Annotated in this window: 428 protein-coding genes, 3 tRNA genes, 2 pseudogenes and 1 riboswitch (2 of these 434 running past the window's edge); of the genes and pseudogenes, 169 read left to right on the top strand and 264 right to left on the bottom strand. The window is 64.4% G+C overall.

Features of this window, described 5'->3' with window-relative positions:
* From CFK21_RS04530 to CFK21_RS04495, 9 genes are all read right to left on the bottom strand, one after another.
* A protein-coding gene (locus CFK21_RS04530; RefSeq protein WP_096365194.1) for an aspartate/ornithine carbamoyltransferase family protein crosses the window boundary here: on the bottom strand, window positions 1–99 show its beginning. 978 nt of this gene lie to the left of the window's left edge; 99 of the gene's 1,077 nt are visible here — the first part of the coding sequence; its start codon is at window positions 97–99; its stop codon lies off the left edge, out of view.
* Window positions 93–215, bottom strand: a complete 123-nt coding sequence (locus CFK21_RS15565; RefSeq protein ID WP_255405053.1) for a hypothetical protein — start codon at window positions 213–215, stop codon at window positions 93–95. The genes CFK21_RS04530 and CFK21_RS15565 overlap by 7 nt, the downstream gene beginning before the upstream one ends.
* Window positions 212–1,660 carry a sodium:solute symporter family protein gene (locus tag CFK21_RS04525; protein ID WP_096365192.1) on the bottom strand — a complete coding sequence of 483 codons (1,449 nt, stop codon included), beginning with the start codon at window positions 1,658–1,660 and terminating at the stop codon, window positions 212–214. The genes CFK21_RS15565 and CFK21_RS04525 overlap by 4 nt, the downstream gene beginning before the upstream one ends.
* Complete coding sequence (locus tag CFK21_RS04520) at window positions 1,653–2,405, bottom strand: cysteine hydrolase family protein (RefSeq protein WP_369801241.1); 753 nt, start codon at window positions 2,403–2,405, stop codon at window positions 1,653–1,655. Before CFK21_RS04520 ends, CFK21_RS04525 begins: the two co-directional genes overlap by 8 nt.
* Window positions 2,406–2,536: 131 nt before the next feature.
* On the bottom strand, window positions 2,537–3,781 hold the full coding sequence (locus CFK21_RS04515) for a Zn-dependent hydrolase (RefSeq protein ID WP_096365188.1): 1,245 nt from the start codon (window positions 3,779–3,781) through the stop codon (window positions 2,537–2,539).
* 19 nt (window positions 3,782–3,800) lie between these two features.
* Window positions 3,801–4,262: a fibronectin type III domain-containing protein gene (locus CFK21_RS04510; RefSeq protein WP_157745362.1), complete on the bottom strand. Its 462-nt coding sequence runs from the start codon at window positions 4,260–4,262 to the stop codon at window positions 3,801–3,803.
* Between the two features lie 217 nt (window positions 4,263–4,479).
* Window positions 4,480–4,908 (bottom strand): Fur family transcriptional regulator, encoded by a 429-nt coding sequence (locus tag CFK21_RS04505; protein WP_096365184.1) that lies wholly within the window; start codon window positions 4,906–4,908, stop codon window positions 4,480–4,482.
* Window positions 4,909–4,983: 75 nt separating this feature from the next.
* Complete coding sequence (thiO, locus tag CFK21_RS04500; protein WP_096365182.1) at window positions 4,984–6,099, bottom strand: glycine oxidase ThiO; 1,116 nt, start codon at window positions 6,097–6,099, stop codon at window positions 4,984–4,986.
* A complete protein-coding gene (locus CFK21_RS04495; protein ID WP_172844253.1) occupies window positions 6,099–6,563 on the bottom strand; it encodes a type IV pilin protein in 465 nt (154 codons plus the stop codon). The genes thiO and CFK21_RS04495 overlap by 1 nt, the downstream gene beginning before the upstream one ends.
* Before the next feature lie 198 nt (window positions 6,564–6,761).
* Between CFK21_RS04495 and CFK21_RS04490 the strand changes: the two genes are divergently transcribed.
* The 11 genes from CFK21_RS04490 (at window position 6,762) to CFK21_RS15630 (ending at window position 16,682) form a co-directional block, all read left to right on the top strand.
* On the top strand, window positions 6,762–7,319 hold the full coding sequence (locus CFK21_RS04490; RefSeq protein ID WP_096365178.1) for a GspH/FimT family pseudopilin: 558 nt from the start codon (window positions 6,762–6,764) through the stop codon (window positions 7,317–7,319).
* Entirely contained in the window at window positions 7,313–8,077 is a 765-nt protein-coding gene (locus CFK21_RS04485; RefSeq protein ID WP_172844252.1) for a prepilin-type N-terminal cleavage/methylation domain-containing protein, read from the top strand. The genes CFK21_RS04490 and CFK21_RS04485 overlap by 7 nt, the downstream gene beginning before the upstream one ends.
* Window positions 8,078–8,081: 4 nt before the next feature.
* Window positions 8,082–9,152, top strand: coding sequence for a pilus assembly PilX family protein (locus CFK21_RS04480; protein WP_096365174.1), 1,071 nt, complete (start codon window positions 8,082–8,084; stop codon window positions 9,150–9,152).
* Window positions 9,153–9,190: 38 nt separating this feature from the next.
* Window positions 9,191–9,571: a type IV pilus modification PilV family protein gene (locus tag CFK21_RS04475; RefSeq protein ID WP_157745356.1), complete on the top strand. Its 381-nt coding sequence runs from the start codon at window positions 9,191–9,193 to the stop codon at window positions 9,569–9,571.
* Between the two features lie 150 nt (window positions 9,572–9,721).
* A complete protein-coding gene (locus CFK21_RS04470; RefSeq protein WP_172844251.1) occupies window positions 9,722–10,222 on the top strand; it encodes a GspH/FimT family pseudopilin in 501 nt (166 codons plus the stop codon).
* 4 nt (window positions 10,223–10,226) lie between these two features.
* Window positions 10,227–10,676, top strand: coding sequence for a type IV pilus modification protein PilV (gene pilV / locus CFK21_RS04465; RefSeq protein WP_096365168.1), 450 nt, complete (start codon window positions 10,227–10,229; stop codon window positions 10,674–10,676).
* Window positions 10,673–11,782, top strand: coding sequence for a PilW family protein (locus tag CFK21_RS04460; RefSeq protein ID WP_096365166.1), 1,110 nt, complete (start codon window positions 10,673–10,675; stop codon window positions 11,780–11,782). Before pilV ends, CFK21_RS04460 begins: the two co-directional genes overlap by 4 nt.
* A gap of 25 nt (window positions 11,783–11,807) precedes the next feature.
* Complete coding sequence (locus CFK21_RS04455; protein ID WP_096365164.1) at window positions 11,808–12,344, top strand: pilus assembly PilX family protein; 537 nt, start codon at window positions 11,808–11,810, stop codon at window positions 12,342–12,344.
* A gap of 72 nt (window positions 12,345–12,416) precedes the next feature.
* A complete protein-coding gene (locus tag CFK21_RS04450) occupies window positions 12,417–15,842 on the top strand; it encodes a pilus assembly protein (RefSeq protein ID WP_096365162.1) in 3,426 nt (1,141 codons plus the stop codon).
* 37 nt (window positions 15,843–15,879) lie between these two features.
* Window positions 15,880–16,218, top strand: a complete 339-nt coding sequence (locus CFK21_RS04445; protein WP_096365160.1) for a PilY2 family type 4a fimbrial biogenesis protein — start codon at window positions 15,880–15,882, stop codon at window positions 16,216–16,218.
* A gap of 47 nt (window positions 16,219–16,265) precedes the next feature.
* Window positions 16,266–16,682 carry a type IV pilin protein gene (locus CFK21_RS15630; RefSeq protein ID WP_096365158.1) on the top strand — a complete coding sequence of 139 codons (417 nt, stop codon included), beginning with the start codon at window positions 16,266–16,268 and terminating at the stop codon, window positions 16,680–16,682.
* Between the two features lie 25 nt (window positions 16,683–16,707).
* On the opposite strand, the gene ispH is transcribed toward CFK21_RS15630, so the two are convergent.
* The 7 genes from ispH to murJ all read right to left on the bottom strand — a co-directional run bounded on the left by ispH (window position 16,708) and on the right by murJ (window position 24,576).
* Window positions 16,708–17,643, bottom strand: a complete 936-nt coding sequence (gene ispH / locus CFK21_RS04435) for a 4-hydroxy-3-methylbut-2-enyl diphosphate reductase (RefSeq protein ID WP_096365156.1) — start codon at window positions 17,641–17,643, stop codon at window positions 16,708–16,710.
* A 189-nt stretch (window positions 17,644–17,832) separates the two neighbouring features.
* On the bottom strand, window positions 17,833–18,285 hold the full coding sequence (locus CFK21_RS04430) for an FKBP-type peptidyl-prolyl cis-trans isomerase (protein ID WP_096365154.1): 453 nt from the start codon (window positions 18,283–18,285) through the stop codon (window positions 17,833–17,835).
* Window positions 18,282–18,758 carry a signal peptidase II gene (gene lspA / locus CFK21_RS04425; protein ID WP_096365152.1) on the bottom strand — a complete coding sequence of 159 codons (477 nt, stop codon included), beginning with the start codon at window positions 18,756–18,758 and terminating at the stop codon, window positions 18,282–18,284. The genes CFK21_RS04430 and lspA overlap by 4 nt, the downstream gene beginning before the upstream one ends.
* Window positions 18,759–18,762: 4 nt before the next feature.
* On the bottom strand, window positions 18,763–21,612 hold the full coding sequence (gene ileS, locus CFK21_RS04420; RefSeq protein ID WP_096365150.1) for an isoleucine--tRNA ligase: 2,850 nt from the start codon (window positions 21,610–21,612) through the stop codon (window positions 18,763–18,765).
* A gap of 280 nt (window positions 21,613–21,892) precedes the next feature.
* Window positions 21,893–22,822, bottom strand: coding sequence for a bifunctional riboflavin kinase/FAD synthetase (gene ribF / locus CFK21_RS04415; RefSeq protein WP_096365148.1), 930 nt, complete (start codon window positions 22,820–22,822; stop codon window positions 21,893–21,895).
* Window positions 22,813–22,977, bottom strand: coding sequence for a hypothetical protein (locus CFK21_RS15140; protein WP_157745352.1), 165 nt, complete (start codon window positions 22,975–22,977; stop codon window positions 22,813–22,815). The genes ribF and CFK21_RS15140 overlap by 10 nt, the downstream gene beginning before the upstream one ends.
* A gap of 39 nt (window positions 22,978–23,016) precedes the next feature.
* A complete protein-coding gene (gene murJ, locus CFK21_RS04410) occupies window positions 23,017–24,576 on the bottom strand; it encodes a murein biosynthesis integral membrane protein MurJ (RefSeq protein ID WP_096365146.1) in 1,560 nt (519 codons plus the stop codon).
* A 283-nt stretch (window positions 24,577–24,859) separates the two neighbouring features.
* Here murJ and rpsT point away from each other — a divergent pair, with 283 nt between their 5' ends.
* Window positions 24,860–25,129: a 30S ribosomal protein S20 gene (gene rpsT / locus CFK21_RS04405; protein ID WP_096365144.1), complete on the top strand. Its 270-nt coding sequence runs from the start codon at window positions 24,860–24,862 to the stop codon at window positions 25,127–25,129.
* Between the two features lie 177 nt (window positions 25,130–25,306).
* Here the strand turns inward: rpsT and proB are convergent, their stop codons facing one another.
* The 4 genes from proB to rplU form a co-directional block, all read right to left on the bottom strand.
* On the bottom strand, window positions 25,307–26,410 hold the full coding sequence (proB, locus tag CFK21_RS04400; protein ID WP_369801259.1) for a glutamate 5-kinase: 1,104 nt from the start codon (window positions 26,408–26,410) through the stop codon (window positions 25,307–25,309).
* A gap of 265 nt (window positions 26,411–26,675) precedes the next feature.
* Window positions 26,676–27,731: an Obg family GTPase CgtA gene (cgtA, locus tag CFK21_RS04395; RefSeq protein ID WP_096365140.1), complete on the bottom strand. Its 1,056-nt coding sequence runs from the start codon at window positions 27,729–27,731 to the stop codon at window positions 26,676–26,678.
* A gap of 252 nt (window positions 27,732–27,983) precedes the next feature.
* Window positions 27,984–28,244: a 50S ribosomal protein L27 gene (gene rpmA / locus CFK21_RS04390; RefSeq protein ID WP_096365138.1), complete on the bottom strand. Its 261-nt coding sequence runs from the start codon at window positions 28,242–28,244 to the stop codon at window positions 27,984–27,986.
* A gap of 37 nt (window positions 28,245–28,281) precedes the next feature.
* Entirely contained in the window at window positions 28,282–28,593 is a 312-nt protein-coding gene (gene rplU / locus CFK21_RS04385) for a 50S ribosomal protein L21 (protein ID WP_096365136.1), read from the bottom strand.
* A 236-nt stretch (window positions 28,594–28,829) separates the two neighbouring features.
* Here rplU and ispB point away from each other — a divergent pair, with 236 nt between their 5' ends.
* Both ispB and CFK21_RS04375 read left to right on the top strand, forming a co-directional pair.
* Window positions 28,830–29,798, top strand: coding sequence for an octaprenyl diphosphate synthase (gene ispB, locus CFK21_RS04380; protein ID WP_096365134.1), 969 nt, complete (start codon window positions 28,830–28,832; stop codon window positions 29,796–29,798).
* A 9-nt stretch (window positions 29,799–29,807) separates the two neighbouring features.
* Window positions 29,808–29,884: transfer RNA gene (locus tag CFK21_RS04375), tRNA-Pro, on the top strand.
* A 328-nt stretch (window positions 29,885–30,212) separates the two neighbouring features.
* Here CFK21_RS04375 and CFK21_RS04370 read toward each other — a convergent pair.
* The 5 genes from CFK21_RS04370 to CFK21_RS04350 all read right to left on the bottom strand — a co-directional run bounded on the left by CFK21_RS04370 (window position 30,213) and on the right by CFK21_RS04350 (window position 34,309).
* Window positions 30,213–31,538 carry a DNA polymerase Y family protein gene (locus CFK21_RS04370; protein ID WP_096365132.1) on the bottom strand — a complete coding sequence of 442 codons (1,326 nt, stop codon included), beginning with the start codon at window positions 31,536–31,538 and terminating at the stop codon, window positions 30,213–30,215.
* Window positions 31,539–31,563: 25 nt separating this feature from the next.
* Window positions 31,564–32,136, bottom strand: coding sequence for a transcriptional repressor LexA (lexA, locus tag CFK21_RS04365; protein ID WP_096365130.1), 573 nt, complete (start codon window positions 32,134–32,136; stop codon window positions 31,564–31,566).
* 101 nt (window positions 32,137–32,237) lie between these two features.
* On the bottom strand, window positions 32,238–33,176 hold the full coding sequence (locus CFK21_RS04360; protein ID WP_197702995.1) for a GIDE domain-containing protein: 939 nt from the start codon (window positions 33,174–33,176) through the stop codon (window positions 32,238–32,240).
* A gap of 200 nt (window positions 33,177–33,376) precedes the next feature.
* Window positions 33,377–33,961: a LemA family protein gene (locus CFK21_RS04355; protein ID WP_096365127.1), complete on the bottom strand. Its 585-nt coding sequence runs from the start codon at window positions 33,959–33,961 to the stop codon at window positions 33,377–33,379.
* A 42-nt stretch (window positions 33,962–34,003) separates the two neighbouring features.
* Window positions 34,004–34,309, bottom strand: coding sequence for a hypothetical protein (locus tag CFK21_RS04350; protein WP_172844250.1), 306 nt, complete (start codon window positions 34,307–34,309; stop codon window positions 34,004–34,006).
* Between the two features lie 165 nt (window positions 34,310–34,474).
* Here CFK21_RS04350 and CFK21_RS04345 point away from each other — a divergent pair, with 165 nt between their 5' ends.
* Both CFK21_RS04345 and CFK21_RS04340 read left to right on the top strand, forming a co-directional pair.
* The gene (locus CFK21_RS04345) at window positions 34,475–35,329 is read left to right on the top strand and encodes a sulfurtransferase (RefSeq protein WP_096365123.1); all 855 of its coding nucleotides are present in this window, start codon (window positions 34,475–34,477) and stop codon (window positions 35,327–35,329) included.
* A gap of 129 nt (window positions 35,330–35,458) precedes the next feature.
* On the top strand, window positions 35,459–36,103 hold the full coding sequence (locus tag CFK21_RS04340) for a TusE/DsrC/DsvC family sulfur relay protein (protein ID WP_096365121.1): 645 nt from the start codon (window positions 35,459–35,461) through the stop codon (window positions 36,101–36,103).
* 99 nt (window positions 36,104–36,202) lie between these two features.
* On the opposite strand, the gene CFK21_RS04335 is transcribed toward CFK21_RS04340, so the two are convergent.
* Window positions 36,203–36,643 (bottom strand): RrF2 family transcriptional regulator, encoded by a 441-nt coding sequence (locus CFK21_RS04335; protein ID WP_096365119.1) that lies wholly within the window; start codon window positions 36,641–36,643, stop codon window positions 36,203–36,205.
* A gap of 218 nt (window positions 36,644–36,861) precedes the next feature.
* Here CFK21_RS04335 and ispG point away from each other — a divergent pair, with 218 nt between their 5' ends.
* Window positions 36,862–38,097 carry a flavodoxin-dependent (E)-4-hydroxy-3-methylbut-2-enyl-diphosphate synthase gene (ispG, locus tag CFK21_RS04330; RefSeq protein ID WP_096365117.1) on the top strand — a complete coding sequence of 412 codons (1,236 nt, stop codon included), beginning with the start codon at window positions 36,862–36,864 and terminating at the stop codon, window positions 38,095–38,097.
* A gap of 155 nt (window positions 38,098–38,252) precedes the next feature.
* Here the strand turns inward: ispG and CFK21_RS04325 are convergent, their stop codons facing one another.
* The 6 genes from CFK21_RS04325 to CFK21_RS04300 all read right to left on the bottom strand — a co-directional run bounded on the left by CFK21_RS04325 (window position 38,253) and on the right by CFK21_RS04300 (window position 44,275).
* Entirely contained in the window at window positions 38,253–39,512 is a 1,260-nt protein-coding gene (locus CFK21_RS04325) for an adenosylhomocysteinase (RefSeq protein ID WP_096365115.1), read from the bottom strand.
* Window positions 39,513–39,792: 280 nt separating this feature from the next.
* Entirely contained in the window at window positions 39,793–40,362 is a 570-nt protein-coding gene (locus tag CFK21_RS04320; RefSeq protein ID WP_096365113.1) for a helix-hairpin-helix domain-containing protein, read from the bottom strand.
* 152 nt (window positions 40,363–40,514) lie between these two features.
* The gene (locus CFK21_RS04315) at window positions 40,515–41,294 is read right to left on the bottom strand and encodes a metal ABC transporter permease (RefSeq protein WP_096365110.1); all 780 of its coding nucleotides are present in this window, start codon (window positions 41,292–41,294) and stop codon (window positions 40,515–40,517) included.
* Window positions 41,281–42,192, bottom strand: a complete 912-nt coding sequence (locus CFK21_RS04310; protein WP_096365108.1) for a metal ABC transporter substrate-binding protein — start codon at window positions 42,190–42,192, stop codon at window positions 41,281–41,283. The genes CFK21_RS04315 and CFK21_RS04310 overlap by 14 nt, the downstream gene beginning before the upstream one ends.
* Before the next feature lie 308 nt (window positions 42,193–42,500).
* Complete coding sequence (locus tag CFK21_RS04305) at window positions 42,501–43,865, bottom strand: hypothetical protein (RefSeq protein ID WP_096365106.1); 1,365 nt, start codon at window positions 43,863–43,865, stop codon at window positions 42,501–42,503.
* Between the two features lie 86 nt (window positions 43,866–43,951).
* Window positions 43,952–44,275 (bottom strand): hypothetical protein, encoded by a 324-nt coding sequence (locus CFK21_RS04300; protein WP_096365104.1) that lies wholly within the window; start codon window positions 44,273–44,275, stop codon window positions 43,952–43,954.
* 330 nt (window positions 44,276–44,605) lie between these two features.
* Here CFK21_RS04300 and CFK21_RS04295 point away from each other — a divergent pair, with 330 nt between their 5' ends.
* The 6 genes from CFK21_RS04295 to CFK21_RS04270 all read left to right on the top strand — a co-directional run bounded on the left by CFK21_RS04295 (window position 44,606) and on the right by CFK21_RS04270 (window position 48,382).
* Window positions 44,606–45,196, top strand: a complete 591-nt coding sequence (locus CFK21_RS04295; RefSeq protein WP_096365102.1) for a DNA-J related domain-containing protein — start codon at window positions 44,606–44,608, stop codon at window positions 45,194–45,196.
* A 12-nt stretch (window positions 45,197–45,208) separates the two neighbouring features.
* Entirely contained in the window at window positions 45,209–45,844 is a 636-nt protein-coding gene (locus CFK21_RS04290; protein WP_096365099.1) for a hypothetical protein, read from the top strand.
* 45 nt (window positions 45,845–45,889) lie between these two features.
* On the top strand, window positions 45,890–46,198 hold the full coding sequence (locus tag CFK21_RS04285) for a segregation and condensation protein A (RefSeq protein WP_096365097.1): 309 nt from the start codon (window positions 45,890–45,892) through the stop codon (window positions 46,196–46,198).
* Window positions 46,199–46,248: 50 nt separating this feature from the next.
* Window positions 46,249–46,656, top strand: coding sequence for an antitoxin Xre/MbcA/ParS toxin-binding domain-containing protein (locus CFK21_RS04280; RefSeq protein WP_096365095.1), 408 nt, complete (start codon window positions 46,249–46,251; stop codon window positions 46,654–46,656).
* Between the two features lie 156 nt (window positions 46,657–46,812).
* Window positions 46,813–47,913 carry a cyclic nucleotide-binding domain-containing protein gene (locus CFK21_RS04275; RefSeq protein ID WP_096365093.1) on the top strand — a complete coding sequence of 367 codons (1,101 nt, stop codon included), beginning with the start codon at window positions 46,813–46,815 and terminating at the stop codon, window positions 47,911–47,913.
* Window positions 47,914–48,091: 178 nt separating this feature from the next.
* Window positions 48,092–48,382: a DUF2934 domain-containing protein gene (locus tag CFK21_RS04270; RefSeq protein WP_096365091.1), complete on the top strand. Its 291-nt coding sequence runs from the start codon at window positions 48,092–48,094 to the stop codon at window positions 48,380–48,382.
* 10 nt (window positions 48,383–48,392) lie between these two features.
* Here the strand turns inward: CFK21_RS04270 and CFK21_RS04265 are convergent, their stop codons facing one another.
* A complete protein-coding gene (locus CFK21_RS04265; RefSeq protein ID WP_096365089.1) occupies window positions 48,393–50,576 on the bottom strand; it encodes a YgiQ family radical SAM protein in 2,184 nt (727 codons plus the stop codon).
* A gap of 161 nt (window positions 50,577–50,737) precedes the next feature.
* On the opposite strand from CFK21_RS04265, the gene CFK21_RS04260 reads away from it, so the two are divergent.
* Together CFK21_RS04260 and CFK21_RS04255 are read left to right on the top strand one after the other, a co-directional pair.
* Window positions 50,738–50,944, top strand: coding sequence for a YdcH family protein (locus tag CFK21_RS04260; RefSeq protein ID WP_096365087.1), 207 nt, complete (start codon window positions 50,738–50,740; stop codon window positions 50,942–50,944).
* Window positions 50,941–51,243: a DUF3301 domain-containing protein gene (locus tag CFK21_RS04255; RefSeq protein ID WP_096365085.1), complete on the top strand. Its 303-nt coding sequence runs from the start codon at window positions 50,941–50,943 to the stop codon at window positions 51,241–51,243. The genes CFK21_RS04260 and CFK21_RS04255 overlap by 4 nt, the downstream gene beginning before the upstream one ends.
* A gap of 239 nt (window positions 51,244–51,482) precedes the next feature.
* On the opposite strand, the gene CFK21_RS04250 is transcribed toward CFK21_RS04255, so the two are convergent.
* Together CFK21_RS04250 and CFK21_RS04245 are read right to left on the bottom strand one after the other, a co-directional pair.
* On the bottom strand, window positions 51,483–52,541 hold the full coding sequence (locus CFK21_RS04250) for a 2Fe-2S iron-sulfur cluster-binding protein (RefSeq protein ID WP_096365083.1): 1,059 nt from the start codon (window positions 52,539–52,541) through the stop codon (window positions 51,483–51,485).
* 12 nt (window positions 52,542–52,553) lie between these two features.
* Window positions 52,554–52,910, bottom strand: a complete 357-nt coding sequence (locus CFK21_RS04245) for a hypothetical protein (protein ID WP_096365080.1) — start codon at window positions 52,908–52,910, stop codon at window positions 52,554–52,556.
* Window positions 52,911–53,073: 163 nt separating this feature from the next.
* Between CFK21_RS04245 and CFK21_RS04240 the strand changes: the two genes are divergently transcribed.
* Together CFK21_RS04240 and CFK21_RS04235 are read left to right on the top strand one after the other, a co-directional pair.
* Window positions 53,074–53,313 carry a hypothetical protein gene (locus CFK21_RS04240; RefSeq protein ID WP_096365078.1) on the top strand — a complete coding sequence of 80 codons (240 nt, stop codon included), beginning with the start codon at window positions 53,074–53,076 and terminating at the stop codon, window positions 53,311–53,313.
* Window positions 53,314–53,328: 15 nt separating this feature from the next.
* Window positions 53,329–53,790, top strand: a complete 462-nt coding sequence (locus CFK21_RS04235; protein ID WP_096365076.1) for a hypothetical protein — start codon at window positions 53,329–53,331, stop codon at window positions 53,788–53,790.
* A 199-nt stretch (window positions 53,791–53,989) separates the two neighbouring features.
* On the opposite strand, the gene CFK21_RS04230 is transcribed toward CFK21_RS04235, so the two are convergent.
* Window positions 53,990–54,373, bottom strand: a complete 384-nt coding sequence (locus tag CFK21_RS04230) for a hypothetical protein (protein WP_096365074.1) — start codon at window positions 54,371–54,373, stop codon at window positions 53,990–53,992.
* A gap of 211 nt (window positions 54,374–54,584) precedes the next feature.
* Here CFK21_RS04230 and msrB point away from each other — a divergent pair, with 211 nt between their 5' ends.
* On the top strand, window positions 54,585–54,968 hold the full coding sequence (gene msrB / locus CFK21_RS04225) for a peptide-methionine (R)-S-oxide reductase MsrB (RefSeq protein ID WP_096365072.1): 384 nt from the start codon (window positions 54,585–54,587) through the stop codon (window positions 54,966–54,968).
* A 182-nt stretch (window positions 54,969–55,150) separates the two neighbouring features.
* Here msrB and CFK21_RS04220 read toward each other — a convergent pair whose 3' ends face one another.
* From CFK21_RS04220 to CFK21_RS04205, 4 genes are all read right to left on the bottom strand, one after another.
* Window positions 55,151–55,675 (bottom strand): FKBP-type peptidyl-prolyl cis-trans isomerase, encoded by a 525-nt coding sequence (locus tag CFK21_RS04220; protein ID WP_096365070.1) that lies wholly within the window; start codon window positions 55,673–55,675, stop codon window positions 55,151–55,153.
* Window positions 55,672–56,730, bottom strand: coding sequence for an ABC transporter ATP-binding protein (locus tag CFK21_RS04215; RefSeq protein WP_096365068.1), 1,059 nt, complete (start codon window positions 56,728–56,730; stop codon window positions 55,672–55,674). The genes CFK21_RS04220 and CFK21_RS04215 overlap by 4 nt, the downstream gene beginning before the upstream one ends.
* A complete protein-coding gene (locus tag CFK21_RS04210) occupies window positions 56,723–58,351 on the bottom strand; it encodes an ABC transporter permease (protein WP_096365066.1) in 1,629 nt (542 codons plus the stop codon). Before CFK21_RS04210 ends, CFK21_RS04215 begins: the two co-directional genes overlap by 8 nt.
* A 462-nt stretch (window positions 58,352–58,813) precedes the next feature.
* Window positions 58,814–59,851, bottom strand: a complete 1,038-nt coding sequence (locus CFK21_RS04205; protein ID WP_096365064.1) for a Fe(3+) ABC transporter substrate-binding protein — start codon at window positions 59,849–59,851, stop codon at window positions 58,814–58,816.
* Window positions 59,852–60,029: 178 nt separating this feature from the next.
* Here CFK21_RS04205 and CFK21_RS04200 point away from each other — a divergent pair, with 178 nt between their 5' ends.
* Window positions 60,030–61,544 carry a protein adenylyltransferase SelO gene (locus CFK21_RS04200; RefSeq protein ID WP_197702994.1) on the top strand — a complete coding sequence of 505 codons (1,515 nt, stop codon included), beginning with the start codon at window positions 60,030–60,032 and terminating at the stop codon, window positions 61,542–61,544.
* A 138-nt stretch (window positions 61,545–61,682) separates the two neighbouring features.
* Complete coding sequence (locus CFK21_RS04195; RefSeq protein ID WP_096365062.1) at window positions 61,683–62,477, top strand: inositol monophosphatase family protein; 795 nt, start codon at window positions 61,683–61,685, stop codon at window positions 62,475–62,477.
* 3 nt (window positions 62,478–62,480) lie between these two features.
* Here CFK21_RS04195 and CFK21_RS04190 read toward each other — a convergent pair whose 3' ends face one another.
* Both CFK21_RS04190 and CFK21_RS04185 read right to left on the bottom strand, forming a co-directional pair.
* A complete protein-coding gene (locus tag CFK21_RS04190) occupies window positions 62,481–62,906 on the bottom strand; it encodes a PilZ domain-containing protein (RefSeq protein WP_096365060.1) in 426 nt (141 codons plus the stop codon).
* Window positions 62,907–62,992: 86 nt separating this feature from the next.
* On the bottom strand, window positions 62,993–63,277 hold the full coding sequence (locus CFK21_RS04185; protein WP_096365058.1) for a hypothetical protein: 285 nt from the start codon (window positions 63,275–63,277) through the stop codon (window positions 62,993–62,995).
* A gap of 280 nt (window positions 63,278–63,557) precedes the next feature.
* Between CFK21_RS04185 and CFK21_RS04180 the strand changes: the two genes are divergently transcribed.
* Window positions 63,558–64,334: a hypothetical protein gene (locus CFK21_RS04180; protein ID WP_157745349.1), complete on the top strand. Its 777-nt coding sequence runs from the start codon at window positions 63,558–63,560 to the stop codon at window positions 64,332–64,334.
* Window positions 64,335–64,489: 155 nt separating this feature from the next.
* Window positions 64,490–64,780, top strand: a complete 291-nt coding sequence (locus CFK21_RS04175; RefSeq protein ID WP_096365054.1) for a TusE/DsrC/DsvC family sulfur relay protein — start codon at window positions 64,490–64,492, stop codon at window positions 64,778–64,780.
* A gap of 321 nt (window positions 64,781–65,101) precedes the next feature.
* On the opposite strand, the gene zapE is transcribed toward CFK21_RS04175, so the two are convergent.
* Window positions 65,102–66,202 (bottom strand): cell division protein ZapE, encoded by a 1,101-nt coding sequence (gene zapE / locus CFK21_RS04170; protein ID WP_231971560.1) that lies wholly within the window; start codon window positions 66,200–66,202, stop codon window positions 65,102–65,104.
* Window positions 66,203–66,278: 76 nt separating this feature from the next.
* Here zapE and gloB point away from each other — a divergent pair, with 76 nt between their 5' ends.
* Together gloB and CFK21_RS04160 are read left to right on the top strand one after the other, a co-directional pair.
* Complete coding sequence (gene gloB / locus CFK21_RS04165; protein WP_096365050.1) at window positions 66,279–67,058, top strand: hydroxyacylglutathione hydrolase; 780 nt, start codon at window positions 66,279–66,281, stop codon at window positions 67,056–67,058.
* Window positions 67,059–67,297: 239 nt separating this feature from the next.
* Window positions 67,298–67,600, top strand: coding sequence for a hypothetical protein (locus tag CFK21_RS04160; RefSeq protein WP_096365049.1), 303 nt, complete (start codon window positions 67,298–67,300; stop codon window positions 67,598–67,600).
* A 99-nt stretch (window positions 67,601–67,699) separates the two neighbouring features.
* Here the strand turns inward: CFK21_RS04160 and CFK21_RS04155 are convergent, their stop codons facing one another.
* A complete protein-coding gene (locus CFK21_RS04155) occupies window positions 67,700–68,734 on the bottom strand; it encodes a class 1 fructose-bisphosphatase (RefSeq protein WP_096367484.1) in 1,035 nt (344 codons plus the stop codon).
* Window positions 68,735–68,864: 130 nt separating this feature from the next.
* Here CFK21_RS04155 and CFK21_RS04150 point away from each other — a divergent pair, with 130 nt between their 5' ends.
* The gene (locus CFK21_RS04150; protein WP_096365047.1) at window positions 68,865–69,518 is read left to right on the top strand and encodes a hypothetical protein; all 654 of its coding nucleotides are present in this window, start codon (window positions 68,865–68,867) and stop codon (window positions 69,516–69,518) included.
* Window positions 69,519–69,598: 80 nt separating this feature from the next.
* Here CFK21_RS04150 and CFK21_RS04145 read toward each other — a convergent pair whose 3' ends face one another.
* On the bottom strand, window positions 69,599–70,087 hold the full coding sequence (locus CFK21_RS04145) for a sigma D regulator (RefSeq protein ID WP_096365045.1): 489 nt from the start codon (window positions 70,085–70,087) through the stop codon (window positions 69,599–69,601).
* A 320-nt stretch (window positions 70,088–70,407) separates the two neighbouring features.
* On the opposite strand from CFK21_RS04145, the gene CFK21_RS04140 reads away from it, so the two are divergent.
* The 4 genes from CFK21_RS04140 to CFK21_RS04125 all read left to right on the top strand — a co-directional run bounded on the left by CFK21_RS04140 (window position 70,408) and on the right by CFK21_RS04125 (window position 73,166).
* On the top strand, window positions 70,408–70,869 hold the full coding sequence (locus tag CFK21_RS04140; RefSeq protein ID WP_096365043.1) for an Rrf2 family transcriptional regulator: 462 nt from the start codon (window positions 70,408–70,410) through the stop codon (window positions 70,867–70,869).
* Between the two features lie 130 nt (window positions 70,870–70,999).
* Window positions 71,000–71,791, top strand: coding sequence for a fused MFS/spermidine synthase (locus tag CFK21_RS04135; RefSeq protein ID WP_172844249.1), 792 nt, complete (start codon window positions 71,000–71,002; stop codon window positions 71,789–71,791).
* Window positions 71,791–72,627: a RibD family protein gene (locus tag CFK21_RS04130; protein ID WP_157745346.1), complete on the top strand. Its 837-nt coding sequence runs from the start codon at window positions 71,791–71,793 to the stop codon at window positions 72,625–72,627. Before CFK21_RS04135 ends, CFK21_RS04130 begins: the two co-directional genes overlap by 1 nt.
* Complete coding sequence (locus CFK21_RS04125) at window positions 72,624–73,166, top strand: NUDIX hydrolase (protein WP_096365037.1); 543 nt, start codon at window positions 72,624–72,626, stop codon at window positions 73,164–73,166. The genes CFK21_RS04130 and CFK21_RS04125 overlap by 4 nt, the downstream gene beginning before the upstream one ends.
* A gap of 473 nt (window positions 73,167–73,639) precedes the next feature.
* Here the strand turns inward: CFK21_RS04125 and CFK21_RS04120 are convergent, their stop codons facing one another.
* The 3 genes from CFK21_RS04120 to CFK21_RS04110 all read right to left on the bottom strand — a co-directional run bounded on the left by CFK21_RS04120 (window position 73,640) and on the right by CFK21_RS04110 (window position 77,584).
* Entirely contained in the window at window positions 73,640–74,014 is a 375-nt protein-coding gene (locus CFK21_RS04120) for a hypothetical protein (protein ID WP_096365035.1), read from the bottom strand.
* Between the two features lie 113 nt (window positions 74,015–74,127).
* The gene (locus CFK21_RS04115) at window positions 74,128–75,267 is read right to left on the bottom strand and encodes a sialidase family protein (RefSeq protein WP_172844248.1); all 1,140 of its coding nucleotides are present in this window, start codon (window positions 75,265–75,267) and stop codon (window positions 74,128–74,130) included.
* Window positions 75,268–75,334: 67 nt separating this feature from the next.
* On the bottom strand, window positions 75,335–77,584 hold the full coding sequence (locus CFK21_RS04110) for a TonB-dependent receptor (RefSeq protein ID WP_197702993.1): 2,250 nt from the start codon (window positions 77,582–77,584) through the stop codon (window positions 75,335–75,337).
* Between the two features lie 472 nt (window positions 77,585–78,056).
* Between CFK21_RS04110 and CFK21_RS04105 the strand changes: the two genes are divergently transcribed.
* Both CFK21_RS04105 and CFK21_RS04100 read left to right on the top strand, forming a co-directional pair.
* Window positions 78,057–79,340 (top strand): ATP-binding protein, encoded by a 1,284-nt coding sequence (locus tag CFK21_RS04105; protein WP_096365031.1) that lies wholly within the window; start codon window positions 78,057–78,059, stop codon window positions 79,338–79,340.
* Between the two features lie 14 nt (window positions 79,341–79,354).
* Window positions 79,355–79,888 (top strand): response regulator transcription factor, encoded by a 534-nt coding sequence (locus CFK21_RS04100; RefSeq protein WP_096365029.1) that lies wholly within the window; start codon window positions 79,355–79,357, stop codon window positions 79,886–79,888.
* Window positions 79,889–79,939: 51 nt separating this feature from the next.
* Here CFK21_RS04100 and CFK21_RS04095 read toward each other — a convergent pair whose 3' ends face one another.
* Window positions 79,940–81,565 (bottom strand): methyl-accepting chemotaxis protein, encoded by a 1,626-nt coding sequence (locus CFK21_RS04095; RefSeq protein WP_172844247.1) that lies wholly within the window; start codon window positions 81,563–81,565, stop codon window positions 79,940–79,942.
* Window positions 81,566–81,719: 154 nt separating this feature from the next.
* Here CFK21_RS04095 and CFK21_RS04090 point away from each other — a divergent pair, with 154 nt between their 5' ends.
* Window positions 81,720–82,688: a D-2-hydroxyacid dehydrogenase gene (locus CFK21_RS04090; RefSeq protein ID WP_096365025.1), complete on the top strand. Its 969-nt coding sequence runs from the start codon at window positions 81,720–81,722 to the stop codon at window positions 82,686–82,688.
* A gap of 35 nt (window positions 82,689–82,723) precedes the next feature.
* On the opposite strand, the gene CFK21_RS04085 is transcribed toward CFK21_RS04090, so the two are convergent.
* Entirely contained in the window at window positions 82,724–83,668 is a 945-nt protein-coding gene (locus tag CFK21_RS04085; protein ID WP_096365023.1) for an HPP family protein, read from the bottom strand.
* A 133-nt stretch (window positions 83,669–83,801) separates the two neighbouring features.
* Here CFK21_RS04085 and trmH point away from each other — a divergent pair, with 133 nt between their 5' ends.
* The 5 genes from trmH (at window position 83,802) to CFK21_RS04065 (ending at window position 86,470) form a co-directional block, all read left to right on the top strand.
* Window positions 83,802–84,500 carry a tRNA (guanosine(18)-2'-O)-methyltransferase TrmH gene (trmH, locus tag CFK21_RS04080; RefSeq protein ID WP_096365021.1) on the top strand — a complete coding sequence of 233 codons (699 nt, stop codon included), beginning with the start codon at window positions 83,802–83,804 and terminating at the stop codon, window positions 84,498–84,500.
* A gap of 8 nt (window positions 84,501–84,508) precedes the next feature.
* Window positions 84,509–85,009, top strand: coding sequence for a YhcB family protein (locus CFK21_RS04075; RefSeq protein ID WP_096365019.1), 501 nt, complete (start codon window positions 84,509–84,511; stop codon window positions 85,007–85,009).
* A 165-nt stretch (window positions 85,010–85,174) separates the two neighbouring features.
* Window positions 85,175–85,348, top strand: a complete 174-nt coding sequence (locus tag CFK21_RS15135; RefSeq protein ID WP_157745343.1) for a hypothetical protein — start codon at window positions 85,175–85,177, stop codon at window positions 85,346–85,348.
* Between the two features lie 122 nt (window positions 85,349–85,470).
* Window positions 85,471–85,938: an LEA type 2 family protein gene (locus CFK21_RS04070; RefSeq protein WP_096365017.1), complete on the top strand. Its 468-nt coding sequence runs from the start codon at window positions 85,471–85,473 to the stop codon at window positions 85,936–85,938.
* Window positions 85,939–85,945: 7 nt separating this feature from the next.
* Window positions 85,946–86,470, top strand: a complete 525-nt coding sequence (locus tag CFK21_RS04065) for a metallophosphoesterase family protein (protein ID WP_096365014.1) — start codon at window positions 85,946–85,948, stop codon at window positions 86,468–86,470.
* 18 nt (window positions 86,471–86,488) lie between these two features.
* Here CFK21_RS04065 and CFK21_RS04060 read toward each other — a convergent pair whose 3' ends face one another.
* Window positions 86,489–87,904, bottom strand: coding sequence for an HDOD domain-containing protein (locus CFK21_RS04060; RefSeq protein WP_096365012.1), 1,416 nt, complete (start codon window positions 87,902–87,904; stop codon window positions 86,489–86,491).
* A gap of 122 nt (window positions 87,905–88,026) precedes the next feature.
* Window positions 88,027–88,851, bottom strand: a complete 825-nt coding sequence (xthA, locus tag CFK21_RS04055; RefSeq protein WP_096365010.1) for an exodeoxyribonuclease III — start codon at window positions 88,849–88,851, stop codon at window positions 88,027–88,029.
* Window positions 88,852–88,971: 120 nt separating this feature from the next.
* On the opposite strand from xthA, the gene CFK21_RS04050 reads away from it, so the two are divergent.
* A complete protein-coding gene (locus tag CFK21_RS04050) occupies window positions 88,972–89,274 on the top strand; it encodes a hypothetical protein (RefSeq protein WP_096365008.1) in 303 nt (100 codons plus the stop codon).
* 75 nt (window positions 89,275–89,349) lie between these two features.
* On the opposite strand, the gene CFK21_RS04045 is transcribed toward CFK21_RS04050, so the two are convergent.
* Genes CFK21_RS04045 through ampD form a run of 3 tightly spaced genes read right to left on the bottom strand, consistent with a single transcriptional unit; the run spans window position 89,350 to window position 91,351 of the window.
* The gene (locus CFK21_RS04045; RefSeq protein WP_231971559.1) at window positions 89,350–89,967 is read right to left on the bottom strand and encodes a histidine phosphatase family protein; all 618 of its coding nucleotides are present in this window, start codon (window positions 89,965–89,967) and stop codon (window positions 89,350–89,352) included.
* Window positions 89,964–90,779, bottom strand: a complete 816-nt coding sequence (gene ampE / locus CFK21_RS15475) for a regulatory signaling modulator protein AmpE (protein WP_231971558.1) — start codon at window positions 90,777–90,779, stop codon at window positions 89,964–89,966. Before ampE ends, CFK21_RS04045 begins: the two co-directional genes overlap by 4 nt.
* Window positions 90,776–91,351 (bottom strand): 1,6-anhydro-N-acetylmuramyl-L-alanine amidase AmpD, encoded by a 576-nt coding sequence (gene ampD / locus CFK21_RS04040; protein WP_096367482.1) that lies wholly within the window; start codon window positions 91,349–91,351, stop codon window positions 90,776–90,778. Before ampD ends, ampE begins: the two co-directional genes overlap by 4 nt.
* A 147-nt stretch (window positions 91,352–91,498) precedes the next feature.
* On the opposite strand from ampD, the gene CFK21_RS04035 reads away from it, so the two are divergent.
* Complete coding sequence (locus CFK21_RS04035; RefSeq protein ID WP_157745340.1) at window positions 91,499–92,164, top strand: TIGR04211 family SH3 domain-containing protein; 666 nt, start codon at window positions 91,499–91,501, stop codon at window positions 92,162–92,164.
* A gap of 287 nt (window positions 92,165–92,451) precedes the next feature.
* Here CFK21_RS04035 and ilvD read toward each other — a convergent pair whose 3' ends face one another.
* Window positions 92,452–94,134, bottom strand: a complete 1,683-nt coding sequence (gene ilvD, locus CFK21_RS04030; protein ID WP_096365002.1) for a dihydroxy-acid dehydratase — start codon at window positions 94,132–94,134, stop codon at window positions 92,452–92,454.
* Window positions 94,135–94,399: 265 nt separating this feature from the next.
* Here ilvD and CFK21_RS04025 point away from each other — a divergent pair, with 265 nt between their 5' ends.
* Window positions 94,400–95,971 (top strand): methyl-accepting chemotaxis protein, encoded by a 1,572-nt coding sequence (locus CFK21_RS04025; RefSeq protein WP_096365000.1) that lies wholly within the window; start codon window positions 94,400–94,402, stop codon window positions 95,969–95,971.
* A gap of 92 nt (window positions 95,972–96,063) precedes the next feature.
* On the opposite strand, the gene CFK21_RS04020 is transcribed toward CFK21_RS04025, so the two are convergent.
* Together CFK21_RS04020 and CFK21_RS04015 are read right to left on the bottom strand one after the other, a co-directional pair.
* Window positions 96,064–97,551 carry a RimK family protein gene (locus CFK21_RS04020; protein WP_096364998.1) on the bottom strand — a complete coding sequence of 496 codons (1,488 nt, stop codon included), beginning with the start codon at window positions 97,549–97,551 and terminating at the stop codon, window positions 96,064–96,066.
* A 149-nt stretch (window positions 97,552–97,700) separates the two neighbouring features.
* Window positions 97,701–98,801: a GNAT family N-acetyltransferase/peptidase C39 family protein gene (locus CFK21_RS04015; protein ID WP_096364996.1), complete on the bottom strand. Its 1,101-nt coding sequence runs from the start codon at window positions 98,799–98,801 to the stop codon at window positions 97,701–97,703.
* A gap of 299 nt (window positions 98,802–99,100) precedes the next feature.
* Between CFK21_RS04015 and argE the strand changes: the two genes are divergently transcribed.
* The 4 genes from argE to CFK21_RS03995 all read left to right on the top strand — a co-directional run bounded on the left by argE (window position 99,101) and on the right by CFK21_RS03995 (window position 104,160).
* Window positions 99,101–100,264, top strand: a complete 1,164-nt coding sequence (gene argE, locus CFK21_RS04010) for an acetylornithine deacetylase (RefSeq protein WP_096364994.1) — start codon at window positions 99,101–99,103, stop codon at window positions 100,262–100,264.
* 64 nt (window positions 100,265–100,328) lie between these two features.
* Window positions 100,329–101,645, top strand: a complete 1,317-nt coding sequence (argA, locus tag CFK21_RS04005; RefSeq protein ID WP_096364992.1) for an amino-acid N-acetyltransferase — start codon at window positions 100,329–100,331, stop codon at window positions 101,643–101,645.
* Window positions 101,646–101,836: 191 nt separating this feature from the next.
* A complete protein-coding gene (locus tag CFK21_RS04000) occupies window positions 101,837–102,778 on the top strand; it encodes a metallophosphoesterase (protein WP_096364990.1) in 942 nt (313 codons plus the stop codon).
* The gene (locus tag CFK21_RS03995; protein ID WP_096364988.1) at window positions 102,775–104,160 is read left to right on the top strand and encodes a class II fumarate hydratase; all 1,386 of its coding nucleotides are present in this window, start codon (window positions 102,775–102,777) and stop codon (window positions 104,158–104,160) included. Before CFK21_RS04000 ends, CFK21_RS03995 begins: the two co-directional genes overlap by 4 nt.
* A gap of 198 nt (window positions 104,161–104,358) precedes the next feature.
* On the opposite strand, the gene CFK21_RS03990 is transcribed toward CFK21_RS03995, so the two are convergent.
* The 7 genes from CFK21_RS03990 to CFK21_RS03960 form a co-directional block, all read right to left on the bottom strand.
* Window positions 104,359–106,668 (bottom strand): PKD domain-containing protein, encoded by a 2,310-nt coding sequence (locus CFK21_RS03990; protein ID WP_096364986.1) that lies wholly within the window; start codon window positions 106,666–106,668, stop codon window positions 104,359–104,361.
* 288 nt (window positions 106,669–106,956) lie between these two features.
* Window positions 106,957–108,162: an MFS transporter gene (locus CFK21_RS03985; RefSeq protein WP_096364984.1), complete on the bottom strand. Its 1,206-nt coding sequence runs from the start codon at window positions 108,160–108,162 to the stop codon at window positions 106,957–106,959.
* Window positions 108,163–108,384: 222 nt separating this feature from the next.
* The gene (gene gspF / locus CFK21_RS03980; protein ID WP_096364982.1) at window positions 108,385–109,605 is read right to left on the bottom strand and encodes a type II secretion system inner membrane protein GspF; all 1,221 of its coding nucleotides are present in this window, start codon (window positions 109,603–109,605) and stop codon (window positions 108,385–108,387) included.
* Between the two features lie 190 nt (window positions 109,606–109,795).
* A complete protein-coding gene (gene gspE, locus CFK21_RS03975) occupies window positions 109,796–111,316 on the bottom strand; it encodes a type II secretion system ATPase GspE (RefSeq protein ID WP_096364980.1) in 1,521 nt (506 codons plus the stop codon).
* Window position 111,317: 1 nt separating this feature from the next.
* Window positions 111,318–113,339, bottom strand: a complete 2,022-nt coding sequence (gene gspD / locus CFK21_RS03970) for a type II secretion system secretin GspD (RefSeq protein WP_096364978.1) — start codon at window positions 113,337–113,339, stop codon at window positions 111,318–111,320.
* A 63-nt stretch (window positions 113,340–113,402) separates the two neighbouring features.
* Complete coding sequence (gspC, locus tag CFK21_RS03965; protein ID WP_096364976.1) at window positions 113,403–114,290, bottom strand: type II secretion system protein GspC; 888 nt, start codon at window positions 114,288–114,290, stop codon at window positions 113,403–113,405.
* A gap of 18 nt (window positions 114,291–114,308) precedes the next feature.
* A complete protein-coding gene (locus CFK21_RS03960; protein WP_096364974.1) occupies window positions 114,309–115,622 on the bottom strand; it encodes a DEAD/DEAH box helicase in 1,314 nt (437 codons plus the stop codon).
* A 255-nt stretch (window positions 115,623–115,877) separates the two neighbouring features.
* On the opposite strand from CFK21_RS03960, the gene trxA reads away from it, so the two are divergent.
* Window positions 115,878–116,204 carry a thioredoxin TrxA gene (trxA, locus tag CFK21_RS03955; protein ID WP_096364972.1) on the top strand — a complete coding sequence of 109 codons (327 nt, stop codon included), beginning with the start codon at window positions 115,878–115,880 and terminating at the stop codon, window positions 116,202–116,204.
* A 200-nt stretch (window positions 116,205–116,404) separates the two neighbouring features.
* Entirely contained in the window at window positions 116,405–117,661 is a 1,257-nt protein-coding gene (gene rho, locus CFK21_RS03950) for a transcription termination factor Rho (protein ID WP_096364970.1), read from the top strand.
* 322 nt (window positions 117,662–117,983) lie between these two features.
* On the opposite strand, the gene purD is transcribed toward rho, so the two are convergent.
* The 12 genes from purD to CFK21_RS15130 form a co-directional block, all read right to left on the bottom strand.
* Complete coding sequence (gene purD, locus CFK21_RS03945) at window positions 117,984–119,267, bottom strand: phosphoribosylamine--glycine ligase (RefSeq protein WP_096364968.1); 1,284 nt, start codon at window positions 119,265–119,267, stop codon at window positions 117,984–117,986.
* Window positions 119,268–119,479: 212 nt separating this feature from the next.
* Window positions 119,480–121,042 (bottom strand): bifunctional phosphoribosylaminoimidazolecarboxamide formyltransferase/IMP cyclohydrolase, encoded by a 1,563-nt coding sequence (gene purH, locus CFK21_RS03940; protein WP_096364966.1) that lies wholly within the window; start codon window positions 121,040–121,042, stop codon window positions 119,480–119,482.
* A 252-nt stretch (window positions 121,043–121,294) separates the two neighbouring features.
* Complete coding sequence (gene fis / locus CFK21_RS03935; protein ID WP_096364964.1) at window positions 121,295–121,558, bottom strand: DNA-binding transcriptional regulator Fis; 264 nt, start codon at window positions 121,556–121,558, stop codon at window positions 121,295–121,297.
* Window positions 121,555–122,541 carry a tRNA dihydrouridine synthase DusB gene (gene dusB / locus CFK21_RS03930; RefSeq protein WP_096367481.1) on the bottom strand — a complete coding sequence of 329 codons (987 nt, stop codon included), beginning with the start codon at window positions 122,539–122,541 and terminating at the stop codon, window positions 121,555–121,557. The genes fis and dusB overlap by 4 nt, the downstream gene beginning before the upstream one ends.
* 105 nt (window positions 122,542–122,646) lie before the next feature.
* Window positions 122,647–123,459, bottom strand: a complete 813-nt coding sequence (locus CFK21_RS03925; protein ID WP_172844245.1) for a zinc-ribbon and DUF3426 domain-containing protein — start codon at window positions 123,457–123,459, stop codon at window positions 122,647–122,649.
* Between the two features lie 108 nt (window positions 123,460–123,567).
* Window positions 123,568–124,455: a 50S ribosomal protein L11 methyltransferase gene (prmA, locus tag CFK21_RS03920; RefSeq protein WP_096364960.1), complete on the bottom strand. Its 888-nt coding sequence runs from the start codon at window positions 124,453–124,455 to the stop codon at window positions 123,568–123,570.
* A 215-nt stretch (window positions 124,456–124,670) separates the two neighbouring features.
* Window positions 124,671–126,011, bottom strand: a complete 1,341-nt coding sequence (gene accC / locus CFK21_RS03915; RefSeq protein WP_096364958.1) for an acetyl-CoA carboxylase biotin carboxylase subunit — start codon at window positions 126,009–126,011, stop codon at window positions 124,671–124,673.
* Window positions 126,012–126,077: 66 nt separating this feature from the next.
* Window positions 126,078–126,443 (bottom strand): GxxExxY protein, encoded by a 366-nt coding sequence (locus tag CFK21_RS03910; RefSeq protein ID WP_096364956.1) that lies wholly within the window; start codon window positions 126,441–126,443, stop codon window positions 126,078–126,080.
* Window positions 126,444–126,516: 73 nt separating this feature from the next.
* Entirely contained in the window at window positions 126,517–126,984 is a 468-nt protein-coding gene (gene accB, locus CFK21_RS03905; RefSeq protein ID WP_096364954.1) for an acetyl-CoA carboxylase biotin carboxyl carrier protein, read from the bottom strand.
* Between the two features lie 18 nt (window positions 126,985–127,002).
* Complete coding sequence (aroQ, locus tag CFK21_RS03900) at window positions 127,003–127,455, bottom strand: type II 3-dehydroquinate dehydratase (RefSeq protein WP_096364952.1); 453 nt, start codon at window positions 127,453–127,455, stop codon at window positions 127,003–127,005.
* 122 nt (window positions 127,456–127,577) lie between these two features.
* Window positions 127,578–129,731 (bottom strand): choice-of-anchor D domain-containing protein, encoded by a 2,154-nt coding sequence (locus tag CFK21_RS03895; RefSeq protein WP_157745337.1) that lies wholly within the window; start codon window positions 129,729–129,731, stop codon window positions 127,578–127,580.
* Window positions 129,732–129,838: 107 nt separating this feature from the next.
* On the bottom strand, window positions 129,839–130,099 hold the full coding sequence (locus CFK21_RS15130; RefSeq protein ID WP_157745334.1) for a hypothetical protein: 261 nt from the start codon (window positions 130,097–130,099) through the stop codon (window positions 129,839–129,841).
* 8 nt (window positions 130,100–130,107) lie between these two features.
* Between CFK21_RS15130 and CFK21_RS03890 the strand changes: the two genes are divergently transcribed.
* Genes CFK21_RS03890 through CFK21_RS03870 form a run of 5 tightly spaced genes read left to right on the top strand, consistent with a single transcriptional unit; the run spans window position 130,108 to window position 140,658 of the window.
* Window positions 130,108–131,904: a tetratricopeptide repeat-containing sulfotransferase family protein gene (locus CFK21_RS03890; protein ID WP_096364948.1), complete on the top strand. Its 1,797-nt coding sequence runs from the start codon at window positions 130,108–130,110 to the stop codon at window positions 131,902–131,904.
* Window positions 131,905–131,922: 18 nt separating this feature from the next.
* Window positions 131,923–134,169, top strand: a complete 2,247-nt coding sequence (locus CFK21_RS03885; RefSeq protein WP_096364946.1) for a tetratricopeptide repeat protein — start codon at window positions 131,923–131,925, stop codon at window positions 134,167–134,169.
* A 6-nt stretch (window positions 134,170–134,175) separates the two neighbouring features.
* The gene (locus CFK21_RS03880) at window positions 134,176–136,776 is read left to right on the top strand and encodes a class I SAM-dependent methyltransferase (protein ID WP_096364944.1); all 2,601 of its coding nucleotides are present in this window, start codon (window positions 134,176–134,178) and stop codon (window positions 136,774–136,776) included.
* Between the two features lie 48 nt (window positions 136,777–136,824).
* Window positions 136,825–138,639, top strand: a complete 1,815-nt coding sequence (locus CFK21_RS03875; RefSeq protein ID WP_096364942.1) for a tetratricopeptide repeat protein — start codon at window positions 136,825–136,827, stop codon at window positions 138,637–138,639.
* Between the two features lie 51 nt (window positions 138,640–138,690).
* Window positions 138,691–140,658 (top strand): tetratricopeptide repeat-containing sulfotransferase family protein, encoded by a 1,968-nt coding sequence (locus CFK21_RS03870; protein WP_096364940.1) that lies wholly within the window; start codon window positions 138,691–138,693, stop codon window positions 140,656–140,658.
* Between the two features lie 429 nt (window positions 140,659–141,087).
* Here the strand turns inward: CFK21_RS03870 and CFK21_RS15380 are convergent, their stop codons facing one another.
* Window positions 141,088–141,960 carry a VPLPA-CTERM sorting domain-containing protein gene (locus CFK21_RS15380; RefSeq protein ID WP_197702991.1) on the bottom strand — a complete coding sequence of 291 codons (873 nt, stop codon included), beginning with the start codon at window positions 141,958–141,960 and terminating at the stop codon, window positions 141,088–141,090.
* A gap of 628 nt (window positions 141,961–142,588) precedes the next feature.
* Between CFK21_RS15380 and CFK21_RS03860 the strand changes: the two genes are divergently transcribed.
* The 8 genes from CFK21_RS03860 (at window position 142,589) to CFK21_RS03825 (ending at window position 153,762) form a co-directional block, all read left to right on the top strand.
* Window positions 142,589–143,968 (top strand): OmpP1/FadL family transporter, encoded by a 1,380-nt coding sequence (locus CFK21_RS03860; RefSeq protein WP_157745331.1) that lies wholly within the window; start codon window positions 142,589–142,591, stop codon window positions 143,966–143,968.
* An 82-nt stretch (window positions 143,969–144,050) separates the two neighbouring features.
* Window positions 144,051–146,768 carry a hypothetical protein gene (locus CFK21_RS03855; protein ID WP_096364934.1) on the top strand — a complete coding sequence of 906 codons (2,718 nt, stop codon included), beginning with the start codon at window positions 144,051–144,053 and terminating at the stop codon, window positions 146,766–146,768.
* A gap of 119 nt (window positions 146,769–146,887) precedes the next feature.
* Entirely contained in the window at window positions 146,888–147,448 is a 561-nt protein-coding gene (locus CFK21_RS03850) for a polysaccharide biosynthesis/export family protein (protein ID WP_096364932.1), read from the top strand.
* Between the two features lie 187 nt (window positions 147,449–147,635).
* A complete protein-coding gene (locus CFK21_RS03845; protein WP_172844244.1) occupies window positions 147,636–148,940 on the top strand; it encodes an outer membrane beta-barrel protein in 1,305 nt (434 codons plus the stop codon).
* A 4-nt stretch (window positions 148,941–148,944) separates the two neighbouring features.
* Window positions 148,945–150,702 (top strand): GumC family protein, encoded by a 1,758-nt coding sequence (locus tag CFK21_RS03840; RefSeq protein WP_157745328.1) that lies wholly within the window; start codon window positions 148,945–148,947, stop codon window positions 150,700–150,702.
* Between the two features lie 316 nt (window positions 150,703–151,018).
* The gene (locus CFK21_RS03835; protein WP_096364926.1) at window positions 151,019–151,828 is read left to right on the top strand and encodes a CpsD/CapB family tyrosine-protein kinase; all 810 of its coding nucleotides are present in this window, start codon (window positions 151,019–151,021) and stop codon (window positions 151,826–151,828) included.
* A 140-nt stretch (window positions 151,829–151,968) separates the two neighbouring features.
* Window positions 151,969–153,360, top strand: a complete 1,392-nt coding sequence (locus tag CFK21_RS03830) for an ExeA family protein (RefSeq protein WP_096364924.1) — start codon at window positions 151,969–151,971, stop codon at window positions 153,358–153,360.
* Between the two features lie 3 nt (window positions 153,361–153,363).
* Window positions 153,364–153,762 carry a VanZ family protein gene (locus tag CFK21_RS03825; protein ID WP_197702990.1) on the top strand — a complete coding sequence of 133 codons (399 nt, stop codon included), beginning with the start codon at window positions 153,364–153,366 and terminating at the stop codon, window positions 153,760–153,762.
* Between the two features lie 250 nt (window positions 153,763–154,012).
* On the opposite strand, the gene cysQ is transcribed toward CFK21_RS03825, so the two are convergent.
* Together cysQ and nudE are read right to left on the bottom strand one after the other, a co-directional pair.
* Window positions 154,013–154,819 (bottom strand): 3'(2'),5'-bisphosphate nucleotidase CysQ, encoded by an 807-nt coding sequence (gene cysQ / locus CFK21_RS03820; RefSeq protein WP_096364922.1) that lies wholly within the window; start codon window positions 154,817–154,819, stop codon window positions 154,013–154,015.
* The gene (nudE, locus tag CFK21_RS03815; protein ID WP_096364920.1) at window positions 154,812–155,357 is read right to left on the bottom strand and encodes an ADP compounds hydrolase NudE; all 546 of its coding nucleotides are present in this window, start codon (window positions 155,355–155,357) and stop codon (window positions 154,812–154,814) included. The genes cysQ and nudE overlap by 8 nt, the downstream gene beginning before the upstream one ends.
* Window positions 155,358–155,620: 263 nt before the next feature.
* Here nudE and yrfG point away from each other — a divergent pair, with 263 nt between their 5' ends.
* On the top strand, window positions 155,621–156,301 hold the full coding sequence (gene yrfG / locus CFK21_RS03810; RefSeq protein ID WP_096364918.1) for a GMP/IMP nucleotidase: 681 nt from the start codon (window positions 155,621–155,623) through the stop codon (window positions 156,299–156,301).
* A gap of 185 nt (window positions 156,302–156,486) precedes the next feature.
* On the opposite strand, the gene CFK21_RS03805 is transcribed toward yrfG, so the two are convergent.
* From CFK21_RS03805 to gspG, 9 genes are all read right to left on the bottom strand, one after another.
* Window positions 156,487–156,894, bottom strand: coding sequence for a YkgJ family cysteine cluster protein (locus CFK21_RS03805; RefSeq protein WP_096364916.1), 408 nt, complete (start codon window positions 156,892–156,894; stop codon window positions 156,487–156,489).
* A 291-nt stretch (window positions 156,895–157,185) separates the two neighbouring features.
* Window positions 157,186–157,977 carry a type II secretion system protein N gene (locus CFK21_RS03800; RefSeq protein ID WP_096364914.1) on the bottom strand — a complete coding sequence of 264 codons (792 nt, stop codon included), beginning with the start codon at window positions 157,975–157,977 and terminating at the stop codon, window positions 157,186–157,188.
* Window positions 157,974–158,465, bottom strand: coding sequence for a type II secretion system protein GspM (gene gspM / locus CFK21_RS03795; RefSeq protein ID WP_096364912.1), 492 nt, complete (start codon window positions 158,463–158,465; stop codon window positions 157,974–157,976). Before gspM ends, CFK21_RS03800 begins: the two co-directional genes overlap by 4 nt.
* The gene (gspL, locus tag CFK21_RS03790) at window positions 158,462–159,679 is read right to left on the bottom strand and encodes a type II secretion system protein GspL (RefSeq protein WP_157745326.1); all 1,218 of its coding nucleotides are present in this window, start codon (window positions 159,677–159,679) and stop codon (window positions 158,462–158,464) included. The genes gspM and gspL overlap by 4 nt, the downstream gene beginning before the upstream one ends.
* A 69-nt stretch (window positions 159,680–159,748) precedes the next feature.
* Entirely contained in the window at window positions 159,749–160,690 is a 942-nt protein-coding gene (gene gspK, locus CFK21_RS03785) for a type II secretion system minor pseudopilin GspK (protein WP_157745324.1), read from the bottom strand.
* A gap of 179 nt (window positions 160,691–160,869) precedes the next feature.
* On the bottom strand, window positions 160,870–161,532 hold the full coding sequence (gene gspJ, locus CFK21_RS03780) for a type II secretion system minor pseudopilin GspJ (RefSeq protein ID WP_157745322.1): 663 nt from the start codon (window positions 161,530–161,532) through the stop codon (window positions 160,870–160,872).
* Window positions 161,533–161,713: 181 nt separating this feature from the next.
* Window positions 161,714–162,055 (bottom strand): type II secretion system minor pseudopilin GspI, encoded by a 342-nt coding sequence (gene gspI, locus CFK21_RS03775; RefSeq protein ID WP_096364903.1) that lies wholly within the window; start codon window positions 162,053–162,055, stop codon window positions 161,714–161,716.
* Window positions 162,056–162,343: 288 nt separating this feature from the next.
* On the bottom strand, window positions 162,344–162,886 hold the full coding sequence (gene gspH / locus CFK21_RS03770; RefSeq protein ID WP_157745320.1) for a type II secretion system minor pseudopilin GspH: 543 nt from the start codon (window positions 162,884–162,886) through the stop codon (window positions 162,344–162,346).
* On the bottom strand, window positions 162,879–163,301 hold the full coding sequence (gspG, locus tag CFK21_RS03765) for a type II secretion system major pseudopilin GspG (RefSeq protein ID WP_096367479.1): 423 nt from the start codon (window positions 163,299–163,301) through the stop codon (window positions 162,879–162,881). The genes gspH and gspG overlap by 8 nt, the downstream gene beginning before the upstream one ends.
* A 356-nt stretch (window positions 163,302–163,657) precedes the next feature.
* On the opposite strand from gspG, the gene CFK21_RS03760 reads away from it, so the two are divergent.
* The 5 genes from CFK21_RS03760 to CFK21_RS03740 all read left to right on the top strand — a co-directional run bounded on the left by CFK21_RS03760 (window position 163,658) and on the right by CFK21_RS03740 (window position 169,763).
* A complete protein-coding gene (locus CFK21_RS03760) occupies window positions 163,658–164,212 on the top strand; it encodes a class II aldolase/adducin family protein (RefSeq protein ID WP_096364899.1) in 555 nt (184 codons plus the stop codon).
* 575 nt (window positions 164,213–164,787) lie between these two features.
* Window positions 164,788–165,588 carry a bifunctional hydroxymethylpyrimidine kinase/phosphomethylpyrimidine kinase gene (gene thiD / locus CFK21_RS03755; protein ID WP_096364897.1) on the top strand — a complete coding sequence of 267 codons (801 nt, stop codon included), beginning with the start codon at window positions 164,788–164,790 and terminating at the stop codon, window positions 165,586–165,588.
* Window positions 165,589–165,715: 127 nt separating this feature from the next.
* Window positions 165,716–166,342 carry a thiamine phosphate synthase gene (gene thiE / locus CFK21_RS03750; protein WP_096364895.1) on the top strand — a complete coding sequence of 209 codons (627 nt, stop codon included), beginning with the start codon at window positions 165,716–165,718 and terminating at the stop codon, window positions 166,340–166,342.
* Window positions 166,343–166,466: 124 nt separating this feature from the next.
* The gene (hemL, locus tag CFK21_RS03745) at window positions 166,467–167,747 is read left to right on the top strand and encodes a glutamate-1-semialdehyde 2,1-aminomutase (protein ID WP_096364893.1); all 1,281 of its coding nucleotides are present in this window, start codon (window positions 166,467–166,469) and stop codon (window positions 167,745–167,747) included.
* A gap of 9 nt (window positions 167,748–167,756) precedes the next feature.
* The gene (locus CFK21_RS03740) at window positions 167,757–169,763 is read left to right on the top strand and encodes a bifunctional DedA family/phosphatase PAP2 family protein (protein WP_096364891.1); all 2,007 of its coding nucleotides are present in this window, start codon (window positions 167,757–167,759) and stop codon (window positions 169,761–169,763) included.
* A 120-nt stretch (window positions 169,764–169,883) separates the two neighbouring features.
* Here CFK21_RS03740 and CFK21_RS03735 read toward each other — a convergent pair whose 3' ends face one another.
* The 4 genes from CFK21_RS03735 to CFK21_RS03720 form a co-directional block, all read right to left on the bottom strand.
* A complete protein-coding gene (locus CFK21_RS03735) occupies window positions 169,884–170,477 on the bottom strand; it encodes an LON peptidase substrate-binding domain-containing protein (protein ID WP_231971556.1) in 594 nt (197 codons plus the stop codon).
* A gap of 136 nt (window positions 170,478–170,613) precedes the next feature.
* Window positions 170,614–171,243, bottom strand: coding sequence for a flavin prenyltransferase UbiX (locus CFK21_RS03730; RefSeq protein WP_096364889.1), 630 nt, complete (start codon window positions 171,241–171,243; stop codon window positions 170,614–170,616).
* Between the two features lie 194 nt (window positions 171,244–171,437).
* Complete coding sequence (mpl, locus tag CFK21_RS03725; protein ID WP_096364887.1) at window positions 171,438–172,823, bottom strand: UDP-N-acetylmuramate:L-alanyl-gamma-D-glutamyl-meso-diaminopimelate ligase; 1,386 nt, start codon at window positions 172,821–172,823, stop codon at window positions 171,438–171,440.
* 187 nt (window positions 172,824–173,010) lie between these two features.
* Window positions 173,011–173,505 (bottom strand): hypothetical protein, encoded by a 495-nt coding sequence (locus tag CFK21_RS03720; protein WP_157745318.1) that lies wholly within the window; start codon window positions 173,503–173,505, stop codon window positions 173,011–173,013.
* Window positions 173,506–173,696: 191 nt separating this feature from the next.
* Between CFK21_RS03720 and CFK21_RS03715 the strand changes: the two genes are divergently transcribed.
* Window positions 173,697–174,830: a phospholipase D-like domain-containing protein gene (locus CFK21_RS03715; RefSeq protein ID WP_231971555.1), complete on the top strand. Its 1,134-nt coding sequence runs from the start codon at window positions 173,697–173,699 to the stop codon at window positions 174,828–174,830.
* Window positions 174,831–174,847: 17 nt separating this feature from the next.
* Here the strand turns inward: CFK21_RS03715 and CFK21_RS15470 are convergent, their stop codons facing one another.
* Together CFK21_RS15470 and CFK21_RS15465 are read right to left on the bottom strand one after the other, a co-directional pair.
* Window positions 174,848–175,294, bottom strand: coding sequence for a histone H1-like repetitive region-containing protein (locus CFK21_RS15470; RefSeq protein WP_231971586.1), 447 nt, complete (start codon window positions 175,292–175,294; stop codon window positions 174,848–174,850).
* Between the two features lie 420 nt (window positions 175,295–175,714).
* Window positions 175,715–176,296, bottom strand: a pseudogene (locus CFK21_RS15465) (adenylate kinase); the annotation flags it as partial.
* 424 nt (window positions 176,297–176,720) lie between these two features.
* Here CFK21_RS15465 and CFK21_RS03705 point away from each other — a divergent pair.
* The 3 genes from CFK21_RS03705 to ppa all read left to right on the top strand — a co-directional run bounded on the left by CFK21_RS03705 (window position 176,721) and on the right by ppa (window position 181,073).
* Window positions 176,721–177,995, top strand: a complete 1,275-nt coding sequence (locus CFK21_RS03705) for a 6-phosphofructokinase (protein ID WP_096364881.1) — start codon at window positions 176,721–176,723, stop codon at window positions 177,993–177,995.
* Between the two features lie 359 nt (window positions 177,996–178,354).
* Complete coding sequence (locus CFK21_RS03700) at window positions 178,355–180,373, top strand: sodium-translocating pyrophosphatase (protein WP_096364879.1); 2,019 nt, start codon at window positions 178,355–178,357, stop codon at window positions 180,371–180,373.
* 151 nt (window positions 180,374–180,524) lie between these two features.
* Window positions 180,525–181,073: an inorganic diphosphatase gene (ppa, locus tag CFK21_RS03695; protein ID WP_096364877.1), complete on the top strand. Its 549-nt coding sequence runs from the start codon at window positions 180,525–180,527 to the stop codon at window positions 181,071–181,073.
* Window positions 181,074–181,276: 203 nt separating this feature from the next.
* On the opposite strand, the gene CFK21_RS03690 is transcribed toward ppa, so the two are convergent.
* Both CFK21_RS03690 and moaD read right to left on the bottom strand, forming a co-directional pair.
* Window positions 181,277–181,717, bottom strand: coding sequence for a molybdenum cofactor biosynthesis protein MoaE (locus tag CFK21_RS03690; RefSeq protein WP_096364875.1), 441 nt, complete (start codon window positions 181,715–181,717; stop codon window positions 181,277–181,279).
* Window position 181,718: 1 nt separating this feature from the next.
* Window positions 181,719–181,952: a molybdopterin converting factor subunit 1 gene (gene moaD / locus CFK21_RS03685; RefSeq protein ID WP_096364873.1), complete on the bottom strand. Its 234-nt coding sequence runs from the start codon at window positions 181,950–181,952 to the stop codon at window positions 181,719–181,721.
* Window positions 181,953–182,185: 233 nt separating this feature from the next.
* On the opposite strand from moaD, the gene moaC reads away from it, so the two are divergent.
* Window positions 182,186–182,662, top strand: a complete 477-nt coding sequence (gene moaC / locus CFK21_RS03680; RefSeq protein ID WP_096364871.1) for a cyclic pyranopterin monophosphate synthase MoaC — start codon at window positions 182,186–182,188, stop codon at window positions 182,660–182,662.
* Window positions 182,663–182,703: 41 nt separating this feature from the next.
* On the opposite strand, the gene CFK21_RS03675 is transcribed toward moaC, so the two are convergent.
* Window positions 182,704–183,087 (bottom strand): Hpt domain-containing protein, encoded by a 384-nt coding sequence (locus tag CFK21_RS03675; RefSeq protein ID WP_096364869.1) that lies wholly within the window; start codon window positions 183,085–183,087, stop codon window positions 182,704–182,706.
* Between the two features lie 199 nt (window positions 183,088–183,286).
* Here CFK21_RS03675 and CFK21_RS03670 point away from each other — a divergent pair, with 199 nt between their 5' ends.
* Both CFK21_RS03670 and CFK21_RS03665 read left to right on the top strand, forming a co-directional pair.
* Complete coding sequence (locus CFK21_RS03670; protein WP_096364867.1) at window positions 183,287–183,976, top strand: hypothetical protein; 690 nt, start codon at window positions 183,287–183,289, stop codon at window positions 183,974–183,976.
* Between the two features lie 192 nt (window positions 183,977–184,168).
* Complete coding sequence (locus CFK21_RS03665; protein WP_157745316.1) at window positions 184,169–185,191, top strand: DUF481 domain-containing protein; 1,023 nt, start codon at window positions 184,169–184,171, stop codon at window positions 185,189–185,191.
* Between the two features lie 149 nt (window positions 185,192–185,340).
* Here the strand turns inward: CFK21_RS03665 and CFK21_RS03660 are convergent, their stop codons facing one another.
* A complete protein-coding gene (locus CFK21_RS03660) occupies window positions 185,341–187,677 on the bottom strand; it encodes a DUF1631 domain-containing protein (protein ID WP_157745314.1) in 2,337 nt (778 codons plus the stop codon).
* A 222-nt stretch (window positions 187,678–187,899) separates the two neighbouring features.
* On the opposite strand from CFK21_RS03660, the gene CFK21_RS03655 reads away from it, so the two are divergent.
* Both CFK21_RS03655 and CFK21_RS03650 read left to right on the top strand, forming a co-directional pair.
* Entirely contained in the window at window positions 187,900–188,799 is a 900-nt protein-coding gene (locus tag CFK21_RS03655) for an HDOD domain-containing protein (RefSeq protein WP_096364861.1), read from the top strand.
* 62 nt (window positions 188,800–188,861) lie between these two features.
* Window positions 188,862–189,185 carry a hypothetical protein gene (locus CFK21_RS03650; protein ID WP_096364859.1) on the top strand — a complete coding sequence of 108 codons (324 nt, stop codon included), beginning with the start codon at window positions 188,862–188,864 and terminating at the stop codon, window positions 189,183–189,185.
* A 163-nt stretch (window positions 189,186–189,348) separates the two neighbouring features.
* On the opposite strand, the gene CFK21_RS03645 is transcribed toward CFK21_RS03650, so the two are convergent.
* The 3 genes from CFK21_RS03645 to CFK21_RS03635 all read right to left on the bottom strand — a co-directional run bounded on the left by CFK21_RS03645 (window position 189,349) and on the right by CFK21_RS03635 (window position 191,453).
* Window positions 189,349–190,017 carry a flagellar brake protein gene (locus CFK21_RS03645; protein ID WP_172844243.1) on the bottom strand — a complete coding sequence of 223 codons (669 nt, stop codon included), beginning with the start codon at window positions 190,015–190,017 and terminating at the stop codon, window positions 189,349–189,351.
* Window positions 190,018–190,058: 41 nt separating this feature from the next.
* Window positions 190,059–190,397 carry a hypothetical protein gene (locus tag CFK21_RS03640; protein ID WP_157745312.1) on the bottom strand — a complete coding sequence of 113 codons (339 nt, stop codon included), beginning with the start codon at window positions 190,395–190,397 and terminating at the stop codon, window positions 190,059–190,061.
* 69 nt (window positions 190,398–190,466) lie between these two features.
* Window positions 190,467–191,453 (bottom strand): PDC sensor domain-containing protein, encoded by a 987-nt coding sequence (locus CFK21_RS03635; protein ID WP_096364853.1) that lies wholly within the window; start codon window positions 191,451–191,453, stop codon window positions 190,467–190,469.
* A 203-nt stretch (window positions 191,454–191,656) separates the two neighbouring features.
* Between CFK21_RS03635 and CFK21_RS03630 the strand changes: the two genes are divergently transcribed.
* Together CFK21_RS03630 and metA are read left to right on the top strand one after the other, a co-directional pair.
* A complete protein-coding gene (locus CFK21_RS03630) occupies window positions 191,657–192,439 on the top strand; it encodes an ATPase (protein WP_369801258.1) in 783 nt (260 codons plus the stop codon).
* A 10-nt stretch (window positions 192,440–192,449) separates the two neighbouring features.
* Window positions 192,450–193,550, top strand: coding sequence for a homoserine O-succinyltransferase MetA (metA, locus tag CFK21_RS03625; RefSeq protein WP_096364849.1), 1,101 nt, complete (start codon window positions 192,450–192,452; stop codon window positions 193,548–193,550).
* A gap of 6 nt (window positions 193,551–193,556) precedes the next feature.
* Here the strand turns inward: metA and CFK21_RS03620 are convergent, their stop codons facing one another.
* Complete coding sequence (locus tag CFK21_RS03620; RefSeq protein WP_157745310.1) at window positions 193,557–194,465, bottom strand: diguanylate cyclase; 909 nt, start codon at window positions 194,463–194,465, stop codon at window positions 193,557–193,559.
* Between the two features lie 113 nt (window positions 194,466–194,578).
* On the opposite strand from CFK21_RS03620, the gene CFK21_RS03615 reads away from it, so the two are divergent.
* The gene (locus tag CFK21_RS03615; RefSeq protein ID WP_096364845.1) at window positions 194,579–194,908 is read left to right on the top strand and encodes a hypothetical protein; all 330 of its coding nucleotides are present in this window, start codon (window positions 194,579–194,581) and stop codon (window positions 194,906–194,908) included.
* Window positions 194,909–195,179: 271 nt separating this feature from the next.
* Here the strand turns inward: CFK21_RS03615 and CFK21_RS03610 are convergent, their stop codons facing one another.
* From CFK21_RS03610 to CFK21_RS03600, 3 genes are all read right to left on the bottom strand, one after another.
* Window positions 195,180–195,875 (bottom strand): pseudouridine synthase, encoded by a 696-nt coding sequence (locus CFK21_RS03610; RefSeq protein WP_096364843.1) that lies wholly within the window; start codon window positions 195,873–195,875, stop codon window positions 195,180–195,182.
* A gap of 121 nt (window positions 195,876–195,996) precedes the next feature.
* Window positions 195,997–197,127 (bottom strand): porin, encoded by a 1,131-nt coding sequence (locus tag CFK21_RS03605; RefSeq protein WP_157745308.1) that lies wholly within the window; start codon window positions 197,125–197,127, stop codon window positions 195,997–195,999.
* A 307-nt stretch (window positions 197,128–197,434) separates the two neighbouring features.
* Window positions 197,435–198,268 (bottom strand): metallophosphoesterase family protein, encoded by an 834-nt coding sequence (locus CFK21_RS03600; RefSeq protein ID WP_096364839.1) that lies wholly within the window; start codon window positions 198,266–198,268, stop codon window positions 197,435–197,437.
* A 196-nt stretch (window positions 198,269–198,464) separates the two neighbouring features.
* Between CFK21_RS03600 and CFK21_RS15120 the strand changes: the two genes are divergently transcribed.
* Complete coding sequence (locus CFK21_RS15120) at window positions 198,465–198,716, top strand: hypothetical protein (RefSeq protein WP_157745306.1); 252 nt, start codon at window positions 198,465–198,467, stop codon at window positions 198,714–198,716.
* A 12-nt stretch (window positions 198,717–198,728) separates the two neighbouring features.
* On the opposite strand, the gene CFK21_RS03590 is transcribed toward CFK21_RS15120, so the two are convergent.
* Window positions 198,729–199,235, bottom strand: a complete 507-nt coding sequence (locus tag CFK21_RS03590) for a retropepsin-like aspartic protease family protein (RefSeq protein ID WP_231971554.1) — start codon at window positions 199,233–199,235, stop codon at window positions 198,729–198,731.
* A 164-nt stretch (window positions 199,236–199,399) separates the two neighbouring features.
* Window positions 199,400–200,296, bottom strand: a complete 897-nt coding sequence (locus CFK21_RS03585) for a hypothetical protein (protein ID WP_096364833.1) — start codon at window positions 200,294–200,296, stop codon at window positions 199,400–199,402.
* A 198-nt stretch (window positions 200,297–200,494) separates the two neighbouring features.
* On the opposite strand from CFK21_RS03585, the gene CFK21_RS03580 reads away from it, so the two are divergent.
* The 3 genes from CFK21_RS03580 to CFK21_RS03570 all read left to right on the top strand — a co-directional run bounded on the left by CFK21_RS03580 (window position 200,495) and on the right by CFK21_RS03570 (window position 203,568).
* Window positions 200,495–201,178 carry a hypothetical protein gene (locus CFK21_RS03580; protein WP_096364831.1) on the top strand — a complete coding sequence of 228 codons (684 nt, stop codon included), beginning with the start codon at window positions 200,495–200,497 and terminating at the stop codon, window positions 201,176–201,178.
* Between the two features lie 60 nt (window positions 201,179–201,238).
* A complete protein-coding gene (locus CFK21_RS03575) occupies window positions 201,239–203,119 on the top strand; it encodes an ATP-binding cassette domain-containing protein (protein ID WP_096364829.1) in 1,881 nt (626 codons plus the stop codon).
* Between the two features lie 152 nt (window positions 203,120–203,271).
* Complete coding sequence (locus CFK21_RS03570) at window positions 203,272–203,568, top strand: DUF4242 domain-containing protein (protein ID WP_096367476.1); 297 nt, start codon at window positions 203,272–203,274, stop codon at window positions 203,566–203,568.
* 41 nt (window positions 203,569–203,609) lie between these two features.
* Here the strand turns inward: CFK21_RS03570 and CFK21_RS03565 are convergent, their stop codons facing one another.
* A complete protein-coding gene (locus tag CFK21_RS03565) occupies window positions 203,610–203,990 on the bottom strand; it encodes a YajD family HNH nuclease (RefSeq protein WP_096367475.1) in 381 nt (126 codons plus the stop codon).
* Between the two features lie 89 nt (window positions 203,991–204,079).
* Between CFK21_RS03565 and CFK21_RS03560 the strand changes: the two genes are divergently transcribed.
* On the top strand, window positions 204,080–204,286 hold the full coding sequence (locus tag CFK21_RS03560; protein WP_096364827.1) for a dodecin: 207 nt from the start codon (window positions 204,080–204,082) through the stop codon (window positions 204,284–204,286).
* Between the two features lie 103 nt (window positions 204,287–204,389).
* On the opposite strand, the gene CFK21_RS03555 is transcribed toward CFK21_RS03560, so the two are convergent.
* The 4 genes from CFK21_RS03555 to CFK21_RS03540 all read right to left on the bottom strand — a co-directional run bounded on the left by CFK21_RS03555 (window position 204,390) and on the right by CFK21_RS03540 (window position 208,175).
* Window positions 204,390–204,602: a ChaB family protein gene (locus tag CFK21_RS03555; RefSeq protein ID WP_096364825.1), complete on the bottom strand. Its 213-nt coding sequence runs from the start codon at window positions 204,600–204,602 to the stop codon at window positions 204,390–204,392.
* A gap of 40 nt (window positions 204,603–204,642) precedes the next feature.
* Window positions 204,643–205,992, bottom strand: a complete 1,350-nt coding sequence (locus CFK21_RS03550) for an NAD(P)/FAD-dependent oxidoreductase (protein ID WP_096364823.1) — start codon at window positions 205,990–205,992, stop codon at window positions 204,643–204,645.
* On the bottom strand, window positions 205,992–206,300 hold the full coding sequence (locus tag CFK21_RS03545) for a c-type cytochrome (protein WP_096367474.1): 309 nt from the start codon (window positions 206,298–206,300) through the stop codon (window positions 205,992–205,994). Before CFK21_RS03545 ends, CFK21_RS03550 begins: the two co-directional genes overlap by 1 nt.
* A gap of 117 nt (window positions 206,301–206,417) precedes the next feature.
* The gene (locus CFK21_RS03540; RefSeq protein ID WP_096364821.1) at window positions 206,418–208,175 is read right to left on the bottom strand and encodes a radical SAM protein; all 1,758 of its coding nucleotides are present in this window, start codon (window positions 208,173–208,175) and stop codon (window positions 206,418–206,420) included.
* Between the two features lie 151 nt (window positions 208,176–208,326).
* On the opposite strand from CFK21_RS03540, the gene CFK21_RS03535 reads away from it, so the two are divergent.
* Entirely contained in the window at window positions 208,327–208,518 is a 192-nt protein-coding gene (locus CFK21_RS03535) for a YgaP family membrane protein (protein ID WP_096364819.1), read from the top strand.
* Window positions 208,519–208,527: 9 nt separating this feature from the next.
* Here CFK21_RS03535 and CFK21_RS03530 read toward each other — a convergent pair whose 3' ends face one another.
* The 15 genes from CFK21_RS03530 to CFK21_RS03460 all read right to left on the bottom strand — a co-directional run bounded on the left by CFK21_RS03530 (window position 208,528) and on the right by CFK21_RS03460 (window position 221,164).
* Window positions 208,528–209,592 (bottom strand): LysR family transcriptional regulator, encoded by a 1,065-nt coding sequence (locus CFK21_RS03530; protein WP_096367473.1) that lies wholly within the window; start codon window positions 209,590–209,592, stop codon window positions 208,528–208,530.
* Window positions 209,593–209,645: 53 nt separating this feature from the next.
* Window positions 209,646–211,790 (bottom strand): SulP family inorganic anion transporter, encoded by a 2,145-nt coding sequence (locus CFK21_RS03525; RefSeq protein WP_096364817.1) that lies wholly within the window; start codon window positions 211,788–211,790, stop codon window positions 209,646–209,648.
* A 238-nt stretch (window positions 211,791–212,028) separates the two neighbouring features.
* Entirely contained in the window at window positions 212,029–212,244 is a 216-nt protein-coding gene (locus CFK21_RS03520) for a hypothetical protein (RefSeq protein ID WP_096364815.1), read from the bottom strand.
* On the bottom strand, window positions 212,241–212,873 hold the full coding sequence (gene parA, locus CFK21_RS03515; protein ID WP_096364813.1) for a ParA family partition ATPase: 633 nt from the start codon (window positions 212,871–212,873) through the stop codon (window positions 212,241–212,243). The genes CFK21_RS03520 and parA overlap by 4 nt, the downstream gene beginning before the upstream one ends.
* Before the next feature lie 12 nt (window positions 212,874–212,885).
* Complete coding sequence (locus CFK21_RS03510) at window positions 212,886–213,149, bottom strand: 4a-hydroxytetrahydrobiopterin dehydratase (protein ID WP_096364811.1); 264 nt, start codon at window positions 213,147–213,149, stop codon at window positions 212,886–212,888.
* Window positions 213,150–213,164: 15 nt separating this feature from the next.
* Window positions 213,165–213,632, bottom strand: a complete 468-nt coding sequence (locus CFK21_RS03505) for a ferritin-like domain-containing protein (protein ID WP_369801237.1) — start codon at window positions 213,630–213,632, stop codon at window positions 213,165–213,167.
* A 34-nt stretch (window positions 213,633–213,666) separates the two neighbouring features.
* A complete protein-coding gene (locus tag CFK21_RS03500) occupies window positions 213,667–213,990 on the bottom strand; it encodes a BMC domain-containing protein (RefSeq protein ID WP_096364809.1) in 324 nt (107 codons plus the stop codon).
* A 171-nt stretch (window positions 213,991–214,161) separates the two neighbouring features.
* Complete coding sequence (locus CFK21_RS03495) at window positions 214,162–214,476, bottom strand: BMC domain-containing protein (protein ID WP_096364807.1); 315 nt, start codon at window positions 214,474–214,476, stop codon at window positions 214,162–214,164.
* A 34-nt stretch (window positions 214,477–214,510) separates the two neighbouring features.
* Window positions 214,511–214,810 carry a BMC domain-containing protein gene (locus CFK21_RS03490; protein WP_096364805.1) on the bottom strand — a complete coding sequence of 100 codons (300 nt, stop codon included), beginning with the start codon at window positions 214,808–214,810 and terminating at the stop codon, window positions 214,511–214,513.
* A 60-nt stretch (window positions 214,811–214,870) separates the two neighbouring features.
* Complete coding sequence (locus CFK21_RS03485; protein WP_096364803.1) at window positions 214,871–215,125, bottom strand: carboxysome peptide B; 255 nt, start codon at window positions 215,123–215,125, stop codon at window positions 214,871–214,873.
* Window positions 215,125–215,406 carry a carboxysome peptide A gene (locus CFK21_RS03480; protein WP_096364801.1) on the bottom strand — a complete coding sequence of 94 codons (282 nt, stop codon included), beginning with the start codon at window positions 215,404–215,406 and terminating at the stop codon, window positions 215,125–215,127. Before CFK21_RS03480 ends, CFK21_RS03485 begins: the two co-directional genes overlap by 1 nt.
* Window positions 215,407–216,933, bottom strand: coding sequence for a carboxysome shell carbonic anhydrase (locus CFK21_RS03475; protein WP_096364799.1), 1,527 nt, complete (start codon window positions 216,931–216,933; stop codon window positions 215,407–215,409).
* 41 nt (window positions 216,934–216,974) lie between these two features.
* The gene (locus tag CFK21_RS03470; protein WP_231971553.1) at window positions 216,975–219,296 is read right to left on the bottom strand and encodes a CsoS2 family carboxysome shell protein; all 2,322 of its coding nucleotides are present in this window, start codon (window positions 219,294–219,296) and stop codon (window positions 216,975–216,977) included.
* A gap of 55 nt (window positions 219,297–219,351) precedes the next feature.
* Window positions 219,352–219,696 (bottom strand): ribulose bisphosphate carboxylase small subunit, encoded by a 345-nt coding sequence (locus CFK21_RS03465; RefSeq protein WP_096364797.1) that lies wholly within the window; start codon window positions 219,694–219,696, stop codon window positions 219,352–219,354.
* Window positions 219,697–219,748: 52 nt separating this feature from the next.
* Window positions 219,749–221,164 carry a form I ribulose bisphosphate carboxylase large subunit gene (locus tag CFK21_RS03460; protein WP_096364795.1) on the bottom strand — a complete coding sequence of 472 codons (1,416 nt, stop codon included), beginning with the start codon at window positions 221,162–221,164 and terminating at the stop codon, window positions 219,749–219,751.
* A 665-nt stretch (window positions 221,165–221,829) separates the two neighbouring features.
* Between CFK21_RS03460 and CFK21_RS03455 the strand changes: the two genes are divergently transcribed.
* Complete coding sequence (locus tag CFK21_RS03455; protein ID WP_172844242.1) at window positions 221,830–223,764, top strand: nitrite reductase; 1,935 nt, start codon at window positions 221,830–221,832, stop codon at window positions 223,762–223,764.
* Between the two features lie 310 nt (window positions 223,765–224,074).
* Here CFK21_RS03455 and CFK21_RS03450 read toward each other — a convergent pair whose 3' ends face one another.
* Entirely contained in the window at window positions 224,075–225,373 is a 1,299-nt protein-coding gene (locus CFK21_RS03450; protein WP_172844241.1) for a DEAD/DEAH box helicase, read from the bottom strand.
* Between the two features lie 545 nt (window positions 225,374–225,918).
* Here CFK21_RS03450 and CFK21_RS03445 point away from each other — a divergent pair.
* Entirely contained in the window at window positions 225,919–226,425 is a 507-nt protein-coding gene (locus CFK21_RS03445; protein ID WP_172844240.1) for a c-type cytochrome, read from the top strand.
* A gap of 20 nt (window positions 226,426–226,445) precedes the next feature.
* On the opposite strand, the gene CFK21_RS03440 is transcribed toward CFK21_RS03445, so the two are convergent.
* The 5 genes from CFK21_RS03440 to CFK21_RS03420 form a co-directional block, all read right to left on the bottom strand.
* Complete coding sequence (locus CFK21_RS03440; RefSeq protein WP_096367469.1) at window positions 226,446–227,627, bottom strand: efflux RND transporter periplasmic adaptor subunit; 1,182 nt, start codon at window positions 227,625–227,627, stop codon at window positions 226,446–226,448.
* Between the two features lie 25 nt (window positions 227,628–227,652).
* The gene (locus CFK21_RS03435; protein WP_096364789.1) at window positions 227,653–230,022 is read right to left on the bottom strand and encodes an ABC transporter permease; all 2,370 of its coding nucleotides are present in this window, start codon (window positions 230,020–230,022) and stop codon (window positions 227,653–227,655) included.
* Window positions 230,019–230,744, bottom strand: coding sequence for an ABC transporter ATP-binding protein (locus CFK21_RS03430; RefSeq protein ID WP_096364787.1), 726 nt, complete (start codon window positions 230,742–230,744; stop codon window positions 230,019–230,021). The genes CFK21_RS03435 and CFK21_RS03430 overlap by 4 nt, the downstream gene beginning before the upstream one ends.
* A 220-nt stretch (window positions 230,745–230,964) precedes the next feature.
* Window positions 230,965–234,108, bottom strand: coding sequence for an efflux RND transporter permease subunit (locus tag CFK21_RS03425; RefSeq protein WP_096364785.1), 3,144 nt, complete (start codon window positions 234,106–234,108; stop codon window positions 230,965–230,967).
* Window positions 234,109–234,112: 4 nt separating this feature from the next.
* Complete coding sequence (locus CFK21_RS03420) at window positions 234,113–235,207, bottom strand: efflux RND transporter periplasmic adaptor subunit (protein ID WP_096364783.1); 1,095 nt, start codon at window positions 235,205–235,207, stop codon at window positions 234,113–234,115.
* Window positions 235,208–235,367: 160 nt separating this feature from the next.
* Between CFK21_RS03420 and CFK21_RS03415 the strand changes: the two genes are divergently transcribed.
* Both CFK21_RS03415 and CFK21_RS03410 read left to right on the top strand, forming a co-directional pair.
* Window positions 235,368–235,787, top strand: a complete 420-nt coding sequence (locus CFK21_RS03415) for a hypothetical protein (protein ID WP_096364782.1) — start codon at window positions 235,368–235,370, stop codon at window positions 235,785–235,787.
* A gap of 54 nt (window positions 235,788–235,841) precedes the next feature.
* The gene (locus CFK21_RS03410; RefSeq protein WP_096364781.1) at window positions 235,842–237,464 is read left to right on the top strand and encodes an aspartate:alanine exchanger family transporter; all 1,623 of its coding nucleotides are present in this window, start codon (window positions 235,842–235,844) and stop codon (window positions 237,462–237,464) included.
* A 174-nt stretch (window positions 237,465–237,638) separates the two neighbouring features.
* Here the strand turns inward: CFK21_RS03410 and CFK21_RS03405 are convergent, their stop codons facing one another.
* Window positions 237,639–239,336 (bottom strand): acetolactate synthase large subunit, encoded by a 1,698-nt coding sequence (locus tag CFK21_RS03405; protein ID WP_096364780.1) that lies wholly within the window; start codon window positions 239,334–239,336, stop codon window positions 237,639–237,641.
* 122 nt (window positions 239,337–239,458) lie between these two features.
* Between CFK21_RS03405 and CFK21_RS03400 the strand changes: the two genes are divergently transcribed.
* Complete coding sequence (locus CFK21_RS03400) at window positions 239,459–240,430, top strand: PDC sensor domain-containing protein (protein ID WP_096364779.1); 972 nt, start codon at window positions 239,459–239,461, stop codon at window positions 240,428–240,430.
* A gap of 9 nt (window positions 240,431–240,439) precedes the next feature.
* Here CFK21_RS03400 and CFK21_RS03395 read toward each other — a convergent pair whose 3' ends face one another.
* Entirely contained in the window at window positions 240,440–241,321 is an 882-nt protein-coding gene (locus CFK21_RS03395) for an alpha/beta fold hydrolase (protein WP_096364778.1), read from the bottom strand.
* A gap of 67 nt (window positions 241,322–241,388) precedes the next feature.
* Here CFK21_RS03395 and CFK21_RS03390 point away from each other — a divergent pair, with 67 nt between their 5' ends.
* The gene (locus tag CFK21_RS03390) at window positions 241,389–242,474 is read left to right on the top strand and encodes an alkene reductase (RefSeq protein ID WP_096364777.1); all 1,086 of its coding nucleotides are present in this window, start codon (window positions 241,389–241,391) and stop codon (window positions 242,472–242,474) included.
* Window positions 242,475–242,574: 100 nt separating this feature from the next.
* Here the strand turns inward: CFK21_RS03390 and CFK21_RS03385 are convergent, their stop codons facing one another.
* The 11 genes from CFK21_RS03385 to CFK21_RS03335 form a co-directional block, all read right to left on the bottom strand.
* Entirely contained in the window at window positions 242,575–243,138 is a 564-nt protein-coding gene (locus CFK21_RS03385; protein ID WP_096364776.1) for an NUDIX hydrolase, read from the bottom strand.
* Window positions 243,139–243,151: 13 nt separating this feature from the next.
* The gene (locus tag CFK21_RS03380; RefSeq protein ID WP_096364775.1) at window positions 243,152–243,766 is read right to left on the bottom strand and encodes a BMC domain-containing protein; all 615 of its coding nucleotides are present in this window, start codon (window positions 243,764–243,766) and stop codon (window positions 243,152–243,154) included.
* A gap of 274 nt (window positions 243,767–244,040) precedes the next feature.
* Window positions 244,041–245,162: a hypothetical protein gene (locus CFK21_RS03375; RefSeq protein WP_231971585.1), complete on the bottom strand. Its 1,122-nt coding sequence runs from the start codon at window positions 245,160–245,162 to the stop codon at window positions 244,041–244,043.
* Between the two features lie 304 nt (window positions 245,163–245,466).
* Window positions 245,467–246,333, bottom strand: coding sequence for a glycine betaine ABC transporter substrate-binding protein (locus CFK21_RS03370; RefSeq protein ID WP_096364774.1), 867 nt, complete (start codon window positions 246,331–246,333; stop codon window positions 245,467–245,469).
* Window positions 246,334–246,357: 24 nt separating this feature from the next.
* On the bottom strand, window positions 246,358–247,212 hold the full coding sequence (locus CFK21_RS03365; protein ID WP_096364772.1) for an ABC transporter permease: 855 nt from the start codon (window positions 247,210–247,212) through the stop codon (window positions 246,358–246,360).
* A gap of 15 nt (window positions 247,213–247,227) precedes the next feature.
* Window positions 247,228–248,445, bottom strand: a complete 1,218-nt coding sequence (gene proV / locus CFK21_RS03360; RefSeq protein ID WP_096367467.1) for a glycine betaine/L-proline ABC transporter ATP-binding protein ProV — start codon at window positions 248,443–248,445, stop codon at window positions 247,228–247,230.
* 197 nt (window positions 248,446–248,642) lie between these two features.
* Window positions 248,643–249,137 carry a DUF1499 domain-containing protein gene (locus CFK21_RS03355; RefSeq protein ID WP_197702987.1) on the bottom strand — a complete coding sequence of 165 codons (495 nt, stop codon included), beginning with the start codon at window positions 249,135–249,137 and terminating at the stop codon, window positions 248,643–248,645.
* 6 nt (window positions 249,138–249,143) lie between these two features.
* Entirely contained in the window at window positions 249,144–249,668 is a 525-nt protein-coding gene (locus CFK21_RS03350; protein WP_096364770.1) for a TlpA family protein disulfide reductase, read from the bottom strand.
* 1 nt (window position 249,669) lies between these two features.
* Window positions 249,670–250,233, bottom strand: coding sequence for a hypothetical protein (locus CFK21_RS03345; RefSeq protein WP_096364768.1), 564 nt, complete (start codon window positions 250,231–250,233; stop codon window positions 249,670–249,672).
* A gap of 81 nt (window positions 250,234–250,314) precedes the next feature.
* The gene (locus tag CFK21_RS03340; RefSeq protein WP_096364766.1) at window positions 250,315–251,166 is read right to left on the bottom strand and encodes an ion transporter; all 852 of its coding nucleotides are present in this window, start codon (window positions 251,164–251,166) and stop codon (window positions 250,315–250,317) included.
* Between the two features lie 96 nt (window positions 251,167–251,262).
* Window positions 251,263–252,078, bottom strand: a complete 816-nt coding sequence (locus CFK21_RS03335; RefSeq protein WP_157745304.1) for an amidohydrolase family protein — start codon at window positions 252,076–252,078, stop codon at window positions 251,263–251,265.
* Between the two features lie 277 nt (window positions 252,079–252,355).
* Between CFK21_RS03335 and CFK21_RS03330 the strand changes: the two genes are divergently transcribed.
* The 3 genes from CFK21_RS03330 to CFK21_RS03320 all read left to right on the top strand — a co-directional run bounded on the left by CFK21_RS03330 (window position 252,356) and on the right by CFK21_RS03320 (window position 254,331).
* Complete coding sequence (locus tag CFK21_RS03330; RefSeq protein ID WP_096364762.1) at window positions 252,356–252,979, top strand: DUF2202 domain-containing protein; 624 nt, start codon at window positions 252,356–252,358, stop codon at window positions 252,977–252,979.
* 188 nt (window positions 252,980–253,167) lie between these two features.
* Window positions 253,168–253,491 (top strand): TusE/DsrC/DsvC family sulfur relay protein, encoded by a 324-nt coding sequence (locus CFK21_RS03325; RefSeq protein ID WP_096364760.1) that lies wholly within the window; start codon window positions 253,168–253,170, stop codon window positions 253,489–253,491.
* A 39-nt stretch (window positions 253,492–253,530) separates the two neighbouring features.
* Window positions 253,531–254,331, top strand: a complete 801-nt coding sequence (locus CFK21_RS03320) for a transglutaminase domain-containing protein (RefSeq protein WP_096364758.1) — start codon at window positions 253,531–253,533, stop codon at window positions 254,329–254,331.
* Window positions 254,332–254,358: 27 nt separating this feature from the next.
* Here the strand turns inward: CFK21_RS03320 and CFK21_RS03315 are convergent, their stop codons facing one another.
* Both CFK21_RS03315 and CFK21_RS03310 read right to left on the bottom strand, forming a co-directional pair.
* Window positions 254,359–254,736, bottom strand: coding sequence for a hypothetical protein (locus CFK21_RS03315; protein ID WP_096364756.1), 378 nt, complete (start codon window positions 254,734–254,736; stop codon window positions 254,359–254,361).
* 130 nt (window positions 254,737–254,866) lie between these two features.
* The gene (locus CFK21_RS03310; RefSeq protein WP_096364754.1) at window positions 254,867–255,235 is read right to left on the bottom strand and encodes a DUF2784 domain-containing protein; all 369 of its coding nucleotides are present in this window, start codon (window positions 255,233–255,235) and stop codon (window positions 254,867–254,869) included.
* Window positions 255,236–255,443: 208 nt separating this feature from the next.
* Between CFK21_RS03310 and CFK21_RS03305 the strand changes: the two genes are divergently transcribed.
* Both CFK21_RS03305 and CFK21_RS03300 read left to right on the top strand, forming a co-directional pair.
* The gene (locus tag CFK21_RS03305) at window positions 255,444–255,770 is read left to right on the top strand and encodes a ribulose bisphosphate carboxylase small subunit (RefSeq protein ID WP_096364752.1); all 327 of its coding nucleotides are present in this window, start codon (window positions 255,444–255,446) and stop codon (window positions 255,768–255,770) included.
* Window positions 255,771–255,851: 81 nt separating this feature from the next.
* Window positions 255,852–256,055, top strand: coding sequence for a hypothetical protein (locus CFK21_RS03300; protein WP_096364750.1), 204 nt, complete (start codon window positions 255,852–255,854; stop codon window positions 256,053–256,055).
* On the opposite strand, the gene CFK21_RS03295 is transcribed toward CFK21_RS03300, so the two are convergent.
* From CFK21_RS03295 to CFK21_RS03280, 4 genes are all read right to left on the bottom strand, one after another.
* On the bottom strand, window positions 256,052–257,467 hold the full coding sequence (locus tag CFK21_RS03295; RefSeq protein ID WP_096364748.1) for a sensor domain-containing diguanylate cyclase: 1,416 nt from the start codon (window positions 257,465–257,467) through the stop codon (window positions 256,052–256,054). The genes CFK21_RS03300 and CFK21_RS03295 overlap by 4 nt on opposite strands.
* A gap of 80 nt (window positions 257,468–257,547) precedes the next feature.
* Window positions 257,548–260,589, bottom strand: coding sequence for a putative bifunctional diguanylate cyclase/phosphodiesterase (locus CFK21_RS03290; protein WP_157745301.1), 3,042 nt, complete (start codon window positions 260,587–260,589; stop codon window positions 257,548–257,550).
* 182 nt (window positions 260,590–260,771) lie between these two features.
* Window positions 260,772–262,826, bottom strand: a complete 2,055-nt coding sequence (locus tag CFK21_RS03285; RefSeq protein WP_172844239.1) for a putative bifunctional diguanylate cyclase/phosphodiesterase — start codon at window positions 262,824–262,826, stop codon at window positions 260,772–260,774.
* Between the two features lie 40 nt (window positions 262,827–262,866).
* Window positions 262,867–263,736: a phosphate/phosphite/phosphonate ABC transporter substrate-binding protein gene (locus CFK21_RS03280; protein ID WP_157745299.1), complete on the bottom strand. Its 870-nt coding sequence runs from the start codon at window positions 263,734–263,736 to the stop codon at window positions 262,867–262,869.
* Between the two features lie 429 nt (window positions 263,737–264,165).
* Here CFK21_RS03280 and CFK21_RS15115 point away from each other — a divergent pair, with 429 nt between their 5' ends.
* Window positions 264,166–264,423 (top strand): hypothetical protein, encoded by a 258-nt coding sequence (locus CFK21_RS15115; protein ID WP_157745297.1) that lies wholly within the window; start codon window positions 264,166–264,168, stop codon window positions 264,421–264,423.
* A 46-nt stretch (window positions 264,424–264,469) separates the two neighbouring features.
* On the opposite strand, the gene CFK21_RS03270 is transcribed toward CFK21_RS15115, so the two are convergent.
* A complete protein-coding gene (locus tag CFK21_RS03270; RefSeq protein WP_096364738.1) occupies window positions 264,470–264,718 on the bottom strand; it encodes a hypothetical protein in 249 nt (82 codons plus the stop codon).
* A 221-nt stretch (window positions 264,719–264,939) separates the two neighbouring features.
* On the bottom strand, window positions 264,940–265,671 hold the full coding sequence (locus CFK21_RS03265) for a PEP-CTERM sorting domain-containing protein (RefSeq protein WP_157745295.1): 732 nt from the start codon (window positions 265,669–265,671) through the stop codon (window positions 264,940–264,942).
* 429 nt (window positions 265,672–266,100) lie between these two features.
* Between CFK21_RS03265 and CFK21_RS03260 the strand changes: the two genes are divergently transcribed.
* Window positions 266,101–266,295, top strand: a complete 195-nt coding sequence (locus tag CFK21_RS03260; protein WP_096364734.1) for a hypothetical protein — start codon at window positions 266,101–266,103, stop codon at window positions 266,293–266,295.
* 37 nt (window positions 266,296–266,332) lie between these two features.
* Here CFK21_RS03260 and CFK21_RS03255 read toward each other — a convergent pair whose 3' ends face one another.
* Window positions 266,333–267,343 (bottom strand): WD40 repeat domain-containing protein, encoded by a 1,011-nt coding sequence (locus CFK21_RS03255; protein WP_096364732.1) that lies wholly within the window; start codon window positions 267,341–267,343, stop codon window positions 266,333–266,335.
* A 539-nt stretch (window positions 267,344–267,882) separates the two neighbouring features.
* Between CFK21_RS03255 and CFK21_RS03250 the strand changes: the two genes are divergently transcribed.
* Complete coding sequence (locus tag CFK21_RS03250) at window positions 267,883–268,524, top strand: hypothetical protein (protein WP_157745293.1); 642 nt, start codon at window positions 267,883–267,885, stop codon at window positions 268,522–268,524.
* Between the two features lie 50 nt (window positions 268,525–268,574).
* Here CFK21_RS03250 and CFK21_RS03245 read toward each other — a convergent pair whose 3' ends face one another.
* Entirely contained in the window at window positions 268,575–270,032 is a 1,458-nt protein-coding gene (locus tag CFK21_RS03245) for a helicase HerA-like domain-containing protein (RefSeq protein ID WP_096364728.1), read from the bottom strand.
* Window positions 270,033–270,200: 168 nt separating this feature from the next.
* Between CFK21_RS03245 and CFK21_RS03240 the strand changes: the two genes are divergently transcribed.
* The 7 genes from CFK21_RS03240 to CFK21_RS03210 all read left to right on the top strand — a co-directional run bounded on the left by CFK21_RS03240 (window position 270,201) and on the right by CFK21_RS03210 (window position 276,536).
* Window positions 270,201–270,809: a c-type cytochrome gene (locus tag CFK21_RS03240; RefSeq protein ID WP_197702986.1), complete on the top strand. Its 609-nt coding sequence runs from the start codon at window positions 270,201–270,203 to the stop codon at window positions 270,807–270,809.
* Window positions 270,810–270,950: 141 nt separating this feature from the next.
* Window positions 270,951–272,132: an MFS transporter gene (locus CFK21_RS03235; protein ID WP_096364726.1), complete on the top strand. Its 1,182-nt coding sequence runs from the start codon at window positions 270,951–270,953 to the stop codon at window positions 272,130–272,132.
* Window positions 272,129–272,824 carry a hypothetical protein gene (locus CFK21_RS03230; protein ID WP_096364724.1) on the top strand — a complete coding sequence of 232 codons (696 nt, stop codon included), beginning with the start codon at window positions 272,129–272,131 and terminating at the stop codon, window positions 272,822–272,824. Before CFK21_RS03235 ends, CFK21_RS03230 begins: the two co-directional genes overlap by 4 nt.
* Before the next feature lie 99 nt (window positions 272,825–272,923).
* Window positions 272,924–273,589 (top strand): DUF2959 domain-containing protein, encoded by a 666-nt coding sequence (locus CFK21_RS03225; RefSeq protein WP_231971551.1) that lies wholly within the window; start codon window positions 272,924–272,926, stop codon window positions 273,587–273,589.
* Window positions 273,590–273,662: 73 nt separating this feature from the next.
* Window positions 273,663–274,247 carry a superoxide dismutase gene (locus CFK21_RS03220; RefSeq protein ID WP_096364722.1) on the top strand — a complete coding sequence of 195 codons (585 nt, stop codon included), beginning with the start codon at window positions 273,663–273,665 and terminating at the stop codon, window positions 274,245–274,247.
* Between the two features lie 126 nt (window positions 274,248–274,373).
* A complete protein-coding gene (locus CFK21_RS03215; protein WP_096364720.1) occupies window positions 274,374–275,666 on the top strand; it encodes a putative PEP-binding protein in 1,293 nt (430 codons plus the stop codon).
* Between the two features lie 192 nt (window positions 275,667–275,858).
* On the top strand, window positions 275,859–276,536 hold the full coding sequence (locus CFK21_RS03210; RefSeq protein ID WP_096364718.1) for an arginine N-succinyltransferase: 678 nt from the start codon (window positions 275,859–275,861) through the stop codon (window positions 276,534–276,536).
* A gap of 102 nt (window positions 276,537–276,638) precedes the next feature.
* Here CFK21_RS03210 and CFK21_RS03205 read toward each other — a convergent pair whose 3' ends face one another.
* Entirely contained in the window at window positions 276,639–277,577 is a 939-nt protein-coding gene (locus tag CFK21_RS03205) for a PEP-CTERM sorting domain-containing protein (RefSeq protein ID WP_096364716.1), read from the bottom strand.
* 203 nt (window positions 277,578–277,780) lie between these two features.
* On the bottom strand, window positions 277,781–278,356 hold the full coding sequence (locus CFK21_RS03200) for a hypothetical protein (protein ID WP_157745291.1): 576 nt from the start codon (window positions 278,354–278,356) through the stop codon (window positions 277,781–277,783).
* A gap of 142 nt (window positions 278,357–278,498) precedes the next feature.
* On the opposite strand from CFK21_RS03200, the gene CFK21_RS03195 reads away from it, so the two are divergent.
* The gene (locus tag CFK21_RS03195) at window positions 278,499–278,939 is read left to right on the top strand and encodes a DUF4124 domain-containing protein (protein ID WP_172844238.1); all 441 of its coding nucleotides are present in this window, start codon (window positions 278,499–278,501) and stop codon (window positions 278,937–278,939) included.
* Between the two features lie 61 nt (window positions 278,940–279,000).
* Window positions 279,001–280,137, top strand: a complete 1,137-nt coding sequence (locus CFK21_RS03190) for a hypothetical protein (protein WP_096364710.1) — start codon at window positions 279,001–279,003, stop codon at window positions 280,135–280,137.
* Window positions 280,138–280,159: 22 nt separating this feature from the next.
* Here the strand turns inward: CFK21_RS03190 and CFK21_RS03185 are convergent, their stop codons facing one another.
* The 3 genes from CFK21_RS03185 to CFK21_RS03175 all read right to left on the bottom strand — a co-directional run bounded on the left by CFK21_RS03185 (window position 280,160) and on the right by CFK21_RS03175 (window position 283,569).
* The gene (locus tag CFK21_RS03185) at window positions 280,160–280,474 is read right to left on the bottom strand and encodes an antibiotic biosynthesis monooxygenase family protein (RefSeq protein ID WP_172844237.1); all 315 of its coding nucleotides are present in this window, start codon (window positions 280,472–280,474) and stop codon (window positions 280,160–280,162) included.
* Window positions 280,475–280,524: 50 nt separating this feature from the next.
* Window positions 280,525–282,951 carry a bifunctional diguanylate cyclase/phosphodiesterase gene (locus CFK21_RS03180; protein WP_096364708.1) on the bottom strand — a complete coding sequence of 809 codons (2,427 nt, stop codon included), beginning with the start codon at window positions 282,949–282,951 and terminating at the stop codon, window positions 280,525–280,527.
* Window positions 282,952–283,173: 222 nt separating this feature from the next.
* Complete coding sequence (locus CFK21_RS03175; RefSeq protein ID WP_096364706.1) at window positions 283,174–283,569, bottom strand: DUF2237 family protein; 396 nt, start codon at window positions 283,567–283,569, stop codon at window positions 283,174–283,176.
* A 292-nt stretch (window positions 283,570–283,861) separates the two neighbouring features.
* Here CFK21_RS03175 and CFK21_RS03170 point away from each other — a divergent pair, with 292 nt between their 5' ends.
* From CFK21_RS03170 to CFK21_RS03160, 3 genes are all read left to right on the top strand, one after another.
* Window positions 283,862–287,035: a choice-of-anchor D domain-containing protein gene (locus tag CFK21_RS03170; RefSeq protein WP_172844236.1), complete on the top strand. Its 3,174-nt coding sequence runs from the start codon at window positions 283,862–283,864 to the stop codon at window positions 287,033–287,035.
* 127 nt (window positions 287,036–287,162) lie between these two features.
* Complete coding sequence (locus tag CFK21_RS03165; protein WP_096364702.1) at window positions 287,163–287,333, top strand: DUF1328 domain-containing protein; 171 nt, start codon at window positions 287,163–287,165, stop codon at window positions 287,331–287,333.
* 340 nt (window positions 287,334–287,673) lie between these two features.
* The gene (locus tag CFK21_RS03160) at window positions 287,674–288,975 is read left to right on the top strand and encodes a methyl-accepting chemotaxis protein (RefSeq protein ID WP_096364700.1); all 1,302 of its coding nucleotides are present in this window, start codon (window positions 287,674–287,676) and stop codon (window positions 288,973–288,975) included.
* Between the two features lie 163 nt (window positions 288,976–289,138).
* On the opposite strand, the gene CFK21_RS03155 is transcribed toward CFK21_RS03160, so the two are convergent.
* On the bottom strand, window positions 289,139–289,543 hold the full coding sequence (locus tag CFK21_RS03155; protein ID WP_096364698.1) for a DUF4399 domain-containing protein: 405 nt from the start codon (window positions 289,541–289,543) through the stop codon (window positions 289,139–289,141).
* A gap of 405 nt (window positions 289,544–289,948) precedes the next feature.
* Between CFK21_RS03155 and CFK21_RS15460 the strand changes: the two genes are divergently transcribed.
* Complete coding sequence (locus tag CFK21_RS15460; RefSeq protein WP_096364696.1) at window positions 289,949–290,608, top strand: ankyrin repeat domain-containing protein; 660 nt, start codon at window positions 289,949–289,951, stop codon at window positions 290,606–290,608.
* Window positions 290,605–291,036, top strand: a complete 432-nt coding sequence (locus tag CFK21_RS15625; protein WP_096367462.1) for a cupin domain-containing protein — start codon at window positions 290,605–290,607, stop codon at window positions 291,034–291,036. The genes CFK21_RS15460 and CFK21_RS15625 overlap by 4 nt, the downstream gene beginning before the upstream one ends.
* On the opposite strand, the gene CFK21_RS03140 is transcribed toward CFK21_RS15625, so the two are convergent.
* Window positions 290,957–291,544, bottom strand: a complete 588-nt coding sequence (locus tag CFK21_RS03140) for a CBS domain-containing protein (RefSeq protein WP_157745287.1) — start codon at window positions 291,542–291,544, stop codon at window positions 290,957–290,959. The genes CFK21_RS15625 and CFK21_RS03140 overlap by 80 nt on opposite strands.
* Before the next feature lie 305 nt (window positions 291,545–291,849).
* Between CFK21_RS03140 and CFK21_RS03135 the strand changes: the two genes are divergently transcribed.
* Entirely contained in the window at window positions 291,850–292,758 is a 909-nt protein-coding gene (locus tag CFK21_RS03135) for a bile acid:sodium symporter family protein (protein ID WP_304440671.1), read from the top strand.
* 144 nt (window positions 292,759–292,902) lie between these two features.
* On the opposite strand, the gene CFK21_RS03130 is transcribed toward CFK21_RS03135, so the two are convergent.
* From CFK21_RS03130 to CFK21_RS03100, 6 genes are all read right to left on the bottom strand, one after another.
* The gene (locus CFK21_RS03130) at window positions 292,903–295,473 is read right to left on the bottom strand and encodes a DUF748 domain-containing protein (protein WP_172844235.1); all 2,571 of its coding nucleotides are present in this window, start codon (window positions 295,471–295,473) and stop codon (window positions 292,903–292,905) included.
* A 240-nt stretch (window positions 295,474–295,713) separates the two neighbouring features.
* Window positions 295,714–296,112, bottom strand: coding sequence for a large-conductance mechanosensitive channel protein MscL (gene mscL, locus CFK21_RS03125; RefSeq protein ID WP_096364690.1), 399 nt, complete (start codon window positions 296,110–296,112; stop codon window positions 295,714–295,716).
* A 108-nt stretch (window positions 296,113–296,220) separates the two neighbouring features.
* On the bottom strand, window positions 296,221–296,691 hold the full coding sequence (locus tag CFK21_RS03120; RefSeq protein WP_231971583.1) for a DsrE family protein: 471 nt from the start codon (window positions 296,689–296,691) through the stop codon (window positions 296,221–296,223).
* A 240-nt stretch (window positions 296,692–296,931) separates the two neighbouring features.
* The gene (locus CFK21_RS03110) at window positions 296,932–297,168 is read right to left on the bottom strand and encodes a sulfurtransferase TusA family protein (protein ID WP_096364684.1); all 237 of its coding nucleotides are present in this window, start codon (window positions 297,166–297,168) and stop codon (window positions 296,932–296,934) included.
* A gap of 11 nt (window positions 297,169–297,179) precedes the next feature.
* Window positions 297,180–297,596: a DsrE family protein gene (locus CFK21_RS03105; protein ID WP_096364682.1), complete on the bottom strand. Its 417-nt coding sequence runs from the start codon at window positions 297,594–297,596 to the stop codon at window positions 297,180–297,182.
* 74 nt (window positions 297,597–297,670) lie between these two features.
* Window positions 297,671–298,267: a TetR/AcrR family transcriptional regulator gene (locus CFK21_RS03100; protein ID WP_096364680.1), complete on the bottom strand. Its 597-nt coding sequence runs from the start codon at window positions 298,265–298,267 to the stop codon at window positions 297,671–297,673.
* 14 nt (window positions 298,268–298,281) lie between these two features.
* Here CFK21_RS03100 and CFK21_RS15110 point away from each other — a divergent pair, with 14 nt between their 5' ends.
* From CFK21_RS15110 to CFK21_RS15105, 4 genes are all read left to right on the top strand, one after another.
* Window positions 298,282–298,686 (top strand): hypothetical protein, encoded by a 405-nt coding sequence (locus CFK21_RS15110; RefSeq protein ID WP_157745282.1) that lies wholly within the window; start codon window positions 298,282–298,284, stop codon window positions 298,684–298,686.
* 502 nt (window positions 298,687–299,188) lie between these two features.
* Window positions 299,189–299,908: a VC0807 family protein gene (locus CFK21_RS03090; protein ID WP_096364678.1), complete on the top strand. Its 720-nt coding sequence runs from the start codon at window positions 299,189–299,191 to the stop codon at window positions 299,906–299,908.
* A gap of 222 nt (window positions 299,909–300,130) precedes the next feature.
* Complete coding sequence (locus CFK21_RS03085) at window positions 300,131–301,906, top strand: AsmA family protein (RefSeq protein WP_096364676.1); 1,776 nt, start codon at window positions 300,131–300,133, stop codon at window positions 301,904–301,906.
* 343 nt (window positions 301,907–302,249) lie between these two features.
* Complete coding sequence (locus CFK21_RS15105) at window positions 302,250–302,684, top strand: hypothetical protein (RefSeq protein WP_157745280.1); 435 nt, start codon at window positions 302,250–302,252, stop codon at window positions 302,682–302,684.
* 57 nt (window positions 302,685–302,741) lie between these two features.
* On the opposite strand, the gene CFK21_RS03080 is transcribed toward CFK21_RS15105, so the two are convergent.
* From CFK21_RS03080 to thiC, 9 genes are all read right to left on the bottom strand, one after another.
* Window positions 302,742–303,104, bottom strand: a complete 363-nt coding sequence (locus CFK21_RS03080) for a GreA/GreB family elongation factor (protein WP_157745278.1) — start codon at window positions 303,102–303,104, stop codon at window positions 302,742–302,744.
* A gap of 281 nt (window positions 303,105–303,385) precedes the next feature.
* A complete protein-coding gene (locus CFK21_RS03075) occupies window positions 303,386–303,916 on the bottom strand; it encodes a hypothetical protein (protein ID WP_157745276.1) in 531 nt (176 codons plus the stop codon).
* A 69-nt stretch (window positions 303,917–303,985) separates the two neighbouring features.
* On the bottom strand, window positions 303,986–304,399 hold the full coding sequence (locus CFK21_RS03070) for a GreA/GreB family elongation factor (RefSeq protein WP_096364670.1): 414 nt from the start codon (window positions 304,397–304,399) through the stop codon (window positions 303,986–303,988).
* Window positions 304,400–304,862: 463 nt separating this feature from the next.
* Window positions 304,863–305,558, bottom strand: coding sequence for a transposase (locus CFK21_RS03065; RefSeq protein ID WP_096364668.1), 696 nt, complete (start codon window positions 305,556–305,558; stop codon window positions 304,863–304,865).
* Between the two features lie 285 nt (window positions 305,559–305,843).
* Window positions 305,844–306,641, bottom strand: a complete 798-nt coding sequence (locus CFK21_RS03060; RefSeq protein WP_096364666.1) for a RelA/SpoT domain-containing protein — start codon at window positions 306,639–306,641, stop codon at window positions 305,844–305,846.
* Complete coding sequence (locus CFK21_RS03055) at window positions 306,642–307,643, bottom strand: AAA family ATPase (RefSeq protein ID WP_157745275.1); 1,002 nt, start codon at window positions 307,641–307,643, stop codon at window positions 306,642–306,644.
* A gap of 3 nt (window positions 307,644–307,646) precedes the next feature.
* Complete coding sequence (locus tag CFK21_RS15100) at window positions 307,647–308,255, bottom strand: hypothetical protein (protein ID WP_157745274.1); 609 nt, start codon at window positions 308,253–308,255, stop codon at window positions 307,647–307,649.
* 349 nt (window positions 308,256–308,604) lie between these two features.
* Window positions 308,605–308,865, bottom strand: coding sequence for a DUF2442 domain-containing protein (locus CFK21_RS03050; RefSeq protein ID WP_096364662.1), 261 nt, complete (start codon window positions 308,863–308,865; stop codon window positions 308,605–308,607).
* Window positions 308,866–309,121: 256 nt separating this feature from the next.
* Window positions 309,122–311,011 carry a phosphomethylpyrimidine synthase ThiC gene (gene thiC, locus CFK21_RS03045; RefSeq protein WP_096364660.1) on the bottom strand — a complete coding sequence of 630 codons (1,890 nt, stop codon included), beginning with the start codon at window positions 311,009–311,011 and terminating at the stop codon, window positions 309,122–309,124.
* A gap of 75 nt (window positions 311,012–311,086) precedes the next feature.
* Window positions 311,087–311,180, bottom strand: a riboswitch (TPP riboswitch).
* 550 nt (window positions 311,181–311,730) lie between these two features.
* Between thiC and CFK21_RS03040 the strand changes: the two genes are divergently transcribed.
* The 6 genes from CFK21_RS03040 (at window position 311,731) to CFK21_RS03020 (ending at window position 317,735) form a co-directional block, all read left to right on the top strand.
* Entirely contained in the window at window positions 311,731–314,028 is a 2,298-nt protein-coding gene (locus CFK21_RS03040) for a TonB-dependent receptor plug domain-containing protein (protein ID WP_096364658.1), read from the top strand.
* A 281-nt stretch (window positions 314,029–314,309) separates the two neighbouring features.
* The gene (locus CFK21_RS03035) at window positions 314,310–314,987 is read left to right on the top strand and encodes a protein-L-isoaspartate O-methyltransferase family protein (protein WP_096364656.1); all 678 of its coding nucleotides are present in this window, start codon (window positions 314,310–314,312) and stop codon (window positions 314,985–314,987) included.
* Window positions 314,977–315,135, top strand: a complete 159-nt coding sequence (locus CFK21_RS15095; RefSeq protein ID WP_157745273.1) for a hypothetical protein — start codon at window positions 314,977–314,979, stop codon at window positions 315,133–315,135. Before CFK21_RS03035 ends, CFK21_RS15095 begins: the two co-directional genes overlap by 11 nt.
* Window position 315,136: 1 nt before the next feature.
* Complete coding sequence (locus tag CFK21_RS03030) at window positions 315,137–315,460, top strand: rhodanese-like domain-containing protein (protein ID WP_096364654.1); 324 nt, start codon at window positions 315,137–315,139, stop codon at window positions 315,458–315,460.
* A 234-nt stretch (window positions 315,461–315,694) separates the two neighbouring features.
* Window positions 315,695–317,005, top strand: a complete 1,311-nt coding sequence (locus tag CFK21_RS03025) for a TolC family outer membrane protein (protein ID WP_096364652.1) — start codon at window positions 315,695–315,697, stop codon at window positions 317,003–317,005.
* A gap of 184 nt (window positions 317,006–317,189) precedes the next feature.
* Entirely contained in the window at window positions 317,190–317,735 is a 546-nt protein-coding gene (locus tag CFK21_RS03020) for a hemerythrin domain-containing protein (RefSeq protein WP_096364650.1), read from the top strand.
* Between the two features lie 410 nt (window positions 317,736–318,145).
* Here the strand turns inward: CFK21_RS03020 and waaA are convergent, their stop codons facing one another.
* Complete coding sequence (waaA, locus tag CFK21_RS03015; protein ID WP_369801255.1) at window positions 318,146–319,411, bottom strand: lipid IV(A) 3-deoxy-D-manno-octulosonic acid transferase; 1,266 nt, start codon at window positions 319,409–319,411, stop codon at window positions 318,146–318,148.
* Between the two features lie 220 nt (window positions 319,412–319,631).
* Here waaA and lpxL point away from each other — a divergent pair, with 220 nt between their 5' ends.
* The 3 genes from lpxL (at window position 319,632) to CFK21_RS03000 (ending at window position 322,752) form a co-directional block, all read left to right on the top strand.
* A complete protein-coding gene (gene lpxL, locus CFK21_RS03010) occupies window positions 319,632–320,549 on the top strand; it encodes an LpxL/LpxP family Kdo(2)-lipid IV(A) lauroyl/palmitoleoyl acyltransferase (protein ID WP_096364648.1) in 918 nt (305 codons plus the stop codon).
* Window positions 320,550–320,555: 6 nt separating this feature from the next.
* The gene (locus CFK21_RS03005) at window positions 320,556–321,698 is read left to right on the top strand and encodes an O-antigen ligase family protein (RefSeq protein WP_096364604.1); all 1,143 of its coding nucleotides are present in this window, start codon (window positions 320,556–320,558) and stop codon (window positions 321,696–321,698) included.
* A gap of 139 nt (window positions 321,699–321,837) precedes the next feature.
* The gene (locus CFK21_RS03000) at window positions 321,838–322,752 is read left to right on the top strand and encodes a glycosyltransferase family 9 protein (RefSeq protein ID WP_096364602.1); all 915 of its coding nucleotides are present in this window, start codon (window positions 321,838–321,840) and stop codon (window positions 322,750–322,752) included.
* Window positions 322,753–322,983: 231 nt separating this feature from the next.
* On the opposite strand, the gene CFK21_RS02995 is transcribed toward CFK21_RS03000, so the two are convergent.
* The 8 genes from CFK21_RS02995 to glnE all read right to left on the bottom strand — a co-directional run bounded on the left by CFK21_RS02995 (window position 322,984) and on the right by glnE (window position 332,132).
* Entirely contained in the window at window positions 322,984–323,787 is an 804-nt protein-coding gene (locus CFK21_RS02995) for a glycosyl transferase (protein ID WP_096364600.1), read from the bottom strand.
* 22 nt (window positions 323,788–323,809) lie between these two features.
* Window positions 323,810–324,214, bottom strand: coding sequence for a DUF6165 family protein (locus CFK21_RS02990; protein WP_096364598.1), 405 nt, complete (start codon window positions 324,212–324,214; stop codon window positions 323,810–323,812).
* 124 nt (window positions 324,215–324,338) lie between these two features.
* Window positions 324,339–325,394, bottom strand: coding sequence for a glycosyltransferase family 10 domain-containing protein (locus tag CFK21_RS02985; RefSeq protein WP_096364596.1), 1,056 nt, complete (start codon window positions 325,392–325,394; stop codon window positions 324,339–324,341).
* A complete protein-coding gene (locus CFK21_RS02980) occupies window positions 325,391–326,509 on the bottom strand; it encodes a glycosyltransferase family 4 protein (protein ID WP_172844233.1) in 1,119 nt (372 codons plus the stop codon). The genes CFK21_RS02985 and CFK21_RS02980 overlap by 4 nt, the downstream gene beginning before the upstream one ends.
* Window positions 326,510–326,514: 5 nt before the next feature.
* On the bottom strand, window positions 326,515–327,450 hold the full coding sequence (locus tag CFK21_RS02975; RefSeq protein ID WP_096364594.1) for a mitochondrial fission ELM1 family protein: 936 nt from the start codon (window positions 327,448–327,450) through the stop codon (window positions 326,515–326,517).
* 23 nt (window positions 327,451–327,473) lie between these two features.
* A complete protein-coding gene (locus CFK21_RS02970; protein WP_096364592.1) occupies window positions 327,474–327,698 on the bottom strand; it encodes a zinc-finger domain-containing protein in 225 nt (74 codons plus the stop codon).
* A gap of 384 nt (window positions 327,699–328,082) precedes the next feature.
* On the bottom strand, window positions 328,083–329,003 hold the full coding sequence (locus CFK21_RS02965) for a branched-chain amino acid transaminase (protein WP_096364590.1): 921 nt from the start codon (window positions 329,001–329,003) through the stop codon (window positions 328,083–328,085).
* 222 nt (window positions 329,004–329,225) lie between these two features.
* Complete coding sequence (gene glnE / locus CFK21_RS02960; protein WP_231971550.1) at window positions 329,226–332,132, bottom strand: bifunctional [glutamate--ammonia ligase]-adenylyl-L-tyrosine phosphorylase/[glutamate--ammonia-ligase] adenylyltransferase; 2,907 nt, start codon at window positions 332,130–332,132, stop codon at window positions 329,226–329,228.
* A gap of 284 nt (window positions 332,133–332,416) precedes the next feature.
* Between glnE and CFK21_RS02955 the strand changes: the two genes are divergently transcribed.
* The 3 genes from CFK21_RS02955 (at window position 332,417) to CFK21_RS02945 (ending at window position 335,423) form a co-directional block, all read left to right on the top strand.
* Complete coding sequence (locus CFK21_RS02955; protein WP_096364588.1) at window positions 332,417–333,595, top strand: PilT/PilU family type 4a pilus ATPase; 1,179 nt, start codon at window positions 332,417–332,419, stop codon at window positions 333,593–333,595.
* A 494-nt stretch (window positions 333,596–334,089) separates the two neighbouring features.
* Window positions 334,090–334,653 carry an RNA polymerase sigma factor gene (locus CFK21_RS02950; RefSeq protein ID WP_096364586.1) on the top strand — a complete coding sequence of 188 codons (564 nt, stop codon included), beginning with the start codon at window positions 334,090–334,092 and terminating at the stop codon, window positions 334,651–334,653.
* Window positions 334,653–335,423: a hypothetical protein gene (locus CFK21_RS02945; protein WP_096364584.1), complete on the top strand. Its 771-nt coding sequence runs from the start codon at window positions 334,653–334,655 to the stop codon at window positions 335,421–335,423. Before CFK21_RS02950 ends, CFK21_RS02945 begins: the two co-directional genes overlap by 1 nt.
* A 365-nt stretch (window positions 335,424–335,788) precedes the next feature.
* Here CFK21_RS02945 and groL read toward each other — a convergent pair whose 3' ends face one another.
* The 3 genes from groL to CFK21_RS02930 all read right to left on the bottom strand — a co-directional run bounded on the left by groL (window position 335,789) and on the right by CFK21_RS02930 (window position 338,692).
* Complete coding sequence (gene groL / locus CFK21_RS02940) at window positions 335,789–337,441, bottom strand: chaperonin GroEL (protein ID WP_096364582.1); 1,653 nt, start codon at window positions 337,439–337,441, stop codon at window positions 335,789–335,791.
* A 45-nt stretch (window positions 337,442–337,486) separates the two neighbouring features.
* Complete coding sequence (gene groES / locus CFK21_RS02935) at window positions 337,487–337,777, bottom strand: co-chaperone GroES (RefSeq protein ID WP_096364580.1); 291 nt, start codon at window positions 337,775–337,777, stop codon at window positions 337,487–337,489.
* A 462-nt stretch (window positions 337,778–338,239) separates the two neighbouring features.
* A complete protein-coding gene (locus CFK21_RS02930; protein WP_096364578.1) occupies window positions 338,240–338,692 on the bottom strand; it encodes an FxsA family protein in 453 nt (150 codons plus the stop codon).
* A 329-nt stretch (window positions 338,693–339,021) separates the two neighbouring features.
* Between CFK21_RS02930 and cutA the strand changes: the two genes are divergently transcribed.
* Together cutA and CFK21_RS02920 are read left to right on the top strand one after the other, a co-directional pair.
* The gene (cutA, locus tag CFK21_RS02925) at window positions 339,022–339,345 is read left to right on the top strand and encodes a divalent-cation tolerance protein CutA (RefSeq protein ID WP_096364576.1); all 324 of its coding nucleotides are present in this window, start codon (window positions 339,022–339,024) and stop codon (window positions 339,343–339,345) included.
* 47 nt (window positions 339,346–339,392) lie between these two features.
* Window positions 339,393–341,720 carry a protein-disulfide reductase DsbD gene (locus CFK21_RS02920; RefSeq protein ID WP_096364574.1) on the top strand — a complete coding sequence of 776 codons (2,328 nt, stop codon included), beginning with the start codon at window positions 339,393–339,395 and terminating at the stop codon, window positions 341,718–341,720.
* A 134-nt stretch (window positions 341,721–341,854) separates the two neighbouring features.
* Here the strand turns inward: CFK21_RS02920 and CFK21_RS02915 are convergent, their stop codons facing one another.
* The 20 genes from CFK21_RS02915 to CFK21_RS02820 all read right to left on the bottom strand — a co-directional run bounded on the left by CFK21_RS02915 (window position 341,855) and on the right by CFK21_RS02820 (window position 368,693).
* On the bottom strand, window positions 341,855–342,145 hold the full coding sequence (locus CFK21_RS02915; protein WP_096364572.1) for a GIY-YIG nuclease family protein: 291 nt from the start codon (window positions 342,143–342,145) through the stop codon (window positions 341,855–341,857).
* Between the two features lie 193 nt (window positions 342,146–342,338).
* A complete protein-coding gene (prsR, locus tag CFK21_RS02910; protein ID WP_096364570.1) occupies window positions 342,339–343,697 on the bottom strand; it encodes a PEP-CTERM-box response regulator transcription factor in 1,359 nt (452 codons plus the stop codon).
* Entirely contained in the window at window positions 343,663–345,804 is a 2,142-nt protein-coding gene (prsK, locus tag CFK21_RS02905) for an XrtA/PEP-CTERM system histidine kinase PrsK (RefSeq protein ID WP_096364568.1), read from the bottom strand. The genes prsR and prsK overlap by 35 nt, the downstream gene beginning before the upstream one ends.
* 533 nt (window positions 345,805–346,337) lie before the next feature.
* Entirely contained in the window at window positions 346,338–348,761 is a 2,424-nt protein-coding gene (locus CFK21_RS02900) for a tetratricopeptide repeat protein (RefSeq protein WP_172844232.1), read from the bottom strand.
* 255 nt (window positions 348,762–349,016) lie between these two features.
* Window positions 349,017–349,970 (bottom strand): GDP-L-fucose synthase, encoded by a 954-nt coding sequence (fcl, locus tag CFK21_RS02895; RefSeq protein WP_096364564.1) that lies wholly within the window; start codon window positions 349,968–349,970, stop codon window positions 349,017–349,019.
* 43 nt (window positions 349,971–350,013) lie between these two features.
* Window positions 350,014–351,102, bottom strand: a complete 1,089-nt coding sequence (gmd, locus tag CFK21_RS02890) for a GDP-mannose 4,6-dehydratase (protein WP_096364562.1) — start codon at window positions 351,100–351,102, stop codon at window positions 350,014–350,016.
* A gap of 255 nt (window positions 351,103–351,357) precedes the next feature.
* The gene (locus tag CFK21_RS02885; RefSeq protein WP_096364560.1) at window positions 351,358–353,004 is read right to left on the bottom strand and encodes a glycosyltransferase family 4 protein; all 1,647 of its coding nucleotides are present in this window, start codon (window positions 353,002–353,004) and stop codon (window positions 351,358–351,360) included.
* 219 nt (window positions 353,005–353,223) lie between these two features.
* Entirely contained in the window at window positions 353,224–354,804 is a 1,581-nt protein-coding gene (gene xrtD / locus CFK21_RS02880; RefSeq protein WP_157745270.1) for a VPLPA-CTERM-specific exosortase XrtD, read from the bottom strand.
* Window positions 354,805–354,894: 90 nt separating this feature from the next.
* Complete coding sequence (locus CFK21_RS02875; RefSeq protein ID WP_197702985.1) at window positions 354,895–356,130, bottom strand: glycosyltransferase WbuB; 1,236 nt, start codon at window positions 356,128–356,130, stop codon at window positions 354,895–354,897.
* A complete protein-coding gene (locus CFK21_RS02870) occupies window positions 356,127–356,966 on the bottom strand; it encodes a glycosyltransferase family 2 protein (protein ID WP_096364556.1) in 840 nt (279 codons plus the stop codon). Before CFK21_RS02870 ends, CFK21_RS02875 begins: the two co-directional genes overlap by 4 nt.
* Before the next feature lie 2 nt (window positions 356,967–356,968).
* Complete coding sequence (locus tag CFK21_RS02865) at window positions 356,969–357,664, bottom strand: hypothetical protein (protein ID WP_157745269.1); 696 nt, start codon at window positions 357,662–357,664, stop codon at window positions 356,969–356,971.
* Window positions 357,657–358,790, bottom strand: coding sequence for a glycosyltransferase family 4 protein (locus tag CFK21_RS02860; RefSeq protein WP_096364552.1), 1,134 nt, complete (start codon window positions 358,788–358,790; stop codon window positions 357,657–357,659). Before CFK21_RS02860 ends, CFK21_RS02865 begins: the two co-directional genes overlap by 8 nt.
* A gap of 2 nt (window positions 358,791–358,792) precedes the next feature.
* The gene (locus CFK21_RS02855) at window positions 358,793–359,920 is read right to left on the bottom strand and encodes a glycosyltransferase (RefSeq protein WP_096364550.1); all 1,128 of its coding nucleotides are present in this window, start codon (window positions 359,918–359,920) and stop codon (window positions 358,793–358,795) included.
* A gap of 84 nt (window positions 359,921–360,004) precedes the next feature.
* The gene (locus tag CFK21_RS02850; protein ID WP_157745267.1) at window positions 360,005–360,646 is read right to left on the bottom strand and encodes a hypothetical protein; all 642 of its coding nucleotides are present in this window, start codon (window positions 360,644–360,646) and stop codon (window positions 360,005–360,007) included.
* A gap of 31 nt (window positions 360,647–360,677) precedes the next feature.
* A complete protein-coding gene (locus CFK21_RS02845) occupies window positions 360,678–362,108 on the bottom strand; it encodes an O-antigen ligase family protein (protein WP_096364546.1) in 1,431 nt (476 codons plus the stop codon).
* Window positions 362,109–362,111: 3 nt separating this feature from the next.
* Window positions 362,112–363,350: an oligosaccharide flippase family protein gene (locus CFK21_RS02840; protein WP_157745265.1), complete on the bottom strand. Its 1,239-nt coding sequence runs from the start codon at window positions 363,348–363,350 to the stop codon at window positions 362,112–362,114.
* 281 nt (window positions 363,351–363,631) lie between these two features.
* Complete coding sequence (locus CFK21_RS02835) at window positions 363,632–364,483, bottom strand: sulfotransferase domain-containing protein (RefSeq protein WP_096364542.1); 852 nt, start codon at window positions 364,481–364,483, stop codon at window positions 363,632–363,634.
* 366 nt (window positions 364,484–364,849) lie between these two features.
* Window positions 364,850–365,590, bottom strand: a complete 741-nt coding sequence (locus tag CFK21_RS02830; protein WP_157745263.1) for an FkbM family methyltransferase — start codon at window positions 365,588–365,590, stop codon at window positions 364,850–364,852.
* A gap of 84 nt (window positions 365,591–365,674) precedes the next feature.
* Window positions 365,675–367,768: a hypothetical protein gene (locus CFK21_RS02825; protein ID WP_157745261.1), complete on the bottom strand. Its 2,094-nt coding sequence runs from the start codon at window positions 367,766–367,768 to the stop codon at window positions 365,675–365,677.
* A 115-nt stretch (window positions 367,769–367,883) separates the two neighbouring features.
* On the bottom strand, window positions 367,884–368,693 hold the full coding sequence (locus CFK21_RS02820; RefSeq protein WP_096364536.1) for a sulfotransferase family protein: 810 nt from the start codon (window positions 368,691–368,693) through the stop codon (window positions 367,884–367,886).
* Between the two features lie 252 nt (window positions 368,694–368,945).
* Between CFK21_RS02820 and CFK21_RS02815 the strand changes: the two genes are divergently transcribed.
* Window positions 368,946–369,839, top strand: a complete 894-nt coding sequence (locus CFK21_RS02815; protein ID WP_157745259.1) for a hypothetical protein — start codon at window positions 368,946–368,948, stop codon at window positions 369,837–369,839.
* Between the two features lie 419 nt (window positions 369,840–370,258).
* Entirely contained in the window at window positions 370,259–371,125 is an 867-nt protein-coding gene (locus CFK21_RS02810) for a DUF4351 domain-containing protein (protein ID WP_096367456.1), read from the top strand.
* Window positions 371,126–371,559: 434 nt separating this feature from the next.
* Here CFK21_RS02810 and CFK21_RS02805 read toward each other — a convergent pair whose 3' ends face one another.
* The 3 genes from CFK21_RS02805 to CFK21_RS02795 form a co-directional block, all read right to left on the bottom strand.
* A complete protein-coding gene (locus CFK21_RS02805; protein ID WP_096364532.1) occupies window positions 371,560–371,772 on the bottom strand; it encodes a type II toxin-antitoxin system HicB family antitoxin in 213 nt (70 codons plus the stop codon).
* A complete protein-coding gene (locus tag CFK21_RS02800) occupies window positions 371,769–371,957 on the bottom strand; it encodes a type II toxin-antitoxin system HicA family toxin (RefSeq protein WP_096364530.1) in 189 nt (62 codons plus the stop codon). Before CFK21_RS02800 ends, CFK21_RS02805 begins: the two co-directional genes overlap by 4 nt.
* Before the next feature lie 215 nt (window positions 371,958–372,172).
* Window positions 372,173–373,900, bottom strand: a complete 1,728-nt coding sequence (locus CFK21_RS02795) for a bifunctional sulfate adenylyltransferase/adenylylsulfate kinase (protein WP_096364528.1) — start codon at window positions 373,898–373,900, stop codon at window positions 372,173–372,175.
* Between the two features lie 423 nt (window positions 373,901–374,323).
* Here CFK21_RS02795 and CFK21_RS02790 point away from each other — a divergent pair, with 423 nt between their 5' ends.
* On the top strand, window positions 374,324–374,617 hold the full coding sequence (locus CFK21_RS02790) for a toxin-antitoxin system TumE family protein (protein ID WP_096364526.1): 294 nt from the start codon (window positions 374,324–374,326) through the stop codon (window positions 374,615–374,617).
* Window positions 374,614–374,970 (top strand): HVO_A0114 family putative DNA-binding protein, encoded by a 357-nt coding sequence (locus CFK21_RS02785; RefSeq protein ID WP_096364524.1) that lies wholly within the window; start codon window positions 374,614–374,616, stop codon window positions 374,968–374,970. The genes CFK21_RS02790 and CFK21_RS02785 overlap by 4 nt, the downstream gene beginning before the upstream one ends.
* A 211-nt stretch (window positions 374,971–375,181) precedes the next feature.
* On the opposite strand, the gene CFK21_RS02780 is transcribed toward CFK21_RS02785, so the two are convergent.
* From CFK21_RS02780 to CFK21_RS02750, 7 genes are all read right to left on the bottom strand, one after another.
* Window positions 375,182–375,493 (bottom strand): DUF2442 domain-containing protein, encoded by a 312-nt coding sequence (locus CFK21_RS02780; RefSeq protein ID WP_096364522.1) that lies wholly within the window; start codon window positions 375,491–375,493, stop codon window positions 375,182–375,184.
* The gene (locus CFK21_RS02775; RefSeq protein ID WP_096364520.1) at window positions 375,474–375,710 is read right to left on the bottom strand and encodes a DUF4160 domain-containing protein; all 237 of its coding nucleotides are present in this window, start codon (window positions 375,708–375,710) and stop codon (window positions 375,474–375,476) included. Before CFK21_RS02775 ends, CFK21_RS02780 begins: the two co-directional genes overlap by 20 nt.
* Window positions 375,711–376,023: 313 nt before the next feature.
* Window positions 376,024–377,493 carry a phosphomannomutase gene (locus CFK21_RS02770; protein WP_096364518.1) on the bottom strand — a complete coding sequence of 490 codons (1,470 nt, stop codon included), beginning with the start codon at window positions 377,491–377,493 and terminating at the stop codon, window positions 376,024–376,026.
* 182 nt (window positions 377,494–377,675) lie between these two features.
* A tRNA-Phe gene (locus CFK21_RS02765) sits at window positions 377,676–377,751 on the bottom strand.
* Between the two features lie 54 nt (window positions 377,752–377,805).
* A complete protein-coding gene (locus CFK21_RS02760; RefSeq protein WP_096364516.1) occupies window positions 377,806–378,078 on the bottom strand; it encodes an oxidative damage protection protein in 273 nt (90 codons plus the stop codon).
* Window positions 378,079–378,081: 3 nt separating this feature from the next.
* A complete protein-coding gene (gene mutY, locus CFK21_RS02755; protein ID WP_172844318.1) occupies window positions 378,082–379,143 on the bottom strand; it encodes an A/G-specific adenine glycosylase in 1,062 nt (353 codons plus the stop codon).
* A gap of 621 nt (window positions 379,144–379,764) precedes the next feature.
* The gene (locus tag CFK21_RS02750; protein WP_096364511.1) at window positions 379,765–381,870 is read right to left on the bottom strand and encodes an AsmA family protein; all 2,106 of its coding nucleotides are present in this window, start codon (window positions 381,868–381,870) and stop codon (window positions 379,765–379,767) included.
* Window positions 381,871–382,272: 402 nt separating this feature from the next.
* Between CFK21_RS02750 and CFK21_RS02745 the strand changes: the two genes are divergently transcribed.
* Entirely contained in the window at window positions 382,273–382,764 is a 492-nt protein-coding gene (locus CFK21_RS02745) for a VLRF1 family aeRF1-type release factor (RefSeq protein ID WP_157745257.1), read from the top strand.
* A gap of 146 nt (window positions 382,765–382,910) precedes the next feature.
* Here CFK21_RS02745 and CFK21_RS02740 read toward each other — a convergent pair whose 3' ends face one another.
* The 3 genes from CFK21_RS02740 to CFK21_RS02730 form a co-directional block, all read right to left on the bottom strand.
* Window positions 382,911–385,043, bottom strand: coding sequence for a GspE/PulE family protein (locus tag CFK21_RS02740; RefSeq protein WP_096364506.1), 2,133 nt, complete (start codon window positions 385,041–385,043; stop codon window positions 382,911–382,913).
* A gap of 190 nt (window positions 385,044–385,233) precedes the next feature.
* Window positions 385,234–385,307: transfer RNA gene (locus CFK21_RS02735), tRNA-Gly, on the bottom strand.
* A gap of 113 nt (window positions 385,308–385,420) precedes the next feature.
* Window positions 385,421–386,932 (bottom strand): choice-of-anchor F family protein, encoded by a 1,512-nt coding sequence (locus tag CFK21_RS02730; protein WP_096364504.1) that lies wholly within the window; start codon window positions 386,930–386,932, stop codon window positions 385,421–385,423.
* A gap of 294 nt (window positions 386,933–387,226) precedes the next feature.
* On the opposite strand from CFK21_RS02730, the gene CFK21_RS02725 reads away from it, so the two are divergent.
* A complete protein-coding gene (locus CFK21_RS02725; protein WP_096364502.1) occupies window positions 387,227–387,973 on the top strand; it encodes a Crp/Fnr family transcriptional regulator in 747 nt (248 codons plus the stop codon).
* A gap of 145 nt (window positions 387,974–388,118) precedes the next feature.
* Window positions 388,119–389,633 (top strand): annotated as a pseudogene (locus CFK21_RS15375) (outer membrane beta-barrel protein).
* 344 nt (window positions 389,634–389,977) lie between these two features.
* On the opposite strand, the gene CFK21_RS02710 reads toward CFK21_RS15375, so the two are convergent.
* The gene (locus CFK21_RS02710) at window positions 389,978–391,774 is read right to left on the bottom strand and encodes an AMP-dependent synthetase/ligase (RefSeq protein WP_096364496.1); all 1,797 of its coding nucleotides are present in this window, start codon (window positions 391,772–391,774) and stop codon (window positions 389,978–389,980) included.
* Between the two features lie 279 nt (window positions 391,775–392,053).
* Here CFK21_RS02710 and thiS point away from each other — a divergent pair, with 279 nt between their 5' ends.
* From thiS to CFK21_RS02695, 3 genes are all read left to right on the top strand, one after another.
* On the top strand, window positions 392,054–392,254 hold the full coding sequence (gene thiS / locus CFK21_RS02705; RefSeq protein WP_096364494.1) for a sulfur carrier protein ThiS: 201 nt from the start codon (window positions 392,054–392,056) through the stop codon (window positions 392,252–392,254).
* Between the two features lie 267 nt (window positions 392,255–392,521).
* Entirely contained in the window at window positions 392,522–393,319 is a 798-nt protein-coding gene (locus CFK21_RS02700; RefSeq protein WP_096367455.1) for a thiazole synthase, read from the top strand.
* A 13-nt stretch (window positions 393,320–393,332) separates the two neighbouring features.
* Window positions 393,333–394,292, top strand: coding sequence for a magnesium transporter CorA family protein (locus CFK21_RS02695; RefSeq protein WP_096364492.1), 960 nt, complete (start codon window positions 393,333–393,335; stop codon window positions 394,290–394,292).
* A 498-nt stretch (window positions 394,293–394,790) separates the two neighbouring features.
* On the opposite strand, the gene CFK21_RS02690 is transcribed toward CFK21_RS02695, so the two are convergent.
* On the bottom strand, window positions 394,791–396,077 hold the full coding sequence (locus tag CFK21_RS02690) for a mechanosensitive ion channel family protein (protein ID WP_096364490.1): 1,287 nt from the start codon (window positions 396,075–396,077) through the stop codon (window positions 394,791–394,793).
* A gap of 209 nt (window positions 396,078–396,286) precedes the next feature.
* Between CFK21_RS02690 and trmB the strand changes: the two genes are divergently transcribed.
* The 4 genes from trmB (at window position 396,287) to CFK21_RS02670 (ending at window position 401,221) form a co-directional block, all read left to right on the top strand.
* Complete coding sequence (gene trmB, locus CFK21_RS02685) at window positions 396,287–396,985, top strand: tRNA (guanosine(46)-N7)-methyltransferase TrmB (RefSeq protein ID WP_096364488.1); 699 nt, start codon at window positions 396,287–396,289, stop codon at window positions 396,983–396,985.
* 217 nt (window positions 396,986–397,202) lie between these two features.
* Complete coding sequence (locus CFK21_RS02680; protein WP_096364486.1) at window positions 397,203–398,075, top strand: phosphoribulokinase; 873 nt, start codon at window positions 397,203–397,205, stop codon at window positions 398,073–398,075.
* 373 nt (window positions 398,076–398,448) lie between these two features.
* Window positions 398,449–399,600 (top strand): FIST signal transduction protein, encoded by a 1,152-nt coding sequence (locus CFK21_RS02675; RefSeq protein ID WP_096364484.1) that lies wholly within the window; start codon window positions 398,449–398,451, stop codon window positions 399,598–399,600.
* 583 nt (window positions 399,601–400,183) lie between these two features.
* Window positions 400,184–401,221 (top strand): NADP(H)-dependent aldo-keto reductase, encoded by a 1,038-nt coding sequence (locus CFK21_RS02670; protein ID WP_096364482.1) that lies wholly within the window; start codon window positions 400,184–400,186, stop codon window positions 401,219–401,221.
* A gap of 110 nt (window positions 401,222–401,331) precedes the next feature.
* Here the strand turns inward: CFK21_RS02670 and CFK21_RS02665 are convergent, their stop codons facing one another.
* A complete protein-coding gene (locus tag CFK21_RS02665; protein WP_096364480.1) occupies window positions 401,332–401,823 on the bottom strand; it encodes a DsrE family protein in 492 nt (163 codons plus the stop codon).
* Window positions 401,824–401,890: 67 nt separating this feature from the next.
* Here CFK21_RS02665 and CFK21_RS02660 point away from each other — a divergent pair, with 67 nt between their 5' ends.
* The 3 genes from CFK21_RS02660 (at window position 401,891) to CFK21_RS02650 (ending at window position 404,307) form a co-directional block, all read left to right on the top strand.
* Complete coding sequence (locus CFK21_RS02660; protein WP_096364478.1) at window positions 401,891–402,931, top strand: COX15/CtaA family protein; 1,041 nt, start codon at window positions 401,891–401,893, stop codon at window positions 402,929–402,931.
* A gap of 190 nt (window positions 402,932–403,121) precedes the next feature.
* Complete coding sequence (locus CFK21_RS02655; protein WP_157745255.1) at window positions 403,122–403,457, top strand: hypothetical protein; 336 nt, start codon at window positions 403,122–403,124, stop codon at window positions 403,455–403,457.
* A complete protein-coding gene (locus tag CFK21_RS02650; RefSeq protein WP_096364474.1) occupies window positions 403,447–404,307 on the top strand; it encodes an HDOD domain-containing protein in 861 nt (286 codons plus the stop codon). The genes CFK21_RS02655 and CFK21_RS02650 overlap by 11 nt, the downstream gene beginning before the upstream one ends.
* 458 nt (window positions 404,308–404,765) lie before the next feature.
* Here the strand turns inward: CFK21_RS02650 and CFK21_RS02645 are convergent, their stop codons facing one another.
* The 9 genes from CFK21_RS02645 to CFK21_RS02605 all read right to left on the bottom strand — a co-directional run bounded on the left by CFK21_RS02645 (window position 404,766) and on the right by CFK21_RS02605 (window position 417,679).
* Window positions 404,766–405,422, bottom strand: coding sequence for a pentapeptide repeat-containing protein (locus tag CFK21_RS02645; RefSeq protein ID WP_096364472.1), 657 nt, complete (start codon window positions 405,420–405,422; stop codon window positions 404,766–404,768).
* The gene (locus CFK21_RS02640) at window positions 405,385–405,867 is read right to left on the bottom strand and encodes a hypothetical protein (protein WP_096364470.1); all 483 of its coding nucleotides are present in this window, start codon (window positions 405,865–405,867) and stop codon (window positions 405,385–405,387) included. The genes CFK21_RS02645 and CFK21_RS02640 overlap by 38 nt, the downstream gene beginning before the upstream one ends.
* Window positions 405,868–405,927: 60 nt before the next feature.
* Window positions 405,928–407,394 carry a twin-arginine translocation signal domain-containing protein gene (locus CFK21_RS02635; protein ID WP_096364468.1) on the bottom strand — a complete coding sequence of 489 codons (1,467 nt, stop codon included), beginning with the start codon at window positions 407,392–407,394 and terminating at the stop codon, window positions 405,928–405,930.
* Between the two features lie 30 nt (window positions 407,395–407,424).
* On the bottom strand, window positions 407,425–408,048 hold the full coding sequence (locus CFK21_RS02630; protein ID WP_197702984.1) for a TlpA family protein disulfide reductase: 624 nt from the start codon (window positions 408,046–408,048) through the stop codon (window positions 407,425–407,427).
* A gap of 432 nt (window positions 408,049–408,480) precedes the next feature.
* On the bottom strand, window positions 408,481–409,854 hold the full coding sequence (locus CFK21_RS02625) for a sigma-54-dependent transcriptional regulator (RefSeq protein ID WP_096364464.1): 1,374 nt from the start codon (window positions 409,852–409,854) through the stop codon (window positions 408,481–408,483).
* Window positions 409,851–412,490 (bottom strand): ATP-binding protein, encoded by a 2,640-nt coding sequence (locus CFK21_RS02620; protein ID WP_172844231.1) that lies wholly within the window; start codon window positions 412,488–412,490, stop codon window positions 409,851–409,853. The genes CFK21_RS02625 and CFK21_RS02620 overlap by 4 nt, the downstream gene beginning before the upstream one ends.
* A 63-nt stretch (window positions 412,491–412,553) precedes the next feature.
* Window positions 412,554–415,667 carry an efflux RND transporter permease subunit gene (locus CFK21_RS02615; RefSeq protein ID WP_096364460.1) on the bottom strand — a complete coding sequence of 1,038 codons (3,114 nt, stop codon included), beginning with the start codon at window positions 415,665–415,667 and terminating at the stop codon, window positions 412,554–412,556.
* Window positions 415,668–415,680: 13 nt separating this feature from the next.
* Window positions 415,681–416,820, bottom strand: a complete 1,140-nt coding sequence (locus tag CFK21_RS02610; protein WP_096364458.1) for an efflux RND transporter periplasmic adaptor subunit — start codon at window positions 416,818–416,820, stop codon at window positions 415,681–415,683.
* Window positions 416,810–417,679: an efflux RND transporter periplasmic adaptor subunit gene (locus tag CFK21_RS02605; protein WP_096364456.1), complete on the bottom strand. Its 870-nt coding sequence runs from the start codon at window positions 417,677–417,679 to the stop codon at window positions 416,810–416,812. Before CFK21_RS02605 ends, CFK21_RS02610 begins: the two co-directional genes overlap by 11 nt.
* Window positions 417,680–417,909: 230 nt before the next feature.
* Between CFK21_RS02605 and CFK21_RS02600 the strand changes: the two genes are divergently transcribed.
* From CFK21_RS02600 to CFK21_RS02585, 4 genes are all read left to right on the top strand, one after another.
* Entirely contained in the window at window positions 417,910–418,215 is a 306-nt protein-coding gene (locus CFK21_RS02600; RefSeq protein ID WP_157745253.1) for a hypothetical protein, read from the top strand.
* A 95-nt stretch (window positions 418,216–418,310) separates the two neighbouring features.
* Window positions 418,311–419,255 (top strand): hypothetical protein, encoded by a 945-nt coding sequence (locus CFK21_RS02595; protein WP_096364452.1) that lies wholly within the window; start codon window positions 418,311–418,313, stop codon window positions 419,253–419,255.
* Window positions 419,256–419,853: 598 nt separating this feature from the next.
* Window positions 419,854–420,438 carry a DUF302 domain-containing protein gene (locus CFK21_RS02590; RefSeq protein WP_157745251.1) on the top strand — a complete coding sequence of 195 codons (585 nt, stop codon included), beginning with the start codon at window positions 419,854–419,856 and terminating at the stop codon, window positions 420,436–420,438.
* A gap of 65 nt (window positions 420,439–420,503) precedes the next feature.
* On the top strand, window positions 420,504–421,115 hold the full coding sequence (locus tag CFK21_RS02585; RefSeq protein ID WP_096364448.1) for an RNA polymerase sigma factor: 612 nt from the start codon (window positions 420,504–420,506) through the stop codon (window positions 421,113–421,115).
* Between the two features lie 145 nt (window positions 421,116–421,260).
* Here the strand turns inward: CFK21_RS02585 and CFK21_RS02580 are convergent, their stop codons facing one another.
* Window positions 421,261–423,495 (bottom strand): heavy metal translocating P-type ATPase, encoded by a 2,235-nt coding sequence (locus CFK21_RS02580; RefSeq protein ID WP_197702983.1) that lies wholly within the window; start codon window positions 423,493–423,495, stop codon window positions 421,261–421,263.
* 70 nt (window positions 423,496–423,565) lie between these two features.
* Between CFK21_RS02580 and CFK21_RS02575 the strand changes: the two genes are divergently transcribed.
* From CFK21_RS02575 to CFK21_RS02565, 3 genes are all read left to right on the top strand, one after another.
* Complete coding sequence (locus CFK21_RS02575; RefSeq protein WP_096367454.1) at window positions 423,566–424,273, top strand: MOSC domain-containing protein; 708 nt, start codon at window positions 423,566–423,568, stop codon at window positions 424,271–424,273.
* 112 nt (window positions 424,274–424,385) lie between these two features.
* A complete protein-coding gene (locus CFK21_RS02570) occupies window positions 424,386–425,093 on the top strand; it encodes a type 1 glutamine amidotransferase (RefSeq protein ID WP_096364444.1) in 708 nt (235 codons plus the stop codon).
* A gap of 2 nt (window positions 425,094–425,095) precedes the next feature.
* Complete coding sequence (locus CFK21_RS02565; RefSeq protein WP_096364442.1) at window positions 425,096–425,515, top strand: CBS domain-containing protein; 420 nt, start codon at window positions 425,096–425,098, stop codon at window positions 425,513–425,515.
* A 79-nt stretch (window positions 425,516–425,594) separates the two neighbouring features.
* Here the strand turns inward: CFK21_RS02565 and CFK21_RS02560 are convergent, their stop codons facing one another.
* The 21 genes from CFK21_RS02560 to CFK21_RS02460 form a co-directional block, all read right to left on the bottom strand.
* Window positions 425,595–425,873, bottom strand: a complete 279-nt coding sequence (locus CFK21_RS02560) for a hypothetical protein (RefSeq protein ID WP_157745249.1) — start codon at window positions 425,871–425,873, stop codon at window positions 425,595–425,597.
* 134 nt (window positions 425,874–426,007) lie between these two features.
* Window positions 426,008–426,343 (bottom strand): hypothetical protein, encoded by a 336-nt coding sequence (locus CFK21_RS02555; protein ID WP_096364438.1) that lies wholly within the window; start codon window positions 426,341–426,343, stop codon window positions 426,008–426,010.
* Window positions 426,344–426,423: 80 nt separating this feature from the next.
* Window positions 426,424–426,825, bottom strand: coding sequence for a DUF302 domain-containing protein (locus CFK21_RS02550; RefSeq protein WP_172844317.1), 402 nt, complete (start codon window positions 426,823–426,825; stop codon window positions 426,424–426,426).
* A gap of 97 nt (window positions 426,826–426,922) precedes the next feature.
* Window positions 426,923–427,849: a copper resistance protein B gene (locus CFK21_RS02545; RefSeq protein WP_096364436.1), complete on the bottom strand. Its 927-nt coding sequence runs from the start codon at window positions 427,847–427,849 to the stop codon at window positions 426,923–426,925.
* Complete coding sequence (locus CFK21_RS02540) at window positions 427,836–429,677, bottom strand: copper resistance system multicopper oxidase (RefSeq protein ID WP_096367452.1); 1,842 nt, start codon at window positions 429,675–429,677, stop codon at window positions 427,836–427,838. Before CFK21_RS02540 ends, CFK21_RS02545 begins: the two co-directional genes overlap by 14 nt.
* Window positions 429,678–429,860: 183 nt before the next feature.
* On the bottom strand, window positions 429,861–430,745 hold the full coding sequence (locus tag CFK21_RS02535) for a cation diffusion facilitator family transporter (protein WP_172844230.1): 885 nt from the start codon (window positions 430,743–430,745) through the stop codon (window positions 429,861–429,863).
* Window positions 430,746–430,818: 73 nt separating this feature from the next.
* A complete protein-coding gene (locus CFK21_RS02530; RefSeq protein ID WP_096364432.1) occupies window positions 430,819–431,523 on the bottom strand; it encodes a DsbA family oxidoreductase in 705 nt (234 codons plus the stop codon).
* Between the two features lie 52 nt (window positions 431,524–431,575).
* Window positions 431,576–431,806 (bottom strand): SHOCT domain-containing protein, encoded by a 231-nt coding sequence (locus CFK21_RS02525; protein ID WP_096364430.1) that lies wholly within the window; start codon window positions 431,804–431,806, stop codon window positions 431,576–431,578.
* A 76-nt stretch (window positions 431,807–431,882) separates the two neighbouring features.
* Window positions 431,883–432,395 (bottom strand): hypothetical protein, encoded by a 513-nt coding sequence (locus tag CFK21_RS02520; RefSeq protein WP_096364428.1) that lies wholly within the window; start codon window positions 432,393–432,395, stop codon window positions 431,883–431,885.
* Window positions 432,396–432,538: 143 nt separating this feature from the next.
* Window positions 432,539–433,495 (bottom strand): DMT family transporter, encoded by a 957-nt coding sequence (locus tag CFK21_RS02515; protein ID WP_096364426.1) that lies wholly within the window; start codon window positions 433,493–433,495, stop codon window positions 432,539–432,541.
* On the bottom strand, window positions 433,492–435,543 hold the full coding sequence (locus CFK21_RS02510; protein ID WP_231971549.1) for a heavy metal translocating P-type ATPase: 2,052 nt from the start codon (window positions 435,541–435,543) through the stop codon (window positions 433,492–433,494). Before CFK21_RS02510 ends, CFK21_RS02515 begins: the two co-directional genes overlap by 4 nt.
* Window positions 435,544–435,567: 24 nt before the next feature.
* Window positions 435,568–435,807 carry a glutaredoxin family protein gene (locus CFK21_RS02505; RefSeq protein ID WP_096364424.1) on the bottom strand — a complete coding sequence of 80 codons (240 nt, stop codon included), beginning with the start codon at window positions 435,805–435,807 and terminating at the stop codon, window positions 435,568–435,570.
* 52 nt (window positions 435,808–435,859) lie between these two features.
* A complete protein-coding gene (locus tag CFK21_RS02500; protein ID WP_096364422.1) occupies window positions 435,860–436,372 on the bottom strand; it encodes a YHS domain-containing protein in 513 nt (170 codons plus the stop codon).
* A 15-nt stretch (window positions 436,373–436,387) separates the two neighbouring features.
* Window positions 436,388–436,864 (bottom strand): hypothetical protein, encoded by a 477-nt coding sequence (locus tag CFK21_RS02495; protein ID WP_096364420.1) that lies wholly within the window; start codon window positions 436,862–436,864, stop codon window positions 436,388–436,390.
* 34 nt (window positions 436,865–436,898) lie between these two features.
* Complete coding sequence (locus CFK21_RS15075) at window positions 436,899–437,138, bottom strand: P-II family nitrogen regulator (protein ID WP_157745247.1); 240 nt, start codon at window positions 437,136–437,138, stop codon at window positions 436,899–436,901.
* A 241-nt stretch (window positions 437,139–437,379) separates the two neighbouring features.
* A complete protein-coding gene (locus CFK21_RS02485) occupies window positions 437,380–437,790 on the bottom strand; it encodes a hypothetical protein (protein ID WP_096364416.1) in 411 nt (136 codons plus the stop codon).
* A 157-nt stretch (window positions 437,791–437,947) separates the two neighbouring features.
* The gene (locus CFK21_RS02480; protein ID WP_096364414.1) at window positions 437,948–441,091 is read right to left on the bottom strand and encodes an efflux RND transporter permease subunit; all 3,144 of its coding nucleotides are present in this window, start codon (window positions 441,089–441,091) and stop codon (window positions 437,948–437,950) included.
* The gene (locus CFK21_RS02475; protein WP_096364412.1) at window positions 441,088–442,587 is read right to left on the bottom strand and encodes an efflux RND transporter periplasmic adaptor subunit; all 1,500 of its coding nucleotides are present in this window, start codon (window positions 442,585–442,587) and stop codon (window positions 441,088–441,090) included. Before CFK21_RS02475 ends, CFK21_RS02480 begins: the two co-directional genes overlap by 4 nt.
* Entirely contained in the window at window positions 442,584–443,834 is a 1,251-nt protein-coding gene (locus CFK21_RS02470; protein WP_096364410.1) for a TolC family protein, read from the bottom strand. Before CFK21_RS02470 ends, CFK21_RS02475 begins: the two co-directional genes overlap by 4 nt.
* 49 nt (window positions 443,835–443,883) lie before the next feature.
* Window positions 443,884–444,279: a hypothetical protein gene (locus CFK21_RS02465; protein ID WP_096364408.1), complete on the bottom strand. Its 396-nt coding sequence runs from the start codon at window positions 444,277–444,279 to the stop codon at window positions 443,884–443,886.
* Between the two features lie 238 nt (window positions 444,280–444,517).
* Window positions 444,518–445,405, bottom strand: coding sequence for a phosphoribosylaminoimidazolesuccinocarboxamide synthase (locus tag CFK21_RS02460; RefSeq protein ID WP_096364406.1), 888 nt, complete (start codon window positions 445,403–445,405; stop codon window positions 444,518–444,520).
* Window positions 445,406–445,695: 290 nt separating this feature from the next.
* On the opposite strand from CFK21_RS02460, the gene purE reads away from it, so the two are divergent.
* The 4 genes from purE to gorA all read left to right on the top strand — a co-directional run bounded on the left by purE (window position 445,696) and on the right by gorA (window position 449,920).
* Window positions 445,696–446,196, top strand: coding sequence for a 5-(carboxyamino)imidazole ribonucleotide mutase (purE, locus tag CFK21_RS02455; protein WP_096364404.1), 501 nt, complete (start codon window positions 445,696–445,698; stop codon window positions 446,194–446,196).
* Window positions 446,193–447,323 (top strand): 5-(carboxyamino)imidazole ribonucleotide synthase, encoded by a 1,131-nt coding sequence (locus tag CFK21_RS02450; RefSeq protein WP_096364402.1) that lies wholly within the window; start codon window positions 446,193–446,195, stop codon window positions 447,321–447,323. The genes purE and CFK21_RS02450 overlap by 4 nt, the downstream gene beginning before the upstream one ends.
* Before the next feature lie 324 nt (window positions 447,324–447,647).
* A complete protein-coding gene (locus CFK21_RS02445) occupies window positions 447,648–448,391 on the top strand; it encodes a glutathione peroxidase (RefSeq protein WP_096364400.1) in 744 nt (247 codons plus the stop codon).
* Between the two features lie 146 nt (window positions 448,392–448,537).
* The gene (gene gorA, locus CFK21_RS02440) at window positions 448,538–449,920 is read left to right on the top strand and encodes a glutathione-disulfide reductase (RefSeq protein ID WP_096364398.1); all 1,383 of its coding nucleotides are present in this window, start codon (window positions 448,538–448,540) and stop codon (window positions 449,918–449,920) included.
* 202 nt (window positions 449,921–450,122) lie between these two features.
* Here gorA and CFK21_RS02435 read toward each other — a convergent pair whose 3' ends face one another.
* Window positions 450,123–451,064, bottom strand: coding sequence for a LysR family transcriptional regulator (locus tag CFK21_RS02435; RefSeq protein WP_096364396.1), 942 nt, complete (start codon window positions 451,062–451,064; stop codon window positions 450,123–450,125).
* A 156-nt stretch (window positions 451,065–451,220) separates the two neighbouring features.
* Between CFK21_RS02435 and CFK21_RS02430 the strand changes: the two genes are divergently transcribed.
* Window positions 451,221–453,170 (top strand): putative bifunctional diguanylate cyclase/phosphodiesterase, encoded by a 1,950-nt coding sequence (locus CFK21_RS02430; protein ID WP_096364394.1) that lies wholly within the window; start codon window positions 451,221–451,223, stop codon window positions 453,168–453,170.
* A gap of 148 nt (window positions 453,171–453,318) precedes the next feature.
* Here the strand turns inward: CFK21_RS02430 and CFK21_RS02425 are convergent, their stop codons facing one another.
* The 5 genes from CFK21_RS02425 to CFK21_RS02405 all read right to left on the bottom strand — a co-directional run.
* On the bottom strand, window positions 453,319–453,909 hold the full coding sequence (locus tag CFK21_RS02425; RefSeq protein WP_096364392.1) for a class I SAM-dependent methyltransferase: 591 nt from the start codon (window positions 453,907–453,909) through the stop codon (window positions 453,319–453,321).
* 244 nt (window positions 453,910–454,153) lie between these two features.
* Complete coding sequence (locus CFK21_RS02420; protein WP_096364390.1) at window positions 454,154–456,481, bottom strand: nitric oxide reductase activation protein NorD; 2,328 nt, start codon at window positions 456,479–456,481, stop codon at window positions 454,154–454,156.
* Window positions 456,482–456,646: 165 nt separating this feature from the next.
* Window positions 456,647–457,456 carry a CbbQ/NirQ/NorQ/GpvN family protein gene (locus CFK21_RS02415; RefSeq protein ID WP_096364388.1) on the bottom strand — a complete coding sequence of 270 codons (810 nt, stop codon included), beginning with the start codon at window positions 457,454–457,456 and terminating at the stop codon, window positions 456,647–456,649.
* A gap of 169 nt (window positions 457,457–457,625) precedes the next feature.
* Window positions 457,626–457,985, bottom strand: a complete 360-nt coding sequence (locus CFK21_RS02410) for a ribulose bisphosphate carboxylase small subunit (RefSeq protein ID WP_096364386.1) — start codon at window positions 457,983–457,985, stop codon at window positions 457,626–457,628.
* 138 nt (window positions 457,986–458,123) lie between these two features.
* A protein-coding gene (locus CFK21_RS02405) for a form I ribulose bisphosphate carboxylase large subunit (RefSeq protein ID WP_096364384.1) crosses the window boundary here: on the bottom strand, window positions 458,124–458,777 show its 3' portion. 768 nt of this gene lie beyond the right edge of the window; 654 of the gene's 1,422 nt are visible here — the last part of the coding sequence; its start codon lies beyond the right edge, outside the window — the gene reads right to left on this strand; it ends in the stop codon at window positions 458,124–458,126.

Below are 458,777 nucleotides of genomic sequence, written 5' to 3'. Positions count from 1 at the left end.
CTGCACATGTTCGACCAGGGCCAGGGGACGCTCGTTGCCGCGGGTGCCGTCCTTGGGTTGAACCGGCTCGCGCAGCAGCGCTTCGTACTCGTTCACCAGAGATTACCTCGCTTCCAGTCGCGAATCAGCATAACCAGCAGCGCCACCGGCGCGATGGCGGTGATCACCAGGGCGATGCTGACCAGTATGGATAAAAAATCCTGGCTTGCCATCATGCAGTCTGCTCCTCGCCGGGGTGGGCCTCGCACAGCCTATCCCAGTCGTAGTCCTGCGGCCAGAGCCAGGTACTGACCAGCACCAGCGCCATGGACACGGCCGCACCGGTCAGGGCGGCCACGTAGAAACCGATCATGTGATAGGCAATGATACCGGCAATACTGCCCAGGGCCATGCCCAGCACTGCACCGACGGTGTTGGTGCGTTTCCAGAACAGGCCGGCGGCGATGGGCCAGATGGTGCTGGCCACGAAGGCGCCGGTGAAGTGCAGCACCTGCGCCAGGGTACCGAGCTGCAGGGCACTGACGATCCAGGTGAGGATCCCCAGGCCCAGGATGGTCCAGCGGGTGGCGCTGCGCAGTTCACCCGGCGCGGCCTTCGGCCGCAGGTGACGGCGGTAGATGTCCTCCACCAGCAGGATGCTGGTCGCCGCCAGCAGCGAGTCCAGGCTGGAGGACAGGGCCGAGAACACCATGATCAGCACCAGCACGGCGCCGGTCACGCCCAGGATCTCGCTGGAGACCAGCGGGCCGACCATGTCGGCGGCCGGCACGTTCACGTCCATGGCGGGCGCGGCCAGGGCAATGAAGCCGGCAACGATCGGGATGGGCGCCCAGAAGATGCCGGCGGTGAAATAGGCCTTGAAGCCGACGTCCTCGCGAAAGGCGAAGGCCCGGCTCCACCAGACATTGGAGTGGAAGATCTCGCCCACGCCGAACAGCAGGTTGTTGAACAGGAACATGATCGCCGCCGGCATCAGCAGATTGAGCAGTTCCGGCCGCTCGCGGGTCACGCTTTCATGGATCTGGTCGAAGCCGATCTTGTCGATGGCGAGATAGGCGATGACGACCAGCCCGGTCAGGATCAGGATGGCCTGGATGAAATCGGTGCCGATGACGGCGCGGAAACCGCCCAGCAGGGTGTAGCCGACGCAGATCACCAGGATCACCGACATGCCGTAGATATACTCGATGCCGGTCAGGGCGTTGATCAGCTTGCCGCCGGCCATACCCATGCTGACCAGCCAGCCCAGGCCGTAGACCAGCGAGATCACCAGGAACACATACCAGGCGGTGCGCCCGTAGCGCAGCCGCACGAAGTCGCCGCTGGTGTAGCCGAACGGCATCAGCCGGCGGATGCGCCGCGCCAGGGGCGCGAACAGCAGCAGCCCGACCGAGCCCAGCGAGTAGCCCAGCATGCCCCATACGCCCATGCGGTAGGCCAGTTCGGGCGCGGTCATGGTAGTGTTGCTGGTCACCCAGGTGGCCATGGCGGTGGCGGTGCCCAGCGCAATGCCGACCTTGCGCCCGGCCAGCACGTACTCGTCCAGTTCCTGCGCCTTGCGGCCCCAGAACCAGCCGAGAAACACCCAGATCACGCTGAAGATGGCCAGGATGGTCCAGCCGATGGTCGGATCCAGAATGGCGCTGTTGACGCTATTCATCGGTCACCACTTCCCTGATTTCGTCAATGATCTCATGGGTGGTCATGACCCGGGCATAGCGGTCCTTCATGGTGGTGATGGTGGCCTGCTGCAGTTCCGGCGTGACGGTGGCGCAGGCATCCTCCACCAGGGTGACGTAGAAGCCGAGATCGCAGGCGTCACGGATGGCGGTGGAGACGCACTCGTTGCTGTACACACCCACCACCACCAGGCCGGTGATGCCCAGGTTGCGCAGGATATATTCGATGTTGGTGGAGTTGAACACGCCGCTGGCGGTCTTGTTGATCACGATCTCGTCACCGCAGGGGGCCACCAGTTCGATGAACTCGGCCTCCTTGGAACCCGGCGCGGCATGCAGCCCCAGACGCTTGTGGCCCGGACCGCGGTCACGGCCGTTCTGGGTCAGCGACTGGATGCGGGTATGGATCACTTCGAGACGGTTGTCGCGGAAGGCATCCTGCAGCCGGCGCACGTTGGGCAGCACCACGTGTTCCAGGCGGTCGAAATAGTACTCCTGCGCGGCGATCGGCACGCCGGAGCGTTCGGCGTCGGCGAACACGCCATGGCCGCGGGCGGCATCCAGGTACTGCAGATCGATGCACAGCAGCGCGGTGTTGTGCCGCTCGAGGGATTTCTGCAGCGCCGGAACATCGGTGATGGATTCGCGGTAGGTCTCCCGCAGCGGATCGACATCGGTGAACTGTTCGATCTGTTGTGCTTCCCGTTTGTTGTCTTCCATAGCCATTTCGCTTCTTCGGCAGTTGTTCGGCGGCCGGCAGGCAGATGCAGGTTGGGTCAGGTGCGCAGCACCGTAACCCAACATGCCACAGCTGTCGGGTTACGCTACGCCAACCCGACCTACGTGTCAGGCAGTCCTCATGATTCGGCCGCCAGCCGGTGCAGCACCTGCAGCGCCAGATTGGCGCCGCGCTGGATATCCTCCCAGTCGGTCCATTCGGCCGGGGAGTGACTGCGCCCTTCCTTGCTGGGGACGAAGATCATACCGGCGCGGGTCAGTCTGGCCAGCATCTGGGTATCGTGCGCCGCACCGCTGGGCATGCGCAATGTCTCCATGCCCAGTTGATCGGCGGTCTCGGCGATGGTCTCGATCAGGCCCTTGTCGCAGTGCACCGGCTCCAGTTCGCTCAGCACCTCGAACTCGAACATCAGATCGCGGCGGCGGGCGATGGTGGACAGGGTGCGACGGCAGGCATCATTGAGCTGCGACAGCACCTGGGGATCGGTATCGCGCACCTCGAGCGAAAACTCCACCGTGCCCGGCACCACATTGGCCGCGCCGGGGAACAACTGGGCCCGGCCGATGGTGGCGACACTGGCCGGACTGCCGTGCTCCTCCAGGATGCGGTTGATCTCCATGGCGAACTCGGCCAGGCCCTGGAAGGCATCGCGGCGCATGGTCATGGGCGTGGTGCCGGCGTGGTTAGCGGCGCCGATCAGGCGCACGTCCCACTTGAACAGCCCGGCGATGCCGTCGACCACGCCGATGCCGACGCCGTGGCGGTCCAGCACCGGACCCTGCTCGATGTGCAGTTCCACAAAGGCATGCAGGGTCTCCGGCCGGCGCGCGGCGCGCAGGGCATCCATGGCGTTCATGCCGCGGGCCTGCATGGCCTCGACAATGCTGGTGTTGTCGAGGTCGCGGGCCTGATGGATCTTCTCCGGGGTGAGGAAACCGCACAGGGCCTGGGAGCCGAACATGCCGCCGAAGCGGCCCTCCTCGTCGGTGAAGGAGACCGCTTCCAGGGGAAAGCGCAGGGGGATGTCGTGATCCTTGAAGCAGCGCACGCATTCCAGTGCGACCAGCACGCCCAGGACGCCATCCAGGTGCCCGGCACCGGGCACGGTGTCGGCATGCGAGCCCATCATCACGCTCGGGCGTTTGCCGTCCCAGCCCAGGCGGGCGTGAACATTGGCCGCGCCGTCGACGAACAGTTCCAGACCGGCCGCCTCGATGCGCCCGGCCAGCCACTCGCGGCCGGCCATGTCGCCGTCGCTGAAGGCCATGCGGTACAGGCCCATGTCCTCGCGCCGGCCGATCTGGGACAGGGCCTCGATGTCGGCCTGCAGGCGGGGGAAATCGATTTCAAAGGGTGCTGACATAAACGGATCCTTGTCCGGCTCAGTCGTCGCGCGCGCCGCGCGTGATCAGGATGACAGTGGCCACGAACACCACCAGCCCGACGGCGAAGAAACCCAGGGCGCGGGACAACGGGTGATGGCGTACCTCGACCGTCACCGCCTCGCTCCAGGCCGAGGGACCGGGCTCGACCACCCGGACCCGGTAACTATAGTCACCGTCGGGCAGACCGCTCAGCTGGGTGGCCGTGTCGGGTCCCCGGTAGCGGGTGCGGGTCTCGGTGAACCCCTGCGCCGCGGACTGCTGGAGTTCGTAGACCGCCCCTTCTGCGCCGCCCTGCCAGCTGAGCCGGAAGTCGCCGGCCGTGGCCAGAGACTGGCTGGTTTCGAGCACGGGCGGAGCCGCCCGAACCGGCAGGACAGCGAACAGCAACAGCAGGCCCGTCAGTCCCAGCGACCGCAGGGCGCGGGGGTCGCGGATTTTGTTCAGTCTGGATAAAGGCATCTGATTCTGGCTCCGCAGCTTGTCTGTGCGCGGCTCCGAACAGTCGATATTATTGCACAAAACTATTTATTCGCAAAACAACATCAATGAGTTACCGGATAGAACGTAGGATGGGTGAAGCAAAGCGCAACCCATCGCAGCGGTTGGCGCAATGATAGGTTACGGCATGCGCCTTCCCCCATCCGACCCGGATGAAACAAGGTAATAGAAGAGCGGCTCAGTCGCCGTTGCGGACCCGGATGATGATATCGACGCCGTCGGTGACCGTCCCCGGGGGCGGGGCCGGCAGGCGCGTCAGGCTGCATTCACGGGGATCGATGTCGGTCAGGCTGCCGGTATCGACATTGTAGAAGTGGTAGTGAGGTTCGGTGTTGGGATCGTAGAAAACCCGGCTGGGATCGACGATGACCTCCCGTACCAGCCCCTTGCTCGCGAACAGGCCGAGGGTGTTGTAGACGGTGGCCTTGGAGACGCGGGCGGTATCCTGGTTGACCATCCGCAGCACATCATCGGCCGACAGGTGCTGGTCCCGTGCGAACAGGACGCGCGCGATCTGCACCCGCTGCTGGGTGGGCTGGATATCATGCTGCGTCAGCAGGCCCATGACCTGCCTGGCATCCAGCGGCTTGTGGACGGTTGTTTCCATGACTACGGATTATAACGCCAACTTTTAGAACAAGTCTATATCCAGCCCCTGAAACATAGCCTGGCCGGACCCGATTTACCCAATTTTTTCAGGGTCATAGTCGACCGGCGGCAGAATCGGCTCGCCTCCGAGCAGCAGATCCCCGAGCAGTCGGGCCGAGGCCGGCCCCATGACCACCCCGTTGCGGAAATGCCCGGTGTTTATATAGAGGTTGCGCAGCACCGGATGGCGGCCGATGGCCGGAATACCGTGCGGCGAGCCCGGCCGCAGCCCGGCCCAGTGGTGTTCCACCGGCGCCCGGGCCAGGTCCGGCACCAGCGCGGTGGCAAACCGCAGCAACTCATCCTCGGCCTCGGGGGTGGTGGTCTTGTCGAACCCCGTGTACTCCAGGGTACTGCCGGCCAGGATGCGGCCGTCGCGACGGGGGATCAGGTAGTGGCCGGAGGCGAGCACCATGTGCCGCAACTGCCCCGGTTCGGCCCGCAGCAGCAGCATCTGGCCGCGCACCGGCTCGATCGGCAGGCTCCAGCCGGTCGCGGCCAGCAGCCGACCGGTCCAGGCTCCGCCGGCGACCACCAGGACCTGCACCGGGATCTCGCCCCCGGTCGTGGCCACCGCCGTGACCCGCCCGCCGCTCTCGTCGCACACACAGGCGGTGACCTCGCAGTGTTCACGCACCGGCACTTCCAGGGCGGAGAGCGCGCCGCGCAGCGCCTTGACCAGCCGCGGATTGCGCACCTGGGAGACGAACGGCAGCCACAGGCCCGCGCCGGTATCGGCGGCCAGGGCCGGCTCCAGGGCATGCACCCCGGCCGGGTCCAGCGCGCAGACCTCGCGCCGGAACCGTGCCGCCCAATCCTGCGCCTCCGGCTGCTGGTCCGGATCCAGGACCAGCATGCCGCTGGGTTCCAGTTCCGGGTCGATCCCGCTCAGTTCCCGGATATCGCCGATCCAGTCCGGGTAGTGGTCCTGGCTCCAGCAGGCCAGGGCATTCACCGGGTCGGGATAGCGCCAGGGGTAGAGCGGCGACAGGATGCCGCCGCCGGCCCAGGAGGATTCCTGGCCCACATCGCCGCGCTCCAGCAGGCTGACCTCGCAGCCGGCCCGCCGCAGCACATAGGCGGTGAACATACCGATGATGCCCCCGCCGATGATGGTGACCGGCTCTGATGTGTGTGTCTGTGTATTCATCAACCTCGCCAACAGCGGGCGCCGGCGAACCCCGAGCCCAGCACCGGCCCGTCCTGATCCAGCGCGAAGGCCCCGCAGGGATCTCCGGCCTGGGCCCCATTGCGCCGCGGCCGCGCGATCGCCCGGTAGCCGGCCGGACCGCGGGCGTGCAACTCCAGCCGGTAATGCCCCGCCAGAGACTGCGCCGTTCCCCAGCCCAACTCGGCCAGGGTCGCATAGTCGGTGTCCTGGGCCCGCCACTGTTCCTGCTGCAGCTGGATGCGCAGCAGGGTGGTGATCGCATCCTGCCGCCGCACCCGCTGGAAGTGCTCGACGAAGCCCGGCCAGGCCAGGGTTGTCAGCAGCGCCACGATCACCAGCACGACCATGAGTTCCAACAGGGTCAGGCCCGAATGCCGCCTGCCCGGGCCGGGTTTCACCAACCCGTCATCCCCGCGCAGGCGGAGATCCAGTACCTTTGGCATCGGCGGCCTGCTGGATTCCGGCCTGCGCGGGAATGACGTCCTCGGGACCAGCCTCATCCGGGGCAGGCCCCGTCTGCGTATCACGTTCATATCGCCTCCTTGCGTAATCCCTCGCTGACAGAATCCGTTGTCAGCGGCTGGCAGGCACGCGCCCGCCATCCCCCTATACTAACACCCGCACACCTTGGAGACAGGATCATGGACGATCACGACCAACGGGGTGTCACCCTGATCGAGGTATTGCTCGCGCTCGCCCTGCTGGTGCTGCTGATCACCCAGGCCGCGCCCGCCCTGGGCCAGTGGCTGGAACGTCAGCGCCTGCACAGCGTCGCGCGGGCACTGGCCGCCGACCTGCAGCAGGCCCGCCAGGAGGCGATCACCCGGGGCGGCAACCAGCCGGTATACCTGCACTTCCGCGCCGGCGGCAGCTGGTGCTATGGCCTGTCGCGCCAACCCGACTGCGACTGCAGACAGACGGACGCCAGCCACCCCGAGGCCTGCCTGTTCACCCGCCGCAACGTGCAGCGACTCGTGCGCCGCGACGCCGGCCCCTGGCCCGGCATAACATTGAAGCGTGCCGCCTTCACCCTGGGGGCATCATTGCGCTTCGACCCGCTGCGCGGGCTGGCCAGCGCCGGCCGGCTGGAACTGGAAAACCGTTACGGGCAGCAGCTGCAGGTGCGTGTCAGCCCGCTCGGACGCATCCGCCTCTGCCGTCCCGGGGCGCAGGGGGCATGGGGGGTCGCGCCATGCTAGCCCGCATTTTTCACCGTCCTTCTACTGCGACGAACGGCGGTGAGAAATGCGGGCTGAACCAGCGCGGCTTCACCCTGACCGAACTGCTGATCGGCAGCACCCTGGGCCTGATCGTACTGGCCGGCGCCCTGCGGCTGTATCAGGGCAACGCCCTGGCCACCGCCGCCAGCCTGCGGCTCACCCGGCTCAACTACGAGGCGAGGGAACTGCTCGGCCACATGGCCGTGGACGCCCGACGCAGCGGCTACTGGGCCGGCACCCCGGGGCTGGATGCGCCCGCCGACAATCCCTTCATGCGGACGCCGCACAACCTCCGGACCGGCCGGCATCCCGGCGAACCGTCCGCCTCCTGCCTGCTCTACAGCTATGACCTGAATGCCGACCGCGAGGTCGGGATCGGCTCGCTCACTGCCGTCGGACCGCATACCAACCGGGCGAACATGGAACTGTTCGGCTTCCGCCTCAGCCGCGGCCGGCTGCAGCAGCGCCAGGGCGGGCGCCACCACGGCTGCGATGCCGGACGCTGGCAGAACCTGACCGGCAGCGACACCCGGGTCACCCGGCTGGAATTCCGGCTGCACCGCGATTGCCTGAACCTGCAGCGGCTGGGACAGGCCTGCCGGCGCGGCGAGCCGGCACAACTGCTGCGCCGCCTCGACATCCGGCTGGCGGCAGAAAGCCGCAGCGACCCGGACGTCAGCGTCACCCTGCAAACCCGCGTGCGGCTGGCCAACGACCGGCTGCTGCGGCAGTGGTGAAAGCATGCGGATACGACGCACCCAGACCGGCCTCGCCACCCTGACCACCGTGCTGATGCTGATTGCCGGGGTGTCCGCCCTGAGCCTGACCATTGCCCGCACCACCCATACGGAACAGCGTCTGGCGAACAAGCAGGCCGATTTCACCCGGGTCCGGTTCGCCGCCGAGGCCGGGCTGGAATTCGCCATTACCGAACTGCGGCGCAATCCCCTCAGCTGGCTGACAGTCGCCCCCGATCGGGAAGTCGCCGTGCCGGCCGCCACGCCGCCGCCCGTGCGCACCGCCAGCGGCGACCGCTTCGGGCTCAACATCCGCTACGAACGCCACCCGCTGCGGCCGAAATACCTGCGCATCCACGTCGACACCCAGGCCACCCTGGCCCCGGACATCACCGGCATCGTGCAGCAGGCCGTGCGGCCCTACACGGTCCTCACCGAAACCGCCGAACAGGCCCCGCCGCTGATCCTGGCCGGCTGCCTGTCCCAGCCTCACGGGCCGGCCGATCTCTATCCCCGCAATGCCGACCGGCACAATGCCAGCACCGCCGCCTGGACCGCATCCTCCCTCGCCTGCCTGCACACGACCGGCCTGGATCTGCACCGCGGCACCCTCGCCGCCCTGGCCACAGGCCAGCCCGACCTGTGGCCGGCCCTGCTGTCGGTCAGCCGCGCCCGGTTCCGGCAGCTGGCCGACGATCACCGCAACCGGCTGCCGGAGGCCCGGCGCCGCTACTGGTGGGCCCGGCCCGGCGACCTGCGCCACGGTCGCTGGCACCGCAGTCTCGGCACACCGGACCAACCCGTGGTCCTGGTCTTTCCCGCCGGTCTCGGCTGTCCCGCATTCCAGACCGGCGTGCGCATCCACGGCTTCGTGTACATCGACGCCGACTGCGGCGCCGCGCCGGCCTGGGACAGCCTGCGCATCTACGGCAGCCTGGCCGTCAACGGTGATCTCAAGCGCCTGTCCGGCTTCACCCGACTAGCGCACATCGAGCAGGCCAGCGGCCACCCCTCCGAACTCCGGCTGCCCATCTACGAGGTTGCCCGCATCCCGGGCAGCTGGCGCGACTTCTGACCATGCGGACACGGAAAAAACAGTCCGGAATCAGCCTGATGGAGGCCCTGATCACCCTGGTCATCCTGGGCATCGGCCTGGCCGGGGCGGCGAAGTTCCAGGCCTTCGCCCTGAGCGGCAACCGCGAGGTCAAGAACCGGGCCGAGGCGGTCAACCTGCTGCGCGAACAGGCCGCCCGCCTGCGCCATTTCGCCACCCTGCAGCAATATCAGGCACTTCCGGCCCGCGGCAGCCGCCAGCATCCCGGGACCCTCACCACCTATCACCTCGACTGGCAACTCACCCCCGCGCCCAACGGCGACTGGAAACGGCTGACGCTCCGGGTCCACTGGCCGACCGCCACCGGCCCCCGCCGGGAGGCCATCCAGACCCTGATCGCCGGCCACGAGCCCGCCCGCAGCGGCTGGCGTCTGAAGTAAATCCTTAAACTTCCTGCTTTTCCCTGCCGCTACCCTTCACTGCCCGCAGCAGCCCGGATTCGACCCTGAATCCGACCGCTCATCGGCCATTGGCGGCCACTCGTCGCCAGAATACTGACACTTGCACGCCGGACAGGTATGACTGGACCCATGAAAAGCGCACACGGATTCACCCTGATCGAACTGATGATCACCCTGGCACTGGCGGCCATCATCCTGACGCTGGGCGTACCCAGCTTCACCGAGACCATTCGCACCAACCGCGTCGCCACCCAGGTCAACGAACTGGTCACGGCCCTGAACCTGGCCCGCAGCGAGGCGATCAAGCGCGCCACGGCGGTGACCGTCTGCGCCAGCGCCGACCAGGCGACCTGCTCCGGCAGCAACGACTGGCGCACCGGCTGGATCGTGGTCACCGACGACAACACCAGCGGCTCGCCCAGCGAGAATACCGTGGTACGGGTCTGGGGCGCCCTCAAGGGGGTGGCCAACGACGACTGGGGCGCCGATTACGTGCGCTATCAGAGCACGGGCATCACCAATGTCAGCACTAAGCTGACCCACAAGATCGTGGGCTGCTCGGGCAACCAGGCCCGCGAGATCGAGATCAATGCCGCCGGCCGCATCGATGTCACAGAGATGAGTTGTTGAACCCATGAACAAGGCACGCATCCACAACACGACGCATCGCATGGCCCGCGGCTTCACGCTGCTCGAGGTGCTGATCGCGGTGCTGGTCCTGTCCATCGGCCTGCTGGGCCTGGCCGCGCTGCAGGCGACAGGCATGAAGAACAACCACAGCGCCCACATCCAGTCGCAGGCCACCATCCTGGCCTACGACATCCTGGACCGCATGCGCGCCAACCGCGACGCGGCCCAGAACAACGATTACGACCTGGCCCTCAATGCCAGCGCGCCGAGCGGAAGCACCATCGCCGAGACCGATCTGGCCCAGTGGCGGGCCCAGCTGGCCGCCTACCTGCCCTCCGGCACCGGTTCGGTCAACGTCAACGGCGACATGGCCACTGTCATCGTCCAGTGGGACGACACCCGCACCGAGGATGGCTCGGCAACCCAGCAACTTCAGTTTCAGAGCGAAATATGATGCACGCCAGACACACCTCCATACCGGGCCGTGAAGCCGGCATCACCATGATCGAGATCATGGTCGCGCTGACCGTGAGCCTGATCCTGGCCGCCGGGGTCATGCAGATCTTCATCAGCAGCAAGTCGACCTATCACATGCAGACCGAATCGGCGCGGCTGCAGGAAAACGGCCGCTTCGCCGCGGAGTTCATGGCCCGCGACATCCGCATGGCCGGCTATACCGGCTGCGCCTCCCGCCCAAACGACGAAACGACGCCCAGCGATCGTGTCACCAACACCCTGAACAGTTCGAACCAGCTCGCCTACAACTTCACTGTCGGCATCGAGGGCTTCAACGACGTCAGTAGCGCCCCGACCTACCTTTCCGCCGCCGGCATCACCCCGGTCTCCGGCAGCGACGTGGTCATTGTGCGACGCAGCAGCGACGCCGGTGTCCGCGTATCGCAGAACAACAACGGTGGGCAAGTGTTCGTCGAACACAAATCCACCCAGAGCGGCGCATGCAGCGGCGGATCGGATATGCTCAGCGGCCTGTGTGTCAATGATATTGTCATGGTGTCCGATTGCCAGAAGTCGCGTATTTTTCAAATCACTCCCACGATCACTGCCACCGGCAACGAACTTAATCTCACGCATGTCTCTTCCGGCTCACCCGGCAATGCCATCGCTTCCTGGGGAGGCGCCAGCGCACCGGAGGAGGAGCAGTTCGGCCCCGGCTCGGAGATCATCAAGATCGTGACCTACGCCTACTACATCGCCAACAACGCCGACGGCATCCCCTCCCTGTACCGCACCGAGGGCACCGCCGCCACGACTCTGGAACTGATCGAGGGCGTGGAGGACATGCAGGTGGAATACGGCGAGGACACCATCGGCGAAATCGACGGGGTGGCCGACGTCTACCGCACGGCCAACGCCGTGGTCGACTGGGAGCGGGTGGTCAGTGTCCGGCTCTATCTCATGCTGCGCAGCGACAGCCCCAACGTGACCGACGGCGCCCAGCCGGTGCTGTTCAACAACACGACCGTCACGCCTGCGGCCAGCGACCGCTATCTGCGGCGGGTACTGACCAAGACCATTGCGCTGAGAAACAGGACCAGCTGAACGCGGAGTTGGCGAGGACAACACCATGGATACACGCAAGACCGGACATCACCGCATGACACCCGCCATCGGCCGCCGCCAGCAGGGGGCGATCCTCGCGGTCAGCCTCATCATGCTGCTGGTGATGACGCTGATCGGCGTCACCGCCATGCAGAACACCATCATGGAACAGCGCATGGCGGGCAACACCCGGGACATCAACCTCGCCTTCCAGGCCGCGGAGGCCGCCCTGCGCGAGGGCGAGGTGGCGCTCGAGGCGGCTTCCCTGCCGGACTTCGACGGCACCACCGACGGCTATTACAAGGCCGAGGACATCGCCATCGGCAACCCGCAGGTATGGGAGGCCCCCGGTACCGTCTGGATCACCTACCCGGACAGCCTGGACGGCGTTCCCACCCCGCCCGAGTATGTCCTCGAGGAACTGATGCCGGTCAAGCAGGCCGGCGGCAGCCTGGCCGCCGACGAACCGCTGCCCGAGGTGAGCATGTACCGGGTCACCTCCCGGGCCAGCGGCTCCAGCAGCGACACCCAGATCATGCTGCAGACAACCTACAAGCGCTGAGTCGCCAGTCAGCAGAAGACCGAGGACAGACCTATGAAAACTCATCGTCGTCACCATCAACCGGTTGCCGCAATGGCAATTGCCTGGCTTGGCCTGTCCGCTCCGGCCTGGGGTGCACTCGATCTCTCCGACGCGCCGTTGTTCCTGACCACCAATGCCGACCCGAACATCATGTTCACGCTGGATGATTCGGGATCGATGCAATGGGAGTTGATGCCCGACGATTTGATTTATTCTTATTATCTCTATCCGCGCGCCAGCGGTATATACGGAAGCTCCGACTATTCCAATTGGGTTGTCAGCTTCGATGACAGCTACGGCTACACCGCCGTGGCACGCTCCCATGATGTCAACGCTATTTATTACAACCCGGAGATCACGTACAAGCCCTGGGCGGAAGCCGACGGCAGCCTGTATCCTGATGCGACACCAAGCTGCGCACCTCACAATCCCGAGAACACCGGTGCGGGATGCCGTGATCTGACCAGTACGAATTCAGCATATGCCGGCTGGGACAGCTGCACCTCGCGCTGGAGTTGTTCCTACAGCACGTCGACTCGGTCATTCTGGCCAGCCGTGTACTACAAGTATGACGGAACAGGCAATATCTGGAACACCAGCAATTACACCAAGGTCGAAATCCGCTCCGGTTCCACCTACACCGGCAGTAGCGAGCGGACTGATTGTGCCGCCGCGCCCACCTGTACCTATGCCGAGGAGATCCAGAACTTCGCCAACTGGTACACCTACTACCGTTCACGCATTCTCGCCGCGCGCGCCGGCGTCGGGCGGGCCTTCTCTCAGCAGTCGGAAGCCATGCGGGTCGGCTTCGCCACCATCAACCAGGGCTCGAAGACCGTCGACGGCGTCTCCAGCCCCGGCACCATCATCAAGGGCGTACGCCCGTTCAACGGCAGCGACCGGGCCGATTTCTTCGACAACCTCTACGGCCATGACATCCCGACCGCCGGCACCCCGCTGCGGCGGGCCCTGGATGACGTGGGGCAGTACTTCATGCGCAGCGACAATTCCGGCCCCTGGGGCGAAGCGCCAGGCACCAATGACTCCACGCCCCAGCTGACCTGCCGCCAGAGCTACAATATCCTGATGACGGACGGCTACTGGGCGGCAGGCTCGGCCAGGACATCTGCTGCGCGCGCCAACGTGGACAACAGCACCGGCCCGTCCATCACCGGCCCCGGTGGCGCAAGCTACCAGTACACTCCCGAGCATCCCTACAGCGACAGTCACTCCAATACGCTCGCTGACGTCGCCATGTACTACTGGAACCGCGACCTGCGGCCCGGCCTGGCCAACAAGGTGCCGACCAATACCGCCGACCCCGCCTTCTGGCAGCATCTGGTGAACTTCACCGTTGGCCTGGGCGTCAACGGCACCCTGGATCCGAGTACGGATCTGGCGGGCCTGGAGGCCGGCACCACCAGCTGGCCGCAGCCCTCGACCTCCGGTAGCGGGGCCAACATCGACGACCTGTGGCACGCCGCCCTGAACAGTCGTGGCGATTTCTTCAGTGCCGCCGACCCCGACACCTTCGCCGATGCCCTCACCGCGTCGCTCAATTCCATTGTGGGCCGCTCCAGTTCCGCCTCGGCGATCACCAGCAACTCCACCCGCCTCGATACCGACACCAATATCTACCAGGCCCGGTTCGACAGCAGCGACTGGACCGGCGAGCTGTATGCATACGAAATCGAGTCTGACGGAAGTGTCGGCAATCAGGCCTGGAAGGCCACCGACAATATCCCGGCCGCAGCCAGCCGCAGCATCTTCACCCTGAACAGCACCTCCTCGAACGGGGTAACGTTCGAGTGGGGCAATCTCAGCAGCAGCCAGCAGACGGACCTGGACACCAACATCCTGGGCGTGGACGACGGCCTGGGGCAGGACCGCCTGGCCTACCTGCGCGGTGACCAGTCGCAGGAACTGAAAAACGGCGGCAACTTCCGCAACCGCAGCAGCGTGCTGGGTGACATCATCAACTCCGACCCCCTGTTCGTGGGCACGCCCGATTACGGCTACGCCCTGCTGTCCGACCCCGAGGGCACCGACTACACGACGTTCCGCGACAACACCGCCTACAAGAACCGGCAGGGGATGCTGTACTTCGGGGCTAATGACGGCATGCTGCATGCCCTGAATGCCGACAGCGGCGCGGAAGTATTCACCTACGTACCGAGCTTCCTGTTCCCCGAACTCAGCGACCTGACCTCGCCGGATTATGCCCACAAATATTACGTCGACGGCTCGGCGCGGGCCGGCGACGCCTACATCAACGGCGTATGGCGTACCGTGCTGCTCGGCTCGGCCGGCGCCGGGGGCCGCGGCATTTTCGCACTTGATGTCACCTATCCCGGCACCTTCGACGCCGGCGACGTGCTGTGGGAGTACACCCATGCCGACCTGGGCTACACCATCGGCCAGCCCACCATCGTACGGCTGAATGACGACAGCTGGGCCGCGTTGTTCGGCAACGGCTACAACAGCGACAACCACAAGGCGATGCTGTTCCTCGTCGACCTCGAGACCGGCAACCTGATCAAGGCAATCGACACGGAGGTCGGGTCCTCGGCTTCGCCCAATGGGCTGGCCACCCCGGTGCCGGTCGACGTCGACGGCAACCGCACCACCGATTACGTGTATGCCGGGGACCTGCACGGCAACCTGTGGAAATTCGATCTCACCGGGTCGAACTCCAACCAGTGGGAGATCGCATTCAAGCAGGGCAATACACCCAAGCCCCTGTTCGTCGCAGTCGATGGCAGCGGAAACACCCAACCGATCACCATCCGCCCCGCCGTCGGCAACCACCCTGACAGCGGCCGCATGGTGTATTTCGGAACCGGCAAATACATCGAGATCGGTGACAATGTCGTCGGCCTCAACCCGCAGGTCCAGACCTTCTACGGTATCTGGGACAACGACAACGACCAGGTCGACCGCGGGGATCTGCTGGAACAGACCATCCTGGCGGAAATCGACGCCACAACTGCGGGACTCGTCAGTGACGTCCGCGCCATCTCCAACAACACGGCGGACTGGAACAGCCATGACGGCTGGTATCTTGACCTGGAGTCACCCGTAAGCGGCGCCGAAGGGGAACGCGTCATCAGCGCCCCGCTGCTGCGGCACGGCCGGATCATCTTCCCGACCGTCATCCCCTCCGCCGATGTGTGCGATTACGGCGGCTCGAGCTGGCTGATGGAGATGAACGCCCTGTCCGGGGCCCGTCTGGCCTACTCGGTATTCGACATGAATGGCGACGGCAAGGTCGATGACAAGGACTATGTCACTCTGGCCGACGGCAGCAAGGTGCCCGTGAGCGGCACACGCTTCGACGACATGATCGACACGCCGGCCATCATTTCCGCGGGCGAGAAGGAATACAAATACACCAGTGGATCAAGCGGCAGTTTCGACGTCATCACTGAGAAGGGCTCTGTCGTCCGGGGCCGACAGTCCTGGCGCCAACTCAAGTGAGCCGTACTCTACCGTACCCGATACTCAGGAGAACAGCATGCGACCCGCAAACAGAATCGCGCTCGGCCTTGTCCTCATGTGCAGTTCAATTGCACCGACACTGGCCCAGCCCTTAGACAACCCCAGGCGCCTGGAGGCGGCCGGTGTCGTGGAATTCGTCGGCCCCCTGGCGACCACGATACGGATCGACGGCCGCGACTACCGGATGGGCGATCAGGTCAGGCCCTGCAGGATCGGGGCGAGGACTGCAGGCAGCGATGAAGCCCCACAGTTGCAGCGGGGCCAACGCGTCAGTTTCAGCGTCAGCGACACACCGGCTGCCAACCCGGACCAACAGGTCATCGATCAGATATGCATCATTGAGGGTGAACGGTGAAAACACTGCCCTCTGTATTTTCGTCAGGCCGGCTCAGGACAGGCACAATGCAGACAAATACACGCGCAAGCGGATTCACGCTGATCGAACTGATGATCGTCGTGGCCATCGTCGGGATTCTGGCCGCCATCGCCTACCCCGCCTATCAGGAACAGGTACGCAAGACCAAGCGGGCGGAGGGTCAGGCAGAGTTGATGGACATCGCACAGCGGCTGGAACGCTGTTACACCCTGTACGGCAGCTACAATGATGCCACCTGCCCGATTGCAAACGGCGACACGATCATGTCGGCTGAAGACCACTACGAAGTCACCGTTGTCTCCGCCGCCGCAACCTTCGATCTCACCGCCGTCGGCCAGGGCGACCAGGCGAATGACAAGTGCGGCGATCTGACCTACGACAATACCGGCGCCAAGGGCATTGACAATGCCGACGCCGGCGTCACCTGGCAGGACTGCTGGTAAGGCAGGCTCCGGCGGCCCGGTCAGTCTAGGACTGCAGGGCCCGCGGCAGCGAAAACACCACCTCTTCCTCGATGCCCTCGGCCTCCCGGGGGCTGGCATAACCCAGTTCGGCCAGGTAATCGGTCACCCGCCGGACCAGGATCTCGGGGGCCGAGGCCCCGGCGGTGACGCCGATGGTTGCCTTTCCCTCGAGCCAGGCCGGCTCGATCTGGGCGGGCTCGTCGATCAGCCAGGCCGGCACGCCGCAGTGCTCGGCCAATTCCCGCAGACGGTTGGAGTTGGAACTGTTCTTCGACCCCACCACCAGGATGAGATCGCTCTGCCGGGCCAGTTCGCGCACCGCGTCCTGACGGTTCTGGGTGGCGTAGCAGATATCGTCCTTGCGCGGCCCCTGGATGGCAGGGAAACGCCGCTGGAGTACCTCGACGATACGGCGGGTATCGTCCACCGACAGGGTGGTCTGGGTGACGTAGGCCAGTTTGTCCGGATGCCTCGGCGCCAGTGCCTCGGCCTGCCGTACATCCTCGACCAGATACATCTCGCCGCCCTGGCTGCGGTCGTACTGGCCCAGGGTGCCTTCCACTTCCGGGTGGCCGGCATGGCCGATCAGCACGCAGTCATCGCCGGCCTTGGCGTGGCGCGCGACCTCCAGGTGCACCTTGGTCACCAGCGGACAGGTGGCATCGAACACCCGCAGACCGCGGCGTCCGGCCTCCTGGCGCACGGCCTGGGACACGCCATGGGCGCTGAAGATGACCGTGGCACCGTCAGGCACCTCGTCCAGTTCCTCCACGAACACGGCGCCACGCGCACGCAGGTCCTCGACCACGTAACGGTTGTGCACCACTTCGTGACGCACATAGATGGGCGCGCCGAACAGTTCCAGCGCGCGGTCAACGATCTCGATGGCGCGGTCGACGCCGGCGCAGAAGCCTCTGGGGTTGGCGAGCAGGACTTGCATGTCAGATTACCTCTGTTGGAACCGTCATTGCGAGGAGCGAAGCGACGTGGCAATCCCGTAAAGCAGAATCAATTGGTTGGAGATTGCCACGTCGCTTCGCTCCTCGCAATGACGGATCAATCAGCGGATTGTCGGGTTACACTACGCTGACCCGACCAACATGCTACATGCTTCCGTGGCCATTTCCATTCATGCATCCGCCGGCAATTCCACCTTCAGAATCTTCGCATCGAAATGGATCGGCTTGCCGGCCAATGGGTGATTGAAATCCACCTTGACCCGCCCGGCCTCGACCTCCAGCACCGCCCCGGGGATCTCCTCGCCGTCCGGCGTGGCGAAACCGATGATCAGCCCCGGCTCCGGCTCGATGTCGGCCGGGAAATCGGCCCGGTCCAGCCAGTGCACATTGGCCGGATCGCGCTCCCCGAAGGCCTGCTGACTGGTCAGGGTCAGGGTCTGTTCCTGGCCGGCCTTCATCCCGTACAGGCCCAGTTCCAGGTTGGGGTGCAGGGTGCCGTCGCCCATCACCAGTTCCAGCGGATCGTCGTCGAAGGTGTCCTCCACCACCCGCTCGTCGGCGGTGCGGATGCGCACATGCAGGGTGACGCGATAACCGTACTGGATTTCCGGCTCAAAGCTCATGCCTTCTCCCCACTCATACTGCCGCGGATCAGGGTCAGCAACAACAGCACAACGCCCGCGGTTATGGCCGAATCGGCCAGATTGAAGGTCGGCCAGTGCCAGCCGGCGTAGTGCCAGTCGATGAAGTCCACCACATAGCCGTGACGGGCCCGGTCGATCAGGTTGCCCACCGCGCCTCCCAGGATCAGCGCCAGGCCCAGTCCCTGCCAGCGCTCCTGCGGCTGGAGCTTGCGCAGCCAGCTGATCAGGATCGCCACCGCGATCAGTCCCACCAGGATGAAGAAGCCGCGCTGCCAGCCGCCGGCCTGGCTGAGAAAGCTGAAGGCCGCGCCGCGGTTGTAGACCAGGGTCAGATTGAACCAGCCGAACACCTCCACCGGCCGGCCGTAGGCCAGTGCCTGCTCCGCCCAGACCTTGCTGGCCTGGTCCAGCGCCACCACGACCAGCGCGATCAGTCCGCCCCAGCGCAGCATGGCGTCAGGCGAAGCGCCGGGACTCGCCGGCGCCGTCCACATTGTCCACGCAGCGCCCGCACAACTCGGGGTGTTCGGCATTCGTGCCCACATCCTCGCGGTGATGCCAGCAGCGGGCACACTTGGGATGATCGGACGGCGAGACCACCACCCACAACTCGTCGCCGCCGGCCAGCGTGACATGCGCGCCGGTCTCCGGCGGCTGGCTCACGGGATGCACCCGGGCATAGGAAGTCAGCAGCACGAAGCGCAGTTCGTCCTCCAGCCGCGCCAGCCGGTCCAGGATCTCGCGGCCGCAGTAGAGATCGACCTCGGCATCCAGCGAGGCACCGATGCCGCCGGCCACGCGCAACCGCTCCAGTTCGCGCGAGACGGCCATGCGCACCTCCATCACCTGGGTCCAGAAGTCCATGCCGAAGTCCTTCGACTCGGTCTCGCTGGTCAGGAACATCTGCGGCAACTCGAACCAGGTCTCCAGGAACACGGACGGCTCACGCTCGCCCGGGATGAGGCGCCAGATCTCCTCGGCGGTGTAGCTGAGGATCGGCGCCAGCCAGCGGGTGAGCGCCTCGATGATCAGATACATGGCGGTCTGGGCCGAGCGCCGCGCCACACTGTCGGCCTGGGTGGTGTACTGACGGTCCTTGATGACATCCAGGTAGAAGCCGCCCATATCCACCGAGCAGAAGTTGTGCACCTTCTGGTAGATCTGGTGGAACTCGTACTTTTCATAGGCCCGGATCAGTTCCTGCTGCAGCAGGCGCGCGCGCTCCACCGCCCAGCGATCCAGCATCAGCATCTGTTCCGGCGCCAGGGCGTTTTCCATCGGATCGAAGCCGGTGAGATTGGCGAGCAGGAAGCGCGCCGTATTGCGCAGCCGGCGATAGGCATCGGCGGTGCGCTTGAGGATCTCGTCGGAGACGCTCATTTCACCACGGTAGTCGGTCGCCGCCACCCACAGGCGCAGGATGTCGGCACCGAGTGAATTGACCACCTTCTGCGGTGCGACCACGTTGCCCTTCGACTTGGACATCTTCTGGCCCTTGGCATCCACCGTGAAGCCGTGGGTGAGCACGGCCTTGTAGGGCGCGGCGCCGGTCATGGCCACCGAGGTCAGCAGCGAGGACTGGAACCAGCCGCGGTGCTGATCCGAGCCTTCCAGGTACAGGTCGGCGGGACGGTTGAGCTGTTCGCGCCGGTCCAGCACGCAGGCATGGGTCACGCCGGAGTCGAACCAGACATCCAGGGTATCGGTGACCTTGACGTAGTCATCGGCGTCACTGCCCAGAAGATCGGCCGCTTCCAGGTCGAACCAGGCATCGATGCCCTCGCGCTCGACCCGCAGGGCCACCTCCTCGATCAGCCGCGCGGTATCGGGATGCAGTTCGCCGGTCTGTTTGTGCACGAACAGCGCAATCGGCACGCCCCAGGTACGCTGGCGCGAGACGCACCAGTCGGGCCGGTTGCCCACCATGCCCTCGATCCGCGCCCGGCCCCAGTCCGGCATCCACCGCACCCGGCCGATCCCGGTCAGCGCCTGGGAGCGCAGGCCCTGCTCCTCCATGCTGATGAACCACTGCGGCGTGGCACGGAAGATGATGGGCGTCTTGTGGCGCCAGCAGTGCGGATAGCTGTGACGCAGCTTCTCGTCATGCACCAGCGTGCCGCGTGCCTTCAGCACTTCGATGACCTCGCCGTTGGCGGCGAACACATGCTGGCCCGCGAACAGTTCGGTATCGGGCAGGAAGCGACCGTCGGGGCCGACCGGATTGTCCACCGGGATATTGAAGCGGCGGCCGACCACATAGTCGTCCTGACCGTGACCGGGGGCGGTGTGCACCGCACCGGTACCGGCCTCGGTGGTCACGTGCTCACCGGTGATCACCGGCACCTCGCGCGCATAGAAGGGATGCGCCAGCTTCACTCCCTCCAGATCGCTGCCGCGGCAGTAGGCCACGACCTTGTAGTCGGCCACACCGTAACGCCCCAGCGCGTCCTGGATCAGTTCCTCGGCCAGCACCAGCCGCTCCTGGCCCAGGTCGGTCTGGCACTGGACCACGGCATACTCCAACTCCGGGTGCACCGCCACCGCCCGGTTGGCCGGCAGGGTCCAGGGCGTGGTGGTCCAGATGACAATCGACAGCGGCCCCTTGCCTGCATGGCCCTCGACGTGGCGGCAGCGCGCCATGAGGGTCTCCTCGTCGAGCACGCCGAAGCGCACATCGATGGCGGGCGAGTCCTTGTCCTCGTACTCGACTTCGGCCTCGGCCAGCGCCGAACCACAGTCGGTGCACCAGTGCACCGGCTTGAACCCCTTGGTCAGGTGGCCATTGGCCGCAATCTTCCCCAGCGAGCGGATGATGTCGGCCTCGAAACGGTAATCCAGGGTGAGATAGGGATGCTCCCAGTCGCCGAATACGCCCAGGCGGATGAAATCAGTCTTCTGTTTCTCCACCTGCTTGAGCGCATAGTCGCGACAGGCCTGACGGAAGGTGCGGGCGTCGACCTTGACCCCGGCCTTGCCTACCTTCTTCTCCACATTCAACTCGATCGGCAGGCCGTGGCAGTCCCAGCCCGGGACATAGGGCGCATCATAGCCGCTCAGAGTCCTGCTCTTGACGATGATGTCCTTGAGCACCTTGTTCACGGCATGGCCGATATGGATCTCGCCATTGGCGTAGGGCGGACCGTCATGCAGGATGAACTTCGGCCGACCCTCCGAGGCCTCGCGGATCAGGCGGTACAGACCGATCTCCTCCCAGTGCCTGAGCATCTCCGGCTCGCGATTGGCCAGATTGCCGCGCATGGGAAAGGCGGTTTCGGGCAGGTTGAGGGTGTGCTTGTAATCGGCCACGTTGGTCCCTTTATCTCATTGCTGTGGTGAAAATAGCCACGGAAAACACGGAAAACTGCAAAACAATAATGTAGGTCGGGTTAGCCCGAAGGGCGTAACCCGACGTGGAGCCGCTCCTGTGTCACTTCCGTCATTCCGGCGAAGGCCGGAATCTATTGACCACGGTGGTTTCTGGATTCCGGCCTTCGCCGGAATGACGGAAATTATTTCTTTCCGTGCTTTCCGTGTTTTCCGTGGCTATTACTTTTTTCCCGTGCTTTCCCTGACCATCGCTTTTCAATCACCGCCGCGCGAAGAAATCCTTCGCCTCGACCACATCCCGGGCGATCTGTTCCTTCAACGCGTCGAAGGATTCGAATCTGTATTCCGGGCGCAGCTTGTGCAGGAAATCCACGCCCACGTATCTGCCGTAGATCTGCTGATCGAAATCGAACAGATTGATCTCCAGCAGGCTGCGGGTCCCGTCCACGGTCGGGCGCGTGCCGACATTGGCCACGCCCTGCACCGGCTCGGGATCGAGGCCGAACACCTCTACGGCAAACACGCCCTGCACCGGTGTGCGATGCCGGTGCAGGAACACATTGGCGGTCGGAAAGCCGATGGTGCGGCCGCGCTTGTCGCCATGCGCCACCCGGCCCAGCATGCGGTAGGGCCGCCCGAGCAGGCGCTCGGCCTGCTGCATCTCGCCCACCTCCAGCGCCTGGCGGATACGGGTGCTGCTCACCCGGGCGCCATCGATCTCGAAGGTGTGCATGTGCGCAACCTGGAAGCCGTGCCGCTCACCCGCCTGCTGCAGATAGGTGAAATCGCCTTCCCGACCCCGGCCGAAGCGGAAGTCGTCACCGACCACCAGGTATTTCACATTCAGGCCGTCGATCAGGATCTGCTGCACGAACTGTTCGGCCGTGAGCGCAGCCAGCGCCGGATTGAAGCGCAGGCACATGACCTGATCCACCGAATAGCGCTGCAGTGCAGCCAGCTTCTCGCGCAACCGGGTCAGGCGCGGCGGTGCAGCCTCCGGGGCAAAATATTCCTGCGGCTGCGGCTCGAAGGTCACCACCACGGTCGGCAGCCCCAACCCGGCCGCGCGCTCAGCCAGCTGCCCCAGCACGGCCTGATGGCCCAGGTGCACGCCGTCGAAGTTGCCGATGGTGGCCGCGCAGCCGGATTCCATCCGCGTCAGATTGTGCAAGCCCCGGATCAACCGCATGGTTCATTACCCTGGATCAAGAGCGCCACGGAATACACGGAAAGCACGGACATCGATATTTTGCCGGCCATGGCGCTACGCGCCCGGCCGGGATCTTTGACCATTGTTTTAATTTCCGTGTGTTCCGTGTATTCCGTGGCGCTCTTGCTCTTCATAACCATAAGCCATCCATTATAAAGAACCTGCCCCCGGGATCATACGTCCCCGGCATCCGGCCGCCGCCACAGCAGCTGCAGGCGCTGGCCCATGAGCTGGAGCAGCAGGAAGTACAGCCCCATGGCCAGGACGATCCAGAGCGCGAGTTGGCCGATCCGCTCCCAGCCGCCCCACTCCACCCAGGTTGCCACTGCGGGCACGGCCCAGATCAGCAGCAGCGCCATGGCGGTACCGGCAACGACAATCCGCAGCAGCACCCGGCCCCAACCCGCAAGCGGGGCATAGACCCCCTCGCGGCGCAGGCGGCGGTAGAGCATGGCGGCGTTCTGCCAGCCGGTCAGGGCCGTGGCCAGGGCCAGGCCGGCATGCGGGCCGGTGATGTCCAGCAGGACCATAGGCACCACCAGCAGTACGTTTAGCACCATATTGCTGAGCATGGCGATGATGCCGATGCGCACCGGGGTACGTGAATCCTCGCGGGAATAGAAGGCCGGCGCCAGCACCTTGACCAGGATGAAGGCCGGCAACCCGACGGCGTAGGCCATCAGGCTCAAGCTGGCCATGAAGGCATCGTGCGGGGTGAAGGCATTGTACTGGAACAGGGTGATCAGGATCGGCTGAGCCAGCAGAATCAGGCCGATGGCCGCGGGCATTCCCAGCAGCAGCACCCAGCGCAGGGCCCGGTCCAGGGTGGCGGCGAACTCCTGCGGTGAACGGGCTGCATGGCTCTTCGACAGACTGGGCAGGATCACCGTGCCCAGCGCCACGCCGAACACGCCCAGGGGAAACTCCACCATGCGGTCGGCGTAGTACAGCCAGCTCACGCTGCCGGTGATCAGGAAGGAGGCGATCAGGGTGTCGAACAACAGGTTGATCTGGGCCACCGAGGAACCCAGCACCGCCGGCGCCATCAGTTTGAGGATGCGGCGCACGCCACTGTCGCGCCAGCCCCAGCGCGGTCGCGGCAGCAGCCGCAGCCGGGCCAGCCCCGGCAGGATCAGCAGCAGCTGGATCACCCCACCGGCGAACACGGCCCAGGCCAGTGCCATGACATGCACCTCGAACCAGGCGTCCCCGAACAGCGCCGCCAGGATGAACACCAGGTTCAGCAGCACCGGCGCAAAGGCCGGCAGGGCGAAGCGGCTGTAGGTATTGAGAATGCCGCCGCCGAAGGCCACCAGCGAGATGAACAGGATGTAGGGGAAGGTCACCCGCAGCATGTCGCCGGTCAGCGCGAATTTCTCCGGCTCGTCGATGAAGCCCGGTGCGAAGACCATGACCAGCAGCGGGCTGGCCAGCGAACCGACGATGCTCAGCAGCAGCAGGATGCCGGCCAGGGTGCCGAACACCCGGTCCACCAGCCCCTGCACCTCGGCGTGCTCGCGGTTGGCCTTGTAGTCGGACAGCACCGGCACGAAGGCGAGCGAGAAGGCACCCTCGCCGAACAGGCGGCGCAGGAAATTGGGGATCTTGAAGGCCACCAGGAAGGCATCCATGCCCAGGCCGACGCCGATGGCACGGGCAAAGACCATGTCGCGCACCAGCCCCAGCACCCTTGAAAGGAAGGTCATCAGACCCACCACGGCGGTGTTGCGCATCAGTCCGCGACTCACGAAGCCCCCATTAGCATGACGTTGAGGAAACCCTGGTTATCACACCTTCCGTCATACCCGCGACGGCGGGAATCCAGGTGTTTCAGAGGCTTGGATGCCCGCCCTCGCGGGCATGACGAATACATCGCAGATTTCTTAAGCATCTGTTTTTATTTACCCCGAGGCGATTTCCGGACGATACCGCCCCGGCCCGCCATTGACAAATGGCCGGAGTTTGCGCATATTACGCCGTCTTTCTGCAACTCGCACGAATCCAAGGAGTTTTACGTTGGCCAATACCGCACAAGCGAAGAAGCGTGCACGCCAGTCTGAAAAGCGCCGCCGGCACAACGCCAGCATGCGCTCGCGGCTGCGCACCAACATCAAGGGCGTCATCAAGGCCATCGGCAGCGGTGACCCCGAGGCCGCCCGTGCCGCTTACCAGAGTGCGGTACCGGTGATCGACAACATGGCACGCAAGGGCCTGATCCACAAGAACAAGGCCGCCCGCCATAAAAGCCGTCTGAACGCCCAGATCCGCAGCCTCAGCGCCGGCTGAAACCTTCAGCTGCAGCGGATTGCGCAAAAGAAAAGGCCGGTCACTGACCGGCCTTTTGCGTTGGGGTTCCCTGCGCCTGCCCGTAGGATGGGTGAAGGCGCTTCGCGCCGTAACCCATCACTGGGTCCATCTGCGATGGGTTACGCTGCGCTCCACCCATCCTACAGTCCCGTTTCCTCAGACCAGCACCAGATTGTCGCGGTGGATCAGTTCCGGCTCGTCCACGTAACCCAGCAGGGACTCGATCCGGTCGCTGGGCTGGCCGATGATCCGGGCAGCCTCGCCGGCATTGTAATTGACCAGGCCGCGGGCCACCTCGCTGCCGTCCTGATCCAGACAGCTGACCAGTTCGCCACGCTCGAATTCCCCTTCCACACCGGTCACCCCCACCGGCAGCAGACTGCGGCCTGAGTTGCGCAGCACGCTTACCGCGCCGGCATCCAGCACCAGCCGCCCCCGGACCGTGAGTTGCCCGGCCAGCCACTGCTTGCGCGCGGCCAGCGGCGCCTTCACTGCCCGCAGCAGCGTACCCAGTGACTCACCGGCCGCCACCTTACCCAGCACATCCGGTTCGCGGCCGGAGACGATCAGAGTGCTGGCACCGGAACGGGCCGCGCGCGCCGCGGCCCGTACCTTGGTCAGCATCCCGCCGCGGCCCAGGCTGCCGCTGCCGCCGGCCATCAGTTCCAGCGCCGGATCGGCCGCCTCGGCCTCCGGCACCAGTCGGGCATCGGGATTGCGGCGCGGATCGCTCTCGTACAGCCCCTGCTGGTCGGTGAGGATGACCAGCAGTTCGGCCTCGACCAGATTGGCCACCAGCGCGGCCAGGGTGTCGTTGTCGCCGAAACGGATCTCGTCGGTGGCAACGGTATCGTTCTCATTGACCACCGGGATCACGCCCATGCGCAGCAGGGTACGCAGGGTGCTGCGCGCGTTCAGGTAGCGCACCCGATCGGAGAGATCGTCGTGAGTGAGCAGGATCTGGGCGGTGTGGTAGCCGTGCTCGGAGAAGCGGGATTCATAGGCCTGGACCAGCCCCATCTGGCCGACGGCCGCGGCGGCCTGCAACTCATGCAGGGCGTGCGGGCGGGTGACCCAGTGCAGCCGGTGCATACCCTCGGCCACCGCGCCGGAAGACACCAGCAGGATTTCATGCCCGGCGGCGCGCAGCCGCGCCATCTGCTCCACCCAGGCGCCGATGGCGCCGTGGGCGAGCCCCCGCCCCTCGTCGGTCAGCAGGGCGCTGCCGATCTTGATCACCCAGCGCCGGCTTTTGCCCAGTTCGCTACGACTCGTCACCAGTGCAGATCCTATCTATCAAAAACAATCGCCACGGAATACACGGAAAGCACGGACATTATCCAATCATTGATATATGCGGTTGCCCCCATTAATCGTCATTCCGGCGAAGGCCGGAATCCAGATACCGCTGTGGTCACTGGATCCCGGCCTTCGCCGGGATGACGAGCATGAAGTCGGCAAGAGCCTCGATAGTTCCTACCATTATATTTTCCGTGCTTTCCGTGTATTCCGTGGCCATTAAAAATCAGTCAACGGAACCATTGTCCCCGATGTCCGCCGCCGCGGCCAGATCCTGCTGCTCCAGATGCGTCATCACCGCCTTGACCAGATCATCCGTCCCTTCGCCGGTGGCGGCGGAGATACGGAACACCGGTCCGGTCCATTTCAGTGCGTTGATGATTTCATCACAGCGGGCCGCGCGTTCGTCGGCCGGCAGCAGGTCCAGTTTATTCAGCACCAGCCAGCGCGGCCGGTCGGCCAGTTCCGGGCTGTACTTTTCCAGTTCGGCAATGATCTTGCGGGCATCGTCCACCGGATCGCCGCTGCCGCCGAACGGCGAGACATCCAGCAGATGCAGCAGCAGCCGGGTGCGGGCCAGATGCTTGAGAAAACGCACGCCCAGCCCGGCGCCCTCGGCCGCGCCCTCGATCAGGCCCGGGATGTCGGCGATCACGAAGCTCTGATGCTGCGCCAGGCGCACCACGCCGAGATTGGGATAGAGGGTGGTGAAGGGATAGTCCGCCACCTTGGGCCGGGCTGCGGAGACGGCCCGGATCAGGGTGGACTTGCCGGCATTTGGCATGCCCAGCAGACCGACATCGGCCAGCAGCTTCAACTCCAGGCGCAGTTCGCGCTGCTCGCCGGGGGTGCCAGGCGTGGATTGCCGCGGCGCGCGGTTGGTGGAGCTCTTGAAGCGGGCATTGCCGATGCCGTGCCAACCGCCCTGCGCAACCCGCAGGCGCTGACCGGATTCGGTCAGGTCGCCGATCAGCTCACCGGTGTCGTGGTCATAGACCATGGTGCCCACCGGTACCCGGATCACACGGTCCTCGCCACCGGCGCCGGTGCAGTTGCGGCCGCGGCCGTTCTCGCCCCGCTGGGCCTGGTAGCGGCGTTCATAGCGGAAATCGACCAGGGTGTTGATGCTCTCGTCGGCGACCAGGAAGACACTGCCGCCGTCGCCGCCGTCGCCGCCGTCCGGCCCGCCGAAGGGGATGTACTTCTCGCGCCGGAAACTGACGCAGCCGTTGCCGCCGTCTCCGGCGGCGACCCTGATGGTGGCTTCATCGACGAATTTCATGGGTCTGGGTTAAGGGCTCGGGGTTCAGGGATCAATGGCACGTACTTAAAGTCTCGATTCCCGTCATCCCGGCGCAGGCCGGGATCCAGGGACCGCGGTGGCGACTGGATTCCGGCCTGCGCCGGAATGACGGGGGGAGGTTATTGATTTCGTCGTAAACGAGATAATCGGGTTCGGCCCCTGTATCCTGAAAATAAAAAGCCCCGAACGCACTGCCGGGGCTTTCTCTGCAGCAGGCTGGTGCCGGGGCGGTTATTCGGCCGGCACGACCTCCACGAACTTGCGGCCCTGCGCGCCGCGGACCACGAACTGCACCGTGCCGTCGGCCTTGGCATACAGGGTGTGGTCCTTGCCGCAGCCGACATTGGTGCCGGCATGGAAATGGGTGCCGCGCTGCCGCACCAGGATGCTGCCGGCCGAGACGGCCTGGCCGCCGAAGCGCTTCACGCCCAGACGCTTGGACTGGGAATCGCGACCGTTGCGTGTACTACCACCCGCTTTCTTGTGTGCCATTGTACTGAACCTCTATATAGCGTGTTGGCGTCCCGGCTCAGGCCGACACGTCGGTGATCTCGACCTCGGTGTAGGCCTGACGATGGCCCTGACGCTTCATGTGATGCTTGCGACGGCGGAATTTGATGATCTCCACCTTCTTGCCGCGGCCCTGGCTCTTCACGGTCGCGGTAACCTTGCCACCGGCCACGTAGGGAGCGCCGATCTTGACGTCGTCGCCATTGCCGACCATCAGGACCTTGTCAAATTCGACCGACTCGCCTTCGGCGGCCTTGAGCTTCTCGATGCGGAGCTTGTCGCCGGGAGCGACCCGGTACTGCTTGCCGCCGGTCTGGATTACTGCGTACATAGCCATGATTCTCCGAAAATTCGTCCACCCGCAGCGCCGCACCGACGGACCCCGCAGGAAAGACGCGCAATTCTATCGGCTGCGTCAGGCCGGGTCAATCACTCCGCCCGCTTTGCGGCGGTGGACTTGGGCAGGCAAATCAACGGATAATGACGCAATTTCCACCCTGCGCCACCACTGCGGCCGCCGGAATCGAGCAGAGCATGCGTGATCCTCTCGTAAAAACCAGTCAATTCATGGACCTGGAGCAGATCCGCCAACTCTCGGCGCGGGACATGGCCGAGGTCGACCGGGTCGTCCAGGAGCGGCTGCGCTCCGATGTGCTGCTGATCAACCAGCTGGGACTCTACATCATCAACAGCGGCGGCAAGCGCCTGCGCCCGCTGCTGGTACTGCTGGCCGCGCGTGCCTGCGGCTATGCCGGCCCCCACCATGTACCGCTGGCCGCGATCATCGAGTTCATCCACACCGCCACCCTGCTGCACGACGACGTGGTCGATGCCTCCGACCTGCGCCGCGGCCGCGATACCGCCAATGCCATCTGGGGCAACGAGGCAGCGGTGCTGGTCGGCGATTTTCTCTACTCGCGCTCGTTTCAGATGATGGTCGAGATCGGCAGCATGCGCATCATGGAGATCATGGCGCAGACCACCAACACCATCGCCGAGGGCGAGGTGATGCAACTGCTCAACTGCCACGACCCGGACACCACCGAGGCCCGCTACCTGGAGGTGATCCGCTCCAAGACCGCCAAGCTGTTCGAGGCCGCCGCCCGGGTCGGCGCCTTACTGGGTGAGCAGCCGCCGCAGATCGAGACCGCCATGGCCGACTACGGCATGCACCTGGGCACGGCCTTCCAACTCATCGACGACGTGCTCGACTACAGCGCCGACAGCACCGAGACCGGCAAGAACATCGGTGACGATCTCGCCGAGGGCAAGCCCACCCTGCCGCTGATCCATGCCATGCGCGAAGGCACACCGGCACAGGTCGAACTGATCCGACAGGCCATCGAACAGGGCGGGCGCGACCACATCGACGCGGTGCAGGCGGCCATTGAATCCACCGGGGCCATCGCGTACACTGCGCAATCCGCGCGCGAGGCCGCCGACAAGGCCACCCAGGCGCTGGAGGGACTCCCGACGTCGCAGTACAAAGACGCCCTCTATGCGCTGGCCGAGTTTGCCGTCAGCCGCACGCATTGATCCTTTCTTCGGGGTGTAGCTCAGCCTGGTAGAGCACCGTCTTCGGGAGGCGGGGGTCGTAGGTTCGAATCCTGTCACCCCGACCATTTCTCTCTTCTCCGCTTTACAGTGCCGAATTCAACGCAGAGGCGTTTATGCCCTCTTGGGTACGATGGCGCAGAGCTTTTCTGGATATCCTCTGAATCCGTTCAGCATGCAGGTCGGGTTAGCGCAGCGTAACCCGACGGCCCGCGGCATGTTGGGTTACGGTGCTACGCACTTGACCCAATCCACATCCGATCAACAATAAGCAGAATTCCAGTCTATCCGTCATCCCCGCGAAGGCGGGGATCCACGGCTTGGTTGCTCTGTCAGGCACTGGATTCCCGCCTTCGCGGGAATGACGAGGCTGAAGTAAGTACCCTCCCCCCCTCTTTAACCATTCTCGATTTCTTTGCGCCTCTGTGCCTCCGCGCCCTCTGCGTTATCGCCACCCAACCCCGATCCCGATCCGATCGTCTCCCGATGCCCGTAGGGCCGCCAGGCCGGGGAGATCACGTTGGGCATCTGCGAGCGCCGCAACAGCCGCGCCGGGGCCAGGGCGAATTCGCCGTAGCGGCTGTTGACCGCGTCCATCACCCGGTTCACTTCTCCGCGCGCCGGCGTCGGTTCGAACAGCGACAGCTGGTAATCGGCCGGGGCCGGGTCCAGCGCCGTCACCTGCACCTGATGCACGCCCTCGCCCCGCCAGCAGTCCAGAAATATCGCCCGGGCCAGGGCGGCGATCACGCGGCTGTCGTCGGTGGGCCGCACCAGCCGGCGCTTGTCGCCGAGCCAGCCGGGATCGGCGCGCAGGCCGACGAAGAAGGTCTGCGCCTGCATGCCGTGGCGGCGCAGCCGCGCGCCCACCTTCTGGCTCATGTGCAGCAGAAAGGTGAGGATGACCTCGCGCGAACGGGTGGCCGGCGGCATCACCTTGCCGTGGCCGATGGTCTTCGGCGGCGCCTCGCGGGTCAGCACCGGCTCCGGGTCCGCGCCCTGGCACATGTACCAGATGCGCCGACCCGGATTGCCGAAGCGCCGCGCCAGCACACTGATGGGCAGGCGCGCCATGTCGCCGCAGCGGTGCACCCCATGCTCGGCCAGGAACCGGCCGATACCCTGGTTGATGCCGCACAGTTCGGTCACCGGCACCGCGCGCAGCCGCTCGCGCGCCTCCCAGGGCGGGATCACGGTCAGACCGTCAGGTTTGTTCAGCTTGGCGGCATACTTGGCCGTGGTCTTGTCGCCGGACAGGCCTACCGAGCAGGTCACGCCGGCAGTCTCATACACCAGTTCCCGCACCCGCCGGGCGACGCCCTCGGGATGGCCCAGCAGGCGCTGGCAGCGGGTGATATCCAGGAAGGCCTCGTCGACCGAAAAGATTTCGATATCCGGCGTGATGGTGCGCAGGGCCGCCATAATGGCGGTGGAGACGGCGGCGTAGCGCTCCGGTCGCGCCGGGACCTGGATCAGGCCCGGACAGCGCAGGCGTGCCTCGGGCAGGCGCATCCCCGTGTGCACGCCGAAGGCGCGCGCCTCGTAGGAGCAGGTGATGAGACAGGTGCCCTGGGCACCGTTGGTGATGCCCAGCGGCCGTTTCCGCCAGGCCGGGTTGTCACGCTGCTCGATGGCCGCGAAGAAGGCATCCATGTCGACCAGGATGATGGCCCGCGGCCAGGCCCAGGCGGGCGGCGGACGCAGCGGGCGCTCCTCCAACATGATACTGACGGGGTCGGGAGATCGGTCAGCGGTAACTGCGCAGCTGGCCGACCACCACGCCCTGAATGGTCACGCGCTCGGCCGAGTAGACCATGGCCGCCAGTGCGGGGTTGGCCGGGATCAGTTCGATCATGCCGTCGCCGCAGCGTTTGAGCCGCTTGAGGGTGGCCTCCTGGCCGTCGATCAGCGCCACCACGATGTCGCCGTCCTCGGCCCGGTCCTGCTGGCGCACCACCACGGTGTCGCCGTCCAGGATGCCGGCCTCGATCATGGAGTCGCCCACCACCTGCAACGCATAGCGGTCCGGCCCCAGCAGGAAGTCGGCCAGGTTGAGGGTGTCCTGCCCCGGGATGGCCTCGATCGGCCGACCGGCGGCGATCCGCCCCAGCAGCGGCAGGCTGCCGGCCGGATCGCCGGGCCCATCCAGCACCTCCAGCGCCCGCGCCCCGTGCGGTGCCCGGCGCAGATAGCCCTTGTCCTGCAGCCGGCTGACGTAGCGGTGCACGCTGCCGCGCGAGCGCACCCCGATGGCCGCGCCGATCTCCTCCAGGCTGGGGGCGTAGCCGTGCTCGGCCAGGTGGCGGCGGATGAACTGCAGGGTCCTGTGTTCCTGGGGGTCAGCATGGGCGTTCTCGCTCTGTTCTCAGCTGCGGACAGCATAGAGAACAAAATGAGAACATGCAAGCGATGGAAGAGGAATCAGGCAGCGCGGGCGATGAGCAGAAAGGCGAGCACGATCACGCCGAGAAGGGTCGCCACGAGCCCGCCCAGCGCCCGGCGGCGGTAGCGACGGCTGAGGTGGTCCTGGGGATGGGCGGACAGAATGAAGGCCTGTGCCGATGATGCCGGCCGGCGCAGCAGATTGACCGCCGGCTCGCTGGCCTTGTGGGCACGCTCACGGAGGGTCTGCTGCTGCGCGGCCTCCCGTGCCCGCTCCCACTCGCCGGCGTCGATATGGCCATCGCCATCGGCGTCGAAGCGCGCCAGCAACTCCGCCTGGTCCTGCTTCCAGTGGCGCAGCAGGGCGGCGGTGGCCTCCCTGAGATCGCCGTCGGCGCTGCGGATGGATTCGAACCAGCCGACGGCGTACAGCGGCCCCGGCAGCAGGCGCTCCTCGGTATAGCGGTAGTCGCCGGCCGTGAAGCGCAGGCCGCCCCGACGCCGCGGCGGCCCGGCCGACGGCCAGCGGCTGTGGCCGCGCCAGACGTCCTTGTCGTCGGGATGCACCTCGGCGCCGTCGGGATCGATCACGCAGCGCCCGGTCGTATCATCGAGTTCGAACAGGCCTTCGCTGGTGCCGGAATCGACCGTCCGCCAGTGGCTGCGCGAATGGCCCTTGCTGTCGTAGGTATGTTCCTCGTGCTCGATGCGGTAGCGGTACCAGACACACCGGCGGCCGGTGAGCGGCGCGACGATGGGCGGGCCGGGCAGCAGCCGGGCCTCGCCCTCCAGTTCCACATAGCCCTGCGGGGCGGAGCGGATGCGTGCCGTGGGGGTGTCCTCGATCAGCCGCGCCCGCGACCAGTTGCGCCAGATGGCCTGGAAGGCGACCAGCACGACAATGCCGACGATGACGCTCACCACCACGAAGCCACCGGTGGACATGCGCTGGATGTCGGCGGCGAAGTCGGTGAGCATGGGGGTCTCCGGCGGGGATCAGGCTGGGCGGTCTACAGCCGCGGATGAGCACGGATAAGGGCTACCTCGTCATTGCGAGGCGCGTAGCGCCGTGGCAATCCCCTGACGCCTGCTTCTGCTTCATGAGATTGCCACGCTACGCTCGCAATGACGTTGTATTATCCGTGCTCATCCGCGGCTGGAATGCCACGATCACGGAATCACCCCGCGAACAGGCCCTTCAGATCCACGTCCGCCTTTTCCTCCTCGGCGAACTCCAGCAGGTCGAAGGGACCGAAGCCGAATTTGCGGGCGACGATCACGTCGGGGAACTGCTCGATGCGCACGTTGTTGAGGTTGACGCTTTCGTTGTAGTACTCGCGCCGGTCGGCGATGCTGTTCTCCAGCGCCGTGACCCGGTCGGCCAGGTGCTGAAAGTTGGTGTTGGCCTTGAGATCGGGATAGGCCTCGGCCAGGGCGAACAGGTTGCCCAGCCCCAGGCGCAGCTGGGTCTCGGCCTGGCCCAGCGCGGGCACGTCCCCGCCCTCGCGGGCGGCGGCCACCCGGGCGCGCGCCTGCATCACCTTCTCCAGGGTCTCCTGCTCATAACCCATGTACTGCTTGCACACCTCAACCAGCTTGGGCAGCTCGTCGTGGCGCTGCTTGAGCAGCACGTCGATGTTGGACCAGGCCTTGGCGACATTGTGCTTGAGCGCGACCAGATGGTTATAGATGACGATGCCGTAGACGATCAGCAGGATCGCCGCCACCAGCAGCACGATCAGGAGCACATCACCGAGACCCATACGCGTTTCCTTCTTGTTCTTTATTTCCGGCAGCCGGAGACTTCAGCTTTCGTTCTCCAGCGAAGGATCCCAGCCGAGTTCACGTGCCTTGCGAATGGCCTCGCCGTGGATGCGCGCGTGGCGCTCGCGCAGATCGGGCGGCAGCTGGCTGGCCAGGTGGCCATGGGACTCCCAGGCCTTGTAGACCTGATCGTAGAGCATCTCGATCCGGCCGTAATCCCAGCCGTCGCAGGTCTCGTCCTCGGACAGCAGACCGAACACCCAGGCATCGCGGATGATCTTGCCGATATCCGTCATGCCGCCCCAGTGATCGTTGTTGATGCCGGGATAGATCTTGTGTTTCGCCATAGTTGCTGCCATCCGCTTCGTGTAATCCTGCCCTGTCAGTCCGGGATTGTATGTGCCCACCGTACCAGCGACAACCGCGCCCGCTCTCCTGCCAGCCCCCATTTTCCCTTGATACCCGCGCACTTCGATGTTAATTATGAATTTTGCAACCCAGTCGGGAGCAGAATGACCAGCCCGATCGTATCCACTGCGGAACTCGCCGAGCATCTCGACGCCCCCGACTGGCGGGTCATCGACTGCCGCTTCGACCTCGCCCAACCCGATGCCGGCCTGGAAGCCTACCGCGAAGGCCATATCCCCGGCGCCGTCTATGCCCATCTGGAACAGGATATGTCCGGCCCGGTCTCTGAGAGCGGCGGCCGCCATCCCCTGCCTGACCCGGCCGTGCTGCGCGCCACCTTCTCTGACTGGGGCATCGGACCGCAGACCCGGGTGGTGTGCTACGACTATCGCACCAACGCCTATGCCGGCCGCCTGTGGTGGTTGCTGCGCTGGCTCGGTCATGAGCGGGCGGCCGTACTCGACGGCGGCCTGGAGAAATGGCTGGCCGAGGAGCGTCCGCTCAGTCAGGACCTGCCGCAGCCCTCGCCTCCGGTGCCGTTTGAGGGCCAACCGGATGCGACCATGACGGCGGATGCCGCCGAAATCTTCGAGGACCTGGATGACGGTGAACTCTGCCTGATCGACGTGCGCGGCGAGGCCCGCTTCAGCGGCGACGAGGAACCCATCGACCCGGTCGCGGGCCATATCCCGGGCGCGGCCAACCTGCCCTTCGGCAAGAACCTGGACGTCTCCGGCTGCTATCTGCCCCCGGAAGCGCTGCGCAAGATGTATACCCGCCTCCTGGGCGATCACCCCCCGCAGGACTGCGTGGTGATGTGCGGCTCCGGCGTGACCGCCTGCCAGACCCTGGTCGCACTGGAACACGCCGGCCTGGGCGGCGCCCGCCTGTACCCCGGTTCCTGGAGTGAATGGATCCGCGACCCCAACCGCCCGGTGGAAATCGGCAGCGGCGACTGAATCCATCAGAATTGCCGTTATTTAATATCGAAAATTTCCCATAAAAAATCCCATAGACAGGGTCGCTATGATAATCAGCGAGATGTATATTAAATACATCTAATATTATCGAATCAGGAGTGATGACCCATGCTCGAAGTCCATGCCTCCATGCGGATTCGCAACCAGCCGCTGAAACGCACCCCGGTGATCCTCTATCTGGATACGGATCCCGAGCATCCGCTGACCACCAGCACCGACCGCGAGGGCGTGGCGGTGTTCGACATCCCCCCGGCCAGCGGCAAGATCAGTGTCATGGGGGCGGTGCGCTATCACGGTCACCTCGAGGGCCGGGTGGACATCAGCATCTGGTCACCCACCGACGGCGACAGCGTCCACACCCGCGGCGCGCCGGGCGGCACCAAGGGCGGCAGCACCGCCTACCCCAACATGAAGACCCGCACCCTCGAGGTGGACGGTCAGGAGATCGTCACCGACAGCGAAGGCTACCTGGTCAACCTGGACGACTGGTCGGAAGGCTTCGTGCGCGCCGAGGCCGCTCATGAAGGGCTGGAACTGACCCCGGAGCACTGGGAGATCGTCCGCTATCTGCGCGACTTCTACGAGCAGCACCACCTGCAGGCCAACGTGCGTGAGATCATCAAGGAGTTCCGCCGGCGCTGGGGGAAGGACAGGGGCAGCAACCGCTACCTGCACGACCTGTTTCCGCGCGGCGGTCCGCAGAAACAGGGCAACCGGCTGGCCGGGCTGCTACGCGTGAAGGGCGAACACTAGCAGACCGTTGAAAAACCCTTTATTCCCCTCTCCCCCGCGCGGTGGGAGAGGGGAATGACATGATGCTGCCGGGAAGTTTTTCAACAACCTGCCAGGGCATCAATCCGCCGTACCGGGCAGCAGCGCCTGCAGCCGGGCCCGGTTCTCCACCACCTGCGCCAGGGTGATGTCGTCCAGCACGCCGTAGAAGGCCTCTTCGGCCTGGTGAAATATCCCGCGCAGCATGCAGGCCGTCTCGATGCGGCACTCAGAGCCCTGCGGACGAAAGCACTCCACCAGGACCGAATCGGCCTCGGTGCGGCGCAGCACGGCACCGATGGAGATCGCCTCGGGGGCCTGCTTGAGCCGGACCCCGCCGCCCTTGCCGCGGGTGGTCTCCACATAACCGTCGCCGGCCAGCTGATGGACCACCTTCATCAGGTGGTTCTTGGAAATGCCGTAAGCCTCGGCAATCCCGGCGATGGTGGTTACGGAGTGCTCCTGCACGGCGAGGTAGATCAATACCCGCAGGGTGTAGTCGCTGAAAGTGGTCAAACGCATCGCAATTCCTGCTCCGGGAGATTCTGTCTCCGAATGAAAAGCCTATACCCGCCGGTCCTGCCCGCAATTGATCCCGGTCAGGATCTGGCGCTGCCGGGCGGGTGGGCGGTGTAAGAACCGGGAAGTTTACCCGGCCAGGGGGGGATGGGTCTCTCTTCCGACCGCAAATCCTGTCATAATGTTCCGCTCGTGAACCTCCAGCCCGCCCGGTATCTGCCGTGAATGCATCTCCGATCCAGCGTCGTCCCAGTGTCCCTGTCCGCATCGGTCCCGTGACCGTGGGCGGTCCGGCCCCGGTGGCGGTCCAGTCCATGACCAACACCGACACGGCCGACATCGCAGCCACGGCGGCCCAGGTGGCCGAACTGGCGCGCGCCGGCTCGGAACTGGTGCGCATCACGGTCAATTCCGAAGCCGCCGCCGCAGCCGTCCCGGCGATCCGCGAACGCCTGGATGCCCAGGGCCTGGCCACGCCCCTGATCGGCGATTTCCACTTCAACGGCCACAAGCTGCTGACGAAGTACCCCGGCTGTGCCGAGGCGCTGGCCAAGTACCGCATCAATCCCGGCAATGTCGGCCGCGGCAGCCGGAAGGATGAACAGTTCGCCACCATCATCGAACTGGCCTGCAGATACGACAAGCCGGTGCGCATCGGCGTGAACTGGGGCAGCCTGGACCAGGCCCTGGTGGTGCGGATGATGGACGAGAATGCCCGCCTGCCGCAGCCGCGCGAGGTCGAAGAGGTGACCCGCGAGGCCCTGATCGCCTCTGCCCTGGACAGCGCCCGCCAGGCCGAGGCCCTGGGACTACCCCACGACCGCATCATCCTGTCGGTGAAGATGAGCGGAGTGCAGGATCTGATCGCCGTCTATCGCGATCTGGCCGGACGCTGCGACTATCCGCTGCACCTGGGCCTGACCGAGGCCGGCATGGGGGTGAAGGGCATCGTCTCCTCCACTGCCGCCCTGGCCGTACTGTTGCAGGAAGGCATCGGCGACACCATCCGCATCTCGCTCACCCCCGAGCCGGGCGCGTCCCGGACTCAGGAAGTGCAGGTGGCCCAGTCCATCCTGCAGTCCATGGGCCTGCGCAGCTTCCTGCCGCAGGTGGTCTCCTGCCCCGGCTGCGGCCGCACCACCAGCACCTATTTCCAGGAGTTGTCACAGGACATCCAGTCATACCTGCGCGAACAGATGCCGGTCTGGCGCGAGCAGTACCCGGGCGTGGAGGCCATGACCGTGGCGGTGATGGGCTGCGTGGTCAACGGCCCCGGCGAGTCGAAACAGGCCAACATCGGCATCAGCCTGCCCGGCACCGGCGAGCGCCCGGTCGCGCCGGTCTATGTCGACGGCGAGAAGACCGTCACCCTCAAGGGCGAGACGCTGGCGCAGGACTTCCAGGCGCTGATCGAGGACTACGTGGAGCGGAATTACGGAGTGAGGCGTGATGCGTGATCAGGGAATTCGCATGGCGGTTGTCATTTCCACCTCGCCGTCATCCCCGCGCAGGCGGGGATCCAGTGACCGCGGAGGTATGTGGATTCCCGCCTGCGCGGGAATGACGTGATGGGAGGTAACAGGCTTGCGCTGCAGCTCGCAATCCTCACGCCTCACCCCTTGATCTCCTCCACCCGCCAGGTATCCAGAAAGCGCTGCTGGGACTCGGTCAACGCGTCGATGCCGATCCCCAGCGTCTGCAGCTTGATCTCGGCCACCTGCCGGTCCACCAGATCCGGCACCGCGTGCACGCCGGGTGTTAGTTCATCGGCGTGCTGGTACAGGTGCAGCGCGGCCATGAACTGCATAGCGAAGGTCTGATCCATCACCTCCACCGGATGTCCCATGGCGGTCGGCGTGGCCAGGTTGACCAGCCGGCCCTCGGCGACCAGGTGAAGTTCACGGCCATCATTCAGACGGAAGGCCTCGATACCGGGCCGGACCTCCTCCCGCGCCACCGCCATTTCCGCCAGCGCACGGGCATCGATCTCGACATTGAAATGCCCGGCATTGGCCAGCAGGGCGCCGTCGCGCATGCGCTCGAAATGCTCGGCGCGGATCACCTCGCGGTTGCCGGTGGTGGTGATGAAGATCTCGCCCCAGGCCGCGGCCTCGGCCATGGCGGTCACGCGGAAACCGGCCATGTGCGCGCGCAGGGCCTGGCGCGGCTCGATCTCGGTCACCGTGACCTGGGCACCCAGGGCCCGGGCCTTGTGGGCGATACCCTGACCACAGTCGCCGTAGCCGGCGACGACCACCTGCTTGCCGGCCAGCAACAGGTTGGTGGTCAGCAGCAGGTTGGTCAGGGAGGATTCACCGGTACCGTGGATATTGTCGAACTCGTGTTTCATGGGCGTATCGTTGACCGCGTAGGCGGGAAACTTCACCGCGCCCTCGCGCGCCATGGCCTGCATGCGCTGCACCCCGGTGGTGGTCTGCTCGCACATGCCGCGCAGCCCCTGCAGCAGTTCCGGACGCCGGTGCACCAGGCAGGCGGTCAGTTCGGCGGCATCGTCCAGGATCAGGTCGGGTCCGTGTTCCAGCGCAGCCAGATGCAGTTCCAGCAGCCGTTCCTCGCTCACGCCGCGTTCGGCATAGCCGCTGATGCCGTCCTGTGCGTTCAGCGCGGCGACCACGTCGTCCTGACTCGAACCGGGTTCGCTGCCGGTGAAGACCACCTCCGCCCCGGCTGCCGCCAGAGTCTCCACGAATACTCCCGTCTTGGCCTCGATATGGGAACAGACCGCAATGGTCAGTCCGGCGAAGGGCCGCGTCTCACCATAGCGGCGGCGCAACTCGGCGTGCACCGGCATGTGCGCACGCGCCCAGGCCAGCTTGCGGCGGCCGGTTTCGATATCGGGAGAAGATGACATTTCCAGCTCCGGTGATTTCCGAGGCCGGACAGTGTGCAACAGGCGAAGGAAGGGGACAAATACGGCGGCCCTTTATGCCCTTCAGGGTAGTCGGGCGGGCGCAGCGAGTAATCCAGTGACCTCGGCGGCTTCTGGATCCCGGCTGGAGCCTGTGCCGGCGTAGGCCGGTGCCGGGATGACGAACGGTGGAGATGGGCGCCTTTGTCAGGAGAAGGGCTGTCGGGGCTTGTTCAGTGTGTCCGCGTTATTCCGTAGCGATCCCGGCTTTTGTGCCCAGTCCTCACTCCCCGAACGTCTCGCGCAGCCGGCGCAGGGTGGCGGGGCCGACGCCGTGGATGGCCAGCAGGGCCGTATCCGAACTGCGGCGCACCGCCTCGGGAGTGCGCACGCCGGCGGTGAAGAGGGCCTTGGCGATGCGCACATTCACACCGGCCTGGCGGAGTTCATTGAGAAAGTCCCGGGGCGAGACCCGCGGCTGTGGCTGCGGCTGCGGTCGATTCCGGTGCATGTCCCGGACCGGGGCGGGAGCGGGTTCGCGCCGTGCGCGTGCAGGCGCCGCCGGGCGCGCCGCCTGGCGGGGGATGTTGAACAGGAAATGCGCTGTCGCCATCAGGCCCGCCGAGGCCATGAGGGCAACCAGCGGGGAAGCATCAGCCGCGCCGGCCTGCAGGCCATGCAGCAGCACGCCGAGACCCAGCAGGGCGAACAGGGCGGCCTGGCCGCGGAAGGCCAGCGCCCAGCGCTGTTCCGCCCGGGCCGGCAGCCAGGCCCGCAACCGCTGCCCCAGCGCAGCAAAGGCCTGGTCGAACAGGGTGGCTTCCTGATACAGGTTGTCGTGTGCGGGATACATATCGAATCACCTCCCTGAAATGTTGCGACCATCCTTGCCCGAAGCGCAGTCCCGCTCCGTGATCCGGCTCGCAATTCAGCCCCGTCATGACGGGTTTCTGACGCCGCAGCCGGAAAACTGTGATCGATTTCACACGCCTGTCCGCCCCCCTGTCAATCATTCTCGGCAGGGCGGGAACGGCCTGTGCGGCGCCAGCGTGGCAGCGCCACGGCCAGCGCAACCAGCGCATAACTGACCACCAGCACCGGTCCGGCCGGCCAGTCGAGCAGCAGCGCCGCCGTCAGCCCGGCCAGTACCGCCATGGCGGCACTGGCCCAGGCAACAGCCAGAGTCCGTCCGGGCCAGGCCGCCGCAGCCAGAGCCGGCAGGATCAGACTGGCAAACACCACATAGACCCCGGCCAGCTGTACCGAGGCGGTCACGGCCAGCGCAAACAGGACATAGAATCCGATCCCGGCACGCACCCGCGGCCAGACGAACCAGGCCAGCAGTACCAGGGCATAGAGCGGGACGGTCAGGGTCAACTCGCTCCAGCCCACGAACAGCAGCTGCCCGGAGAGCAGGTGCTGAATGGCCTCGCCGCCATGCGGCTGATCGGCCAGCAGCAGCAGGGCCAGCGAGGCCGCCACCACGAAACTGCTGCCGATCAGCGCTTCCTGCTGGGCCGGCAACCGGCGTTCGCTCCAGTGGAACAGCAGCGCAGCGGCCAGGGCGCAGGCCACCGCCACTGCCTGCAGCAGCCAGCCCGCCGCGTCCGGCCAGTAGAGCTCCATCACCACCAGGCCCAGGCCGGCGATCTGAGCGATGGCCAGGTCGATGAAGATGATGCCGCGACGCAGCACCTCGATCCCCAGCGGGGCATGGGTCAAGCCAATCGCCAGTCCCGCGACCAGGGCGGGCAGCAGGATCCCGAGCAGTTCAAGGCTGAACATGCACCGACTCCAACTGCACCAGGGTCCGCTCGAACAGGGCGAACAGATCATTCACCCCGTCCGCGCCCCCGACCGTGTAGGGCAGCACCAGCACCGGCAGACCGGTCCTGGCGGACAGCCAGTCGGCCGCCTCCGGCGCGGCGTAGGGCGTGCGCAGGATCGCGGCCGCGCCCTGCCCGCGCACCTGCTGCAGCAGCCGCTCCAGATGGGACGCTGTCGGCGGGATACCCGGTCTCGGCTCCAGGGCGGCGACCTCGCGCAGCCCCAGCCAGTCGATGAGATACACCCAGGCCTGGTGGTGCACGATCACCGGCAGCCCCTGCAGCCGGATGCCGCGTCTCTCCCAGTCGCCGATCGCGACACCCCAGCGTTGGCGGAAATCCTCCAGCCGTGCCTGATAGTGCTGCGCCCGGTCGGGATCGATGCCCTGCAGCCGCTCAGTCAGGACCCCGGCGACCCGATCGATGTTATGCGGATTCAGGTGCAGGTGGGGATTGCCCTCGGGATGCACATCGCCCTGGCTGCGATCGACGTGCTCGGGCACATCACGCAGTTCGACCACCGAAGCCGCCAGCAGGTGGCCCGGGGCACCGACAGCGACCGACGGATTGCCCGCCTTCTGCAACAGCACCGGCAGCCAGCCCACCTCCAGTCCGCCTCCGCTGCATACCAGCAGGTCGGCGCGGCGCATGGCGGCGATCAGGCTGGGCCGGGCGCGGATATAATGCGGATCCTGGCGGGCATGGGTGGCGGAAAACACCGCCACCGCATCGCCGCCGATTTCCTGCGCCAGTGCGGCCCATTCGGGTTCGCAGGCGAAGACCTGCACCGGATCCGCAGCCCGGGCCAGGCCCGATGTCAGCAGCAGGATTATTGCTAATGTCCGTATATATTGCATACAGAATCTCCTTGCAGCGCGGATGCAACGCAAAGGACGCGGAGACGTTTATGCCCTCCTGGGTGCGAAGGCACAGAGCAGTTCATTACATGAATTGCCGTTGTCATGCCTGGCATCGTCATCCCGAAGCACCGCGTGAACCTGTGAACACAGTGGCATCTGGATCCCGGCCTGCGCCGGGATGACAGAAAACACGTAGTCCCGTAGGTCGGATTAGCCCGCAGGGCGTAATCCGACACTGACCGCAGGCCCGTCGGGTTACGCTGCGCTAACCCGACCTACCCTGCTGCGTTGCTATCGCCCACACATCAGTATTTATGCGCCCCGTGCGCGCCCAGGCTCATGATGTACTGCACAATGAACTGATCATCCCGCAATCCCTCGCTTAACTCTTCGCGGTTGTACTGCAGCCGCACCCGGCTGAACTCGCTGTTGGTCCAGTCCAGCATCAGGGCATAGGCCTCGGGGTCATGGCCGCCTCCGTCCAGGGCGCTGCCGACCAGGCCGGCAGGCACGTCCGGTGCCTGCAACAGGCTGTAGCGCGCCCCGATCCGCCACTGCGGCCGGAACTTGTATACCGCCTGGACATAGCCGCCGTTGACGGCATCGTCCACGGCCACATTCCCGGTGCCGGCGGTGGCATCGCGGTAGCTTCCATCCTCGCTGCGCCGGAAATACTCGCCCTGCAGGGTCAGTTCCCGCTGGCGGGCATTGCCGGTGGGCGCCCAGGTGTAGCGCAGATCGGCCACATACAGATCGGTATCGCCGGCAAAACCGACATCACCCTCGTTGGTCACCCGGTCGGCCGCCTCGCCCGACAGGACATAGGCCCCGACGCGCCAACTCTGGTTGTAGCCTATATCCCCGCCCAGCCGGCCGTACAGGGACCAGGCCTCAGGGCCGCTGCCGGTGGAATCGCCGAACGGCAGGTCATCGCCGCGGAACACCCCGCCGCCGATCTCGGAATAGAGCGCGGTCGGCAGCACATAGCTGAACTCCACGCCGTCGTCGTTGAAGGCATTGTTGAGGAAGACCCGGCTGGGCAGCGGCCGATCGGCGAAATCGTCCTCGTGGGTGTGATGCTCGTTGAGATAGCCCAGGGTCCAGAAGGCCCGGCCGGCCTTGAGACTGAGGCCGGTCGGCAGGCCGGCCCCGCCCAGGGTCTGGACATAGGCCTCCTCCAACTCGACCTTATCCTCGCCCTCCTCGCGCACGATCGCCGCGGTCATGGCGCCGTAGAATTTGTCATCCACATTGGCGGCGACATTGAGTTCGGATTCGTCCACGGCCAGGCCCTCGCGGCCACGCTCACCTTCCTCACCCACGCCGAAGCCGGCGATTTCACTCCCGGACTCGGAAAAGCCGGACCAGCGGCCGTTGAGAATCACGCCGATGGAGGGATTGAACTCGTTGCTGTAGACCCGGCGGTGCTGGCCGGCCGGGGCCCGGGCCGGGGCAGCGGGCGCAGCATCAGCACCGGCATTCCGCGGCTGCGATTCCAGCTGTTCCAGCTTGCCTTCGAGTTCGCTGATACGGCTCTCGTAGGCCTGGCGCAGGGCGCGGATCTCCTCACGCACGGCTTCCAGTTCAGCCGTTGCATTCTGATCGGCCGCAGCCGGGCTAATGACGGACATGACGGCGACGGCCAGCGTCGCCCGGGTGAAATTGCGCATTCTGATGCTCCTGTTCCTGTAATCGTGATTCAGCAGGCACCACCGCATTCACGCGCGCGGTGCCGGAAACAAACACAGTCGTTGACTCAGACGAACAGGGACAGGGGCGGCGCGCGGGGTTGCGCCGGGTGATGATGGAACTGGCGTTCGCCAGTGGCGGGGATCGCGACGTACAGCGGACGCCGGTTGCGTTCGGGACCGGCGACTGAAACATCCACCGCCAGGCCGTCGGCGCCGTGCTTGGCATAATGCAGCACATCGCAGGCCTGGCCGAAATGCTCATGCGGGGCGAAGTCGTGCTCGGCCAGATGTGTCAGGCTGGCCACCTGCATGCCGGCGAACAGCAGCAGCAGCGCCAGCAGGGCATGGCGCGGGGAGCGGTTTCGGCAGTGGCGGCGCAGTCGGTGCATGGCGGCACAGCATAGCCTAACGCCGACCGGGGTCAACACCGGGATTCGCCACCAGGGCGTGGAATCTATCTATGTCGGGGTCGCCGGGTTACAATTTGCGTATTGACAGCCACGGAATACACGCAAAGCACGGACAATTGTATGTTGCTTGCTGCGGCATCTGTAGGTCGGGTTAGCGAAGCGTAACCCGACGCAGTCCGCGGTTCGCGTGTCGGGTTACGCCCTGCGGGCTAACCCGACCTACACATGATTGAATTCAAATTTTCCGTGCTTTGCGTGTATTCCGTGGCGCTTTTGACCCCCTGCTGGGCTGCACAGACCTGACCGGACATGGACACCCAGGCAATCGAGCAATTCGGCCAGCGGCTCCTCGCCATCCTGCAGCGCCACCCGCAGGGACTGAGCGAACACGGGTTGCTGCAGGCACTGCGCGAGACGGACGAGGACGCGCTCGGCTCAGCCCGTCTCGATGACAGCCTGAACCTGTTCCAGACCCACTTCATTCTGTTCCATGCCCTGTACCGGCTGCGCGAGCGCCTGCTGACCGGTGGCGATGAAACCCTGTGGATCCACGTACTGCGCATTCAACTGTTGCCGCTGGAGGAGAACGCCGCCCAGGCCCTGGGCGGACATGATCCATTGCGCGACTATTACCTGGACTGGTCCAACCTGGAGCAGACCTCGGCAGCCGATGTCGAGGCCATGCTGGGGCGTTTCTGGCAACGCTATCTGCGCCAGGACCAGCGGGTCGAGGCGCTGCGCGTACTGGAACTCGATGCCGATGCCGACGTGACGGCCATTCGCGATCAGTATCGCCGGCTGGCCATGCGCCACCATCCCGACCGCGGGGGCGACACCGCCACCCTGCAGGCCATCAACGAGGCTGCCGCCCTGCTGCTCGGCAAGGGCGGCAGCCGCTGACACCACAACGCCATGTCCCTGTCCGCCTATCAACTCATCCTGTTCCCGCAGCGCGACGATATCAGCGCGGCGCAGCGTGCAGCGTTGCTTTCCCATCTGCACGGGTGCGGCTTCCTGGGTCAGGCATTCGAACTCGACGGGCGCGAGCATTTCACTACCGGCGCGCAGTTTCTTGACCAACTGGTGTTTCTCGGCTGCTCCCCCTATATCGAGACCGAGCCCCCCGCCGATACCGCGGCACGCAACACCGCGGCACGACAGGGCCGGTTCTGTCATCTCCATCTCACCCGCCTCCTGCCCCGGGCGCGCTTTCGCGCCAATCCGCGCGCCAGGGTGCGCTGCCCGGCCTGCCGCAAGTCCGTGGCGGCAGCCGAGCTCCTGACCGGGCCCGGGACGGACCGGACCTGTGCGCACTGCGGGCACGAGGCCGCGATCACGGACTGGAACTGGCAGGGACACGCCGGATATGCCAACCTGTTTCTGGAGGTCTGGGGCATCCATCCGGGAGAGGCCGCACCTACCGAAGGGTTTATTCAGGCGATTGAAAAAATTACGGATTCCCCCTGGTCCAGCTTCTATACCCAGGCCGACCAGCAGCCGGCGGATGAAACCGGCCCGGTCATGTGGCACAATGACCGACCAAATTGATCAGGTACGTCAATCGGCGTGCCGCCGGACACTGCAGGTAGTGATATGGCTTCCGAAGAACCCGAACTGAGCAAGGAAGAGCGCATCCTGCGCATGATGAAGCGTGTGCTCACCGATGTCGCCAAGGACACCCATGCCAAACCCGGCTTCCGGCATCCGCTGTCCGAAAACACCATCGAAGGCATTCGCGACTGTCTGGCCCTCATCGCCGCCCGCGAGCAGGAACTGGCCGAGGAATTCGGCCGTCCCATGAACATGCGCCCGCGCTTCATCGACGAGCCCAAGCGCGAGGTTGTGGTGCCGCTGAATGTCACCAGCCTGCGCGGCGACAAGCCCGGCAGCGGCGACCACTGAATTCAATACAGCCATCGTCTCCCCGCGATCCGGGAGACCAGGAGTTGACCATGGACCTCACCAATGAAGAACGCGTAGCCCTGACCCGCGCCGTGATCCGGATGCTGGACAGCTGGGGCGCCCAGAACTCCGACCAGGTCAGGATACTGTGCCTGCCGGACGGCACGCCCGCACGCAGGATCAACCGTTTCCGCGACATGAACGAGGCCCTCCCGGACGAGCCCCGGGTCAACGAATCGGTCGAGCACATCCTGGGCATCGCCGACGCCCTGCGCACCACCTTTCCGGCCAATCCCCAGATGGCCCCGATCTGGATGCACCGCCGCAACAAGCACCTGCGCCGGCGCACCCCCCTCAGCTGCATGATCGAGGACGGCCTCAGCGGCATGGTGCGGGTACGCACCCACCTGGACTGCGCCTTCGCCTGGGACAGTTCGGGCTCCTCCACTCACGCCTGAACCAGCTGATCCCGCCCCCGGCAAAACCCCGCAACTGCGGGGTTTTTTGTGCCTCCTCCCGCCGCGCCCGGACTCAAGTCAGCCCGCCCGGCGCCGTTATCCTGTTCACACCCCTTGCCAACAGGGGAAGAACAACACCAAGGGAGGCCCCCACCCATGTTCAGTATCAAGATGGAGCATGTGCTCGACCGTCTGTCGCGGCACTATCAGCCCTTTAACCTGCTGTCCGAGGAACGCCTGCGCGAGGTCGTCAACATTGTGCGTTTCATCGAACTGCGCGAGGGTGAGATCTTCCAGATCGCCGGCGGCCAGGATCATGACTACCTGTTCGTGGTCGAGGGCCGGCTGGAGGTCATCTGCAGCGGCACCATCACCTCGCTGGCCGGCCCCGACGACACCCGCAAGCGCCCCGTGGTGCTGCCGGCCGCCCCGGCGACCTGCACCCTGGTGGCACGCCAGGACAGCATCATCTGTCATGCCGACCGCGAGATGCTGGACAACCTCATCTCCTGGGATGAGGTCGTGCACATGATGGAGGACTCCGGCGCCGAGACCGCCAGGCTGCTGGAGAAGGTGCGCAACTCCCTGGTATTCCGGCGCCTGCCGCTGGAAACCGTGGAACTGGCGTTCCAGAAGATGCAGACCCAGGTCGTCAAGGCCGGCGAATACGTCATCCAGCAGGGCGAGGCGGGTGATGCCTACTACATCATCCTCAACGGCCGGGCCGAGGTCTATCAGCGCGGCATCTATGACGATGCGCCGCACAAGATCGCCGATATCGGCGAGGGCGACGCCTTCGGCTGCGAGGCTTTGATCTCCGGCAGCACCCGCAATGAATCGGTGCTGATGACCGAGGACGGCGAGGTCCTGGTGCTGGACAAGGCCGCCTTCGAGGAACTGATCAGCAACCCGCTGATCAAGACGGTCAACCCCAGCGTGGCGCGTACCATGGCCGAGACCGGCCACGAACTGATCGATGTGCGTTATCCGGAGGAGTTCGACGACCACCACATTCCGGGCGCGCGCCTGGTCCCGCTGTTCGAACTGCGCAACCGGATGGAGGAACTGGACCGGAACAAGCAGTACATCGTCTATTGCCATGGCGGCAGCCGCAGCGCCGTCGCCGCGCTGATCCTGGCCCAGAACCAGTTCGATGTGCTGTCACTGGACGGCGGCATCCGCAGCTGGCCATTCGAGACCCAGAGCATCTACGACCGCCAGGCCGAGATGGAAGGCAGAGAAACCGAGGCGGCCTGAGTCCCCCGGCACCACTGCAGAACCGGCCGGCAGCGGCCGGTGCGAGCAAACCGCAACGCCTCCCTTCGGGGAGGCGTTTGTTGTTGCAGCGGATCGGGGCTGGACTAAACTCGAATTCAATGGGGTCCGCCCCAGAAACAATCATGCATGCCTCACAGTTCATGGAGCGAAGACACAGATGACGAGCGCCAGCAAGAGCACCAGCCGCCGCAAGACCCCTGCCAGCCCGGCAAAAACCGCCGGTTCACCTGCCAAACGGGCGAGCGCTTCCGGATCCGGGAAAAAAGCTGCACGCGCCCAGATCACACCGGAACGCCGTCATGAGATGATCGCCGAGGCGGCCTATCTGCGGGCCGAATCCCGCGGCTTTGCCCCGGCGGACCCGCTGCACGACTGGCTTACGGCGGAGCAGGAGGTGGATGCGCGTCTGGCCGGGCAGACGCAGGGCGCGGACGCTCCCGTACACTGAAGCCGGGAGTTTATGCCCCCTTGCCGGGGCGCCGCCGGCGCCCCGCCGGTTTCCTGTCTCCCTGACCACGCACTTCCGCCTGCGGCGGCAACCCGGTGTGCTGGGTCAGGAACGGCCTGCCCTTGCCCGCGGCCCGGCCTCCCTTCGCCGGCTGCCCGGTCCCCGCCGGCTGCCAGCGCGGTACCAGGTGACGTTTGCCGTTGCCGATCAGATCCTCCCGGCCCATGCGCTTGAGCGCATCGCGCAGCAGCGGCCAGTTGTCAGGGTCATGGTAGCGCAGGAAGGCCTTGTGCAGCCGCCGCACCTTCAGCCCCTTCGGAATGCTCACGGTTTCACTGTCATGCCGCACCCGGTGCAGCGGGTTCTTCCCGCTGTAGTACATGGCCGTGGCGGTGGCCATGGGCGAAGGCAGGAAGGTCTGCACCTGGTCGGCACGGAAGCCGTTCTGTTTCAGCCACAGCGCCAGATTGAGCATGTCCTCATCGGTGGTGCCGGGATGCGCGGCAATGAAGTAGGGGATCAGGTACTGCTCCTTGCCGGCGGCCTTCGAGTAGCGCTCGAACAGCTTCTTGAACCGGTAATAGCTGCCCATGCCCGGCTTCATCATCTTCGTCAGCGGCCCGTCCTCGGTGTGCTCAGGGGCGATCTTGAGATAGCCGCCGACATGGTGGGTCACCAGTTCCTTTATGTATTCAGGCGATTCCACCGCCAGGTCGTAGCGCAGGCCCGAGGCGATGGAGATGCGCTTGATGCCCGGCAGCGCCCGCGCCCGCCGGTACAGGCGGATCAGGGGATCGTGATTGGTGTTGAGGTTCCTGCAGATCTTCGGATACACGCAGGACAGCCGCCGGCAGGCCGCCTCGGTCGCCTCGTCCTTGCAGGCCAGGCGGTACATATTGGCGGTCGGCCCGCCCAGATCGGAGATCGCGCCGGTGAACCCGGGCACGGAATCGCGGATGGTCTCCAATTCGCGGATGATGGAGTCTTCCGAGCGGTTCTGGATGATGCGGCCTTCGTGCTCGGTGATGGAGCAGAAGGTGCAGCCGCCGAAGCAGCCGCGCATGATATTGACCGAGAAGCGGATCATCTCGTAGGCCGGGATGTTCGCCCCGCCGTAGGCCGGATGCGGCAACCGGGTATAGGGCAGTTCGAATACCGCATCCAGTTCCGGCGTGGTCAGCGGAATCGGCGGTGGATTCAGCCACAACTCACGCTCACCGTGGCGCTGCACCAGCGGCCGGGCATTGCCGGGATTGGTCTCCTGGTGCAGCACGCGCGAGGCGTGGGCATAGAGCACCCTGTCGTCCTTGACCGCCTCGTAGGACGGCAGACGGATGCAGGTCCGGCCACCGGTCGGGCGTTTATGCCGCGGGTGGAACTGCACCACCTTCGCAGTGGGATCGGCGGCGGCCGCGGGCTCCCGCTTGTCGCAGGCCGGCGCCTCGGCGTAGGGGTCCTCATGCGTATCCACCCGCCCAGGGGTGTCGACATGGGAGGAATCCAGTACGTCCCAGCCCTCCGGCAGGCGCTTGCACACATAGCCGGTGCCGCGGATATCACGCAGTTCGCGCACCGATTCACCGCCCGCCAGCCGATGGGCGATCTCCACGATCTGGCGCTCGCCGTTGCCGTAGACCAGCAGATCGGCCTTGGCGTCGAACAGAATGGAGCGGCGGATCTTCTCCGACCAGTAGTCGAAATGGGCGATGCGGCGCAGGCTGGCCTCGATGCCGCCGATGACCAGCGGCACGTCCTTCCAGGCCTCGCGGCAGCGCTGGGCGTAGACCAGCACGGCGCGATCCGGGCGCAGGCCGCCGGCGCCATCGGGCGTATAGGCGTCGTTGCTGCGCACCTTGCGATCGGCGGTATAGCGGTTGACCATGGAATCCATGTTGCCGCCGGTCACGCCGAAGAACAGCGTCGGCCGTCCCAGGCGGGTGAAGTCCGCCGTGCCGGTCCAGTCCGGCTGGGCGATGATCCCCACCCGGAAGCCCTGCGCCTCCAGCACCCGGCCGATCACCGCCATGCCGAAACTGGGGTGATCGACATAGGCGTCGCCCGTGATCAGGATGATGTCGCAGGCATCCCAGCCCAGGGCATCCATTTCGGCGCGCGACATGGGCAGCACCGGCGCCGGGCCGAGGCGTTTGGCCCAGTAGGGCCGGTAGGCAAAGATGTCGGGGGCGCTGTGCATGGAAAGAGTACTGGTACTTGAGATTGACGGGGCTTGGATCGACAATAGCCGGGCCGCGTGCGGCGCAATCGCATCAGTGTAGCATTTTCACCGCTGCTGCGTGCGGTAAAAACCTCTTTTTTTGTAATCTTTCAGGCGGTTGCCGAGGAACCGGGCCGGTCATGGATCAAACCGAACAGCACAATCTGCGTCAGCGCCTGGAGGCCCTGCGGCTGGAGCACCGGGACCTGGACGAGGCGCTGCTGCGTCTGAACCAGGACCCGGCCATGAACCAGCTCACCCTGCAGCGGATGAAGAAACGCAAGCTGCTGCTCAAGGACATGATCCACCGCCTGGAAAGCGCGCTGATTCCCGACCTGGACGCGTGACCCCGCTGCTGCTCATCCTGCTGGCTGCGTTGGTTCTGTTCTGGCTCGACAGTATGAAGGCCCGCGACCTGGCCGCCGCCGGCGCCCGCGACACCTGCCACCAGCAGGGCCTGCAGCTGCTGGATGCCACCGTCACCCTGAGCCGCCTGGGCCTGACCCGGGCCCCGCGCGGGCATGCCACCCTGGCCCGCACCTACCGCTTCGAATACAGCCGCGACGGCGCCACCCGCCAGACCGGCTTCATCCGCCTGCGCGGCCACCGCATCGAGACCATCGGCCTGGCTGACGATGCCGGCTGACAGAAAAATTCAAGAGCGCCACGGAATACACGGACGAGATAAATCCAATCCAAAAGTAGGTCGGGTTAGCGTAGCGTAACCCGACACTAATCGTTGGCCTGGCCATGTCGGGTTACGCCCTTCGGGCTAACCCGACCTACATGCTATCGATAATATTTCATGCCGGGCGCAAAGCGCCTCGGCATGCATTATGAAATTTCCGTGTTTTCCGTGTATTCCGTGGCGCTCTTGATTTTTGCCTAATCAATATGCGCGATGCGATCGACGAACAGCCGCTCCGGCGGCAGGCCGTGGCGGACCAGCAGCTCGATCAGCGCCACCAGGTCCGCGTCGGGGCCGTTGACATAGACATCGAAGCCGGACAGATCCGGATAGTCGGTCGTGATGCGCAGGCCCGCGTGCAGCAGGCGGCGGGCCCGCGGAGACAGCCCCGGGACATCGGCCAGATCCGGCACCTGCGGCGACGTCCAGTCCGGGTTGTCGCCCTGCCCCACCACCGGAATGAAGCGGAAGTCGTCCAGGCCGTCCTGCCAGGAACGGCAGTAGTTGGCCAGATACAGATCCTCCGGCCGCGACACCGCCCAGTACAGGCGCAACGGCTGATCGAACTCCAGCGAGATGGCATGCTCGATCAGGCTCTTGACCGGCGCAAAGCCGGTCTCGCAGGCCAGGAACAGGCACGGCCGGCCCGAGTCCTCGTCCAGGGTGAAGCGTCCATAGGGGCCCTCCACCTCGACCTTGTCGCGCGGCTTCATCCGGTTGAAGACGTACTCGGCAAAGGGATCCCCCTCCACCTGCTGGACATGGAATTGCAGCAGCATGCCGTTGCAGGGGCAGCTGGCAATGGACTTGTTGCGGGTCGGCAGGCCCTCGCCGCTGAGCGTCACGTACTGACCGGCCAGGAACCACAGTGTCTGGGTGCGCGGCGTGCGCAGCTGCAGTTCCATCACGGTATCCGACAAGGGATTGAGCCGTGCCACCGTGGTCGTGATGCGATGATGCGGGATATCCTCGGCGCTGCGCGCCTCCACGGCCTCGAGGACCAGATCGCTGGCGGCATGGGCGCGACACATGAGGAAGTGGTTGTTGGCCCTCTCCTCGCGGCTGAACACGTAGTCGTGATGCCCCATCCGGCCCAGTTCGCCGGAGATCAGCCGTGCCTGGCAGTCGCCGCAGCTGCCGCTGTTGCAGTTGTACTTGAGGTTGAGCCCGGAGCGCAGCGCGGCCTCCAGCAGGGTCTCCCCGGCCTCGGCCTGGAACACATTCCCGGAAGGCAGCAGCTCGACCCGGCGAGTCATGGCAGCGGACGGCTACAGCAGCCGGAAGGGCTCTTCGTCAGTCAGCTGCAGCAACTGCTGCACTGCGGCCAGACCGTCACGGGCAAAGGCATCGATATCGTCCCAGGCATCGTTGGCCGCGAAAACCTGCGCGCCGTCGGGCAGGATCAGGCGCATCGCCCAGCGGCCCTTGTCCTGCGCCTCCCGGGGCGCCGGTTCGCAGGTCAGATACAGGCCGGGCTCCGGGTTGCCCTCATGCACCACGGCCAGGATATAGCGGTAGTCATTGGCGTCCCCGGTCTCGATCTCCCCCAGAACAGTCACGGAAAACTGGCCCAGCTGATAGCGTTGCTGAGGGATGGCGGTCTTGATATCGGGCTTGTTCTGCATGTTCAGGCACCCCCTGTATGGCTTTACCAGCAATTGTAACGGATGGCTGGCAGCGACAAACCCCAAATACCTGCTTGATTACCGGGGTTAATGCGCACATCCGGTGCCTGGGTTAGAATTTCCCGCAACCTCAGAATCGATCAACCCCCCGGAGGGCGACACGATGCCGTATTACATCTATGACATCACCCAGGATCCAACCGGTATCGCCAGGAACCTGGAATACCAGGCCGAGTTCGACTCCTTCCAGGAGGCCAAGAAGTTCGCCCGCAACCGCCGCGCCGAACTGGGCCGGGACACGGACATCCTGGTCAAGGTCATGTTCGCGCCCAACCAGCTCGAGGCCGAAGAACGGCTGATGGAGAAGCGCGAGAAGCCGATCGTGATGGAGTGGGAAAAGTAGGCCTCGCATTCCACCATGGAAGAGGACGAATACCGCTCCACCTACGACGCCGTGAATCAACGGCGCTGCATCTTCGAGAAGGCCATCAATGCCCGCCATGTCGGCTGCACCCAGATGCACCGCTTCTACCTTGCCGACCGCGAAGGCGTGGGCTGCCAGTCCGAAGACGCCAACCGACGCTGCATCGCCCTGCTGGAGCGGATGCGCCGGGACGCCCGTTTCGCCCTGCAGCTGACTCACATCGGCGGCCCGCTGCCGCACAACAAGGAGATCCGGGTCCAGGTCGGCGGGTTGCTCGGCATCCAGACCCTGGTGCAGCCGGAACGCGCCAGCGCCGGGAAGGTGGAGAACGCCTTCGATACCCTCAACCGCGCCGAACAGCGCTTCGGCAGCATCGACGCCATCCCCTTCAACGAGGTCATGAAGGACATCAAGCAGTTCCAGGGCCGCAGCCGGCGGCGGGGATTTAAGAAATAAAGAGCGCCACGGAATACACGGAAAGCACGGAAAATTACATATTGCTTGTTCAGAATCCCGTAGGCAGGGTTGGCGCAGCGTAACCCGACAGGTTCGATGCCAATGTCGGGTTACGCCCTATGGGCTAACCCGACCTGCATATGCTGGGATAATTTTTCTTTGTCCGTGCTTTCCGTGTATTCCGTGGCGCTCTTGAATATCAATCAGAAGCCAGTGCCGCGCTGACCGCTGCCTCCAGCTCCGCCTCGTCGATGGGAAAGGCCAGGGTGCGGAAGATGGGAAAGCGGGCCTGCAGCCGCGCCAGCTGGTGGGCGTATTCCTGCTCATAGAACACGATCACCCGCGTATCCGGCAGTCGCTGCACCACCGCCAGCAGGCTCTCCAGACTGCTGGTGCGGTCACGGAAATCGGACTGGAAATTGAACTCGGCCACGATCACCCGCGGCTGGCGTTTGCGCGCCGCAGCCAGCGCCTTGCGCATGGTCCCCTCCACGATCACCTCACAGCCCAGGCGCTGGTAGAGGGGCGCGAAATTGGGATAGCCACCCAGTTCGATGATGGACAGAAGTACGGGCCTGGACATGGTGGAGGGACCTCTGATCATGTCGTCACGATTCAAAACCGCCATTCTACCGCATCCGGTATGGATATCGCCCGGCGGGGCTGGCAATCAGCCGGACTTGGCTGCAGACTCGGCAGCATCAACGGCCCGGCGCCGAGGCAGGGTGTGCGCGGATTACCCGTTGCACCCGGCCTGACCCGCGTCACTTAACACCGAACACAAGAGCACGATCATGAGCGACCGCGAACAATGGCAGCAGCTGGATGAGGAACAGTACCGCGTGACCCGCTGCAGCGGGACAGAGCGGCCTTTTACCGGCAAATACTGGGATCATAAGGGCGACGGCGTCTATCTGTGCGTATGCTGCCAGGCGCCCTTGTTCGACTCCCGGCACAAGTATGATTCGGGCAGCGGCTGGCCCAGCTTCTGGCAGCCCGCCGCGGGCGCCGACATCGCCGAACTGAGCGACACCAGCCACGGCATGGTGCGCACCGAGGTGCGCTGCGGCCACTGCCAGGCCCACCTGGGGCACGTCTTCCCCGACGGCCCGCCGCCGACCGGGCTGCGCTACTGCATCAACTCCGCGTCGCTGGATTTCACTCCGCGCGGGGATTGAGATAAAACCCTTTCAACGCAGAGGCGTAAAGGCGCAAAGGCGCGGCACGTAGGTCGGGTTAGCGTAGCGTAACCCGACAGCCCGCGGCATGTTGGGTTACGGTGCCATGCACCTAACCCAACCTACAGAATCTTTGCGCCTCTGTGTCTTTGCGTCCTCTGCGTTCCCGTCACCGTCGCTGACTAGTCCTCGTCAGCGGACGGGAAGGCATAACCGGCTTCCAGTTCCTCCGGCGTGGCGTCGCGGATATCCAGCACCTCCAGCACGAAGCGCAGATCGCGGCCGGCCAGCGGGTGGTTGCCGTCGACTGTGACGGTGTCTCCCTCCACCGCCCGGACAGTGAAATCCAGGCTGCCGCCTTCCGGGCTCTCGCCCTCCAGCTGCGCCCCGACCTGGCGTGCCTGTTCAGGAATCTCCTCGGCCGGCACGGCCAGGCACAGGTCCGGATCGTACCGGCCATAGGCCTCGTCTGCGGTCAGTTCCAACTCCATCTTGGCATCCACGCCCAGGCCTTCCAACGCCTGTTCCACCCTGGGAAAGGCGCCGCCGTAGCCGCCGTGCAGATAGTAGAGGTCGTCGTCATAGGCCAGTGCCTGGTCCGAGCCCTGCTCGAACACGGCGTAGCGCAGCCGTACCACCTTGTCCCTGACCACGCTCTGGTAGTTGCGTTTCCTGACGAAATGGAGAGTCTTGGAATCTTCGCTCATGCTGTCTGCCGCTCCTGTCGGAACATGACCAGGTGATCGATCTCCATCCGGATACCGATGGATTCACCGATGGCATGATCGTGATGGCTGGGCGCGAAGCACAGCACCCGGGTGCCACTGTGCAACTCCAGCGTGTAGAGAAATTCAGCGCCGCGGAAGGCCTTTTCCACCACCCGCGCCTGCAGCTCGCTTTCGTCGTCGTGCTGGATGTCATCGGGGCGTACCAGCAGATCGACCTTGCAACCCGGGACGCAGCCCTCGGGGATGCGTCCGGGAATGATGCCCAGTTCGGAATTGACATGCTGGTCGTTCAGCACCTCGCCGGTGATGATCGCCCCCTGGCCGATGAAGTCGGCCACGAAGCGGTTGGCCGGGCGATGGTAGAGATTGTAGCCGCTGTCCCACTGCATCAGCCGGCCCTGGTTGATCACCCCGATCTCGTCGGCCATGGCGAAGGCCTCGTATTGATCGTGGGTGACCAGGATGGCAGTGATTTCCTCCTGCTTGAGGATGGCACGCACCTCGCGCGCCAGCTGCTCGCGCAACTCGGCGTCCATGCTGGAGAAGGGCTCGTCCAGCAGCAACAGTTCGGGGCGCGGGGCGATGGCGCGAGCCACGGCGATACGCTGCTGCTGGCCGCCGGAGAGCTGATGCGGGTAGGCCGAGGCATAGCCGGGCATGCCCACCAGTTCCAGCAGTTCCCGCACCCGCGTCCGGCGCTCGCGTTCGGACAGATGGCGCAGCCCGAAGGCGATATTGCCGGCCACGGTGAGGTGCGGGAACAGGGCGAAATCCTGGAACACCATGCCCACCCGGCGCTGCTCCGGCGGCAGGGCCCAGCCGCTGTGGCTGACGACCTGGCCACGCAGCCGGATCTCGCCGGACTGCAGCAGTTCGAAGCCCGCGATGGCGCGCAGCAGGGTGGTCTTGCCGCAGCCGCTGGGACCCAGCAGGCAGCCGATATTGCCCGTCTCCAGGCCGAACGAGACCTGCTTGACGACCGGGATACCGTCGTAGGCGAGGCTGCAATTGTCGACTTCGAGCAGTTCAGGCATGACCGGGCCGGGAGTGGGCGATGCTGCGGCTGAGCAGAATGACCGGAATGATACCGGCCAGCACGATGGCCAGGGAAGCGCTGGCGGCATCGGCCAGGCGTTCGTCCGAGGCCAGTTCATAGGCCCGCACCGCGAGCGTGTTGAAATTGAAGGGGCGCAGGATCAGGGTCGCCGGCAGTTCCTTGAGCACGTCGACGAACACCAGCAGCACCGCGGTGAGCAGGCTGCCGCGCATGATGGGCATGTGTACCCGGCGCAGCACCTCGCCCGGGGGGTAGCCCATGGAGCGGGCGGCATCGTCCATGCTGAGTTTGATCTTCCCCAGTCCGGCCTCGACCGTCTGCAGCGACACCGCCAGGAAGCGCACCGTGTAGGCGAACAGCAGCGCGGCCAGGGTGCCGGACAGCAGCAGGCCGGTGGAGATCCCGAACTGCGCCCGCATCCAGCCGTCCAGGGTATTGTCGAAGGCGGCGAAGGGAATCATCACGCCCACCGCGATCACGGTACCGGGCACGGCATAGCCCATGCCGGCGAGGCGCACTGCGCCCTGCACCAGCCAGTTGCCGTGCAGGCGCTTGCCGTAGGCCATGAACAGGCCCAGCAGCAGGGCGATCAGGGCCGCGCTGCCGGCCAGTATCAGGCTGTGCCAGGTCAGCTGGATGAACCCCGTTCCCACCGTCTCGGGCGCGGTACGCAGCGCCCAGACCAGCAGCTGCCCGGCCGGCACCAGGAAACCGAACAGCAGCGGCACCAGGCACACCAGCACCCCGACCGGAAGCTGCCAGCCCCGCAGCCGGTGCCGCGGCAGGCTGCGGTAACGGCTGGTGGTGTGGTGGTAGCGGGCCTGGCGGCGCGACCAGCGCTCGAGCAGGATCAGCACAAACACGAAGCTCATCAGCAGGGCCGAGAGCTGGGCCGCGGCAGCGGGATCACCCAGGCCGAACCAGGTGCGGAAGATGCCGGTGGTAAAGGTGTTCACGCCGAAGTACTGCACCGTGCCGTAGTCGGCCAGGGTCTCCATCAGCGCCAGTGACAGCCCCGTGATCACTGCAGGACGCGCCAATGGCAGGGCCACCCGGCTGAAGGTGCGCCAGGGGCTGGCCCCGAGCGTGCGGCTGACCTCGAGCACGCACACCGACTGCTCCAGGAAGGCGGCCCGGGTCAGCAGGTAGACATAGGGATAGAGCACCAGCGACAGCATCACCACGGCACCGCCCAGTGAACGCACCTGGGGGAACCAGTAATCGCCGTAGCCCCAGCCGGTCAGTTCGCGCAGCCCGGTCTGCACCGGCCCGGCGAAATCCAGCAGGCCGGTATAAGTGTAGGCGATGATGTAGGCCGGGATGGCCATGGGCAGCAGCAATGCCCATTCGAAGATTCTGCGGCCGGGAAACTCGCAGGTGGTGGTCACCCAGGCCGTGGACACGCCCAGCAGCAGGGTGCCGGCGCCGACGCCGAGCATCAGCAGCAGGGAATTGACCACATAGTCCTGCAGTACGGTGGCGGCCAGGTGGCGCCAGACCTCGCCGGCGGGCTCGAACACGAAGCTGAATACCGTCAGCACCGGCAGGGCCACAATCAGGGCCACCAGCAGCACGCCCGCACGCCAGCCGCTGCTCAACCAGTTCTGGCGTGAGGATACCCCCGGGACAGTCCGGGTCGTGGTGCCAGGGCCTGTTAACACTAATCTAATCGTCTCTGTTGTGCCTCAAACAGCGCCAATCGATACCCTTAGGGCATAAAGGCGCGAGGAGCGCAGTTTGGTGATTCCAAATAAGCGAGAGCCTGCCCCGCGAGCGCAGCGAGTGTAGTGGGTACGAGCAACGATGAGTGGCGCTGTTTCAGGCGCAACCCGCAGGGCTGGGGCTGATATTCCGCCCAGCGGCGTTATCATTCGCTCATGTAGAATGACTACACCTCACTCATTCTGCCTTGCTGGACGAAAAATCAGCCCCAGCAGAGGCGATTAGATTAGTGTTAACAGGCCCTGGTCAAATACGTGGCCCGCAAACAACGGCGGGGTGCCGTGCACCCCGCCTGGACAGATCCTCGGGAAAGGATCGAGCAATAATCCGGGGCAGCGCTACTTCCAGCCCGCCCGGTCCATCAGCCGTACCGCCTCGGCATTATATTTCCCCAGAAGATGCAGGTCCAAATCATCGGCCTTGAAGTCGCCCCAGGCCGCCAGGGTGTCGCTGACCGGCACCGAGCCGCGCACCGGGTACTCATGGTTGACCTGGGCATACCAGGCCTGGGAGGCATCGCTGGTGAGGAACTCCATCAGACGCACCGCATTGTCGCGGTTGCCGGCCGCAGCGGTGAGGGCGATGCCGCTGACATTGACGTGGGTGCCGCGCCCGTCCCCGCTCCCCTCCTGGTTGGGCCAGAACACGGCCACCCGCCCGGCGGCCTCGCGCTGCTCCGGATCGTCCTCATTGAGCATCACGCCCAGGTAATAGGTATTGACCACGGCGACATCACACTGACCGGCCGCGGCGGCCAGCACCTGGTCGCGATCGCCGCCGATGGGCGGACGGGCGAAGTTGGCGACGAAATCCCGGGCCCAGGCCTCGGTCGCCTCGACCCCATCATGGGCGATCATGGACGCCACCAGCGACTGGTTGTAGATGTTGCTGGAGGAGCGGATGCAGACACGTCCCTTCCACTTCGGATCGGCCAGCGCCTCGTAGGTCGACAGTTCAGCGGGCCTGACCCGGTCGGTGACATAGACAATGGGACGCGCCCGCACCGACAGGCCGAACCAGTAACCTTCGGGATCCCGGTAGTGCGCGGGGATGCGCTCGCTCAGGGTGTCCGAAGCGACCGGGGCCAGCACACCGGCTTCCCGGGCGCGGTGCAGGCGGCCGGCATCGGTGGTCAGCAGCAGGTCGGCCGGGCTGTTGCGGCCCTCGCTCTTCAGCCGCTGCAGCAGGGCATCCGCCTTGCCTGTGACCAGGTTGACTTCGATGCCGGTCTGCTCGGTAAAACGGTCCAGCAGCGGCTTGATCAGGTTTTCCTGACGCGCGGAGTAAAGATTGACCTCGGCTGCGACCGCCGGACCGGCGAGCAGCAAGGCACACAGAAACGGCAGCATCCAGCGTGAAAGCGACATGACAGACATCTTCGGACTACCCCTGTAAAACTCATGACCGAAAGGAAACGGTAACAATTATCATTTTCATGGCGTTTCGATGCAAGCCCGGCAGGGGACAGAGATTGATTTCCTCTGATGCAGGAACATGAAATCCTTGTAATTCTGCGGGTTGCGATGCCCGCTCCGGTGGGACACAATCCCGCTCATGATCACTTCCTCCGCACCCGTGGCGAGGCTGCACCCGCTGGAAACGCTGGAATTCACCAACAGCTATGCCCGCCTGGGACCGGCCTTTCACTCGCCGGTCGCCCCCACCCCGCTGAGCGACCCCCACCTGATCAGCTTCAATGCCGACCTGGCCGGGCAACTCGGCCTGGATCCCGCCGCAGCCGGACGGCCCGGATTCCTGGCCTGGCTGAACGGCGAACACCGACTGCCCGGCAGCGAACCGGTGGCCATGCTCTATGCCGGCCACCAGTTCGGTCACTACGTGCCGCAACTGGGCGACGGACGCGCGATCATCCTCGGCGAGATATGCACCGACCACGGCGAACGCTGGGAACTGCAGTCCAAGGGCGCGGGCCCCACCCCCTACTCGCGCAACGGTGACGGCCGGGCGGTGCTGCGTTCCACCCTGCGTGAATACCTGTGCTCTGAAGCCATGCACGCACTGGGCGTACCCACCACTCGCGCCCTGTGCATGGCCGGCTCCAATGAGGAGGTCTACCGCGAACGCATCGAGCGCGGTGCCCTGCTGCTGCGCGCCGCCCCGAGCCATGTGCGTTTCGGCTCCTTCGAGGTCTTCTATTACCGCAACCAGTTCCCGCAACTGCAGCAGCTGGCCGACTACGTCATCACCCATCACTACCCGCAGCTGCAGCAGGCCGACAATCCCTGCCTGGCACTGTATCAGGAGGTGGTCGAACGCACCGCACGGCTGCTGGCACAATGGCAGCTGATCGGCTTCGCCCACGGGGTGATGAACACCGACAACATGTCCATCCTCGGCCTGACCCTGGACTATGGGCCCTTCGGCTTCATGGACACCTATGATCCGGGCTTCGTCTGCAACCACTCGGACCACGCCGGCCGTTACGCCTTCGACCGTCAGCCCGACATCGGACTGTGGAATCTGAGCTGCCTGGGCCAGGCCCTGCTGCCTCTGCTGGATGAAAACGCCGAGGCCGCCGCGGAACTGGCCACGGCCCAGTTCGAACGCTATCGGGAGATCTTCACCGCGCATTATGAGGCTGGCCTGCGCGCCAAACTGGGACTGCAGACGGCCGGCACCCATGACCTGGAGCTGGCACAGGAATTCCTTGCCCTGCTGGCGGACGATGGCCGCGACCATACCCTGAGTTTCCGCCGGCTGGCGATGTTCGACAGTGGCGACAACGCCGACAATCGCGAACTGCGCGACCAGTTCATCAACCGCGAGGCCTTCGACGCCTGGAGCGCACGCTATCGCGACCGGCTGCGCCGGGAAAACAGCGATGACGCCGTGCGCCGGGCGGCAATGAACCGGGTCAATCCCAGGTACATCCTGCGCAACTACCTGGCGCAGCAGGCCATCGAACAGGCCGAGGCGGGCGACTACAGTGAGCTCGAACGCCTGCTCCAGATCCTGCGGCGTCCCTTCGACGAGCAGCCGGAACACGCGGCCTATGCCGCCGAGCCACCGGACTGGAGCCGGTCGATTACGCTGAGTTGTTCATCCTGATGCAGGCACCTGTCGCCAGGACCGCAGGGCGGGGGAAGCGCAACGCAACCCAGCGCAGCCCGATTTCATGATGGGTTGCGGCGCGCCGCGCCTTCACCCATCCTACCCGATCACACCCGGCACCAGGACCCTGTCTGCATGACCCTCGATCTCAATCAACTGAACGGCCTGGTCCGCCAAGTCGGCCAGGAAGAACTCATCCCCCGCTTCCAGCGCATCGGCCATGAGTACAAGGCCGACGGCAGCGTGCTGACCGAGGCCGATCTGGCGGTCGACGCCCGGCTGCGCGAACAGTTGCATGAACTGCATCCCGAGGCCGCCTTTCTCAGCGAAGAGATGTCGGCCGCCGAGCAGGAGATGCTGCTGGCCGATACCGACACCCCCCTGTGGTGCCTGGACCCGCTGGACGGCACCAGCAACTTCGCCGCCGGCATTCCCTGCTTCGGCATCTCACTGGCACTGATCCGCGGCGGCGAGGTGGAACTCGGTATCATCTATGATCCGCTGCGCGATGAATGCTTCAGTGCGCAGAAAGGCAGGGGTGCTTATCTCAACCACCGGGAACTGCAGGCGGCTGCCAGCGGCATCGAACTGCAACGGGCCGTGGCCATGGTGGATTTCAAGCGTCTGACCCCCACGCTGCGCCGGCGGCTGGTGGAGCAGCCGCCCTACAGTTCGCAGCGCAACTTCGGTTCCTGCGCCCTGGAGTGGGGCTGGATGGCGGCCGGACGCGGCCATGTGTACCTGCACGGCGGCCAGAAGCTGTGGGATCTGGCCGCCGGCAGCCTGATCCTGACCGAGGCCGGCGGCACCTGCCGCACCCTCGACGGGGAAGATGTATTCGCTCCCCGCCTGGCCCCGCGCTCGGTGGTCTCGGCCTCCGATCCGGCACTGTTCACCGCCTGGCGCGACTGGCTGGCGGAAAACGACTAGTGTTCAGGGTTCGTCACCCTCCAGGTCGGGAAACCGCGCAGCGTACTTCGCGATCCATTCCCGCGCCGCCTCCTCACCGGTCAGTTCCCGGCCCTCGAGTGCCTGCACCCGGCGTTTGTAGTGTTCGATATAGCACACCTGCTCCACCATCCGGGCACGGAACTCGTCGCCCGGCATGATGAACTCCACGCCCACCTCATAGCCCTCGCCGACAGGATTGCACCAGCTGACCCGCGCCGGGGCCTCGAACGGGGGCTGCACATCGGGGATGCGCAGCCGGAGTATCTGGCCGCGACGCTGCGGCCGGGCGGCACTGAAGGCGAGGCCGCCCTGACTGATGTTGCTCAGCCGTTCACGGCGGGGATAGCGGGCCGTATCCTCGCTGAACTCGATCGGTATATCACACGGGTGGCGGATATAGCTGCGCATGTCTGCCCCCTCTGCTTCGGCAGGACGTCAGGATAACGTCCTGCCCGGAAGGGAAGCATATATCCTGCCAGAAGGCTGGGCGTGGCTCAGTCCTCCAGCCATCCCTGCAGGGCGGTGATCAGGCTGCGGGCCTGGTCGGGGCTGGAGATGTTGAACTTGGATTTCTGAAAGTACTCGCCGTTGCGTTTCTGGTAACGGCGGATGGTGTACTTGTCCTTGCTGTACTGCTCCTTCTGGCGATCCCAGTCCTGGTAGCGGAAGATCACCGTGGACCAGGCGCCCTTGGACAGGACCACCTTGTCCAGCTGCTTGACCAGGGTGATGCCGTCTTCCTCGTACTCGATGCTCAGATCGTCAACCGTCGATGCCATATCGCGACTCCGGATGGGTGGCGGGGAAATCCCCGAATCAGGCCGGATACTCTGGCGATTCCGGGGCATTTCGTCAAATGGATCACACTTCCACCCCAAAACAGCAACTTGGTCTCAAGATTAATGCCCTGCCGGCGCTAATCCTGACGAGCGCCTCAGTGTTCCCGGACGGCCAGCGGATTCCAGCGGGACTGCCGGGCTGTGACGGGGTTCAGCGCCGCAGCGCGTGGGAATCACGATACTGACAGCAATGGCAACACCGCCAGACATGACACGACACATGAGCGAAGCAAAGGCAGACATGGCAAGGACACCGGCCTCGACCCAGGCGGATGCCAACCGACCGCTGGCGGATACCGGCAGCGAGGGGCTGGCACGTCTGCGCGAACTGGAACAGCTGCTCGCCACCGCCTGTCAGGTACGCCGCCTGGCCGAAACCGAGATTCGCGAGGGCCGCAACCTGGAACGCGCCGAACAGCGCCGCGACGCGGCCGCGCGCATGCAGCGCAAGGTCGAGCGTGAACTGCTCAGACTGCGTTCGGAACTGGCCGGAAAACATCCGGAGGTCAATCAGGTCTGGACCCCGGGCGACCCGGTCGGGCGCAAGCCGCGGCCCCAACCCATCCCGGCACCGGCACCGGCATCGGAAGCCGAAACCGACACCGACACCGACACCGACACCGACACCGAGACTCAGACTCCGGCCGCACCCGGGGATTTCGAACTGGCCGTCATGCTGGGCACCCGCCGCTCCCGCTGGCAGGCCAGTACCAGCGATTTCAGCATCGCCGCCGATTCATCCCCGGCCGCCCGTCCGGCCGGATCCGACACCGCCGCACGCCGCCCGACTCCCGCCAGGGCCGCTGCCCCCACCTCCAGGACCGGCAGCAGGCCCGACGCCCGCCCCCGGCACGGCGGCCGCGGCCGGCTCCTGACCCTGGTGCTGGTGAGCGCCCTGGCGGGCGCCGGGCTGAGTTATCTGCTGAGCCAGTCCGATGTCGATCTGAGCGCCATCATCGCTGCCTGGACACAGGCGGCTGCCGATCTCCTGCCCTGACCCCTCGCCGCCGGCCGCCCTCCGGGCGGCCGCAACAGGATCCCGTTTTCCCTGCAGGGTTTTCTGCCGCCCGAAGGTTGTACAGTCCGCCGCTATTCCTGATAAAATTACTCAACTTTTAACACTCACCGCAAAAACAAGCGAGGCAAGGCAGTATGAATGTGCAGTTGGACAACGAAGGCTTTCTGATCAATCGCGACGACTGGAGCGAGGAAGTCGCCCGGGAACTGGCCGCGACGGAAGGCTACGAAATGACGGACGAGATCATGGGCTACATCCAGGAAGCCCGCAGCATGTACGACGCCGACGGCGTGGTGCCGCCGATCCGCAAGTTCGCCAAGGCCACCGACGTCAGCACCAAGCACCTGTATGACGTGTTCAAGAAGGGGCCGATGAAGCTGATCTGCAAGTGGGGCGGCCTGCCCAAGCCCACCGGCTGCGTCTGACGCAGCAGCAACAACCAGAGCCGGTGCCGGACGGGCCGGGTTTGCCGGTGCATGTGCGCAGTTCGCACGCCAAGCCCGGAAACCCGGCCCGTCCGGCACTGGCACCTCCCCGGCCTGGATGCGAATTGAGATGCGGACTGAACGGGGTCGGGGTCGTGCCCGCGGCCGGAATACCCTTGAGGGCGCATGTGCGCAGTCTGCACGCTAAGCTCTCAAGGGTATTCCGGCCGCGGGCACTGTGCAGCGGTAAATTGATCCAGACCGGAGCAGGCGTTATCCACCGGGCAGTCGCAAACCGGCCTTGAGGCCCTCAGCGCGGTTTCAGGGCCGGTGGGCACGGGCCAGATAGCGATGGCCGGTCATTTCGGTAAGGCGGCTGGCGGTGCGCTGGAAGGCGAACTGCAGATAGCGCCCGGTATAGAGTTGCGTCGGGGTTGCAGCGGCACCGAGCACCAGCTTGACGTTGCGATCATACAGGGCGTCGATCAGGTGCATGAAACGCTTGGCGGCATCGTCCCGGCCCTCGTCCATGACCGGCACACCGGACAGCAGCAGGGTGTGGAATCGCCGTGCCAGTTCCAGGTAATCCGCCGCCCACAGGGGACGTTCACACAATTCGCCGAAATCGAACCAGGCCAGCCCCCCGGCCAGCGCCCGCACCCTCACCCGACGCCGATTCAGTTCCAGTTCCGCCGCCTCGGCGCTCATCTCCGGCGCCAGCTGCCGCAGGTGCTCACGCATGCGGGCCTCGACTGCCGACCCGCTCCCCAGGTGGTAGTTCCCGGCACGGTCCAGGTGGGCACAGCGGTAATCCGCCCCGTCCTTGAGATGCAGCGCTTCGGTATGGCGCTTGAGCAGATCCACGGCGAACAGGAAGCGGTCCCGCTGCAGGCCGTCGAGATAGAGTTCGTCCGGGGCCAGATTGGAGGTCGCGACCAGGGTGATGCCGCGTGCGAACAGGGCCTGGAGCAGCCCGCCCAGCAGCATGGCGTCACCGATATCGCTGACATGAAACTCGTCCAGGCACAGCACCCGCAGCCGCCGCGACCATTCACGGGCAATCACCGGCAGGGGATCGGGGGTCTTGGGCAGCTGGCGCAGGCGGCTGTGCACTTCCTGCATGAAGGCATGAAAATGCAGTCGGGACTTGTCCGCAAACGGCAGGCAGTCATGGAAGACATCCATCAACCAGGTCTTACCGCGGCCGGTGCCGCCCCACAGATACAGCCCCCGTACCGGCTGGACGGGGCGGCGCAGCAGCCGCTGATGCCAGGCCTGACGCGGCCGGCCGCGCTGCAGCGCCTCGTACAGCCGCTGCAGCTGCTGCATGGCCGCCGCCTGGGCCGGGTCCTCGCGCCAGCCCAGCCGCGCCAGATCGGCGTAATAGCGCTGCAACGGCATGTCAGCCGGCCCGGCGTTCAATCACGTTCTCCCTGTGGCCCTGCCCGGTTCAAAGACGTTATCATCCGCCCAGATGCCCTCAACCCTCATTCTGAACATGCTCACGATCACACCCGTTCCCGCCTTCAGCGACAACTATATCTGGTTCATCCGCCAGGCGGGACAGCGGCAGGTGGCCATTGTCGACCCCGGCGATGCCGCACCGGTGCTGGCCGCGCTGCAGCGTGAGAAACTGGAGCCGGCGGCCCTGCTGATCACGCATCATCACGGCGATCACGTCGGCGGCATCCGCCACCTGCTCGAGCACTACCCGGGCCTGCCCGTCTACGGGCCCGCCGGGGAACGCATCCCCCAGATCACGCAGCGGCTGAGCGACGGCGACCGGGTGCGGGTGGAAGCACTGGACACCGAATTCGAGGTCTTCGACGTACCGGGGCACACCGCCGGGCATATCGCCTATTACACCGATCACGCCCTGTTCTGCGGCGACACCCTGTTCACCTGCGGCTGCGGCCGGGTATTCGACGGCAGCGTGGAGCAGCTGCATGCCTCACTGCAGCGGCTCAGGCGGCTGCCGCCCGAGACCCGCATCTACTGCGCCCACGAGTACACCCTGGAGAACATCGGTTTCGCCAAATGGGTCGAACCCGACAACGCCGAACTGCTGGCGCGCGAACGCGCGGCGTTGCACGAACGCGAGGCGGACCGCCCCACCGTGCCGGCGGAACTGGCGCTGGAACTGGCCACCAATCCCTTTCTGCGCACCGACGACGCCGGTGTCATCAGTATGGCCGAGCGCCACGCCGGGCGGCCCATGCGCGATGCGCAGGACACCTTCATCACCCTGCGCCGCTGGAAGGATGTTGAATATGATTGATGGCCACGGAAAACACGGAACAGAACAATACGATAATATTGCAGACATCGTAGGTCGGGTTAGCGCAGCGTAACCCGACACTCACGACGGCAACGTCGGGTTATGCCCGTATCGGGCTAACCCGACCTACAGGGCTGCCCGACCCAACCTGCAGGACCGCACCACAGAGTGTTTTCGCTATAATCGTGGTCCGTGCTTTCCGTGTTTTCCGTGGCTGTATTTCCGGCAAGGAGTGAACCATGCCCCATTTCGACATCAACGAAGCCATGCGCTACGCCGGCGACAAGCACAGCGCCGATGCCGTGCTCGATCTCAGCGACATGGATGCCGAAGAGGCCATCCGTACCCTGGATGAGGCCTTCGCCGAGCCGTCGGAGTACTTCCGCTCCCTGATCGTGCGTTTCACCCCGGCCGGCCCGCAGACGGGCGAGACCCTGTTCCAGCCGGTGGGCCGCTACCTGCTGGAAAAAAAGAAAGCCGGCGAGATCTCCAGGCTGGAAAACCTGCTGGAGATCGGCGCCGGCTTCTATATCGAGTTCTGAAACCGCGGGTAGGATGGGTGGAGGCGCTTGCGCCGCAACCCATCACGGCACTGGAGATCGCGATGGGTTGCGCTGCGCTTCACCCATCCTACTCTTTTGTTACGCCACTGCCTGCTTGCCATCGGCCTCACGATGGTATTCCTCCACCCGCTCGACCTCGTTCTTCGAACCCAGCACCACCGGCACGCGCTGATGCAGCCCGTTCGGCTGGATCTCCATGATGCGCTCGCGGCCGGTGCTGGCAGCGCCGCCGGCCTGCTCGACGATGAAACCCATGGGATTGGCTTCATACATCAGGCGCAGCTTGCCGTCCTGGCCCTTGGCCTTGATCTTCTCGTCGATGGGATACATGAACACACCGCCGCGGGTCAGGATGCGATGCACCTCTGCCACCATGGAGGCGATCCAGCGCATGTTGAAATCGCGTCCGCGCGGACCTTCGCTGCCGGCGATGCACTCATCCACATAGCGCTTGACCGGAGCCTCCCAGAACCGCTGGTTGGACATATTGATGGCGAACTCGCCGGTCTCTTCCGGGATGGTCATGTTCGGATGCGACAGGATGAACTCGCCGATGGAGCGGTCCAGGGTGAAGCCGTTGACGCCGTGGCCGGTGGTCAGCACCAGCATGGTGGCCGGACCGTAGATGGCGTAGCCGGCGCAGACCTGCTGCGTGCCGGGCTGCAGGAAATCCTCCACCGTGGGATTGTCGCAGCCTTCGGGGGCGCGCAGGATGGAGAAGATGGTCCCGACCGAGACGTTGACGTCGATGTTGCTGGAGCCGTCCAGCGGATCGAACAGCATCAGGTACTTGCCCTTCGGGTACTCGGCCGGGATGGGCAGCGGATCATCCATCTCCTCGGAGGCCATGCCGGCCAGGTGCCCGGTCCATTCCAGGGCGTCGACCATGACGTCGTTGGAGATGACATCCAGCTTCTTCTGCGTCTCGCCCTGGACGTTCTCGGTGTCGGCCGAACCGAGGATGCCGATCAGGCCGCCGCGGTTGACCGCGCAGGCGATCTTCTTGCAGGCGGTCAGGGTGTCGTTGAGCAGAGAGGTGAAATCACCGGTCGCGCCCGGGACCTGGCGCTGTTCCTCGATGATGAACTGGGTTAGGGTGGTGCCGTGTTCCATGGTCGAAACCTCGTACTGTCTGATGTAGGTGTTCACGTCCCTTCAGGGACGCATGGAGAGACAAAATATTCCAAGTTTATCAGAATATTCTGATTTAATAAATATCTGACCCGGGCGAGATCACCCTGCGATGGCTCCCTCCCCCTTCTCCGTCAGCCAGGCCGCTCTGCTCACCTTCGTCTGGCTTCTGTACCTGGCGCTGCATTCACTGCTGGCCGACGCCCGGGTCCGGCGTCGGTTCGAGACCCGCTGGCCGTTGCTGGAGCGGCGCTACCGATTGTTCTATACCCTGCAGTCCAGCCTGCTGATCCTGCCGCCGCTGGCCCTGCTGGTGCTGTGGTATGACCGGGGCGAACCGCTCTGGGCATGGCAGGGCATGGCCGGCTGGTTCGCCGACGGCCTGGCCCTGCTGGCGCTGGCGGGCTTTGCCTGGGCGACCCGGGCCTATGATCTGGCTGCCTTTCTCGGCCTGAAGGCGGCCACCGGCCATGCCAACATCACCGGTTTTCACCTGTCGCCGCTGCACCGCCACGTGCGCCACCCCTGGTACAGCCTGGGGCTGGTTGTCCTGTGGACGCGCGACATGCCGCCGGCACTGCTGGTCACCGCGCTCTGCATCACGGCCTATCTGCTGGTGGGGATCCGGCTGGAGGAACGCAAGCTGATTGACGAGTTCGGCGAGCGTTACCGGGAATACCGGCGCAGGGTCCCGGCGCTGATTCCCCGACCCTGGCGGCGATTGACGGTGGAGGAGGCCCGGCGGCTGAGCGACCCGACAACATGAGGCGAACAGGCAGGTGATCACACCTGCCTGTTACACGGCTGCCTCCTCCCCCACGACGGGGGAGGATTGAGGAGGGGGTGCTACTGCTGGCTATGCTCCCCGGCACGGCTGCCGTCCAGGGCCTCGATGATCTGATCCTTGAGCTGGATGCGGTCGGCCAGGATCTCGCCCAGCTGCGACAGGTCTTCGGCCAGGTGCTCGACACGGCCGTCATCCAGCGAGGCGACATCATAGCGGTCGTTGAAGTCCAGGATGGCATCGGTACTGGAGACGATCTGGGGATAGATCTGCTCGGCGATGGCGCGCACGGCCTGGCGGCGCTCCTTGCCGTCGGCGATGTAGCGGTAGAGCTGGAAATGCGCCGTGGCGGCATAATCCACCAGGATCTGGCAGAAGCGCTTCAGCGCATCCTCGGTGCGGTGCTCGGGGGTGTAGGGGCGGATGCCCGCCAGGCTGGAGTACTCGACCAGCGTCTGATTGCGTGCATTGACCAGGGCGTGCAACCGTTCCCGCTGGCGCTGACGCCGGTCCTCGCCCGGCATGAGGTCGTTGGCTTTATTGTTCGACATGTCTCTCACTCTCGCTCCATCCTGGATATGAATCTATAACCGATTGATTTTCTGTGTCAATGACTCAGTATCCCCCGACGGCTCGCCACTGTCCAGCCGCCCTGCCGCCGCTTCCTGAGCGCTGAAATTTCCTATTGGTTTTCAGCTGGATATATTCCGATACAGAAAGGTTACAAAGATTTATCACTCACAACAGGGAATTTTTCTGCTACAATTCTTGACTATCCAAGTGGGTTATTAGTAGGATTCCTGACCAAGACAGTCAGTTTTCAACTCGCCCCGCGAATGCAACCGCATTGGATAAGCTGAGAGGTAAAACCATGAAGATTTCAACCAAAGGACGTTACGCCATCACTGCCATGATCGAACTGGCCCTGCGCCACAAGCAGGGACCGGTGACTCTGGCCGACATCTCCGTGGAACAGTCGATCTCGGTGTCGTATCTGGAGCAGCTGTTCGCTCAGCTGCGCAAGCACGGCCTGGTCACCGGCCTGCGCGGCCCCGGCGGCGGCTACTGCCTGCGGCGTCCGGCCAGCGAGGTCAGCATTGCCGACATCCTGCGCGCCGTCGACGACTCGGTGGCTGCCACCGCCTCCAAGCCGCTGATGCCCGAGGACGAGGCCCGTCCGGTCAGTCTGCGCCTGTGGGACCGCCTGAGCCACCAGATCTACGACTATCTGGACAATGTCAGCCTGGCCGAGGTCGCCACCACCAAGGACGCGCCGCGCATCACCACTGTGCCCAAGAGCCCGTTCAGCAACCTGCACCGCTCCGCGGCCTGACGCCGCCGGACCCGGTGCCCTCCTCCGGCGGCCGGCCCCGCGCCCTGCGCGGGGCCGGTCATTTTTTGCTTGGCAGCCAGGCCCTTGTCATTACAATGGGCGGAATCGCCGGGGGAGGGGAAGAACAACGATGCTGGCCGGCCGGGGGCAACTGGTGCATATCGAACGCGACGCGCACGGCGTGCTGGAAGTCATTGACGACCAGTACACGCGCTCGCTCTATTTCGGCACCGCCGCCCGCCAGAGCAGCATGAGCCATGCCGACCCCGTCACCCTGGTGCTGAGCTACACCCGGGCCATGCTGGCCGGGCTGCTGTTCCAGCCCCGCCCCGCGGAGATCCTCATCATCGGCCTCGGCGGCGGCTCGCTGCTGCGCTTTCTGGCCCACCATTATCCCGAGGCCGATATCACCGTCGTCGAGTACCGCGAGGCAGTGATCGAGATCGCCCGGCGCTTTTTTCAGCTGCCGGAGCATCCGCGCATCCGCATCGAGCACGGAGACGGCACCGAATTGATCCACAACCCGGCCCAGCCGCTGTACGACCTGATCCTGGTGGATGCCTTCGATGCCGTCGGCCTGCATCCCGGCGTGGCCTGCGAGCCCTTCCTGCAGGCCTGTCAGCGGCGGCTGCGGGAAGGCGGCCTGATCGCCCTCAATCTCTGGAATACCGACAAGGCCCGTTGCCGCGCCCACATCCGCTGCTTCGAGGCTGCGCTCGGGCAGCGCTCGCTGCGCCTGCCGGTGGAGGCGCGCAACAACCTGATCGTGTTCGGCGCCCCGCACCTCCAGCGGCTGCCGTCGCGCCGGTCCCTGCAGGCCACCGCGCCGGCGCTGAAACAGCGGCTGGGACTCGACTTCCCCGACCTGTATCGCCAGCTGCGCCGCCACAACACCCTGCCACTGCAATGGTTGTTCACCTGATGTCCGACACCAGCATCCAGCAACTCTATCCGCGCAGCAGCCGGGACCATGCCCTCGAAGGGCTGTATCTGCAGCAGCGGCTGCATCACCGCGGCGAGCCCGGCCGGCCCTTTGTCTACAGCAATTTCATCAGCAGTCTGGATGGCCGCATCGGCGTGGCCGCACCCGGCCGCGACACCCACCAGGTCCCGCCAGCCATTGCCAATCCGCGCGACTGGCGGCTGTTCCAGGAACTGGGCACCCAGGCCGACCTGCTGATCACCAGCGCGCGCTATTTCCGCGAATACGCCATCGGCCAGGCCCAGGATACCCTGCCCGTCGGCGCCGGCCGGAAGTTCGACGACCTGCGCCGCTGGCGTCTGGATCAGGGGCTGTCGCCCCAGCCCGACATTGCCATCATCAGCGCCAGCCTGGACATCCCGGTCCAGGCCCTCGCGGCCTACCCGCACCGGCGGCTGCATCTGCTCACCGGCGCCGATGCCGACCCGCAGCGGATCCAGGCGCTGGAACAGGCCGGGGTACAGGCGCACTACGTGGGTGAGGGACACCAGGCCGAGGGCGGCCGCACCCTGGACGCCCTGGCCGCGGCCGGCTATCGCAGCATCTACGTCATCGGCGGCCCGCATGTGCTCAACACCCTGCTTCAGGCCGGCCGTCTGGACCGGCTGTACCTGACCTTCGCCGGCCGCATCCTGGGCGGCGAGGACTTCAGCACCTTCGTCTACGGCAGCCACCTGGAACCCGCGCCGCGGCTGCAGCTGGCCCAACTCTACTACGACCCGCTCGCCCCCGAGGGCTGCGGGCAGCTGCTCGGCTGCTACGACCTGCTGGAATGATCCGTACTCCGCTCTACAAAGGGGAACTGGTGGACCTCGGTCGGGAACACTTCACCCGGCCCGACGGCCGTGACCAGACGCTGGAAGTGGTCCGCCACCCCGGCGGGGCCGCAGTCGTGGCGGTGAATGAAGACCACCAGGTCTGCCTGCTGCGCCAGTACCGCCATGCGGCCGGCGGCTGGCTGTGGGAACTGCCGGCGGGCAAGCTGGAAGCCGGGGAGGCACCACAGGTCACAGCACAGCGGGAACTGAAAGAGGAAGCCGGGCTGCAGGCCGCCGAATGGCGCGAACTCGGTGAGATCCTGACCACGCCGGGCTTCTGCGATGAGGTTATCCACCTGTTTCTCGCTACGGAACTTGTGGCTGTCGCGACCGATCACCAGGCCGACGAACTGATCGAATGTCACTGGGTATCACTGCAACAGGCGCTGGAATGGGCCGGTGACGGGACCATCCGCGACGCCAAGACTCTGCTGGGGTTGTACCGCATGACGCAAGCGGAAACGCCCGGGATTGCATTTCGTCTTCACCCGGCCTGACCCCATCAGACCCGCTGCCGACGGCCTCCGGGGAGTTGCGTCGCAGGATACGGTCTCGCCCGCCGGCGTGCCCGGGGCCGGCTGGCACTGGTGGTGGTTTCACCCAGGCCATGAAACCGCCATTGGCCGGCAACCTGGCCGGGCGAAGTGGCACGGCGGGTGAGCGCAATCAGTACCGGGTCGGCATTACCGCGGAAGGCGTCAGGCCTCATTGCGGCGGCCGCGGCTCTGATCGGGAGCGCGAGGTGAACCCGGCCGTTGCCTCAGTCCCGGCATCCGCGGCAAAGGACGTGGTGAAATCAGCGGGCAGATCTGTCACACACTCCCGAGACCCCTGAGTCAGTTTCTGCGCATCCCGCTGCGCGGGGTCCGGCAGAACCATTGAGGCCAGCAACAGCGCGTGCAACACGGCTGCAACCAGGGCCAGGCCACGGCCGAATCCACCCGTTGCCGGCCGTGCGCACGGCATTGCATCAGTCTCCAGTCACCGACTGCAGCCAGGCATCGAAACGCTCGCGATCGAGTCGACCGCTGACGCCGATCGGTTCCTCCCCCGCGGCCACCAGATATGTGCGGGGCAGTTCGCCGCCCCAGCCCGGATCCACGTCATAGCGCAAGCGCTCGACAAAGGCTTCGGCAAAAATCCAGTGACGCGCCGGCTCGAAGCCGTATTTGCGCAGACGCGTGGAAACCGCTTCAGCCGAGGTAACCGGGTCGGTGGCCACCAGCACCACCTCAGCCTCGCTACCATCGCGGCCGGCCAGCCACTGCAACTCCTCCTGGCAGTAACTGCATTCCAGCGACCAGAAAACGATGACCCGCGCGCGATCGGGCTCAGCCGTGAGCAATTGCCCCATCGTCCCTGCCACGAATGGCCTGGGCGCGGGCGCGGCAAGGGCAAGCCCGACCCAACCCAGCAGGCAGGCCATCAGCGAATAATGCCGAACACGGTATCGCATGGTCACACCCCCTCAAAGTCGATTTCGAACAGGCGATAGCCCTCCTCCAGCGACGCCCAGGACAGGAATACCCGCTCCCGGTAGGCCAGCAGCACGGGATGGTCGGAAGGCCCCTGGCTGTACGCCACCGGCCGGGACGGGCCCCAGCTGCGCCCGGCGTCGGTTGAGACCCGCGTCATGACGGCGCTGCGCATGCCGTCGAACTCCTTCCACACCAGAACCACCCGGTCACCGAGACTGATCACGTCCGGGTGCCCCGGCTGCGCCCGGGCATCGCCGAACTGCATAGCTGCGGAAAAATTTTCGCCACGGTCCCGGCTGCGCAGGTAATGCAGCGTGGCCTGGCCCTGCGCCTGCGTATACCAGGCGAAGTGGTACAGCCCGTCCGGCCCGATCGCCAGCGCCGGGCCGTGATGCGGGCAGGCGTCGATCTCCCAACCCTCGGACCCAATCCGAACCGGCTCCGATTTCCCATCCAACCTGAGCATGGCGTGATCGCGCGTATTACGGCCGAAGATATGACGCCAGAACACCACCGGGGTGTCATCGGTATCCAGCGCCATGGCCACACGGCAGCATTCACAGGTGTGATCGGCCAGCTTGACATTGGGCTGGATGCTCGCCCCACCGTTACTGGAGGCCGCCGCATACAGCGCCGCCCCGGCGTAATGCTCACCCCGTTGCTGTGCTGCCGCCCGATCGCGCTTGTCCAGCCAGGCCAGCCAGAGTCGTCCGTCGCCTGCCGCCTGCAGCGCATCGAAACGATGGCTGATCTGATCGCGGTTATCATTGACAGTGACCGGAGGCTCAAAATCAAGGCCGCCGTCATGGGAGCGGATCAGACGAATGTCACCGGTATAGGGTTTATCCCGCGCCCGCGTGTAGGACACATACACCCCGCCATCCTCGGTAACACGAAGCTTCGGCTTGTTCTCGCCGTCTGCGACGATGGCCTCCGGTTCGGGGGTGAGACGAACCGCCGGGGTGAAGCTGCTGCCGAAATCGCGTGAGCGGCGCAGCCAGATGTGGCCATCGCGCGGTGAGATCACCCAGAGAACGCCCTCGGAATCGAAGGCGGCAGAGGCCACACTGATCTGCGGCGAGGCGGCATAGGAGGGTATGACCACGGCCAGCATTGCCATACAGAGCCAGAGACCGCGTTTGATGTATAGATGCAATGTCATAGGCACAATTCCTGTAGCGAAGTGGTCAGTTCAACGACAATTTGAGCTCGGCGAAAAGCGTCCGTCCCGGGTAAGGGTGATAGACGAAGTAGCGTTCATCGGTCAAATTCTCGATGCCGATCCCCAGCTGCAGTTGCCGATTGACAGCGTAGCGCAGCTTGGCATCGAAAACGGTGAAGTTGCTGGTGGCGCCGAACGTGCTGGTATTGGTATCGGAGTTGTCGAGAGTGTTGTACTGCCGTCCTGAGTGACGCACCGCGGCAGTATAGGACAGCTTCGGCGTCTGGTGATACGTCGCCAGAAGATCAGCACGCACGCGCGGGATGCGGTAGAAGTTCTTACCCTCGGTATCAGGGTTATTGTCATTTTCCAGGGTTTCGGAATGGTTATAGGCGACACTGGCGTTGAGGTCGAGACCGTGAATGAAGGTATTCTCGCCCTGCCAGGCAAGCTCGATTCCACGAGTACGCACCCGGTCGATGTTCTGGATGTTGGTCACATTGGGGAATACCGTGGTATTGGTCTGACTCATGATGACATCACGCACATCCTCTTCGTACAGGGACAGTCGCAACACCCCGGTGGTGAAGAAGCGCTCGAAGGTAAGATCCTTGGAAAAGGCCTCCTCGGGCTTGAGATCCGGATCATTGTTGACCAGCGTCGTACCGACGACACGCCCCTGGAACAACTCACTTACGGTCGGGAAACGATACGCCCTGGCCAACGACAGCCGGACCAGCCAAGGCGAATCGGGAGCGTATTCCACTGAGGCTTTGGGGGACCACTCGCTTTGTTCGCGTTCAGGGTAACTTATGTTTGCATTGGTCGTGCCACGCCTGCCGTCGAAGGCCTGCCAGCGCTCGTAGCGCGCACCCAGCACCAGTTTCCAGTAGTCGTTCATCTGCCAGGCGTCCTGCGCATAGACCGCCTGAGTCTCGGTACGTCCGGCGAAACGGCTGTTGATGCCGGCCAGTGACTCAGCCCGCCAGTCCACGGCATCGTAGACAACGTTTTCGAGTGCGTATCTGTCATAGTGATAACCAAAGCTCACCCAATGCCCACCCACGAGTTCGGCCGGCCGATAATCCGTCCGCAGATCCAGGGTACGCCAACCGGTATCGTCGCCGTATTCCACCGTGCCGGCACCCGCGCCGGCGCTGGACGAGCGGCGGGTGATGTCCTCGGTCACCTCGTACAGAGACGCCGTCGCCTCAAAGTTCCAGCCCTCGACATTTCTGGTCTTGAGCGAGGCGCCATACAACCAGCGCGCGTCCTCGCCGTTACTCGGAGCGAAGGTGCCGGCAGGGACATCGTAACGCAGACCCGAGATGCTGATCGGCCCGCTGAAGACAGGATTACCGCCGGCATCCCGCAGATAGGTGGCAGTGGAACTGTCACGGTCCTGCTGCCAGTAACCGATAGTGAGCATACCCTGCAGGCTGGAGGTGAAGTCATAGGCAAACTTCGCCTTGAGTTGATCCTGGACCGTATGGTCCACTCCCTCGCTGTTGTAGCCGATGATCAGGCGATCCGCGTTCCTCTGGTCTCGGTCCGGCACTGCCCCGGTGACAACCGTCTCGCTGCCGGTTGCGGGCGTGGTGGAAGGGTACAGGCTGGCAAAACTCATGGGGTGGCTTTCATTGTCCAGCCGGTCGAGCGTAAACAGATAGGAAAACCGGCCTGCCCGGTCGCCGACCAAGCCGTTGAACCGGTGACCACCGTAGGAGGCATCGGTCGAATAGAGATCGAATTCCTGGCGGAAGGCCTGAAACCTGGCATCGGCGGTGAAGGAGGTGGGCATCCGGGTCGTGATCAATACTGTAGAACCGAGCGAATTACCGGAATATAACGCCGAATAGGGTCCGTAAATCACATCCACCCGCTCTATCTCCTGCGGGTTGACCATTGACCAGCGGGGCGGGAATCCGAAATCGGAACCCAGGAAATTACTTAACAGTAAACCGTCCGCCATCACCAGACTGCGCGCCGATTGTCGAGTGTTGGTGCCGCGCACGGAAATGATCGAATTGCGATCGCCGATGTAGCGCTTACGCACAACCATATTGGGCGCGTACTTCAAGGCGTCTTCGGTATCGACGACATTGAATTCTTCCATTTCTCTGGCGGTGACACCGATCGTCGGGCTCGGCATATTGGCCGGCATCGTCTGCCAGTCTCCGCTAATCGTCATCTCCGGTAGATATTCGACTTCCTGCGCCGCGCACAAGCCGGTCATGACAACCGTCAAGACGAGGATTGCGGTCGGCGTTGTCATGAATGACTTCCCAGTAAACATGCTTTTCACCTTGGTCGTAGTGATAGAGTTACCAACCTCAGATCCATCCCTTATGCCGACAGGCACTCCTGCAAACGCGGCCCCTGTCAACTCAGTTTCAGTAAGGAACGTACAAACACAAACCCGCTCCGGAATGGAACAAAGCTGTTGTTCCGATTGGATTTATGCCTGCGGTGAAAAATCTAACTCAAAACCGACCGCCTGCCTATGCGACATAGTGTCGCAGTCCATGCACGATTACGTCAGTCAGGAAGCGACAAACACGCAGGCCAGCGACGGCTGATCGATCCGCCTGGGAACGGACCGTGGTTCAACCAGCATGGTCTTAAGGGAAGTTGTATTGTTTGGCGGTTACATGGATCATATCGCAGGTAGCAGTAACGGACACCCATAATCGGTGCCAACGCATGCGCCGCGGCTTCCGGGTCAACGGGTAACACGCAGGCACACAATGAGGCCAGACAACACACAACCAACCGGCATGGTCTCGCAGACAGCGAACCTCAAACGCTTATTCACTCTGCGCACCATCGCCATCACCGGACAGGTCACCGCTGTGATCATCGCGGTCGAACTCCTCGACATCCGGCTGCCGATTCTCCCCATCAGTACAATCATCGCCGCACTTACCCTGTTCAATTTCCTGGCCTGGTATGCACTGCAGCGACAGTGGCATCGGATACAACCGGATTTCTTCAGTCACCTGCTGGTGGATGTGATCGCGCTGAGCGCCCTGCTCTACTTTTCCGGCGGCGCCAGTAATCCGTTTGTCCTGTTGTTCCTGCTGCCGCTGACCATCTCGGCGACCCTGCTCCCCGGCCGCTATACCTGGGCCCTGGCCGGCGCAACCGTGATTTGCTACACATTTCTCATGCGTTACCATGTTGACCTGACACATGCACACGGGGGCTCGAGCTCATTCGACATGCATGTCCTCGGGATGTGGCTGGGGTTTGTGCTGAGTTCCGGACTAATCGCCTACTTCGTTGTCGGCATGGGCAAGACAATGCGCCAGCAGGCTGACGACCTTGCATGTGCACGAGAACAGGCGCTACGCGACGAGCAGATGGTCGCCAGAGGCATGCTGGCGGCCACGACTGCACACGAACTGAGCACACCCCTCGCCACCGTGTCGCTCATTACGGCTGACCTACAGGAGGATTGCACCGACGCCTGCCCCCAGATACGCCAGAGACTCGCGACACTGGGCACTCAGGTTGAGCGTTGCAAGGCCGCACTATCGACCCTTTCCGCATCGGCCGGAGAGATACGTCTTGCAGGCGGCGGTCCGATGCGGGCCGACCTGTTCCTGCAGCAACTGCTCCGGGAATGGAAGCGATCACAACCGGACACCTTCGTCCACACCCACTGGGAGGACCAGTGCCGCACTGCCCCGATTATGGTCGACCGTATGCTGAACCAGGCACTGATCAACATCCTCGACAACGCTGCACAGGCATCACCCGATCAGGTGGAATGGCGGGCGCACATAGATCAGGATGAACTCATCATGGAGATTCTCGACCGGGGAGCCGGCCTCACTTCCGAGGCGAAGCAACGTGTCGGCAAGGAGCCGTTCACCACCAAACCCGAAGGCATGGGACTCGGTTTGTTCCTGGCCCATGCCGTCATCAGCAGACTCGGAGGCTATGTCACCCTGTTCAACCGTGATGGCGGCGGATTATGCACTCGCATTCAACTCCCCTGTCTGCAGCTGAACGACAGCAGCGTCTAGCCGAGGAACCGAACATGGGGCGGGAGCGACTTGCGCTGATCGATGACGACGAGGCCTTCTGCGTGGCCCTGGGACGGGCCCTGGAACGGAACGGCTTCGAAGTGGGTTGTGCGCACACACCGCAAGACGCACTGCGGCTTGTAAAGAAACTCGCGCCGACATACGCAGTCGTTGACCTGCGACTCGGCGAATTTTCGGGGCTGCCTGTGGTCGAGAAACTGTGTCGCCACGACCCGCAGATGCGGATCGTGGTACTTACCGGCTATGCAAGTATCGCGACGGCTGTCGAAGCCATCAAATTGGGAGCCATACAATATCTGACCAAACCCACCGACCCTGACGATCTGATCGCAGCGTTCGCTCAGCGCGAAGGCGACTCCGCTGTGATGCCTGCAATCACGCCGCTGCCACCACGCCGCCTTGAATGGGAATACATACAACGTGTGCTGCACGAGCACGATTACAACATCTCCGCTACCGCCCGCGCCCTGGGCATGCACCGTCGCACCCTGCAGCGCAAGCTGCAGAAATTCCCGGTTCGCGAGTAGTTCCTGCGGCGGCTGGGCCTGCCGGATCCGGGCATGCGGGCTCTCGCAACGTCAGATCCGGAATCTGCCCACCACGGCCTGCAGTTCACCCGACAGCGTATTCAGATCCTGACTCGAAGCGGCAATCTGCTCGGCCTCATCGGCGGTACGACCGACCACCTCGGTGATGTTGCTGATGTTGCAGTTGATCTCCTCGGCCACCGCGCCCTGTTCCTCGGCAGCGCTGGCGATCTGGGTGCTCATGTTGTGGATGGTGGCCACCGCGGCCTGGATCGACTGCAGTGACTGATCGGCCCGCGAGGCCTGCTCGACGCTGGATTCGGCCTGGCTGCGGCTGCGCTCCATGACCTCCACCGCTTCACGCGCGCCGCCCTGCAGACGCTCGATCATGGCCTGGATCTCCTCGGTGGATTCCTGGGTACGCTGGGCCAGGGTCCGCACCTCGTCGGCCACCACGGCAAAACCGCGCCCCTGCTCGCCGGCCCGCGCGGCCTCGATGGCGGCATTGAGCGCCAGCAGATTGGTCTGTTCGGCAATGCCGCGGATCACGTCCAGCACGGTGCCGATGGTTTCGCTGTCGGAGTCCAGCTTGGCGATGACCGTCGCGCCCTGGCGGACATCGGCGGCCAGCGCGTTGATGGCCTGGACCGTCTCGCGCACCACCTGCTGGCCGTTGCCGACCTCGCTGTCGGCATTGCTGGCCGCCTCGGCGGCGGAAACGGTGCTCTGTGCCACTTCCTGTACGCTGGCCGTCATCTGGTTGATGGCCGTGGCCACCTGATCGGTTTCGCTCTGCTGCTCCTTGACGCCCTGACGGGTGTGGGATGTAATCACTGCCAGCTGCTCGGCGGCCCCGGTCAGGGTGGCGGACACGCGTGAAAACTCACCCACCATCTCGCCCAGGTGACCGCAGATCTCACGCACCGCATCGGCGATCTGACCCAGTTCGTCACGTTGGGTGACATCCACCGAGACGGTGAAATCCCCGGTCGCGATGGCCTTGAGCCGGGTGGCCAGATGCTGGGCCGGGCGGATAATCTGGGTCTGCACCCCGACAAAGAACAGGACCGCTGCAACCGCGACCACCACTGCCATCAGTCCGAGGCTGAGATGGTAGCCTTCGCGGGCAGACTCCCGGGCCGCCGTACTGGTCTGCAGGGTACGGTCCTGCAGGGTGGTGATCAGGCCAACGAGCTGAGTGGTCAACTGCTGGTCTGCCGCGGCAGTGGTCAATCCCGCCCGATCAGCATCAAATCCGTTCTGACGCAGCAGCTGCAGCGCTGCATGCTGATCGGCAACCCACTGCTCATAATCGGTCTGAAAGGCCTCGATACGGCTCAGGATCTCGGAGTCGTCCATCTCCGTGGCCAGGATGTCGGCCTGCTCGCGCACCCGTTGCGCCAGTGCCTGATAGTCGAGCCAGTGACGTTCCAGCTCCGTGACACTGCCGGCCTGCAGCAGCAGCCGACTCCAGGCCAGCTGTTGTTCCCGATAGCTCAATTCCAGCTGCTGAGCCAGACGTTCGTGAATGAGTTCAACATCGTTGAGCTGGTGGTAACGCTCGATGGCCCCGTTGAGTTGCCCGAACCCGAAGAAACTCGCCAGCAGCAGCAGCAGGGTGCCGCCGCCGGAAATCAGTAGCAACTTGTTACGAATGCTCCCCATGAGCCAGTGCATTGTCGTTCTCCTGTCAGGCTGCGCGTGTCTGCCGCGCTCGTTCCACGAAGGGTGTCCGGTTGACCCCGATATCGGCCGACGGGCGTGAAGCTTGATGTCCGGGGCACCGGCGCGAGTGTTACAATCAGACCATGAGCCAAGCCCGAACAGGACCATGGATACCCCAGCCTGCCGCAAAGGCGTGATCCTCGATCTTGACAGCCTGCATCCCGGCGATCTGCGCCTGGATGGCCTGCTGGCCAGCCTGCCCGCGTGGGAGTTGCACGACCATACCCGACCGGATCAACTGGCGGCGCGTCTGTCCGGGCGCGATCTTGCCATTACCAACAAGTGCCCGCTGGATGCCGATGCACTCGCGGCCAGCCGGCTGCAGCTGATCTGCGTGGCCGCCACCGGGACCAACAATGTGGATCTCGAGGCCGCGCGCCGGCTCGGGATCGGGGTATGCAATGTCACCGCCTACGCCACGCCGTCCGTGGCCGAACACACCTTCGCTCTGATCCTGAGCCTGACGCGGCGGCTGAGCGAGCACCGCCGGGCGGCACGCGACACATGGTCGCAGTCGCTGCACTTCTGCGTGCTGGACTATCCGGTCGGGGAACTGGCCGGGCGAACGCTGGGCATCGTGGGCTACGGGGAACTGGGGCATGCCGTGGCGCGGCTGGGCGAGGCCTTCGGCATGCATGTACTGATCAGTGAACGTCCGGGGGCAGCGCAGCCGCGCCCCGGGCGCACGCCTTTCCCCACGGTACTGCAAACGGCGGATGTGCTTTCCCTGCACTGCCCGTTGACGCCGCATACGCAGGGACTGATCGATGCGGCAGCACTGCGGCGCATGCCGCGGCACGCCCTGCTGATCAATACCGCCCGCGGCGGCATCGTGGATGAAGACGCCCTGCTCGCGGCCCTGCAGTCAGGGCAGCTGGGCGGCGCGGCGCTGGACGTGCTGGCCAGTGAACCGCCGCCGGCACGGCATCCGCTGCTCACCGCCGACCTGCCCAACCTGATCGTCACCCCGCACGTGGCCTGGGCCGCGCGCGAGGCACGCCAGCGTCTGATCGACGAACTGCAGGCCAACATCGAGGCGTTTCAGGCGGGCGACAGCCGCAATCGGGTCATCTGACGGCTGCGAGGCGGAGGACACACGATCAGAGAAGGCTACGTAACCCGCTGCCAGGAGTTCTCGTTGAGAAATACCTCGTATTTCGCCCAGCGGGCGAATTCGTCCCGGGTGCAGGTCCCGCTCTGACGGCGGTTCCTGCCAGCCACGGTCTTGTAGATCACCAGGCCCTTGCCGTCGGGGCGCTCGTCGGTATCCACCACCTGGCGTACCGACCAGTGGTGGCCATAGTCACCGTTGGAGTAGTAACTCCCGACGCGGATGGAATCGAGCGGGACGTGCCGGGTATCAGCATGTTCCCGTGCCAGGCGGTAGATGGTGGCGAGATCGTCCTCGCTGACATCGATATAGGAACCGATGCGCCCCAGGGCATAGTCCAGATCTTCCAGATCGAAGTCCGCGAGATCCGAAGCCGGCGGCGCGGCAACGGCATGCGCCTGACTCCGCTCGAACAGCTGGTACAGGCCGGGGGGATAACGCCGCCAGTGAAATGCGGCGTTCACCAGCACGGCAACGGCAAGGATGATCACGGCATTGACCAGGATGGGAGTGAGGGCATACAGGTAGCCCAGTTCGCGGATGGGCTCTCCGCCGATCACGGCCACCAGCGCCGTGGCACCGCCCGGCGGGTGGGTGGCGCGCAGGTAGTACATCACCGTGATTGCACCGCCAACCGCCAGGGAGCCGGCCAGCAGCAACGGCTCGACCTGCTGGGCGACGAATACGCCGACCACGGCCGATACGCCGTGCCCGGCGAGCAGGTTCCAGGGCTGGGACAGCTTGCCGTGCGGTGCGGCGAACAGCAGTACCGCCGAAGCTCCCATGGAAGCAATGATCAGTGGAAAACCCCGGGCATCGGCCAGTGGCGCGGTCAGCCACATAATACAGATGATCCCGACAAAACCGCCCACACCGGAGATCAGTTTCTCCATATGACCGGTGGTATCGGCATCGATGCCCAGCACACGTGCAATCGCTTTCATCTTCAGGCCTCAGAGCTTACCGCCCGCACAAACCCCTCCCTCCGGGACCGGGAGGGGTCCGGGCAGTATAATGAATACATCACTATATTTTATTCATTTAATATACATCAAACATACTGCATGAAACCAACCCATGACCCCTGCCCGTTATCAACGCATCATCGAAGTACTCGACCGCCGCCAGCCCGACCTGACCCTGATCCTGGAAGGCGTGCATAAACCCCACAATCTGTCCGCGATCCAGCGCACAGCCGATGCCGTGGGGGTGCTGGACATGCATGCGGTCAGTCCCGAACGTCCTTACCGCAGCCGCAAGGGCACGGCCATGGGCAGTCAGAAATGGGTTCGGGTCCACAACCATGCCGCCACCGCCGATGCGGTCGATGCCCTGCAGGCGCGCGGCTTCCAGGTGGTCGCCGCTCACCTGTCGGAGCGCGCCCGCGACTTCCGCCGGATCGACTACAGCAGACCGACCGCAATCCTCATGGGTACGGAAAAATACGGCGTCAGCGGCCAGGCCCTGGCGCTGGCGGACGCCGAAATCACCATCCCCATGACGGGCATGGTCGCGTCGCTGAATGTCTCCGTGGCCGCGGCAGTGATACTCTATGAGGCACAGCGCCAGCGCGAACAGGCGGGCTGCTATGACACACCCCGTCTTGATCCGGAACTGCGGGCACGGCTGCTGTTCCGCTGGGGGTATCCACGCCTGGCGCAGCGCTATGACGGCCTGGGACTGCCCTACCCGCGAATCGGCGCCGACGGCGCCCTGCTCGACCCTGTTCCGGAACAGATCAGGCGCACCCTCACCTCACAGACAGACAACAATTAAGGAGCAACATGGAAGCCATCAACGAGTTCACCTTCTGGTCACTGTTGCTGATCGCGCTGCTGCTCGGTCTGGTAAGCGGATTTCTGGTGAGTTATCTGTGGCTGAATCAGGACTCCCGGGCCCGCAGCCTGCAGGCCGAACTGGAGCGCAGCCGCGAGGAACTCGACCAGTACAAGCAGAAGGTCAACCAGCATTTCCAGAAGACCGCGGAACTGTTCGAGGACATGACCGAACGCTACCGCGAGGTCTATCGGCATCTGGCCGCCAGCTCACAGGATCTGTGCGGCGAGCAGCCGCCCGCACTGCAGAATCCCGAGACACGACCGCAGCTGGCGGAACGTCGCAATGAGAACAGCCCGCAGGTCGGCGCGGAATCGGCGACAAAGGCATCAACCGAGGCCGCGACCGACAAGCGCGAGGAGGACGAGAACGCCATGTTCGGCGATTCCCCCTACCTGTCGGAAGCCGACCGCGCGGAACTGGACCGACAGCAGCGCGAACGCGGCTGAGTCCCGCGGCAATCGCCGCCGCAGCGCGCCCTGTCCGGGCGGTTGAACAGGTAAATCTGCACGCCGGCCTAAAGCCGGCTCCGGGCTTGACCGATACAACTCATGACGCCACCATGAAAGTGTGCGTGTACTTGCCGTTTCGACCCAGCAACCGGGGAGGACGCCATGAGCCCGAAACGTCATACCACCTCTGTTTCATCGACTGCACCGGCCAGGAAACACAAGGGCAAGGTGAGTTCCAACGCACTGCGTCAGGCCGTTGCCCGGCGCCGCCTGGAAGAACGCCGCGAAGCCGAACTGCTGCGCCAGCATCTGTTCGACGTCTTCGCTGACGAATAGGGCCGTCGCGCCCCGTTCCTGCTCCCGCCCGCGGGGCTGCAACCGGCCCCGTCCTCGTTTATTATCCCGGCGACAGGGTCCGCGAACAATTGCGGACAATCCGCACTGACGAGGACGTCGCCATGCCCCGCTGCCGCTCCCATCGCTGTTCGCTGCCGGCTCTCGCCCTGCTGTTGCTTCTTGCCGGCTGCAGTCATTTTCTCACCCGGCCCGAGGCACCCAGCGTCAGCCTGAACAACCTGCAGCTGGTCGAAGCCACCCTGTTCGAGCAACGCTATCTCCTGCACCTGCGCATCCAGAACCCGAACAACTTCGATCTGCCCATCAGCGGGATGAGCTACCGGCTGCTTCTCAACGGTCGCGAGTTCGCCACCGGCGTGAGCCGCGATCTGGAAACGCTGCCCGCCTACGGCGAGCAGGTAATCACGGTGAGCGTGGTCAGCAACCTGCTGCGCATCTACGAACAGCTGCGCAGCCCCGGCGACGGCGAGGCCTTCAGCTATGCCCTGGAAGGCAGCATCAGCCTGCAGGGCCTGCGCGCCCCGCTGCCGTTCAGCCAGCGCGGTGAACTTGCTCTCAATCCCCGCTAGCGCCGGCATGCGCATTGCCCTGCTCGCCGACACCCATGGTTACCTGGACCCGCGCATCGCCGAACGGGTTGCGCGCTGCGACCTGGCGGTGCATGCCGGTGACATCGGCAGCGCGCAGGTGCTCGATCAGCTGCGGCCGCGCTCGGGTGAAGTGGTCGCCATTCGCGGCAACAATGATATACCCGCGAAATGGCCGGCGGCTGAACGGATGCAGCTGGACAACCTGCAGTGGGAGATCGCACTGGCGCTGCCCGGGGGCGAATTGGTGGCGGTTCACGGACACCAGTGCCGCAGCGCGGCGCAGCGCCACCAGCGACTGCGAGGCCGTTATCCGCGCGCCCGGGCCATCGTCTATGGCCACAGCCATCGCCTGACCTGCGACGATGCGGCCGAACCCTGGGTGATCAACCCCGGGGCAGCGGGTCGCAGCCGCACCCACGGCGGACCGTCCTTCATCGTACTGATCGCCGGGCCGCGGCGCTGGCGGCTGGAGCCGCAGCGCTTTCCGCCGCGGACGCGGCAGGGAGAATAATCCGGCGCAGAATGCCGCTCAGGCCGCCAGCTGTCGCGCCATTGCATCCAGTCCCTGACGCTCATGGAGGCAGGCCTCCACCAGCTCATCGAGTTGCTCCAACTCCAGACCCAGGCGTGTCAGTACCGCCGTGGGCGGCTCGCCCTCGGCGCCATCCCCCAGCCCCTCGCGCCGCAGCAGCCAGTCCACCAGATAGACCAGCCCGGCATAGGCATCATGGGCGCCGCTGTACATCTCGTTGTGATGTTCACGCAATGCGGTCACCACCGGCTCCGGCATCGCCCATTCCTGCATCAGGCGGGCCCCCAGTTCAGTATGACTCGCACCAATGAGGCGGCGCTCTATCAGCACCACCGGAATGTGGGGATTGGCCGCCACCACCTTGTTGAGCAGAAAGAACTCGGACCGGTACAGATGCCCGAGCAGCAGGAAACCGAAGTTGTGCAGCAATCCGGCCAGGTAGGCCAGCCCCGGCTTGAGATCGAGCCTGCGTCCGTAGCGGCTGGCAATGGCCTGAGCCAGGGCCGCGCCGTAGGCGGCATGGCGCCAGAAGGCCTGCAGCCCCAGCGGGCCGTCGGCGGGATTGCGGAAGGCCTTGCTGGCGGCCAGACCCAGCGCCATGTTGAGCACCGTCTCGAACCCCAGCACCCGGGTGACGGCCTGATCCAGGGTATCCACGCGGCCGGCGTAGTTGAAGAAACCCGACCGGGCATAGCGCAGGATCTGAGCGGTGAGACTGGGGTCCCCCGAGACAACCTCAACCAGATCCTGTACATCGGCTTCCGCGTCATTGCGCAGCCGCAGCAGCCGGCGCGCCATGGCCGGCATGGCCGGCAGGCGATCGATGGCGGTGATGCGCTCGCGAATGTCGTCGACCGGATGCAGTCCCTGCAGGGCAGGCATGCGCTCCCACTGACCCGGCAGGGTGAATTCACGCACGTCCCGGCTCTCCAGTACCGACAGGGGACGGGCGATTTCGGCACGCTGGCTGTCGCGGTGCAGTTCGGTGAAAACCTCGCCCGCCATGCATACCAGGCGGTCGCGCAGACCCGGCTCGAAGCAGACCGTGGGCTGCGCGAACACCGCCGTATGCACCAGGGTGGTCAGGCCATAGGGGGCGCCGAGCGGCGGCACGGAACCGCTTTCGCAGTCGGCGAAGGTGCTGGCCGCGACCGGCCGGTCCACCGGCTGCAGGTCACGCCCCAGGCATTCACGGATGGCGTGAAAGTCCAGCAGGTGATTGGCCGGGAGCACGGCCAGCACCAGACCCCGGGCATCGCTCAGCAGCACCGCGCGCACCAGGCATTGCAGTCCCAGCTGACTGCGTTCGGCCGCCTCGGCCAGGGTTTCGGTCGGGGAATGGGCATGCAGGCGGTAGGCAATGCCCCGGGTTTCCAGATAGGTCTGGATGCGGTTGGCCAGTTCCGGATTCATACCGTCCTCGCCGGCAATGGGATATACCGGGCTTAAGATAGCAGGAAACGCGGCGGGAAACCGCGTCGGGATCACAGAATTCCGGCACGGGGTGAAGAGGAGGCAACCACCCCCCTCACTGCTCACCCTTCAATCTCCACCCACACCGGACAGTGATCCGAGGGCTTGTCCATGGCGCGGATATCATAGTCGATACCGGCGTCCACACAGCGCTCCATCAATGGCGGGGTGGCGAGCACGAGATCGATGCGCAGGCCACGCCGGGGATCACGCTCGAAGCCGCGGCTGCGGTAGTCGAACCAGCTGAACAGATCGTCGGTGTCCGGATGGCAGCCGCGGAAGCTGTCCACCAGTCCCCAGTCGATGAGTTTCTGGTACCACTCGCGCTCCTCGGGCAGGAAGCTGGTCTTGCCCTCGCGCAGCCAGCGTTTGGCATTGTCCGGCCCGATGCCGATATCCTGATCCAGCGGCGCGACATTCATGTCCCCCATCAGTACCAGGTTCTGCCCGGGGGAATATTCCTGCTCCAGGTACTTGAGCATGTCGGCATAGAACCGGCGTTTGGCCGGGAACTTCACGGCGTGGTCGCGATTCTCGCCCTGCGGGAAATAGGCATTGACGACCGTGATCTCGTCGCCGCCGGGCAGTGCGTAGGTGCCGCTCACCACCCGGCGCTGGGCGTCCTCGCCATCGAAGGGATAACCGCAGCGGGCGGCCTTGACCGGCAGGCGCGACAGCAGGGCCACGCCATAATGACTCTTCTGGCCGTGATAATGGACCTCGTAGCCCAGTTCGCTCACGGCATCGACGGGGAAGTCCGGATCCTGGACCTTGGTCTCCTGCAGCCCGATGACAGCCGGCGCATGGATCTCGCGCAATGCCTGCAACTGGTGCATCCGCGCCCGGATGCCGTTGACATTGAAGGAAACCAGCTTGAGTTTGGCCATGAGCTTTGCCTGTTGCCTGCCGTCGGGAGCGGTCATTCTACCTGTGCCGGAGCGGGGGATACCAATCCCCGGGGCCCCCGGCGTAGAATGCCGGGCCGCGTCAGAAGTGAGGAGTGAGGAGTGAGGAGTGAGGAGATACTGGAGCGGCTGCTGAAGCTGGTTGCCAGGCTGTATGCGGAAACCGAAGGATTCGAACACCACAGCGAGGATGCCCAGCTGTGGTACAACCGCGGCTATGCCAACGGCATGCTGGCCGGACTGATCGAACACGGCCACAGTGATGCCATCCGCGCCGCCGGCATCAGCCCCGACCCCGCAGACCTGGTCACCGACCAGGCCCTGCTGCCCTGGGGCAAGGCCCATACCCACGGTTACGAGGTGGGCTACCGGGAAACACAGGAGGTAATGGGGACGGGGGCGTAGGATGGGTGGAGGCGCCGGGCGCCGCAACCCATCGCAGAGAGGCTCAATGATGGGTTGCGCTGCGCTTCCCCCATCCTACCCGCTCCTGCCCTGCCCCACCGGCAGCGCCAGCGAGGCCCCGCGCGCGCTATCGAGCTCGATCCGGGCCATCCCGGCATAGGGCACCTTGATGCGCTGCAGGGCCGCGGGCGGCAGCGCCAGCACCCGACCGATCAGGGCGCGGATGGTGCCGGCATGGGCGACGATCAGCACCGACTCACCGCGACAGCGCTCGACGCAATCGCCCCAGCCCGCATCGACGCGGGCAATGAACTCCGCCAGCGGCTCCGCACCCGGCGGCCGGCCGCCCACCGGGTCGGCGCGAAAGCGCGCCAGTTCGGCCGGGACCTCCTGCTCGAGTTCGGCGGTTGTGCGACCTTCCCAGCTGCCGAAGCCGATCTCCTTGAAACGATCCTCATAGTCGAGCGGCAGCGCGAACCGTTCGGCCAGGGCCTCGGCAAAGGCCGCACAGCGTGCCAGCGGCGAACTGATGATGCGGATCCAGGGCGGCGCCGCGCCGACCGCGGCCCACATCTGCAGCCAGCCGGTCTCGCTCAGGGGGTCGTCGCGCTGACCGCGGTAACGCCTGCCGCCCACCGGCTCGCCGTGGCGCAGCAGATCAAAGCGTGCGCCGGGTTCAGCGCCTGCACTCACGCCAACCAGTCCGCCAGGGTCAACAGCGCCAGCAGCGCCAGCCAGGCCACGCCGGCGCGGACCAGATAGCCGCGGGCGCTTTCCAGCGCCGTAGCCGGCCCGGTACCGGACTCCAGTTCCATGCTCTCCAGCGCCACCTCGGCGGCGAATTCCCGCGAATCGTCGAAGGGATCGGCCGGAGCGCATTCACGCCAGGCGGCCAGGGTGGCATCGAAGTTGCCGATCAGCGCCCCGGTGGCGGCGAGCAGCCGCGCCGGCAGCCAGTCGAGCAGGGCCTGCAGCTGCCACACCGCCAGACCGAAGTCGTCCTCCTCGCCATCCTCGCGTGCCGCCAGCAGCTGAGTGAGACGATAGAGCAGCGCCCCGACCGGGCCCAGCAGGGCAAACCAGAACACCACCCCGAACAGCCGCACCAGGGCTTCCCGGATCAGGGCGCCGGCCAGGGTCTCGCCCGTCGGCGTACCGGTCAGGCCGAACGCTGCCAGCGACTCCGGTCCGGCGCCGCCGATGCCCAGGTCCGCGCCCAGCCGCCGCAGGTCGCCCAGCAGATCCCGCGGCCCCAGACACAGCAGCAGCACCGCCAGGCCGATCAGCCAGTCCAGGGGTTCCAGCAGTTCCAGCAGCAGCCAGGTGCCCAGCAACCAGGGCGCAAGCAGCGCCACCAGTCCGCCCCGGCCCAGCAGCCAGGGTTGGGTGAAGCGACTGCGGAAGGCGTCCGTGTAGGCATGGAAACGCTCCACGGGCCGCCACTGCGGCAGCTGTGGCCACAGACGCTCAAGCCCCAGTGCCAGCAGGATAATGAGAAATTTCATGACGTATCTCCCTGGGCCAGGCCGCCGGCGGGGGCGAGCAGGCCGGCCAGGTGCGACCAGTCGAAGGCCGGGCCGGGGTCGGTCTTGCGCCCCGGCGCCACATTGCAGTGACCGACGATACGCCCCGGGGTGATGGCCGGCCAGGCCGCCTGCAGGACGGCGATCACCTCGGCCAGACGCGTATATTGCGTCGTGGTGTAGGGCTGTTCGTCAGTGCCTTCCAGCTCGATGCCGATGGAATAGTCGTTGCAGGCCTCGCGCCCGCTGAAACAGCTGCTGCCGGCATGCCAGGCCCGACGGGTGAAGGGCACGAACTGGATCAACTCGCCGTCGCGGCGCAGCAGCAGATGGGCCGAGACCCGCAGGTGGGCGATCTCGCGGAAATAGGGATGGACATCGGGGTCCAGTCGGTTGCAGAACAGCCGCTCGATCCAGGGCCCGCCGAAATCGCCCGGCGGCAGGCTGATACCGTGGATGACCAGCAGCGAAATGTCCTCCGGGTCGGGACGTGCGTCCTGGTTGGGGGATTCCACCCGGCGGACGTCGTCCAGCCATTCTCTGTTTGGTTGCAGTCGCAATTGCCCCTCCACCGGCGGAGAATTTTCAATGCAGTCCTGATATCCTACCGCAAACGCCGGGCCGTGAAAGGGTTCAGGTTCCCGCATCCCCTGCATCGCCTACAATCTGCCCGGACCAACACCGGATTCAAGGGAGCCAACGTGAAAGCCTTCGTATGGACATTGCTGATCGGCCTGCTCGCCACCCCCGCCCTGGCCGAGACCCGCTACGTCAGCGACCAGCTGGAGATACCCCTGCGCAGCGGCACCAGCACCCAGCACCGCATTATCCGCATGCTGGACAGCGGTACACCGCTGGAGGTGCTGGAGGTGAACGCCGACGCCGGCTACAGCCGGGTACGCGCCCCCAGCGGTGTCGAAGGCTGGGTACTGAGCCGGCTGCTGATGGACATCCCTTCGGCCCGCGACCGCCTGGCCCGGGCCGAGAAGAAACTGGCCGAACTGCAGGCCGCCGAGCGCGAGCGGCTGGAGAACCTGAGCAACCTCAAGAGCGAGAAGGGCAGCCTGGAAGGCAAACTCAGCGCCCTGCTGGAGGAGAACAGCCGACTCAAGCAGGAACTGATGGAGATCCGCCGCACCGCCTCCAGCAGCCTGGCCATCGCCGAGGAGAACAAGGAACTCAAGAACCGGATGCTGCAGATGGAACGCGAGCAGCAGCGGCTGGCGCAGGAGAACGAGGCCCTGAGCGACCGCACCAAGCGCGACTGGTTCATGGTCGGCGCCGGCGTGATCATCGTCGGCATCATACTCGGCCTGATCCTGCCGCGGATCCGGGTGAAGAAGCGCTCCAGCTGGGATACGTTGTGATTCAAGTGCTCAACGCAGAGAACGCAAAGCCCACCCTACGTCCTGTAATTCAAGTCGCGTAGGTCGGGTTAGCACCGCGTAACCCGACAAAGCCATCCCTGCCCCTTGTCGGGTTACGCCCTGCCGGGCTAACCCGACCTACTCCCTGTAATTCAAGTTCTCAACGCAAAGCTATAAACGGAATTTCAGCCGTCGCCGGTCGCGAAGCGACACGGCAATGGCGGGGTTAGCAGCAACAACTCTGCGGCCTCTGCGCGCCTTCGCGTCTCTGCGTTGAATATTTTTATCTACTCGTCCGTCACACAGCCGTGTGAAGCATCCTTGACCACCTTGATGTACTTGTACAGGGTGCCGCGGGTGGCCTTGTAAGGCGGCATGGCCCACTCGGCGCGACGCTGGTCCATCTCCGCGTCGCTGACATCCACGCTCAGGGTATTGGTCTCGGCGTCGATGGTGACCACGTCGCCATCACGGATCAGACCCAGCGGGCCGCCCTCCTGCGCCTCGGGCACGATGTGGCCGATGATGAAGCCGTGCGAGCCGCCGGAGAAGCGGCCGTCGGTGAGCAGGGCCACGTCCTTGCCCAGGCCCGCGCCCATGATGGCCGAGGTCGGGGTCAGCATTTCCGGCATGCCGGGGCCGCCCTTGGGGCCCTCGTAGCGGATCACCACCACGTCACCCTTGTCGATCTCGTTGTTCTCCAGCCCCTTGAGCATGTCCTCCTCGCAGTCATAGACCCGGGCCGGTCCGGAGAAGTGCAGCCCCTCCTTGCCGGTGATCTTGGCCACCGAGCCGCCCGGGGCCAGGTTGCCCTTGAGGATGCGGATGTGGCCGGATTCCTTGATCGGGTTGTCCAGACTGTGCACCACCTGCTGCCCCGGTTCCAGGTCGGGCAGCCCGGCCAGGTTCTCGGCAATGGTCTTGCCGGTCACAGTCAGGCAACTGCCGTCGATCAGGTCGTTGGCCAGCAGGTATTTCATCACCGCCGGGATGCCGCCGGCGTTGTGCAGGTCCTCCATCACATACTGGCCCGAGGGCTTGAGGTCGGCGATGAAGGGGATGCGGTCGGAGACCTTCTGGAAGTCGTCGAGGGTCAGGTCCACGTCCACCGCGCGGGCCATGGCCAGCAGGTGCAGCACGGCATTGGTCGAGCCGCCCAGGGCCATCAGCATGACCATGGCGTTCTCGAAGGCGGCCCGGGTCATGATGTCGCGCGGCTTGATGTCGCGCTCCAGCAGCACCCGCATGGCCGCGCCGGCGCGTCGGCACTCCTCGATCTTGGCCGGATCCACCGCCGGGGTGCAGGAACTGTAGGGCAGCGACATGCCCATGGCCTCGATCGCCGAGGCCATGGTGTTGGCGGTGTACATGCCGCCGCAGGCGCCGGGACCGGGGCAGGCGTGCTGGACGATGTCCCGGCGTTCTTCCTCCTCGATCTTGTGCGCCAGGAAGGCGCCATAGCTCTGGAAGGCGGAGACGATGTCCAGGGTCTCGCCGTGGCTGTGGCCGGGCTTGATGGTGCCGCCGTATACCATGATGGAGGGCCGGTTGAGTCGGCCCATGGCGATCAGGGCGCCGGGCATGTTCTTGTCGCAGCCGGGCAGCACGATCAGGCCGTCGTACCACTGGGCGCTGACCACGGTCTCGATGGAGTCGGCGATGATGTCGCGCGACTGCAGCGAATAGCTCATGCCCTCGGTGCCCATGGAGATGCCGTCGGAGACCCCGATGGTGTTGAAGCGCATGCCGACCATCTCCGCGCCGATCACGCCCTCCTTGACCTGCGCCGCCAGGTCATTGAGGTGCATGTTGCAGGTGTTGCCCTCCCACCAGACGCTGCCGATCCCGATCTGGGCCTTGTCCATATCGGCCTCGCTCAGGCCGGTGCCGTAGAGCATGGCCTGGGAGGCGCCCTGGGACTTGGGCTGGGTGATGCGGGAACTGTAGCGGTTGAGCCTGGTGCTGGTCATCGGGGTCTCCGGGTCCGTGTGGGCTGAAAGCGACTATTGTACGAAACCGGCAGGTCGCGCACACCTGCCGCGCTTTCAGATGCATATAATCTATATGTTACAGGAAATTCAATTTTTATCCGCACTGAACGCTACCTCCATCGAATACAGGCACGAAGCTTGCCTGATACGAAACACGACCCCAGACACATGCCGCCGGCCGTCCTCCTCCCGATCCATTGCGGGCGCCGGCGGCACCTTGGCAACACTTGACTGGAAGGCACCCATGCGCAAAAACCTGCCCGTAACCGGCACGGAAATCAGCTTTGCTCCCGACGCCCGGATCGTCTCCACCACCGACCTGGACAGCCGCATCACCCATGTGAACGCCACCTTCGTCGAGGTCTCCGGATTCTCCGAACAGGAGGCCCTGGGCGAGCCCCACAATCTCGTCCGTCATCCGGACATGCCGTCGGCGGCCTTCGAGAACCTGTGGTCGCACCTGAAATCCAACACCCCCTGGCTGGGCCTGGTCAAGAACCGCCGCAAGAACGGGGACTTCTACTGGGTCAGCGCCTACGTCACCCCGGTCTACGACCAGGGCCGGGTGGTGGGCTACCAGTCGGTGCGGACCCTGCCGGAGGCCGATGACCGGGACCGGGCCGAGAAGTTCTACGCCCGACTCAACCGGGGCGGCAATCCCTTTCCGGCCTGGCGGCGCATCGGCGCCCGGGGGCGCAACTTTGCCGGCATCGCCGCGCTGCAGGGGCTGACCACCCTGGGTCTGGCCGGACTGACCGGCGCCGGCGGCGCTGCCACCGGCATCATGCTGGCCGCCGGGCTGGGCGCGGGCTTTGCCCTGGCCCACGGCCTGACCCGGCGTCTGCGCCGGGTTGCCGCCGAGTCGCGGAGTTTCAGCGACAATCCGCTGGCCAACCACGTCTACGGCGGCGATCTGGACGAGGTCGCCCAACTCGCCACCGCACTCAAGACCCAACAGGCGAAGATCAACACCATCCTCGGTCGGGTCGGCGACACCGCCGGCGGCCTCTCCCACACCGCCAGTTCCACCGCCGCGGCCTCCGACCAGACCCTGAACGGCGCCCAGGCCCAGCAGGCCGAGGTCGACCAGGTGGCCTCGGCGGTCAACGAAATGGCCGCCACGGTGCAGGAGGTGGCCCGGAACACCTCGGTGACAGCGGAGGCCGCGAAAACCGCCCAGCAGGAGGTCGCCACCGGCAAACAGGTGGTCAACGCCACCGCTGCCACCATCGAGCGTCTGACCGGCGAGGTCGGCCAGGCTGCGCAGACCATGGAATCCCTGCGCAGCCAGACCGATGACATCGGCACCGTGATCGACGTCATCAGCGGCATTGCCGAGCAGACCAACCTGCTGGCGCTCAACGCCGCCATCGAGGCCGCGCGGGCCGGAGAACACGGCCGCGGCTTCGCCGTGGTGGCCGAGGAGGTGCGGGGGCTGGCCACCCGCACCCAGCAGTCCACCGGCGAGATCCAGTCCATCATCGAGCGGCTGCAGGGCGAGGCCAAGTCGGCCGCCGCGGTGATGGAGCAGGGTCAGAACACGGCGCATGAAAGTGTCGAGCAGGCCCAGCAGGCCGTGGCATCGCTCAACACCATCAGCGACAACGTCGCCACCATCTCCGACATGGCCACCCAGATCGCCACCGCCGCCGAGGAACAGAGCGCAGTGGCCGATGAGATCAATCGCAACGTCACCAACATCAGCGACGGCGCCGGCCAGACGCTGGACGCCGCGCGCCAGAGCGCCTGTGACGCCACCCAGTTGGCGGAGATGGTGCACACCATGGAGAGCATGCTGAAGCAGTTCGGGGATTGAGGCAGTAGGATGGGTGAAGCGAAGCGCAACCCATCACCGGGATAACCGATGGATTGCGGCGCAAGCGCCTCCACCCATCCTACTCGACCACCCTACACTCCCCCCTGCTTCCGGCTGTCCAGCCGCCGCACGAACTCGCGCAGGATCAGGCTGTAGAGTTCGTCCTTGAGAAAGGCATCCTCCACTCCGGCCTCGAGATTGGGATTGTCGTTGACCTCGATGACATAGACGCCGCCCTCGTTCTGCTTCACGTCCACCCCGTACAGGCCGTCGCCGATCAGGTTGGCCGCCTGCAGCGCCACCGAGACCACCTCCGCGGGCGCCTCCCCCACCGGCCAGGCCTTATAGCCGCCCTCGGAGAAACGCCCGCCGGGACCGTGGTTGACGATCTGCCAGTGCTGGCGCGACATGAAGTACTGGCACACGAACACCGGCGTGCGATTGAGAATGCCCACCCGCCAGTCGAATTCGGTGTACAGGTATTCCTGGGCCAGGATCAGTTCCGAGTCGCGGAACATGCGGGCACATATCTGCTGCAGTTCGCCGCGATCCCCGGCCTTGAACACGCCCAGCGAAAAGGAACCGTCCGGCACCTTCAATACCACCGGGTAATCGAACTGGTGTTCGACGATCTGGGCCACCCGCTTCTCGTCGCGCTTATGCAGGATGCGGGTCAGCGGCGTCGGCAGGCGGTTGGCCTGCAGCAGTTCGGTCAGGTAGACCTTGTTGGTGCAGCGCATAATGGAAACCGGATCGTCGATCACCACCATGCCCTCGCTGTCGGCCTTCTTGGCGAAACGGAAGGTATAGTGATTGATCCGGGTGGTATCGCGGATGAACAGGGCATCGTACTCGGCCAGCCGGGCATAATCGCGGCGGGTGATGAGATCCACTTCCACCCCCAGCTTCTTGCCGGCCTTGACGAACTGCTTCAGCGCCCGTGCATCCGAGGGCGGCAGCGGATCATCCGGGTTGTGCAGGATGGCCAGGTCGTAGCGGCTGGCGGCGCGCACCCGCGGCGAGCGCCAACGCCGGCTCTGGTAGCGGGTGAAGGCCGCGGCCAGCATCTCGACCTGCTCCGGGTCGAGCCGGTTCAGGGCCAGCGGCCGGATGGCCGCGATCTGCCAGCCGCCCTGGTACTGAAAGGCCACCTGCAGCAGCGGACAGGGGAAGGTCTCGAACAGCTGACGCGCCAGGTTGCGCAGCTGGCGGTGGATGCATTCGCCGAAGAAGATATCCAGGGTAAAGCTTTCGGACTCGGAGCGCTCCAGGCGTCGCAGCGTCTTCTCCACTGCATCTTCCAGATCCTCCATCTGCAGGCTGTAGATGGCACGGGCGCTCAGATCCAGCAGGGTATTCACCGCGGGCAGCACCCGGTGCCCACGCGCCTCGGCCAGCAGCGAACAGTAATAGCCCGCGCTCTGATAGCGGTAGCTGCGGCACAGGTTGATCACCTGCACCTGACGCATCTGCAGATAGCGCGGATCGGACAGGTAGTCGTCCACACTGATGACCGTGGCTTCCGGCAATTCCGGATGCCAGTCCTTCAACTGGTCAACGACGATGAGATGTTTGGCCATGACGATTCTTTATATCAAGTGAGGGGTGAGGAGTAAGGAGTGAGGAGAAAACCCGGGCAGTGGTTACCACCCCCTTCGATGCGTCATCCCGGCCTGCGCCGGGATGACGACTTGAAGGGAGGACGGCCCGCCACTCCAACTCCAACCCCTCACTCCTCACGCCTCTTAACCATAATCGCCGCCCGCTGCACCGACTTGCCATAACGCGCCATCCGCTCGAAATCGGATTTCAGGATCGGCATGTTGATGCAGTCCATGCGGGTCTTGCCCTTTTCGTAATCCACGTAGGGATCGTGTACGTAAATGAAGCTTTCGTCGAACCCGGTCACCACCACCCAGTGCGGAAACTTCTCCCGGTAGATGCGGTAGGAACTGATCAGCACCAGCGGGATGCCGCCGGCCTCGAAGCCGGCCTGCAGTTCAGCCACCGACAGCGGCGCCTCGTACAGCCGGATCGGCAGGGTTTCGATCTCATCCAGGAAGTCTTCGTTGACCAGCCGGATCACCTCGCGCTTCTCCTCGCTGCGCACCGAATCCAGGAACATGGCCGCGGCCGAGGACAGATACAGGTCCACATCGAAGCCACGGTGATAGGCCGACAGCGCCAGGCCCTGCGGGCCACAGCCCCCGTGCCCCGAGGTCATGAATACGGTGGTGGACTCGCGCCAGATACGGATTTCGGTGCGACGACTGAGTTCGATGGTGTCATCCAGCGACTTCATCGCCATCATCAGGGCCGCCGGCCCGCAGGTGAAATCCAACGTCTGCTCGTAGTAGGGCACCCGCACCATGTCCGGCCGCAGGCTGGGGATCAAACGCTTTTCATAGCGTAGCGCTTCCATATGATCCTCGTAGTAGTCATCGAAGGTGCCGAAGCGACGGTAGCCGAGACGCTCGTACAGGGCGATGGCGGCGGCATTGTCAGGCCGCACCTCCAGGCGCATGTCCACGCAGCCGCGACCGGTCGCCTCGACCTCCGCCGCCGTGAGCAGGGTCTCCGCCAGGCCGCGGCCGCGTGCCGCCGGATCCACCGCAATGGAATACAGCCGCGCCAGCGAGGTACCGGCATGGAACAGCACCAGCGCATAACCCAGCAGCTGGTCCACATCCCCGGTCGTCACCAGGGTGGCGGCATTGGCCCGGGTGAGCATATAACGGAACTGGCGCCGCGACAGGCGATCGCTGTCGAAACAGCGGTTCTCGATAGCAACCAGGGCGTCGATGTCCTGCAGTGTAGCGGGGCGTATCATGTCACTCGATCCGGAAGACCCTGCCGATTATCGCCTGTTCCCCGGCAACCGCCAGCAATTCTTTTCGGGCGGTAGAGCGATGGCGGTGAAAACCTCAACGCAGGGGCGCAGGGGCGCAGAGACGCGGGGATCGCGAAGGAATTCATAAAATTATAAGCACCTCTGATCTGGGAGGGATTACCGCCGACGACAAGCCGTTCGGAGCATAATTGACTCTGCGGCCTCCGCGTCTCTGCGCCCCTGCGTTGAATGTTTCTCGACGCTTGAATCAACCCCGGCAGCGGCGGAGAATCGGAGCCATGCACACCTCCCCGCCCGACCTCATGGACATGCTCACCGCCCTGATCGGCACGCCCTCGATCAGCAGCGTGAACCCGGACTTCGACCAGGGCAACCGGCGGGTGGTGGAACTGCTGGCCAGCTGGCTGGATGACCTGGGCTTTGCGGTCGAGGTGCAGTCCCTGCCCGGGCATGCCGACAAAGCCAACCTGATCGCCCGGCTGGGCACGGGCGAGGGCGGCCTGGTGCTGGCCGGCCATACCGACACCGTGCCCTGCGACCCGGAACTGTGGACCCACGATCCCTTCCGGCTCACCGAGGCCGACAATCGCCTGTACGGCCTCGGCACCTCGGACATGAAGTCCTTCCTCGGCCTGGCCGTGGAAGCCGCGCGTGAACTGCACACCCGAACGCTCAAGGAGCCCCTGTACATCGTCGCCACCGCCGACGAGGAAAGCTCCATGCTCGGCGCCCGCACCCTGGTGGAATGCGGCCGGCCGCGGGCGCGGCACGCCATCATCGGCGAACCGACCGGGCTGCGCCCGATCCGCACCCACAAGGGCATCCTGATGGAGGCCATTCGCCTGCGCGGCCGGTCCGGCCACTCCAGCGACCCGGCGCTGGGCGTGAACGCCCTGGAGGGCATGCACCGGGTACTGGGCGAGATCCTGGGGTGGCGCGAGGATCTGCAGGCGAAATACCGCAACCCGCTGTTCAAGGTACCCGTACCCACCCTGAACCTGGGCCACATCCACGGCGGCGACAATCCCAACCGCATCTGCGGCGAATGCGAACTGCACATCGACCTGCGCCCGTTGCCCGGGATGAATCTGGATGACCTGCGCACCGAGCTGCGCAGCCGTCTGGAACGGCTGCTCGCCGACAGCCCGCTGAAGCTTGATGTCATCCCCCTGTTCGAGGGCACCCCGGCAATGGAAACCCCGGCCGATGCGCCCATCGTGCAGCTGGCCGAGCGCCTGACCGGCGCACCGGCCGAAGCGGTCGCCTTCGGCACGGAAGGCCCCTATTTCAACCAGCTCGGCACCCAGACCGTCATCCTCGGCCCCGGCGACATCGACCAGGCCCACCAGCCGGACGAGTACCTGGGCCTGGAGCGGATTGCCCCGACCCTGGACCTGCTGGAGCAGTTCATCATCAGCTGCTGCCTCGCCCCGGCGCGCTGAAAGCTTTACACTTCACGGATCAATCAGATATTTATACCGCCACACCGTGCAGCAAGGGCAAGCCGTGTCGAATAACAAACCAGACGAATGCACCTTCACCCAGGCCTTCCGCCACGCCGCCCCCTATATCCACAGCCACCGCGGCCGCACCTTCGTCATCGGCTTCGGCGGCGAGGCGGTGGCCGACGCCGGCCTCATCCACGACCTGGCCCTGCTCTACAGCCTGGGCATCCGGCTGGTGCTGGTCCACGGCGCACGCCCCCAGATCGAGGCCCATCTCAAGGCGAGCCGGACCGAGTTCCGCTACGCCCACGGCCTGCGCATCACCGACGACCAGGCCCTGGTCGCGGTCAAGCAGGCCGTGGGCAGCGTGCGGGTCGAGATCGAGGCCCGCCTGTCCATGGGGGTGGCCAACACGCCCATGTCCGGTGCCCGCATCCGGGTCACCTCCGGCAACCATGTCACCGCCCGGCCGCTGGGCGTGCGTGATGGCGTCGACTACCAGCACACCGGCGAGATCCGGCGCATCGACGGCGCCGCCATCCGCCAGGCCCTGGACGACCAGCACCTGGTGCTGCTCTCCCCGCTGGGCTACTCGCCCACCGGCGAGGTGTTCAACCTGCACGCCGAGGAGGTCGCCACCGCCGCGGCCATCGAACTGCAGGCCGACAAGCTGATCCTGATCACCGAGGACAAGGGCCTGCGCGACAGCCGCCGGCAGCCGGTGCGTCAACTCACCCCCGCCGGCGCCGGCCGCCTGCTGGAGACCCGGCGCCGGCTCGACGAGGACATGCGCCGGCATCTGGACAGCGCCGTGCAGGCCTGCAGACGCGGCGTGCGGCGGGCCCATCTGGTCCCGCGGCGGATCGAGGGCGGCCTGCTGCAGGAGCTGTTCACCCGCGACGGCGTCGGCACTTTGATCACGGCCGAGACCTATGAAGGGCTGCGGCCTGCGAGCATCAACGACGTCGGCGGCATCCTGGAACTGATCGCGCCGCTGGAAGCCGAGGGCGTCATGGTGCGGCGCTCGCGTGAGCGGCTGGAGATGGAGATCGAACGCTTCATCGTGGTCGAGCGCGACGGCATGATCATCGCATGCGCCGCCCTCTACCCCTACCCGGACGAGGCCATGGGCGAACTGGCCTGCCTGGCAGTGCATCCGGACTACCGCAGGGAGGGCCGCGGTGACCAGCTGCTGGAATCCATCGAGCACCAGGCCAAAGGGCTGGGGCTGATCACGCTGTTCGTGCTCACCACCCGCACCGCGCACTGGTTCCAGGAACGCGGCTTTCTGCAGGGCGAGGTGGCCAAGCTGCCGATGAAGCGGCGCGATCTCTACAACTTCCAGCGCAACTCCAAGGTGTTCTTCAAGGCCCTGTGAGGGCGCCGGATCCTGCAGCAGGAAAAGATTCGCCACGAAGGACACAGAGAACACGAAGTAGAAGGGCAAGCCCCCTTCCCGTCATCCCCGCCTGCGCGGGAATGACGAAATGATCATGCCACTGGAAATTATGCAATGATTGTGTAACTTCGTGTCCTTTGTGGTGATTCTTTAATCTTTAACTTCGAAAAATGACGGAAACGGACAGCATTCATCTCCTGCAGATCACCGACACCCACCTCTATGCCGATCCCGGGGGCCGGCTGAAGGGGGTGCGCACCGACCGCAGCCTGAGCGCGGTCATCGACCAGGTACTGGCCACCGCCCCGCCCTTCGAATTCGTGCTCAGCACCGGCGACCTGGTGCATGACGACTCCGATGCGGCCTATGACCGTTTTCGCGGCCACCTGCAGCGGCTGGGCCGGCCGGTGTTCTGCCTGCCGGGCAACCACGACGAGGTGGAGAAGCTGCGCCGGCACCTCAACGACGAGACCTTTCACTGCAACCGTTCACTGCGCGTCGGCCCCTGGCTGCTGGTGTTCCTGGACTCCAGCCTGCCGGGCAGCGCCGGGGGGCACCTGGCCGAATCCGAGCTCGACGCCCTGGACCGCAGCATCCGCGGCCACGACGCCCGCCACGTGCTGATCTGCGTCCACCATCACCCGCGCCCGCTCGGCAGTGCCTGGCTGGACACCATGGTCATCGACAACGGCGACGAGCTGCTGCGCCGCGCCGTGCGCCACGGCCGGGTCCGCGGTATCCTCTGCGGCCATATCCACCAGGAATACGACGCCGAGTTGCAGGGCATGCGGCTGCTGGGTTCTCCCTCCACCTGCATCCAGTTCCTGCCCGGCAGCGATGACTTCGCCCTGGATCCGGCCCCCCGGGCTGGCGCTGGCTGCGGCTGCAGCCGGACGGCAGCATCGACACCGGCGTGGTGCGGCTGCCGGCGCCGACCGATGTACTGGACCCGGATGCGGAATATGGTTAACGCAGAGACGCGAAGGCGCAGAGGACGCAAAGAAGATCTTATAATGTTCATTATCTCATTAACTCTGCGATCTCTGCGCCTCCGCGTCTCTGCGTTGAACAAGGCGATCCGGATTCCACCAACGCACGGACCGACACCATGACAGATCAATCAGGCTTCCGCACCGAACGCGACAGCATGGGCGAGGTGGCCGTCCCGGCCGACGCCCTGTACGGCGCCCAGACCCAGCGCGCGGTGGACAACTTCCCCATCAGCGGGCTGCGGATGCCGCCGGACTTCATCCATGCCCTCGGCCGCATCAAGGCCTGTGCGGCCCGCGCCAATGCCGAACTGGGTCAGCTGGAACCGGCCATCGCCGACGCCATCGCCGCCGCTGCGGACACGGTCGCCGCCGGCGCGCATGACGACCAGTTCCCCATCGACGTGTTTCAGACCGGCTCCGGCACCAGCACCAACATGAACGCCAACGAGGTCATCGCCCGTCTTGCGAGCGAGCGCGCCGGCACCCGCATCCATCCCAACGATCACGTCAACCGCGGTCAGAGCAGCAACGACGTCATCCCCACCGCCATCCATGTCAGCGCCCGACTGGCGGTTGAGCAGCGGCTGCTGCCGGCGCTGGAGCATCTGGCCACCACCATCGAGGACAAGGCGCGCTCGCTGGAGGGCATCGTCAAGACCGGCCGCACCCACCTGATGGACGCCATGCCGGTCAGCTTCGCACAGGAACTGGGCGGTTGGGCGCAACAGATCCGGAGCAGCGGGCGGCGCATCGGTGACACCCTGCCGCGGCTGGAGCGGCTGGCCCAGGGCGGTACCGCCGTGGGCACCGGCATCAACGCCCATCCCGATTTCGCCGCCCGCTTCTGCGAACAACTCGCTGCTGCGACCGGCATCCCCTTCCGTCCGGCGGAGGATTTCTTCGAGGCCCTGTCCTGCCAGGATACGGCGGTCGAACTGAGCGGCCAGTTGCGGGGCGCGGCCGGCGCCCTGCTCAAGATCGCCAACGACCTGCGCTGGATGAACAGCGGCCCGCTCACCGGTCTGGGCGAGATCAGCCTGCCCGCGCTGCAGCCCGGCAGCAGCATCATGCCCGGCAAGGTCAATCCGGTGATCAGCGAGGCGGTGATCATGGCTGCGGCCCAGATCACGGGCAACGATGCCACCATCGCCTGCGGCGGTCAGTGGGGCAGCTTCCAGCTCAACACCATGCTGCCGGTGATCGCCCTGAACCTGCTGCAGAGCATCGAACTGCTGGCCAACAGCGCCCGCGTACTGGCGGACAAGGCCGTTGCGGATTTCAGGGTGAACGCCGACCACATCCGCGCCGCCCTGGACCGCAACCCGGTGCTGGTCACCGCGCTGAACGAACGCATCGGCTACGAGAAGGGCGCCGAGATCGCCAAGCGGGCCTACGCCGAGGGCCGGGCAGTGAAGGACGTGGCAAGGGAGATGACCGACCTGTCGGAGGCGGAACTGGACGCCTTGCTGGATCCGGCGCAACTGGTCCGGCCGCAGCAGTGATGTAGGTCGGGTTACGCTGCGCTGACCTGACCTACAGGCTGATGGGAAGAGCCATCACCAGTGAGTCCGGATGTCATCCGGTTTTTGCCTGCCACCCGTCATCCCGGCATGCGCCGGGATGACGGGCACTGGTGAATTCCGTTCGACGACCGAGGCGGTATCTACAGATATTTCATCTTACCGTTGTTATATCACGGCTCAGCGGCTCGGCGCCCAGTTCAGCGGCTTGTAGACCCAGATCCGGCCCTCGTCGATGTTGTGGTTCACCCCCAGGTACACGTCGTACTCGGGGATGTACTCCCACTTGCCCAGGATGCCGCGGAAGGGACCGGCGGTGGGCACTTCGGGACTGGCGGCGGTGTTGGGCGCCTTCATCATGCTCCAGCCGGCGCTGCTGGCCTGGTTGGGCGGAATCAGGATCCAGACATCGGCGTAGCCGTTCCAGAGCAGGTAACGGTCGCGGACCGGGTCATAGTCCAGGCCGAAGTCGTCACGCTCCAGGCGTCCGGTCGGATAGCCCGCATCGAGGAACACCGGCTCGAACTGCACCGGCGGGTTGTCCGGCCCGGCCTGGTTCAGATCCCAGAACCAGAAGCCCTCGCCCGCCGTGCGCACATAGATGTTGCGCAGCGGATCGTAGGCACCGGCACCCTGACGGCTCCAGATATCCCCCACACCGCGGGTACCCACCAGATCCAGCACGTCCTGACCGGCATCGTCCGGATCATGGACACTGTACTTCCACACCCCCGCGCCGGTATTGAAATAGATTACGTCGATGCCGTTCTGCACCACCACATCGGAGGTGCCGTTGATGAAGGTCTTCTGCAGCAGGTCGATGCTGAGCTGACTGGTCGAACCGGTGATGAGGCTGTCACGGTTCTCCCACATCCGGCCGCCCTCGACCTGGGTATACACCTCCGGCTTGACCTGCGAGCCGGTGGTGCCGCCCACCTTGTCCGCATCGGCCAGGCTGGGATCCCAGAAATAGGGACCGGTCTTGACCAGTTCGTCATCCACCAGCTTGACGAAGTTGCCGCTGCCATAGGCCGCGCCGCCGAAGGTCACGAACCGGTCGGCCACCGGCAGGTAGTCCGAGTTGTCGTAGGTATGCGAGGAGATGGGGGCATTGAACACCCCGTCGATGGCCTCGTAGTGATAGTCCCCTATACCCAGCGGCTGGCAGACGATGTCGCTGGGCAGCGAGGCGCGCTCCCAGCGCATGGTGGAAGTGCGGAAGCGATACACCTCGTTGCCGGCATAGTTGGCATGACCGCCGCCCCAGAAGATCAGGTCACCCCGGTTCGGATCCCAGGCCATGGAGCTCCAGGCGCGCAGGATGGCACGCGGGCTGCCGGGGATGGTGGAACCGTTGCAGTACTCCGGCTGTACCCGCTGATCCTCCGGGGTCCAGACGTCGTCGAAGCGGTTCAGGTTCAGGCGCTGCCAGGTCCCTGCCTCCATCGGCTGCAGCATGTCCATGAACAGATCGCCGCTCGGCTGCAGGGCGCTGACCGTGATGCTGTCCGGATCGCTGTCCAGCTGGCCGTCGTTGACCACCAGGCTGAACCGGTAATCCCCCGCCACGTCGGCGACGAACTGCGGCATCACCGCGGCCGGATCGCTGAGCATGGCCAGGCTGCCGTCGGGCCGGCTGATCAGGCTCCACTGGTAGCTCAGGGCATCGCTGTCGGGGTCGTAGGAGGCCGAGGCGTCCAGCGTCACCGTGTCGCCCGGCGTGACGCTGAAATCGCTGCCGGCATGGGCCACCGGCCGGGCATTGAGCGTGGTGATCTCGATACTGTCGGAGGCACTCGCACCGGCACCGTCATAGACGGTGAGTTCAATCCGGTAGGTGCCGTGCAGGTCCGGCACCAGACTGGCCTGATCGCTCCAGGCATCCAGCAACTGGGCCGCGCTGCCCGAGGGTGCTGCCGCCAGCGTCCAGTGGTAATGCAGCACGTCGCCATCGTCGTCATAGGATCCGCGTCCGTCCAGCACGACATATTCGCCGGGGTATGCCGTGGTGTCGGGCCCCGCCGCGGCCAGGGGCGCAGTGTTGGTCAGCGCCGGCGTCCAGCCGGTCGGACCTGGCATCTGGAAGAACATTGATTTCAGCAAAGCCAGATCGGCAAAGTTGACTGCCCCATCCCCATTCAGATCACTCTCTGGATCGGCAGTAAAAAATCTGGACTTCATGTAAGCCAGATCGGCAAAATTGATTGCCCCATCATTGTTGAAATCGGGATCGCACATATTGCCGTAGCCATCGGCATCGGTATCGATCTGATCGGGATTGGCCACCAGCAGGCAGTTGTCGCAGGCATCCCCCACGCCGTCCTGGTCGCTGTCGAGCTGATCGGACGCCGGCAGCATGGGACAGTTGTCCGCAGCCTGGCCGGTCAGGGGGAGCAACAGCAGGGCGGATAGCAGCGCGGTGGACAGGAGACCGGCGCGGCGACCAGCGCCCTGGATGAATGACGGAAAGAACAGGCCTGAACCGGACATGATTCGACTCCCACTTTTTGAATTATTCGAAGGGACAGACGGCGGTTGCCGCCCTGCACCCGGGATTTTCCCGGGAGTATATACCAGTGACGTCAAATTGACACGCACTGGGGCACGCACCAAAAACAGGTTCAACCCATTGAAATAAAAGTGAATCGATCCACGGGCCCGGACAGGCCCGCCAAAAGCCCCTGATTTTCAAGTCGATATTTTTCACGGATGGTCAGGAACGCCGCTCCACGGCGCGCGTCCGCCAGCGGCCCCTCTGAGTCCGGTCTTCCCCCGTCATCACGCCTCGCGCCGGCGGCCCAGATAGCCGCGGTAATACAGGGCGAACCCCAGGCATACCGCCCCCAGCAGCAACACAGTGAGTTGCACGCCCAGGCCCTCGGCCAGAGCGCCGGCGAGCAGGTTGCCGACCGGTGACATGCCGATGAAGACCACCGAGAACAGCGACATCACCCGGCCGCGCAGATTGTCCGGCGCCGACAGCTGCAGGAAGGTATTGGTGGACGCCACCAGCGTGGTGATGGCGTAGCCGGTCACCACCACCAGCGCCAGCGCGCCGCCGACCCAGGGCATGTAGGCGAACAGCATCAGGGCAGCGGCCAGCAGCAGGCCGGCACCGGCAATCAGTCGCTCCAGCCCCTCGCCCTTTTCCCGCTGGGCCAGCCGCAGGGCGCCGGCCAGTGCGCCCAGTCCGGCCACGCCGACCAGCAGTCCGAGCAGGTCGGAGCCGCCGCCATAGACCTCGCGGGCGAACACCGGCATCAGCACCAGGTAGGGATTGGCGAACAGGCTGACCGCGCCGACGATCATCAGGGCGTAGCGCAGGTCGGGCCGCTGCCAGGCGAACCTCAACCCGTCCCAGATGCCTTCCTGACGCCGCTCCAGCTTCTCGGGCGTGACCGGCACGCGGATGCGCAGGATGGCCAGGATCACGGCCAGGAAGGACAGGGCATTGAGCAGGATCACCGGGCCCTCGCCCCACAGGGCGATCAGCCAGCCCGCCAGCATCGGTCCGAGGAAGCGGGCGAAGTTGAAGGTGCTGGAATTGAGCGCGACCGCATTGTGCAGATCCTCCTTCGCCACCAGCATGGCGACCAGGGTGTGCCGGGCCGGGATCTCGACTGCATGCACCAGGCCCAGCAGCAGCGCCAGCAGCATGATCCACTCCACCGTCACCAGGCCGGTCACGGTCAGCAGCCCCAGGGTCAGCGCCTGCAGGCAGGCCAGTACCTGCGCGCCCAGAAACAGCCGGAACCGCGGCAGTCGGTCGGCAATCACGCCGCCGAACAGGCCGAACACCAGCACCGGCGCCAGGCTGAGAAAGCTCACCAGCCCGAGCATGAAGCTGGACTCGGTCAGCCGGTACACCAGCCAGGCCTGGGCCACGTTCTGCATCCAGGTCCCGTTGAGCGAGACCAGCTGGCCGAAGAAATAGATCCGGTAATTGGAATGCCGCAGCGAGCGGGTCAGGCGTTGCCAGCGCATGGGACGGATGTCTTCACTCGGAAAGGATTCACCACCAAGGACACGAAGAGCACAAAGGGATATGAATGGTGCTCACTGAGCTACCCGGCCCTTTGAATCGTCATTCCGGCGCAGGCCGGAATCCAGTAACCGCGGTGGTATCTGGATCCCGGCCTGCGCCGGGATGACGTATATCGTATTTTTGTGTTCTTCGTGTCCTTGGTGGTGAAGGATTTGCGCATTTCAGCGCACCATCTGGTTGAGATCGAAGATGGGCAGCAGGATGGCGAGCACGATCAGCAGCACCAGCACGCCCATGAGCACGATCAGCAGCGGCTCGAACAGGGCCATGATGGTCCCGATCAGGGTTTCCACCTCGCGTTCCTGACTGATGGCGGCGCGTTCCAGCATGGCTTCGAGCTGGCCGCTGGTCTCGCCGCTGGCGATCAGGTGCAGGGTCATGGGCGGGAAGTAACCGCTGCGCTGCATGGCGGCCTGGATGCTGGAGCCCTCGCGCACCCGCCGCGCGGCCTCTTCCACCGCCTCGCGCATGGGCTCGTTGACGATGACCTGGCCGGCGATGCGCAGCCCTTCCAGCACCGGCACGCCGCTGCTGACCAGGATGCTGAGCGTGCGCGCGAAGCGTGCCGTGTTCACGCCCTTGACCAGGCGCGAGATCAGCGGCAGCGACAGGTACAGCCGGTGCAGCCGGCGCCGCGGCCCGGGTTGGCGGAACAGCCAGCCGCCGCCGATCACGCCCAGCACCAGCAGGATCAGCACCAGCCAGCCCCAGTGCTGGAAGAAGTCGCTGATGGCGATCAGGATCCGCGTCAGCAGCGGCAGCGTCTGGCCGATGTTGTCGAACACCTGCACCACCTGCGGCACCACGTAGACCAGCAGCAGCCCGACCACGGTCAGGGCCATGACGGTCAGCATCACCGGATAGAACAGCGCCATCTGGATCTTCGAGCGCATCTGCTGACGCGCCTCGGTGTAGTCGGCCAGGCGTTCCAGCACCAGGTCCAGATGACCCGACTGTTCGCCGGCCGCCACGGTGGCACGGTAGAGTTCGGGGAAGACGTGCGGAAAATCACTCAGGCCGCCAGCCAGGCTGTGGCCCTCCATGACCCGTGCGCGCACGGCCAGCAGCAGGTTGCCCAGCCGCGGCTTCTCCGTCTGCTGGGCCACCGCCCGCAGGGATTCCTCCAGCGGGGTACCGGAGCGCACCAGGGTGGCGAGTTGGCGGGTGAGCAGGGCCAGATCGGTCGCGCTGGCCCCGCGGCGCAGCCCCAGGCCACGCGGCCGGCCGCGACTGGATTCCTCCTGCGCCACCGGCTCCACCGCCATGGGCGTGAGCTGGCGCTCGCGCAGCTGCTGGCGCACCTGGCGGGCGGTATCGCCCTCCAGCACGCCGCGGCGTTCGCGGCCTTTGATATCCAGTGCGGTGTATTCGAATGCGGGCATTATTACTCAGGAGTCAGGATACAGATCTACATGAACCTCCCCCGTGTTACGTCATCCCGGTACCGGCCTGCGCCGGCACAGGCTCCGGCCGGGATCCAGGCACCGCTGCGGTCACTGGATTCCCGCCTGCGCGGGAATGACGGTATCCTCAGGGGGTTATCGCCAACATTTCCGATGCCGGGTCCAGGCACTAATCCTCACGCGTCACCCGCAGCACCTCTTCCAGCGTGGTCCGACCTTCCAGCACCAGGCGGGCGCCATCCTGGCGCAGGCTGGGCGCGCGGGCCCGCACATAGCGCTCGATCTCGTGCTCGCCGGCGCCGTCATGGACCATCTGCGCCATGTGCTCGTCGACCTCGAGCAACTCGTAGATGCCGGTGCGGCCCTGGTAACCGAGCTGGTTGCAGGCGGCACAGCCGGTGGCCCGGTACAGGGTCGGCGGCTGCGCGGCATCGACCTCCAGCGCCCGGCAATCGGCCTCGTTGGCGGTATAGGGCACCCTGCATTCGTGACACAGCACCCGCACCAGCCGCTGTGCCAGTACGCCGACCAGGCTGGAGGCGACCAGGAACGGCTCCACGCCCATGTCGCGCAGGCGGGTGACGGCGCCGACGGCGCTGTTGGTGTGCAGGGTGGAGAGCACCAGGTGACCGGTCAGGCTGGCCTGCACGGCGATCTCGGCGGTTTCCAGGTCGCGGATCTCGCCCACCATCACCACGTCCGGATCCTGGCGCAGGATGGCGCGCAGGCCGCGGGCGAAGCTCATGTCCACCTTGGTGCTGACCTGGGTCTGGCCGATGCCGTCCAGGTAGTATTCGATCGGATCCTCCACCGTGAGGATGTTGCGGCTGCGATCGTTCAGGGCCGACAGCACGGCATACAGGGTGGTGGTCTTGCCCGAGCCGGTCGGGCCGGTGACCAGGATGATGCCGTGCGGGCGCTTGATGATGCGGTCCATGACCTCGCGGGTGGCCGGATCCATGCCCAGGTGCTTCAGGTCCAGGCGCCCGGCCTGCTTGTCCAGCAGGCGCATCACCACCCGCTCGCCGTGCCCCGACGGCAGGGTGGAGACGCGCACGTCCACCGGCCGGCCGGCGATGCGCAGCGAAATGCGCCCGTCCTGCGGCAGGCGCTTCTCGGCGATGTCGAGCTTGGCCATGACCTTGATGCGGGAGACGATCAGCGGTGCCAGCACCCGCTGCGGCTGCAGCACCTCGCGCAGCACGCCGTCGACGCGGAAGCGCACCACCAGCCGGTTCTCGTAGGTCTCGATGTGGATGTCGGAGGCGTTTTCCTTCACCGCCTCGGTGAGGATGGCGTTGATCAGCCGGATGATGGGCGCGTCGTCCTCGCTCTCCAGCAGATCCTCGGGCTCGGGCAGCTGCTCGGCGATGCTGTTGAGGTCGGACTCGTCGCCGAGATCCTCCATCGCCAGCATGGTGCGGCTGGAGCCCTGCTCGTAGGCGGCGGCCAGCAGGCCGTCGAACTGCTCGGCCGGCACCTCTTCCAGGATGAGGGGCAGCTGCAGGTGGCGACGCAGTTCAGCCAGCGCCGCCGGCCGGGCATCGGGCCGGCACTTGACCCGCGCCCGGCCGGCCTCGACCCGCTCGACCAGTATCCCGTGCCGCTTGGCGAAGGCAAAGCCGGGCAGTGCCGGCTCGGCCGATTCGGCCGCCTCCTGCATCACCTGCGCCGGGTCCTCCATCGTCATGCTATTCGAGCTCGAATTCCGTACCGGTGTCGGCCCCGGAATCACCGGACTCGCCCGCCTCGGGCGCCGGCGGCGGCAGGACAGGCGCCGTGGCGCCGGGAGCGAAGGACCCGCCCATCTCCGGCAGCAGCGGCGTATCGTCGCCGCGCATCAGATTCACCCCGCGCTCGCGCTTCTCCAGCTGTTTGGCGCGCATGAAATTGTACTTGCCGGCGCTGACCGCATTCTCGGTGGCGGCATCGCGCAGGATCACCGGCCGCAGGAACACCATCAGGTTCTGCTTGGTCTTCTTGGTCGACTGGGCCTTGAACAGATTGCCGAGCAGCGGGATGTCGCCCAGCAGCGGGATCTTCTGCACCGACTCGCTCAACTCGTCGCTGATCAGACCGCCCAACACCACCACCTGGCGGTCGGCCACCATGACACTGGTCTTGATGGAACGCTTGTTGGTGACGATGTCCGAGGCGCCGGAGACGGCCGTCTCGGCCACGCTGGAGCTTTCCTGCTCGATCTCCAGCTTGATGGCGTCGCCCTCGTTGATCTGCGGCGTGACCCGCAGGGTCAGGCCCACATCCTGGCGCTCGATGGTCTGGAAGGGATTCGTGGCGCCCGAGGTCGCGCCGGTATTGGTGAACTGACCGGTGATGAAGGGCACGTTCTGCGCCACCACGATCTCGGCCTCCTCGTTGTCCAGCGTGACCAGGGTCGGGGTGGACAGGATATTGGACTCGCTGTCGCTGCCCAGGGCCTTGATCAGGGCGCCCAGATTGAGGATCTCGGTGCCGAGGAAATCGGTGGTACCTTCGAAGTAGCCGATGCTCAACCCGTTGCCGGCGGCGAGCGGATTCTGCGCCACCGTGTTGATGGGGGTAGTGATATCGAAGTTGGTACCGCCGATGGCCCCGGCCTCGCTGGAGTTCGGCGCGGCCCGCCACTGCACGCCCAGTTCGGCGGCCTTGTCGGCGTTGATCTCGGCGATCACCGCCTCGACCAGCACCTGGGCGCGGCGGATATCGAGTTGCCGGATCACTGCCTGCAGCGATCGGAACACGTCCGGCGGCGCGGTGATCACCAGGGCGTTGGAGGCCTGATCGGCCTGGATGTTGGTGCCGGCCCGTTGCGCCGCCTGCTGGCCGCCGCCCTTCTGCTCCTCCTCGATCTGAGTGCTCACACCGGTCAGCACCTCGACCAGGTCCTCGGCCTTGGCGTACTTCAGATACACCACGTGGGTGTTGCCGCCGCGCTCCAGCGGGGTATCCAGGTGCGCGATGATGGCGCGCAGACGCAGGCGCTCGGTGCGCTCACCGCCGAGCAGCACACTGTTGGTGCGCTCATCGGCGGCCAGCGTGCTGCCGCCCCGGCCCTGATCCACGGGCTGTCCCGGCTGGCCCTGGCGCATGGAGTTCAGGATCCGCACCACCTCGGCGGCCGAGGCGTGCTCCAGCCGCACCACCTCGACCTCGCCTTCGCTTTCGCGGTCGATGCGGCGGATGATATCGACCATGCGCTCGACGTTGTCGGCCCGGTCGGAAATGATCAGGACATTGGTGGAGGGATAGGCCGCCAGGTGACCCTGCTGCGGCACCAGCGGACGCAGGATCGGCACCAGCTGGGCGGCGGTGACGTTCTGCACCTGCACCACCCGGGTGACCATCTCATCACCCTGTCCGGGGCGTTCGTCGCTGACGGTGGGAATACCCTCCTGCTTGGCATTCACGTCAGGGACGATCTTGATCACCTCGCCGCTGGGCACGGCGGCGAAGCCGTGCACCTTGAGGATGGAGAGAAACACCTGATAGACCTCGCGGGTGTCCATCGGCCGCGAGGAAATCACCGTGACCTGACCCTTGACCCGGGGATCCACAATGAAGTTCTTCCCCGTGACCTCGGCCACGGTACCGATCAGGGCGCTGATGTCGGCGTCCTTGAGATTGAGCGTGACGGTCTGGGACCAGGCGGTCTGGGCCGCGCCGAGCATCAGTATCAACAGCAGCCGCTGCAGCATCCCCCTCAGGCCTCGCATAGTGCTTGCGCTGTGCTTGTTATCGATCAAGACTCATTCCCCAAAACTTGCCCCAGCCTACACTCAGGGCAGTGAAAACGCCAAGTCCAGTAGCTGGTTGCCGCGCCGCAGCTGCACGCTGACCTGCTGGCTGTCGCGCAGCTGCTGCAGCACCTCTGCGGCCCTGGTCGCGCTGTCCAGTTCCACACCGTTGACCCGGGTGACCAGATCCCCGGGACGCAGGCCCAGCTGCTGGAACAACTCCGGCCGGTTGCCCGGATACAACCGGAATCCGACGAACCGGTTGTTCTCGCTGACCGGCACCGGCCGCATCAGGTCAGCCAACGCACGCGGATTGGTCTCCAGCATCCCGCGGTACTCGGCCAGGATCTCACCGGCACGCGGGTTCAGATTGCCGCTGCGCCCCCCGCCGGTTGCCGCGCCGCCCTCCAGCGACTCGCGCGGCAGGCGCAGCGTCTCGTAGCGCCCGTTGCGCTGCAGAATGATGCGATCGGCGTAAATGGCGCTCAGTTCGGCGCCGCCCGGCAGTTCGTCCTCGACCCGGTAGCTGCGTTCCTCGCCATTGGGTGCGGCGATGATGGCCCGGGCCCGTTCGGGATCCTCGGTGGCGAACAGGCCGCGCAGGGTCAGGTTCAGGCGGGTCTCGGGGGCATCGATGGGCGCGGCCCGGCCGCCGCCGACTCCCGGTCCTGTGCCCGGATCGGCCTGGCCGAACAGGTGCCAGCCGGCAATGTTCGCCGCCGACGGCCGGTCCCGCTCCGGGGCCGCCGGCGCGGACGGAACCACGTTTGCCGGTGTCGCCGGCGCGGGCGGTACGTCCGGCGCCGGCACCAGCTGCCAGGTCAGGCGCGCCAACTGATAGATTACCAGTACGACCAACGCGAGGGTCAGCAGGCGCGCGCCGGTGCGGGCCTGCTGCGTTGCCAGCCAGTCTTGCCAGGTGGTATGCATCGCTGTCTCTGTCCGGATTCAGTCCTGCCGGCGTCCGCTGCCGCGTCTGCCCTGCCGTTGCCGACCGCCTTCGCCGTGCGGCCGTCCGCCGCCGCCACGGCCGCGCCCGCCACCGCCGGGCGGGCGCTTGCGGCGCTCCCGCCGCACCGGCGGCTGCACCTCGCCGAGCAGGGACTCGTCGACCGCCTCCACCGGCAGTTTGTAGCCGATGTAGTCCTCTATCTCCGGCAGCGAATAGACGTAGTTCTCGCAGGCGAAGCTGATGGCATCACCCTCGGCCCCGGCCCGCGCCGTGCGGCCGATGCGATGCACATAATCCTCGGCCTCCTGCGGCAGGTCGAAGTTGATCACATGGCTCACATCCGGAATGTGCAGCCCGCGCGCAGCCACGTCGGTGCCGACCATCACCGGCAGTTCGCCGGACTGGAACTGCTGCAGCAGCCGCAGGCGCTTGTTCTGCGGCACGTCGCCGGAGAGGATGGCGGCCTTGATGCCGTTGCCCTCCAGATAGCCCCAGACCCGCTCGGCCTGGTGCTTGGTGTTGACGAACACGATGGTGCGGTGCGCGTCCATCCGCTTGAGCAGTCCGATCAGCAGCGGGATCTTCTCCGCGTTGGCGGTGTGATACAGCACCTGGCGCACCTTCTCAGCGGTGACCTGCTCGGGCTCGACCCGGATGATCCCGGGATCGTTCATGTGCTCATAGGCCAGTTCCGTCACCCGCCAGGACAGGGTGGCGGAGAACAGCAGTCCCAGGCGCTGCTCCGGGGGCGGGCAACGGCGCAGCAGATAGCGCACATCCTTGATGAAGCCGAGGTCGAACATGCGGTCGGCCTCGTCCAGCACCACGGCCTGGGCATGGCGCAGGTCGAACAGGTGCTGCTTGAAGTAATCGATGGTGCGTCCCGGCGTGCCGATCAGCACATCCACCCCCTCGCGCAGGCGCTGTGCCTGTTCCTCGTAGCCGGTGCCGCCATAGACGGCGGCGAAGGTAAGCCCGGTGTGTTTCCCGAGTGTGACGGCGTCATTGTAGATCTGCACCGCCAACTCACGTGTCGGCGCCAGGATCAGTGCCCTGACCTGGTTCGGCCTACGTTCATCCGCCGGCGGATGCCGCAGCAGATGTTCGAACACCGCCACCAGAAAAGCGGCGGTCTTGCCGGTCCCGGTCTGGGCCTGCCCGGCCACGTCGCGCCCGGCCAGCAGGGGCGGCAGAGCCCGGGCCTGGATCGGGGTGCAACTCGTAAAACCTGCCTCTTCAATACCTTGCAGGACTGCCGGCGACAGGTTCAGGGAGGAAAAAAGGGTTGTGTTCTCAGTTTCTTGTGTCATGACGGCCTAGCATAACCTATTTTAACGGCGGCGAGCAGCCCGCACGGCAGGCGCCGGGGCTTGCAATGCGCGGGGCTTTTCGCTGAAATGGCGGGCACGATCCAGACCGGTCGCCGCACGCGCGGCCCGAGATCCCGCAAATCCGACAACACACCGCGCCTTCCACATCCAGAACCGGGGGTTCCCGGTCCGCTTCCACTGATCCGAAATGGTTTTCTGGCATGCAGGCAAGGCACAGCAGGAGGTTCGACAACCGTGAGTGATCGCATCATGTATGTGACAGATTCATCCTTCGACCAGGAAGTGCTGCAGTCTTCCGAGCCGGTCCTGGTCGACTACTGGGCCGACTGGTGCGGCCCGTGCAAGATGATCGCCCCGATCCTGGACGAACTCGCCGATGAGTACGCCGGCAAGATCAAGGTCGCCAAGCTCAACATCGACGAGAACCCGCAGACGCCGCCCAAGTACGGCATCCGGGGCATCCCCACGCTGATGCTGTTCAAGGACGGCAATGTCGAGGCCACCAAGGTCGGCGCGGTCTCCAAGTCGCAGCTGACGGCCTTCATCGACAGCAACATCTGAACGTGCCGGCGGTCGTCCGCAAAGGCTGGACGGCCGCCGAACGGCATGCTAGATTAACCGGATAAAGCAAACTCCATAGCTCCTCGGCCCTCACCGGCCCCCCCTGTAAGCTTTAATTTGACGACGCACCTCAGCTCCGCACCCCTGCCGGATCCTGGTCGTGCTATCCATCCCGTAAACCCACTGCGTCCGTAACAAACATGAACCTGACCGATCTCAAGAAGAAACCCGCCGCTGAAATCGTTGATATTGCCCAGGAAATCGGCATCGAGAACATGGCCCGCTCACGCAAGCAGGACATCATCTTTGCCATCCTCAAGGCCCACGCCAAGAACGGCGAGGCCATCTACGGCGACGGGGTGCTGGAGATACTGCAGGACGGCTTCGGCTTCCTGCGCTCCGCCGACAGTTCCTATCTGGCCGGGCCCGACGACATCTATGTCTCGCCCAGCCAGATCCGGCGCTTCAACCTGCGCACCGGCGACACCATCTCCGGCAAGATCCGCCCGCCCAAGGAGGGCGAACGCTACTTCGCCCTGCTCAAGGTCAGCGAGATCAACTTCGAGCCGCCGGAGAACGCCCGCAACAAGGTGCTGTTCGAGAACCTCACCCCGCTGCATCCGACCGAACGGCTGGGCCTGGAGATCGGCAACGGCAGCACCGAGGACATCACCCCGCGGGTGATCGACCTGGCCGCCCCCATCGGCAAGGGCCAGCGCGGGCTGATCGTCTCCCCGCCCAAGGCGGGCAAGACCATGCTGCTGCAGAACATCGCCCAGAGCATCACCACCAACTACCCGGACGTCTACCTGATCGTACTGCTGATCGACGAACGGCCCGAGGAGGTCACCGAGATGGACCGCTCGGTGCGCGGCGAGGTGGTATCCAGCACCTTCGACGAGCCGGCCAGCCGCCATGTGCAGGTCGCCGAGATGGTGATCGAGAAGGCCAAGCGTCTGGTCGAGCACAAGAAGGACGTGGTCATTCTGCTGGACTCCATCACCCGCCTGGCGCGCGCCTACAACACCGTGGTGCCCTCCTCCGGCAAGGTGCTGACCGGCGGCGTGGACGCCAACGCCCTGCACCGGCCCAAGCGCTTCTTCGGCGCCGCGCGCAATGTCGAGGAAGGCGGCTCCCTGACCATCATTGCCACCGCCCTGATCGACACCGGCTCGCGCATGGACGACGTGATCTACGAGGAGTTCAAGGGCACCGGCAACATGGAGATCCACCTGGACCGCAAGATCGCCGAGCGCCGCATCTACCCCGCCATCAATATCAACCGCTCCGGCACCCGTCGCGAGGAACTGCTCACCAAGCCCGACGAGCTGCAGAAGATGTGGATCCTGCGCAAGCTGCTGCACCCGATGGACGAGCTCGCCGCCATGGAGTTCCTGCTCGACAAGCTCAAGGACACCAAGACCAACAACGAGTTCTTCGATTCGATGAAGCGGTGAGGTAGTGAAGAGTGAGGGCTGAGGAGAAGACCCGGGCAGTAGTTGTCAGTACCCTCGATCCGTCATCCCGGCGCAGGCCGGGATCCAGTGACCACGGAGGTATCTGGATCCCCGCCTGCGCGGGGATGACGGATAGTGACGTAGGTCGGGTTAGCGCAGCGTAACCCGACAGGGTTCTGGTCCGGCGTCGGGTTACGCCCTGACGGGCTAACCCGACCTACGCAGCTGGATCCCGGCCTGCGCCGGGATGACGATGTCTGTAGAGTTTTCTGAAATCAAGAGGCCTTCGCGCGCCTTGTTCGCCAAGGCGGTGTGAAGCGCGTCAAACCCCGCGCCCAACGGCGCGGAAGCCGATATCCCGCCGGAAATACACATCCTTCCAGGTAATGGAATCCACCCGTTCGTAGGCCCGACGCTGGGCCTCGGCCACGCTCTCCCCCAGGGCGCAGACGCACAGCACCCGGCCACCGCTGGTCACCACCGCACCGTCCTGCTCGGCGGTACCGGCGTGAAAGACCTTCACCCCGGCCTCCTCCTCACCTTCCAGCCCGGCGATGGGCGCTCCCTTTGAGTAGCTGCCGGGGTAGCCGCCGGCGGCCATCACCACGCCCAGCGCGGCGCGGGAATCCCATTGGGCCCGGACCTGATCCAGCCGCCCCCCGACCCCGGCCAGGCACAGTTCGACCAGGTCGGACTGCAGCCGCATCAGCACCGGCTGGGTCTCGGGATCGCCGAAGCGCACATTGAACTCCAGCACCTTCGGGGTGCCGTCCGGGGCGACCATCACACCGGCGTAGAGGAAGCCGGTGTAGGGCGCGCCCTCCAGGGCCAGACCTCGTACCGTGGGCTCGATCACCTCCTGCATGATGCGTGCGTGGATCTCGGGCGTGACCACCGGCGCCGGCGAGTAGGCGCCCATGCCGCCGGTATTGGGACCGGTATCGCCCTCGCCGGCGGCCTTGTGGTCCTGGGAACTGGCCAGGGGCAGCACATGCTCGCCGTCGACCATGCAGATGAAGCTGGCCTCCTCACCCTGCAGGAACTCCTCGATCACCACCCGATGGCCGGCATCACCGAAGGCGTTGCCGGCCAGCATGTCCTTCACCGCCTGGGTCGCCTCGTCAGCGGTCTGTGCCAGGATCACGCCCTTGCCCGCGGCCAGACCGTCGGCCTTGACCACGATGGGCGCGCCGCGGTCATGGATGTAGCGGATGGCCGCGTTCACCTCGGTGAACACGCCGTAGTGCGCGGTGGGGATGTTGTGGCGCTGCAGAAAGTCCTTGGCGAAGGCCTTGGAGCCCTCCAGCCGGGCGGCGTCGCGGCTGGGACCGAAGACCTTCAGGCCGGCGTCGCGGAAGGTATCGACGATGCCGGCAACCAGCGGCGCCTCCGGACCGACGATGGTGAGATCGATGGCATTGTCGGCGGCAAAACGAAACAGCGCCGGGATGTCCTCGGCGCCGATGGCAACGTTCTCCAGCCCCGGCTCGCGCGCCGTGCCGGCATTGCCCGGCGCGACATACACCGTCTCCACCTGCGGCGACTGCGCCGCCTTCCAGGCCAGGGCGTGCTCGCGGCCGCCGCCGCCGACGATCAGTACCTTCATAGATTGCTCCTCAGATCAAGAGCGCCACGGAATACACGGAAAACACGGACAAATAAAAATTGCCCCAACATATGTAGGTCGGGTTAGCCCGTCAGGGCGTAACCCGACACAATCTGCCAGCCCTGTCGGGTTACGCTGCGCTAACCCGACCTACGTACTATTTATTCCTGTTGTCCAGGCGGTCCGTGTATTCCGTGGCGCTCTTAAATATATCAATGCCGGAAATGCCGCATGCCGGTGAACACCATCGCCATGCCGTGCTCGTTGGCGGCGGCGATGACCTCCTCGTCGCGCATGGAGCCGCCGGGCTGGATCACCGCGGCTATCCCGGCCGCCGCGGCCTGGTCGATGCCATCGCGGAAGGGGAAGAAGGCATCCGAGGCCATCACCGAGCCCGGCACCTGCAACCCGGCCTGTTCGGCCTTGATGCCGGCGATGCGGGCGCTGTTGACCCGGCTCATCTGGCCGGCGCCGACCCCGATGGTCATCTGTTCGCGGGCATAGACGATGGCATTGGACTTGACGAACTTGGCCACCTGCCAGGCGAACAGCAGGTCGCGCATCTGCGCCTCGCTCGGGGCCGTGTCGGTGACCACCCGGGTCTCGTTGACCAGCGCCAGGTCGGCCTGCTGCACCAGCAGGCCGCCGGTCACGCGCTTGAAGTCCAGCCGTACGGCAGGCTGTTCCGGCCACTGGCCACAGGCCAGCACCCGGACGTTCTTCTTGGCGGCCAGGGCCGGCAGGGCGTCCTCGGCGATCTCCGGCGCGATGATCACCTCGACGAACTGGCGCTCGACGATGGCCGCGGCGGTGGCGGCATCCAGCGTCTGATTGAAGGCGATGATGCCGCCGAAGGCGGATTCGGGATCGGTCTGAAAGGCCCGGTCGTAGGCCTCCTGCAGGTTGGCACCATAGGCCACCCCGCAGGGATTGGCATGCTTGACGATGACACAGGCCGGCGCGGCGGTGAGGCCCTTGACGCATTCCAGTGCGGCATCGGTATCGGCGATGTTGTTGTAGGACAGTTCCTTGCCCTGCAGCTGGCGGGCGGTGGCCACCGAGGCCTCGTTCACGTCGGGCTCGACATAGAAGGCCGCGCCCTGATGCGGGTTCTCGCCGTAGCGCATCGACTGGACCTTGCGGTACTGGGCACTGAAGGTGCGCGGGAAATCAGGCTCGGCACCGGGCAGGTTGCGCCCGCCCAGGTAGTTGGCGATGGCGCCATCATAGCAGGCCGTATGCTCGAAGGTCCTGACCGCCAGGTCATAGCGGGTGGCGTCCGTGACCGCGCCCTGGTTGGCCGCCATCTCCTCGAGGATACGTGGGAAGTCGGCGTTGTCGACCACCACGGTCACGCTGGCGTGGTTCTTGGCCGCGGCCCGCAGCAGGGTCGGGCCGCCGATGTCGATGTTCTCGATCGCCGTGGGCAGGTCGCAGTCCGGATCGGCCACGGTGCGCTCGAAGGGATAGAGATTGACCGCCACCAGGTCGATGGGCGGGATGGCGTGCTCCTGCATCACGGCGTCATCGGTGCCGCGGCGGCCGAGGATGCCGCCGTGGATCTTCGGATGCAGGGTCTTCACGCGCCCGTCCATCATTTCGGGGAAGCCGGTGTAGTCGGACACCTCCACCACCGGCAGACCGGCCTCGGCCAGCATGCGGGCGGTGCCGCCGGTGGAAAGGATCTCCACGCCCTGCTCATGCAGGGCGCGGGCGAAGTCGACGATGCCGGTCTTGTCGGAGACGCTGATGAGCGCGCGCTGGATCTTGTTCATGGATGTCCTTTGTTTAACAACTCAAAGAGCGCCACGGAATACACGGAAAGCACGGAAAATTTCACAACAACTGTCAATCCACTCCGTCATTGCGAGGCGCATAGCGCCGTGGCAATCTCTTACTGGCTGGTGCTACATTACGAGATTGCCGCGCTGCGTTTATGCCCTCTGGGTGCTCGCAATGACGGGGGCATTTTTTTATTTGTCCGTGTTTTCCGTGTATTCCGTGGCGCTCTTGATCTTGATCTTGATCTAAATCTCGATCTCATACTGCCGCAGCTTCTTGCGCAGGGTGCTGCGATTGATGCCGAGGATCTCGGCAGCGTGGGTCTGGTTGCCGCCGGCGTACTGCATCACGGTCTCCAGCATGACGGGCTCGACCTCGTTGATCACCATCTGATAGACATCGCTGGGATCGTGGCCGTCCAGATCCTTGAAATACAGTTCCAGGCATTCCTTGACCGAACCACGCAGGGGGCCGCGTTGCTTGCTGTTCTTCTTTTTATCTGCGTTCATGCCGCCTTGACCTCGCGCTGCGTCAGTTGCTCGAAGAAGCGTTCCGTCATTGCCAGCTGCTCGGCGACGGTCTCCACGCGATTGACCTGATCGCGGAAGGCCGCGCCGCCGGGCTGTCCCTTGCTGTACCAGGAGATGTGCTTGCGGGCGATCCGTACCCCGGTGTGCTCGCCATAGAAATCGTACAGGTTGTGCAGATGTCCGATCATGATGTCGCGGATCTCGTCCACGTCCGGCTCCGGCAGCAGCTCGCCGGTGGCCAGATAATGCTCGATCTCGCGGAAGATCCAGGGCCGGCCCTGGGCCGCGCGGCCGATCATGACGGCATCGACGCCGGTATACTCCAGCACCTGCCGGGCCTTGAGCGGATCGCGGATGTCGCCGTTGGCGATCACGGGGATACTCACAGCCTGCTTGATGTCGCGGATGGTGTCGTATTCGGCCTCGCCCTTGTAGGCGCAGGCGCGGGTGCGGCCGTGCACGGCCAGGGCGCGGATGCCGGCCTGCTCGGCAATCTGCGCGATGCGCACGCCGTTGCGGTGGGCCGTGTCCCAGCCGGTGCGGATCTTGAGCGTGACCGGCACCTCCACCGCCCCGACCACGGCCTCGAGGATGCGCTGGACCAGGTCCTCGTACTGCAGCAGGGCCGAGCCGGCCATGACATTGCACACCTTCTTGGCCGGACAGCCCATGTTGATGTCGATGATCTGGGCGCCGTGGTCGACATTGTGCCGCGCGGCCTCGGCCATCATCTCTGGGTCGGCCCCGGCGATCTGCACCGTCCTGGGCTCGACCTCGCCGTCGTGATTGGCGCGGCGGCGGGTCTTCTCACTGCCCCACAGCAGCGAATTGGACGACACCATCTCGGACACGGCCAGCCCCGCGCCCAGCTGCTTGCACAACTGCCGGAAGGGACGATCCGTCACGCCCGCCATGGGCGCGAGTACCAGACGGTTTCTGAGTTGGTAGGGTCCGATGTGCATCATTGTTCTGGGAGGTCATGGGCTCGACCGGACGGCACATGATACCCGCTCGCCCGGAGAGGGGGAAGCACGCCGGTCGGATTCATTCAGGCCAGCGGGGCGGCCTCAACGAAAATCAAACTGATAGGAAACCAGTTCGGTGCCGGGGTCGGCCAGGGTGAGCCGCAGCTGCAACCGCTCGCCGGCCGGCACCCCCGGAATGACGGTGGACGAAGCCGGTGACAGATAGTCTTCAGGACCGAACCAGCGCCCGGCCTGGCGCCGGCCGGTCAGGTCGGTGAAGAAGATACCGACCCGCGGCCAGGCCTGGGTGAAGTCGGCCTGGTTGACCAGGTCCAGTTCCACCTCGAGGGCGCCTTCGCGGTGCGGATGCGCCTGTATCTGACGCTGCTGGATCGCCCACTGGTCCGGCGCCCGCCGCAGCGGCAGTTCACAGCCGGTATAGGCACAGAAACGCTCCAGCCAGGGCTGCCATTCGGACAGGGTGTAGAGCCGCTCACGCTGCAGGTAGACACCCTGACCGAGCAGGGTGAGCAGCAACAGCAGCAGGAACAGCCCCTGCAGCAGGCGCAGCCCGGTGCGCGGGCGCGGCGCCTGGAAGTCCTCCAGCAGCACGGCCGGGATCTCGACCGTGTCGGGGCGCTGCCGCGGTTCCTCCGTCGCGCCGGCCGCCGTGGACGCCTCCACCCGGGGGGCGAACACCCCCCAGCCCGCCGTCAGGGGGCGGATGTTGCATAGTACCAACACCTCATGGCGGCGCTCGGCTGGCGCCAGCGCATCCTCCCAGCTGTCGAACAGGGACTCCAGGGCATTGAAGCCCCTGCCGCACTCCGGGCAGCGAACCCATCCGCTTGCGACCGCGAGATGGCCGGCGCGCAGGGCAAAGACGGTCTGGCAATGGGGACAGCGAGTGAGCATTGTGTTCCCTGGCCTGGAGAGAAAGTAGGATGGGTGAAGGCGCGCAGCGCCGCAACCCATCGCCGGTAACGACGCGGTCATGATGGGTTGCGCTGCGCTCCACCCATCCTACGCGTACTGGTCACGGCGTCTGCCGCTGATTCTAACCCAGCCGTCCTGCTGATCCACCACCAGGTGCTCAAAGGCAGCGGCATAGGCCGCGCGGACCATGTCTGACTGTTCGGCCAGGATGCCGGACAGGACAATCATCCCGCCGGGGCGCACCTGCCCGGCCAGGGTCGGCGCCAGTTCCACCAGCGGGTTGGCGAGGATATTGGCCAGCATCAGGTCGGCCTGCAGCGCCGGCACATCCTCCGGCAAACAGGTGTCGACGCCCTCGCCCACGCCGTTGCGCCCGGCATTGTCGCGGGTGGCAATCAGGGCCTGGGGATCGTTGTCCACAGCCCAGACATGACGCGCGCCCAGCTTGAGCGCGGCAATGGCGAGCACGCCCGAGCCGCAGCCGTAGTCGATCACCTCCAGGTCCGCCGGCGGGTGCCGGTCCAGCCATTCCAGACACAGGGCCGTGGTCGGATGGGTGCCGGTGCCGAAGGCCAGTCCGGGGTCGAGCAGAATATTGACCGCGTCCGGATCGGGCGGCGGCTGATGCGAGGGGCAGATCCAGACCCGCTCGCCGAAGCGCATGGGCCGGAATTCATCCATCCAGGCCCGGACCCAGTCGCGATCCTCCAGGGTCGCTGACTCGATCCGTTCTGCCGCCTCGCCCAGCGGCGCCCGCAGACCGGCAATCAACTGCGCCGGCTCGGCCCCGGCCTCGAACAGCGCCACCACCCGGGTTCGCGACCACAGGGGCGTGGCCCCCGGTGCCGGCTCCAGCACCGGCTCGTCGGCGGCATCCTGGAAGGTCACCGAGACCGCGCCGGCCTCCAGCAGCAGGTCGGAGAGTTGCTCCAGGTCGAGATCACCGGCTTCGAGAGAGAGTTGAATCCAGGGCATGTTTAATTGATCAAGAGCGCCACGGAATACACGGAAGGCACGGAAATGAGATTGGCGACAGGACTAAAGACATCGTCATCCCCGCGCAGGCGGGGATCCAGCAGCCGCGGCGGTTTATGGATTCCCGCCTGCGCGGGAATGACGTGGGTAATGTTTGGGCTTTCAAGAATCAATAAGTTCCGTGCCTTCCGTGTATTCCGTGGCGCTCCTGATCTTCACAACCCCAGTTTCTTCTCCAGGTAGTGGATATCGGTACCGCCGCGGATGAAGGCACTGTCGCTGCAGATGTCGCGATGCAGTTCGATGTTGGTCCTGATGCCGTCGACCACCAGTTCCGACAGCGCCCCGCGCATGCGCGCCAGCGCAGCCTCGCGGGTCTCGCCGTGGGCGATCAGCTTGCCGATCATGGAATCGTAGTTGGGCGGCACCCGGTAACCGTTGTAGATGTGCGAATCCCAGCGGATGCCGGGGCCACCGGGCGGATGGAACTGCTGGATGGTGCCCGGCGAGGGCAGGAAGCTGCGCGGGTCCTCGGCGTTGATGCGGCATTCCACCGCATGGCCGCTGATGTGGATGTCGTCCTGGCGATAGGACAGGCCCTGGCCGGCGGCGATGCGCAGCTGCTCCTTGACGATGTCCACGCCGGTGATCATCTCGGTGACCGGGTGCTCGACCTGCACCCGGGTGTTCATCTCGATGAAGAAGAACTCGCCGTTCTCGAACAGGAACTCGAAGGTCCCCGCGCCGCGGTAGTTGATTTTGCGGCAGGCCTCGGCGCAGCGCTCGCCCATCTGGGCACGCTGCTCGGGGCTGATGCCCGGCGCCGGCGCCTCCTCGACCACCTTCTGATGGCGGCGCTGCATGGAGCAGTCGCGCTCGCCCAGGTGGATGGCGTTGCCCTCGCCGTCGGCCAGCACCTGGAACTCCACATGACGCGGATGCTCCAGGAACTTCTCCATGTAGACCATGGCATTGCCGAAGGCCGCCTCGGCCTCGGTCTGGGTCAGGGTGATGGCGTTGAGCAGCGCCGCCTCGGAATGCACCACCCGCATGCCGCGCCCGCCGCCGCCGCCGGCGGCCTTGATGATGACCGGGTAGCCGATCTCGCGCGCCAGCCGCAGGTTGGTGTCGGGGTCATCGCCCAGCGGCCCGTCCGAGCCCGGCACACACGGCACGCCGGCGGCCTTCATCGCCTTGATGGCCGCGACCTTGTCGCCCATGGTGCGGATGGTCTCGGCGCGCGGGCCGATGAAGATGAAGCCGCTGCGTTCGACCTGCTCGGCAAAATCGGCATTCTCGGACAGGAAGCCGTAGCCGGGATGGATGGCCACGGCATCGGTGACCTCGGCCGCACTGATCAGGGCCGGGATGTTGAGATAACTCTCCGTCGAGGGCGCCCCGCCGATGCACACCGTCTCGTCGGCCAGGCGCACATGCTTGAGGTCCCGGTCGACAGTGGAATGCACCGCCACGGTACGGATATCCAGTTCCCGGCAGGCGCGGAGGATACGCAGCGCGATCTCGCCGCGGTTTGCGATGACAACTTTATCCAGCATGGTTTATCGATTTCATAAAAATTAAGAGCGCCACGGAATACACGGAAGGCACGGAATGATTCAATTTCAGATGATAATGCGCTTGATCTCGGCCCTGGGATGGGTGAAATTCACCAGCAATCCCACCTTTTTGCTGCTGGCACGCAGGTAATTGACCAATTGCGCCTCATGCACTTTAGACAGCTCTGTTTGGGCCTTGAGTTCAACAAGCACCTTGAACTCAACCAGAATATCGGCCAGATATTCACCCACAACCTCGCCCTTGTATTCGACCCTCAAGGGCACCTGCGCCTCAGCATTGAGCCCCTGCAGGCAAAGTTCCCTGAGCAGCGCCTTTTCGTATACCTTTTCCAGAAATCCAGCACCCAGCTGCCGGTATACCTCATAAACACACCCACGGATACCGTAAGTCAGCCCTTTTTCCACCAACATATGCGTTCCTCCCTGAACACATTAATATTTTTCCGTGCTTTCCGTGTATTCCGTGGCGCTCTTGATCCTGAATTCACTCAATCACGAACAACGGCTCGCCGAACTCCACCGGCTGGCCGTTCTCGACCAGGATGGCCACCACGGTGCCGGCCTTGTCGGCCTCGATCTGATTGAGCATCTTCATCGCCTCGATGATGCACAGGGTATCACCGGCATTGACCCGCTGACCGACCTCGACGAAGGGCGTGGCGCCCGGCGAGGGCGCGCGGTAGAAGGTGCCCACCATGGGCGAGGTGACCTGGTGCCCGGCCGGGATGGCCGGCGCGGCCTCCGCGGCCGGCTCAGCCGCCGGCGCGCCCGCAGCAGGCATCGGCGCGGCCGGGGCTGCGGCCGGCATGGGCGCGGCAGCCTGCACCACAGTCTGGACGCTGGAACTGTTGCGGCTGATGCGCACCGACTCCTCGCCCTCGTGGATCTCGATCTCCGCGATGCCGGACTCCTCCAGCAGCTCGATCAGTTTCTTAACCTTGCGGATATCCATATTCTTTACCGTAATCAGTTAGTTACGTGACAAATAGTCATGCGCGGCGCGCAGCGCCAGTTCGTAGCCGATCGGCCCCAGGCCGCTGATCACCCCGACCGCGATGTCGGAGAAATAGGAATGCGCCCGGAATTCCTCCCGGGCATGCACATTGGAGAGATGCAGTTCTATAAAAGGTATATTCACCGCCAGCAGGGCGTCGCGCAGCGCCACGCTGGTGTGAGTGAAGGCGGCGGGATTGATGATGATGAAATCGGCCTGCCCCCGCGCGGCCTGCACCCGCCCGACCAGCTCGTGCTCGGCATTGCTCTGGAAAATGTCGACATCGGTGCCCAACTCGCCGGCCAGGGCCGTTATCCCCGCCGAAATATCATCCAGGCTGCGAACCCCGTAGTGGCCAGGTTCGCGGCTGCCCAGCAGGTTGAGGTTGGGACCATTTATGACGAGAACTTGCGGCAATTTTGCGCCCATCTGCGGAGAACCGACCGGTTCGACGGAAAGTGACGCCTATTATGCCGGGGATGGCGGAAATGTCCAGTCTGCTGCTTTTTACCCGGTTACTCGATCTTATTGCCGCACCCGCAGGATGCGTCTCAGGCCTGGATCAATCTGGATAGCCGTCGGTATGCACCCAGCAGGGTCACAAACCCCATCAGAAGGAACCAGCCCCCTGCGTCTCCCGGTCCACGGCTGCTTGAGCCAAGAACACAGCCACCGCCACCACCTGCAGCGGAGCCGGAGCCTTCGGAGCCGGTAGCTGCCGGGGAAAAACCCGGCGCGCCGGGATCGACAATGACCCCGTTCGCCTGCAGGTCCGAGTCGCCTCTTTTGCCATCTCGCAAGTACAGCATAACAAGATTCCCCTCGATAACCGCGCCGGTTCCGGTTTGCCCATCCCAGAGAAATTCATACCAATGCGGAACAGCATTATCAGGCGTGGCGCCATACATATAATAGGTGCTGGGCTCCACTCCTTCGGGCAGGGTCAGCGACACTGCCGTAGCTCCTCCCGGCAAGGGCAACTGCAGATTGAATTCATATACCCCATAATCGAAAGAGAGATCAGCGGGCGCCTCCTCAGGCGAAGGCACATCGATTATGGACACCCCTGTAAGGGACGTGCCTTCCGGAGAACGCAGCACAACATTACCGGAACCAGACGCAAGCGTTACTTCATTCCAACTCTCACGCCCCACTCCGACCAGAGCAACTTCGGCATCCGGCGTATCAGGATCATTGGAGTTGATGACCAAAAGCGCATTACGAATACCCTCTTCCTGGGGATCAAATTCAATACCAATACTGCACTGCTGCTGCGAGACGAGAATCGAGCAGTTATTTGACACCGTGCGAAATGCGGGGGAATCCTCCCCGCCGATCGTGACACTGTTTATTACCAGGTCAGCCCCACCGCCATTGATCAGGGTCAAAGACCGGCTACCGACAGAGGTAAGCAGGACGTCACCAAAATCCAGGTTGCGACTCGAAACTCCGAGATTCGGCCCGGAGCCACTACCGGTAATCTGCAGACTTACCCCGGACTGCTCGGAAAAATCAGTCTCTATTTCGAGTTGAACGGTCTTGCTGCCGTCGGATTGAGGCATAAATATAACATCCACCTCACAGGTGGCCCCGGACGCAAGCACATTACAGTCCGCCCCGTAATCAAGCATGAAATCCTGCTGGTCAGCGCCTGTAAGCTGGATGGAATACAGGGTCAGGGACTGGCCACCGACATTTTCTATAATGACCGATTTCGTTACTGAAGCGCCCGTTCCAACAGACCCCATCTGCAATTGGTCAGACGGCGAAAGGCTGGCCGGATGAGATCCTGCGCCACGCACCTGCACATATGGTGTCTCACTATCATCGGATGGAACATCAAAGCTGTCGCCGAATTCTCCCAGAGACGTCGGCGAAAACCTCACCAATACCACGCAAACTTCACCTGCAGCCAGAACCTGGTTTGAGCAGTTGTCAGCGCCGGAAACGATTTCAAAAGGCGACCCCAACGGATCCGTGCCCGCAAGATTGCCAAGAGACAGTGGAGACCCACCCTGATTCAGAATCCGCACCTCAACTTCCGCGGTCTGCCCCACACCGACAACGCCAAAATCCATCAGCGACGACAAGACGGCCACACGTGGAAGAACGACCCGGTTCACGAAAACGTAACTCTCGTCGGCAAGCGGTCCGTCAGCATAATCGCGCACCGGCAGAGCACTGAAAACACCGCCCGCATTGACTCGAGGCAAGGCGGCAATAGAGTCGACTACCTGCATGCCATCCCCAAGCACGCGACCGAAAACGGTGAACCCGCCGTTCTGGGTATCAAGGTTCCCCGAATTATCCCCCAGATTGAAAAACCATTCGCTTGTCGCACTGTCTGGATCGCCGGGAAGCTTTGCCATGGCGATGGTGCCACGCAGATTGGACAAGGAAAATTCGTTCACCACAGGATCATTCTCGGGAATATGCTCCACCTGCCCGCTGTTGAGCATATAACCACCGCCCTGGATGACAAAGCCAGGCTCGCTGCGATGAATGATACTGTTGTCGTATAAACCCCCAGTGGAATAATCAATGAAGTTGGCCACCGTATTCGGTGCCACATCATCGTACAGTTCAATATCGATGTTCCCCATAACCGTTTCCATGCGCACCATCGTGGTGGCAGAAACAGGTCCCAGCAGACCCCATACTGCCAACACCGCTGAACATTTTGATAATCCGGTTATGAGTTTCATCGTTATCTCCCGCAAGACCCAGGAAACCCGATAAGCAAGTTTCAGGCCTCAGCTGCAACATATTGTTCATTAAAGGTTTTGTTCTCATGCCTAGTAGACTGATGCATTTAAATGCCAATTTTTTCGACAACAATCGAGGGGGCAGACTGATATCTTACTGATTTATTGTTAATATTTTTATCGACTATCGCGCCGGTATTGTATATTTTTCCGACATTATTATTCATGCGGGTTAAGATTCCGGACAGATTGAGCCATGATAATTCCGGGTAGCCATGACATAATTCCTCCATAACTACATGCGCCCGGGAAGGGCCGCCAGAAGATAAAATAATGGGGCCATCCCGGTCCTCAGCCGCTGCCTGCATAAGGCGGAATGCAATTACCGACCAGCGCCCACTATAAACCAGACCAGATTATGCAGCAGGAAATCATAAATCTGAAAAATCATGCTGTTACGGCTTACAACAGGGGCCAGCTCACGCAAGCGAAGGCCGCCTTCGAGACGCTTTTACGTCAGACTCCTGGTGATCCGGACATCTGGAACATGCTGGGTGTTATATATGGACGCATGGGAGATACGGCAAAAGCTGAACAATATCTGCGTCGGACCATCGCACAGTTTCCGAAGTTCGGGCCTGCGAGGGGGAACCTGGGGCTGCTGCTTTCACAAATGGGGAAACTGGATGAAGCGGAAGAGTGCTTCCGTAAGGCAATCACTGTCGACCCCAAGGATTTTAACGCGCATAGCAATCTGGGAACCGTACTTCGCGAGCAGGGTAAAATCAGCGAGGCCAAAACTTCATTCCAGTCCGCTATAAGACTGAACCCCCGCTTTGCTCAGGCCCACAACAATCTGGGCACCCTGCTGCATGAACAGTGCAGAACCGAAGAGGCGATCAGTAGTTTCCGCAAGGCACTCAAGCACGAACCACGCTATGCCCAGGCACACTTCAACCTCGGCGTTTCATTGCAAAGCGATGGCGCGCACGAACAGGCGTTCTATCACTACCAGAAAGCACTGCAAATTGCCCCGGGAATGCTGGAAGCAGTGGCTGCGATCGCCCAACTTCGCGAAAAGGAAGGCCACTACGACGAGGCTGTGAAGCAACTCAAACCCTATATCGAAGCGGGCAGGGTAACCCCTGCCATTGCCATTGCCTTCGGAATCCTGTCGCGACGCACTAACATGCAGTCCGACGGGATCCGGTTGCTCGAGCAACTGCTTGCCACGCACGCCATCCCTCCGCTTCAACGACAGGAGATAGAGTTTCTGCTGGGCGACCTTTATAACGATCAAGAAGAATATGATACCGCATTTCAACATTACCACTCCGGCAACAAAACCCGACCACAACAGTTCGATTCAACAGCGAACCAGCGCTATATCGATGCAATTGTCGAATATTTCGACCGACCTTTCAGCGAACCAGCCATAGAGGCTGGCAAACCCACACCCATTTTCATTGTCGGCATGCCGCGTTCGGGCACAACCCTGATAGAACAGATTCTCGCCAGCCATCCCGATGTGTATGGCGCAGGCGAGTTATCCTGGATCGGAGATCTGACCCGAGACCTGGAATCAACAACGGGTCACAAGTACCCATATCTCATGGCCCAGATAAGCCAACAAAAACTCCATGAGTTCGGCCAGAAATACCACCGCAAGCTCAAACAACTAGAACCTTCAGCGGCATTCATCTGTGACAAAATGCCTCATAATTTCCTTTTCGTCGGGCTGATACGCGCAGCCATTCCGGCTGCCAGAATCGTACACGTCATGCGTAATCCACTGGATGTGTGTCTGTCGATTTATTTCCACAACTTCAACACCAACCACCCATATTCCACCGATCTTTTCAGCCTGGGCCAGTATTACCGCCAATACGAGCAACTGATGCAGCACTGGCGTAAGCTTTATGGTGAAAACCTGCACGAAATCCAGTACGAGAACCTGATCACTGATCAGGAAACAGTCAGCCGCCGCCTGCTCGATTACTGCGGTCTGCGATGGAACGAGAATTGCCTTGAATTTCACACCAGTCGACGCATCGTCAACACACCAAGTTACGATCAGGTACGTCAGCCTGTGTACAAGTCCTCCCTCGATCGCTGGAAAAACTATGACAAACACCTGGCGCCATTAAAAGCGGGCCTGGGAATCGTGCAATAGGGCGGAGTTACCTAAGTCATGAATCAGCAACAACTGATGCTGCTCTTACAACAAAACCGGATTACCGAAGCGCACAAGGTGTGCGAGCAGCTATGCCAGACTCAACCCAGCAATGCGCGACTATTGTTCCTCATGAGTGCGATTTGTGGTCAGCTGGGCGATTTTGCCGGCAGCGAGTCCTATTGCCAGCGCGTTATAAAATTGCATCCGCGGACAGCACCCGCCTGGTACAACCTCGGCGTTGCGCAACTGAGGCAGAACAAATACAGCCAGGCACAGACAAGCCTGAAAAAGGCGATCAGCCTGCAGCCTGAATTCGCAGAAGCTCTGTGCGAACTTGGCAACGTATTGCAGCAACAGGGTGATAATGAGGCAGCGATCAGAAGATACATGCAAGCACTGAAACTTAAGCCCGATTTTTCCCAGGCACATCACAACCTCGCACTGGCACAACTAGCCGTAGGAGAAAAAGAACAGGCGCAACAGAGCCTCGAATCAGCCATCAGGCATCAGCCAGGACTTGCCGCGTCCAGACATCAGCTCAGCCTGTTGTTTGTTGAACAGGGCAACCTAGATGCCGCGCTAACGCAGGCGGAATCCGCTGTTTCGCTTCAACCCGACAACCAGGAATATCTAAGCTCTATCGCTCTCCTGCACAGGGACACAGGTAACCTCGAACAGTCCGAGGCCTATTATCGACGCGCCTTGTCGCTAGCCCCAGAGAATTCAAGATTGGTTTCCAACTTCGCGCTTACATTGATCGAGACTGGAAACCATGATGAAGCAATCGAACGCCTGAATGATGCCATCAGGCAAGACCCACAGGTGGCGGAACTGCATTACAACCTGGGGCTTGCCTACAGCCGCATAAACCGCCTGTCCGACGCCATTCACAGCTACATGAACGCGATCGAGCTGGACAAGAACCTGCACCAGGCCTGGACCAATCTGGGCACATTGCATATGCTGTCAGGAAAGCCGCAGGAAGCAATCGACTGTTTTGATATGGCCCTACGGCTGGCCCCCGACTACGCCGAAGCTGCCAGCAACCGCCTCATGGCAATGAATTATTGCCCGGAGTTCGACGATACACATATTGCACGCCAGCATTTCGAATGGGGCGCCCGGAAGGAAAACCTGCATCTCGCAGCAACACCAATCCCTGCAGAACGACCACCATCAAAAATCCGCATCGGATTTGTCTCACCCGATTTCCGCGAACATTCCGTTGCGTATTTCTTCCTGAGCTTGACCGGGCTGGCCAGGCGCCCCGACGTGGAAATCATCTGCTATTCAAATACAAAAAATCCAGATCGCATGACCCAAAGGATACGTTCACAAGCGAATCTTTGGCGCGATATCACAAAACTCAGCGATCAGGCTACCGCGGATCGTATATACCAAGACCGCCCTGACGTGCTGATCGACCTGGCCGGCCATACCAGCGGCAACAGGCTGGGGCTGTTCACCTTGCGACCCTGTCCGGTTCAGATCACATATCTCGGCTATCCCAACACCAGCGGCTTAGCAGAGATGGACTACCGACTCACAGACAGTATCGCAGACCCAAACGGCCAGCAGGAGTTATATACAGAAAAATTACTACGTATGCCCCGTTGCTTCCTCTGCTTTACGCCACCCGAAGATGCGCCGGAACCCACATTGCCGGGCAGTTGCAACGATACAATCACGTTTGGCTGCTTCAACAACCTGGCCAAGATCACGCCCCGGATGATCGTTCTATGGAGCCGCATTCTTCAGGCAGTACCCGAATCCCGCATCGTCCTCAAAGCCAGGCCACTTGGCGATCCCAATGTTGCCGGATATTTCAGGCGGCTTTTCATGGAACAGGGGATTGCAGCAGAACGGCTGGAACTTCTGGGTTGGGTGCCCACAAATGACCACTATGCCGCCTACAACACTATCGACATCGCCCTGGATACTTTCCCTTACCATGGCACAACAACAACCTGCGAGGCGCTATGGATGGGCCGACCCGTTATCACTCGCACGGGCACACGACACGCCTCTCGTGTCGGCGCCTCACTGCTGCATGCCATGGATATGGGGGAATTCGTCGCAGGAGACGACCAGCAATACCTGAACATCGCCATCGGCCTTGCTCATAAATTGCAGAGCGGCGAGCACCCCTATAGAAATATCCGCCAGCGGATGGCCACCTCACCCCTTTGCGATCAATCGGATTTTCAGCAAGCCTTTCTTGATCAAATAACCAACTGCATAGTCAGCGTCTCCACAGGGTAACCCGGAATGCAACAGCAGATACAGTCTTTCCTCCAGGCCGGCCGTATCAATGAGGCACTCCAACTTGCAGAGCAGCACTGCAACACCTACCCCGATCAGGCAGATTCATGGCTGCTTAAAGCATCGATTCAAGCCTTCACGGGTAATATCGCAGAGGTCGCAGCCGCTTGCTCTCAGGCACTGAAAGTCCAACCCGGGCATACCCAAGCACGCTATAATCTCGCTGTCGCCCTACACGCCCTGGGACGCACGGCCGAGGCGATTGAACAATATCAGGTATTGCTCAAAACCACACCGAACCACCCACAGGCCCTGGCCAACCTGGGACTTCTTCATCGTAACGTCGGCGACCTCGAATCCGCGGAAGCCTGTTCGCGTAAGGCTCTCTCTCTCCAGCCAGAATTTGCCTCAGCTCACAACACCCTGGGGCTGATCCATGAGGACAGAGGCGAATTGGAGCCGGCTTTGGCAGCTTATCTCTACGCCACACAGTGTGATTCAGGGCTGCAGCATGCACGTGTGAACGCCGCCCGCTGCTATTGGCTACAGGGCGACTCCGCGTCAGCTTTGGACATACTGGAGAAACTGGTTGAGACGGCACCCGACTTTGCCGACAACTATCTTCTACTGGCGCGCATACATGCCAATGCGGACCAACCGGAGGAAGCAGTCGCCAGTCTGCGGGCCGCAATCAGGACCTGCCGCCCTGACCACAGACTGCACCATGCTCTCGCCGGATTGCATCAGCAAGCTGGCAACCTACAGGAAGCGATACGGGAATATGGCGCTGCCCTAAAGATCAATCCTACCGCCTATCGTAGCCATAACAACCTGGGCACCCTCCTGCACACCAATGGCCAAACCCGGGAGGGACTACGTCACCTCAAAGAGGCGGCCAGACAGCGCCCCGATCTCGCATCGATACAGGCCAACCTCTCGCTCCTACATGCCGCAATCGGCAACCAACAGGAAGCTCTCATCCACAGTCTGCGAGCCCTACAACTGGACCCCGGTAACCGAACTCATGGACAGCAATTCGCTCGAATTGCCGGCTCCACCGGGCAATTCCACAACAACGCCGAGTTCAGGAAAACTCTGGCCGCTTGTTTCCAGGATGAAGGGATCGATCAGCAGTATCTCATTGGCCCTGTTATGTCTCTGCTTCGCTCGCATCCTGAGTTAGCCAAACGGCTGACCCGCCGTGACTGGACCGATGATCTGCAGGCCTTCGACTGCCTCTGGCACACTCCTGAACGTCCATTGCTGGAAGCAATCCTGTGCCAGACCGTGATTCCCGACAGTGAAATCGAAGACTGTCTCCGGCAGTACCGCAGTACTGCACTGTTTCAACTCACAGAGTCGACCGGCTGCCCCGCGAGTCTCCCAGACATCGATACCTTGGCCCGGCTGACCGCGCTGGCCCACCAATGTCATAACAATGAATTCGTTTACGCATGCAGCCCGGACGAACGCGATCGCACACAGACGCTCCGTGAGTTTTGCTGCCGAAAACTATTACCATCCTCGCAGGCTTACATCACCGGAACACTACTGCTTGCCTGTTATGGCCAACTTCCGTTCGACTGGCCCATACCCAATACACCCATGCGTATCGAAACATCAATCGCGGAACGACTGCGATCACTCTGGGAAAAACATATTTACCATCCACAGCTTGAGGAACATATAAAACATGCACTCCCTGCGCTGACACAGATACAGGAAAGCTCTTCAGACAGCGTCCGCGCCCAGTACGAGAAGTCACCCTATCCACGGTGGCTCAGCCTGGATCTGTATTCCCCCCGTTCCTATAAAGATTTATTGCGCGAAGAACTCCCGCATTTCGTTCCGCCTGATTTCGGCACTGAATCAATAGACATCCTGATCGCGGGCTGCGGTACCGGAAAGCATGCCCTGCTTTCAGCCAGCCGGTTAAAGCACGGCAGCATCACCGCCATCGACCTCAGCCGGAGCAGCCTGGCCTATGCCCAACGCCGCGCGCATGAGTTGGGTTTCGATGAGATAAAATTTTTCCAAGGCGACATCCTCGAACTCGACGAGCTTGAACAACGCTTCCACATCATCGAATCCGTCGGCGTTCTTCACCATCTTGCTGACCCGGCCCGCGGCCTACTCTCCTTGCGCCGTTTACTGCAGCCAAACGGAATAATGAACCTGGGATTTTACAGCCGCACCGCCAGACAAGCTGTCCAGGCCGCCCGCAGGAGGTTCGAGGCCGGACAACGCCTGGACGACCTCGACGCGATCCGGGCCGTCCGCCAGGAAATCCGCACCCTGCCCCCGGATGACGAGTTACAGGCGCTCACCCGAATGCAGGATTTCTACAGTCTGAGCGAATGCCGTGATCTGATCTTCCATGCCCAGGAGCATGTCTATACCTTGCCGGAAATCCAAGCCCTGCTTGACCGCGCCGAACTCGACTTCGTCGGCTTCGAAATCCAGGATATGCAACTTAAACACCGCTATCTTCAGGCCTTCCCGGACGACCCGGACCTGACCAATCTGACACATTGGGACCAGTTCGAGCAGCGACATCCCGACACCTTTATCGGTATGTATACTTTCTGGTGTCAGGCGCGGGATTGATGCAAAATATAGATCTAGCGCATCATCCTTAAGCAATGAAATAAATATATGAAATCGAGCACTTATAAAAAAACCAGGCAACAGCACAAGGCCCGGCTACTATTGCAGCAGGGGCAGCTTCAGGAAGCTCTGAATGCCGCCCAACAGGCCTGCCGCAAGTATCCAAATGATCCCGACGCCTGGTTGACCCAAGCTGCGGTGCATGCACAACGCTTCGACTACGGGAATATCATCGACTGCTGCCAGCGGGTACTCAAATTAAAACCTCGCCATGCGGTCGCGGCCTTCAACCTGGGACTGGCTTCTCAATCACTTGGCCGCCTGGAAGCGGCCCGGGATGCCTATCAACGGGCACTGGAGGTCGACCCCGGCTATGCTGCCGCCAGAATCAATCTCGCCGCAGTCTTCTGCTCACTGGGACAACCCGATTCCGGCCTTGAGGCTGCCAAAGCCGCGCTTGAGGCTGCCCCGGACCAGGCCGCCGCACACCTTGCGCTGGCCCGGGCTTATCTGCTGGCTGACTCACCCCAGCAGGCAATTGACTGCCTACAATCCGCGCAGGATCGATTCGGCAACACTCACGAAATTAATTGCCAGATCGCAATCTGCCACAAAGGCCTAGGCCATACGGACAAGGCACGCGAATTATTGCAGGAAATCACTCGCACACATCCCGGCTTTGCGCAGGGCTGGGCGGAACTGGGTCATATAGAGCGCCAGGCGGAGCACTACGCAGATGCCGCAACATATTATGAACGCGCTGTCCGCCTGCAGCCGAACTTCGAACTGCGCTTCAATCTCGCCTATTGCCTTTATGCCGCAGAACGTTTCGGACCTGCGCACAAGCTATATGAGCAGTTACTTGAACAGGATGCGGACAACCCCCTGCTCCACAACAATCTCGGGCGACTTTACGAGCGCCTCGGCCAGATCGAGCCCGCTGAACAGCATTTTCGTCGCGCCGTGGAGTTGCAACCACGGCTCGCCACCGCCCACTGTAATCTGGGCCGGGTTCTGCTTGCCAAGAAGGATTTGGCAGAGGCTCGCCGCAGCTATCAGCAGGCCATAGAAAACGACGCCGAATACTATGAGGGCCACTATGGCCTCGGTCAGACACTGTGTGAACTCGCCGAACCCCAGGCTGCTATACAAGCTTTCCGCGACGCCTTGAAGTGCAAGCCGGACCTTAGTGAAGCGACTTATTATATAGCATCGCTGGAAGGCAGGATCGGAGCCGATGACGATCACTGCGACTATGTCGCCGGGCTGTTTGATCAGTATGCCGAGAAATTCGACCAGGAACTGGTCGACCGGCTGCAATACAAAACACCGGAATATCTGCATGAAGCTCTGCAGGAGCAACTACTACAATCACCTGCCAAGCTCAACATCCTAGATCTCGGTTGCGGTACCGGGCTGTGTGCGCCGCTGTTCAAGCCGGCAGCCAAACGACTGGTCGGCATGGACCTCTCCAGCAAGATGATCGATAAAGCCCGTGAACGCGGGCTTTACGATGAACTTGCCGTCGCCGATCTTCTCCAATACCTGGAGGAATGCGACAAACATTACGATCTGATTCTCGCCGCCGACGTATTCGTCTACCTAGGCAACCTGGAACCGGTTTTTGTTGCAGCCAGACAAGCGCTTCAGCAGACGGGGATTTTCGCCTTCTCCACCGAGACCTGCCCTGGCGATGGTTATCGCATCCAAGGCAGTGGGCGGCATGCACACAGCAAGAACTACATCATAAATCTTGCCGCCAGTACTGGGTTTGAGCTACTAGAAATGACCGACCGAGAACTGCGACTGGAATATGGTAAGCCGGTCGCCGGGACTGTCTACATTTTAAAAAAAATCATCTGATTTACACCAAACCTGAAATACCAGCCCTGTAGATGAGTTGCATCACACACAATGAAGCTCCCCCAAATCAAGCAAAAGGCACAACAGCTTATTCAGATGGGGCAGCCGGACCGGGCAAAGTCGTTGCTCGAAGCTCACGCCGAACCCGGCTGCACCGATAGCGACATCTGGTTCCTGCTGGGACTGGCGCGTGGCCAGACCGCCGACCCCACCGGAGCGGAACATGCCTTCCGCCGCTGCACCAAAATCCGGCCCGATCTGTTCGGAGCGTGGGACAACCTAGGCATCAGCCTGCTACAGCAAGGCCGGCTTGATGAGGCTGAGACCTGTTTCGCCACCTCAATCCGGCTCAATGCCAGCAACCCCATCCCGCACCTCAGCCTGGGCCAACTGCACCGCGCGCGTCAAACCATGACCGCGAGCGAGGCCGCCTTGCGCGAGGCTCTGATGCTGGATCCGCGCAATGCCGCCGTCCGGCTTGAACTGGCCATCACCCTGCGGCTGCAGGGCCAAGCCGATGCAGCACTGGCTGAGGTCCGCGCTGCGTTGAAACGCAACCCCGGTCTGGCACCTGCCTGGCACCTGCAGGGTGAATTGCTGCATGCCAAGGCTGATTTTCAGGGCGCGCTCGAGGCCTTCCAGGGAGCCCTTCGCCTACAGCCCCTGGCGGAAACCTGGTGCAGTCTGGGCAGGATGATGGAGGAGCTCAACCGCCGGGACGCCGCGCGAGACAGCTACCAGCAGGCCTTGAAATTGCAGCCCGGCAACCTGCATGCGAGGGTCCGCCTCGGTGTAGTCCTGAGCGGCAAAGGTGAATTCGATTCCGCCCGCGCCCATCTGGAGACCACACTCAAGGCCGAGCCGGCACATCCAGTCGCCACGGCGGAATTAGCCAATATCCTGGCCCTGCAGGGCGATTACACGGAAGCGGGGCAGCGTCTGCAGCCGTTGTTGAGCGGCGGAGACACGTCGGTGGACGTCGCCCGGGTTTATGCCGAGATCAGCCCCCGGCTCGGCCAGCCCGAAGCCGCACTGGAACTGCTGGAACAGCGGCTGGAACGGACAGAGGAGACTGCACCCGGACTCGACGGCCTGTTCTTCGCTGCTGGTCGCCTCTACGAGCGGGCGGGACGCTACGAGGCCGCGTTCCATCATTACCAGCGCGCCCAGACCTTAAGGTCCCTACCCGACGACATCGACCGGCATCTGCAGGAGATGGATACCATACGCGCCTTTTTCAGCGCAGAGCGACTGGCAGCACTGCCCGACAGCGGCTGTGACTCACAGCGCCCGATCTTCATCGTCGGCATGCCCCGCTCCGGCACCAGTCTGGTGGAGCAGATACTTGCCTCCCATCCCGGAGTCCATGGCGGCGGAGAACTGACCGATCTGTGGCAGATCGTCCAGCAACTCCCGGGCAACACCGGGAACAAGCCCTACCCCGCCTGCCTGGAAGAACTTACGGCGCAGGACCTGCATGGTCTGGCTCGGCGCTATCTGGATGGCCTGGAACGACTCTCAGCCGAAGCCGCGCGTGTTACCGACAAGCTGCCGCATAACTTTCTGCACCTGGGGCTGGTCCGGCTGCTGCTCCCGCAGGCCAGGGTCATCCACTGTGTGCGGGATGCGCGTGATACCTGCCTGTCGATCTACTCCCACCGCTTCAACACCGGGCACCTGTATGCCCGCAATCTGCATAGCCTGGGCCGCTATTATCGCGCTTATGAGCGCCTGATGGCACACTGGGAACAGGTACTGGATTTGCCGCTACTCACGCTGACCTATGAGTCCCTGGTCGAGGATACCGAGGCCCAGAGCCGCCGACTGGTTGAGTTCTGCGGTCTGGACTGGACCTCCGCCTGCCTGCGTTTCTATGAGCAGCAACGCACCGTCAACACCCCCAGCCACGCCCAAGTGCGCCAGCCAGTCTACACCAGCGCAGTACAGCGCTGGCGGCGATTCGAGCCCTGGATCGGGGCACTGAATGAAGGATTGGGCACGGTTCACAACCAAGACTGAATGGCCTGCGGCGAGACTGGGTCAGCCTGGATGTGCTCACATCGAAATATGCATCCAAAACTGACACTGAAACGCCCAGGCTGGAATTGCCGCTGACATTGCCCCGGCAACGGCTAGGACAACAGCGTTGGACGGCCTAGCCCCGATCGACGACAGCCTCCAGCATAGGCGCACCAGCATTAAAGAATTCGTATAGAAGCGGGACAACAGAACCAGCCATGCCAGCTGTGCCCAGACACAGGCTGTCACTGACAGGGATGTGACGCAGCGAACAGTCAGATAGGGGGCAAGACGGCGCATAGCCGAAGCACGCAGCCTTGACGCGCAAAAAAACGGGCGCCTGCGCGCCCGTTGATAAGATCAGCTTTATTGTTTTGAATTCCTTAGCACGGAGGTGGGCTGCTGATCCCCACCTCCGGCAGGCCTACATCAGGCCTTACGACGGCGCGCTACGCCGACCAGGCCCAGCAGGCCGGAGCCGAACAGCCAGACTGCGGCCGGGACCGGAATGGCCGACGGCGTCACCTGGATGTTGGTCATAGCGGTGATATCGAAGTTGGCGTTGAAGCCTTGGAAAGGGCCATCGGCCATCGGATTGCCGCCGATACCAACACCGTCGCCCTGGGCGAACTCGTTCAGGTTAGCGTCAGTATCCTCAACCAGCGGCAAGGCACCGGAAGGACTTACTCCCTCGCAATCGCCCAGACTACAGCCAGGGGCAAAGCTGGTATTCCACTCAGTGGTTGCGATCGGTACCGGGCCGACACCCAGATAACCATAAGTACCATTAGTGTACGTGCCGTCGGAGGCCGGAGTCGCACCGAAGCCCGCGACCTCAGCCTGGGTCAGGTCGCCGTCTCCGATCAAACCAGCCTGCATGCCGCCGAAGAAGCCAGCCGCGTCCAGTACGATGGAAACCGGGATACCGGTGTTGCCGTTCCAGTTGAACAGCATGTTCCCCAGCACCAGCGAGCCCTCACCGCCCATGCCATCACCGATGGCCTGGAACTCAATGCCCACGGCTTCGGCCGGAAGGGAACCGTTGAAAAAATCGAAGGGCACCAGCGTCGCACTGCCAGTGCCGGTATCGGTGTCGAACTGGATGGTACCGTTGACCGGGGTCTGGAATCGGTTGGTACCCTTGGGCAGGCTACCATTATCGAGTGCAGCACCAGTGGAATCCAGCATGGTGAACAGGCCATCCCAATCGGCAGTGATGATGTCGGCCATGGCAGCCTGAGGGGCTGCGACACCCACTGCAGCAGCAATCGCCGCGCCTACCAAATTCTTTTTCATAGTCATTTTGTGGATCTCCTCCAAACATGGATTTGAGTTTTGCTTCTCAAACACCGGCTGTGACATAAGCTCGGTGCCAGTGAAAAAGCAATCTCCACGCCAACTATTATTTTTGTAATAAAAACATAATATTGAAAACACCCTGCTCTGTACCCTCTCATTCAGAACAGGCACTTTGTCAAGCTTGCCGACAACAGCCCAGGCCGCAAACTTCCCCCATTTCTTTACTTATGTTGCTGATCGCCTGACTAAAAAGTCGAACTCGATCGGTTGTGCTCGTGGGTCGTAATTTTGTAAGCGATACCGACAACTTTTCGCCCGGAGGCCATCAGCGCATGCGCTTGAGCAGAGGCGACCGCCATCTGCCGGAAAAAGCATCATGGCAGGGGGTAAGCGGACATGTTTCCGTTCGACAGCGCCTAACTGAACAGCCGTAATTCATGGCGTCAGTCTGTCTTGACTTTCAATTTATCCCGAACCATCATCGCTCGACTTCCCTGTTGATTTGCGTCCCGGTTCTGCCCGGGTTGCGGCCGCGCTGGCGGCACAGACCGGGAACAGAATGCCCAGCGAATATAAGATACTGAAAACTCAATAACATAACAGACAATGGAGGAGTCCCATGAGAGCGCGGATGACACGCTTGCTCCCGCTGTGCGCTGCCCTCAGTGCAGTCATACCCAGCGCGGCTGTAGCCACCAATGGTTATTTCCTGATCGGCTTCGGCGCAAAATCCCGCGCCATGGGTGGTGTCGGTGTGGCCTATGCCCAGGACGCCCTCGCTGCTGCCGCCAACCCCGCCGCCATGATGGATATCGATATGAACACCCTGCGGGTGGATGTGGGCGGCGAGTTCTTCAACCCACCCCGGTCGATCTATCACAGCAGCGACACCCTGGGAACAACCAACGGCGTTACCAGCGAGAAGAGCGGCAGCAACATCTTTCTCATTCCCAACATGGGGGGCGCATTCCGCTTCAACCGCGACATGGTGATCGGAATGGCCGCCATCGGGGCAGGTCTCGGCACCCGGTACAACCAGGAAGTCCCGGGCAACCCCAGCTGCGTCAACGGCGATACCAGCGGCGGCACCGACAGCTACTTCTTCAATTTCAACTGCAACGCCGACAGCACGACCGTGGGCGTCATGCTGATGCAGATGCAGATGCTGCCCAGCGTCGCCTACCGCGTGCACCGGGACCATACCCTTGGCGCCTCGGTGGCGCTTGCCGTCCAGACCTTCCGTGCCTACGGCCTGGGCGCGTTCGAGGATCTGGGCTTCGCCGCCGCCACCGACAGGGTCAGCGGCGAGGGCAACGACTGGTCCTATGGCGCCGGCTTCCGTCTGGGCGGCCTGCACAAGTTCTTCGATGACAAGCTCACCTTCGGCTGGAACTATGCCTCGCGCGTCTACATGACGGAATTCAAGAAATACGAGAACCTGTTTGCCGAGCAGGGCGATTTCGACATCCCTGCGCATTACACAGTCGGGATTGCCTACCAGCCCACCAAGAAACTGACGATTGCCGCTGATGTTCAGTACATCGATTACAGCAGCATCCGCTCGGTCAGCAACCCCGGACCCATCGACCCGGTGGACCTCAATCCCCTGTGCCCCGGTGACGACAGCCTCGATCCGTCGCGCTGCAACCTCGGCGGGAATGACGGTATGGGGTTCGGCTGGGAAGACCAGACCGTCTACAAGCTGGGCGTCAACTATGACTACAACAAGACCTGGAGCTTCCGCGCCGGCGTGAACTACGGTGAATCCCCCATCCAGGAGGATCAGGTCCTGTTCAACATGCTGGCACCCGCAACGGTCGAATGGCATCTCACCTTCGGCGCCAGCTACCGCCCAAGCCCCAACATCGAATGGTCGTTCAACTATATGCACGCCTTCGAGAACACCATCAAGGGCACCACCGCCTTCACCAACCGGGCACCGGGTGAGGACAACGCCGCCATCTCGATGTATCAGAATTCCCTGGGAGTCAGTTTTGCCTTCAAGATGTAGGCATAAAACCGCATATCCCGACGTTAAGACAATGAACATGCCACAAACAATTCACGATGGCATGCAGGAGGAGTAAATCCCGATGAACACTCTGACCCAATCAGCCAAACGCAGCATTACGGCAACCGCCATTGCAGCAGCGCTGGGTACGGCCATGGCACCGCAGACCGTGTCAGCCACCACCTATACCTTCAACTGGACCGGCTATTTCACCATGCTGGATTCGGACGGCGCCGCCCTCGAGAACACCAGCCTCCCCTCCAAGGGCGTGAATCGCTTCCAGACGCCCGTGTCCGGCACTCTTACCATCGACGACACCGATAACACCGGCAGCATGACCATTGACTCGTTCGACTTCTTCAATGGTTCCCTGCCGGCCGTCGCTTCCGGGGTGACTTTTACCGACACTGACGGACAGGCCGGGCCAGGCACCCTGCTGCTCGGCAATATGCTGTTCGACTGGAACGGCAATGATGGCATTCCGGTCTCCATCGTCTGGGACGCCAGCGGCCTGCTGACCTATCTGGGCGGCACCCCGACCGTTGGGGACGTCCTCACCGGCAGCGGCGCCACCCCCGATTCCGATGGTACCTATACCGGCGCCACCTACGGTTACCTCAGCCTTGGCGCCACACCGGTTGCCACCACCGCCTGGAACACCTCGCTTGCGGCCGGGTGCGCCATAGGCGCAGACGGCGACTTCACCAGCAACACGGGCGGCGGCTGCATGGGCATAAACCCCAGCGGCGCCCTGCCCCTGGTGACCGATACCGCCGCCAACAACAACGATTTCAGTGCAAATACCGGCGCCACCCCAGGCACCCACGACGATAACGGCGATACCTTCTTCACCTACTATGGTATCGGCGGTAATCCCATGGCGGACGGCCCGTTCCAGAACTTCAACGCCAACTTCGACCTCACCAGCCTGGAACTGGTGAGCGACGGCAGCGGGCCGACGTTCACTGTTCCGGCCGATCCCGATACCACGGTCGCGGAAACCGCCACACCGACCACCGTCACTGTTGACATCGGCACCGTGACGGACGAGTCCGGCGGTACCGTTGAGTTCTATAACCCCAACACCGGCAGTTGGGAAGCTGACAGCGGCGGCGTCAACAATGTCGACTTCGATCTCACCGAGACGGTCAACAGCTTTACGGTCGACTGGCGCGCCTGGCTCACCGACCCGGCTGTTGACGGCACGCTGGGCAGCCAGACGGTGACCATCACCATTACTGACACGACCGCCCCGACCTTCTCGAGCGTCCCTTCGGACATTACGGTATCCGTCAGCAGCACCGCAGAGACCGTGACCTTCGAAGGCCCGGGCAGTACTGCCGGCAGCATCGTGGCTGACGACGCCACCGATCCCGATCCGGTCGTTGAATGGTCCCTGGACAATCTGAACTGGACCGCGGACACTGCCGCTGCCGACGAAAGCTCCAGCGACTTTGCCGCCGGCGCGAACACAGTCTACTGGCGCGTTACGGATGCAACCGGCAATTCCTTCACCTACGAACAGACTGTTACGCTCGATCTTCCGACCGGCATCATCGGCCAGCCCTGTGAGGTGGACGCGACCTTCCTGACTGCGGACCTCGTCCGGCAGCTGGAGGGCACCTTCATCATGCGTGACTCCACTAACAGCCTGGTCGGCACCGTGGACGAAGAGGTGACAGGCCATATCAACGGCTCGGTCACATGCGCCGACACTTCCTGCACCGATTCCGGCGCAGAACTGGAGTCCGGCAAGCCCTTCTTCGGCAGTCTATGGAGCACCAGCGGCATCAGGCTGTTCGACCAGCCCGGCACCTACACCTTCGAGACCTGCCTCAATGATGGCTCAACCAGCTGCACTGCACCGCAGCCTCTGAGCATGACGGTAGGCCCGAACCAGCTCGGCGCCCACATGCTGTTCGACTGGTCGGTCAACAAGAGCATCGATGTGGTCGTGGTCTGGGATTTCGGCTGCGCCGGCGCGGAACTGGTCAGCACCGACCCGGACGGGGACGGCATCATCGGCACCAAGATGGTAGATGGCCCCTTCAAGGGCATGAATGCCGCGTTCGACCTGAGCACCATTGACGGCGAGCAGCCGATCACCACGGGCGGCTTCACCACCACGATCCCCGCCGTCAACAACCCCGTCGACAACACCTCGCCCTTGCCAGTGAACCCGGGAACGGTCGGCACCGCTCTGGGCGGAATCACCATCACGGAAAGCGAGCTGATGGATACATTCGGCGCATCCACTGACGACAGCGTGGAGCGATCCTGCATCGGCGGGTGCTTCGACTTCGAGGTCACCGGGCGCGCTACCGGCGAAACCATCTACGTTGTGCTGCCGCTGAGCGAGCCTATTCCCTGGTATTCGCTGTACCGCAAATACGATCCCGACACCGACTCCTGGAGCACCTTTGTCGAGGATGGGACAGACAGCGTTACAACGGCCGCTCTCAACGCCGACGGCAGCTGCCCAGAGCCCGGCTCCGGTGATTACAGCAGCGAGTCATCAAGTATCATGGCCAACATGCTCCGCGCTGACGATCAATGCGTGCAGCTGACCATCACTGATGGCGGCCCCAATGACGATGACGACAGGGACGGCGTGATCGCCGATCCGGGCGGTGTGGGCGTGACAAGCGGGCCCAGTTCCCCCGAGGCCAAAACCACTGATGGCGGCCTTGGCGGTGGCGGCTGCTCACTGGCAACGACCAGCCAGCGTCCGCTTGACTGGGCCCTGGTTGGATTGCTGCTTGGCTCCCTCGGACTGGTCCGCCGCAGGCGTCGTTCCTGAGGAGCTGCACGACACGCAGTCACTAACGCGGCCTTCGGGCCGCGTTTTTTTCCGGCTTGCAAAAAACAACGGGAATGTGAAGAATTAGGCATATACCCCAACGTCAGGATCCAACCTCGATGCGAACATTCCAAATCTTAATCGCGCTGCTTCTGTTATCCACCAGTCTTCATGCATCGGCCAGCGAGTTGCCGGAACAGGCTTACCAGATCCAACCCGGCGACATCCTGAATATCTCCGTCTGGAAAGAAGAAGGACTTCAGCGCGAGCTTGTCGTCCGCCCCGACGGCATGATCAGCTTCCCTCTGGTCGGGGAAATCAAGGCCGCAAACACGCCGGTTAATACGCTGCGCGAGACAATCGAATCACGGCTCGAGAAATACATACCGGATCCGGTGGTGAGCGTGGACATCAGCCAACTCCAGGGCAACATCGTATATGTGATCGGCAAGGTGAATCGCCCCGGGGTATTCCCGGCAACTCGAAACGTGGATGTGGTACAGGCATTATCCATGGCCGGCGGCATGGGAACCTACGCGGCCGCAAACAAGATACGCATCCTCAGACGCGAAGCCGGCGAGCTGCGCTCAATACCCTTTGAATATGGCGACATCGAAAAGGGACAAAACCTGGAGCAGAACATCATCCTCCAACCCGGCGACGTTGTCGTCGTACCCTGATGGAAGCAACTCATCGACACAGATGATATCCGCCTTGGGTGCGGACACTTAACACTATAATTATTAAATAAGCCTGAACATCTTTAATAACAATTATCAGCAGGCAACGTCCTGCAATCGCAAGCCGAACCCTGTTCCACCACCAAAAAGAACGATGCTCACCCAACATTTCCGCCAGGAGGATGAAATGCACGCCGCAAACACTTGCGCCTTCGCAAAATCCGGCATCGCAGCAATTATCGGCCTGTATTTCATTCATTCACCATCGCTCAATGCGGCCGAATGGTATCTGGAGCCAAGCATCAGCGGCAGGGTGGAATACAATGACAATCTGCAGATGCGTTCACGTGACGAGCTTTCCGCCACCGAATATGCCATTAAGCCCAATATCAGTCTTGGCCGTCGTACTGCGCGTAGCAATCTGCAGGGGTATCTGGCCTATGAGCCACGCCGATTTACAGAAGACGAACTGAACACCAACAGCAGCTGGATCAACCTGAACGGTTATTACGGTCTTACTGAACGCCAGCAGATTAACCTGAGTTTCAGTCAGATAAAAGACACCACTCTGGAGAGCGAACTGGAAGAGACCGGTATTATCTATGATCGCGCCGAAAGGAACCGGATCAGCGTAAACCCGGGATGGAGTTATGCATGGAGCGAGACAACGGCGCTGAACGCGGCCATCGGATATACCACTGTCGATTACGACGAATCCCCAAACACTGGTATTAGCGACTATGATACTGGCAGTGCGACCTTTTCTGTTGCGTATCGATCAAGCCCGGCCACCATGTGGACACTGGGCCTTGGTGCGACACGTTATGAACGCGATGACGGACTGGTTAAATCTGAAAACACCCAGCTTACGCTGGGCCTGGAACACGATTACACGCAACGCCTGAAATTCTCTGCCTCAGCAGGCGTTCGCCAGACAGAGACAGAAGTGCAGCGGGGCAGTCTCGAATGCCCCGCCGGCACAACCCTGGTGCCGTTTGAACTCATCCCTGTCCTTGGCGCACCCTGCATTGATGTTGACACCTTCACCCCGACGAACTTCATCGTGGTAACCGAACCCACGACAGGGGACAGTACCGGCGCACTCGCATCATTAAACACCACTTATCAACTGGAACGCGGTGAGATTGGCATCGACATATCCCGCACCGTCTCGCCCAGCGCCATCTCCGGGCTGATCGTGACCGACAAGGTTGGCGTCAGCCTCAGCCACCGGTTCAGCGAAACGCTTACGGGCCGGTTCCACGCAAGCTGGTACCAGACCCAGAATACGGATGACTCCAACACCCAGGTCGATCGCACCTATTTTCGCGTCGCCCCATCCCTGGAATGGAAACTGGCCCGGGACTGGAGATTTGCGGCCCAGTACCGATATATGAAGCAGGAAAGGGAGGGGGCGTTAGATTCTGCCGCCGGAAATGTAGTATCTTTGTCGCTTACCTATGATTGGCCTCCTTACACAGCATCAAGATAATTAATTGAAATCCAAGAATATGACCGAGAACACCAAAGACCTCAGCGATTATCTCAGCGCCTTCAAGCGCCGCCGCAGCGCCATTGCGGCGACCTTCCTGGTGATCTTCACCCTGGGCGTGATCATCGCCCTGGTCTGGCCACCGACCTATGAGTCCTCCGCCACCATCCTGATCGAGGAGCAGGAGGTGCCGCGCGAACTGGTCCAGTCCACAGTGACCAGCTACGCCGCCCAGCGTATCCAGGTGATCAGCCAGCGCGTCATGACCCGCGCCAACCTGATGCAGTTGATCGAGAAGTACGGTCTCTACCGGGATGAACTCGAACGTCAGACCACCGAGGAGGTCCTGGCTTCCATGCGCGAGGACATCGGCGTACAGATGATCAGCGCCGAGGTCATCGACCCCCGCAGCGGCCGCCCCATGCCGGCCACCATCGCCTTCGAACTCTCGTTCAAGGGTGAGAACCCGACCCAGGTGCAGAAGGTCGCCAGCGAGTTGACCAATCTGTATCTGAACGAGAACCTCAAGGAGCGCACCAGCCAGGCCGCCCAGTCGCTGGCCTTCCTCAGCGGCGAGGCCAACCGGCTCAAGCGCCGGATCGGCAGCCTGGAATCCGAACTCTCCACCTTCAAGGAACAGCACCTGCATTCACTGCCCGAGCAGGCGCAGCTGACCACCCAGCTGATGGACCGCACCGAGCGTCAGCTCGACGATGTCGACAACCAGATCAACGCCCTGGAGGATCGCAAGTTCTATCTGGAGGGCCAGCTGGGCCAGATCGAGCCGCACGGCCAGAACGTGGAGATGAATCCCGCCGCCCGGCTCAAGGCCCTGCGCACCCAGTACTTCGCCCTGAGCGCGCGCTACTCACCCGACCACCCGGACGTGCGGCGCCTGCAGCGCGAGATCGAGAGCCTGGAACAGGAAACCGGCCTGGGCCCGGACCGCGCCTCCCTGCTGGAGGAGCGCGACCGGCTGCAGACCGAGCTCGCGTCTCTGCGGGAGAAATACGCCCCCGAGCACCCGGACGTGGTCAAGCTGCAGAAGACGGTGGACGAACTCAATGCGCAGATTGCGCAGACCCCGGAAACCCCGCCCGCCCAGCGGGCCCCGGACAATCCGGCCTATGTCACCCTGCAGTCGCAGCTGGAATCCACCCTCAACGACATCCGTGCCCAGGAGGCCCGAAAGGCTCAACTCCAGGCCGACCTGAAGAAATACGAGCAGCGCCTGGCCGCCGCGCCCGAGGTGGAGCGCGAATATCGCTCCATGCAGCGTGAACTGCAGAACACGGTGGCCAAGTACCAGGAGATCACCGCCAAGGAGATGCAGGCCCAGATCGCCCAGCAGCTGGAATCCGAGTCCAAGGGCGAGCGTTTCACCCTGATCGACCCGGCCGCATTGCCGGAGGAGCCGGTCTCCCCGAACCGCCCGGCCATCATCTTCCTCAGCTTCGTGCTGGCGCTGGGCTCGGGCTTCGGTCTTGCCGCCGTCGCCGAGAGCCTGGACCATGCCATCCGCGGCGCCAAGGGCGTGGCCAACACCCTGCAAGTGATGCCGCTGGCCGCCATCCCCTACCAGCGCACCGAGGGCGAGACGCGCAAACGCCGCAGCCGCAAGTGGAAGGTGCTGGGCGGGACCGCAGTCGCTGTGCTGATCGCCGTCCTCGCAGTGCACTTCTTCATGTCACCGCTGGATGTGCTCTGGTTCCGCATCCTGCGCAAGGCCGGCGACATGACCGGGATGGATTTCATCGGCTGAGGGATTTCATAGCCACGGAAAACACGGAAAGCACGGAAACGTCTACGAGTAATCAAACTCCGATTATTACCTTACCGTCATTCCCGCGAAGGCGGGAATGACGGAATAGAGACAAACCCAGCTTTCCATTTTTTTGTATGTCCGTGCTTTCCGTGTTTTCCGTGGCTATCAATTAATCACTTATTATTACTAAAGTTTTTCTTCCCGCTGCCCGATAGCCTGAACATCCGCCCCTGGCTGTTATCGGGCCGATACAATCACGGTTATAATGCGGGGCCGGCCACCGGGCCGGCGATTTGCCAAAGAGGTTTGAGATATGGAGCGCATCAAGGTCGCGCTGGAAAAGGCACGCAAGGACCGCGAGAGCGGAAGCCAACCCCAGGCCCACCGCCCCGCGTCACCGGGCCGGGCCGTGGCCAAGGCCGCCTCGACCAAGGACATCAGCTACACCCAGACCCGGACGACCAGGGCCTCGAATATCGCCATGAAAAAGCACCGTATCCTGCCCGCCTACCCGAGCGGCGAGTATGCCGACGCCTTCAAGATCCTGCGCACCCAGGTGCTGCAGCGGCTGCGCGAGAACGACTGGAACGTGCTGGCCGTGACCAGCCCGTCGGACGGCGAGGGCAAGACGGTCACCGCCATCAACCTGGCTGCCAGCATCGCCCTGGAGATCCACCACACGGTCCTGCTGGTCGACGCCAACCTGCGCCAGCCGTCGATCCATGACTACCTGGGTATCGGCGCGGCCCAGGGCCTGAGCGAATATCTGCTGGATGAGGTCGATCTGGCCGACCTGCTGGTCCATCCCGAGGGCCTGGAGCATGTGGTGCTGCTGCCCGGCGGCCGGCCGGTGCAGAACTCGGCCGAACTGCTCAACTCGCCACGCATGATCCAGCTGGTGGAGGAACTCAAGACCCGCTATCCGGAACGCATTGTGGTGTTCGATCTGCCGCCGGTGCTGACCGCGGCCGACGCCCTGGCCTTCGCGCCCTATGTGGACGCCGCCCTGCTGGTGCTGGAGGACGGCAAAACCCAGCAGCAGGAAGCGCAGCGCGCGGTCGAACTGCTGGAGAACACCAACATCCTCGGTACTGTGCTGAACAAGAGCGACGCCGCGGGCTGACACGCGATGGGTTGCGCTTCGTTCCACCCATCCTACGCACGATCCGGGTGTTGTAGGATGGGTGCAGGCGCGCAGCGCCGTAACCCATCACATGGCGGATAACCCATGATGGGTTGCGCCTCGCAATGACGGATTGATCTATGTACGAAGCCCACTACGGATTCCGCGAGAAACCCTTCTCGCTGCTGCCGGACCCGAGCTTTCTCTACCTGAGCAAAAAGCACCGCATGGCCCTGGCCATGCTGGAATACGGCCTGGCCAACCAGGCCGGCTTCACCGTGGTCAGCGGCGGCATCGGCACCGGCAAGACCACCCTGATCCGTCACCTGCTCAACAACCTGGAGCAGGACATCACGGTCGGCCTGATCTCCAACACCCATCGCTCCTTCGGCGAACTGCTGCAGTGGATCCTGCTGGCGTTCAACCTGGACTACCGCGACAAGGGCAAGGTGGAGCTGTACCAGGCCTTCGTCGATTTCATGATCCAGGAATACGCCCGCAACCGGCGCACCGTGCTGATCGTCGACGAGGCCCAGAACATGGCCCCGGAGACGTTGGAGGAACTGCGCATGCTCTCCAACGTCAACGCCGACAAGGACCAGGTGCTGCAGGTGGTGCTGGTGGGCCAGGAGGAGCTGCGCGACACCCTGCGCCGGCCCGACCTGGTGCAGTTCGCCCAGCGCATCACGGTGGACTATCACCTCACCCCGCTGACGGCGGAGGAGACCCGCGATCTGATCCGCCACCGGCTGGAGGCCGCCGGCGGCGATCCGGAATTGTTCACCGAGGCCGCCGCCGAAATCGCGCACCGCTTCAGCGGCGGCGTGCCGCGGCTGGTCAACCTGCTGTGCGACACCGCCCTGGTCTACGGCTACGCCGAGCAGCGTGAGCGCATCGACGCCGACCTGATGAACGAGGTGGTGCGCGAGAAGCAGGCCGGCGGCCTGTTCCCGGCCCCGCCGCCGGGCGCGGCGCGTACCGACCAGCCGGTCCCGGAGCCGGCCCGGCCGGAAACGCCGCCGGTCGCCGGGCAGACGCTTCCTCCGGCGGCGGTCCCGGCAGGGCCGCCCGCCACGACCACTGCGGCGGAGCCCGCACAGCCGCCCGCCCGGACAGTGTCTGACAGCGATCCGGATATCGACCCGGCTCTGGTTCAGACCCGGCCGTTCCGGGTCGCCATCGTCGGCGAGTCGGCCGTGCTGCGCCGCCACCTGCGGCGGCTGATCGAACCCTACAATATCCGGGTGGTGGGCGAATTCGGCCTGCAGGACAGCCAGTCCCCCGAACTCAATCCCTATCACGTGGACATCCTGCTGATCGACATCAGCGAGGCCGCCGAGGACTGCACCGCCGAGATCTGCGATCTCATCACCGAGTGGAACATCCCGGTGCTGTTCAACGACTGCCAGCAAACCCAGGCCAGCCTGGACGGGCGCGACCCCCAGTTCGCCCAGCGCCTGGTCGCCAAGCTGGTCGACCTGCTGCCGCCGCAGCTGCGCGCCGACCCGGCCGCCCGCCCCAACCGGGCCTGATCCGTGCTCTCACTGCACCGCCTGGCCGGCCACCCTGCCGTGCGCCTGCTCAGCCTGGTGCTGGCCCTGGTCTGGATGGGGGTGCTGTATCTGCTCTCCGACCAGCCGGCCATCGACGCCCCCATGCTGTTCCCCGGCCAGGACAAGCTGTTCCACGCCATCGTCTACGCGGTGCTGGGCGGGCTGTATCTGGCGCTGTTCCGGCCGGGTCCGGCCGGCTATGCCGCGCAGGCGCGCTGGCTGGCGCTGGGGCTGGCGGTGCTGTACGGGATCAGCGACGAGTGGCACCAGAGTTTTGTGCCCGGGCGCGAGCCGGATGTACTGGACGTGCTGGCCGACGGGGTGGGGGCGGCGGTGGGGGTGATGGTCCTGCACACCCTGGTCAGAAGACTCAGCACGTAGGATGGGTGGAGGCGCGTGCGCCGCAACCCATCATGTGCCGACCACGATGGGTTACGCTGCGCTTCACCCATCCTACGCTCTACCTCCGTCATTCCCGCGCAGGCGGGACAAAAGCGCGAAGCGCGTTGAACGCCCACAGGGCGGCCCGAAGGGCGAGCGCAGCGAGTAATCCATAAGCCGCCGTGGCCACTGGATCCCCGCCTGCGCGGGGATGACGGGGTAAATTCAAAGGTCCCCAGTACCCCGCACCTCACTCCAGATACTGCGCCCAGTCCCGGCTGTCGTCCGCGATCACCAGAAAGAAGGGATTGAGCACCGACTCCTTCTGGTTGTAGCGCAGTTCCTGCATTTCCAGGTCCGTGACCCGGCCGCCGGCCTGCTCGACCACGCACTGGGCCGCGGCGGTGTCCCATTCCGAGGTCGGGCCCAGACGCGGGTAGATGTCGGCCTCGCCCTCGGCGACCAGGCACAGCTTGAGCGAACTGCCCATGCTGACGATCTCGTGCTCGCCGAGCTTGTGCAGAAAGGCCTCCAGGCTGTCGCCGCGATGCGAGCGCGAACCGACCACCCGCACCGGCCCGTCACTCAGCTTGCTCACCCGGATCGGTTCGGCCGGCTTGTCGCCCACCTGTTTGGTCGCGCCCTCGCCCTCGCAGCCGGTGTACAGCCACTGCTTGACCGGCACATAGACCACGCCCAGCACCGGCCGGCCGCCGTGGATCAGGGCGATATTGACGGTGAACTCGCCATTGCGTTTGATGAACTCCTTGGTGCCGTCCAGCGGATCGATCAGCCAGTACCAGTCCCACTGGCACCGCTCGTCATAGGGCACGTCGGCGGATTCCTCCGACAGCACCGGGATCTCCGGGGTGAGCGCGCGCAGCCCGTTGATGATGGCCGTGTGCGAGGCCATGTCGGCGGCGGTCAGGGGGGAGTTGTCCTCCTTGGACTCGACATCGAAATCGGTGTCGTAGACCTCCAGGATGCGGGCACCGGCCTCGCGGGCCAGATCCTTGACCTGCGCCAGCAGGGAGCGGGGATCGACGGAATCACTCATGCTTGAACCTCTCACGTATCAGAAACAGCGCGGCGATACTGCGCGCCTCGGTAAAGTCATCGCGGGCCAGCAGCGCCGCCAGGTCATCGAAACGCCAGCGCACCAGTTCCAGCGGCTCGGGTTCGTCGCCCTCCAGCGCATCCGGATGCAGTTCGCCGGCCAGCACCACCTCGGTCATATGCCCGAAATAGCCCGGCGCCAGCGACAGGCGGGTGACCGGTTCCAGCCGGCGCGCGGCCAGGCCGAGCTCCTCACGCAGTTCGCGGTTGGCGGCGGCCAGCGGGTCCTCGCCCGGCTCGATCCGACCCTTGGGAAAGCCCAGTTCGTAGCGCTCGGTGCCGGCGGCATACTCCCGGATCAGCCAGAAGCTGTCGGCGTCGATCAGGGGCACGATCAGCACCGCCCCCGACGCCGCGGCCTGCAGGCGCTCGAAGGTACGCTGCTCGCCGTTGCCGAAGCGCAGGTCCAGCGCCTCGATCTCGAACAGGCGGGAACGGGCCACGGAGCGGACGTTCAGGATTTCGGGGTCATGTGACATAATGGGTTGTCATTGCGAGGCGCATAGCGCCGCGGCAATCTCTCAGGGACGACGCGCCCGACCGGGCGCGCCGCATTCTCCTTTTTTATTTCGTCATTCCCGCGAAGGCGGGAATCCAGTGGTTTAAGGGCTATAGATTCCCGCCTTCGCGGGAATGACGGTGTAGCCAGGCTTCCCAGCCACCGTGCAACAGAAGACCCTTGATATTATCATTCGCATTCTACACCCCCGGCCCCACCGCCGCGACCCGAGCGAGACGCACCATGCTGACCTGGAACCGCATACAGACCCTGCTGCTGGACATGGACGGCACCCTGCTGGACCTGCACTTCGACAACCATTTCTGGCTGGAGCACGTACCGCTGCGCTACGCCGAACGCCACGGCCTGGCCCCGGACGAGGCCAAGGCCCGGCTGTATCCGCGCTTCCGCGCCATGGAAGGCACCATGCAGTGGTACTGCGTCAACTACTGGACCGAGCAGCTGGATCTGGATATCGCCGAACTCAAACGCGAGATCCGGGAACTGATCGCCATCCATCCGCATGTCACCGATTTCCTCGACCTGGCCCGCGCCCACGGCAAGGAGATCGTGCTGGTGACCAACGCCCACCACATGGCACTGGAACTCAAGCTGCAGGAGACCGCACTGGGCGGACATTTCGACCGCCAGATCTGCTCGCACGATTTCGGCCGCCCCAAGGAGGACCGCCGTTTCTGGGACTGGCTCAAGGACCGGGTGCCCTACCGGGAAGACGCTGCCCTGCTCATCGACGACAGCCTGCCGGTGCTGCGCTCGGCCCGTGACTACGGCATCGAGCACCTGCGGGCGGTGAAGCGCCCCGACACCCGCGGGCCCGAACGCGATACCGGGGAGTTCGAGGCCATCGACGGGTTCGATGAACTGATCCGGTCGTTGGGTTCAGAAGGGTGTAGGTCGGGTTAGCGCAGCGTAACCCGACATATACCGCGATCCACGTCGGGTTACGCCCTGACGGGCTAACCCGACCTACGATTCCGTTGCCTCCGTCATCCCGGCGCAGGCCGGGATCCAGTGGCCGCAGCGCTAGCTGGATCCCCCGCCTGCGCGGGGATGACGGCTGAAACAGAATATGGGCCGCCACTCCTCACTCACCCGAACCGCGCATCCCAGCGCCTGAACCGCTGCCTGCAGTAGGCATCCAGCGACGCGTAGTCCGGGAAATACAGATCGAATCCCTCCTCGGCCGGCTGGTCGAATTCGCAGAAGTCGTTGGTGTAGTCCCGGCACAGCTGCGGGCGGGTGGCGTAGATGCCGCAGCGCCCGTCCGGCTGCAGGAAGTTGCAGGGGTGGGTAATGAGCAGATACCAGCCGTCGCTGTCGCGGTAGGCCTGCACGCCGCGATGGGCGAGCTGCCACAGCAGATGATCGAAGTCGGCCATGGAGCGCGGCCCCGGGATCTTCTGGGTGATGTAGGTGCAGCACTTGCTGCCGGGGCAGAAGCCGCATTTGTTCTCGGGGGTGATCTCGATGTGACGGGGTGCCGGGGTACGTGTCATGGCTCCAGACTCTTCGCGTAGGATGGGTGGAGGCGCGCAGCGCCGCAACCCATCGCGATGCCGGGCAACGATGGGTTACGCTTCGCTTCACCCATCCTACGCTGCCTGTAGGATGGGTGGAGGCGCGGCGCGCCGCAACCCATCGCCTGACCGCAGCCATGCTGGGTTACGCTTCGCTTCACCCATCCTACGCTGCCTGTAGGATGGGTGGAGGCGTGGAGCGTCGCAACCCATCGCCTGACCGCAGCCATGCTGGGTTACGCTTCGCTTCACCCATCCTGCCCATGCCGATCAGGGCAGTGGCAGCCGGCCGCTCTGGCGCAGATTGTGATAACCGCGGGCATCGGGCCGGCCCATGAGCGCCAGGCTGTCGCGCAGTTCGGGATTGTCGCGCGCGCGCAGTTGCAGATCCAGCCGGTAGCGGCCGCTGGCCGGGTCCAGGCGGGCCTCGCCGCCCAGGTCCAGGTCGCCGCCGCGGTCGGAGAGCCGCGCCACCAGTCCGGCCTCCTCGCTGGCCAGTTCGGCGACCAGGTGCTCCAGCCGCGCGGCCAGCGGGCTCTGCAGTCCGGCCTCGCGCCATTGCAGCTGCCCCTGGAGTTCGCGCGGCAGACCGTCCGGGCCCACCACCGCGCGCGTCAGTTCCAGGCTCAGCCGTCCGCTGGCCTGCACCGGGACCGGCAGGGCGGGCAACCGCTGCAGCAGTTGCGCAGCGGTCAGTTCCAGATCGAGGGCGTCGATGTAGAGGCTGCCGCCGGGGCCGACGGCCAGCCGCCCCCGCCCGGCGGGCACACTGGCGGCTTCCAGTTCCAGGCTCAGGCCGAAGCGGCCCCGCAGCAGGGCGGTCGGCCGCCAGCGCCACTGCAGCGGACCCAGGACGAACCCTTCCAGCTGCAACCGCTCGACCCGGCCATGCCACCAGGGGCCGCTCACCCCCTGCAGCCGCAGTGCCGGGGCCTGGGGCAGTTCGGCCAGCCGGGCCGTCAGATGTCCGGTCAGCCGGGCCGCCGGCAGGGTCAGGAACAGCAGCAGAAGATAGAGGGCAGCGCCGGCAGCCAGCCATTTCAGCCAGGGCTTCAACCTCATGCCGGGGCGTCCAGGGTGAGCCGGATATTGACCCGGCCCGGCGCCTCCTCGCGCTCGATGGTGATGGTCTGGGTGAAGACGCCGTACTGGCGCTGCAGGCCGTCCAGCCAGCGCATGAAGTCATCGAAGGCGATCTGTTCGAACTGCACCCGCACCCGGGCCTGACCTTCGGGCTCGATGCGCTTGAGGCCGGTGTTCAATCCGGCCGTCCGCGTGGCCTGATCGACCACCGTCAGCAGCGAGCGGCCCTGCAGACCGCCCGCGCCGCCGGCGCCGCCGCTGCGGCGCAGCTGTGTAATCTCGGCGGCGGCCTGCTGCATCCAGGCCAGGTCCTCCTCCTGTACGGCCACGCCCTGCTCCAACGCCTCCACCCGCTGGGCCAGCGGTTCCCACAGCCACAGCCACAGTACCAGCAGCAGCAGGACCGCGGCGCCGGCGGCCACGATCGCCCGCTCGCGCGGCGCCAGGCTCAGGAACCAGGCCTTCATGTGCGTGCCCCGGCGATGCGCAGCCGGCCCTCGACCCGGCGCTGGCCGCCGGCAGTGGCGGACTGGATCTCGACCTGCAGCCGGCCGCCGGCCGCCAGCTGCTGCTTGAGCCTGTCCAGGCTCTGCAGATCGCTGGCGGTGAGTTGCACGTCGAGCTGGCCGTCGCGGTAGCTCACGCCCTGCAGCTGCACCCCCTCGGCGGCACTGAACACCTCGCCGGCGCTGGCCAGCAGACCGAGGAAGTCCAGCGCGTCCTGCCCCTGGGCCCGGCGCAGGGCCAGCAGCTGCTGCTCCATCTGGTGGCGGGCATTGACCACCCGCCGGGCCTGGGGAAAGGTGTCGCGGTAGAGTTGCTCGATCTGCGCGGTGAGTTCGCTCTGGCGCGCCTCCAGCCGCTGCAGCTGCACCGTCTTGCCGACCAGGGCCAGCACCAGGGCCGCCAGCACCAGTCCGGCGGCGGCGCGCCAGGGCCGCAGCAGGCGTCCGAGTTGCTGCTGGCGGCTGTAGTCGCCCTGACACAGGTTGATCAGGCCGGTCTGCACCAAGCCGCCGGCCAGGTGCTCCAGCGGCGTCTGGGCCCAGGCGCCGGTTTCGGGTTCCAGCCCCTCCCCGCCGGGCAGTTCGGCGTCCCCGCTGCCGGTGGTCAGCCAGCGCAGCCGGCGCGGCTCGCCCAGCCGGGCCGCCAGCGCCGGCCAGATGTCCCGGTCGACGGCATAGCCCGCACCGTCCGGGCCGCGCAGCAGCAGCCGGTCGGCCGCGGCGTCGATCAGTCCCGTCCAGGCATCGGCGGCGGGCATCAGCAGCTGGGTCTCGGCATACCAGGCCGCCGGCTCCAGTCCGGCGCCGTCGCACCAGTCCCGCCACTGCGCCATCCGCTCGCGCGCGGCCACGGCCACGCCAACCCGGCCGTCTTCGCCGCGGCTGCCGACAGCAAAGTGCAGGCTGTCGACGTCGTCGGCCAGTTGTTCCTCCAGCGCATAGGGCACCGCCCGGCGCATGCGCTGGCGGTTGTCGGTGGGCACCTCGACCCGGAACAGGGACACGTCCGTGCCCGGCACCGCGAGCACCACCCGGCGGCCGGCGGCCTGGGCCGCGAGGCTGGCGGGCGTCCCGCGCTGGACCTGGGTCAGCGGCTTGCCGTCAGCACCGATCACGGCGTATTCGACCGTTTCGTCGGAGGCGTCGGAGAGGCGTATCAGCAGGGTTTCAGGCATGGTTATCGTTTTATGGCATCCGCTGGCGAAGACAGTAACCGAAACACTCCACCTTGGCAAAACGGGCATTCACTGCGTACCCCGGGTGCGTTGCAGCGTGGTCAGCTGCTCACCGTCCCGGCGCAGCAGGCTGAACAGGCGGCTGCGGGCGGTGCCGATGTCGACCTCGGCCTCGACCACGAAGTACTGGCTGCTCACGGTGAGATTATCCAGCTGCGGGGCGCGCCCGGCCAGGGCCGGCTCCTGGGCGAAGGCATCGACCGATTCGTAGCCGTCCTCGCCGCGTGCCGTGACCAGCTGGCGGGCCTCGCTCTCGCTCATGTCCTCGACCAGCATCTGCAGCAGCACGAAGGGCCGCGGCTCCTGCTCCGGGACCGCGACCGTGTTGACGTTGAGTGCGGTGGGCTGCGGCAGGGCGGTGACGAAGGGCTGCAGGCGCCGTACGGCCTCGGCGTCATAACCCCGGACGTAGTACAACTCGCTGACCGCGGTCAGCCGGCGGTTGGCGGCGCGGTAGGGCGGGCTCTCCAGCAGGTATTCGTTGTCCTCCGCGCCGTTCAGGCGCAGATCGATATCGGCATCCAGCCAGTCCAGCAGACTGTCGGCCAGTTCCGGCGCCAGCTGCAGCAGCGCCAGCAGGCGCCGGTAGCGCTCCACCGCCAGCGGGTTCTCGGCGCCGGCATCGGTCACCAGGTTGTTGAGATTGAACCGTCCCTGGGCATCGCGGATGCGGCCATTGATCTGTCCGCCCGGCACCGGCACCGGCGCCAGCTGCGTGGCCCAGGCTTCGCGCAGGTGATCGGTCTGGTTGTCCCCGGCGTCGCGGGCCAGGATCAGGCGCGCCCAGGTCTCCACCCCCTCGGCGTAGGCATAGGCCTGATCGCCGTCGAGCAGGTTGGCGCTGCGGCGCAGGTCGTACTGCTGACGCGCGGCCAGGGTCACGGCCGTGATGGTGGCGATGCTCACCAGCAGGATGGCCGTGATCAGGGCGATACCGCGCTGTCGCTGCATAGGATACATTCCGTCGGAAGACATGTTTGTCAGCGCGTAGGTCGGGTTAGCGCAGCGTAACCCGACAGCCCGCGGCCTGTTGGATTACGCTGCTACGCACCTGACCCAACCTACATCCACTCCCATCCGTTGTTGTTTGCGTATGGCTCCCTGGCAAACAGGGTTATCAAATCATCCATCTATCCCGGCAGCCGGAACAGCCAGCGCAGTTCGCCGCGGCCGGTCAGGCGCAGAATGACCTCGGCGGCACGCGGCAGGCCGGCCTCTTCCAGGACGTTGGGCGGCGGCCACTGCGGCTGCCAGTCGCCGTCGGCGTCCAGCCAGCGCAACTCCAGCGCTTCCACGCCGTCCAGCAGCTCCCGATCCAGCGGCTCGCTGTCCTGGGCCCGGTCCAGCACCAGCCACTGATGGCGGACCAGGGTCTCGTCATCCAGCCGGTAGGCCACCCGCATCAGGGTGCTGCGATCCTGGCCGGCGGGATTGCGCCAGCCGCCGCGGGTCAGCGTCAGCATCACCCCATAGCGGCTGCCGGCCTGCAGGGCCAGTTGCTCCCCGCCCAGTTCATCGCGGACCGGCCGCGCGACCACCTGCTCCAGATCGCGCTGCAGCCAGCGGTAGGCCTGTTGCAGTTCGGTGAGCGCGCGGGCACTCTCCTCGACCCGGGCCTGGGTCAGCAACACGCTGTTGAGGCCGCTGTGAGCCACCATGGCCAGGATGGCGAAGATGGCCACGGCGACCAGCATTTCCAGCAGGGTGAAGCCGCGTATGGCGTGAGGCGTGAGGCGTGAGGCGCGAGGAGAGCCAGGGCAGGTCGGGTTGGCGCAGCGTAACCCGACACGCACGGCGGCTCCCGTCGGGTTACGCCCTGACGGGCTGACCCGACCAACACGACATCCGTCATCCCCGCGCAGGCGGGGATCCAGTGGCCGCTGCGGTGTCTGGATCCCCGCCTGCGCGGGGATGACGGGTAAGGTAAGTGTGGCTGCCGCCCCGGTTTTCTCCTCACGCCTCACGCCTCACTCCTCACGGCCGCTCCATGAACCCTGTCAGCAGCGCCAGCGGCTCGCCGTCGTCGTCGCGTCCGCGCCAGACCCGGATCTCGGCTCGCACCAGGTCGGGATCGGGCGTGTCCTCGAACTCGACCTCCCAGTGCCAGTCGAGTTCGGCGAAGCGGGTCTCGTCCTGGCGCCGGCGGCTGCCGGCGCTGCGTTCGGTCAGACGCAGTTCGTTGAGTACATTGCGCGCCACCCAGTGGGCATAGGTGCGCTGCTGCAGGTAGTCGAGATTGCCGGCGTAGCTGCCGCCGGCCTTGACCGCGGCCAGCATGCCCAGGCTGATCACCAGCAGCGCGACCAGCAATTCCATCAGGGTGAAGCCGCGGTGGGCGTGAGGCGTGAGGCGTGAGGCGTGAGGCGAGCCAGGGCAGGTCGGGGCAGCGCAGCGTAACCCGACAGGCACTGCGGTTCCCGTCGGGTTACGCCCTGACGGGCCAACCCGACCTGCGCATCCGTTTCCGTCATCCCGGCGCAGGCCGGGATCCAGTGGCCGCGGCGGTATCTGGATCCCGGCCTGCGCCGGGATGACGGGTAAGCGGGCGGCGGGCAAGGGGCGAATGGCCGCCGTCAGCCGGGGGGTCTCCTCACGCCTCACGCCTCACTCCTCCACCCGTTCCCACTCCAACTCGCCGAGCAGATTACTGGTGACCCGGAACCGACTGTCGGTATCGCGGGCCTCGAACCCGGCCACGAAGGGGCTCACCTCGCCGCTGGACAGCAGCAACAGCGTGGGCTTGATACCGGCTTCGTCCTCGGCATCGACCAGGGTCATCTCCCGACCCTCCAATTCGAGTTCCAGGCGGGTGCCCGCCTCCAGTTCGCGGGTCCGGAACAGGGCATCGTCCTCGATCGGGATCCACTCGGGTTCCCGGCCGAGCGTCTCGTCCAGGCGCAGAAAGCGATAGCGGTCGGGCTCGACCTGTACCGCCCATTCCTCGCTGCGCAGCACGGCCTGTTCGGCAGCCAGCCGCACCAGGGCGGCAAAGCGCTGGCTCTCCCGCGCCAGGGCATCGCCGCGGCGGTCGCCGCCGACGGACAGGGTCACGGCAGTGACCAGGATACCGACGATGGCCAGCACCACCAGCAGTTCGAACAGGGTGAAGCCGGCCGTGGGACGCGCAGCAGGAGAGGAGCTATTCAAGATCCCAGTTGCCGATATCGTCGTCGGTGTTGGGGCGGCCGTCAGGACCAATGGAATAGATATCGATCTCGCCGTGCTGACCGGGGTTGAGGTACTGGTAGGGCCGCTGCCAGGGATCGCGTGGCATGCGGTCGAGGTAGCCCCCCTCCTTCCAGTTCTGCGGTTCCGGCGAGGTGGGTTTCTCCACCAGCGCCTCCAGCCCCTGGTCGGTGGTCGGATAGGTATAGTTGTCCAGCCGGTAGAGGTTCAGCGCCGATTCCAGCGCCTGGATATCCGCCCGCGCCTTGACGATGCGCGCCTCGTCCGGGCGGCTCATGATCCGCGGCACCACCACTGCGGCCAGGATGCCGAGGATGACCACCACCACCATGATTTCGATCAGGGTGAAACCCTGTTGCTTGCGTTGCCTGCTCATGCCTGTTCCTTTGAATGATTGCGGCTCGATTGTAACGCGAATCGGATGACAGATAGAGTGCCCGGTCATTAGACTGACCTCCGGTAAAGAGCGCCACGGAATACACGGAAGGCACGGAAATAAATAATTCTTTTCATTCAAGTCCAAGAATGATCGGTCTCATGCAAAGCTTCCGAACCAATCAGGAGAAGAAAAATAATATATGAATCATTATATTAATGAGATTTATCGGACCATCCCCGGATAGAGGGAACCCATCATGGCACTCAGTAACCAAATCATGGAGTTCTATTCTTCTTCCGTGCCTTCCGTGTATTCCGTGGCGCTCTTTGGCATCTTGAAAACAGGATAAATTCATGGATCTGCGGCAATCGCTCGTACAGTACTACCGCTGGCTGCGCCAGTACGGCCTGAATGACTCGCACAGCGGCAACGCCTCGGTGCGCAGCGGCGAGGACTTCTGGATCACGCCCAGCGGCGCCTGTGCGGACACGCTGACAATCGATGACCTGGTGCACGGACAGATCGGCGCGCCTGCGCCCGACGGCGGCTCGCTCGACACCCCGCTGCACCAGGCCGTGTACCGGGCCAACCCGGCCGCCACCGCGATCCTGCACAGCCACGGGCCCTACAGCATCAGCATGACCTTCGACGGCCGGGATTTCGTGCCGGTCGATTTCGAGGGCCAGTACTACTTCGACCGCATCCCGGTGCTGGACATAGGGCTGGCGGATTATCTGGCGGATTCGCCGGGCCGGGTCGCGGCCGAACTGGCCGAGCGGCCGGCGGCCGTGGTGCGCGGACACGGCGTCTATGTCTGCGCCGAGTCGCTGGACCGGGCCTACAAGTGGACCTGCTCGTTCGAATCCTCCGCCCGGCTGGCGTGGCTGATTCAACACACGAACCGGTAGGATGGGTGGAGGTGCGCAGCGCCATAACCCATCGCATTGCCGGGTAACGATGGGTTACGCTTCGCTCCACCCATCCTACGCACTGGACCTGCTCGTTCGAATCCTCCGCCCGGCTGGCGTGGCTGATTCAGCACACGAACCGGTAGGATGGGTGGAGGTGCGTGCGCCGCAACCCATCACCAGGCCGCGACCATGATGGGTTGCGCTGCGCTCCACCCATCCTACGCACTGGACCTGCTCGTTCGAATCCTCCGCCCGGCTGGCGTGGCTGATTCAGCACACGAACCGGTAGGATGGGTGGAGGTGCGAAGCGCCATAACCCATCGCATTGCCGGGTAACGATGGGTTACGCTTCGCTCCACCCATCCTACGCACTGGACCTGCTCGTTCGAATCCTCCGCCCGGCTGGCGTGGCTGGTTCAACACACGAACCGGTAGGATGGGTGGAGGCGCGTGCGCCGCAACCCATCACCAGGCCGCGACCATGAGGGTTGCGCTGCGCTCCACCCATCCTACGCACTCCTCACTCAATACGTTAGAATCAGCTATCCAGGCAGTCCCCAAGGAATTCCCCCATGTCCTCACCCGTCCCCGTCGTCCTCACCTTTTCCGGCAATGACCCCAGCGGCGGCGCCGGCATCCAGGCCGACATCGAGGCGCTGGCCAGCCAGGGCTGTCACTGCGCGCCGGTGATCACTGCCCTCACCGTGCAGGACACCCGCGACATCCAGAGCCTGGCGCCCATCGACGGCATCCTGGTCGCGGAACAGGCCCGCGCCGTGCTGGAGGACATGCCGGTGGCGGCGATCAAGATCGGCCTGCTCGGCAGCGTGGATATCATCGAGAACATCCACGCGGTGCTGATCGATTACCCGGACATCCCGGTGGTGCTCGACCCGGTTCTGGCCTCCGGCGGCGGCAGCGAACTGGCCGACGAGGACAGCCTCGACGCCATGCTCAAGCTGCTGCTGCCCCACACCACCCTGCTCACGCCCAACAGCCTGGAGGCGCGCAGCCTGGCGCCCGAGGGCGACACCGTCGAGGCCTGCGCCATGGCGCTGCTGGCCCACGGCACCGAGTTCGTGCTGGTAACCGGCACCCACGAGAACACCCAGCATGTGATCAATCACCTGTTCGGCAACAACCGGCTGCTGGAATCCTTCACCTGGGAACGCCTGTCCGGCAGCTATCACGGCTCGGGCTGCACCCTGGCCTCGGCCTGTGCCGGGCTGCTGGCCCAGGGGCTGGAACCCTTCGGCGCCGTGCACGAGGCACAGGAGTACACCTGGGAGACGCTCAGGCAGGGCTATCGCATCGGCATGGGCCAGCAGCTGCCCAACCGGCTGTTCTGGGCGCGGCCGGAGGACGAGATGTAACATGCCCGGAGTACACCGTAGGATGGGTGAAGCGCAGCGCAACCCATCATTGGACCGGCATCCTCAAGATGGGTTGCGGCGCAGGCGCCTCCACCCATCCTACGGCCCTGGCACCTGAACCTGTATCATGCACGGCCTCTACGCCATCACCGACCCCGACCTGCTGCCCGACGATCGTCTGGTGGACGCGGTAACCGCGGCGCTGGCCGGCGGCGCGCGCGCCATCCAGTTCCGCGACAAGCGGCCCGAGACGGCCCTGAAGCTGGAACTCGCCCGGGCACTGAACACCCTGTGCCGCGACTTCGGCGCCCTGTTCCTGATCAACGACGACGTCGAACTGGCGGCCGCCGTCGGCGCCCACGGCGTACACCTGGGGCGGGACGATGCAGCCGTCACCGCCGCCCGCGAGCGACTCGGCCGCGAGGCCGTCATCGGCGTGTCCTGCTACAACGAACTGGACCGCGCCCGCCACGCCGCGCGCCTGGGCGCGGACTATGTCGCCTTCGGCCGCTTCTTCCCCTCCCGCACCAAGCCGCAGGCGGTCCAGGCCGAGCCGGCACTGCTGCGGGCGGCGCGCGCCGAACTGGAACTGCCGCTGGTTGCCATCGGCGGCATCACGCCGGAAAATGGCGGGCTGTTGCTCGAGGCCGGCGCGGACATGCTGGCGGTGATCCACGGCCTGTTCGGCGCGGAGGATATCGCGACCGCGGCGCGGCGCTACGCGACGCTGTTCCGCAATCGTAGGTCGGGTTAGCGTCAGCGTAACCCGACGCCGGCATCGCGGCGCGATGTCGGATTACGCCCTGCGGGCTAATCCGACCTACACACTCACCCGACCTGCGGATTTGCATCCTGTATCTGCCTGACAAGGACTCATCATGACCCGATCCCACGACCTCTTCACCCAGGCCCAGAAACACATCCCCGGCGGCGTGAACTCGCCGGTACGCGCCTTCAAGGGCGTGGGCGGCGAGCCGATCTACTTCGTCCGCGGCGAGGGCGCCTGGCTGTATGACGCCGACGGCCAGCGCTACGTGGACTATGTCGGCTCCTGGGGGCCGATGATCCTGGGCCACAGCCATCCCGATGTCATCAAGGCAGTGACGGACACGGTGGCCAACGGCCTGGGTTTCGGCGCCCCCACCGAGGTCGAGACCACCATGGCGGACCGGGTGTGTGAACTGGTGCCCTCCATGGACATGGTGCGCATGGTCAACTCCGGCACCGAGGCCACCATGAGTGCAATCCGCCTGGCCCGCGCCTTCACCGGCCGCGACAAGATCCTCAAATTCGAGGGCTGCTATCACGGCCATGCCGACTCGCTGCTGGTCAAGGCCGGCTCCGGCGCCCTGACCCTGGGCGTGCCGACCTCGCCGGGCGTACCGGTGGCCCTGGCCGAGCACACCCTGACGGTCGAGTACAACAACCTGGACCAGGTGCGCGAGGTGTTCGGCCATCTGGGCGGGCAGATCGCCGCCATCATCGTCGAGCCGGTGGCCGGCAACATGAACTGCGTGCCGCCTGCGCCCGGTTTCCTGGAAGGCCTGCGCGCTGTCTGCGACGAGTACGAATCGGTGCTGATCTTCGACGAGGTGATGACCGGCTTCCGGGTCGCACTGGGCGGGGCGCAGGCGCATTACGGCGTCACGCCCGATCTCACCGCGCTGGGCAAGGTGATCGGCGGCGGCATGCCGGTGGGCGCCTTCGGCGGCCGGCGCGAGATCATGGAAATGCTCGCCCCGCTGGGGCCGGTCTATCAGGCCGGCACCCTGGCCGGCAACCCGGTGGCGATGGCGGCGGGCCTGGCCACGCTCGCGGGCATCAGCCGGCCCGGCTTCCACGACGAACTCGCCACCCGGACCCGGCGCATCGCCGAGGGCATCGTCGAGCGTGCCCGTGCGCGCGACATCCCCATGACCTGCAACTGCGTCGGCGGTATGTTCGGACTCTTCTTCACCGAGGCCGAGTCGGTCGGCAACTTCTACCAGGTCGGCCAGTGCAACCTGGACCGCTTCCGGCTGTTCTTCCACGAAATGCTCAAGCGCGGCGTGTATCTCGCGCCCTCGGCCTTCGAGGCCGGCTTCGTCTCCGCCGCCCATGACGAGGCCGCCGTCACGGCCACCCTGGACACGGCGGAGGCCGTGCTCGCCGAGATGTGACCCGCGCCCATGCTGGGTGAGCTCTCCGGCTGGCTGCACCAGGGCTTCGGCGACCTGGTCGCCTGGATCGAGTTGCACCCGCACTGGGCGTATTTTCTGGTCTTTCTCACCGCCTGCCTGGAATCGCTGGTGGTGGTCGGCCTGTTCCTGCCGGGCACGGTGCTGATGTTCGCCATCGGCGCCCTGATCGCCGCCGATGCCCTGGCCTTCTGGCCGGCCTGCCTGTGGGCCGCCGCGGGCGCGGTGGCCGGCGACGGCCTGAGCTTCTGGGTCGGCCGGCATTTCCACCAGCGCCTGCGCGTGGTCTGGCCGTTCCGGCGCTACCCGGCCCTGATCAACCACGGTGTGGACTTCTTTCACCGCCATGGCGGCAAGAGCGTGGTGTTCGCCCGCTTCGTCGGACCGGTGCGGCCCTTCCTGCCGGCGGTGGCCGGGATGCTCGACATGCCGGCCGCGCGCTTCTTCCTGGTCAATGTGCTGTCGGCCCTGGTCTGGGCCCCGGCCTACCTGATTCCCGGCGTGGTGTTCGGGGCCTCGCTCAGCCTGGCCGCGGAGGTGGCCGGACGGCTGGCGGTGCTGATCCTGATCCTGGTGGCGCTGGTCTGGTTCAGCCTGTGGCTGATCCATCGGCTGTTCAACCTGCTGCAGCCGCATCTCGCCAGCTGGACCGACCGGGCGCTGGTATGGGGCCGGCGCCATCCCCGGCTGCGGCCCCTGGCCGGGGCCCTGCTGGAGCCGGAGCATCCCGAGGCCCGCGGCCTGGCCGCGTGGCTGGCACTGCTGTTCCTGTCGGCCGCGGCGCTGGGACTGCTGCTGGCGCAGCCGCTGATCGGCATCGATCACTGGCTGCATGCAGGGCTGCAGAACCTGCGCACCCCCACCGCCGACCGCATCCTCGTGGCCATCACCACGACCGGCGACAGCCTGCCGGTGCTGACCGGCCTGGTTCTGGTGCTGGCCTGGCTGGCCTGGCGCGGTTATGGCCGCGCCGCCGTCCACTGGCTGTTCGCCGTCACCAGCGCCTGGGCCATGGCCCAGGGCCTGAAACTGCTGCTGCAGGTGGCCCGTCCCCTGCCCATGTACGACGGGGTGGCTGCCTATGCCTTCCCGAGCGTGCATGTGACCCTGGCAAGCGTCGGCTACGGCTTCCTGGCCATCCTGATCGCGCGTGAACTCGCCCCCGAGCGCCGCTGGCTGCCCTACAGCCTCGCCAGTCTGCCCATCGTGCTGATGGCCTTCTCGCGGCTGTATCTGGGGGCGCACTGGCTGAGCGATATCGCCGGCGGCCTGGCTCTGGGGCTGGCGACGGTGGCATTGTTCGGCATCGCCTATCGCCGGCATCCGGCGCCGGCCCTGCCCTGGCGGCGGCTGCTGGGGGTGTTCCTGCTGGCACAGCTGGCGCTGGCCTCAAGCCATACCGTCCTGCGCTTCGACCCGGCCCTGGCCCGCTATACCCCGGTGCTGGAACAGGCCCCGCTGAACCAGGCCGAGTGGCGGGCCGGCGACTGGCAGCAGCTGCCCGCCCACCGTCTGGATCTGGCCGGCGGTGACCGCCACCCCCTGAACATCCAGTACCTGGGGACGCTCGCCGCCCTGGAGACCGCACTCACCGCCCGCGGCTGGCGCACACCGCCGCCGCTGCGCCTGGACAACCTGATGCTGTGGCTGTCGCCGGACGCCACCGCCAGCCGGCTGCCGGTTCTGCCGCAGATCCACGATGGCCATTACGAATCGCTGCGTCTGATCAAGGGCGGCGACGGCAACCGGCTCTGGATCCTGCGGCTGTGGCGTTCGGACCGGGAACAGGACGCCAACGGCACGCCCCTGTGGATCGGCAATGTCAGCGCACTGGAGCCGACCCGGCCGTTCGACTATCTGGTCTATCTCGACACCCGCTATGATCCGGCTGCGGTGTTGGAACTGCGGGGCGATCTCCAGACCGTGTTCCGGGTCGAACCGCGCGAACGGCCGGCCGGCAGGGCGATGGCGGTGGAGCGGGTGATGCTGGTGTATTGAGAGTGAGGGGGTAAGGAGTGAGGAGTGAGTGGATCGTAGGTCGGGTTAGCCCGTCAGGGCGTAACCCGACACAGGCCGCCGTGCGTGTCGGGTTACGCTGCGCTAACCCGACCTACTCGGCTACCTCTGACTGCGCAGAAACTCCAGCAGCCCCTCGGCCCGCTGCTGCGGATCGGCGGCCTCCAGCCAGGCCTGCTTGGTGGCCAGCGGCAGGGGCAGGATCTCGGTCAGACGGGCCGTGACCCAACCCAGATCGTCTTCCCGCCGCGCCAGGCGATCGAAGGGCGGCCCCAGTTCCTCGAGCAGGCGACCGAGCAGGCCCGGCAGCAGACGGGCGCCGGCGGGCACGGGCACGACCGCCTCCGGTTCCAGCCATTCCACCTCGCCCAGGGTAAGCTGGTTCGGCTGCACCCGCGCATCCAGCAGACGAAAGCGCTGCCGGCCGCGGGCGGCGATGTGCAGCAGTCCCTCCTCGCCCTGCTCCCAGTCCTCGATCATGGCCAGGGTGCCGACATCGTGGCAGGAGGCGGCCGGACCGACCTCGCGGCCGCCGCGCAGCAGGCACACCCCGAAGCCGGCATCGTTGCGCAGGCAGTCGGCGACCATGTCGAGATAGCGCGGCTCGAAGATGCGCAGCGGCAGCACGCCCTCGGGAAACAGGACGGTCGACAGCGGAAAGATGGGCAGGGTCTCGCCCATGGTGTTCTCGGTCACCTGCGGCACTCCTAATTGATCACGTCATTGCGAGCGAAGCGTGGCAATCTCTAACTGATCGATTCCACTTTACGAGATTGCCACGCTTCGCTCGCAATGACGGATAATTGATGACTCAGAGGTTCCATGGAATGATTCACTCCTCCTCGAACAGATCCCCCCAGCGCGAGGACAGGGTATGCGGCACCTCGAGCTGATCCAGGATGCGTGCCACCACGAAGTCCACGATATCCTCCAGCGTCTGCGGCCGGTGATAAAAGCCGGGATTGGCCGCCAGCATCACCACGCCCAGCCGCGCCAGTCGGAGCATGTTCTCCAGATGGATGGCGGAAAAGGGCGTCTCGCGCGGCACCAGGATCAGTTTGCGACCCTCCTTGATCATCACGTCAGCGGCGCGTTCGATCAGATTGCCGCTTGCCCCGCAGGCGATGGAGGCCAGGGTACCCATGGTGCAGGGACAGACCGTCATGGCCCGCGGCGCGCTGGAGCCGCTGGCCACCGGCGCGGTCCATTCCTTGCGGCCGAAGACCTGCAACTGGCCTTCCTCGGCGGCGAAGTATTCGGTGAGAAAGCGCTGGATGTCGCGGCTGCGCCCCGGCAGGGACAGATCGGTCTCCATGCCGATGACGATCTGCCCGGGCTCGGACAGCATCAGGTAGACCTGCTCGTCGGCCTCGATCAGGCATTCCAGCAGCCGCAGGGCGTACTGGGCGCCGGAGGCCCCGGTGATGGCGACGGCGACGGGCTGGCGGGCGGGCAGGGTCATAAATGGCTCCGGTTAATCTCCTGGACTGAAAATCCTTCAACGCAGGGGCGCAAAGGCGCAGAGACAGCAGAGAATGCATCAACAGGTACGGGTCAGCACCGGGCGGGCGAGGTCTTCGGGCGCATGTGCGCAGTCTGCACGCTAAGCCCGAAGACCTCGCCCGCCCGGTGCTGACTTGACCACCCCTGTATTCCTCACCCGCCGGCCTCGATCGCCTCGGACATGCGCAGCGCATCCAGCAGCTTGTCATGGATGCCGCCGAAGCCGCCGTTGCTCATGACCAGGATGGCATCGCCGGGGCGGGCGTGGGCGACCACGTCCATGACCAGGGCCTCGAGCTCGCGCATCACCCGGACCGGGGCGCGGCTGCGGCCGCCGACCTCGTCGAGATCCCAGTCCAGTTCCGGCGGCTGATACAGCCAGACCCGGTCGGCCTCATTGAGCGCCGGGCCCAGGGTGGCGTGGTGCACGCCCAGACGCATGGTATTGGACCGCGGCTCCAGCACGGCCAGGATCCGCCCCTCAGAGCGGTGGCGGCGCAGCCCCTGCAGGGTCAGCGCGATCGCGGTGGGATGATGGGCGAAGTCATCGTAGACGGTCACCCCGCGCACCTCGCCGCGCACCTCCAGACGCCGCTTCACGCCCCGGTATTCGCCCAGCGCCTCGATGGCATGGGCCGCCGGCACCCCGGCATGGCGGGCCGCGGCGATGGCGGCCAGGGCGTTGTGCAGGTTGTGCTCGCCGACCTGTCCCCAGCGCACCGTCCCCTGCGCTCGCCCCTCGAACAGCACCTCGAATTCACTGGCATCGGCCCGGAGCCGGCGCGCCTGCCACTGGCCGGGAAACTCCCCCACCGAGACGGTCTCGGTGGGCGTCCAGCACCCCATCTCCAGCACCTCGGCGACATGGGCGTCGTCGGCGTTCTCCACGATCAGCCCCTGCCCCGGCACGGTGCGCACCAGGTGATGGAACTGACGCTGGATGGCGGTCAGATCTTCAAAGATGTCGGCGTGGTCGAATTCGAGGTTGTTGAGGATCAGGGTCCGCGGCCGGTAATGAATGAATTTCGAGCGCTTGTCGAAGAAGGCGGTGTCGTACTCATCGGCCTCGACCACGAAGAAGGGCGAGTCGCCCAGGCGCGCCGAGATGCCGAAGTTGGCCGGCACACCGCCGATGAGAAAACCCGGATTCAGTCCGGCATGCTCCAGGATCCATGCCAGCATGCTGGCGGTACTGGTCTTGCCATGGGTGCCCGCCACCGCCAGCACCCAGCGCTGACGCAGGATGTTGTCGGCCAGCCACTGCGGGCCCGAGGTATAGGGCATGCCCGCATCCAGCACCGCCTCCACGGCCGGATTGCCGCGCGACAGCGCATTGCCGATGACCACTGCATCCGGCGCCGACGGCAGATCCTCCGCCCGGTAGCCCTCCTGCAGCCCGATGCCCAGCGCCTCGAGCTGGGTGCTCATGGGCGGGTAGACGCCGGCATCGGCACCCGTGACCTCGATACCCGACTCCCGCGCCAGGACCGCGATGCCGCCCATGAAGGTGCCGCAGATGCCGAGAATGTGTATGTGCAAAACGCGTCCCCTGGGGTGAATCCAGTTACCGTCATGTTGAGGCCCGGGCCCGCAGGATGGGCGCTCTGATAAGGACACCCGAACGGGCTCCATGAGCCTGGCATGGCAATCCCGCAGAGCCGGATCAATCGATTGGAGATTGCCACGGCGCCAGGCGCCTCGCAATGACCAATCCAGCAGGGATTCGTCAGTTCAGCGCCGGCAGCACGGCGGCCACCACCATCTGCGACAGCAGGAAATAGATCACGCCCAGGCCGATACCGCCGTACAGCGGTATCTCCAACGCATGGTGGAGGATGTTGCCCAGCACGGCAAGGCTCCAGGCCAGGTACAGGGTCATGCCGACGAACACCAGCAGCGCCTCCTGGCCGCCGGGCTCGAGGTCCCGGGTGGCGTAGATCAGGGGCGCGACCAGCAGCCCGAGCAGGGTCCAGGCGGAGAGCAGGGCGGTCAGGGTCTGGGTGAAGCGCTCGGGCCTGCCCCAAGCCCTGAGCAGCAGCTGGATGAAGGCCGCGATCAGCAGGGTCTCCACCAGGCTGGCGCCGAAGGCGAAACGCAGTTCGTAGCGGGACAGATACACCATCGTCCCGAGCGTCATATACAGGGCCACGAACAGCCACAGCAGTTCGCGTGCCGGCGGCAGCCGCTGGGGCCCGACCCGGAGCAGGCAGAGATCGAGCATGAATCTGAACAGTGCGGACATAAGGCAAGGGTCGCAGAGGGTAGGATGGGTGGAGTGAAGCGCAACCCATCAGCCATTCACGGCCGGCGATGGGTCAGGGCGCAATGCGCCTGCACCCATCCTGCAGGCCGCAACCACGCCTGTAACATATCATATTGCCATACCAGCGGCTTTGGGCTAGCGTCGCCCGGGTGAAAACGCCTCATCCCAAGCTGGACCTGCCCTGGCGCGGGGGCAATGAATTCGGACTGCTGATTGATGGCAAGGCCATCTTTCCCGTCATGCTGGAAGCGATCGCGCAGGCCCGCCGCAGTGTCTGGCTGGAGACCTACCTGGCCGAATCGGGCCAGGTCGCCACGCAGTTCATCCAGACCCTGCAGGCCGCGGCCCGGCGTGGCGTGACCATACGGGTGATGCTGGATGATTTCGGCGCCCGCGGCCTGAACCGGGCCGACAAGACGGCACTGCAGGGTCCGGGCATGCGGCTGCACCTGTACAATCCGCTCGACTATGGCCGGCTGCGCCGCAACCTGTTGCGCGACCATCGCAAGATCCTGGTGGTGGACGACGCAATCGCCTTCACCGGCGGCTGGGGTCTGACCGACGGCTTCAGCCCGGACAGTGCGGCGCCCTGGCGGGAGACCGGCATCCGCATCCGGGGCCCGAATGTCGGCGACTGGGCGGAACTGTTCACTGCCAACTGGGGCGCCGCCACCGGCGAGGCCCTGCCCGCGGTGCCCGGACCCGCCCCGCTCGCACCCGGCCAGCAGGGCCGGGTGGCCGTCGCCATGCGTCGCCCCTACACCGAAATCAAGCGCCACCTGCTGCGCCGGATACGCCGCTGCCGGGAGCGGCTCTGGGTGAGTACCGGCTATTTCGTCCCCGCCTGGAAACTGCGCCGGGCGTTGGCCCGGGCCGCCCGCCAGGGGCGTGACGTGCGCCTGCTGCTGCCGGGCCCGCTGACCGACCATCCCGGCGTGCGCTTCGCCGGCCGCCGGCATTACACCCGGCTGCTGCGCGCCGGGGTGCGCATTTTCGAGTATCAGCCACGGATACTGCATCAGAAGGTGGTGCTGTGCGATGACTGGAGCAGCATCGGTTCCAGCAACCTGGACCGCTGGAACTTCCGCTGGAACCTGGAGGCCAACCAGGAGGTGGAGGATGCGGCCTTTGCGGCCGGGGTCATGGCCATGCTGGAGGCTGACCTGCAGCAGAGCCGGGAAATCCGGCTGTACGACTGGCTGCGCCGCCCGCGCCTGGAACGGCTCCGGGAATATCTGTTCGGGCTGCTCGACCAGCTTTCCGAACGGGCCATCCGCCGCTGACCCGGCAGGGTCTCCACTCAGCGCCGGCGCGCCGCCTTCTTCTTCGCGACTTTCTTCTTCGCGACTTTCTTCTTCGCGACTTTCTTCTTCGCGACTTTCTTCTTCGCGACTTTCTTCTTCGCGACCTTCTTCTTGGCGGACTTCTTTCCGCCGCTCTTCTTCACCGTCTTTTTCTTTGCAGCGGATTTGCGCACGGCCTGTTTCGCCGTTTTCTTCCTCACCGGGGCTTTCCTGGCTGCCTTCTTCTTCGCTACCTTTTTCTTGACAACCTTCTTCTTTGCGGCTGTCTTCTTGGCGACTTTCTTCCTGGTGACCTGCTTCTTCGCGGCCGACTTCCTGGCGGCTGTCTTCCTGGCCACTTTTTTCTTCGCGGCCTTTTTCTTCGCTGCGGCCTTCCTGCTGACCTGCTTTCCGGCGGCCGCTTTGGTGGCCGCGGACTTCTTGCCGGCCGGTTTTTTCTTCACGACCTTTTTCCCGGCCGCCTTCTTCGCCGCAGTCTTCTTCACCGCGGCCTTTTTCTTCACCCCGGCCTTCTTGCTGACGACGGCCTTTTTCGTCGCCGCCTTCTTTTTCGCAGCCGCCTTCTTGCCGGCTGCAGTTTCACCGGCAGCGGCCTTGGCGGCGGATGCCTTGCCAGACGCCTTGTTCGCGGTTGCCCCGGTCGCCGGCTCTGCCGCGGCTGACGCCGCTTCGCGGGCCTGTTCCGCGCCGGCGGCCCGCTGGGCGGCAATGGCACGGGCCGCGCTGCTGATGGCCTGACTGCGTTCCGGACGGGCCGGCGTCGCCGCCCGGGGCGCCGGTGCCGCCGGTTTGCCGGTGGTGGACGCCTCCACCACCTGAACCACGGCCTTGAAGATATCCTCGATCTCGCCCACGCCCTGGACCGTACGCAGCTTGTCCTGGCCCTGGTAGTAATCGACCAGCGGCGCAGTCTGGGTCTCATAGACCCGCAGCCGGTTGCCGATGGTTTCCTCGTTGTCGTCGGCGCGGTGATGCAGGTTGCCGCCGCATTCATCGCAGACACCGTCGACGTGCGGCGGTGAGGAGTAGATATTGCAGGTCCAGCCGCAGCTGGTGCAGGTGCGCCGACCGGTCAGGCGCTGCATCAGGATGTCGAAATCGACATTGATCAGCAATGCCAGTTCCAGCGGCTGACCGATCTCCTCCAGCAGGGTATCCAATGCCTCGGCCTGGGGCTGGTTGCGGGGGAAACCGTCGAGGATGAAGCCGCGACGGGCATCGGGCTCCTGCAGCCGCTCGCGGATGATACCCAGCACGATGTCGTCGGAAACCAGCTGGCCCGCGTCCATGGCGGCCTTGGCCTGGCGGCCCAGCGGGGTGCCGGCGGCAACGGCGGCGCGCAGCAGATCGCCGGTGGAGACTTGCGGAATACGGTACTTGTCCTGCAGACGTTTGGCCTGGGTCCCCTTCCCCGAACCCGGCGCACCCAGCAATACGATTCTCATTTTGGTGGTGACTCCTTGGTTTTATTCGTTATCCGGTGACGTCGAAATCATGGCGGCCAGACCGTCCCCGGTGGCCCGGGACCGTCCGCGTATTAATTTTTTTGCATGGGCGCATACATATTTTTTAGATGGCCCCACCCCCCGCATGCGTTTAAGCTACCGCCTCGAGTCACTGCAAGTCAACGCGGTAACCGCCGATCAGGCCGCCAGGGTTGCATGAGTTGCGGCTGGCGTGTTTTATTGCCTGCGGATTCCGGTTTGTGCCTGACCCTGGCCCGCGTGACGCGACCGAACCCAATGACCCAGACAGCCGATTTCAGAACATCCAGGCAGCACGCGCAGGCGGGTGTCGGCTGAACGCCACCGCCCGGCCCGCGCGGCGCCGGGTTTCCTTACCGTCAAATCAATAAACCGGGAGTACACAATGGCGAAATCGTCGGGCAAGAAGAACGCTTTCTATGCACAATCGGGAGGCGTGACCGCCGTCATCAATGCCAGCGCCTGCGGCGTGATCGAGACCGCACGCAAGCACAAGGACAAGATCGGCAAGGTCTATGCCGGGCGCAACGGGATCATCGGCGCGCTGACCGAGGACCTGATCGACACCAGCAGGGAATCCAAGAGCGCGATCGCCGCGCTGCGCCACACCCCTTCCGGCGCCTTCGGCTCCTGCCGCTACAAGCTCAAGAGCCTGGAGCAGAACCGGCGCGAGTACGAGCGCCTGATCGAGGTGTTCGAGGCCCACAACATCGGCTACTTCTTCTATAACGGCGGCGGCGACTCGGCCGACACCTGCCTGAAGGTCTCGCAGCTGTCCAAGAAGCTGGGTTACCCCATCCAGGCCATCCATGTGCCCAAGACGGTGGACAACGACCTGCCCATCACCGACAACTGCCCCGGCTTCGGCTCGGTGGCCAAGTACATCGCCGTCTCCACCCGCGAGGCCAGCTTCGACGTCGCTTCCATGGCCAAGACCTCCACCAAGGTCTTCATCCTGGAAGTGATGGGCCGCCACGCCGGCTGGATCGCCGCCGCCGGCGCGATGGCCTCCTCCGAGGACTGCGAGATCCCCGTGATCGTCCTGTTCCCGGAGGTCACCTTCAACCGCCGCAAGTTCATGCAGGCAGTCAAGGCCAAGGTGAAGCAGTTCGGCTATGTCTCCATCGTGGTTTCCGAAGGCGTGAAGAGCCGCGACGGCAAGTTCCTTGCCGACCAGGGCCTGAAGGACGCCTTCGGCCATGCCCAGCTCGGCGGCGTCGCCCCGGTGGTGGCCAACATGATCCGCGAGGACCTGAAACTGAAGTACCACTGGGCCGTGGCCGACTACCTGCAGCGTGCCGCCCGCCACATCGCTTCCAAGAGCGATGTCGAGCAGGCCTACGCCATGGGCAAGGCCGCAGTGGAACTGGCCATCAAGGGCAAAAACTCGGTCATGCCCACGGTAGTGCGCACCTCCAACAGCCCCTATCGCTGGAAGGTCGGCGAGGCCAACCTGTCGCGGGTGGCCAATGTGGAGAAGATGATGCCCAAGAGCTTCATCAGCAAGGACGGCTTCGGCATCACCAAGAAGTGCCGCGACTACCTGGGGCCGCTGATGAAGGGCGAGGACTATCCGCCCTACGGCAAGGACGGCCTGCCCAAATATGTCCGGCTCAAGAATGCGCCGGTCAAGCGCAAGCTTGGGGATTTCAAGGTCTGAAGCAATCCGCAGGAAGGGGCGCATCGCGCCCCTTTTTTGTGCCCTGCCGCCTATCCGATACACAGCAGTCGGGGCAGCGGATCCGGTCCGGCTTGATATCCGTCAAGGCCGGTGTAACCACCAACCAACAAGAATAGCCAGCAAACACCATTAAGGAATCTCTGATTTATTCGTCATTGCGATGCCCGGACCCGCAGGGTGGGGTACCCATGATGAAACCCGACAGGGTTCTATGGGCGTGCAGCGCCGCGGCAATCTCCAACCGGTTGATTCTGCTGCACGAGATTGCCACGCCTGGCTCGCAATGACGCTTGAGTCTCAGCGCCATTCCATCAAAAGGTAACGGAGGGAAACCCATCATGTCGTCTGCGCTCGTTTTCGCGCTCGTCTGCGCCATCGGCGCCATCGTCTATGGCGCCATCTCGGTCAAGTGGATCCTCGGCAAGCCCAGCGGCAACGCCCGCATGCAGGAGATCGCCCAGGCCATCCAGGAAGGCGCCAGCGCCTACCTCAACCGCCAGTACACCACCATCGGCATTGCCGGCGTGGCCCTGTTCATCCTGGTGGGCCTGTTCCTGGACTGGGCCAGCGCCATCGGCTTTGCCATCGGCGCGGTGTTCTCGGGTCTGGCCGGCTACATCGGCATGCACATCTCGGTGCGGGCCAATGTGCGCACCGCCGAGGCCGCCCACAACGGACTGAACGCCGCCATGCAGGTCGCCTTCCGCGGCGGCGCCATTACCGGCCTGCTGGTGGTCGGTCTGGGGCTGCTGGGCGTGGCCGGCTACTACGGCATCCTGACCATGACCGGCGTCTCCACCGACAAGGCCCTGCATGCCCTGGTGGGTCTGGCCTTCGGCGGCTCGCTGATTTCCATCTTCGCCCGCCTCGGCGGCGGCATCTTCACCAAGGGCGCGGACGTGGGCGCCGACATCGTCGGCAAGGTCGAGGCCGGCATCCCCGAGGACGACCCGCGCAACCCGGCCGTGATCGCCGACAACGTGGGCGACAATGTCGGCGACTGCGCCGGCATGGCGGCCGACCTGTTCGAGACCTATGCCGTCACCGTCATCGCCACCATGCTGCTGGGCAGCCTGATGCTGCAGGACGCCGGTCCCTCGGCGGCCATCTATCCGCTGGCGCTGGGCGGCGTATCCATCATCGCCTCCATCATCGGCACCTTCTTCGTCAAGGCCAGGGAGGGCGGCAAGATCATGAACGCCCTGTACCGCGGCCTGATCGTTGCCGGCGTGCTCGCGGCCATCGCCTTCTACCCGGTCACCAGCATGATGATGGGCGACAACGGCCAGCACAGCGTCATGGCCCTGTGGGGTGCGGCCCTGATCGGCCTGGCCCTGACCGCGGCCATGGTGGTGATCACCGAGTACTACACCGCCACCGAGTTCTCGCCGGTGCGTCATATCGCGGCGGCCTCCACCACCGGCGACGGCACCAATGTCATCGCCGGCCTGGGCGTGTCCATGAAGGCGACCGCCGCGCCGGTGCTGGCCGTATGCGCCTCCATCTGGGGCGCCTATGAACTGGCCGGCCTGTACGGCATCGCCATCGCCGCGACCTCCATGCTGTCCATGACCGGCATCATCGTGGCGCTGGACGCCTACGGACCCATCACCGACAACGCCGGCGGCATCGCCGAGATGGCCGAACTGGACGAGTCCATCCGCAACATCACCGATCCGCTGGACGCGGTGGGCAACACCACCAAGGCGGTGACCAAGGGCTATGCCATCGGCTCGGCCGGACTGGCCGCGCTGGTGCTGTTCGCCGACTACACCCACGGGCTGGAGGCGGTGGGCAAGTCGTTCGCCTTCGACCTGTCGGATCACATGGTGATCATCGGCCTGTTCATCGGCGGCCTGATCCCGTATCTCTTCGGCGCCATGGCCATGGAGGCGGTGGGCCGCGCGGCCGGCGGCATCGTCAACGAGGTGCGGCGTCAGTTCAAGGAAAAGCCCGGCATCATGGACCACAGCGAGAAACCGGACTACGGCCGCGCCGTGGACATGCTGACCAAGTCCGCCATCAAGGAGATGGTGCTGCCCTCGCTGCTGCCGGTGCTGGTGCCCATCATCGTCGGCCTGGTGCTGGGGCCGAAGGCCCTGGGCGGGGTGCTGCTCGGCACCATCATCACCGGCCTGTTCGTGGCTATTTCCATGACCACCGGCGGCGGCGCCTGGGACAACGCCAAGAAATACATCGAGGACGGCAATTACGGCGGCAAGGGCTCGGACGCCCACAAGGCGGCCGTGACCGGCGACACCGTGGGCGACCCCTACAAGGACACCGCGGGCCCGGCCATCAATCCGCTGATCAAGATCATCAACATCGTGGCGCTGCTGATCGTGCCGTTGCTGTAAATATAAAGATCTGCCACGGAATACACGGAAAGCACGGAATTCAATAATTCAATGGAAACTCCGTGACTTCCGTGTATTCCGTGGCGATCTTTAGTCTTTTGATTCAGGGCCGGTATAATACCGGCCCTTTCCGTTTATCTGGGAGCCTGTCATGAACCTCGATCGCGTCGACTCCGGCCGTGATGTGCCGAACGATATCCATGTCATTATCGAGATCCCGGCCCACAGCGATCCGGTCAAGTACGAGGTGGACAAGGATACCGGGGCCATGTACGTGGACCGGTTCATGAACACGGCCATGCACTATCCCTGCAATTACGGTTACGTGCCCCACACCCTGTCCGACGACGGCGACCCGGTGGACGTGCTGGTGCTGACCCCGGTGCCGCTGATCACCGGCTCGGTGGTGCGCTGCCGCCCGATCGGGGTGCTGAAGATGACGGATGAATCCGGCGACGACGCCAAGGTGCTGGCCGTGCCGGTGGACAAGCTGTGCAAGCAGTACCGCAAGGTGGAGACCTTCCGTGACGTCCCCGACATGATCCTGGAGCAGATCGCTCACTTCTTCGAACACTACAAGGATCTGGACGAGGGCAAGTGGGTGCGCGTCGAGGGCTGGGGCGGCATCGACGAGGCCAAGGCGGAGATAATGAACAGCGTGAAGATGTACAACGAGGCGCCGGAGAAGCCGAAGTTCTGATTACTTCAAGAGCGCCACGGAATACACGGAAAGCACGGAAATAATTATTGCTGTCAGTTATTGCAGGTCGGGTTAGCACAGCGTAACCCGACAGGGCGACGGGAAACGTCGGGTTACGCCCTGCGGGCTAACCCGACCTACACATAACACATTGTCCGTGCTTTCCGTGTATTCCGTGGCGCTCTTGATCCTGGCGCTTATCACTACCCCGGCGTGTTCTGCTCCACCCAGCGGGCGCTGCCGTCGGCGAGGGTCTCGCGCTTCCAGAACGGCGCCTTCGATTTGAGTTCCTCCATCAGCCAGCGGCAGGCCTCGAAGGCCTCGCGGCGATGGGACGACCAGACCGCGACCAGTACGATGGGGTCCTGCGGGGCCAGTTCGCCGACCCGGTGCAGGATCAGGGTATCCAGCAGCCCCCAGCGCTCGCCGGCCTCGGCGCTGATCCTCTCCAGATAGCCCTCGGTCATGCCGGGATAATGCTCCAGCGTCATGGCCCGGACGTCATCGTCCTGATTGAAATCGCGCATACTGCCCACGAACACCGCTGTGGCGCCGATGCGGCCATGCGGCGCCTGCGGCCGGGCCTCGTAGTCGGCCAGCCGCTGCCAGGGGTTGAAGGGGGTCGTCAGCACCTCGACCGGCATTTCAGCCTCCGGTCACCGGGGGGAAGAAGGCCACCTCGTCACCGTCGCTGACCGGGGCGGAGAAGTCGACATATTCCATGTTCACCGCCGCCAGCACATTGGCCGGCTGCTCGCGACCGTCGGTGGCCGCCAGCCAGACATCCTCCACCGAACCGCCCTCGGGCAGCTCGACCCGGGTCTCGGCGCGGTTCATCAGTTCGCGCAGGCTGGCGAAGAATTTGACATTGATCCACATGGTCGATTTGCGTTCAACGGCTGTAATCTGGTCGAATAGCCACGGAAAACACGGAAAATGCTTGATCAAACTCTGGTCGTTACCCACCGTCATTCCCGCGAAGGCGGGAATCCATGGACCACGGCGGCGTCTGGATTCCCGCCTTCGCGGGAATGACGGAAAGGTCTTGTCCGTGCTTTCCGTGGCTATTCTTTAAGTTTAACACGCCATCACAAGCAAAGGCCCTGCTTCCCATGTCGGAATTCACGCATTTCAACGCCGCCGGCGAGGCCCACATGGTCGACGTCGGCGACAAGGACAGCACCCGCCGCGTGGCCGTGGCCGAGGGGCGGATCGAGATGCAGCCCGAGACCCTGGCCATGATCCGCGCCGGCGACCACAAGAAGGGCGATGTCCTGGGCATCGCCCGGGTGGCCGGGATCATGGCCGCCAAGAAGACCTCCGACCTGGTGCCCCTGTGTCACCCGCTGGCCCTGACCCGGGTGGAACTGGGCTTCGAGACCACGGACAACCCGGCAGCGGTGCACTGCAGCGCCACGGTGGAGACCCGCGGTCCGACCGGGGTGGAGATGGAGGCCCTGACCGCCGTGCAGGTCGCGCTGCTGACCATCTACGACATGTGCAAGGCCGTCGATCGCGGCATGCGCATGGAAGGGATACGGCTGCGCGAGAAGCGCGGCGGCAAGTCGGGCGACTGGACGGCAGACTAACCCCGCCCGGAGCGACGCAGCGGGGCAGGACGACGACGAACTCACCGCCGCGGCAGGGTCGGCGCAGTCGGCGGCGGCACCGGGGCGGCAGTGGCCAGCTGCGCCAGGGACTGCAAACGGTCGCGGAAGGCTTCGCACTCCGACGCCGGCGGCAACGCGTCCCGCTCCAGCCACCGCCGCAGCTGCTGTTCCAGAACCCCTGCCGCCTGTCCCAGTTCCGGATGACCGAAGGTGGACGCACCGCCGGCCAGGTTGTGCAGTTCGCGCTGCAGCTGCTCGGCCAGGCCCTGCTCCCAGCCGTCCCGGCACAGCCGCTGCCCGTGCGCGTTCAGTTCGGCCAGGCGCTCCGGCAGGGCCAGCTGGTAGCGTTCGTGCAGCGCCTGCAGCTGCGCCTGCACTGTCTCGGTGTCATCGGTTGATACCATCGATGGTCACTGCCTCCCGCGCAGCCCCGCGGCGGCCGCTCACTGCCGGGCACAATAGCATGAACCCCGGCGGTTGAATCCGTCTGCAGCCGCCATTGCCGGCTCCGGGCCCGCCTATACCGCACAATCCATGGGTTGTGTTCCTTGCCAGGCTTGGGTAAAAGGAGGCCGACCCAATCACCTGATATAATCCGGATCCATGAGCGACGATACCCATCCCATCCAGGCCCTGGACACGGGCCAGTCCCAGGCCGAACTGGAACAGCTGCTGGCCGATCACCGCCAGCACCTCAAGGCCCTGCCCGAGACCGCCCCGGCTGCCGACCGCGCCCGGGTCCGGCTCGATATCGCCGAGGCCCTGCTCGGCCTGGGCCGCAATGCCGAGGCCTGGGACGAGGCTCGCGCGGTCTTCGATACCTTCATCGACAACGAACTCTGGCAGGAGGCGGTCGAGGCCTGCGACATCCTCTATCGCTGCGACCAGCCGGAGTCCATCCTCGCCCTGGGCAACGGCACCTGGCTGGCAGTGACCTACCCGATCGCGCCCGCCACCAGCGTGGCCATGCTGCACCACATCGTCGACGAGACGCCGGAGCGCTCCGACGGCGGCGCCGTGGCCGCGGCGGCGGCACACTACCTCGCCGACCTGCGCACCGAAGGCAGGGAGCACGAGAGCCTGACCTTCCTGACGGCACAGATCCTGGGCCGGGTGGCCGAGCGCCATCGCGACATCAAGGACCCGGAGATGATCAACGTCTGGATGGAGGCGCTGCAACTCAACGATCCGGGCGAGTTCCTGCCGCGCCTGGGCAAGGTGCTGGAGGTGATCGTCAACGACAACTGGTGGTATGACCGCGACGCCCTGCGGGCGCGGCTGCCGGTCAACTGACCCCGTTGCGGTCAGTTGACCGCAACGGGGTCATTGCGATGCCCGGCCCGGAAGGGTGGGGTATACATAATGAAAACCCGCAGGGGTTCTATGGCCGCGCAAGCGGCGTGGCAATCTCATCCAGTTTCAAGGCACATTGAATGGCTGCCGTACCATGGCGCCACTCCCGACAACAATTCATCAGGAACACCCATGCCTTTCAAACACACCCGGCTCACCGCCCTGCTCTGCTCCGCACTGGCCTGCTCGCCGGCCCTTGCCGATACCCTGATCATGCACAACGGCGACCGCCTGACCGGCACGGTGGTCACCAAACAGGCCGACACCCTGACCCTGAAGACTCCCTATGCCGGCACGCTCGAGATCCAGTGGTCCCAGATCAGGCAGGTGATCAGCGACCAGCCGGTGCAGATCATCCTCGAGGACGAAACCCGCCTGACCGGCACCCTGCTGCCGGCCGGGGACGGGACGCTGCGGATCAAGGCCGGCGAGATCCTGGAGACCGCCCCCATCGAACTGTCGGCAGTGCGTTACATCAACCCGCCGGTGGAGGTCAACGGCGGGGTGCGGGTCAAGGGCAACATCAATGCCGGCGCCAATATCAGCAGCGGCAACACCGACACCGAGCAGTATCATCTCGATGCCGAGGTGGTGGCGCGCACCCTCACCAATCGTTTCACTGTCGGGGCGACCTTCAACCGTTCCACCGACGACGGCACCGAGACCGCCTCCAACGCCACCGGCTACGGCAAGTATGATCATTTCCTCACCGAGAAGTGGTATACCTACGCCAACGCCCTGTTCACCCGCGACGAGTTCAAGGACCTGAAGCTGCGCACCACCCTCGGTCTGGGCTCGGGCTATCAGTTCTACGAATCGGAACCGCTGAACCTGTCACTGGAAGGCGGTCTGACCTATGTCAACGAGGATTTCTACGACAAGGAAGACGAGAGCTACCCGGCCGGACGCTGGGCGTTGAACTACGACCGCCTGCTGTTCGGCAGCCGGCTGCGCTTCTTCCACTATCATGAAGGTCTGCTGGGGCTGGAGGACATCAACGACATCCTGATCCTGAGCCGGACCGGTCTGCGGGTGCCGTTGGGCCAGGGCCTGACCGCCACCACCCAGATCGACGTGGACTGGGACAACACCCCGGCCGACGGCAACGACAGCACGGATATGCGCTATCTGCTCAACCTGGGCTATGCGTGGTAACGGCTTGGGCGGGCGGTGTTGGCCGGGGGAGGGCTTCCGGGCTTAGCGTGCAAACTGCGCACATGCGCCCGGAAGCCCTCCCCCGGCCGACAGCGGTTCCGGAGACAGCGGACATTGCCGGGGATACTCTGCTCAAGGACGCCTGAGTGTCACCCCGCCTGCTGCAGCCCGTCGAGCATGTGGCTGACGGCACGGTCGAACAACGGCACGGCGTCGATCGGTCGGGCGCTGCCACGGCGGAATTCGGCGGCCAGCCCCTGCAGGGTCATGTCGGCCTCCTTGAGTCCCTTGCGGTTGGTAAACAGATAGCTGCCGGTCACCGGGCTGATCCAGGTCAGCTTGGCGCGCACCGTTTCACCGGATTCCCTGACGAATTCCACCCAGCCGCCCTGCTGCAGAGAGCGGGCCATCTCGGTGAACTCGTCCTCCATGACCTCGTGCTCGTCCCCGGACTCGTCGAGGATGATCTCCTCGACATCCAGTTCACCCAGCCCCTGCTCGTCCAGCAGCCGGTGCAGGGTCGCGTGGGCAGCCGCGTGGGCCTCGGCATCCATGGCGTCAGCCAGTTCGTCCACCTGTTCATCGACGTCGTCGATATCCTCCGCCAGCGGATCGGCGGCAAGCGGGTCGGCCGTGGACAACGCCTGTTCCCCGGCTTCGGCACCGGCATCGGCCCGTGCCTGCTGAACCACCTGCGCATGCAGATCGCCCAGCTGGGAGAGGAAGGCCTGATAGCTGTCATCGCTCATCGCCACCAGTTCCATACCCTCGCGCAGGCTCTCCAGCAGCCCGGGCAGCATACGCACCAGACGGTCGCGCTCGCTGGCAAGCTTGGGCCGTATGCTCCACAGCAGGTTGTCGGTCACCGTCAGCGCACGCTTCCACTCCAGGCTGCCGTCGCCTTCCCTGACCAGCATGACCAGCAGATAATTCTTCCAGTAATTGACCATGAAGCTGCGGATGAAGGCGGGCAGGCTCAGGTTGCGGGTGCGGTGCGCGATCTCCTCTTCCACGTACTGCTTGGCATAATGCAGCTGCTCCTTGCTGCGCAGCAGGCCGGTCGAGGCGGCCTCCTGCTCGCTCGCCCGTTCGGCCTCCTCGGCCATGAAGGCCTCCAACTCCTCCAGCAGTTCCTCGAACAGCGCGACATCATCATCGAACTCCGTCTGCACCCGCTGCACAATGGATTCGACCGTCTGGTAAAGGGTGCTGTCACGATCATCCGGATTCCAGCCCGCGGCGGCCTCGGCCAGCGCATTGAGCAGGCGCCTGGCCGGATGACTCTTGCGATTGAAGAAGGCCTGATCCTGCATGGCGATCTTGAGCATGGGGATCTGCAGTCGACCGATCAACGCCTTCATGGGATCGGGGATATCGCGGTCATCCAGGATGTAGTCGAACAGCATGGACACCACGTCGATGATCAGTGCGTCCAGCCCGCCCACGCCCTCAGCCAGCGCTGCGGCCTTGACGTCATGAATCACATTGACGCTGCCGCCGCCCAGGGCCCGGGCATCGAGGCCGGCATAGCCGCCCGTACCCTGCTGCAGCAGGGTCAGCCCCTGCAGAAAGCCGGCCGGAACCGTGCCACCGATCCCGAAGCCGCCACCTACACCACCTACACCACCTACACCACCTACACCACCTGCACCACCGACGCCGCCAGGCGCCCCGTAGCCGCCCGCCGGCGCCAGCTGCTGCAGCGCGGCGAACAGGTCGGGACCCTGATCCTGCTCATCCTCCCCGGCCGGCGCCTGCGAGTCAGCGCCGGCAGCCGTGCCGCCCGCCGTCGCAGTGCGTGATTTCGAAGGCACCCGGGAGCGCAGGTCGGGAAGCACGTCCTGGCTGACCAGGAAGCGGTTGAGCGTCTTGTACAGCGGCAGGACATCCTCGCTGACCACATAGCGGTCGTAGAGCTTGAGGATGATCAGCTTGACCTTGAGGCCGGACTCGACCGGGCTGCAGGCCTGCAGAAAGGCGTTGCACAGCACCCGCGGCCCGACCGGGTTGGCGTGGCCCTCCAGCGCTTCGTCGGCCAGAAGATAGCCTATGCGCCGATCCAGCATCCCCAACTCCTGGGTGCAGCCGGTTTCGATCTTCTGGACCATGTTGGTGACGGCGAGGTTCTCCTCCATTTCGTCGTCGCCCACCAGGTCGAGTTCCAACTCATCCCCCTCCCGGCCGGCGGCGCTGCCGGCGGGCGCCGGGGCAACGGCGGTATTGAAGCCGTCGATCAGGGTGGACTGGAAAATCCGCTCCATGTCACTACGCTTGATCCGGACTTCCCGCATGGCATCGAAATACTGGCTCTGGACCGCATTGTTCTCGGCCTTTTCGGCCAACTCGAACAGGGCGTCGTCGACCTTGTCCAGCATTCTGCCAACGGCAGCACACAGATGCTGCTTCGCCTGTTCGCGGCAGGCGCGCAGCAGTTCGTTCGCTCTGCGCTGATCCAATCCCCTGCGGCTGCGTTCGTACTCATTCATATGAACGACTCTCATGGCGTGCCTCGTCGATGCGATCCGGTTGAATTAGTTCTCCTGCGTGAGTTGTTTCGGCCGCCTCATGCAAAGGCTCAGTCCCGATGCTGAAAAATGTGATCGCTGGCGCAAAATCCGGCCGACCGGCCCGGGTTGGCTCAACTCCGCAGCCACGGGGCCGACAATCCCGGTAACAGGAGATGCTGTCAGCCATTCGACGGGGTAGCCATGCAGAATATCGAATCCCACGCCACCCATGATCTTGCCCCGGACCTGATCACGGAGATCGTCGACGACGTCAGCTATCTGGTCTCTCCGCCCGATGTCTGCGTGAAGGTCTTCGACCTGATCGAATCCAACGACGCCTCGGCCCGCGACATCGGCGACGCGATCAGCCACGACCCCAGCCTGACCGCCCGGCTGCTGCGGCTGGTCAACAGCTCCTTCTTCAATTTCCCGCGCCGCATCGACACCGTCAGTCGGGCCGTGACCGTGCTCGGGGTGCGCGAGCTGTACAGCCTGGTGATCGCGGTCTCGGCCATCCGCTCCTTCTCCAACCTGCCGGTGAAGCTGGTCAACATCGACACCTTCTGGCGGCACTCGCTCTACACCGGCCTGATCTCACGCAACCTGGGCCGCGAGTGCCGGATCCTGCACCCGGAACGGCTGTTCGTGGCCGGCCTGCTGCACGATATCGGCAGCCTGGCCCTGTATACCCGCCAGCCCGAACTGATGCGCGACCTGCTGCTGGTCAGCGACGGCGACGAGGCCATCCTGCACCAGGCCGAACTGGCCGAGTTGGGCTTCACCCACGCCGAGGTGGGCGCGGCCCTGGCCGAGCGCTGGAACCTGCCCGAGGCCCTGTGCGAGGCCATCCGCTATCACCATCTCCCCGCCTACGCCGCCGAGGCCCGGATCGAGGCGGCCATCGTCCACCTGGGCGAGACCCTGGCCAACCGTTCCGAGATCGGCGCCTTTGCCGAGACGGCGGCGCCGGAGACCCCGGTCGACCCGGTGGTGTGGGACATCCTGGAACTCAGGGCTGAAGATTTCGATGCCGCGGCCGTTATCGGAGAGGCGGGGAATCAGTTCACCGATACCGCCGGGCTGCTGCTGGCCCGGGCCTGAACGCCGGCCGGGCCGTCGAAGCGGCTGGCGACACTGCGGACAAGCCCCTAGAATTCAGTCAGATGGTTACCATCAACACCAATTACCGGCCCGACGACCTGGGCACCCGGGCACTGGAGCGGGAGAACACCGGCCCGAAGGAGACCCGGGCCGTCAGCGCCACCGCGCCCAAGCCGGCCATCGCCGGCACCGAGTCGCGGCCGCAGCCCGAACCCCCGCCGCCGACCCTGCAGCGACAGGGGCGGGAACGGCGCAAGGGCCACGACCGGCGCCAGCGTGATATCCCCGTCCTGCTCGACACCCGCAGCAACCGCGAGCGCCGCCGCAATCCCGAAACTGCCGACGCGGACGAGCCGCCCAAACGCGGCATTGATGTCTTTACCTGACCGGGGCAGCGGCAATAACGCAGGGTTTTCGAAAAATTCTGTATTGCCTGCATCACTTCTGCCGTCGCAGATCAAGGTAGCGAAGAGATTTTATAGTCGTTTTCTTTGCGTCTCTGCGCCTCTGCGCCCTCTGCGTTACCCGTCGCCGCAGCGAAAATGATGATCACCCCCCGGCACCGCGGCGCTCGACCACCTTGTTGCCGATGTACTGCTCGATGAAGGCCAGGGCCTGGTGATTCAGACCGGCGAATTCCACGCCGTGGTGATAGACCCGCTTGCCGGCATTGCTGCTCATCTCCTCGCGCACATAGCGCACCTCGCAGGGCAGCACCAGGCGCCGGCCGCCGTCACCGCTCATGCTCGGAATCTCGATCGAGAAGCGCTCCCCGACTTCGCCCAGACGCGTACCGGCCACCAGCCGGGCGCCGGTCATGCTGATGTCGGCCAGCGCCACCGACAGCTTCTGCCCCTGCTCCTCCATCACCAGCATCATCGCCATGTCGTTGACCGGGATGCGCGAGGCGCGCCGGCCCTGCACGCTGTGCACGCCCTCGGGGAAGGCGATATGCAGGTAGGGATAGGGATCGGTACAGGTACGCAGGATACGGGACTGGAACTGGTACAGGCTGTCGCCGGCCTCGAAGCGGATCAGAACCGGCTCGTCCGCCGCCAGCGCCAGGCAGGTGCCGTCCTGCTCGGGCCAGCTGAGCATGACCGAGTGCGGTTCCCGATAGCCGAGCAGGGTCACGGGACGGCTGCAGTCGTCGTTCTCCGCCTCCAGCTGCAGGCGGCTCCCGACCACCAGATTGAAGGGATGGCTTGCCATCATCATGGAAAATTTCCTCCGAAATCCTTCCATGTTAACGGCACATTTCAGTCAAACTGCAGGTCGACCTCGAAGCCCTCGGCGGTTTCGGCGACCCGGATGGCGGCCAGCGCCGGCAGCCGGGTGGCGACATAGGCGCACCAGAGGGAGGCGACCGCCGAGTCACCCGCCTCGCGGGTGAGCTGGTTGAGCAGCTGCTCGATGGCGAAGTGCGCCTTCTGTTCAGTGGTGGGCGTATCGATACGGCCCTGCGGCAGTTCCACGCCCCGCGCCAACTCCAGGTCCAGGGCCTCGAGCCGGTGACGCACCTGGCCGGGCAGACTGCTGCCGCGGTCGAACTCGATACGCCTGCTGTCGTTGATATACACCACCATATTCGTGCTCATGCCGTGCGGATCTCCCCGGTTCGCCAGCCGCCATGGTAACGCAGCCCCGCACACCCAATCCCGCACGGATCAGGCGGGAGTGGAGTTGGCAGCGCTCCAGAAGGGCATACCGCGATCGAGGAATTCGGCATAGGGCAGGTAATGACTGCCGTCGCAGGAGAAGGTCAGCGCCACCAGGCCGTTGAAGATGTTGAGCGAGCCGGAACGCAGGTAGATGGTCTCGTCGGCGAAACGCAGTTCGCGAAAGCCGTCCAGGATCTCGCCTATGCGCACGGCCGGGATCACCGCCTTGTCCGGATAGGGCGTACGGCCGAAGGCCATGCAGACGTCCGGATCGATGAGTGCATCCAGATCCAGCAGGCGGTAACGGTAGGGGTCGTCGACGAACCAGACCGTGGCGCGATTGCTGGAAAAATGCAGGATACAGTGGAACACCCCGTGATCGATGATCAACTCCTCCATGATGGCAAGCACGTCGCGGATGCGACGGTCCAGCTCGGTCTCGGTACGGGTCTGCAGAAAGACGTTGCGGCGGATGGCCGGGTCGCCCTTGATCTGGCGCCAGTGGTGCGGCTCGTCGTAGAGCTCGCGCGTCAGCGGCAGGTCGCGCAGGTCGAAGTCCGCGCCGAGAAACCCCACGATCGCATCGTCCTTGCGGATCACCTGAACCGCGGTGATCGAGGGCCGGTGGGCGCGCAGACTCATGTAGGAGTCCGACAGCAGCATGCCCTGGATCGGCAGCACCCGGTTCATGTAGGGCCGATCCGAACGGTCACGGCCGAAGTGCTCGGGCAGCAGCCCCTGGTGGGTGGCGTTGTCGCAGATCTGGCGACCGTACTTGTCGGTCACGTACAGGAACTGGCAGTACGGCAATTCGTGCAGGCCCGAACTCAGGGCCTGATTCAGCCATTCGCGTTCCGGCCAGACCTGCGCGCAGCGCTCGGCCAGCCGCTGCAGCGGGATGGTGATCATGCCTTCCAGCGCCTGGCGCTGGCGGGTGATGCTGGCCTGCAGGCCGTCGCCGGCCGTGATCGATTCAAGCGTAGCGTCGTTCATATCAAATCGTATGCTGGGTAACGGGTGCATGATAGCCAATCGTGACGACAGAACCCAGCCGGCAGCGGGCATATGTCCCCACCGCGGAAAATCCCTTAGAATACAGGAAGACAATCAACCCACCGCCAGGCGGGAGACAGCAAGTGAAACTGAGCGCGCAGGAATTCCGGGATTGGGAGCACAAGAGCATCACTCTGCTCGGCATGTCGGGAGTGGGCAAGACCCGCCTGTCGAACATCCTGCGCCAGCGCAACTGGTTTCACTTCTCCGGCGATTACCGCATCGGCACCCGTTACCTGGACGAGTCCATCCTGGACAACATCAAGCTGCAGGCCATGCAGATCCCGTTCCTGCGCGATCTGCTGCGCTCGGACTCGATCCAGGTGATCAACAACATCACGGTGGACAACCTGCAGCCGGTCTCCAGCTTTCTCGGCAAGCTCGGCAATCCCAGCCTGGGCGGGCTTGGCCTGAAGGAGTTCAAGCGCCGCCAGGCCCTGCACCACTGCGCCGAGATCGCGGCCATGCGCGATGTGCCCGAGTTCATTCTCAAGGCGCGGCAGATCTACGGCTACCAGCACTTCATCAATGATGCCGGCGGCAGCGTATGTGAACTGGACGACCCGCCGACGCTGCAGGCCCTGGCCGAACACACACTGATCCTCTACATCCAGGCCACCGAGAAGGATGAGAAGGAACTGATCCGCCGCGCCGAGTCCTCGCCCAAGCCGCTGTACTACCGCGAGGCATTCCTGGACGAACAGCTGGAAATCTACATGCAGGAAAACGACCTGCCCTATGTCGCCCTGATCGATCCCGACGATTTCGTGCGCTGGATCTTCCCGCGGCTGTTCTATTCCCGCATCCCGCGCTACGAGGCGATTGCCGGGGAACACGGCTACACCATTACCACGGACGAACTGCACCAGGCCCGCGACGAGACCGATTTCCTGGACCTGATCTGCAGCGTCCTGGACCGACACTAAGGAAACGCGCATGCCACTGGTTGCCAATTCCGAACTGCCCGCCTTCGACCGCCTGCGCGGCGAGGGCGAGACCATCATCTCCAACGATGAGGCCATTCGTCAGGATATCCGCGAACTGCACATCGGTCTGTTGAACATGATGCCGGACGCCGCGCTGGCCGCCACCGAACGCCAGTTCTTCCGGCTGATCGGTGAAAGCAACCAGATCGCCCAGTTCTATATCCATCCCTTCACGCTCAAGGAGCTCAAGCGCGGCCCCGAGGGCCAGGCGCACGTTGATCGCTATTACGAGTCCTTCGACCAGATCAAGGCGGAAGGCCTGGACGCACTGATCATCACCGGCGCCAACGTGATCGGCCCGGAGTTGTCGGAGCAGCCGTTCTGGGACCCTCTGATCGAGGTCATCGACTGGGCCTACGAGAACGTAACCTCCACGGTCTGCTCCTGTCTGGCCACCCATGCGGTGATGGAGTTCCGCTACGGACGCAAGCGCCGGCCGCTGGGCTTCAAGCGCTGGGGGGTATACCCGCATCGGGTCATGCAGCGCCGCCACCCGCTGGTCAGCGGCATGAACACCCGCTTCGACGTCCCGCACTCACGTTTCAACCAGATCGACCGCGAGGATTTCGAGGCCGCCGGCCTGCACATCCTGGTGGAGAGCGAGGAGGCCGACGTGCACCTGGCTGTCAGCGAGGACGGCTTTCGGCTGATCTTCTTCCAGGGACATCCTGAGTACGACGCCATCAGCCTGCTCAAGGAATACAAGCGCGAGATCATGCGCTTTGCCAGCGGCGAGCGCGAGGACTACCCGCCGTTTCCGGACAACTACTTCAGCATCACCATCCAGGCCATCCTGGACGAGCACCAGGAGCGGCTGACCCGGGCGCTGGCGCGGAACAAACCTCTGCCGGAACTGCCCGAGGCCCTGATCATGCCCTGGCTGGACAACACCTGGCACGACAGCGCCGAGGCAGTCATCAATAACTGGATCGGGAAGGTCTACCAGACCACCAACATCGATCGCCGCTATCCGTTCAAGGCCAGCGTGGACCCGCAGAATCCGCTGGGCATCAGGACCTTCGAGGAGCGTACCCCGGTCCCGGGGTTCTAGGACCGGTCAACAACAAGTCTCGGCGGCAACGCGGATGCAGTTGCGCCCTGCCGCCTTGGCCGCGTACAGGGCCTCGTCGGCACGGCGCACGGTTTCGGCCAGCGGCACCCGGGTGTCCAGCCGCGCCAGGCCGCAGGAGACCGTCACCCGGATGTCACCTGCCTCGAAACCGATCTCGCGCCCGGCGATCTCGCGGCGCAGCCGCTCCAGGATCTCCTCGGCCTGCGCCAGGTCGGTATTCGGCAGTGAGATCAGGAATTCCTCGCCACCGTAACGGCAGATGGTGTCATAGGGCCGCAACTGCTCGCGCAGCAGGCCGGACAGGGTCTTGATGACCTGGTCGCCGACCATGTGGCCATAGCTGTCGTTGATGGATTTGAAATGATCGATGTCCACCAGGCTGAGGCAGCAGGTCTCCTGCTCCCGGCTGACCCGGGCGAATTCCTGGTTGAGCAGCAGTTCGCAGGCCTGGCGATTGAGTGTACCGGTCAGGGCATCGAAGGAGTAGCGCAGGACCTGCAGTTCCTCGCGCAGGCCGACCAGACGTTCGCACAGGCCCTTCTGCAGATCCATGAAGTGGGCGTACTCGTCCTCGCGGATGGCGCGACCTTCCTGCGCCTTGCCCGCCAGCAGCCGTCCCTGGTCGTGCATCCTGCGGTGCAGTGACTCGATGGCGGTGAAATGGGGATGCTCGCGGATGACGCCGGCGGCCTCGTGATAGTACCAGAGGCCGAACTTGCAGCGCTGGTGCGCGGCCGGATCCAGGATGTCATCGGTGAAGGCCGGCCGGCCGGTGATCAGGCCGCTGTGCAGCCGCCGCAGCCATAATTGATGATTCCGGTCGGCCCGTTCCAGCGTGTTGATCACACGCTGGGTCTCATCCTCGTCCAGAATCAGGGCCAGCGAACGGTCCATAGCCATCCTGTTGCATTGTTAGCCGGGCAGCGGCATAGAATGCAACGATAAACCCGCACTGCCCGGGCTGCAAACCTGATGCGCCTGCGGCAATCCGCCTGGAGATACAGTCAATGCGATTTCACCAGCTCAGGATAGGAGACCGGTTCCGGTTTGAGGGAGAGCTCTATACCAAGCACAATGCCCTGCTGGCCGTGCATGCCACCAGCGGCCGGCAGCAGCTGATCAAACGCTCGGCCGCAGTCGAGCCCTGCCCTCCCGAAACTGCCGGCACGCCTGCCCGCCGCGAAGTTCCGGCCGCCGCCGTGCTGGCAGCCTTCGACGCCTTCTACGCTCAGTGCCGGCAACTGCTGGCCGAATGCGGCAACGACGTACAACTGGACGCACGGCTGGAACAGGCCCGCCGGGCCTTCCTGGACCGGCTGCAGAACAACTCTTCGTAGGCCGGAACAAACGCAGCGTTCCCGTCCCCCGGTTAAGCCAGCGGCGGATGTGCACTCCGGTTCCGGTGTCGATTGAACCAGCGCCGTGCCTGCGGCCGGCCCCCTCTTGCGGGCTTAGCGTGCAAACGGCGCACATGCGCCCACAAGAGGGGGCCGGCCGCAGGCACTCGTTTGGCGGGTTGAGTATCGTAGGATGGGTGAAGCCGGGCGAAACCCATCTTTTTTTCGGGAGCGGACCGATGGGTTGCGGCGCGCAACGCCTTCACCCATCCTACGTCACGGCACATCTGACTTCCTCATCCGTCAGGGGCCGCCATTGGCCGGGTTCCAGCGCGGCGTCCAGTTCCAGCGGTCCGATGGCCTCCCGATGCAGCGCCACCACCCGGTTGCCCGCCGCAGCGCACATGCGTTTAACCTGGTGATAGCGCCCCTCGGTCAGCGTCAGCAGGATGGTGGTGGCATCCAGGATCTCGAGCCGGGCCGGCCGCGTCGGCTCACTCTCGCCTCGCAGTATCACGCCCGTTCGCAGCGCCGCTGTCTGGGCCTCGGTCAGGGGCTCGGCCAGGGTGACCCGATAACGCTTGGGGCAGTGGCGCCGCGGCGAGGTCAGCCGGTGTGACCAGTCGCCGTCATCCGTAATCAGGACCATTCCGGATGCTGAGAGGTCCAACCGCCCGGCCGCGTGCAGCCCTGCGCGCGGCTCCACCCCGAGCAGGTCCAGCACGGTCGGATGACGGTCGTGCCGGGTGACACTGACCCAGCCCACCGGTTTGTACAGCATGAAATAGCGCAGGCCGCGCACACGCACCGGCGCGCCGTCCAGACACACCTCCGACGCCCCCATAACCGCCGCGGCCGGGTCCCGCACCTCGGCTCCCGCCAGCGTCACCCGGCCACGGCGGATCGCCTGCCGTGCACGCGAACGGGTCAGGGCGGTGTTCTGGCTGAGAAAGCGGTCCAGGCGCATGGCGCTATTGTACGCCGCACTGCGCCCGCCCGCCTCAGGCACACAGAAAAGCCCCGCCACAAGGCGGGGCTCAGGCATCCCTGCATGAAGGAGGATAAGGGGGAAGTAACCTCCGTCCGGTCTAGAACACGAACTGGCCCTGCAGGTAGATCTCGTCCTGATCGTTGCCGTTCACACCCTCGACATTCTCGCCCATGCGGTAGGTGAACTGGAATTTCAGGTCGTGCTTGTGCACGAACCAGTTGGCACCGACCGAGGCCCGGGTCCATTCGTCGGCGTAGTTGTCGGCATCCTGGGACTCGTAGCCGGCCACCAGTTCCAGCTTGCCCGGCATGATCATGTAGCCGCCTTCCAGCGCCCAGTTCTCCAGGTCGGTGCTGCCGTTGCGGAAAATGCCGCCGGTGTAGCCGCCGGCAACGGTGTCGGCGTCGAACAGGTTGTACTGGGCATCGACGGAAAACCCGGCCGCGCGCAAGGCGCCGCTGATCTCAAAACCGGTCACGCTGTCCACATCGGGCTTGCCTGCCTGGTTGGTATTGTTGTCGTTGTCATTCTCCCACTGGAAGGCCGCCATGCCGATGGTGGCCTTCGTCTCGCCCTTGAAGTCACCCTGGGAGAACTTGAGGATGCCGAAGGGATGGAAATCGACGCGGGCGCCGTAGACCCAGCCTTCGTTGAAATCACTGTTGCTGTTGATCGGGGTGTCGAAATCCAGCTTGTCCTCGTCGGGATCGATGGAGGAGGAAGCGAAGGAGGCGCCCCAGGTGATCACGTCGCCGCTCTTGCCGGCCAGGTGGATGCCTGCGGTGCGGTCCGGACTGCCGTAGTTGTGGTCACCGACGAAGGTGCGCTCGACCAGCTGCTGTTTCTTGGACGAGGTCAGGTTCTCGCGCGAGAAGGGGAATTTGGCATTGCCCAGGGTCAGCTTCATGTTGTCCATGCCGGTGTACTGCATGTAGGCATCCTTGACCGCGATCTCGTTATCGCCCGAGGCCTTGCCCATGTCCCACTGGAACTTGCCCTTCCAGTCGGGATGCACGCTGCCCTCGATGTAGGGGCGGAAGCGACGGAAGATGACTTCGTCCTCGCTGCTGCCGTTGTCCGGATCGATCGAGTTGTACTGCAGCTGGATGCGGCCGCCGAGCTTCACATAGGTGTCGCCCTCCTGGTAGACGGTGACGCCGGCGGTGGCCGTGGTGGCGAGCAGGGTGCCGCCGATCAATGCGGTCATTGCCGCGGTAATCTTCTGCATGCGCATGTCTTTCCCCGTATTTCTGGTGAATGGAAGAATCGGAATACGGGGCGCAGTGTAGGGAGGGGGTATGACGCCTGGATTACCGGTTGATGACATTTGGATTACGAAACAACAGGGTTGTTGTCTGCCCACGACGCAGGGGCTAAAGCGCCACGAAATCCACGAAACCCACCAGAATAATATTGATTGACCAGACCGGAACCGGAGGCGGGCCAGCGCCGGGCGGGCAGGGCTTTCGGGCTTAGCGTGCTGCGCACATGCGCCCGAAAGCCCTGCCCGCCCGGCACTGGATTCAGGTCCGGCGTCAGACCTTGGTGGATCGCAGGTAGGAGTCGACACCCGCGGCCACGCTGATCTCTCCGGCCTTGACCCGGGGCAGGTATTCGCGCATCCAGGGCCCGACATGCATCCGCGCCTGTTCCAGTTCCAGCCGGATCAGCCGGGTGATGGCGCCGCCTTGCTCGAGAAAACCGCTTTCGTCCATGTCGCGCAGGGCGCGCGCCTTGTCGAAGGGCACGCGGGCGATCTCGGCCCGCCAGCGCCCGTCCGCCAGGGTGAAGCGCCCGTAGGCGGCGCGCTCGTCACCGTCCAGCGGCTGGCCGACCGAGCCGGTGTTGACCACCAGGGTGCCGTTGAAGCGCTTGATCAGCGGCTTGTGAGTATGAGAGCCGACGAACAGATCCCGCGCCGGGCCGAGCTTCTCGGCCAGTTCGTCTTCAGGCGTACTGGCCGAGATGCCGGCGCGGTTGCCCAGCCGGGAGCCATGCGTGATGTGCAGGGAGGCGCCGACCGGCGCATCCAGGTCATAGTGTTCGTCCCAGGCGGCGATATCGGCCACGGCATCCCCGAGCTGGCGATAGGTCCAGTGGGCAAACAGGCGCAACTCCCGGGTCGGATCGTCTGCGGGGAGCGGGTCATCGGCACAGGCCAGCACATAGGCCTCGTGGTTGCCCTTGATGCAGCGGCTGCCGGGAAAGCGTGCCTGCAGCAGTCGCAGGCATTCCAGGCTGCAGGGGCCGCGATTGACCAGGTCGCCGTTGACGATTACCTGATCCGCGCCCCAGCGCTCGATGTCGTCGAGGACCGCGGTCAGCGCCGGCAGATTGCCGTGAGCATCGGATAAAACTGCAAATTTCATAGGGATTCACGGGCTGGGAGTCATACCTATGATACCGGAAACCGGTCACTGGCAGAACCGCGGCGACCGCAGCCGACCCGCCTCGCGAAATGTGATGCACTTAACGGCAGTCGGATCGAAACAGGCGTTTCATGGCGCCACGAACGAACAACGTTCGTGGTTCCATCAACAACAAACAGCGTCAGGAGGTATACCCATGAAGAAGCAGATCACTGTCATCGCCTGTGCATTCGCCTTTGCCAGCGGCTCCGCCATGGCCGGGGAACAGGCCGGCAAGTTCAAGCAGCTGGACGCCAACCAGGACGGCTACATCTCCGCCGAGGAGGCACAGGCCAGCCAGGCCCTGAGCAGCCAGTGGCAGTCGGTTGACCAGGACGGCAACAACCAGGTCGACGAGTCCGAATTCAGCGCCTTCGAAATGGAGCCGCAGCAGGACACGAACCAGTAATAAGTCCCACCCTCAGCCCGGCGGCGCCTCACCGGCCGCCGCCAGGCTGCCTTCCCCGCAACTCAAGTGCAGTTCCGCCGGGTCGGTGGAGAACACGAAAGGCGCGGTCCGCGTCAGTACGCTCAACCCCAGGATCTGCCGGCTCTTGCCCGGGAACACCGCCGCCTCGACATCCCTCAGTTCGCAGCGGCCGCCTATGGCCAGGCGCTCGATGCGATATACCGGCACCCGCATGCGCTCACCGTTGGCCAGAATACCGGACAGGTCCTTGAGATATTCGGCCTGGCCGGTTTCCTGCAGCGCGGCCAGGGTCACCTCGTTGATGGTCATGTAGCCCGAGCCGGTGTCGACCAGGAAGTCGGATGCCCCGAGCCCTGCGATCTCAGCACTGACGTAGAAGGTCGCCGCCGATCTTTCCTGCATCGGTATTCGGACGTCGAATTCCTGACCCATGGCGGGTCCCAGCAGCCAGAATGCCGCCGCACCAAGCCCCAGACGTTTCCAGAATCGTTTTTTCATACAGCAAGTTACCCCATCTCAACCGCAGCCTCGATGCCGCCCTGCATACAGGAGTAGCAACATCCGGGCCATTCGGCCGGGCAAAAAAAGCGGCCCGGACAGAATCCGGGCCGCATTGGGGACGGCAATGAATCAGGGCCTGCTGCTCTGCAGCATTACCCCAATCACAAATCCTGCAGCAGCCGATCGATACGCTGCTGCAGGGCCTTGAGTTCCTCCCGCATGGCCGCCCGGCTGTCCGGGTCCCCCGCCTCGGCCTGACCCGACTGTCGCTGCCGCAACTCGTTCAGCTGCTGCCGCAGGGCCTCGTTCTCGCGCTCCAACTCCGCCACCCGGGCCTCGTAGCTGGCATAGGTCTCGGCGGCCTCGCGTTCGCCCTGCGCCTGCGCCCGTTCCAGTTCCGCGACCCGCGCCTCGTAGCTGGCATAGGCATCCCGGGCCTGGTGCTCGGCGGCCTCGAGTTCATGCTCCAGATCGCTTACCCGGGCCTGATACTGTTCATAGGTCTCGCGCGCCTCGGCCGCAGCGGCCTCAAGCCCGGTCAGGGCGGCACTGCCCGCGACGTGATCCTCGCGTCCCTGCTCCAGTTCGGCGACGCGTCTTTCGTAGGCCACATAGGCCTGTTGACTCTGTGCCTGGGCGGCCTCGAGCTCGTGCTCCAGTTCACCGACGCGGTCCTCGTAGTCCTGATAGGCGGCCCTGGCCTGGATGGCAGCCTCTTCCTTTTCCTGCTCCAGTTCGCGGACCCGCTGCTCATAGCTGTCATAGGTCGCGCGCGCCTGCTGTTCCCCCTGCGCCTTCTCCCGTGCCAGTTCGGCCAGGTAGCTTTCATAGCTGGCGTAGGTCTCGGCGGCCTGCTTCTCGGCCTGCTCCAGGGTCGGTTCCACCTCTCCGGTCTCCGGACCTGCGGCCTGTTGCGTCGTCTCCTCGTCGCGGGTCTCCGGCATCAGGCTGGCAACGAACAGAAACACCAGCACCACCACGGCGGCGATCTTGGCCTTGCCGATATTGCTTTCCTCGTTCCAGTTCTGCCTGAACCAGTCAGTCACGGCATCCAGCATGCTCTCCCCCCGGATTGTTTCGACATAAAGCGATTACTGTAACCTATTATAGGCGGTTTCGCTGGCGCGCCGGGCGCCGGCCGCGGCCGGGTGCCGCCAGCCGGGCCGGGTATGCTAGGGTCTGTCAACAGGCCCCGGCCTGTGACAGCATTGCGCCGGGCCCTCCCGGCATCCTGTTCAACCTGTTGGTCATCGCCCATGAAACGCCTGCTACCGCTGCTGATCCTGCTGCTGCTCGTCCTGGTCCTGGTCCCGCTGCTGCGCGACGGCCAGTCCCCGCGCGAGCCGGTGACCGGCCTGCCCTGGCAGGTCGAGACCACGCCCGAGGGCATGAGCCGGGTGTTCGGACTGACCCTGGGCGAGAGCAGCTTCGGCGACGCCCTGCAGCAGCACGGCCGCGACGCGGAACTGGCCATCATCGCCGACCCGGGCGAGGCCGGGGCGCTGGAACTGTTCTACAGCCGGTTCATGGCCGGGATGCTGTCGGGCCGGCTGATCCTCGGCACCCGGCTGGACAGCGCGACCCTGCGGGAACTGCGCGAACGCGCCGTCAGCAGCAGGGTACTGGACAGCGGCGCCCGCCGCTTCAGCCTGGACCCCGCCGATCTGCCCACCGCCCATGCGGCGACCATCGCCTCGATCACCTTCATCCCCGCCGCCGACATCGATGTCGAGGTGGCCGAGCACCGCTTCGGGGTCCCGTCCGAGCGCATTCAGATCAACGCGCAGGTCGAGCACCTGCTCTACCCTGAGCTCGGCCTGGATCTGATCCTGGACCGCGACGGCAAGGAGGTTCTGCAGTATGTCCCGCCGCGGGAGTTCGACCGGCTGCGCCGACCGCTGACACAGGCGGCTGAGGCGGAACCAGCCACATCCCGGTAGGCCGCGAACGGTCCGCGTCGGTTACAATAACGGTTTGACTCTGACCGACATCCTTGCACCATGTCCCTGCTGACCTTTCGTGACGTCACCCTCCAGTACGGCGACCCGCCGCTGCTCGACCGCATCAGTTTCCGCATCGAGGCCGGGGAGCGACTGTGCCTGATCGGCCGCAACGGCGCCGGCAAATCCACCCTGCTGCGACTGGTCGCCGGTGATCTGGTCCCAGACGACGGCCGGATCCAGCGCAGCGACGGCCTGCGCGTCGCCCAGCTGGCCCAGGAGATCCCGCAGGAGACGCGGGGCAGCGTATTCCATGTGGTGGCCCGGGGACTGGGCGAAGTCGGCAGCCTGGTCGAGCGCTATCATGCCCTGACCCACGCCATCGCCGCCGGCGAACTGGGACGGATGGACGAACTCGAGCAATGCCAGCACGCCCTGGAAACGGCCGGCGGCTGGGAGATCAACCAGCGGGTGGAAACAGTGCTGTCGAAGCTGGGACTGGATCCCGACGCCGAACTCGAACGCCTTTCCGGCGGCCTCAAACGCCGGGTACTGCTGGCCCAGGCCCTGGTCAGCCAGCCCGACCTGCTGCTGCTCGACGAGCCCACCAACCACCTGGACATCGATGCCATCATCTGGCTGGAGGAATTCCTGCTCGGCTGGCAGGGGGCGCTGTTGTTCATCACCCACGACCGCGCCTTCCTGCGGCGGCTTGCCACCCGTATCATCGAACTGGATCGCGGTCATCTGACCGACTTCCCCGGCGACTACGACACCTACCTCAGACGCAAGGCCGAACTGCTGGAAGAGGAGGAACGACACAACGCCCTGTTCGACAAGAAGCTCGCGCAGGAGGAGGCCTGGATCCGCCAGGGCATCAAGGCCAGGCGCACGCGCAACGAGGGCCGGGTCCGGGCCCTGCAGCAGCTGCGCCGGGAGCGCGCCGAGCGGCGCGAACAGGCCGGCAGCGCCAGGCTGCGGGTTCAGGCCGGCGAGCGCTCGGGCAAACTGGTGGTCGAGGCCGAGGAGGCCGGCTTCGCCTACAACGGCAAGCCGGTCATCCGCAACCTGAGCACCACCATCCTGCGCGGCGACAAGGTCGGCATCATCGGCCCCAACGGCGCCGGCAAGACCACCCTGCTGCAGCTGCTGCTGGGCGAACTGGAACCGACCAGCGGCCATATCCGCCGCGGCACCAACCTGGAGATCGCCTATTTCGATCAGTACCGTGCTGCCCTCGATGAAACGGCAACCGTGCTGGACAACGTCGGCCAGGGCCGCGACCGCCTGAGCATCAACGGCCAGGACCGGCACGTGATCAGTTATCTGCAGGATTTTCTGTTCTCTCCCGCACGCGCGCGTCAGCCGGTCAGCGCGCTGTCCGGCGGCGAGCGCAATCGGCTGCTGCTGGCAAAGCTCTTCACCCGCCCGGCCAATGTGCTGGTGCTGGACGAACCGACCAACGACCTGGACACCGACACCCTGGAACTGCTCGAGGAACTGCTGATCGAGTATGAAGGCACGGTGCTGCTGGTCAGTCACGACCGCGCCTTCCTCAACAACATCGTGACCAGTTCGCTGGTATTCGAAGGCGAAGGCCGGGTCAACGAGTATGTCGGCGGCTACGACGACTGGCTGCGCCAGCGGACACCGGCCGCGGCCGCCCCCCGGGGTCCGGCGGACACAAAACCGGAGACGAAAAAAGCCCGTCCGGCCGCCCGCGCCGCCAGGCTCTCCTACAAGGATCAGCGCGAACTGGAGGCCCTGCCACAGCGCATCGAGTCACTGGAGGCCGAGCAGGCCGGACTCACCGAGGAAATGAGCCGTCCGGAATTCTATCAGCAGGACAAGACGGAGATCGCGCGCGCGCAGGCCCGCCTCAGTGAACTGGAGTCCGAGTTGGAGCAGGCCTACGCCCGCTGGGAGACACTGGAGGGCTGAACCGTATCCTGCAACAACAATCCCGAAACAGTTTGCAGCATCGGGGCAATCAACCTGTTACACCCCTGCGCCAGAGTGGTTGCGGATGCCGGAAGGCCTGGCCCGGCATCCGGTCTTCCTGGCGTCAGGCCACCAGTGAGGACACCGATATGCTGCGCAAATACGTCATCGAACGCGAGGTACCCGGGATCGGCAGCAACAGCGCCGAAGGCTTCTGCACCGTCGCCGGGACATCCAATACCGCCCTGGCCAGGTTGGGCACCCGCATCCAGTGGGTGCATTCCTACGTCACCGCGGACAGGACCTATTGCATTTATCTGGCCGAAAATGAGGAGGTGATCCGCGAGCACGCCCGCCTCAGCGGCTTCCCCGCCAACCGCATCACCGAAGTGGTGACGATGATCGATCCGACCACGGCGAACCGCACCGCAGTCAGCCGGGTCGCCTGAAGCGGGACAGCGCCGCGGACTCGTCGCAGCCCGCGGCGCTGTTATTCCTTTTTCAGCAGGGATTTAAGATCGGCGAAGGGATTGTGGCGGGCACCCTGCCCCGATTCACCAGGGCTGCTGACAGTCCCGCCCATCGCCGCTTCCAGCTGCTTCTGATGCTCGTTGTCGTGGCAATAGAGGCACAGCAGTTCCCAGTTGCTGCCGTCAGCGGGGTTGTTGTCGTGGTTGTGGTCACGGTGATGCACGGTGAGCTCGCGCAGGTTGCTGCGATCGAACTCCCGGCCGCAGCGCCCGCATACCCACGGATAGAGCTTGAGCGCCTGTTCCCGGTAGTCCTTTTCACGCTGATCACGGTAGCGGTGCGCCTCGGCCACCACGCGGTCGAGCCGGTCGCTGTCCGGCCCGGTCTTTCTGTTCGTCATCCGGATATCCTCGTCATGCACGGATGGACCTGACAAAGCCGTCTCCAGCTTCTATCCTGATCATAAGCCATTCAACGAGGAGAACGCCAGTGAGCGACCATGTCTACAAGGTCATCGAGATCGTCGGATCTTCCAGCGCGGGCACGGACGCTGCCATCCAGCGCGCCATCAGCAAGGCCAGCGAGACCCTGCACAACCTGGACTGGTTCGAAGTGGTGGAGACCCGCGGCCACATCGTCGACGGCAAGGTGGGCCATTATCAGGTCAAGCTCAAGATCGGTTTCCGGCTGGATTAGGCAAAGCTGACAGCTCTGCAGGTTGAGTCAGGCGCGTGAGCGCCGTAACCCGACCAATATGCTGATATGTCATGTTGGGTTGCACCCTCCGGGCCAACCCAACCTACGCCTGTTTCCTGACCCATTTATCGCCCGACTTCCTGTATTTCTGCTTCACTGCCGACCAGGCGACACGAAAGGCCGTCTCTTCGCGATCGTCGCGGTCGGCGTATTGCTCCCAGGCATTGTTGAAGGCTTCCAGGAAGATCTCCCGTGCGTGTTCGGGAAGATGCTCCCGGACGCTGTCCGGCAACTCGCTGACGGATGCGTAAGGCATGTCCTTATCCTGCGCTTGTGCGTGTTGTGGACGGCCGGACTCAGCCGAACATATCCGAGGTGATGCTCTGGTACCAGCCACGGGCATACCGGGCTTCGTCGCGCCGGAACTGCGCGTCGGCCTCGGTCGGGCTGACCCCGCCGGAGTCCTCAACGCTTTTGATCTGCCCCTCCTGCATCCGGTAGACCGCCGCCACAGAGATGCCGTAGTCCGGCCCCACCAGGCTGTAGCAGGTATTCACGTAGGAAGGCTCGGGCAGATCCACCTCCAGAAGACGAGCGGCGATGGCCGCGGCGCAGACCTTGCCCTGGCTGTTGGCGGCAAAGCCCGACTTGGGCATCTGCCCGGCCACCGCGGCGTCCCCGATGACGAACAGATCCGGATGGATGCTGGATTCGAAACTGCGCTGATCCACCGGGCACCAGCCGTCGTCGTTGGCCAGGCCCGTGCGCAGGGCGATCTCTCCGGCCTGCTGGGGCGGGATCAGGTTGACCACATCAGCCTTGAACGCCTTGTCGAACATGCTGTAGATGGTCTTTTGCCCGGCATCGACCCGGCCCATGCCGCCCCAGTCCGATCCCTTCACCCACTCGATCATGCCGGGATACAGCGCCTCCCAGCCCTGCATGAACAGGCCCTGCTTGGAGAACTTCTCCTTGGCATCCAGGATCAGGATCTTGGACTTCGGCTTATGCTGCTTCAGATAGTGGGCGATCAGGCTGGCGCGCTCGTAGGGTCCCGGCGGGCAGCGGAACGGATTGTTCGGCGGCGCGATGATGACGGTGCCGCCATCGTCCATGGCCTCGAGCTGAGCCCGCAGCAGCCGGGTCTGGTCACCGGCCTGCCAGGCATGCGGCATGGCCTCGGCCGCGGCCGCGTCGTAGCCCTCGATGGCATCCCAGCGCATGTCGATGCCGGGTGCGAGCACCAGGTAGTCGTAACCCAGCGTGCGGCCGTCATCCAGGCTGGCGGCCTTGGCCACGGGATCGATTTCGCTGACCGTCTGATGGATCACCTCCACACCGTGGGCCGTGCGCAGGGTGTCGTAATCATGGGCAATGAAATCGATGGGATTCATCCCCGCCAGCACCGTGTTGCTGAACGGACAGGTATGGTAGGTCTTCTGAGGCTCGACCAGGAGGATTTCCACGTCCTGGACATAGCGGCGCAGATACTTGGCGCAGCTGGCGCCGCCGAAACCGCCGCCAACGATGACGACCCGCGGCCGGTTCAGGGCGGTCTGCCGGCTCCCGGCCGCTTCACCGGCCTCGCCCACCGATTCATCCCTGCCGCCGCAGCCGACCAGCGGCAGGCCCATGGCACCGAGCATGGAAGCGGTGCCGGCCCGGCCCAGCAGCCGCAGCAGTTCCCGTCGTGTATAGCGGCTCATCACTGCGACTCCCCGCCGAAGAACTCGGCGATCAGGCGGATTTCCTCATCCGTGTAGGCCCTGGCGTGGCGGCCCATGACGGTGCCGTGACGCGCACCGCTGCGAAACTCCTTCATGGCGGTTTCGATGAAGGCGGATGACTTGTCGGCGATGCTCGGGATAGCGCCGGGACTGTGGCCGTCGGTGCCGTGGCAACCGGCACAGGAGTTGGCGAGCATGGCACCGCGGGTCAGTTCGGTCGCCGCCCCCGCCGCCGGCAGCAGGCCGGCCGCCAGACACAAGGCAGCCGTATACAGGTGCTTACGCATCTTCCCCTCCTCGGCCGGATGCGGCAATGCCGGGATTCCGGCGGCCTGTTCAGTGGTTATACAGGGGTAGGTATAGCGCAGGCGGACAGGAATGCAACGGCCCGGGGCCGCGCGAACTCAATGACCGGCCGCCGCGGCGTGGCCTGCCTCGATCAGCCGCCGGGTCAGGTGCAGCCGGACTTCGGCGTCCTCGGTCAGGGTATGGAACAGGTGGTGCGGTCCGGTCGCCGCCGCGATCCTCTGCTCCAGGTCCGGGCGCAGTTCGCGGTAATAGTCGAGCAGACGGGTATCGAAACGATGCAGGGCATGGGACAGTGGGTCCTTGCGCTGACGCGCGAGCACGGCGTCCTCGCCATCCGCATAGATATCGCCCAGACAGATGTGCACCGCGTTGAACAGGGTGGCCCAGCCGTTGAACCAGAACATCAGGTCGATATCAAAGCTCACCCCGGGCGGGGTGCGACCGGCCAGGACCTCGGCCAGCAGCTCCTTCTCCTTGACCGTTTCCCAGGCATCCATCTCCGCGGCACGGCCGTAGCCGTCGATGGTGGAACTGGTGAACAGAATCGGACTGTCCGGGTGCCGGGTGAGGATGAAGCTGGCATCCTTGACCACCGGCGCGAGCTGATCCGGGGCCAGCGGGTTGCGTTTGGGCCGGGGCGCGGGGGCCGCGCTCAGCACCTGAACCCGGTGGCCGCGCCGTCCCAGTTCGGCGGCCAGGCGGGCGAACACGCCCTTGTTGAACACGTCCATGGAGAAGTTGAGCGCCGTCTGTTTGTGCAGCAACGCCAGCTGGATCCGGTCGGCGTAGTATGGCGCGCGCTCGACGATGTTGGCGATCTTGGCCACCGGGATGCGTTCTTTGAGTTGCCCGCGCTTGTCGACGATCACCTCCTGGTGGAACTCGTCGAAGCTGATCTGGAGCAGCACCTGCGCCCGCGCCCAGTCGGCCGGACGGCTGTCGACAGCCGCCGCCATGGCGCCCAGCACCGCGTCGGTCGTCTCCGGGTCGTCGGCGAAATCGCCGTTGAGCAGGATGGCGAAGCTGGTGATGTTCGGCATGCTGCGGATGGCGGCATAGAAGCTGTCCAGCTGCCGGGTCAGGTCGCCGCCGGTGAACAGCACATTGTCGGCGAGCCCGTCGACCAGCCGGTAGAGCCGGTCGGGATCGGCATGCTTCGGTTTCGGCGGGCGCCAGATGAACATGCAGTGGCGGCAGGTCTGGGGGCAGCCCATGGCGGGGATCAGGCCGGCCTTGGCCAGGCGCGGCCGCTCGCCCGCGAAACCGGGATCCGGCAGGCCATCGACCAGGGCCAGCCGCTCGCGATCGGCCTCGGCCAGCATCTCGCCGTAGCGGTCGCGCTCCGCCCGTCCGATCTCACTGTAGGCCACCTTGTAGGAACGACTGAACAGGTCGAGGCCGCGCCAGGTCTCCAGCAGATCGGCGATCAGGGCCTCGGGGTCGCCGCCGCGGGCGGCCAGCAGGCGCTGCAGCTGTTGCTGCTGGAGCGGCGGCTGCACGCCGCTGGACGGCAGCGACTGCCAGTGCGCGATATAGCCGCGCAGAAAACCTGCCACGTCCGGCTCCAGCAGCAGATCCATCAGGAAGGCACGGCCGCCGCTGCGAAACCGCGCCACCACCGGCTCGCGCCACGCCGCCGGCACATTGTGTGCCAGCCAGTGGTACAGGTAGACCCAGGCCAGCACGAAGGCCAGGTCGGCCGCCTCCCCGCGTCCCTCCAGCAGCGCCGCCATGCCGCCATCCCGGGTCAGGCGGTTGACCTCGTTCTTGAACCGCTGGCGGGTGCTGCTCAGATAGACGTCCCGCAGCGGGGACTCATCCTCAGCGGACAAACTGGCTGCAGTCTCTGTCATGGCAGTATCCGGTGGCCGGGGCTGGGAACCGGATCGATATTACCCCATCCTCCCCGGCCGGCGCCATGGCAGCGGATATGCCCGCGCGGCTGAAAGCGCAGGGGTTTTGTGCCATGCTTGGTATAATGTTCAACCAACCGGAGATGTCAGCATGAAGATCAATGAAGGCAGTCTGGACCGCGGCATCCGCATCATCGTCGGGCTGGCGCTGATCGGTCTGACCCTGGCCGGCACCATCGGCGTCTGGGGCTGGATCGGCGTGCTGCCGCTGGTCACCGGCCTGGTCGGCTGGTGTCCGGGTTACAGCCTGCTCGGCATCAGTTCCCGCAAGGCCGGCAGCTGAAGCGATCGCTCAGGCCTTTTTCCTGCGGCGGGCGGTCTTCTTTTTCTTCGGCGGACCGCCCTGCTCTTCCTTGTGCATGTACCTGTTCAATTCGGGCCACATCGACTCGACCTGTTTGCGCAGGTCCGGCTCGATCTCCCTGGCAAACTCCAGGAAGGTGCGCGCCACCAGCGACAGTTCCTTGCCCTTGGGGTAGACCAGGTACCACTGGCGCATGATGGGGAAGCCCTCGACATCGAGGATGGCCACCGGCCCGTCCGTGCCCTCCAGGGTCAGGGTGTGCAGCGACAGGACCGACAGCCCCAACCCGCCCACGATGGCATGCTTGATGGCCTCGTTGCTGCCCAGTTCCATGCGCACCCGCGGCCGCGGCCCGTGGGCGTCGAAGATGCGCAGCATGGCATCGCGGATGCCGGAACCCGGCTCGCGCAGGATGAACGGCTCCTCGACCAGGCGCGACAGCGGGATATTCTTCTTGCCCACCAGCGGGTGCTCGCGCGGCGCCATCACCACCAGGGGATTGGGGGCGAAGGGATAGGCCTCGACCTCGAGCTCGTCCGAGGGCGCCTGGCCCATGATATAGAGGTCGTCCTCATTGGACAGCATGCGGTCGATGATGCGGTCGCGGTTGGTGACCTTCAGCGCGACATCCACCCCTGGGTACAGCCGACTGAACTCGCCCAGGATCTCCGGGGCCAGGTACTTGGCCGTGGTGATCACCCCCAGGCGCAGCCGGCCGCGGCGCATGCCCTTGAGGTCGGCCATCTGCATTTCCAGATTGGACAGGGTGTCGAACATGCGCCGGCAGGCTTCGTAGAGCACATGCCCGGCCTCGGTCGGGCGCACGTTGCGGCCGACGTGCTCGAACAGGGTCAGCCCCATGGCGTCGGTCAGCTTCTTGATCTGCATGGACACGGTGGGCTGGGTCAGGAACAGCTCTTCGGCCGCACGGGTGAAGCTGCCCAGACGGACAATGGCCTCGAACACCTGCAGCTGGCGCAGGGTGGCATGCCGGATCAGATAATCCGGCATCGCCGACGGCGGCGTGTAGTCCCGATCACGTGAACTCGGCATCTCGCTCATGCCCTCCAGTGTACAGCTTCTGTGTGCAAAGCAGTATCCAACTCTCAGCCGGCCACGGGCGTATGAATCGCGCCGCCGGTGCGGGGGCCCGCCCCGGCCCGCTCTGCCGCCCCGGCACAGCGTTCCTGAAGCATCTCCAGAGCCGTTTCCTTGTCCGGAAAGAAGGCCTCACGGCCCAGTTCGTCCACCAGACCGCTCTTTTCCAGCGCCTGCATGACCTGGTGCTTGAGGCCGCTGAAACACAGGCATACCCCGACTTCGCGCAACCGACGCGCCACCTCGTGGATGCGGTCCTCGCCGGAGGCGTCGATCTCGTTGATGCCGCTGCCGATCACCAGCACGGCGCAGGCGCGCGGAAACTCACTGTGGGCCTCCAGGACCATATCCTCGAAATAGGCCACATTGATGAAGGTCAGCGAGCCGTCGAAGCGCACCGGCACGAAGTCCTGGCTCAGTGGCTGCAGCCGGTGGGCCTCGATCCCACCGAGGGTGCCGTCGGCCTTGCGGCTGACGATCTCGGCGCGCGGCCGCATGGTGCGGATCAGGTAATGCAACACGGTCAGTACCACACCCAGCAGGATGCCGTTGGCGATGTCCGGCGCCATCAGCAGGGTGGCGGCAAAGGTGATGATTCCGATCACCGCCCCGACCCGGTCGATGCGCCAGGCCTGGATCAGCGGCTGGATGCGGATCAGTCCGAACACGGCCAGCATCACGATCACCGCCAGCACCGCCTGCGGCAGGTGATAGAGATAGGCGGTGAAGGACAGCAGCACCAGCACCACGGCCAGGGCGCTGATGATGGCAAACAGTCCCGTCTTCGCCCCGGTACGGGCCGCCACCGCCGAGCGGGAGAAGGAGCCGCTGACGGTATAGGAGCCGAAGAAGCTGCCGGCGATGTTGGCCAGGCCCTGCCCGACCAGTTCCTTGCTGGTATCCACCCGCTCACCGGTGGTGGTGGCAATGGCGCGCGAGATCGAGGTCGCCTCCATGAAGCCTATCAGGGCCATGACCAGCGCCGCCGGCAGCAGCGCCGGCACCAGGCCCCATTCCATCTTCGGCAACTCGAAGCTGGGCAGGCCCTGCGGGATGTCGCCGACCACCGCGCCGCCGGCCGACAGCACGATGGTGCCGTTGCTGACATTGCTGAAGCGCCACAGGCCGGGTTCGTGTTCGGCTTTCTCGGTCAGATCCGCGTCGGCGTGAAAGCGCAGCACGCCCTCGGGCGCGCGCACCGCGCGCAGCGGCGTGGCATGCATTTCGACCTGACGCAGGGTGTTGTCCGATTTCAACCGCTTCAGATCATGCTCGAGCACGGCGGCCTCGGCACGCAGGCCGGCGGCCTCCTTGATCGCGTCGTGGCCGCCGCGCTGCTCCAGCCGCTCGGCCTGGCGGCTGAGATCGGCGATCTCGGTCGTGAGCTGATCGATACGGGTACGCGCCTTGTCGAACGCCTCCACCGTGGCCAGCAATGAGCTATGTTCGATCTGCTCCGGACTGACACTGGTACGGTGTTCGAACCCGATCAGTTTGCTGGCCACCGTGGCCACCACCACTGCAATCAGCACGCCCGGCAGCGACGGCGCCACTCGGCGCAGGCCGGCGATCACCAGCCAGGCGCCCAGCGCGAACGCCAGGGTTGCCCAGTGCAGCTGCGGCACCTGCGTCACCACCCGCCACAGATCGAGCAGGTAGGAATCGGTGCGCGGGAAGGGCACGCCGATCACCTTGCTCAACTGGGACAGGCCGATGATGAGCGCCGCGGCATTGGTGAAACCCACGATCACCGGCGTGGACAGCAGATTGACGATCGCCCCCAGGCGGAACGCACCCAGGAACAGGCGCAGCACACCCACCATCATGGCCAGCATCACGGACAGGGCGATGAAGTGGTCGCTGCCCGGACTGGCGAAGGGGATCAGGGCCGCGGCCGACATCAGCGACAGCATCGCCACCGGCCCGGTATGCAGCTGACTGCATGAGCCCCACAGGGAGCCGACAATGACCGGCACGAAGGAGGCGTACAGGCCGTAGACCACCGGCAGACCGGCCAGCTGAGCGTAGGCCATGCTCTGCGGCACCAGCACCAGGGCCACGGTGATTCCGGCAAGCAGATCCGCGCGCAGCTTGGCCCGACTGAGCGGAAACCAGCGCAGAAACGGGAACAGTGTTTGAAAAACGGCGGGCATATTCACTCTGACTCCAGTGGCATTTGCCTTTCCGGGCCCGGGCAGACAAAACCGCCCGCGCCCCGGCCGGCCACCTCCGCCCAGCGCAGACCACGTCCACCCGGGCATCAACTGAATACCTAACAGTTATTGGGTGTTTTACCCATAACAGCGATTGGTAGTTTCGAGTATCTGGTGATTGCCACTTCAATACAAATCGATAATAAAAAGGTTATTGATCGATTTATACCTATAGGTCTCAGTCCGGCCACACCCGCCGCCCGCTCTGATAGGGGTCGGCCACGGGTGCCGCCGGCGTCGGCTTCGACTTGCGGGCCGCAGGTTTCCTGCCCGCGGACGCCTTGCCGGAGGCGGCAGTGGATTTCTTCGCCGCACCCGAAGCCGAGCCGGCACCGGCCTTGGTCTTGCGCATGGAGGCAACGAGTTTTTCACCGGTCTTGTCTGCTTCGCTCATGATGCGATCACCTCACTGATCAGGTTGTTGATCTCCTCTGCGGCCTCGGCACCGCGGCGCCCCAGATCCAGCACCGTCCGGCCTTCCAGCACGCTGGCGCGATACGCGGCCCGGCGCCGCACTGCGGTTTGGGCAGCGGGCAGGTCCAGTTCGTCCAGGGCCTGGCGAATCAGGCGGGAGAGTTTTGTCCGCGGTTCGAGCTGGTTGATCACCAGCCAGGCACGCAGATCGGGATTCACTTCACGCGCCTGGGTCACGGCACGCTCGATATGAACCGTCGCCCACAGGTCCAGGGGCGAGGGCTGCACGGGAATCAGGGCGACATCGCACAGGCGCAGCGCGGCCAGTGTCTGTGGCGCATGCACCGAGGGCGGGCAGTCGATGACGATATGTCGGTAATCGCGTCGCCGGCGCGCATACAGGCGCTCGAGATCGGCCTGAGCGGCGATCACGCCGGGAGCGGTCTCGCTCTCGGCAAAGGCCCGCCACTGCAGTGAGGAGCCCTGGGGATCGGCATCCAGGATGATCGTGGGTTCGGCCGCGCGATGTGCCAACCCGGTGGCCAGATTGATGGCCAGCGTGGTCTTGCCGGCACCGCCCTTGTTGCCGACCAGCGCGATTACGGCCATGGCGCCGTCGCCTCAGTTGGCGCTGTCGGTGCCGCGCAGCTCGTCGAGCTGCTCGGCAAACCGACGCTGGCTGTCGCTCAGCGCCTCGGCGCCCTCCTCGGCATGGATCGTGATATTGACGTAATCACGGCCGAAGCCCATATCGGGGTACAGGCCCTCGCGCTCGGAGAGATCGGCTGCGCGATCCAGAAAATCGCGCAGCGATGAATAATCCGGAAACTGGTAACGGCGTTCGAGACGGTGGGGACGATTGCGTTCCTGCCATTCGGAATTCATGACGCGTCTCCTGTATCAGCTGCCGGACGTGGCAGCGGGTCGCTTGAGTTCCTCGATCCAGGCGGCCAGCTCGCGTGCGTGTTCGCGCTCCTCCTCCAGGAGGGTGGTGAAGAACAGGCGGCTGTCGTGATCGCCCTGTAGGGCACAGTGACCGGCGGCCTCGGTATAGAGTTGCACCAGTTCCTGCTCGAAGGACTGATCCTCCTGCAGCAGCGCCTCCAGGTTGGCGCCCAGGCGCACCGGCCGCAGTTGCGAGGCATTGGGGGCGGCCCCCAGGGCAAGCAGACGCGCGATGATACGCTCCACGTGCCCCATCTCCTCGCGGGCTTCGGTACGCAGCCGTTCGGCCGCCTCGGTCAGACCCCAGGTCGCGGTCAGGCGGGCCTGGGTGCTGTAGAGCTGGACCGCGCTGAGCTCGAGACTCAGGGCCCGACCGAGATAACCGAGGACACGCTGATCGGCACTGGCATAGGCCATGGTCATGCCTCCGTCAGTGGGATCCCTGTCCCGCCCTCACTCAACTGCGCTGCGGGCGGTTGCCAGCCATGCCGGACGCCTCGTCCAGCACCGGCTCGACCTCGCGGTGCGGACGCGCAATGATGTGCGCCGCGACCAGGCCGTCACCCACACGCTCGCAGGCATCGGCACCGGCACGCACCGCCGCGTTGACCGCGCCGGTCTCGCCTCGCACCAGCACGGTGACGTAGCCGCCGCCCACGAACTCGCGCCCGATCAGGCGCACCTCTGCCGCCTTGGTCATGGCGTCCGCCGCTTCGATGGCGGGCACCAGGCCGCGGGTTTCAATCATGCCGAGCGCAATACCGTAGGTATCGTTGGCCATGGCTGGGATCTCCTGTTCGATAAACAAATAATGACGGATCAGATAACCCTGACCGATCCCTTTCCCTTCGTCATTGCGAGGCGCGCAGCGCCGCGGCAATCTCTGACAGATTGCGGCTGCGGTACGAGATTGCCACGCTTACGCTCGCAATGACGCTGGGTCGGGGATGGCTCAGGCTGCGCTCGCAGGCTTGTCACCGCCGGTCGGCAGCACCGGCTCGACCTCGCGGTGCGGACGGGCAATGATGTGCGCCGCAACCAGACCGTCACCCACGCGCTCGCAGGCATCGGCACCGGCACGCACCGCCGCGTTGACCGCGCCGGTCTCGCCGCGCACCAGCACGGTGACGTAGCCGCCGCCGACGAACTCACGGCCGATCAGCCGCACTTCCGCCGCCTTGGTCATGGCGTCCGCCGCCTCGATGGCGGGCACCAGCCCGCGGGTTTCGATCATGCCCAGAGCAATACCGTAGTTCTCAGTTGCCATCTTCGTGTCTCCGTTGTAAGGATTGATCAAGTAATCAGTTGGCCTGGCTCGAGCCCAGAACCGGCTCGACCTCGCGGTGCGGACGCGCAATGATGTGCGCCGCAACCAGACCGTCACCCACGCGCTCGCAGGCATCGGCACCGGCACGCACCGCCGCGTTGACCGCGCCGGTCTCACCGCGCACCAGTACGGTGACATAACCGCCGCCGACAAAGTCTCGGCCGATCAGCCGGACCTCAGAGGCCTTGGTCATGGCGTCCGCCGCCTCGATGGCGGGCACCAGCCCGCGGGTTTCGATCATGCCCAGTGCGATGCCGTAATTGTCATTTGCCATCTCTGTCTCTCCTGCTCGCTCGTCGTTGCTTCAAATCGTTTGCTTCAATTTCCGACGCGGTTAGTCCGTCGCCTGTTCCCAGTGATCGATGATGCCGCCGATGGTCAGGTCGGTGTGTACACCGAAATCCCCTGCCGCATAGCGGGCCGCCGATCCGCTGACCGTGAATACCCAGTTGCCGGTGCGGGCCCCGACCGGGTCGACCGCCACCTGGCGCTTGCCGGCCGCGCTGCGCAGCACCCGCAGACTGATCTGCTTGAGCCCGTCCACGCGGCGGGTGCAGACCAGCGGGGCCTCGACCTGGAAGATCTCCATCAGCCCCGGCCCCGTTCCGATTCCGGCGCCTGATCCTCCTCGGGCGGCCAGCGGTCGATGATGCCGACGATGGTCAGATCACTCGGGTATTCCTTGCTGCCGGCGGCCTCGCGGGCCGCCGAACTGCCCACGCAGATCACCCAGTCGCCGGGGATGCAGCCGACTGCATCCACCGCCACCGCCAGCGCACTGCCGTCGCGCACCACCTGCAGGTGCTTGTGCTCCATACCGGGGATGCGGTTGGTCGCCACCAGTGGGCGTTCCACCTGACAGATCTTCATTCAGTGCGCCTCCTGTGCCGGTTCCCGCACGCTGCAATCCAGTACCTCGACCCGGCCGCCGACGCCCTGCTCGTGATCGATATCCCGCACCAGTTGCAGTGTGTGCAGCAGACCGTCCGCGGCCAGTGCGGGGTAGCGCGCCGCCAGGGCGCCGGCCACCCGCCGGCAGTGCTCCACCGCGCGTTCACGCGCCGCGGGCACCTTGCCGTGGTAGTCGAAACGCACCACCACCGGGATGGGCAGGCCGTGTCCGACATTGAGCCGGCTGAAGATCTTCACGCCCACGTCCAGGTCGGGTGCGGCCTCCTCGACCGTGTCGAGGTAGGCGAAATAAGTGAGGTTGCGCAGCTGAACTTCCTCAAAGCCCTTGCCGGCGCCGATGAAACGCTCGGCATGGCCGATATCCGGGTAGCGCCCGCCATGATGACGCTGCACGTACTCGATCTGCGACAGATTGTTCTCCAGCAGCCGCGCCAGCAGCCGCAGCATGCCGCTCGGCGCCTCCGGGGCGGCTTCGCGCAGCCGGGCGTCGATGCGCTCGCCGGCATCCCGGGCGTGCAGGCCACGGGTCTCGTCATAGAGCTGCGCGGCGTCCACCCAGGCCCCGGGCTCGATGCCGCCCTCGGCGGACGGCAGGTGCAGCCGGATGGCATCGGTGTCGGTATCCAGCCCGATCAGCAGCAGGTCGATGGACGCCCCGCAGCAGTAGCTGTTCTCCACCGCCTGCTGAAAGGCCAGCAGGCGCTCGCGTCCGGCCTCGGCGGCACGTACCGCATCCGAACCGTGGGCCGCGCAGCCCTCGGTGTCGGGGGCGCTGGAGCTGTAGTGATACACCACCGCCTTGAGGTAGCGGGTCGGTGCATCGGCCGTATTCGGCGTGCCCTCGCGAAAGCGCAGCAACTCGGTCTCGCCCCACTTCTCCAGGCTGTCCTCGATGTCGAACAGCGCGCCGGCGTAGGACTTGCGCCGCACCGTGCGGTAGGGCAGGCGCAGCACGTAACGGATCACGTGCGCCAGGCGGCCGTCGGCGCAGGGCGATATATCCAGGATGTGGAATCCGCACTCCTGCAGAAAGGCCTGGAACTCGCCCTCGTCAGCCCAGCCCAGCGGGTCGGCGCTGAAGAAGTCGTCCGAAAACCGCAGGTAGGTCTCGAACACGCACCAGGCATACAGCCGGCGCATATCGAGTTGGTCCACCCAGGCGTCGGCCAGGATCCAGGCCGGCAGTTCGAAGCCGAGCCGTTCGCGGGCGATGGCCTGGGCCTGGCGCTCGAAATCCTCTTCGTGCTGCAGGGCCGAAACCCTGCGCAGGGCCGGCACGATGGCGTCGAAGGCGGCCTTCACGCGTTGTTCGTAGTCGAACAGCCGGGCATTGTCGTCGCCGCGCACCAGCGCATGCACGCCGCCGCCGACCCGCGGCGCGCCCGGCGCCGTCGGGGGCACCACCCGCGCCCCCGGCCGCCGCCGGGGGGCAGCGACCGGCTGGGCCGGGCGCGCTGTGTGCGAGTTGCGGGTGCGATTCAACATGCCGGTTGCGTCTCCGTTACCTGTCCGTTACCTGTTTGCGTTCAGCCGCGGGCGCCGCCGGAATAGGTCACCAGCGAACCCTTGTCGGTGTTGCCGCTGCCGCCGGTCACCCGGCTCACGGGTTCGGGCAGGCCCTCGTTGCGCTTGGACTCGGGCGGGCTCATCACGCTGCCGCGGCCGCTGCGCTGGGTCGGGTTGCGGCGCGTGGCCGACATGCCCTCGGTGCCGGTCACCCGGTCGCCGCGGTCCCAGTCGTCGCCGGTGATGTTCACACCGGCGTCCATGCCCTCACCGCTGATGCGCGGCTTGACCCGACCGCCGACTTCCGCGGCCGCCGGCGGCACCGCCACCGTCTCACTCTGCTGCCGGGCGGGGCCGAAACGCGCCTCCTCGGTGCCGGTGACCTTGCCCCCGGCCATGCCGAAGGGCCCGGTGATGCGGCGGCTGGTTTCGTAGCGGGTCCCGCTCACACCACCGCCGTGCTCGGCGATCTGCTCGACCTCAGAGGGCTGATGCACGCTGAACCGGCCCCAGGGCACGTCCGCGCCCAGCGGCTGCGGGAAGTCCGGCGCGCCCGGCTCGGCCGGGGTGGCCGGACAGGCCGCGGCATACTGGTCGGCGCCCACATAGGGGGTACCGCTGACGGTCTCGCAGGCACCCTTTCCGGCCCCGGTGAGCTTGCCGTCGATGCCCGGCTGCTGGCCGGTCATGATCATGCCCGGGGTGGAGCGCAGCGGCCGGGTGCGGATCTCCGCTTCCTGCGCCTGCTCCGGCGCGCAGTAGCTGCGATACTGCTCGGCCCCGGCATAGGGCGTGCCGGTGATGGCCTTGCAGGTGCCGGGCTCGTCGCCGGTCACGCGTCCGGAACGTCCGGTCATGCTGCCGCTCACGCCCAGGCCCTTCAGGGTCTGGGACACGCCCACCTTCTGATCCTGTGGCGCCGGGGCGGTGCCGCAGAAGCCCTGGTACTGCTCGCGGCCGATATAGTCGTCGCCGGTGATGATCTTGCAGGTGCCGGGCTCGTCACCGGTCACGCGCTCGCTGCGTCCGACCAGGGTGCCGGTCACGCCGCCGCCGCGCAGGGTCTCGGTGCGCCCGACCTTGTCGGGATGCTTGCCGTTGCCGCGCTGCATGTACTGGGTCCCGGTCAGTTCGCGGTCGGCGCCGGTCTCGTCACCCGTCACCCGGGACGAGCGGCCGACATTGCTGCCGGTCACGGCGCGGCCCTTGCTGGTCTCGGCCCGGGTCACCTTGGCCGGCCCGGACTCGGGCAGGCTGGCGCAATATGCCTGCGACTGCTCGGCACTGACATATTCGGTGCCGGTCACGCGCTTGCAGGTGCCGGGCTCGTCGCCCGTGACCCGCTCGCCGCGACCGACCCGGTTGCCGGTCACCCGGCCGCCGCGCGCCGTGCTGGTCACGCCGACCCGGGTGAAGCTGCGCGGGGCGTCGGTCTGGCAGAAGTCGCGGAAGATATCCGCACCCATGTATTCGGTACCGGTCACGTTGCGGCAGGTGCTGTACTCGTCGCCGGTGGTGCGACGGCTGCGCCCGACCATGGTACCGGTCACGGTCTGGCCATGGCTGGTCTCGCCTGCTCCCACCTTCCAGGGCGCATCCTGGGCCGGACCGACCTTCGAGGTTTCGCTGGTACGGCTGCTGCGCTTGCGTCCGCAGGGCTCGGACTTCTTGTGGCCGGCCCCGCCGTTGCGGCTGCGCTGCTCACGCACCGCCCGGGCCAGTTCCCGGGTAGTGAGCTGGGGGTTGGCCGCCCGCGCGGTCTGGGCCGCGGTCATGCCGTTACTGCTCAGTCCCGCCTTGCCGCGGCTGGACAGGGCCTGGCGCCGGGCCAGCGAAGCCGCGCGAGCATTGCTGGTCTGGGCCTTGCCCGGCTTGCGCCGCACCCGGCTGCGAGCGGAATCGCCGCGGGCCGGTGCCGCACCGGCGGTCGTCTCCGCCCCAGTGCGCTGCGCCTGACGCTCCTTGTCCTTGCAGCCACAGCCGCAACTGCCTTCGGCCTTCTTCTCCGGCGCTGCGCCGGCCGGCATCGTCGCACCTGCAGTGGAATCACTGCGGGTGCGGTCGCCGCCCTTCAGCGCAGCCTTGCCCTGGGTCGACAGTGCCTGACGCCGGGCCCGCGATGCCGCGCGCGCGCCGCCTTCGGCCGCCGCGCCGCTGGTGTTGGCCCGAGGCGCGGTCGAAGCAGACCCGCCGCCGCCGGAGGCCGCTGACTTGGGCAGAGCGCCGCCCTGCGGCTTACCCCCCTGCGGAAGCCCCGCCTTGCCGGCCTGGGACATCGCCCGGCGCCGGGCGCGGGAAGCCTCGCGGGCGCTGTTGCTGGAGCTGTTTGCAGTCTGTGCCATGATGGAACCCCGTTGCGTCGTCGCTAGTGCGCGTTCAGCCGCGTTGCCTTGCCGCTCAGCCGCGGCCCTCGAAGACCACGAAGGCCGAACCCTGGCTCTGGGTGTAGTTGTCGTAACCCAGCAGCTTCACGTGGTGGTCGGGATAGGCCCGATGGCACGCCTCCAGCTCACGCAGGACGACGTCGAGATTGGACTCGCCGAACATCGGCAGCTTCCACATGGTCCAGTAGTGGTTGGCGGCCTTGGACGGATGCTCGTGCTCGATGGCCGGCGTCCAGCCCTGGGCGATGATGTAGGCGATCTGATCCTGAATCTCGTCCTGGGTCAGCGGCGGCAGGAAGCCGAAGGTTTCCAGGGTCTGGGCGGTCTGGAAGTCACCCATTTCATACGTGCTTGCCATGATTGATTCCTCGTAGCTTGTGGTCGGTTGCGAGTCGGGTCAGGACGGGGCTTCAGCCCACGTCCAGCTTGTCCACGGTCTCGAACTCGAACTTGATTTCCTTCCAGGTCTCCATCGCGATGGCCAGTTCGGGGCTGTTCTTGGCAGCCTCGGTCAGGATGTCGCGGGCTTCCTTCTCGATCTCGCGACCCTCGTTGCGGGCCTTGACGGAGGCTTCCAGCGCGACGCGGTTGGCAGCCGCACCGGCGGCGTTGCCCCACGGGTGACCCTGAGTACCACCACCGAACTGCAGGCAGGAATCGTCACCGAAGATGGTCACCAGCGCCGGCATGTGCCAGACGTGGATACCGCCGGAGGCAACGGCGAACACACCCGGCATGGAGCCCCAGTCCTGATCGAAGAACACACCGCGGGAGCGGTCTTCCGGCACGAAGGATTCGCGCAGCTGATCGACGAAGCCCAGGGTGGAGGCGCGGTCGCCTTCCAGCTTGCCGACCACGGTACCGGTGTGCAGGTGATCGCCGCCGGACAGGCGCAGGCACTTGGCCAGCACGCGGAAGTGGATACCGTGCTTGGGATGGCGGTCGATGACGGCGTGCATGGCACGGTGGATGTGCAGCAGCATGCCGTTCTTGCGGCACCAGTTGGCCAGGCCGGTATTGGCGGTGAAGCCGCTGGTCAGGAAGTCGTGCATGATGATCGGGCAGCCGACCTCCTTGGCGAACTCGGCGCGCTCGTACATCTGCTCCGGATCCGGGGCGGTGACGTTCAGATAGTGACCCTTGCGCTCGCCGGTCTCCAGCTCGGCCTTCTGGATGGCCTCGGCGACGAACTCGAAGCGGTCGCGCCAGCGCATGAAGGGCTGGGAGTTGACGTTCTCGTCGTCCTTGGTCAGGTCCAGGCCGCCGCGCAGGCATTCGTACACGGCACGGCCGTAGTTCTTGGCGGACAGGCCCAGCTTGGGCTTGATGGTGCAGCCCAGCAGCGGACGGCCGTACTTGTTCAGGCGATCGCGCTCGACCTGGATACCGGCCGGCGGGCCGCCGCAGGTCTTGATGTAGGCGATGGGGAAACGGATATCTTCCAGACGCAGGTGCTTGAGCGCCTTGAAGCCGAACACGTTGCCCACCAGCGAGGTCAGCACGTTGGTGACGGAACCTTCCTCGAACAGGTCGATCGGGTAGGCAATGAAGGCATAGAAGGACTCGGAGTCACCGGGCACGTCCTCGATGCGATAGGCGCGGCCCTTGTAGTACTCCAGGTCGGTCAGAAGTTCGGACCACACGGTACTCCAGGTACCCGTGGAGGATTCAGCGGCCACGGCGGCGGCCACCTCTTCGCGCGGCACGCCCGGCTGGCCGGTACACTTGAAACAGGCCAGCAGGTCGGTATCCAGCGGCACATAGTCCGGCGTCCAGTACATGTCGCGGTATTCTTTTACACCCGCGTCATAGGCTTTAACTGACATGATCTTCTCCTGCTTCGATTACGGAATTTGATGGTACGCAAACTGATCCTCGGGACATGGCGAAGCATAGGTGCGCGTCTATTCATCATTCCAATCAATCTTTTATTAAAAAATGATAGACATATGTCTATGCTTCACCGGCGCCGAGAGATAACCGTTTATGACATAAGGAAAAAATGCCTGCCGGAGCGATGACTGGAGGCAGTCCGAGCGCATAAATTCTAGGTGGCCGGTCCGCCTCCGGAACAAGCTGTTGCCACTCACCCCTCCCCGGTGCTCCTCAGTACAGTAGGGGCCGGCCGAAGTGCCCCCCCGGGTCTGTCGACCCATTCACACAATCGCAAAACCGGTCTGCCCGCCGCAGCGGGACAGACCGCACAGCCCCCCACTCCCAATCGACTAATATTTATAATTAAATGTTATAAGCTGCGGCATATAACACATTCCCTTCGTCAATTGGCCCGCCCCCGTTTTGACCTTGGTCAAAGTGAGCCTCATTCCATCGTCTCCTAATGGCCGGCAGGGAAGACGTCGATGCACTCGCAGCCATCGCTTTCGTACAGGCGCACGGACCCGGGCAGCGCACATGCATCAATGCAGGACAGCAACAGGCCCTGACGCCTTCCTCCCGCGCCTTGTTGTACACACCCCAGGAGGTTGGAAGGATGATGAAGCACAGACAACTAACACCCCGCACAGCAAGCATCCCCTTACTGCTCGGCCTGTCATTGTCGCTGGGCATCGCCGAAGCCGGCCGCGGCCCCGGCCCCGGACCCGGCGGCGCCGGCGACGACAGGGGCGACCCGACGGCGGGCGAGGCGCTGTTCCGCCACAGCTGCAGCGGCTGTCACACTTTTGGTCATGGCGATCATTTCGGCCCCGATCTTGCCGAGCGCAAACTGAACGACGGCTGGACCAGCCGGTTTCTCACCGACCCCGAATGGGCCACGACCTATACCGGCTATGGCCGTCGATTGTTGCAGGAGTGGGGTTACGTGATGCCGGATTTCGAACTGACGCAATCGCAGATAGACGACCTGCTGGCATTCTTCACCGCCCAGGACGTACTCGGCCCGCTGGAACATACCGCGCCGGCGGAACTGAGCGAGGGCGAGTTCAGCCACGCCATGAATACCTACTTCGATCGCTGCGCCGGCTGCCACGGCCTGTATCGCACCGGCGCCACCGGACCGGATATCGGCGTGACGCGCTCCGAGTGGATCGGCACGGACGGGCTCGGCGCGCTGATGCGCTACGGCAGCGCGGGCGGCATGCCCGATTTCGGTGACAGCGGCCTGCTCACCGAAGAGGACATCACCCTGCTCGCCGCCTACCTGCAGCAACCCCCGCCCGAGCCGCCGGCCCTGCCGATGGAAGACATTCAGGCCAGCTGGAATCTCAGCGTACCGGTCGCCGACCGGCCCACCGAACCGGAGCATGAACGCAACTGGGAAAACTTCTTCGGCGTGGTACTGCGGGATGCGGGACAGATTGCGATCTTCGACGGCGACAGCCACGAGGAGGTGGCGCGTCTGGACGTCGGCTTCGCCGTGCACATCCTGCGTTCCTCGTCCTCCGGACGTTACTACTACGCGATCGGCCGCGACGGCCTGGTTTCGCTGATCGACCTGTGGAGCAGCGAGCCGGCCGTGGTCGCCACGGTGAAGGGTTGCCACGACGCCCGCAGCGTGGACGGCAGCAAGTTCACCGGCTACGAGGAACAGTACCTGATCGAGGGCTGCTACTGGCCGCCCCAGTACGTCACCTTCGACGGCCTGACCCTGGAACCGCTGGCGCGGGTGGACCTGCCGATGACCAGCATCGACGGCGACACCCTGCCGGAGAACCGCGTGGCCTCCATCGTCGCCTCGCCCTTCGAGCCCACCTGGGTGATCTCGCTGAAGGAAAGCGGCTACGTCGGCATTGTGGACTACTCGCAGCCGGACTTCCCGCTGGTAGCCTCGATCGCCACTGAGCGCTTCCTGCATGACGGGGGCTGGGATCATAGCGGACGCTATTTCATGGTCGCCGCCAATGCCAGTGACAAAATGGTGGTCGTGGACGTCAGTGAGCGCGCCCTGGCCGCCAGCTTCACCACCGGTGCTACGCCGCATCCGGGCCGCGGCGCCAACTGGGAGGATCCGGTGTACGGCTGGGTCAATGCCACACCGCACATCGGCGAGAACACCCTGGCGATCTACGGCGCCGATCCCCAGGCACACCCGGAATACGCCTGGCAGGTGGTGCGCAAGATCGAACTGCCCTCGGCCGGCTCGTTGTTCGTCAAGACCCACCCGAACACGCCCTGGGTGCTGATCGACATGACCCTGAGCTCGGACGGCAGTTCGCATCGCCAGGTCTGCGCCTACTCCAAGGCCGACGCCGTGATCGACCGCTGCTTCGATGTCGCCACGCAGGGCCGGGCGGTGCACTTCGAGTTCAATCAGGACGGTTCCGAGGTATGGGTCTCTGACTGGGCACAGGATGGCGCCACCGTCATCCTGGACAGCCAGACCCTGACCGAGATCGACCGCATTGAGGGCCTGACCACGCCGACCGGGAAGTTCAACGTCCACAACACGGCGCACGAGGTCTACTGATCCCGACCGGCCGGGACCTTGTCCCGCGCCATAAAAAAGGTTCATGGCGCATTTCCGGGGAAAGGCAAGCGAACCAGCCCAGCCGGCAGACCGGTAACCCAGAGCCGTCATCCCGGCGAAGGCCGGGATCCAGATACCTCGGCGGCCTCTGGATTGCGGCCTGCGCCGCAATGACGGATGCTGGCTTGGTTTGCCTGTGGGGGCTGCTGCGACTCTTGAGCAACCCTGCAAATCTGCGAAGAACCTAAAAAAAACGGCCGGTAACGCTCAGGCGTTACCGGCCGCTTATACGTCAGACCGCAGGTTCAGATCAACGCGGACTGGCAGTGCTGGCACGGCCCTTGTGGCGGATGCTCGGCCGCCCGCCATTCCCGCTGCGCCCGGCACCGGGTTTGCCGGCCCGGTGATCGCGGCCGCCGCCCTTGAACTTGCGCTTGCCGGCCGGGCGGCGATCATCGCCACGCGGCGCCGGTTTCTGCGGTTCCAGGCCGGGCACCACGATGCGCGGCAGCCGCTCGCCCAGCAGACGCTCGATGCCGGCCAGGTTGCGCCGGTCGTCGGGACCGATCAGCGAAATGGCCGTGCCGGTGGCCCCGCCGCGGCCGGTGCGGCCGATGCGGTGGATATAGTCCTCGGCCACCATGGGCAGGTCGAAGTTGATCACGTGGCTGATACCCCGGATGTCCAGGCCGCGGGCGGCCACGTCGGTGGCCACCAGTACCCGCACCTTGCCGCGGCGCATCTGCTCCACGGTGCGCTTGCGCTTGCCCTGGTTCATGTCGCCGTGCAGGGCCGCGCTCTGATGACCCTGGTCCTGGAGTTTGGTCGCCAGCTTGTCCGCACCGCGCTTGGTGGCGGTGAAGATCACCGCCTGCGACAGCGACTGGTCACTGAGCAGGTGAGTGAGCAGCTTGTGCTTGTGGCCGATGTCATCGGCCTGGTGCGCCTGCTGCTCGATCGAGGCGTGACGCTCGGTGTTGGCCGCCAGGGCGATGCGCGCCGGGTCCTTGAGAAGCCGCCGGGCAATCTCCAGGATGCGGCCTTCCAGGGTGGCGGAGAACAGCAGGGTCTGGCGGCTGGCCGGGGTGGCCGCGGCGATCTGGTTGACCGCATCCACAAAGCCCATGTCCAGCATGCGGTCGGCCTCGTCCAGGATCAGCACCTCCAGGCGGGAGAAATCCACCCGGCCGCGCTCCATGTGGTCCATCAGCCGGCCCGGCGTGGCGACCAGCAGATCCAGCGGTTTGCCCAGCAGGCGCATCTGCGGCGGATAGGGCACACCGCCGACCACGCTGCCGGAGACGATGCGGCTGAAACGGCCAAGCTCACGGATGTTGGCCTCCACCTGGCCGGCCAGTTCGCGGGTCGGGGTCAGCACCAGCACGCGCGGGCCGTGGCCGCGGCTCCGGGCCGGCGTGGCCAGGCGCTGCAGCACCGGCAGCACGAAGGCGGCCGTCTTGCCGGTGCCGGTCTGGGCCGAGGCCATCAGGTCGCGGCCGGCCAGGGCCACGGGGATGGCCTGGCGCTGGATCTCGGAAGGTTCGGTGAAGCCGCAGGCCTCGATGGCACGCAGCAGTTCGGAATTCAGGTTCAGGGAGTCAAACGACACAATACGACACCTCATCCGCCCGTCACTGGCAGATTGACGATTTTCATAACAGAACCGCGCGGATGCGCAGGATTACATGACGGATAATCGACTGGTTCCGGTCGCGCCGCGGCCCTCGGGGCCCGGACGCGGAGGATTCGTTGCAAACCCGGAAACCAGTGACAAGCACGGAGGAAGGTTGGAAACGAACTCGACCTTGCGGTTTTCCTGCAAGGTGCGCGCACTATAACAGGTGACGGACGGAATAGCGAATCCGGTCTGCAGAGCCGGTAGGATGGGTGAAGCGCAGCGCAACCCATCGTTGCGGTGGTACAAGATGGGTTACGGCGCATCGGCCTCCACCCATCCTGCCTGTATTCCACCCGCACCCCGTCGCGGGTCCGGTCGTCGGGATGGCTGATCACCTGCCCGCCCGGCTCGAGCCCGGACAGGCTCTGCCCGCTCAGGCCTGCCCGCCGGCCGCCCCCGGCTGGTCTATACTTCGCTTCGGCCCGCCCGCCAACCTGCGGCGCCCGGCCCGATCCTTCCTGTAGCGAGGTATACCAATGAAAACCCTGAAGCGTGCCTGCACGGCTGCAGGCCTGTTCACCCTGGCCGCCGGCCTGGCCCTTCCGCTTGCCGGCCGGGCCCAGGAACGCGATCCCGACGATCTCATCCAGCGCGGGCGCTATCTGGCCCAGGTTGCCAGCTGCAACGACTGCCACACGCCCGGCTACTTCATGTCGGGCGGGCAGGTGCCGGAAACGCTGTGGCTGACCGGCGACAACTTCGGCTGGCGCGGCCCCTGGGGCACCACCTACGGCTCCAATCTGCGCCTGTACCTGCAGAACCTGAGCGAGGAGGAATGGATCCGGGATGCCCGGACCCTGCGCCGGCGCCCGCCCATGCCCTGGTTCAATCTCAACATCATGGAAGAGGATGACCTGCGGGCGCTGTATCACTACATCCGCTCTCTGGGCGAGCCGGGCGAGCCGGCACCGGCCTACGTCCCCCCGGACCAGGAACCGGCCACGGCCTACGCGCGCTTCCCGTCACCCCCGCCGGGTGAGTGACAAGGGCGCAGCGCAGCGCCTCAATACTCCACCCGCACCCCGTCACTGATCTGATCGTCGGGATGGCTGACCACCTGATCGCCGGGCGCCAGCCCGGAGAGGATCTGCGCGGTCAGACCGGCCCGGCGCCCGACCTCGACCGGGGTGAGTTGCGCCCGGCCGCCGACGATACGGAACACGCCCCAGCCGCCGTCATGGCGGAACAGGGCGCTGGCCGGGATCTGCAGCACATCCTCGCCCTCCCAGACATGGAAGCGCGCCTCCACCCGGTAGGCATCGCCCAGCCGCCGCCACTGCTCGGGGGGGGAGCTGAAATCGATGATCACCAGTACCCGCTGCTCCTCCACGCCCAGGGCCGAGATCTTGGTGAAGCCGGCCGGCTCCACCACCCGGACCACACCTTCCAGATCGGCGTCCCCGCCCCAGCGCTCCAGCCTGACCCGGGTGCCGGGGGCGACCTGGACGGCCTGGGTCGAGAGCAGTTCCACCACCACCTCCAGCTGCTCCGGGTCGCCGAGTTCGAGCAGCGGCGCGCCGGCCTGGACCGGGCCGGCGCTTTCGCGCAGCAGCTTCAGCACCCGGCCGTCGGCCGGGGCCTGCAGGCTGAACAGTTCGCCGTCCGCCGTCGTCCCATGCGAGGCGAGCACGGCGCGCGCGGTTTCCAGTTCGAAGCGGGCCACTTCGACGGCATGCTCGGCGGCCTCGCGCAGGGCCCGGCTGCGAGTCGCCTCGGCCTCGGCCCGGTCCAGGGCGTCGTCGGAAATGTCACCGGCCTCATGCAGGGACTCTGCCCGGGCCAGGGCCTTGTCGGCCAGGGCGGCCTGGGCCGCGGCGCTGCGCAGTTCCTCGCGCGCGGCGGCCAGGGCGGCCTCGGCGCCGTGCACCTGCGCCTGCGCCTGCGCCCGGCTGCGCGGGTCCAGGGCATCGGAACGGCGCGGCTCGATCTCCGCCAGCGGCTGGCCGGCGCTGACCGTATCGCCGGCCTCCAGCTCGATCCGGCGCAGGTAGCCGCTGACCGGGGCACTGATCAGATAGCGCTCCTTTACCCGGGTACGCCCCTCCTCCTCCACCGTCACCGTCAGGGGCCCGCGGCTGACGCCGGCCGGCTCCACCGCCACCGGCCGCGGCAGGAAACCCCACACCAGGACGGCGACCAGCACCAGGCCGGTCAGCAGGATTCCGATACGTGCACGCCACTTCATGATGCTGTGCATTCTACACGCGGAACTATTCGCGGGTCTTCAGGACGGCGACCAGATCCAGCCGTCCCAGGCGCCGCCAGATGAACAGGGCCGAGATCAGGGTGGAGGCAACAATCAGGGTCGCGCCCAAGGCATAATTGGCCGAGGTCAGAATCAGCGGCAATCGATAGAGGTCATTCTCGAACGCCTGCACCAGGATACCGATCAGCCCGATCCCGACCAGCATGCCGACCGGGATGGCCGCCAGCGCCAGCAGCGCCAGTTCCCCGAGCAGGATGTAGGCGATCTCGCCCCGCGTGAACCCCAGCACCCGCAGGCTGGCCAGTTCGCGCCCGCGCTCGGACAGGGCGATGCGGGCGCTGTTGTAGACCACACCGAAGCCGATCGAGCCCGCCAGCAGGGTCGCCACCAGGTTGTAGAACAGGACGAACTCGCCGATGGTGGCGTAGAAACTCTGGATGGCGGACACATTGGCCACCATGCTGAGCACGCGCGGACGCTCGTGCAGGGCGACATGGACCGCCGCCTCCCGCCCCGGTTCGATGGCCAGGTAGGCGCCGGAAACCACATTGCCTTCGTGCAGCAGTCGGTTCAGGGCCTCGCGCTGCATGTAGGCCGACACCCCCAGGAACTGACGGGTGATGCCCAGCACCGGCACCTGCAGCACCTGGCGCCGGCCCTCCAGCACCTCGAGGGTCAACAGTTCGCCCGGCTGGATATGCAGAATGTTGCTGGCCAGATGATCGGTCAGCACGACCCCCTCCGGCGGCACCCGCACCGGCACCAGGCTGCGGTCCAGCGAGCGATGCAGCCGCCCCGCAGGCTCGATGCCGTAGACGCTCGCGCGGTATTCGTAATTGCGATGGCGCAGCACCACCGGCACATCGCGGAAGCCTTCGACGTATTCCACCCCGGGCAGGGCCCGCAGTTCGTGCAGGGCGCGCCCGGAGGTGGGATCGATGAAGGTCACCGCCAGATCCTCGCGCGCGGCCTGGCGGAACTGCACGTCCACCATGAAGTCGATGGCGTCCTTCTGATAGTTGCCCACCATCATCAGGCCGCCGGCACAGGCAATGCCGAATACGGTCAGCAGCGACTTCAACGGCCGGCGCTCGATGTGGCGCAGGATCATGCGCGTGGGCGCGCCGAACCAGCGCTGCAGCCCCAGGCGTTCCAACAGGGTGGCGCGGTAGACCGCGGGCATCTCCGCCTGCATGCCGGTGGCCGGCGCCAGGCGCGCGGCGCGGGCCACCGAGACCAGGCTGCCGCTCACTGCGGCCAGAGCGCTCACCCCCAATGCGATCAGCACCACCGGCGGCTCCAGCCGGTAATGCAGATAGGGGAAGCGGAAGGTGGTCTCCTGATACACCCCGGCCAGCCCCTGGCCGAACCAGGCCCCCAGCGCCGAACCGGCGGCCACGCCGAGGACGACCACCACCAGCACCAGCTTGACGAAGTGCCAGGCAATGGCCAGGTGCGAGTAGCCGAAGGCCTTGAGGATGGCGACCTGCTCGCGCTGCAGGGCGATCAGCCGGCTGATCACGACATTGAGCATGAAGGCGGCGACACCCAGGAAGATGGCGGGGAAGATGGTCGCCGTGGTCTGCAGCTGCTTGAGCTCCTCGGACAGGAAGCGGTTGGAGAACTGGTCGGCGCGGCCATAGGCGCCGGTGCCGCCGTAGCGCGCGAGTTGCTGATCCAGGCGGTCGATCACGGCCTGTTCGCGCGCGCCGCGCGCCAGGCTCAGGGAGAGGTTGTTGAAGGCCCCGTCCATGTCGTGGGCCGCGGCCAGGGCGGTGCGCCCCATCCACAGCACACCGTAGCGTTTGAAGTCGGGGAACATGGCGCCGGGCGCGATCTGATAGATGTACTCGGGCGAGACCGCCACCCCCACCACCTGCAGGCTGCGGCGCTTGCCGTTGATGATGGCCGCGACCCGGTCGCCGGGGGACAGCCCATGGGCCTCGGCGAAGGTGTCCGACAGCACCACCTCGTCGCTGCTGTAGGGTGCGACCCGGCGGCCGCGCTTCATGTGCAGCCGGTTGAGCCCGGCCTCGCCCACATCCGGCAGCGACAGGATACGGCCGGTGATGGGATCGTCGAAACCGGCCACCTCCAGCCGGGCGCCGGCCACCACCCGCGTCTCCAGCCGCTCCACCCCGGGGATGGCCCGCAGCCGCTCGGCCACCGGCTCGGGGGCACGCTCGAGGTAGGCGAACACCTCGGCAAACCGGTACTCGGCATAGAAGCGTTCACGGGTCTCGACCAGGGAATCATAGGTCGACAATGACATCACCAGGGTGGCCACGCCGCCCATGATCACCGCCACGATGGCCAGCACCTGGCCGCGCAGGTGCCACAGGTCGCGCAACAGCTTGAGATTGAGGGCCTTCACCAGGACAGTTCCCGGGCGGGGGTCTTGGTGGCGTTGGCCCGGATCTCGGCAATGGTGCCGTCGGAGAGCCGGATCACGCGATCGGCCATGGCGGCGATGCCGGCGTTATGGGTGATCAGCACGGTCAGGGTGCCCAGTTCCCGGTTGACCTGTTCCAGTACCTCCAGCACCCGTACCCCGGTGGTCGAGTCCAGCGCCCCGGTCGGCTCGTCGCACAACAGCACCGCCGGGTTCTTGGCCACGGCGCGGGCGATGGCCACCCGCTGCTGCTCGCCGCCGGAAAGCTGGGCCGGAAAATGATCCAGCCGGTTGCCCAGCCCCACCAGTTCCAGCGCCGCCTCCGGGGTCATGGGCGCGGCGGCGATCTCGGTGACTGCGGCGACATTCTCGCGCGCGGTCAGACTGGGAATCAGGTTGTAGAACTGAAACACGAAACCGACATGCTCACGGCGGAAGCGGGTGAGCTCGCTCTCGTCCGCCCCGCTCAGTTCGTGATCCAGATACCAGACCCGACCGCCGGTGGGCACGTCCAGGCCGCCGAGGATATTGAGCAGGGTGGACTTGCCGCTGCCCGACGGCCCCAGCAGTACGATCAGTTCGCCGGCATGCAGTTCCAGGTCAATCCCGCGCAGCGCCTGCACCTCGACCTCGCCCATGTGATAGGTCTTGGTCAGGCCCTCGGCGGTGAATACGGGCTGGGCATCGGTGGGGGGATTCATCATCGGGATGATGCCACGTGGCCTTGCGGCGGGGAATTGCGCGGCATCAAGGTTGACGCTGGTCCGTCGCGGACAGGGTCGGTTCCGACAAGGAACTGAAACCGAACCGTGCGCCGGCCCTGCACGGCCAGGACAAGGGTACAGCTGCGTAGGTCGGGTTAGCCCGCAGGGCGTAACCCGACGCGGGCCGCCGCTGTGTCGGGTTACGCTGCGCTAACCCGACCTACGCCTCTGCGGACGGGGTCTGCCGCCCCAGCACCGTCACCGTCAACGCCGGCAGGAAGGTCAGGGTCACCAGGGCCGTGCCCAGCAGCCCGAACAGCACAATCACGCCCACGCCCCGATACAACTCGGTGCCCTCGCCCGGCAGCAGCACCAGCGGCGCCAGACCGCCCAGGGTGGTCAGCGTCGACATGGCGATGGGCCGCAGCCGGGTTTCCACCGCATCGCGCACCGCCGCCTGCGCATCCATGCCCGCCTCGCGCACATTGGTCATGGCCCGGTGCACGATCAGGATGGGATTGTTGACCACCGTGCCCATCAGGATCAGGAAACCGAGCATGGTGATCATGTCGAAGGGTTGATGGAATCCGCCCAGCCCGGCCCATTCCACCCCCGCCCCCGCGGCATTGAACAGCCACAGCCCGACGATGCCGCCGGCCACGCCCAGCGGGATGGTGAGCATGATCAGCAGCGGATAGCCCCAGTGGGTGAAGATGGCCACCAGCAGCAGATAGATGATGGCCAGCGCCACGATATAGTTGCCGAACAGGGCCTCGCGCGTGGCCTGCAGCTGGTCGCTGGCGCCGGAGATGTCCACACCGACGCTGGCCGGAATGGCGCCGGTCTCGCGCAGATGCCCGACCACCTCGTCGCGCACGATGCCCACCCCGGTCTCCAGCGCCACGTCGGACGGCGGGATGATATTGAGCGTGACGGTGCGCCGGCCGTCCAGGCGGCGGATGGTGCTGGTGTCCACCGTCTCCTCGATCCGCGCCAGCGAATCCAGCGGCACCTGCGCGCCGCTGGGGGTATGGATCGGCAGCCTTGAGAGTTGATCCAGGTCGGCGCCGGTGCCCTGCTGGCTGTAGAGATAGATGTCGATCTTGTCGTCGTCCATGAAGAACTCGTCGACGAAGGCGCCGTCGGTCAGAGCGGCGACGGTGAAGCCCATCTCGCCGGCGTCCAGTCCCACCTCGGCGACCCGGTCCCAGTCGGGGCGGATCTCCACCAGCGGCTGCGACAGTGACAGGGTGGGCGGATTGGCCTGGATGCGCGGCCGGTCGAACACGTCCTGAGCGCGGCGATAGGCCGCCGTGGCGACATCGTAGATGGCGGCCAGGTCGGCGCCGGAGATGTCCAGGTTCACACTGCGGGTGCCGCCGTCGTTGCTGGTGATGATGGAGCCGCGGGTGGCGAAGGCGCGCATGCCCGGGTATTCCTCGTACTTGCGCACAATGGCATCCATCAGCGGCTCGATGTGGGCCGGGTCCTTGGGCTGGGCGATGATGCGGATGCGCTGCGGCTCGATGCCGAGGTTCATGTAGGCAAAAGCCGGCACTTCGGTCTCGCCGGCCTCGAACTGCGCCGGGTCGTGCTCCAGATAGGGCAGCAGATAATCGTGCAGCTCGCGGCCGATGGCCGCCATGGTCTGCAGGTTGTAGCCCGGCGGGGCGTGCATGGAGGCGAACACCTTGGGCTCCTCGCCCTCGGGCAGGTACTCGGCCGGCGGCGTGAGCCAGACGATGGCCGCGACACTGGCCGCGGCCACGCCGGCGATCACTCCGGCGCGGCGGGGGCCGGTGTCGATCAGGGCGTTGATGCCGGCCAGCACCCGTGTGCGCAGCCCGCCCCCGGCCGCCTCGCCGCCGAGGGCATCCGAGCGGAACCGCAGCCGCGCCGAGGCGGTGGGCACCACGGTGATGGCCACCAGCATGGACACCAGGATCGAGGCCGACACCGCGATGGCGATGTCCGAATACAACTGCCCGGCCTCCTCCCGGATGAACACGATGGGCACGAACACCAGCACCGTGGTCAGGGTCGAGGCCAGCACCGCCGGCCACACCTGCTGCACCCCCTCCACCGCGGCGCGGAAGCGGTCCAGGCCGCGCCGGCGCGCCAGCTCGATGGATTCCAGCACCACGATGGTGTTGTCCAGGGTCATGCCGATGGCGAAGGCCACGCCCGCGAGCGATATGACATTCACGGTGCGGCCGGTAATGAGCAGCCCGATGAAGGCGGCGATGGTGCAGATGGGAATGCCCATCACCCCGACCAGGGTGGCCCGGCCCGAGCGCAGGAACAGGAACATGATCAGGCTGGCCAGTACCGCACCCAGGGCCAGGTTCTTCCAGACATTGAACACCGAGGCCTGGACATAGCCGACGTCGTCGGCGATCAGGCGCATGAACATGCCGCGCGGATTCAGCACCTGGCTGTTGATTTCCTCCATCTCGACCAGCATGGCGCGCTTGATGTCGATGACATTGGAGCCGGTCTGACGCCGTACCGACAACCCGATCACCGGCTTGCCGTCGGTGAAGGACAGCTCGCTCAGTTCAGAGTGATCCAGCTTCAGCTCGGCCACATCGCCCAGGCGGATGATGGAATCGCCGCGCCGTTCCAGCACCAGGGCGCGCAGATCGTCCAGGTCGTCGAAACGGCCGATGGTACGCAGCAGATAGCGTCGCTTGCCGGATTCGACCTCGCCGCCGGAGACATCGCGGTTGCGCGCCTGCACCGCCACGCGCACATCCCCCAGGGTGAGCCGGTGCTGCGCCAGCCGCGCGGGGTCGAGCAGGATCTGCACCTGGCGCTCGGCGCCGCCGCCCACCCGCACCTCGGACACCCCGGGCACACTCTCCATGCGGGTGCGCACATGGTCCTCGAGGAAGTCCTGCATCAGGTCCATGTCCAGACCGCGCGGGTTGCCCGCCAGCGGCGCGACGCGGAAATACATGAAGGAATTGGACGAGAAGGAGGTGGCGTAGATGCGCGGCTCGTCCACGTTGAGCGGATACTCCGGCACCTGGCTGAGCGCGTTGTTGACCCGGATGAGGGTCTCGTTGAGATCCACCCCGAAGGGAAACTCCAGCTCGACGCGGGCGCGGCCGAAGGAGGCCTCGGCGGTGATCTCGTGCAGAGAGGGAATGGTGCGCAGGTACTCCTCCTGCTCGATCAGGATCTCCTTCTCCACGTCCTGCGGCGTCGCCCCCGGCCAGGTGGTGACCACGGTGACGGTGCGTACCTCCAGGTCGGGAATCATCTGCACCGGAATGCGCAGCGCGGCAACCACCCCCAGTACGGAGATGATCAGCACTATCACTGTCATCAGGGTCCCGTGCCGGACGATGCCCTCGAACATGGTGTCAGTCGGCGCCGACCGGGCGTACGCGCTGGTCCGGCTGCAGGGATTCGTTGCCGGTGGTCACCACGCGCAGGCCGGGCTCCAGCCCCGAGCGGATCTCGATGCGGCCGTCGAAGGCCAGGCCGGTCTCTACATTGTGTTCGGTCACGCTCGCGGTGCCGTCCTCACCTGCGTCCTCGACCACCCACACGCTGACTCGCCCGTCCGGGTAGCGCAGCAATGCATCGCGCGGCACCACCAGGCCACGCTGACCGGTGTCGAGTTGCAGCACGGCGCGGGCGGACATGCCGGGGGTGAGCGGGATGTCTGGAGCGTCGAGCCAGGCCCGCAGCAGGAAGGTGCGGGCACTGGGGTCATTGACCGGCACAACGGTGCCGATGCGGGCCGCGAGTTCGCGCTCCGGCGCGGCATCCAGCCTCACCTGCAGCCGGGTGTCGGCGTCGATGCGCGGGAAGTAGCGCTGGGGCACGCGCAGATCCAGCCGCAGGTTGTCGACCGCGATCAATTCGACCACGGCCGTGCCCGGCTCGACCCACTCCCCGGCCTCGGTCAGTTTGCGGTTGATCACCCCGGCGAAGGGGGCATTGAGCACATGCCGGCGCAGCCGGGCCTCCCGGCGCTGCGCCTCGGCGGCCAGGCGCTCAACCTCGGCCTCCTGCATCCCGACCTGCGCCTCGAGCGTGCGCACCTCGGTCTCGGGGAAGGACTGGCGGGCGCGCAGCTGACGCGCCTCCTCCAGCCGACGACGGGTATCGGCCAGCTCGGCCCGTGCCCGGCGGGTGGCGGCGCGGGCCGAGGCCAGCGCCAATTGTTCGAGTTCGCGGTCCAGCCGCACCAGGGGGTCACCGGCCTCGACCCGGTCGCCGACATCGACGTTGATCGCCTCCACCAGACCCGCGACCGAGGTCGAGACCTGCGCCACCCGGGGCGAGGTCAGGGTGCCGGTCAGCGGCACTTCCTCGATGATGGGCGCGCGTTCGACCGCGCCGGTGCCGACCCGGGCCAGCCGCTCCTGGGCCGTAGCCAGAACAGGCAGCAACAGCAGCCCCAGCAGTGTGTGCAACCGCCCTGCGCAGAGCAGTGAAGTCGGATACATGCAGGATACCTGTCAGCCCCGGGAAGCGGGGCATCTCGCCTGTCGGCAGCATACGGGAGGCCGCCTCAGTCCGACAAGCCGCCGCAGGTAACATCCCTGTGACCTTCCGGCCCGCGGCGGCGCTGGCCTTGTCCGGTTCAGGGACGCTAAGATGAATGGTATGAGCGGTAACAAGTGTCCCTTCAGCATCATCCAGGCCTCCGGGGCCTGCGGCTGCCGGCACGCCGAGGAAGTGGTGCGGCGCGGCGGCTCGGAATACGACTGCACCGAGGCTGCGGCCCATGCCGTGTGCGCGGCCCTGGTCGAACACCTCAATGCCCTGGCCCTGCCCGAACTGGGCTATGAGGACGACCTCACCCAGACACCCAAGAGCGTTTACGAGCGCATTCTGCTCGGCGGGCTGCAGGGGCTGCGCCAGGCCCGCGACCCCGCCGACAGCGACCCCGGGACCGCGGACATCTGGCCGGTGGTCGAGGCCGCAGCCGGCGAGTACGGCGACGTGACGCAGATCCCGGCACCGACCGTACTGCCCGCCATTCAGGCCTGCCGCATCCGGCGCCGTCAGCGCGGTCGCGGCTGAACGGCGCGCTGCCGGGCAGCGGGCACACCGAACAAGAAGGATCCACTGAGTTTCATGGAAAACGACGCCGTCATTCCGATCGAGATCCTGTTCCAGAAGTCGGAGCTGGTGGTCACCTTCCTGATCATCATGCTCGGCATCGGCTTCGGCAACCTGCGCATCAAGGGCGTGGGCTTCGGCTCCAGCGGGGTGCTGATCGTGGCCATGATCGCCGGCTACTTCTATCAGTTCGAGCCCATCACCATCCTGCAGGACCTGGGCATCGTGCTGTTCCTGCTCAGCGTCGGCCTGGAGGCCGGGCCCAGTTTCTTCCGCGCCTTCAAGCAGCACGGCCGGCGCTTCATCACCAATGTCGTCGTCCTGCTGGCCGTCTCCGGCGTGAACACCGTGGCCATCATCGCCCTGGCCGGGGTGCCCATCGGCATCGGCCTGGGCCTGTTCGGCGGCGCCTTCACCTCCAGCCCGGCACTGGTGAGCGCGTTGCAGTTCAGCCCCAAGGAGGAGGTCATCTTCGGCTATGGCGTGGCCTATCCCTTCGGCCTGCTCGGGGTGATCCTGTTCATCACCATCGCGGTCAGACTCATGCGCCCGAAGATGGAAGCCGAGGTGCGCGCCCGCACCCAGCTGCATACCGGTGTGTTCAAGCTGCAGAACGAGGAGTTCGCCGGCAGGCTGATCCGCGACATCGATTTCTTCCAGGACCACAACGTGGTGGTCTCGGGCATTCTGCGCGATCTGAACATGCGCACCGCCAGCGGCAGCACCGTGCTGCTGGCGGGTGATGTGCTGCGCCTCGAGGGCCTGCCGGAGGACGTGGACAAGGTCGGACAGACCCTGGGCGTGGAGGTGCAGGAGAAGTTCGACGAGAACGCCGAGTTGGACACCCGTTCCATCGTGGTGGAGAACACCTCGGTGGTCAACCGCAGCCTGGGCGACCTGGACATCCGGCTGCGCTACAACGTCTCCCTGACCCGCATCATGCGCGCGGGGGTGGAATTCGTGCCGCGCCAGGACCTGGCGCTGGAATACGGCGACGTGGTGGTGGCCGTGGGCACACCCTATCAGCTCGATCAGCTGGAACTGTTCCTGGGCCATGAGCACCACACGGTGCAGCGCCGCGTGGACATCGGCTCGCTGGCCGCCACCCTGTTCCTGGCCTTCTTCATCGGCGGCATCATCATCCCCCTGCCCGGGCTGGGCCCATTCTCGCTGGGGCTGGCCGGCGGGGCGCTGGTGGCGGGCCTGCTGTTCGGACACTTCGGGCGCATCGGCAACTTCATCGGCCGCTTCCCGCGCAACGCCACCGCCGTGCTGCGCGAACTGGGGCTGGCGCTGTTCTTCGTGCAGGTGGGCTTCGACACCGGCCAGAGCTTCGTCGAATCGCTCGACTACCAGGCCATCTACTACGCCTTCTATGCCGTGCTGTTCGCCGTGGTGCCGATGGCGGCCAGCTTCCTGTTCGGCCACTATGTGATGAAGATCCCGGTCAGCGAGTGCTTCGGTGTGATCTGCGGCGGCATGACCTTCACCCCGGGCCTTGACATCATCCGTCAGGCCGACAGCTCCGACCGCCCGGTGGTGGCCTATTCCTCAGTCTATCCGGTGGCGGTGATCCTGGTCATCGCCCTGGTGCAGGGCATGTACCTGGCGCTGGTCACCCTCGGCGCAGTCGAGTAACCCAACATGAATCGTCGTGGTTTGTTGTTGGGCTTCATTGCATTCAGCCCAACCTGCATCACTTGACCGTCATTCCCGCGAAGGCGGGAATCCAGAAACCGCCGAGGCACATAGATTCCCGCCTTCGCGGGAATGACGTGAAAGTCATGCAATTGTCCGTGTTTTCCGTGGCCATCAGATCGCCCGACTGCGGTCGGGGATGGTGCGATTGAGCAGACGGTCGTTGTCGCTGTAGTCGACCGCCGCCTCGATCAGATGCACGCCCGGACTGGCCAGGCACCGTTCCAGCAGCGGGGCGAGCTGGTCGGCGGCCTCCACCCGGTGGCCATGGGCACCGTAGCAGCGGGCGTAATCGACGAAACTCGGGTTGCCGTAGTCCAGCCCGAAATCCTCGAAACCCATGTCGGTCTGCTTCCACTTGATCATGCCGTAGGCGTCATCGCGCAGCACCAGCACCACCAGGTCCAGTCCCAGCCGCACGGCGGTCTCCAGTTCCTGCGAGTTCATCATGAAGCCGCCGTCGCCGCAGACGGCCAGCACGCGGCGCTCCGGATGGACCAGTTTCGCCGCCATGGCCGAGGGCAGCCCGGCCCCCATGCTGGCCAGCGCGTTGTCGAGCAGGACAGTATTGGGCAGGCAGGCCGGGTAGTTGCGCGCAAACCAGATCTTGTAGATCCCGTTGTCCAGCGCCACGATCCCGTTGTCGGGCATGGCGCGGCGCACCTCGGCGACCAGGCGCTGGGGATAGACGGGAAAGCGCGCATCATCGGCACCTTCCTGCAGATGCGCGTCGAGATGGCGCTTGACCTCCAGGAAGCGGCCGAAGTCCCAGCCCGGGGAAACCTCGATGGTGGCGGTCAGACGTTCAATGCTGTCGGCGATGTCTCCGATCACCCCCTGATGGGGGTGATAGACCGCATCGACGGCGGCGGTAACATAGTTGACATGGATTACCCGGGCCGAGCCGGCGCGGCCGGCGCCGGCGATATCCGGATTGTCCTCGGCCGGGTCCGTGTCCGCCTCGCCATTCATGATGAAGGGCGGTTTCTCCACCACATCGTGACCGACGTTGATGATCAGATCGGCCGCTTCGATGGCACGGTGCAGAAAGTCCTCGCCCGACAGGGCCGCCGCCCCCAGATACTGGGGGTGACGCTCATCGATCACGCCCTTGCCCATCTGGGTGGTGAAAAAGGGAATGCCGGTCTTGTCGATGAAGGCCCGTAGCGCCTGACAGGTATGGCGGCGGTTGGCACCGGCACCGAGCAGCAGCAGCGGGCGACGTGCTGACTGGATCATATCGCTCGCCTGGCTGATCGAAGTTTCACTGGCCCGCGGATTCTCGAACCGGCTGCGCCGGATCACAGAGGCCTCGGTCTGCTCTCGGGCGATGTCTTCGGGCAACTCCAGGTGCACCGCGCCGGGGCGCTCATCCTCGGCCCGGCGGAAGGCCTCGCGCACCCGCGCCGGGATGTAGTGAGCGCTGCTGAGCTGGCGGGTGTACTTGGTCAACGGCTGCATCATGTCGACCACATCGACGATCTGGAACTCGCCCTGCTTGCTGGCCTTGATCGGCTTCTGGCCGGTAATCATCAGCATCGGCATGGCGCCCAACTGCGCATAGGCTGCGGCTGTCACCAGATTGGTCGCCCCGGGACCGAGGGTCGCCAGACACACGCCGGTCCTGCCGGTCAGGCGGCCGTAGGTGGCGGCCATGAAGCCGGCGGCCTGTTCGTGACGGGTCAGAATCAGGCGGATGGAGGAATCCTTCAATGCGTTCAGAAGGTCCAGATTCTCCTCGCCGGGGATGCCGAAGATGTACTCCACCCCCTCGGCCTCCAGGGCGCGGACGAACAGGTCAGATGCCTTCATGTATGCTCCTTCAGGTGCTGCTCAAATCGTGCAGCCGGATATCCGGTGATGCCTGCCCTGGCCAGATTCCTGCCAGAGTGGCATGCTGATCCCGACCCTACCAGAAACCGGGAGCGGAGCGCATGGGAGAGGCACTGAGAGCAGCAGTGGCACGTCAGCGCATGTTGCTGCGCCGACTACTGGATGCGCCGATGGCCCGACTGGCCCGCGAATGCGCCGCCGTCTGGCCGCAGCGCCAGCCATTGGAAACACTGCTCACTGAATGGCTGGACCACCTGCCCTCCTGCAAATACCTCTATGCGCTGGATATGCAGGGACAGCAGATCACGGCCAATGTCTCGGCCCGGGGGCTGTTGCCGGAACATGCCGGGCGCGACCGCAGCCAGCGCCCGTATCTGAAAGCGGCACTTGCGGGCGAGGCCTTTTCGCTGTCCGATGCCTACATCAGCCGCAATGCCCGCCGGCCCTCGCTGACCGCGGTCCAGCGCATCGAATCGGCCGCCGGCACTCAGCTGGGTTTTCTCGGCGCGGACTTCGACCTGCGCGAACTGCCGCTGACCCGGGAGATCTACGAGCAGCCCGGCCAGTGGCTGCAGATGAAGGGCGATCCGGCCATTCGCAGCGGTCTGTTCAGCCAGCATCGCGTCGACAGCCCGATGGATCAGCACATCGACGCGGTACTGGACCTGGTCACCGAACTGATCGTCGCCCACGGGGTGTTCCACGGCAAGCTGCACTTCTCCAGCTCACGCGCCACCCTCTGGTTCATGGAGGATCCCTATCGTTATCGCATCCTGGACATCGAGGACCTGACCGATCCGGGCATCGTGCTCACCTATCCCACTCACCCCTATCCACAGGACGCGGTGATCCCGCCGGACCGTGTGACCGAGGTCTTCCATACCCTGCGCGCCCTGCGCTTCATGGACGAAACCCTCTACCTGCGCGCCGGCTCGCTGAACATCTTCAATGGCATCGTGGGACTGAACTTCTCCTGCGACGGCTCGCACTATATGCCCTGGCAGGAACTGCTGGAGAAGAAACTGGACTTCTGGCTCGGCACCGGAGATGCGGAACTGGACGACGCCGGCTGAGTCAGGCGCCTACGCCTGCAGCAGCGCCCTGACCACCTCATGCACATGCCGGATCGGCAGGGAGAAGTGGCCCTCGCCCGGCACCCGGGTCAGCCGCGCAGCCGGCGCGGCCTGCGCCAGCCAGTCACTGTGCAGCGGCGGCACCACCCGGTCGGCCAGACCGTGCCAGAGCTGCAGGTTGCGGATCCCATCCAGCGTGAACGGCCAGGGCCGGATGGCCGTTGCCAGATCCGCCACCGCGCCCTCCGGCCCCTGACGGAAGGCCTCGCCCAGACTGTCGGCGAACAACTCACGGACCGCCGGCCGGCGCAGCACCGCCCGGTCGGCCGGGCCGTCGATCCAGCCCTGGATCGCCACCGCCAGACGCGGCGTCCGGCGCACCACCTGCGTGACCAGCGGGCCATAGCTCCAGTGCAGCCAGGCCGGCCCGCGGCGCACCAGCCACAGGGCCAGACGGGCGTTGAACTGCATCGCCGCGGCCAGTCCGGGTCGGGTGAGATCCCCCAGACCGCAGCAGATCGCCGTACCGATGACCCGGTCGCTCAACCGGCTGGCACAGGCCAGGGCGTAGGGTGCGCCGCCGGAGACGGCAATCAGATGAAAACGCCCGATCCCCAGCGCGTCGGCCAGGGCCGCGATGCGTTCCGGCCAGGCGTCCAGCCGCGCGCCCGGCGCCGGGGCGGACAGCCCGTAGCCGGGCCGCTCCGGCGCGATCACCCGCACGCCCGCGTCGCAGCAGGCCGCATGCAGCAACGCGCCCTCGCGGCGTGATCCGGGCAGGCCGTGGAAGTAGAAGGCCGGGATACCGCCGGGCCGGCCGTAGACGGCATAGCCCAGCGGCACGCCCTGGATCTCCAGCACCCGCTCGTTGCGCGGAAACGCCGTCGGCAAAACTTTCCCTCCCGGATCCTGTCACAATCCCCTGTCATCCTGACACAACCGCAGACAGGAGTCCTTCATGCAGAGCAAGCTGTTCTCCCCCATTCGCCTGGGTGATCTGGAACTGCCCAACCGCATCGTCATGGCGCCGTTGACCCGCAACCGGGCCGGCGAGGGCAATGTCCCGACCGCGCTCAACACCGAGTACTACCGTCAGCGCGCCGGCGCCGGCCTGATCATCAGCGAAGCCGCGCAGGTCTCGCCCCAGGGCGTGGGCTATCCGGCCACGCCGGGCATCCACAATGAGGCGCAGGTGGCGGGCTGGAAGGCGGTACTCGAGGCGGTGCACAGCGCCGGGGGGCGCATGTTCATCCAGCTGTGGCATGTGGGCCGCATCTCCCACCCCAGCCTGCAGCCCGACGGGGCCGCGCCGGTCGCGCCCTCGGCCATCCGCCCCGCAGGCGAGGCCGTCACCTACAACGGCATGCAACCCTTCGAGACGCCGCGCGCCCTGGACACCGACGAGCTGCCGGGCATCGTGGCGCAGTACCGCAGCGCCGCCCGCCTGGCCCGCACGGCCGGCTTCGACGGGGTGGAGATCCATGCCGCCAACGGCTACCTGCTGGACCAGTTCCTGCGCGACGGCAGCAATCAACGCTCGGATGCCTACGGCGGCCCGGTGGCCAACCGCTACCGGCTGCTGGGCGAGGTGCTGGCGGCGGTACTGGAAAGCTGGCCCGCCGGCCGGGTGGGGGTGCGGCTGTCGCCCGAGAACAGCTTCAACGACATCCGTGACAGCGATGCGCAGACCACCTTCAACCATGTGGTCGAGCAGCTGGCGCCGCACGGCCTGGCCTATCTGCATGTGATCGAGGGCGACATGATGAGCGGGGCGAGGGAACTGGACTACGGCGCCTTCCGCCTGCGATTCGCTGGGCCCTACATGGCCAACAACGGCTTCGACTTCGCGCGCGCCGACCAGTGGCTGGAGCAGGACCGGGCCGATCTCATCGCCTTCGGCAAGCTCTACCTCGCCAACCCGGATCTGGTGGAGCGTTTCCGGCAGGGGGCGCCGCTCAACGCGCCCGATGCGGATACCTTCTATGGTGGGGATGCGCGGGGCTATACGGATTACCCGACGCTGGAGGAGCAGACACCGCTGTAGGATGGGTGGAGCGAAGCGCAACCCATTGTTGGTCCGCATCGATGGGTTACGGCGCTGGCGCCTCCACCCATCCTACAATTTCGCGACGAGCACGGTTCGATCACCCTGCCAGGGCATTGCGCATGCGCCGGGTCTTCTCCAGCATGCGCCAGGTCGAACGGTTGTTGTTGAAGCGGGTCACTGCGATGAGATCCGCCCAGAGGATGTCGTGGGACTCGTCGTTGCCCGGCACCGGCAGGCGGTCATCGATCTCCACCAGGAAGCGGACATCGATGTGCTCATGGCGCGGGGCATAGTCGACATTGTCGATGACATGGATGTCCACATCGAACAGGGCCTCGCTGACCAGGCGGATGTGGTGCGCCTCCAGCCCGGTCTCCTCGTGGGTCTCGCGCAGGGCCACGCGCAGGATATCGGCGTCACCGTCGGCATGGCCGCCGGGCTGGAACCACTGATCGTGCTTGCGATGATGCAGCAGCAGCACCCGCTCGCGGTCGGGGCTGACCACCCAGGCCGAGCCGGTCACGTGCGCCGGCAGCAGCGAGCGTTCGAAGCAGTCCGGATGGGCGGCGACGAAATCCACGGCGCGGCGCACATAGGCCGCCTCCTCCATGAAGTCGGTGCGGTAGCGGGTCAGCAGGTCGAGCAGCTGTTGTCGATGCATAGCGCCTCCCAGATCAGGTCCAGGATGGATTCTCGACCGCGGCCAGTGCGGCCGCCGCGGCCTCGTCCACGTCGGCCTCGCGCCCCGACAGGATCAGGCGGCCGAAGGCGCCCACGGCGCGCACATCGATCAGGGTGATGTTCGCCGCCTTCTCGGCCTGATTGGCCGCATAGACGATATACCCCGCCGGCTCGGTCTCCAGAATGAACATGCTCTGGTCGGGCAGGATCATGGAGCCGCGCCGGTCCTGGCGGTTGATCAGCACCGTATGGTCCGGCGTCATGCCGCGGATGATCTCCTGCCAGGCCACCTCGCAGCGGGTACGGTCCTGCTGGCGCGCGCCCAGATGATTCAGAATCACCCGGCCGCTCTCGATCACGTCGCTCTGGTCGCGGTGGTGAATCACCATGGAGCCGTACTGGCGTTCGACCACCTGCTGGGCCAGGCGCACCTGGGTGGCCTTGAGCGCCATGTCGGTGAGCCGATGCACGGCCATGCCCGGCGAAACCTCCACCCACAGCAGGGCCTCCCCGGGCACCGGCAGAAAACCCTGGGAGGCCGTGGCGATGTACTCGGCCAGCTGCGGCTGCAGCGAGTCGATATAGACATAGGTTCTGAGCTTGATCATCAAACTGCCAGGCGGCCTGAACGATTGCCCGCTGGGGACAGGCCAGTGGATTCTACCGGTAGCCGACAGGGCAGCGGAAATACATAAGTCATTCGGAATCCATAGATATTCGTCTATGAAATCAGCGCTACAGGCAGTATAGACCGGGATAAGGGCGGCATTACGGGCATCGGGACCGGTCACGACAGTCACCGGAAACGGGCTTGCGGGTCGAGACCCCGCCCTCACCCCTGCCCCTCTCCCGCTCGCGGGAGAGGGGTACTAAGGCGGGAAATCAGAAATAGTAGCCGAAATTGATATTGAAGCGGGTCTGCCACTGGTCATCGGCATTGGCCCCGAGGCGGTCGCCGAAGGCGGCGTCGCCGCCGATGAACTCGTTGCCGTTGGACATGGCCAGATCGGTGTAGACATACCAGCCGCCCCGGCCCCAGGCCGCGCCGAGGATGAACAGTTCGCTGTCGTTGAAGCCGCTCTGGTCCTTGACGATGACGCTGTACTCGGCATAGGGGATGACATAATCCAGCCAGTCGATGCCGGGCGTGGCCTGGTAGTAGCTGAGCGAGATGCCCGGGATCCAGGCCTTGGCCGCCGCTGTGCTGGGGAAGTCGTAGGCGCCGAACTGGACCCGATCGTCGGTGCCCAGCGGCTGGGCGCTGTCGACGTCGAACTCGTACCAGGTCAGCTGACTGGCCAGGGTGAAGTTGTCCCACTTGTTGACCATGTGCACCGAGGCGGCCATGCGGTCGCCGTCGTCCTGCGGCCCGGCGCTTTCCAGTTCGCCGAACTGCAGCGAGAAACCGAGATCGGTGGCGATGGCCACGTCCGGCACGCTGTAGATGCCGCGCAGGTTGAACTGGTTGCGCTCCTTGTAGCCGTTGCCGCTTTCGTTGACCACGTCGTAGGAGTAGCGCGCGCTCTTGTGCGAGGCGCCCCGGTAATCGCCCTCGTCCGAATAGTAATAGGCAAGGTCCCACTTCCAGTCGCCCATGGGCCGGGAGTACTTCACGCCCAGGTCCATGTCGTCCGACAGGCCGACATAGTAGTGCTGGTCGAAGAACCAGCTCTGGGAAATGCCGTAGGGCCCGGGACCGAAGGGCACCCGGTTGACGCCCACCTGGACCTGGCTGCTGTCCTCGAAGTTGTAGCCCACCCAGCCGGTGTGCAGCATGTTGTAGCCGGGATACCAGCGGTATTCCGCCTTGGCCTGCCAGGGGCCGCTGAGGTAGTCGAGGTTGATGCGGAAGGTGTCGAGGGCGAAATCCCCCTTGTCCTCGGTGGCCCGGGTGGCGCCGTTGCCCTCGGGATAATCGCCCACGGCATAGTTGGCCCGGATGGCGCCGCCGATGGTGAGGTCGCCGACCTTGATCTTGGCCGGTGCCGGGGTGATTTCGGACATCTCGGCCTCCGCCCGCTCGGCCCGGGCCTCGGCCTCGTTCCGGGCGGCCTTCGCCTCGGCCAGCGCCCGCTCGGCCTGTTCCAGTTCGCGCTGCAGCTCCTGCACCCGCTGCTCCAGCACCTCGGTCTCGTCCGCACTCACGGCCGCGGAGAGCAATCCCAGTACAACCACCAGCACACCGGCAAGCGGTGCCTTGCCCACAGCGTTTCCTGTCATTGCCCTTTCCTCCCTGCGGTCCCCGGCGGCCCCTCGCCACCGGCGGAATGGTATCCGTCCCGGCATCCCGCTCCCGGGACGGCGGCGCTCAGAGCTCGCCCGTGATCCAGTACCGGATACGTTCCGGGTGGTTCTCGATGTAGCGGGTCACGGCCTCCTCGTAGGAGCTTTCCTGGGCGTCGTACATGGCGGCCTGCAGATCGTCGATGGGCAGCTGCATGCGGGAGAAGAAGCCGGCCGCCTCGATGTCGTCCTGATAGAAGCCCTTGCGTGCCACGGCATGCACCCGCTCGTAGCTGCCCAGCGTCCCCTTGGGGTCGTCCAGGTAGCGCAGGTCGTACTTGCCGAACATCCAGTGCGGACTCCAGCCGGTGACCACGATCCATTCGTTGCGGCGGATGGCGCGGTCGAGCGCGGCGGTCATGCCGGCACCGCTGGAGATCTGCAGTTCGTAGTCCAGGCCGTAGTCCTCGATGGCCTGCTTGGACAGGCGGGTCAGGCCGGCGCCGGGGTCGATACCGGTGATGGTGTCATCCAGCTTGTCCATCACACCGGGATCCTTGAGATCGGCGATCGAGCTGACCCGGTCCTCCGGGATATAGCTCGGCACCACCCAACCCAGCCGGGCATGGGTGTAGAGCAGCCCCAGATTCACCATCTTGCTGCCCAGCTTTTCGATGTAGTCGGCGTGGGTGCCGGGCTGCCAGGACATCAGCATGATGTCGATGCTGCCGGTGGCAAGGCCCTGGTACTGGGGGGCGATGTCGGTCTGGATCAGTTCCACCTCATAGCCCATCTCGTCTTCCAGGATGCGCGCGGCAAGCTTGGTGACGAACTCGGCATCCGACCAGGCGGTCCAGCCGATGCGGATCTCCTTTTCGGCCTGGGCCGTGCCGGCCAGGCCCAGCATCAGCGTGACGGCCAGCAGATATTGCAGTGATTTCAGGAATCGCATGACGTCCTCCTTGTTTGCTTTGGTTTATGCAGCTTTGCGTCTGGCTCCGAAGCTCTGGGTGATGCGATCCAGCAGAATGGCCAGCAGCACCACACCGAGGCCGCCCTCGAATCCCAGGCCCACGTTCAGGCGCTGAATGCCGGTCAGCACCGTGTTGCCCAGTCCGCCGGCGCCGATCATGGAGGCGATCACCACCATGGACAGGGCCAGCATGATGGTCTGGTTCACCCCGGCCATGATCGAGGGCATGGCCAGCGGCAGCTGCACCTTGAACAGCAGCTGGCGCGCGGTGCAGCCGAAGGCCAGGCCCGCCTCGATGTGCTCGGGGCTGACCTGGCGGATGCCGAGATTGGTCAGGCGCACCGCCGGCGGCATGGCGAACACCAGGGTGGCGATCGCGCCGGGCACCTTACCCAGGCCGAAGAAGATGGCGGCGGGGATGAGATAGACGAAGGGCGGCATGGTCTGCATGAAGTCCAGCACCGGGCGCACAATGGCCTCGACCAGGTCACTGCGCGCCATGGAGATGCCGATGGGAATACCGATCAGCAGCGCCAGCGCGCTGGAGCCGATGACCAGCGCCAGGGTCGAAACCGTCTCCTCCCAGATATCCATGCCGAAGAGCAGCAGCATGGATACCAGCGCGAAGATGCCGAACTTCCAACTCACGCGCCAAGCGGCCAGGGCCACGATCAGCAGCGCCAGCAGCAGCGGCGGGATGGCAAGCAGCCCCTCCTCGAAGTTGTCGATGACGAACTCGATGGCCTCGGAGATGCCGTCCAGCACACCGGTGAAATTGACCTGGATCCAGTCGACCGCGCCGCTGACCCACTCGCCGATGGGGATATCGATATTGGTGATGAAATTGCCGTCAGCCATACCTTTGGTGTCCTGCTAGCCCGCCTTGTCCAGTGTCTGCAGCAGTACCGTCTTGCTGACGGTGCCCAGATAGCGCCCGCCCTTCGCCACCACCGGCACCGGGTGTTCGCTCGCGGCCACCAGGCTGAGCACGTCGCTGAGTTCCATGTCCTCGGGCGCGGCCTCGATGCCCTTGAGAAAGGCTTCCTCCCAGCGGGTCTCGCCGGGACTGTCCAGGGCCCTGGCCAGGCTGTGCTGGCTGACCATGCCGCGGTATTTGCCGCTGGCATCGACCACCACGGCGGTGTTGCGCCTGCGGTCGCGCAGCTGCGCCAGGGCGGCGCGCACATTGGTGCCGGGCCGCTCGAACACCATCAGACCGTCCTGCTCGGCGATCTCGGAGGCGGTGAACACCTTGCTCACGTCCACGCCGTAGAAGAAGGATCTTACATACTCATTGGCGGGACTGGTGACGATCTCCTCCGGGGTGCCGATCTGCACGATGGCGCCGCCTTCCATGATGGCGATGCGGTCACCGATGCGGATGGCCTCGTCCAGATCATGGGAGATGAACACAATGGTATGCGCCTCGCGCTGCTGCAGCCGCACCAGTTCATCCTGCATCTCGGTGCGGATCAGCGGATCCAGGGCGGAGAAGGCCTCGTCCATGAGCAGGATCGAGGCATCGGTGGCCAGGGCGCGGGCAAGCCCCACGCGCTGCTTCATGCCGCCGGAGAGTTCGTCCGGATAGCTGTCGCCGTACTGGCCCAGGCCGACCGTCTCCAGCGCCTTCATGGCACGCTCGCGCTGCTCTTCCTTCGACACATCGGCCACGTCGAGCCCGAAGGCGGCGTTCTCGGCAACCGTCTTGTGCGGCAGCAGGGCAAAGGACTGGAACACCATGCTCATGTGCTCGCGGCGCATGCGGATGAGTTCCTTTCTGCCCATGGCGGTCACATCCCGGCCATCGAGCAGAATGCGGCCGTGGGTGGGTTCGATCAGACGATTGAGCATCCGCACCAGGGTGGACTTGCCCGACCCGGACAGGCCCATGACGACGAACACCTCGCCGTCGCGGATGGCGAAGTTGGCGTTCTGGACGCCGACGGTGGTGCGGGTGCGTTCGAAGATCTCGTCCTTGGACAGCCCCTGTTCCAGCAGGCGCATGGCCTCGTCGGGATCAGGGCCGAAGATCTTGTAGAGGTTCTCGACGACGAGTTTGTCTTTTCCCTCGCCGTTCCCGTTGACTGGCATCAGAATGACTCCGGGCGGGCCGCGCCGCTGATCCATGCACAGGCAGGGCCGGACAGCCACCCTGTGCTGTTCGATTACCGGTTAGCAGGATCAGGCTGGGGGCACAGCCATCGTGAATTTTCTTCCCCAGTCAAAAACCTAGACGCTGTGACCATGAAAGTCAAACGACGGCAGCGGCAAGCCCATGGCAAACGGAGTTATTTTTCTGCAACAGTTCGGCCGACCCCGCCTGCCTGCCGCCAGCGCTGGCGCAATGCCTCCACCCGCTGACGGTTGACGCCGAGATCACTGTGCCCGACGCGCGAGGCGGAACGCACATGCACCACGCCCGCCTGCGCATCCGGCCGCAGCTGCAGGTCATCCACGAAACCGAACACACGAGAGCGGAAGCCGGCGACCAGATAGTCCGGCTGCACGGTCGTTACCGTACCGCCCAGTGACCGCACCTGCTCTCCGAGCCGGTCCAGCACCGAGGCCGGCGACAGATCCCCCGGCAGCCTCAGCGGTTCGACATAATGCGCGCTGTCGGCGGGATATTCACTGCAGACGCAGTTGGGACTGTCGGGACAGGGCGGCAGCCGGCCGTCAACGCGCCCGGGCGGCGCCTGCGAGCGGCTGTGCAGGGCAAGCACCGCCAGGGTGATCATGGCGAGCAGGATCAGCGCGGCGAGAATCAGCAGGACCGCCTTCATCCCGCCTCACTCCTCATGCTCCATCAACCCCCGGATCAGCGCCCGCACCTCGGCGTGATTGAAATTGCGGCCGCCGACGGCGCGATAGACCACCCGCCCCTGCGGATCGATCAGCACGGTGGTGGGCAGTCCCTTCACCCCGTAGGCCTCGGCCACGCTGCTGTCACGGTCGAACAGGACGGGGAAGCTGGGATAGACGTCGAGTTGGCCCATGTAGGGGAAGACCTGATCGGGCGACTCCCACTGGTTCACCGCCAGCACCTGGAAGCCTTCGTCCTTCAGCCCCTGGTAGACCGCCTCCATCGAGGGCATCTCCTCGCGGCAGGGCGGACACCAGGTGGCCCAGAAGTTGACCATCACCACCCGGCCGCGCAGGTCCGACAGCCGGTGAATCTCGCCGTCCATATCCTCCAGCGCGAAATCCGGCGCCGGGACCGGTTCCGGCAATCGGGTCAGGTCATGCCCCAGATCGGCCGGCGCCGCCGGCGCAAAGGCCAGCAAGGCGATGCTCAGCAGCAGGCGCGCCAGCATCTCAGGGAGCGGATTGCGGCACCCCTTCCGGGGCGCATCTGACGTCTTCGAGCTTGGCTTCATGCAGTTCACCTCCCTGGGTCCAGACATAATGAAGATCGAAGCGGGTGCCGGGCGGCAACTCCACGGTGGTGAAACCCTGCCCCCAGTCGCCGGGCTGATAGGTCTGCGCCTCATGCAGCAGCACCCAGCGGAAGGCGAGATTGCGGCCGCGCCATTCCTCCAGCCACTCGGTCTTGGTCTTGACCCGGTGGGTCCGGCCGTCGGGTGTCACATAGCGCCAGCGGGTGAGATCGTACTCCAGCACCTCGTCACCGATATTGCGCAGGATGGTGCCGAAGGTGCAGTACTGCCGGGTGCTGGCGACGATGTCCGGCGGCAGTCCGCGGGCGGAGAAGACCGCCGCCACGTAATCCCGGTTCAGCGGCAGCAGCTGCAGCGACATGCCCGGATGCTCCACCTGCACGGTTTCGATGCCGGAATCGGGGTTGTACTCGCGCTCGACCTGGGCGCCCATCAGTGTCGCCGGCAGCAACAAGCAGAATGCGGACAGATACCGTGTCATTGTCAGCCTCATCCTCCGGGGGTTAATCATGGCCACCCTACCCTTCGGGTCCGGGCATCGCAATGACACGACGCGGGCCGGTCAGGGCCGGCCGCGGTCGAGGGCCGCCTTCAGTTCCCGGATCTCCGCCCGCAGGCCGCGGATCTCGTCCTCGATGGCCCCGCCCTCGGCCTCGATACGCTGTTCGATCAGGCTGCGGTCGCGGCTGTGCTCGGCCTCGTGCATGGTCTGCATGGTATCGACGATGATGCCGATGAACAGGTTCAGCATGGTGAAGGTGGCGATCAGGATGAAGGGCACGAAGAACAGCCAGGCATGCGGATAGAGCTCCATCACCGGCCGCACGATCCCCATGGACCAGCTCTCCAGGGTCATGATCTGGAACAGGGTGTACATGGAAGCGCCGATGGAGCCGAACCAGTCCGGGAACTGCTGCCCGAACAGGCCGGTGGCCATCACCGCGAACACATAGAACAGCAGCAGCATCAGCCCGGCGATGGAGGCGATGCCCGGCACCGCATGCAGCAGCGCCTCCACGATGAAGCGCAGCTTGGGCACCATCGAGATCAGGCGCAGCACACGCAGCACGCGCAGGGCGCGCAGGACGGCCAGCGGCCCGCTGGCGGGAATCAGCGCAATGCCCACCACGATGAAGTCGAACACATTCCAGGCGATGGTGAAGAAACGCAGCCGGTAGGCAAACAGCTTGATCGCGATCTCGACCACGAACACGCCCAGGATCAGGCTGTCGGCCAGTCTCAGCGCCGGACCGACGCGCTCCATCACCGCCGGCGAGGTCTCCAGGCCCAGGATGATGGCATTGATCACGATCAGGAAGACGATCGCGTGCTGCACACGCGGCGACTCGATCCAGCGGCCGGCCCGCGCACGCAGCGAGGCCGGATCCAGGTCACGGAGGATGACTTCAACCATAAATCTGCAACCGAAACAGTCCTGACTGGGATAGCCGGGCGGGCGGCTGCCCGGGCCGGACGCAGGATAGCACGGAGCCCCGCACAGGACACCGCCTCACTCCTCGCCCCTCACCCCCAACAGCCGTTCGGCATTGCCCCGGGCCAGGCGTTCGGCCGTCTCCGGCGGCAGCTGCGCCAGCCAGTGTCGGATGCCGGCGACCACCCGGTCATACGCCTGCCAGCGGGCAAGGCTGAAGGTATCCACCCCCACCAGGAAGCGCTCGGAATGCTCGACCAGCAGCCGGTACCAGGCATCATCCAGTTCGCCGCCGGGCGCAATGCGCGCGTCGCGCACCGACAGGTCCACATGCAGCCGCGGATAACGTGCGAGGTAGTCGGCAATCAGCCGCGGATACGGATAGGTTCCGGCATGGGCCCAGATCAGGGTTAGGCCGGGAACGGTCTCATAGAGGGTGTCGACCACGGCCGGGTCGGCGTGCAGCAGCAGCGGAAGATCGTGCGCGACCGCCAGTTCCGCCAGCCGCCGCAGCACCGGACTGTGCCGGTGGGGCGCCAGTATGTGCAATTCACCGATACCGCGCCAGGGACCGGTCTCGAGCGTCCGCTCGACCCACTCGGGCAGACCGGCATCGGCATGCCAGTCGCGTTTGTCCCCGGGCCTGCGGTATACCCCGAGCAGGGGGATGATGCGCTGCGGCGCGAGCCGATGCAGTTCCAGGACGGTACGCGGCGGCATCCCGGTCACCAGGGCGTGGCGGACATCGCTGCCGTCCAGGCGCGCAAGCGCCGCTTCCGGCGGCATCGCACCGAGATGTTCCGCATCGTAGTGCAGATGCGCATCGAACAGCGGCCCGGCCAGCGACAGGGGCGGGATCAACAGCACAGCGAGCAGCAACAGGTGCGAAGGCATGATCCAAGGATACCAGCCCTGCCGGTCACACACGCCCGCAAACGTGCGCCCGGTCACAGAAACGGCATCCCGCTCACCGATCGCCACGGCATCGCAGGCCGATGCTAAGCCGCTGAATACCTGACACACCCGCCCGCCGATGACAGGATCTGTCAGTCGCGCAGACCGCATTACACACCCTCCCGCTCGGTTTATGCTCCGCCTACATGAGGTTAGTATTCATTCACCCCTTGTCACGAGAGGCCCCTGAGGGCCGAGTAAAACAGAGGACTGAAGTATGAAAAGTTCCCGCATCACCGCAGGATTTGTTGTTGCCCTGTCGCTGGCCGCCGCACAGCCGGCATTTTCCGATGAACCCCTCACCGGCCTGAGCGTAGCCGAAGCCGAAGACCTGACCTACATGCGCGAGGAGGAGAAACTCGCCCGCGACGTCTACCTGACCATGGACCAGTACTGGAACCAGCGCGTGTTCGTCAACATCGCCGAATCCGAGCAGACCCATACCGAGACCATCCAGATGCTGCTGGACAAGTACGGCCTGGTGGATCCGGCGCTCGACGCCGTCGGCTATTTCACCAATACCGACCTGCAGGGCCTGTACGATCAACTGGTCACGCGCGGCATGGCTTCGGAACTCGAGGCCCTGCATGTGGGCGGTCTTATCGAGGAAGTCGACATGCAGGACATACAGGCGGCCATCGAGCGCACGGACCACGCCGATATCGAGCAGGCCTATGCCAGCCTGTTGTGCGGCTCGCGCAATCACCTGCGCGCCTTCGTGGACGCCATCGAACGACTGGGCGTGCAGTACGCGGCCCAGTTCCTGCCCCAGGACGAGGTGGACGCCATCGTGGGATCACCCCTGGAACACTGCGGCAACCGTCCCCGCCAGGGCAGCTGAGGGCTCTGCCCACCCGCCCCGCCGGGCGCGGCCGGCGGGGCCATTGCCCGAGGCAGGCTGCCTGTCGAAGCCAACTTAAAACCCTGTTGTCTGCATGTATTCGCGCATTGCAGCGAATGGGCCACTGACACGGCACGCGCACTGGCTATACTCCGGGATACAGGCAAACTCCGGAGGAGGGCCACGCCATGGAACAGAGCCTGCAAGAAACCCGCTTCGATGAATACGGCCTGTTGCGCCATCCCGAGGACTGGTCCCCCGAGTTGGCCAGCGAGCTCGCGCGTCAGGAGGCCATTCCACACCTGACCGACCTGCACTGGGCCTTCATCGATTCCCTGCGCAACTACTACGGAAAATACCGGGTACCGCCGCCGGCGGGACTGATCTGCCACGATCTGGAACTGGATGAGTGGTGCTGCCACGACCTGTTCCACAACTGCCTGAACGCATGGCGTATCGCCGGCCTGCCCGATCCCGGCGAGGAGGCCAAGGCTTACATGTCGGCCGAGTAGGCGACAAACGAACCTCGGAGAAAGGACAGCACCGGTTAAATGTGGATACGCACCACATGCAATCTCGAGTTCAGGCTCGAGGTTCCCACCCCCCTGATACTCATGCTCCGGGCGCGCAGCAGCGCGCGGCAGTGGATTGCGCGGGAGAGTTACAGTCTGATACCCAATGTGCCGGTGCAGGAATATACGGACATCTTCGGCAACCTGTGCCAGCGCCTGATCGCACCGGCGGGAGAATTTCAGGTCCGCACCTCGGCTGTCGCGATCCTGAATGTCAGTCCAGACCAGGCGCCGGTCGGCGGCTTCGTCGACATCCCGGACCTGCCGGATACGGCCATGATGTATCTGCTGCCGAGCCGCTACTGCGAATCCGACCGCTTCGGCAACATGGCGCGGGAAATCGTGGCGGGCCTGCCGCTCGGCTATCCTCAGGTGGCCGGCATCAGCGACTGGATCCGCAGCAGTATCCGCTACGCACCCGGCACGAGCGCGTTTCCGATCTCTGCAGTGGAGGTGAATCTGCAGGGGCAGGGAGTGTGCCGTGACCTGTCACACCTGGGCATCGCCCTGTGCCGGGCACTGAGTATTCCGGCACGCATGGTGGTCGGCTATCTGCATGAGCTCGACCCCATGGATATGCACAGCTGGTTCGAGGCCTATATCGGTAACCGCTGGCATACCTTCGACCCCAGCTGCAGCAGCCTGCATGATGGCGCGCGCCTGGCCGTGGCCTATGGCCGCGATGCCGCCGACGTGGCCATCTACACCCAGTTCGGCCCGCCGGCCAGGTTCAGTGACATGGAAGTCACGGTGCAACAACTGGAGAACGCGCCGGACTGAGCACCCGGCACGTCTCCCGGCGGATTTTTATTTCTGTCCCTGCCAGAGCAGGTTGTAGCCGATCTCGTAGGCATCGCTGCAGTATTCCAGCAGGCCGGTGAACTTCTCCTTGAAGGCTGCATCGGCGTGCGAACGCTCATGGGCCTCGAACGATTCCCAGAAGGTCAGGATCGCGATGTGCGCTTCCTGGTCGGGCTGCGACTCCGGATCCACGCTGCCTTCCTCGGAGACGAAGCCGGCGGACTGGTAGACGATGCCGCCATAGAACTCGGGATAGGTCTCCTTGACCACCTCGCACATCTCCCCGAGCGCCAGTTCGACGTCCTCCACGGTATATTCGGGCTTGAGCTTGACCACGTTGTACAGCATCACATGACCGCCCGGGATCTTGATGGCATCAAACATGTCGTGCGTCTCCTCGAAAACGATTGGGTAAGAACGAACATAACATGACGCGGTCGGGGGTCAACCACATTCGGCGGGGTGATTGACCGCAGCCGAACAGAAAGCGGCTGCAGTGCCGGGCGCGACCGGTCTAGGCCCGGCGACGCGACGCTGCGATCACCACTGCGTAGATGAACAGGTTGACCACGATCACTCCAGCGCCGAGCACCAGGCCGATATCCGCCGTCAGCCAGCCGGGATAGATGAGGGGCTGCAGGTAATGCTCGATGAAACCGCCGGCATAGCCCGTCTCACCCGCCCGGGCGCGCAGCGCATTCTCCAGCGGGGTCAGCGGGCAGGGCCAGGCGAAGATCTCGACCAGCGCCCCCCAGACCGCGGCGGGCAGATGCAGCCAGACGATACCGGGCCAGCGCAGCGCCAGCCCCCCGCCCAGCAGCACGAACAGGATGAAGAGCAGGTGCGCGAACAGGACCAGATCCGCCAGCCAGTGATAGATCATGCTCTATGCCATTCCTGCATAACCATTAATAGTGTTTATCCACTCTCCCCCGGTCTTCAGCATTTGTTTGCTTTCCGATCCGGCGCATCGAAAGCTTCGATGGGTCTCTCCGGCGGCTGGCGGCATAATCCGGGTCAATACCTTAGTGAAATACTCAGACATAAAGTGTGATTATTCTTCGAGCCGCACCAAACACGAGGATTGACCCATGCAGCCAGCGCCAACCATCAGTCCCGCCATTCACCTGCCGCACCTCGAGGAGGTCAGCACCCTCCTGCGCGACCACCTGCAGGGCGACTGGATCGTGCGCATCGAGCACCGCGCCCCCGACACCCTGCCCCGTTCGCTGTGGCGCACCTGGGGACGCACGCAGTACACCCGCCAGGGCGCCGACCGGGTCATGGACCGGATCCTGGACTGCCACGCCGCCAACCCGGAACACGCCATCCGGCTCTGCGCGGAGAAGCTGCGGCCGCAGGCACGCCTGGTGTACTGGATCCATCCGGGCGACACCGCGGGCGAGACCGATAGCTGATATCGGAAATTATCGCTTACCCGCGGCCGCCACGCCCGTTACCCTTCCCGCATACCCGCTTTGCTCCTGGAGGGCATGCCCATGAAGGATGAAATCCTCGAACCCCACCGTCCGCAGTTCGCCTCGGCACCCGAGCAGGCGCGCAAGGCGGCCAGCTTCTACGAGGCCATCGCCGCGGCGCAGGAACTCAAGCCCGGCGTGGGCCAGACCCGCCGGCTGGCCCGGGAACGCCGTGAAGCCATGTCCCGGCTGGGCAAGATGGCCCTGCCGCCGGAACAGCGCTAGTCGCCCCGTCCCCCGCCCGGCTCCGGTTCAACGCGGTTGCGTCCGGCCTCCTTGGCCCGGTACAGCCGGGTATCGGTACGCTGAATCAGATCCCGGACGCTGTCTGCGTCCGGGCATAACTGATCCACGCCGACACTCAGGGTGATGCGCACCTGCGCATCCCCGACCCGGATGACCTCACGCTCCAGCCGTTGACGCAGCCGCTCCGCGACCTGGCAGGCCAGATCCAGTTCCGCGGCGGGCAGCAGCACGGCGAATTCCTCGCCTCCCAGCCGGCCCAGCACGTCGCTCGGGCGCAGCACCTCCCGGGCCAGGTCGGCGACGACCTTCAGCACCTCGTCACCGGCCTGATGCCCGTGCTCGTCATTGACCACCTTGAAGTGATCCAGATCGAACATGAGCAGCGACAGGGTCTGCTCCCCTCTGCGGGCACGGGCCGCCTCCTGTTCAAGCCGGGACATGAATTCACGGCGATTGGCCGCGCCGGTCAGCGCATCCGTGGCGGCCAGTCGGGTCAGATCCGAGTTGGCCTGCTGCAACTCGACCATGGCCCGCTCCGCGCGCCGTTTCTGGGCCAGGATCTGCGCCATCAACTCGGCCTGGGAGTAGATACGGGTAAAGGAGCCGGTGGTGAGGTAGGCCTGGACCACGCCGTAGCTGAGCAGAAGAAAGCCCGCAGCGAAGACGAGATGCGCCAGCCACCACTGGTGATTCCAGGGCAGGCCCAGGGTGAAGGCCCAGGATGACTGCGCAAACCAGAGCATGGCGATGGCATACAGCCCCATGAGCGAGCCGCGCACGCGGCGCAGCAGCATCCAGCCAACGCCCGCGACATACATGGCGATGGCCAGGTATTCCAGCGTCAGACGCAGCGCGGGCGCTGCGCGCCAGGGCGAGACCGCCACCAGCGCAACCAGCGCGTCGAGGACGAGAAATCCGGCCAACGCGGCACCCCAGCCCCGCGCGCGCCGCTCGGGGGCATCCGCTGCGTCCCCGTAGTGCAGCAACGCGATCAGGAAGCAGGCCGCCATTATCAGCCTGGAGACCGGGCCATAGAGCAGAAACAGCCAGGGGTTGTCGGCGGCGAAGTGGGTCAGAAACCCGTGCGGCGCATACACCAGCGTGAATCCGAGCAGGCCCAGCGCCAGCCAGCGCAGCAGTCGCTCGCCGCTGGCCATATAGCAGCGCCAGGTCACATAACTGATGAAGGCCCCCAGAAGGATGGCAATGCCGATGGCGCCGACATGGAAGCTGTGGTGCTCGAACACCCTGACCGGGTCCTGCTGGTAGTGTATGTAGGCAACCGCCAGCAACGGCGCCAGCGCAAGTATCCCTGCAAGCAGGCGCGCGTAGCCCGTAACGAACCGGGTCAGCGCCGGTGCGGGGGAATCGGAATGCCTGGTTTGATTCATGCGAGTCTTGTCCGGGTTACAGGCCAGATACAGCCACGGGCTGTCCGGATGCCGGCGCCGGGGCTCCGTGCCGACACAATTCAGACCGAGTCGGCCAGCCAGGCCGTTGCCGCAGCCGCTGACAGCGGCCGGCTGTACAGATAGCCCTGCATCAGGCTGCAGCCCAGCCCGTTCAGGAAGGCACGCTGCTCCTCCGTCTCCACACCCTCAGCGACCAGCCGCAATCGCAGGCCCTGCCCCATCGCCACGATGGCACGGGTGATGGCCGTGTGATCGGGATCACCCGGGATGTCGCGCACGAAGGCACGGTCGATCTTCAGGGTGGTAAAGGGAAACTTACTCAGATAGCTGAGCGATGAATAGCCGGTGCCGAAATCATCCAGCGCGATGCCGAAGCCGCTGCGGCTGAGCTGCTGCAGGGTGAAGGTGGTGGAGGCCACGTCCTGCATCAGCGTCCCTTCCGTGATCTCCAGTTCCAGCACGCCCGGGTCCAGTCCGTGTTCATTCAGCGCACGCTCCAGCGTCTCCGGCAGGCCGCTGCGCTCGAACTGCCGGCTGGACAGGTTCACCGCCATGGTCAGTCCGTCCCAGCCCCGGCGGTGCCAGTCGGCCAGCTGGCGAAGCGCGGTCTGCAGGACCCAGTCCCCGACCTCGACGATCATCCCCGTCTCCTCCAGGATGGGAATGAAATCCCCCGGAGGCACCAGTCCCCGCTCCGGATGCTGCCAGCGGATCAGGGCCTCGAAGCCGCAGGGGCGGCCGGTGGCGCTATCCACCTGCGGCTGGTAGTGCAGCACGAACTCATCCCGGTTCAGCGCCCGCCTGAGCTCGTTCTCCAGCAGCAGCCGTTTCTCGGCGTGCGCGCCGATTTCTTCGGCATAGAACTCATAGGTGTTGCCGCCCCTCTCCTTGGCCCGGTACATGGCGGCATCGGCGTGGCGGAGCAGGGTGCCGGCATCTTCGCCATCGTAGGGAAACAGCCCGATCCCCACACTCGCCGCCACGTTGAGGGAGTTGTCGTCGATCATGAAGGGCTGCCTGAACACGGCCAGCAGGCGCTCGGCCAGCTGCCTGGCCTCGCCGACATTGTCGATGTTCTCGGCCACGATGACGAATTCATCACCACCGAAGCGGGCGATGCTGTCATGGGCCCGCAGGGCCCGCATCAGCCGGCCGCCCAGCTGTCGCAGCAGCGTATCGCCGGCCTCGTGGCCCAGGGTGTCATTGACGAATTTGAAACGGTCCAGATCCAGGAACAGCACGCACAGCAGCCGCCCGGCAGCACGCGCCGCCGCCAGGCTGCGGCCGAGCCGCTCCAGCAGCAGGGTACGATTGGGCAACTCGGTCAGGGTGTCGTGATGAGCAAGGAAGCGCAGCCGCTCCTCGACCTGCATGCGCTCGCTGATATCACGGCCGGTGGAGATGAAATGAGTGATGCGCCCGTCGTTGTCACGCAGCGGGGCGATGGATTTCTGTTCATAGAACAGGGAACCGTCGTTGCGCTTGTTGACCAGGACATCATTGAACACTTCCCCCGCGAGTATCTGCCCCCACAGCGCCTGGTAGAAGCTTCCCCCCTGCTTGCCGGACTTGAGCAGCCGCGGCGTGCTGCCGAGGATCGTGTCGCGGGTATAGCCGGTGACCTGCTCGAAGGCCGGATTGACGTACTCGGCCACCCCGCTGCGGTCGGTGATCATGACCATATCGGCGGTCTGCTCCAGCGCGCTGGAGAGCTTGCTCATCTCGGCCTCGGCCCGCCGGCGGTCAGTCACATCGACCGCAGTGGAGAGCAGATAGGCATCGTCATTCAGGCTGATGCGCACGATGGAAACCAGCAGTTCGCGGTCCTCGCCGGCGCGCGTGCGCATCCTTACATCCAGCCCCTCCACCCTGTCCTTCGCCATGACCTCATTGACGATGCTGTCGCGCCGATCGGCATCCGGCCAGAGCCCGAGTTCAGCCACGCTTTTTCCGAGCAGTTCCTCGCGGGCATAGCCGCAGGCAACGCAGAAGGCCTCGTTGACATCGTAAAAGGCGCCGTCCACGGCACGTGTTATCGACACCATCGCCGGTGAGATGGCGAAAAAGCGCCTCAGGTTCGCCTCTGAAGTCTCGACCTCCTGGATATGCCTGAGCACGAGCGCGTTGCTGGCCCACTCGCGCAGGGCCACGAACACGAGCAGGATCAGCACCATAATCAGCAGCTGCTGGAAATTCCTGGCATCGAGTTCGGGATAGGACAGCAGCAGGGCAAGGAAGGTCAGTACCAGCGCGAGCACCGGCACCATCCGATCCTGACGCGTGACCTGTCGGCGCAGCGACATGGGAGGGACCGCCCCCTCCCGGTTGCTTCCGAAGTCCACTGCCGCAATATAGAGCAGGCCGAAGCCCAGCAGCCAGAATATATCCAGGATATGCCCCGCGGCATAGGCGGCATCGAGCAGGCTGTAGGCATACAGGGTATTGACGGTCGCGTGCGTTGCGATCGCGGCGATGACGTACCCCATATTGCGACGCACCCTGCCTTCCATGCGGCCCCACAGCACGGCCAGCGCATAGACGAACAGCGCCATGTAGATGACCGGATAGGCCAGCGCGACTGACAGAACAACGGGCTGATCGGAAAGCCTGCGGATCGGTTCAGCGAACACCGCCAGGTGGATGATGAGGATGCTGGAGACGAAGATGCCGAGCTGACTCAACTCCAGCAGCCCGACCGGCATCCGCGAACTGGCTGCATTGTAGAACAGCAGCCCGATGGCCATCAGTACGCCGAAGCCGAGAAAACCGATGTCCGACCAGTAGGGGAAGGGGGTATAGCGCCCCAGCAGCAGTTCCTGGTAATCCCAGACCAGCATCCCCGCGAACCAGGACAGACAGGCCAGGGCGAAGAACAGCCAGGCCCGGCGCATGGGGCCGGCGCCGCCGCGCGCCGCCGCGAGGCATTTCAGCCCCGTCAGCAGCGAACCCAGGGTCCAGAATGCGTTGGCCCACCAGTGGACTTGTGCCTGGCTCAGCGGCAACAGGTAATTGCCGGCGGCAAACAGGACCAGTAGTACGCCGGTCACCAGCACCGTGCCGGCGTTGTTCACCCGCCGGCTGCCCCGGACGGCCTCGGCCACGCTCAATATGCCCTCCCCGATTTGATGCGCCACTTTATCCGTTCAACTATGGCATGAATCGCCAGAAAACAGCTGATGTTGCTTCCATTACACGTAATCCCGGCGCCGGGCAACAGTATTTTTGTTCTGAAATGTAAAATCTGTCCGTCAGCGTATCAGTCGCCCGTACCCGCCCCCTGCCTTCATGCCGAACCTTCCGCCCTGCCAGCGAACAGCGTCTGGAACTCCGCCGCCGTCACCGGACGACTGAACAGGTAGCCCTGGTATTCGTCACAGCCGAGTTCGCGCAGGTAGCCCAGCTGGTCTTCGTTCTCCACCCCCTCGGCAATGATGCGCAGACCCAGGCTGTGGGCCATGGCGACGATACTGCGCACAATATTGGCATCATCCTGATCATCCACCAGATCACGTACGAAGCTGCGGTCGATCTTCAGCGTCTGCACCGGGAACAGCTTGAGCGAGCTCAGCGAGGAATAGCCGGTACCGAAATCGTCCATGGAGATCTGCGCGCCGCAGGCACTGACCTGGCGCAGAACGGCGATATTTGCGTTGAGATTGTGCATCAACAGGCTTTCGGTGATCTCCAGGTCGAGGTAACGCGCATCCAGCCCGGTATCGGACAGCACCCGGGACACCAGATCGACCAGCCCCGGCTCGACCTGGCGCACGGACAGGTTCACCGCAATGCGCAGCGGCGGCAGTCCGGCGGCGCACCAGCGCAACTGCTGCCGGCAGGCCTCGCGCAGCACCCAGGCGCCGATGTCCCGGATCAGCCCGGTGTCCTCGGCGACGGGTATGAAGTCCGTCGGCGCGACGATGCCCATTTCCGGGTGATGCCAGCGGATGAGGGATTCCGCACCCACCACCTGGCCGCTGCGCATGTCCACCTGCGGCTGGTAGAGCAGCCGGAATTCATCGCGCAGCAGGGCATTGCGCAACTCGTTTTCCAGCTTCAGGCGCTGCACCGCACGCCGGTTCATGTCGCTGGAGAAGAACTCGAAATCACCGCGGCCGCCTTCCTTGGCGTGATACATGGCGGTGTCGGCGTTGCGCAGCAGGGTCTGGGCATCGTTGCCGTCGTCGGGATAGATGCTGATGCCGATACTGCAGGAACTGTTCAGTTCGTGGCCTTCGATCCAGTAGGGCTGGCGCAGTTCCTCGTTGATCCGCTGGGCCAGGTGTCCGGCCTCGCCCGGCTGCGCGATTTCGCTGCGCACAACGACGAACTCGTCACCGCCCAGCCGCGCCAGGGTATCGCCCGCACCGATGCAGTTCGACAGTCGCCCGGCGACCTGCTGGATCAGCTGATCACCGATGTGGTGTCCAAGCGAGTCATTGATGGTCTTGAACCGGTCCAGATCGATCACCAGCAATGCCAGCGTATGGTGCTCGCGCTGCGCGGTCAGGATCGCCTGTCCCAGCCGATCCATCAGCAGCAGGCGATTGGGCAGCTGGGTCAGGGTGTCGCGGGTGGCGAGATGCTGTACATCGGCCTGGGCCGCGCTCAGATCCCGCTCCCGCTGAGCCAGCGCATCCAGCATCTGATTGAGGTTCTTCGCCAGCTGGCCGATCTCGTCCTGGCGGGCGCTCTCGGCGCGCATATCGCGGCGACCCTCGCGGATACCGTCGGCCACCACGACCAGCCGCTGCAGGCCCTGGGTCAGGCCGCGCGCCATCAGAAACGCGAACACCGAGCCGACCAGAATCGCCACCAGCGTATACAGGATACCGTCGCGGGTGATCCCCCACAGTCCGGCCGTAATGGCACTCTGGCTGATGCCGACCCGGGCCCAGCCCACCAGTTCGCCGTTGGCAACGATGGGATACGCGGTGTCCACCAGTTCACGGTTGGCCAGCAGCAGCCGCGGTTCGGGCCGGTCGTCGAACAGCGACCGGCTCAATCGATCCTGCAGATACAGCCCCGCCTTGCTGCGGTCGGTGTGCGCCACGACCCGGCCGTGCGGCCTGACCACCATGGCGTAGCGCAGGCCCGGATAACTGGCCTGGGACTGCAGTACCTCATTGAGGCCCTCCAGGTCGCTGGACAACACCCAGGAGGCGCTGTTGGCGGCCAGTGTCTTGGCCAGGCCGCTGGCCTGGGCAATGCTCTGCTCCGCCAGGAACTGGCGCTGCCGCTCGACCAGATCCAGCACGAAAATGCTCATCAGCACCGCATGCACCAGGGCGATCCCGAGCATCAGCTGCCGGCGGATCGAGCGGCTCCAGAAGCGCCGCATCCGGTTTGCTAATCTGCTCGGCATAAAGTCCCTTGTGTTGTTATTCCTGTGACCCGAAGGCCTCGCGATAGCGTTGCATGAAGTCTCTCACAGGATCGTATGTTGCGTTGTCCGCGGCCTCGAAACGAGGGGTATCCATGCTCGCCAGGACCTCCCGCCCGGCGGGCTCTTCCTGCATTGCGAGCAGTGCCTGCGCCACCCGTGCCACCAGCTCCGGCGGCACATCGTCCCGTGCCATGACCGAATTGTCCGGCAGGAATTCCGTCTCCCACAATATCATCAGATCGTCGGCCAGGTCCGGGCGCTCCTTGAGAAACATCCGCCAGGCCGGCGGATAGACGGTGCCGGCGGCCACATTGCCGCGCTGGATATTCAGCAGCGAGGACTCCATCGAGCCGACATAGCGCACCTCTATGTCACGGTGCGGGTCCAGCCCGCGGTTATAGAGAAAATATTGAGGCAGCATGGTGGCCGCCAGCGCGGTCGGAGCGGGGAAGCTGACCGTCCTGCCCCGGAGATCGGCGACCTCGCGGATGTCGCTGTCGCGCCGCACCAGGATCAGGCCGCGCAGGTCCGTGTCCCGGCCCATCTTGGCGAACACCCGGTAGCCCTGATCGATCGCCAGCAGGGTTTCGTAGGGGTTGGGCAACAGAAAGGCGAAATGGCGGGCGGCGATCTTTTCATCGAAGCTGTCGTAATGGCGGGAGGCCTCGAAGACGAAACGCACCTCGGGAATCCGGGCATTGAGATATTCCACCAACGGGCCGAAGACTGCGTGCAGCTTGGCGGGATTGCGTTGAGGATGAACGCCGAAGAGGTACTCCGGGCGTACGGCTTCAGGCTCGGATCCGTAGTCGGGCTCGTAGCCGGGTTGGCCGGGTCGGTCACAGGCACCAAGCAGCATGCACATTGCAAACACTGATGCGTGGTGTATTCTCAGTCTCATTCCTGCCCCGATTAAGTACGCCCTCACCCTGAAGGTAGCTTACAAACAGGACGGATAGCAATTGCATCCCGGAATCATCTCAATACGAGCCGATGCGGCAGGCACGCCCATACAAGAAGTCATATATAATTGTTATGAGAGAACCGGGACTCATATCCCATGATCAATACACATCGCCCCTGCCGCGCCGGAATGCCGGAAATGGGACCTGTATCGCAGCGGCATCGGGCGCACTGGCCTAAGCTTCGCGCTGGCAACGCCGATCAGGAGAATATCATGCCCCGAAGGATTCGCCCTCTGCTCGTCACCCTGCTCCTCGGCCTCAGCGTGGCTGCTGCGGCCCAGCCGTCCCCGTCCGCCGAATCGGATAACCGCAACGGGGTCGTGACGTCCGTGAGCAAGTCGGTCAGCCGCGGCTGGGATGCGACGCGCGACGGTATCGGTCACGCCGTCGAAGTCACCCGCGAGAAGGCCGGGCAGGGCTGGGAAAAAACCAGGGAAGTCGCCGGCGCAACCGCTGACTGGACCCGCGAGAAATCCCGCCAGGCCTGGGACGCGACCCGCGACGGGGCGACCGCCGCCTCGGAATGGGTCAGGGAGAAGGCCGATCGCCCGGAACCGGCGGCCGGGGCGCCGGAAGCCAACCCATAGTCTCACCGGCTCAGACAGCGCCGTCCCTGGCGCCCGGATCTGCTGCTCAGTCCTCGAGCCCGACCGGCCGCAGTACCGGCATCTGCTGCATGCAGAAGGCCATATACTGCTGCCGGGCCTCGCCCTGATGGCCGTTGTCGTTGGCCCAGTCGGTACAGCGGGCCTGGTAGAAGGCGACCACCCGGCTGTCCTTGTCATCCTTGGCATCCGCGGGCCAGGCCGGATACTCGACGCTGGCGGCAGCGCTGCCGCACGATGCTGCCAGCCCAATGGCAGTGATGGTGTGACGCAACATGGTATTTCCCCTCATTGGCTCGGTGGTTGGGAACGAACGCCCCTGCAGAACAGGGTGAGGAGTATTTAATCCGGAACGTCGAGACGGGAAAGCGAATTCTGGTGATGGACACGATCACCTGAGCTTCTCATGCACCCGGAAGCACTGGCCGCCGCATGACAAGCCCACGACAATCCCGCGCCGCCGGGAACGTGGCGGAGCTTCATCCAGGCCCGAAGCCGCTACCCCCTGAGCCGCCCCCGCTGCCGGAAGGCGAGCGCGAGCAGCCCCAACCCGAACAGGGCGAATGTTGTGGGCTCGGGGATCGTCGACCGCGGCGTGATCTGCTCGAACAGCAGGCCGTACGCACGCATGGAAACGAAGGTGTTCGACTGACTCTGCTGGGTTACGGTGATCGGGGCCAGCAGATCGGTGTAGCTGATATCCCCCAGGAATATCCATTCATCGCCCAGGTTGTTCTGATCCAGTTCGACCACCAGGTCAGGTGCACCGCTGGTGGAGATGGTGTAACGGGTATCGCCGCCGCTGACATTGGTGGTGAATGGCCAGGTGGCATAGACGCGGTAGGTCCCGGCACCGCCGCCGACCAGGCCGCTGGCAAGATATCCTCCGCCCAGATCGGTTCCGGCCGGGATCACGAGGTTGTCAGGCGTGGTGCCGGGGGTGTAGCTGTAAAGATAGGTGTCCGGATCGAACACGCCGTCACCGCCGAAGATGCTGTCGCCACCACTGGCGCCGTAGGCCGCCGAAGAGACACTCGATGACGCGGTCGTCGTATCGCCCCCGTAGCTGAACCCGGAGTTGTAGTTCACCGCCCCGTCATCCAGACCGTCGGTGTCGATTTCGAGGATGAACGCCGCCTGCGACAGGGTACTGTAGGACGCCAGGCCCGCCAGCACGGCCGCACACAGCAGACATCTGCCGGCAGCCGTGGCGCCGGTTCGGGGTCTCACCGATTCACATGGATTCATGATCGTGGCCTCAGTCTCTTTCCAATCATCTCAAGTATGTGTTAGCAGGTTTTATGCCATGCCGAACGACTCGTCAGAAAAACAAGATATTGCGCAGCCGGACGGGCCGACATGGAAAGCGCCTGTAAAATATCCTGACTTCTACCCGGCGGAGATTCCCGGGCAGGCCTGAGCAAGGCAACAACCTCGTAGTACAGAATCTGCGGTCGGAGGCCACAGTATGACTTCTCTCCCCGCAATGACGATCCGGCAGGAGCCCCCTGAGGAACCCCCTGATTAATTCGTCATACCCCTGAAATCCCTGGTTCCCGCTTTCGCGGGAATGACGGGATGAGGAATAATCAGAGTTTTCCTACTATACAAAGACCAGCAATCGATGCCTGGTTATTCCTCACATTCCGGCTCGCCCGCATGCAGGAACAGGAACCGCACAGATACAGCCCGGCCTTGCGCACCTGGTTCGCGCGGCTGCCCAGGGGCAGGAAGATCATCCTGGTCGTGTTCCTGATCTGGTTCGCCCAGGCGCTGCCCAAATGGACCGCCGCCATCACCGCCGACGGGGAACTCGCGGCCCGGATCATGAAGATCTTCGTGACGCCGCGCTAGCGGGTGCCGCCGCTGTCGACCGTCACATACGGGCCCGTCAGTCCCCCCTGCCCCCGGCGGACTGCGGCGCCTGCCGCAGATCCCAGATCCTCACACTGGCATCATCGCTCGTAGTGGCCAGGTAACGGCCATAAGGCGAAACCGCCACGAATCCCCCGCACAATTCATGGCGCTGAAAGCGCTTGATGACCGCACCGGTCTCCGGATCCAGGAAATAGACCGCGCTGTCCGTCTGCCGGCTGATACTGGCCAGATAGCGATCCTCGCCGCCGAAACCGATGGAATTGATGATGCCTCTGTGCGCGGTGGGGAGCTCGCGCAGCGTGCGTCCCTCCAACTCCCAGCGAAACAGGCGGAACCAGCCGCTGCCGAACAGGGCGCGGCCATCGCGGCTATAGGCCAGGGAGCGGGAATAGGTCGAGGGTGGCGGCAACTCAACCACATCCCCGGGCAGGCGCCAGAGCATCACCCGACCATCACTGCCGCTCGTGGCCAGTTCGAGCCGCACTGGATGCCAGGCCAGACCGCGCACCCGCCGGCTGTGCAGCCGCCTCTGGCCTTCACGCTCCAGACTCCGGCCATCCCGGATTCGCCACAACGTTACCCGCCCATCGTCGTGTCCGCTCGCCAGCAGACCCCGTGCGGCATCCACGGCCAGGCTGGTCACTGGCGATTCGGTATGCCAGGCCCTGTGGCTTCCGGCCTGCAGATCCCAGACCAGGATGCGGCCATCGTAACCGGCCGAGACCAGCATGGCCCCGTCCCGCAGAAAGGCCAGACCGTTGATGCTGCCGGCATGGGCCTGCCAGCTTGCCCGGCGTGTGCCGCGGGGCAGCGACCAGAGGTGCAGCCGCCCCGCCCAGCCGCCGGAGGCAAGCAGGGTCTCGTCCGGGTTGAAGGCCAGGGCACTGCCGCCGCTGTGCACGCCGGCGTGAATCACGGTGGCGGGAATACCCGCGTTGGAAGAGAACACACCCGCCATGCACCCCGCCAGCGCCAGGCTCAGAACCGGTATCAGCAGGGCTCGCCAGTTTGAAGTTATACGCATATCCGCACACCGCCCGGGGCACGCAAGAATCCGCTTATGCAGTGATCAGATATCTCTAATGCCAAATACCTCAGTGGAACAGTAAGCTATTTTCGATACCACCAGGAAGCTGATAAATAAACTTATTAATAGCGAGGTTATACCATGAGAGATCCGGAAGACGCCAAGTGCATGCGCGCCATGTGGATGATTTTCGGAGGCCTGTTCGGGCTGTTCGTCGGCCTGATCCTGCTGGCGCGGATGATCACGGCCTGAGCCGGGGCGCGCAACAGCGTCCGTTTCCATCACTCTCCCCCGCGGGGAGAGCCACTCCGACAAGGCCGCGACGCCCGCCGCCGGCCAGAGCAACAACCCTCCGTATACAAACGCCTTGCACACCGCTGCCGCAGTCGATGCCGGCACGACATGGCAGCCCCCTCACCCCTGCCTATACTTCAAGCCGACCCCTGCCGCACACGGTACGGGCCACTCCCCCTCCCGACATAACGCCTGGCACGGCCGCTACCTCGCCGCGCGCCCATCAGTTCAAGGAGATCGCCATGAACCTGAACCACATCCCCCATGTTCGTCGTTCTTCCGTCTTCGCCGCTGCAGCGCTCGCCCTGGGCCTTCTTGGCCAGGTCCCGGCAGCCGGCGCCGCTTCCGTAACCGTGAACTTCACCGGAACGGTGTCCAGTGCCAGCGGTGACTTCACCGCGGTCACCGGCAATGTTACGGGCACCTTCACCTACGATTCCGTTCCCGGCACCGATCTCAGCGCCAATCCGTCCATCGGGTTGTACAGCTTCTCCGGGGCCCCGTACGGCTTCTCCGTCCTGATCGATGGCTTCGGCACGCTCGATGGCACCAGCCTCCTGACGCAGACCGGCGATAACGGCGCCGTGCTGCCCGGCTTCGATACCTTCCAGCTCGCCGGCACCGACGGCGACTATGAATCGCGCATCGATTGGAGCGGCTCGACCGCCTCATTCTCGGGTGAGGGCATCCCGGACGTGTCGGTGCTGCAGACGATGAACCCGCTGTTCGTGATCCGCAACGCCGCCTCGGGGCAGAACGAACTGCTGGCGAACCTCGACACGCTCGCCTTCAGTCCCGTCCCGCTGCCGCCCGCCGTCTGGCTGCTGGCCACGGGATGCGTGCTGCTGACGGGCATCGGGCGCAGACGCACACGCGGCAACTGATCCGGCCCGGAGGGGGGTCGGTGGGCGATCACCGATCCCCCGGCCTGGACTCAGCGCCGGAACAGGGCCCCGAGCAGGCCGCGCATCAGACTGCGCCCAAGCTGACTGCCCATGCTGCGGGCGACGCTTTTGGTCAGCGCCTCGCCCACTGACTGACGTGAACTGCTGCGCCGCCCGCGCGCGGCCGCCGGGGCCTGGCCGTGCTGTTCCGCCTGCGCGGCCGCGGCGCGCGCCGCCTGTCGGCGCAGATGCTCGTAGGCGGAGTCACGATCCACCATCTGATCATACTTGCCGCGCAGGGAGCTTGACGCGACCACACCCCGACGCAGGGCCTCATCCAGGGTACCGAGACGCGAGGCCGGCGGGCGGATCAGGGTGCGTTCCACCGGCTCCGGGATGCCCTTGCGATCGAGGGTGGAGACCAGCGCCTCGCCGACGCCCAGTTCGGTGATGACGGCCGCGGCATCGAAGGCCGGATTGGGGCGGAAGGTCTCCGCCGCGGTCGTCACCCGCTTGCGGTCGCGCGGCGTGAAGGCACGCAGGGCGTGCTGGATGCGGTTGCCCAGCTGGCCCAGCACATCGTCGGGGATATCGCCCGGGCTCTGGGTCACGAAGTAGATCCCCACACCCTTGGAGCGGATCAGGCGCACCACCTGTTCGATCTTGTCCAACAGCGCCTTCGGTGCGGTGTCGAACAGCAGATGCGCCTCGTCGAAGAAAAACACCAGCCGGGGCCGGTCGGGATCCCCCACCTCGGGCAGCTCCTCGAACAGTTCCGCCAGCAGCCACAGCAGCAGGGTGGAATACAGGCGGGGATTGGCCATCAACCGGTCGGCGGCCAGGATGTTGATCATGCCGCGCCCCCGGTCGTCGCGGGTCATCAGATCCGCCAACTCCAGCGCCGGCTCACCGAAGAACTGCTCGACACCCTGCTGCTCCAGCACCAGCAGCCGACGCTGGATCGCGCCCACGGAGTTGGGGCTGACATGACCGTACTCGAGGGTGAGTTCCTTCGCCTGCTCGCCGACGAAGTTCAGCAGGGCGCGCAGGTCCTTCAGGTCCAGCAGCAGCAGCCCCTGTTCGTCGGCGACCCGGAAGGCGATGTTGAGCACGCCCTCCTGGGTATCGTTGAGCTCCAGCAGGCGTGACAGCAGCAGCGGCCCCATCTCGGAGACGGTGGTGCGCAGCGGATGGCCCTGGCGGCCGTACAGGTCCCAGAACTGCACCGGGAAGGCCGCCGGCGCATAGTCCTGCAGGCCGATGGCGGCGGCCCGGCTGGCAAAGGGGGGAATGATCTCGCCCGGCTGGCTGATGCCCGCCAGATCGCCCTTGACGTCGGCCAGGAACACCGGCACCCCGCAGGCCGAGAAACCCTCGGCCAGGATGCGCAGGGTCACGGTCTTGCCCGTGCCCGTGGCCCCGGCAACGAGGCCGTGTCGGTTGGCCATTTTCAGCAGCAGATGCACGTCGCGCTCGCCGCCGCCGATGAAGATACGATCCTGCTCCATGCCACCCTCCCCTGCTGTCATATGGGATGTTAGCACCGACTGCGACACCGATGCGCATCCGGTGTCAGGACATCGCACCGGGCCGTCACCGACGGCGGCACCCGCCTCGCGGAAGCCGGGATCCTGTGCCATATTCAGCGAACCCATACAACAAGAGGAGACAACGACATGGACCTGAAACCCCTGGCTGTGGCAATACTCGCCATTACCCTGACGGCGTGCGGCAAGCAGGACGAGAGCGCGCAGGAAGCAGGCGAAACCCTGACGGACAGGGCCGCCACCCTGGCCGATGAAGGCGCGCAATCGGCGCAGGAGATGGCGGAATCGACTGCCAGAGCCGTGGACGAAGCCGCCGACAGCGCGGCCGAGACGGGCAGCGACATGATTGAATCCGCGCAGGAAACGGGGCAGGCCGCCATGGACACCGGTGCCGAGGCGCTCGAGGACGCCGGGGATAAGCTCGCCGAAGCCGGCGAGACGGCCAGCGAGACCGCCGCCGCAGCGGCCGGCCAGGACAGCGATCCCGCCGCCGGCGAGTCCGTCTACAAGGCCAACTGTTTCGCCTGCCACGGCGCCGGCGTGGCCGGTGCGCCCAAGCTCGGGGATAGCGCGAACTGGGCGCCGCGGATCGAACAGGGCATGGACGTCCTCTATACCCACGCCATCGAGGGCTACCAGGGCGAAAGCGGCTACATGCCACCCAAGGGCGGCTTCACCAGCCTCAGCGACGAGGAAGTGAAAGCAGCCGTGCAGTACATGGTGGAGGAAAGCCGCTAGACCTTCCACAAAGGGGACAGCGACAACAGGCGCGGATACCCGTGCCTGTTGTCGCCCTCTCATTCATTGTCTCGCGCCTTCGCTGCCAGGCGGTATGCGCGGCTGTCGGATGGATCGCCTCATCTGCGGCCAGCGGCTATAATGCCGCGCTTCCTGCACGCCCGATACCGGAGGCACGCCATTTCAGTCCGGCTGAGGTTTCTGACGCCCCTGCTGCTCGCCGCCATCGCCCTGGGACTGACCGGGCGCTCGGTGGAGTTGACCCTGCCCATGGTGCTCAGCAGCGCGGCCGGGGACTTCGGCCTGAGCAACCGCCAGCTGGGCCTGTTCGCGATGGCGGAAGTGCTGGGGGTCACCCTGGCCTCGGCCAGTTCCATCTGGTGGCTGCGCCATACCCGACCGGCCCAGCTGGCCCTGGTCGGCATCCTGGCCTTCATCGCCGGCAATGCACTCACCCCCTTTGTGCCGGTCGGCTGGCTGTTCCCCGTACGCTTTCTCACGGCGCTGCTCGGTGAGGGGGCGCTGCTCATCGTGGCCACGGCGCTGCTGGGGGGCGCGGCCCAGGCCAGCCGGGTCTATGCCTTCTACATGGCGGCCCAGATGCTGCTGGGAGCGCTGCTGCTGACCCTCCAGGGACAGCTGGCCAGCCAGATCGGCCTGCTCGGGGTGATGACCAGTTTCGTCGGGCTGGGCCTGCTGACCCTGCTGGCACTACCCTTCGTCCTGCATAGCGGCTATCAGGCCGGGGATGAAGCATCCGGCACCGGCGTTCACGGCCGACTGGGGCTGAGTGCGGTGCTGCTGCTGGCGGCCATGGGCCTGTTTCACATGGGCGTGGGCGGCGCCTGGGCCTTTCTGCAGCAGCGCGGCGGCCAGCTGGGGCTGGACTTCAGCAGCGGTGGCTGGGTGATGAGCGCCATCATGGCCAGCGGCATGCTGGGCACCGGAATCGCCGTATTGGGCGGGCAGACGCTGGGTTACCGGCTGCCGTTCTGGCTCGGCACCATCGGGCTGGCGGCGGGCGGCACGCTGGCGGGGCTGGTGGACGGCCTGCTGTGGCTGTTCGCCGGCGGCATGCTGCTCATGATCGGCTGGAACCTGGTCGTGCCCTATCAGATCGCCGCGCTGGGACGGCGCGGCCCGGTCGCGGGACAGCTGGCGCTGGTGCCGGCCAGCCAGGGGGCCGGCCTGGCGGCAGGCCCGATGCTGGTGGGCTGGATGGCGAGCGCGGACGACTACACCATCATCGCACTGGTGAGCAGCGTCAGTGCGGCACTGGCGCTGCTGTGCAGTCTGTGGGGATTACGGGAGCAGGACTCATGAAAACAGGATTCTATGAAGCGCGGCTGGCACCCATCATCAGCGACCTGACCCAGGTGGTGGTATCGCTGGGCCTGATCAGCGTATCGCTGGGCTACGTCAATGCGGTCATCACCGACAACTCCCTGCTGTACTCGGGGGCCTTCTGGCTGCGCCTGGTGCTGCTGCTGTCCACCGTCAGCTTCACCTGCTATTCCCTGCTGGGCTATGTGGCGGACATGGAGGCCGGCACGGATACCGGCTGGGCGGCCAGCTGCCACTCGCCCAGCCGCATCATCATCCTGTTCCTGATCGACCTGACCATGCTGGGGGAGCAGGGCTGGATGTATGGCGTGCTGCTGGTGACCGACATTTCCGATCTCGGGGAAGCCGAAACCCTGCAGCCCTTCAGCTTCCAGACCGTGCATTTCGTGCTGCTGGCACTGCTGGCCGCGGCCTGGCACGGCACCACCTTCATCTGGCACCTGGTGGCGGGCTCGAGAATCCAGGGTCAGCTGTCGCATCTGTCCTTCCTGCTGGCCTTCGGCGCGCTGGCGCTGCTGGCGGCCTGGTGGCAGCCGGCCGATCTGTTCAGCCAGTGGCTCTGGGCACTGATCTATACTGCAGTGGTGCTGCTACTGTTCTTTACCCGCGGCCGCAAACTGGTCGGCCAGGTGTTGACCCGCTACCGGCAGGACGAGACGGAAAGCGCCTGAGACCGGCCGCCGCTGGTACAGCTTACGTTCTGATTGATATGATCTGTGCAGCACTCCGTTGAACACGGCTGTTTCCGCTTCAGTCCAGGGACGAACGAGATGATGAAATCCGCCCCGACAGGCACCGCCCCGGCCGCGCTGGCAATGCTGGCGGCCCTGACACTGGCCGGCTGCCAGACGGCCTACTACGGCGCGATGGAGAAACTCGGGTTCGAGAAGCGCGACCTCCTGGTCGACCGCGTGGAGGACGCCCGCGGGGCGCAGCAGGAGGCGAAGCAGCAGTTCGAGAACGCCCTCGAGCAGTTCATCGCCGTGACCGATTTCCGGGGCGGCGAACTCGAGGACCGGTACCGCAGACTGAAATCAGAGTATGACGCCAGCGAGTCGCAGGCCGAAAAGGTAAGCGACCGGATCCGCGATGTCGAGCGCGTGGCCCGGGATCTGTTCGCGGAATGGGAACATGAACTGGAACAGTACACCAGCCGGGACCTGCGCCGCGCCAGCGAGCGGCAGCTGGCCGACACCCGCCGCCGCTATGACCTGCTGATCGACAGGATGCGCCGGGCCGAACGCCGGATCGAGCCGGTACTGAACGCCTTCCGCGACCGCGTCCTGTTCCTCAAGCACAATCTCAACGCCCAGGCGATCAGCGCCCTGCGCGCGGACCGGGCCGAGGTCGAGTCCGACATCGCGGCGCTGGTGGCCGAGATGAACGCCTCCATTGCCGAGGCGGATGCATTCATCCAGCGGATGTCCGCGGACTGATCCTTCCATCCGGTCCGCCTGCCATCGCTTTATACCGACACGATCACCGCATACACACCAACAGGAGATTCACATGACTCACACCCTGCCGGATCTGCCCTATCCCGGAAACGCACTGGAACCGCACATCTCCGCCGAAACGCTGGAGTACCATCACGGCAAGCACCACGCCACCTACGTCGCCAATCTCAACAAGCTGATCGAAGGCACCGAGTACGCGGACAAGGCCCTCGAGGACATCATCAGATCCGCACCGGCCGGCGGCCTGTTCAACAATGCCGCGCAGGTGTGGAATCACACCTTCTACTGGAACTGCATGAGCCCCAACGGCGGCGGCGAGCCCGCCGGGGCGCTGGCCGATGCGATCAAGGCGGCGTTCGGCTCCTTCGCTGACTTCAAGGAGAAATTCTCCACTTCCGGCGCCACCAATTTCGGTTCCGGCTGGACCTGGCTGGTGCAGAAGTCCGACGGCTCCGTCGACATCATGAACACCAGCAACGCCGGCTGCCCGCTGACGGAAGGGGTGACACCGCTGCTGACCCTGGATGTCTGGGAGCACGCCTACTACATCGATTACCGCAACGCCCGCCCGAAATACATCGAGGCGTTCTGGAATGTCGTGAACTGGGATTTCGTCGCCGGCAACTTCCAGGGCTGAACCTCCGGCATACACGCAGCGCGGCGATCCCCCGCCACAGACGCATCCGAGCGTGATTGCCGCGCTGGCCCGGTCAGGGATCGGTGCTAACCTTCAGGGTGTTGCACCAGCCCCGGATGCTGACCAATGCCGTCCGAACCGATCATCCATGGCATGCCCTATTTTCCCGGCAGGGCGGCAGGCCGGCTGCACACCAGGCCGGACAGCCTCACCGGGCAGCACATTGCACTGATCACCCCCGGCGATATCCGGCATATCACCGGCCTGCCGGCCGGCTTTCTGATTGTTGAACCCACCCCGTTCTCGCACGCCATGATCACCCTGCTGGGACTGGGCATCCCCACCGTCCTGATCGAGGCAGGTCAGGCGCAGGCGCTGCAGACCGGAATGCCGGTCGGGATCGATGGCATGACCGGGGAGATCGGCATCAATGCCGGGATCCCCGCCCGGCATGCACCTTCACCGCGGCAGCGGCGGCCGGGAGCCCGGCTGAACACAGTGGATGGCACAAGGGTCAGGCTGCTGGCCAGCGTCCGGTCGGCTGCTGCCGCCAGGCAGGCGGCCGCGGCTGGCGCCAGCGGGATCGGGCTGGTCCGGTCGGAGTTCCTGTCGCCGCAGGACGGGACCATCCCGGACGCGGACTTCTACCGCCGCAGCTTTCGCGATCTGCTCGATGCAGCCGCGCCGCTGCCGGTCACGGTGCGCCTGCTGGACCTGGCCGCAGACAAGCTGCCGGCCTGGCTGCCGCCGACCCCAAGGCTGGGCGAGCCGCTGGGACTGCAGGGCGTACGGCTCTATCATACCCGCCCGATCCAGCAGGTGATCCGGGATCAGCTCACCGCGCTGGCCGAACTGGCGGACACACACAGCATCCGTCTGCTGCTGCCCTTCATTGTCAGGCTCGAGGAATTGCAATGCTGGCAGACAATGGCGCGCCGGCGCCTGCCTGACAGCGTCCGCATCGGCGCGATGGCCGAGACACTGGCGGCCGTACTGGATATCCCGCACCTGCTCGACAGTGCCGACTTCGTCGCCATCGGCTGCAATGACCTGATGCAGGCCGTGTTTTCCGCAGACCGCGATGAGCCCGTGCTGCGACACTACCTGGATCCCTATGCACCTGTCCTGTTCCGTCTGTTCAGGCAGATCGCCGCCAGCGCCGGCGAGCGGCTGGAGCGGATCCAGCTGTGCGGTGTGCTGGCGCAGATCCAGGGCGTGCTGCCCGTGCTCCTGGGGCTGGGCTATCGCAACTTTTCCGTGGATGCGCCCTTCATCCCCCATCTGGCCGACACGATCGCCGGCATCAGTCTGAGCGACTGCGAGGCGCTTGCCGCGGACATCTGTACAGCCCGGACAACGCAGCAGAGCCTGGAAATTCTGCAATTGGACTCACAGCGGCATCCGCCGTATCTGGCCTGACGCAGGGGTACGTCACGCACAGGCGATCGATGGTGCTGCGCCCTGAATTCGTCTACTGTAGTCGGGACCTGTGCAGCTCTCACACAGCGCATCAGCCCGGCGCCGCTCTCAGCCCATGCCCGCGACCACCGGCAGCGGTGTGCAGGCGACAGACACGACATCCTGGCCACCGCCGAGAACAGAGGCACGAACATGGAAAATACCGGCTCCCCCGACGACAGCCCGAAGCAGGGCGGTCTGCGCTGGCCCCAGGTCACCCTCATCGTGCTCGTCACCATCGCCGTGACCGCCGGCCTGACCTACTGGCTGCTCAACCACTACCTGTTCCTCAGCGAGTTCAGGCCGGTGGAACTCAAACCCCACGAGGCACAGGTACTCGACCGCAAGCTGCGCGCCATCGGCGTTCAGACCCAGGCGAGCCCCGATGCCGGCAGCGGCCCGCCGCTGGAGCCCGAACCCTACAGCGAGGCAGGCGCCCGCCGCGAGGTTGCCTTCAGCGAGCGGGAACTCAACGCCATGCTGGCCAGGAATACCGACCTGGCGCAGAAACTCGCCATCGACCTGTCCGATGACCTGATCAGCGCCAAACTGCTGGTGCCACTGGAACCGGATTTCCCGGTGCTGGGCGGCAAGACGCTGCGCGTGCACGCCGGCATGGAATTCGCCTACCGGGAAGGCCGCCCGGTGGTGGTGCTCAAGGGAGTCAGCCTGATGGGCGTACCGATCCCCAATGCCTGGCTGGGCAACCTGAAGAATGTCGATCTTGTCGGGGAATACGGCGGCGACCAGGGGTTCTGGAAGCGCTTCGCCGATGGCGTGGAGGACATCCATGTCGAGGAAGGCCACCTGCTGGTGAAACTCAAGCAGTAAAGGCCGCCGGGAACAGAACCCGATCGCCTCAAAAAAAAAAGATCACCGCCTGGGCGGTGATCTTCGCTGGCTGCACATGCCGGACAGTTCCGGCCCTGCAGTTCAGGCCGTGCGGGCGGCCCTGCGCATGGCCAGCAGTCCCGCCCCGAGAAGCAGCAGGGTGCCCGGCTCGGGCACGGTGCCGTTGCCGCCACCGCCGGGGTTGGGGTCGGTGACATCCGTGGTGCCCGAACCCGGCTGCCAGCTGGTGGAGATGTAGGAGAACTTGGTACCGCCGCCCGGCTCGTCGGCGACATCAACCTGGCTGTACAGGGTGATGCTGTTGCCGAGGAAGTCCGTGAAGGCACCTGTCGCCGCAATGGCCTGGGTATCGATGGAATCCCAATGGTTGAACACATCCACTGCAGCGATCGCCGTCAGGCTGTTGAGCAGGTCCTGGCCGTAGAAGACGCCGTCGGTGGAGGGGTAGGTGATGCCCGAGAAGGCCGCGCCCGGCACCAGGCCGCCGAGCACCTGGTTGGCATCGGTCTGGAATCCCGAATGGTCGGTACCGATCATGATGCCGCCGCCGCGCAGGCCCAGCTGATAGACCTCATTCGCCGTCAGCCCGCCGGTGGCGCCGTTGGGCCCCGGAAAGGTGGTCGTGGCATTGTAATTGATGCTGCGGACATACAGGCTGCCGTCCAGCAGCAGGTTCGATTTGCTGCTGTAGTGATTCTGAATGGCCGTGATGTCGGCGGCATTGAATTTGGCCGACGCACTGGTGGCATCGAAGACGATGACATCATAGCTGTTGGCGCCGAGATGGGCCGCCAGGGTGCCGGGGGTCTCGCTGCTGACATAGTTGCTGTTGAACTGGCCGCCGCCGCCGAAGCTGGTCAGGTAGTCGGACATCGCCTGGCGGTTGCTGTCCGGGGCCTGTCCGGCGTATGTCGGCGTCGAATCCCACCACAGGACATCGTAGGCCACCGCCTGGGCCGTCAGGGACGTCCCCAGCAGACAGGTACCGCAGAGGGAAAGCGCTAGGAATCTGGTTTTCATGCTGCACTCCTTGGCGAGTATTTATTTGAGTAGGCCTGCCCGGGTCGGGCGCTTCTGGTTTCGCGTTTCAACAAGAAGATAGCAACTTCAGTGCCACCAATGGCAATCCTGGACAATAACCTTATCTAATCATGGCGTTGCTCAGCTATGGCGCAGCCGCCCCCGACGGCGGAAAGCACTGACTGTTAAATATATGGACACATTCAGCCGGCATCAGCGAGGTAGGCGGTGATATAGGCCGGGTCGAGCAAGAGTGCGGTTTCCCGCCCATCCTCCGCGACCAGCACGATCTGCAGGCCGGCGTCGGCGCGGGAGCGCAGCAACGCCTCATTCAATGGAAGCGTGAGCCGCACGCGGGTATCGCAGGGCGGCCCGATCCTGTGCTCGGGGCAGCTGACCGCCTCCTCGACCTGCATCCCGAACGCCTCGATCCCGACAGCATCGAGTCTGGCATGCCGGTAGTGCCGCCGCAGCCCCGAATAGGTGAGCTGGACATGGAGTTCATGCCGCCGCTCGCCGCCGTGCAGGGCGATCGCACGCAGTTGATAGGCAATGAAATCGAAACCGCTGCGCATGCCTTGGTACTGCCGGGTTCGCAGCATGGGCGCCGCGAAGGAAATCAGCACGGCTTTCGAAGATCCGCTTCCGGGCTGCAGGGTTGCATCTCCGGCACAACCGGCAAAGACCAGGGAGAGCACAATGACTGCCGCCGGCTTCATGGGCAATACCCGCTCACTCAGCCCCATATGGAATGAACTATAGAACATCGACGGATGCATGAACCGTCCGGAATCGAAAGGGTCTAATCACATAGCTGCCTGCTGCAGCAGGCGGGACGCAGCCGAGGCACCGATGCCCAGCACAAGCCACAAGCTATTGAAAGTCATGGCTGTCATCTGCAGCTGGGGCGCTGCTGGAGCCATGGCCGAGTCCGTCTACACCTGGCGGGACGCCGACGGCGGGATGCACTACAGCGATACGCCGCCGCCCGCGCAGTTGGATTATCAAACAGTTGAGCTCCCGCCGCCCCCGCCGCCACAGCCAGCCGCCGCAGGCGATTATCGCGCGGTCCTCGATGTTGCCGAGCGTCTGCAGGCTTCCCGCCTGGAACGGGAGCGCCTGCGCCTGGAGCGTGAGCAGGCGGCAGTGGAGGCGCTGCAGACACGCCAGGCGACGGCGCACGAAGACGAAGACGACGACGCGCCCCGTTACTCAGCGCCCTGGCTCGTCTTCCCGCACCCCCTCCGGCCGCACCCCGGCCCGCACGTGCGTCCGCCCCCCCATCCCGATCAGCCGCCCGTGCGCCGCGCGCCCGTCCCCAGGCCCAAAACGCCCTCCCCTACCCGGGCGATCGTCGACTGAGGGCGGACAGCAGCCGGGGCAGCCCCTGTAATTTCTCCCGATCGCATCTATCCTGAATCGCATGCGGGCATCAGCGACTATCCGTGCGCACCGGTCCCGGCTGCACGCCGGCAGCGGGCCCCTGCTGGCAGGGGCATGCCTCGCCCTGAGCGCCCTCGGCATCGCGCCCCCGGTCAGCGCCGAGCGCTACAACAACGGATTTGCACAGATCCCGCTGGACATCCAGGTCGAGGCGCGCCGCCCCCCGACCTGCCACGAGGGTCCCTGCAATGCCATGAAGCACGGCCGGCTGACGGTGAATCCGCAGGATGGCCTGATCTACTGGCACGGCGGCGACTTCGGCTACGCGGGCCCAGCCGGCAGCGAGTATCCGCATTTTCTCCACTCCGCCCGCCAGGAGATCTTCAGCTATGACATCCGCACCGGTGAGTGGCGGCTGGTCATGCCCTATTGCACGCCCGACAACTTCACCTTCGGCCACCCCGATCAGCATGGCTGGGTCTGGGATTCCCGGCGCGGACACTTCTGGGCGCTGCCCGGACAGCAGCGCTACTTCGGCACCGACTGCGACGGCCTGGACAAGCAGGTCATGGGCTTCGACCCGCAGACGGGGAAGTGGCACCTGCGCAAGGATCAGGATCCGCCGCCGCGGACCGTGGAGTTCGCCGTCTATGACGCCGGCACCGACAAGGTCTATCTCCTGGGACCGCGCGGCGGCAATGTCCTGGTCTGGGATCCGCAGACCCATGAATGGGCGCAACTGCGCGGCAGCATGCGCAGTCGCCGGCATGCGGTCTATGCCGCGCTTGCCGGGCGCAGCATCTACAGCGTCGATTTCCGCAACAACAGCCTGATCGCCTTCGATATCGACCGGCAGCGCATCCGGGATGTGGCCGCCCTGCCCTGGGATGCGCCGGCCTGTCCCCATCCCCAGGCGCGGGAATGGATCTACACGCTCCATCTCGCGCATCTCGAGGCGCTGCTTGTCTATGACTGGGGCTGCAGCAAGTCCGCCTGGCTCTACTGGCTGGAGCATGAGGCCTGGCAGCCGATCGATATCGGCGCCGCCGACGGCAGGCATCTGGTGTATCACCCGGCCACAGAACAGATCCTGATCATGGGCGACAGCGGCGATTATCAGCACGACTTCGACAACGACGACGCCACGCCCTACATCGTCCGCATCAAACGCCGCTAGCCGGCTTGCGGACCGGTCGCCATCAGTCCGCAGCGGCCTCGCTCTCCAGGATGATCTCGTGCATCTCCATCCCGCCCGCGCCGTTGAAGGCCTCCTTCGGCATGGGATTGCGGTGGGCCAGCTTGAAATCCTCGCTGCCCACCCAGGCCTCGAAGGCGGCCCTGTCCTTCCAGGTGGTCAGGACCACATAGGGGGTACCCTCCGTCTGCGGCCGGAGTATCTGCATGCGCACGAAGCCGGGCTGCTTATCGATCTGACCGGCGCGGTTGCGAAAGCGCTCCTCGAAGGTCTCTTCCCAGCCGGCCGCGACCGGCACTCGATTGGCGACAATAAACATAATCACAATCCCTGAGTTCACAGTTGATGATTCACTTCACGCATACGGCTTCATCTGCCCAGGTAGCGCGCCGCGAATTCGGCGGCACTGATGGGCCGGCTGTAGTAGTAGCCCTGGGCAATATCGCAGCCGGCCTCGCGCAGAAACTGCGCCTGGTATGCCGTTTCCACGCCCTCGGCCACCACTTCCAGTTCGAGTCCGCGCGCCAGCCCGATGATGGAACGGGTAATGGCCATGTCGTTCTTGTCTTCAGGGATATCCATGACAAAGGAACGGTCAATCTTGAGCTGATTGATGGGCAGCGCCTTGAGCCGCGACAGGGACGAGTAGCCGGTACCGAAATCGTCGATCGACAGCAGCAGCCCCAGCGCGGCCGCTTCCTGCTGAAGCCAGGCATTCACATCCTGGCTTTCCATGAGCCCGCTTTCCGTGAGTTCGAGCTGGATCAGCCCCGGACTCACACCGTACTGCTCGGTCAGCGAGCGGATACGCTGCGACAGACCGGCAGCGGACAATTGCCTGGGCGAAAGGTTTATCGACACCTTCAGGTTCGGTGCACGCGCCCGCCAGGGCGACATGGTCTTGATCGCCGAGCACAATACCCAGTCCCCGATCGAGAGAATAAGATCGCTCTCCTCGGCCAGCGGAATGAACTGGGCCGGCGATACCAGTCCGTGCTCGGGATGCTGCCAGCGGATGAGGCACTCCGCGCCGATCAACGCCTCCGTGGCCAGACAGAACTGGGGCTGCCACACAAGGTACAGTTCGTCGCGTTCAATGGCACGGCGCAGATCGCGTTCCAGCCGGAAACGCTCCGACACCTGACGGGTGAGTTCGTGCGTGTAGTATTCGTAGCGGTTGCGCCCCTGATCCTTGGCCCGGTACATGGCCGAATCCGCGTGTTTTATCAATGTATCGACATCGCTGCCGTCGTCGGGATACAGGCTTATACCGATACTGGAGCAGGCGCTGAGTTCATGCCCATCCACATCGAACGACCGGGACAGCGCATCGATGATCTTCTTTGCCACCTGCGCAACCTGCTCCCGATGCTCAACGCTCGGCAGCAGACAGACAAATTCATCGCCGCCGAGACGGGCGACGAGATCCTCCCGCCGCATCAGGTCGCTCAGCCGCAGCGCGACCTGTTTGAGCAGACTGTCACCGCAGGGATGACCGAGCGTATCGTTGACGTTCTTGAAGCGGTCGAGATCCAGGAACAGCACCGCCAGCAGGCTGCCGTGGCGCCGCGCGATTTCGATATGCTGCGCCAGGTGCTGCATGAAATAGTTGCGGTTCGGCAGCCCGGTGAGCTCATCGTAGTGCGCCATCTCGATCAGGCGCTGCTCGGCCCGCTTGTGTTCGGTGATATCGGTGGAGATCCCCGCAATGGCATAGGTCTGGTCGTGCCCGTCTCTGAGCGGGAACTTCAGCGACAGATAGGTATGCAGGCCGTCAGCATGCGGCGCCCGCTCCTCGAATTGAAGCAGATGACCGCTCTCCAGCACCTCGCGGTCATTGCATGTGAACACCTCGGCCACCTCCAGCGGAAACAGCTCCTCATCCTTCTTCCCGAGCACCTGCGGCGGCGTGAAGCCGAACAGATCCAGATAGCGCCGGTTGACGTGCAGGTGATGCCCCTGTGTATCCTTGACATACATCAGCGAGGACGTGTTGTTGAAGATCCCGTCCAGCATGCGCTGCTGCTTCTCGTGCTCGGACAGCGTCCCCAGAATACGCTGCACCATGATCACGAGCGCAACGCTGTAGGCCAGCAGGCGCATGACATGCCACCACCACCAGGCGGCATCCCATATCGTCGACAACTCGAAGAGCAGTCCCGCCGTCCCGAACAGGGCACAGTGCAGGGCGAACAGACGGTGATTCTTCTCGCCCTGACGGTCATACAGCCGGTTGAGCTGGTAGGCGGCAAACAGAAACAACCCGCCGCCCACCAGGTTGAGTATGCGTGCCCACAGCGTGAATTCCCCGTCCGCCAGCATCGCGGGAATCCATTGCGCCTGCCCCAGCGACAGCACCGCCGCAGCGATGACGGCCAACGCACTGACAGCAAGGGAAACCAGGTTCTCCGAGGCGGGCCTGCGGCCGAACGAGGTGCATACCGTGGCGAACATCAGGCCGCCGACAAAGGTCGCCAGACTGTGCAGCCACACAAAGGCCTCACCCGGCTCCACGGCGGCATGAAACATGTCAAGCAGCCCCATCGTGGTCAAACCCAGCGGGACCGCCAGCGGCATCTCGGCGATGCGCTGGTCGCGATGGAACAGCAGTATCAGGCTGGTCACGAACAGGGCGACCAGCGCCCCGTAGGCCTCAATCACCGCATGCAGCGGAAGGTGTATGTACGAGAAGTCCTCAGGAAGAAACAGTGAAACGGCAAGCACCAGCCCAGGGTAGATCATCAGCTGGGAATAAAAGGGTACTCTGACGGGCGAGGCGGACAGTCTCGTGGTCATGCATCACAACATTTGCAGATTAAAGTCGGCTCGGCGAGGCAGGATCAGAACGATGATTCACATCCGCTGTAATCGTTTATTGTTATTATTGTCACCCGCACCGGTGACACATCCCCATCCGGGATGAAGGCAATACAGGAAATATATACATCCTTTTTCGCCGCAGCACAACAGACCGGACGAAAGGGCTCCAGGGCAGGGACCGGCATCTGAGCCGGGGTCTCAGTTCAGATCCGCCGCATATTCCTTCAGCAGGGCATAGGGCACCGTCTCCAGGGCCCGCCGGTGAGTACGCATGAGAAACACCCGCGGCGCCATGCCGTCCTTGTATGCCTGCAGCCAGCGTGCGGCGCACAGGCACCAGCGGTCACCCGGCTGCAACCCCGGAAAACCGAACTCCGGAACCGGCGTGGACAGATCGTTGCCCTTGAAGCGCGAGTATTCGAGGAATTCGCCCGTCACCTCCACACAGACAGTGTGCGAGCCGATATCCTGTTCACAGGTGTCGCAGGCGCCGTCACGATAGAAGCCGGTCATCGGCGCCTGGCTGCAGGTCTCCAGCGGCTCGCCCATCACATTGACGGACTCGAATTTCTCTGTCTCACGGTTCCCCGCCATCAGGCCCCTCCCGGATCATGTGTCATGCCGTATGCACCGGGCGGCTATTGTCGCAACTCACCACCCACCGCACCAGCCCGTATCGTCCACAGCCAGAAACATGGCGCCCCGTGGCATGCACCATCCGGACGCCGTCCATCACCTGCAATTCAGGGCATCCCCTATTGCGCGATTCAAATATCCAACACCGTCATGCAGGAAAAATATTTCCTCCTGCAGCTGGAATTCCCCCGGGACTGGTCTAACTTAGCTATATCCACGCGCGCGGTTGACATTATCCAGGGAGGCGATGATGTATCACACTGTTCGGCACCGGATGGCGCATGCCCGTCTCATTCACTCATTATTTATATTACTGCTGTGCTGGCTACTGCCCTTCAACGCCTCGGCCCAGTTCAACCCCGCGCCCGGGCCGATCAACGACAGCATCCAGTTCAACGCCTCGACCTCCGCCACGAGCGGCCCCTACAGCCTGACCCGCAGCGGCATGAGCTTCACCGTCAGCCGCCCCGGGCTGGCTGACTTCACCTTTACCGCCCCCGGCCTGCTCGGCGCCTCCACCGAACAGGCCGCGCACGCCTTCATCGGCAGCGACGGTCTGCTGATCCGCAGCAGTTCCTCCACCAACATCGAGAACCGGACCACGCTCGTCTTCAAACAACTGGACACTGCCGATCCGGTGCAGACCCTGGTCAACCATCAGGCCTTCCTGACCGATCAGCCCACTGTGCAGATCCGCCGCAGCAGCGATGGCCTGGTGCTGTTCACCTTGACCGCCCATGCCGACGCGGCCATCAACGACACCTTCGATATCGCCCTGTACCGCGGCGACACCGGCAGGCACCTGTGCGGCATGATCCCGTTCAACCGCGACCCCGGCGATCAGACCACGGCCGAGGTGCTGGGCTCGGGCGGCAACGCCACCGGCCTGCGCATCACCCGCACCCGCCAGAACTTCCCCGACGTGACCCAGGACTGCGCCCTGCCGCAGGCCCTGTTCGAGGCCACGCCGCAGGCGATCGACTTCGGCGAGGTGGCGAACAACCAGTCGCCGCAGCTGCAGGTCACCCTGAGCAACCCGGGCGGCCCTGCCGACGATGCGATCGAGGTCAGCGCCATTGCCACCACGACGCATTGCACGCCTGTCGGCTTTACCCCCCTTACCCTCATGCCCGGCGACTCGACACCGGTCAGCATTCAGCTCAATCCGCAGAACCCGCCGGGGCAGGTCGCCGTCATCAACGAAGACATGGCAATCACGCGCAACCCCGCGGCCGGCCCGGCGGCAATCAACTGTCAGGCGCAGTCGCGCGACCCCGTGCCACAGCTCACACTCAATGCCGGCGGCCTCGATTTCGGCCAGGTCAATGTCGGCGTGGCGGCCACCCGCAACCTGACCCTGAGCAATACGGGCGAGATCGACCTGACCTTCCAGCCGGTGACGGGGCCGACGCTGGCGGAATTCAGTCTGACGCCGGCCGGCCCCATTGCCGCCCTCCCGGCCGGGCAGTCCACCACGCTCACCGTCAGCTTCACACCCAGCGCGGCCCAGGTGTTCAATGACAGCATCACCTTCACCACCAACGATCCGGTCAGCCCGACCCGGACCGTGTCGCTGACCGGACGCGGCCACATCCCGGCGCCGCAGTTCGTCATGGACCCGGGGCTGAACCGGCTCGACTACGGCGCGGTCGAGCAGGGCTATCGCTACGGCAAGGGCATCCGCATCCGCAATCCCGGCGATGCCCTCCTGAGCTTCACGGTCGACGTGTCCGGTGACGCCCGCTTCAGCTTCAGCGACCAGCCCAACCAGCCGGGCGTGGGCCAGCAGACCCCGCGCGGTTTCACCATCGCCCCGATGAGCGAACGCACCTTCCGCGTGACCTTCGACGCCCGGGCCCCGGACGGCGGCCCCTATAACGGCACCTTCGACATCACCAACATCAACGACACCAATATCCCGCCGACCCGCACGGTCGACCTGGAGGGCCACGTCATCCCCGGCAAGACCCTGGATGTGGCATTGATCCTGGATCGCTCCGGCAGCATGAACGAACCCACCGCCGACGGCAGCAAGGCACAGACCCTGCGCCGCGCCAGCGCCCTGTTCCTGCAACTGCTGCGCGAGAACGCCGGCGACCGCGCCGCCATCGTGAGCTACAACACCCAGGCCGGCCTGCTGGAACCCCTGACCCTGATCGACGCCCAGACGCGCACCGATCTGATCGACACGGTCACCAACTCGCCGGATCTCAACCCGTCCGGGGCGACCTCCATCGCCGCCGGGCTACTGGAAGGCTTCGGCCAACTCACTGATGCCGGCCGGGATGTGCGCGCCGCACTCATCGTCAGCGACGGCAAGGAGAACACCCCGGCGCAGACGTCCGGCGGACCGGTGGACCTGAACACCATCGCACTGCCGCCGGGCGTGGGCGTACACTCACTGGCCCTGGGCCGGCAGCAGGACGTGGACACCGCCCGCCTGACCGATATCGCCATCCGCTCCGGCGGCACCAGCCAGTACACCGGCGACCTGACCGGCCTCAACGTGTTCGACGTCGAGAAATTCTTCCTGCAGGTAGCCACCACCCTGCTCGGCCAGCAGCCGGTGCTGGACCCGATCTATACCATCGCCCCGGGACAGACCTTCGAGACCCCTATCCCGCTCATTCCGGCGGACAAGGAGGTCACCATCGCGCTGATGTTCAAGCAGGGCGTGCTGCCCTACAGCGTCATCGCTCCCGATGGCACGGTCTTCCCGACCGCCTCGCCGCCGAACGGCTTCGGCCAGAGCGTGGAGGAGTTGCCGACGGCGCGCCTGTTCAGGCTCAAGCTGCCCAGCGACGACCCTCAGCGCTATCAGGGGGTGTGGAAACTGCAGGTCGCCCATCAGGGCTTCATGTGGGTCGGGGACGGGAAGAAACGCGTCCAGGAGAAGATCGGCACCCCCATCGCCTACGCCGTGGCCGTGGCGGCAGGCAGCAACCTGCGCATGTTCGCCTTCGTCTCCCCGCAGCCGGCCTATCCGGGCGACCGCATCGGACTGAACGCGAGCCTGGCCGAGGAAGGCGTACCGGTGTCCGGCGCCGCAGTTGAAGCCATCCCCACCCTGCCCAACGGCACGCCCGGCAGCCCCGTCACGTTGCATGACGACGGCACGCACAATGACGGGGAGGCCGGTGATGGCGAATACGGCGGGGAGTTCACCCACACCCTGCAGGCCGGCGGCTACAGCTTCCTGTTCCGCGCCTCCGGCAGCAGCGCCCGCGGCGGCCAGTTCACCCGCGAGCAGGTGCTGGGCAAAACGGTACTGACGCACCCGGACTTCACCGGAACGGATCCGCAGGGCAGAGACTGCTGCACACCGACGCTGCGGCTGCTGCGCATCATCATCGTACTGCTGGTGATTGCCGTCCTGCTGATGCTGGGCAGATTCTGGTGGTCGCGACAGATGCGTGTGCACTGACCCAGCCCGTGCTGTGGCGGATCGATTGCCGGGCGCACACGCGTGATATCACCCGGCATCGTAAAACGTCTCAAACCGCGGCCGACTCAACCACCGGTCAGCGCAAGACCTACAAGGAGGCATTGCCATGTTGTCATGGGCTGTAACATTTCTCATCATCGCCATCATTGCCGCGGTTCTGGGATTCGGCGGCATTGCCGGCACGGCAACCAGTATCGCCAAGCTGCTGTTCTTCCTGTTCCTGGTGCTTTTCGTCGTAGCCGTGATCCTGAATCTTTTCCGCCGCGGCCGTCCCTAGGACAAAGAACGCCTGACCACAGGCGGCGATGGCAATTCGCGCAGATGCATATCCCTGCAGCGATTCTCACCACCTCAGCCGCCCACAGCAAATCGTCACAAATTATTTACAGGCGCTCAACCGATCCGCCTGATCGGCATTGATCCCTTTGATTACAGACGCTTCGGCCGAAAGCGCCTCCAGACCCCCCTCCTGTCTCCGCTCAGACGCCCGCCAAGCCGCTCAAGCCTGTCAGCGGTAAACCGACATACAGGGCATCCTCGGGAAAGCCCCGGGGACCCTGCAATAATAACCGGGCGAATGCTCCACCCCGAATTCACCCGAACCGGAAGAGTAGATCATGCTGTTGACAAGAAAGACGCGGGAACTCATTCACGACGCCCGGAAGAAAGCCTCGGATTGCCAGGCAATGCTGAATGCCATCAACAATTCCGTCGCGACCATCCTGTTCACCCCGGAAGGGGACATCCTCGCCGTCAATCAACTGTTCAGCGCGGTAATGGGTTATGAGGAGGCGGAGGTGAAAGGCAGGCATCACCGCATTTTCTGCGAAGACGATTATGCGGACTCGCGCGAATACGCCGACTTCTGGAGATCCCTGCAACAGGGCAACTCCCACAGCGGCACCTTCGCGCGCTACCGGCGCAACGGCGACAAGGTCTGGCTCGAAGCCAGCTATTTCCCCATCAGGGATGAAGACAACCGGGTCGTCAGGATCATGAAGATCGCCTCGGATGTCACCGACGAGCAGACGCGCCTGCGCGAGCAGACAGCCGTGTTCGATGCCATCAATCGCTCCATGGCCGTGATCGAATTCACCCCTGACGGCACCGTGATCTCGGCGAACGAGAATTTCCTCAGGACCATGGGCTACCGACTGAAAGAGATCAAGGACCAGCATCATCGCATGTTCTGCGACGACGCCTTCTACCGCGAGCAGCCCGACTTCTGGGACCAGCTGGCCACCGGAGATCTGCACACGGGCCAGTTCCAGCGCCGGCGCGCGGATGGTACAACGGTCTGGCTTGAGGCGTCCTACAACCCGATCTTCGACGAGCAGGGCAGGACAGAGAAGGTGATCAAGTTCGCGACGGATATCACCGAGCGCGTGGAACGCGCCATCCAGACCCAGGACGCCACCGCCATCGCATCCGCGACGGCGACCCAGACCGCCGCCATCGCCGAACGGGCGGGCACTTCACTCGCACGCTCTCTCGAGACCTCCACCAGGATCGAGCAGGGCGTGGACAGTTCCAAGACAATCATCTCGCAGCTCAACGAGCAGTCGCAGAACATCGAGAATATGGTGGACACCATCACCGCCGTCGCCGATCAAACCAACCTCCTGGCCCTCAATGCCGCCATCGAGGCCGCCCGCGCAGGCGAGCAGGGCCGCGGCTTTGCGGTCGTTGCCGACGAGGTGCGGGCACTGGCACAGCGCACCGCCAATGCCACGGGCGAGATCTCCGAGGTGATCGAGGGCATCCTGGAGCTTTCCGGGAACATCGAAAGGCAGATCGACAGCGTTCTGCGCGTCGCCGGCGAGGGCAAGAGCCAGGTGGGTGAGGTCGAGCGCATTGTCGAGGAGATTCGCGATGGTGCGCGCGGCGTGATCGATGCTGTCGCTTCCATCCGCGCATGACCTCGACAGGCGGGCCGGCACCCGGGCCGGATAACGCACATCAGCGCGGCAGCAGCAGCACGCGCGGACAGGAACCTGCGCCGCGCAGCCGGTTCTGCGATTGATCAGACAATCCCGCCGGGCGGCCGCGGAGATGTATCCACGGCACCCGGCCGGACAGGTGTCACTTGACCGTAATAGTGATTTTTTCCGACACCACCGGCGTGTCGTGCGGAATATGCCGGTGGTCGCCCATCAGCAGTTGCAGGGTGTGTTTGCCGGGCTCGAGTTCGACGCTGGTTTCGGTCTGCCCGCCGCCGAAGTGGATATAGTGCTCAGTGGCGGGAATCGGCTGGTCCAGCGGCGGCAGATCGGCATCGACCACCAGATGGTGATGGCCCGCACCTGCCTTTTCCACCCCGGCCGGCGCCACGCCGAAATTTCTCAGTCCGAAGCGGACGGTCACCGGACTTTCCACGGTAGCCCCATCGACGGGGGTGATGAAGTACAGTTCCGGCTCAGCGGCAGATACCGTGGCGCCGAACAACAAGAGCGACAAACCGCCTGCGGCTTTCAGTGCATGTCCCATATCGAGTCCTCGCTTTCTGTTGGTCGATTCCAGCCGTGGCGGAACACCTGCTCCATGAGCCGCGGCTGATTCAAGCTGTAAGGCTGCAGGTCGGGCGCGCTGCCCGCCGGCAGGATTGATGCAGGCGACCCTCTGCCTGGTCAACAGAAAGTTAGCATGGAAATCTGAGCGCAACCAGCTGAAAAGAGATGCACTATCTGTTTCATTTTGAAAAATAATGCTGCCGCCCAGCCCGTCTCTCCCGGCCGCCCGTGATTGCCCGGCCGTAAAAAGCTCCCTGCTTACGCCGCCTCTTCAGTGTTGCTGTCAGCCAACTGGTTCCATCCTCGCCAGTGACCTCACTGGCGCAGGCTGCAACCGGGCGTTAAGCTGGAGCGAGCCGTCATATCGACCTGCGGAAACAACATGCGCCTCGCCTCCCTTGTCTGTGTCCTCATCGCATTCAGCCTGCTCGCCTGCAGCGATCCGGATGCACGCAACGAAAAGGGCCAGACACCGCTCATCCTCGCCGCCGAGGCGGGCAATCTGGATGAGGTGAAGTCACTCATCGAGCGGGGCGCCGACATCCATGCCCGCGATCACTGTCTTTACACCCCGCTGCTCAAGGCCGCTCAGAACGGCCATTACGAGATCGCGAAACTGCTGCTGGAACAGGGCGCCGACCCGGACGACACCGACCAGGGGCTCTACAGCGCCGTGATGTTCGCCGCCGGCAACAACCATCCCCGCATGATCGACCTGCTGGTCGAGCACGGCGCCGGCGTCGACCTGACCGACACCACGATGGGCTGGACCGCCCTGATCTGGGCCGCGCGCGAGGGTCACGCACAATGCATCGGCGTCCTTCTGGACGAAGGCGCCGACCCGGACATCCGCGACAGCAGCGGCAACACCGCCCTGACCTGGGCGGTGAGAAGAGGACACATCGAGGCGGTGGCAGCCCTGCTCGCCGCCGGCGTCCCACCCGCCCAGACCGACGCACAGGGAAACACGGCACTCGCCATCGCGGCGAAGGAAGGACAGCAGCAAATCCTGGAACGCCTGATTACGGCAACTGGTCGCTGAATACTTCGGGCACCCGGCGCGCCACCTTTCATCTGATCGGTCGCGGCAGCGCCTGGCTGCGTCTGGATACGGCCCGCCCCGAGATTGCGCTGCGTGACGGAGATCTTGTTGTATTGCCTCACGATGCCTGGCATACCCTGTCCGGCTGGCCGGAAACCGGTGCAGCCCGGGCCGAATGCGACACGGACACCGGCACCGTCGTGATGTGCGGATATATCGATTTCGGCGAGGGGCCGGGCAATCCCGTCCTCGACGCTCTGCCGGAAGTGGTGGTGATGCGCAGCGAGGATGCTCAGGTGTCAAGCCGTGTCGATCAACTTGCCCGGCCGGCGCCTGAGCCGAACAGCATCAGGCCAATGCGGCTCCCACTTCGGCGAAGGAGTTGGCCACCTCGGCGGGGTCGATGGTCTCGCCCAGCTGGCGGCTGATCTGGCTGGCGGAAAACACCCCGCGCACCCGCTGGCCACCGGCTGCCTGCTCAACGACCAGCGCATGCTTTCTGCCGTAGCGGTACAGGGTGTTGACGATATCCCCGACGCAGGCCTTTTCCACCTGATTCATCGGCAGGACCTCGATCTGATCCTGCGGGGTCATGATGTCGCGCAGCAGTATCTCGCCGCGCTTGCCGCCAAGCTGCTGCAGATAGCGCATGGGACGCTCACCCATGATATCGGTGCTGGTCACCACGCCCATGATGGCATTGTACTGATCCGTGATCAGCAGCATGCGCACGCCGCTGGCGATCATGCGTTCATTGGCATCATCGATGGTCGCACAGGGCCCCATGGTGATGGCCGCAACCTTGCTGAAGTCCGTCATCACATGCACGGCGGGATCATCCGCCCTGACCCTTTCGGGCAGCCGCTGCGGAGGCCGCGAATAGGTGACACCCGTTTCCAGCGCGCCCTGCTGCAATGTATCGTAGTTCTGAAACATGAAACCTCCGGCTATGTCATGCAAACAACGGACGTTAATTAATAAGACATACAGCGACGGAATACGCGCTAAAATAATTTCGTCGCGAATTAATCCGTTTAATGCCAGACGCTGTTGCTGTTCACACTCGCCAGGAAACCGATTAAGCTGCTGAACCCGCATCAAAAAGCGCGCATTAGTCCACGCAATGGACAAGCAGAATTATTTTATTGTCAGCAACTGACAGATACAGCAAGGCTGCGGATAATCGACTTTTCCGACCTTATCCGGCAGCTGTGTTCAAGCCTCCTCAGCCCTTCAAACCAATGCTGATCCATACCCTCACCCGCCTCTTCCCGCTCTGGGCCATCCTGTTCTCCGCGCTTGCCTGGTGGCAGCCGGCGCTGTTCGCCGGTCTCAAGAGCGCGATCCTGCCCCTGCTGGCGCTGGTGATGTTCGGCATGGGACTGACGCTGACACTGGATGATTTCACCCGCATCCTGAAAATGCCGAAGTTGATTGTTCTGGGCGCGCTGCTTCAGTTCGGCGTGATGCCGCTGGCGACCTGGGGGATCTCGCTGCTGCTGGGGCTGCACCCGCTGCTCACCGCCGGGATGGTACTGGTCGGCGCCAGCCCCGGCGGCACGGCCTCGAATGTGGTGTGTTATCTCGCGAAGGGCAATGTGGCCCTGTCCATCACCCTCACAGCGGTGTCCACCCTGCTGGCAGTGCTGCTCACCCCGTGGCTGAGCTGGCTCTATCTCAACGCCAGTATCGACGTCCCTGTTCTGCAGATGCTGATGAGCATCGTGCAGCTGATCATCGCGCCGGTGCTGCTGGGCATCGTGCTCAACCACTTCCTGCATGCGCGGCTCAGGCCGCTGCAGCATGCCTTTCCCCTGATCTCGGTGACCGCCATTGTGCTGATCATCGCGATCATCGTGGCACTCAACCACGAGAGGCTGGGCGAACTCTCCCTGTTGCTGCTGCTGGCGGTCGCCCTGCACAACCTGACCGGACTGCTCGGCGGTTATGCCGTCCCGCGGCTGCTGGGCTACGACACCCCGGTGTGCCGGACGCTGGCGATCGAGGTGGGGATGCAGAATTCCGGCCTGGCGGTGGCGCTGGCGATGAAGTATTTCGCGCCGCTGGCCGCCCTGCCGGGCGCGCTGTTCAGCATCTGGCACAATCTGAGCGGCTCGCTGCTGGCGTCGCTGTGGCGGCGCTCTGGCTGAGTGGCATGAAGGAGGACTGAGCCGAATGGGCCTGACCCGGCTGTGTTGCGATGCCCGGACAGCGCGTCATCCACCATCCGCCGCGGCGGCTGGATCCCCGCCTGCGCGGGGATGACGGGCTGACGCTGATTGATCAGCATCGCCCTAGAGATTCAGCGCGACGCCCGCCTTCGCATCCGGGTCTGATTCCAGTTCGGGCTGGCAGACGAACAGGCGTCCGGGATCCACCCCGTGGGTCTGGACCAGGCTGTCCTGGACAGCGCGGGCGCGCTGTCCGGCGAGATCCAGCAGCGTCTGGTCCGCGATCGGCTCAATCTCCGCGCCGGGTTCGGCCGGCGCGGCGTCCCGCCCATCACCGCCGGGGGCGGCTTCGGCCTTGCCGGCCTCGGCCTGGCGCTGTTCATGCAGGGCCGCGCGGTCGGCGGGCACGGCATAACCGCAGACCCTGAGCTGCAACTCGGGGCGCTTCTGCAGCAACTCGCCGATCTTCTGCAGATACTGCCCGGCGTCCTGGTCGAGTGCCGCGGAGCCGTTGGCGAAGGCCACCGGCTCGAGCCGGATATGGCTCATCTTCTCGCCGACGAACTGCCCGACCGCGATCAGGCTGCCATAGGGCTGCAGCGCGAACTTGATATAGCTGACGGCTGCGGTCTTCAGGGCCTTGGCCAGGGCCTGGTTGATGGCGTCCGAGATGCCGAAGCTGGGATCCTCGACGCTGCCGGTCACGGGCAGTCTGAGCGCAATGTTGTCGTTGTCGTCGCGCAGCGTGGACAGCGCCGTGCCGAGCGGCATGGACAGCTTCTGGTCGATGCGCTGGCGCTGCTCCTCGCTGACGGGTTGGACGTGGAACTGGTCCAGGCGCAGATCGTTTGTGATATTCATCTGCCCCGCGTCGATGTCGATCCGGCTGTCCACGCTCACACTGCCGCTGCGGATGGAGTAGCCGGTGGTCATCGCCATGTAGGGTGACAGCGGCGGCAGGCTGAGGTGCTCGATGCCGAGTTCGATGGCGCTGGACAGTTGCTCGCCGAAGGGCTTGATCCAGCCATTCGCGGTCAGGCCCGAATACTTCTCGCTCTTCGCCTCGAGCGCCAGCTGCAGGGGCGTTTCGGGCGCACCCGTGTCGATCTGTTCGAGCCGGAATCGCTCGAGGTTCACTTCATTCACATAGGCCGGCTCCACCGAGCGGTCGGTGAAGGTGAAGGTGCTGCCCCCGGCCAGGGTAACGGCGCCGATGCTGACCCTGACCGGCTCGCTGGCCTCCGCCGCTTCGCCTTCAGCCCCGGCCGGCGCGGCCGGCGATCCCTGCGTTGCCTCCGTCCCGGCCGGGACGCTCAGGCCGCGCCAGCCGCCGTCCGCCTTGCGCACCAGCTGGATCTGCGCCTTGCCCAGCGCAACCTCGTTCACCTTCAGTCGCTGCCGCGCCTCGAACCGGATATCGCGAATCGCGACCCCGGGACTGGCGAATACCGCCTCGCCCGCCTCAGCTGCTTCCAGCGGCGCCAGCATCCGCAGTCCGTCGGCCGCAACCTTCACCACCCGGATATCGTCCAGCCCGGCGATGGCCAGGTCCTGCACCTGGAGCCGGTCGGCCTCGAGCAGCCCGCGGGCGGGTTCCCGCTGCCGCACCTGCAGGCCGCGGTTGTCGATTGACCCCGCGAGGGTGAGTCCTGTCGGATCACTCAGATCGGCGATCCCGACCGTCCCCGTGAAGCTCATCTGTTCGCGCTGCACGCTCAGGCCGGGCGCGTTCGCCTGCAGATCCAGCCCCGTGTTGCTGAGTTCACCCTCCAGCGTCAGCGAGGGAGCGGCCTCCCCCGCCGGCAGGCTCAGGCCGAGGCTTCCGTCCCACTCCAGGGCCTGGCTCGACAACTTCATTTCGGGATGGGCGAGATCGGCCTCGGCCAGCGCCAGCCGGCCGCTGTAATCGATGGCCCAGGCAGCGGCTTCCGGCTGCCGGATGCGCCAGTCGCCATCGACCATGAACTGCCCCGCGGCGAGGCGCCAGCCCTCCGGCAGGAAGGCCTGAAACTGTGACAGCCCCAGTGCCTGGACCCGGGTGTTGAGGCGATACTCGGGCGTCTCGGCGAAGGGCGAGAGCTCCGCCGTGATCTTCACCGGTGCGTCGTTGAGTTCGCCGCTGAAATCGATGTGGGCGGCCTGATCGACATTGCGGGTGTTGAGTTCCAGGATCTCCAGCGCCTCGATCACCAGGCCTGCCTCCCAGCGCGGCATGGCATAGCCCAGCCGGGTGGATTGCAGGGACAGGCTCTGCAGCTGCACCGTCCAGGTCGGCGCCTCGGCGTCCGGCTCGGGCTCGGCGGGCCGGTCCGGATCGACGACGGGCTCGCTCAGCCCGGCAAGATACCATTTGCCGTCTTCCTCCAGCCGCAGCGTGACATCGGCGCTGTTGAGTTGGAGTTTGCGGATATTGACGTGCCGTTCGAACAGGTCCAGCCAGTCGATGTCGACGAAGGCGTATTGGGCGCGCAACCGTCCCCCGTCCGGTGCACGGACATCGAGATCCCGGATGACCAGAGTACCCTTGAAGGGATTGAAGTTGACGTCGCTGATGGTCGCCGCGGCTGCGCCGCGCTCGCGCAGCTGATCCTGCAGGACCCACTTGATGCCGTAGGGCAGCATGACCAGCGCCAGCAGGAATACCAGCGCCAGTATTGTCAGGGTGAGGGAGAGTTTGCGGCCGCGCGGTGTCATCGATGGCTGTTCCGGATCAAGGGATGTAACAAGGCCCCGGTCGACGCCCGTCGACATGGAGCATCGGAGCGTTGCGGCAATAATAGAAGATCAGGCAGGCATTTGCAGCCACGGACGCCCGCAGGGCGCAGCTTCCACCAGCCGGGACAACCTGAGTGGTTTTTTACTGGGGTCGATGCAGAGACATCCGGGCCATATGCACAACAGGGTCCGGACCCCTTAAATCCCGTAAATCCTAACCTACTTTTTCAGGAGGTCGCGGATCTCGGTCAGCAGCTTTTCCTCGTTGGTGGGGACCGGCGGTGCCGCGGGTGCCGCCTCCTCCTTGCGTTTCATCCTGTTGATCGCCTTCACCGCGATGAAAATGGCAAAGGCCACGATGATGAAATCGAACACCGTCTGGATGAAGGCGCCGTAGTTCAGGGTAACAGCTTCCCTGCCCTCTGCCGCCGCCCTCAGGATTATGGCCAGGTTGCTGAAATCCACCCCGCCGATCAGCATGCCCAGTGACGGCATCACCAGGTCGGCCACGAAGGACGACACGATCTTGCCGAAGGCCACCCCGATGATGATCCCGACCGCCATGTCCACGACATTACCCTTGACCGCGAACTCCTTGAATTCCTTCAGCATACCCATCCAACACCCTCCCCTTACGATTGGCATTGACGTTCCCGTGCCCTGATGGGCCAGTACTTCGTCAGTATAGTTCAGAGTACGAAAAACCAGGGGTATGCCTTATTGGCTTCAGAAGACGGGCACCAGGTGATACCCCTGCGCCTGATAACCGATCAGTGAAATGAAGCCATCACCGACCAGGTCGAGCTCAGGCAGCAGGGTTTTGTTGTCAATGCCGAAGGCATCGGTTGCCACGGCACAGACTTCCTGCCTGACGCCCAGCGCTGCCAGCTTTTCCACATTGCTTTCCATCTCCATCAGCACGGCGCCATACCTGGCTTCAACATCCGCACTCGGCGAGGTGCTGAGATACTGCACGCTCGGGCCGATATACACCATCACAAAATCAGGCGTCACACCCTGATCCCGCATCCCCTTGAAAGTGCCCTGAATGACTTCCAGATAGAAGTTCATTTTCTTCGCATCGGCGATATCGATCAGAAACACCGCCTGACCGACCTTCAGATCGGCCAGTGCAGCGCTATCGTTTATCCGGCTGCCCGCATGGCCCTGACCGGTTGCCAGGACCAGCGACAGCACCAGCAATATATATCTGAACAAATTTCTCATAACGCACTCCGTGATGGCTAACGGTTTTGCCTGTTCTGCAGATCCACAATCGAGCAACTGGTCTTGCGTGTCAGCCGGCAGTTCTGATCGCCTGGCCGGTAATCGTATGCACAGCGCTTCTGTTGCAACTCATGGTAGTCCGCTTCGCTATAGGCTGCTGCGGGCAGGTTGGGCGGGTAATAGACACACCCCCCGCACAGCTCGTCAACCTCAGCCTTTTCTGACATAGAACTGCATCACCCCGTCACTCTCGCCCGACTCCAGTAGCGTGTGTCCCGTCCGGTTGCACCAGGCCGGGATGTCCGTGAGCGTGCCGGGATCGGTGGCAACGATCTCCAGCACTTCGCCGCTGTTGATCTTTTTCATCGCCATGTTGGTTTCCACGATCGGCATGGGACAACATTTGCCACTGGTATCCAGCTTGCTGTCGGCTTTGATCTCGCTCATCTCCGTGCTCCTTAAAAATACTGGCAATGTTCGGCCTTGGCGGCTTTTTCATTCAGAAACCACGAGGCACCGACGATACCGCCGGCTTCCGGGATCAGGTTGTCCTCGTTCACGCCGAAGATGCTGGCCGCCAGGCTGCAGGCATAGAAATTCACGTTATCGGTGGCCTTGAGGGCCTGGATCACGTCATAGAGATCCGGCGGCAGTCCCGCCTTTTCGACCTGCTGGCGCACCCAGCCATCCTGATCGGCATGCTCCCCCTGGATCACCTGGGCCTTCGCGCCCACCTCGGTCAGCGCCCTGACCGCCCAGTTCACGAACAGCAGATCCACCTGGGTGCCCTCCGACCCCTGCAGATAGGCGAACGCCAGGGGCGTGAGCAGTTTGTCGTAGCCGTCCTCGCGGACCACGATGGCGAGTGATTTCATGATTGCCTCCTTAGAACGAACGTTCGTTCTAATTTATGGGCCAGAAAAAGGCCGGTGTCGCCTGAACCTCAGGTTCAGACCGCTACCGACCGCCAGGCACACTGCCAGATCTCGTCGAGATACTCCGGCAGTGGCGTGTCCAGAACCCCGTCCAGCCGTAACTGGATCAGGCGCAGCGCCCCGCCGAACACGGCCGAGGCGGCCACGATCGGGGTCATCTCCCGCACTTCGCCGCCCTTCATCCCGACGGCCACCATTTCGCGCATCTGCACAAAGGGGCGCGAGGAGCAGACCGGCTTCTGGTCCGGAATGAACTCCCGATGGCGGGAGAACAGCATGAACCGCATCACCGCCGGCTCCTGCTCGGTGAGGTCGAACAGCAGCGCGATCACCGCCCGGCAGCGATCGTGCGCCGTGGCGTGGGCGGCTTCGATTTCGCTGAATTTCGACTCCATGCGCTCGACCAGGGTCGCGTACAGACTGCGGGCGATGCCTTCCTTGTCGCGAAAGTGGTGATAGATGGACCCGGTGCTGACCGAAGAGGCCTTGACGATGTCCGGAATCGAGGTATTGAAGTACCCCTGCTCGGTGAAGAGATTCAATGCCGCCCCCAGCACCTGTTCGGTGGCCGGGGTGGCGCGGGTGCGTTGGGTTTCTGCGGTAGTTTCCATGCATTCAGATTAGAATGAACATTCGTTCTAGTCAAGCGAGAAATTATCCTCCAGCACAAATTTTTCCGCGGGGATCAGGAACAACTCCAAGAATGAGAACGTATATTATTGATATTCAATACAATACTTATATGGCCCCGATTTTCAGGAATTTGATACCGCGATCAGGCAGCAGTTCCATCTATCCTGATCCTGAACTGAACCTCTTCGCATTCCTGAAGCACCTTCAGGATAGCATTGAGATTCTCAGCCGTGGGATTCCCGGATGCGCCCAGCATACGCTGCAGGCTCTTGGTCGATTTTCCCGTTTCCACCGCCAACCGCTCGAAGCCCAGCGTGGCATTCATCTAGTCCCGCAGCAGGGCTTTACCGGCAGCCAGATCGCCTCCCAGCAATTCGTTGACCGCCTCGGCAAGTAATGCGTGCCGGAACTTCGTATCCCGCTGCGCCCGCGCCTGCACGGTCTCCCGAAATTTCCGGGTCAATGCCATCACCCTCTACCTCTTCACGGATTTCCTGTGTTTGTATTCCCGCCAGCGCTGGTGCGCCAGCCTGGCCGCGGCCTGCCCCGAGAGACTGCTGAACCAGCGGCCGAAGGGGAAGCGACCCGCTTCGTCCAGGTACTCTTCTGACGTCCATGTCATGGGCTAATGGTAACGCTTATGTTACCAATGCAAGGTGGTGGGGAATGGAAGAAAAAAGCCCGTACAAGGTACACTCCCTGAATCCAGGCCCGCCCCCATTACCCAGAATTTGTCTGGATATTTGTCACGCAAATCATCATAAAATGCGCCTGCGTACCCCGCTTTTATTGCATTTACTCAGAACATTATCGATTTTCCCCGGTCATACCCGGTATGCGGCGCAACCGGCCAGCGGTGCGCCGGAACAACCTTACCAATCCACGAACAGCATGAACTGATGGGCAACGACACCACCACCAAACTGCAGTCGCCACCGGCACACAAACCCAGGCCCATGGTCGACCTGCTGGTCAGCCTGCTGATTCCGTCCGTCATCCTGATGCAATTGAGCGGCCCGGAACACCTGGGCCCCAGCGCCGCATTGATCATCGCGCTGGCCTTCCCGCTGGGCTGGGGCGCGTTCGAATTGGTCAGATACCGGAAATTCAATTTCATCGCCCTGCTCGGCCTGGTGAGCATCCTGCTCACGGGCGGGATCGGTCTGTTGCAACTCTCTCCGGAATGGCTGGCCGTCAAGGAGGCCGCCGTCCCCGCGGTGATCGGCATCGCCGTCCTCGCCTCCACCTACACCCCCTATCCCCTGATCAGGACACTGGTGTACAACCCCAGGGTGCTCGATGTGGAGAAGATCGAGACCCGGCTCGGTGAACTCGGGAACCGGGCGGCATTCGAAGGCCGACTGCAGAATGCCACCTACCTGTTGAGCAGCACCTTCCTGTTCTCAGCCGTGATGAACTACCTGCTGGCCACCTGGATCGTCACCAGCCCGGCAGGCACGCCTGCGTTCAACGAGGAGCTCGGCCGGATGACGCTGCTGAGCTATCCCGTTATCGCCATCCCGTCGACCCTGATGATGATGGCGATCCTGTTCTACCTGTGGCGCACGATTCGCGTGCTGACCGGATTCAGCTTCGAGGAAGTCATTGCGAAGCAGTGAAAAGTTGATTGCGTCCTGATTCCGGCCCGGCTTTCCCGGGCCCGGAAAATATCCAGGCCCCCGTCCTAAACCTTGATTCCTTCCTTGACCAGGCCCTGACAACTGATTGTTTTACAAACAAGTGCCCCAGCAACCCCGCATTTAGTACCTATATAAAACGGCCTTCATCATCCCTGAAAAACTGCCGCTAACCTCAGAAGGTATAACCGAAGACCTCTGACGATGCGCGTCTGGCTCCGAACAACCGGAATACTCCTGATAGCGGTGCTGGGGATACTGGCAGTCGTCCCGCACGCCATCAACCAGGACGAGATCCGCACAACGCTCAGCGATCAGCTGTCGAACGCGCTCGACCGGCCCGTCGAAATCGAGCAGATCTCTCTGCGCCTCCTGCCGCGACCATCAGTGCAACTGAACGGCATCAGCGCAGAACTCGGCAATCCCCCCCGGGAACGGCTCGAGATCGGCAGACTCCATGCCGGTTTCTCATTACTGCCATTGCTGCAGGGCAAGTTGGAGATACAGCAGCTGTCCCTGCAGGATGTGGAACTGAACCCGCAGGTAGTGGACAGCATCAAGCAGATGTTTGCCGGCCTCGAACCGCGGGACGGCGCCGCCGCCATGCCCTTCCGACTCCACAGCGCCGGCATCCGGAATCTGACCTGGCGAACGGAGCAAAGGACTTATGGACCGTTCCGTCTGGATGCCCGCTGGGACAGTGGACTGAAACCCGCGGCAATCATCCTGCAGGACACCCGCCACGCAATCCGGCTGCACGCCTCACCCGAGCAGGAGCAGTGGGGCTTCACCCTGCACAGCGACAAGGGAATGTTCCCATTCGAACTGCCTGTGACCCTGGATCAGTTCACCCTGACCGGGCTCTATGACAAACAGCAGATCGATTTCGAGCAGATAACACTCAAGGGTTACGACAGCCGGGTACAGGCCAGCGGCCGTCTGCAGTGGTCAGACGGCTGGCAGCTGTCCCTGGATACCCGGACAGACAGTCTGGCACTGGCGCCGCTGTTGACCGCTCTGGGACGGCCCTCACTGCCGGGGCGCATTGCCGGCGAATGCGCCATAAGGCTGCAGGGTCCTGCCGCCGAGCGCATGCATGAACAGCGCACTTATGACTGCAGGCTGGATTACCTGAACCAGGGGCAAGAGGCGGCACTCACGTTCGAGAGCGAAACCGAATCAGGCCGGGATCGCTTCACTGCCACCGCAGCGAATCTGACCTTACCCGTCGGACCCGCGCTGCACTTCAGGAATTCAGCCTTCAAAGGCTCACTCGCCGGCAGCCAGCTGCAGATCCACAGCGGGTACATACAGGCCTACGCAGGTGAACTATCCGTCAGCGGCGAACTCGACTGGGGCCACGGCTGGCAGACCCGGTTCAACAGCCGGATGGAGGATGTCCAGCTCGAGCCCCTGCTGCAAGTGTTCGAGCAACGCATCATCAGCGGGGGACTGACCGGACAATGCCAGGGGACAGTGCAGGCGCAAGCCATATCAACGCTGCTTGAGGGCATGGAAATGGGCTGCGATTTCACTATCAGCCAGGGCGTGGTATACGAAACGGACCTGGAACGCGCGGCCCAGCTCATCAAGCTCAAGGACGCCCCGCCGGCAAGAGAACAGCAAACGCCGTTTGACCGCCTCAGCGGCAGGCTGACCGCCAGCCGGCAGCATTACCGGCTGGAGGATCTGGAAATCACCTCCTCGGCCCTGGCCGCATCGGGCGACATTGCGATCAATCCCGCCCGGGAGTTGAAGGGCGAAATCAGTGTGGGACTGGAAAAGACCGGCAAGGTACTGAGCGTTCCGCTGGTGGTGGCCGGCACAACCGATGAGCCGACCTTCCGCCCGACCAAATCGAGCATGGCCGGCGCGGGCGCCGGCACACTGATCCTGGGGCCGGGCATCGGGACAGCGGTAGGCGCCAAGATCGGCGAGGCGGTGGACAACCTCACCAGCATCTTCAAACGGAAGGATTAATTTTTCCGACCACCTTGGTTACGCAAGGAGTTTTTACTCCGACCCCAAATGATCCTGACCCCAAATGATCCGACCATGGATAATCCGCCGGATGCAGCACCATACCAGCCCGGACCGGATTGAGTTCAGTGTATCGATGTCAAGTGAGCAGATAAAGGGCATAAAGTGACGTAAAGGTGACGTAAAGGGGTCGGTGACAACCGAGAATCATTCGGATCGTCCACTCACGGGGCGACCTGTCTCCGGGTGACCCACGGCCCGTCCCAGCACGCACTCGATCCGGTTCCTGCTCACGCCCTGGCGTCCTCAGAAAATGGCTGTGGCTGGTCATCAGGACATAGGCGTGAGCTGCGACGCCCGCCAGGCATATGGGGAGCTTTCCGGGCATTGCAGTTTCGTTCCAATCGATTTGATTATTCCGCCGCCAGTCCGTGACGAGCATGGAAATATTCCTGAAGCTGATTTTCAGTTGTCACCGACCACTTTACTTCCCTCTATTATCCGTTTCCGCGTCTTTCTGCGATCCCTGGTCAGCCGGGGAAGCGCCCAACAAATAAGCGGGCGCCTGAAGCGCCCGCCTGACGTCAGTCCTTTGACTGTTGCCGTCGTTTTTCGCGTTTTTCCGCCTTCTTCTCCTTCAACGTCTTTTGGGGTGGTTTCTTCCGGTTTTCCTTGCTCATGTCACTCACTCGCACAAGCCCGAGAGTCGTCACGCGCCGCCTTCCGTGCAACCCTCATCGGCGATTCGAAATTCAGCGTTACCTGGCGGCAGGATTGATAGTTCAATGTTCGATTCCTCCTCTATTGAACGGTCAGAAGACACCAGCACAGACCGCTACGACACGTCACGCACCACGTATGAATGGCGATAGCCGAACGACGAGACCTCGACCGTATCGCCCGCCTTTTTGCCGAGCATGGCCGAACCCAGCGGCGACAGAACGGACAACAGGCCATGCTGCGGATTACTCTTTTCCGGCAACACGAGTTTGACGACCATCACTGCGCCGTCATGGAGATCGACCAGCCGCACCTGAGAGCCGATCCTTGAGATGCTGCATACATCCATCTCGCCAGTGCCCACACCCTGTAGTCTTTCCAGTTCAACAAGCACGTTGTTCAGCACGACCGGACTCAGAAAGAGATTGACGCTGCTGAGCATGCAATACTGCTCGATTTTCCTCAGATAATTGGACATAAACGACCTCAATCGCTTGACAGTCGACATCAGCCCTCCAAAAGCACTGGCAGGCATAAAGAAAGAATGGAACAGGTGAACAAGCCAGGCGCCATCAGGCGCCTGGCTCAAATGAGAAAGGTGGGAGAACAGGCTCTATGGATTAAAACACGTGCGTGCATGTTTGCTTTGTAACGTCGCAAATGTCTACAAGATAACCGCTCCGAACCATAGCCCGGGCAGATAAATAAAGCAAATTTCGAACTAAGCATCGACACTACGTACACGGGTGCGTCCACGCGTCAGGCTGCGCCATCCGGCCCGCCGCCGTGCAACGGTGCATAGTGGCTGAAACGCATATCGAGCGAAGCATCGCCGCCGCACAGGAAGGCAAGCTCGACATCGTAACCCAGCAACTCGCTCAAAGGCACAAGGGCACACAGAAGAACGCGGCCGGGTGCCGCAGCCCCGTCGCGGACCTCGCAGTCACGCAGCACTGCGCGTCGTTGCAGCAGATTCGCGCGCAGCAGTGCCAGATACGAGTGCCGCGCATCGATCACCACACACATGATGGGTTCTGCCGGTTCCGGGTCGTCGCGGTAACGGACCCGGAGTTCACCGACATCGAGCATATCAGGATAGCGCCGCCTCAGTGTCGCCACGGTCTCGGCGAGCTGCCGCTCGGTTTCGGCCAGGAGGCGCAGACCGCGAGCTGACGTCTCGGGCACGACGGCCGGGCCTGGGCCGAGTTGCTTCGCCGCTTCGGCGGCGAAGCTCGTCTGGATGTCGAGTCCGCGCTTGCGGACGAGTTGTTCGAGCACATGGACGGACATGTGATATCTCCCTCGGTCAGGTCGCATGGAGTGCGAACCATGCAGGCGCGCATGGCCTCGCGTGCCGCGCTACAGATCGAAATCACCGGCCGCCTCGGGCTGGTACAGCAACGATTCCACCCGCCAATGCCGCATGCCGGAGGGCAGATCCACCTCGATGAGATCACCCACACGGGCGCCGAACAGCGCCGTCCCCAACGGGGCGAGCACCGATATGCAGCCGGCCGAGGCGTCGGCGTCGCCGGGAAGGACCAGGGTGCACTCCATCCTCCGGTTGCTGTCCATATCGAACAGGAGCGCTACACTGTGCATGGTGACCAGGTCCCTGGGCACTACACCCGGTTGCAACTCTTCACCGGCCTGCAGCTTGTCGATCAGGCGATCCAGGTGTTCGGCGTCCCGACTGCCTGGTGCCATGTTGTCGATCAGGCGCATCAGGCGACGGACGTCGTGACGCGTCAGATGCGCAATATGCGGATTCATCGGTCATTCCTCTGTATGTGTATACGTTGCCTGCCTCCGACTCGGCGCATGCACAACCGTCCGCGGCTCGTGACGGACGCACGCGAACGCAACGCGCCGCCTGTCAGGCAGAACACGAAATCTGGAGATGGTCGGTAAGGTAGCCGGAGCGCGGGGAACGCGCTCCGGATCAGAGCGGCGTGGTGAAGCGCGCCCCCGTTATGATCGCTGCCGGAATTAGCAGCGTCGGGATGATCTGAGCCGATACGCCACAAATATGCAGATTGTAATGCGACATGGACGGATCCCCTGGAACAGGCGCCGGCACGCGGACGGTCCGGCGCGAATCATCTCCAGCATAACAGTTCCACCAGGAAAGGCCAGCCAGCCCAAAAAGGGGTCGGTGACAACTGAGAATCATTCCGATCGCCGCTTCACGGGCCGCCCTCTCACAGCCCAAAAAGGGGTCGGTGACAACTGAGAATCATTCCGATCGCCGCTTCACGGGCCGCCCTCTCACCGCGTGACCCACGGACCGTCCCAGCAACCTCTCGATCTGATTCCTGAATCTGTCGTTTCCCAGGGGAGCAGAAAAACGTGCCGATTTACGGATTTCGTGCACCAGCCCGGGGGCAAGCTCGTAACGAAAGAGTTCCCGGTATGCAGCGGCTTGAGCTTCGCTATCAGCGCCAAGTGCCTTTAATAACGGATGCTCGGAGACCAATGGATCCGACTCGCCATAGGCATGCGCACGAAAACTCGACCATGGGTAATCCGCGGGATGCATCACCATGTTCGCCCGTACGGGATTGAGTTCAATGTATCGATAACAGGCGAGCAGATAGCGCTCCGCTTCCACCAGGCTGGCCTTGTGCCGACTTTCCCATAGAGTTCCAGTGCGACGGTACGTTCTATTGACGTATTGCACATAGCGCCGGCCAACCGACTGCATTACACGCGAGATGCCGTCCTCCCGCCCTGGCGTCATCAGAAGATGGCTATGGTTTGTCATCAGGACATAGGCGTGAACCGCGACTTCATAGCGGCCGCAGGCATCAGCCAGGCACTGTCGGTAGAAGCGATAGTCATCGTCGCGAAAAAAGCAGGCATCCCGATTATTGCCGCGCTGTATGACATGCGCCGGGACACCCGCCAGGTACATGCGGGGTTTTCTGGGCATTGCAGTTCCTTTGCAATCGATTTGATTCTTCCGCCGCCAATCCGTGGCTGACGAGTCAAGAACAGATATTACTGAAAATGATACTCAGTTGTCACCGACCCCTTTAATTTGCCCTTTAATTTAATAGGCATACTGTCCCCGGATTCCCGGATTCGTCGGATTCGGATTGATTCGGATTCGACTCCGCTTTAGAGGCCGTTGATAGTCTAGAAGCGAAAAACAGGGTCTGTCCCGAAAAACGCGCGAAAACAGGGGCCCCTCATACTGACCCCTTAAACCTTCACATTATATTTTTTTAGTTACTGCTTTTTTCCTCGTTCTTTTCTTTTTACTCACTCCCGACTTTGCTTTAGTAATCCGGTCTTTCTGACTATACGTCATTTTCAAACGATGATCATTTTCCGTCCGGAAGATCGAATCTACCAACCTCGAAACACTTGACGTAAGCCTAGCCAAAACCTTCAGCTGCTCACTACAGGCTAAGCTGTCTGTTTGATGCGGATAATTCAGCTGGTGATCAACTTCACCCCACACCTCTTCACTAAGAGTACGCACCTGAATCTCACATGTCATTTTCTTTCGTGACGCAGACTCAATAACATAGTGAACACTAGTATATAGCGTGTCACTTTGTTGCGCCTCAATATTATGATCACGAAAGAACTCTCTAGATTCATCATCCCATGTACGCGCAAATGGCCCTTCTATCAGACGATATTGCTGTTCATCAAATATCCTCAAAATCGCCGGATTTAATTCCGCAAGCTGCGCTGTATACAAATGCAATATTCGAATGCCTACCAAATCATTTATTTTTGTAAGGAGGTTTTCATCTGATATTTCGAGACTACACCCTTCTTCTTTTGAGTTCCGAAGTTTCCGTTCCAATTTATCTCGTAAATGATCGCGATTTTTAATTCTAGATTTAATTGAATGGACATGCTTAGCCAAAAGATCATCTTCCTCAAGCGCCGTAAGCACTTGCCTTTGGAACGTTGATAGCTCTCGATAATTTCTATCAAATTCCTCGAGCAAAGACTCAATCAGCCTGCATTCTTTTCTTGTAAAGTTTTCTTTAGGCATTTATTTTTCAATTTCTTTTATTCTTGCCATAATTTTATTGGCAATTTTACCAAATGCATTTCGTGCTTGGCTCCTTTGCTCGTCTGTACCACCTTGCCCATCAAATACGGCAGCACCATCCCTTTGCGAACCCGAAATCAACACGCCATAATCTTTCACTTCACCTAGTTTTCGGTCAGCCATACTCCCTGGCGCCAATGATTTATCAATTTGACGTAGCACCGCCACCACTTCACTTTGAACATCCTTTTCAAGTCGTGACATAAAATATGCATGCTCTCGCGATGGCCGCCCTCCATAAGTACGAAACCCTTGAGGTATATAACCTAGAAGTTTAGGGCGCCCAGGAAGTAGATATGTATCTTCAGGTGCAAGATTCGCAATTCTCGACCAATCTGTAATCCAACCAAACAGTGAAGCTCCAAGCGTTTTTAGCGCTCTCAGAGAAAACAAGTCGCAGGCGGCAGGGATAATGAAGTACTCACAATCTAATAGGATTACACGATTCAGTGGACCAATATTTGGCCCCGAATCATAAAATACATAGTCAGCACCGACTGCTTCTGCCGCATCATTAACGAGGCGACTAATTGCAGTAGTTCCTCTAAAACCTTTTGCCTTACGAAGAGTACAGTCAGACCAAAAAGACGTTAGCTCCGATTCAAATTCAGATAACCGAATATCACCAGGCAATAAGAATATATCACCAGGCCTCTCAATGGCCTTTATCTGTTTTATATCGCCTTCTGCTTCTGCGATCGGTTTAACTGCAGACCATACAGTTGCGCCCTCCTGACCATCAGAATGGTCAAGCAAATCATCTACAACCTCATCTGAAACAAGATATGATGTAAGATTGCATTGTGGATCTGTATCGACCAGCAATACCCTCTTACCGCGAGACGCTAGAGCAAACGCGATGTTAACGGTTAATGTAGTTTTACCTACCCCGCCCTTGTGATTATAAATTGCCAGCCTCTTGGCAGAGTGACGCTCTTGCACGATTTACTCGGCCCCTTTGTTGTTGGACTTTGTTTTCTTTGATAATCGTTTTCGCTTAGGCCTCAACTGTGTCACCGCAGATTTAGCCTCCTCACGGTTCGGTAGCGCCTGCACAAAAACCTCCCCAACCGCTCCGAGTTGTCTTTGTCCTTTAGTGGAAGGAACCAGATATTCACTTCTAACCGCATTACCAACTGCTTTCGCTGCATTTGCGAATTTTCGTTGCGCTGCTTCTGTATTTAACTTACTTATATCTATCGTCTTAAAGTGCGGAGTATCTCTATAATGCGTCAAGTAATATGCTAGGCATGCTACCCGCTCAACATCGGTCCGAGGCTGCTTTTCAAGCAAAAACTCCTTTGGTGACATGGATCTGTCTTCAGAAAATGAAGGCGACCCTTCATTTTGAGACTTCACTGTATCCGAGCCAATGAATGACTTGCTGCTGGAAGGTATGCTGAACTGAATATCAAAAAAGGTTACTAGGGTTTTAATCAGACGCTCCCTAGCATCAGGCGAGACGCTATGCAAAGCATCTATTAACTTGCTTAATGTCACCGCCTCGTCTTGATAGTTAGCGGGAACCTCGCCATCTCGTTCGTCGTGTTCCATCTTTTTGCCTCGGTTTTATAAAACTATGCTACCAATTATAATTCAATGGCTTGTAAGTACAAGCGTGTACTAGGAAATTTATACGGTATTAGACAAAATAATTGGTATCGTATACAGCTAATATTGAGGCAGAGCATGAACCCTAGAGCTATGGTGTTTATATCACACACTATTTGAGCTCTATGTGGCGGCTAGTTAACTCACTCACACGCGTGTCGCAACATGTGTGATATTTTTAATATATTTCAGTTACTTGGAGTATATACTCCGCCGCCTTCTCTACCAGCCCAATTTCTTGACACAGGGGCAGGAAAAGTGGTCGCACTCATTTTCATAAAATAGTAAATCTTCACCCAGACACATTCGGATACTTCTCTGGCGACTCAATCATCTCCAACGTCAGATCCACATCCAGTTCCGGCCAGTGGAAGTGATTGCGTTTTGGCTGCTCGATTCTGCCGAGCGCGGCGATGCTGGCATCACGAAACCAGGGGAACTGCCCGAAGGGAAGATACAGCTCACGGCCTTCCACCAGCAGCCAGAAGCCGTGCGGTGAGACATTGGTGACTTCAACGCCCGAAGTGTTGGTTCCAAGCGGCCTGGATGACATGGCGCCTGTCCTCGATGATGGCCTGTATTTCCTTGATCTGCTGGGCGGAGAATTTGTGATTTCTGGCCAGCGGGGTTTCAGCTGAGCCAGAATTTCTTTTATCCGTCTCCGGAGTATACCCAATCACTGCATAGATTGTGGTTATCATACCCGCCATCGTCATCCCGGCGAAAACCGGGATCCAGTGACCGCGGCGGTATCTGGATTCCCGCCTTCGCGGGAATGACGGGGATGGGACGGTCTGGCGGTTAAGCGGTCAGGCCTTTTTGTAGATCTCGGCACCCTGCTTCCTGAACTCCATCGCCTTCTCCTCCAACCCCTTCTCCAGCGCCTCATCCTCCGAGATCCCCTGCTTGGCGGCGTAGTCACGCACGTCCTGGGTGATCTTCATGGAGCAGAAGTTCGGCCCGCACATGGAGCAGAAGTGCGCCACCTTGTGCGCCTCCTTGGGCATGGTCTGGTCGTGGTATTCGCGGGCGCGCTCGGGGTCGAGGCTGAGGTTGAACTGGTCCTCCCAGCGGAATTCGAACCGGGCCTTGCTTAGCGCGTTGTCCTGCAGCTGAGCGCCGGGGAAGCCCTTGGCGAGATCCGCGCCGTGGGCGGCGATCTTGTAGGTGATGATGCCGTCGCGGACGTCCTGCTTGTTAGGTAATCCTAAGTGCTCCTTGGGGGTGACATAGCAGAGCATGGCGGTGCCGTACCAGCCGATGTTGGCGGCGCCGATGCCGGAGGTGATGTGGTCGTAGGCTGGGGCGATGTCGGTGACCAGCGGGCCCAGGGTGTAGAAGGGGGCCTCGAAGCAGTCCTCGAGTTCCTTGTCCACGTTCTCCTTGACCTTGTGCAGCGGCACATGGCCGGGGCCCTCGATCATGACCTGGCAGTCGTGCTCCCAGGCCTTCTTCGTCAGCTCGCCCAGGGTTTCCAGTTCGGCGAACTGGGCGCGGTCGTTGGCGTCGGCGATGCAGCCGGGGCGCAGGCCGTCGCCCAGGCTGAAGGAGACGTCGTAGGCCTGCATGATCTCGCAGATCTCGTCGAAGTGCGTGTACAGGAAGGACTCGCGGTGATGCGCCAGGCACCACTTGGCCATGATGGAGCCGCCGCGGGAGACGATGCCGGTGACGCGGTCGGCGGTCAGCGGCACATAGGCCAGGCGCACGCCGGCGTGGATGGTGAAGTAGTCCACGCCCTGCTCGGCCTGTTCGATCAGGGTGTCGCGGAACATCTCCCAGGTCAGTTCCTCGGCCTTGCCGTCGACCTTCTCCAGCGCCTGGTAGATGGGCACGGTGCCGATGGGCATGGGGGCGTTGCGCAGGATCCACTCGCGGGTCTCGTGGATGTTCTTGCCGGTGGACAGGTCCATCAGGGTGTCGCCGCCCCAGCGGGCGGACCACACCATCTTCTCCACCTCTTCCTCGATGGAGGAAGTCACGGCGGAGTTGCCGATGTTGGTGTTGATCTTCACCCGGAAGTTGCGGCCGATGATCATCGGCTCCAGCTCGGGGTGGTTGATGTTGGCCGGGATGATGGCGCGGCCGGCAGCCACCTCGCTGCGCACGAACTCGGGGGTGACCTCCTCGGGGATGCTGGCGCCCCAGGACTCGCCGGGGTGCTGGCGCAGCAGCTTGGAATAGCGCGGGTCCTCGCGCAGTTCCTGCAGCCGGCAGTTCTCGCGCAGGGCGATGTATTCCATCTCCGGAGTGATGATGCCCTGCCGGGCATAGTGCATCTGGGTGACGTTCCTGCCGGGTTTGGCGCGGCGCGGGCGGTGGATGTGCTCGAAGCGCAGATGCGCCAGCTCGGGGTCGGCCTGGCGCGCGCGGCCGAACTCGGAGCTGGGGCCGTCGAGCTGCTCGGTATCGTCGCGCTCCAGGATCCAGGCCTCGCGCAGGGCGGGCAGGCCCTTGAGCAGGTCGATCTTCGCGGCCGGGTCGGTGTAGGGGCCGGAGGTGTCGTAGACCGGGATGGGCGGATTCTCCTCGGGGGTGCCGGAGGTCAGCGTCGGGGTCTGCTCGATCTGGCGCAGCGGCACCCGGATATCCGGGCGCGAGCCCTGGATGTAGAGCTTGGTGGAGCTGGGAAACGGCCGGGTCACTTCCTCGGACAGGCGGGCCGTCTTCCTGACGAAATCTTCCGGGATGGCGCTCATGGTTGCTGCCTCGCTGGCTGTTGTGCGTGTAAACGGGCGGCGGGGGAGGCGCGGGGACGGAGAATCGGGGGAGAAGCAGGACTGCGCTGGCTTTCCCTACGCCGGTACGAGCCGGGTCAGGTTCAAAGGGTCTGTCTCAGCCCCGCGCGGGGCACCCCTAGCCGAAAGGGTGAAGGTAGCGGAGGGCCGGGGGATTTGCAAGCAGACCACCCACATGGCAGGCGTGCTTTCCGACCCGCTCCGCGGCTGGGGCATTTGCCGCACTCAGTGGGCAAATACCCGACTCGCAGCGGGCTGCGGCCTGACAAACCCCTTGAAATACAGCCATCTTCCAGGTGGCACGGCATTTGTAACCGGTGTCGGGATTCGTCCGTCAGTGGCAAGAGCCTGCGGCTGCCAGCCTGATCCCAATCCGGCTGCGATGATACGCAGACGTATTCCATAACGAAACACTGGAACAGGGCGAACCGTCCGGATGAAACACCGATTCCGCGCGATTGCTGATATTCCACCGCTGGCATGTATATTGCCGCTCTGTTGCTGAGAGAGTTGCAGCCGATGTCGGCGCGGGGATGATGCGGGATCCGCCGGATTCAACCGTCGCACACAGATAAAGCAGCCACCTTGACCACCGTCGGTCCGGCACGTGTGTCCAGCACGCCGCACCGGCGGACTGTCTGAAATTGATGGTGCCTTGACACCTTTGCGGAGACACCCAGATGCAGAAGAAATTCACAGCTTCCTCACTTGCCTGCCAGATCAGCCTGGCGCTGGCCCTCCCCGGCATCGCGCTGGCCGAGCACGACCCTCTTGTCATCGACATCGTCAAGGAAGCCCCCGAGTTCCCGAAGGCCTCGACCCTGAATCACTCCACCGTCGACTCGCAGCGCCTGCGCTCCCTGCCGGCGGCCAGCAGCGATACGGCCCGCCTGCTGAAGCAGACCCCCGGCGTCGAGCTGCAGGGGGCCGGCGGCGTCTCCAGCCTGCCGTCCATCCACGGCCTGACCGATGACCGCGTGCGCATCAAGGTCGACGGCATGGACCTGGTCTCCGCCTGCGGCAACCACATGAACCCGCCGCTGTCCTATATCGATCCCACCCGGATCGCCACCGCCACGGTGTTCGCCGGACTGACCCCGGTCAGCCTCGGCGGCGACAGCATCGGCGGCACCATTGTGGTGGAATCGGCCGACCCGGTGTTTGCCGTGCCCGGCGAGGGCCTGCTGACCACGGGCGAGATCGGGACCTTCTATCGCAGCAACGGCGACGCCCGCGGCGCCAATCTCGCCGCCACCCTGGCCAGCGAGAATGCCAGCCTCACCTACACCGGCTCCACCGCCAAGGCCAACAACTACGAGGCCGGCGACGATTTCAAACCGGCGGGCCCGGCTGCGGCCGGCCGCGGCTTCCTGGACGGCGACGAGGTCGGCTCCACCTATTATGAAACCACCAACCAGTCGCTGGCCCTGGCGCTGCGGCGCGACAACCACCTGGCCGAACTCACAGTGGCCACGCAGGACATCCCCGAACAGGGCTTCCCCAACCAGCGCATGGACATGACCTCCAACGAGAGCATCCGGTTCAATCTGCGCTACGAGGGCCAGTACAACTGGGGCAAACTGGAGGCGAACGCCTATCGCGAACAGACCGATCACGAAATGGGCTTCGGCGAGGACAGGCTGTTCTGGTACGGCGCCAACGACGGCTCCATCCCCGACGGCGTGCCCTGCACCATCCAGGGCGGCATGAACGGCTGCGCAGCCGGCATGCCGATGGAGACCGAGGGCGACAACCGCGGCCTGGTGGTCAAGGGCGACATCCCGCTCAATGGCCGCGACCTGCTGCGCGTCGGCGCCGAGGTCCAGCAGTACCGTCTGGACGACTGGTGGGATCCCTCCGGCAAGATGATGTTCCCCAACACCTTCTGGAACATCAACGACGGCGAACGCGACCGGCTGGCGGCCTTCGGCGAATGGGAGGCGCGCTGGAGCGAGCAGTGGCTGACCCAGTTCGGCCTGCGCTACGAGCGCGTCGCCATGGATACCGGTGAGGTGCAGGGCTACAACCCCATGTTCTCGCCGCAGGACGCGGCCGACTTCAATGCCGCCGACCGCAGCCGCAGCGACGACAACCTGGATCTGACCGCCCTGGCCCGCTTCACGCCGAAGGACACCCTGAGCGTTGAATTCGGCTACGCCCGCAAGACCCGCTCGCCCAACCTGTATGAGCGCTATGCCTGGTCCACCCACGGCATGGCGATGCGCATGGTCAACCTGGCCGGCGACGGCAACGGCTATGTCGGCAACCTCGAACTCGATCCCGAAGTGGCGCACACCCTGAGCGCCACCTTCGACTGGCATGATCCGAGCGAGCAGCGCTGGGGGGTGCAGATCACGCCCTACGTGACCTACGTCGAGGACTATATCGATGCCGCGCGCTGCTCCTCGGCCACCACCCGGGACATGATGGGCACCGCCTGCACCGACGCCAACCTGGCGGTGACGAACGATTTCGTCTACCTGCAGTTCGTCAACGAGGACGCTCGCCTGTATGGCATCGACGTCTCCGCCCACGCGCCGCTGGCGGAGGACACCCGGCTGGGCGACTTCCATATCGACGGCGTACTCAGCTATGTGCGCGGCGAGAACCAGGACACCGACGACAACCTGTACAACATCATGCCGCTGAACCTGAAGCTGGCCGTGACGCAGAACCTCGGCGCCTGGCGCAATACCGCTGAGGTGGAGGTGGTCGATGCCAAATCGGACGTCTCGGATACCCGCAACGAGGTCAAGACCAGCGGTTACGGCCTGCTGCATCTGCGTACCAGCTACACCTGGAAGCAGCTGCGCATCGAGGCCGGCGTGGAGAACGTCTTCGACCGCTTCTACCAGCATCCGCTGAGCGGCGCCTACCTCGGCCAGGGCAAGACCATGCCCGCCGCCGGCGTGCCCTGGGGGATTACGGTGCCGGGTCCGGGACGCAGCATCTACACTTCGCTCAACTTCAGGTTCTGAGCCCGGTCCAGGCGCCCACCTGACCATGCCGGTCATACCCGTCATTGCGATGCCCAGACCCGGAGGGTGGGGTACCCATAATGAACCCCGAAGGGGTTCTATGGGCGCGAAGTGACGCGGCAATCTCCAACCGATTGATTCTACGTTATGAGATTGCCGCGCTCCGCTCGCAATGACGGATTCTCCGGAAAGGCACAGGGGCTTTTCGTCCCACCTTGCCTGCCCCCCGCAAACCCCGTAACCTAACCGGCTGAAGCGATTGACACGGGGATACCGCAAGCATGAGCGAACAGGCTGACAGCGCTGATTTCGAACGCGCCCGCCACAACATGATCGAGCAGCAGATCCGGCCCTGGGACGTGCTCGACCAGCGCGTACTGGATGTGCTCATGCAGACCCCGCGCGAGGACTTCGTCCCCACCCAGTACCGCTCCACCCTGGCCTTCTCCGACATCAGCCTGCCGCTGGAGCACGGGCAGGTGATGATGCCGCCCAGGCTGGAAGGCCGGCTGCTGCAGTCCCTGGCCATCCAGCCCGGCGACCGCATCCTGGAGATCGGCACCGGCAGCGGCTATCTCACCGCCTGCCTGGCCCGGCTCGGCCGTCAGGTACTGAGCGTGGACCTGCACCCGGATTTCAAGTACGCCGCCGAGCGCAAGCTGGAGCAACACGGCATCACCAATGTGGAGCTGCGCACCGAGGACGCCGCCGCCGGCTGGGACGCCGAGCAGGGCTTCGACGTCATCGCCGTGACCGGCTCGCTGCCGCTGCTGCATCGCGGCTTCCACGATGCCCTGGCCGTGGGCGGCCGGCTGTTCGTGATCGTGGGCGAGCCGCCGGTGATGGAGGCCATGCTGATCACGCGGGTCGCGGCCGACCAGTGGGCCAGTGAGAGTCTGTTCGACACCTCCATCCCGCCGCTGGAGAACGCACCGCGGATCGAGAACTTTGACTTCTGAGCAAGGTCTGACCGACTTTATCATCGTCATCCCGGCGCAGGCCGGGATCCAGATGCCGCAGCGGTCACTGGATCCGGGCCTGTACCGGAATGACGCCGGCGAGTGCAGCCGCGATGCACACAATGTCCGGATCCGCCCGGGGCCCTGAGATGCGCCAACTCACGCCCGCCGAAATCAAGGCCCATCTGGAACAGGCGCAGATACCGCCGCTGCTGCTGGACGTGCGCGAGCCCTGGGAATACGAAGTCTGCCGCATCGAGGGCTCGACCCTGATCCCGATGCGCCAGATCCCGCTCAAGGCCGAGACGCTGGACCCGGAACGCGAGACCATCGTGATCTGTCATCACGGCGTGCGCAGCTACAGCGTGGCGCGCTACCTGGAGGCCCAGCTCGGCTTCAGCAACGTCATCAACCTCAGGGGCGGGGTCGATGCCTGGGCCCGGGACGTGGACCCGGGCATGGCGACCTACTGACCCCCGTCATTGCGAGCAGGTAGGATGGGTGAAGGCGCGCAGCGCCGTCACCCATCACCCGGACGGCGGACTACGATGGGTTGCGCTACGCTTCACCCATCCTACTCACTGAACTCCGGCTCATGTTAAGCGCCACCTGTGTCCCTGACCTCCGTCATTGCGGACGCAGCAACACCAACCGATAATGGGACGCTGATCCCGACCCCCACATGTCACCCGCAACCGGATGAACGCATGAACGCAAAACGCACCCTGCTGGCAACCCTGATGAGCGGCCTGCTGGCCAGTCAACCGGCCCTGGCGCTGGACCTGCTCGGCGCCTACCGGATCGCCGCCGACAGCGACCCGACCCTGCGCGCCGCCGCCGCCAACCGCGACGCCCTGCTGGAAGCCGACGACCAGGCCCTGGCGCAGGTGCTGCCCAACGTAGGCATCAACGGCAGCTACCAGCGCAACCGCTACGACAACCGCATCACCGACCAGACCAGCTATTCAACCGACGAGGTCTACACCCTGTCGGCCACCCAGACCCTGTTCCGCTGGGACCAGTTCGTCGCCCTGGAGCAGGCCGACAGCCTGGTCGCCCGGGCCCTGGCCGAGTACAGCGCCGCCGAGCAGGATTTGATCATTCGCCTGGCCGAGGGTTACTTCAACGTGCTGGCCGCGCAGGACAACCTGATCTTCGCCCGCGCCGAGTTGGAGGCCATCGGCCGCCAGCTGGAACAGGCGAAGGAACGTTTCGAGGTGGGGCTGATCGCCATCACCGACGTGCACGAGGCCCAGGCCCGCTACGACCTGGCGACAAGCCAGGAGATCGTGGCCGTGAACGAACTGGACTCGGCCCGCGAGGCGCTGTACGAGATCACCGGGGAACTGAACGAACCGATCAATCCGCTCAACGACCAGCTGCAGCTGCTGCAGCCCGAGCCGCAGGAGACCGGCGTCTGGGTGGATAAGGCGCTGGACAACAACCTCAACCTGGTGGCCCTGCAGGCCGCGGTCGAGGCCGCCCGCCAGGAGGTCAAGCGCCAGCGCGCCGGCCACTACCCCACCCTGGACGCCAGCGCCGCCCTCAGCCGCCGCGACCAGAACTTCGGCGGCATCGCCGGCGTGAAGCGCCACGACGCCAGCATCGGCCTGGAACTGAACATCCCGCTATTCCAGGGCGGCGCGGTCAACTCCTTCACCCGCGAGGCCCACTACCGCTTCATCGAAAGCCAGGAGCAACTCGACCAGGCCCGGCGCCAGACCCAGCGCCAGACCCGCGACGCCTACCGCGGCGTGGCCAGCGGCATCGCCCAGGTGCGCGCCCTGGAACAGGCCCTGGTCTCGACCGAGACCGCGCTGGAGGCCGCCGAGACCGGCTTCGAGGTCGGCACCCGCACTATCGTCGACGTGCTGGACGCCCAGCGCGAGCGCTTCCGCGCCCAGCGCGATCTGGCCCGCGCCCGCTACGACTACCTGCTGAGCACCCTGCGCCTGAAGCAGGCCGCCGGCAGCCTCGGGGTGGACGACCTGCAGGCCATCAACAGCTGGTTCCAGTAGGGTTCAGGTTCAATAACCGATGCTCGGACAAATGTCGCAAGCAACAACATTCCCGTCATTCCGGCGCAGGCCGGAATCCAGTAACCGCCGCCGGTCGTGGATCCCGGCCTGCGCCGGGATGGCGGCAGCTGGAATTTCGTGCATGCGTCATTCAGATCAGGCTCCCTGACGGTCTCTGTTATTTATGCCCGACTTCCCCTTCCCCCAGCCGGCCCCCGGCTTCGACGACCCGCTCGGGCTGCTGCGCGCCTGCCACATGCGCATGCTGATGCACTGCTCGACCCTGGAGAAACTGCCCGCGCAGATCGACGCGGGCAAGCAGGCGGAACTGCAGGAGACGGTGGAGAAGATCCGGCACTACTTCAACACGGCCGCCCATCTGCATCACCAGGACGAGGAGCGCGATCTGTTCCCGCTGCTGGAGGAGCAGAGCCCGGATTTCAATGCCGCCGTACGCGAACTCAGCGCCCAGCACCCGGAACTGGAATCCGCCTGGCGTGAGCTCGATGCCCGGCTCGCCGAGCTGGACCGCATCGATGACAGCGCCGCGCTGGACGCGCGCATCCGTGCCTTCACCAACGCCTATCGCCAGCACATCCAGCATGAGGAACAGAAGGTGTTGATGCCGGCCGAGCAGGCCCTGAACGACGCCGACCGCAAGCGCCTCGGCCGCGCCATGGCCCGCCGGCGCAACGTCGCCGAGGACGCCCTGCCCGACAGCCTCAAGTAGGATGGGTGGAGGCGCGGTGCGCCGCAACCCATTGCCTGCAGGCCGCACCGCGATGGGTTGCGCTTCGCTCCACCCATCCTACACGCTTTGCCCGGCACAAATGCCGGGGACACTGCGCCTATCCCGGCCTGCGTAACACAGTAGGATGGGTGGAGGCGCGTGCGCCGTAACCCATCGCTCTCAGGCCGCACCGCGATGGGTTGCGCTTCGCTCCACCCATCCTACACGCTTTGCCCGGCACAAATGCCGGGGACACTGCGCCTATCCCGGCCTGCGTAACACAGTAGGATGGGTGGAGGCGCGTGCGCCGTAACCCATCGCTCTCAGGCCGCACCGCGATGGGTTGCGCTTCGCTCCACCCATCCTACATGCCGGAATCAGGGTCGTAACCCGTTTCCGGCAGCGTCCTGCTACAACAACTCCGCCAGATGCTGCAGCACCCGGTCGCGCGCCCCGCGGTTGGCCTCTACCGCCCGGCGCCCGCGCTCGCCCCACTCGGCACGCCCGCTGGCATCCTCCAGCCAGGTCCTGACCGCCGTGGCCAGTTCCCCCGCATCCGCCACCGCCCGCGCCGCGCCTGCCTGTTCCAGCAGTTGCACGATGCCGCTGAAATTGAACATATGCGGGCCATACAGCACCGGCAGGCCCAGCGCGGCCGGCTCCACCGGGTTGTGGCCGCCCACCGGCACCAGACTGCCGCCGACGAAGGCCGCATCCGCGGCGGCCAGCAGCACCGGCAGTTCGCCCATGGTGTCACCCAGGTACACCGCTGTCTGCGCCGTGACCGGTTCGTTGCGGCTGCGCCGCGCGACCTGGAACCCGGCGCGTTCGACCAGCCCGGCCACGCGGGCAAAACGCTCCGGGTGGCGCGGCACCAGGATCAGCAGCGCCTGCGGCAGGCGCGCACGCACCCGGCGATGGGCGGCGAGCAGCGGCTCATCCTCGCCCTCGTGGGTGCTGGCGGCAATCCACACCGGCCGGGCCGGATCCCAGCCACGGCGCAGCACCTCGGCCTGCTCACGCGCACTGCCGGGGATGACGGCATCGAACTTGGTATTGCCGGTCACCGTCACCCGCGCCGGGTCGGCGCCCAGGGCGATCAGGCGTCCGGCATCGGTGTCGCTCTGGGCGCCGATCCAGCGCACCCGCCGCAGGGTGGCGGCGGCCAGCCCGCGCACCCGGCGGTAGCCCGCCGCCGAGCGCGCCGACAGCCGGGCATTGATCAGCGCCACCGGGATCTCCCGCCGCGCGCAGGCCGCGATCAGGTTCGGCCACAACTCGGTCTCCATGATCAGCCCCAGCCGCGGCCGGGTTCGCGCCAGGAAACGCGCCACCGCGTCCGGCAGGTCCCAGGGCAGATAGGCGTGGCGCACCCGCTCGCCGAACAGCCGCTGCACCTGCATGGCGCCGGTCGGCGTGGTGGTGGTCACCAGCAGTTCATACTCGGGATAGCGCTCCAGCAGGGCGTTGACCAGGGGCGCGGCGGCCTGCACCTCGCCCACCGAGACCGCATGCACCCAGATCCAGGGCCGCGCCTCCAGCACCGGCACGAAGCCGAAGCGCTCGCCCCAGCGGCGCAGATAGGCCGGCGCACGCAGGCCGCGCCAGAGCAGCCGCAGCAGGGCAACGGGCAGCAGCAGATACAGCAGGGCGGAATAGAGCGCGCGCAAGGACACTTCCAGCAACTCGGACACAGGGCTGCCGAGTATCCCGCCTGGGGCGCGCGACTGCAATGACCCGGTCCGCGGACAAGTCCATGTCCGAACGGGTAAACTTACATATATGATACCTGCAGATCCGTCATCCCGGCGCAGGCCGGGATCCAGTAACCCGCATCGGTCACAACTCCTGGATTCCTGCATTCGCAGGAATGACGGGATGTGAATATTTTTCACCATGCCCCGCCCCGACCCCCTGCCGCCCGCCCTGCTCGCCCCGCGCCACTGGCCGACCTGGCTGCTGCTCGGGCTGGGCTGGGGCACGGCGCAGCTGCCCTGGCCGCTGCAGCGTGCCCTCGGCCGGGGACTGGGACGGCTGCTGTATCGTCTGGCCCGTGAGCGCCGCCGCATCGCCCGCATCAACCTGGAGCTGTGTTTTCCCGAACTGGACGCCCGGGCGCGCGCCGCCCTGCTCCGGCAGCACTTTCAGTCGCTCGGACTGGGCGTGATCGAGACCGCCATGAGCTGGTGGACGCCGGCGCAGCGGCTCGCCGGGCGCTATTCCGTGGAAGGCCTGGAACACCTGCAGGCCGCGCTGGACCGGGGCCGCGGCGTGATCCTGCTGAGCGCGCATTTCACCACCCTGGAGATCGCCGGCCGGCTGCTGGCCCTGCAGACCCCCTTCCATGTGCTCTACCGCCGCCACAAGAATCCGGTGTTCGAGCGCGCCATGCGCCGGGCGCGTGAACGTCACTTCGAACGCGCCATCGCGCGCGAGGACATGCGCGGCTTCCTGCGCAGCCTGAAGCGGAACATGCCGGTGTGGTACGCCCCCGACCAGGACTACGGCCGCGAGAAGAGTGTATTCACCCCCTTCTTCGGCGTACCGGCGGCCACCATCACCGCCACCTCGCGCCTGGCCGCGGCCAGCGGCGCGGCGGTGGTGCCCTTCTTCCCCGAGCGGCGGGCGGATGGCCGCGGCTATGTACTGCGCCTGCAGCCGGCACTGGCAGACTTCCCCGGGGCGTCACCCGAGGCCGATGCCGCCCGCATCAATGCACTGATCGAGGCGCAGGTCCGCACCCGGCCCGGGCAGTACCTGTGGGCGCACCGGCGCTTCAAGACCCGGCCGGGCGGTGCGGCCGCGGTATACTGAGCACCCATGGATCGATCCCGCCCTGCCGTCATCGCCGCCCACGGCCTGTTCGCCCTCCTGCTGCTGAGCCTGCCGCCCAAGTGGGCCAGCCTGCACATCAGCGGCGGCCTGCTGGTGCTGGCCCTGCTGCTGGCGCGGCGCGGCGACTGGCGCCGCCCGGCCCTGCGCGGCTATCTCGCCGCCAGCGCCGGGTGGCTGGTGCCGGTGACCCTGGCCGGGATCGGCCAGCAGTTCATCGGCATGGAGACGGCCAGCAGCTGGGCCGATCTCGTCAAGCTCAACCTGCGCCTGCTGGGCGTGGGCCTGGGCATCCTGCTGCTGCTCGAGCGCGGCTGGCTCAGTCTGCGCGGGGCGGTCTGGATCGCCCTGGCCGCGCTGGCGGTCACGGCGCTCAGTGGCCATATCGACTGGCTGCAGCGCCATGGCACCGACCTGCAGGCCTGGCCCCGGCCCTATTTCACCGGGCTTGCCGGCAATCCCAATCCCTACGGCAGCTTCGCCGCCCTCGGCCTGATTCTCAGCGCCGGGCTGCTGCGCGCGCGGCCGTCCAATGTCGGGTTATGGCTGCTGGCGGCGCTGCTGCTCAGCGCCCTCTGGGGTTCGGATTCGCGCGGGGCGGTGCTGGCCAGCCTGACCGGCCTGTTGGTCCTGTTCTGGCCCTGGCGCCACCGGTTGCTGGCCGGCCTGGCGCTGCTGGCCATTGCGCTGGTGTACACCTATGTGCTCACGGGCGGCATCCCCGCCGACGAACTCGGCTCCGGCGATCAGCGGCGGATCGAGGCCGCCTGGTTCGCCCTGCATCGGATCCTGGAATCGCCCCTGCTCGGCTGGGGCATCGACGCCTTCCGCGACCTGCCCGGGGCGCCGCTGAACTCACCGCACAACCTGCTGCTGGACCTGGCCCTGGGCGGCGGGCTGCTCGCCCTGGCCGGCTGGCTGTGGTCGACGGGCCGGCTGGCGCTGAGGCTGGAACGCGACGGCCGCGGGGAGACCCGGCTGATGCTGGCGCTGCTGGCGGCAGCGGTGGTGGCCGGCTGTATCGAGTACCCGCTGCTGAACTCGACGCATTTCCTGAACATCTGGATGCTGGTGACCGTCTTTGCCTGGGGGGTATTGCGCGGGTCCCGTCCGGAACACAGGCCGGGATGAGTGCGGTATTCACGACCACTCCGGGCCTGTCATGGATGATGGGTTGCGCTGCGCTCCACCCATCCTACGCGCGGTGATTCCGTAGGATGGGTGGAGCGCAGCGTAACCCATCGCAACCCGGCCTGCGGCAGAGAGAAACATGAGACGTGAGGCACACAACATCCTGGTGATCCGCCACGGCGCCTTCGGCGACCTGATCCAGTGCAGCGGGGCACTGGCGGATCTGCGCCTCTTTCACCGCCTGGCCCGCATCACGCTGCTCACCGAACCCGCCTATCGCGCCCTGATGCAGCGCTGTCCGCATATCGATGCCGTGATCCCGGACGCCCGCCTGCCGCTGCGCCGGCTGCGGGAACAACTCGCCCTGCGCCGGCAACTGCGGGCGGAAGGCTTCGACCAGGTCTATGACCTGCAGAGCTCCGACCGCACCGCCCTGTACCGGCGGCTGTTCCTGCCCGGCATTCCCTGGTCGCGCGACACCGGCACGGTGGCGCCGGAAGACCCGGACCAGGAACGCTACCGGGCCCAGCTCGCCGCCGCCGGCGTGCCGGTGGTGCATACGCCCGCGCCCGACGTCGGCTGGATGGCCGATGACGTGACCGCGCTGCTGGATGCCGCCGGGGTGCGCCGACCCTATATCGTGCTCATCCCCGGCAGCGCGGCGCGCCATCCGCACAAGCGCTGGCCGCACTACGCCGAACTGGCCGCGGCCCTGCAGGCGCGCGGCCACGAGGTGGTCACCGCGCCGGGGCCGGACGAACTGGAACTGGCGCGGACCATTCCCGGCCACACCCTGACCGGCCCGGACGGCTACCTGAACTGGTTCCAACTGGCCGGAGTGCTGCGCCGGGCCGCCTTCGTGGTGGGCAACGACACCGGCCCCAGCCACCTCGCCGCCTGCCTGGGCACGCCGGGACTGGCCCTGTTCGGACCGCACACCACGCCGCGGCGCACGGGAATCCTGCGGCCGCAGTTCGATGCCATTGCGGTACCCGACCTGAATGCGTTGAGCGTGGAGGCAGTGCTGGCGCGGATCGAACCGCGTTTACCGTAGGATGGGTGGAGGCGCTTGCGCCGCAACCCATCGGAGTGCCGTGCAAGATGGGTTGCGCTGCGCTCCACCCATCCTACGCAACTGGCGCGGATCGAACCCCATCTACCGTAGGATGGGTGGAGTGAAGCGAAACCCATCGCCGCGCGCGGCCTGAGATGGGTTATGGCGCAAGCGCCTCCACCCATCCTACTCTACTATTCCGTCTTTTCGCCCAAATCAACGGCGTTCGATTCAGAACCCCCTCATCCGCTTGATGCCGGCACGCACGCCATCCCACGCACCGGCACCGGCGAACTGCAGCCGCCGCAGCCCCAAGCCCAGCCGGAAGGCGGCAGGCCCGACCGCGCGCTCCGACGCCAGCCGCCCGTGCAGATGGGCCGCGCGGTCGGAACCGGGACCGCGCTGACCGATGTCGGAGAAATCCGAGAACTGCCCGACCAGGGTGGGGGAGACGGCGGCAACCCGGAAGTGCGCGGCCAGGTGGCGGGCATACCAGCGATCGATGGCCCGGTGCCGGGCCAGCCAGGGCCAGACGTCGGCCTCAGTGGGCAGCCGCCGCAGCAGCCAGTCGTACAGGCTGGTGCGCAGGAGATAGGCATGGGTGGTGTAGGCACCCTGCACGGCATACAGCGAGGCTGTATCGTCGAACACCGTCACCCGCTGCAGCGGCCCCAGACAGCGGCTGTAGCCGAGATAGCAGATATCCCATTGCGCCGCCGCCAGCGCCGGCGTGCGCAGCGCTGCATTCAGAGCCGCGTCGAACTCGACATCGTCCTCCAGGATCAGCAGGCTGCGCCAGCCCTGCGCCCGCGCCAGCTCGATCGCGCGGCGATGCGACAGCACGCAGCCGGCCCGACCGGCCCAGACGCGGTCGCGCCTCCCGCCGCGGAACCAGGGCCGTCTGCCGTAGCCCGGCAGTCCGGTGCCGGCCACCGCACTCAGGCGCTGCCAGCCGGCCAGGGCGGGCACGGCCGCGGCCTGTGCGCGGAAGCGCGCCAGCCGGTCCGGGCGGCTGTCGAGGTTGATCAGCACCACGCCGTCGAACGGACGGCCGGGATCAGCGGAACTCGGTATAGGACTTCTCCTCGACGATACGCGAGCCGCACAGTTCATTGATCGCCTTCTTCAATTCGGCCCGGCGGTCATTCTGCATATAGACCGAACGCGCCAGCTCGATGAAGCGCTCGCCGAAGTCTGCGCGCGCCTCGCAGTCGCGAATGGCGTCCTCGATCTCCCACAGGGCGGCATTGACCTGCTGCAACGCCTCCTCCAGCCGGTCCAGTTCCGGCGCGGCGGGCAGCCTCGCATCCCGCACCCGCGACAGCACCTCGAACTCGCGGCGCACATTGGCCAGCTTGGCCGGGTCGGTCATGCGCTCGGACTTGATGCGCAGGATGGTGAGCTTGTCGATCAGCTCGCCGGCGCCGACCTCGATCAGGATGGTGTTTTCAGTGTCGTTCATGCGTTTCCTTCAGCCGATCTGAGCCATGACAGTCTCGTAGGATGGGTGGAGGCGCTTGCGCCATAACCCATCACCAGGCCGCTGGAGGTGATGGGTTGCGCTGCGCCCCACCCATCCTACAGGCTCACCCACGCCGATACAGACAGCGCGCACGGGCGCGGGCCTTCTCCCAGGCCTGCTGCAGCGCCACACCCGGGCGCGCCCGGCGCAGGGCATAACGCGAATACAACCGCCCGCCCGGCGCGGCGGTCGCGCGGTCGTGCCGCGCCTCGATGATGCCACTCACCACGGCGAAGAAATTGTACTCCTCCAGCACCCGCCGGCGCGCCTCGCGGATGGCGGGCAGGCGTCTCTCATACTCACCGGCGTCGGCCAGCACCGCCTTGATGGTACTCAAGGCACGGCCGAAGTCGGTGATGTCGATCGGGACCAGGCTGTCGGCGGGGAAGTAATCGGTCACGTTCGGACAGCCGTAATAGAAGGGCAGTGTATAGCCGAGGAAGGCGTCGGCCAGCTTCTCGGTCCAGTGGTGCAGGCTGACGTGATTCTCGATGGCGACATGACAGCGGTAGGCGTCCAGTGCCCCGGCCTTGTCCTCCAGCGGGCGTATGTCGCCGCCGCCGCGGCCATAGACATCGAGTTCGGGCAGGGCCGCGCGCAGCCGGCGCATGAAGTCGTGGCGCTGGCGATGGCGGGTGTGGCGCTGGCGCTTGTCCGACCACACCAGTGAAATGGCGCGGGTCTTGTGCGGCGGCGCCATGGCAGCCAGTTCGTCCCAGCCGATCAATCCGCTGCCACCCACGCCGTAGAACCAGCGCAGCGCCGGTTGGGCATACACCCGGTCCGGATGCGGCAGTGCCCGGGGTTCCTGACTGGTCAGCACACAGCCGAACTGGTTGGTGTAGGCGCGGCCGTAGGTCTTGATCGACGCGGGCTCGGTGGTCACCAGCAGGGTGTGCGCACGCGGACAGGCCAGGGACTCGATGCGCCGCGAGCGCCGCTCGCCGGCCTGCGGCGGCAAATCGTCGTAGACCACCAGCCAGTCGTAGTCGCGCCCGGCCGGATCGAAGCTGAAACGGCAGCGGCCCCAACACGGGTCCGTCCCCGGCAGCTGGCGCTCCCACACGCCCGGCGCCTCCCGGCTCAGCACCTTGACCCGGATCGGCACCGCAGCGCTCAACCGGCCAGTTCCCGATACAGGCTCAGGGTGGCATCCAGCATGGTCTGCAGATCGTAGTCATGACTGGCCGGGATCTCGGGCGGGCGGGCATGGAGTTCCCGCACCGTGCGCTCCAGCGCATCCAGGTCGCCCACCGGTACCCGCCCGGCCGGGAACAGCCGCGCCAGTACCTCGCCCACGCCGCCGTGGTCGTAACCGGCCACCGGCACGCCCATGTACAGGGCCTCGACCACGCTGCGGCCGAAGGACTCGGGCTTGCGCGAGAGCGACAGCACCAGATTAGAGACGGCGTAGATGTCGCGCACGTCCATGCGGTGACCGGTGAAGGTGATGTGCGCATCCAGCCCGCGGCGGCGGATCTGTTCGTGCAGCCCGCGGGCATAGCGCCGGCGGCGCGGGTCCTCGCCGCCAACGATCAGGCCATGCACCGGCAGCCCCGCGGCCACCAGCCGCGCCATCAGTTCGATGAAATCAGTGTGACCCTTGAGCCGGGTCAGCCGCCCCGGCAGGGTCAGCACGTAACGCTCCAGCAGGAAGGGGTACTGTTCGAACCAGCGTCGGGCCCAGGACTCGGGCGGGCGGTAGCCGTGGGGAAAGATCTCCGGGTCCACGCCACGGGGAATGGTAACGATGCGCGCCGGCGGCACCTGCGGGTAGTGGTCCAGGATGTAGCGCCGGGCGGTGTCGGAGACGGCGATCACCCGTTCGCCGCGGGTCATGACACTGCTGTAGCGCCCGACCGAGTAGAGACCGTGCACAGTGGTGACAAGGTGCGGCCGGTCGGCCTCCGCCAGCCCCTTCCAGGCCCGCCAGGCCACCCAGGCCGGCAGGCGCGAGCGGGCATGCAGGATATCCACCCGCTGCTCGCGCAGGAAGGCGCGCAGCCGCCCCGCCCAGCGCAGGGTCAGCGGCGACTTGGCCCCGATGGGCCACTGCAGATGCCGGCTGCCCTGACCGGTCAGGCGCGAGACCAGCCGGCCGCCGCCGGAGATGACCCAGGAGTGATGACCGCGACGAACCAGTTCGCGTGCCACCTCGAGGGTGCCGCGCTCCACCCCGCCGCCGTCGAGGGCGGGCAGCAGCTGCACCACGGTCAGGGGCCGCTCGGACACCATGCCCCTCAGTTGTCGCCCGACCAGCGCTGCAGGATGACCTCGGCGCAGCGCCCGGCCTCGTCCAGCGGCTCGCGCATGGGCGCGAGCTTCTTGCCCGCCAGCCAGTCGGCATAGCGCACCACCTGTTCGTTCTGCAGCAGGTTGCGGGTGCCAGTGGAAACCCGGTTCCTGCCCTTGGCCGGGACGTCCAGCAGCCCCACCGCCGCACCCGCGGTCAGGGCCTCGTAGACCATGGACACACTGTCCTCGCTGACCCAGGCGCTGTCGGCCAGGGGCAGCCGCTGCACCAACCAGTCGGGTTCGAGTTCGCGCCAGTCGTGCAGACTGAGTCGGCGCAGCAGGCCCGGCTCCAGGTGCTGGCGCAGGTAGGCCAGCCAGCCCGGGGGCGTGCGGCGGGAGGTGGTCAGCTCCCAGCGATGATTGGGGAAATGGCTCACCACCGAGCGCACCTGGTCCATCATGTGCTCGTCCTGCCAGTCGTAGTGGCGCGACGGACCGCCGATCAGAAACAGGCCCAGGGCGCGGTCCTTGACCGGCGCGGGCCGGATGCGGTTGAGCACGCCGCGGGTGGTGACGACACTGGCGCAGTCCGGCACCGCATCGTGTTCGGGGATCAGGTTCAGATCGAACCAGCGGCAGGGCAGGCTGGGCTTCATCAGGACCACGCAGCGTCCGCCGCGGGCGCGGCGGGCGGCCAGCAGGGACAGGTGCGTGGCATGGCCGGCGCCGATGATCAGATCGGGGGCCGGCAGGTCGGCGCCGGGCGGATAGCGGCCCGCCGCCCAGTACAGCAGCGCCGGCAGGCGTGCGGCGCGGGCCGGCGCATACACCTCGATCGCCGCGCGGTCGCGCAGCGCCGCGATCAGGCCCGCGCTCTGGTTGTCATGGCCGGGCACGCCATCGACGAAGCGCCAGATCACCCGGGTCCGGGACTGCATCATGCCGGCAGGCCCTGCGCCCCCTTTCAGTCCCGCCCCTTGAGTACGTAATGGGCGCCGCAGTAGGGACACTGCGCCTCGCCGGTGGCCTCGATGGGCAGGTAGACCCGCGGATGGGAATTCCACAGACTCATGGACTCCAGCGGACAGTGCAGCGGCAGGTCGTCGCGCGTGACCTCGTAGCGGTTGCTGGCGTTGGGCGTTTCGTATTTATCGGTGCCGGCGTCGGCGGCGGTGTTGGGGTTGGTCATGTTTTTCCTCCCGGAAAATCATTTCTCCGTCATTGCGATGCCCAGACCCGAAGGGTGGGGTACCCATGATGAACCCCGAAGGGGTTCTATGGGAGCCGCCGCGGCAATCTCGCACGGGGCGAGCCAGCACTCAGAGATTGCCACGCTGCGCTCGCAATGACGGACATTCATCAGATAACCTCGGCGGCCCGGTGCTGGGCTTCGCGCTGCTCAGCCCAACCTGCATTCCCGACCCGGATTTCAGTTTACCGTCATCCCCGCGCAGGCGGGGATCCAGGTCCGCGGTCGTGTGGATTCCCGCCTGCGCGGGAATGACGCGGCTCAAACAAGTGCACTTGCAGCTTGAGCGTGTTTTCCTCGGCCCTGGTGCCTGGCACCCGGCACCTATATGTAGGTCAGCCACTCCGGATGCACCTGGTGACGGCCGTGCACCACATCGAAGTACAGGTTCTGCAGCTGTTCGGTGATCGGCCCGCGGGTGCCGCTGCCGATGGCCCGGTTGTCCACTTCGCGGATCGGGGTGACCTCGGCGGCGGTGCCGGTGAAGAAGGCCTCGTCGGCGACATACACCTCGTCGCGGGTGATGCGCTTCTCGCGCACGGCGAGCCCCAGTTCGGCCGCCAGCCGCAGGATGGTGTCGCGGGTGATGCCTTCCAGCGCCGAGGTCAGGTCCGGGGTATAGAGCACGCCGTCGCGCACCAGGAAGATGTTCTCGCCGCTGCCCTCGGCGACGAAGCCCTCGGCATCCAGCAGCATGGCCTCGTCATAGCCGTCGGTCAGCGCCTCGTTGAGCGCCAGCATGGAGTTCATGTAATTGCCGTTGGCCTTGGCCCGGCACATGGTGATGTTCACATGATGGCGGGTGAAGGATGAGGTCTTGATGCGGATGCCCTTCTGCATGTTCTCCTCGCCCAGGTACGCACCCCAGGCCCAGGCCGCGACCATGACGTGGGTCTGCAGGTTGTCGGCGCGCAGGCCCATGCCCTCGGAGCCGTAGAAGCACATGGGCCGGATGTAGGCCGACTCCAGCTGGTTGTCGCGCACCACCTGCAGCTGGGCCTGATTCAGTTCGTCCTCGCTCCAGGGCATGTGCATCTTGAGGATGTGGGCCGAACGGAACAGGCGTTTGGTGTGGTCCTGCAGCCGGAAGATGGCCGTGCCCTTGTCCGCCTTGTAGGCGCGCACGCCCTCGAACACCCCCATGCCATAGTGCAGAGTGTGGGTCAGGACATGGGTGGTGGCCTCGCGCCAGGGCACCAGTTCGCCGTCCATCCAGATGACGCCGTCACGATCGGCCATCGACATCTTGTGGTTCTCCTGTGGCTTCTATACAGGCTTCGTCATTGCGAGGAGCGAAGCGACGAAGCAATCTCATGAATCTGCGGTCGCGATTGGGAGATTGCCGCGCTTCGCTCGCAATGACGGTAATCTTTCAATCGCTTGAGGCAGTGATGCAGGTCGGGTTAGCCGGAAAGGCGTCACCCGACACTCGTCGCGGCATGTCGGGTTACGCTGCGCTAACCCGACCTACGACTCCTGACTCTCGAATATCCGCTTCCAGATCCCCAGCACCGCCGACCGGGTCTGGACGAATTCGCCCTCGTAGACCACGGCCGGCACCTCCTGCAGGGTCAGGTTGTGCACCCGCTTGCGGTAGGCCCGGTAGGCGTTGCTGAGCACCCGGACATCGTCCTCCGCCATCAGCCCGGCCCCGGTCAGGCCTTCCAGCAGCCGGATATTGTCGCTGTATCTTACCAGATCGGGATGCGCGTGCGCCCAGCGCAACACGCCGTACTGGACGATGAATTCAATATCGGCGATGCCGCCGGGACCCTGTTTGAGATCAAACCGGCCGGATTCGCGCACGGCCAGTTCGGTGCGCATACGGCTGCGCATATCCCGCACCTCCCGGCGCAGGCGTTCGGGATCGCGCCTGCGGCACAGAACCTCCCGGCGCACGGCCTCGAAGGCGGCCAGGGTATCGGGGTCGCCGGCCACCCCGCGGGCACGCACCAGGGCCTGATGCTCCCAGGTCCAGGCCTCCTCGTGCTGGTAGGCCGCGAAGGCGGCCATGTCGGTGACCAGCAGGCCGGAGGCGCCGCTGGGACGCAGTCGCATGTCCACCTCGTAGAGCACGCCGGCCGGGGTCAGGGTATTGAGCAGGTGGATGATGCGCTGACCCAGGCGGGCGAAGAAGACGGCATTGTCCAGCGGCTTCGCCCCCTCGGTGCAGGCCTCCTCGCCCTCGCCATCGTTGAGAAAGACCAGATCCAGATCGGAGCCGTAGCCCAGTTCGATGCCGCCCAGCTTGCCGTAGCCGATGATGGCGAAGCCGGCGTCGCGGCGGGCCTTGCCGGTGCCGCAGCGGGGCGCGCCGTGGCGGGCGACCAGGTGATCCCAGGTGATGGCCAGCACCTTCTGCACCACCAGTTCGGCGATGGCGGTGAGGTAGTCGCTGACCACCATCAGCGGGGTGGCGCCGGCGACATCGGCCGCCGCCACCCGCAGCACCGCCATCTGCTTGAAGTGGCGCAGGGCGTCCATCTGCGTCTCCAGGTCATCGGGGGCGATGTTCTCGAAGCGCCGCTCGAGCATCGCCTCCAGCTGTTCCCGGCCGGGCGGGGTGTAGAGGGTGCGCGGGTCCAGCAGTTCGTCGAGCAGGATGGGATGGCGGGTCAACTCGGCGGCGATCCAGGGACTGGCGTCGCACAGCTGGACCAGCTGCGACAGCGCCATGGGGTTTTCCACCAGCAGGGCCAGGTAGGCGCTGCGCCCGCTGATGGTCTCCAGCAGCCGCGCCAGCCGGGCCAGGGTCTCGTTGGGGTCGCGCGCCTCGCCGATGGCCGCCAGCAGCAGCGGCATCAGGCGGTCGAGGCGATCGCGCCCGCGCTTGCCCATGGCGCGGCTTTCCAGGCTGTGATGCAGCTGGCCCAGCAGCCGACGGGCCTCGTCGGGATGCTCGAAGCCGATCTCATGCAGCAGGGCCAGGGCGGCCTCCTCGTCGAGCTGGTCCTGCCACAGGCCGGCCAGGGCCTCGGTCTCGCGGTCGCCCTCCTCGCTGGTGTGGGGCGAGCCGAACACCTGCTGGAACTGCTCCTCGACGAAGCGACGGTGCCGGTCCAGCTGCTTGAGAAACGCCGCCCAGTCGGGGAAGTCCATGGCCAGGGCCAGCCGGGCCTGCCCGGCCGCGTCGGTGGGCAGTTCGTGGGTCTGCTCGTCGGCGAACGCCTGCAGCCGGTTCTCGGTCCGGCGCAGGAAGCCGTAGGCCTGGATCAGGCGCTCGACGGCGAAGCCCGGCAGCAGGTCCAGCCGGGCCAGGTTGCGCAGCACGTCCTGCACCTGGCGCAGCCGCAGGCGCGCCTCCTGGCCGCCGCGGATGAGCTGGAAGGCCTGGGCGATGAACTCCACCTCGCGGATGCCGCCGGGGCCGAGCTTGATGTTGTCCTCCATGCCGCGCCTCTGGACCTGGCGCGTGATCATGGCCTTCATTTCGCGCAGCTGCTCGAAGGCGCCGTAGTCCAGGTAGCGGCGGTAGATAAAGGGCCGCAGCAGTTCCATCAGTTCGGCGGCCTGGTCCGGGTCGCCCGCCACCGGATGCGCCTTGATCAGGGCATAGCGCTCCCACTCCCGACCCTGGGACTGGTAGTACTCCTCCAGCATGTCGAAATCCATCACCAGCGGGCCGCTGTCGCCATAGGGCCGCAGCCGCATGTCCACCCGGTAGACGAAGCCCTCGCCGGTCTGACGGTTCAGCGTATCGATCAGCTGCTGGCCAAGACGGGTGAAGAATTCCTCGTAACTCAGGCCGTCGCGCTTGCCCAGCCGACCGGGCTCGGGGTAGGCGAAGATCAGGTCGATGTCGGAGGAGAAGTTCAACTCCCCAGCCCCCAGCTTGCCCATCCCCAGCACCACCAGCGACTGGGGCCGGCCGGCGCTGTCCTTCGGCGTGCCCAGCTCCCTGCACAGCCAGGCATGGAGCCGCTCCAGCGTCACCTGCAGACAAGCCGTGGCCAACTCGGTCAGCTCGCGCAGCACCTCGTCCAGCCCGGCCCAGCCGGCCAGGTCGCGCCAGGCGATGCGCACCATCTCGCGGCGGCGGAAACGGCGCAGGGCCTCGCCCAGGTCGAAGGCGTTGAGCGCCTCGGCGGTCGCCGTCTCGGCCCGGGCCCGCAACTCGCCGCGCGCGGTATCGGCAAGCAGTTCACCGGACTCCAGCAGTTCGGCCAGCAGCCCGGGCTCGCGCTCGCAACTCTGAGCGACATACTCGCTCGCGGCCCAGACCCGGGCCAGGGGGCGCAGGAAATCCGGATGCGCCGGGATGCGCATGTCCTCGGTCTCCGCACGCTCGCGGTAGCGCGCCCAGGCCCGCTGGACATCCTCGCGCAGGATCTCCGGCAGCCCGGCGGCAATCTCCTCAAATGTGACGGGGTTCACACGGGGTCCTTAATGTCGTGTTTTCTCGCAAGTTTACGCCATGTTACGCACTGGCGGCCGACGCTGAAAACGTCCCCGCCAGTCGGATTTTCCCGTCATTGCGAGCGCAGCGCGGCAATCTCGTCACGCAGAATCAACCGGTTGGAGATTGCCACGGCGCTGCGCGCCTCGCAATGACGGCCTGTCCGGGGCTGGCGCCGACGTCTCAAGCCCCATGCCGGCGGGCCGACACAATAGAGAACTTCCAATTGCGGATTTAATTCGTCATCCCGGGGTGAATAAGAATGGAATTCAAGGATTATCTCAAGATCATGGTCATGAAGGACGCCTCCGACCTCTACCTGAGCACGGGGGCGCCGCCCTGCGCCAAGTTCCATGGCCAACTCAAGGTGGTGGAGAAGGCCACCATGACGCCGGAGCGCATCCGCGAGATCGCCTACTCGCTGATGAGCGAAACCCAGCAGAAGGACTTCGAGAAGAAGCCGGAAATGAACCTGGCCATCTCCGAGCACAATGTCGGCCGCTTCCGCGTCAACATCTTCAAGCAGCGCAACAGCATCGGCATGGTGGTGCGCAACATCAAGACCGATATCCCGGCGTGGCAGGACCTGGGGCTGCCGCCCATCCTCACCGACGTGTTGATGAGCAAGCGCGGCCTGGTGCTGTTCGTGGGCGCGACCGGCTCGGGCAAGTCCACCTCGCTGGCCTCGCTGATCGACTATCGCAACACCAACGCCACCGGCCACATCATCACCATCGAGGATCCGATCGAGTTCATCCACTCGCACAAGAAGTCCATCGTCAACCAGCGCGAGGTCGGGCTGGACACCGATTCCTATGAAGACGCCCTGGCCAACACCCTGCGCCAGGCGCCGGACGTGATCCTGATCGGCGAGATCCGCCATCGCGAGACCATGGAGCATGCCATCTCCTTCGCCGAGACCGGCCACCTCTGCCTGTCCACCCTGCACGCCAACAACGCCAACCAGGCGCTGGACCGCATCATCAACTTCTTCCCCGAGGAGAAGCGCGACCAGTTGCTGCTGGACCTGTCGCTGAACCTGCGCGCCTTCATCTCCCAGCGCCTGGTGCAGACCGTCGACGGCCAGCGCACCGCGGCGATCGAGATCCTGCTGGGCACCCCGCTGGTCAAGGAACTGGTGCGCCGCGGCGATGTGCACGAGATCAAGGAGGTCATGGAGAAATCCGAGAACCTCGGCATGCAGACCTTCGACATGGCGCTGTACAACCTCTACATGGAAGGCCGGATCAGCCTGGAAGAGGCGCTGCGCAATGCCGACTCCCCCAACAACCTGCGCCTGCGCATCAATCTCACGGCCGAGGACGCCGAGCAGGCCCTGGCCGAGAAGAGCGAATCCTTCAGTCTGGAGGAGGACGATACCCCGAGCAGCAACATCGCCACCGCCGGCGGCGGGCTGGGGTTGAAGCTGGCGGACGAATGACAGCCCCGTCGTAGTTCGGGTTAGCCTGAAAGGCGTAACCCGACACTCGCCGCGGCCTGTCGGGTTACGCTGCGCTAACCCGACCTACGCCCTTTCCCGCCCCCGATTGTTGGGCTTCGCGCTGCTCAGCCCAACCTGCCTGTCGGACATAAAAAAGCCCCGGCCGGAGTGGCCGGGGCAAGCCTCACAGGGGTGGAGGAGTACGTGTTCGGCGAGAAAACATGGCCTTGAGTGGAGGGAGACAATGTCAACCGAACGGCCCCTGTACACCCTCCTAGACGCCGCCCCTGTCAGATTTATTCCTACCCCCGTCTGCATACTCCATCGCCGGCCCCGCCGCGGGCCGACCGGCAGCGCGGCCCGCACGGCGCCGGGCTGTTTTTTATGGAATAATCCGTTCCGAACAGCCGTCTTGATTTGAAACAACAGCCGCTCCCTCAAGCAGGGGCGGCCTGCAGCCGGCACCACAACCGCCGGGGGCTAGAGGAGAGACAATGAAACTGGTCAAACTTTTCGGCCGGAACCAGGCGTTTCGTCAACGCCTGGAAGGCAACCGGGAACGGCTGTATCGCATCGCCTACTCCTGGTGTCACGAACCGGCGCTGGCAGACGATCTGGTGCAGGAGACTATGGAAAAGGCCCTGAAGAAATCCGGCCAGCTGCGTGAACTGGAGGCGCTGGACACCTGGCTGTTCAGCATCCTCAACAACGCCTGGCGCGATCATTTCCGGCGCAGCCGCGACACGGTGGATATCGACGATATCCCCTTCGTCAGCGACTCCTCGCCGGAGGACGAAGGCCACACCCACCAGGTGGTCACCGAGGTGCGCGGCGCCATCGCCACCCTGCCGATTGGCCAGCGCCAGGTGCTGACCCTGGTGGACCTGGAGGGCTGCTCCTATATCGAAGTGGCCAACATTCTCGGGGTGCCGGTGGGCACGGTGATGAGCCGGCTGTGCCGGGCACGCAGGGCGCTCAAGGAACGCCTGCTGGGCACCGATCTGATGCGCGATGCCGCCACAGATGACAACCCGACCCGTATCAGGAGAATCAAGTAATGTCATCCGACGACAAGCTCATCTCCGACGAGCATCTCAACGCCTTCATCGACAATCAACTCGATGCCGATGAGAAGAGCCGCATCCTGTCGACCATCAAGTCGGACAGCGAGTTGAGCCATCGCGCCTGTGAAATCAAGCGCCTGCGCGAACTGGTCCAGCACGCCTACGAGCTGCCCTCGGAACGTGCCGAGCACAGCGGTCATGGTCGCGCCCTGCGCGGCCCATTGCAGGCCGTGGCTGCCGCCGCACTGCTGGTCGTCGGCGCCGCGGCCGGCTGGATTTCCAATGCCCAGCTGCATCCCGGCAACAATGACCTGGACGTCAAGGCCATGTACCTGGACGAGGAAAGGGCCTTTCAGACCGCGCAGGTCGACGAGGCCCCCACCGTACAGGGCGGGCGCAAGATCCTGCTGCACATCAGTTCCGACGACCCGCAGAAGCTGGAACAGGCGCTGGACACCACCGAGCGGCTGCTCCAGACCTATCGCGCCCGCCACATGCCGGTGGAACTGGAACTGGTGGCCAATGCCGGCGGCCTGAACCTGCTGCGGGCCGACATCTCGCCCTTCGCCGACCGCATCGAGGACCTGCAGTTCAGGTACGAGGAACTGACCTTCTTCGCCTGCCAGACCGCCATCAACCAGATGCTGGAGCGCGAGCACCGCGACCAGGTGCCGCCGCTGCTGCCGCAGGCCCTGACCACGCCCAACGCGCTGGACCAGATCCTGACCCGGCTGCAGGAGGGGTGGGTGTATATCAGCGTCTGATCGATCCGCTTGCGCGGAGACAGAAAACGGGCCCTCGCGGCCCGTTTTTTTTGATGACGGAAACAGAGCGCAGGTCGGGCCAGCGCAGCGTAACCCGCATGCCGCGGTGGATGTCGGGTTACGCCTTCCAGGCCAACCCGACCTGCGGTACTTCCGCGGTATCAAAAAACGGGTCTTCACGGCCCGTTTTTTGATAAAGGAACGTCATCCCCGCGCAGGCGGGGATCCAGATACCGCGCGGTTGCTGGATTCCCGCCTGCGCGGGAATGACGGGAAAAGCGAATTCCTCAATCCCTGATCCCACAAAAAAACCCCGCCACAAAGGGCGGGGTTCTTCGTTTCTGACGACAGCAGAACGGTTGGGCTTACATCATCCCCATACCGCCCATGCCGCCCATGCCGCCCATGTCGGGGGCGCCGGCGCCGGCGCCCTCGCCTTCCTCGGGCATGTCAGCCACCATGCACTCGGTGGTGATCATCAGACCGGAGACGGAGGCGGCGTTCTGCAGGGCCGAGCGGGTCACCTTGGTCGGGTCCAGGATACCCATCTCGATCATGTCGGCGTACTCGCCGGTGGCGGCGTTGTAGCCGTAGTTGCCACTGCCTTCCTCGACCTTGGCCAGGATGACGGAGGGCTCCTCACCGGTGTTGCCGACGATCTGACGCAGCGGCTCTTCCATGGCGCGGCGGGCGATGTTGATGCCGACGTCCTGATCGTGGTTGTCGCCGGTCAGTTTCGCGATACCGGCACGGGCACGGATCAGGGCCACGCCGCCGCCCGGCACCACGCCTTCCTCGACCGCCGCACGGGTGGCGTGCAGGGCGTCCTCGACGCGCGCCTTCTTCTCCTTCATTTCCATCTCGGTGGCGGCACCGACCTTGATCACGGCCACGCCGCCGGCCAGCTTGGCCACGCGCTCCTGCAGCTTCTCGCGATCGTAATCGGAGGTGGCCTCCTCGATCTGGGTGCGGATCTGGGTCACGCGCGCCTCGATGTCTTCCTTCTTGCCGACACCGTCGATAATGGTGGTGTTTTCCTTGGTGACCTGCACCTTCTTGGCGTTGCCCAGCTCATCCAGGGTGGCCTTCTCCAGGCTCATACCGGTCTCTTCGGAGATCACGGTACCGCCGGTCAGGACCGCGACATCCTGCAGCATGGCCTTGCGGCGGTCGCCGAAGCCCGGGGCCTTGACGGCGCAGACCTTGACGATGCCGCGGATGCTGTTGACCACCAGGGTGGCCAGGGCTTCGCCCTCGATGTCCTCGGCGATGATCATCAGCGGCTTGCCGGCCTTGGCCACGCCTTCCAGCACCGGCAGCAGCTCGCGGATGTTGGAGATCTTCTTGTCGTGGATCAGGATGTAGGGGTCATCCAGCTCGGCGCTCATGCTCTGCTGGTTGTTGACGAAGTACGGCGACAGGTAGCCGCGGTCGAACTGCATGCCCTCGACCACGTCCAGCTCGTTGTACAGGGAGGTGCCTTCCTCGACGGTGATCACACCTTCCTTGCCGACCTTCTCCATGGCATCGGCGATGGTCTTGCCGATGGACTCGTCGGAGTTGGCGGAAATGGTGCCGACCTGGGCGATGGCCTTGGTGTCGGAGCAGGGGTTGGAGAGCTTCTTCAGTTCCTCGACGGCGGCGATCACGGCCTTGTCGATGCCGCGCTTGAGGTCCATCGGGTTCATGCCGGCGGCCACGGCCTTCATGCCTTCCTTGAAGATGCTCTGGGCCAGCACGGTCGCGGTGGTGGTGCCGTCACCGGCCACATCAGAAGTCTGGGAAGCGACTTCCTTGACCATCTGGGCACCCATGTTCTCGAACTTGTCCTTGAGCTCGATCTCCTTGGCGACGGAGACGCCGTCCTTGGTCACGGTGGGAGCGCCGAAGGCCTTCTCCAGCACCACGTTACGGCCCTTCGGGCCCAGGGTGACCTTGACCGCGTTGGCCAGGATGTTCACGCCCTTGACCATGCGCTGACGCGCATCATCACTGAATCTGACTTCTTTCGCTGACATATTGCTAATCCTCTCCTGAAAATTCTGTTATGCGGCGGCCCGGGCTCAGCCCTCGATGACGGCCATCACGTCTTCTTCACGCATGACCAGCAGATCCTGGTCCTCAACCTTGACCTCGGTGCCGGAGTACTTGCCGAACAGGACCTTGTCGCCGACCTTGATGTCCAGCGGACGCAGTTCGCCGTTCTCCAGGATCTTGCCGTTACCGACGGCAACCACCTCACCGCGGATGGGCTTTTCGGTTGCCGAGTCCGGGATCACGATCCCACCGGCCGTGGTGCGTTCTTCTTCCATACGCTTGATGATCACGCGATCATGCAACGGACGAATATTCATCTGGCACTCTCCTTAAAAACCAAAGATGGTCATTGGGTTGTGAGTGTTAGCACTCGTTTGTAGTGAGTGCTAATAATAGCGGCGGCGATTGGAGTTTCAAGGGGGATGCGATTAAATTTATTTTCTCATGGAAAAACAGGTTTAATCTCAGGCGGGGAAACCGGCCCGAATGGGGCATATTCCGACCGCGCCATCCCCGCGCAGGCGGGGATGACAGGAACAGAGCGTAGGTCGGGTTAGCGCAGCGTAACCCGACATGCCGCGGTGGATGTCGGGTTACGCCTTCCAGGCTAACCCGACCTACGGTACTGCTGGATTCCCGCCTGAGCGGGAATGACGGATTTAATGCCGCATCGCAGGGTGGGTGAAGGCGCATTGCGCCGCAGCCCATCGTGGACCGACAGCGGTGCGCTGGGTTGCGCTGCGCTCCACCCATCCTACATTGACTTATAATATACTGTTTTATTTATCATTTTCACGCGTATATTCGCCTTCCAGCGTCACCGGCCCCTTGGGCTGGCCGCCGGCGGGGCCGGCGCCCGGCGGCGGTCCGCCGCCCAGCTGACGGGCGATCCAGGCCCGGATCAGGGCCTGGCGCAGGGGCGGGATCAGGCCGAGAAAGCCCAGGGCGTCGGTGAAAAAGCCCGGGGTCAGCAGCAGGACGCCGCTGATGACCAGCACCACCCCTTCCAGCATCTCCACCGCCGGCAGTTCGCCGCGGGCCATGGACAGCTGCAGCCGCTGCAGGGTGGAAAAGCCCTGGAAGCGCAGCAGCAGGGCCCCCAGCACGGCGGTGAATACGACCATGAAAACCGTGGGGACGGCGCCGATCCAGCCCCCGACCTTGATCAGGAAATAGATCTCGACCAGGGGGACGCTGAGAAACAGCAGGAGCAGTACGGCGAAGGGATTCATCCCCGGAACCATAACGGATGGCCCCGGGGGCGGCAACATCAGTATCCGCCGCTTCCGGCATCCCCCCCACCTTCCGGCATCCCCCACCTTCCGTCATCCCCCCCACCTTCCGTCATCCCCCCCACCTTCCGTCATCCCCCCACCTTCCGTCATCCCGGCGCAGGCCGGGATCCAGAACCCGCCGCGGTCAGTGGATCCCGGCCGGAGCCTGTGCCGGTGCAGGCCGGTACCGGGATGACGTCTGAGGGGAAATGAAATATCCCCCCAGCCTCAACCGTCTCTGCCCTCAAGGGTTTCCCTCAATCACCGACTTGGTTATCTTCCCGCCCATGAAGGACAAATACTGCATCGTGCTGGTTACCGCACCGGAAGCCGACGCCCGCACCATCGCCCGTGCCCTGGTGGCCCAGGATCTGGCGGCCTGCGTGAACATCGTGGCGAATCTCACTTCGGTCTACCGCTGGCAGGGCGAGGTGGAGGAGGACACCGAGCAGCTGCTGGTGATCAAGACCCGCCGCGATGTCCTGGAGGCCCTGAAGGCGGCCGTGCTGGAAGCCCATCCCTATGAACTTCCGGAAATTATCGCAGTCCCAATTGTGGATGGCCTGAGCGGCTACCTGGACTGGATCGACGAGAGCGTACTGCTTCAATGACACCCATATCCCTGACTTCCCCGTCATGCCGGCGCAGGCCGGCATCCATGCATCTGACCCCGCTGGGTTCCGGTCTGCGCCGGAACGACGGGAAAGAGGCCACGGCCAGGGGTTTCCCGGCACTGCGCTTCCTCGGCCTGCTGTTGTCCCTGTTGCTGCTGCCGCTGCAGTCCCACGCCCTCTGGGGCGATGACGAACTGCTGTCCGCCGACGAGGCCTTCGCCATCAGCGCCGAAATGGCCGGTCCGGACCGGGTGCGCGTGACCTGGGACATCGCCGACGACTTCTACATGTACCGCCAGCGGGTGCAGCTGCACTCCGATACCGCGGGGGTGACGGTCGGCACGCCGGAATTTCCTGCCGGCAAGATGAAGCAGGACGAGACCTTCGGCGAGGTGGAGGTCTACTTCGACAAACTCAGCATCACCGCGCCGGTGGAGCGCACCGCCGGTGCCCCGGCCGAGTTCGTGCTGCGCGCCGTCTCCCAGGGCTGCATGGAATCGCGCGGCATCTGCTACACCCCGCACACCCAGAAGCTCACCCTGGCCCTGCCCGCCGCGGCGGCCGCCAGCGGCGACGCCGCCCCGCCGACCGGCGAACAGAGCTTCGGCGGCGGCGGCTTCGGCATGGAGAGCGATCTGCTCGACGTCGACGACGCCTTCCAGCTGGAGACCGCCGTCATCGACGGCAATACCCTGGAGGCACGCTGGGAGATCGCCCCCGGCTACTATCTCTATCGCGACAAGTTCAGCTTTCAGCTGCTTGAGGGCGAAGGCGTGGCGCTGGGCACGGCCGACTTCCCCGCCGGCGAGATGAAGGACGACGAGACCTTCGGCCGGGTCGAGGTCTATCACGACGGCGTCACCGCCACCCTGCCGCTGCAGCGCACCGCGACCGACCCGACCGCCATCCGCCTGTCCATCGGCTACCAGGGCTGCGCCGAGGGCCGCATCTGCTACACCCCGCAGACCCGCGAGGTCAGCCTGGAACTGCCGCAGGCCGCCGCCACCGTCGCCGAGCTGAGTGTCGATGACAGCGCAGCCGCCGCCCCCCCGGTCACCGAACAGGACCGCATCGCCCAGAGCCTGGCCAGCGGCAACACACCGCTGGTGATCCTGACCTTCTTCGGCTTCGGCCTGCTGCTGGCCTTCACCCCCTGCGTGTTCCCGATGATCCCGATCCTGTCCTCGATCATCGTCGGCCAGGGCGAAGACATCACCACCCGGCGCGCCTTCACCCTGTCGCTGGTCTATGTGCTGGCCATGGCCCTGACCTACACCGTGGCCGGCGTGATCGCGGGCCTGTCCGGCGAGAACCTGCAGGCGGCCTTCCAGAACCCCTGGATCCTGGGCAGCTTCGCCACCGTGTTCGTGCTGCTGTCGCTGTCCATGTTCGGTTTCTACGATCTGCAGATACCGGCCTCCTGGCAGAGCAAGCTCAGCGAGATCAGCAACAAGCAGCAGGGCGGCACCCTCACCGGCGTGGCCATTATGGGCTTCCTGTCCGCGCTGATCGTCGGCCCCTGCGTGGCCGCGCCGCTGGCCGGCGCGCTGATCTACATCGGTCAGACCGGCGACCCCTACCTGGGCGGGGCGGCCCTGTTCGCCCTGAGCATGGGCATGGGCGCGCCGCTGCTGGCCATCGGCACCGGCGCGGGCAAGGTGCTGCCGCGCGCCGGCGACTGGATGAACGCCATCAAGGCCACCTTCGGCGTGCTGCTGCTGGCCGTGGCCATCTGGATGCTGGAGCGCATCATCCCCACCGCCGCCGCCATGCTGCTGTGGGCCGCCCTGCTCATCATCAGCGCCATCTACATGGGCGCCATGGACCGGCTGGACGTGGACGCCAGTGGCTGGCAGAAGCTGTTCAAGGGCATGGGGGTGGTGCTGCTGGCCTGGGGCGTGATCCTGCTCATCGGCGTGGCCGCCGGCGCCCGCGACACCCTGCAGCCGCTGCGCGGGCTGGCACTCGCCGGCGGCGGCACCACCGCCCAGGCCCAGGCGCAGGGCATCGAGTTCAAGACCATCAAGAGTCTGGATGACCTGCAACGCGAGGTCGCCGCCGCCTCGACTCAGGGCAGGAGCGTGCTGCTGGATTTCTATGCCGACTGGTGCACCGACTGTCACCGCATGGAGAAGAACACCTTCAGCGACCCGCAGGTGCAGCAGGCCCTGGCCAACACCGTGACGCTGAAGGCCGACGTCACCGCCAACGATGACATCGACAAGGCCCTGCTCAAGCATTTCCGCATCCCCGGCCCGCCCAGCCTGATCCTCTACGATGCCAGCGGCGAGGAACTGCGGCGCTATCGCATCATGGGCTACATGGGGCCTGAGGAGTTCGCCGCGCATGTGAATGCGGCGTTTGGGGGGTGAGTGAGGAGTGACCCCTTCATTCTCTCGCCGTTAATTATCCCGTCATCCCCACGCAGGCGGGGATCCAGACTCAGCCATCCCCATGGATTCCCACCTGCACGGGAATGACGGAATAGTGGGCTTCGCGGACAGCATCACAACAGATCTGAATACAGATCCCGCCACTGCGGATTCATTTTTTCAATCGCCCGCAGTTTCCAGGCACGCCTCCACTTCTTTATCGCCTTTTCCCGGCAAATTGCCGAATCCATGTTTCCATGCCACTCATACCATACGAGCATGGTGACACCGTATTTTCGTGTAAACCCTTCAACCGCATGAGTTCTGTGCTCCCAGACACGCTTCACGATATCTGAGGTTACACCTGTGTAAAGGGTTCCATTTCTTTTACTGGCGAGGATATAAACGCACGGCTGCCTTTTCATTACCCAACCTCCATGTCGGATAACAAACGGTTCTAGTGTCTGTGATTGCAGTGGTCTCTGGATCCCGGCCTGCGCCGGGATGACGGAAGAGGGAGGCCGCCCTCACGCCTCACGCCTCACGCCTCACGCCTCACGCCTCACGCCTCACGCCTCACGCCTCACGCCTCACGCCTCACGCCTCACGCCTCACGCCTCACGACTTCAGATTATATTTCTTCAACAGGTCATACATGGTCGGCCGGCTCACACCGAGCAGTTCGGCGGCCTGGGAGATCTTGCCGCCGCAGTGGTTCATGGCGCGCAGGATGGCCTGCTTCTCGGCCTGTTCGCGGATCTCGCGCAGGTCGAAGCTCTGATCGTCGTTGGCGTGGTCGCCGCCGAGCTCGAGGTCGCGGGCGGTGATCTGCTTGCCCTCGGCCATGATCACGGCGCGCTTGACGCGGTTTTCCAGTTCACGGACATTGCCGGGCCAGTGATAACCTTCCAGCGCGGCGATGGCATCCTTACTGAAGCTCTTGATCTTGTTGCCGTGCTGCTCGCTGAAGCGTTCCAGGAAGGCGCGCGCCAGCAGCAGCACGTCGCCGACACGCTCGCGCAGCGGCGGGATGCGGATACTGATTTCGCTGATGCGGTAGTACAGATCCTCGCGGAAGTCGCCGTCGCGGATCAGCTGCTGCAGGTCCTTGTGGGTGGCGCAGACCACACGCACATCGACGGGGATCTCCTTGCGCCCGCCGACCCGCTCGATGGTGCGTTCCTGCAGGAAGCGCAGCAGCTTGGCCTGCAGCGGCATGGGCAGGTCGCCGACCTCGTCCAGGAACAGGGTGCCGCCGTGAGCGGTCTCGATCTTGCCGGGCGTGGTCTTGACCGCGCCGGTGAAGGCCCCCTTCTCGTAACCGAACAATTCGCTCTCGAGCAGGTTCTCGGGGATGGCGGCGCAGTTGATGGCGATGAAGGGGCCTTCGTTGCGCCGGCTCAGGCCGTGCAGTGAACGCGCCATCAGTTCCTTGCCGGTGCCGGAGTCGCCCAGCACCAGCACGGAGACATCGGCCGGGGCGACCTTCTCCACCGTGCGGCAGACCTGCATCATCTCCTCGCTGCCGGTCAGCACGCCTTCCAGCGGCGATTCGGGCCGGCGGGTGTGCAGGCGGGTGTTCTCCTCCTCCAGTTCGTGCAGGCGGTAGGCGCGGTTGACGATGAAGCCGAGCAGATCGGAGTCGATGGGCTTGTAGAAGAAGTCGTAGGCGCCCAGGCCGACCGCGCGCAGCGCGTTCTCGCGCTCGTTGTTGCCGGTGACCACGATCACCTTGGTCTCGGGGTAGTCGTTGAGCACCTGCTCCAGGGTGGCGAAGCCTTCGCTGGTACCGCCGTTGTCCGGCGGCAGTCCCAGGTCCAGGGTCATCACGGGGAAGGGGTGTTTCTTCAACTCGGTCAGGGCGGCCTCGCGGTCGCCCGCGATAATGACTTCATAACCGTCGAAACACCATTTGAGCTGAGTCTGGAGGCCGGGGTCGTCCTCAACGACCAGAAGCTTCTTGGATTCGTCCGTCATTCGGCGTCCTGTTATTATCTATAAGTTGCAACTCTATACGATTCCTGACTTCTTCGCTAATCGGCACCCGCATGCGGAATGAGGTGCCTTCCCCCACCCGGCTGATCACCTCCACCTCGCCGCCGAGGTTGCGGATGAAGTCGCGCGTCTCATGCGCCCCCACCCCCATGCCGGCCTGACCCTTGGTGGTCTCGAAGGGCTTGAACAGATGCTCGCGGATGAAGGCCTCATCCATACCGGCACCGGTGTCCTGCACTTCGATCACGGCCATATCGTTGTGCTTGAACAGGCGAATGATCACCTTGCCGTCGGGCGGGGTGGCATCCTGGGCATTGCGCACTACATGGCCGATCACCGCCCCCAGGCGCTCGCGGTTGGCGCTCACATGAATGCCGCGCGCCTGGCAGTCCACGGAAGGCGCGGGGTGGCCATTGGCCATGGTGATGGCTACCTCCTCCAGCAGCGGACACAGGTCCACCTGCTCGCGCTGCTGCTCGGCGGCATCGCCGCTGCGCAGGTGCGCGAGCAGGCGGTTCATCTTGGTCACCGAATTGTCGACCGTCTGGATGGCATCCTCCATGAAGGCCGGGTTGTGCTTGTGCTTCTCGGCATTGGTCACCAGCAGGGAAAGCTGACCGATGAGGTTCTTCAGGTCGTGGATGACATAGGTGGACAGACGGTTGTAGGTCTCGAACTGGCGCGCCTCGGCCAGCGCACGCGAGGCCTCGTACTGGGCCAGGTGACTGGCGGCTTCGCGACCGACGGTCTTGAGCAGATCGCAGTCCTCCCAGTTGAACTGGTGCTGACCGTGCGGCCGCGCCAGCAGGACAAAGCCCAGCAGTTCATCGTGCAGGATCAGGGGCGTGATCAGCCAGGCGCGCGGAAACGCCAGCATCCAGTCGGGCAGGTACAGGTTGGTATAGAAGCCCGGATCCTTGCGGTACTCCTCGAGATTGATCACCCATTCCTGGTCGTCCAGAAACCGCGGCAGCGAGTCCTCTGCCTGCACCGCCGGCAGGCCGGCGTACTCGGCATGCCAGCTGGCAACGGGGCGGAAAGCGCCGTCGCGCCGCCACCAGAGCACACCGGCGGGACTGGAGATGATCTCGGCGATGGCCTGCACCACCCGCGGCTCCAGCGCTTCGTCGGCCTCGCGCTGCGACAGGGTGGCAATGAAGCGCAGCCACTCGTCGCGGTAATCGTACTTGTAGTGGAAGAAGTGCTTGTTGATGAACACCCGCAGGCTGGCGCGCACCGGCCCGGACAGGAACAGCACCGCCAGCACCACGATGGCACCGAAGAAGAAGATCACCTGCCCGACCGCGCCCCAGGTGCCGCCGAAGTTGCGCACATAGTAGCCGCCCACGCCCATCGCCAGCAGGTACACCCCGGCGCCGAGCAGGGCGGCGGTATGGAAGACGATGCGGCGGGAGACGAAGATATCCACCGACCAGCGTGGATCGCGCAGTACCGCCACTGCCACCACCGGGATGGCCACGGCATTGATCAGGCCGCGCGCCTGCCACAGGTTGGGATCGATGCCCTGGAACAGCAGGGCGTTGGAGTAGAGATAGAAATCGTAGGCGAACAGACTGCCGGTGCCGATGCACAGATACTTGATGCCCCGGCGCGCATCCACCCGGGTATTGCGGAACACCTGCTCGATCAGCACCAGCCCGCCGATGGGCACGACCAGGTAGCCGGCCAGCAGCCAGTCCATGCCGAACCCGATGTGGAACACCTCACCGCCGGCGAAGCGATAGGTCGTCGCGCTGGCAACCAGCAGCAGGTAACCGCCCGAGAGCATGGCGAGATTGCGGAAGCGGCGCCGCGCGCGCGCGCGGTCGGTGATGAGAGCGGTGAGTACCCCGCCGAGAAAGATCAGCCAGGCAAAGTCACGCAGCAGTTCCGTGATCAGCGTGGCGTAGAAGTGGGCATGGCCGGCGCTGTGGGCGGCGGATATACCCATCCACAGGGCACTGGCCGCCGCGGCGAACATGAGCAGATGCTTGCGCACACCGCCCGCCTTGCCGGTGAGCAGCACCAGCGCAAGCACCAGCGCCGCCAAGGTGCCGGCGGCGTAACTCACCAGACCGACTGTCAGCATCGTCCACCCCAGAACAAGACGTCCATTACGACAAACGCGCAGCGGGCTTATGACCCCTGTATCGTTCTGACCGCGCGGAAACTAAAGCAAAACAGGGAGTTATTATTTTTGTCTCATTATGCAACGTCCGACTATACCCAGTAATCGGGCAGACATGCAATTGGTTGATTTTTTTATTTATAAACAGTCAGATAAGACAAGCGTAGTCAAGCATGACGACACGGACGGATGCAAACCGGCCCTGCGCCCGGTGGTTTGCCGTCAGTCCGGCGCCGGAGCGCGGGGGATCCGCATGCCCTGCGGACACTGGATCCCCGCCTGCGCGGGGATGACGCCGTTTCACCGCCTTCGCGCAGGCTTCCCGGGCACTTGGATCCGCCTGCGCGGGCAGATCGGGTAGGATGGGTGAAGGCGCACAGCGCCGTAACCCATCGTCCCGGCGGTCCGCGATGGGTTGCGCCGCGCTCCACCCATCCTACCAGCCCCGTAGGCCGGGATAAGCAAGCGCAGCGTTCCCGGCAAACCGGACACCGCTACAGCCCTTCCAGCACCTTCCTGGCCTCCTCGATACCGGCGAAGTCGCCGCCCGCATCCACCGCCTGCTGCAGGTGCTCGCGGGCCAGGGCGGCATTGCCGGCGCCATGGTGCGCCATGCCCAGGTGATAGTGGAAGATGGCGATATCGGGCGATTGCTCCACCACCCGGCTGAGGATCTCGACCGCCTGCTCATACTCGCCGCGGCGGTAATGCACCCAACCCAGGGTATCCAGGAACACGGCCTGCTCGGCATCCCTGAACTTGTCGGCCAGTTCCAGGGCACGGTCCAGGCTGGCCTGATCGGTGCGGCGATCGGACAGCAAAGCGGCCAGGTTGTTGGTGGCGATTGCGTTGTCGGGATTGCTCTCCAGTACCTGCTCGTAGAGCTCGATGGCGCGGTCGTAATTACCCTGGCGCTCGTGCACTCCTGCCAAAGGCACCAGGAGCGCGGGAGAACCCGGCAGCCGGTCAACCCCCATGCGGTAAGCTTCAATGGCACCCGCCTGATCGTCCTGGGCCAGCCTGATCGCGGCCAGCCGGCTGTATGGTTGAGCCACGTCAGGAGTTATCTCGATCTGAGCCAGGTATTCCTGCTCGGCATCCTCATACCGCTTCTGGGCAATTCGTACAGCGGCCATCAGCCCATGTGCCGTCCTATGCTCAGGATCAGCACTCAACACGGACTGCACACGCCCCTCTGCAGAATCAATCATGCCCATCTGTAACTCCAGGGCAACCATATCGCCAAGCAGCATGGCGGCGCCATACCCCTCGGCAAGATCAAGCGCTTTTTCATATTCAGCATGAGCGGCTTCAAGCTCGCCCAATGCGCGGTATACCCGTGCCATGCGGAAGTATCCTTCCGGACTATCAGGGGCGGCTTCCTTAATATCCATAATAGCTTTCTTCAACTGCTCAGGATCATTCCGGGCAGCCAGTATATTGCTCTTGGCAATCAATGCTCTCGCATCGTCGGGAGAGATTCTCAGGGCCGCATCCACCTGCTCCTCCGCCGCATCAACCTCACGACGCTGCATGAGATAGTTTGCATAAAGCAACCGGACATCCAGATCATCAGGCGCAGCCTCAACGGCACGACGCATGTTGTCACCAGCCAGCTCGATCTCACCATTCTGCAGGTGGGCCTCAGCCAGGAGGGTTATGGCTTTGGCGTTGTCCGGTTGATCTTTAACAACAGTACGCAAGGCGGTAATTGCATCAGTATAATTCCTATCCATCAACGCAAGCCTGCCCTTGAGCATAAGAGCCCCATTATCACCAGGGTTATGCTCAAGCACCTCGGACACAAGCTTCCGCGTTGTATCCACATCTCCTTCAGAAGCAGCGATCTCAGCCAATGCCACTCTGGCTGTCAATCCAGGCGGCTCATCGCCCCACTTGTCGGCAATATCTCCAAGCACCTGCTTCTGTTCTTCCGTGTGATTTTCACTGGCATACAGTCTGGCCAGCGCAAAGCGAATCCCTTCGGCTTCCGGCAACTCACGGATAGCCTGTTGTAGCTCGTCCACTGCTTGATCAAACGATTTCCAGCGGTGGATAAAATCAGCCATGACCAGGTAGCGATCAGGATCCTCCGGATCTGCGGCAATGGTTTCACGAAGAATCTTTTCAGCCTCTTCATGCCGATCCAGCTGAGCCAGATAAGTCGCCAGTGTAATTCGAGGCTCCAGCGCATCAGGCTGCAACCGGATGGCCTCATGCATGCTGTTTATCGCCTGCTCCGACTTATCCCCGCGGGCATAGGCACGGGCCAGCCTTACCCTCAGAGCCGGATCATCGGGGGCGGTACTGACAGCCCGCTCGAGCACCTGTTGTGCATCATCGAATTGCTCTACCCCCATATAGGAGCGAGCAAGCAATACAGCAACCTCGGTCTTATCAGGATATCGGTCAAAATATTTTTTGAGGGTAGAGATAGACGCTTCAGCATCACCCTCGCGTGACTGCAGAGCAGCTTCCAGTATGACAACACCCTGATGGTCCGGGTTGTTTTCGCGGATCGCAGCCAATTGCTCCCGAACTACCGCTATAGCCTCTTCCTCCGCCTCGACTTCTTCACGGGCCCTGGATGCATTTGCCTGAAGCAGCATGAACTGACCAAGCCTCATACGCGCATCGAGCAGCGAAGGATCGAGATCAACCGCTTTCTTATAATTGCCGTATGCCTTGGCCCACGCCTGCTCCTCCTCCATGATCCGACCCATCAGCAGATAGGCTTCGGCATGCTTGGGATCGATCTGCAGCACGTTCTTGATCTCCACCCGGGCCTTGTCGAAGTTCTCCTCCTCCAGGTAGGCCTTGCCGCGTTCCAGATAGGCCTGCTTGCGCTCCTCCGCGCCGCCGCAGGCCCCGAGGACCGCAGCCAGCACCACCACCAGTGTCGTTTTCTTGAGATTCATTGCATCCACCTGTGTTTTATTTGATTTTAATGGCCACGGAATACACGGAAAGCACGGAAAAAACCAAAACATGAGTATCTGCAGGTTATCCGCCGCCTTTCCCGTCATTCCCGCGCAGGCGGGAATCCAGTTACCGCGGCGGCTTCTGGATCCCGGCCTGCGCCGGGATGACGAGAACACGACCGGAAACAAATAACTTTTTAATATATTTTGTTTTTTTCCGTGCCTTCCGTGTATTCCGTGGCTATTAGAATATTATCCAACCCCCCGCACCCCGGCAGCATCCAGCTGCTCGCGGTACCAATCGTAGGTTAACCGGATTCCCGCCTCCAGGGAAACCGTCGGCCGCCAGCCCAGGGCATTGATCCGCGAGGTATCCACCAGCTTGCGCGGCGTGCCGTCAGGTTTACTGGTGTCGAACACCAGTTCGCCCGCATAGCCCACCACCCCGGCCACCAGCCGGGCCAGGTCGGCGATGGAGATATCCTCGCCCACGCCGATATTGACGATGCCTGCGTCGTCGTAATTCTGCATCAGGAACAGGCAGGCATCGGCACAGTCGTCGACGAACAGGAACTCGCGCAGCGGCGTGCCCGTACCCCAGATCTTCACGCTCGGCGCCCCGGCCTGCTTCGCCTCGTGCATCTTGCGGATCAGCGCCGGCATGACGTGGGATTTCTCCAGATCGAAGTTGTCGCCGATGCCGTACAGGTTGGTCGGCATGGCCGAAATGAAGCTGCAGCCGTATTGGCGCCGGTAGGCCTGGCACAGCTTGATGCCGGCGATTTTGGCCACCGCGTACCATTCGTTGGTCGGCTCCAGCGGCCCGGTGAGCAGGCTGTCCTCCGGCATCGGCTGGGGCGCGTGCTTGGGGTAGATGCAGGTACTGCCCAGGAACAGCAGCTTCTTCACCCCATTCTTATACGCGGCGTGGATGACATTGGCCTCCAGCATCAGGTTGTCATACAGGAACTCGGCCGGGTAACTGTCGTTGGCCAGAATCCCGCCCACCTTGGCCGCCGCCAGGAACACGTACTCCGGCTGCTCCGCCTCGAAGAATTCATTCACCTGCGCCTGGTCGCGCAGATCCAGCTCGCGGCTGGTGCGCGTGACCAGGTTCGTATATCCCGCCTTCTCCAGCTGCCGGACGATGGCGCCGCCAACCAGGCCGCGGTGGCCAGCCACATAGATTATTGCGTTTTTATTCATAAATCTTCCGTGCTTTCCGTGTATTCCGTGGCGCTCTTGATCTTCACTCGTTGTAATCGAACGTCTTGTAGCCCTCACGCTTGCACAGTTCATCACGCTCGGCGATCTTGATGTCCTCGCGCACCATCTCCGCAACCATCTCGTCGAAGCTGATCTCCGGCACCCAGCCCAGCTGTTGCTTGGCCTTGGACGGATCGCCCAGCAGGGTCTCCACCTCGGTGGGCCGGAAGTAGCGCGGGTCGACCTCAACCAGCACCTGCCCGCTCTTGCGGTCGATGCCCTTCTCGTCCACGCCCTCGCCCTGCCAGTCCAACTGGATGCCGACCTCGCTGCAGGCGGCGTTGACGAAATCACGCACCGAGTACTGCACCCCGGTGGCGATGCAGTAATCGTCCGGCTCATCCTGCTGCAGCATCAGCCACTGCATACGCACATAGTCCTTTGCATGCCCCCAGTCGCGCTTGGCGTCCAGGTTGCCCAGGTACAGCTTGTCCTGCAGCCCGAGCTTGATGCGGGCGATGGCGCGGGTGATCTTGCGGGTGACGAAGGTCTCGCCGCGAATGGGGGATTCGTGGTTGAACAGGATACCGTTGCAGGCATAGATGCCGTAGGCCTCCCGGTAGTTGACGCAGATCCAGTAGGCATAGAGCTTGGCCACGGCATAGGGGCTGCGCGGATAGAAGGGCGTGGTCTCCTTCTGCGGTATCTCCTGCACCTTGCCGAACAGCTCGCTGGTCGAGGCCTGATAGAATTTGGTCTTCTTCTCCAGTCCCAGGATGCGGATCGCCTCCAGCAGCCGCAGGGTGCCAAGCGCATCGGCATTGGCGGTGTACTCCGGCGTCTCGAAGGAGACCGCCACATGGCTCTGCGCGGCCAGGTTGTAGATCTCGTCCGGCTGCACCTGCTGGATGATGCGGATCAGGTTGGTGGAATCGGTCAGATCGCCATAGTGCAGTATGAAATGTCGGTCGCTGACATGCGGATCCTGGTACAGGTGATCGATGCGGTCGGTATTGAACGACGAGGCCCGGCGCTTGAGGCCGTGCACTTCATAGCCCTTCTCCAGCAGGAACTCCGCCAGATAGGCGCCGTCCTGGCCCGTGATGCCGGTGATCAATGCAACTTTACTCATTTTTCTCTCACACCCCACAATTCAAAATATTTTCCATCATCCCAACCCACACCCATCACCCCAACCCACACCCGTCATCCCGGCGAAGGCCGGGATCCAGAAGCCGCCGCGGTTCATGGATCCCGGCCTTCGCCGGGATGACGGGAAAGCTGACGGCCAACCAACAGTGCCGTAGGTCGGGTTAGCGCAGCGTAACCCGACATCACGCAATGCCGGATTACGCCTTCGGCTGATCCAACCTGCAAGACTTACCCCTCACCCCACCACAAACCGCCCCGACAACACCACCAGACTCCCCAGCACCCCCAGCGTCATCAGGTTCCACCGGCTGCGCATGTGCTTGAGCACCCACTCCACCGCATAGAACAACACCACGAACTCAATGATCAGCCGCAGCAGCATCTCGCTCAACCCGATCTGCTGCGGGAAGATCCCTGCCACCAGCAACATCAGGATGACCAGAAAATCCAGCGGACTGACATCGAAGCGGGAATTCTCCGCGAACCGCATGCCCGCAGCAATCGCCAGGATCAACACCGCAAACACCGCATAATCGAAAAAGCGGGATACCTCTGCGAACCAGGGCTGCGGATACAGGTTGACCAGATACACCAGCGCCGCCATGGACAGGAACAGCGTCAGGCGCAGGAACAGAAACCACAGGCGGAAGCCCGCCAGCAGCCGGGCGAGCAGGAGGCCGGCGAGCACGACAAGAATATAGCCGAACTGCAGCGGCACCTGTTCCACCACAAAGGCGACCACCAGCGCATACAGGGCGATCACCGCCATCACCAGGCCGGTCAGCGCCTGCAGGAACTGGGGCTGCTTGCGGATCACACCGAAAGCCTTCACCGCCGGGAACAGCAGCCGTTCCCGGCTCTTCCGCCAGCCGCTGCGTTCCGCAACGATCAGCCCGGCGAAGACCGCTACGGAAACTCCGACGTAGATCCCGATGATGAGCAGGTCATGCTCGTAGGGCAGCACCACCGCAAGCAGCACCAGCAACGCCTGGATGGCATAGATGGTGATCACGGATTCGTGATGCTCGAAGCCCAGTTCCAGCAGCCGGTGATGAATATGGTTCTTGGTGGCGCGGAACCAGTTCATGCCGTGGTAGATGCGCTGGGCGAACACCGCCAGGATGTCGACGATAGGCAGCCCGAGAAACAGCAGCGGCAGGGCCGGGCTCAGTGCCGGATTGACCCGGGTCATCAGGTATACCGCCAGAAAGGCCAGGGTGAAGCCCAGGAACTGACTGCCGCCGTCGCCCATGAATACCCGCGCCGGATGCGAGTTGAAGCGCAGAAAGCCAAACACCCCACCGATGGTGGCCACCGCAATGATCACCGCCGGATCGCCGCCGGCCTGATAGGCCAGATAGATGATCGCCAGCAGGCTGATCAGCGATTCGCCCCCGGCCAGCCCGTCCAGGCCGTCGGAGTGGTTCATGGCGTTGATCATGCCCACCATGGCGATGACGGTGAACACCCGGCCCATGGATTCCGACATGGCATCCGGCCCCAGCAGCGGCAGCTGGGTGACATACAGATCGCCCCAGTAGACCACGCCGAGCACCGCCGCGAACTGGCCGATGAACTTCACATAGTGGCCCAGCTCTTTGGCATCGTCCCAGGCCCCGAACAGGAGCAGGATCAGCGCCCCCGCAAGATAGCTCGCCATCAGAGTGTCGACAGGCAGCCACACCAACAGCGGCACCAGACTGCCGATAACGATCCCGACTCCGCCCACCCGCGGGATGGGAACGGAATGCACCTTGCGCGGATCCGGCTTGTCGACCATGCCCAGCACGGGCGCCAGCCGGACCATGACCGGGATCAGCGTCATGCTGATGACCATGGCCGCGACCAGTATCAACAGGTGATTGGCAGGAATCTCAGTCAAGATTTTCTAGTTATCCTTCAATTACCGTCATCCCCGCGCAGGTGGGACAAAAGCGCGGAGCGCGTTGAACGCCCGTAGGGCGGCCCGAAGGGCGAGCGCAGCGAGTAATCCAGAAACCACCGAACGTCTTGGATTCCCGCCTGCGCGGGAATGACGAATATATTTTTCAGCCGGTGTGGGTCGGGTTAGCCCGACAGGGCGTAACCTGACACCCACAATTCACTCCGGCACATACGGTCCCAGTTTCGGCACCACCAGCCCGGCAAACTCCCGCAGCGCCTCCTCTGCATCGGCCAGATCCTGCCCGGGCTGAATCGGGATGGTCAGCCGCACCAGGGCCCCGTCGGTGCGGTTGCGGGTCAGCGCATCCCAGAACAGGTAGCCTTTTACCCAGTACTCATTGGTAATCACCCGCCCCCGTTGCTGGAACCAGTAATACACCAACTGGCGGAAATCCCCCTTGGCGATAATCATGCGGTTGACTTCAAGTGAGCGCCCGAGAACCTCAACTCCTTCCACCGGCACCACCTCATGATTCCTGATCAGCCAGCCACCACCCGGAATACAGGCGCGGGGCGAATGCGCGGCCTCGCCGGCAGCCTGATCGGCATAGTAGGCCGCATAGAAATTCACCTGCTGACCCTTACCATTACGATAATCGGCCATGATGTAGTCATCCAGCTTCAGCGCCTGGAGGTAAATGCTTTCCAGCCGGTCCTCTCGTCCCGCCCAGTTGCCGAACTCCATGGGAAAACCCACGAAAAGCCTGCGATCAGGCACGATATTTTCGCTGCTGGAGGCATGCTCCACTCCCCAGACAGTCAGCAGTGCAACACCAATGGCCAGATAACCGGGGACAGCAGGCTTGACCCGCTTGCGGGGAACATCATCTTCGGGGGGCTCGGGTATATCGATACCGAAGGCCTCGCTCAGGGTCATTTTCCGCTTGCCGATCTTGGCCAGCACCGCCATCTCCAGGATCAGGATGGCAATACAGGCCATGAAGATGACCCAGCCCTCGAAATCATGCAGAAAACCTTCCGCCTGGCCCGGGCCGCCGTATTCCACCAGGACACCGATCACGCCGATGCGAAAGCTGTTCATCAACACCGTGATGGGCGCACTGGACAGGAAAATGATCGCCTTCTTCCACAACGCACCCTTATAGATATACGCGGCAACGAATGAAAGGCTGGCCAGCGGGAACAGGTAGCGCAGGCCGCTGCAGGCCTCGACCACCTGCAGCTTGTAGCTGCCCAGGTCGATCACATTGCCTTCGAGATAGACGCTGATGCCGAACAGACGGATCACCGCAACCCCGATCTCGGAGGAAATCAGCTGCAGCTGATTGGACAGCGTATTGAAAACGAACGGCGGTAACGGCACCATGAAGAAGAGCAGGAACAGCGGCGCAAAGGCCAGCCTGAAGGCGGACCACCCCAGGAAAGTCAGTGCAAGTCCCATAATCACGATGACGATGGAATACTGCGACAGCGTATGCGTTGTGGCCATGGTACCCAGAAACAGCAGCAGGCCGCCTAACGCAACCAGCACCAGCCCGGCATAGGAATGCCGTATTCCGACCCTCTGGATTTCGAACCTGCGCTGCCAGATCAGGAAAGCGGTAATAACCGGTATCAGATAGGCATAACCATATTCCTCGGAGCCGTTCCAACGATTTACCATGTATTCGATGGCGTCGGCATAGGCATAGCCCAGGATGCCTGCCGTCAAAATCAACAAGACCCAGATTCCGGCTGAAAATATCGAAAGAGACTTGGTGGTGGTTGCGCTGTTCATACCCATTTACTGATTCTCACCCCGCCGGCGCCGGACACTCATCCCGGCTACCGGCTCATAATTAATTAGTTTTTTTTATTGCTGGTCCGACTATCGGCCAAAAACACGCGAAAGCACATTGTCCTTGCCCCAATCGGTTTCGGCAAGCCGCCGTGCCGCCGCGCCGAATTCCGATCTTTTTGCAGCCGAATCAGACAGTTGGGCCACCGCCCGCGCCAGGGCATCGGCGTCCTCAGGGGGCACCACGATACCACACGCCTCGACGATCTCTGCCACCTGTGTTCCCGGCGCCGCAGTCGCCACCACGGGCCTTGCGCTGGCGAGCATATTCGTCAGCTTCGACGGCAGCACCAGGTCCGCCGCGTCTCCACGCTGGGGCAGCACATGGATATCGGCCAGGTTCAGCAGATCGTTGAGCCTGTCCAGTGGCTGCAACGGTTTGAATTCCACGTTCCTCATCCCCCCGGCCAACACCTCCAGCCGTGCCCGCGCCGAACCGTCGCCGCACAGAACAAAGCGAATGTCGCTCCTGTCCTCAAGCCGCCTGGCCGTCTCCAGCAATATCTCCAGGCCCTGTTTCTCGCCCATGTTCCCGGAATACAACACGACCGTATCCGATTCAGTCATACCCCATTCAGCACGCAGGGATGAGGGCTCCTGGAGAGGGTATATCCGCTCCAGTTCGACCCAGTTGGGCAACAATCCCACACGCTCCGGTTCGACGCCCTTTTGACTCAGGCGTTCCAGCATACGCTCGGAAATGGTGGTCACCCTGGCGAACCGCCGCATCAGCCACGACTCTGTTTTCAGCACCAGCTTACGCAGCCAGCGTGCCTTCAGCACCCCCAGGTCGAAAGCGGCATCGACCTCGAAATCCTGCACATGCAGCCATGACTGTGCGCCGCCGAGGCCGGCAGCGAGCAACGCTGACGGCGCACAGAACAACGGCGGCTCCACCACGAACACGATATCCGGCCGCATGCGCACTGCCTTCCAGACGATGACCGGGAACGCACTCAGCGCGAAACTGGCCAGATGCAGGATGCGTTTCAGACCGCTGGGGCGTGCCGGTACCCAGAGTGGGCAGCGCGTTATACCCACTCCGTTTATTGTTTCACGCCGATACAGGTACGAACCATATTCAGGCGAGACTTTCCATGCCGGATAGTAGGGCGGCGCGGTCACCACTTCCACCTCCACCCCCCGGGAGGCCAGCCATTCGGCCATCTCGCCGCTGTATTTGCCTATCCCCGTCATTTCGGGCAGATAGTTGATCGAGACGAGGAGGAGCCGTCGCGGGAATCCTGGCGCGCGGACGTCACTCAAACCGGCAACCCCCGCATGCGCCGCCGCAACTCCTTCGCCTTGCAATCGATCAGGTATTCATACCAGCTCTTGAGCAGGCAGAACATCAGCCCGGCGCGACCGTCCAGAACACCGCCGGCGACGAAATAGCGCCCCAGAAACATCACCAAGGGCCTGCCGGGCATGGAATATATCAGCGCCTTGAGCGCCTTGCGGCGCGCAACCGGGTCGGAGTCAAACAACTCCCGCAGCTTCCATTCATAACCTCCGCCGTGGACAAGTAACTCGGCCTCCATGCTCGAATACCGGTTGTGTTTTTCCACCCAGGCGGACAACCCCTTGTTGAAGGGATAATGGACGATCGCGGAATCAAGATCCCGGGTGAGTCCATCAGTGTGATATTCCTCGTTGATTTCGCGCTCCACCCAGACCCGGCCGAGACGCATGAGCCGGCCGAACCACAGCGTTGAATAGTTCGTGCTGTGCTTGAGCCAGGACCCCATGAAGTAATCCTTGCGCCGCATGCGGTACAGGGTGACATCCTCGCCGCCGCCCGTGAGTGTGGCGGCCATCTCTTCCACCATTTCCCCCGGCACGACTTCATCGGCGTCCAGCATCAGCAGCCAGTCGTTGCTGTAGTCGATCTCCTTCAGCGCGTGGTTGCGCTGATTGGCATAATTGTCGAAGGCGCGCTCCACGATCCGCGCCCCCTTTCCCCTGGCGATCTCGCACGTCCTGTCGGTACTGAACGAGTCCAGCACCACCACGTCGTCGCACCAGGCCACGGAATCCAGGCAGCGCCCGATATTGACCTCCTCGTCCAGAGTCAGGATCACGACGGAAACCGGCGCTCGCATCGTCACTCCGCCCCCTGGTCCGTGGCAGCCGCGCCGGCCTCCGGCAGTCCGAGCGCGGCCAGGATCCCGCGCCTGGCTCTGTCCAGAGAACCGTTATTGTCAATGACATCCCAGCCCTGCTCACGGGCCAGTTGTTCATACAGTCCCATCCGCAACTCCAGCTTGCCGTCGTTAACCAGTTCCGGCCGCGTCTGCACGATATTCCGGTAATTACGCGAGATCAGCAGCACCCTGGCATCGCGGCGCATGAGACGGCCGTAGGCAACCCCCAGCCGCGAGCCGGGCAGCCAGGCCAGCCCGGTATCCGCCGTCACATCGACCAGGGTATCCCAGGGACCGCGCTCGCAGACAACAATATCGGCAGCTTGCCGCCGGCGTTGAATCCTGCTGTAGGCCGCGATGTTCACATCGATCGCCTGCAGCAGGGCGAACAGTTCGCGATAGCCGTACAGACGCTCGAAGTCATGGAAACCGAACCGGACGCCGTCAATCGTCCTGTAGTAATTGTGTCCCGTCAGCCGTGTCAGCGCGAGCAACGGCTTGGACAGGTAATTGCGAAATCGAGACCAGACCAGCACCGGCCGCCGTCCGCGGCGCTCCAGTTCCTCGATCAGCCAGCCGCCCAGCGTGGATTTGCCGCTGCCGTCGACACCCACAATCGAGATCAGGGTCGGGAGATGCGTTGCGGTATCAGCCACCCAGCACAGCCTCCCACTCGTCGGTTATCCGATCCCAGTCGCACATGCGCGCGCGCTGCTCGACACAGCCGTTTTTCCACTTCTCCAGGATTGCAGGCTCCCGGCTCATGGCGGCGATCTGCTCGCCCAGAGCGGCGGCATCGGCCTGCTTTACCACTGCGCCAGCCGGGCCGATGGTCGATGGCAGACCATCGATGCGCGCGCCGATCACCGGCGTGCCGCAGGCAATAACCTCCATGGCCGTCACCGGCAGCTCGGACGGCACCAGGATGAACGGCTGCAACACGGCATCGGCAGCGTGAATCTCCTCGACCAATCTGTCATGGTCGACCCAGCCTCCTTCGATCTCAACCCGCCCCTGCAGGCCGTGCCGCGCCACATCGGCTTCAATCGCCGCAATCTGAACCGGGCCGGCGCCACGCGCCAGCACCCGCAGATCGACCGGCGCGTCCCGGGTCCGGGCAAGCGCAGCCAGCGCAAGCTGAAATCCCCGGATGGGAATCGCTGCCCCAAGATAGAGCAGCCGCAGCCGCTCGCGCCTGGCCGGCTCCCGCGCCTGCGCCAGCGGCCATTGCGTCAGATCAATGCCAGGCGGGATACAGGCGGCAAAGGGTCGCTGCCCGAGCCATGCATTGAGTCGGGCAGCGGTCGTTTCAGACTGCGCGACCAACGCGTGCATGCGCCGGCGCATCGCGCGTTTCCAGCTGAATCCCGGCACCAGCAGATGGCGCAGATACTGCCTCACCTCCGCCCGCCCGATATGGCGCGCCGCCGTCATCAACTCACCTGCGGTGTAGAAAGGATAGGAGGCAAACCCGACACAACGGCATTCGAGCCCATCGAGCCAGGACGCCGTGGCGATGTTCAGCGGCGTGGGCAGGAACACCTGCGCATCGGGGCGCAGCCTGCCCAGCAGTCCCTTCATCTCCGCTGCGTTCGACCCACGCAGGGAAGCGACCGAGTGCGACTGGCACCCAGTCAGGCGCGCCGGCGCCGGCACATCGCTGACCAGATGCACCTCATGCCCCCGCCGCGCAAGACACTCGGCAATCAGGCGGATGGTCAGCCAGGGCTGCAGCGGAAGTTTGGCCTCGACGAAATCGTAAATACAGAAGACGACGCGCATGTCTAGTCGCCACACACACGCGACAGCCAGCTGGCAGTCTTGGCCAGCATGGCATATTCCGTGAACTCGCTGACGAATCGGCTCCGCGCCGCTTGTCCGAGTCGGGCGCACAAGTCCCTGTCATCGAGCAGCCGGGCCAGGGCGGACTTCAATCCCACCGCGTCCGCCGGTGCGACGATCAGTCCTTCCTGCCCGTCGCGCACGGACTCTGTATTCCCCCCCACGTCGGTCGCGACGATGGGCAGGCCCGCGCGCATGGCCTCCAGCAGGCCGATGGAATGATACTCGGCCAGCGACGGCAGTGCGAAGACATCCAGGGCGGCCAGGCACTGTGGCACGTCGGCGCGCATGCCTGTGAACAGGACGCGGTCGCGAATTCCCAGGGCACCGGCCTGCGCCTCGAGGTCCGAGCGGACCGTGCCATCTCCCATCAGCACCAGTCGCGCACCGAGATGATCCTGCGCCACGCCGGCGAAGGCCTGCAGCAGATACTCCAGCCCCTTGACCGGATCGAGCCGGGAAGCCACACCGATGAGGGTGTGCTCCGGGCCGAACCCCCACTCCCTACGGATGGCCTCGCGCACGCCAGGATCGAGTTTGAGGTCCGGGATGCCGTTGTGGACCACCGTCAACTTGCTTGCGGGCACACCGTGGTCGGCGAGAAAATCCGCGCAGAATTGAGCGACATTGAGCACACCGGCGGCCCGGCTGCGCAGATACCAGTGGGTAAAGCCGTTGTAGAGCGGCGCAACCAGCCGCTTCCCACGACTCGGAGGGTGATAGCTGCCATGATAGGTAGCCAGGCGGATCACATCGGTGCTGCGACCCCGCGTCCCCAGCAGGGCCACGAGATGGCCGTTGAAGCCATGACTCAGGACACAGTCCGGCGCCTCCTCGGCGATCACCCTGCGCGCGCCGCGAATCCAGGTGAGATCTGCCAGCGAACGCACCGGCAGCACCCGAACATCGAGCTTCGCAAGCGTCGCCTCGTCCACGACCCGCCCCCTGGGCAGCAGGCACAGGGAGCGCAGCTGCAGCGGCATCCGCGCCCTGACGCGCTCCAGGGTGGCGGCATATTGGGCCACGCCTCCGAGCGAGAACCCCCAGTGAATACTCAGAACCTTCCTCAAGCTGTCAGCCCCTAATTATTGGTTATTTAAGGCCAGGCCCTGTCAGCCGGGACGCAGCGTATATCAAGTCGTACCCCGGCACGCTCACTCGCATTGCTGGAAAAATTCCGACGGCGAATCCCAGAAACAATCCCAACTCATCCATCTCTGCATATCACCATCCGCCTTCCCCGGCCCCTTCAGGACAAGTCGGCACTCTTCGGGTGAGATGTGCGCCAGCGCCTCCTCACTGTAGCAGTACAGCTCCACCGGCATCCTTTTGAACGCGGCGATCAACCGCTCCCGCATGCCGAAGGCCAGCACCACGATGCGATTCCAGTTCCCCGGCCGGGGGATACAGGCCACGTCGAGGTCCGAATACACACCGAAGGCGCCACGGGCAAGACTACCCGAGGCGAAGCACCACTTAATGGAGCGACATCTTGTGCACCGTCCCCGCAACGCCTCCAGGTAATTCTTCACCGCCTGCGGCCGATTCTTCACCAGCCGCACGCCCTTGCGGATCTCCAGCGCCCAGAAATGGCTGTTCACGAGCCAGAACAGGGTGTGTACCACAATGACTGCCAGGACGCCGGACCAGGAAACCGGATCGGCAATCAGCCACCATACCGCCCCGATCACTGCGACCTCCGCCGCTATACGAAACAGCAGCTCATCGGGCGACATATACAACACGCCCTGGAACAGCCAGCTGCGCACCAGCTTGCCGGCGGGAGAGTTGAACACGCCTCCCATCCGGCTTCCGGCGACTGCCCGCTTAAGCCCGTCTGTGAGCCAATAGAGTTTTTCGTGTGACATCGGTTTTATTCTTAACGTTGTTTGCAGCCGACTCGCTCACCCGACTGCGCCGGCTGGCGTATAGATCCACCATCAAGCCAAGGAACATCATAGTAGACCAGGCATGTGATACCAGGACAGAGCCGGTCCAAGCTCTCGCGAGCAAGCCTATCATAATGAGCAGCGCCACCAGGGCAGAGACCCGCTGTTGCAGCGGCGCACTGCGGCGACGCCATGCCCTGAGAAACAGCTGGCAGGACCCGATAGTTACCGCCATCACCCAGGGGATGAAACCGAGTAGCCCGCTGTTGGCAAGGACCTGGAAAAACGAATTGTGTAGATGACCGATCGTGACATCGGTAGCAAACCGAGTCCCGGCGTCGAACCCATTGCCGATGAGTGGTGACTCCATAAACATCGGCCAGCCGATATTCATCCATGCCCACACCCGGCCATGCATCGTTTCCAAGCCACCCTGATCTTGCCCCCTCTTGAGGTATTCGACGAGCGGCCCGAACAGTGTGTCAGGTCCGACAATCACAGTGGCTACGCCAACGACGCCGACCGCAAGCATGATCAGCACGCCCCCACCGATCAGGGCCTGGGCCCGCGTTCTTGCCAGATACGGGATCGCAACCAGCAGGCTGACCAGGATGGCAGCCACCGAGGTGCGCGACTGGGCCAGCAGAACCACTGTCGCGCTCGACGTGCCAATGAACAACCAGGCCCACCTCGATCTTGCCGTGGAGGCCGCGAACCAGCGGACCAGGGAAACGACCATCACGATTCCGCCCCACATCCCCAGTTCGTTCGGATGCATTATGGGCAGGGTGCCGTAAAGCATCACCCCGAAAACGCCTGATTTGAGCTGAAAGGCCTCGCCCGGCCATAGAACTGCACCGAGCAGCGCCCCACCTAGGGCGAGTACAATCAATCCCAGCACGAAGTCCGACACCCGCCAACGACTTCCGCGCAGGCTCAACGACAGAAACCCGGCCGCCAGTATGGCATCCACCACCACCAAGCCCGCCTTGTAGGCCGAGAACTTAGGCGCCGGGGACAGGACACTGGTAACGAGCCCGAACAGCCCGTACAGGAGAAACAACATTATGGGCAACGCTGCCAAGCCGAAAAGAATTTTAGTTCGTGGTAGCGACACCAACACGAAGCAACATGCGGCCGCCACCCAAGCCAATTGGACCATGGCGGAGGCATCCAATGCCACGGACCTAGTTGAGTAGCTGTGCCCGAAGAACAGGGTACCGCTCATGAACATGGCCACCCAGGCCCAGCCCCAGAAACCCCACTCATACCTGGACCCGGTATCGGCGATAAGGCGCATCCGGCCGATCACCAGGCCGATAGTGAACAGGACGAGGCCGATAGCGGCTATGCTGACAACAAGGCTCATCTATTAGAATTCCCTATCATGACGCCAGCCGCGATGCACGAAGGCCGCAGCGCTGCACAGGGTGACGAACTCACCCACACTCAAACCAACCGCTGCTCCGGATGCCCCCATCACCGGTACCAGCGCCAGAATTCCCGCTGCGCCCGAAAACATTCTGATCAGGGAAAGGGAAAACAGCCGCCCCGGACGCTGGCTGGCCTGCAGCAACACCCGATAGGGAACGACCAGTGCGCTCAGCATCCGCGAAAGCAGCAGCCATTTCAATATCACCGCGCTCGCGCCATAGCCCTCACCGAAAAGCCATAACACAATCTGGTCACTGAATGCGAACAGCAGGGCCAGAACGGCTAACTGCGCCATGTTGTAGAGCAGGGACCTGCGCACATAATCATGCAGCCCCCGGGACGATTCATAGGCCTGCCTTGCCACCGGCAGGAGCAGCATACCCGCCCCCGCCCCCAGCATCCCGACCGGCCCTGCAGTACGGGCGGCCGCACCATAGTATGCCAGCTCTCTCATATTGGTCATCGCGGCCACCAACAATGTGTCCAGCCGACCTGCAAGTTGCAGCACCGCCCCCGAGGAGAAGAACACCCATACCAGCTTGAGGAACCGCTTGCGCTCATCACCGTACAGCCTTGCCGCGCGTCGCTTGAAAATCAGCGCCAGGTTAAACACCGCCACCGCCAGCGACAGAACAAGGGTGCAAATCACCACAGCCCCCAGCCCCGGCTCGCCCCCTGCTGCCACAACAGCAACCGCAAGCAGAAGCGTGAGGCCGGTCAATGGATTGAGCAGGCCCACCCGCATGAATTGCTGTCGCCGCTGAAAATCGGACAGTAGTGAATACGTTATCATCCAGAATGAGCCGACCACCATTGCGGCGCCTATTATTCCGGGGATGCTCGCATATACACTTCCGGAATACGCCCAGACCGGAATCCAGGCGAGCAGCGCGACTGCAACCAAAGCGAGCTTGAGGCGGACGGAGTAGTGATAATATGACTCAGCATCGACATTGTGTTTCCCGGAAGTCTCCCGGACATAGGCGTTATCTATGGGACGCCCCATGTCCGCCATCAACAGCGCCACCGTAACGAATAATGTAAATCTTCCGAACTCCTCCACCTCGAGGATCCTCGCGCCCACGACGGAAGCGAGCAGCGTGAGTATGCGCGAGGTCGCCAACCCACCGGTCACCCATGCCATTTCCTGCAATCGTTGTTTGATACCGAATCTCAAGGGAGGCGACTTTCTGTTTTCATTTCTCTAAGCGACTTGAAAAGCACCTTGGAGTTTCCTCAAAACGCCCCAAGTGCTGTGAGATAGTTTACCGCCCCCCGCCGATATACTTGAAATCTTTTCAATATTGACCGACCTAATGCAATTTCCCTCCAGGATCATCTTTTGAAATCCTATACCCATTAGGATAACTCAGCCCAAAATGCAGGAAGCATATTCTGACATTAATGTTTGCCGCCCCGATTTCAAATACAAGCACTGCGGCACAGCTATTGGGCGCATCACCACCCGTAATCCATACTCAGAAACTCATAAAGATCCGCATTTGGTTGACTAAAATAATCTTTTAGGTATTCGTATACTTCAGGCTCAATTGCAGATCTGTTGCTTCCGACATTCATTCTTTTTAAATGCCCCAATCTATAATTTGGATCTACTGAGACGAATTCAAAGACCTGTTTCATGCATTTTTCAGGCTCACGAAAAAAGTCTTCGCTACTCAGTATGAGAATGTTTTTCAAAGGAAAATAATCTAAGTAACGCTTCAACTGTTCCAGATAAAGCCCTCTTGATTTATAGCTATGCTGAATATATATTGGATTTTTATAATCACCCGCATCAACATACGGCCTAAGTCGTTGCTCTTCAGTAACAATTGCTTCATATAGCGTTAGCGGCTCCCTGTTGCGTCTTTTCTCATGAAAATAGTGAGAAACTGCCCGCTCTATCGGATTTCTTAGCATCACAATTATTTTAACGTCAGGCAATAATTCGTATATCCGCTTTGGAGCATTCGGATTAAACAGATATAACGGGGACGCCTCAAAAACTCGTTCGCCTTCCCGCAATGACGTGTATTTTGGGAAATGCGCCTTGTACCATGAGAGACCTTTCGCATAATTATCTATCGAAGAGTCAAGCCCCCCATCAAAATAATGCACTTCTTTAGCGGCCGAAGCCTTAAGCTGAGGATGCTTACTCAGCCAATAGAACATACTAGTTGTTCCAGCTTTTTGAGCACCAACGATTATAAAATCTGGCAATAGTCTCGTATCAGATGAGGCTATCCGATATTTCATTTCAGCCGATCGAACCAGTTTTCTAGCACCAGATAGAAGAATTGGCATACTCATAGACACCTTGCCCCGTAGCACTTACTAGAAACACAATCCAACTTTTCTACAACCCAAATCAACTGGAACAACTCCCTAAAACCCTCTACTTCCCATACTTTTACAGCTGAGTCTCTCGATGCTCCGCACTAATTTGCGCACACAAAAAGCTGCCAACCCAGCCCACCGACATCATCTCCATCCACTGCCTTCTTGTCATTGCAATTCAATCAAAGCTGTTTCATCCCGTCATTTTGTTAGAGACTGACAGGTAGTCCTATGGGTAATACTTCAAGACAACTCAAGCACGGCAAGGTAGTTAGTAGCTCCCCGGAAATACTCGAGATCCTCATAATACTGATCGACCGGGAGCAGGATTCCTCCAGGTCAGATCCTGGAAATCCTATATCCGAGAGGCGTAAGCAGATCCCAGAAATCCCGAAAGTAGGTTCGGGAATTGATGTTTCCAGTTCCGAATTCGAATGTAAGCGCCGCGATAGCGCCCCGCTCGAGCGTCTTCACAGCCCCTTTCAGGGCCGCGTATTCATGCCCCTCAATATCCATCTTCATGAAGTCGATTCTATCCATATTATTCTGGTCCACGAAATCGTCTATCGTGGTTATTCGTATCGTTTCCTTCGTATAGCTTCGATCCTCAAAGCAGGTATCCTTACGGGCATACAGGGAAGCCGATTTTGCCTTTACTCCCGAAATACTATAGATTTCCGCCTCGCCTTCCTCGGCACCGACTCCATACGGGACCAGAACCACATTCGGCCTCGACTTCTGCAGCAGGATCTCACGGCATTCCAAGGTTGGCTCGAACTGGTATATGGCACAGCCATCCCCCAGGGCAGCTAGCATCCCTTCCGTCCAGTCACCCACATTCGCACCCACATCGAACAACACAAGCGATTCATGACTGTCCCTGCGAATAGCGCTCAACGCCCCCTTTATTTCCGCCTCGAGATCCCATCCCGCCCCCGACCCTTTACCCTGAATGAAGGCCAGATACCAAGATATCATCGAGACAAGCCCGACCATGGGGGAGCGATTGAGGACGCGCGAAAGCGCTGGTGCAGCCTTCTTACCCCAGCGATTCAGTTTCTTATGTGAACCCGGTTGCATTTTATCCTCCACCTGCCTCAGTAATGGTTATTTCGGGGCTGGGCAGCCAGCCGGCCGATTTTATGCTTTCCGCGGAAGTCCAGCTTATTCGGTTGACACTAGGACATCTCCCTCTCTGAGCCTCACCCAAGCGCCATTCCTGCTTTCGACTTGGATCACACAGAGATTATTCTCCTTCGCCGACTGAATGATCATCTTGTCATACCGCGACTGACCTCCCACCCACTGCCCCTGCGGGCATTCTCCAGTCTTCGGCATCGACAGGGATGCAGATACCGCCCCGGCCGTCAGGGTAGTCCCGGCCGGCTGCCTGAATCGCATCCGCTCACCATTGCCCTCAGGCCAAGCGATGGCAGGCGAGCCCACCAGCGTAACCGCCAAGTCCGATGAATCGGCAATTCGCCTGCCATCAAGGGCCACCGCAACCACACTTCCCTGCTCGTTCATTCTTATGCTTACACCGCCCGCCAGATCCAGCACACCTCCCTGCCCCGAAAACACCGCACCGGCCACGCAATCGCCTTCGACTGCGGCCCAGCCCGCAGCAGCAGACATCTGACTCGAGAGGCGAATAACGCCGGGATCCGAGCCAGCATCCGATTTTAAATCAATAACCGGACTATGGGGGAATCGCACTCGCATCAGCTTATGAAATCCGTCACCGACTTTGACGGCAGGATCAGGCCCCATTTCCACAGCAAATGTCCTGTCGACCACCTCCCCGAAGGAATCACCCAGACCAACTTCGAGTACTTCGGCATGCGGTTTGAGGCAATGTCCCAGCCATGCGGCCGACAATATCGGGCTCAGCCTGAGGAACAGCGGGTTCGTCGAAACGGAAAATGCATTTAGCTCCACATCCGGGCCATTCCTGGATTCCGGATAGGGAAACCAGGTATGCGCCACCAAGCCGGCATAGTCCTGCAAGGCACTATAGGCGTACATGAGAAAGGGCCCCTCATAAGCGTAGGGACTCCAGGCCGCATGATTCCACTCCCCCATGATCAGCGGTTTATCAGGCAGCGCACTGCGCGCTGCCTTGGTGAGAGGAAAAGACCAGTCGGTTTTATCAATCCCCGCAAAACCCTCGTCCCGCATCAGGAACGATTTGCCTTCTATCTCCCTGTCCGCCCCCATCGGGTGATCGAAATAGCCATGCACCTCGACGTAATCTCCATGCCGCGATGCAGTATCCAGCGCCCCGTATCCATACCAGTTGTTGGTCGGCGTTATCAGACCCTGATACCCTATAGCCCGTAGCCGATCCTTCAGTTCCGTAACCAGACGGGCATCGGCGTGAGCCAGATAGGAATAGATCAACTTCCTCTGGTCCCGGCTAAGCAGCCACCTTGGCCTCCAGAGACTGAAATCGGCTGCCTCGGCAGTCGAGGCTTCAGTTCCCTTTCTATCCTGGATCGACCTCCGGCTATTCAACCAGTCCCTGAAATCCTCATCGAGCCATAGCCGGTCCTGCTTCGAAAGATATTTGTTATCGCGGAAGTAAACAGACCAGACCGAGTCCTCATTGACCGCAGCGAGATACACATTGGCGGGATCTTCCGCATAGGTTTTGTCCGTATAGGGGTTCTTATGCGCAAAAAAATCTGCAATCCAGTCCGTCTGTCTGCGTACCATGTAGGGACGGATCAAACGTTTACCATGATAGCGTCGCCAGGATTGCGGATGATCGTTGGTATGATCGCCATCGAACGCATCGAGGGGACACAAGGATGAGTTATTGATGGAGAAGGAATAATAGATACCGCTCTCAACGAGCTCCGCCACCAGATAATCAAGACGATCCATGACCGGGCCGCCGAAATGGCCATACTTCTTCCAGTATTCACATAAAGAAGGGAGGCTATTATCGATACCGACAAATCTGACCAGATTGAACCCGTATGACTTCAGCGTGTAAACAAAATCCTCTACGTCTTCTTTCGGCGGCGGGAAGGCTATCGGTCGCCAGCCGGAAAACGTAAGGCCTACCCCCCAGAATCTCGCTCGCGTACCGTCTTCGAAAAACAGCTGATCTCCGCGTGAGATCACCCTTCCCCGGGAACCCGCCGGCCGGCCGGCCGACCCTGGGGGTGTCAATGAAAGCGCTTCCAGTGCTGGCAGCATACGTGCAGACGCTGGTTGGTACTGCGCACTCTCAGCCGCCAGCAGGGCCGGCATTCCTCCCAGGCAGACACACAACAGTATCGTATGCAGTAGCGTACGCATACCGCCACCTAATCCTTTTCGCCATTCACCGGGCACCGCCGTCGAAGTCACCCCTAATTCATCCCCCTCATCTTTTTCCCAGGGATGAGGCGCACAGCAACTTGTACACTTCCCGCATTTCCGATCCATAACAGGAATGAGCAAATCTAACCAAATTGCTAATCACTGGCTCCTTCAATCTGTTCTGTCTCACCGCTCGCAGTTCGGAAGGCTTGTATACCTGGTTCCATACATCAACTGACAGTGGCACACCCATCCAGGCGCTTAATTCCCCAATCACTTCCCGCGGCTTTTCCTTTATCGTTCTCAAATCCAGAAACGCCACCGAGCCCGGATGCCTCTGAGAAAAATTCAAAGCTTGCAGATTATTCACTATCCAAGTGCGAGGCGCATACGTGGGGTGACGATATCTTATCCGCCGCCTCTGCTCCCGGTACATCGATGTCATAACCTCAGAGGGATCGCGATACATCACTAGAAATCTGATATCGGGTTCGACCTTCAGCCAGAAATCCATAAACATGGTCGCCCGCGGATCCTTCCACCCCCAGTGCACGTGCTCCTTATTCCGTTTTTCGATCAGTTCCTGCCCATACCTGAAATCATTTTCGCTGATATCGAATTCCAGCCATGGCGTATATCGATCCACGCCACTGCGTGACAGCATCCCTTTATGGAAGTCGAGGAAATCCATGTCCTCGAAATACCCCAACCTGTTCGAATGAGTGGGGCCGCGCATATCATTCCCCATCATGATTCCAGATTTGTGCAAGAAACTCGCGACCAGGGACGTACCGGATCTACCACTGCCTGCCATGCACAGAATGGCTCTTTCAGGCGTATCACCGCGAACGGGGATCGACTTTTCATGCATCATGATGCGCAAATCCTGATTCTTGGTGGAGTAATATACTGTTTATAAAGTATAAATTATAATTATAAACTGTTTGCGTGCGGTGCTGACCGCCAGCACGCTATTTTGCGGGTTACGGGCGCGTTTGGCCACCGCCTTTGGATGTAACGGCGGATGGGCGCCAACCCTTTGTGTCAGTCCCTTTTACCGGATTGTTTGCCCGGCGCGACAGTTTGGATGAGACTATCCTGAACACCGAATAATGAAAGGCGTCCCATGCTTCGCAAGCTACTGATTATATTTATATCAATCGTCACACTGCCAACTCTCGGCTACGCCGTATACGTTTGGCAGTACAACCGCGATACTCCCCCACCGGCACATGCAGAACTGGAAGCCGCGCTGAACGCCTCCATCCACTGGACCGAGACAAATTCCGAACACCTGCTCTCCACCAACAACCCGATGCTGTGGCGGATGCTGCAGCAGAGCGCCCGCCTCACCGGGGATGCGCGGCTGCAGGCACTTTTCGACCGCTACACGCAGCGCTACCTGGGGCGCGATCCCGATTACCTGTGGCGGCCGCTGTTCCGGGACGGGGTGTGGATCCCGGTCACCCCGGCCTCGCTCGAGGGGCTGCCCTACTACAACCGGCATTTCATCTTCTCGCTGACCTGCGATGCGGACCTGTGGGCGCTGCCGGATATCCAGGCCCAGAACCAGGCCGGTTTCTGCGACGGGCACCGCTTCCGCTCGGCCTGCGTGACCCACCAGCTGATGGGCCTGCGGCTGCAGCAGCGCAAGCAGTGCCCGCAGGATCCGGATCTGGCCGCGACCGTGAGCCGGCTGCAGGCACGGCTGGTCGGCCAGCTCACCTGGGATCCGCGCCCGGTGGACGTGTACCTGCAGCGGGTACTGATGCTGACCGAATCCGGGGCCGGCGGGCAGGTTAAACCGGCTTGGCTGCGGCGACTGCTGCGCGCTCAGCTGCCTGATGGGGCCTGGGCCAACACCCCGATGTTGCTGCCCCTGCCAGGGGCTCGCGATCTGGTGTGGACGCGCAACGGCATCGGGCCCGGCCGGGCCGTGGGCAATTTCCACACCACGGCGCAGGGGATCTATGTGCTGAGTCTGCTGCTGTATGGGCAGGGGGATGAGGGGCGGTTGTGAGGGGTGGAATCGACTGGGCGCGGCGGTTTCTGGATCCCCGCCTGCGCGGGGATGACGGGGTGGTGCCGGGATGACGGGGTGGTGCCGGGATGACGGGGTGGTGCCGGGATGACGGGGTGGTGCCGGGATGACGGGGTGGTGCCGGGATGACGGGGTGGGAGCCGGGATGACGGGGTGGGAGCCGGGATGACGGAAAGGGAATTAATCAGGCTTTCCCCGGACGGTTCCGGCCTGGCCCTTGATTTCCGCCTTCGTGGGGATGGCGTCCCTGAAACCGAAGCTATCACAAAATACAATATCTACACTAAAAGTAGTGATAGCTCTATGTAAGTTCATTATCGGCGGAAACCGCGCGATAAGCCCGGCCGGAAAATGCTACTCTCGCGGTGTCATGGAAGACACCGACAAGGATGCCGGTCATGGATCATGACCAGAACTTCAAGAACCTCATTCTCGATTACCCACGCCAGGCGCTGGAGCTGTTCGCGGCGGCTGAAGCCGAGGCGCTGGATGCGACTGTGCAGATCACCCCGGTACGCCAGGAACAGCTCAAGGAACGTCTCGGCGAGCGGTTCCGGGAGCTGGATGTCCCGCTTCAGGTGCAATGGCCCGACGGGCGCCGGGAGGCGATCCTGTTCGTGGTGGAAGAGGAAAGCGAGCCGGGGCGGTTCTCCCTCCATCGCCTGGCCCACTACTGCCTGGATCTGAGCGAGCTGCTGGACTGCGACCGGGTAGTGCCGGTGGTGGTGTTTCTCAGACGCGGCCGACGGCGTGAGCGGCTGGCGCTGGGCGGGGAGCGGCACACGTACCTGTCATTCCACTACCTCGCCTGCGTATTGCCTGAGCTGTCGTTCGAGCAGTACCGCGACAGCCCCAACATCGTGGCCCGGTTGAACCTGCCCAACATGCGCCATGCGTCCGGCCAGCGGGTGGAGGTCTACGCTCAGGCGGTGCGCGGCCTGACCGAACTGGAACCGCACCCGGAGAAACAGCTCAAGTATCTGGATTTTGTGGATATCTATGCCGGGCTTGACGAGGCGGAACGGGCGCGGTATCAAGAGGAATATCGCGAAGAGGCGGAAAAGATGAGTACATTTGCAGAGCGATTCAGGCAACAGGGCATGCAACAGGGCGAGGCCCAGGTGCTGTTGCGGCAGATGACCCGCAGATTCGGCCCCCTGCCGGAGCCGGTGCGGCAACGGATCGAGACCGCCGATGCCGAGCAGCTGCTCGAATGGTCGGAGCGGGTGCTGACCGCGGCCAGCGCGGAAGAGGTCCTGAACTGAAGAGATCGCAGGCGGGCGCTGCCCGCGCAAACTGCTCAGGGTGAATCCGTAGGTCGGGTTAGCGCAGCGTAACCCGACTTGCCGTGGGTGTGTCGGGTTACGCCTTGCAGGCTAACCCGACCTACATCACTTCAGCTCTCCCTTCTCAAAGGCTTCCCGGATCTCGCGTTCCTCGGTACTGAGTCGGCTCATTTGCTTTCACCCAAATAACTCTTGGTTGCCTTGAGACTGGGAATAATGGTCTTATTAATCGTCTCAGAATAGTCTAAACAACCTTGAGAGGCGGAGAAGATCTACTGGGAACGTCAAAACAACGTCCCCTCTCCCTCAAGGGAGAGGGGCTGTGGCGTTGCTCAACCGGCAGTCCGCAGCTGCCGGGATCGGGCCTTGCGGACCTTATTCCGGCCCGCGTGCCTGGGTGTGCGGATCTGGTATCAAGCCGCCACTTCCACGTAGGACGACAGGCTCGTCGGCTTCGGTACCGGCAGCCCATCTTCCTTCAGGCCCTCGATGTGAAACTCGATGGCCTCTTTCATGTTCGCCTCGGCATCCTCTGGGCTGCCGCCGGTGGACACGCAGCCGGGCAGATCGGGCGAATACGCTGAGTAACCCGTTTCAGTCTGCTCGATTATGATCAGATACTTCATGACTTTAACCCCGCCTGCTTCAATATGCTGTTCAGGGTACCCGGCGCCAGGTCGTCATTCAATTTCCCGGGCACCGTAACCAATCCGATTTTAACATCGTGCCTGTATTGCCGGTGACTGCCTTTCATCCTGACCTGATACCAACCGTCCGCCTCAATCACTCGAATCACCTCCCTGACTTTCATTCCGCAACTCCTTTGCGATTACCCCCTCTCCCCGACCCTCTCCCACAAGGGGAGAGGGGTTGTCGTAGGTCGGATTAGCCCAGTACGTAGGTTGGGCTGAACAAGGTGAAGCCCAACAAGACCGAGGCGATCACCTGTTGGGCTTCGCTTTGCTCAGCCCAACCTACATTACTGGTTTTGTTCTCCGTCATTCCCGCCTGCGCGGGGATGACGATTCATTCGCTGTCCAGATAGCCCTCCCGCAGCAGGTAGAGATAGATCTCCTGCGCCGCCTCCATCGGGTTGAGGCCGGTGGTGTCCACGCGCAGTTCCGGATTCTCCGGCACCTCGTAGGGGTCCGAGATGCCGGTGAACTCCGGGATCAGGCCCTGGCGCGCCTTGGCGTAGAGCCCCTTGCGGTCGCGATCCTCGCAGGTCTCCAGCGGGGTGGCGACATGGATCTCGATGAAGGCGCCGTGCTCCTCGATCATTTCGCGGGCCGAGCGGCGCATGGCGGTATAGGGGGCGATTGGCGCGCAGATGGCAACACCGCCGTTCTTGGTGATCTCGCTGGCGACGAAGCCGATGCGGTTGACGTTAATGTTGCGGTGCTCCCTGGAGAAGCCCAGCTCGCTGGACAGGTGCTGGCGCACGATGTCGCCGTCGAGCAGGGTCACCGGACGGCCGCCGGCCTCAACCAGCTTGGCGTAGATGATCTTGGCGAGCGTCGACTTGCCCGCGCCGGACAGGCCGGTGAAGAACAGGGTGAAGCCCTGGCGCGAGCGCGGCGGGCAGACCCGCTTGAGTTCGGTGATGACCTCGGGGTAGCTGAACCAGTCCGGGATGTCGGCATTGCGGGCGATGCGCTCGCGCAGTTCGGCCTCGCTGAAGGACAGCCCCTCCTCGCCGTCGCGCTCGATCTCGCTCACCGGCAGGTAGCGGCCGCGACGCGGCACATAGAGATGGGACTCCACCGGCACCATCTCGATGCCCAGCCCGTCCTGGTGCTGCGCGATCAACTCCTGGGCGGCGTACTGGCTGTAGAAGATGGCCTGGCCGTTGCCGCCGACGGGCGGCGAGGCGTGATCCGGGCCGACGATGAAGTGCGAACAGCCGAAGTTCTTGTGCACGATGCCATGCCACAGGGCCTCGCGCGGGCCGGCCATGCGCATGGCCAGCGGCAGCAGTGAGAGCATGGCCAGGTTGTGCGGGAAGTGGCGGCGGATGGCCTGGTAGCAGTGTACGCGGGCGTAGTAGTGCAGATCGCCCGGCTTGGTCATGCCCACGGTGGGGTGCAGCAGGATGTGGCCGCCGACCTGCTTGGCCGCCTCCAGGGTGATGTCGCGCTGCAGCCGGTGCATGACCTTGCTGGTCTGGAAGGCCACCACCCGGCGCCAGCCCATCTTGGCCAGCAGGTGGCGCAGTTCCTGCGGGGTATCCCACAGGCTCTCGAAATCGTAATGGATCGGGGTCTCGATGCCCTCGATGCGGCCGCTGATGTAGACCTGCTTCACCTGCTCGTTCAGGTAGCGCACGCCCGGGTGCTGGACGGACTGGGTGCCGTAGACCCGCTCGGCCTCGCGCGCCTTGTCCGGCGTCCAGATGTCTTCCACGGTGAGCACGGCGGGCATGAAGCCCTCGCCGTCGCGCAGGGCGATCTTGCTGCCTGTTTCCAGCTTTTCGGCGAATTTAGCCTCCACATCCAGCACGATCGGGACGGGCCAGAGGGTGCCGTCGGGCAGCTGCATGCGTTCCAGCACCGAATCATAGGCGGCCTGGTTCATGAAGCCGTCGAGCGGCGTGAAGCCGCCGTTCATCAGCAGTTCCAGATCGCACAGCTGGCGCTGGCTCAGGGTCAGGGAATGAAAATCCTTGGAGGCATCCTTCAGCGCTTCGGCCTGGGCCGCATCGACCAGCAGGTCGACCAGTTCGCCGCCGCCGTGGGGGACTGCGTAATTTTCCATGTTTTCCCTTTTATTCAAAAATGTGCAGTTTCTGTTCTGGCTTATCCAGGGGGTAGGGACGAGCGAGTTTATCATTATGTGGCCACCGCTCATGCGACGGCTGCACGGTCATCTTAGGGCCCCGTGTCGGCGGGGTAAAGCGGCCGCGCCCTGTCTGTAACGGCCGGGCGGGCGGGGATTTGATGGGCAAGGCTATGCCTGTCCAACCTTTTCCGTCATCCCCGCGCAGGCGGGGATCCAGAAACCGCTGCGGAAATGGATCCCGGCCTGCGCCGGGATGACGGAAACAAGCGTAGATCGGGTTAGCGCAGCGTAACCCGACACAGCGGCGGATGATGTCGGGTTACGCCTTGCAGGCTAACCCGACCTACGTCACTGATTATGGTCTTTGACGCCATATATATTATGGTCTAGCATGCCATTATGCGAGCAAGGAAGCTCTTTCACTACAAGGCCAGCCAGGGCCGGGTTCTGGTCGAAATGGTTATCTGGGCATTGCCTCGAGCGGATGCTGACCGGCCGCACGGCCTGAAATACCGGCTGTACTGCGGCTGCGGCGGCGATTGCCTGGTCCGTTACGACAATGAACGCGGCAAGGGTGATCATCGCCACTACCGGGACAGGGAGGAAGCTTATCGTTTCCAGTCACTTGAACAGTTGATTGCAGATTTCCGGCTTGATTGCACACATCTTGCCGGATGGAGGTGGGACGAATGAGCCGGATCGAGTTCGAGGTACTCAAACCCCAGGCGGCACTGGAGGCCTTTACCGATACATGGCGCCGCACTCAGGCCGGGGATGATATCCCTCCCCGCATCGTTTTCGGCAGCCTGCATGCCCTGTTCTCCGCCATTACCGAAAAACGCCTGGAATTGGTGCGTTTCGTGGCCGCGCATCCGGGACTGAATACGCATGCGCTGGCGGAACAACTGAGCCGCAATTACAAGAATGTCCACACCGACGTTGCCCGGCTCATGGAACTGGAACTGCTGGAAAAGGACAGCCGCGGGCGACTGTCGGCACCGTTCGATGAGATCGTCATTCATGCCGCCGTACGGGATGCGGCCTGAGCAGGGTAGGTCGGGTTAGCGCAGCGTAACCCGACAGGGCGGCGGGTAAGTCGGGTTATGCCTTTCAGGCTAACCCGACCTACGCAATACGTCACTTCAAGGAAAAATAGCAAATAGGTTGGGCTGAACAGGGTGAAGCCCAACAATGGCTCGCCCGGGCCGGGTGTTGGGCTTCGCGTTGCTCAGCCCAACCTACATTACTACACGATGCTCAGGGAGCTTTAGCCGCTGCGCGGTGCTCCAGCCACTGCCTGAATGACGTCTGGCTTTCGCCTGACGGCTTGCCGGCCAGCAGGCCTGCGACACTGATATCCTCGTCAAGCGACTCCCAATGTATGCCCTGACCGGCGCCGATGAGGCGCCAGTCGTTGCGCTCTTCAATCGAGGCATGCACAAGACGAGGGTACCACTCCAGCGGGACCGCAATCGAACGCCCGTCACTGAGCTCGACGCTCAAAGTGTCCTCGGTCACCTGGACGCCCACGGCGTTGGGCACCTCCATTTCAACTGCCGAAGTAGTCATCCCATGCCTCCAGAAGCACTGAATGGTGTTGCTCAATTATCTCGTGAATCCGCGCAATATCTCTGCGGGTGAAGCCACCGCTGCGCTGCAGGCGAACCGGGTCCAGCCAGAATTTGGCAATATTGGCGTCGCGTTCCACATGAATGTGGCGCGGTTCTCCCCGGTCCCCGGCATAGAAGAAGAACCGGTACGGACCTGCTCTCAATATCGTCGGCATACAGATATTCCCTTATCTGTGCCCGGCGTCCCGGCCGATGCCTGAACTTACTCAATCCGATAATCGGCCATCGCTATAATCTTGGCAAGTCTGAGGATTGCATCGGGTTATTCCCTGGAGGCTGACCCGACCTACGTCGCCAGGATGCGGAAACCGCCGCGGCATCTGGATCCCGGCCTGCGCCGGGATGACGGGTGTTTTGCAGTGGTAGGTCGGGTTAGTACAGTAGGTCGGGTTAGCGCAGCGTAACCCGACACAGCGGCGGATGATGTCGGGTTACGCCTTGCAGGCTGACCCGACCTACGTATCTGTATCAGGATTCCCGCCAGCCGGCCAGCAGAGCCATGCAGTCGCGGTTCAGGGCCTCGGCGCGCTCGGCGCTGTCGGCCTCGTTGTAGCAGCGCAGTTCGGGGGCGTTACCGGAGGGGCGCAGATGGATGACCTCCTGGTTGCCGAAGGTCAGGCGCAGACCGTCGGTGGGATCCAGCGCAATCATGCGACTTTGTGTGATTTTGCCGAAGATCGCCTCCAGTTTGGCCTGACTGCCGTCAAGTTCAGCGAGGATGCGGGCGGATTGTTCGGTCGGGAAGGCCTTGATGCGGTCGCTGAAGGTGTAGCGCGGCGGCAGGGCGGCGGCGAGCACGCTCACGCTGCCCTGCTCCCGGGCCGCGGCCAGCACGGCCAGGATCACAATGAAGGCGTCGCGGGTGGGCAGGGCGTTGAGTTCACGCCCGTCGCGCTGCACCGGCGTCTGCAGCAGAAAACCGCCGTTGGCCTCGTAGCCGGCCACGCTGGCCGCGCCCTCCCCTGCCAGGGCCTGCATGCCGGCGATGACGTAGGGCGAGCCGATGCGGGTGCGCTCCACCCGCGCGAAGCTGTCGCACTTCTCCACCACCGTATTGCTGCTCACCGGGGTGGCCAGGCGGTCGATGCCGAGATACTGGGCGCACAGCACGCCGACGATATCCCCGCGCAGCCAGCGGCCGGTTGCGTCGGCGACCAGCGGGCGATCGGCGTCGCCGTCGGTGGAGACGATGGCATCCAGCTTCAGTTCCCGCGCCCAGCCGCGGGCCAGTTCCACATCCTCGGGCCGGATGGCCTCGGTGTCGACCGGGATGAAGACCTCGGAGCGGTTCAGGCGGGCGATGTCCGCGCCCAGCCGCTCCAGCAGTGTTGCCAGCAGATCGCGGCCGACGCCGGAATGCTCGTAGACGCCCACCTTCAGGCCGGCCAGGGCTGCGGCCGGGAAGAAATCCAGGTAGCGCTGCAGGTAGCGCTGCGCCGGCGCTTCATCGACTGACGGCAGGGCCGCGGGGTAGTCGGCCGGGAACGGCTCGGGGACCGTCACGGTCTGCGCCCGGATGCCCAGTTCGTCGTCTTTCAGGATCTCGCCGCCGAGCTTGTTGAACTTGATGCCGTTGCGGTCATCCGGGATGTGGCTGCCGGTGACCATGATGGCGGGGATGCCCTGCTCGATGCCGTACAGGGCCACGGCCGGCGAGGGGATGAAACCGCAGTTGAGGGGTTTATAACCGGCATCGAGGCAGGCCCGGGCCACCGCGGCCATGATATCGGGCGTGCTGGGGCGCAGGTCGCCGGCGATGGCCACCCGGCTGCCGGGACGCAGGCCCTGACTGGATTCCAGATACTGCAGGAAGGCGCGGGTGTAGGCGTAGCAGACCGGCGGGGTCATGTCCGTCACCCGGCCGCGGGCACCGCTGGTGCCGAAGCCGACGCCGCTGCGCTGCATCAGATCGGCGATACGTTGCTGGACTTCAGGCATGCGCCCCCTCTCGGTATTTTATGGGAGGCGCCGAGAATAACAGATATTCAGGAGCCTACAGTAGGATGGGTGAAGCGAAGCGCAACCCATCGGGATCCGGCCGGGTGATGGGTTGCGGCGCACGCGCCTCCACCCATCCTACACGCGGAAGGTACAGTACACGGAATGGTCGGGAGGGAAGATGGTGGCCAGGGACAGAATCGAACTGCCGACACGGGGATTTTCAATCCCCTGCTCTACCGACTGAGCTACCTGGCCGCGAAGGGAGAAGCCGCGTATTTAACGTGAAAACGCGGGCGGGCGCAAGTCGGATCAGCTCGCCGGCGGCACATAGTCCGGCGGCGCCTCGGAGCCTTCGCCGAAGAAGAACTTCTCCATCTGCTCCTCCAGGAACTGGCGGGCCTTGGGCTCGACCGGGGACAGCCGGTATTCGTTGATCAGCATGGTCTGCTGGCCCAGCCACTTCTGCCAGGCCTCCTTGGAGACGTTCTCGTAGATGCGCTTGCCCAGCTCGCCGGGATAGGGCGGGCGGTCCAGGCCTTCGGCCTCGCGGCCCAGTTTCACGCAGTGCACCATACGGCTCATGTTTCACTCCTGTCGGGATTCGGATTGCAGGCGCTGCAGCAGCGCCCTGATCGGCGCTGCCAGGCCCCTGGCGTCGGGTGAGGCGCAGTTATACCAGACCCGCTGCGGGTCTTCCAACACAGAATCCGCCCGGTTTTTGCCCAGTTCGGCGACGATCGGGGTGATCTCCAGCTGGAAGTGACTGAAGGTGTGGCGCAGCACCGGCCAGGTCTCGCGCCGGCGCAGTCCGGCGCCCAGCTGCTGTCGGGCCCAGTCCTCGGGGGCCTCGTCCGGCTCCAGTTCAGGCAGGCTCCAGAGCCCGCCCCAGATACCGCTGGGCGGGCGCTGCTCCAGCAGTATCTCGCCGCGACGGTTGGCCAGCAGCAGCATGCGGGTGTGGCGCACCGGCAGGGTCTTTTTCGGGCGCGAGGTGGGGAATTCGGTCTCACGTCTCAGGCGATGGGCCTCGCAATCCGCGCTCAGTGGGCAGGCCGTGCAGTCGGGGCGGCCGCGCCGGCACAGGGTCGCCCCCAGATCCATGATGGCCTGGGTGTAGTCGGCCACCCGGGCGTGCGGGGTGTGGGCCTCGGCGTGTTCCCACAGCTGTTTCTCGACCGCCGGCCTGCCCGGCCAGCCCTCGACGGCGTGATAGCGGGCCAATACCCGCTTGGCGTTGCCGTCCAGGATGGCATACCGCTGATCCACCGCCTGGGCCAGGATGGCCCCGGCGGTGGAGCGGCCGATACCGGGCAGGGCCAGGACGGCGTCGAAGTCCTCGGGAAAGCCGCCGCCGTGCTCTGCCGCGATCACCTGCGCGGCCTTGTGCAGGTTGCGGGCGCGGGCGTAGTAGCCGAGGCCGGTCCACAGGTGCAGGACCTCGTCCAACTCGGCCGCGGCCAGGTCGGCAACCGTGGGGAAGCGCTGCATGAAGCGCTCGAAATAGGGAATGACGGTGGCGACCTGGGTCTGCTGCAGCATGATCTCGGAGACCCAGACCCGGTAGGGGCTGCGGTTCTGCTGCCAGGGCAGGTCCCTGCGGCCGTTGCGGTCGTACCAGGCGAGGAGGCGGTGGGCGAAGGTCATCAGGATCAGGCGTCAGATAGCAAACCGTAGGATGGGTGAAGGCGCCGTGCGCCGCAACCCATCACACCCGCGGATCGCGATGGGTTGCGCTGCGCTTCACCCATCCTACGACACTGCCAGGACAGGTCCCTGCGGCCGTTGCGGTCGTACCAGGTGAGGAGGCGGTGGGCGAAGGTCATGGGAAATGGGGGTCGGAAATATCACCCCGTCATTCCCGCGCAGGCGGGACAAAAGCGCGCAGCGCGTTGAACGCCCTTCAGGGTGGCCCGCAGGGCGAGCGCAGCGAGTAATCCAGTTACCGCAGCGGCTTCTGGATCCCGGCCTGCGCCGGGATGACGGCACAAATTGCAGCAAACCGTAGGATGGATGAAGGCGCCTTGCGCCGCAACCCATCACACCCGCGGATCGTGATGGGTTGCGCTGCGCTTCACCCATCCTACGACACTGGAATTGGAACTGTCATTGCGAGCAGCGCGAAGCAATCTCGCAACGCTGGAGCAGTCGTCGGGAGATTGCCACGGCGCCATGCGCCTCGCAATGACGAGTCAATCCGATACGGAGTGCGATGCAGATTTGCCCCTGCTCGGGAATGACGATGGATATGTTGGAACGGGAGGTATCTTCCTACCGCCCGAAGATGCCCTTGAGCTGGTCCTTGACCTTGTCGTCCAGCTTGTCCTCGAGCTTCTTCTGCACCTCTTCCTCGACCTTCTCCTTGACCTTCTCCTTGGCCGCGCCTTCCAGCACCTTGGCCAGGTCCACGCTGTAGTTGGGCTTGGCGAAGGGGCCCTCGATGCGCAGCGGAATGGCCACACCCTTGAGGTCGGCCAGCCCCTCTCCGCCCTGGCCTTCCAGCGAGCCGACCAGCTTGACGGTGAGGCTGTAGTCGACCTGCTCCTGCGGCAGGTCGGCCATGCCCTGGCCGTTGATGCGCAGCAGCGGCGACATGGCGGCCAGATCATCGTTGCGGACCACGCCGTTGGTGATCTTCGCCGTGCCGGTGAGCGAGGTGAAGTCGGTCTGGTTGGGGCCGCTGTCGGCCGGTGCCGGCTTGCCTTCCAGACGGGCCTTGGCGTTGCGGATCAGGGCGGCGACATTGATGCCCTTGACCGCGCCCTCGGTGAAGCTGAAGCCGGCGTTGCCGTTGAGGGTGCGCTTGAGCGCCTCGGGGGTGTTGCCGCTGGCGGTGAGCTTGGCGTTGACGTCGGCGGTGCCGAGCAGCTTGTCGTCGCCCATCAGATCCTTGAGCAGCGGGCCGGCCTGCACCCCCTGGACCTTCTCGTCCAGGGCGATGCGCGCCGTGTCGCCGCGCGCATCCAGGGTGATGTCGCCGCTGTAGCCGCCCTGGTACATGCTGGCGCGGGCCGGGTTGACCCGCACCAGGCCGTCCTTGGCCTTGACCGTGACCAGCACGTCGGCGCTGCGCAGCTGGTAGGCCTTGAGCTGGTTGATGCGCAGGGTGCCGTCGAGGTTGAGCGCGCGCAGGGTATCCAGCGGCAGGGCCCCGGCGCCGCCGGCGGCGGCCTGGGCCGGCGTGGGCGCGGCCTGCACCTCGCCCTCGGCCGGCGGCGGCAGGTAGCGATCCAGGTCGATCTGATCCAGGGTCAGATCGAAGCGGATGGCCTGGGCAGCGAAACTGGCGATGCCGGCGCTGCCGGTGAGGGTGCTGTCGTCCAGACGCAGGCTCAGCTTGTCGGCGTTGAAGCTCTTCGACGTGGCGCTGAAGCCGATGTCGGCATCGGCCTTGCCCAGCACGGTGGCGTCGCTGACCTCCGGCGCCGGCTGCCCCAGACGTTCGATCAGTTCACGCGGCACAAACTCCTGCAGCTTCAGGTTGCCGGCAAAGCGCGCCTGGTCGGACTGGATGTCCTGGCCGCTGGCCTGGCCGGTGATCTTCAGGCCCATGGCCTCCAGCACCAGGTCGGCGACCTGCAGGGTGCCCGCGCCCAGGTCCACCGTCACCGCGCTGGCCAGTTCAGCCTCGACCTTGCCGCCTGGCAGGGTCTCGCCCTCGGCCTCGGTCTCCAGCTTGAAATCGCGGATGTCGAAGCGCTGCAGCTCCGGACCCAGGGTCAGCACGCCGGCCAGCTCCAGTTCACCTTCCATGGCCGGCTGGTCCAGTTCGACCTCGAAATCCAGCTTGAAGTCGATCGGCGTCTCGGGGGCGATCTCGCTCAGGCTCAGGTCCAGATCCCTGAGCTGATAGCGCGCGCCGGCCTGCTGATCGTCCCAGACCAGGTTGGCATCCGAGATCTCCACCCCGCCGATGGCCAGCCCGGCCAGGGCCGCGCCCCGGCCCTCGTCGGCCTCGGGCGCGGGCTCGGCGGCCGGCTTGATCATGTCGGACCAGTTGGGGTTGCCCTGCTTGTCCACACCCAGGTACAGATCCAGCCCCTTCAGGCGCAGGGTGGACATCTGCAGCTCCTTGCGCAGCAGCGGCAGCAGCCTCACCTGCACGCCCACCTCCTCGACCGCGGCGAAGGGCGCCTCGGCGAAGCCCTTCGCGTTGCTCAGGCGGGTCTTACCGATCTCCAGGCCCAGCCAGGGGAACACGGACAACTCCATGTCGCCCTCGATGGTCAGGGTGCGTCCGGTCTGCTCCTCCACCGCGCGGGTGATCTGATCCTTGTAGTCGTTGGGGTCGACGAAGATCAGCAGGGCCGCGGCGCCGATGACCAGCACCAGCACCAGGACACCGACCAGGATTCCGACAATACGCAGGGCTTTCATTTGCAGTCCTTTCCGAGAATTGGGTTTAGCTGTACCCGAGACAATAAGACACTTGGACTGGTTCTACCAGTGCCGTGCCCGAATCGACCATGGTCAATGGATCGTAGGATGGGTGAAGCGAAGCGCAACCCATCGCGGCCGGCCGAATTATGGGTTACGGCGCAAGCGCCTCCACCCATCCTACCGAATTCGCAATGGCACACCATAACCCCATGATTTTGGAACAGTCGGCAATTTGTCAGTCGCTGACACCTTGAAAAGCCCCTGCCACGGCGCTATGAAGTCCTTATGCCCTCCATCACGGCTTTCTCCTTCGGAACCCTTTCACCCGGGACACCGCCCCACCGACGCGGCGTGTCCGTCATGCCCGACCGCAGACTCAAACCTTCACAGGAGTTGCGTATGAACCAGAACTATATCGTTGTCGCAGACGGCCTGCGTGCCCGCTTCTTCACCCTGCAGGACACGCCCTTTCCGGAAATGGAATCCGGCCCCAACCTCACCGAGGTCAGCGACCTGGTCAACTCCGACCGGGAACAGGACATGTGGAGCGAAAGGAAATCCGGCCGCAACCGCAGCAGCGTGAGCGGTGCCGCCCACGGCTATGACGATCACCGCAGCCAGCACGAGGAGGAGTTCGTGCGCCGCTTCGCCCGCTCCATCGCCGAAGAGGCCAGGCGCCTGACCAACGGCCATGGCGCGAACGAACTGGTACTGGTCGCCCAGAAGAAGACCCTGGGCCACCTGCGCAACGAACTCAACGGCCGCATCCGCAGCGACGTGCAGATCCGCGAACTGGCCAAGGACCTGAGCAAGCTGAGTCCGCTGGAGATTCACGCCCATCTGGCGAAGGAGAAACTGGTGCCGGAGCGGCGCAGTCCAGGGGAACGTTGAAGCGTGAATATCGTAGGATGGGTGAAGCGCAGCGTAACCCATCGAGGCAGGCATGAATGATGGGTTACGGCGCAGGCGCCTCCACCCATCCTACCCGAGCAGCGTAGGATGGGTGGAGCACAGCGCAACCCATCATGCCCAACCCCTTATTCCAGCCTGACCCGATACACCTCCGCCAGTGAGATCCTGCCCTCGCGCGCCAGCTTGAGCGCGTTCTCGGTCAGCGCCACCATGCCCTCGGCGCGGGCGCGCTCGCGTACCTCGTCGGCGGAGACGTCGGGGCGCAGGATCTCGCGCAACTCCGGCGTCATCGCCAGCAGTTCGTAGACCGCCATGCGGCCGTGGAAGCCGGTGTGGTTGCAGGCCTCGCAGCCGGCGCCGTGGTGGAAGACCTCGTCCTCGCCCACTCCCAGGAACCTGCGCATGGTGGCATCGACCGGTTCCGGCTCGATGCAGTGCGGGCAGTTGATACGCACCAGCCGCTGCGCCAGCACGCCCAGCAGCGATGATTTCACCAGAAAGGACTCCACGCCCATCTCGATCAGGCGCATGACTGTGGTGGGCGCATCGTTGGTGTGCAGGGTGGACAGCACCAGGTGGCCGGTGAGCGCGCTTTCCACCGCGATCTTCGCGGTCTCCTGGTCGCGGATCTCGCCGACCATGATGACGTCCGGGTCGTGGCGCAGGATATTGCGCAGGGCGCGGGCGAAGGTGAAGCCGGGCGCGGTGTTGACCTGAATCTGCTCGATGCCGTCGATGTGATACTCGACCGGGTCCTCGACGGTGATGATGTTCACGTTCTGTTTGCGCACTTCCTGCAGTGCGGCATACAGGGTGGTGGACTTGCCCGAACCGGTGGGGCCGGTGACCAGCAGCATGCCGTAGCTCTTGTGCAGCAGATCCACGAAGCGTTCGGCGTCCCGGCTGTTGAAGCCGAGCTCGCTGATCGAACGCAGCCCGGTCTGGACGTTGAGCAGGCGGATGACCACGCTCTCGCCGTTGACGGTGGGGATGATGGAGATGCGCATATCCACGATTGCATCGCCCTCGATCATGCGTGCGCGGCCGTCCTGCGGCAGGCGGCGCTCGGCGATGTTCATGCGGCCGATGATCTTGATCCGCGCCACCACCGCCGCCAGCAGCGCCTTGTTGAACCGACGGATGGGCACCAGGCTGCCGTCCTGGCGGAACAGCAGGGCGACCTCATCCTCGCCGGGACGGATATGGATGTCCGAGGCGTTGCGGTGGATGGCGTCGGTGAGGATGTGATTGACCATGCGCACCACGGGCTTTTCCTTGCCCATGCGCTCGATCTCGTGCAGCGACATCTCGCGACCGCCGTCCTGGCTGCCCTGCACTTCCAGGTCGTGCAGGGCGGCATTGTCCTCGCGCGCCCCGTACCAGGTGTCGACGGCATGCTGGATGGCGCCGCGTTCGGCCACGCAGCCTTCCACGCTCATGCCGGAGACAAAATGCAACAGCTTGATCAGTTCGATGTCGGCGGGGTTCTCCATCGCCACCACCAGGTGGTCGCGGAACACCATCAACGGGAAGACGCAGTGCTCGCGCACCACCGTCTCGGACAGCAGCCGCAGCACGGACTCGTCGATGCGGAACTGCTTGAGATCCACAAAGGGCACGCCCAGGCGCACGGCCAGTTCGGCCGGACTCTCGTCGGCGCGCGGTGCATCATTGGGACGGCGGCGCTGGCGGGCGCCGGTGAGAAAGTAGCTGTGCGCCGACAGCAGCCTTGAGAGCTGGTCCGGGTCGCGCACCGGGCGGTCGAGACGCACCGGCGCGGTCGGGCTGTCGGCGCCCCCTGCCGCCGGCTGGCCGTGCCCTTCCATGCCGCCGATCCGATAGCGCTCGATCGCCGCCAGCGGCAGCCACAGCCGATGCAGGCCGCCGTCCTCGCCGCACTCCAGCAGGTGCAGGCCATGGGCGTCCAGGCGCACCTCCCGGCACAGGCCGTGGCGCAGGCCGCCGTCGCGGAACTCGACATGGTAGGTCCTGGCTTCGCCCTTGCCGGCGGCCGCGCCCGGGGCAGCGTGGAAATCCTGCGCAAAGCTCAGCACCCGGACCTGCTCGAAGGACACCTCGCTGCGCTCGCCGGACCGGTGGTCGTGGATCACCAGGCGCAGGCCGTTCTCGTCGAACTCGCACAGTTCGCCGCTCAGGGGATCGGCATCGAAACGCTCCAGCATGACCTCGGCGCCCGCGTGCCCGGCGGCACCGGCAGCGGTCAGCTGGGCGGGGGAGAGGCTGAGAAGTTTGCTCATGAATCGGGCCTGTACGCTGTGCAGATAGTAATAGCGACCTGCCCGGCTCGAAGCTTAAGGAAACCCTGATTGCCCCCTTCTCGTCATTCCCGCGAATGCGGGAATCCATATACCTCGGAGACATGGATGCCCGCCGTCGCGGGCATGACGAATGAATTCAGGGATTGTTTGAATCAAGAGGAAGGGAAATTGGAGCGGGTGATGGGAATCGAACCCACGTCATCAGCTTGGGAAGCTGAGGTTCTACCATTGAACCACACCCGCGCGGCAGGATGATTCTACCCCCATCGGGACGGGAATTTAAATGTTTTCAGCCGACATGAAAAAAGCGCCGCCCCGAGGGGCGGCGCCTGTGTTGCAGCCGCGGTGCGGCGGGATCAGGCCCGGCGGCGGCGCAGGGCGAGATAGCCCATGCCCAGCAGTGCCATGCCCGGCAGCAGCGGATCGAAGCCGGAACGGCCGTCGCCCATGACGCAGCCGCCATTGCCGCCGTTGTCATCGCCGGCGTCGGCGTCCTCGACCGGCAGCCAGGCGGGGGGCTCGGTGCTGGCAGGTTCCAGCGGGGTGATGCGCAGGGTGAAGCTGGCCTCCTCAGTACCCAGATCGTAGCCCGGCCAGGTGGTGATATCGCCGATCTCGATGTAGTAGTTGAGGTTCAGGTTCGCCAGGTCCTCGATCGGTCCCTGCTGATAGCCGGGACGCCGTTCCAGGGTGGCCGAACCATCGAGGGTGGTGGTCATGGCATCGTTGGTCGCAGTACCGCCCGCAGCCAGTTCGTACAATTCGGTCTCGGCGTTCCAGGTGGCATACAGGGTGCCTGCCGCAGTGGTGGCACTGTCGCCATCGTCGTCATAGATCGTCGGCGGCGTAGCCTCCCAGCCGTCAATGTCGGTCTGGGTCACGACTTCGGTGGTACGGTCGCCGGTGCCGGCATCGATGTCGTAGCTCAGCCACTGGGTGCCGTCATACCAGGCGGCGACTTCGGCGTCGGTGGCCGGGTTGCCGTCGCTGTCATAGAACCAGCCGGTCGGCACCCAGTCCAGGGGCAGCCACTCGCCGAACAGATCCGAGTAGTTGCTGGACAGGATGGTGGACTCGAAGCTGTCCTCGTCCACGGCCAGGCGAGCAGTGTCCACCGCGAAGTTGGCGCGGGTACTGCTGAAGAAGCCCCAGTCGTGGCGCGCGTCGGCCGGGCCGTAGAACAGGCCGCCGGGGAATTCGGCCATCTGGTTGTCGCCCAGGTCGTCCGCGGGATCGGCGCCTTCCTCGCGCAGCGCGATCTTCACGCCGTCGCCGGCCGTGGACTTGACGAAGTCGTCGCCGAGGCCATGACCCAGTTCCACCCGGAACCCGCCCAGGCGGCCGCCGGTGTGGTTGTTGAGCTTGCCGATCATGCGGTAGACGTTGACCGCCGCATCCTGATCATTGGCGACCGGGTTGCCGTCCTTGTCCACGATGGGGTCGACCGCATCCACGTTCCTGACCGTAAACACCATGTCTATGGATCCCACGCCGGTAGCGCTCATCTTGTAGCGCTTGTGGGTCTGGAAGCCATCATTGCACTTCCTGTCCGGATCACCGGCCAGGGAGGCCAGGCGGGGCGCCATCACGCAGTCGGCGATGATCTGGCTGGCGCCGTAGATGGGCACGTTGTTGTAGACGATGATGCCGGGATCCACGGCCTTGAGCTCATCCCAGCCGATCTCGCCGTAGGTGATCGCACCCGCGACCCCGCCGGAGACGTCGCGGTCATAGATCACGCGCATGGGCCCACTGGCATCGAAGGGCCCGAAGTTGGTCAGGTCGATCTCCTGGATCTCGCCGGCCAGGGCGACGGGCGCCAGGGCCAGGCCGATGACTGTTGCAAGCACTTTCGGTCGTTTCTGCATTTCTTTTCCTCATGGCCGCAGCCAGCCCTGCAGGGCAGGCACTGCGCTGCATCAGTAATTTTCAACACGGGGAAGCGGGTCCGGGTCTGGACCGCATCCGGTATGGAATCCCCTGGAACCAACGCCATTGTGGGCACGCCACAATGTCGTTTAGACTGATCCTAATGAGGCACCGGGACAGTCAGAATGACATTTCGCAGAAACGGGTTCGACGACCGCAGAATTCACAATCCGATAACAATTGCAAGCAGTCTTGAGCGGCATCGGATCCTGACCGGGTCCTGAGCAGGCAACATGACGGGACAGACCAAACCGGCGAGCTACTGTACCGATCGCAAATGGAAGGGGCGCGCCGACTGCAGCCACTGCGGCATCCGCCGCCTGATGCTGTTCTCCGAACTGCCGGAGGTGAGCTTCGCCCATCTGCTGAAGCCGATCGACAACTTCGTGCTCGTCCCCGGCGGCATTCTGTACGAGGAAGGCAAAGGGGGAGAGGTGGTGTACTCCATCCGCCGCGGCCTGGTGAAGCTGATGCACTCGAAGCCCAGCGGCGAGCAACGCATCGTCCGCCTGCTCGGACAGGGCGCCGTGGTGGGACTGGAACTGCTGGATGCCGGCGTGCCCTATCAGCACACCGCCATGGCGGTCCAGCCTGTCGATGTCTGCGCCATTCCGGTGAGCACCCTGCGCGACCTGGAAGCACACCACCCCGAACTGTGCGACCGGATACGCCAGCAGTTGCAGTACCACGTCGACCGCGCCGATCACTGGATCAAGACGCTCAACACCGGGGTTGCGCGCGACCGCATCGCCCAGCTGCTGCTGTTGCTGACCGAACTGGCGCCGGACCGCAACGGCGACATCCAACTCCTGCCGCGCGACGACATGGCCGCCGTGGTCGGCATGACGCCGGAAACGGCCAGCCGCATCATTGCCGATTTCAGGCGGCGCGGTCTCCTGGCAAAGATCGCCCCCGGCACCTACCGTATCGAAAAACAACGGCTGCAGAGGCTGTGCGAGGCGAATGCCGGCACTGAATGAAGCCCATCCGTTCGTCCGCTCTCATTGTCGGCCTGTCACTGACACCACTCTCGCTCGCTTTGTTGACAGAAATCAACTCCCCGCTTCACTCTGGCAGCTAGTCTGGATAACGACTCCCTGTTGACTCCCGACCGGACGGAGTTCAATGAACCGATTGCCCGCCTCTGTACCCGCCCTGTCCATTGCCCTGGCGCTCGGCCTTCCCGCCGGCCTGCTGTATGACAGCAATATCTTCGCCACCCGCAGCGACGAGGTGGACGATATTCTCACCCTGTTCACGCCCGCGGTAACGCTGGTCTCCGACTGGGAGCGGCACCGGCTGCAGGCCCGCACCGGCGCCACCCTGGCCCGCTACCGGGACAACGGGGACTAGGACTACGAGGACTACTGGGCCGAACTGGAGGGACGCTACGACATCAGCGAGGCCGGCAATGTCTTCGGCGGCGTCGGTTATACCGCCGAACACGAGGACCGCGGCTCGCCCGACGAGACCCTGGTGGGCGATGAGCCGACCACCTTCGATTCCCGCCACGCCCATGCCGGGGTGGCGCACCGGTTCGGGGATTACAACCTGCGCCTGGGCGGCACCTTCGAGGCGCTGGACTACGACAGCGTCGGGCCGCTGAACAACGACGACCGCGACCGCGATCTCATCGGTCTCGGCGCGCGCCTGGGCTACGAGTTCCATCCGGACTACGAGGCCTACGTCCAGCTGGTCCGCGACATCCGCAGCTATAACGATCCAGTGGACGACTTCGGTTACCAGTGCGACTCCGACGGCGAGCGCATCGCGGTCGGCTTCAAGGGCAGGTTCACCAACCGGCTGCAGGGCGGGGCCTATGTCGGCTGGATCCGCCAGGCCTGGGACGACAGCCGCTTCAACGACCTGTCCACGCCGGATTTCAGCGGCGCCCTCAGTTTCCGCGCCACCCCGCGCACCACGGTCAGCGCGGCCGTCGATCGCAGCCTGGAGGAGACCACCCTGCCCGGCGCCTCCGGCTATCTCTATACCGAGGCCAGCGTGAACGCCGTCCACCGGCTCGACAGCCGCACCCGCTTCAGCGCCGGCCATGGCCGCGGCGACCGGGGCCGGGGCGGCGCTAAGGGCGGGCGCGGCGTGCACGACTTCGCCCGCGGCGGCGGCCGCAGCGTGGAAGTGAAGGTGTTCCGCGGCCAGCGCCCGGTCTGGGCGCAGGAAGGCATCCCGGAGGTGGAACTCGGCCGGCTCAATGTCAGCCGGGCGCCGGCCCATGTGCTGGCCCGGCACGAGGACGAGGCGCTGGCCCGCTACAGCACTGAGATGGCCGCGCTCTACAATCTGCCGGCGGACGCGGCGGCGCAGCTGCTGCAGACCGCCTACGGCGAGACGCCGCGGCTGGACTCGCCGCTGCAGAACCTGGCCATGTACGAACAGGTGATGGTGTTCGGCCGCACCGAACTTGAAGGCATCCAGGCCGCCAGCGCCATCGACCTTGCCGCGATCTTCCTCGGCACCGCCGCCGACAAGAACCTGCCGATCACGGAGGACACGATCATCGCGCTGAACCGCATCCTGGGCCTGAAGGAGATGCCGGCCTACGAGCGCGCTGCACTGGCGAGCCGGGCCAACACGGTGCGCGAGGCGATCCTGATCGGGCACGGGCCGGAGACGGACCACTAGAAAATGGGTGCTGGGGAGGGCTACCGGGACAAGCACAGGCCGGAATAAGGACCGAAGGTCCGTTTCCGGCATATCGCAGAGTTGCCGGGAACGCTACGCTTATCCCGGCCTACAGGCTTACTTCAGTTCCGTCATTCCCGCGAAGGCGGGACAAAAGCGCGGAGCGCGTTGAATGCCGGCACGGCGGCCCTTTATGCCCTTCAGGGTAGTAGGGCAAGCGCAGCGAGTAATCCAGAAACCGCCGCGGCAACTGGATCCCCGCCTTCGCGGGGATGACGGATAAACTGGAATCCGGCATATGTGGGATTAAAACGTAGGTTGGGCTGAGCAACGCGAAGCCCAACCTACGTCTCGTATAGTGCCTCGATCCGCTCCGCATACTGCTCCAGCACCTTCGCCCGCTTGATCTTCATGGTCGGGGTCAGCAGGCCCTCGTCCAGGGTCCAGGGATCCAGCGTCAGCGCCACCCGGCGGATCTTGGCGTAGCCGGGAAAATCGTGCAGCTGGGCGCGGATGCGCTGCAGCACCCGGATCTCGAGCTTCTCGTTGTGCAGGTGAGCCTTGTCGTAGGGGTCCAGCCCCAGTTCGCGCACGAAGCCGAACCAGTGCTGCGGATCGGGCACGATGATCGCGGTGAGATAGGGCCGGCCCTCGCCCACCACCAGCGCCTGATCGAACAGGGAATCGAGCATGATGGCCGCCTCCATGTCCGCCGGGGGCACCTTCTCGCCGTTGGACATGACCAGGATGTCCTTGAGCCGGCCGGTGATGTAGATGTGGCCGCCCTCGATGCGGGCCTGGTCGCCGGTATGCAGCCAGCCCTCGGGATCGATCATCTCGCGGGTGGCGGTGTGGTTGTTCCAGTAGCCGAGCATCACCCCGGGACCGCGCGCGAGCAGTTCGTCGGCCGCGCCGATCCTCACCTCGGTGTCGCGGATGGGGATGCCGACGCTGGCCGGGTCGTTGTCCTCGAAGGTGTTGACGCTGATCACCGGGCTGGACTCGGTCAGTCCGTAGCCCTGCAGCAGCGGCAGGCCGAGCCCGATGAATAGCCGGGACACCGGCTCGGGGATGGCCGCCCCGCCGCTGACCGCCGCGCGCAGCCGACCGCCCAGCTTCGCCAGCACCTTGTCCGCCACCAGCCGCCGCAGCAGCGGCCACAGCAGCAGCGCCGGCGACCAGCGCGCCCGGCCCTGGCTGCGCTCGAAGCGCCGCCAGCCGGTGCGCACGGTGAGCCGGAACAGGCCGCGCTTGAGCGCGCCGCCGCTGGCCAGCTGGTCCTGGATGCGGCCATAGACCCGTTCGAAGATGCGCGGCACCGCGATCAGGATGGTCGGGCGCACGCTGGCCAGGTCCTCGGCCAGCTGCGCCACGGAGCGGGCGTAGCTGACCGTGGCGCCGGCCATCATGGGCAGATAGTAGCCGCCGGTGCGCTCCAGGGTGTGCGACAGCGGCAGGAAGGAGACGAATTCGTCCTCCTGGTAGACGTCGATCATGGTCAGCACGGCGTGCGCCACCGACAGCATGTTGTAGTGGCTGAGCATCACGCCCTTGGGCCGGCCGGTGGTGCCGGAGGTGTAGACGATGGAGGCCAGCGCCTGACCGTCGTGGCCGGCCGGCGGCAGGGGTTCGGCGGCCTGCGGCAGCCAGTCGTGCACTGCGACCAGGCGCCCCGCTTCCGTGGCCTCGACCTCGCCCTCCAGGATCACCACCCGCGTGAGCTGTTCGGCCTTGCTCAGGGCCTCGTCCAGGCGCCGCCAGTGCCCGGCCGACTGCACCAGCAGCAACCGGCACCAGGCGTCGTTGAGAATGTAGGCGGCGTTGTCGGGGCGGTCGTCCACATACAGCGGCACCACCACCAGGCCCAGGCTCAGCGCGGCGATGTCGAAGGCGGCCCAGTCCGGCCCGTTGCGCAGCAGGATGGCCACCCGGTCGCCGGGGCTGAGGCCCTCGGCGGCGAGCGCCTGCTGCCAGCGGGCCACCCGCGTGTCCATGTCGCGCCAGCTCAGGCTGTGCCAGGCCTGCGCGCCGCGGGAGAAATAGCGGTAGGCCGGCGCCTCGGGCGTGCGGCGCACCCGCTCCCGGAACAGGCCGTCCAGGGTGGAGGCCGCCTCGGTGGAAATGAGGTCTTCACTGCTCATGGGGTCTCCGCTGTCCGGCCCTGCCGCGCAATGGCCGGATTTGATGTAGAATCCACGCAGAACCGAATGGCACTTTGTGGCAAGCCGGATTTCAGTCTACCCGTCATTCCCCGTACCGGCCTGCGCCGGCACAGGCTCCAGCGGGATCCATCGTTGGTCTGCTCCGCCAGACACTGGATTCCCGCCTTCGCGGGAATGACGGCGCCGAAGTTTGCCATTCGCTGCCTAACCCTGGTGAACCGGGCGGTTGCGCCGGACCCGGTCTGGAATCACACTCTTATGCAGATCACACTCAACGGCGAAGCGCGTGAGATTGCCGAAGATCTCACGGCGGCGCAACTCATCGAGGAGCTGGGGCTGAGCGGCCAGCGCCTGGCGGTGGAGGTCAACCGCGAGATCCTGCCGCGCAGCGAGTTCGCCGACCACCGCTTCCAACCGGACGACCGGGTCGAGATCGTGCGCGCCATCGGCGGCGGGTGAGGTATTCGATCAGAATTCTCAACGCAGTGACGCAAAGGCGCAGAGGTCACAAGGGCCTTCTCAAAATTCCTCGTCATTGCGAGGCACGCAGTGCCGCGGCACAAGCGAGCTTGCGAGCGCAGAACGTCCGCAGGGCGGCCCCGAAGGGGTGAGCGCAGCGAATAATCTCCATCCGGCTGCTTCTGCGTAACGAGATTGCCACGCTACGTTTATGCCCTATGGGTACTCGCAATGACGGCTAATCAGGAGACACCGATGTCCACCCCCATGCAGGAAATCCAGCCCACCGACGATCCGCTGATCGTCGCCGGACGCAGCTATCAATCCCGCCTGCTGGTCGGCACCGGCAAGTACCGGGATCTGGAGCAGACCCGTCAGGCGGTCGAGGCCAGCGGCGCGGAGATCATCACCGTGGCCATCCGCCGCACCAATATCGGCCAGGACCCGAACGAGCCCAACCTGCTCGAGGTGCTGCCGCCGGACCGCTACACCTATCTGCCCAACACCGCCGGCTGCTACACGGCCGAGGACGCGGTGCGCACCTGCCGCCTGGCGCGCGAGCTGCTGGACGGCCACAACCTGGTCAAGCTAGAGGTACTGGGCGACGAGAAGACCCTGTTCCCGGACATCATCCAGACCCTGGAGGCGGCCGAGGTCCTGATCAAGGACGGCTTCGAGGTCATGGTCTACACCAACGACGACCCCATCATCGCCAGGCGCTTCGAGGAGATGGGCTGTGTCGCGGTGATGCCGCTGGCCGCGCCCATCGGCTCGGGCCTGGGCATCCGCAACCCCTACAACATCCTCACCATTGTCGAGAACGCCAGCGTGCCGATCCTGGTCGACGCCGGCGTGGGCACCGCCTCGGATGCCGCCATCGCGCTGGAACTGGGCTGTGACGGCGTGCTGATGAACACCGCCATCGCCGGGGCCGGCGACCCGGTGCTGATGGCCTCGGCCATGAAGAAGGCCATCGAGGCCGGGCGCGAGGCCTTCCGCGCCGGGCGCATCCCGCGCAAGCGCTTCGCCAGCGCCTCCTCGCCCATCGACGGCACCTTCTTCTGAGCCGTCACGGCGCATGCATGTCCTGCATATCCAGTCCCGCGAGCGGATCGAGGCCCCGGAGGCCCTGAGCCACCTGCCCGCCGAGGGGCTGGTATGGCTGGACTTCATCCGCGAGCAGGAGCCGGACTGGCCGGCCGAGGTGCGCCGTCTGACCGGGGTGGAGATCCACGAGGGCCATGTGCGCGACAGCCTGAACCCGGGCCACCCCTCCTACAGCGACAGCACCAGCGACTACGAAATGGTCATCTTCCGCAGCCTGGCGCCGGAGCAGAACGAGGACTTCAACAGCCGCCCCACGGCCTTGTTCCTGTTCGACCGGGTGCTGGTCAGCGTGCGCGCCGCAGACAGCCGTTCCATTCAGACGGTGCGCGAGCGGCTGCTGCAGCGTCAGGGGCGCATCCCGGCGCGTCCGGTGGGCCTGATGCATCTCATTCTGACCAACATGGTCGACCGCTTTCTGCAGATGCGCGAACCGCTGACCGAGCAGCTGGAAACCTGGCGGCGGGACCTGCTCGATCCCGGCCATCCTTTCGACGACTGGCTGGCGCTGATGAACCACCGCAGCCGCCTGCGCCAGCTGGAACTGCTGTGCGAGGGCCAGGAGGATGCGATCACGGTATGGCGCGACACCACCGGCGTGGACATCGACGATCACCTGGCCGTGCGTTACAACGACCTGCTCGAGCACATCCGCCGGGTGATGAAGTTCGCCACCGATCAGCAGAGCGAGATCGAGTCCCTGGTGCAGTTGCACTTCTCCGCCGTCGCCCACCGCACCAACGAGATCGTGCGGGTGTTGACCGTGATCTCGGCCATCTTCCTGCCGCTAACGGTGATCGTCGGGGTTTTCGGCATGAACTTCGAATACATGCCGGAGTTGGCCTGGCGCTATTCCTACTTCATCGTCCTGGGCGCCATGGCGGCACTGGCCATCGGACTGCTGGTGCTGTTCCGGGTGAAGAAGTGGATCTGACTGCAGGACAGTAGGATGGGTGGAGGCACCCTGTGCCGCAACCCATCGCCGGGGCCGCGGCATGATGGGTTACGCTACGCTTCACCCATCCTACATACCAAGGCCGAGGAAAAAACCTGGATCCAATACGTTAGGATGGGTGGAGGCACCCTGTGCCGCAACCCATCGCCGGGGCCGCGGCATGATGGGTTACGCTACGCTTCACCCATCCCACATACCAAGGCCGAGGAAAAACCTGGATCCAATACGTAGGATGGGTGGAGGCACCCTGTGCCGCAACCCATCGCCGGGGCCGCGGCATGATGGGTTACGCTACGCTTCACCCATCCCACATACCAAGGCCGAGGAAAAACCTGGATCCAATCCGTAGGATGGGTGGAGGCACCCTGTGCCGCAACCCATCGCCGGGGCCGCGGCATGATGGGTTGCACTGCACTTCACCCATCCTACACCCTGGCCCCGCATGTTTTTTACAGGGCTTCCCCTCAGCCCTGGAACCTAGTTACCAGGACCTGATTTTATATACACATCCCGCTGCGGGAACGGGATGGTGATGCCGGCGGCCTTGAAACGGCGCCAGATATCGAGGTTCACCTCCGAACGCACGCCGTTGACGCCGTTCTCCGGGTCCAGGATCCAGACCCGCAGTTCCAACAGGATGCCGTTGTCGCCGAATGCCAGCAGCCGGCACACGGGCGCCGGGTCGTCCTTGATGCGCGGCGAGGCGTGCGCCGCCTCCAGCATGATCGCCATGGCCTGCTCCGGGTCGTCGCCGTAGCTGATCGAGACCGGGATCTTGATGCGCACGTCGCGGTCGGAATAGCTCCAGTTGATCACCTCGGTGGTGATCAGGGTCTCGTTGGGAATCAGCGTCTCCACCCCGTCGCGGTCGCGCACCACGATGTAGCGGGCGCGCAGTTCCTGCACCCAGCCGAACTTGTCGCCCACGCTGATGACATCGCCCGGCTTGATGGAGCGGTCGAACAGCACGATGAAGCCGCTGATGAAGTTGCTGGCGATGCGCTGCAGGCCGAAACCGATACCGACACCCAGCGCGCCGCCGAACACGGTCAGCGCGGTGAGATCGATGCCGACGGCATCCAGGGCGATCAGCAGCGCCAGGGTGAGCAGCACCACCTTGCTGACCTTGGCCACCCCCACCCGCAGCCCGGGGCTGACATGCGCGGCGCTGGTCATGCGGCGCTCGATCAGCGCCGACAACCAGAAGGCGATCACCCACAGCAGGGCGATCAGCAGTACCAGCTTCACCACCGCGAGCAGCGAAATGCGGGTACTGCCCAGGCTGAAGGCGAACTCGTCCATGGCCTGCAGCACATAGGGCAGCCAACCCAGCAGATGCAGCGCCACCAGGATCCAGATGCTGGTACTGACCAGGCTCTCCCAGGCCTTGACCGCCGGACCGGGCGTGAAGCTCTTGCGCAGCAGGTAGACCAGCAGGCGGATGGCGGCCAGCGACAGCAGCAGCGGCACGGCGATATCGAGTACCGCCACGGGGTAGTCGATGCTGTCGAGGATGGCCCGGCCGACGAATACGCCCACCAGCATGCTCAGCGGGAACAGCATGCGGCGCAGGCTCTTGCGGGTGAATTCGTGCAGCCGGCGCTCGGCCTGACCCTCCGGCGTCCGCGACAGCGAGACATAGATCGCCCGGTGCACCAGCCAGGCGCCGATGCCGGCCAGCGCCAGCACCAGCAGCTGCCAGCCGAAATCGGGGTTCTGGATGCGTTCCAGCCAGACGCGGTAGTCGAGTTCGATGCCGTTCATGGGCTCCGGGTGCCAGTTCCTCAGGCGTAGGCTGGGTGGAGGCGCATGACGCCGTAATCCATCGCCCTACCGGGCCTGATGGGTTGCGCTGCGCTCCACCCATCCTACGTCATTGCGAGCGCAGCGCGGCAATCTCATAATGCGACGCCTATCGCTTGGAGATTGCCACGGCGCTGCGCGCCTAGCAATGACGGACTATCAGGATTCTAATGACCACAACCGACCACCTCCGCCGCATCCGCTCCTTCGTGCGCCGCGAGGGACGGCTCACACCGTCCCAGCAGCGGGCACTGGACGAACTGCTGCCCCGCTACGGCCTGGCCCCGGACGCCCCGCTGGACCTGGACGCGGTCTTCGGCAGGGCCGCGCCGCGCACCCTGGAAATCGGCTTCGGCAACGGCGACAGCCTGGCCACCATGGCCGCGGCCGCACCGGAGCAGGATTTCATCGGCATCGAGGTCCACCGGCCGGGGGTGGGCCATCTGCTGCGCCTGATCGCCGAGCGGGAACTGACCAATATACGGGTCGTCTGCGCCGACGCCGTCGAGGTGCTGCGCGCCGCCATCCCGGAGGCCGGCCTGAACCGGGTGCTGCTGTTCTTCCCCGATCCCTGGCCCAAGAAGAAGCACCACAAGCGGCGCATCCTGCAGCCGGAATTCGTCGCCCTGGTCGCGCGCAAGCTCGCCCCGGGCGGCATCTTCCACCTGGCCACCGACTGGGAGGACTATGCCGGACAGATGCTGGAGGTCATGGAGGCCAGCCCCGATTTCACCAACCCGGCAGGGCCGGGGCGGTTCGCCGAACGTCCGGCCGACCGCCCCCTGACCAAATTCGAGCAGCGCGGCCAGCGCCTGGGGCACGGGGTATGGGACCTGCTGTACCGCCGCGTCCATGCGCCTGCCCCCTAAAGGGTGCCGACCGGGACCGACTGTGGTAGGATGCCGGGCTTTTCCACGGGCGGAAATGGCTCCCCCCTGCCGGGGTCTGCGGAGCGCGTCCCGGGCCCGAGGGGCGCCCGAAATTTATCAATTTAGATCAAGAATTTAGTCCTGCGCCAGCGGCGCGGGCACGGCGCCTCCGGGCAGCCGATCCAGGATTTCAAAACCTTGGCTTGAGGAGAACAGCATGTCCAAAAAGCATCCCGTGATCGCGGTCACCGGCTCGTCCGGCGCCGGCACGACCACCGTCAAGGTGGCATTCGAGCACATCTTCCGCCGCGAGGGCATCAACCCCCTGGTCATCGAGGGCGACAGCTACCACCGCTATGACCGCGCGGCCATGAAGGAGGCCATGAAAAAGGCCGAGGCCGAAGGCAACCGCAACTTCAGCCACTTCGGGCCCGAGGCCAACATCTTCGACAAGCTCGAGGAGACCTTCAAGACCTATGGCGAGACCGGTGCCTGCCAGCGCCGCTACTACCTGCACAGCGACGAAGAGGCCGCCCCCTACGGCCAGAAGCCGGGCGAATTCACCCCCTGGGAGGACATCCCGGCCGGCACCGACCTGCTGTTCTACGAAGGCCTGCACGGCGGCGTGGTGACCGAGGACGCCAACGTGGCCCAGTTCGTGGACCTGCTGATCGGCGTGGTGCCGCTGGTCAACCTGGAGTGGATCCAGAAGATCCACCGCGACGCGGCCGAGCGCGGCTACTCCGCCGAGGCCATCGTCGACACCATCCTGCGCCGCATGCACGACTACGTGAACTACATCACCCCGCAGTTCTCGCGCACCGACATCAACTTCCAGCGCGTGCCGACGGTCGACACCTCCAACCCCTTCATCGCCCGCGACATCCCTACGGCCGACGAGTCCTTCGTGGTGATCCGCTTCCGCGATCCGAAGAAGCACAGCGTCGACTTCCCCTACCTGCTGAACATGCTGGAGGGGTCGTTCATGTCGCGGCGCAACACCATCGTGGTGCCGGGCGGCAAGATGGGCTTCGCCATGGAGATCATCCTGGCGCCGATCATCGAGCAGATGCTGGCCGGACGCGGCTGAAGTCGAGCACCATCGCAACACGCAAACCCCCGGCTGGTCCGGGGGTTTTTGCTGTAGGACGATAGCTTCAACCCGGACACTGGTGTATTTTTCCCTTAACATTACCGAAGCGCCTGGTGCCGGCACGGGAATGACGGGAAGAGGCGTAGGTCGGGTTAGCCCGGCAGGGCGTAACCCGACAGGGGACGCGGCTCATGTCGGGTTACGCTGCGCTAACCCGACCTACAGGATTAGATTTTTCCGTCATTCCCGCGAAGGCGGGAATCCAGGTGTTCCCGAGGCATGGATGCCCGCCTGCACGGGCATGACGGCAGGGGTAATGATCTGAATTTTCTCAGCGGAATCCGTTCATCCATGACCCCCGGTAAACGGCATGAAGGAACAGCCCCACAAACAGGCCGACACACAGCGCTTCCGTTACGGCCACAGCGCCGGCGCGGACTGGGAACAGAGCGCTGAGCAGTGCCTGCGCCAGATCGGCTATATCCCGCCGGAGACCAATCTGGGCTTTCTCTACGTCACCGACGAGCACGCCGCCATCCTGCCCTCCATCCTGGAGCACTTCCGCGAACAGACCGGGATCGACGACTGGGTGGGCACGGTCGGCATGGGCATCTGCGCCACCGGCACCGAGTACTACGAAACCCCGGCCATGGCGGCGATGGTCGGCGCCTTCGGACCGGACGACTACCGCATCCTGCCCACTCTGCAGTCGCTGGAGATGAGCGAGCTCGACGCCCTGGACAACTGGCTGGCGGACAGCGCCGCCCACCTGGGCATCGTCCATGGCGATCCGCGCAATGCCGCCGGCCCCGAACTGATCGAACGCCTGGCCGCGCGCCTGCCCGGCGGCTTTCTGGTCGGCGGCCTGAGTTCCTCGCGCGACCAGGAACCGCAGATCGCCAACCGCATCGTCCAGGGCGGCCTGTCCGGCGTGGTCTTCTCCGACCGCGTCCGGGTCGTGACCGGCCTGAGCCAGGGCTGCACCCCCATCGCCGGCAAGCACGAAATCACCGAGTGCGAACGCAATGTCATCAGCCGCATCGACGACCGTCCGGCGCTGGAGGTGTTCTACGAGGACATCGGCGAGATCCTGGCCCGCGACCTCAACCGGGTGGCCGGCTACATCTTCGCCGGCCTGCCGCTGCAGGGCTCGGACACCGCCGACTACCTGGTGCGCAACCTGGTCGGGGTGGATACCCGCAACCAGCTGCTGGCCGTCGGCGACCTGCTGCAGCCGGGCCAGGAAATCCAGTTCTGCCGCCGCGACGGCGCCTCGGCCTGGGAGGATCTGGAACGCATGCTCGCCGATCTGAAGCAACGCACCGGCGACCGCCCCATTCGCGGCGGCGTCTATTACTCCTGTCTGGGCCGGGGCAAGAATCTGTTCGGCGAGGAGTCCGACGAGCTGCGCGCCATCCGCGACCGGCTGGGCGAGTTCCCGCTGGTGGGCTTCTTCGCCAACGGCGAGATCTTCCACAACCGGCTCTACGGCTATACCGGGGTGCTGACATTGTTCTTGTAAATGCCCCGTCTACCGGCATCCAGGGGTAGGTCGGGTTAGCCCGGCAGGGCGTAACCCGACACGGACCGCGGATCATGTCGGGTTACGCTGCGCTAACCCGACCTACGGCACTACAGAACTTGCGTAGGATGGGTGGAGCGCAAGCGCAACCCATCGCTGGCCGCCGGCCGATGGGTTACGGCGCGGAGCGCCTTCACCCATCCTACACACTGCGTTTTCACCGTCATTCCCGCGCAGGCGGGAATCCAATGGCCACGGCGGTATCTGGATTACTCGCTGCGCTCGCCCTACTACCCTGAAGGGCATAAAGGGCCGCCGTACCGGCGTTCAACGCGCTGCGCGCTTTTGTCCCGCCTGCGCGGGGATGACGGGCAGTACGTAGGTCGGGTTAGCCTAGCGTAACCCGACATAAGCCGCGGTCCGTGTCGGGTTACGCCCTGTCGGGCTGACCCGACCTACTGCTTGCGCAGGACGGGTGGAGCGCAAGCGCAACCCATCGCTGGCCGCCGGCCGATGGGTTACGGCGCGGAGCGCCTTCACCCATCCTACACACTGAATACCACCTGGCAACGGAACCCATACCATGCACTACCGCAAACTCGGCCATACCGATATCGACGTCAGCCTGATCTGCCTCGGCACCATGACCTTCGGCGAGCAGAACAGCGAGCGCGATGCGCATGAACAACTCGACCGCGCCGTGGCGGCGGGGGTGAACTTCATCGACACCGCCGAGCTCTACCCGGTGCCGCCGCGCGGGGAGACCCAGGGGCGCACCGAGGCGTACATCGGCAGCTGGCTGGCGCGGCGCGGCAAACGCGACGATCTGGTCATCGCCAGCAAGGTGGCCGGCCCCACCGACTGGTGCCCGCACATCCGCGGCGGCAGCAGCCATCCCGATGCGGCCAACATCGAGATCGCGCTCAATGACAGCCTGCGCCGGCTGCAGACCGACTATATCGATCTCTACCAGGTGCACTGGCCGGACCGCAGCGCCAACTTCTTCGGCAAACTGGGTTATGAATACGACGCCAGTCCATCGCTGCCCATCGAGGATACCCTGGAGGCGCTGGCGTGCCAGGTCGAGGCAGGTAAGATCCGCCACATCGGCATCTCCAACGAGACGCCCTGGGGCACCATGCGCTACCTGCAGCTGGCCGAGGCGCGCGGCTGGCCGCGCATCGTCAGCATCCAGAATCCCTACAGCCTGTTGAATCGCTCATTCGAAATCGGCCTGGCCGAGATCAGTCAGCGCGAGGACGTGGGCCTGCTGGCCTACTCGCCGCTGGGCTTCGGGGTGCTGAGCGGCAAGTACCTGGACGGCGCCCGGCCCGAGGGCGCGCGCCTTAGCCTGTTCGAGCGCTTCAGCCGCTATTCCAATCCCCAGGGCGAGCGCGCCACCGCGGCCTACGTGGCGCTGGCCCGCGACCACGGCCTGGACCCGGCGCAGATGGCGCTGGCCTACGTCAACAGCCGGCCCTTCGTGACCGCCAACATCATCGGCGCGACCCGGATGGAGCAGCTGGAGAGCAATCTGGGGAGTGCGGATCTGACGCTGTCGGAGGAAGTCCTGGAGGGGATCGAAGCGATTCATCAGGCGCATCCCAATCCCTGCCCCTGAAACCACCTGCGCCGTAGGATGGGTGAAGCGCAGCGCAACCCATCATTCGCACTTCAAACCGATGGGTTGCGGCGCAAAGGCGCCTCCACCCATCCTACGAATAGCGACAGCTACATCCTGACGTAACCCTCCCGCTCCAGCCGCTCCACCTCGGCCGGGCCGAAGGGCACGATCTCGACGAAGGCGGGCAGGTCGTCGCCGCCCAGGCCGAGAGACTCCATGCGGGTCTGGCAGGCCTTGACCTCGATCACCCCGAAGGCGTCCAGGCGGGCGGCCAGATCCACCAGGTCGCGATACTCGGCGTAATTGCCGATGGCGAAGAATTCGATCTCGGGGCCGTGCAGCACCAGGGCGAAGCGGGGCGGGTTCGAACCCGGACGGGGGCCGGGTGTGACCTCATCCAGACGTTGCAGCAGCCGGCGCAGTTCCTGCGGTTCATGCAGGTTGATGTCATAGACCCGATGCCGCTGTTCCAGTATCTCGGGAATCGGGTGAGCGCGTGGAGCATCGCCGTCCGCAGGCAGCGGCGCAGCCTGCAACACCCCGGGCCCGCCGCCTGTCAGCAGCACCAGGACCAGCAGGAAATTCCGCCTCTGCTTCATGCCTTCCCCCGAAGTCGGTATAGTTCACGGCTGGGATGAGCCTCCCGGGACAGAAAATACCCCCATCATGACAGAACAACAAACCCGCAACCGCATCATCGCCTGGTGGCTGTTCCTGTGCTGCGCCATGGTCTTCTCCATGATCGTGCTGGGCGGGCTGACCCGGCTGACCGGCTCCGGGCTGTCGATGGTGGAGTGGGACCCGATCTTCGGCATCCTGCCGCCGCTCAACGAGGCCGAGTGGCAGGAGGTGTTCGACAAGTACCGCGGCTCGCCCGAGTACCTGCACGTCAACGCCGGCATGAGCCTGGAGGGGTTCAAATCCATCTACTGGTACGAGTTCGCCCACCGGCTGTTCGGGCGCACCATCGGCACCGTCTTTCTGCTGCCCTTCCTGTTCTTTCTCTGGCGCGGCTGGATTCAGCGCCCGCTCATCCCGAAACTGGCCGCCCTGTTCGTGCTCGGCGGGCTGCAGGGCGTGCTGGGCTGGTACATGGTGATGAGCGGCCTGGTGGACAGACCGCACGTCAGCCAGTACCGCCTGACCGCCCACCTGATGCTGGCGGTGCTGATCTACGCCTGGATGTTCTGGCTGGCGCTGGACCTGTATCACAACCGTGCCGACCACCGCTGGCGCGCCGGGGTCCGCTTCGGCTGGCCGGCGCTGGGACTGATCCTGCTCACCATCGCCTCCGGCGGCCTGGTGGCCGGGCTCAAGGCCGGCCTGGCCTACAACACCTTCCCGCTGATGGACGGCCGGCTGCTGCCGGAGGTGATGTTTCCCTTCGAGCCCTGGTGGCGAAACTTCTTCGACCATGTGGCCACGGTGCAGTTCGACCACCGGCTGCTGGCCCTGACCACCTTCAGCGTCATCCTGCTGGGCTGGCTGCTGACCCGCCCCGGCCTGCCCCCCGGGCGGGCCCGTCTGAGCCTGCACCTGCTGGCGCTGATGGCCCTGGTCCAGGTCTCGCTGGGCATCGCCACCCTGCTGCACCAGGTGCCGGTCAACCTGGCCAGCGCCCACCAGGCCGGCGCCATCCTATTGCTTACATTGGCAATTATCCATCTCCACGCCCTGACCCAGGCGGCCCCGCCCGGGTCCGACTGAATATCGCCGATCACCGCCGGCGGCGCTGCTGGACAAAATTCCACCATTGCTTCACCCTTGAACAGGGTAATAACAACAAGCCGTCCGGTCGCGCCCCGCGATCCGAGGCATGCGCGCGCAAGACTGCGACCCCGTCAGCAGGGTGAGGGGCAGTTGCCCGCGCGCGAATACAACGGGGTCTGAAACAGCTGTGGCAACAACAACAAAGGATCTCGGCGAACTGCGGGAAGGCATGGTCCTGGGTGCGGACGTGTCCTCGCCCCGCGGCCAGATGCTGCTGGCCGCCGGCGCCACCCTGACCGATCGCCACCTGCGGCTGCTCGCCGCCAACGGGGTGGCCCGGGTCGAGGTCGACACCGCCGGCGACGACGCGGCGCAGCCGACCGGCCCGGCGCTGAATCCCGCACAGCTGGAGGCCCGATTGGAAACACGCTTTGCGCACAATGACCCGGCGCACCCCCTGATCAGGGAACTCAAACGGATTTGCCGCAGCCGCAACGAGGGTGGAGAAACGGATGGAGACTGAACTCAACACACTGGTGCACCGGGCCAACGAGCTGGCCTCTCTGCCGGAGGTGGTCATGCGGGCCGTGGACATGATCAACGACCCGGAAGCCTCGGCGGCCGACATCGGCAACGTCATCGCCGACGACCCCGCCCTCACCGCCCGGCTGCTGAAGATCGTCAACAGTCCCTTCTACGGCTTCCCCTCGCGCATCGACACCGTCTCCCGCGCCATCACCGTGATCGGCACCCTGGAACTGCTGGACCTGATCCTGGCCACCAGCGTGATCAAGGCCTTCAGCGGCATTCCGCCGGAACTGGTGAACATGGATGAGTTCTGGGAACACAGTCTCTACACCGGCGTGGTATCACGCGTCCTCGCCACCCGCCACCGCGCCCCCAGCAGCGAACGCTTCTTCATCGCCGGCCTGCTGCATGATATCGGCTCGCTGGTGATCTACCGCCACCGCCCGGAGCAGGCCGCCATGATCCTGGAGCAGGCCCGCGGCAGCGTGGTACCGCTGCATATTCTGGAACGGGAAACCTTCGGCTTCGACCACGGCCAGGTCGGCGCCGCGCTGATGCAGACCTGGCACCTGCCCGAACACCTGATCGCCAGCGCCTGCTGGCATCACCAGCCGCTGGAGGTCGACGAACACCGGCTCGAGGTGGCCATGGTCCACCTGGCCGACGTCATCGCCAGCGCGGTGCATTCCACCGCCTCCGAAACCGAACGGGTACCGCCCATGGACGCCCGCGCCTGGGATCTGGTCGGACTGCCGGCGGAAAGCGTGGATGCCATCATCAGCGAGGCGGACAAGCAGTTCGCCGACGCCCGCGCGGCCATTCTGCCCAGCGCCTCCGCGGCGTAGGGCAGCATTCCCGGCAATATTCGGCGGCAAACCAAAGGAACCTCTGATTTATTCGTCATGCCCGCGAAGGCGGGCATCCATGTCGCTGAAACCACTGGATTCCCGCCTTCGCGGGAATGACGGCAGGGGAACTAATCAGCGTTCCCCAAAAAAAAGGTTCTTCACAGATTTGCGGGGTTGCTCAAGAGTCGCTGCAGCCCCCACAGGTAAACCAGGCCAGCATCCGTCATTGCGGCGCAGGCCGCAATCCAGAGGCCGCCGAGGTATCTGGATCCCGGCCGGAGCCTGTGCCGGCGCAGGCCGGTACCGGGATGACGGCTCTGGGTTACCGGCCTGCCGGCTGGGCTGGTTCGCTTGCCTTGCCCGGAAAGGCGCGATGAACCAAAAAAAAACGGGACGCGAAGGTCCCGTTAAGAGGGTGGAGGAGCACATCCCACACAGCAAAAACAAATTTCCTGCTACCAGTTACACGGGCCCTGGCTGCGGTCGGGGCACACGGTCAGCGAATCCGTCACCGCCCCTCCGAGCATCGCCTCGCCCAGGTCCGCCGAGTTCATGTCCGCCCCCTGCAGCTGCGCATCGCTGAGGTCGGCGAAGAAAAACCGGGCACTGTAGAGATCCGCCTCGCGCAGATCGGCGCCGACCAGGCTGGCGCCGTCCAGATTGGCGTTGTCGAGGCGCGCATACCTGAGGCCGGCCCCGTCCAGATTGGCCCGCTGCAGTCGGGCGCGGGTGAGAAAGGCGTCCTCCAGGCGCGCCTCGGTGAGCACCGCGTCGGCCAGGTTGCAGCCGCCCAGAATGGCGCCGCGCAGATCAGCGCCGGTCAGATCGGCTTCGCGCAGATCCGATCCCGTGACCGCGGTGTCGGCCAGCTTGACCTGGCGCAGGCTGGCCCCGTGCAGATCCGCCCCCAGCAGGTTCTGTCCGGACAGATCGGTGCCATCGAGATTGCAGCCGGGACAGGCGTTGGTCTCCAGCAGCCGCTGCACCGCCTGCTCGCCCGAATCCGGCTCGGCGAACACGCCGCCCAGGGGCAGCAGCAGCATGAGCGCAAGCCCGGTTGTCAAACTGCGGCGATCAATGCGCATGATCTGCGTGACCATGATCGTGGTCATGATCGGTCCCGGTCCCGGTCCTGGCCTTCGCCTTCGTCAATTCGGCGAAGCGCACCTGCAGCGGCGCCTGGCCGCGCATGCTCAGGGTCAGCACCGCGCGCGGGGCAGCGGTCGCGCTGATGCGTGAATCCTCGGCCAGCATGCGGCTGTCGCCTTCCGGCGCGAGATTGAGGACGATGCGTTCACCGTCCTGGAACAGGATCAGCTGACCCTGCGCGCCCGCGGTCGGCCGCGGCTGATTGGCGTGATCCATGACCCAGACCACGGCCTTGCCTGACTCCACCACCAGTTCCAGGTGATAGGGCCCTGACATGCGCATCATGCCGCCGTGCACGGCACCATGCTGGTCAAGATATTCGTCGGTGTGCGCCTGCAGCGCAGGCTGAACGGCCACCAAGCCGGCGATCATGAACAGCACTTTCACTACCTGACTGATAATTTTCATAATCGACTCCAGATTGCATAAAGAAGTGACCCGGCAGACGCCGGGTCACGACTGACGGCCTCAGACCGAAGTACTGCGCGAGGACTTCAGGCCCTCCCAGCTCTCCGGCACCACCACGTGGTCGTGCATGCCGCCGGGGTTCGGCAGGCGTGCCACGATCTCGTCGCTGTCGGCGTGGATCACCACCATGCCGGACTGGCCGGACTGGTGACCGCTGTACACCGTGGTGATGAACTGACCGTCGATGGTGCAGTCGCAGGTGTGCGGATCCGGACCGGTATCCCACTTGGCGACCACCTTCCAGGTCTTGGGATCGACCTTGCAGATGTAGCCGTTGTGCGGCTTGCGCGCCCAGATGGTGAAGAATACCCAGCGCGAATCCGGCACGTTGCCCATGTGCAGGGGCAGGTACTTGCGCCCGAAGCCCTCGACGAAGGCCTCCTTCTTCCACTTCATCGGGTCCGGATCCTCGGAGCGGTAGACCGCGATGTTGTTCTGCAGCACGTTGTTGCAGGCCAGGAAGTACTCGCCGCTGGTGTTGAAGCCGGCCTCGTGCAGCGGGGTCAGCACGGACGGCACTGAGTAGGTCCAGGTGTAGCCCTGCTGCTTGACCAACGGGAAGTTGTCCGGGGCGCCCTTGCCGGTGGACAGCATGGCTTTGACTTCCCAGGTGTTGGTGTCGACGATGGCGCAGCAGCCCAGGCGGCGGATCAGGATCGCACCCAGCGGCAGCTCGGGATGCCAGGTGAAGGCGTCGACGAACACGGCGGTCGGATCGGCCGGCATCAGCTCCTCGCCCAGCATCGCCTCGTGACTGGTCTTCATACCCTTGCGGTCAAGGTAGTCGAACTTGCCGGTCGAGGAATCCGGGAACACATGAGAGATGTTGACCTGACGGGCGACCGGGTCGTAGTCGCAACGGAAGGCCTTGACGATCTTCGGGTTGTCGCTGATGTCGGTGATCAGCACCATGTCCTTCTGGCCGTCGGCGAAGGCGACATACTTGTTGGCGTTCGGACCCACACCGATGGAGACGTGCACGCCCAGCGCCATGCCGGTGGTCTCGCTGACGTCGTTGACCACGGAGATCTTGTTCTGCTTGCCACTGCCGTCGTAGCGCATCTTGTACATCTTGAATGCGCCGCGGTCACGCCACTCCGGGGAGTTCTCGTTGACGTAGGGGGCCGCGGGCGGCTGCATGGTCTGGTAGAAATCGAAGGTCTTGTATGGGTCGGCCGAGGGCATGGCGGCGATGTGATGCGGAATCGGCATGTCGATGCCGGCCAGGCCGAAGTTGTACCAGGCCAGGGTCTCGGGCACGGACAGGTCCAGCGCGGAGACCGAACCGCTGTACTTGCCGGGCAGCAGGATGACGTTGCCCTTGAACTGCTTGAACAGTTCGTGCTGGCGCTCGCCGGTGGCGTCATGCACCGCGGCCATGGCCGGGTTCATGGCGAAGCTGCCGGCGGTGCCGGCCACGCCGGCGGCCATGGCGCCCTTCATGAAATTGCGTCGGGAAATACTCATTGAAAATTCTCCTACGATTCGCTGACTGTCTCAGACCTTGGTATCAGACCAGTCCTGCGGTCCGACATAGACTTTTTCCACCTTGCCGTTCTTGTCGATGACGAACACCGTCGGCAGACCGCGGAAACCGAGCTTGTTGGACAGGCCGGTCGGGCTCAGGGCGTCGTTGGGCGCGACGAACATCGGATGCTTGATGTTCTCCTCACGCTTGATCACACGCACGGTGCGGGCCGTCTCCTGGATCGGGTCCACGCCCAGCAGCTTGCCGCCCACCTGGTCGGAATTCACGAACAGCAGCTGGGTGTCACCCTTGCCGGTAAAGGCGTTCTGCAGCTTCGTCAACTCATCCACGGAAACCGGAACCGCGGAGATGAAGAATGCCAGCACAGTGCGCTTGCCCTTGATCAGCTTGCTGACATCGGTCTTGTTGCCGTTGGCATCGTAGATGTCCCAGTCGGTGGGGAACCGGTCTCCGGCCTGCACGCCTCTGGGGAACACTTCGCCGCCGACTTCGTCGGCCGTGGGGAAGTTTCCGTCGATGCTATCGGCCACTGCAGTGCCCGGAGCAGCGAGTGCGAGCATAAGTGCACCGGCCGCAGCCGAACACCCGACAGTCAGCCGACCGCCCCGGGCCGGATGTCTGGATGTTTTCATGTTGATTCCTCCTTCAGTTTCGATGTGTACTCACTTGAGTTGGCAGGAAGCTGCGTGCTGTCCGTCTGCAAAGCGAGAACTGGAACGACCCGGCGCACCTGCCGCCAATCCCTACACTCAAGTTCCATGCCAGACTTTGTCACAACGCTATCTGAATGATTTAACAGGAATGTCATAAACCACGCGGGATATCACCCATACCCTCGTTTCAGATTGAACCGAGGTGAAAACGCACTACGGGTTTCAGTAAGAAACACCCGCCGGGGAAGCGGGTGCAGAGGGGAATGGAACTTACATAAGCCGGACTTCAGTCTATCCGTCATTCCCGCGCAGGCGGGAATCCAGCATTTGCGGGTTCTGCCAGGCACTGGATCCCCGCCTGCGCGGGGATGACGCGGCTGAAGTAAGTGCCATTCGGTGCAGAGGGAGATTTCAGGATTTGCTGCGGGAGGTGCCGCGCGGGCCGCGGCTGATATTGTACTGACGCAGCTTGCGCCACAGGGTGGTGCGACCGATGCCGAGGTTGCGCGCCACCTCGGTAAGGCTGTCGTAACGTTCCAGCGCCGCTTCGATTACCTGCTGCTCATTCTCGGCCAGGCTTGTCGGCTGCAGCACATTGCGCGCGGTCTCCTGCGGGCTGCGGCCGGCCCGCTGCAGCACCTCCTCGGGCAGGGCATCCAGATCGATGACGCCCGAATCATCCGCGAACACCACCATCTGCTCCACCATGGTCTCGAGTTGTCTGACATTGCCGGGGAAACCATAGTCGAGCAGCCGCTGCAGTGCCGCGTCGGTCAGCCTCAGACCGGAGCGGCTGTGACGGGCGGAATACTTGTTCAGGAAATGCTTCAACAGCAACTCGATGTCTTCCACCCGTTCGCGCAGGGGCGGCAGATTGATGTGATAACCGTTGACCCGGTAATACAGGTCGGGTCTGAATTCACCGTTCTCGATCAGCACCGACAGGTCGCGGTTGGCTGCCGTGATCACACGGATATCGACCTTGCGCGGCTGATTGGTGCCCAGGCGGCGGATTTCACGGTCCTGCAGCACGCTCAGCAGCTTGGCCTGGATGGCCGGGGTCAGGGTATCGATCTCGTCGAGGAAGATGGTGCCGCCGTCGGCCTCCTCGAACAGGCCCTTGCGGGTCTCGCTAGCGCCGGTGAAGCTGCCCTTGGCATGACCGAACAATTCACTCTCCAGCAGCTGTTCGGGCAGGCTGGCGCAGTTGAGGCTGACGAAGGTCTTGCCGGCGCGCTGGCTGCGTTCGTGGATGTAGCGTGCCAGCAGGCTTTTGCCGGTCCCGGTCTCGCCGGTGATGAGGATACTCAACTCGGTGCCGGCAATCCGCTCGGTGCGGATCAGCACGCCGTGCATGACCGGGCTGTTGGCAATCAAGCCGCCGTCCGTCCCGGCCGCCACCTCGCCTGTCGGTCCGGCCTGGGCCAGGGCGTGAGCCTGCTGGATCTTCTCCAGCATCTCGTCCTCGTCAAAGGGCTTGGTCAGGTAGTCGTAGGCGCCCAGCCGCATCGCCTCGACGGCGCTTTCGATGCTGCCGTAGGCAGTAATCAGGATCACCGGCAGCCGGGGAAAGCGATTCTTGACCTCACGCAGCAGATCGATGCCGGACATGCCATCCATACGCAGATCGCTGACAATCACGTCGTATGGCCCTGACTGCAGGGCGGCCAGGGCCTCTTCGCCGCTGGCGGCTTCGCCGGCCTGCATGCCGGCATTCTTCAGCAGCAGCCCCAGGCTGCGACGCGGGCTGCGCTGATCATCGACCACCAGTACGTTCAGACTCATGACGCCACTCCCCGGTCAGCGACCTGCGCTTCAGCCACGGGGAAACGCATGGCGAAGCAGGCCCCGGGCGGTCCCCAGATGCGCAGCCGGCCGCCCCATGCCTCCACGTGCTGCAGTACGATCGCCAGCCCCAGACCGGCACCCTCGGAGCGCTGACTGAAGAAGGGCTCGAAGATCTGCGTCCGCTTCTCTGGCGGGATGCCGGGGCCGTCGTCGGCGACGGCCAGGAAGGCATGGCGGCCATTCTGATTCAGACGCACCCGCAGCCGGCCACTGCCGTGCATCGCCTGCACGGCGTTGAGCATCAGGTTCCACAGCACTTCCTGAAAACCGTCGGCATCGAACATCACCGGCGTATAGCCGCCTATGACTTCCTGCTCCACCCCGACCGACAGCCCCTCGTGCTGGATATGCTGATCGATGCGTTCGCACACGCGCGCCACCAGGCCGCCGAGATGCACCCGTGCCGCCGCCGTGCGCGGCGAGCGCCCGAAACTCATGAAATTGTGCGTCAGCCGGTCCAGGCGCCGCACCTCGTCGTCGATGATCTCGATGGCAGGCCCGACGCTGTCGCTGCTGTCGTGGATGTTGCGGCGCAGCACCGCGAGGCAGTTGTTGATGGCGCTGAGCGGATTGCGCACCTCGTGCGCCACACTGGCCGCCATCTGGCCGAGCACCGCCAGCCGCTCGGCACGGATGCGTTCCTGCTCGGAACGCCGCAGCTGCTCATTGGCGTCCCGCAGCGCCTCGTAGGCGCGGGCGTTGACCAGTGCGACCCGCACCTGTTCGGCGAGCAGTTCGCCCTGCTCCAGGGTGGCCGCGCTGAACGGGATCCGTTCCGTGCGCATGATCAGCATGACCGCGATGAGCTGTTCCCCTTCCAGCATGGGGAACAGGGCCACCGCGCCCCAGATGCAGCCGCTGGTGCCCAGGGGGAAGGGCGCCGGCGCGTCTGCCGTCTCCGGTTTGACCAGGGCCACCGGGCGGCCGGACTCACGCAATTGACGGAACAACTCACGTCCCGCAGCGCTGGCAATCCACTCCGGCTGCGCCACCGCAGCGCCCGCGGCCGTGTCCGGCATGCAGCAGCTGACCAGGCGCATCTCCCCGCTGTCGCCGTCAGCGTCGGCGAGCAGGATGCCGGAGGCCTCGCTGGCCAGCATGTGCGCGCTTTCCCCGCATACCGCCTCCAGCACCCGGGGCAGTTCCAGGGTCGAGCCCAGCATGGCCGTGACCCGCAGCAGCGCGGCGCGGAATCCGATGGCCTGGGTCCAGCGGTAATGCAGCAGGGCGTTGTACAGAATCGGGCCGATCTCGGCGGCGACCACGTTGAGCTGCTCCACCCGTCCCGGTTCGGGATGGCCGCCGGCGATCTCCAGGCGCAGATAGCCGAACACCTCGTCATGGGCGCGCAGCGTCAGGCACATGCAGGCGCGGCCATTGGCGCCGCGGCTGCAGCTGTAGACGGTATGCTCGTCATCGCCGCCGACCGCCTGCACCAGCCGCACACAGGGCATGTGCTCGGCCCGGACGCGCACGTTCCAGCGCAGGGTCTGACGCTGCAGGCCGCGCTGGAATTCCTCGACCTCGTCCTCGGCCACGCGCAGCACCAGCGAGTAGCGGCACTCGCCCACGAATTCGGCCAGGGTGTTCTCGATCACCTCCAGGGTCTGATCCAGGCTGCGCGCACCGATGCTGGCGTTGACCATGGTGTTGCGCAGCTGCAGTTCCCGGTTCATGTCGTCGAGCCTGTCGTGCGCGACCCGCAGCTGGCGGTTGATATTGTCCTGCACCACGCGTGCGCGCTGCACGGCGCGCAGCGACAACACCAGGCCGGCAGCGATCACTACCAGGCTGCCCAGGTACAACCCGACCTTGACGAAATGCCAGGTCCACCAGGCCGAGTCCCACATCTGGGAGAAGCGGAACAGGTAGGCGCTCTCGGCGAACAGCATCAGGATGGCGCCGATGACCAGGATCAGCCGCTGTCCCGTCCCCCGGTAATAGAGAAAGGCCAGCAGCGCGGCGAAGGCATACAGAACTCCAGAGAACTCATGCGCCCGATAGGCCCAGATGGAAAAGGTATAGAGATTCTCCAGCGAGCCCACAGGCAGGATGATGTGATAGGCCAGTACCAGGCCGATCAGCAGCATCAGGGTGAAGGCCGCCTCGCGCGACAGCCACAGCGGCAATCCCGGCAGGCGATGGCGGCGATAGTGCAGGACAGTGCCCGCACAGAACAGGACGCCGCCGAACAGGGTGGACAGGGTGTGGGCGGAAACGAACAGCCCCGGGTACACATCCGGAGGCGTGATCGCATGCACCACGTCCAGCAGGCCCATCACCAGAAAGCCCAGCGCGAACAGCAGCAGGGTCCGTTCCTGCTTGTGCCGCGACAGGGCCAGGATCAGCCCGGCGATCAGCAACGCCATGATGCCGCAGAACAACTCGATGACCGCATGCATGCGGACATCGATCAGGTACTCCGGCACCAGCAGGGTACCGCTGTCCACCCCGTGGAGCAGCAGCGGCATGGCCACCAGGGCCACCACCCAGGCATAGAGCAGCCACTGCTGCCAGCGCGCGGCGCAGGCCGCGCGCGGGTCGGCGGCACCGACTGTCGGCAGGAGGTTCATACCAGTCTGTGGATTCGTCTGCATGGGGCTCTGAGGGTATGTTCAGCCTTCCAGCATACACCCTCAGTCCCTGCCGGCGTAAGCCAGGCGCCCCGGCCAGCGCCGCAGCGCCCAGGCATAAACGGACGGTAAAACCAGCAGATTCAACAAGGTGGAACTGATCATGCCGCCCAGCAGGACAATCGCCAATGGCCGCTGCAGTTCCTTGCCGGTGGGATCGCCGACCAGGAAGGGGATCACCGCCAGTGCCGTGGTCAGTGCGGTCATCAGGATCGGCAGCATGCGATCCAGCGCCCCCTGCATGGCCAGGGCCTCCGGCGTCGAGCCATTCTGCTCGCGGGCGATGCGCTGGTAGCGCGTCACCAGCAGGATGCTGTTGCGGGTGGCGATGCCGAGCAGGGCGATCAGCCCCAGCAGCGAGGAGACGTTGAGATTCTCGCCGGTGATGACCAGGGCGAACACGCCGCCGATCAGGGCAAACGGCAGATTGGTCAGGATCAGGCCGACCAGGGTGGTGTTGCGGAAGGCGCGCAGCAGCACCGCGATCACCAGCACCACCGCCACGGCCCCGGAGATCAGCAGGTCGCGGGTGGCGCGCTGCTGACCTTCCCAGTCGCCGCCGTACTCGATGGAGTAACCCGGCGGCAGCACCATCTGCTCCGCGATTTGCTCGCGCACCTCCCGGACCACCGCGCTCAGATCACGCCCGTCGACATTCCACTGCACCACCGCCCGGCGGGCGCCGCCGTCGCGGTTGATCATGTAGGGCTCGCGCACCGGCACCACCTCGGCCACGGTGTCCAGCGGCACCACGGCATCACTCGATGCCTGCAGCGGCAGCCGGCCCAGGTCCTCAATGCTGTCACGGGCATCGGCCTCGATGCGCACGAACAGATCATAGGTGCGGTCATGCTCCTGCACCTGCGAGACCGCCACACCGTTGAGCGCCTCGCCGACCTGACGCACCACCTCGTCCGGCGTGAGACCGTAGGCGGCGGCCGCGTCCCGGTCCACGCGCAGGTCCACACCGGGCACGGTCACCATCGGCTCGGACTGCAGGTCGACCACGCCGTTCACGCCCTCGACCGCGCCGTGCAGTTCCTGCTGCAGATGGGCGAGCATGTCCAGATCCGGACCGAAGATCTTGACCACCATCTGGGCGCGCACGCCGGACATGATCTCCTGCATGCGGTGGGTGATGAACTGGGACACGTTCATCGAGGCGCCGGGAATGGTCCGGAGTTGTTCGCGGATCGCGTCCATCACCGCCGGCACGTCCTCCACCTCCGGTTTGAGGGTGACGTCGAACTCGCTGAAGTTGACCGGCTGGGCATCCTCGTCCAGACGCGAGCGGCCGGCGCGCTGGGCAATGCTCTTCACCTCGGGCATGGCGCCGACCAGGTTGTTCACCTGGCGGCCGATGCGCAGGCTCTCCTCCAGCGAGGTGCCCGGCATCAGGGTCATGGCGATGACGATATTGCCCTCGTGAAAGCCGGGGATGAAGGAACGTCCGAGCGACAGGATCAGCACCAGGCTGAGGCCGAAGGCGACGATCGCGCCGCCGAACATCAGCCGCGGCACGGCCAGGGTGCGCTCCAGCAGTCCCTGGTAGCGGTTCTGCAGCCAGCGGGCAAAACCGCCCAGCCTGGCCTGCTGCTCGGCCTGACGGCCACCGAAGAACCAGGAGCACAGCACCGGCACCAGGGTCAGCGCCACCAGCAGCGAGCCGGCCACGGCGGCCAGGTAGGCGATGGCCAGCGGCGCGAACACCCGGCCCTCGATATCGCTGAGGAAGAACACCGGCATGAAGGCGATCACGATGATGAAGGTGGCGAAGACCACCGAGTTGCGGATCTCGCTGGAGCCTTCGAACACGATCTCCAGCAACGGCCGCGGCTGCCGTGCCTGGCGGTTCTCGCGCAGCCGCCGCAGGATGTTCTCCACGTCGATGATGGCGTCGTCGACCACCTCGCCGATGGCGAACACCAGCCCGCCCAGGGTGAGGGCGTTGAGGCCGACGTCCAGCAGCCACAGCACCAGGATGCCCATCATCAGCGAGGTGGGGATGGCGATCAGGCTGATGACGGTCGGGCGCCAGCGCACCAGGAACAGGAACAACACCAGGGCGACGATGATGGCCGCATGCAGCAGCGCCTCCTCCAGGTTGTCGATGGAGCGTTCGATGAAACTGGCCTGGCGGAATACGTCGGGGACCAGCTCCACGCCTTCCGGCAGGGTCGCCGCCAGTTCGTCCAGGGTCTGCTCCACCCGCCCGGTGGTGGCCAGGGTATCGCTGCCCCAGAGCTTGGACACGGTGCCGATCACGGCCGGGCCGCCGTACATCTGGCCGTCGCCGCGTTTGATCTCGCCGCCGAAGCGCACCTCGGCCACGTCGCCCAGGGTCAGCGGGCTGTTGCCCGGCAGACCCAGGCTGCTGCGGGCGATATCCTGCAGTGAGCGCACCCGGCCCTCGCTGCGCAGGAAGTATTCCTCCTCCGGGGTGGGATACAGGAAGGCGCCGGGGGCGACTGTGTTGGCCGCGCGCGCGGCGTCGACCACCAGACTGAAGGGCAGGCCCAGCCGCATCAGGGCCGCGGGGTCGACCTGCACCTGGTACTGCTTGACCTCGCCGCCGACCGCGACCACCGAGGCCACGCCCTCCTGCGCCAGCAGCCGGTTGCGGAATTCCCAATCGACCAGGCTGCGCAGCTCGTAGCTGCGATCCCGGTCGGACCAGTCGATCAGAGCGAACTTGAGCAGCCAGCTGATGGCGGAGGTCACCGGCATCAGTTCCGGTTCCTGCACATTCGCCGGCAGGGTGCCGCGCGCCAGCTGCAGCCGCTCCTGGGCCAGCACCCGGGCGTTGTAGATGTCGACGTCGGGGTCGAACACGATGGTGATGCGCGACAGTCCGATGGAGGAGTTGGAACGGATCTGGTCGACATTGGGCATACCCTGCAGCGCCACCTCCAGCGGCCGGGTGACCAGCAACTCCACGTCCTGCGCGGCAAAGCCCGGGGCCTCGGTCTGAATCTGCACCTGCGGCGGCGCGAATTCCGGGAACACGTCCACCACCATGCGGCTCAGCGCGAACAGCGAGGCCACCGCCAGCACGATATACAGCAGGACGACGACGACCCGATTACGCAGCGCCCCGGAAATGATCCAGTCGAACATCTTGCCTCCTCGCTCAGTGATGGTGGTCGTCGGCCGGGACACCGGCGCGCTGCAGTCGATAGGCGCCTTCCAGCGCCATCTTGCCGTGGGTCACGACCCGGGCGCCCGTCTCCAGGCCGTCCACCGGGACCCAGTCGCCCACCGCCGGCCCCGGTTCCACGCTGCGGCGCTCATAACGGCCGGGTTCCAGTTCCACGAATACGACCGACTCGAAGCCCTGGCGCATCAGCGCCGCGCGCGGCAGCCAGGTCTCTTCCCAGCGCGGCACCAGCAGTTCGACCTGCAGCGGTTGCCCGGGAAACAGCCCCGTGCGCGTCTCGAGCCGGGTCATGAGCCGCACCAGCTGGCGCTGGGGATCCAGCGAGGGTGAGACCGCCTCCACTGCCTCCTCGATCAGGCTGCCGTCCGGCAGCTGCACCTGCAGCCGGGCGTCGCCGGGCCGCACGCCGGCGGCCGCGTCGGGGAAGATCAGGGTTTCCAGCCACAGGGAGCGGGCGTCCGGCACGATGCGGGCCAGCGCCTGTCCCATCACCACGAAGTTGGCCATATTGCGGTCGCCGGCGTTGAGCAGTTCGCCCGGCTGGACCAGTATCTCGGTGATCAGGCCGTCACTCGGCGCCCGCACCGCGATCCCTTCCAACGGGATGCCGGTCTGTTCCAGGGCGAAGATCTCCTCCTCGGTCAGCCCCCACCAGCGCAGGTTCTCGCGCGCATCCTCCATGTAGTTGCCAAGCCGGCCCTCGCCCTCCAGGATCGCGAGCTTCTCGTCGTTGCCCAGCAGGGCGACATAGGCCTTCTGGGTGAGCACGAACTCCGGACTCTGGATCAGGGCGATGGGATCGCCCTCGCTCACCCGGCTGCCCGGACGCACATGGATCTCGATCACCTGGCCGCTGATGAAGGAATTGATGTCGTGGGTGGAATTGGCCGGGGTGACCACCGTGCCGATGCCGGCGCGCCGGTCCTGCAGTTCGCGCCGCTCGACCTCGGCAACGCGGATCAGGCTGCTGTCGACCTCGATGGCGCCGGGCGCGGCCGGTTGATCGGCGTGTTCATGCTCATCCTGTTCGGCAAAGCCGGTGGCGTCCGAATGCGCCTGAACCAGGCCCGGCAGTGTCAGGGCGACGGCGAATATCAGGGCTTCAATGCGCATGTCCGGCCTCCTCCTGCTGCGTCTGTTCGGGCTGCAGGGACACGCTGAGCCGCTGGCCGTCACGCAGGCCCAGCAGGCGCGCGCTGGCCAGCGGCTCCAGCCGCACGGTGCGCCGCAACCCCGTGCCGCCCACCAGGGGCACCACCTCGGAGACACTGGCCTCCAGCGGCGGCGACGATGGCGACGGATACAGCCAGGCGGCATCGCCGGTCGAGAGCCGCGCGGCGACCTCCAGGGGCAGTTCGACGTCGATCGTCACCGCCTGGTCGCTGGCGATGCGCATCAGGGTGGTGCCGCTGAGATTGAACAGGCCGGCCTGGGCGCCGGGATTGACCACCTGGCCCTCGGTGACGTTGACGTCCAGCAGGTAGCCGTCACGCGGCGCCTTCACTCGCAGCCGCTTGACCGGTTCACGCTCCTGTTCGAGCCGCTCGATGTCCTCGGGATACAGGCCGCGCCACTGCAGGTTCATCCGGCCCTCGATCAGCTTCTCCTCGGCGGTGACGCTGATCTCGCGGATGTACTCCATGTTGGCGTAGGTCTCGGCGTAGGAACGCTGCACCGTTTCCAGCTCGGCGCTTTCATATTCGGCCAGCACCTCGCCCGCGCGCACGGGTCGACCGATGTAGAGATCGTTCAAATCCACGATGCGGGCATTGACCTTGAGCACCACGCCCGCGATCTCGCGCGGGTCGATCCGCACCTGTGCTGCATAGCGCCGCGGTCCCTGCGCCTCAGCGCCGGCGCCGAAGCGCGACATCTCGTCGGCGAAGCCGCTGGCGTCGCTGTGCGCATACACACCTGCCGCCATCCACCAGAACAGCAGCAATACCCGTGTGACAAAGCCTGTTGCAGACATATTCGCTCCCGGACCCGTGTTCCCAGTTGCACGCCTTAACCTCTATTCAGGCGATAGCAACATGCATGCCACGGGATGAAACGGCGCGACTGCGGGAAATACCTGTTTCACCGCAGCAGAGCGTTTCAACTTTTCGTTTCGTTCTGAAACGCTGAACTGCAGCCGTCCGCCGATACACGCACAGGCCCGCGCATTTTCACCCACTGGGCACACTGGCACAGGCATTGCTCATGCCCGTCACGATTGCGATTACCACCCCACCGGAAAACACCGAATCGAGAGGAATGGACAATATGGCCGATAACAACAACATCCACCGACTGCTATCCCTGGCCGGAACGGGCATCCTCATGGCCGCCGGCACCGCCGCAGCCGGACCGCAGCCGCAGGCCGCAAGCCTGACAGAGGCAATCACCCACGGCAGCGTCTATGGTAGATTCGCCCGCGTTATGAATATGTCGATGAACAGAGTCTGGGCAAGGAGGCCAACGCCTTCACTCTGCGCACCCGGCTGGGTTACCGCACCGCCAATCTGAACGGTTTCGAGGGTCAGCTTGAATTCGAGGACGTCAGAAGCCTGGGCAGCGAGAAGTTCAACAGCACCACCAACGGCAAGGCACGCTATCCCCTGGTGCCCGACCCGGAATCCACCGAGCTCAACCAGGCCATCCTGGCCTATACCGGCATCGCCGACACCCGGCTGCAACTCGGCCGTCAGTACATCAGTCTCGATAACGAACGCTGGGTGGGCCCGGTCGGCTGGCGCCAGAACTCGGTGACCATGGACGCGTTCAGCCTGACCAACCAGTCACTGACCGGGCTGGAGGTGTTCTATGCGTACGTGGACAATGTCAACCGGCTGTTCGGCGAGGAACACCCGACCCTGGACGACTGGGACATGGACAGCCACATCGTTCACCTCGCCTACAGCGGCCTGCCGCACGTCAACCTGGCGGGCTACGGCTACTTCCTGGAATTCGAGGACCAGGCCAGCCAGGCCCTGTCCACCCGCACCCTGGGCGCGCGCCTGAGCGGCGGCTATCCGCTGAACGATGACCTGAAGCTGCTGTATACCGCCGAATACGCCGAACAGGACGACTACGCCGACGGCCGGGCGCGTGATGCCGACTACTACTGGCTGAGCGCGGGCGTGAAATTCAACGGAATCACGGTCAAGGTAAGCCAGGAGCAGTTGAGCGGCAACGGCACCTACAGCCTCACCACGCCGCTGGCCACGGTGCATGCACACAACGGCTGGGCCGACCAGTTCCTGGCCAGCGCCCTGTCTCCCAACGGCCTGCCCGACGGCCTGGTCGACACCCGGGTGCATATCAGCGGGAAACTCGCCGGGATCAAGCTGGTCGCCAGGTATCACGACTACTCCAGCGACAACGACGACTATGATTACGGCACGGAGTGGAACCTGCTGGCGGTCAAGCCGATCAGCAAGCAGTTGAAGGTGGTCGCCAAGTACGCGGACTACTCGGCCGACGACAACGCCACCAACAGCGCACGCAACCCGGTGCAGAGCACCGACACGCGCAAGTTCTGGGTCATGGCCGACTTCAGTTTCTGAGAACCGGACAAGGCGCTCCGGAACTGGCTGCAGTTCCGGAGGCAACCGCACCCCCTCGCCCCTCAGTGGGGCTCTCTGCAGGGTGGGACCCCGAACCTCCCTCTCCCTGCCTTATCCCCTCCCGTCCTCCGGAAGGGGATTTTTTTGTGCGCCTCTGACGGCCACGCAGGATCCGGGCCTCCGCCTATCCCCGGCCCAGCCAGAACCACCAGATGAAGAAGACGATCAGCCCGGCACCGGCCAGGTTCACCAGCAGGTCGGTCATGCCTTCACCCCCCCCCCCGCCGCCGCAACCGCCTCACTCCGGTCACACGCGCGTGATCGATTTGACTTTGTACAGATCCTGAAGGTTGGCGTCACAGCCATGGTGGTTGCTCAAAAGCAGGGAGAACAGCCATATCAACTGTCAGCTTCCGTTATACCTGAAGCCGCAAGCCCGCTCACCTGTTCCGAACCAACATACATACGCCTGCAGATGTTCCATCTGGAAACAGGATCGGTGCCGGTATGGCGGAACAGCCGGGTTATTCGTGCACCACTCATCACTGGCACAGATGTTGCTATTAGCCAAACACTTCGCAGAAGGAGGCATACCGCAGTGCAGACAGAAGCCGGCTCATTTCCGACATCCCTCCACAGGAGTGGACGCATATTGCGCCGAGCGATGCGTGATATTCATGACTCTGCGGCACGACTGCTTTGGGCGACACTGCTGGGTGCAACTACAGTCACCACTGCTGTCGCCCAGGAAACGCCCGGCACAGGCATTCAGGTCACACAGCTGGCATACAGCGCCACGATGGACGATGATATCACCTCCGTTAAGGACAGTTTCGTCTCCGCCCTGGAGGGACGCAACTACACCATCGTCAATATCCTTGACGTTCAGCGGGCACTCGAAAACCGCGGCATTGAGGCCGAACCAATTGTGCTCGTTGAATTCATCAACCTTTCCAAGGCCTACCTGGTCACAACATCGGACAAACGCTTCGAGCTGTTCGCACCGCTGCGCGCGGCCATATTCGGGGAGCAGGACGGGGTAAGGCTGCTCATCCTGCGTCCGAAGTTCATCGGCGATACGCTTGGCCAAGAGCATCTCTCCGATCCCGCGCGCGCAGTATTGAAAGAGTTCGACCGGGATCTGCGCGATGTGGCCGAAACGGTCCGGAACGGAGGATTCTGACCTTCGTTCACAGGGGATTCACGGCATCTGCCGACACTGCCCCTGAAGCACGGCGACTCAGCACAATGGATATCTTGAACCGCTTCGCCAGGAACCGGCGGCTGCGCAGGGCACTCGATGACAGCCGTGACCGGCTCTATCGAATGGCCCTGGCCTGGTCCCGGAACCCGGTATTGGCGACCAGGCTGACAGATAAGGTCATCGAGCGCGAACTCCGGAGCGGGCAGGCACAGCATGAACCCGGCCAACTCCTGTTGCAGCTGTTCGGCTCCCTGTCCAGGTGCTGGCATGAGCACAGACAACTCATGGCGCCTGGCGAACCTGAATGCGGGTTCGAACCGGCTGTGCACCCGCTGCCGGTGCAGACGCACGAGGACACGTCCGCCAGCACCCGGGCCGCAATCGGCCGGCTGCCTGTTGTCGAATGCCAGGTTTTGACCCTGGTCAATATCGAACAACTGTCCTATGAACAGACAGCGCAGGTCCTGGAAATGCCGAAAAGCGCGGTGATTCACAGCCTGAACCAGGCCCGTCTCAGGCTACTCGGCATGCTGGCGCCAGAGATATCGCAACAGGCCCGCTGCACTGACTGCTGGTGCAGCAGCAGTCCGGCGCAGTGCGGAAGCGCGCGCAACTCAGACCCGACTGCTCAGCCGCGGCGTTCGAGCCAACCGTAATACCTGGGCCGACGCCGGCTGGCGGGTCGAGTGGCAACATGCTGCCCGCCACGGGTCCGGTCTCAACCCTGCGGTTTTCTCCAGAACCAGCGGACAATGAACACAACCAGCCCGAGCCCCGCCAGATTCACGATCAGATCGACCATCATTGCACCCTGTCCGGCGTGAACCTGCGCAGCCGATTGGCGTTGGTCACCACCGTGACCGAGGAAAACGCCATGGCCGCGCCGCCGATCATGGGATTGAGCAGCATGCCCAGCGCCGGATAGAGCACGCCGGCGGCGACGGGGATACCGAGACTGTTGTAGATGAAGGCGCCGAACAGATTCTGCCAGATGTTGCGCACCGTGGCGCGCGACAGCTGGATCGCTGTGAGCACACCCTGAAGCGAGGCGCGCATCAGAGTGACATCGGCGCTCTCTATCGCGACATCGGTACCGGCGCCGATGGCAAAGCCGACGTCGGCCTGGGACAGGGCCGGGGCGTCGTTGATGCCGTCTCCCACCATCGCCACCACCTCGCCTTTCGCCTGCAGCTGCTGCACATAGTCGATCTTGCCCTCGGGCAGCACCTCGGCCCGGACCTCGTCGATGCCGATCTGCCCGGCCACGGCCTGCGCAGTGATGCGGTGGTCGCCAGTGACCAGCGCCACCTTCAATCCCATTCCGTGCATGGCGCGGATGATGTCGGTCATGCCGGGTCGGATCGGGTCTTCGATAGCGACCAGACCGATCAACTCGCCGTCCGCGGCCACGCAGACGGGTGTAGCGCCGCGCCCGGCCAGCGCCTCGATGCGCGCGGCCCAGGCCGCTTCCGACACACCCTGTTCCCGCATGAAGGCGGCCTGCCCGACCAGGACCTCCCGCTCGCCGATTCGTCCGCGCAGCCCCTTCCCGGTCAGGTTCTCGAACCCTTCAGCCTTCGGCAGTTCCAGCGTGCGCGCCTCGGCGGCGGCCAGGATGGCGGCGGCCAGCGGATGGTTGGAGCCTGCCTCCAGGGCGGCGGCCAAGCGCAGCACCTCATTTTCATTCCTCCCGGATGCGGCCTCGACCGCGGTCACTGTCGGTCGGCCCTCAGTGACCGTGCCGGTCTTGTCCAGCACCAGGGTGGTCAGGCGTCCGGCCTGCTGCAGGGCGTCGCCGCTGCGGATGAGGATGCCGTGCTCGGCCGCCTTGCCGATGCCGACCATGATGGAGATGGGCGTGGCCAGCCCCAGCGCGCAGGGACAGGCGATGACCAGCACCGTGATGCCGGTGACCAGGGCATAGCTGAGCTGCGGCGACGGGCCCAGGTTGTACCAGACCAGGAAGGTGAGCACGGCGATGATCATCACCACCGGCACGAACACCCCGCTGACCCGGTCGGCCAGGCGGCCGATGGCCGGTTTGGAGGCCTGGGCCTGGCGCACCAGTTCGATGATGCGCGCCAGCGCCATGTCACGGCCGATGCGGCTGGCCTGGAACAGCAGGGTGCCGGACTGGTTGATGGTACCGCCGATGACCTCGTCGCCGGCCTGCTTAGCCACCGGGATCGGCTCGCCGGTGAGCATGGACTCGTCCACCGCCGACTCGCCCTCGATCACCTTCCCGTCGACCGGGATGCGGTCGCCGGGCCGTACCCGCAGCGTCTCCTCCAGCCCGACCTCCTCGATCGGCACGTCGATCTCCTTACCCTCGCGCACCACCCGCGCGGTCTTGGGCTGCAGCCCCAGCAGGCGCTTGATCGCCTCCGAGGTCTTGCCGCGGGCGCGCATCTCCAGCGCCCCGCCCAGGTTGATCAGCGCCAGGATGACCACGGCGGCCTCGAAATAGGCATGGCGCGCCAGCACCGGCACACTGTCGGGAAACAGGGCCACCACCATGGAATAGAGCCAGGCGCTGCCCGTGCCCAGCGCGATCAGGGTATCCATGTTGGCCTGGTGGTGGCGGAAGGCCGACCAGGCGCCGCGGAAGAAATGCCCGCCGGAGTAGATCAGCACGCCGAGTGTGAGCAGGCCGGTGATGAGCCAGAACACCTGTCCGGCCGGCGTGTCGATGGGCGGCAGTACATGGAACACCATCTCGCCCAGCATCAGCGGCACGGCCAGCAGCGCGGCCACGCCGGTCATGCGCAGGCGCTTGCGGTAATGGGCCATCTCCATGGCCTCCTTGTCCGCCTCATCGGCCAGGCCGCGCAGCTCGGCGGCCTCGTAGCCGGCCTGGCGCACCGCTTCGACCAGGCGCTCCGGCGGCGCCGTGCCGGTGACCCGGGCGGTGTGCTCGACGAAATTCACCGTTGCTTCCTGCACGCCCTCGACCCGGCGCAGGGCCTCCTCGACGGCGGCCACACAACCGGCGCAACTCATGCCGGCAACGGACAATCGTATGGATTCATCACTCATGGGGGACTCGCGCGGACGGATGGGTTTTGCGAAGATTGAGGATACCACAACCTGCCCGGGCATCCGGACCATGACCATACACATCCTGAGGGGTATTTATGCCGGCCGGATCGATCCCGACTATGGCCGGGGCCGCGCCAGCGCCATCGCCAAGCAGCCGCTGGACGGCGAGGTCCGGATCGGCGCAGACGGCATCGCCGGGGATGAACAGGCCGACCCGGTCAATCACGGCGGTCCGGAACGCGCCCTGCTGCATTACAGCCTGGACAACTATCGCTGGTGGCAGGCGCAGTATCCGGAACGCGCGGCCGCATTCTGCCCGCCCGGGTTCGGCGAAAACCTCTCCAGCACCGGGATGGATGAACGGAATGTCCACATCGGCGATGTCTATCGTATCGGGCGTATCGGGCGCATCGGCGGCTGCCGGCTGCAGGTCAGTCAGCCGCGCAGCCCCTGCTGGAAGCTGGATGTACGCTTCGACATCGCCGGCATGGCCCGGCAGGTCCAGGACAGCGCCCGGTGCGGCTGGTTCTACCGGGTGCTGGAAGCGGGTACGCTGCGGGTCGGTGACGGTATCGATCTGCTCGAACGCCTGCCCGACAGCCTGAGCATTGCGGCAGCGATGCAGGCCATCTACGGCGACACGGAGGAGCGCGAACTCTGGCGGCGTCTGGCCGACTGCACCGCCCTGGCGCCCAACTGGCGCGACAAGGCGCGGCGGCGGCTGGCAGGCCGGGCCGATATGCGCAGCGCACAGCGCCTGACCGGCGGGGAGTAGGATGGGTGGAGCGCAGCGCAACCCATCATTGATCCCGCATCGGTGATGGGTTGCGGCGCGGGCGCCTTCACCCATCCTACGCACTCGGTCATTCCGACACAGGAGCACGCACTTGCGGGTCCATTTTCTCCAACACGTTCCCTACGAGGGCCTGGGCAGCCTGCAGGACTGGCTGCAGCGGGGCGACCATCAGGTCACGGCCACGCGCCTGTATGCCGGCGACGGTCTGCCGCGGCCGGATGCACTGGACCTGCTCATCGTCATGGGCGGACCCATGGGGGTATACGACGAGGCCGACCATCCCTGGCTGATTGCCGAGAAGCGTTTCCTCGATGCCGTGCTTGCCGGCAGGGCGCGGATGCTCGGCATCTGCCTGGGCGCCCAGCTGCTGGCCGAGCGGCTCGGGGCCCGGGTGCTGACCGGCGGCGAGAAGGAGATCGGCTGGTTCCCGGTCCAGCGCAGCCCGGCCGCCGCCGACACAGCGCTGGCCGCGGCCCTGCCCGAGACATTCATGGCCTTTCACTGGCACGGCGACAGCTTCGAACTGCCGGCCGGGGCCGTGCACCTGGGCCGCAGCGAGGCCTGCCCCAACCAGGGGTTTCTGCACGAAGGACGGATACTCGGGCTGCAGTACCACCTGGAGATGACCCCGGCCGGGGCGCAGGCTCTGATCGACTGCCACCGGGATCAGCTCGGTTGCGGCCCGTTCAGTCAGACCGAGACGCAGCTGCTGGCTGCAGAGGCGCACTTCAACGGAGCCAACCGCCTCATGGCGCAGCTGATGGATGCGTTCACCGCGACGAACCCGGAGGAGGTCTGAACATGCCCATGAATATCGGGGACATCATGACCGAGGAGGTGATGGCCATCCGCATGGACGATACCCTGCTCACGGCGCACACCCTGTTCAAGCAGCTCGGGTTCCATCATCTGCTGGTGGTCGAGGAGCGCAGACTCATGGGGGTGCTCTCGGACCGGGACATACTGCGCTGGATCGGGCCGCATCTGGACACGCCCGCGGAAACGCGGGCAGATCTCGAGCGCATGCGCCGACCGGTCCATCAATTGATGACGCGCAAACCGGTCACGGTCACTCCGGATACCGCCATCACCTATGCCGGCAACCTGATGCTGGAGCAGCGTGTGTCCTGCCTGCCGGTGGTCAACGATCGGGGCCACCCGGTCGGCATCGTGAGCTGGCGCGATCTGCTCAGCGCCCACGTGATGCTGCAGCAAGTGTGAGTCCGGGATGAGAACGCAAAAGGAACGGGCGGGGGTGCAACCCCGCCCGTTCCTTTGTACAGCCACCGGGCTGTCGGGATCAACGACCGCCCTGCATGCCGCCACCCATACCGGCGCCCATGCCGCCGCCGGCTGTGTCCGGCCGCGAACCGCCGCCGGCGGAAACCAGGGAATCGGCCAGGAACTCGTTGCCGGTGACAGTATCGTCGTCCATGGTATCCAGGCGGGCGTCATGGACATCCATCATGTCCGTGGCCCAACCTTCGCCCCAGGGGCTGTTGTGGTCGGCGCTGGCAACCAAGGCGCTGCCGGAGAGGATCATACCCAGTACAGATGCTGCAATAGTCGTCCGTTTCATGACTGCTCCTGTGTGTCGTTGGTTCAAGCAGAAGTCATGTTAGCGGGCCGGCGTGGCCGCGTCCCTGTCACGGCCTGTCACTGCGCCGTTATGTGACCGGGCTCACACCGGGGGCCGTTCAGGAGGGGCGTGGTTCAGATGTGGCTGATGAGCTTGGCCTCGGGCACCCGGTTCTGCACCGCCCAGGCGATCTCGTTGCGCATGCCGGTCACCGGACGCATGCTGATCCAGAGCAGGTTGAGCTTGAGGTTGAGTTCGGCAAAGACCACGACTTCCTGGAAACAGGCCAGGACGGCCTGGATGTCGTCCAGGGTGCGCTGCAGCAGCTGGCGCGGCTTTTCCCGCAGCCCCGGGATCAGCATCATGAAATCGCTGAGGATCTGGCCGTCGCCGTCCACGCTCGGCGCGCGCTTGAACAGCGGCTCGTTGGCCTCCAGCAGGGGAAAGACGGCATGTCTGGGCAGGTTCATGGCAGGTCCCGGCGTGTCTGATCTGACTATAACAAAAGCGGCCCGGATTGCCACAGGCCTTAGCGGCCCGCCGCCGGGCCTCAGGCCGCCAGGGCGTCGCGGACCCGCTCAAGGCGTGTGCGCACCTCAGCGGCCAGGGCTTCAACACCTTCTTTTTCCACCAGTTTGAGCACGGCCGAGGGATCCATGAATCCGACCGTCACGCTGCCGTCGTCCTCCTGCCGCACCACGACATTGCAGGGCAGCAGCAGGCCGATATCGGGATCGGCCTCCAGCGCCTGGTTGGCCAGCTTCGGGTTGCAGGCCCCCAGGATCCTGTAGGGCGCGCGATCGATGTCGAGTTTCTTCTTCAGCGTGGCGCTGACGTCGATCTCGGTCAGCACCCCGAAGCCTTCCTTGCCCAGTTCTTCGGTCACCTTGTCGATGGCCGTATCGAAATCACCATTGAACTTCACATTGAATCCGTACATGGATACCTCCAATCGGTTGAACATCGCTGTCCGGGAGTATAACAAGCCTGCCCTGTGGCTAGAAAACAGATAAGGACTGCGTCGACGCCGCATCGCCGCACAGATTGATCTAGAAAGCGAAGCGCAATCCACCCATGAAGTAGAGGAAGTCGGATTCCTGCCCGGCCGCGTCAGCAATATCTTCTGTCTCGCCGGTCAGCGTCCGGTAGCGGATGCCGACATAAGGGGCGAATTCGCGCCTGATTTCATAGCGCAGCCGCAGATCCAGACTGACATCCGTCAGGCCCGCACCAAGACTGCGTTCAGAGATATCCTGTGCTGCGACGGCCAGTTCGGCGCGCGGCTGCAATACCAGCCGCTGGGTGATCCGGAGGTCGTATTCACCCTCAAACTCGACGGTCACATCCCCGTCTTCCGACAGGTACAGGGCATTGTCGAGTTCGAACTTGTAGGGCGCCAGCCCCTGGACCCCGGCCACGGCGGACCACCGGTCCTCGTAGCTGCCGCCCTCCCAGCCATTGGCGTACTGGACGCCGGCCTGAAGATTCCAGAAGGGCGTGATGAGTCGCGAATAGAGCAGGTCGGTTTCCGACTCCCCCTCGTCCGTGCCCTCGAACACCGCCTCGCCTTCCTGCTTCCACCAGAACTTGTGGAAGTCCTTACCGACCCAGCCCTGCGCCTCCCAACCGAGGTGATCGGACGCGTCATCCGCCTCCAGCCGGTATTCAAGCTGTTCGATGAAGGTAAAGACGTAGACACGGTCATCCGGGACCGTCCGGGGATAATCAGACGGTGGCGGGGTCTCGGCGTACTTGAACGCCTCCTCCAGCGTCATGCCCTCGGGTACGGGCGGATTTTCCACTGACGGCGGCTCTCCCTCATGCTGCCGGGCCGACTCATAGTGCATGGGGCGGTCCGAGGTCTCCGGCATGTCACCGCGATCCTGAGCCAGGGCGCCGCAGGGCATGAGTGCGGTCGCCGCCAGCAGGAAGAGAGGGACAGGAATCACGGGAGTGCTCACTTCAGGCGCCGACATCGATCGGCCCTCCTTCCAGCGACCTGACCACTGCGACAGTGCGGAACATGCCGGCCTCCATGTGATACAGCAGGTGACAGTGGAAAGCCCACTGTCCTGGGGCGTCGACCAGAATGTCCACGGTCAGCAACTCGGCCGGCTGGACGATCACCGTATGCTTGCGTGGATTGTCACCGTAATCGTCGGCACCTGCATACAGGTCCATCCACATGCCATGCAGGTGGATGGGGTGACTCATCATGGTGTCATTGATCATGTTGATACGGAGCCGTTCGCCGTACTGGAAGCGGATCATGTCCGATTCCGACCACTTCCTGCCGTCGAAGCCCCAGATGTACTTGTGCATGTTGCCGGTCAGGTGCAGATCGAACTCGCGCGTCGGGGGACGACGTCCGTACGGCCGCTCCAGGGCACGCAGCTGGCTGTAGGTCAGGACCCGCCAGCCGTCTTCGCCCAATCCCGCCCCCGGGTAGTCGAGGCGACGGTAGGCGGTAGCGGCCATGGTGATACTGGCCGGGCCATGTTCATCCGGGCCGTGCCTGATGCGGTCCGGGAGGTTGGTGACCGGCAATTCCCCATCGTCCTGATGTGACATGGGCTCAGACACACCGGCCGCATGCATCCCATCGTGCATTGCCTGATCACCCCCATGCCCGCCGTCGTGCATCATGCCCATATCCGCCATAGTCAGCATCGGTCGCCGTCTCTGTTCAGGCACTGCGGCGGCCATGCCCTGACGAGGAGCAAGCGTACCGCGGGCGTAACCGCTGCGGTCCATGGTCTCGGCAAACAGTGTGTAAGCCCGGTCATCCGGCAGTGTCACCACCACATCATAGGTTTCCGCCACCGCGATCCTCAGTTCGTCGGTCTCAACGGGTTTGACATTCTGACCGTCGGCCTGCACCACCGTCATCGGCAGCCCCGGAATGCGGACATCATAGAAGGTCATGGTGGAGGCATTGGCGATGCGCAGGCGCACCCGTTGGCCGGGCCTGGCGATAAAGGTCGGATTCTCATGCGCCGCCTTGCCGTTCATCAGGTAGGTATAGGTCGCGCCCGTGATATCCGCGATATCGGTCGGGTCCATGCGCATCCGGTCCCAGGCCAGGCGCTTTTGCAGCACCTCGGACATGGACATGCCGGTCGCCCGCATCTGTTCGTCGATATTGGCCAGGGTGGGCCGCTGGAAATTGTAGTAGCCCTCCATGGTCTTGAGCTTCCAGAGCACCCGATGCGGATCCTCGAAGGTCCAGTCGGACAGAACAATGGAATACTCAATATCGTATTCCACCGGATCCGGCCCGGCCGGCTCGACAATGAGCTGGCCGTAATGCCCCAGCTGCTCCTGCAGACCGGTATGACTGTGATACCAGTAAGTGCCGTTCTGGCGGACCGGGTAGCGATAGGTGAACGTCTCGTTGGCAGGAATGCCGGGGAAACTGATGCCCGGCACCCCGTCCATGTTGAACGGCAGCAGAATGCCGTGCCAGTGGATCGAGGTCGATTCATTCAGGCGGTTGTGGACGCGAATGAGCGCCTCCCTGCCTTCCTGCATGCGGATGACAGGGCCGGGGATGGAGCCGTTGATGGCAATGGCCCGCCCGGGCTTGCCGCCGACGAGCAGGTCACGGTATTCGAGATAGAGATCGATACCGCCGGGGTCGGTGGCATTCAGTTCGCCGAATTCTCCGGCATGACCAGGCACGCCCGAAGGTTTAGCGGTGAGCACCCCTGGAAAGTACAGGCCCAGCGAAGCCAGCGAGGCCGCCTGTATGAATTGTCGTCGGGAGAGAACCCCAAGCCCGGGGGGCTTCGTTTTGCTTTCCATCATACTCACCTGCTGAAAGACATTCCGGAGTTACAACCACGGATTGTGTTCCGGATTGATTACCCGGGACGATTGGCCCTATGCAACCCGGATTCACACCCTAGCACATCATTTCCGACCCAATGCACGAAACCATGTGCATAGCAGGGCAAAGGGTAACGCGCAACAACAGCGGGACGGGATTCATGATCTGGATCCGGCACCCCCTCGCCCATGCGCCACGTCGATCGCCTCCGCACCCGATTCATCCAGGCGTTCGGTTTCGACCTGCAGGGTGACAAAGAAGAAGCGGAACCGCTCCTTTAGCATGGCGACGGCTGCGGACAGCACCTGTTGGGGATCCGCCCCGTCGGCGGCACGGATATGCCCGGAAAACACATAGCGTCCGCTGGTCAGCGCCCAGGCATGAACATGATGCGCATCCTCGACGCCATCCTGTTTCTCCAGGGCCTCGACCACCTCCGCCAGGCTCACGTCCGCCGGCGTGCCCTCCATCAGCAGATGCGCGGCATCCCGCAGGATGCCCCAGCTCGCCCACAGCAGCACGAATCCGAAGGCCATGCCCAGGATGGGATCGATCAACAGGAACCCGGTGTAACGGATCACCACTGCGGTGACGATGATGAGCAGGCTGCCGACGAAGGTCTGGATGATATGCCACAGCGCACCCTTGACGTTGAGGTCGCTGCGACTCTCCTTCCAGATAAGACCGAGGGAGATGAACTCGGTCACCAGGCCGCCGGCCGCGGCCAGCAGCATCGGGCCTGTGGGCAGTTCAATCGGGTCGGCCAGGCGCATCGCGCCCATAACGATGACCACCAGGGCCATGCCGAGCAGAAAGCCGCCATTGACCAGGGCGCCGATGATCTCCGCCCGGTACCAGCCGAAACTGCGATCCTCGTCGGCGGGCCGGCGGGCCAGCCGCGCGGCGATGATGGCCACGAGCACCCCGCCCACGGCGGAGAAGGTGTGAAAGGCATCCGAGATCACGGCGATGGAACCGGTCCAGATACCGATGCCCATCTCAATGATGAAATAGATCCCGGTCAGCCAGGCCGATATCGCCATTCCGCGCCCGCTCGACGGCATGTGCCCGGCGTGGCCCGTTGCATGCGCATGCTCGTTCATGGCTGCCGCACCCTCAGCACCAGCTGGCCTGACCGTACAGCGGATCACTGAGCAACTGCATGACATTGGCCTCGATCACACGGTAACCCACATTGCCGTACAGCCGCTGCCGGCCCTCGTTCAGCACCAGGCAGGGGCTGCCCGGCACCTGATGCAGCTCCTTTGCCTGCAGGTCCAGGTGGGCGGCGGCATGGGCCCGGCCGGAATCGATGCGCTCGCTCAGCTTCTCCATGGGCAGGCCCAGGGACGCAGCGGTATCGTCCTGCACGGCTCGATCAGCGATATTCCCGGCATCCCGGAAGAACCTTTCCCGCAACCGCCAGGCGAGCTCCTCGGCGCCTGAGCGCACTGAATCTCCAGGCACTGCAGTATCCAGTTCCCCGTCGGATTCCAGCAGCTGGGCCGCCTTGACAAAGACATGGGCCGGTACGGATGAGGCCGGCACGTTGCGCTGCCAGATCTCAGGGTTGATCTCGACATGATCCCATGTGCCGGCAGTCTCACGCACATGCCTGCCGAAGCCTTCGAACCCGCCGCGGTCCCGCCAGCCCTCGCCTATGCGGCTCGCCGTGTCCCCGAACAGTGGGATGTAATGGTGCCGAACAAGGACTTTGTCACCGAACGCGCGCCGCAGCTCATCCAGCTTGATCTGCGCGCCGTAGGCCCATACACACAACAGATCCGAAAAATAATCGATTTTGACTCGAGGCTCTTTCATTTGTATTCCCGGGTAAATTTCCGCCCGGACCGTGCTGGAGCGGCACCGCCCCTCAACGATCCAGATCCTTCATTTTGCGTTCATATTCTTCTTTATCGATTTCGCCTCTGGCATAGCGCTCCTTCAGGATCTCGCGGGCACTGGGTGTGCTGCGCCCCCCGTCCCCTCCGCCCCTGCCGCTCAGCCCCACGACCAGGCCGACGACGAGCACGATCGCCACAATCCAGAATATCAGGCCGAAGCCGTGTCCGAAGAAGCCCCAGCCCCAGTCATCAGAATGCATGATTCTTCCTCATGTAGTAATCAATCATATTGGTACTAGCGGCGGGGAGAGCGCAAAACCGCCCTCCCCGGATCCACTAACGGTTGTGCATCCTTTCGTGCTCCTGCTGATGCTCCATCATCTGGTCCATCATCATCTGCATCATGTCCATGCGACGATCCATGTGCTGAACCTTCTCGCTCATCATGCCGTCCGACATGCGTGAGTCCGACTTTCCTTTCATTCCGTCATCATGCATGCCCTTCTGGCCACCCATCATTCCACCGCTCTTTCCTGAGCCATCCATCATGCCGCCGCCCTGTTTCGAGCCGCCCATCATGCCCATGCCGCCGCCCATGTTCTCCATCATGCTGCCGCGGCCACCGGACATCTGATGCATTTCCTTCATGGTTTCGCGCATCTGCTTCATGTGCTTTTCCATCATGTCATGGCGATGACTTTCGTTCTTGGCGTTGCGGGCCTGTTCCATGGTGTGATCCATGTCCTGCATCCGCTTCTGCATGTTCATCATGCCGCCATTATCAGCAGCAATCGCTGCAGGCGCGGAAACACTCAGAGTAATCAACATTGCGCTAATCATGGACTTCATGACATTCCTCCTTTCATTGCCGGAACAGGGTACTTGCTGAGCATTTCCGGGAGCCGGCTTATCTCCCGATAAGCTCAATAGTGAAACCGGATTTGAAATCCGCTCATGCATCCATTGCCTCGACGCATCGATATCCAACACAGTCATTCATGCTCGCGCGCCAGCCGGCAAGCAGCCTGCTGGGTCTCCGTGCGCACATCGCCACGGGTCACGAACCAGACCCCCAGCAGTGCCACGAATATCCCCATCGACTCGTATCCCCCGATCCTTTCACCAAACAGTGTCAGCCCCATGATCAGACCGAAGATGGGGGTCAGGAAGCTGAATGTGGTCAGACGGCCGAGTGCTGCCCGGCGCAGCAGCACGAACCACAACAGGGAGGCCAGTGCTGTGCCCACCAGACTGAGTGTGAGCCATGCGAACAGAAAGTCCCGGCTCCAGTTGATGGCGGAGATCCCGCCCTCGCCAAGATAGCCGGCCGCCAGCAGGGGCGTACTGCCGATCAGAAGCTGCGATCCCACGACCATCAGGGGATCGGCGCGGCCGACCAGACATTTCAGGACGACGTTGGCGAGCGCCACCCCCGCCGCCCCGGCCAGCAGATACCCTATGCCGATGGGCGAACCGGTACCCTCGAGATCCAGCAAACGCGGGAGGCTTATCACCAGGATGCCCGCAAAGCCCAGGCCGAGCCCGAGTCTGCGCCGCGGGCCCAATGCCTCGCCCAGCAGCAGCCAGGCCAGGACGGCGGTCAGCAGAGGCTGGGTGTTTTCGATGACGGTCGCCAGGCCAGGCGCCACCCAGCCGCCGCCGATGAACATGCCGAAGAACCCCAGGCTGGTCGCACTCAGTCCGACCATGGCCAGCATCGCCCACACCCGCAGGCCGCGAGGAACCGGCCGACCGAGCAGCAATCCGACTCCCAACAGCACAACACCGGCCAGCAGCGCCCTGAGTCCGGCAAACATCAGCGGCGGTGATGCGGCCAGTCCGATATTGATCAGGGGAAAACACAGCGCCCAGAGAAAGGCCAGCAACACCAGCAGCGCCACGGTGCCCGGCGACAGTGCCGAGCGGCTTTGCGTGATATCTCTGTTCATTGCGCATACCGCCCCAGCAGTTTCGCATTGATCGCCACGATCACCGTGCTGAGCGACATCAGCGCCGCGCCCAGGGCGGGCGAGAGCACCACCCCGGCGGTGTAGGCCACACCGGCGGCCAGCGGGATGGCAAAGGCGTTGTAGCCCGTTGCCCACCACAGGTTCTGGATCATCTTGCTGTAGGTGGCTCGGGACAGGGCCATGATGTCGGCCACGTTGCGCGGGTCGGATTTGACCAGCACGATATCCGCCGACTCGATCGCGACGTCCGTGCCCGCGCCGATGGCCACACCGAGGTCCGACTCCACCAGGGCGGGGGCATCATTCACCCCATCGCCGACCATCGCCACACTCAGCCCGCGCTGCTTCACTTCGCGTATCTTTTCCGCCTTCTGGTCAGGCAGAACCTCGGCGAAGTAGTCATCCAGGCCGAGCTCATCGGCCACGGTCCGGGCCACCGCCTCGGCATCGCCGGTGAGCATCATGCACTGGATCCCCATTCCTTTGAGGCGGTCGATGGCATCGCGGGATTCCTCACGCACGATGTCGGACAGGGCCACGGCGCCGATGGGCCGGTTCTCCTCCAGCACATAGACCACCGTCTTGCCCTGCTCCATCAGTTGCCCCGGGCGATTGTCGTCCAGTTCGATGTTTTCGCTGCGCAGGTAGCCGGGGCTGACGACCCGCACCAGGGTGCCGTCCACCCGGGCCTGGGCGCCCTTGCCGGGCAGGTTCTCGAAGTCGGATACCTGGCCGGGCGTGATGCCGCGTTCCTGCGCCGAACGCACGATGCCGGCGGCGATGGGGTGGGAGGACTGGCTCTCCAGCGCGGCTGCCAGCTGCAGCACCTGCTCTTCGCTGCGGCCTTCCAATGCCACCACATCGCTGACGCCGAACCGGCCCTCGGTGAGGGTGCCGGTCTTGTCGAACACGATGGCCTGGAGGTTGCGGGCGCGCTCGAAGGCGGCGCGGTCCCGGATCAGCAGGCCGCTCCCCGCCGCCAGGCTGGTGCTCACCGCCACCACCAGCGGCACGGCCAGGCCCAGGGCGTGCGGGCAGGTGATCACCATGACTGTGACCATGCGCTCCAGGGCGAAGTTGAACTCCCGGCCCAGCCCCAGCCAGGCCGCGAGGGTGAGGCCGCCGACGGACAGGGCGATGTAGGTCAGCCACTGGGCCGCGCGGTTGGCCAGGTCCTGCGTGCGCGAACGGCTCTCCTGCGCCTTGCGGACCATCTCGATGACCTGGGAGAGATAGGTCTCGTTGCCGGTCTTGCGGATCTCCAGGGTGATGGCGCCCTCGCCGTTGATCGCCCCGCCGATGGCCTCCTCGCCCTCGCCCTTCTCCACCGGCCGGGACTCGCCGGTGAGCATGGACTCGTTGAGGCTGGTCTGGCCGCTGACGATCATCCCGTCGGTCGGCACCTTCTCCCCCGGTTTCACCACCACCCGGTCGCCGGGGTTGAGTTCCGTGACCGGCACGTCCTCACTCTCGCCCTGGTCATTCAGACGATGGGCCGTGGTCGGCATCAGCCTGACCAGGGCCTCCAATGCCCCCGAAGCCCCCATCACCGATTTCATCTCGATCCAGTGGCCCAGCAGCATGACATCGATCAGGGTGGCCAGTTCCCAGAAGAACACCTTGCCCGCCAGGCCCAGAACGACGGCTGAGGAATAGAAATAGGCCACCGAGATCGCCAGGGCGATCAGGGTCATCATGCCCGGCTGGCGCTGCCTGAGCTCGGACAGCAGCCCGCTGATGAAGGGCCAGCCGCCGTAGAAATACACAACGGTCGAAAGCGCCAGCAGCACATGGGCATCGCCGGGAAACGCCAGCGCCCGCTCCAGGCCCAGAAACGCCTGGATCATGGGCGACAGGACCAGAATCGGCACGGTGAGCGCCAGCGAGACCCAGAACCGCCGGCGGAAATCGGCAATCATCCCGGCATGGTGGCCATGGCCGGAATGATCGTGCCCCTGATCGCCGGCGTGGTGGTCGTGCTGCCCCTGCCCGGCCGCCGTATGGCCGGTATGGTCATGCGATGTCATCGAAGCGTTATCCGGCATCAGACATCAGCCCTTGGCGCCGGCATTCTCGAAGAAGGCGCGCAGTTCGTGCTCGCTCGGCTGCCCGTGGAACACAACCCTGTCATCGACAATAAGGGTGGGCGAATGCCGTACCACATAACGCGCCACCGCCTCCGGGTTCTCCTCCACGAACAGCAGTTCATAAGGCACACCGAGCTCATTCAACTCCCGTTCCAGATTGGGGCGATGGGTGCATTCCCGGGTTGCCATGATCTTGACGTTCATGCTTGATCTCCATGTTCACTGAATGAATGGATATTCGGACACGAGCATCGTTTCAGTGATGGCCATGACCGGAATGTCCTGAACCGCCCATGGGCTCGACTTCCCGCGACGCGGATTCAGTCTCCTCAAGCAGATGCACGAAGGAGCGCTTCAAGCGCTCGCCCCAGCCTCCGCCCAGGTCCACACCCACCGCTTCCAATGCCCCTTCTATCTGACGGGCCGTGATCTGCATCAGGTCGTAATCGACTTCCAGCACATCCGTCTTCGGCCACCTGGCTGTAACGCTCATCAGTCCGTTCAGCCGGTTTATGACCTGTTCGGCCTGGTGTTGATCGAGCGGCTTTCCCAGATGGATCCGGCGTGATTTTCGCCAGGCCTCATCCGAGCGCTTTGCCGCTGGTTCACCGGGTTTGCCGATAAACAGACCGGGGTTGTCCTGGAAACGCTCCCGGCATTCCTCGGAGCAGAACGCGAAATGCATACCGCGGAATTTCAAGGGGTAAGAGGCAGGGCTCACCCACATGCCGCATACAACATCCCGTATCTGATCCTCCACATGCTGCATACTGTGGCTCCTGCGCTATTTTTTCGGCGGAAACTCGGCATCGCTGGGAGAATCACCCTGCGCTTCCCGCTGCACGAGCAAGGCGCTGTTCGCACCTCCATGCTGGAGATCCCGGTAGAGGACATCCACCACATGCCCGGCCCCGTCAAACATCAACGTATAGCTCCTGGCCGCAGGGTGGTCATACGTGTCCAGCATCGTCATCTCCCCACCGCTCGGCCGCCTGAAGGTCTCCGGCTTCCCGCCTCTATGTATCTCATACACCCATCCCGTGAGACCGTTGACCAGGGACACGGTCCGGTGGGCCTTGCCGTGGTGGGAAAAGGCTGCCTGCCTGTCTATCTGCCCCAGCGGATACCGTTCCAGTATCTGTTCCGGGCTGGTTTCCAGGTTAAAGACCGGTGGCATGGGTGCATGATCCGTCTCGGCATGCGCCATGGTCGCCAGCAACAGCGCCAGCGGCAGAATACGTTTCAGGGAAATGCCTTTCATTTGAGTCCCTCCTGTGGAACACAACTTGACACGATCAGAGTTCCGCTGCTCCAGCCGGTTTCTTCGACTGAATTCTGAACACCCCGGTGACCGGCAGGACGGCGACCGGTCCATCGCTCGCTTCGCCTGTACGGGCGGTTTGCACGATGGCATCGACCAGGGCGGTGCTGCGATGATCCGCGGTAAATCTCTCCACTCTTACGGGCCGGGTCAGCGGATCTTCATGAAAGAAATCTTTGTGCTCTCCGAACCCCTGCATCGGTGTCACGCTCATGCCGCGCGCCCCCTGACCAATCACCGCCGTCTCCACGCATCCAGACAGCGGCTGCGAACGATTGCCGTCACTTTGCGATCTTTCATGGATGTCTCCGGGAAGATGAAGGCTAGGACAGAATCCTCTCATGGCAAGGGCCCGGAATCGGCCGGCGCCCGAATGTATAGCCATGTCTCGCCGCCGCCCCGCCGGGCGGGCACGTGCAAACGCGGTCAGGTAGACCGTGGCTCCCGGTGCGGGATCAGATTTGCGGAGGGATATAGGGTGGAGAGAGTTCGATGCCGCGCAGCGCCGACTCCGTATGCGCGCACATCAGGGGGTGGAAGTCAGGATTGGCATTACCGACTCCGCCCGGCAATGTCAGGATACTGCCGGAGGCATGCAGGCATTGATCGCAGGAAGGGCAGTCGCAAACCATTTTACAGCAGTCCATCCCTCGATCAGGATCGGCAAGCTCCTGTCCCTCAGGTTCATTCCCGGCACGCTGCATTGCCATTTGCTGGCAGTGCGCTGCGGTCAAGGCGCTGTCCGGCGACTGCCCCTGATCGAATGCGGCAGGAATGGCAACGGCAAGGCGGGCGGGCACCAGGGCGATAACCAGTACCAGCAGATACACCAGAAAGGCTGTGGTTTTGTGATGCTTGCCCGGCATGAGGGTTACCCGTCCCGGTGTGTTCAAGTATTGCTTTTACACCATTCCACAATTATAGCTGTCATACCATGACATGCATCAAGTCAGGCCAATCGATGACAGGCGACGAACTGCCGCATCAGCCAGACCAGAACGGGTGGTATCACCAGCCTCTGCATCAGCGCTCGAGCCCGCGCCCGCGCCAGAGCAGGAACACCGCCGGTATCACCAGCAGCGTCAGCACGGTGGCGCTGACCATGCCGCCGACCATGGGCGCGGCGATGCGCTGCATCACCTCGGCGCCGGTGCCGCCGCCCAGCATCACCGGCAGCAGGCCGAAGATGATGGTCGCCACGGTCATCAGGATGGGCCGCACCCGCATCAGGCCGCCTTCCAGTACCGCCGCATGCAGATCCTCGCGGTTGGGAGAGCGTCCCTCCCCGCGCGCCTGTTCACGTCGCCGCCGCCAGGCCAGGTTGAGATAGACCAGCATCACCACCCCGATCTCGACCGCCACGCCCGCCAGGGCAATGAAGCCCACACCGACGGCCACGCTGAGATCGTAGCCGAGCCCGTACAACAGCCAGACCCCACCGACCAGTGCCAGCGGCAGGGTGGCGAGGATGATGGCAACCTCGGTCAGGCGGCGGAAATTGAGGTAGAGCAGCAGCACAATGATCCCGGCCGTCACCGGCAGCACCAGGGCCAGACGCTGCTGCGCCCGCTGCATGTATTCGTACTGGCCCGACCAGCTGACCGAATAGCCCGGAGGCAGTGAGACCTGTTCGCGCACGGCGGCCTGCGCGGCCTCGACGTAGCCGCCCAGATCATGCCCCTCGATATCGACGAAGATCCAGCCGTTGGGGCGGGCGTTCTCACTCTTGATCATACCCGGCCCCTCCTCGACCCTGATGCTGGCCACATCGCCCAGCGCCAGTTGTTTGCCGTTGGCTGCGACGATGGGCAGATTGCGCAGTCTGCTCAGGGAATCGCGCAGTTCGCGCGGGTAGCGCAGATTGACCGGGTAACGCTCCAGCCCCTCGATGCTCTGGGTGAGATTGATGCCGCCGACGGCGGTGCGCACGATGTCCTGCACGTCGGCGATATTCAGCCCGAAGCGCGAGGCCGCACTGCGGTCGATGTCGATGGTGACATAGCGCCCCCCCGCCACCCGTTCGGAGAAGGCGCTGGCCGTGCCCGGGACCTGCTTGAGCACTGCCTCGATCCCGGCACCGACCTCCTGGATCACGTCCAGGTCCGGGCCGGCGACCTTCACACCCACCGGCGTCTTGATGCCGGTGGCGAGCATGTCGATGCGGGTCTGGATGGGGAATGTCCAGCTGTTGGCCAGACTCGGAATCTTCACGACCCGGTTCAGTTCCTGCTTGATCCCCTCCAGGGTCATGCCCGCGCGCCACTGTTCGCGCGGTTTGAGCAGGATGGTGGTCTCGATCATGGTCAGCGGTGCCGGATCGGTCGCGGTCTCGGCGCGTCCGATCTTGCCGAACACCCGCTCGACCTCGGGCACCGAAGCGATCAGCTTGTCGGTCTGCTGCAGCAGTTCGCGCGCCTTGCCGATGGACAATGCCGGAAAGGTGGTCGGCATGTAGAGCAGATCACCCTCGTCCAGGGGCGGCATGAATTCCGAACCCAGACGCTTGTCCAGCGGCCACCAGCCGGCCAGCGGCCAGGCCATGGAGACGGCCACCAGCAGGGTGACGGCCAGGACGGTACGGGGAAACCGCAGCACGCCATTGATCACCGGGCGGTAGGCCGCCACCAGCGCCCGGTTCACCGGGTTGCGCTGCTCGGACAGGATACGGCCGCGGATGAAGTAGCCCATCAGCACCGGCACCAGGGTGATCGCCAGACCGGCCGCGGCCGCCATGGCATAGGTCTTGGTGAAGGCCAGCGGCGCGAACAACCGTCCTTCCTGTGCCTGCAGCGTGAACACCGGCAGAAAGCTCAGGGTGATGATCAGCAGCGAGAAGAACAGGGGCGGACCGACCTCACCGGCGGCCTTTGCCACCGTCTCCCAGCGGTCAACGGCCGCATCCTTTGCCTGCTCCAGATGCTTGTGCAGGTTCTCGATCATCACGATCGCCGCATCCACCATGGCGCCGATGGCAATGGCGATGCCGCCCAGCGACATGATGTTGGCGTTGATGCCCTGGTGCTTCATCACGATGAAGGCGGCCAGCACCCCCAGCGGCAGGCTGATCAGTATCACCAGCGACGAACGCAGATGGAACAGGAACAGGGCACAGACCAGGGCCACGATCAGGAACTCCTGTACCAGCTTGTGCTTGAGCGTCGCCACGGCGCGCTCGATCAGGCCGGAGCGGTCATAGGTGGTGACGATCTCCACCCCCTCGGGCAGGCTGGGCCGGAGCTGATCGAGCTTCGCCTTCACCGCCTGGATGGTGGCCAGGGCATTGCCGCCCCAGCGCATGATGACAACACCGCCGACCACCTCACCCTCGCCGTCGAGCTCGGCGATGCCGCGGCGCATCTGCGGCCCCAGCCGGATGTCGGCGATATCGCCCAGCAGCACCGGGGTGCCGTTGGCATTCACCCCCACCGGGATGCCCTCGAGATCGTCGATGCTCTGGATGTAGCCGTTGGCGCGGACCATGTATTCGGCCTCGGCCATCTCGATGACCGAGCCGCCGACCTCCTGGTTGCCGCGTTGAATGGCCTGCTTGATCTGCGCCAGCGGGATGCCGTAGGCGCGCAGCCGGTTGGGATGCACCACCACCTGATACTGTCTGACCATGCCGCCCACGGTGGCGACCTCGGACACGCCCTCCACGGTCTGCAGTTCGAACTTGAGAAACCAGTCCTGCAGACTGCGCAGCTGCGCCAGATCGTGTCTGCCCGTGCGGTCGACCAGGGCGTACTGGAAGATCCAGCCCACGCCGGTGGCATCCGGCCCCAGTGCCGGCGTGACCCCGGGCGGCAGCCGGTCCTGCGCCTGGGAGAGATATTCCAGCACCCGCGAGCGGGCCCAGTACAGGTCGGTGCCCTCGTCGAACAGCACATAGACATAGGAGTCGCCGAAGAATGAGTATCCCCGCACCGTCACCGCGCCCGGCACCGACAGCATGGTGGTGGTCAGCGGATAGGTCACCTGGTCCTCCACCACCTGCGGCGCCTGCCCCGGATAACTGGTCTTGATGATGACCTGCACATCGGACAGGTCCGGGATCGCATCCAGCGGCGTGGTCTTCAGCGAGTAACCGCCCCACACCGCCAGGATGACGGTCAGCAGCAGGACCAGGAAGCGGTTGCGGATCGACCAGCGGATGATCGTCTCAATCACTGCTGCGCCTCCATGACATGCAGTTCGCCGATACGATAGCCGCCGTCTCCGTCCGGTGTCAGCACGAAGTGCACCTCATCGCCGGCCTCCACGGCGCCGAGATCAACGCTCTCCGCCACGCGAAAATCCATGGTCATCCCGGGCCAGCCCAGGGCTTCGATCGGCTGATGGGTGATATTGAGCCTGCCGGCGTCGGCCTTGACCTCCTGCACCGTGCCCATGCCGGCAACGGGTTCCTGCGCCATCGCTGGCCGCGCGCTGTCCGACTCGTCCCCGGCCGCATCCAGCCGGTTCAACGTCCCCCTGATGCTGGCCTCAGAGTCGATCAGGAACTGGCCGGATGTAACCACACGGTCACCCTCCGCCAGCCCGCGTCGGATCTCCACCCAGTCGCCGGATTCGATGCCCGAAACCACCTCCCGGGCGCTGAAGCGGCCCTCGCCCAAGGCCAGGATGACGCGCTCGTTCTCGCCGGTGCGGATCAGCGCCTCGAGCGGGATGACCAGCCCCGGCTCGCTGGCACCGGCGAAGATGCGCACATCCGCGTACATATCCGGCTTGAGCCGCTCCTGCAGATTATCGAAGCGCAGTCTCACCTTCAGGGTATGGGTCCTCGCATCCAGGGTCGGATAGACGAACTCGACCTCGCCCTCCCATACCTCGCCCGGCAGATAGGGCAGGCGCACCTCGGCCGGCTGGCCGACCTCGACCCAGTCGGCCTGGCGTTCGAACACGTCCGCCATCAACCAGACGCTGGACAGATCCGCCAGCGTCATCACCTCGGTTTTCGGCTGCACATACATGCCTTCGCGGATATTGAGCGCGGCGACGATGCCGTCCTGACGGGCATGGTAGGCCACGCGCTGCTCGACCTTGCGGGTACGGCCCAGCCGATCGATCTGGGCCGGGCTCATGCCCAGCGCCTGCAGCCGTTCGTGCGAGGCCAGCTTGAGACCCGCATTGCCCGTATTCAGCGCCTGCAGGTATTCCTCCTGGGCGTTGACCAGTTCGCGCGAATAGACCTCGAACAGCACATCCCCCTTCTGCACGCGTTCGCCGTCGGACTTCACGTACAGCCGGTCGATCCAGCCATCGGTGCGCAGATGGATGTGGCTGATGTAGTTTTCGTTGTAGTCGACATAGCCGACCGTATCGATGCGCCGCCACAGACGCTCGCGCTGGACCTCGGCGGTACGCACCCCCAGGTTCTGCACCATCACGGGATCGATCTCGAGCCGGTCGCCGGCCTCGTCGGCATAGACGGGCACCAGATCCATGCCCATGGGCGACTTGCCCGGCCGGTCGCGGCGGTAGTTCGGGTCCATGGGCGCAACCCAGTAGAGGATCTCGCGTTCGCCGTTTTTCCCTGCCGACGTGCCGGCCGCGGCTGCAGCGCCGGCCTCCGCCGCAGCCGCCCCGGACTCCCGATCCTGGCCGCAGCCGCCGAGACCGAGCGCCAAGGACATCCAGATTATTGTCAGCATCTTCCGGGTCATGATTCCTCTCCCACCAGGTAGCGCAGCCGGGCCGCGGTCTGGGCCAGGTCGGTCCGCAGCCGCAGGGCGGTCAGCCGCGCGTCCAGTTCGATCAGCCGGGCCCGCATCAAGGCGGTGAAATCCGACACCCCGCTCTGATAGGCCTTGAGCGAGGCCTCGGCGTGCTGGCCGGCCTCGGGCAGCAGCCGCTGGCGGTAGCGCGCCAGCCGTGCCTGCAACCGTTCGCGCTCGGCCAGGGCGGTATCGAGTTGCTGGCGCAGTTCCCGCCGCAGTTCGTCGCGTTCGAGCTCCACCGCCGTGACTTCATACTGGCGCGCCGCCAGCGCCCGGTCCTGGCGCTTGTCGGTGAACAGCGGCAGATCCACCATCACCATGGCCGAAAGCAGGTCGCTGCGGCCGCTGCCGTCGGCCTCGCGGCCATTGCGCTCACCGTAGGTGACATCCAGACTCCAGCCCGGCTTGTACCGTTCGCGGGCCGCGTCCACCTCCAGCCGGCCGGCCTCGATCTCCCGGTTTACCTGCTGCAGCTGCGGATGGCGGTCCAGGGCCTGATGCATGACGGACGGCACGGACAGGGCCGGCTGCTCGGGGAAGTCCTCGGCCAGGGGCCGCTGCGCGGCCTCCGGGCCGACCAGCCGGGCCAGCTCGGCCCGGGCCGTTTCCAGCCGGGTGCGCACCCGCTCGCGGCGGTCATCCAGCAGGGACAACTCCACCCCGGCACGCAGCACATCCTGCTGGTTCTTGCGCCCGGCGCCGTAGTAGGCCCGGGTGATGTCGACCAGGTCCTCGAACAGACGATAGGTTTCGTCCAGGATGCGGGCCGCCCGCGACTGGTAATAGACTTCCAGGAAGGTCTGCCGCAGTTCGCGCAGCACCTCGCGCCGCCGGGCCTCGGCCCGGGCACTCATACCGGCGGCCAGGCGCTCCTGACGCTGTCCGGCCAGGGCCAGGGTGCGTCCCGGCGGAAACCGCTGCTGGACACCGACCTGCAGCTGACTCATGGGGGTGTCGGAACGGTCGAAGGACTCCACCGGCAGGTTGCCCACGCCCAGCTTCAGGGTGGGGTCGGGCAGCTGGGCCGCGGCCACGGCCTGCTCGTGCCGGGCCCGGGCCCCGGCCTCGAACGCCGCGGCGCGGCGGTCATGGATCAGCGCCAGCGCCTCGGCCTCTGCCAGAGACAGGTGTGCCGCGACAAGGCCAGTCGGATGGATGAGGATCCCGGCCAGGATCCAGGGTAGTGCGCGCATGGGAAGCTCCTCGAATGAACCGGATCAGTAGCGGATACGAGGAGGATAGCTATTCCAGAAAGGCGCAGTCCCGCAGATACAGGGACGCTGAAGCAGGCGGACAGGTACGCACTGCGGCGATGGTTGGCGGCGGCCCGCGCCAGGCCTGCCAGGCAGCGCCGCCCCCCGGTTGCAGGGCCGGCTGATCGGGAAACCCGGCCGGGATCAGCGCGGCCGGCTCGGTGATCGGGCCGCTGCCGACCTCGGCCACCGGGCACAGGCCACCCTGGTGCTCGTGCTCGCAGCACTCCGGCGACTGCGGCTCGGGCTGCATGTGCTGGCAGTGATCGGCCGGCGGCGGCGCCGCGCCGGCCGCGGCCCAGCAGTGACCGCAGGCCAGCGACAGCCAGCCGGCCAGCAGTATGCCGACCAGGCTCAGAATGGATGAATGCCGCTGCCTGTGCATGACACCAAATATAACCCGCTGACACAAAAGGGCAAGCCGGTGATAAAGGGCCCCACGGAAAACACGGAAAAAATACATTTGAAAATCAATCAGCAGGTTGGGGCAGTTCAGTCCTGCGGGCCAGGTTAGTACAGCGAAGCCGACACGGACGCTGCATGTTGGGTTACGGCGCAATGCGCCTAACCCAACCTACATTCACTATTCCGTGTTTTCCGTCTATTCCGTGGCGCTCTTGATATCAATCGCCCGTCAGCCGGCGCTGGGCCTCGCGGTACTTCTCAGCCGTCTTCGCCACCACCTCCGGCGGCAGGTGCGGCCCCGGCGCGGTCTTGTCCCAGTCCAGGGTCTCCAGGTAGTCGCGCACATACTGCTTGTCGAAGCTGGGCGGGCTGGTGCCGACCTGATATTCATCCGCCGGCCAGAAGCGCGAGGAATCCGGGGTGAGCACCTCGTCGATCAGGAACAGCTGGCCGGTCTCGTCCAGACCGAATTCGAATTTGGTGTCGGCGATGATGATGCCGCGCTCGCGGGCATAGGCGGCGGCCTCGCTGTAGATGCCCAGGCTGACATCGCGCACCATGGCGGCCAGTCCCTTGCCCAGCAGGGCCTCGGCGCGGTCGAAGTCGATGTTCTCGTCATGATCGCCCACCTCCGCCTTGGTGGAAGGGGTGAAGATGGGCGTGGGCAGCTTGTCGGCCTGCTGCAGCCCGTCGGGCAGGTCGATACCGCACACCGCACCGGTCTGCTGGTAGTCCTTCCACCCCGAACCGATGAGATAGCCGCGCACAATGGCCTCCACCGGCAGCGCCTTGAGCTTGCGCACCACAACGGCGCGGCCCTCGACCTGTTCCCGCTCGGCCGCATCCGGCAGCACCTGCTCCAGGGGCGTGTCGCACAGGTGATTGGGCACCATGTCCGCCATGTGCTCGAACCAGAAGTTGGACACCGCGGTCAGCACCGCCCCCTTGCCGGGGATGGGCTCGGGCAGCACCACGTCGAAGGCCGACAGGCGGTCGGTGGTCACGATCAGCAGCCGGTCCTCGCCCACGGCATAGATGTCGCGCACCTTGCCGCGCGCGACCAGCGGCAGGCTCTTGAGATCGGATTCGTACAGGGTCTCGCGCATGGGCGGCTCCGGTCGGGCAAAGGCGGGATTCTAGCCGGTCGGGGGGAGTTTCCACAAAGGCGAATGAGACGAATGGCACTTACTACAGCCCCGTCATCCCCGCGAAAGCGGGGATCCAGCGCAGTCTTACCTCCCTGGGTCCAGGATTCCCGCCTTCGCGGGAATGACGGATAACTGCAGGCTGGAACAGGGGCGGGCGGCCCGTTTCCGGCGTCCGCGGCATTGCCGGTTCCCCAACCCCGCCCGCAGTGCTAGAATTACTTGTTTCCCAACGGAAACAGGTCACTACGATGAATGACGACAGCCCCCGCGTGGGCCTGGTGATGGGCTCCGACAGTGACTGGCCGGTGATGCAGAAGGCCGCCGAAATGCTGGAGCGCTTCGGTATCCCCTACGAGGCGAAGGTCGTCTCGGCCCATCGCACCCCGGACCGGCTGTTCGACTATGCCGCCACGGCGCGCGACCGCGGCCTGGCCTGCATCATCGCCGGCGCCGGCGGCGCGGCCCATCTGCCGGGCATGCTGGCCGCCAAGACCACCGTTCCGGTACTCGGCGTACCGGTACCCTCGCGCTATCTCAAGGGCATGGACTCGCTGCTGTCCATCGTGCAGATGCCCAAGGGTATCCCGGTCGCCACCTTCGCCATCGGCGAGGCCGGGGCGGCCAATGCCGGCCTGTACGCCCTCAGTCTGCTCGCCATCGGCAATACCGATCTGGCCGCACGCCTCGACGCCTATCGCGAGGAGCTCAAGGCCATGGTCGACGCCATGCAGCTCCCGCCGCAGTCGTGATCCTGCCCGGCGCCACCCTCGGAGTTCTCGGCGGCGGCCAACTCGGCCGCATGTTCGTCATGGCCGCGCATGCCATGGGCTACCGGGTGATCGTGCTCGACCCCGATCCGCACAGTCCCGCCGGCCTCATCGCCGAGCAGCATCTGCGCGCCGACTACCAGGACCATGCCGCGCTGCAGGTGCTGGGTGATACCTGCTCGGCGGTAACCACCGAATTCGAGAACGTGCCGGCCGCCAGCCTGGATTATCTGGCCCGGCTGTGCCCGGTCCGTCCCGCACCCGCGGCCGTCGCCATCGCCCAGGACCGCATCCGTGAAAAGCGCTACATCCAGGAACAGGGGCTGGCCACCGCGCCCTTCGCCGTGATCGAGGAGCCCGAGGACCTGGACGAGGCCTTCGCCCGACTCGACCCGCCGCTGCTGCTCAAGACCGCCTCGCTGGGCTATGACGGCAAGGGCCAGGCGCCCGTCGACAGCCTGGAGCAGGCCCGCGCCGCCTTTGCCGAACTGGGCGGCCAGCCCTGTGTACTGGAGGCCCGGGTGGAACTCGAGCGCGAGCTTTCGGTCATCCTGGCCCGCAGTCTGAAAGGCGAGACCGCGGTCTATCCGGTGGGCGAGAACCATCATGTCGACGGCATCCTGGACACCACCATCGTGCCGGCGCGGATGCCGGCGGTGGTCACCGACCAGGCCGTGGACATGGCCCGCACCCTGGCCGAGTCCATGGATTATGTCGGCGTCATGGCGGTGGAATTCTTTCATACCCGTCAGGGTGAGCTGCTGATCAACGAGTTGGCCCCGCGCCCACACAACAGCGGCCATTACACTCTGGATGCAACCATCACCTCCCAGTTCGAACAGCAGGTGCGCTGCCTGTGCGGTCTGCCGCCCGGCGACACCCTGCTGCTCTCGCCGGTCGTGATGGTCAATCTGCTGGGCGATCTGTGGCAGCCCGAACCGCCCTGGGAGAAGCTGTTCGCCTACCCCGCCGCCAAGCTGCACCTCTACGGCAAGCGCGTGGCCCGCCCGGGGCGCAAGATGGGCCATTTCAACTGCCTGGCGCCGGAGCTGGACAACGCCCTGGCCCAGGTCGAACGGATCCGTGAAGCGTTAAGCGTTAAGCGTTAAGTATCGTAGGATGGGTGGAGCGCAGCGCAACCCATCGATACCGGCAATTATGATGGGTTGCGGCGCAGGCGCCTCCACCCATCCTACCCGGATAGCGCAGGATGGGCTGACGCAGCGAAGCCCATCACTCCTCACTCCTCACTCCTCACTCCTCACTCCTCACTCCTCACTCCTCACTCCTCACTCCTCACTCAATAATAGCCTACACCTATCGTTTGAATAGTTACTTTCGATTTCACAAATAACCACCCCGCCCCTATTCTTGTCTCCAAGCCAGACAGCACTGGCCATGATTTCCGACCGCAAGCTACAGGAGACACCGACATGCTGCAGGACAAGACCGGAAGCCGCATTCCCAACATCACCTTCCACACCCGTCAGAACAACGAGTGGGCGGACGTCACCACGGACGAGATCTTCAAGGGTCGCAACGTGGTCGTCTTCTCCCTGCCGGGCGCCTTCACCCCGACCTGCTCCTCGGCGCACGTGCCGCGCTTCAACGAGCTGGCCCCGGTGCTGCGCGACAACGGCATCGACGAGATCGTCTGCGTATCGGTCAACGACACCTTCGTGATGAACGAGTGGGCGAAGGATCAGCAGGCCGAGAACGTCCGCTTCATCCCGGATGGCAACGGCGAGTTCACCGCCGCCATGGGCATGCTGGTGGACAAGGACGACCTGGGCTTCGGCAAGCGCAGCTGGCGCTACTCCATGCTGGTGCGCGACGGCGTGATCGAGAAGATGTTCATCGAGTCCGAGGTGCCGGGCGACCCCTACGAGGTCTCGGATGCCGACACCATGCTCGACTACATCAACCCGCAGGCCGTGAAGCCGCACGACGTGGTGCTGTTCACCAAGCCGGGCTGCCCCTGGTGCGCCCGGGCCAAGGGCATGCTGTCCGAGGCCGGCATGGAGTTCGATGAAATCAGCGTCGGCGAACAGGTCTCGCTGCGCGCGGTGCGCGCCGCCAGCGGCAGTGACACCGTGCCGCAGGTCTGGATCAACGGCGTGCACATCGGCGACTCCGAGGCGCTGGCCGAGTGGATGCAGCGGCGGGAAGCTGCCTGATACGGCGGCGGCATTAACGCAGAGGACGCGGAGGCGCGGAGACGCAGAGATTTCATAAATTGATTTTACTTTGCGCCTCTGTACCCATAGGGCATAAACGCCTTTGCGCCCTCTGCGTTGTTATCACCACACCCAGGGAGATACCAATGAACAAGCACTATGACCTCATCGCCATCGGCGGCGGCAGCGGCGGGCTCGCCGTGGCCGAACGCGCCGCCCAGCTCGGCCGGCGGGTGGCCGTGATCGATGCGCAGCCGCTCGGCGGCACCTGCGTGAATGCCGGCTGCGTGCCCAAGAAGGTCATGTGGCACGCCGCCCAGGCCCGCGAGGCCGTGCATCAGGCCGGCGCCTTCGGCATCCGGGTACAGGACAAGGGTCTCGATTGGGAACGCCTGGTTGCCGGTCGCAACGCCTATATCGACGGCATCCGCGATTACTGGTCCGGCTATGCGCAGGACCAGCGCATCGACTGGATCCGCGGCCGGGCCCGCTTCATCGACGCCCATACCCTGCGGGTCGGCGACGAGCACTACCAGGGTGACCACATCGTCATTGCCACCGGCGGACAGCCGATCGTCCCGCCGGTGCCGGGAGCGGAGCTGGGCATCACCTCCGACGGCTTCTTCGAACTCAGGCAGCAACCGCGGCGCGCGGCTGTGATCGGCGGTGGCTATATCGGCGTGGAGCTGAGCGGTGTATTGCGCGCACTGGGCTCCGAGGTGTCGATCATCGCCCTGGAGGACCGGGTGCTTGAAGCATTCGACCCCCTGATCAGCGACACCCTGATGGAAGCGATGCAGCAGCAGGGCATCGCGACCCACATGGGCTTTCAGGTCAGCGGGCTGGCGCGGGGCAGCGACGGTATCGATATCGTCTCCGCCCGGGGCGAACGCCTGGGCGGTTTCGACACCGTGATCTGGGCCGTGGGCCGGCGCGCCAATACCGAGGGCCTGGCGCTGGACCGCGCCGGGGTCGAGGTCAATCGCAACGGCGTCATCCCGGTGGATGCCTTCGATGCCACCAATGTGCCGGGCGTATACGCCATCGGTGACGTCACCGGCCGCATGCCGCTCACCCCGGTGGCGATCCGCGCCGGCCGGCAGCTGGCCGCGCGTCTGTTCGGCACTGCCACCGCGTCGATGGATTACACCAACATCCCCACCGTGGTGTTTGCCCACCCGTCGGTCGGGGCCCTCGGCCTGACCGAGCCGGCGGCCTGTGCCGAATACGGTGATGCGGTCAGAGTCTACGAGACCCGCTTCACGCCCATGCGTCACGCGCTCGGCAATGGCGGCACGCCGACAGCGATGAAGCTGGTCTGCGCCGGCCCGGAGGAACGTATCGTGGGTTGCCACCTGATCGGCGACGGGGTCGACGAGATGCTGCAGGGCTTCGCCGTGGCCATCAACATGGGCGCTACCAAGGCCGACTTCGACCGCACCGTCGCCATCCACCCGACCAGTGCGGAGGAACTGGTGACGCTGAAGCAGTCACGGCCTGGCGGCTGTGTGTTGGCGGATGTTGCCTGAGTCTGGGCGGGATTAACGCAGAGGGCGCAGAGTCGCGGAGACACGGAGACTATTGAAATACGAGATTGCTCATCCTTGCCCCTCCTCTGAAAGCACAGACTCACAAGCCAGCGAGGAGATACCAACATTATTCATTGTCTTTGCGTCTCCGCGCCTCTGCGTCCTCTGCATTCCCCGCGCAAAGGCATGAAGACACCGCCGGTCAGCCCGCGTCCTTGTGCCGCGGACGGCTCACCTCGGGCAGACTGAGCAGGTTCCTGGCCTCCTTGAGCAGGAAGTGCTTGAAGGCCTGGGCCGCGGTGGACAGGCGCTTGCCGCGTCGGTGCACCACATACCAGTGACGCATGATGGGAAAGGTCTCCACATCCAGGATCGCCACTCGCTTGAGCGCCAGTTCCATCTCCAGGGTGTGCAGCGACAGCAGCCCCAGCCCCAGGCCGGCCTCGACGCCCTGCTTGATGGCCTCGCTGGTACCCATTTCCATAGTGCTGCTGAGTTCCAGTCCGTGCTGGGCGAAGTGCCGTTCCATGGCCGAGCGGGTGCCCGATCCGCGTTCGCGGATGAGAAAGGTTTCGCTGGCCAGCGCCGCGAAGGGAATCCGGCTGCGCTTGCGCGTCAGCGGGTGATTGGTCGGGGCGATGACCACCAGGGGGTTGTCCATGAAATTCTCCGCCACCAGGTCCATGTCCTCCGGGGGCTTGCCCATGATCACCAGGTCGGTCTCGTTCTCGGCCAGGGCCCGGAGCAGACCCTCGCGGTTGGTCACGTCCAGACTGACAGTCACGTCCGGGTAACGCTGGAAGAAGGTGGCCAGCAGCCGCGGGGCGAAGTAGTTGGCGGTACTGGCCACGGCAATGCTCATATGGCCGCGCCGCATGCCCTTGAGCTCCTCGAACACCTGGGCGGCTTCCTCGAGCTTGTCGGTCACGGCGCAGGCATAGCGGTACATCTCCTCGCCGGCCTCGGTGAGGTAGGTCTTCTTGCCCTGCTGATCCAGCAGCGGCAGGCCCACGGCCTGTTCCAGCTGCTTGATCTGCATGGACACGGCCGGCTGGGTCAGATGCAACTCCTCCGAAGCGCGGGTGAAGCTCAGGTGACGGGCCACGGCCTCGAAGATGCGCAGCTGACGCAGAGTGACATTCATAAGCAATACCTTGTGGTCCGGTAGGGAAGCATAAACCTCGTACCGACTCTATGCTACACTGCCGGAGCAGGCCTCCTGCCCCACGGGGAGGCCTGTCATGGCATGGAAGCCTTTGGTTTGTTTTTGTTTTATTTTTGAGTTGCAGTTGCCAGGCTTATGAATGATACCGACACCTCCGGTGACGGCGGCGCCTACGCGCGCGTCCCAGCCCCCGACCAGGACACCATCTACCTGGACGCGGCCTCCAACCGCAGGCCCCAGAGCCTGTATCTGCGCAATGCCGGCATCGCCTTCCTGCTGGTCGGCAGCGCCGCGCTGCTGCAGATGGCGGTCGTCTACGAATCCTTCCAACCGCAGCTGTTCGTCATTCCCGCACTGGTCGCCCTGGTCATCGCCTTCCTGCTGGCCCGGGTCAGCCTGCTCAAGACCCAGTTGCAGCGCGAAAACGCCCGCTTCCGCGCCGTGGCCGATGTGGGCCAGGAATTCACCTATTTCTGCTCCCGGGACGGGCACTATGAATATGCCTCGCCTTCGAGTGTGCAGCTGACCGGTTACCGGCCGGATGAATTCTACGCCAAGCCGGAACTGATGTCGGAACTGATCCACCCCCAGGATCGGGAACGCTGGCAGCAGCACCTGGCCAACCTCGGCACGAACAGGCAGAGCGACAACATCGACCTGCGGCTGATCCACAAGGATGGCCACACTGTCTGGTTTCAGCACATCTGCGGCCCGGTCCATGATGCCGCCGGCCGACTGATCGGCATCCGCGCGACCAACATCGACATCACCGAACGCAAGCAATTCGAAGCGCGGATCGAACGCATGGCCTATTACGACCCGCTCACCGACCTGCCCAACCGGCGCGCACTGAACGGTGAGATCGAGCAGCTGATGCGCAAATACCCGGCTGCCGAAAACCGCTTCGCGGTACTGTTCCTGGATCTGGACCGGTTCAAGCACATCAACGACAGCTACGGCCATGAGTTGGGCGACCAGCTGCTGGTCAAACTGGCCGACCGCCTGCGGCGCTGCTGTGAAAACCGGGCCACCATTTCCCGCTTCGGCGGCGACGAACTGGTGGTACTGGTACCTGACGTGGACAGCCCGAAAACGGCGGTCGACTATGCCGCTCACCTGCTCGACAGCATCGAGCGCCCCTTCATCCTGGATGACAAGGAACTCTACATCAGCGGCGGCGTGGGCGTGACGCTCTACCCCTACGATGGACAGGACGCCGCCACCCTGATCCGCAACGCCGATGCCGCCATGTATCGCGCCAAGCAGTCGCGACACACCCGCATCGCGCTCTACAGCGAGGAGTTGATCGACAACATCGCTGCCTTTGTCAGCACCGAGAACCGCATCCGTCGCGGGCTCAAGGAAAACGAGTTCATTGCTCACTACCAGCCGCAGGTGGACATGCACAGCGGCCGGATCGTCGGCGCCGAGGCCCTGGCACGCTGGCAGTCGCACGACCGCGGGCTGATATCACCGGCCGAGTTCATTCCGGTGGCCGAAGAAACCGGCCTGATCGATCAGCTCGGTCGCAGCATCCTCAGTCAGGCCTGCAGCCAGATCCTGGAGTGGCAGCGCGCGGGCATCCGGCTGCCGCTGTCGGTGAATATATCGGGGCGCCAGTTCGCCGTACCCGGCTTCGTCGATCAGATCCAGGGCATCATCGGCGAATCCGGCATCAACCCGGCACAGCTGGAGCTGGAGATCACGGAACAGGTATTCCTGGAGGACATGGACGAGGCCACCGACAAGCTGTGGCAGCTGCGCGATCTGGGCGTATCCATCGCCATCGACGATTTCGGCATCGGCTACTCGTCGCTCAGCTATCTCAAACGCCTGCCCTTCAACACGCTGAAAATCGACCGCACCTTCACCCGTGACATCTGTGAAGACGCCCGTGATGTCGCCATCCTGCGCGCCATCCTGTCACTGTCGCGCGACCTGCGCCTGAACACGATCATCGAAGGCGTGGAAACCAAGGCCCAGAAGAAACTGCTGCTGCGCCTGGGCTGCGAGCGGGCGCAGGGCTTTCTGTTCCACCAGCCGCTGCCGGCAGCGGAACTGACATCGCTGCTGTTGAAGCGCTGAAAGAGCGCCACGGAATACACGGAAAGCACGGAAAAAAAACAATATATGCGTATTATCTTCCCATTGCCCGGGCGCGCAGCGCCATGGCAATGAGATATAAATAATATATGTCCGTGCTTTCCGTGTATTCCGTGGCGCTTTTGATTTTTTACTCGCGCACCGCCACAGCGACGGTGTACTGCCGCCCCTGCTTGACCTTGTCGTAGTTGCCGAACACGGCCTTCATCTCGCGCTCGAACAGGCGCCGCAGGCCGGTGATGCTCACCACCCACAGCCGCCCGCCCGGCCGCAGCCGGGCATGGGCATCGTGCAGAATGATGGCCAGCAGTTCCTTGCCGACCTTGGCCGGGACATTGGAGGCGATGAGGTCGAACTTCAACTTTGGATCGACATGCTGGAAGGCATTGCTCAGCATGGCCCGTGCATTGTTGATGCCGTTGACCTCGGCGTTGCGGTTGGCGTATTCCACAGCCATGAAATCCTTGTCCACCATCAGGGTCTGCCCTGCAGGCGCCAGCCGCGCCAGGGTCAGCCCGATGGGGCCGTAGCCGCAGCCCAGATCGAAGCAGTCATCGCCGGCATTCACCTCGATGTGCCTGAGCAGCAGCCGGGTGCCCTCATCGATCTCACGCGGTGAGAACAGCCCCCAGGTGGTATGGAAGCTGAGTTGCTGATCGCGCAGGGATTCGGTGAAGACAATGTCCTGGCGGATGCGGCGCAGATAGTCGTCGGCGGGCATGGCGTGAGGCGTGAACTATGAGTCGTCCGGGAGTATACCCGAACCGGGTTCAAGAGCGCCACGGAATACACGGAAAGCACGGAATAATGCAGGTTGGGTTCGTCGCTTCGCGCCGTAACCCAACATGCCGCGACAGTGTCGGGTTACGCTACGCTAACCCGACCTACGGCGCTGCACAATCCACCGAGGAGAGGGGTATAGATATATCTTTTTCCGTGCTTTCCGTGTATTCCGTGGCGCTCTTCTATGAAGTCAGCGTCGCGAACAGCACCGGCAACTTCTCCGGCAGACGCTCCACCTGATCGATGATGGTGTAGTTGTTGGCGCCGAAGATGCGCTTGACGTAGCTGTCGGCGTTGGCATCCAGGGTCAGGCAATAGCTCATGACACCCCGGGTATAGAGCTCCTCGACCGCCTTTTTGGTGTCATGGCGCAGGTACTGCGGATCACGCTCGTCGATGTCGGCCGGCTCACCGTCGGTAACCAGCAGCAGGAGCTTGCGCCGTTCGGGCTGCTTGAGCAGGTGCTGGGCGGCGTGGCGCATGGCCGCGCCCATACGCGTAGACAGACCGCCCTGCATGCCGGCCAGGCGCGACTTCACCATGTCGCCGAATTTCTCATTGAAATCCTTGAAGCGATAGTACTGCACATCGTGCCGGCCATCCGAGGCGAAACCGTGAATGGCGAAGGGGTCGCCGATGCCGTTGATGGCCGTGGCCACCAGGGCGCAGGCCTCGCGGGTCAACTCCAGCACCGTCTTGTCGGAGCCTTCCACCGTCTCGTTGGTGGATTCGGACAGGTCCAGCAGCACCACTACGGCCAGATCCCGGTTCTTGATGACGTTGCGCATGGTGATGCGCGGATTGGGATGCTCACCCATGCGGATGGAGATCATCGCATCGACGGCGGCATTGATGTCGATCTCGTCGCCATCCTCCATATTGCGCACCCGCTGCACGCCCTCCGGCTGCAGCATGTCGATGATCTGGCGGATGCGATGGGCGATGGGCCGGTGCTCGATCAGGATATCGTCGATGATCCCGGGATCGGCCCGGGACTGGCGCCGCTCATGCAGGGTCACCCAGTCGGGACGGTGCAGCTGCACCTGGTAATCCCACTCGTGATAATGGCAGGGATCGGAGATGGGCTCCTTGCCCTCCAGTTCATTGATGGTGCAGCCTTCCTGATCCAGCCAGAAGGGGGTCTCCAGACGCCAGACCTCCTGGGCATCGTCGCCGGCCAGTTCACAGTCCAGCTCGTTGACCATCTCCATCACCGATACTGTCTTGCGCACCTGGCGCTGGCTGGCCGGCACATATTCCGCCCCCTGCTCCCAGGAGAATTCCTCGAATTCCCACACAATGCGGTTGTCGTCCCGATACTGCAGACGCGTGCTTTCCAGTATGCGCAGGCTGGGCACATCCTTGCGCGCGGCAAAGATATTGAACAACTCCATCCCCATATCCCAGGAGAATCCGCCATTGTCGCGATTGGCTTCGATATTGGCATGAAACTTCTCGGCGAAGGCATTGACCTGCTCGTCGTCGCAGCGATTGCCCGGCTCGAGCAGCATCAGGGCCAACTCTTCCATGCGCAACACGGTGGGATGCTCCACCTCGCCCTGCTTTTCCGCCTGCAGCAGTGACTTCCACAGTCGCTTCAGGCCGGGGAATTCCTCTCCTGCACAGTACTCGACCCGCGCATCCTCGATCAGGCCGATGAAGAACATCTGCGCCGGCGACAACTGCTCGGCGGAAATGGAGCGAGTGGTGTAGCACAGATGGGCAGCCGCATGGGCAGCAGTGGCACGATAGACCTCCAGCCCCTTGATGTCGCCCACATCGTCAACGGCATCGGGCAGGTGCACGATATGGGTATCGATGTAGGGCTTGAAGCTGGGCGAATCCGCCTCGGCCGGGCGCAGGAAGAAGTCCCGCCCCCAGAAGGCACGCAGGTAGAAATTCAGCTTGCGCTGAACATCCACGAACAGGGTGCCGCGCCGTTCCTTCTGCATGACCTTGAGGCTGTCAGCGGTCTTGAGATCGAAATATTCAACCTGCTTCACCAGATCACGACGATAGGCGTCGGCACCGAAGTTGACCCAGCGCCGCAGCCCACCCAGTGTCAGCTTGGTCAGCAGTTCGTCGACATGCCTCAGCATGGGCCGCAGTCCACGCGGCGCCTTGGCCGACATCTGATGGATGAGCTGCAGGTAACCGCGCACCAGTTCGGCATCGCCGAGCCGGCGTGCCGCGGTCGGCAGACTGGAGAACAACAGCGCGATGACCTCGCCCGAGGTCATGGAAGACAGCTTCATGGCCGCGCCGATCACGTCGCGGATCACGTCCTCGCCGACCTCGCGGACCACCATCGGCATCTCGTCCAGATAGGCCAACACCAGGTCGTGACCGCGGCCCAGGCTGCACAGCCCCCTGGCGCCTTCCATGTATTCCTGCAGGCCCGCCGGCGACATGACCCGGGCGGCCTCCTGGAAGGTGGCTTCCAGGTTCTCGCGGATCTCGGGGGCGGCCTTCGAAAAGCAGTCGCTGTAGTCGTCGAGATTGATGGTCATTATTGCTCGCCAGAGAGGGTGTGAGGATTCTTCGATTCCCCTCCCTCGATGGAGGGGGCAGGGGAGGGTGATGTATGGCGAATCCGCCTTACTCACCCCCTCTCTGCCACCCACATCAAGGGGAAGGAGAAGATCGGTTGGTCACCGATTCCCGGCCCCAGGCCCTTAACCGAAATAGGTACCCACCGCCGCATCCAGGGTGTCGCGCATATCGGGGTCGTCCGTCAGCGGGCGCACCAGGGTCATGCTGCAGGCGGCCAGCGGGTCCACGCCCTTGTTGATAAGCTGACCGGCATAGACCAGCAGACGGGTGGAGATACCCTCGTCCAGCCCATGCCCTTTCAGATTGCGGGCACGATGCGCGATCTGCACCAGCTTCTCGGCGACTGCCTTGTCGACGCCGGTTTCGCGGGCAACGATATTGGCCTCGGTGGCGGCCTCGGGATAATCGAAATCCATGGCACCAAAGCGCTGCTTGGTGGACTGCTTGAGATCCTTCATCAGGCTCTGGTAACCCGGGTTGTAGGAGATCACCAGCTGGAAGTCCTCATGGGCCTCGATGACCTCGCCCTTCTTGTCCAGAGGCAGAGTGCGGCGATGGTCGGTCAGCGGGTGAATCACCACGGTGGTGTCCTGGCGCGCCTCGACCACTTCATCGAGATAGCAGATGGCACCGATGCGGGCGGCGGTGGTCAACGGCCCGTCCTGCCAGACGGTACCTTCCTTGTCGAGCAGGAAGCGCCCCACCAGGTCGGATGCGGTCATGTCTTCGTTGCAGGCCACGGTAATCAGCGGCCGACCGAGCTTCCAGGCCATGTACTCGACGAACCGCGACTTGCCGCAGCCGGTCGGACCCTTGAGCATTACCGGCATGCGCGCATTGTAGGCCGCCTCGTACAGCTCGACCTCGTTGGCGACCGCCTCGTAATAGGGCTCCTGCCTGATCTTGTATTGTTCGATCTTCGCGTCACTCATATCCGTACACCATCCTGATTTGCTGTTCTCTCGGGAACACCAGAACACAAAACCCGCGTCCAGGCCGGCTTCCGGCTCCTGGAATCCCCTTGTGCCCGGGGCAAAATAAAAAGCCCCTGTCCGGTGGACCGGGCAGGGGCTCGGACTTGCTGGCACTACCCGCCCTGAATCAGACCTTGATCGGGCCGCGGAAGATGACCATTGAAGCACCCTGCGACTGGGCGTAGTTGTCATAGCCGACCAGGCGCACGTGATGCTCGGGATGCGCCTTGTGGCAGGCCTCGGCCTCCCCCAGGATGCGATCGACGTCGGTCTCGCCGAACATCGGCAACTTCCACATGTACCAGTAGTGACCGAAGGCGTTCTCCGTCTCGGTATGCTCGATGGCCGGATTCCAGCCCTGCTTGACAATGTACTCCACCTGCTTGCGGATCCGGTCCTTTTCCATTTCCGGCAGATAGGAGAAGGTCTCGAACTTCCGGCTTGAAGGATCGCTCAGGCTGGATTCGTAATCTTGCATTTCGCTCATTGTTCAATCCTCGATAACGTAATACTTGAACTTGTTCGGCTGGCGACTGAAAACAAGGCGCGTACCGCGGCAACAGACCGCCGGCGGCCGCATCCCCACCGCAATGGCGATGGGGCCCCTGCTTCTCGCCTCGGTCGGTTACTTGTGCGACACGTCCAGCTTGTCCACGGTGTCGAACTCGAACTTGATTTCCTTCCAGGTCTCCATCGCGGCCTTCAACTCGGGGCTGCTCTTGGCGGCGGCGGTAAGGATTTCCTTGCCTTCCTTCTCGAGTTCGCGACCCTCGTTGCGGGCCTCGACGCAGGCTTCCACCGCCACGCGATTGGCTGCCGCGCCGGCTGCGTTGCCCCACGGATGGCCCAGGGTGCCGCCGCCGAACTGCAGCACGGCATCGTCGCCGAAGATGGTGACCAGTGCCGGCATGTGCCAGACATGGATGCCGCCGGAGGCCACGGCGAAGGCGCCGGGCATGGCGCCCCAGTCCTGATCGAAGAAGATACCGCGGCTGCGGTCTTCCTTGACGTAGGATTCGCGCAGCAGGTCAATCCAACCCAGGGTGGAGGCGCGGTCGCCTTCCAGCTTGCCTACGACGGTGCCGGTGTGCAGATGATCACCGCCGGACAGGCGCAGGATCTTGGTCAGCACGCGGAAATGGATTCCGTGACGCGGATTGCGGTCGAGCACGGCGTGCATGGCGCGGTGGATGTGCAGCAGCATACCGTTGTCGCGACACCACTGGGCCAGACCGGTGTTGGCGCAGAAGCCGCCGGTGATGTAGTCGTGCATGATGAT

The organism is Thiohalobacter thiocyanaticus, assembly GCF_002356355.1.
Lineage (GTDB): Bacteria > Pseudomonadota > Gammaproteobacteria > Thiohalobacterales > Thiohalobacteraceae > Thiohalobacter > Thiohalobacter thiocyanaticus_A.
Note: the sequence above shows the minus strand (reverse complement) of the source record. Positions and strands in the feature narration are given on the sequence as shown.

Bases quoted from the DNA above. Each gene is read 5' to 3' on its own strand.
- CFK21_RS04460 (WP_096365166.1), top strand. From the start codon at position 10,673: ATGATGCACGCCAGACACACCTCCATACCGGGCCGTGAAGCCGGCATC.
- CFK21_RS15135 (WP_157745343.1), top strand. From the start codon at position 85,175: ATGAGCCCGAAACGTCATACCACCTCTGTTTCATCGACTGCACCGGCC.
- CFK21_RS02695 (WP_096364492.1), top strand. From the start codon at position 393,333: ATGCATGTCCTGCATATCCAGTCCCGCGAGCGGATCGAGGCCCCGGAG.
- CFK21_RS03455 (WP_172844242.1), top strand. From the start codon at position 221,830: ATGATGAAGCACAGACAACTAACACCCCGCACAGCAAGCATCCCCTTA.
- CFK21_RS04305 (WP_096365106.1), bottom strand. From the start codon at position 43,865: ATGCGCAATTTCACCCGGGCGACGCTGGCCGTCGCCGTCATGTCCGTC.
- CFK21_RS03700 (WP_096364879.1), top strand. From the start codon at position 178,355: ATGTCGTCTGCGCTCGTTTTCGCGCTCGTCTGCGCCATCGGCGCCATC.
- CFK21_RS04480 (WP_096365174.1), top strand. From the start codon at position 8,082: ATGCGGATACGACGCACCCAGACCGGCCTCGCCACCCTGACCACCGTG.
- CFK21_RS02525 (WP_096364430.1), bottom strand. From the start codon at position 431,806: ATGCATTCTGATGACTGGGGCTGGGGCTTCTTCGGACACGGCTTCGGC.
- CFK21_RS03065 (WP_096364668.1), bottom strand. From the start codon at position 305,558: ATGCCCAGAAAACCCCGCATGTACCTGGCGGGTGTCCCGGCGCATGTC.
- CFK21_RS04190 (WP_096365060.1), bottom strand. From the start codon at position 62,906: ATGCGCAGCTATATCCGCCACCCGTGTGATATACCGATCGAGTTCAGC.
- CFK21_RS02495 (WP_096364420.1), bottom strand. From the start codon at position 436,864: ATGAAAGGCATTTCCCTGAAACGTATTCTGCCGCTGGCGCTGTTGCTG.
- CFK21_RS15460 (WP_096364696.1), top strand. From the start codon at position 289,949: ATGCGCCTCGCCTCCCTTGTCTGTGTCCTCATCGCATTCAGCCTGCTC.
- CFK21_RS03350 (WP_096364770.1), bottom strand. From the start codon at position 249,668: ATGCTGGCGCGCCTGCTGCTGAGCATCGCCTTGCTGGCCTTTGCGCCG.
- CFK21_RS04490 (WP_096365178.1), top strand. From the start codon at position 6,762: ATGGACGATCACGACCAACGGGGTGTCACCCTGATCGAGGTATTGCTC.
- CFK21_RS15130 (WP_157745334.1), bottom strand. From the start codon at position 130,099: ATGCAGGCAGCGGCTGAGGACCGGGATGGCCCCATTATTTTATCTTCT.
- CFK21_RS15380 (WP_197702991.1), bottom strand. From the start codon at position 141,960: ATGACTATGAAAAAGAATTTGGTAGGCGCGGCGATTGCTGCTGCAGTG.
- CFK21_RS03500 (WP_096364809.1), bottom strand. From the start codon at position 213,990: ATGGCCAACGATACCTACGGTATTGCGCTCGGCATGATTGAAACCCGC.
- CFK21_RS03375 (WP_231971585.1), bottom strand. From the start codon at position 245,162: ATGTCCGAAATCACCCCGGCACCGGCCAAGATCAAGGTCGGCGACCTC.
- CFK21_RS02410 (WP_096364386.1), bottom strand. From the start codon at position 457,985: ATGAGCGAAATGCAAGATTACGAATCCAGCCTGAGCGATCCTTCAAGC.
- CFK21_RS03175 (WP_096364706.1), bottom strand. From the start codon at position 283,569: ATGGCGGGGAACCGTGAGACAGAGAAATTCGAGTCCGTCAATGTGATG.
- CFK21_RS03525 (WP_096364817.1), bottom strand. From the start codon at position 211,790: ATGCCCGCCGTTTTTCAAACACTGTTCCCGTTTCTGCGCTGGTTTCCG.
- CFK21_RS03675 (WP_096364869.1), bottom strand. From the start codon at position 183,087: ATGGTATCAACCGATGACACCGAGACAGTGCAGGCGCAGCTGCAGGCG.
- CFK21_RS03580 (WP_096364831.1), top strand. From the start codon at position 200,495: ATGAAACGCCTGCTACCGCTGCTGATCCTGCTGCTGCTCGTCCTGGTC.
- CFK21_RS02545 (WP_096364436.1), bottom strand. From the start codon at position 427,849: ATGTCGGCGCCTGAAGTGAGCACTCCCGTGATTCCTGTCCCTCTCTTC.
- CFK21_RS03245 (WP_096364728.1), bottom strand. From the start codon at position 270,032: ATGGAGCAGGATCGTATCTTCATCGGCGGCGGCGAGCGCGACGTGCAT.
- CFK21_RS02750 (WP_096364511.1), bottom strand. From the start codon at position 381,870: ATGAAAGCCCTGCGTATTGTCGGAATCCTGGTCGGTGTCCTGGTGCTG.
- CFK21_RS03550 (WP_096364823.1), bottom strand. From the start codon at position 205,992: ATGAGCCGCTATACACGACGGGAACTGCTGCGGCTGCTGGGCCGGGCC.
- CFK21_RS03285 (WP_172844239.1), bottom strand. From the start codon at position 262,826: ATGCGGCGCTTCTGGAGCCGCTCGATCCGCCGGCAGCTGATGCTCGGG.
- CFK21_RS04200 (WP_197702994.1), top strand. From the start codon at position 60,030: ATGATCACTTCCTCCGCACCCGTGGCGAGGCTGCACCCGCTGGAAACG.
- CFK21_RS03130 (WP_172844235.1), bottom strand. From the start codon at position 295,473: ATGACACCGCGCGGCCGCAAACTCTCCCTCACCCTGACAATACTGGCG.
- CFK21_RS04290 (WP_096365099.1), top strand. From the start codon at position 45,209: ATGTCCCTGTCCGCCTATCAACTCATCCTGTTCCCGCAGCGCGACGAT.
- thiO (WP_096365182.1), bottom strand. From the start codon at position 6,099: ATGAATACACAGACACACACATCAGAGCCGGTCACCATCATCGGCGGG.
- CFK21_RS04070 (WP_096365017.1), top strand. From the start codon at position 85,471: ATGCCCCGCTGCCGCTCCCATCGCTGTTCGCTGCCGGCTCTCGCCCTG.
- CFK21_RS02500 (WP_096364422.1), bottom strand. From the start codon at position 436,372: ATGCAGCATGTGGAGGATCAGATACGGGATGTTGTATGCGGCATGTGG.
- CFK21_RS02820 (WP_096364536.1), bottom strand. From the start codon at position 368,693: ATGATGCATGAAAAGTCGATCCCCGTTCGCGGTGATACGCCTGAAAGA.
- CFK21_RS03505 (WP_369801237.1), bottom strand. From the start codon at position 213,632: ATGACCATGGCCTATGCCAGTGCCGATCAGCGTGTCCTCGGTTATCTC.
- CFK21_RS03705 (WP_096364881.1), top strand. From the start codon at position 176,721: ATGGCGAAATCGTCGGGCAAGAAGAACGCTTTCTATGCACAATCGGGA.
- CFK21_RS04020 (WP_096364998.1), bottom strand. From the start codon at position 97,551: ATGGCCAAACATCTCATCGTCGTTGACCAGTTGAAGGACTGGCATCCG.
- CFK21_RS04075 (WP_096365019.1), top strand. From the start codon at position 84,509: ATGGAAGCCATCAACGAGTTCACCTTCTGGTCACTGTTGCTGATCGCG.
- CFK21_RS03615 (WP_096364845.1), top strand. From the start codon at position 194,579: ATGCGATTTCACCAGCTCAGGATAGGAGACCGGTTCCGGTTTGAGGGA.
- CFK21_RS03425 (WP_096364785.1), bottom strand. From the start codon at position 234,108: ATGTTCGAGGGCATCGTCCGGCACGGGACCCTGATGACAGTGATAGTG.
- CFK21_RS02990 (WP_096364598.1), bottom strand. From the start codon at position 324,214: ATGAACGACACTGAAAACACCATCCTGATCGAGGTCGGCGCCGGCGAG.
- CFK21_RS04450 (WP_096365162.1), top strand. From the start codon at position 12,417: ATGGCAATTGCCTGGCTTGGCCTGTCCGCTCCGGCCTGGGGTGCACTC.
- CFK21_RS04275 (WP_096365093.1), top strand. From the start codon at position 46,813: ATGTTCAGTATCAAGATGGAGCATGTGCTCGACCGTCTGTCGCGGCAC.
- parA (WP_096364813.1), bottom strand. From the start codon at position 212,873: ATGGCCGTAATCGCGCTGGTCGGCAACAAGGGCGGTGCCGGCAAGACC.
- CFK21_RS03305 (WP_096364752.1), top strand. From the start codon at position 255,444: ATGCAGCCAGCGCCAACCATCAGTCCCGCCATTCACCTGCCGCACCTC.
- moaC (WP_096364871.1), top strand. From the start codon at position 182,186: ATGTCGGAATTCACGCATTTCAACGCCGCCGGCGAGGCCCACATGGTC.
- CFK21_RS03990 (WP_096364986.1), bottom strand. From the start codon at position 106,668: ATGTCCGGTTCAGGCCTGTTCTTTCCGTCATTCATCCAGGGCGCTGGT.
- CFK21_RS02535 (WP_172844230.1), bottom strand. From the start codon at position 430,745: ATGGCGATATCGGCCTGGCTGACCGGGATCTATTTCATCATTGAGATG.
- CFK21_RS03640 (WP_157745312.1), bottom strand. From the start codon at position 190,397: ATGAGCACGAATATGGTGGTGTATATCAACGACAGCAGGCGTATCGAG.
- CFK21_RS02540 (WP_096367452.1), bottom strand. From the start codon at position 429,677: ATGGAAAGCAAAACGAAGCCCCCCGGGCTTGGGGTTCTCTCCCGACGA.
- CFK21_RS02845 (WP_096364546.1), bottom strand. From the start codon at position 362,108: ATGAGCCTTGTTGTCAGCATAGCCGCTATCGGCCTCGTCCTGTTCACT.
- CFK21_RS04280 (WP_096365095.1), top strand. From the start codon at position 46,249: ATGGACCTCACCAATGAAGAACGCGTAGCCCTGACCCGCGCCGTGATC.
- groES (WP_096364580.1), bottom strand. From the start codon at position 337,777: ATGAATATTCGTCCGTTGCATGATCGCGTGATCATCAAGCGTATGGAA.
- CFK21_RS02555 (WP_096364438.1), bottom strand. From the start codon at position 426,343: ATGAACCTGCCCAGACATGCCGTCTTTCCCCTGCTGGAGGCCAACGAG.
- CFK21_RS03190 (WP_096364710.1), top strand. From the start codon at position 279,001: ATGCGGGCATCAGCGACTATCCGTGCGCACCGGTCCCGGCTGCACGCC.
- CFK21_RS03365 (WP_096364772.1), bottom strand. From the start codon at position 247,212: ATGGCTGACGGCAATTTCATCACCAATATCGATATCCCCATCGGCGAG.
- CFK21_RS02645 (WP_096364472.1), bottom strand. From the start codon at position 405,422: ATGACCACGATCATGGTCACGCAGATCATGCGCATTGATCGCCGCAGT.
- CFK21_RS04295 (WP_096365102.1), top strand. From the start codon at position 44,606: ATGGACACCCAGGCAATCGAGCAATTCGGCCAGCGGCTCCTCGCCATC.
- CFK21_RS03415 (WP_096364782.1), top strand. From the start codon at position 235,368: ATGAGCGGTAACAAGTGTCCCTTCAGCATCATCCAGGCCTCCGGGGCC.
- CFK21_RS03670 (WP_096364867.1), top strand. From the start codon at position 183,287: ATGAGCGACGATACCCATCCCATCCAGGCCCTGGACACGGGCCAGTCC.
- CFK21_RS02815 (WP_157745259.1), top strand. From the start codon at position 368,946: ATGCTTCGCAAGCTACTGATTATATTTATATCAATCGTCACACTGCCA.
- CFK21_RS04235 (WP_096365076.1), top strand. From the start codon at position 53,329: ATGGAAGAGGACGAATACCGCTCCACCTACGACGCCGTGAATCAACGG.
- CFK21_RS03925 (WP_172844245.1), bottom strand. From the start codon at position 123,459: ATGCTCACTCGCTGTCCCCATTGCCAGACCGTCTTTGCCCTGCGCGCC.
- gspE (WP_096364980.1), bottom strand. From the start codon at position 111,316: ATGACGATGGAGGACCCGGCGCAGGTGATGCAGGAGGCGGCCGAATCG.
- CFK21_RS02915 (WP_096364572.1), bottom strand. From the start codon at position 342,145: ATGAAAAGGCAGCCGTGCGTTTATATCCTCGCCAGTAAAAGAAATGGA.
- CFK21_RS03215 (WP_096364720.1), top strand. From the start codon at position 274,374: ATGCCGTCCGAACCGATCATCCATGGCATGCCCTATTTTCCCGGCAGG.
- CFK21_RS02445 (WP_096364400.1), top strand. From the start codon at position 447,648: ATGCTGCAGGACAAGACCGGAAGCCGCATTCCCAACATCACCTTCCAC.
- CFK21_RS02830 (WP_157745263.1), bottom strand. From the start codon at position 365,590: ATGCAACCGGGTTCACATAAGAAACTGAATCGCTGGGGTAAGAAGGCT.
- purH (WP_096364966.1), bottom strand. From the start codon at position 121,042: ATGAACAAGATCCAGCGCGCGCTCATCAGCGTCTCCGACAAGACCGGC.
- gspC (WP_096364976.1), bottom strand. From the start codon at position 114,290: ATGCATACCACCTGGCAAGACTGGCTGGCAACGCAGCAGGCCCGCACC.
- CFK21_RS03030 (WP_096364654.1), top strand. From the start codon at position 315,137: ATGCGCCAACTCACGCCCGCCGAAATCAAGGCCCATCTGGAACAGGCG.
- CFK21_RS03995 (WP_096364988.1), top strand. From the start codon at position 102,775: ATGACAGATCAATCAGGCTTCCGCACCGAACGCGACAGCATGGGCGAG.
- CFK21_RS03830 (WP_096364924.1), top strand. From the start codon at position 151,969: ATGTACGAAGCCCACTACGGATTCCGCGAGAAACCCTTCTCGCTGCTG.
- CFK21_RS03490 (WP_096364805.1), bottom strand. From the start codon at position 214,810: ATGGCAAATGACAATTACGGCATCGCACTGGGCATGATCGAAACCCGC.
- CFK21_RS03205 (WP_096364716.1), bottom strand. From the start codon at position 277,577: ATGAAAACCAGATTCCTAGCGCTTTCCCTCTGCGGTACCTGTCTGCTG.
- CFK21_RS04270 (WP_096365091.1), top strand. From the start codon at position 48,092: ATGACGAGCGCCAGCAAGAGCACCAGCCGCCGCAAGACCCCTGCCAGC.
- ispB (WP_096365134.1), top strand. From the start codon at position 28,830: ATGGACCTGGAGCAGATCCGCCAACTCTCGGCGCGGGACATGGCCGAG.
- purE (WP_096364404.1), top strand. From the start codon at position 445,696: ATGAATGACGACAGCCCCCGCGTGGGCCTGGTGATGGGCTCCGACAGT.
- CFK21_RS04215 (WP_096365068.1), bottom strand. From the start codon at position 56,730: ATGCCTGAACTGCTCGAAGTCGACAATTGCAGCCTCGCCTACGACGGT.
- gorA (WP_096364398.1), top strand. From the start codon at position 448,538: ATGAACAAGCACTATGACCTCATCGCCATCGGCGGCGGCAGCGGCGGG.
- CFK21_RS02900 (WP_172844232.1), bottom strand. From the start codon at position 348,761: ATGAATCTCAAGAAAACGACACTGGTGGTGGTGCTGGCTGCGGTCCTC.
- prmA (WP_096364960.1), bottom strand. From the start codon at position 124,455: ATGCCCTGGATTCAACTCTCTCTCGAAGCCGGTGATCTCGACCTGGAG.
- CFK21_RS04175 (WP_096365054.1), top strand. From the start codon at position 64,490: ATGAATGTGCAGTTGGACAACGAAGGCTTTCTGATCAATCGCGACGAC.
- CFK21_RS02435 (WP_096364396.1), bottom strand. From the start codon at position 451,064: ATGAATGTCACTCTGCGTCAGCTGCGCATCTTCGAGGCCGTGGCCCGT.
- CFK21_RS04100 (WP_096365029.1), top strand. From the start codon at position 79,355: ATGGGGCGGGAGCGACTTGCGCTGATCGATGACGACGAGGCCTTCTGC.
- CFK21_RS03300 (WP_096364750.1), top strand. From the start codon at position 255,852: ATGAAGGATGAAATCCTCGAACCCCACCGTCCGCAGTTCGCCTCGGCA.
- CFK21_RS02610 (WP_096364458.1), bottom strand. From the start codon at position 416,820: ATGCGCATTGAAGCCCTGATATTCGCCGTCGCCCTGACACTGCCGGGC.
- CFK21_RS04230 (WP_096365074.1), bottom strand. From the start codon at position 54,373: ATGTCCAGGCCCGTACTTCTGTCCATCATCGAACTGGGTGGCTATCCC.
- CFK21_RS02420 (WP_096364390.1), bottom strand. From the start codon at position 456,481: ATGACCATCAATCTCGACGACTACAGCGACTGCTTTTCGAAGGCCGCC.
- CFK21_RS04340 (WP_096365121.1), top strand. From the start codon at position 35,459: ATGCTCGAAGTCCATGCCTCCATGCGGATTCGCAACCAGCCGCTGAAA.
- CFK21_RS02790 (WP_096364526.1), top strand. From the start codon at position 374,324: ATGCGAGCAAGGAAGCTCTTTCACTACAAGGCCAGCCAGGGCCGGGTT.
- CFK21_RS02430 (WP_096364394.1), top strand. From the start codon at position 451,221: ATGAATGATACCGACACCTCCGGTGACGGCGGCGCCTACGCGCGCGTC.
- CFK21_RS03620 (WP_157745310.1), bottom strand. From the start codon at position 194,465: ATGGACCGTTCGCTGGCCCTGATTCTGGACGAGGATGAGACCCAGCGT.
- CFK21_RS03850 (WP_096364932.1), top strand. From the start codon at position 146,888: ATGCGAACATTCCAAATCTTAATCGCGCTGCTTCTGTTATCCACCAGT.
- rpmA (WP_096365138.1), bottom strand. From the start codon at position 28,244: ATGGCACACAAGAAAGCGGGTGGTAGTACACGCAACGGTCGCGATTCC.
- CFK21_RS03380 (WP_096364775.1), bottom strand. From the start codon at position 243,766: ATGATCAAGCTCAGAACCTATGTCTATATCGACTCGCTGCAGCCGCAG.
- CFK21_RS04090 (WP_096365025.1), top strand. From the start codon at position 81,720: ATGGATACCCCAGCCTGCCGCAAAGGCGTGATCCTCGATCTTGACAGC.
- CFK21_RS03630 (WP_369801258.1), top strand. From the start codon at position 191,657: ATGTCGGGAGTGGGCAAGACCCGCCTGTCGAACATCCTGCGCCAGCGC.
- gspM (WP_096364912.1), bottom strand. From the start codon at position 158,465: ATGAAGGCCTGGTTCCTGAGCCTGGCGCCGCGCGAGCGGGCGATCGTG.
- CFK21_RS04360 (WP_197702995.1), bottom strand. From the start codon at position 33,176: ATGCTCACCGACTTCGCCGCCGACATCCAGCGCATGTCCACCGGTGGC.
- murJ (WP_096365146.1), bottom strand. From the start codon at position 24,576: ATGCGCAACACCGCCGTGGTGGGTCTGATGACCTTCCTTTCAAGGGTG.
- CFK21_RS04350 (WP_172844250.1), bottom strand. From the start codon at position 34,309: ATGGCGAAACACAAGATCTATCCCGGCATCAACAACGATCACTGGGGC.
- CFK21_RS04135 (WP_172844249.1), top strand. From the start codon at position 71,000: ATGCTGGCCGGCCGGGGGCAACTGGTGCATATCGAACGCGACGCGCAC.
- CFK21_RS03185 (WP_172844237.1), bottom strand. From the start codon at position 280,474: ATGTTTATTGTCGCCAATCGAGTGCCGGTCGCGGCCGGCTGGGAAGAG.
- fis (WP_096364964.1), bottom strand. From the start codon at position 121,558: ATGAACGCAGATAAAAAGAAGAACAGCAAGCAACGCGGCCCCCTGCGT.
- CFK21_RS02575 (WP_096367454.1), top strand. From the start codon at position 423,566: ATGACCATACACATCCTGAGGGGTATTTATGCCGGCCGGATCGATCCC.
- CFK21_RS04095 (WP_172844247.1), bottom strand. From the start codon at position 81,565: ATGCACTGGCTCATGGGGAGCATTCGTAACAAGTTGCTACTGATTTCC.
- CFK21_RS03270 (WP_096364738.1), bottom strand. From the start codon at position 264,718: ATGTTGCGTCACACCATCACTGCCATTGGGCTGGCAGCATCGTGCGGC.
- CFK21_RS03535 (WP_096364819.1), top strand. From the start codon at position 208,327: ATGAAGATCAATGAAGGCAGTCTGGACCGCGGCATCCGCATCATCGTC.
- gspK (WP_157745324.1), bottom strand. From the start codon at position 160,690: ATGCAGCGACAGCGCGGTATCGCCCTGATCACGGCCATCCTGCTGGTG.
- xthA (WP_096365010.1), bottom strand. From the start codon at position 88,851: ATGGCCAAACTCAAGCTGGTTTCCTTCAATGTCAACGGCATCCGGGCG.
- CFK21_RS04325 (WP_096365115.1), bottom strand. From the start codon at position 39,512: ATGTCATCTTCTCCCGATATCGAAACCGGCCGCCGCAAGCTGGCCTGG.
- CFK21_RS02920 (WP_096364574.1), top strand. From the start codon at position 339,393: ATGCATCTGACCCCGCTGGGTTCCGGTCTGCGCCGGAACGACGGGAAA.
- CFK21_RS02640 (WP_096364470.1), bottom strand. From the start codon at position 405,867: ATGAAAATTATCAGTCAGGTAGTGAAAGTGCTGTTCATGATCGCCGGC.
- CFK21_RS04195 (WP_096365062.1), top strand. From the start codon at position 61,683: ATGACCCTCGATCTCAATCAACTGAACGGCCTGGTCCGCCAAGTCGGC.
- CFK21_RS03160 (WP_096364700.1), top strand. From the start codon at position 287,674: ATGCTGTTGACAAGAAAGACGCGGGAACTCATTCACGACGCCCGGAAG.
- CFK21_RS04205 (WP_096365064.1), bottom strand. From the start codon at position 59,851: ATGTCTGTCATGTCGCTTTCACGCTGGATGCTGCCGTTTCTGTGTGCC.
- CFK21_RS03100 (WP_096364680.1), bottom strand. From the start codon at position 298,267: ATGGAAACTACCGCAGAAACCCAACGCACCCGCGCCACCCCGGCCACC.
- CFK21_RS03090 (WP_096364678.1), top strand. From the start codon at position 299,189: ATGGGCAACGACACCACCACCAAACTGCAGTCGCCACCGGCACACAAA.
- CFK21_RS02650 (WP_096364474.1), top strand. From the start codon at position 403,447: ATGGAGACTGAACTCAACACACTGGTGCACCGGGCCAACGAGCTGGCC.
- CFK21_RS02760 (WP_096364516.1), bottom strand. From the start codon at position 378,078: ATGAGCCGTATGGTGCACTGCGTGAAACTGGGCCGCGAGGCCGAAGGC.
- gspG (WP_096367479.1), bottom strand. From the start codon at position 163,301: ATGAGCAGGCAACGCAAGCAACAGGGTTTCACCCTGATCGAAATCATG.
- CFK21_RS03835 (WP_096364926.1), top strand. From the start codon at position 151,019: ATGGAGCGCATCAAGGTCGCGCTGGAAAAGGCACGCAAGGACCGCGAG.
- CFK21_RS03545 (WP_096367474.1), bottom strand. From the start codon at position 206,300: ATGCGTAAGCACCTGTATACGGCTGCCTTGTGTCTGGCGGCCGGCCTG.
- thiE (WP_096364895.1), top strand. From the start codon at position 165,716: ATGCACGGCCTCTACGCCATCACCGACCCCGACCTGCTGCCCGACGAT.
- rplU (WP_096365136.1), bottom strand. From the start codon at position 28,593: ATGTACGCAGTAATCCAGACCGGCGGCAAGCAGTACCGGGTCGCTCCC.
- trmB (WP_096364488.1), top strand. From the start codon at position 396,287: ATGACCACAACCGACCACCTCCGCCGCATCCGCTCCTTCGTGCGCCGC.
- CFK21_RS03340 (WP_096364766.1), bottom strand. From the start codon at position 251,166: ATGGTTGAAGTCATCCTCCGTGACCTGGATCCGGCCTCGCTGCGTGCG.
- CFK21_RS04475 (WP_157745356.1), top strand. From the start codon at position 9,191: ATGGAGGCCCTGATCACCCTGGTCATCCTGGGCATCGGCCTGGCCGGG.
- CFK21_RS02630 (WP_197702984.1), bottom strand. From the start codon at position 408,048: ATGAAAACATCCAGACATCCGGCCCGGGGCGGTCGGCTGACTGTCGGG.
- CFK21_RS02485 (WP_096364416.1), bottom strand. From the start codon at position 437,790: ATGCCGGGCAAGCATCACAAAACCACAGCCTTTCTGGTGTATCTGCTG.
- CFK21_RS15565 (WP_255405053.1), bottom strand. From the start codon at position 215: ATGATGGCAAGCCAGGATTTTTTATCCATACTGGTCAGCATCGCCCTG.
- CFK21_RS04065 (WP_096365014.1), top strand. From the start codon at position 85,946: ATGCGCATTGCCCTGCTCGCCGACACCCATGGTTACCTGGACCCGCGC.
- CFK21_RS03035 (WP_096364656.1), top strand. From the start codon at position 314,310: ATGAGCGAACAGGCTGACAGCGCTGATTTCGAACGCGCCCGCCACAAC.
- metA (WP_096364849.1), top strand. From the start codon at position 192,450: ATGCCACTGGTTGCCAATTCCGAACTGCCCGCCTTCGACCGCCTGCGC.
- CFK21_RS03060 (WP_096364666.1), bottom strand. From the start codon at position 306,641: ATGCCTAAAGAAAACTTTACAAGAAAAGAATGCAGGCTGATTGAGTCT.
- CFK21_RS02690 (WP_096364490.1), bottom strand. From the start codon at position 396,077: ATGAACGGCATCGAACTCGACTACCGCGTCTGGCTGGAACGCATCCAG.
- CFK21_RS02560 (WP_157745249.1), bottom strand. From the start codon at position 425,873: ATGAAACGGACGACTATTGCAGCATCTGTACTGGGTATGATCCTCTCC.
- CFK21_RS04265 (WP_096365089.1), bottom strand. From the start codon at position 50,576: ATGCACAGCGCCCCCGACATCTTTGCCTACCGGCCCTACTGGGCCAAA.
- ispH (WP_096365156.1), bottom strand. From the start codon at position 17,643: ATGCAAGTCCTGCTCGCCAACCCCAGAGGCTTCTGCGCCGGCGTCGAC.
- CFK21_RS02835 (WP_096364542.1), bottom strand. From the start codon at position 364,483: ATGAGTATGCCAATTCTTCTATCTGGTGCTAGAAAACTGGTTCGATCG.
- CFK21_RS02800 (WP_096364530.1), bottom strand. From the start codon at position 371,957: ATGAAAGTCAGGGAGGTGATTCGAGTGATTGAGGCGGACGGTTGGTAT.
- CFK21_RS02795 (WP_096364528.1), bottom strand. From the start codon at position 373,900: ATGGAAAATTACGCAGTCCCCCACGGCGGCGGCGAACTGGTCGACCTG.
- CFK21_RS02530 (WP_096364432.1), bottom strand. From the start codon at position 431,523: ATGAAAGAGCCTCGAGTCAAAATCGATTATTTTTCGGATCTGTTGTGT.
- CFK21_RS03235 (WP_096364726.1), top strand. From the start codon at position 270,951: ATGCCGCGCTTCCTGCACGCCCGATACCGGAGGCACGCCATTTCAGTC.
- CFK21_RS03420 (WP_096364783.1), bottom strand. From the start codon at position 235,207: ATGTATCCGACTTCACTGCTCTGCGCAGGGCGGTTGCACACACTGCTG.
- CFK21_RS04445 (WP_096365160.1), top strand. From the start codon at position 15,880: ATGCGACCCGCAAACAGAATCGCGCTCGGCCTTGTCCTCATGTGCAGT.
- CFK21_RS04515 (WP_096365188.1), bottom strand. From the start codon at position 3,781: ATGTCAGCACCCTTTGAAATCGATTTCCCCCGCCTGCAGGCCGACATC.
- thiD (WP_096364897.1), top strand. From the start codon at position 164,788: ATGTCCTCACCCGTCCCCGTCGTCCTCACCTTTTCCGGCAATGACCCC.
- gmd (WP_096364562.1), bottom strand. From the start codon at position 351,102: ATGAGTAAAGTTGCATTGATCACCGGCATCACGGGCCAGGACGGCGCC.
- CFK21_RS03400 (WP_096364779.1), top strand. From the start codon at position 239,459: ATGGGAGAGGCACTGAGAGCAGCAGTGGCACGTCAGCGCATGTTGCTG.
- CFK21_RS03355 (WP_197702987.1), bottom strand. From the start codon at position 249,137: ATGAAGGCGGTCCTGCTGATTCTCGCCGCGCTGATCCTGCTCGCCATG.
- CFK21_RS04110 (WP_197702993.1), bottom strand. From the start codon at position 77,584: ATGACAACGCCGACCGCAATCCTCGTCTTGACGGTTGTCATGACCGGC.
- CFK21_RS03565 (WP_096367475.1), bottom strand. From the start codon at position 203,990: ATGACGAACAGAAAGACCGGGCCGGACAGCGACCGGCTCGACCGCGTG.
- CFK21_RS03140 (WP_157745287.1), bottom strand. From the start codon at position 291,544: ATGTTTCAGAACTACGATACATTGCAGCAGGGCGCGCTGGAAACGGGT.
- CFK21_RS02785 (WP_096364524.1), top strand. From the start codon at position 374,614: ATGAGCCGGATCGAGTTCGAGGTACTCAAACCCCAGGCGGCACTGGAG.
- lpxL (WP_096364648.1), top strand. From the start codon at position 319,632: ATGCCCCGCCCCGACCCCCTGCCGCCCGCCCTGCTCGCCCCGCGCCAC.
- CFK21_RS02635 (WP_096364468.1), bottom strand. From the start codon at position 407,394: ATGAGTATTTCCCGACGCAATTTCATGAAGGGCGCCATGGCCGCCGGC.
- CFK21_RS02955 (WP_096364588.1), top strand. From the start codon at position 332,417: ATGGAATTCAAGGATTATCTCAAGATCATGGTCATGAAGGACGCCTCC.
- CFK21_RS03020 (WP_096364650.1), top strand. From the start codon at position 317,190: ATGCCCGACTTCCCCTTCCCCCAGCCGGCCCCCGGCTTCGACGACCCG.
- ampE (WP_231971558.1), bottom strand. From the start codon at position 90,779: ATGAAATTTCTCATTATCCTGCTGGCACTGGGGCTTGAGCGTCTGTGG.
- CFK21_RS02605 (WP_096364456.1), bottom strand. From the start codon at position 417,679: ATGTCTGCAACAGGCTTTGTCACACGGGTATTGCTGCTGTTCTGGTGG.
- CFK21_RS03335 (WP_157745304.1), bottom strand. From the start codon at position 252,078: ATGCCTTCGCACCTGTTGCTGCTCGCTGTGCTGTTGATCCCGCCCCTG.
- CFK21_RS03740 (WP_096364891.1), top strand. From the start codon at position 167,757: ATGCTGGGTGAGCTCTCCGGCTGGCTGCACCAGGGCTTCGGCGACCTG.
- CFK21_RS03870 (WP_096364940.1), top strand. From the start codon at position 138,691: ATGAAGCTCCCCCAAATCAAGCAAAAGGCACAACAGCTTATTCAGATG.
- CFK21_RS02565 (WP_096364442.1), top strand. From the start codon at position 425,096: ATGCCCATGAATATCGGGGACATCATGACCGAGGAGGTGATGGCCATC.
- CFK21_RS04315 (WP_096365110.1), bottom strand. From the start codon at position 41,294: ATGTTCAGCCTTGAACTGCTCGGGATCCTGCTGCCCGCCCTGGTCGCG.
- CFK21_RS02505 (WP_096364424.1), bottom strand. From the start codon at position 435,807: ATGAACGTCAAGATCATGGCAACCCGGGAATGCACCCATCGCCCCAAT.
- CFK21_RS04240 (WP_096365078.1), top strand. From the start codon at position 53,074: ATGCCGTATTACATCTATGACATCACCCAGGATCCAACCGGTATCGCC.
- CFK21_RS15100 (WP_157745274.1), bottom strand. From the start codon at position 308,255: ATGGAACACGACGAACGAGATGGCGAGGTTCCCGCTAACTATCAAGAC.
- prsK (WP_096364568.1), bottom strand. From the start codon at position 345,804: ATGCTGACAGTCGGTCTGGTGAGTTACGCCGCCGGCACCTTGGCGGCG.
- CFK21_RS02515 (WP_096364426.1), bottom strand. From the start codon at position 433,495: ATGAACAGAGATATCACGCAAAGCCGCTCGGCACTGTCGCCGGGCACC.
- CFK21_RS03370 (WP_096364774.1), bottom strand. From the start codon at position 246,333: ATGCGATTCCTGAAATCACTGCAATATCTGCTGGCCGTCACGCTGATG.
- CFK21_RS02825 (WP_157745261.1), bottom strand. From the start codon at position 367,768: ATGCCGGCCCTGCTGGCGGCTGAGAGTGCGCAGTACCAACCAGCGTCT.
- CFK21_RS03890 (WP_096364948.1), top strand. From the start codon at position 130,108: ATGCAATTACCGACCAGCGCCCACTATAAACCAGACCAGATTATGCAG.
- CFK21_RS04185 (WP_096365058.1), bottom strand. From the start codon at position 63,277: ATGGCATCGACGGTTGACGATCTGAGCATCGAGTACGAGGAAGACGGC.
- CFK21_RS02745 (WP_157745257.1), top strand. From the start codon at position 382,273: ATGAACCAGAACTATATCGTTGTCGCAGACGGCCTGCGTGCCCGCTTC.
- CFK21_RS04145 (WP_096365045.1), bottom strand. From the start codon at position 70,087: ATGTCGAACAATAAAGCCAACGACCTCATGCCGGGCGAGGACCGGCGT.
- thiS (WP_096364494.1), top strand. From the start codon at position 392,054: ATGCAGATCACACTCAACGGCGAAGCGCGTGAGATTGCCGAAGATCTC.
- CFK21_RS03405 (WP_096364780.1), bottom strand. From the start codon at position 239,336: ATGAAGGCATCTGACCTGTTCGTCCGCGCCCTGGAGGCCGAGGGGGTG.
- CFK21_RS03025 (WP_096364652.1), top strand. From the start codon at position 315,695: ATGAACGCAAAACGCACCCTGCTGGCAACCCTGATGAGCGGCCTGCTG.
- CFK21_RS03310 (WP_096364754.1), bottom strand. From the start codon at position 255,235: ATGATCTATCACTGGCTGGCGGATCTGGTCCTGTTCGCGCACCTGCTC.
- CFK21_RS03110 (WP_096364684.1), bottom strand. From the start codon at position 297,168: ATGAGCGAGATCAAAGCCGACAGCAAGCTGGATACCAGTGGCAAATGT.
- CFK21_RS04505 (WP_096365184.1), bottom strand. From the start codon at position 4,908: ATGGAAACAACCGTCCACAAGCCGCTGGATGCCAGGCAGGTCATGGGC.
- CFK21_RS03590 (WP_231971554.1), bottom strand. From the start codon at position 199,235: ATGAAAAAACGATTCTGGAAACGTCTGGGGCTTGGTGCGGCGGCATTC.
- CFK21_RS04520 (WP_369801241.1), bottom strand. From the start codon at position 2,405: ATGGCTATGGAAGACAACAAACGGGAAGCACAACAGATCGAACAGTTC.
- gspF (WP_096364982.1), bottom strand. From the start codon at position 109,605: ATGCCCGCATTCGAATACACCGCACTGGATATCAAAGGCCGCGAACGC.
- CFK21_RS03080 (WP_157745278.1), bottom strand. From the start codon at position 303,104: ATGTCCAATTATCTGAGGAAAATCGAGCAGTATTGCATGCTCAGCAGC.
- CFK21_RS02780 (WP_096364522.1), bottom strand. From the start codon at position 375,493: ATGACTACTTCGGCAGTTGAAATGGAGGTGCCCAACGCCGTGGGCGTC.
- CFK21_RS03315 (WP_096364756.1), bottom strand. From the start codon at position 254,736: ATGTTTGATGCCATCAAGATCCCGGGCGGTCATGTGATGCTGTACAAC.
- CFK21_RS04260 (WP_096365087.1), top strand. From the start codon at position 50,738: ATGGATCAAACCGAACAGCACAATCTGCGTCAGCGCCTGGAGGCCCTG.
- CFK21_RS03390 (WP_096364777.1), top strand. From the start codon at position 241,389: ATGCAGAGCAAGCTGTTCTCCCCCATTCGCCTGGGTGATCTGGAACTG.
- dusB (WP_096367481.1), bottom strand. From the start codon at position 122,541: ATGCACATCGGACCCTACCAACTCAGAAACCGTCTGGTACTCGCGCCC.
- thiC (WP_096364660.1), bottom strand. From the start codon at position 311,011: ATGAGCGCCATCCCGGAAGATTTCGTCAGGAAGACGGCCCGCCTGTCC.
- CFK21_RS03575 (WP_096364829.1), top strand. From the start codon at position 201,239: ATGTCCCTGCTGACCTTTCGTGACGTCACCCTCCAGTACGGCGACCCG.
- CFK21_RS04495 (WP_172844253.1), bottom strand. From the start codon at position 6,563: ATGCCAAAGGTACTGGATCTCCGCCTGCGCGGGGATGACGGGTTGGTG.
- CFK21_RS03230 (WP_096364724.1), top strand. From the start codon at position 272,129: ATGAAAACAGGATTCTATGAAGCGCGGCTGGCACCCATCATCAGCGAC.
- CFK21_RS02510 (WP_231971549.1), bottom strand. From the start codon at position 435,543: ATGACATCGCATGACCATACCGGCCATACGGCGGCCGGGCAGGGGCAG.
- CFK21_RS15075 (WP_157745247.1), bottom strand. From the start codon at position 437,138: ATGAGCGTGACACCGATGCAGGGGTTCGGAGAGCACAAAGATTTCTTT.
- CFK21_RS04180 (WP_157745349.1), top strand. From the start codon at position 63,558: ATGAGCGAAGCAAAGGCAGACATGGCAAGGACACCGGCCTCGACCCAG.
- CFK21_RS03605 (WP_157745308.1), bottom strand. From the start codon at position 197,127: ATGCAGAAGATTACCGCGGCAATGACCGCATTGATCGGCGGCACCCTG.
- CFK21_RS03460 (WP_096364795.1), bottom strand. From the start codon at position 221,164: ATGTCAGTTAAAGCCTATGACGCGGGTGTAAAAGAATACCGCGACATG.
- CFK21_RS02775 (WP_096364520.1), bottom strand. From the start codon at position 375,710: ATGCCGACGATATTGAGAGCAGGTCCGTACCGGTTCTTCTTCTATGCC.
- CFK21_RS03475 (WP_096364799.1), bottom strand. From the start codon at position 216,933: ATGTTGAATCGCACCCGCAACTCGCACACAGCGCGCCCGGCCCAGCCG.
- CFK21_RS03510 (WP_096364811.1), bottom strand. From the start codon at position 213,149: ATGAATTCCGAATGGCAGGAACGCAATCGTCCCCACCGTCTCGAACGC.
- CFK21_RS02600 (WP_157745253.1), top strand. From the start codon at position 417,910: ATGCCCGTCACGATTGCGATTACCACCCCACCGGAAAACACCGAATCG.
- rho (WP_096364970.1), top strand. From the start codon at position 116,405: ATGAACCTGACCGATCTCAAGAAGAAACCCGCCGCTGAAATCGTTGAT.
- CFK21_RS03260 (WP_096364734.1), top strand. From the start codon at position 266,101: ATGCAGGAACAGGAACCGCACAGATACAGCCCGGCCTTGCGCACCTGG.
- CFK21_RS15110 (WP_157745282.1), top strand. From the start codon at position 298,282: ATGAACATTCGTTCTAGTCAAGCGAGAAATTATCCTCCAGCACAAATT.
- CFK21_RS03985 (WP_096364984.1), bottom strand. From the start codon at position 108,162: ATGCGCTGGCAACGCCTGACCCGCTCGCTGCGGCATTCCAATTACCGG.
- CFK21_RS02415 (WP_096364388.1), bottom strand. From the start codon at position 457,456: ATGAGTGACGCGAAGATCGAACAATACAAGATCAGGCAGGAGCCCTAT.
- prsR (WP_096364570.1), bottom strand. From the start codon at position 343,697: ATGACGGACGAATCCAAGAAGCTTCTGGTCGTTGAGGACGACCCCGGC.
- CFK21_RS04025 (WP_096365000.1), top strand. From the start codon at position 94,400: ATGCGCAAAAACCTGCCCGTAACCGGCACGGAAATCAGCTTTGCTCCC.
- CFK21_RS03860 (WP_157745331.1), top strand. From the start codon at position 142,589: ATGACACGCTTGCTCCCGCTGTGCGCTGCCCTCAGTGCAGTCATACCC.
- CFK21_RS03330 (WP_096364762.1), top strand. From the start codon at position 252,356: ATGAAAAGTTCCCGCATCACCGCAGGATTTGTTGTTGCCCTGTCGCTG.
- CFK21_RS04300 (WP_096365104.1), bottom strand. From the start codon at position 44,275: ATGCACCGACTGCGCCGCCACTGCCGAAACCGCTCCCCGCGCCATGCC.
- CFK21_RS02470 (WP_096364410.1), bottom strand. From the start codon at position 443,834: ATGCGCGCACTACCCTGGATCCTGGCCGGGATCCTCATCCATCCGACT.
- CFK21_RS02665 (WP_096364480.1), bottom strand. From the start codon at position 401,823: ATGAAGCAGAGGCGGAATTTCCTGCTGGTCCTGGTGCTGCTGACAGGC.
- CFK21_RS03485 (WP_096364803.1), bottom strand. From the start codon at position 215,125: ATGGAGATCTTCCAGGTCGAGGCCCCGCTGGTCTGCACCCGCCGCGTG.
- CFK21_RS03875 (WP_096364942.1), top strand. From the start codon at position 136,825: ATGAAATCGAGCACTTATAAAAAAACCAGGCAACAGCACAAGGCCCGG.
- CFK21_RS03635 (WP_096364853.1), bottom strand. From the start codon at position 191,453: ATGAACGACGCTACGCTTGAATCGATCACGGCCGGCGACGGCCTGCAG.
- argE (WP_096364994.1), top strand. From the start codon at position 99,101: ATGCACACCTCCCCGCCCGACCTCATGGACATGCTCACCGCCCTGATC.
- CFK21_RS02980 (WP_172844233.1), bottom strand. From the start codon at position 326,509: ATGGTGTCCGAGCGGCCCCTGACCGTGGTGCAGCTGCTGCCCGCCCTC.
- CFK21_RS03070 (WP_096364670.1), bottom strand. From the start codon at position 304,399: ATGAATCCGCATATTGCGCATCTGACGCGTCACGACGTCCGTCGCCTG.
- CFK21_RS03240 (WP_197702986.1), top strand. From the start codon at position 270,201: ATGGACCTGAAACCCCTGGCTGTGGCAATACTCGCCATTACCCTGACG.
- CFK21_RS15140 (WP_157745352.1), bottom strand. From the start codon at position 22,977: ATGAAGAGCAAGAGCGCCACGGAATACACGGAACACACGGAAATTAAA.
- CFK21_RS04140 (WP_096365043.1), top strand. From the start codon at position 70,408: ATGAAGATTTCAACCAAAGGACGTTACGCCATCACTGCCATGATCGAA.
- CFK21_RS02700 (WP_096367455.1), top strand. From the start codon at position 392,522: ATGCAGGAAATCCAGCCCACCGACGATCCGCTGATCGTCGCCGGACGC.
- CFK21_RS04455 (WP_096365164.1), top strand. From the start codon at position 11,808: ATGGATACACGCAAGACCGGACATCACCGCATGACACCCGCCATCGGC.
- CFK21_RS03800 (WP_096364914.1), bottom strand. From the start codon at position 157,977: ATGAGGTTGAAGCCCTGGCTGAAATGGCTGGCTGCCGGCGCTGCCCTC.
- xrtD (WP_157745270.1), bottom strand. From the start codon at position 354,804: ATGAACAGCGCAACCACCACCAAGTCTCTTTCGATATTTTCAGCCGGA.
- CFK21_RS03610 (WP_096364843.1), bottom strand. From the start codon at position 195,875: ATGCGCCTGGACCGCTTTCTCAGCCAGAACACCGCCCTGACCCGTTCG.
- CFK21_RS03135 (WP_304440671.1), top strand. From the start codon at position 291,850: ATGCTGATCCATACCCTCACCCGCCTCTTCCCGCTCTGGGCCATCCTG.
- ilvD (WP_096365002.1), bottom strand. From the start codon at position 94,134: ATGACCAGCACCAGGCTCAACCGCTACAGTTCCCGCATCACCCAGCCC.
- CFK21_RS04285 (WP_096365097.1), top strand. From the start codon at position 45,890: ATGGCTTCCGAAGAACCCGAACTGAGCAAGGAAGAGCGCATCCTGCGC.
- CFK21_RS03885 (WP_096364946.1), top strand. From the start codon at position 131,923: ATGAATCAGCAACAACTGATGCTGCTCTTACAACAAAACCGGATTACC.
- CFK21_RS03520 (WP_096364815.1), bottom strand. From the start codon at position 212,244: ATGAGCGAAGCAGACAAGACCGGTGAAAAACTCGTTGCCTCCATGCGC.
- CFK21_RS04015 (WP_096364996.1), bottom strand. From the start codon at position 98,801: ATGATACGCCCCGCTACACTGCAGGACATCGACGCCCTGGTTGCTATC.
- CFK21_RS02520 (WP_096364428.1), bottom strand. From the start codon at position 432,395: ATGAAGTCCATGATTAGCGCAATGTTGATTACTCTGAGTGTTTCCGCG.
- nudE (WP_096364920.1), bottom strand. From the start codon at position 155,357: ATGTCACATGACCCCGAAATCCTGAACGTCCGCTCCGTGGCCCGTTCC.
- CFK21_RS02670 (WP_096364482.1), top strand. From the start codon at position 400,184: ATGCACTACCGCAAACTCGGCCATACCGATATCGACGTCAGCCTGATC.
- CFK21_RS03000 (WP_096364602.1), top strand. From the start codon at position 321,838: ATGAGACGTGAGGCACACAACATCCTGGTGATCCGCCACGGCGCCTTC.
- purD (WP_096364968.1), bottom strand. From the start codon at position 119,267: ATGAAGGTACTGATCGTCGGCGGCGGCGGCCGCGAGCACGCCCTGGCC.
- CFK21_RS03805 (WP_096364916.1), bottom strand. From the start codon at position 156,894: ATGACACGTACCCCGGCACCCCGTCACATCGAGATCACCCCCGAGAAC.
- CFK21_RS02730 (WP_096364504.1), bottom strand. From the start codon at position 386,932: ATGCAGAAACGACCGAAAGTGCTTGCAACAGTCATCGGCCTGGCCCTG.
- CFK21_RS03210 (WP_096364718.1), top strand. From the start codon at position 275,859: ATGGAAAATACCGGCTCCCCCGACGACAGCCCGAAGCAGGGCGGTCTG.
- CFK21_RS04220 (WP_096365070.1), bottom strand. From the start codon at position 55,675: ATGAGCGAAGATTCCAAGACTCTCCATTTCGTCAGGAAACGCAACTAC.
- CFK21_RS04130 (WP_157745346.1), top strand. From the start codon at position 71,791: ATGTCCGACACCAGCATCCAGCAACTCTATCCGCGCAGCAGCCGGGAC.
- CFK21_RS02945 (WP_096364584.1), top strand. From the start codon at position 334,653: ATGTCATCCGACGACAAGCTCATCTCCGACGAGCATCTCAACGCCTTC.
- proV (WP_096367467.1), bottom strand. From the start codon at position 248,445: ATGCCAGTCAACGGGAACGGCGAGGGAAAAGACAAACTCGTCGTCGAG.
- CFK21_RS04430 (WP_096365154.1), bottom strand. From the start codon at position 18,285: ATGAGCTTTGAGCCGGAAATCCAGTACGGTTATCGCGTCACCCTGCAT.
- fcl (WP_096364564.1), bottom strand. From the start codon at position 349,970: ATGAATAAAAACGCAATAATCTATGTGGCTGGCCACCGCGGCCTGGTT.
- ribF (WP_096365148.1), bottom strand. From the start codon at position 22,822: ATGCGGTTGATCCGGGGCTTGCACAATCTGACGCGGATGGAATCCGGC.
- CFK21_RS03880 (WP_096364944.1), top strand. From the start codon at position 134,176: ATGCAACAGCAGATACAGTCTTTCCTCCAGGCCGGCCGTATCAATGAG.
- CFK21_RS02870 (WP_096364556.1), bottom strand. From the start codon at position 356,966: ATGCGAGCGCCGGTTTCCGTCGTGATCCTGACTCTGGACGAGGAGGTC.
- CFK21_RS04345 (WP_096365123.1), top strand. From the start codon at position 34,475: ATGACCAGCCCGATCGTATCCACTGCGGAACTCGCCGAGCATCTCGAC.
- CFK21_RS02620 (WP_172844231.1), bottom strand. From the start codon at position 412,490: ATGAACCTCCTGCCGACAGTCGGTGCCGCCGACCCGCGCGCGGCCTGC.
- CFK21_RS03665 (WP_157745316.1), top strand. From the start codon at position 184,169: ATGCCTTTCAAACACACCCGGCTCACCGCCCTGCTCTGCTCCGCACTG.
- CFK21_RS03555 (WP_096364825.1), bottom strand. From the start codon at position 204,602: ATGCCTTACGCATCCGTCAGCGAGTTGCCGGACAGCGTCCGGGAGCAT.
- CFK21_RS03005 (WP_096364604.1), top strand. From the start codon at position 320,556: ATGGATCGATCCCGCCCTGCCGTCATCGCCGCCCACGGCCTGTTCGCC.
- CFK21_RS04335 (WP_096365119.1), bottom strand. From the start codon at position 36,643: ATGCGTTTGACCACTTTCAGCGACTACACCCTGCGGGTATTGATCTAC.
- CFK21_RS02770 (WP_096364518.1), bottom strand. From the start codon at position 377,493: ATGCCTGAAGTCCAGCAACGTATCGCCGATCTGATGCAGCGCAGCGGC.
- CFK21_RS04310 (WP_096365108.1), bottom strand. From the start codon at position 42,192: ATGCAATATATACGGACATTAGCAATAATCCTGCTGCTGACATCGGGC.
- CFK21_RS02950 (WP_096364586.1), top strand. From the start codon at position 334,090: ATGAAACTGGTCAAACTTTTCGGCCGGAACCAGGCGTTTCGTCAACGC.
- CFK21_RS04470 (WP_172844251.1), top strand. From the start codon at position 9,722: ATGAAAAGCGCACACGGATTCACCCTGATCGAACTGATGATCACCCTG.
- CFK21_RS02580 (WP_197702983.1), bottom strand. From the start codon at position 423,495: ATGAGTGATGAATCCATACGATTGTCCGTTGCCGGCATGAGTTGCGCC.
- CFK21_RS02625 (WP_096364464.1), bottom strand. From the start codon at position 409,854: ATGAGTCTGAACGTACTGGTGGTCGATGATCAGCGCAGCCCGCGTCGC.
- CFK21_RS03690 (WP_096364875.1), bottom strand. From the start codon at position 181,717: ATGCCGGTCGAGGTGCTGACGACCCCCTTCAACCCCTGGCAGCGGCTG.
- CFK21_RS04510 (WP_157745362.1), bottom strand. From the start codon at position 4,262: ATGCCTTTATCCAGACTGAACAAAATCCGCGACCCCCGCGCCCTGCGG.
- CFK21_RS02810 (WP_096367456.1), top strand. From the start codon at position 370,259: ATGGATCATGACCAGAACTTCAAGAACCTCATTCTCGATTACCCACGC.
- CFK21_RS03050 (WP_096364662.1), bottom strand. From the start codon at position 308,865: ATGTCATCCAGGCCGCTTGGAACCAACACTTCGGGCGTTGAAGTCACC.
- CFK21_RS02725 (WP_096364502.1), top strand. From the start codon at position 387,227: ATGACGGGACAGACCAAACCGGCGAGCTACTGTACCGATCGCAAATGG.
- CFK21_RS04370 (WP_096365132.1), bottom strand. From the start codon at position 31,538: ATGTTGGAGGAGCGCCCGCTGCGTCCGCCGCCCGCCTGGGCCTGGCCG.
- CFK21_RS04525 (WP_096365192.1), bottom strand. From the start codon at position 1,660: ATGAATAGCGTCAACAGCGCCATTCTGGATCCGACCATCGGCTGGACC.
- CFK21_RS04150 (WP_096365047.1), top strand. From the start codon at position 68,865: ATGGCTCCCTCCCCCTTCTCCGTCAGCCAGGCCGCTCTGCTCACCTTC.
- CFK21_RS03430 (WP_096364787.1), bottom strand. From the start codon at position 230,744: ATGATGAATCCCCCCACCGATGCCCAGCCCGTATTCACCGCCGAGGGC.
- yrfG (WP_096364918.1), top strand. From the start codon at position 155,621: ATGCTGACCTGGAACCGCATACAGACCCTGCTGCTGGACATGGACGGC.
- cgtA (WP_096365140.1), bottom strand. From the start codon at position 27,731: ATGAAATTCGTCGATGAAGCCACCATCAGGGTCGCCGCCGGAGACGGC.
- CFK21_RS02680 (WP_096364486.1), top strand. From the start codon at position 397,203: ATGTCCAAAAAGCATCCCGTGATCGCGGTCACCGGCTCGTCCGGCGCC.
- CFK21_RS03660 (WP_157745314.1), bottom strand. From the start codon at position 187,677: ATGAATGAGTACGAACGCAGCCGCAGGGGATTGGATCAGCGCAGAGCG.
- CFK21_RS15120 (WP_157745306.1), top strand. From the start codon at position 198,465: ATGAAGAAGCAGATCACTGTCATCGCCTGTGCATTCGCCTTTGCCAGC.
- CFK21_RS03655 (WP_096364861.1), top strand. From the start codon at position 187,900: ATGCAGAATATCGAATCCCACGCCACCCATGATCTTGCCCCGGACCTG.
- CFK21_RS03855 (WP_096364934.1), top strand. From the start codon at position 144,051: ATGAACACTCTGACCCAATCAGCCAAACGCAGCATTACGGCAACCGCC.
- pilV (WP_096365168.1), top strand. From the start codon at position 10,227: ATGAACAAGGCACGCATCCACAACACGACGCATCGCATGGCCCGCGGC.
- lspA (WP_096365152.1), bottom strand. From the start codon at position 18,758: ATGCTGCGCTGGGGCGGACTGATCGCGCTGGTCGTGGTGGCGCTGGAC.
- CFK21_RS03040 (WP_096364658.1), top strand. From the start codon at position 311,731: ATGCAGAAGAAATTCACAGCTTCCTCACTTGCCTGCCAGATCAGCCTG.
- CFK21_RS03155 (WP_096364698.1), bottom strand. From the start codon at position 289,543: ATGGGACATGCACTGAAAGCCGCAGGCGGTTTGTCGCTCTTGTTGTTC.
- groL (WP_096364582.1), bottom strand. From the start codon at position 337,441: ATGTCAGCGAAAGAAGTCAGATTCAGTGATGATGCGCGTCAGCGCATG.
- CFK21_RS03845 (WP_172844244.1), top strand. From the start codon at position 147,636: ATGCACGCCGCAAACACTTGCGCCTTCGCAAAATCCGGCATCGCAGCA.
- gspI (WP_096364903.1), bottom strand. From the start codon at position 162,055: ATGGAATTGCTGGTCGCGCTGCTGGTGATCAGCCTGGGCATGCTGGCC.
- cysQ (WP_096364922.1), bottom strand. From the start codon at position 154,819: ATGAGTGATTCCGTCGATCCCCGCTCCCTGCTGGCGCAGGTCAAGGAT.
- CFK21_RS02710 (WP_096364496.1), bottom strand. From the start codon at position 391,774: ATGAGCAGTGAAGACCTCATTTCCACCGAGGCGGCCTCCACCCTGGAC.
- CFK21_RS03325 (WP_096364760.1), top strand. From the start codon at position 253,168: ATGGAACAGAGCCTGCAAGAAACCCGCTTCGATGAATACGGCCTGTTG.
- CFK21_RS04060 (WP_096365012.1), bottom strand. From the start codon at position 87,904: ATGAATCCGGAACTGGCCAACCGCATCCAGACCTATCTGGAAACCCGG.
- cutA (WP_096364576.1), top strand. From the start codon at position 339,022: ATGAAGGACAAATACTGCATCGTGCTGGTTACCGCACCGGAAGCCGAC.
- CFK21_RS03440 (WP_096367469.1), bottom strand. From the start codon at position 227,627: ATGAAGTGGCGTGCACGTATCGGAATCCTGCTGACCGGCCTGGTGCTG.
- CFK21_RS03250 (WP_157745293.1), top strand. From the start codon at position 267,883: ATGAACCTGAACCACATCCCCCATGTTCGTCGTTCTTCCGTCTTCGCC.
- CFK21_RS03105 (WP_096364682.1), bottom strand. From the start codon at position 297,596: ATGAAATCACTCGCCATCGTGGTCCGCGAGGACGGCTACGACAAACTG.
- accB (WP_096364954.1), bottom strand. From the start codon at position 126,984: ATGGATATCCGCAAGGTTAAGAAACTGATCGAGCTGCTGGAGGAGTCC.
- CFK21_RS03410 (WP_096364781.1), top strand. From the start codon at position 235,842: ATGGAAAACGACGCCGTCATTCCGATCGAGATCCTGTTCCAGAAGTCG.
- CFK21_RS04105 (WP_096365031.1), top strand. From the start codon at position 78,057: ATGAGGCCAGACAACACACAACCAACCGGCATGGTCTCGCAGACAGCG.
- CFK21_RS03465 (WP_096364797.1), bottom strand. From the start codon at position 219,696: ATGGCAAGCACGTATGAAATGGGTGACTTCCAGACCGCCCAGACCCTG.
- CFK21_RS03495 (WP_096364807.1), bottom strand. From the start codon at position 214,476: ATGGCAACTGAGAACTACGGTATTGCTCTGGGCATGATCGAAACCCGC.
- CFK21_RS02660 (WP_096364478.1), top strand. From the start codon at position 401,891: ATGACAGAACAACAAACCCGCAACCGCATCATCGCCTGGTGGCTGTTC.
- CFK21_RS04000 (WP_096364990.1), top strand. From the start codon at position 101,837: ATGACGGAAACGGACAGCATTCATCTCCTGCAGATCACCGACACCCAC.
- CFK21_RS02475 (WP_096364412.1), bottom strand. From the start codon at position 442,587: ATGACCCGGAAGATGCTGACAATAATCTGGATGTCCTTGGCGCTCGGT.
- CFK21_RS03470 (WP_231971553.1), bottom strand. From the start codon at position 219,296: ATGGCACAGACTGCAAACAGCTCCAGCAACAGCGCCCGCGAGGCTTCC.
- CFK21_RS02930 (WP_096364578.1), bottom strand. From the start codon at position 338,692: ATGAATCCCTTCGCCGTACTGCTCCTGCTGTTTCTCAGCGTCCCCCTG.
- accC (WP_096364958.1), bottom strand. From the start codon at position 126,011: ATGCTGGATAAAGTTGTCATCGCAAACCGCGGCGAGATCGCGCTGCGT.
- CFK21_RS03530 (WP_096367473.1), bottom strand. From the start codon at position 209,592: ATGCCGAGTTCACGTGATCGGGACTACACGCCGCCGTCGGCGATGCCG.
- CFK21_RS02425 (WP_096364392.1), bottom strand. From the start codon at position 453,909: ATGCCCGCCGACGACTATCTGCGCCGCATCCGCCAGGACATTGTCTTC.
- CFK21_RS02465 (WP_096364408.1), bottom strand. From the start codon at position 444,279: ATGCACAGGCAGCGGCATTCATCCATTCTGAGCCTGGTCGGCATACTG.
- CFK21_RS02965 (WP_096364590.1), bottom strand. From the start codon at position 329,003: ATGTCGATGGCCGATCGTGACGGCGTCATCTGGATGGACGGCGAACTG.
- CFK21_RS02585 (WP_096364448.1), top strand. From the start codon at position 420,504: ATGGATATCTTGAACCGCTTCGCCAGGAACCGGCGGCTGCGCAGGGCA.
- CFK21_RS03195 (WP_172844238.1), top strand. From the start codon at position 278,499: ATGGCCGAGTCCGTCTACACCTGGCGGGACGCCGACGGCGGGATGCAC.
- CFK21_RS03645 (WP_172844243.1), bottom strand. From the start codon at position 190,017: ATGATGATGGCAAGCCATCCCTTCAATCTGGTGGTCGGGAGCCGCCTG.
- CFK21_RS02970 (WP_096364592.1), bottom strand. From the start codon at position 327,698: ATGACCAACCCCAACACCGCCGCCGACGCCGGCACCGATAAATACGAA.
- msrB (WP_096365072.1), top strand. From the start codon at position 54,585: ATGAGCGACCGCGAACAATGGCAGCAGCTGGATGAGGAACAGTACCGC.
- CFK21_RS04160 (WP_096365049.1), top strand. From the start codon at position 67,298: ATGCCCCATTTCGACATCAACGAAGCCATGCGCTACGCCGGCGACAAG.
- CFK21_RS03650 (WP_096364859.1), top strand. From the start codon at position 188,862: ATGGTTACCATCAACACCAATTACCGGCCCGACGACCTGGGCACCCGG.
- gspD (WP_096364978.1), bottom strand. From the start codon at position 113,339: ATGCGAGGCCTGAGGGGGATGCTGCAGCGGCTGCTGTTGATACTGATG.
- CFK21_RS02860 (WP_096364552.1), bottom strand. From the start codon at position 358,790: ATGCGCGTCGTCTTCTGTATTTACGATTTCGTCGAGGCCAAACTTCCG.
- CFK21_RS03280 (WP_157745299.1), bottom strand. From the start codon at position 263,736: ATGTGCATGCTGCTTGGTGCCTGTGACCGACCCGGCCAACCCGGCTAC.
- CFK21_RS03600 (WP_096364839.1), bottom strand. From the start codon at position 198,268: ATGAAATTTGCAGTTTTATCCGATGCTCACGGCAATCTGCCGGCGCTG.
- CFK21_RS03385 (WP_096364776.1), bottom strand. From the start codon at position 243,138: ATGCATCGACAACAGCTGCTCGACCTGCTGACCCGCTACCGCACCGAC.
- CFK21_RS03895 (WP_157745337.1), bottom strand. From the start codon at position 129,731: ATGAAACTCATAACCGGATTATCAAAATGTTCAGCGGTGTTGGCAGTA.
- CFK21_RS03760 (WP_096364899.1), top strand. From the start codon at position 163,658: ATGGATCTGCGGCAATCGCTCGTACAGTACTACCGCTGGCTGCGCCAG.
- CFK21_RS04125 (WP_096365037.1), top strand. From the start codon at position 72,624: ATGATCCGTACTCCGCTCTACAAAGGGGAACTGGTGGACCTCGGTCGG.
- CFK21_RS02805 (WP_096364532.1), bottom strand. From the start codon at position 371,772: ATGAAGTATCTGATCATAATCGAGCAGACTGAAACGGGTTACTCAGCG.
- CFK21_RS03200 (WP_157745291.1), bottom strand. From the start codon at position 278,356: ATGCATCCGTCGATGTTCTATAGTTCATTCCATATGGGGCTGAGTGAG.
- moaD (WP_096364873.1), bottom strand. From the start codon at position 181,952: ATGTGGATCAATGTCAAATTCTTCGCCAGCCTGCGCGAACTGATGAAC.
- CFK21_RS15630 (WP_096365158.1), top strand. From the start codon at position 16,266: ATGCAGACAAATACACGCGCAAGCGGATTCACGCTGATCGAACTGATG.
- CFK21_RS03960 (WP_096364974.1), bottom strand. From the start codon at position 115,622: ATGACACAAGAAACTGAGAACACAACCCTTTTTTCCTCCCTGAACCTG.
- CFK21_RS03085 (WP_096364676.1), top strand. From the start codon at position 300,131: ATGCGCGTCTGGCTCCGAACAACCGGAATACTCCTGATAGCGGTGCTG.
- CFK21_RS04115 (WP_172844248.1), bottom strand. From the start codon at position 75,267: ATGGCAATGCTGGCCGTGGTCATACCCTCCTATGCCGCCTCGCCGCAG.
- CFK21_RS02615 (WP_096364460.1), bottom strand. From the start codon at position 415,667: ATGTTCGACTGGATCATTTCCGGGGCGCTGCGTAATCGGGTCGTCGTC.
- CFK21_RS03075 (WP_157745276.1), bottom strand. From the start codon at position 303,916: ATGTCCGTCCATGTGCTCGAACAACTCGTCCGCAAGCGCGGACTCGAC.
- aroQ (WP_096364952.1), bottom strand. From the start codon at position 127,455: ATGGGCGCAAAATTGCCGCAAGTTCTCGTCATAAATGGTCCCAACCTC.
- CFK21_RS03180 (WP_096364708.1), bottom strand. From the start codon at position 282,951: ATGACCACGAGACTGTCCGCCTCGCCCGTCAGAGTACCCTTTTATTCC.
- CFK21_RS03220 (WP_096364722.1), top strand. From the start codon at position 273,663: ATGACTCACACCCTGCCGGATCTGCCCTATCCCGGAAACGCACTGGAA.
- CFK21_RS03445 (WP_172844240.1), top strand. From the start codon at position 225,919: ATGAAAACCCTGAAGCGTGCCTGCACGGCTGCAGGCCTGTTCACCCTG.
- CFK21_RS02460 (WP_096364406.1), bottom strand. From the start codon at position 445,405: ATGCGCGAGACCCTGTACGAATCCGATCTCAAGAGCCTGCCGCTGGTC.
- CFK21_RS03480 (WP_096364801.1), bottom strand. From the start codon at position 215,406: ATGAAGATCTGTCAGGTGGAACGCCCACTGGTGGCGACCAACCGCATC.
- CFK21_RS03225 (WP_231971551.1), top strand. From the start codon at position 272,924: ATGATGAAATCCGCCCCGACAGGCACCGCCCCGGCCGCGCTGGCAATG.
- trmH (WP_096365021.1), top strand. From the start codon at position 83,802: ATGACCCCTGCCCGTTATCAACGCATCATCGAAGTACTCGACCGCCGC.
- CFK21_RS03720 (WP_157745318.1), bottom strand. From the start codon at position 173,505: ATGCTCGATCTCTGCCTGCTCCGGGTCGGGCCCCAGCGGCTGCCGCCG.
- CFK21_RS03540 (WP_096364821.1), bottom strand. From the start codon at position 208,175: ATGACAGAGACTGCAGCCAGTTTGTCCGCTGAGGATGAGTCCCCGCTG.
- ppa (WP_096364877.1), top strand. From the start codon at position 180,525: ATGAACCTCGATCGCGTCGACTCCGGCCGTGATGTGCCGAACGATATC.
- CFK21_RS04320 (WP_096365113.1), bottom strand. From the start codon at position 40,362: ATGTATCCCGCACACGACAACCTGTATCAGGAAGCCACCCTGTTCGAC.
- gloB (WP_096365050.1), top strand. From the start codon at position 66,279: ATGCTCACGATCACACCCGTTCCCGCCTTCAGCGACAACTATATCTGG.
- CFK21_RS03295 (WP_096364748.1), bottom strand. From the start codon at position 257,467: ATGAATCAAACCAGGCATTCCGATTCCCCCGCACCGGCGCTGACCCGG.
- CFK21_RS04250 (WP_096365083.1), bottom strand. From the start codon at position 52,541: ATGACTCGCCGGGTCGAGCTGCTGCCTTCCGGGAATGTGTTCCAGGCC.
- CFK21_RS03585 (WP_096364833.1), bottom strand. From the start codon at position 200,296: ATGCTGGATGCCGTGACTGACTGGTTCAGGCAGAACTGGAACGAGGAA.
- mscL (WP_096364690.1), bottom strand. From the start codon at position 296,112: ATGGGTATGCTGAAGGAATTCAAGGAGTTCGCGGTCAAGGGTAATGTC.
- CFK21_RS03165 (WP_096364702.1), top strand. From the start codon at position 287,163: ATGTTGTCATGGGCTGTAACATTTCTCATCATCGCCATCATTGCCGCG.
- CFK21_RS03345 (WP_096364768.1), bottom strand. From the start codon at position 250,233: ATGACACGGTATCTGTCCGCATTCTGCTTGTTGCTGCCGGCGACACTG.
- CFK21_RS04485 (WP_172844252.1), top strand. From the start codon at position 7,313: ATGCTAGCCCGCATTTTTCACCGTCCTTCTACTGCGACGAACGGCGGT.
- CFK21_RS03320 (WP_096364758.1), top strand. From the start codon at position 253,531: ATGTGGATACGCACCACATGCAATCTCGAGTTCAGGCTCGAGGTTCCC.
- CFK21_RS02675 (WP_096364484.1), top strand. From the start codon at position 398,449: ATGAAGGAACAGCCCCACAAACAGGCCGACACACAGCGCTTCCGTTAC.
- CFK21_RS03730 (WP_096364889.1), bottom strand. From the start codon at position 171,243: ATGACCCTGCCCGCCCGCCAGCCCGTCGCCGTCGCCATCACCGGGGCC.
- CFK21_RS03255 (WP_096364732.1), bottom strand. From the start codon at position 267,343: ATGCGTATAACTTCAAACTGGCGAGCCCTGCTGATACCGGTTCTGAGC.
- CFK21_RS04245 (WP_096365080.1), bottom strand. From the start codon at position 52,910: ATGCAGAACAAGCCCGATATCAAGACCGCCATCCCTCAGCAACGCTAT.
- CFK21_RS04155 (WP_096367484.1), bottom strand. From the start codon at position 68,734: ATGGAACACGGCACCACCCTAACCCAGTTCATCATCGAGGAACAGCGC.
- CFK21_RS02740 (WP_096364506.1), bottom strand. From the start codon at position 385,043: ATGAGCAAACTTCTCAGCCTCTCCCCCGCCCAGCTGACCGCTGCCGGT.
- gspL (WP_157745326.1), bottom strand. From the start codon at position 159,679: ATGCCTGAAACCCTGCTGATACGCCTCTCCGACGCCTCCGACGAAACG.
- CFK21_RS04355 (WP_096365127.1), bottom strand. From the start codon at position 33,961: ATGGGTCTCGGTGATGTGCTCCTGATCGTGCTGCTGGTGGCGGCGATC.
- CFK21_RS03910 (WP_096364956.1), bottom strand. From the start codon at position 126,443: ATGTTGGTGGAAAAAGGGCTGACTTACGGTATCCGTGGGTGTGTTTAT.
- CFK21_RS03170 (WP_172844236.1), top strand. From the start codon at position 283,862: ATGTATCACACTGTTCGGCACCGGATGGCGCATGCCCGTCTCATTCAC.
- CFK21_RS02975 (WP_096364594.1), bottom strand. From the start codon at position 327,450: ATGATGCAGTCCCGGACCCGGGTGATCTGGCGCTTCGTCGATGGCGTG.
- CFK21_RS04085 (WP_096365023.1), bottom strand. From the start codon at position 83,668: ATGAAAGCGATTGCACGTGTGCTGGGCATCGATGCCGATACCACCGGT.
- hemL (WP_096364893.1), top strand. From the start codon at position 166,467: ATGACCCGATCCCACGACCTCTTCACCCAGGCCCAGAAACACATCCCC.